We start from the raw sequence: 458,650 nt of genomic DNA on the forward strand, positions 1-458,650 counted from the left end.
CCACTGAGGTACCGGCATTGTTGATGAGAACGTCGATTGCTCCTTCGTTGAGCGCTTCAGCTTTGGCAACGCCAGCCGCGACCTGCTCCTCGTCAGTGACATCGATTTCGATGACCGTGATATCGAGCCCCTCATTGGCTGCGAGGGCTTCCAGTTCGTCCGCTTCAGGGCGAGGGAGATTGCGCATGGTGGCAAAGACCTTTGCGCCTTTGCGCGCATAGTCTTCTGCCATCAGCCGTCCGAAGCCAGTGGACGTGCCTGTGATAAGCACGCTTTTGCCGCTCATATCGATGTCAGCTGTGACAATGTCGGATTGAGCGAAGCTGGCCGTGGCTACAAAGGCTCCTGTGGCGGCAGCTCCGGCGAGCAGGGTACGGCGGTTGATATTGGGCATGGGGTATCCTCTCAAATGGTGACGTGACCCTAGCTACTCTTGGAGCCTTAGGGCAAGGTCGCTCATAAAGCGGGCATCGTTACCTTTGGCGAGCCATTCCGCCTCAGCGCCGATCGCGCCAAGCATCTGGACAAGATCATCCTGCTCCGACTTGGCGAAATTGCCGAGTACATGACTGGTCACGCGATCCTTGTGCCCTGGATGACCTATCCCGAGCCGGACGCGGCGGAAGTCCGCACCGATATGCTGGATCGTCGAGCGGATGCCGTTGTGGCCGGCAGCACCGCCGCCGCGCTTCACTTTGACCTTGAATGGATCAAGGTCGAGCTCGTCATAAAAGACAGTCAGGTCCTGCGGGCCGAGCTTGTAATAGCGCAGCGCTTCGCCAATGGAACGTCCGCTCTCGTTCATGAAGGTCGCGGGTTTTAACAGCAGGATCTTGTCAGATCCGATTGTGCCTTCCTGTATCCAGCCCTGAAACTTCTTTTGGACGGGACCAAACCCGTGCATTTCAGCCAGCACATCGACCGCCATGAAGCCGACATTATGCCGGTGCATCGCGTATTTCGGTCCAGGATTACCAAGGCCAGCCCAGATTTGCATTTGGGTTCCCTAGAGCGACCTTCCACAAAACAAAACACCGGACTTCTCGCGAAGCCCGGTGCCTTGGTGATTTCGTATTGAAGTAGGGGAAAAGAGCTTACTCTTCACCGCCTTCTTCGCCAGCGTCATCGCCCTTCTGAGCGGTTGCTTCAACCTCATCAGCTGCGACTTCTTCGCCTTCTTCCTCTTCACTTTCGCTCTTCTTGAGAGCCGATGGAGCGACGAGCGTTGCGATGGTGTAGTCGCGATCAGTGATCGCGCTTTCGCTACCTTCAGGCAGCTTCACTTCGCTGATGTGGATCGAATCGCCGACTTCCTTGCCGGTAACATCCACTTCGATTTCGCCAGGGATCTTGTCGTTCTCGCAGACCAGCTCAAGCTCGTGGCGGACAACGTTGAGAACGCCGCCCTTCTTAAGGCCCGGCGAATCTTCTTCATTCGCGAATACAACAGGGACAGAGACTTCAATCTTCCCACCCTTGGTCATGCGAAGGAAATCGGCATGCTCAGGTCGGTCCGTGACAGGATGCAGCGCCACATCCTTCGGCAGACAACGGATCGTGTCTTTACCGAGAGTGATCTCAACGATGGAGTTCATGAAGTGGCCGGTCATCAACTGACGGACCAGTTCCTTCGATTCCACGTGTATCATAGTGGGTGCTTCTTTGCCGCCATAGATTACAGCGGGTACTCGGCCTTCGCGACGCAGTGCACGGGAGGCTCCCTTGCCAGCCCGTTCGCGCGCTTCGGCCGGCAATGTCAGAGCGTCGCTCATGTCACAAACCTTTCGAATTGCTTTGATTACAGTTTCGGTCCGCCACGCCTCCAGGGATGACCATGCCGCCGAAGCGCGGTCCCTTAGAGGGGAGAGGGGGGAATGGCAAGCTTTGTCTGAGGCGATGCAAGCGGCGTTATTGGATGCGCTCAACCGTGTAGCCAAGCGCTTCCAGCTGTGCAGGCAAACCCTCGGGCCCGACCAAATGCGCCGCGCCAACCGCCACGAACGGCTTTGGATCACCTTGAAGCAAAGGAACGAGCTGGCGCATCCACTCATCATTGCGGTCTGTTAATATGGCGGCGCGCAGCTCCGGGTCTGTCATAATGCCGGTATTTGTTGCTTCGATAAGAATAGTCTCATCGCCAGCAAGCCAGGCATTGCGCAGCCTTGTCGGATCGTCTGACTGGCTCTCCTCCAACACGCCTGAAAGCAGATCGCGCTGATCTTTCTCAGCTAACTGATCGAATATGCCGAGTTGCACATCCGCGCCTTCAAACTCGCGGATATCGCGGCCTTGGAAATCCTTCAGCAGCGCGCGGTCTACGCCATTTGCAGGATCTCCGGTCGCATTAACTTGCGCGAGCATCAGTGCCGCCGCCCAAGTCTCCACGCTGGCGAAATCGTGCGCCGAATAGCCTGCGCGGTCGATCAGATCGAACAGTAAAGGGCGTTCGCTTTGCTCAACCCTTGTGCCAATGTCTGGTTGATCCGGCGTGCGTGAAAGAGCCATGAAGGTGTCGACCATCGCGCGCTGATTATCGAGACCGGCGATCTCTACGACGAGATAATCTGAATTCTCGATCGTGTCCTGGAGGACATCCGTCCGCCACTCGGTTCCGTCAGGCAGAGCATGGATAGTCCCGAACAGCCATCCCTCGGTCGCGCCATCGGGGGACGTTACTTCGTAAAGTAACGGTGATGGCGCTGAACCTTGGGATGGGCTGTCGGGCGTATCGCTACATGCTGCAACGCAGAGCGCTGCAAAGCCTGTCAGAAGTGTTCGGAGCATTACTGGACGCGGGTTACCGTCATTCCGCGCTGTTCGAGATAGTCCTGGACGCTCTTCTCGCCGGCCAAGTGGCCAGCGCCGACTGCCATAAAGACTGTGCCCGGTGCATCCATGCGGGTTTCGATCCAGTCAGCCCAGTTGCGGTTACGATAATAGAGGAGAGCTTCAGCAAGAGCTTCGTCGTCAAGACTTTCATTCATGATGTCAGCCAAGCCTTCCGCATCGCCTTCGAGCCATTCGGCAACCATTGCATCGAGCATCGGCTTGATTTCATCGACACTTTCGGATGCTTCGATAAGGAATTTGACCTGTGCGTCCTGCGGAAGGCCATCAAACACGCCGAGCTGGAATTCAACGGTTTCCAGCGCGTCCTTGTCGATCTCGCCTGCTTGCTTGATCAGGACCGCTTCAACACCTGCGTCAGGTGAATAGCCTTGCTGCATCAGCGGCACGAGCGACATCATCATGCCTGCATACCACGGCTCGAACTGATCGAATGCAGCAGGCGGCACCTGGATTTTCTGCATGGCTGCTTCGTAGATCTTGACCTGATCTTCGCTCATCAGACTGCGCAAAGTAGTGCCAGCCGGCAGAACCGCTGTGGTTTGCACCAGCTCCACCATTTTAGGGCCAGCCATGGCTTCCATATCGACTTCGGTGACCAGCGTGTCGGATGCGGCCAGCGCCGAGGAAATGTCTTCGTCGAGCCACTCTACGTCCTTGGGCAGCGCGTGCACCGTACCGAACAGATAGATCGTTGTGTCTTCATCAGCGACCGACCATAGCGCCGGGCCAGCTGGCGCTTCTGCTACAGCAGGCGCAGTCGTCGCTGCCGCGTGATCATCTGCGGAAGCGGGAGTAGAAAGGAAGGCGACGCTCAGCGCGAGTGTGCCGGTGAGGGTGCGGAATGTGTTTTTCATAAGAATGTCCTTTGAAGGTGAGGGTTTAACCGAGGATGAAGGATCAGCGCCAGCCCAGTCTGCGGGCGCCGTAAGCTAAGAATGTGAAGCCAATAAGAGCGAGAATGATACCCAGAGCTGTCGGTTCAGGTGTCAGGTCGAGCTCTGCCAGGAGGAACCAGCTGCCATAGACCATTACCGCTCCATAGACACCGATTAGGTGCGACCAGAGATTGTCCATCAGGTCGAGCTCATCAATGCGTTTGAAATAGTCAACGCTGAACCAGATCCAGAGCGCGATTGCGACGACGCCTGCTGAAAGCGGCACCCATAGACCGATTTCGCCATTTTCATAAGTGCCCATCAGGAAGCCGCTGAAAAAACCGGCCAGCATGGCGACAAATATAGCGATGCCAACGTAACGCCAGAAATTGCGACGGCGGTCCTTGAGGCGCTGCTCGCCGGATTGGCTCATGTCATTAGACTGCGTCATCGAAAATCTCCTCGATGGACATGTTGAACAAGCGTGCGATCTTGAAAGCGAGCGGAAGCGAGGGATCGTGCTTCCCGGTTTCTATCGCGTTCACTGCTTGGCGGGACACGTCGAGCCTGCCAGCCAGTTCGGCCTGGCTCCAGTCGCGTTCCGCGCGCAGAACTTTGAGGCGGTTATTCATGGCAATCAGCCGAACACAGCCTGCGCAATTTTCGCGCCGATATTGCCGACCGCATAACCCGCTAGGCCAATCGTCAGCACGGCGAGAAACTGGCTAAGCCTCTCTTTGCGTTTTGGAGTGATTGTCATGCTTGATCTCCGTAAGGTTTGAGTGACTTTATGTAAGGTATGCCTGACTATATGTCGTGATTTGCTGACTATGTCAAGAGAACCTGACTTTTCGTCACAAAAACGTGACATCGTGGACCATGTGCGGATGCAGCATTGACGGGGCAAAGGGCTTACGCCATGGCGCGCGCCATGACCGAAGCGGCCACTACCGATATTCCCGCCCGCAATCCGCAGGCATCTTTCCAGGACATGATCCTGACCCTGCATGATTTCTGGAGCGCGCAGGGCTGTCTGATCCTGCAACCCTACGATATGCGTATGGGGGCAGGGACGTTTCATACAGCGACGACTTTACGCGCACTTGGACCGAACCCGTGGAATGCAGCTTTCGTCCAGCCGTGCCGCCGTCCGACCGATGGCCGCTATGGCGAGAACCCCAACCGCTTGCAGCATTACTATCAGTATCAGGTGATCCTGAAGCCGAGTCCTGCTGACATTCAGGATCTCTATCTGGAGAGCCTGCGCCGGATCGGCATCGACCCTCTCAAGCATGATATCCGCTTTGTCGAAGATGACTGGGAATCGCCAACGCTCGGTGCTTGGGGGCTTGGCTGGGAAGTGTGGTGTGACGGTATGGAAGTCACGCAGTTCACGTACTTCCAGCAGATGGGCGGGTTCGACTGCAAACCGGTCGCAGGCGAGCTGACATACGGGCTCGAGCGCTTGGCAATGTATATCCAGGGCGTAGACAATGTGTACGACCTCGATTTCAATGGCCGTGGCGTTTCGTATGGGGAGGTTTTCCTCGAAAACGAGAAGCAGATGTCGAAGTGGAACTTCGAAGTCGCTGACACCGACGCGTTGTTTGAGCTGTTCAACAAGGCTGAGGCGGAGTGCCAGAACGCCCTCGCTAATGAAGTGCCCATCGCAGCTTACGAGCAAGCCATCGAGGCAAGCCACCTGTTCAACCTGTTGCAGGCGCGCGGCGTTATCAGCGTGCAGGAGCGCGCAAGCTACATGGCGCGGGTTCGCGATCTCGCACGCGGATCATGCGAGAAATATATGGAGGTCAACGGATGGACATGAGTTCGACCAAATCCCTCCTGCGTTCGATCAATTTTCGCAAGATTATGGGCGAAAGCCTGCACCAATCGCTGATCGAGACGGTCGCCAAACGTGACACATGGACGCCGGAGCCGGGCCAAGTGCGCTGGCTGTTTATCGCGACATTCAATAATGGCGGCTCTACGGCACTCGGCGAGCTGCTTGATACGGCAAGCGCTGCCATGCGGCTGGTCGACGATGGAGAAGGCCAGTGGCTTATGCCGCAGCTTCATGCGCCGGGTCGTCGCTGGAACGCAGATGCGGTAGTTGATTACAAACTTGTGCGCGGCATGTGGCTGCGTGAAGTGCGCAAGGTTGGCGGTTTCCCCAAGCTGGTCGTAGAGAAATCTCCCGGCAACATGGTCCGGATGCGCCCGCTTCTTGAGACATTCTCGGATATGCCGTGCACAGTCATCCGCCTTACGCGTGACCCTTATGCCGTTTGTGCGAGCTGGGCAAAGCGATACAGCCTTGAGCATCTGGAAAAGTTCTGGGACGAGGATGTCGCAGGTGTCGAAACCAAGAGCCTCGACCATTACCGCTTGCTGGGCGACATCTATGGCCGCCGCGCCAAACTGTTACTCGGCCTCGAAGATGTGACGCAAATGGCGCTCACTTATGAGGAACTGACGGAAAACCCGCGCGAAGTTCTCGACCGGCTGGCTGAGCTCGAGCCGCTGCTGCACGATGCCGACCGCGAAGCAAAGCTGCGTGTCAAGGATTACGAACCGCGTCCGCTTGAAAACATGAACGCGCGCCAGATTAGCAAGCTTACGCCTGAACAGGTCGCTGCGATCAGCGCCGGACTGGAACCCCATGCGGAGGCTGTTTCCGCGCTTGGATATGACTTTCGCTAATGGCTGATTTCCTTCTTGAACTTCGCTCTGAAGAAATCCCTGCGCGGATGCAGGCGGGCGCTCGCTCTGAGATGGAGAAGCTATTCCGGCGGGAGATGGCTGCCGCGGGCGTTGCGGTGGGCGAGCTGACTATCTGGTCGACGCCGCGCCGGCTTGCATTGATCGCGCGCGATCTTCCACAAGCAACCGAAGCAGTCAGCGAAGAGGCCAAGGGGCCGCCCGTTGGCGCGCCGGATCAGGCGGTCGACGGGTTCTGCCGCAAGAATGGCGTGACGCGCGACGATCTGGAAGTGCGCGACGTCAAGGGGCGCGAGACATACTTCGCGGTCAAGAACGTGCCGGGGCGTGAGACGTCGGACCTGTTGGCAGATGCAATCCCCGCCATCGTGCGCGACTTCAGCTGGCCCAAGTCGATGCGCTGGGGCGAGGCGTCGATCTCGACGGAAAGCCCGCGCTGGGTCCGGCCGCTTTCCGGTATCGTCGCGCTGCTCGATGGCGCGGTGGTCGAATGCGAAGCGGGCGGGGTGAAGGCTGGCCGCGAGACGATGGGGCATAGGTTTCATTCCTCCGGTGCGATCAACATCGATGGCGTGGATGACTACGCGGCAAAGCTGCGCGATGCCCATGTGATTGTCGATCAAGAAGAGCGGCAGAATGCGGTGCGATCAAGCGCGAAGGCTGCGGCGGAAGCAGCGGGTCTGACGCTGGTCGAGGATGAAGGTCTCGTGATCGAGAATGCAGGCCTCACCGAATGGCCGGTGCCGCTGCTCGGCCGGTTTGACGAAAACTATCTCGATGTTCCTCCCGAGGTGATCCAGCTCACCGCGCGGGTAAACCAGAAGTACTTCGTATGCGAGGACATGGACGGGAAGCTCGCGAATGCGTTCGTCTGCACTGCCAATATCGAGGCGGCGGACCCGGCGGTGGTGGTCGATGGCAACCGCAAAGTTCTCGCCGCAAGGCTTTCCGATGCGCGCTTCTTCTGGGAGCTCGATCAGAAGAAGACGCTCGCAGAACATGCCAAGGGTCTGGAGCGGATTACCTTCCATGAAAAGCTCGGCACGGTTGCTGATAAGGTCGAGCGCGTGGCGAAACTGGCACGCTGGCTATGTGAGGAAGGGATCGTCAAGGGCGACGCCGACCTTGCCGAGCAAGCCGCGAAGCTCTGCAAGGCCGATCTCGTCACCGAGATGGTGGGCGAGTTTCCCGAGCTGCAAGGCCTGATGGGCGGATATTACGCCGAAAAGGAAGGGCTGCCGCAAGAAGTCTCCGAAGCGATCCGCGATCACTACAAGCCGGTTGGGCAGGGGGACGAAGTGCCAACCGCTCCGGTAACAGTGGCGGTGTCACTAGCGGATAAGCTGGATACACTTAGCTGCTTCTTTGCGATTGAAGAAAAGCCCACCGGGTCCAAGGACCCGTTCGCACTGCGGCGCGCGGCGTTGGCCGCGCTTGCGTTGCTGGAAGCCAATCAAATCAGGATGCAGATTGGTAGGTCGGTTGACTTCCATCGAAAGCTCGCCGTGGCAATCGCGGAGATTAGGTTAGAGGATGTAGAAGGCCCGCTTTTTCAAATTGGCTCTCATCCTTACAACTCCATTGTCGGCTCCGAGCCCGACAGGCTCGAATTGGCGACCGAGATGGGACTGAAGGTCTTCGACCTCGGGGATCGCGACTTTGTCAAAGTCACCGACCATATTGTGCTTTCGATAAACAACTATGACCTCCTCAACTTCTTCGCAGACCGCCTCAAGGTCCAGCAGCGCGAGGCGGGCGTTCGTCACGATTTGATCGATGCGGTGTTTGCGCTTGGTGGTGAAGACGATCTCGTCAGACTGCTCGCCCGCGTGAAGGCGCTCCAAAGCTTCATCGCAACCGAAAACGGAACCAACCTGCTCGCCGGCTACAAGCGCGCGGCCAACATCCTCAAGAAAGAGGAGTGGGCAGGTCATGGCACTCTGACCGAACTTTCCTACTCTCCCGAACCCGCCGAGAAGGACCTGATCGACGCGCTGCAATCAGCGGAACCCAAAGCCGCCGCAGCCATTGAAGCGGAAGACTTTGAAGCGGCCATGGCAGCCCTTGCAAGCTTGCGCGGACCGATCGACCAGTTTTTCGAGGAAGTGACCGTCAATGACCCGAATGAGGACAAGCGCACAAGCCGGCTCGACCTGCTCGCCGCTTTCCGCAATGCGGTTCATCGCGTGGCGGATTTCAGCCGCATTGAAGGGTGATTTTTCAGTCCGGGACTTTTTAGTCCTAGGACTGTGTAACATGCGTATCCAACATGGCCCAAACAGGGCGGCTCACGGAAGGTTAGAGCATTGAAAACAGTCTATACATTCGGCGGCGCGGCGGACCATTCGGACGAGCGCCAGAAGGACAAGACTGTCACAGGCGGCAAAGGCGCAAACCTTGCTGAAATGGCGAGCATTGGCTTGCCGGTTCCTCCCGGTTTCACCATCACGACTGAAGAGTGCGTAAAGTATCTCAGCGAAGGTGCTGAATTCACGGACGAACTTCGCTCTGCCGTAGCCGAGGCGCTCGCGCATATCGAAGCGACCGTTGGCAAGAAATTCGGCGATGCGTCCGATCCGCTGTTGGTTTCTGTCCGCTCCGGCGCGCGTGTTTCCATGCCCGGCATGATGGATACCGTCCTGAACCTCGGCCTCAATGACAAGACAGTTGTCGGTCTTGCCAGCGCATCGGGCGATGAGCGCTTTGCCTGGGACAGCTATCGCCGCTTCATCCAGATGTATTCGGATGTCGTGCTGGGCTTGGATCACGGGCTGTTCGAGGAAGCGCTTGAAATCGCGAAAGAGGACAAGGGCCTCTACGCTGACACCGAGATGGAAGCGTCTGACTGGCAGGAGCTGGTTGCTGAGTACAAGCGTATTACAGAAGGCGAGCTTGGTCATCCATTCCCGCAGGACGTGACCGAGCAGCTTTGGGGCGCGATCCGTGCGGTGTTTGACAGCTGGAATGCCGACCGCGCGAAGGTCTATCGCCGCTTGAACGACATCCCGGCCGATTGGGGTACGGCGGTCAATGTGCAGGCGATGGTGTTCGGCAACATGGGCGACACCTCGGCCACTGGTGTTGCGTTCACCCGCGACCCTGCGACCGGAGAGCGCGCCTATTACGGCGAGTATCTTATCAATGCGCAGGGCGAGGACGTTGTCGCAGGCATCCGCACGCCGCAGTATTTGACCAAGGCCGCGCGTGAGGCCGCGAACGCAAAGCCGCTTTCCATGGAAGAGGCTATGCCGGAGGCCTATGCCGAGCTTGCCCGCGTGTTCGACCTGCTCGAGAAGCATTACAAGGACATGCAGGATATCGAGTTCACCGTGCAGCAGGGCACGCTGTGGATGCTGCAGACCCGTTCCGGCAAGCGTACAGCCAAGGCGGCGCTCAAGATGGCGGTCGATATGGTCGGCGAAGGCCTGATCGACGAGAAAACCGCGATCCTGCGTGTCGATCCGATGGCGCTGGACCAATTGCTTCACCCGACACTCGATCCAGAGGCAAAGCGCAATGTGCTGACCACCGGCCTGCCGGCGTCACCCGGCGCCGCAAGTGGCAAGATCGTGCTCGATGCGGATACTGCGGAAGTGTATGCTGCACGCGGCGACAAAGTCATCCTGGTTCGCGTCGAGACTTCACCTGAAGACATTCATGGCATGCATGCGGCGCAAGGCATTCTGACCGCGCGTGGCGGCATGACGTCACACGCGGCCGTCGTTGCACGCGGGATGGGTCGGCCCTGTGTATCCGGCGCAAGCGGGGTGTCGATTGACCGTGCGAATAAGACGCTTCGCATTGGCGATGCAGAGCTCAAGGAAGGCGATGTCATAACGCTTGATGGCGCGAATGGTCAGGTGATGTCGGGTGAAGTGCCTACCGTAGAGCCTGAGCTTGCAGGTGACTTCGGCACTTTGATGGAGTGGGCGGACAAGCATCGCCGGATGAAAGTGCGCACTAACGCAGAAACCCCAGACGATTGTCGCCGTGCAAGACAGTTCGGGGCAGAAGGCATCGGCCTTTGCCGTACAGAGCACATGTTCTTCGATGCGCGCCGCATTCGAGCAGTGCGTCAGATGATCCTCGCTGAGAATGAGGGCACCCGGCGCGAAGCTCTTGAACAGTTGCTCCCAGAGCAGCGCGACGACTTTCGCGAGATATTCGAGGTGATGACCGGGCTGCCGTGCACCATCCGCTTGCTCGATCCGCCACTGCATGAATTTCTGCCGCATAATGACGAGGATTTTGCTGATCTTGCCGATGCAACCGGCCTTGGTGTCGATCATTTGAAGCGGCGCGCGGAAGAACTGCATGAGTTCAACCCAATGCTCGGACATCGCGGTTGCCGTTTGGGAATCACCTTTCCGGAAATCTACGAGATGCAGGCGCGAGCGATCTTTGAAGCGGCTTGCGAAGTGACCAAGGCATCGAGCGAAGCGCCGATCCCTGAAGTGATGATCCCGCTGGTGGCGACCAAGCGCGAGCTGGAGCTGCTCAAGGCACTGGTCGATGCTACAGCAAAAGTTGTCTTCGAAGAGCATGGCACAACGATCGAGTATCTCGTCGGGACAATGATCGAACTTCCGCGCGCAGCCCTCATGGCGGGCGAGATCGCGGAAGAAGGCGCGTTCTTCAGCTTCGGGACGAACGATCTCACACAAACCGCGATTGGTGTGTCGCGCGACGATTCTGCCAAATTCCTCGCTCCTTATGTCGAGAAAGGCATTTTCGCGCGCGATCCGTTTGTGAGCCTGGACATTGAAGGCGTAGGCCAGTTGGTCGAGATCGCAGCAGAGCGGGGCAGGGCAACGCGGCCTGACATCAAGCTCGGCATTTGCGGTGAGCATGGCGGCGATCCGGCCTCAATCGCTTTTTGCGAGCAAGTCGGCCTGGATTACGTCAGCGCTTCGCCTTACCGCGTGCCAATCGCACGGCTTGCCGCTGCGCAGGCAGCGCTTGCTGACTGAGTTGACGTGTTAGCGCCAACCGGTGAGCGTGAGTATTTCGAAGGTTTCTGTGACCTTGCCATCCTCTTCGCTGAGGCTCGCAAAGGCGTCCTGAGCGCGCTCGAGGCCCGACTTTCCTACATAGGGTGCGGGAGATAGCAGCACGGATGTCAGCGCTTGCTCTCGCGAATCGCTGACTAAGCGATCGAGGCTGGAAAACCGCACTTGCAGCGTGCGGCTATCGACGACCTGTCGCTTGAACCCCGCACGTTCCAGCAACGCGGTGGCCGCGCGATTATCGACTTGCGGGTGGATACGGGCTGCGGGTCTGTCGCCGTCAGCGGCGAGCATGATCTGGCGTAAAGCAGGGACACTTCCCGCGCCGAGCATCTGGCCGATGAACAAGCCATCTTCGCTCAGTGCGTTGCGTAAGTGGATCAGCGCGCCCGGCAAATCGTTGACGGTCTCAAGCGAGCCACAAGCGAGGATGAGATCAAATTGTGCGGCGCTGATCGGGCTTTCATGGTCGACCAGAGAGTTGAAAGTGACCTCGATCTCGCGTTGGACAAGCTGCTTGGCTACGACAGCACCATTGGGTCCGCAAACCAACGCTCGCGGCGGGGAGAGCTGCATGAAGTCCAGCCTCTCCCCGATTTCATCGGCGAAGTCCTCCGCGAGCCAAGTCGCGGCATCCGGATTGCTCGCCAGTTTCTCCGCGCGCTCAATCGCAAGATCGCGGCGCAGCCTTGAGAATATTGTCGGGACAGATTTTGAGGATTTCAAACTGTTCATCGGCTCAGCCCCCTGCCGTGCTTGTGCCGTGTGCGCAAGAGGTTCAGCGTGGCCGCTGATGGAATGGCGGCATACAATTGCTGAAGGCCTCGCGCCAGTTGTGGACTTGGTCTACCCACCGCGATGCCCTTTATGCGGCGACGCAATCGCGCGACAAAAGGGATTGTGCATGCCCTGCTGGTCAAGCCTCGCTATTCCAGGATCGCCTAAATGCAAGAGGTGTGGACGGCCATTCGGGAGCGAAACGGCGTCGGACGAAACTGTTTGTGCACCGTGCCTTGCGCACCCACCAAGACATGCTGGGATCGCGGCGGGTACACTCTACAATGATGCGTCGCGGCAGCTGGTCCTCGCATTCAAGCATGGTGGGAAGATTGCCTTCGCTCCGATGTTGGCAGGACTGATCGCAACTCATTTGGCGGATGCTGACGAAAGCGACCCGCCTTTATTGGTTCCTGTTCCCTTGCACCGCTGGCGGTTGTGGAAGCGTGGCTACAATCAAGCGGCGCTCCTTGCGCGCGAACTGGCAAAACTTGGCAAAGGCGAGCTGATGCTGGAAGGGCTCGAGCGGCATAGGGTGACGCCGTCGTTAGGCGGATTAGGCCGATCTGCTCGACAGCGTGCGATTGCCGGCTCGATCCGTGTCCCAAAGTCACGGCAGGCGCGGATTAGGGGCAGGGATGTGATCCTCGTCGATGATGTGATGACCAGCGGAGCGACGAGCGAAGTTTGCGTTGGCGCGTTGCTCAAGGCAGGTGCCCGGTCAGTGCAGATTGCTTGCTTTGCCCGGGTGCTGGACGAGGCACTGGATGCCGCCGCTTGATAAAAGACAGAGGATTCATTGACCCAAGAAAGTGAAACGCCCGAGGTCCTAAGACCCCGGGCGCCACGTGACGAAATTAAATGAACCCGCTCTTTCGAGCTATGGACAGCGTCCCCCGATGCTGTCCTGGGTTCTAACCCTCATCATACGTTTCAGGCGCTCCTGCCACCCCCATGGCGGCGCTGCCTGATTACCCCCTGACCCTTGGCGCTCTTTAACGGCACCGTTAGTCTGGTGTTGCGCCCTTGCGGGTGCGAAGCGGAAACTGTCATCTGATATTCATAATCCAAAGCTCGAAAGCATTGCGCGGCAGATTTTGGTGACAGTCTGTGGTTATCGTGCAACAAACCATCGCGTGACTAGGGCATTTGATCGAAGGGCGGATAAGTGTGCGCTGATAGTAAAAAGGTTTCGGCAGCGGAGCGCGAGCAAGGCAGTGCCTTCTTCCCTAAATTCGACTCGGCGGGGCTGCTGACAGCGATTGCATGCGAGGTCGAAACCAATGAGGTTTTGATGGTCGCGTTCATGAATCGCGAGGCGCTCGACAAAACTCGAGAGACGAGTCTCGCACACTTCTGGTCGCGCTCGCGCCAGAGCCTTTGGTGCAAAGGCGAAACCAGCGGCAATCTGCTCGAAGTGAAAGAGATCCTGGTCGACTGCGATCAGGATGCTTTGGTTATGAAAGTACAGCCGCGCGGTCCCGCTTGCCATACTGGGGAGAAGTCCTGTTTCTACCGCAAGCTGGGTTTAGACAATGACGAGGGTGACGTTCTCGTAAAGGCTTGACCTTGACGTAAAGGTAAAGTAGATAGCTGGCCATGGCTACTGCAAATTCCACTGCTGACAAGCACGCAGGTGCGCATCTTGATCGTCCCGATGCGCAAGACCGCGAGACCTATTCCATCTCAGACCTGACCGCAGAATTCGGCTGCACCGCGAGAGCTTTGCGCTTTTACGAAGATGAAGGCTTGATTGCGCCGGCCCGTGTCGGGCTCAGCCGTGTCTATTCCAAGCGCGACAGGGCGAGGCTTGCCTGGATCATGCGCGCGAAGAATGTCGGCTTCAGCCTCAATGAAATCCGCGAGATGATCGATCTTTATGATCTCGGTGATGGCCGGGTCGAGCAGCGCCGCGTCACAATTGAGAAATGCCGCGATCACATTGCCAAGCTGAAAGCTCAGCGCGCTGATATCGATTCTTCAATCAAGGATCTCACAGAGTTTGTGAAAGAGATCGAAAAGCTCGACCTCAGCTGATCTCACTTAACCCGTTCATTCGAAGACCACTCATCAAGGACACGCCAGATGCCCATCTACAACGCACCAACACGTGACACCCGTTTCGTCATCAATGAGATGCTCGATCTTGCCAGCTATGGAAACCTCCCGGGTTTCGAGAGCGCTGATGCTGACATGGTCGAAGCGGTCGTTAACGAAGCAGGCAAGTTCTGTTCCGAGGTACTCGCTCCGCTCAATCAGATTGGCGACCAGCAGGGCTGTACCCGCCATGAAGATGGCAGCGTAACGACCCCTGACGGTTTCAAGGAAGCGTTTGACCAGTATCGCGAAGCGGGCTGGGGCACGATTTCCGCACCTGAGGAGTTCGGTGGACAGGGCCTTCCGCATGTGCTCGGTTTTGTGATCGAGGAATTTGTGGCTGCCTCGAACCAGGCCTTCGGGATGTATCCTGGACTTACGACCGGTGCGATCTCTGCGCTGATCGCCGCTGGCACGGACGAGCAGAAAGAGAAGTATGTCTCGAAGATGGTTTCAGGCGAATGGCTCGGCACCATGAACCTGACCGAGCCGCATTGCGGCACTGATCTCGGCATGATCCGCACGAAAGCGGAGCCTCAGGCCGACGGTTCCTATGCCATCTCCGGTACGAAGATATTCATCTCCGCAGGCGAGCATGACTTGACGGACAACATCATTCACCTGGTGCTGGCCAAGACACCCGGCGCGCCGGACAGCTCGAAAGGCATTTCGCTGTTCGTTGTTCCCAAGGTGCTCGTGAACGACGATGGTTCGCTGGGCGAGCGCAACGCGGTCACTTGCGGTTCGATCGAGCACAAGATGGGCATTCACGGCAATGCGACATGCGTGCTGAACTATGACGGCGCGAAAGGCTGGATGGTCGGCGAAGAAAACAAGGGGCTCGCGGCCATGTTCGTCATGATGAATGCCGCGCGGCTGGGCGTGGGCATGCAAGGGCTCGCGCAGGCAGAGGTGTCCTATCAGAACGCCGTTGCTTATGCGATTGATCGTCGTCAGGGTCGCGCGCTGACCGGACCGACCGAGCCCGAAGCACAGGCCGATCCGATCTTTGTCCACCCGGATGTTCGCCGTATGCTGATGGACGCGAAAGTCTTCACTGAAGGCATGCGCGCACTCTGCCTGTGGGGCGCGCTTCAGGTGGACCTGACGCACAAAGCGCAGACCGAGGAAGAGCGGGTAGAAGCCGATGCTCTGATCGGTCTTCTGACTCCGGTCATCAAGGGCTACGGCACTGACAAGGGCTATGACATTGCGACGAACATGCAGCAGGTTTTCGGCGGCCACGGCTATGTCGAGGAATGGGGCATGAGCCAGTTTGTGCGCGATGCCCGTATCGCTCAGATTTATGAAGGCACGAATGGCGTTCAGGCCATGGACTTGTGCGGACGCAAGCTTGCGAGCAAGGGCGGGGCGGCGATCCAGGCCTACTTCAAGATGGTCGGCGAAGACATCGCCGCCGCCAAGCAGGATGAGAGCCTGAAGGACATCGCAGAGATGCTGGAAAAGGCTCTCGGCCAGCAGCAAGCGGCGACAATGTGGTTCATGAACAATGCGATGCAGAACCCGAACCATCTGGGTGCAGGCGCGCATCATTACATGCATATCATGGGCATCGTGACGCTGGGCTGGATGTGGCTGCGCATGGCGAAGACCGCGAGCGCGGCGCTGGCTGGCTCGCCATCTGATCCGGCGTTCTACGAAGCGAAGCTGACCAGCGCGCGTTACTATGCCGAGCGCTTCCTGCCCGATGCGGGCGCGCTGCGCCGCAAGCTGGAGGCGGGCAGCGAGAACATGATGGCGCTGGGCGAAGAGGCGTTTGCGACGGCTGCTTGACCTAAGAGCACCACGCTACAGATTGCTAAGGGGCGTCCTTTCAAGGGCGCCCTTTTTGCATTGCGCAGCCGCTGTTCATCCAGCGGCATGCAGAGAAGCATTAGTGTCTTCTCTGTGATGGCTTGGAGAATGTCACCTTGAGCGGGCCCGCGAGATTAACGGCAGCAGCATTGGTGGGTCTGGTACTTACCTTGCCTGCCTTCGCATTGAACAGATCTAAGCAAGCAGCCGAACGAACTTTTCCAATCGAGGGCCGCTGCGCGCATGATGTCGAGCGTCTGCTGACCAGCAAAGAGAGGCTCCGAGCCAATGTGATGGGGTTCAACACCGCCTCGCTGATTGACCCCAACGCGAAACAGCATTTGCAAGGTATCGCGCGCTTCGAGGCTGGTGGAAAACAGTTCCTCTTTGTCTCGCAAAGCAGCAAACGCGGCGAGGGCGGCCTGCTCGCGACCGTTGAGATGGGCAGCCGAGGCGAGGGTCGCTGGCGCTCCAACCGACAGTTCTTTATCAATGGCAGGGCTTCGTTCTACACGGCGCCTCACGCAGCTGATCGGGTTGTTGCTGTGAAGCGTGACGAGAGTTTTGCCGACTATTTCCATCCTGGCGGGCTGGCGATCCACCGCAATATCCTCGCGGTGGGAATGGAAGGCGCGCACAATGAAAGTACGCATGCGAGGGGGCGCGTGGACCTTTATCGTATCCAAAGTCCGACTTCGCTGAAGCTGATCAACAGTGTGCCGAATTCGGGGCAGCTTGCAGCAGCAGTCGCATTTACGCGGTTGTCGAGCGGCGCGTATCTCTTCGCAGTCCCTGACAACTCGCCCAAGAATATCCGCTTCTATCGTTCTGTCGGGACGGCTGAATTGGACGAGGAAACGCGGTTTGAGCACGTCGCGGTTTTCAGCGAGGCGGACTTGCGCCCCGGCGACAATAACTACTTCCAAAATGTCGACTTCGTTACTGATTGTGCGTCAGGGCGGCTCTACATGGTGCTCGCGTTTCAGGACCATGACTGGCTGGGGCTGTGGCAAAAGAACCGGATTGCGCGGTATGAAATCCGCGATCCGGATGGTGATTTGAACCTTCGCCATTTGGGGCGGCAAAAGGTCGATTGCAGCCCCCATCTGGCCGGAAAGGTATGCGATTTTGACGCGAGTTTCGGTGCCTATGTGACGTCTGAAGGCAAGCTCATTTACTATGCGTCTGAGCATGCCAACACCGGACCCGGCGGGTCAGTCAGTTTGGCTGAGATTGTGCCTTGAGCGCCTGGTTGACGAGCGAGAGATTCGTACGCGGCGACGCAATATTGTTCTCCAACAAACTTGACATAGTTGACACCTGTCAATCGGGCCAAATTGGCCTCAAGCCCGCAGAAGCCTGCCGTTTTTGGCCTTTCCAACAAAGTTGACACTTTTCCTATTTTTTGAAAACTCGTGTGAGTGTGATGGGCGGGAGCTTGCAGCGCAATTGCGTCCACGCGAGGGGAATCGACAGATTGACGGAGTCGCTTGCGGTGTAGCTTGCGGGGGCGGTGTAGGAAATGTTTGGAGGGTTGAGCCTCTACCCTTTCGTCATGCTGAACTCGTTTCAGCATAACCCCTGCTCGTTGAAACTGTTATCTTGAAACAAATTCAGGATGACGGAGGGGGAGCTGCGGGGTGACGGAAATCGGGGTGGAAAGCGGACAACTCGCCCTATTCAATTATTCGCTTCGGGCGGATGTTCGAGTAGCGCGACTGAGGAAACCAGCTGGCTATTGTGCGCACCAGATAGGCCGAGCCGGTCACCGTGAGATCATCGCTTGATATGGCCTCGCGTACCGCAACATCTCCCATCCACACCTCCGCCAAATTGGGCAGATTGGCATGCAGATATAGATCGACATCCTTACCTGGATCATCTGTACAGAGATCTACGTCTTCTGAAGTAGCTATCAGCCACCATCGGCCATACGTCTTGGTGTCTTTCAGCGTGACGCTGATAACTGTTTCACCATCTGGCAGTTCACCGGTATTTAGTGATCGGTGAAAGTCCCACATGAAGCTGCCTGCGTCCAGGTCCTCGTCCCGAATGCGCCGCCGTGCCCACCGCAAACCCCACTTCGACATCTGGTCTATGAGAGGCGCAAGCTCTCTGCCGCATCGGGTCAGATGATATTCCGTGCCTTGGCCAGTTCCAGCTTTCTTGATGATCAGTCCGTTTGCTTCCATCTGTTTGAGACGGTTGCTCAGCACCGTTGGTGAAATACGCGGAAGCGCGCGCTGAAAATTCTTGTATCGCGTCGCTCCCAGCAGAAACTCACGCATGATTAGCAGAACCCAGCGGTCTCCGATCATATCTGCAGCTTTGATCGCTGGACATAGGCTCCCGGAACTACTCATTGATTTCTCCTGCCATGCGCGCGTCCCGCCGTTAGTTATAACTAAACGTGTCGCAAATTGCATGGCCGAGGTTGGTAACTACGCGATACGTAGTGGTCTCCTACGCTTGCAATAGCGTCTTGCTCTGTTTTGCGGACTATCTGAGGTTGAGCAATTGCGCGATTGTCCTTGTGTCGCCGGAATGATCCGGCCGCATTTAGGAGAATTAGAATGCCAATGGTTACTATCGACGTCATAAAAGACGTATTCACGCCTGCTCAGAAAGCGGAAATGATCGAGAAGGTAACGGAAACGATGGTTGCACTCGAGGGCGAGGCGCTACGACAGGTCACTTGGGTGCGGATCAAGGAATTTGAGCAAGGAGACTGGGGAATCGGTGGACATCTGCTCTTTGCCTCTGACGTGCACGAAATGGCCGCAGGCAATTCGCAGGCAGCGTAGAATGATCTCCGCTTGCCGATAATGGTGGGGGCCTAGCATGATCTGTCTGGCCCCTATCCCTTAAAGGCCCGCAAATGGGTCGATAGCGGAGATTTGCTCGCGACCTAATCCGCCACGCAAACAAAGCTGTCGATCACGCGCTTTGTCCCGGCTTTTTCAAACTCGATCTCGAGCTTGTTGCCTTCCTGATCCATAACCGTGCCATAGCCAAACTTCTCGTGGAACACGCGCGCGCCGATCGCGACATCGCTGCGCGGTTTGGCGGCGAAGCTTGCGGCAGATCGCTTGTTCTCCCGCACCCTTGGCTGCTTGGTTTCATAACCGTTTGTGAGCGCGCGCTGCCATCCGGGGCCGCGTGCGCCCGAGCGTTCCGGCCTTGAGGTAGCGACACGCGCAAACGGGTCTTCGCTCTCTGACCAATTGGCTTGCCACAGCGACTTGCCGCCAGTCATCGTGCTTTCGACCTCGATATGCTCTTCGGGCAGCTCCTCGATAAAGCGCGACGGGATCGAGCTTGTCCATTGGCCATAGATCCGACGGTTCGCCGCATGGAAAATCGTGCACTTCTTCTTCGCCCGCGTGATCGCGACGTAAGCCAGACGTCGCTCCTCTTCCAAGGACGCGAGACCCCCTTCATCGAGCGAGCGCTGCGAAGGAAACACGCCTTCTTCCCATCCGGGCAGGAAGACATTGTCGAACTCCAGCCCCTTGGCCGCATGCATCGTCATGATAGTGACTTTCTCGCCATCATCGCGCGCGTCATTGTCCATCACCAGGCTGACATGTTCGAGGAAGTCGCCGAGCGTCTCATACTCTTCCATCGCGCGGGCGAGCTCGGACAGGTTCTCCGCACGCCCGGCGCTTTCCGCACTGCGGTCGGCGGCGAGCATATCGTTATAGCCTGTCTCATCGAGCACTTGCCGCAGCAAGTCTGCCGGCGTCATTTCCTCGGCCGCCTCGCGCCAGGCGAGGAATTGCCGCATCAGGGAGCCAATCGTATTCGAGGCGCGCGCTGGCAGTTCATCGCTATCCGCCAGATCGAGCGAAGCGGCGGCCAGCGGCATACCTGTACGCCGGGCATGCTGGTGCATCTTTTCCAGCGTTTTCGCGCCAAGCCCGCGCTTGGGCTGGTTATAGATGCGTTCAAACGCCAGATCGTCCTGCGGCTGCGCAATCACCCGCAAGTAGGCGAGGGCATCGCGGATTTCCGCACGCTCGTAGAAACGGAATCCGCCGATAATCCGGTAATTGATGCCTATCTGGATGAAGCGGTCTTCAAATTCGCGGGTCTGATATTGCGCGCGTACGAGGATCGCGACCTGATCGAGGTTTGCGCCTTCATGCTCCAACCGCTCGATGGCTTCGCCTACGCGACGTGCCTCCTCTGGCGCGTCCCACACGCCGGTGACGCGCAACTTGTCGCCTCCATTGACTTCGGTCCACAGGGTTTTCTCATGTCGCTCGGAGTTAGAGCGGATGAGGCCCGAGGCTGCGCCGAGGATATGCGGGGTGGAGCGGTAATTCTGCTCCAGACGCACAACATGCGCGCCGGGAAAATCCTTCTCGAAACGCAATATGTTGGCGACTTCGGCGCCGCGCCAGGAATAGATCGACTGGTCATCATCGCCGACCACGCAGATATTCTTGTGATCCTGCGCAAGCAGCCGCAGCCAGAGATACTGCACTGCGTTGGTGTCCTGATACTCGTCGACGAGGATATACTTAAAGCGCTGCTGGTAATCGCGCAGGATATCCGTGTGCTTGCGGAAGATGTTGAGAACATGCAGCATCAGATCGCCGAAATCGCAGGCGTTCAGCCGCTTCATCCGGTCCTGATACAGCTGATACATCTGTTGCCCGCGGCCATTGGCATAGGCCTCGTTTTCGACCGCGTCCAAGTCACCGGGGTTAAGCCCGCGGTTCTTCCAGCGGTCGATAAGCCCGGCGAGCTGACGCGCAGGCCAGCGCTTCTCGTCCAGATCCTGATCATTGATGAGCTGTTTGAGCAAACGCAGCTGATCATCGGTGTCGATGATCGTGTAATTGCTTTCGAGGCCCACCAGCTCTGCATGACGGCGCAGCATCTTCGCGCAGATGGAATGGAATGTGCCGAGCCACGGCATGCCTTCGACCGCTTGGCCCAGATGCCCTGCAACACGCTCGCGCATCTCCCGCGCGGCCTTGTTGGTGAAGGTGACGCAGAGGATCTGGCTCGGCCAGGCGCGCCGTGTCGCTACCAGATGCGCGAGCCGCGATGTGAGCGCAGCAGTCTTGCCTGTGCCAGCGCCTGCCAGCATCAGCACAGGCCCCTCGGTCGTCAGAACAGCCTCGCGCTGCGGCGGGTTCAACCGCGCGGCATAGGGCGGCACTGGTCCGTCAGGGGCGCGCTGGGCTGAAGTCGCAGGAAGGGAAGGGCTGTCAGTCATGGATTAAGGCGAACAAGTAGAGAACAACGGGGAAAGCCGCAAGCCAGCATGTGCCGTTCCCGGACGAGATGAGGCAAGCGCTTGGGGCGAGTGGCCACTATGTGCGACAAGCGGCGCAGGAGAAAGAGCGATGAAAGCGATTTGCACGCCTATCTTGGTGACGCTGAGCGCGGTGAGCGTGTCGGTGGTGGCGCAGGAAACACCTGTGACCGAAGTAGCGACTCATCCCGAAGCTACTGAAGAAGCGCCCCCGGTTGTCGAAATCATCGAGCGCGACGAAACTGGCAAAGCAACGCGCATTCGTATCGAAAGCCGCGAGTATGCGCTCTGCAGCGACACAGTAATGGATAGCTGCATCAGCCCGCGCGCAGCCGGGTTTGACTGGGGGTCGCAGCCGCTCGATCACTGGCCAGGGCAGACCGCAACAAGCTTGAAGCAAGAGCGTGCGAGCAAGGCTCAGGCTTCCCAAGAGTTGTCGGAAGAGGCGGGCGATGCCGAAGAAGCAGCGCCGCCCCAAGGCCAGTAAGAACGTTTTGCAGCTTGCCTGATTTCGGCCACGCCTGACGCTTGCGCGGGTCGATCCTGCGATCAGCAGAACCGCTGGCTCTTTCCATTTCACATCGGAAATCCCACAAGAGGTCAGCCCGATCTTTCGGGTCGCACGCTCGTCACAGCTTGAAAGTGCAGGGGAAACAAGCCCGGGGGCTTGAACAAAGGAAATACCCCATGCGCAAATCCGATCTGGCCGTGATAGGGATTGGCATCGCAACGGTGGCTGTCGCTTTAGGTGCCGCGGTTCCGGCCGCGGCTTCGAGCCAGTCTGCCGTCGACGAAATGACTGCAGACGCAGCTAGCACAACCATGACGCCTGAACAGCAAGCGCAATACGATGCCTGGCCCCCTGACAGGCAAGCGCTGTTCAACAGTTGGAGCGCAGAAGCGCAGGAGTACTTCTGGTCGCTGAACCCTTCGCGTCAGGACTTTTTCTGGATGCTGAGCGATGAAGATCGCTCGTCTTTGATGGCAATGCAGCCGGACGAGCGTGAAGAGGCCTGGCAACGGGTCGAAGGGCGCGGCGCAGAACCACCTTCAGGTGCTGAACCCTCAGCTGAACCAGAGGGCTGATTCCTCCATCTCAGCTCTCCTCACTCCGGGTCGGACAACATCAATAGATGAAGCATTGCCTTCCCGACCCGGCGCTGGGCGAGGATGTCGAGTCCCTTTATCTCGACATTCTCGCCTGCAGAGGTTTCCAGAGCGATCCAGGTCGCGGGGCCAATCCATCCGAGCCTCAGCATTCTGTCCAGCGCGACTGCGCCGGCCCCTGTGTTGTAAGGCGGATCAAGCAGCAACAGGTCCCAGCTTTCTTTGGCAGGACCAAGGCTCATGACAGAACCAGCTTGGACGGATGACCGCGCGCGGGCATCGAACTGAGCGAGATTGGCCTTGATCGCTTTGACCGCATCGGGCTCTTGCTCGACAAACAGGCAATGCGCCGCACCGCGTGACAGAGCCTCGATCCCGAGCGCGCCCGAGCCAGCAAACAGGTCTGCAACACGCAGCCCGCCAAAATCGCCAAGCCTGCTGTTCAGCATATTGAACAAGGTCTCGCGTGTCCGATCCGCCGTTGGCCGGGTCAGCTCGCCTTTGGGCGCTTTCAGGTTTCGTCCGCGCCATTCACCTGCGATGACTCTCATGATCTGCGGTGTTGCCTGATCTGGCTACGAAATTTGCCGATTTCATGCTTCTTGAGCTCAACGGCTGCCCCGCGCGGCAGATCGCCAAGCTCGAACACGCCGTAGCCGGTGCGAATGAGCCTGCTGACCTTGAGGCCAAGATGCTCCAGCACCCGGCGCACTTCGCGGTTCTTGCCCTCCGTGATCGTGACCTGGATCCACTGATTGCGCCCACCCGCATTCTTTGTGCGTTGCTCCAGGTTTGCGTCGATGGAGCCATAGTGCACGCCGTCGATTGTGATCCCGTCGATCAGACTTTCGAGCTGCTCTTGCGTCACTTCGCCGAAAGTACGCGCGCGATATGTGCGCGGAATGCCGGTTGCCGGAAGCTCCATCTCACGCTTGAATCCGCCGTCATTGGTGAGCAGCAGCAAGCCTTCGGTGTTGAGGTCAAGCCGTCCAATCGGCATCAGTCGCGGCGCGCCTTTAGGCAGAGCATTGCGCAAAGCGGTGTAGATTGTCGGACGACCTTTGGGATCGCGCTCGGCCGTCAGAAGTCCAGTGGGCTTGTGGAACGCGAACAGCCGCGTTGGCTCGGGCGCGGCAACGGGTTTGCCATCGACAGTGACACCGCGCAGCGATGTGAGAAAAGTCGCCGGTGTCTCGACTGGATTGCCGTCAATCGCGATCCGCTTGTCCTCGATCATGCGCTCAATCTCGCGGCGGCTTGCCACGCCTGCACGCGCCAGCAATTTGGCAATGCGGTCGCCTTCCGGACGGTCTTCTGAGCGCTTGCTGGTCATGCGCGCTGCGCTAGGCGTTCAATTGCTTGCGCGCAACGCCTCATGCACGATTGCGCTGAAATGCGAGACACCGCCTTCCAGCGTGCCGAGAGTGACACTCTCGATAGCGCCGGTTGAAAGGCCATTCTGGCCGAGCTCTGCCGCGCGGAAATCTTCGCTCGCGAAGACGCCGCCATCAAGCAGGTTCCAGCTGCGCTCCCAATGATCGCGCGCCTTTTCGGTGGTTGGCTCTTCAGGGATCAGCATGAAGTCCTCAACCAGAGTCACGCCTTCCGATTGCGGCATCAGCACCATGACATTGAAATAATCCGGGCTGGGAATAACAATGGTTGCTGGAAAGAGCTGGTAGGCGAAGGTCACGATCTGCCGCATTTCATGCATATCAGTGAGGTCGACGCCTTCCATTTCCTCAAGTCGCGCGACGGCAGAGCGCATATGCGGCCCGACAGTGTCGCCAGCAGTGATCCCGTCAGTAAAGAACGGCCCGATGGTGTTCGCGTGCAGCCGCGTTACATGGTAGCTTTCCAGAAACGCATCCATGATGAGCTTCCAATTGCCGTTCACGGTGTGAAGCTTGCGGCGATAGAGGAAATTGTCGCCAAGGCCGAACGCGTCGAAATCCTCGCTTACTTTTGCCGCATCGCTAAAATCGGCGTTTTCGTCAGGCGCGAACCAGATCAGGCCGCCAGCTTCCAAACTGGGTAGCTCGATCAGGCCGTAATCGGACTTGTCTAGACCCGGAAAGGTCTCAGGGCGGGGCAGGGCAAGCAGCCGCCCGTCAAGTTTGTAGGTCCACGCGTGATAAGGACAGACGAGGCGCTTTGCGCATTGCACCTCTCCCCCTTCGACCAGACGCGTCCCGCGATGACGGCAGACGTTCAGAAAGACATGTGCTGTGCCTTCTGCGTCGCGTGTAATGAGCAAAGGGCGTCCGGTGGCATCATGCGGAATGGCCATGCCGGGCTCAGGCAAAAGCGCTGAGACACACAGAACTTGAGGAAGCCGGTCGAACAGCGCAGCTTTTTCGCGAGCGAAGTGATCAGGGCAAGTGTAGTCGCTAGCGGGGACAGTTGTGATGGCTTGAGCCCGCTCAGCGCCGCCATTCTTTACTTGCTCTGCCAAAGCCAGCTGACCCGGCGTCGGGCTGCGCCGCTTCTGATCTGTTAGCGCTTCATTCATCGCCAATTCCCAATCCTCTCATCCGCCGTTACTGTGTCAGAAATTTGCGGGATTAGGAAGGACGCTAGGGAATGGACTGGAGCACAGTGATATTGTTCGGGGTCATCGCTGCAATGGTGGGGCTGGCTTATCTTGTCCCGGCCTTTGCTCCCTATCGCCGAAAGATGCCCTTTGTGGCATTCCTGCTGGGCATCTCCTCCGGCTTCCCGCTGACGCTATTGCTTGGGACGATGACATTCTGGTTGTCAAAGGTTGGCATCGACAAGTCGACCATCGGCTTCGCTATTGGTCTCACGACGCCATACACATTGAAATTCCTGTGGGCGCCGCTCGTGGACAAGCTGCGCATTCCAATCCTGTCAGACTTGCTCGGGCAACGCCGCGCGTGGCTGTACCTCGTTCAAGGCTTGCTGGTGCTTGCGCTATGGCAGTTGGGTGCGAGCGCGCCGACCAATGACAATATCGCGCCGTTTGCTGTCTGGGCGATCATTGTCGCGTTCCTGTCTGCGACGCAAGACATTGTGATTGACGCGTACCGGATCGAGATCCTTTCCGATGAAGAGATCGCACACGGCACGGCGATGAACCAGTTCGGCTATCGCACAGGCAATCTTCTGGCTGGCGCGGGCACGATATATCTGGCTTCAACCGAAGGCTTTGGAGCGGGCTGGGCGATGGCCTATGGTCTCACGAGTTTTCTTGTGCTGCCAGCAGCGCTGGGTGCGCTTTGGGCCGGGGCAGGGCGATTCGATCCTTCAACCGCGCGTGCGGCCGGACAAAAATTCAGCAGTTGGTTGAAAGAGACGGTCGTTAACCCGTTCCGCGAGTTTCTTGGCCGCAAGGGTGCGGTCCTGATCTTGCTGTTCGTGCTGATCTACAAGGTCGGTGATGCAATGGGGCAGGGCATGCTCAACCCGATGATTGTCGAGCTTGGCTTCAGCGATACCGAATTCATTACCATCAACAAGTTCGTCGGTTTCGGCGCGTTGATCGTCGGTTCAGCATTGGGCGGACCGTTCATCGCATGGCTCGGCATGGGCCGCGCGCTCATCATTTCCGGTCTCTTGATGATGCTGTCGAACTTTATGTTCGTGCTTCTGGCGATCGTCGGCGATAACAATATCATGCTGGCGCTGGCAGTGGGTACGGAGAACCTCACAAGCGGGATCGGGCTGACGGTCTTTGTCACCTATCTCTCCGGCCTGTCGAACCTTGCCTATACCGCGACACAGTTTGCGCTCTTGTCGAGCTTTGCCGCCGTCGGGAGGACATGGCTTGCGACTCCTTCTGGTTATCTGGCGGAGAACCTCGGCTGGGTCGGCTTTTGGACGTTCACGGTTATCATCGCGATTCCGGGCATGACCTTGCTCTGGATCCTATGGCGCAAGGGCTTCGTGGTTGAAAGCGTGCGTCAGACCAGCAACGAGCCGTTGGAAGAGGCGGGCGAGGCGAAGCCAGCCCCTGGCTAATCAGTCCGGTATCTCGTCATTGAGACGCAGGACTTCGCCTGCAAGGTAGAGCGAGCCTGCAATGAGGATTGGAAAATCGTCGTTCGGAATGTTGAGGAGAGCCTCTTCGACATCCTGGGCGGCGCGAGCCTCGGGGCCAAATGCCTCGACTGGATGACTCTCATGGCCGGGGACCGGGACAATCGTCAGCGTCCGGATGCGGTTGCCAAGCGGGCCGGTGATTGCGGTCGGGTCCTTATTGTCCAGCATACCGAGGATTAGGTGGAGAGGGCCATCAAAGTGCATTGCGATCTGTGCCCCTGCGCTGGGATTATGACCGCCATCGAGGATGACTTGGCGCTCGCCAATCAATTGTCCGGGTGATAGCCGCTGCATGCGTGCTGGCCAGGCTGCATTCGCGGCACCCTCTTTCAACGCTTTCAGCGAAACCTCGATCTTGTCCTGGTGGCGGATCATAGCGGCAGCGAGTGCGCAATTGGCGTATTGATGTTCGCCCAGCAAGGCTGGCGGAGGCAGTAAGATCGCTCCGTTCGCGTCATTATATCCGACACGCCGACCGATAGCTTGGCCGAAGTTCCATAGCCGGCCTTCGTCAATCAATCGCGCGCCTACTTTCTCCGACTGATCAGCAACAGCTTCATGCTGCTCCTCGGGATACCATTGCGTCACCAGCGGCACGCCCTTCTTGGCGATGCCTGCCTTCTCAAACGCAATCCGCGCCATCGGCTCTTTCGGCACGCCGTCTTCGGGTGCGAGAAGAAACCGCTCGTGATCTATCCCCAGCGCCGCGATGCCGCAGGCGGCCAGCACGTCCGGCTCCAGCACATTGGTCGCGTCGAGCCTTCCGCCTAGGCCCACTTCGACCACGCAGGCATCCGCTGGGATGCGCGCGAATTCGACAAAAGCCGCTGCGATGGTGATCTCGAAGAAGCTGCATCCCAGACCCTCGGCAGCGTCGAAGACTTGCTCAAGCAGCTCCGCAAGCCGCGCGTCTTCGATCAACTTGTCAGCGATCCGGAAGCGCTCATTATAGCGCACCAAATGCGGGCTCGTTGTGACGTGGACCTGGTATCCTTCCGCTTCCAGCATTGCGCGCAGGAAAGCACAGGTCGAGCCTTTGCCATTGGTCCCTGCGACATGAAACACAGGCGGCAAGCGTTTGTGAGGATCGCCCAAACGCGAGAGCAGTTCGCGGATCGCATCAAGTCCAAGCGTATCGCGCTGGATGCTCAAACCCGAAAGTCTGTCGAGCTGCGCCTGCACGCGCGGATCGTCAGACCGGCCCATGTCTCTCATGGTTAGTCCGTCCGGCTGGTCTTACGCCGCTTTCGCAGGCGAGAGATAATCGAGCATCGTCGCGATCTGCGCCTTCAGGTCTTTGCGGTGCACCACCATGTCGACCATGCCATGTTTGTGCAGATATTCCGCACGTTGGAAGCCTTCAGGCAGTTTCTCTCGGATCGTGTCCCGGATAACTCGCTGTCCAGCAAAACCGATCAGCGCGTTGGGCTCTGCGATATGGATATCGCCGAGCATCGCATAGCTTGCCGTAACTCCGCCAGTCGTCGGGTCGGACAGCACCACGATGTAAGGCAATCCCGCCTCTTTCAGCCGCCGCGTCATCACAGTCGCCTTGGGCATCTGCATGAGGCTCAAAATGCCTTCCTGCATCCGCGCGCCACCCGCTGCGGTCACCACGATGTAAGCGCATTTGCGGGAAAGCGCGCGCTCTGCGCCCTGACAGAAGGCCGTGCCGACCGCCATGCCCATGCTACCGCCCATAAAGCTGAAATCCTGCACGCCGACGACCGCATCATGCCCGTCGATCGTGCCAGAGCCAACGCTGAAGGCATCGCGGTGCGGGCTCTTGGCGCGCGCGGCTTTCAAGCGGTCAGTGTACTTCTTGGAATCCTTGAACTTCAGCGGGTCTTCCTTGACCTCTGGCTGTTCCAGCAGGTCAAACCCCTCGTCCAGCAGCAGCGCGAGGCGTTGGTCGGCGTTGATCCGCCCATGATGGCCGCAACGCGGGCACACATGCAGGTTTTCCTCATACTCCTGTTCGAACAGCATTTCCTGACAGGACGGGCATTTGACCCAGAGATCCTTCTCGCTGGTGCGCTTGGGCAGCCAGCCGATGGAATTGCGGACGCGGGTGAACCAGTTCATGTGTTTGTCCTTAGCGCGCGGTGCGAACCGCATTTGCAAGAGCCGAAGTCAGCTCCTTTAGCTTGGCGGGAGCCTCTTTGCCAAATTCGCCGACCAATCCGACGAATGCTGAGCCAACAACCACACCGTCTGCGACCTTGGCAATTTCAGCGGCTTGTTCGGGTGTCCTTACACCAAATCCAACCGCTACGGGCAGATCAGTCGATTGCTTGATGCGTGTCACATTGACTTCAATCGAGTCGATAGCGGCCTGCTGCTTGCCGGTGATGCCTGCCACGGAGACATAATAGAGGAAACCTTCCGATCCATCGATCACGGCGGGAAGGCGCGCCGCGTCCGTCGTCGGCGTAGAAAGGCGGATCGGTGCGACGCCTTGAGCGCGCAGGGCAGGGCCAAGTTCCTGATCTTCCTCTGGCGGGATATCGACGCAGATCACGCCATCGACGCCGCATCCCTTGCATTGTTCGGCAAACCATTCCGGTCCGCGCCGGATCATGGGGTTGGCATAGCCCATCAGGACGAGCGGCACGTCAGGGTGCCGCGCGCGGAACTCGTTCGCGATCATCAGGACGTCGCTGGTGGTCGTGCCTTTGCCCAAGCTGCGCAGGTTTGCCGCCTGGATCGCGGGGCCATCGGCCATCGGATCGGTGAAGGGCATGCCTAGCTCGATCACATCCGCGCCGCCTTCGACCAGCGCGTCGAGATTGGCAGCAGTGTCGCCATCGCCTGCGGTGATGAAGCAGACAAGCGCGGGATGGGCTTTCGAAAAGGCTGAGGAGAGGCGGGTCACAAGATTGCCCCCTCACCTTCAGGGGAGGGGGTTGGGGGAGGGGCCTGCCTCAGCTCTCTCACTAAAGCACTCAATCGCTCCAGCACCCCATCCATATTCTCCATCACATCGGCGTTTCGAAATCTGATCACACGGTATCCCTGACTTCCCAGATATTGCGTACGCGACGCGTCGTATTGTTCATGCCCAGCGTGAGTATCACCATCAAGCTCAATCACCAGCTTCGGCTCGTTCGCAGCAAAATCAGCGATAAAATTTCCTATCACTTTTTGACGACGAAACTTGATTCCTTGGAACCTCCCGGCGCGTAGTTTCAACCACATGCGCGATTCGGGCTCAGGCATGGCCTTGCGCATATCTTTGGCGCGCTGCGTGAGGGTGGCGTCGCGCATTACCCCTCTCCCAACCCTCTCCCCTGAAGGTGAGAGGGCTTTTGGGGCTTGCTCAAGGCTGAGGAGAGGCGGCTAGTCAATTGAGCCCCGCAGATCGGAAGCTTGCGCAAAGGATTCATTCAGCTGTTCGATAGTGATAATCCTATCGAATGCCTTCCAGAATGGGTTTGAGTATGCCGAGCGGATCTCGGCTTTCTTTGGAAAACGGCCGTCCGCCATCATTTCTCCAATTTCCCGAGAAAGGCGATTGAATGATTTCTCCCCATTCTCGATTCTATATTCCTCAAGTGCGGCGCCAAGACTTGGGTAAAGCTGGTCTGCCATCTGGTGCCAATAGCACTGCATGAAATCGACAAAAGCTGTGGAATTGCAATTTGCCGCATCTGACGGGTTTTGCCCGCTCACATCTCCACCCCAAGCTTTTCCGCTACAGTGAAGATGTCCTTGTCGCCGCGACCGCACAGATTCATCAGGATGATCTGGTCCTCGCGCATCTGCTTGGCACGGTCGGCAACAGCTGCGATGGCGTGTGACGGTTCAAGCGCAGGGATGATCCCTTCCGTCCGACAAAGCAGCTGGAAACCGTCCAATGCCTCGTCATCGGTCACTGCGGTGTATTCGACCCGTCCGCTCTCTTTTAGCCACGCATGCTCCGGTCCGATGCCGGGATAGTCGAGGCCTGCCGAAATCGAGTGGCCTTCGGTGATCTGGCCGTCCTCGTCCTGCAGCAGATAGGTCTTGTTACCGTGGAGAACACCGGGCGATCCGCCGAGCAGGCTCGCCGCATGTTCATCACCATCCAGGCCATGTCCTGCGGCTTCGACACCGAGCATTTTCACGTCGGGATCATCCAAGAACGGGTGGAACAGCCCCAGCGCGTTTGAGCCGCCGCCAATGCAGGCGACCAGCAGGTCCGGCAGGCGTCCGACGCGTTCCAGCATTTGCTCGCGCGCTTCCTTGCCAATCACGCTCTGGAAGTTGCGCACCATCTCCGGATAGGGATGCGGCCCCGCCGCCGTGCCGATGATGTAGAACGTGTCATGGACATTCGCGACCCAATCCCGCAGTCCTTCATTCATCGCGTCTTTCAGCGTCGCGCCGCCGCTGGTCACGGGGACGACTTCCGCGCCGAGCAACTTCATGCGGAAGACATTGGGCGATTGCCGCTTTACGTCCTCGGCGCCCATGTAAATCACGCAAGGCAGGCCGAACCGCGCGCAGACGGTTGCCGTTGCAACGCCATGCTGGCCCGCGCCGGTCTCCGCAATAATGCGCGTCTTGCCCATGCGGATCGCGAGCAGGATCTGCCCGATGCAATTGTTGATCTTGTGCGCGCCGGTGTGATTGAGCTCGTCGCGCTTGAACCAGACCTGCGCGCCGCCGAGCGCGTCTGTCAGCCGCTCAGCGAAATAGAGCGGGGAAGGGCGCCCGACATAATGCTTCATCAGGTCATCAAACTCGGCCTGGAACGCCGGATCGGCCTGCGCCGCGCGGTACTCCTTCTCCAGATCGAGGATCAGCGGCATCAGAGTTTCGGCGACATAGCGCCCGCCAAACTGGCCGAAATGCCCGCGATCATCGGGCTGGTTGCGGAAGGAGTTGGGTGTTGTCTCGTTCATAACAATCTCACGCTTCGCGGGCCGCCTTACAGAAGGCCGCGATCAAGTCCACATCCTTGATGCCGGGCGCGGTCTCTACACCCGAAGACGTGTCGACTAGAGTGGTTCCCGTCTGGCGGATCGCCTCGGCAACATTTTCCGGCGTCAGACCGCCTGCAAGCCCCCAGGGAAGCGCGCCGTCATAGGCCTCGAGCAATCCCCAATCGAAGCCCAATCCCATGCCGCCCGGAAGCGCGCCTTTGGGTGTTTTGGTGTCAAACAAGAGGAAGTCAGCGACGTCGGCATAGCGCACCGCTTTCGTCACATCTTCAGCCGTTTCGACGCTCAGGACCTTCCAGACAGGCAGGCCAAACTTCGCCTTCACTTCGCGCACGCGATCAGGCGTCTCCTTGCCGTGCAGTTGGAGGATGTCGAGTGCTCCAGCACGGAGGTTTTGTTCAATAAACCCATCTGTAGCATCGACGAAAACGCCAACTTTTGAAATTTCATTTCCTATGTTGGAAACGATCTGAGCCGCTGTACTTACGCTTACAAAACGCGGGGAGGGCGGATAGAAATTCAAGCCAATATGCGTCGCGCCCGCATCAATCGACGCCGCAATCGTCTCAGGCGTTGTAAGCCCGCATATCTTGATCTGATTTGGCATTCGAGCGCTACAGCGTTGCTTCGATTTCGCGCGCAGCCATGACTGGATCCACCGCTTTGCTGATCGGGCGACCGATTACTAGCACGCTGGCTCCATCATCGCGCGCTGCGCGCGGCGTAACCACCCGCTTCTGATCGCCCGTGGCTTTCCCTTCAGGACGAAGGCCCGGAACGACGAAAAATCCGTCTTTCCATTGCTTGTGCACTGCGCCGACTTCGTGGCCTGAACACACAATCCCATCGAGCCCTGCTTCCTGCGCGAGATCGGCCAGGCGCAGGACCTGGTCATTCGCAGAGCCGCTAAGCCCAGTGCGCGCCATATCGCGCTCGTCCAGGCTAGTGAGCATTGTGACTGCGACAACCTTGCAACCGTCAGCAGCCGCGGCCTTCGCATCTTCCATCATGGCGCGCCCGCCGCTTGCATGGATGGTCACAATGGCAGGTTCCAGCACGTGGATCGCCTGCATAGCGCCTGCGACAGTGTTGGGAATGTCATGCAGCTTCAAATCGAGAAAGATTGGCAGCCCGCTCGCATGTGCGATCTCATGGACACCGTGATGGCCATGCGCGCAGAAGAATTCGAGCCCCAGCTTTACTCCGCCAATGTGCCCTTTCAGCTTCTCGACCAGCGCTTTGGCCGGATCAATCTGAGGAACATCAAGCGCAAGATAGATGGGGTTGGTCACGAGGCTCGCTTTATTCGCTGGCTGGTTTCAATGCGTCGGAGGCAGGAGCAGACTGTGCTGCGGGTGAGGCAGGCGCAGCGGGCTTTGGCTCGTGACGGGCCAGCGCTGCATTGCGCGCGGCATTTTCAAGCGAGCTGATCCGGCGGTTAAGCTGCCATTTGACCCCGCGATGGAGCATCCACATCGGGATAAGGCCCAGAAGGAAAGAGACAATCACCAGCACAGGGACTTTGGTTTCCAGCACCAGGCCTTCCCACAAGGTGACTTCGACAGCGTCCCAATTGAATGCGGAAAACAGCATGATTGCTGCCACGATTACAACCCAGATGACTGTGCGAACGATCTGCATTTCAGATCCCCTCTCTTCCTCAACTAATGCCGCGAGACTAGGCGATTTTCCGCCAAAGTCTAGGGAAGCTCTGGGTTAATCGAGCACACGGGCGAAGATCGTTTCGACATGCTTGAAGTGGTATTCAAGGTCGAATTTCTCTTCGAGCTCAGCCTCTGAAAGCGCAGCGGTGACTTCTTCGTCCTGCCTGAGCAGGTCGAGCAGCATCAGCGCGCCATCCGATTCCCATACTTTCATCGCGTTACGCTGGACCAGGCGATACGCATCCTCGCGGCTCACGCCTGCTTGCGTCAGCGCCAGCAGCACGCGCTGTGAGTGGATCAGGCCGCCCATGCGGTCCATATTGGCCTGCATCCGCTCCGGATAAACGAGCAGCTTGTCGACCACGCCGGTCAGCCGCGCGAGCGCGAAGTCCAATGTGATCGTCGCATCTGGGCCAATAAAGCGCTCGACGGAAGAATGGCTGATGTCCCGCTCATGCCACAAAGCGACATTCTCCAGAGCAGGCATCGCGTAGGCGCGGATCATGCGTGCCTGGCCGGTGAGGTTTTCCGTCAGGATCGGATTGCGCTTGTGCGGCATCGCTGACGAGCCCTTTTGGCCCGGAGCGAAATACTCTTCCGCCTCCAGCACTTCGGTGCGCTGCAAATGGCGGATTTCCACCGCAAGCCGCTCGATAGAGCCAGCAATTACGGCGAGCGTCGAGAAATACATCGCGTGGCGGTCACGCGGGATCACCTGCGTAGATACTGGCTCGACTGTCAGACCCATTTGCTCAGCGACATATTCTTCGACGGAAGGGTCGATATTGGCGAATGTGCCGACCGCGCCGGAGATCGCACAGGTCGCGATTTCTGCGCGCGCTGCTTCCAGCCGAGCCTTGCAGCGATCAAACTCGGCATAGGCCTGAACGAGTTTTAATCCGAAGGTCACTGGCTCTGCATGGATGCCGTGGCTGCGGCCAATCGTAGGGGTGAATTTGTGCTCTTCTGCACGGCGTTTGATCGCTGCGAGAAGATCATCGAGGTCAGCGAGCAAAATGTCGGTTGCACGGGCTAATTGAACGGCCAGCGTGGTATCAAGCACGTCAGAGCTGGTCATGCCCTGATGCATGAAGCGAGCCTCGTCGCCGACTTGCTCTGCCACCCAGGTGAGAAATGCGATCACGTCATGCTTGGTGACCGCTTCGATTGCGTCGATGGCGGTAACGTCGATGGTCGGGTTAGTCGCCCACCAATCCCACAGCGCTTTTCCGGCGCTTTCAGGGACCACACCAAGTTCGCCGAGCTTTTGCGTCGCATGGGCTTCGATCTCGAACCAGATGCTGTACTTGGCCTCAGGCTCCCACAAGGCTGTCATTTCAGGGCGGGCATAACGCGGGACCATCGGATTCTCCTGCTCTGGTCGCTGGGCTTGGAATATGGCTGGCGCGGCTAAGGCGGGCGGCAGGGCTTGGCAAGCTCTGTCTTGGGATGGTCCACATGCAAGACTTGCAATTGACTTGGCGCTCATGCTCGTTAGCCCTTGTAACTACAGGACGATTACGAGTTTTCGAGGGGCGTTACCATGAAACTGGCTTTGCGTGCGTTGCTGACGTCGACGGCGGCAGTGTGTCTGACTTCTACAGCATGGGCGGGGGAGGGTCCGCTCTATGCTGACGCGCCTGATTGGGTCGATGAGCCAGTGGTCACTGCTGAAGATGCAGAGAGCACCAATCTTTTCCTTCTCCTCGAACAACAGGCACGTCTGGAAGACGGCCTCGTCTCTGTCTACTCGGACTTCGCTGTCGAACTGACGTCTCCGGAAGCTTTGACGCAGTTCGGTACGCTTAATGCAGCCTGGCAGCCCGACAAAGGCGACTTGATCGTTCACCGGGCCGAGCTGCTTCGCGACGGCGAAACGATTAATCTGCTTGAGAACGAAGAAAAGTTCGACGTATTGCGGCGCGAACGGCAGCTTGAGCGACGCACTCTGGATGGCGTTCTGACTGCCACGATGCCGCTCACTGGCGCTCAGGTCGGCGATGTCTTGCGGCTGAGCTATACGGTCACCAACAGGGACCAGGCGCTTGGCGAAGAAATGCAATGGCAGACCGGTCTGATAGCCGAACCCGTTCCACTGGAGAAAGGATCGATCACAGTCTCTTGGCCGGTCGACGAGCCTATCCAGTATGGCAAGTTTGGCGATTTCGAGATTGGCGATCCGGTAGAGCGCGATGGCTACATGTATTGGCGTGCCGAAGTGCCGATCGCAAAACCGGACGATCGTCCATCGGATGCGCCTGCCCGCTATCGATTGACGCCGCGCATGCTCGTCACTTCGTTCCAGGATTGGCCTGATGTCTCCAGCTCCATGGCGCCGCATTACGACATCACAGATAGCATCGCTGAAGGTGGCGACCTGGCGGCAGAAATTGCGAAGATCGCTGCAACAACCGACGATCCGATGATCCGCATGGCCATGGCGACGGAGCTGGTTCAGGATGAGATCAGCTATCTCCATAACGGCCTTAATGGCGGCAACTACCTTCCTCAGATGCCTGAAGAGACATGGGAGAAGCGGTTTGGCGACTGCAAGGCCAAGTCTGTCCTGCTGCATGCGGTGCTGCAAGAGCTTGGGATAACTTCGGAAGTCGTTCTTGTTGCATCGCAAGGGGGCGACGCCTTGGCAGTCTTGACCCCGCTGCCCGGCAACTTCGATCACATGATCGTTCGGGCAGAAGTCAATGGCGTTTCTTACTGGATCGATGGCACGACCTCCGGAACTCGGCTTGATACGATCGATACTGTGCCGCGTTTTCATTATGCTCTGCCAATCCGTGCGGATGGCTCTGACCTATTGCCAATGGATGTGCGCCCGCAGGCCAATCCTGACCAAACGACATATATCACTATGGACCAACGCGCCGGGCTGTTGCTGCCGGCAATGGTTGATGTGAAGATCGAGTTCCGCGGCTCTACTGGTGCGCAATGGCGCACTGTCGTCGAACAGGAAGGCGAAATTGTTGAGGATGCGATTTCATCGACATTGAGCTCAACATTTGGCTCGACACAGTTCAGGGATGAAGATGTCACCTATGACGAAGAGCGGGGGGTTGCCACGCTCACAGCCAAGGGGTTGATGAGTTCGCCGTGGAGCCGCGAACGACGCATCTATGAATTCTCTGCGCCAGCTGAAGCGGCTCGCACTATCGGCTTCGGAGCAAACCGCGCGAGGGCTGACTGGCGCGACATTCCGTTATCGCTCAACGGGCCGATTTATCATCGCAGCGAGCTTGAATTGCTGCTTCCCGATGAAACGTCTCCTTTCACCATTAAAGGCGACGCTAAACTTGCAGAGACAATCGGCGCGGTGGAGCTGGGGTCAAACGCAGAGCTTTCGGAGGGCCGCTATATCCTGTCGCAAAGCATGCGCACGATCGAACCGGAATTGCCGGCAGACCAATTGCGCGATGCGAAGCGCGGTTTGAACCGGTTTACTCGCGCTTTGCCGACCCTTCGTTCCGGTCAAGATGTGCGCGAATTGTGGGAGTATTCCGAAAAGGATGCAGACCTGATCGCACCGATCCTTGCATTCTACGACGCTGAAGTTGCGGACGCTGAAGAAGATGATGAAATGCCGCTGTTCAATCGGGCGGATTTTCATTCTGATCTCTACAATTTTGAAGCGGCGCTTGCGGATATTGAAGCCGCGATGGAAGTTGAGGCGTCCCGTGAGCTTTATGATTGGCGCAGCTGGCTGAAAGTCCGGCTAGGCGATCTCGAAGGCGCTTTGGAAGACTTCGAGATGATGGAAGAGCTGCAACCTGATGGCAGTACCTACGAAAGCCGGATCGAAGTTCTCGCTTTGCTCGACCGCGCCGATGAAGGGCTCGAACTTGCTGAAGACTATCGCGGACTTGGATCAGACGAGGTCACAGAAGATGTATTGATGGCTATCGCTTTGGGTTGGGCTGGTGACGCCAAAAGTGGCTTGGAGCTGCTAGAAGCGCAGCGGGAAATCCGGCCTGGCGATGGCAATCTGCTGAACAATATTTGTTGGCATGCTGCGACAAATGACATCGTGACAGATGAGCTGCTCGCCACCTGCACGGAAGCAGTCGAGAAGGGTAACTACGCAGCAAATGTTCTCGATAGCCGTGCCTTCGCGCATTACCGCATGGGCAATCTTGAAGCGGCCAAGGCTGATCTCGATTCTGCTCTCTTGCTGAAGCCTGATCTTGCCGGTTCGCGCTTGCTGCGCGGTATTGTGATGCAAGAGCTTGGCGACAAGAAAGAAGGCAAGGATGAGGTGAAACTCGGCTTGAAGAAGAATCCCATGAATGGACCCATCTACAAGGCGTGGGGATTGAAGTTCTGAGCTAGCGCTTCAGATCAATCCCTTCGCGCGTAGGCTAACATGACCTTCACGTCCGACGATCACATGATCGTGGACGGTCACGCCGAGAATCCTTCCAGCTTCTGCGATCCGCTGGGTTATAGCGATGTCTGCCTTGCTAGGTTCCGGACTGCCACTGGGGTGGTTATGGACGAGGATCAGGGCGCTTGCGCCTAGATCCATGGCGCGGCGAATGACCTCACGCGGGTGGATTGCAGCTTCGTCGATCGAACCGTCACCGACATGGTGATCGTCGATCAGGCGGTTTCTTGTGTCGAGATAAAGCACCCGCACGCGCTCTACCGTCAGATGCGCCATATCGATCTGGAGATAGTCCAGCAGCGCTTGCCAGCTGCTTAGAATGGGCTTCTCTGACACTTTGCTTCGCGCCATGCGGCGAGCGGCGACGGCCACGCTTTTCAACGCCGCTGCACTCGTTTCGCCAACGCCTTTGGTTTGCTTCAAAGCAGCAGGGTCAGCGTTCAGGACGGCGGCCAATGATCCGAACCGCGCCAGCAACGCTTTCGCGACAGGTTTGGTGTCACCTTGCCGCATGCCTGCAAAAAGCAAGTATTCGAGGATTTCATAGTCAGCAAGCGCTTCCGCCCCTCCGCCAAGCAATCGCTCACGCAGCCGCGCGCGGTGGCCCAGATGCCCCGGCTTCTCCGGCGATAGCGATGGAATGTCTTCAGCTTGCGGCAATGCGCTCCCCGCCAGTGACTGAGGTCTTGATGGCGCATTGCCTTTCGCGAGGGTTCCGCGCAAGAGTATGAGCCGAATGCCTGAGGGTCAAAGTCCGTTAGAAGCGCCTGCGATGCGCGCCCGCCTGTGGCCTCGCCGCAAGCGCTGGCAATTCGTATTTGGAGTGTGCCTGCTTCTGATCGGATTGGTCGCCTATGCGTGGTTTTCGCGCGAACAGATTGCGCGTGAGATTATCTCTGACGAACTGGACAGGCTGAACATTCCGGCAAGCTATTCGATCAACTCGATTGGCCCGGAAGTTCAAGTCCTGCACAATGTCGTGCTGGGCGATCCGGATCGGCCTGATTTCACTGCTGATGAAGTCCGAGTAAAGCTGGTTTACGGATTAGAAGCGCCCACAATCGGGCAGATTTCACTTCTCAATCCACGCTTGTTTGGCAGCTATCGTAATGGCCAGTTGTCATTTGGATCGCTCGATTCCGCTATATTCGCGCCGAGCGAAGAAGCGCCCGCTCTGCCAGACATGGACATGGATTTGCGTGATGGCAGAGCGCTGATTGAGAGCGATTTTGGCGATTTCGGGATCAAGGCAGAAGGGCAAGGAAATCTTGCGGATGGCTTTGTTGGTGTGCTTGCTGTCAGTGCGCCAGAGCTTGCAAATGAGAGCTGTCGGGCACGCGATTTGAGCGTTTTCGGGCAGGTCAAAACCTCGAGCAGATTACCGAGTTTTAACGGGCCTGTGCGGGTTCGCGGTGTTTCCTGCGCAGACCAAAGCTTGGCTGCGAATGCGCTTGACTGGCAGTTGGAGCTAACTGGAGAATCGGACTTTAGCGGTTTTGATGCCGATGGCGCTTTTGATGCTCAAAGCCTGTCCGGGGCCGGAGTGAATGCGCGATCTGCCAGAGGTGAAACGCGCATCACCTTGAACGGAGAGGGCCTGCGTTCGCGTTTCGATATCACGGCGCAAGATGTCGCTAATGACACTGTCAGAGCAAGCAGCCTCAACTTGGCCGGCGGCATGCGCGCGCAGAGCGATCTCACCTGGATAAACGCTGATGTCGATGCGGAGGCATCGGATGTGCGCCTTGCAGAAACGTCGAGGCAATCACTTGACGAACTGCGATCCAATGCCGCGTTTGCTCCATTTGCGCCTTTGATGGAGCGGTTGAAGCGCGGCTTGGACCGTGCGCAAGCTGGCAACTCACTGCGTGCGACTGTCAATGTTCGCCAGAGCGTCGGAGCTGCATCCTACGTTATCCCGCAAGCATTAATGCAGGACGATGCAGGCGTGACAATCGCCTCGCTTTCGCGGGTCCGACTGCAATACTCCGATGGTGACAGTGTTCCGCGCATTGACGGCAATGCGGTTATATCCGGACGAGACCTCCCCCAGATCACCGCGCGCATGGAGCAATTGGATACGGACGCCTCGGTCATGCGTGTCAGGATGGAGCCCTATGCGGCAGGAGGCGCGAGTCTTTCCTTGCCTGAGCTTGCGGTCTCGCAAGATCAAAGCGGCGCGCTGCGCTTTGCCGGGCGCGCGCTTGCGAGCGGAGCGATGGAAGACGGAGCCACGGTCGACGCGCTTTCGTTGCCGCTTCAGGGGCGTTGGGACCCGCATGCGGGGTTGGCAGCAATTACGCGCTGTGCGTCGGTAATGGCTCGACGCATCTCCTATTCTGGCATCGACCTGTTTCAGCCACGCATGGAATTGTGCCCGAGTGGGCAACGCGCGGCCTTTCGGCTCCGTGACGGCGTGTTTGCTGCCGATCTGAGGGTTAAGCCGATGGATCTTAGCGGCATCTATGACGGCCAGCCGATATCTTTAACTTCGGGCGCGATCGCGTTTTCTAGCACACGCGGCCTTGCGGCTAGCGATGTGTCGCTCGCGCTAGGCAAGGGGGAAGGTGCGTCACGCTTTGCTCTTGCCGAGTTGAATGGTGCTCCCGGTGATGCATGGTCAGGAGAGTTTTCCGATGCAGCCTTCGCGCTGGGCGCGGTTCCGCTCGATATCTCTGACTCGTCGGGTGCATGGCGGTTCGCGGACGGTGAGCTATTCATCAGCGATGGCGCACTCAAAGTGTCCGACCGAGAAGCTGATCCGCGGTTCGAGCCGCTTGTCGCACGCGGAGCTGCCATGTCGTTCGAAGACGGCTTGATTTCAGCGAGTGCAGACTTGCGTGAACCCTTCAGCGATCGCCTGATAACACGAGTTTTGATGCAACATGACTTGGAAAGCGGCTCCGGAAGCGCGGACCTGCTTGTGCGAGACCTGCGCTTCGATGAAGGCTTACAGCCTGCTGCAGGCTCTGACGTATGCTTGAACCGCGCGAGCCTCGCGCCCGATTACCGCCCGAGCGATCCCGGGCTTAGCTGCCTCGCATTGGGCATCATCGCTAACGTTGAAGGCAGCGTCAGCGGGCAAGGGCAGATCAACTGGACACCCGACAGTGTCACCAGCAGCGGCGATTTCACAACTATGGATGCTGATATGGCGGCCGCTTTCGGTCCGCTTAGAGGAGTAAGTGGGACAGTCCGCTTCACTGACCTGCTTGAGCTGACCACCGCACCGAACCAGGTTTTCAATATTGATGCAGTCAATCCAGGAATTGAGGTGTTCGACGGAACGGTCGCGTTCAATCTCAGCGAAGGGCAAGTGCTGGAGATCGAAGGCGGGCGCTGGCCCTTCATGGGCGGGGAGCTTGCCTTGGAGCCTGCCCTGCTCGATTTCCGTGAGCCGATGGACCGCCGCTATGTGCTGCTCATAGACGGGCTCGATGCTGCGCGCTTTATCGAGCAGATGGAGCTTGGCAATATCAGCGCAAGCGGCGTGTTCGATGGTGCAGTCCCGATCGTGTTCGACACTGATGGTAATGGCCGGATCGAGCAAGGGCTGCTGACGTCGCGTCAGCCTGGCGGCAACGTCTCCTACATCGGCGAGCTGACTTATGAGGACTTAGGCGCGATGGCGAACTTCGCATTCCAGTCGCTACGCTCGCTCGACTTCACGCAAATGGAAGTAGAAATGAACGGTCCGCTGACCGGCGAAATCATCACGCGATTGAAATTCGACGGCGTAAGCCAAGGGGAGGGCGCTTCTAACAACCTGATTACGCGGCAGATCGCCAAGCTCCCGATCCAGTTCCGTGTAAATATCCGGGCCGACTTCTACAGCCTACTGACCAATCTGCAATCGATGTATGATCCTGCTTTCGTGCGTGATCCGCGCGAATTGGGGCTGCTGGAAAGCGACGGAACGCGCTTCACTGTGCCGCAACCCCCTGAAATGCCTGCACTTAAACCCGAAGACCCCGAGGAATCTGACAATTCGGATGAACCTGCCATTCAGCCTCAAGAAAGCGAAGCACTGCCATGAAACACTTCAATTTGACCGCACTGCGCTGTGGTGTCACACCCGCCAAGCTGAACGCGAAGGAGGGATCGTGACGGACATGCGCAGCGCCGGTTGGAGGATGGGAGCGGCGAGCTTGCTTGCAGCGGTCCTGAGCGGATGCATCAGTGTTGATGCGCCAGACGGACCGATTGTGATCGAGCTCAATGTGAACATCCGTCAGGAAGTGATTTACCGGCTCGCAGATGACGCGGCGAATACGATTGAAGAAAACGCGGATATTTTTTGAAGCCGATATTTTTTAGAGGAAGTGGCCCATGGCTATCAAGAACATGCAAAAACTGGCGATCAGCGGAGCGCTTGCAGCGCTCGCGCTGACAGGTGTTGCCGGCGTCGCCTACGCGCAGCGTGACCCAGCCTATGAAGCGGCTCGTTCGTCAGGCCAGGTTGGCGAGAAAATGGATGGTTATCTTGGAATCGTCGGCAACGCTTCGCCGGAGCTGCAGCGCCTAGTCGATGACATCAACATTAAGCGCAAGGCAGTCTATTCAGAGCGTGCACGGGAATCGCGCGCGACGCTTGAAGAATATGCTCTGACAGCAGGCTGTCAGGCGATTGCCAGAACGGTTCCGGGGGAGAAATATCAAGCGCCGGACGGCACGTGGCAGACCCGCACCAGCGCGCCGCCATTGCGCGATCCGCGCTGTCCGTAAAGGCACATAGCCGCAACCGCGCCAGCTCGGTTGCGCAAAGCGCAAGACTGCTCTTCGAAAAAACAACCGCTGAGCGGGGACGAAACACCTTCCACCGGTTGACTCGGATATGCCCCCCTTCTAAGGGGTGCGCGCCCTCGGCGGGCACCTCTTGCCCGTGCTGCGCATTCCCTTGATCTAAGGAGGCTGGCATGAACGAAGAGAAGCCCGCTCAGGAACCCATTGGTGAGGATGCGCGGATCGACGCGCTCGAAGAGCGGCTGAAGGCTGCACGCGAGCGGGAAGAACAGCGCAACCGGCCGCAAGTGAAGGGGGTCGATGCGAACTATCGCAGCGGCAACCGGGTGCTAGCGGATTTACTCGGTGGGATCTTTGGCGGCGTCGTGATCGGCATGTCGATAGACTATTTTGCCGGAACATCGCCCTGGGGTCTGTTGGTGATGCTATTCATCGGAATAGTTGTCGCCTTCAGGAACATTATTCGTGCGGCGAACACACGCCCCGACGATCCTAAAAACTAGGATCATAATCGGGGCGCGTTTCACATAAGGCTTAAGGACAAAGCGATCGTGGCAGCCGAAGGCAAAGTCGATCCAATGAAGCAGTTTCTGATTGAGCCTGTGGTAGGCTCTGGTTGGGAAGTTGCCGGATACAACATCGCATTTACGAACTCTGCGATGTGGATGTTGATCACCACTGTCCTGCTGTGGGTGTTCGTAGCCGGCGGCATGAAGCGCCAGCTCGTGCCCGGACGTTGGCAGATGGCTGTCGAAAGCTTCACCGGCTTCATCGACGATATGCTGGAGGCCAATGTCGGCAAGGAAGGGCGCAAATATGTGCCTTACATCTTCAGCCTGTTCATGTTCATCCTCTTCGCCAACCTGCTCGGCCTGCTGCCGATTGGCGTCGTTGGCCTGCACCCGTTCACTTTCACCAGCCACTTCACTGTGACAGGTGTTCTGGCGATCCTGAGCTTCTCGATTGTCCTGATCGTGGGCTTCTGGAAGCACGGGCTGCATTTCTTCAGCCTCTTCGTGCCGCACGGGACGCCAGCACCGATGATTCCAGCCATCGCGCTGATCGAATTCTTCTCATTCATGATCCGCCCTTTCAGCCTCGCACTGCGTTTGTTTGTTGCGATGATGGCGGGCCACGTCCTGCTCAAGGTTCTCGCGAGCTTCGTCATCAACGGCATCAATGCCGGAGCCGGGATCGCTGCACTCGTCAGCGTTCCGAGCTTTATCCTGATGATCGGCATCAGCGCGCTGGAGATCCTGGTCGCGGGCATTCAGGCATATGTTTTTGCACTGCTCACGTCGCTCTACATCAACGACGCTGAGCATCTGCACTAAGAGTTTTTCACCCTTCAATTTACTGACAAAAGTTTTTCCAAAGGAGTTTTCAAAATGGAAGCAGAAGCAGCCAAGCTCGTAGGCGCTGGCCTTGCAGCAATCGGTGCCGGCATGGCCGCCATCGGTGTGGGTAACGTGTTCGGTTCGTTCCTGGAAAGCGCTCTGCGCAACCCGGGCGCAGCAGACGGCCAGCAGGGCCGCCTGTTCATCGGCTTCGCCGCAGCTGAACTTCTCGGCCTGCTGGCATTCGTTGTGGCGATGATCCTGATCTTCGTTGCCTAAGCGATTTTGCGAATATGCGCCGGAGGGCTCGCTCTCCGGTTTGCATATTCGTGCTCTGACGATTTTATAATCGGAACGAAGTCATGCCTCAGATAGCTCAACTTCCTGAATTCTGGTCGAGCCAGGTTTTCTGGACTCTGATCTTTTTCGGCCTCACCTTCTTTGTCATCGGGCGAGGAATGGTGCCGAAAGTGATGGATACGGTTGCCATGCGCGACAAGCAGATCGCTGACGATCTTGCTGCAGCGCAAGCCGCGCGTGATGCGGCAGACGAGCAGGAAGAAGCATGGCGCAAGCGCGAGAATGAAAATCGCGCTCAGGCTCAGGCTGTGATTGCCAAAGCGAAAGCAGACGCAGCGGCCAAGTCTGACAAGAAGATCGCCGCTGCTCAGAAGCGTCTCGACAAGAAGATGGCGGAAGCTGAAGCTGAAATCGCCGCAGCACGTGCCGCAGCGATGACGGAGATTGAAGGCGTGGCAGCCGATGCGACGCAAAGCATCGTCGAAAAGCTAGCAGGTTCGTCCGTTGACGGCGCTGCGGCTCAGGCTGCTGTGAAGGAGGCATTGGCTCATGGCTGATACACTTTTGCTCCTCGCTGCAGCGGGCGAAGCTGCGAGCTATTCTGAACCAACCGCTTTGGGCCTCGCTGCCTATAAGTGGGTTTCCGTTGCGATGCTGGTGCTGTTCGGCATATTCGTGTGGAAGAAGGTTCCGGGTCTCGTCACAGGCGGTCTTGACAAGAAAATCGCTGAAATACGCGACCAGCTCGCAGAAGCGAAGTCGCTGCGTGAAGAAGCGGAAAAGCTCCGCAACGAATATGCAGCCAAGATCGCTAATGCGGAGAAAGACGCAGAGGCAATGGTCGAAGGCGCGCAGCGCGAAGCGGATGCGATCCTTGAAAAAGCCGAGGCAGACAGCAAAGCGATGGTCGCCCGCCGCAAGCGTATGGCAGAAGACAAGATCGCTGCGGCTGAGCGCGAAGCGGTGGAAGACGTACGCGACAGTGCGGTTGCCGCGGCCACTGCGGCGAGCCGTAAGCTCATTGCCGAACGCCACGATGCGAATGCAGACAGCAGGCTGGCCGATGAAGTGATTTCGTCGATCTAACCCTTCGCAAATGGCGAAAGAAACAAGGCGATCCCTCGGGGTCGCCTTTTTCTTTGCGCGATTGCGGATTTCGCTTGGCTTATCGGCTTAACTCTTTATTGCGAACCATTCTCAAATTTGATTGATAGGGATCTCAGTCAGTGAACCGCGCATTTCTTACCAAGCTCCACCTCATCCTTGCCGCTTTCATGTTTCCGGCGGTGCTTATGTTTCTGATCACGGGCGCGCTTTACACTTGGGGTGAAAAGGGTGCCTGGTACGAAGAGACTGCGACAATTGCTTTGGAACAGCCGCTGTCCGAGCAGTCTGAGGGCGCAATCACGAATTTGGCGGTTCAGGAGCTGGCTAGCCGCGAGCTGCCCATGCCGAGCGGCAATCTGAGCGTTACCGAGGGCGAGGGCGCTTCTCTTACCTGGAATGGCGCGCGGGCAGAGATCGAGCTTGCTGCGACGGATAACCCGCTTGTGGCTGAAGCGACAATTCGCGAAGCGAGCTTCCATCGCTGGCTTGTTCAACTCCACAAGGCCAAGGGAAGTGACTACTTCAAGGTCTATGCCACTCTGCTCGCGTCCGTGCTATTCCTGCTGGTCGCCAGCGGCGTCATCATGGGCCTGCAGGTAAAGGCGCTGCGCCGGATTACGATTGCAAGCAGCGTAGTTGGACTGTTCGCGTTTGTCGGTGCGGTTCTGCTCGGCTAAAGTTCGAACACCACTTTTCCGACCAGTTCGCGGGTCGCCATCGCTTCGAATCCCTTGCGCCATTGTGCAAGTGGCAACACGCGGTCGATTGCGGGCTTGATCCTGCCCGCTTCAGCGAGGCGGTTGATCTCTGCCATGATCGCGGCTCCACGTTCCGGGAAACGTCGCGCATATTCGCCAGCCCGAAGGCCAACGACGGAAAAGCCTTTGATGAGCGGGATATTGGTCGCGATGTCTGCAATGCGGCCGCTGGTAAAACCGACGACGCAGAGCTTGCCTGCAAAGCTGACGCAGCGTGTGCATTCGTCAAACACATCGCCGCCGACGGGATCGAAGACGATATCGCAGAGATCGCCTTGCGTGATGTCGGCTACGGCTTCGCGAAAGCGCCCTTCAGAGACAATCACCGCATCTGGCTCGTACAGAGGCGCGATACGCTGCATCTTGGCTGCTATACCTGTCGCAGCGATAACCCTGGCACCCAAAGCCTTGGCAAGATCGACTGCCGCCAGGCCCACACCGCCACTTGCGCCTGTCACCAGCACCCATTGGCCTTCTGTAAGCCCGCAGAGCTCCGCGAGGCCTGTATAGGCTGTCTGGTACGCTGCTCCCATTGCTGCGCCTTCTGCAAAGCTCAGGCCACGGGGTAGGGGGCTTAGACCGCGTTCAGGAATGCTGGCGATTTCCGCAAAGGCACCAGTCTTATCGCCACCAATGACATGATCGCCGGGTTTGAACGCGCTGTCAGGATCGGCTTCCAGCACTTCGCCTGAGAGCTCCAACCCGGCCGTGAAGGGCACATGGGGTTTGAACTGATATTTGCCCTGCGTCATCAGCAGGTCTGGAAAGTTGAGCGACGCTGCTCTTACCTTGACCAGGACTTCGCCCGGTTTGCGTTCAGGCGGCTGCAGGTCATCCAGCTGGACGCCGGACAGGTCGTCTGACAGCGATTGGACCTGAAGTGCTTTCATGAAGGCTTAGAAATTGTCCTTGGCGGCTCTCAGCGCGGCGAAAGTCTCATGTGGCGCATCGCCGCCCCATTTGGCCATCAGCGCCGGATCGTCAGCTCGCAGGAACGGGTTGGTCGCAAGTTCGCGCGCAAGAACGGTCGGAACGGTCGGCTTTCCAGCCGCACGGCGATTGTCGATGTCTTTGGAATAGGTCTGCAACGCTGCGTTGTCCGGATCGGCATGCAGCGCGAACTTCGCATTGGCCTGTGTGTACTCATGCGCGCAATAGAGCGTTGTTTCCGGCGGGAGTGCTTTGATTCGCGAGAGGCTATCCCAGAACTGCTTGGGTTCGCCTTCGAACATGCGGCCACAGCCTAGCGCGAAGACACTATCACCAACGAAAGCGATCCCTGCTTCCGGTAGATAATATGCGATATGGCCGTTGGTGTGACCGGAAACGTCGATTACATCCGCTGTGAATGCGCCGAGGTTGACCGTGTCGCCGTGGCTGACTTCGCGGTCGATCTCTGAGATTTTCTCGACTTCCTTTGGAGCGATGATCTTTGCACCGCTTGCCGCCACGATGTCCTTGTTCCCGCCTGCATGATCTGGATGCCAATGAGTGTTCCAGATCTGCGTTATCGTCCAGCCCTTCTTCTCCGCCTCTGCGAGATAGACCTTTGCGTCGGGCGTGTCGATCGCCGCGGTCTGGCCGCTGTCAGGATCGTGGAGGAGAAATCCGTAATTGTCGGACAGGCACGGGAATTGATGAACTTGGAGCATGGAGTTTGTGTTGCCCTATCGCTTGGGTGCTTGAGGGCTGAATGTAGGACTTGAGAGCCCAATAGGAAAGGCCCAGCGGTCTTTCGACCGCCGGGCCTCCATTTCATTGTCGTCTCAGCATAAGCTGAGATGACCACTATCCTTAGTCTTCCTTGCCCTTCAGAGCTTCGCCAAGAATGTCGCCGAGTGAAGCGCCGCTGTCGGAAGAACCGAATTGTGCCACTGCTTCTTTCTCTTCAGCGATCTGACGTGCCTTGATAGAGAAGTTCGGCTTCTTCGAACGATCGAAACCGGTAACAAGAGCATCGACCTTCTGGCCGGTCTGGAACCGGTCAGGACGCTGCTCGTCACGGTCACGGCCCAAGTCGCTGCGCTTGATGAAGCCGGTCGCGCCATCGTCGCCAACCTGCACTTCCAGGCCGCCATCGCGAACTTCGAGAACAGTGACTGTGACAGTCTGGCCACGACGCAGCGTGCTGGCGTCTGCGCCTTCTGCTGTCGGTGCACCCTTTTCAAGCTGCTTCATGCCGAGGCTGATGCGTTCCTTCTCGACGTCAACGTCGAGAACAACTGCCTTGACCTGCTCGCCCTTGCGGTGGAGCGCCAATGCGTCTTCGCCAGAGATGCCCCATGCGATGTCCGACATGTGAACCATGCCGTCGACGTCGCCATCGAGGCCGATGAACAGACCGAATTCGGTCGCGTTCTTGACTTCGCCTTCGACTTCCGCGCCAACCGGGAATTTCTCTGCGAACTCTTCCCATGGATTGCGCTGAGCCTGCTTGAGGCCGAGCGAAATGCGACGCTTCTCGCTGTCGACTTCCAGAACCATCACGTCGACTTCCTGAGACGTGCTGACGATCTTGCCCGGGTGGACGTTTTTCTTCGTCCAGCTCATTTCCGAAACGTGGACCAAGCCTTCAATGCCTGCTTCCAGTTCAACGAACGCGCCGTACTCAGTGATGTTGGTGACAGTGCCAGAAAGCTTCGCGCCAACCGGATATTTCGCACCAACGCCATCCCATGGATCGCTTTCGAGCTGCTTCATGCCCAAGCTGATGCGCTGCGTTTCTTCGTTGATACGAACGATCTGAACGGTCACGGTCTGACCGATCTCGATCACTTCGCTCGGGTGATTAACGCGCTTGTAGCTCATGTCGGTCACGTGCAGCAGGCCGTCAATGCCGCCGAGGTCAACGAACGCACCGTAATCGGTGATGTTCTTGACGACGCCTTCTGTGACTTGACCTTCAGCAAGATCGTTGATGAGTTCGCTGCGCTGTTCTGCGCGTGTCTCTTCGAGCACTGCGCGGCGCGACACAACGATATTGCCGCGGCGACGGTCCATCTTGAGGATCTGGAACGGCTGCGGCACATCCATCAGCGGTGCAACATCGCGCACCGGGCGAATGTCGACCTGGCTGCCGGGAAGGAAGGCTACTGCGCCGTCGAGGTCGACTGTGAAGCCGCCTTTGACGCGGCCGAAGATGCGGCCTTCAACGCGCTTGCCTTCGCCAAATTCGCTTTCCAGCTTGTCCCATGCAGCTTCGCGGCGCGCACGGTCGCGGCTGAGCATGGCTTCGCCGTCTGCGTTTTCTACGCGGTCAACAAAGACTTCGACTTCACTGCCAACTTCGAGCCCGTGGTCGTCTTCGCCGCGCATGAATTCTTTGAGGTTGACGCGGCCTTCGCTTTTGAGGCCCACGTCGATCACAGCCATGCCGTTTTCGATTGACGTCACAGTGCCTTTTACAACGCGGCCTTCAAAGCCTTCGTCGCCTGCACCGCCAAGTTGTTCGTTAAGGAGCGCTTCGAAATCGTCGCGCGTAGGGTTGGCTGAAGTTGCCATAATAAGGATAAATCCTGTTTCACATTTGCTACCGGCCGCCGGTTGTCCGGGGTCTTAAACCGCCGCCTGGCGCACCATTGCGCTGGCCTTGCGGGCAAGAGGGCCGAGATCTCCGCGAAGCCGAATGCTGCCGCGAAGGTTCCTTTCGTCCAGAAGATGCCAATCATCTCGCAGATTTAAGTGAACGGGCGCGCGCCTAGGCCAACGCGCTCGTAAAAGCAAGCGAATTGCGGGCGAAGGGCCTGGTGAGACGCCACCTTCGTTAGGAATGTTGGATACGCATGTTACACAGTCCTGGAGAAGAAAACTCCAGCCACGGAAATCGGGCGAAATTGTACTGGTTCAAAACTCGCTTTTTGGAAGTCATTTGCGCGACCTAAATCCTGGTGACGCAAGTAGGAAAGCGCGCAATTTCTCCAATTTTACGGTTAATGCGCGGTAACCACTGAACCCTAACCCGTACTGAATCGAGACTATCCCAAGCGGACTGATGATGTTTTCCCGGCGCTCAGTTAGGCCGTGCGCAAGAAATAGAATTACGGAGCATGGAGAACATCATGTCGGCAGCCACTCAGTCTGCAACCACGCAAGGTGACGATCAGGGGATCGAACGTCGCAATCAACGTCGTTATGCGAAGCGCATGCACGCCCACGTACGAGAGCGTGGCCGCAGCGGGCATGTGGTAGAGCTGTTTGACGTGTCAGCCGCTGGTTGCACCATTGATACCAGCGCGATGGCAGGGAATTTTCACGCTCCGGTTTGGCTGCGGGTAGGGGACGTCTCCTCGCTTCAAGCCAAGCTTGTCTGGTCCAATGGCCAACGTGGTGGCCTGAGGTTTGAAACCGAGCTCCACGAAGCTGTGCTGGAGCGTCTCGTGGGCGCGAACGACGACAATATCGTGAATACACAGCCGCCTGCTGAACCCTATATCCCGACGACGCCTGAGCAGACAGAAAGCCGCCGCGATCAGATCAAGAGCGGATATGCAGGGCCTTCCTTGCTCCAACGTAAGAAGCCGATCGGCAAGAAGCCGTTTGAAAGCCTGATTGTCCGCCATGTCGCGCGCAACACTGATCACCGGCATGAGGATCGCTATCCGGCAGAACTCACCAGCGGGCCAAGCCATGTCACTATGAAGGAGTTCTCAGCCAAGCTGCATGACATCTCGCCGAGCGGTCTGGGCCTGTCAGCTGAGACAGAGAAGAATATCGGCGATCCGGTCGAAGTTGTATTCGCCAATTGCGAAGCGATCAATGGCCGCGTGATCTGGCGCCAGGGCAAGCGTTTCGGGGTCGAGCTTGATGAAAACGCGATCAACATCAACGAGGATGATGTTGGCTCGCAAGCCGAGTAGGCGAAGGCTGCTAAGCGCCGAGGCGTTCTGACACAGCTTCAATCGCGGCTTCTATGGCCTGATCGCGATCAAAGGCAGTTGTATCTAACACCAGCGCATCGGACGCCGCGCGCAATGGTGCGTCCTTTCGATTGATATCGCGGGCATCGCGCGCGACGATATCCTTTTCGATCTCGACCAGAGTGATCTCCATCTCGCGGTCTTGCATTTCCATCCAGCGGCGCCTTGCACGCTCTTCGACGCTGGCTGTGATGAACAGCTTCACATCGGCTTCCGGCACGATGACGGTCCCGATATCACGCCCGTCAAGGACTGCGCCGCCATTCTGCTGGGCGAAGCTGCGCTGGCGTTCGTAAAGAGCCTGACGCACGGCCGGATGGACAGAGACCCGGCTCGCCAACCCGCCGATCTCCTCGCTGCGCAGATGCGGATCTTCAAGCAAATCGTCCGCAAAGGAGCATGCGGTCAGCGCATCGTCTGCGTTATCGGGATCACCGCCATTCAATGAAACCTGCTTGCCCACCGCACGGTAGAGCAAGCCCGTGTCGAGATGCGGCAAGCTGAAATGGGCGGCAATCGCTTTTGCAATCGTGCCTTTGCCTGAAGCGGTTGGTCCGTCTACAGCGATGATCATGATGCCTTTCTCCTCGCGCGGATAGCTTTCCACAATCCCCACATCGCGATGGCGGCCCAAAAGGCTTCCAGCACAAGGCTCGGCCAATTGGTGTGAACCAGCAGAGAGATGGTCAGGAGCGCTGCACCTGTCAGATTGGTGCCGTGCAAGATGAAGGGGTTCGGATCATCCTTGGCGGTCAAATACGCATACGCCGCGATGATGCAGGCCATGCCGACAAAGCCGATCAGTGTGTAGACGTCGAATTCGATCATGCGGAAGTATCCGCGAGCAGGCTCATGAAGTTCGGAAAGCTTGTCTGGATGGGCGAGGTGTCATCGATTTCAACGCCGTCTTTCGATGCGAGCCCGGCAATGGCCATGCTCATTGCGATGCGGTGATCAAGATGGGTAGTGACTGGCTTGTCCGATGTGCCGGCAAGCGGTGCGCCGTCTGTGCCCTCAATTACAAGGCCGTCTTCGCGTTCTGTCACGTTCGCGCCTGCGAGAGTGAGGGCGTCTGCCATCGCGGACAAGCGGTCGCTTTCCTTCACGCGCAGTTCTTCCAGACCGCTAGTCGTCGTCGTCCCTTTCGCCAGCGATGCCGCGACAAACAGCACCGGAAACTCGTCGATCATCGCAGGAGCGATCGCCGGATCGACATCAATGCCTTTCAATTGCGAGTGTTTGACGCGCAGATCAGCCACAGGCTCGCCGCCAACTTCGCGCGGGTCCAGGTCCTCGATGTGGCCGCCCATCTGCTGCAGCACTTCAATGAGCCCCGCGCGTGTCGGGTTCAGGCCGACATTTTCAATCACGATATCGCTGCCTTCAGTGATAAGTGCGGCGACAATGAAGAAGGCGGCTGAGGAGGGGTCACCGGGCACCACTGCCTCTTGCGGCTGCAGTTCTGCTTCGCCACGAATACGGATGATCTGGTCTCCGCCAGCTTCCTCAACTTCCAGCTCGGCACCAAAGCCTCGCAGCATCCGCTCGGAATGATCGCGCGTCGGAACCGGTTCGATTACAGTGGTGATGCCCGGCGTGTTGAGCCCCGCAAGTAGCACTGCGCTTTTGACCTGAGCGCTCGCCACGGGAAGGCGGTATTCAATCGGTACAGATGGATGTGCGCCTTGCATCATCAGCGGGAGTGTTCCGCCAGGCGACGCTTCAAAGCTGGCGCCCATTTGGCTAAGCGGCTCGATCACACGGCCCATCGGACGTTTCGAAAGGCTCGCATCTCCGGTGAAAGTCGCAGAGATACCGTGCCCTGCTATTAGCCCCATCAAGAGACGGGTGGACGTGCCGGAATTGCCCATATCGAGCGTATTCTCAGGCTGAAGGAGGCCGCCAACGCCGACACCGTGGATGCGCCATTCCTCGCCATGCTTCTCGATAGTGGCGCCCATGGCCCGCATCGCCGCAGCGGTCGCCATCACATCCTCGCCTTCAAGCAAGCCTGCAACACACGTTTCACCGACAGCCAGCGCGCCAAACATGATCGAGCGGTGGCTGATCGACTTGTCGCCGGGCACACGGATGCGGCCCGTCAGCGGTCCAGAGGGCAGAAAACGATGCGAGGGCAAAGGGCAATCCTTGAGCGTTGGAGCGGATTTAGACGACGCAGGTCTTTGACAGCGCTTGTCCGTTCTGGCAAGGCGCGCCGCACTCGAGTTGGACCTCTTGATTCCGGACACTTTCGGTCCCATCAAACAGAGACAGATTTTCGCTCACTCGTGTCGAGTGAAGCATCGATTTAGGGGTATACCATGGCGAAGCCAGAATGGGGCACAAAGCGTTCTTGCCCCAAATGCGGAGAACGCTTTTACGATCTAGGCAACGATGAGCCTGTGACGTGCATCGAATGCGGAGAAGAATGGCATCCTGAGCCTGTGCTCAAGACCAAACAGCCGATCCCGTTCGAAGAAGACGAGAAGAAGAAGAAAGACGGCGAGGCGGATTCCGATCTTAGCGGTGATGATGATCTCGAAGATCTGGGCGATATCGATGAAGATGACGATTCCCCGGACAATGACGTTGACCTCGGCGGCGACGATGACCTTGGCGTGACTAAGGGCAAAGGCGACGACGACGACGACGACACCTGATTTAATTATTGCCATAGTGGAGCCACGCGTATAATGCGCGGCTCCCGCAGGCTTTCGGGCTTGCAAAATGACTGGCGCGGGGCCTTAGCTCAGCTGGGAGAGCGCAACACTGGCAGTGTTGAGGTCAGCGGTTCGATCCCGCTAGGCTCCACCAGTCACTAAAAAAGTCGGTGTAACAACCGCACGCTGGCCGACGAGTTTTCGTCCGCCGGCGTTTTTCGCGTTTAATCCTGGCTGATTGGCTAGGCGAGGAGTTTGAAGACGATGTTTGACAATCTGTCCGACCGCCTTGGCGGCGTCTTTGATCGCCTTAAGGGGCGGGGCGCCCTCAAAGAGCAAGACGTTCGCGATGCAATGCGCGAAGTCCGCGTTGCTCTGCTCGAAGCCGACGTTGCATTGCCAGTTGCGCGCCGCTTTATCGACGCGGTCACGGAGAAGGCCGTTGGCTCGGAAGTCCTGAAATCGGTCACGCCGGGTCAGCAAGTCGTCAAAATCGTCAATGACGAGCTCATCGAGATGCTTGGCGGTGACGAGACGCCGGAATTGGACTTCGCAGCCAAGCCGCCGGTCGTCATCATGATGGTTGGCCTTCAAGGCTCTGGTAAGACAACTACCACGGCCAAGCTCGGCAAGCTGATCCGCGAAAAGCACGGCAAGAAGGCGCTCATGGCATCGCTGGACGTCAATCGTCCGGCGGCACAGGAACAGCTGCAGGTGCTGGGTGAACAGGTCGATGTGGCTACCCTGCCTATAGTAGCTGGCCAGCAACCGGTCGATATCGCCAAGCGCGCGATGGAAAGCGCGAAGCTGCAGAACTCCGACGTGCTGCTGCTCGACACGGCCGGCCGCTTGCACGTCGATGAAGCGCTGATGGCGGAGATGAAGGCTGTGGCCGGCGTTTCTGCGCCAACTGAAGTGCTGCTTGTCGTCGATAGCCTTACAGGGCAAGATGCGGTGAACGTCGCGCAGAGTTTCTCTGGCGAAGTGCCACTTACCGGCGTGGTTCTCACCCGGATGGATGGCGATGCGCGCGGCGGTGCGGCGCTCTCCATGCGCGCCGTCACCGGCAAGCCGATCAAGTTTGCAGGTACGGGCGAGAAGCTCGACGCAATCGAAGTCTTTGATCCCAAGCGGGTTGCTGGCCGCATCCTCGGCATGGGCGACGTTGTCAGCCTGGTCGAGAAAGCCGCGGCGACGATCAAGGAAGAAGATGCCGAAGCTCTGGCCAAGCGCATGGCGAAGGGTCAATTCGACCTCAACGATTTGCGCATGCAATTGAAGCAAATGCAAAGCATGGGCGGCCTCGGCGCGCTCGCGGGCATGATGCCCGGCATGAAGAAAGCCAAGGCTGCGATGGCGGCGTCAAACATGGACGACAAAGTGCTTGTCCATATGGACGCGATTATCGGCTCCATGACGCCGAAAGAGCGCGCAAACCCTGCGCTGATGAATGCCAAGCGCAAGAAGCGCGTTGCGGCAGGCTCTGGCACTGACGTGCAAAACGTCAACAAGGTGCTGAAAATGCATCAGGAAATGAGCCGCGCGATGAAGCAGATCAAGAAGATGGGCGGCTTGAAAGGCCTCGCATCCTTGTTTGGCGGCGGCGGAATGGGCTCGGCCATGCCGGGCCTTGGGGAGCCAGGCGGCATGCCTGGTCTGGGCGGTCCCAAAGGACCGAGTGTTGATCCCGATACGCTCCCACCCGACCTCAAAGATTTATTGAACAAGAAGTGATTTCAAGAGTTTAGACTGGAAAGGTAATACATCATGGCAGTTGCAATCCGTTTGTCGCGCGGTGGCGCGAAAAAGCGTCCTTACTATCGCATCGTTGTGTCGGATTCGCGCAGCCCGCGCGACGGCAAGTATCTCGAGCAGATCGGTACTTATAACCCGATGCTACCAAAGGATTCGGGCGAGCGCGTAAAGCTTGACGAAGATCGTGCGCGTCACTGGCTCAGCGTTGGCGCGAAGCCTTCTGACCGCGTGCACCGTTTCCTCGACGCAGCGGGTATTCTTGAGCGTGCGCCGCGCAACAACCCGAAGAAGGGTGAGCCGGGCGAAGCCGCCAAGGAACGCGCTGAAGAGAAGGCTGCAAAGGCCGCTGAAGCTGAAGAAGCAGCCAACGCAGCAACTGAAGAAGCACCTGCTGAAGAAGCTGCGACTGAAGAAGCCGCTGCTGAAGAAGCTGCTGCTGAGGAAGCACCCGCAGAGGAAGCTGCAGCCGAAGAAGCAGGCGCTGAAGAGGCTCCGGCTGAAGAGGCTCCTGCTGAGGAAGCACCTGCAGACGATGCAGAAGAGAAGGCTGAGTAAGCCTCTAACATGACGGACACGCCCGTCGCTTCACCTCAGATCGAGCTCGCCGCCGTTACTGGCGCGCATGGGGTGGCGGGCGAGGTCCGTTTAAAGCTGCTGGGTGAGGGCCTTGATGCCCTCAAGGCCCATAAGAGCTTTCATGCCAATGTGCCTGATGGCGAGCTGGTCCTCTCCAAGATCCGCAGCGACAATAAGGGCGGCGCGATCGCCCGCTTCAATGGCGTCAATGGCCGCAATGCGGCTGAAAAGCTGCGCGGCACTGTGCTCAGTGTCGCACGCGAGGCTCTGCCTGCTCTGGACGATGACGAGTATTACCACGCCGACCTTATCGGGCTGACTGTGGTGACAGATAACGGCGAAACCGTTGGGCGCAGTATCGCTGTCCAGAATTTCGGGGCGACCGACATTATCGAGATCGCAAAGTCACCCGTGCCCGAAAAAGGCATGAAGAGTTTCATGGTCCCGATGACAAAAGCAGCCGTGCTCGAATGGGATACGGAAAAGCTTGTGATCGCCGCCGATTTCGTGGACGAGTAGTCATATGATTGCGATCTTTGGACTTCTCGTCATGGCTGCGCTTGTCGCAGTGATTTCCACCGGCACAGCCTATGCGCTCGACAATGTGAAGCGCGACTGGAGCGCTAAGAAACGCGCGGTGGTTTCAGCCATTTGTGGAGGGTTTTTCCCCGCGCTCCTGCCGCTATTTTCCGTCCTGACCACAGACAATTCCGATATTCCCACCGCCATTCCGATCGTTGCAATTGCGGTGATGGCAGTAACCTTTGGCGGTCTTATCGGCTTTCCCTCGGCATTCCTTATTGCGAACAAGCTGGAAAAGAAGCGCGGCGGGCCTCCTGCTGATCCGGATACATTCGGGTGACGTCCCTTAACGTCGCGATCTGTCAGGCGGCGCCCGTGCCGCTGGACTTTGCGGGCGGTATCGCGAAAGCGTCGCGGCTGGCGCGTGAGGCGATTGATGGCGGCGCTCAGCTGGTCGCGTTCGGCGAAACATTCCTCGGCGGTTATCCGCTGTGGCTCGATGAAGCGCCCGGTGCGGCTCTGTGGGATCATCCCGGCACGCGCGCGCTCCATGCGATCATGCTCGATCAGGCGGTGGTGCCAGGTGACGAGCGGCTGTTGCCCTTGCAAGAGCTGTGCGACGAAACAGGCGCTGTGATTTCGATTGGCGCGCACGAGCGGGTGCGCCAGAGCCTCTACAACAACCAATTGCTGTTTCGCCCGGGCGAGGCGCCTCTCGATCACCGCAAGCTCGTGCCAACGCATGGCGAGCGGTTGATCTGGATGCGCGGCGATGGCTCGACGTTAGGCGCGCATCAGGCTGAGTGGGGCAATGTCGGCAATCTAATCTGCTGGGAACACTGGATGCCGCTGGCGCGCGCTGCAATGCACAATCTCGGCGAGAGCGTGCATGTCGCCGCATGGCCGACCGTGCGCGAGCAATATGCGATCGCGAGCCGTCACTATGCGATGGAGGGACGCTGCTTTGTCCTCGCCGCAGGGCTGGTGCAGAAGAAAGACGATTTGTTTGACGGGTTAGAGCGCGTTGGCGGAGATGCGGATGCGCTAGCGCTGTTCAACGCGATTGAAGGCGATGTTCTAAACCGTGGCGGGTCATCCGTCGCGGCACCTGATGCGCGCATAGTTGCACAAGCGGGCGAGGACGAGGAGACTTTGTTCGCGGAACTGGACCTGGACGAGATCGGGCAGGGGCTGGCAAGCCTCGACACAGATGGCCATTATTCCCGACCTGACGTGTTTGAACTGAGCGTTGATACGAAGGCGAAGGTTGGGGTTAGCTGGGATGAGTGACGATTCCCACGTTTCAGAGCCGCCGACAAATGAGTTTGGCTGCTACGATTGTGAAATCATTGCTGGCGAAAGCTACGTGATGGACGACTTTATGGGTCTCATGTCACTGGTCTTTTTGGGTGTTCTCGCAATCATTACCCTATTCTTCTTTCGTGATCGATTTTTGCCAGCCATTCGGCGTCGGCTGGATGCCGAAGACAAGAGCGAATGACTTTCGCCGCCACCATCCTCACGCTTTACCCGGAGATGTTCCCCGGGCCGCTCGGTACCTCGCTTGCTGGCAAGGCGTTGGAGCGCGGGGACTGGTCTTGTGCGACCGTTAACCCGCGCGACTTCGCCACCGACAAGCATCGCTCGGTTGATAATACGCCTGCGGGCGGCGGCGCGGGGATGGTGCTTAAGGCGGATGTTATGGCGGCGGCTTTGGATAGTGTGACGAATAAGCCCTCCCACCTTCAGGGGGGAGGGTTGGGAGGGGGGCAAGCGCCAAGCGACCGTGAGCAAAAACTGCCCCGCCCCCAAACCCCCTCCCCTGAAGGGGTGGGGGCTTCTGTTCCCATCCTTGCCATGACCCCGCGCGGGAAACCCATCACTCAAGAGCGCATCCGTAACATCGCAAATGGCCCCGGTGTGACCATCATTTGCGGCCGGTTCGAGGGCTTTGACGAGCGTCTGTTCGAAGCCCGGCCTGAAATCGAGCAAGTCTCTCTTGCAGACATCGTCCTTTCTGGCGGCGAGACGGCGGCAATTGCCATACTTGACGCTTGCATTCGGCTGCTTCCCGGCGTAATGGGCGCGGCTTCAAGCGGACATGAGGAATCCTTCGAAGACGGATTGCTCGAATATCCGCAATATACCCGACCTCAAACATGGGAAGGGCGCACGATCCCTGAAGTGCTGCGATCGGGGGATCATGCGAAGATTGCCGCTTGGCGCAAAGCCATGTCGGAAGAGATCACTCGGTTACGCAGGCCGGACTTATGGGAACGCTATAGTGGCGATCCGGTCCGTTCTGCCTCTGGCGCGCAGCGAAAGAACAAGGATACGGACCAGTGAACCTGATCCAGCAAATCGAAGCCGAAGAAATCGGCAAGGTTGAAAAAGAGATTCCCGAGTTTCGGGCTGGCGACACTGTGCGCGTCGGCGTGAAGGTTAAGGAAGGCAACCGTGAGCGTGTTCAGAACTTTGAAGGCGTGTGCATCGCCCGTTCGAACCGCGGCATGGGCTCCAACTTCACCGTACGCAAAATGAGCTTTGGCGAAGGCGTGGAGCGTGTGTTCCCGCTCTACTCGCCGATCGTAGACAGCATCACTGTGGTTCGCCGCGGTGTCGTGCGTCGTGCGAAGCTCTACTATCTGCGTGGTCGCACCGGTAAGCGTGCGCGTATCGCGGAACGCCGTGAGAATGCGCCCAAGGCGTAAGTCTCTCAGCATCGAGATAGAGAAGGGCGGTCCATAACGGGCCGCCCTTTTTCGTTGCGAGTCCCATTTTGTGACTAGCCAATCGTGTTTCAGGATTGTCATCTCTGGAACGTGCGCTCCTGTGGTAAGAGCTTCGCTGGGAGGCTTGTGAAGGTCCATGCGCGCTTTATTGATCTGTCTGGCAATGATGCTTGCCGCGGGATGCGCAGAGCAGCCGGACGGTTTCGCGCCGGAACACCAGGACCTCCTCATCGAGTTCCCCACGCTCAATCAGGAAGTCGGCACGAATGCACAAGGCGTCACCGTCTTTCGCCTCTCCGGTACGATCTCGAATATCAGCGAGGGGTCTGCGGATCTGCCGGAATTGCGCGTGGTGGCGCGCGACCGCAAAGATGGTCTGATATTCGCGAAGAACATCGCTTTGGCGAAACCCGCGCTGAAGGCGGGTGAAACGCTTCAGGTCGAGCAAGCGATTGTAGTCCCTGACGACGCGAGAATCTTCGATATCGGCTGGGCGGGCGGAGACGCGTCGAGTTAGGGCGCGCGAGCTATTAAACCGCTGTTCCGACTGTCGCAATCGCAATTCACCTTGTGGGTTTTGCATTCCGCATCGCTTTTCGGCATGGCTTCCTGAAATCAAATTCAGAGAGGTCCACCCTTGCAATGCGCCTATTCCTTGCCGCCGCTGTTTCGCTTGTGTTTGCCGGTTCAGCGATCGCGGAAGACGACACTATGAGCCCGCAATCGGAACTTACTTTCGAGCGCGTTTTTGCCTCGCCTAGCCTGAACGGTTCAAGCCCGCGTGAAGCCAAGCTCTCGCCGGACGGGCGCTATCTCACACTGCTCCGCAACCGCGAGGATGACAGCACGCGCTATGACCTGTGGGGGTTTGATCGCGAGAGCGGCGAGTGGACCATGCTGGTGGACAGCGAGAAACTGGGCACAGGACGCGCGCTGTCGGAAGATGAGTTAATGCAGCGCGAGCGGGCGCGTGTCGGCAATCTCAAAGGCATCATCAGTTACCAATGGGCGAGCAATGGCAAATCGGTACTCGTGCCGCTCGATGGCGATCTGTACCTCGCAGGTCTTGATGGCAGTGTAACGCAGTTGACGGATACCGAGGAAAGCGAACTCAACCCTAAGCTCAGTCCGCGCGGTGGCTATGTCTCTTTCGTCCGCGACCGTCAGCTCTGGGTCGGCAAGGTCGGCGAGAATGCAGCACCGATAACCCCGAAGGAAGGGCCGGATATTCGCTGGGGCGAAGCAGAGTTTGTGGCGCAAGAAGAGATGGCGCGGCTCACCGGCTTCTGGTGGGAGGGCAATGACACACGCATCGCGGTCCAGCGCACCGATGAAGCGCCTGTCGCGGTCGTCAATCGGGCTGCGATTGGTGCAACCGGAACGCAGGTGTTTTCGCAGAAATATCCGTTTGCAGGCAGCGACAATGCGATTGTTGAGCTCTTCATCATGGACCCCGACGGTCAGAACCGCGTGAAGGTCGATCTGGGTGAAGAGACCGATATCTATCTTGCTCGCGTCGATTGGGGACCAGACGACTATCTCTACGTACAGCGCCAAAACCGTGAGCAAACCGTGCTCGACATGCTGCGCGTCGATCCAAACACCGGCGAAAACGAGATCTGGTTCACGGAAGAAGCCGCGCGCGAGGATTTCTGGATTAATCTCGATGACCACTATCGTTTCCTCGATGATGGATCGCTGATCTGGTGGAGCGAGCGGGATGGCTTCGGGCATCTGTATCGTTTTGCTGACGGTGCATGGACGCAGCTCACCAAAGGCGAATGGGTCGTTACGGGGCTTGTCGGCATCGATCAGCAACGCGGGCGGCTCTATTTCGAAGGCAATGCTGACGGCGTACTGGAGCGCCATGTTTATGCGCTTGATCTCGACAAACCTGGTGAATGGACGAGGCTGACGGAAGCCAGCTTCGTCAACTCCGCAAGCATGGACAAGAAGGGTCAGACGCTCTTGGTCAGTCGTTCGGCATCGAACCAACCGCCGCAGACATATCTTGCCGACACTGAGGGGCAGCGAATTGCTTGGGTTGAAGAGAATGCGCTGGATGCAGACCATCCTTACGCGCCGTTCCTTGCAAGCCATGTCACGCCGGAATTCGGCACGGTCGAGGCGGAAGACGGCACGCCGCTCCACTACATGATGCTCAAGCCGGACATGGAACCGGGCAAGAAGTATCCGGTATTCTTCCAGCATTATGGTGGACCGGGACCACAACTGGTTGATAGAGCTTGGGATGGCGCGCTTGCTCAGGCAATCGTCGACAAGGGCTATATCTGGTTCGTGCTCGACAATCGTGGATCGAACAATCGCGGGGTCGATTTCGAGCAGCCAATCTACCGCGCAATGGGTGGAGTCGAAGTGCGCGATCAGGCCAAGGGTACCGAGTTCCTGAAGACGCTCGATTTCGTCCATCCTGACAAGATCGCGATCTATGGCTGGTCCTATGGCGGCTATATGACGCTGAAGCGCTTGCAAGCCGAACCGGGTGTCTACGCCGCGGGTATCTCAGGTGCACCTGTGACCAAATGGGAGCTGTACGACACGCACTATACCGAGCGCTATATGGGCGATCCACGCACGGTGCCTGAAGCCTATACGACCGCTAATGCGATGCAGGATGCCACCAAGATGAGCGATCCGCTGCTGTTGGTCCACGGTATGGCCGACGACAATGTCGTGTTCGAACATTCCTCAGAGCTGATTGCGGCCTTGCAGGAAGGCAATGTGCCGTTCGAGATGATGCTCTATCCCGGCTATACCCACCGCGTTGCCGGCGAGAATATCAGCCCGCATTTGTGGAACACCTATTTCAACTTTCTCGAGCGTCATGGTGTGACGCCGCCGGAATAGAGCCACTCATGGCTTAGAGATATCGAGGGCGGCTCACTCAGATCGAGGAGCCGCCCTTTCTCGTTGCCCAGTGCGTGGTACCGCGCTGCTTGTCTGTTATCCTTACCGCCGCCGGACCCGTTCAGCGACCCTGTATGAATGCGTTAGCCAGGTTTAGCATCCGCATAAGTTTTGCGGTTAGAGCGTTATTTACCATGTTGAAGGGGACGGAGCCCGCGATCAATCAAGCCATTGCAGGACAGCCTGCGCGACTTCATTCGGCGCTTCAACTTGGGGATAGTGCCCGACAGTAGGGAGCAGACTGTGCCGCGCATTGGGCAATACGTCTCGCCACTTTACGTATGCGTGTTCGCCTGACACCGGATCGAGCGCGCCATTGATCAGGCCAATACGTGATTGCGATAAAACGAGGGCATTCTCCCACCGCTCTTTGTGTTGTCGCCGATCCGCGATGTAATGCAGCAGCTTGTGAAAGCGGCGATGGCCATTTTTCACTGTGATGAAATGCCAAAAGGTGTCGAGTTCGGCTTCGCTCGGCTGTCTATCAGGGCCGAACACTTCGGAGAAGCTCTTGCCGAAACCTTTGCGGCTCAACAGCTGGCTAACAACAAAGCCAAGCGGCGATGTACCGAGTTTCTGGATCAGGCGCGCGCGATGCTGGTCAGGAAAAATGCCGCCATTGAGAAAGATCATCTGTTCAAGGCCTTCAGCGCCCGAAGCCTCATTCTGCCTCGCAAGCAATTCCTGCCCAACGGACACGCCATAGTCATGAACCAGGGCGTCCCACTTCTCGATGCCGAGCTCAGCAAGCAAGGCTTCGTGTAGGTCTGCTTGGCGGTGGATCGAATAACCGTCAGTCGGTTTGTCTGACAAACCAAAACCCAGCATGTCGCATGCGATCAACGTGTGCTGCTCGCCTAGAGCCGCCCACACGGCGTTCCAGTCCCATGCGCATGTCGGAAATCCGTGAACCAGCAGCAGGGCCGGGCCAGTACCGCCTGTCCAATATGCGATGCGGTGCCCTTCAAAGTCGAAATAGCTCGCAGCGGCTTCCCAAGCCCGAGGATCGTTGTGCATAGCTTTTCCTCCAAAGAAGTGCTTGCCATTCGCTTCGCTGCAGTGCAGCGCAGCCCGCGCATGAATTGAGCAGACTGGAGTCTATCGAGTGGGTTACCGTGTGGCAGTCGTCGGCGCGACAGGCAATGTCGGCCGCGAAATGATGCAGATATTGGCAGAGCGCGAATTTCCTATCGAGGAAGTCGCCGCTGTTGCTTCGTCACGCTCAACGGGCAGCGAAGTCGAATTCGGCGACACGGGCAAGATGCTCAAATGCAAGAATATCGAGCATTTCGATTGGGCAGGGTGGGATATTGCTCTGTTTGCAGCGGGAAGCGGTCCTGCGAAGGAATACGCGCCTAAGGCGGCAGCAGCGGGCTGCGTCGTAATCGACAATTCCTCGCTTTACCGGATGGAGCCTGATGTGCCGCTGATCGTGCCGGAAGTGAACCCGGATGCGATTGACGAATACAAAAAGCGCAACATCATCGCGAACCCCAATTGCTCGACCGCTCAGCTCGTGGTGGCTTTAAAGCCACTCCACGATGCAGCGACGATCAAGCGCGTGGTCGTCTCGACCTATCAGTCGGTTTCAGGCGCCGGCAAAGCGGGCATGGACGAGCTGTTTGAGCAGAGCCGCAACATCTTTGTCGGTGATCCAGTCGAGCCGGTGAAGTTCACCAAGCAGATCGCTTTCAACGTCATTCCGCATATCGACGTCTTCCTGGATGATGGTTCGACCAAGGAAGAGTGGAAGATGATGGTCGAGACGAAGAAGATCCTCGACCCCAAGATCAAGCTGAACGCAACTTGCGTGCGGGTCCCGGTGTTTGTCGGCCACTCCGAAGCGGTCAATATCGAGTTCGAGAATGAACTTTCAGCGGAACAAGCGCAAGAGATCCTGCGCGAGGCGCCGGGTATAATGCTTGTCGATAAGCGCGAGGATGGCGGCTATGTCACGCCCATCGAAAGTGCAGGCGACGGCGCGACGTATGTCAGCCGCGTGCGCGAAGACCCGACGGTCGAGAACGGCCTTGTGCTGTGGTGTGTCAGCGATAACCTTCGCAAAGGTGCAGCGCTCAATGCGGTGCAGATTGCAGAGCTGCTTGGACGGCGTCACTTGAAGAAGGGGTGACGCGGCACAGTGAATGCGGCACACAGGTCGCATGACACTCAAAGCAGACCTCTTCTTCAGCTTCCGTTCGCCCTATTCCTATCTCGCCATTGGACGTTATCGCGCGATGGCCGAGGAACATGACCTCGATATCAATCTGCGTACGGTTTGGCCCATCGCCATCCGCGATCCTGACATCCTGTTCACGGGCAATCCTGCGGCGCCGCGCTATATCTTCATGGATTCGTTCCGCGTGGCACAGTTTCTCAAAATTCCCTTCCGCTGGCCGAGACCTGATCCGGTCGTTCAGGACCTCACCACGCGCGAAATCGCGAAAGACCAGCCGCTGATCCACCGTGTCTGCCGATTGGGACAAGCCGCATCAAGGCGCGGGAAGGGGCTGACTTTTGCCGATGAAGTTTCTCGCCTGATCTTCTCTGGCGAAGTCGACGGCTGGGATGAAGGCGACCACTTGACCCATGCTGCAGCCCGCGCCGGGCTTGATCTGGCAGAACTGGATGCGGAAGCGATGAGCGATGCGGATGCTCTCGACGCCGAGATCGCTGAGAACCAAGCCGCATTGGAAGCTGCCGGCCATTGGGGCGTGCCAACGCTTGTCTTCGAAGGCGAGCCGTTCTTCGGACAAGACCGCGTTGCAATGGCCAAATGGCGGATGAAACAGAAAGGGCTGGTGACGCGGTGAATGGAGTGACCACGAGCCATTTCGAATCTTTCGACGGTACTCAGCTTGCCATTCATCGCACGGGTGAGGGGCGTCCCGTCATCCTGCTCCATGGGCTGTTTTCCTCTGCTGAGATGAACTGGATCAAATGGGGCCATGCGCAGCGGCTCGCAGATGCTAGGTTCGAAGCGATCATGCTCGATTTTCGCGTGCACGGCCAAAGCGAGGCACCAACCGATCCAATGAGATATCCGCCGGACGTATTGGTGCGCGATGTGGCTGCTTTGGTCGATTATCTCGCGCTTGAAGACTATGATCTGGCAGGCTTCTCGCTTGGGGCGCGGACATCTCTCCACTGTGTTGCCAAAGGAGTGCTCGCGCCTGCGCGATTGGTAATCGCCGGAATGGGACTAGCAGGCGTTTCCGACTGGAACCGCCGTAGCGCCTTCTTCAGGCGCGTCATCGACGAGTTTGACACGATCAAGCCGGGCGATCCGGCCTACTACTCGCGCCAGTTCCTGAAGTCGCAGGGAGTCGATCGCGTGGCTGCGCGATTGCTGCTCGACAGTATGACAGACCTTGATCCTGCGGCTTTGGCGAATGTGACGATGCCCACGCTTGTCGTGTGCGGAGACGAGGACCAGGACAATGGCTCAGCGCGAGAACTTGTCGAGCATCTGCCCAACGCAGTCTATGTCGAAACGCCCGGCGCGCATCTGATCAGTGCAACGAAGCCTGAAATGGGAGAGGCAATCGTGAAATTCTTGAGCCAAGAGGCATGATCAGCAAACGCAGTTTTCTCTATTGGTGGATTGGCGGTCTGATTGCATTTGCTATCACACTCTATCTGCATACGCCCTTGGTCGTGGAGGGTGTGCCGGGTGGTATCCTTGACCATCAGGCTGCACCCGATGCTGCGACTGTAGATGCCATTCAAGGCGCGTGGCGCGAGTATGGTGTTATGGATCAGGCACGCATAGCCATGATCTCCGATCTGATTTTCATCGGGATTTACGGGATCGGCTGTGTCCTTGGCGGACTATACTTTCGCAGGCTTTCCAGCGTATTTGTCCGTGCATTGGGCTGGGTCGCGCTCGCGGGAGGCGTGGCATTCCTCATTACCGATTATGGTGAGACGGTGTCACAGCTCATCCAGCTGACGCAGGGTGCAGGCGATGACACGCTTGCAGGGATTGCCTCAGGGCTACGCCCGATCAAGATCGCGAGCTTCATCGCGGCGTTTGTTGCGATCCTTGCTGGCCTTATTGCCGCTCGCCTTACTCCAAGCATACGCAGCTAAATCCTCCGTTCACACAGAAAAGCCCCCGCCACTCTGCTGAGCGACGGGGGCTTGCTTATCTGCTGCTTCGAGATGGGAGGGAGGGTGAAGCAGCTAAATTGGTTACTCAGCGCTGAAAGGCAGCGATGAGTGGTGGAGGTTGATCACAACGTCACCAGCTTCGTTGCGCATGTAACCGAAGGTGTACTCAACCTTGGTTTCATTGCCGTCTGTGCCGGTGAAGTAGTAGTTGCCCATTGCAAGCGCACTGTCGCCGTCGGTGATCGTGCCTTCGTTTTCCCAACGCACGTTCGTGTATGGTGCGATTGCGAAGCCGCCATCTTCCGTGCCTTCGGTGCCGATGAAGTAGCTCAGAGCTTCTTCGAAGGTGCCACGGAACTGATCTTCAGCAGCCAGCGTCGGCTTGAAGAGAATGTCTGCGCCGTCTTCATAGGCGTAGAATGTGTTGATGTGGTCGGTCGCAGCAGCAGTGACGTCGCCGCCGTCAGTGTGGACCTTACCGATGTTCACAATGCCTTCGCCCCAGCCTTGCTGAGCTGCAGCAACTTCTTCAGCTGTGATCGGATTGCTGGTCGCAGCTTCTTCAGCAGTCGCCGTTGTGTCGCCGCAAGCAGCAAGCGCCAGCGCTGCAACACCGAGCGTAGGGATCATAACCAGTTTCTTCATTTTATACTCCTCCGAGTTCGGCACACAGGCTCGAACCAAGTGAATTTGCCAATCGACTGATGTGAGGAAAGTTAGCGGGGAAATCCGCCGGCCACCCTGTTTTTCAGTCAGTGCGGTCCGACATCACGCGCTTTGCAGCGCGCCAGAGGGGCCCGGTCCCGCGATGTATTAATGTTACATTGGGCAGGTGGTTCCAAGGGCTAAGAAAAAAATCATGACGAATTGAATTCTGGCAACCGGCAGGCGAAAGGCGTATGACTTCGGTTGGTGAAAGAGGCCTGGGACATTTCCCTAGAGAAAGAACTAATTATGAGCGCGACCGCTCGGGGACTTGCTGCGGTAGGCTGGCGCGAACTCGTGCTTCTCCCTGAGCTTTGCGGAACGCGCATTCCTGCGAAGATCGACACGGGTGCTCGCACTTCCAGCCTTCACGCAACGGGGATCGAGCGGTTCGAAAAAGAAGGCAAGCGCTGGGTCCGTTTCCTTCTCGATGTGGGTGAAGGGCGCTCCGAGCCGGTGATTTGCGAAGTTCCGCGCGCGGATCGACGCAAAATTACCAGTTCGAACGGAGAATCTCAGGAGCGGTTGGTCATTAAGACGGCATTGACGATCGGGACACAGAGTTTTCGTGCGGAATTCAGTCTTGCTGATCGATCTGACATGAAATTCCCGATTCTGATCGGCAGGACAGCCTTGCGAAGCCGTTTCCTGGTCGATTCAGGGCGATCCTATCTGCAGTCTGACGCTGAAGAGCGCCGCCGCTTGCTGGGCTAAAGGAACGAGAACGATGAAAATTGCCATGCTTGCGCGTAATCCCAACCTCTATTCACATCAGAGACTCGTCGAAGCAGCTGAAACCCGTGGGCACACGCTCGACATACTCAATACCACACGTTGTAATGTGAATATCGCCAGCCATCGACCCACTGTGAGCTACAACGGCAAGACGCTTGAGAGGTACGACGCCGTGATACCGCGTATCGGTGCTTCCATAACCAATTACGGTCTCGCAGTGCTGCGACAGTTCGAAATGGGCGGCGTGTGGCCTCTCAACGAAAGCGTCGCGATTGGGCGCAGCCGCGACAAACTGAGGAGTATGCAAATCCTGGCGAAATACGGCCTGGGTTTGCCGCTCACCGCTTACACCAATGATCCCAAGCAAGCCGAAGAAATCATCAAGGCTGTCAACGGCCCGCCTGTTGTCATCAAACTGCTTGAGGGCACGCAAGGGATTGGCGTGGTGCTTGCTGAGACCATGTCGAGCGCAAAGTCAGTCATCGAGGCTTTCCGCGGTGCCAATGTGAACATCCTGGTGCAGGAGTTCATCAAGGAGGCAGGCGGGACTGACATCCGTGCGTTGGTGGTTGGCGGCAAGGTTGTGGCGGCTATGAAGCGCACCGGCGCGGCCGATGATTTCCGCTCGAATCTACATCGCGGCGGCAGCGCTGAAGTGGTCAAGATCACGCCCGCGGAACGCTCGACGGCTGTCAGTGCAGCACGCCGCATGGGTCTCAACGTGTGCGGCGTGGACATGTTGCGCAGCAATCACGGTCCGGTAATCATGGAGGTCAACTCCTCGCCTGGTTTAGAAGGCATCGAAAAGGCCACCGGCAAGGATGTCGCGGGTCAGGTAATCGAATTTATCGAGAACAACGCCAAGGCCGGCAAGACGAAGACAAAGGGGAAGGGGTGAACTAATGGAGACGAAAACACACAATCCGACGCCGTGGCTGCAAGGCTTCGGCCTCAACCACGCAGTCGAAGTGACCGGAGCGACCCGGACAGTCTATTTCGCAGGACAGACTGCATCGGACGCTGAAGGACACCCGATGCATCCGGGCGACATTGTGGCGCAGTACAAGCTGGCCTGGCAGAACCTTGTCGATGCGCTCGCTTCAGCGGGGATGACGCCGGAGAATATTGTTCGGCTTAACTTCTACACCACGGATGTTGATGCGTTTATGGCTTCCGCTGAGCAAACCATGCCCGTTCACGGTGAAGCTGGCGCGCAGGTTGCCGCGACATTGCTCGGCGTCCAGCGCCTCTATGACCCGGAAATCATGATAGAAATCGAAGCAATTGCCGTCGCGTGATCGAACTCACCTGAACGGTGGTTCGTTGAATGCGCGTAGCTTGCGTGAATGCAGCCGGTCGCCTTCATCACGCAGGCGATTGCAGGCTTCGAGCCCGATCTGAAGGTGTGCCGCGATCGCTTCTTCGTAGAACTTGTTCGCCTGGCCTGGCAGCTTGATCTCGCCGTGGAGCGGTTTGTCGCTCACACACAGAAGCGTTCCGTATGGCACGCGGAACCGATAGCCCTGCGCGGCGATCGTTGCGCTTTCCATTTCGACAGCGATTGCCCGGCTTTGTGAGAAACGCTTGGCTGAGCTCGAATAGTGCAGCTCCCAATTGCGATCATCAGTAGTCACGACTGTGCCAGTACGCATGCGCTGCTTGATGTTTGCGCCTTGAACCCCGGATACCTGTTCAGCGGCGGCAGCGAGTGCCTGCTGCACTTCTGCAATAGGAGGGATCGGGATTTCTGGCGGCAGCACATTGTCCAAAACGTGATCGTCGCGCAGATAAGCGTGAGCGAGCACGAAATCGCCAATCTTCTGGCTTGAGCGAACGCCGCCACAGTGGCCGATCATCATCCATGCATGTGGGCGCAGAACGGCCAAGTGATCACATATAGTCTTCGCGTTGGACGGACCAACACCAATATTGACCAACGTGATACCTTTCCCGTCTTCGCGGATGAGGTGGTAGGCCGGCATTTGGTGCCTGCGCCATGCCGTATCGTTCAATTGCTCTTGCGCGTTGTCGATACATTCATTGATCTGCAGTCCGCCGGCACCGGTCAAGCCAACATATCCATTGCCGCCCTTGGCGCAGATCTGCTGTGCGCCCCAATTGACGAACTCATCCACATAGCGATGATAGTTCGTGAAAAGGATGAAGTCCTGGAAGTCTTCGACGCGGGTACCGGTGTAATGCGCAAGCCGTGCGAGCGAATAGTCTGTGCGTAAGCCATCGAACAGCGAGAGAGGCATCGCTTGCCCTTCGAGATACTCGATCCCGTCTGCCAGTTCATCGCCGATCAGCGAGAGGTCAGTCGATGGGAAATGCTTTGCAATATCTTGCGGCGCGATGCCGACCATTGCTGCACCGGCTTCGCCATCGAGCACATAGGGGAAGGGGATTTCCTGCCGCGATTTGCTGACTTCCAGCTCCACTTCATATTCATCTTCGATCAGCGCAAGCTGCTCGGTAAGAAAGCGGGCGTAGAGGTCGGGCCGCGTGATAGTTGTGGTAAATGTACCCGGAACCTCCAGCCGGCCAAACGCGCGGCTACGGTCCTTGATATCGCTCTTCCCTGAATAATGCAGCTTCAGTTCGGGATAGGCATAGCTGCCATCCTCACGCTTGCGTTGCGGCGGGACTGTCCCGTCGCGTCCGAATGCGATTACGTCTTCACGCAAAGTGGTGACGGCCTCGTCATAGACCTGCTGCAGTTGTTCAAGAATTTGCGAAATTGGGGTCATATATCATCCCTATTGTTGTTTTACGGTTCGGGGACGAGGCGGTTTAGCACACAGGCTCGTCTTACAAAAAGGGCGCGACCATCACAGCCGCGCCCCTTTTGATTGGTAAAGTGAGAGAAAGCCGATCAGGCTTCGTCTTCCTTTGTTTCTTCAGCAGGCGCTTCTTCAGCTTCAGCTGCAGCTTCGATATTTTCAACCGCTGCGTCTTCGAGCATTTCTGTCGGGATTTCACCCGGCTCAAGACCTGCATTGTCGATACGCGTATCGGCAGCAGCCTGCTCGATTTCTTTCTGCTCTTCTTCGAACAGCTGAGCAAGAACATCGACACCCTGGCTCTGAAGCTCGGCTTCGTCGTCAGAACGAGCCACGTTAGCCTTTACTGTCACATGCACTTCAGGGTGCAGCGCAACGGTTACATCGTGCATACCGATCGTCTTGATCGGAGCGCCCATGATTACCTGCTTCTTGTCGATCTCGTGGCCTTGCTTGGTCAAGCCAGCGACCATGTCGCGGACGTTGACAGAACCGTAGAGCTGGCCAGCGTTCGAAGATGCACGGATCAGAACGACTTCTGCACCGGCAATCTTTTCGCCCTGCTTCTCAGCAACGCCACGCTTTTCAGCGTTTTCTTTTTCAAGACGCTCGCGGTTTGCTTCGAAAACCTTCTTGTTGGCTTCGTTCGCGCGAAGAGCTTTCTTCTGCGGCAACAGGAAGTTGCGCGCATAGCCGTCCTTCACAGTGACAACGTCACCGATAGTGCCGAGCTTTTCGATACGCTCAAGGAGAATGATATCCATCTGTCTTCTCCCCTTACTTCACAATGTACGGCAGCAAGCCGATGTGGCGCGCGCGCTTGATCGCTTTAGCGAGTTCACGCTGCTTCTTCGCGCTTACGGCGGTGATGCGGGACGGAACGATCTTGCCACGCTCGGACATGAAGCCCTGCAGCAGACGAACGTCTTTATAATCGATCTGCGGTGCGTTCTTGCCAGCGAAAGGGCAAGACTTGCGGCGGCGGAAAAAAGGACGTGCCATTAGTCGCGCTCCTCACGGTCAGAGCGACGCTTACGGTCGCGTTCGTTCTTGCGCATCATGACAGACGGACCGTCTTCGTGCTCGTCCACACGGATGGTCATGTAACGAATGACGTCTTCGTTGATGCGGGTCTGACGCTCCAGCTCTTCAACAACCGTGCCAGGGGCATCGATGTTGAGCAGCACGAAATGTGCCTTGCGGTTGCGGTCAATCTTGTAGGCGAGGGATTTAAGGCCCCAGGTCTCAGTCTTAGTGACCTTGCCTTCGTTCTTCTCGACGATTTCGGTCGCCGAAGCCGCCAGCGCGTCCACTTGGGCCTGCGAGAGGTCCTGGCGCGCGAGGAAGATATGCTCGTAGAGAGCCATCTTGCTTCCTTTCACTGTTCATGCCGATCGCTGGCTGATCCGCCCGTATGGCGGGGCCCCTCCGGCTTTCTTCACTCCCCCCTGACAGCGGTTCTGTCGCAAGGGATGCGCGCACATAACGTTTTTGCGCAAGAATGCAAGCGGCAAACGGGCTTGCGAGGTCCCTTAGAGAACGGCATGTGACAGGGCAGGAGTTCCAATCAGGGAAGGGGAGCCATCCGTGCCATCAGGTTTAGTCGCGCTGCTGGATGACGTGTCGATCATCGCCAGAACTGCAGCCGCTTCGATAGATGATATCAGCTTGGCTGCAAGCAAAGCCGGGACCAAAGCGGCGGGTGTGGTGGTCGATGATGCTGCAGTCACTCCCTCATATGTTACCGGCCTTTCGCCTGCCCGAGAGCTTCCGATCATTTGGAAGATCACAAAGGGCAGCCTTAAGAACAAGCTGTTATTCTTGCTACCAGGCGCACTGGCGCTCAGCGTTTTCCTGCCTCAGGCGATTATCTTCCTGCTGATGCTGGGTGGTGCCTTCCTCTGCTATGAAGGCGCGGAAAAAGTGATGGAGAAACTCGGCGGGGCCAAACATGGCAAGACGGTTGAGGATGAAATCGTCGATCCGGCCAAGTTTGAAGAACAGCGCGTTAATGGCGCGATCCGCACTGACTTGATCTTGTCGGCAGAAATCATGGCGATCTCGCTCAATGAAATCGCGACTATCACAGACGTTTTCTGGGTCAGGGCAGCTGCGCTCGCTTTAGTTGGCATTGTCATTACCGTAGTAGTTTACGGCGCGGTCGCTCTGATCGTGAAAATGGATGATGTGGGCTTGAAACTGGTCGAGCGCAAAAGCGGGTTCGGGCTGACTTTCGGGTATTTCCTGCTTCAGTCGATGCCGAGATTGCTCACTATCCTATCCGTGGTCGGGACTGTTGCCATGCTTTGGGTTGGCGGCGGCATCATCGTCCATGGCACGCACGAACTTGGCTTCAACCTGTTCTACGATCTTGCGCACGGCGCCGAGTACGCAATGGCGGGAGTTGCAGGTGCATTGTCAGGCTTGGCTGGTTGGGCTGCCTATGCAGCAGTGTCAGCCATCATCGGGCTCATATTGGGCGTGATTATCGCGCTATTCCTGCACAAGGTACTGAAGTTCGGCCACGCAGAAGCACACTGAGATGGCCGCAAAGCCAATCCTCTACACCTGTGCGCGTTCTCGCGGCCTCCGCGCCACTTGGGCTGCGGAAGAGGCAGGCGTCGATATCGAGCTCGAATTGCTGCCTTTTCCGCCGCGTTACAAAGCACCGGAATATCTCGAGATCAATCCACTTGGCACGGTTCCAATGCTGATTGACGGTGATGCACAGCTGACGGAAAGCTGCGCCATTGCGCATTATCTCGCGAGCAAGGATGGACCATCGGATCTGGTGATTGCGCCGGGCGAGCCTGACTATGCAGCCTATTGCGATTTCACTTACCATGCCGACGCGACTATCACATTCCCGCAGACTGTGTTCATGCGCTTTGCATTGTTCGAGAAGGACAAAGGTCTGGAAGAGGCAGGCCACGCCTATGCCAAGTGGTTTCACAAGCGTTTGGTAAAGCTTGAGCAGCGATTGGAAAGCCGCGAATTTCTTGTCGCTGACCGCTTCACTGTAGCGGACATTTGCTGCGGTTATGCGCTGGTACTCGCCAAGGCTGTGGGACTGGATGAAGGCGTCCCTCCGTCGCTCAAGGATTATCGCAAACGTTTGATCAATCGCGAGGCTTACGAGCGCGCTGTCGCTCGCGAAGAAGCAGCGTTGGCTGAATTAGCGAAAGGCTAGCTCAGCCGGTCAAAAATACTTTTTGCAAATACCGACAGCGTGTCATCGCGCGCGCCCATGATTACAATTCGATCTCCGGGCTGTGCGAGCGCGAGGATGCGCTCGCCGCAGTCGTCCCGCAATGCAAGATGCTCGGCTTTACCGCCAAACTCATTGATCATTGCGATGATGCGCTCTGTTCCTTCGCTGCGATCAACTGTCCCGCCGAAGTAAACCGGGTCGCACATGATTGTGATGTCTTCTGGTCCAAGCTCCTTGACGAAAGTCTCAGCTAATTCGTGCCCCATTTGCCGCAATGGCCCATATCCGTGGGGCTGGAAGAACGCGATTACTCGGCCGGGAGACGCTTTGAGCGTGCGCAAAGTCGCAGCGCATTTCTCCGGATTGTGGCCGAAATCGTCGATAACAGTGATGTCATTCGTCGTTGTGCCGACGACATCGAACCGCCGCCCGAGGCCTGCAAAAGTGCGAAGCGCATAGACCGCGCGGCTTACTTCGATGCCTGCAGCGCTGGCTGCTGCAATGGCAGCGAGCGCGTTGGATAGATTGTGCATGCCCGGCATGGGCAGGATCAGCGGCCAGACCGAGTGATCGCGATTGTCCATTACCGCGGCGCTGATGGAAAGCGGCCCCGCTTCGATGGTGTCCTGCGATACCGCGATGTCAGCGTCTTCGGATTTCGCGCTAAAAGTCACTACCGGATCGCAATCCTCAGCGAGGGCAAGCGCTTCATGATTGTCTGCGTTGACCACGGCGCAGCCTGATACTTTGAGATAGTCACCAAAAAGGACGCGCAGCTCTTCCATGCTCTTATGGTCGAGGCTCACATTAAGGAGTACGCCCACGGTAGGTCGATATAGCGCAATGGAACCGTCGCTTTCATCGACTTCGCTGACAAATAGGTTCGGACTGCCCACTTTCGCGCTGGCGAAAGGATTATCCGGGCTGGTGAAATTCTTCATCACCGCGCCATTCATGATCGTGGGATCATGGTCTTCGTGCTGCAATATCCAGCCGAGCATCCCGGTGACAGTCGACTTGCCGCTCGTGCCAGCCACCGCAAACGAATAGCCGGATGCATTGAACAGCTCGGACAGCAATTCAGCGCGGGTCAGGCGCTCGCATCCAAGCTCTCTCGCCTTGGCGACTTCAGGAACGCTGTCTTCAATTGCAGCGGAAGCAATCAGGACTTGATCGGGTGAGGTTATGCCGCTGCCATCTTGCGGGAAAAGCTCAAAACCATTCTGCTTGAGCCAAGCGAATTTATCCGGCGTGCGTCCCTGGTCATAGCTTCGGTCAGATCCGGCAACTTTATCGCCAAGTCCGTGCAAGATCTGCGCAAGCGGTAGCATTCCGGACCCGCCAATCCCGCAAAAGAAATAGCGCCCCCGCTCGAGCCCGTCTTCTGTTGCGCTGCTTTCTGATCCCTCCGCCATGGTTGCTTCGCTATTGCGTTGTCACGCGAAGCACAAGGTGGCTATTGTGTCTTCCATGACAAGAATTGCCATCTGCGCGCCTGCAACCCGTATTACGCCGGACCATGCACAAGCCATTGAAAAGCTGGTGGCGGAAGAATTTCCGCAGCATAGCGTGAGTGTGCATGAGCAGTGCTTTGCCAGTCATGGGCACTTTGCCGGCACGGATATGGAGCGCCTCGAGGCGCTAATTGAATGTGCGAATGATCCTTCGTTTGACGCTGTCTGGTTTGCAAAAGGCGGCTATGGCTCTGGCCGCATCGCTGAAGCGGCGATTGCCCGTATGAACGACGCCGCCAAGGAGAAGACTTACGTCGGCTTTTCCGACATGGGCTATTTGCTCGCAGGCCTTTATCGCAACGATATCGGACAGGCTGTACATGGCTCAATGCCGGTGAGCGCGCGCAGTGAAACCGGACGCGAAGCGGTCCGGCGAGTGCTACGCTGGTTTTCCGGTGACACGTCGGGCCTGGAGCCAAGCGTAGATGGAAAAACGCCAACCGCAGCTTTCAATCTAATCACTCTGTCCATGCTGAACGGTACGGTTCTGATGCCGGATCTTTCAGGTCATGTTGTGATGGTCGAAGAAGTCAGCGAGCATCTCTATTCAATCGATCGCATGTTTTTCCACATCGTGAATGCGTTGCCTCGATTGGCTGGTCTCAAGTTGGGTGCTGTGACCGGCGTGCCGGAAAATGATCGGGAATTCGGTCAAAACGCCGAAGAAATTGCCGAATTCTGGTGCGCGAGAGCAGGAATCCCTTACCTCGGCCGCGCGCAAATCGGTCACACCGCTGACAACCACATCGTTCCTTTTGGCCTTGCGAGTCCGGCAGCCGCTGAGTAGGCGCCCCTCAAATTCAGGAGAGGTTATCCGATGCGAGCATTCGTTTTCCCAGGACAAGGCAGCCAGAAAGTAGGCATGGGCGCTGAGCTAGCGGAAGCAAGTGTCGCTGCGCGCGAAGTCTTTGAAGAGGTGAACGATGCTCTCTCGCAAGACCTCTTTGCGATAATGCGCGAAGGTCCTGAAGACGAGCTCACCCTGACCGAAAATGCGCAGCCGGCGATCATGGCCAATTCCATTTCTACCTTGCGTGTGCTTGAGAGAGAATTTGGCGTTTCACTTGCAGGTGCGGGTTCATGCGTTGCAGGTCATTCGCTCGGTGAATATTCGGCGATTTGTGCGGCCGGCATGTTCTCGCTCTCGCAAACTGCGCGGCTGCTCAGATTGCGGGGCAAATCTATGCAAGCCGCCGTACCAGTGGGCGAAGGCGCGATGGCGGCGCTCCTAGGAGCAGATGTCGAGAAAGCAGAAGCGCTCGCCGCGGCTTCAGCCCAAGGCGAAGTGTGTGAGGTCGCCAACGACAACGATCCGACACAAGTGGTCATCAGTGGCCACAAAGGCGCGATTGATCGCGCCATCGGTCTTGCCAAAGATCATGGCATCAAGCGCGGGATCCTACTGCCAGTATCCGCACCGTTTCATTGTTCCTTGATGCAGCCCGCAGCAGAGCGGATGGCTGAGGCCTTGGCGAGCGCGGAAGCCGGCGCTCTGACTCTTCCAGTTTTTGCCAATGTAAACGCAGCCAAGGTCAACGATCCAGTTGAAGAAAAGGACTTGCTGGTCGAACAAATCACCGGCCGGGTGCGCTGGCGCGAAAGCGTGCTTGCCATGAGCGCTGATGGCACAGAGCAGTTCGTCGAATTGGGCGGCAAAGTGCTCGGTCCGATGATCGGACGGATAAACAAAGATGTGTCAACTTCCAGCCTTATCACAATGGAAGATATCGAGAATTTTGCGAAGGAGATCAGCTGATGTTTTCACTCGACGGGATGAATGCGCTGGTCACCGGCGCGAGCGGCGGCATCGGTTCAGCCATTTGCCGCGCATTGGCCGGTCAAGGCGCGCGGCTTGCGATTTCCGGCTCGAATGCTGCCAAGCTTCGCGCCTTTCGCGATGAACTCAACGGGGAGTTCAAGCACGATCATGGCGAGCATGTTGAGATCACTTGCAACCTGTCGAACAGCGAGCAGGTCGAAGAGCTAATCCCTGCAACGCTAGATACGCTCGGCGGGATCGATATCCTCATCAACAATGCTGGCATCACGCGTGACAATTTAGCGATGCGTATGAAAGACGAGGAATGGGATGACGTCATCCGCATCAATCTCGAAGCGGCCTTCCGCCTGATGCGCGCGAGTGCTCGCCCGATGATGAAGAACCGCTTTGGCCGGATCATCACTATCACCAGCGTCGTTGGCGCGACCGGCAATCCTGGCCAGATGAACTATGCAGCGGCGAAGGCCGGCCTGGCTGGTATGACGAAGAGCTTCGCGCAGGAAGTCGCGAGCCGCGGGATTACCGCCAACTGCATCGCACCGGGCTTTATTCGCACTGCCATGACCGATCAGTTGCCGGACGCTCAGAAAGATGCGCTCAATGCACGCATTCCGATGGGGCGCATGGGTGAAGGCGAGGATATCGGCGCAGCAACCGCCTTCCTTGCAAGCCGCGAAGCAGGCTACATCACCGGTGAAACGCTCCACATCAACGGAGGCATGGCGATGCTGGGCTAAGCTGAGCCATATTGGGTCAGCAAAAACATCAGTTTTCCCCAAGGAATCGGGTCTGTGGAAGCCCCGAACTTGCCGCTGTTGCCGCGTGCGCTAAGGTCTTTTGGCAAGTTTCCGGCGCGAAAGGGCGATTCCGGCCCCCAGGCGCATACACAAAGGGATTGAGTAGGACCCATGAAGGCCACAATCGAACGCGCTACGCTGCTGCGCTGCCTGTCTCATGTTCAGTCAGTGGTTGAGCGTCGCAACACCATTCCGATCCTGTCCAATGTGCTGATCGAAGCGGCTGATGGCGGTTCGGTCAAAGTCATGGCGACAGACCTGGATTTGCAGGTGGTCGAAACCATGCCGGCGGCGTCGGTCGAGACCCCGGGTGCGATCACTGTTTCCGCACATCTGCTATTCGACATTGCCCGCAAACTGCCAGAGGGCAGCCAAGTCAGCTTGGACGCAGCGGACAACCGGATGGAGATTAAAGCTGGGCGTAGCCGCTTCAAGCTTCCCACACTACCGCGTGATGATTTCCCGGTGATCGTGGAGGGCGATTTGCCCACCAGTTTCGAGCTTCCAGCCAAGACGCTCGCCGAATTGATTGATCGCACGCGTTTCGCGATCTCGACTGAAGAAACACGTTATTACCTCAACGGCATTTTCTTTCATGTCACTGACGATGACACGCCGGTCTTGAAAGCTGCGGCAACTGACGGTCACCGTTTGGCCCGGTTTACCATCGCGCAGCCCGAGGGTGCTGATGGTATGCCGGACGTGATCGTCCCTCGCAAAGCCGTGGGTGAGCTTCGCAAGCTGCTTGAGGAGGCGCTGGACGGCAGTGTGCAGGTCGATCTGTCCGCCAGCAAGATCCGCTTCACGCTGGGCGGCGAAGGCGGCGTTGTGCTCACCAGCAAACTGATTGACGGCACATTCCCGGATTACACGCGGGTCATTCCGACTGGCAATGACAAGCTATTGAAAGTCGATCCGAAGAGCTTCTTCCAAGGCGTTGACCGCGTCGCGACCATCGCGACCGAGAAGACCCGTGCGGTCAAGATGGGACTTGATACGGACAAGGTTACGCTCTCCGTCACATCTCCTGACAATGGGACCGCAGCTGAGGAATTGGCCGCTGATTATGGCTCGGACTCGTTCGAGATTGGCTTCAACGCGAATTATCTCAAGGACATCTTGAGCCAGATCGATAGCGACACAGTTGAGTTGCATCTGGCTGATGCAGGTGCACCAACACTCATCCGTCAGGACGACAAGAGCCCTGCCCTCTACGTCCTGATGCCTATGCGAGTATAATCTGATGAAGAAATACCTGATCCCGGCCGCGATGATGGCAACACTGGCTGTTCCTGGCTTGGCTCAGGTAGAAGCCGACCCGCTTGGCGATGAGCTCGACTGCGCGATCTTTATCGCAATTGCGATGGATAGTGTGGACTCTGAAGCAGACCCTGATGCTGCTGTGGGTCTGGCTGCCGGATTGACGTATTTCATCGGGCGTTATGAAGGACAGGGCGGGTCAAACCTCGAAGAAGATCTTTTTGAAAGGTTTCAAGGCATGACGCTGGAACAATTGTCCGGCCTCGAGACAAAATGCGCGCCGCAGCTTGAAAACATGGGGCAGGGCCTCGAAGCTGCCGGCCGCGCATTTATTGCACTCGGCGACGAAGAAGCAGCCGAAAGCGGCGAGGGTTCGGAAGCTCCCGCCGAGTAGCTGCTGCCGCTTCCAGTTGCATTCGAAGCGAAGACGGCTAGCGTCTGGCTCAGACATTAGGAGCCTGATTGATGACTGCCACTCAAGTACATGTCCGCCGCGATGACTTACATTCTGCTTCTTTGGCAGAAGTTGCGCTTGGCGATCTCGCAGACGGCGCGATCCGGCTCGAGATCGAAAGCTTCTCCGTCACTTCGAACAACATCACTTACGCCGTTGTCGGTGCTCAAGTGGGCTATTGGAATTTCTTCCCGGCGCCTGATGGAATGGGGATCGTTCCCATGTGGGGGCACGCGAAAGTTGTCGAGAGCAACAGCGACGAGTTTTCCGTTGGCGAGCGCATTTACGGCTATCTCCCCATGGCATCGCACCTCGATGTGATACCGGGTAAGGTCTCGCCAAGCGGTTTTGTCGACATGACAGATTATCGCCAGCCGCTTCCACCGATCTACAATCAGTATTCGCGTCTCGCGGCAGATCCGGAGCACGATCCGGCCCGCGAAGGCGAGCGCATGATTTTTGGCCCGCTTTTCAAGACGGGCTTCCTGATCGATTACTTCATGCGGAGCGAGAATTGGTTCGGAGCTCAGAGCGTGGTTCTTACCAGCGCCTCATCAAAAACTGCGATGGGTCTGGCTAGTTGCGCCGAGCAGAATTCGCCAAACATCAAGCGCATCGGTCTGACGTCTTCTGGCAATGCAGATTTCGTCAAGCAAACCGGCATGTATGACGAAGTGCTGAGCTATGATGAAGTAAGTGCTTTGCCGCAGGCGCCAACAGTGACAGTAGACTTTGCAGGCAATGCGTCACTGCTCCAATCGCTGCACGAGCATCTGACAGATAATCTCACATACTCATGCCTTGTCGGCGTTACGCACATCGAAGATCGTGGCGGTGTTGGCCTGCGCGATGAGCGCGGGCTTCCCGGTGCAAAGCCTACGCTCTTCTTCGCGCCCGACCATGCTGTGGCTTTGTTCAAGCAGCATGGGCCTCAAGAGGCGGGTGCGATGATGGCGAAAGCGTGGCACGGCTTCCTTGAGAGTGTAGGAGGCTCAGTTGCAATCGAAACCCGCAACGGACTGGAAGCGGCGCGGCAGACCTATCTTGAAATGGTGGGCGGTAAGGTCGATCCAGCACAAGGGATCGTCATTGAACCATGAAGCTGCGTCCATTGGTTTTTGCAAACAGCATTGGAGCGATGTTTTTGGCGAGCGCCGCTCTCGCTGAGGCAGAACCGTCGGGGCAATGGCAGATCGTACCTGAGACCACGCTCTCTGCTTCTCTCGATTGTTTTGAAGCAATTGGGCAGACTTTGATTTCGGCCCATAGAGGTGGTCCGTCGCCGGGCCTGCCAGAAAACGCAATCGAGACAATGGATGCGGTTCTCACTGCTATCCCCGCGGTCATGGAAGTGGACGTCGCGCGGAGCACAGATGGCGTGCATTATCTCATGCATGACCGTACGCTTGACCGCACGACTACGGGTACTGGCTCTGTAGCGGAAGCTTCATGGGCAGACGTCTCGCAGCTCAATCTCGTAGATGAAGCGGGTTGGGTCACTCCTTATCGTGTCCCGACACTCACCGCTGCACTTGCATGGGCTAAAGGCAAGACAGTTCTTCAGATCGATTTCAAACGCACGGCCAATTTCGAAGAGGTGATTACGGATATCCGCGCAGCCGAGATGGCTCAGAGCGTCATTTTGATCGCCTATACTGCTGAAGCCGCGACCAAACTGCATGCCCTCGCGCCGGAGATGCTGATATCCTTCTCGATCTCCTCACCCGATGATCTCGCGACTATCGAGGCGGCGGGAGTCCCGGACGAGAGTATCGTCGCCTTCACTGGAACGCGCGTTGTCCGGCCTGACCTATATGCCCAGCTTGATGATCGCGATGTCGAAGTAATCTTCGGTACGCTCGGGCGATCGCGCAACTCTCTGGACCACATCTTTGAACGCTTCGGTACGGACAATCGTTATGCAGAACTTGCAGAAGGTGGCGTCGATATCATCGCGACTGACAGGCCGAGAGCTGCTGCCGAAGCATTGCTGGAGGCCGAGCGCTTGCCACAGGCAGGGCAGTGCGGTGTGTCGCGCGCAGAGTGACCCGCGCCATTCCGCTATTTCTCGACTGTCGCGTAGTCGAATAGACCTTGCACTTGCGCGCTATGCCGTTCTGCCATTTTGCCTTGCGTTTCTTCTTCGGTCGGAATGATACACCATCCGCCGCCGCGGCGGAGCACTTCCTCCAGTCCCTCTTTGAGCAGCTCTGGATCAGGTTGCGCGCGCCAATGATCGCCAATCTCGTCCGGCGCTTGGCGAGCTCCACCAAAACGGTCCGGGCGCGACTGTGCTGAATTCCAGATCTGTGTATTGAGGATACCGGGACACAGGATGGTGACGCCGATCCCGTCTTCCGCGAGTTCGGCTGTCAATGCTTCTCCAACGGCTGCGGTCATCTGCTTTGTCGTGGCATAGAGCGTGAAGGGTGCTTGCACCGGAATCACCGAGGCCGAGCTCGCCGTGATGCCGACGTGCCTCGCCCCCCCGACGTCGCGCAATGCAGGAACCCATGCCTGCGCAGTGTTGATCGCACCGAATACATTGACGCCCATCAGCCATTCCAGCGTCGCGGGCTTCGTATTGAGGATAGTGTCCGCTGTGCCGACACCTGCATTGATCCAGAGCAGCGAGGGCTCGACCCCCTGGGCCTGCAGTTTCTCGGCGACATCGAGTGTTTCATCACGGTCGGAGACATCGCAGCCTCTACCGCGTGACTCCGGCCCGCAAAGCTTGGCAGTTTCATTCGCCTCATGCGCGTCAATATCGAGCGCGCAAATCCGCATGCCCTTGGCGGCGAAATACTGCGCCAGAAACCGCCCAATGCCCCGGCCAGCGCCGGTTATAACAGCCCAATCGCCTTGTTGTGGTTCGTAGCCGCTCATTCCGCCGCTTCAGCCAGCTCTGCGCGTTGAGGCCCACGGATCAGACCACCTGGCGTTGCGCCGGTCCATTCGCCGTCGCGGAAAGTGACGTTGCCGTTCTTGATCGTGCAAACATAGCCATCGGCCTTTTGCAGCAGGCGCTTGCCTCCGGCCGGCAGATCAAAGGCCAACCAAGGCTTGCCGAGCTTGATGGCATCCATGTCGATGACATTGATGTCTGCAAGGTAACCAGGCGCAATGATCCCTCGGTCCTCCAAACCATAGAGCTTCGCGGTGTCATGGCATTGACGCTTGATCGCATTTTCAAGCGGGATGCGATCGCCGCGTTTGCGATCGCGCACCCAGTGCTGAAGCATGAAGGTAGGGCTGGCAGCATCGCAGATTGTGCCGCAATGCGCCCCGCCGTCGGACAGGGAATTCACCGTGTCGTCTGAGTTCTGCAGTGGATGCAAGAAGTCCAGATTCTTGTCCGCATAGTTCAAGATCGGGAGATAAATGAAACCGTTCGCATCTTCGCGGCAAAGCATATCATAGGCATACTCCTGCGGATCAACGCCTGCCGCCTGTGCGCGCGCCTGGACGGTCTCTTCCTCGGTAGGCTCATAATCGAAGCCGGGGTCCATCTCGTATTGCATGGCCCAACCCATCGATATCACTGCAACAACGGGCAGAATATCCTGAGGCGCTTCGCTGAAATCGTTCGATTCAGAAAGGAGTTGCGCTTTGAATTCCGGGTCTAGCAATTTGGCTTTCTGCTCAGCCCAAGGCAGTTCTTCAATGGTTTGCCAGCTAGGACGGAACCGGAACGGATGGACTGTGCCTTGCCACGCCATGATGATCCCGTTTCCACGCAGCGCGATCTGAGCGACGATGTTCGCGCCATTATCGTTCTCTGCTCGCATGGTCTCAATCTGCTCGTCAAGCGGCAGCTCTTTGGCGATAGACTGGAGCGCAGCGAACGTCACTGGCACGCCGTTTTCGCGGCTCAATTGCCCCATCCATTCAAATTCGTTCCAGTCACGCTGCAGATCGCTTGCCATTTCGAACACAGCGTGGCCGCCGGCTTGCTTCCCGCGACCAAGCGCGCGGCCGATCTCGAGCAGCTCTTCCTTGGTTGCAGTGGTGCCAGGCACAAGCTCGCCATCTACCGACTTGTGAAGGACAGTGCGCGAGGTCGAGAAGCCAAGCGCGCCTGCGCGGACACCTTCTTCCACGATTTGTCCCATCTTTGCGATGTCGTCCTCGGTGGGAACGGCGCCCGGCTGCTCGCGATCCTCAAGTACGTATGCTCGCACCGCTCCGTGCGGAACATGCGTGCCGATGTCGACCGTGCGCGGCAGCTTTTCGAGCGCATCGAGATATTCCGGGAAGGTTTCCCAGTCCCACGTGATACCTTCAGCAAGAGCCGTACCAGGAATGTCTTCGACACCTTCCATGAGGCTGATGAGCCACTCATGGCGGTCGGGCTTGGCAGGTGCGAAGCCAACGCCGCAATTGCCCATGACAACCGTCGTGACGCCATGCCAGCTGGAAGGCGCCATTTCCTGATCCCAAGTGGCTTGCCCGTCATAATGCGTGTGAATGTCGACGAAGCCTGGCGCGACGATCTTGCCAGTTGCGTCTATCTCTTCGTCAGCATCGCCCGATACAGTGCCGACTTGCGCGATAAGGCCGTCCTTAATGGCCACATCCGCAGTAAAGCGCTTTGCGCCTGTTCCGTCGACGACGGTTCCTCCGCGGATAATCAGATCAAATGCCGCCATTGGTGCCTCTCCAGACTTGCTCCAGGTTTTTCTTTGCAACGGGCTTACCATAAGGGCGAGGGCGGTGCTACATTCTCCGCATGACAATGGCACAAAGCGGGGAAGCGACCTGGACGCCGGATCCGGGCAGCGGAATTATGATCGACTGGGTCGAGGCCAACGGACTGACGTTCGAGGTCGCAAAGGCCGGCTCGCAAGACAGCGATCACTTGGCGATCTGCCTCCATGGCTTTCCAGAGCTTCACTATAGTTGGCGGCATCAGATGCATTTACTTGCGGAGCTCGGCTACAAGGTCTGGGCCCCTAATCTGCGCGGCTATGGTGCAACGTCGCGGCCGGGTGACAAAAAGGCCTATCGCCTCGATAATCTTACTGCAGATGTCGCGGCATTGATCGATGCGAGCGGCGCGAAAGAAGTCACGCTGCTTGCACATGATTGGGGCGCGATAATCGCTTGGCACTTCGCCATCAAGAAAGTGCGTCCGCTGACACGCCTGGTCATCATGAATGTGCCGCATCCGCAGTGCGGCGCAAGAGAACTCAAAACCTGGAAGCAGCTCAAGAAGAGCTGGTACATGTTCTTTTTCCAGATCCCCAAGATACCGGAAATGCGCCTGGGCAAGAATGACGCGGCGATTGTTGGCAGGCTGTTCCGGGAGACATCAGTCAACAAGGATCGGTTTAGCCGGGAAGAGATAGAGCCATACCGCGCAGCGGCGGCGCGTCCCGGCGCAATTACCGCTATGCTCAATTACTATCGCGCTCTTTTCCAGACGCCCGATGGCCGACAGACAGGCGATGGCACAGTCGATGTGCCGACGCTTATCCTCTGGGGCGAGAAAGACATCGCGATCCATATCGACTGTTTGAACGGCACTGATGAATACGTCGCTGACCTGACGGTGAAGCGCTTCCCGAATGCATCGCACTGGGTGCAGCAGGACGTGCCCGATCAAGTCAATGCTGAGCTGAAGGCGTGGCTTCCATCGGCCTAGCGGCTCGCCTTTATCATTGATTCGATATCGACGAATTTCTCGCGCGGTGCACCAGCACGAGCGGCTTCTTCTTCCGCCTCTTCGATTTTCTTCCAGTCGCGGAATGTGACGATATCGAGCTTGCGCTGGTTGGCTAGAGCATCAAATGCTTCGCGTCCGCCTTTGCCCTTGCGTCCAAGGACACCGCCATCAAGGTCTTCTGCGATCTTCTCGACGATATCATAACCGTCCGGCCGGTTTGTGCCGATCGTGCCTGTGGGGCCTCTTCGCGCCCAACCAACGCAGTACATGCCCGGGAGAATGCGCCCACCATCATTGGCAAAGCGTCCCGCGCGTTCATCAAAGGGCACGTCGGGTATTGGAGAAGTGCGGTAGCCGATGCAGGTTATGACCATGCTTGCTGGAACTTCGTAGGTCTCGCCAGTCCCAACGGCGCGGCCGGCCTCGACCTTGGTGCGCTCGACTTTTACGGCTTCGACTTTCTCATCGCCTAGGAAGCGAACGGGGCTCGCGAACATATCGAATTCGATCTCGATGGCTTTCTCGGCATGCATGTCTTCCGGTATGGCTGCAAAACTGCGCAGATGGGTGACGGACTTGCGCAAACCCGGCTCAAGAAGCGCGTCTTCAGCCTCGTCCGGAAAATCATCCTTGTCGACGCGAGGTGAAGCCCTTTCAAGCGCGCCGAGTTCGCCCAATTCCTTGGGCGTCATCATGATTTGATGCGGGCCGCGGCGCCCGAGGATGGTGATTTTTTCGATTTTTGAGCCAAGCAAGCTTTCTAAAGCATGTGCAACGACGTCAGCGCCCTCGAACTCGGTTTCAGTCTTGGACAAAATGCGCGCGACATCCAATGCGACATTGCCCATGCCAATGACTACGACATGTCCTTTGCTGAGATCCGGGTCGAGATCTGCGAATTTCGGATGCCCGTTATACCATCCAACGAACTCTGCGCTTCCAAAGATGTTGTCGAGATCTTCCCCTTCAAGACCGAGTTGCCTGTCATTGGGCGCGCCCGTTGCGAAGATAACCGCATCGTAAAGCTCGCGGAGCTCAGCGACGGTAATGTCCTTGCCAACCGCTACATTGCCTACGAACCGGACATTCTCGTTCAGGGCAGTCTTTTCGTAGCGCCGCGAGACGCCTTTGATGGATTGGTGATCGGGAGCGACACCAAAGCGAATGAGTCCGTATGGAACAGGCAGCAAATCGAAAACATCAACACTTACCTCATCGCCCCACTGCTTTTGCGCGGCTTCCGCCGTGTAATAGCCTGCCGGACCGGAGCCAATGATCGCTATGTGCCGCATGACCTTCGCTCCTATCCTGATCCGCTTGTGGCGTGTCCCTTATGCGGCCTTGCTGTGTTCGGCACCGTCCGGTTCGTCGAGGAAGCGGTGCATAGCTTCAACGCATTCATCACTATGGCTGAGCAGGAACAAGTGTCCTCCACCTCTCAGGACCAGCAATTCGCTATCCGGGATAAGCTTGTCGAGGAACCAGCCATTGGTCAGCGGAACAATGTGATCCTCATCGCCCATCATGATCAGCGTTTTCTTTCGCATGAATGGCAAGGCAGGAGCGCTGGTCCATCCCAGCATCGCCATCAATTGGTAGAAATATCCACGCGGGGAAGGGGGCTTCAACCGATGGATATGCTCCATCTTGTTGAGGCTCTTGCCAAGTGCTCCGCCGTATAGCGTCTGGAAGTGCTCTTCCATGAAAGCAGCATCGATATAGCGTCGCGGATCGGCCATCTTGCTGAGTGAAGCTGGATTGCCCGGCATCATCAGCATCCCTGCCGTAGTTGCGGCTAGGATAAGTCTGCGCGTGCGTCCAGGGTGCTGGATCGCAAAGTGCTGAGCCATGGCGCCACCCCAGCTAACGCCCATCACATCGACCTTGTCGACTCCCAGTTTGTCTAATAATTGCGTAGTCGTCCAAGCCATAGTGACTGTGTTGTAGGGGACGACCGGTTCAGGCGATCCACCGATGCCGGGCATGTCGAACATAATGAAAGCGCGTTCGGGCAGTGCTTCCGCAAGCGGTGCAACAGCCTCGATATTCGCGCCGATCCCGTTAAAGAACAGCAGTGGTAAATGCTCGCTCGGCTCATCTAGTCGCCAAGTTGCGACACGCAAAGTACGCCCGCCGACGGTTTCCATGGTGATGTTAGCATCGGCCATGGCCTCGTCGAGCGCATCATCGAGTCTGTCCGTCAAATTCTGGTTCCTGTCCTGCGACCTCTTTGGGCCATGTCTTGCTGGAGAAGCGACGCTCCGGCTTATCTTTCTTCCACTACGTACAGACCGGGGGCGGGGTCCAGCGGCTTGTGATCGTCATCCCCGACTGAAACAGGTGCTGGTTTCTTGGTGCCGGAACGTTCCTGCATCCATTCCATCCAGAACGGCCACCAGCTCCCTTTGACTTCCTCGGTACCTTGCAGCCAATCATCAGCCGTTTTGGGTAGCTTGCCCTTCTTCTTTTGGACGTAATACTTGGCTTTGGGATTACCCGGAGGATTTAGGATCGCTTGCATGTGGCCAGACTGGCTCAGGACATATGTAATGTCTTTGGATCCGAACAACTGGGTCGAACGATAGGTCGCTTTCCAGGGTGTAATGTGGTCTGTGACGCCGCCCAGGATGAACATGTCCGACTTCACTTTCGAAAGATCGATCTTGTGTTCGGCCATCTCGACTTCGCCCTTCTTGGTAAAGGCGAGCGTTTCGAACAGCGTCAGGAAGTCACCCATCAGACTTGCTGAGAGATTGGTCGCATCAGCATTCCAGAACAGAACGTCAAAGGCTGGCGGATCCATTCCAAGCAGGTAGTTGTTGATGACATAGTTCCAGATCAGGTCATTCGGACGCAACCAGGCAAAGCCGCGCGCTAAGTCATCCGCTTTGATGATTCCGGCTTTCTCTGCGCGTTGGCGAGCGAGGGCCATGCCGTTCTCTGAAACAAGAGACCCAGCTTCCACATCGGTCGGCTTAGGATGCAGAACACAAACCATGAGTGTGAGCGTTCCGAGCAGATCGCTCTTCTGAGCTGCCAGTTTTGATGCGAGGACAGAGGCTGTCTGGCCACCAGAACAGCCAGCAGAGACATTCACCTTGTCGGAGCCGGTTATCTTGGAAACAGCTTCCATCGCCTCTTCGCAGGCCTTGATATAATCACTCATCCCCCAGACGCCTTGTTCCTTTGAAGGATTGCGCCACGAGATGACAAAGGTCTGAATTCCGTTGTCGAGCTGGTATTTCACGACAGACTTATCGGGCGATAAGTCATTGATATACATCTTGTTGATCTGCGGCGGAATCGTCAGTTGCGGGACTTCGTAAACCTCGTCGGTCGTCGGCGCGTAGTGGACGAGCTCGAACATTTCCGTTCGCAGAACGACGGAGCCTTCCGAGGTCGCGATATTCTCGCCCAATTTGAACGGGCGTTTGTCAACCTGACTAACCATCCCCTTATTATTGACGAGATCATTATACGCGTTCTTGAGACCGGCGATCAGCGACAGGCCGCCTGAATTGATGAGCTGCTTTTGCGCTACCGGATTGCCGACGAGCGTATTGGTTGGGGCCAAGCCATCAATGATGATGTTCGAGATGAAATTGGCACGATTGCGCTCCAGCTCGTCCAGTTCCAGCTCTTCGACCCAATTGCGCATACCCTTCTGCACAGCGAGATAATACTGCGCACCTGCGCGGAAGAAGGGATTGTACTGCCACGCCGGATCCATAAAGCGCTTGTCTTTTGGGTCGGGCGCTAGATCGGATTTGCCGGTCATGATCTTCACCATGTCCTCACCCATCGCTTGAGCGTGGCGCATTATACGCGACGGGTCCGATGCTGTTTCTCGCAAAAGCAGTGCAACAGCGCCCACGAAGTCTTCGCGAGCAATGCCGATCAATGGTCCCAGAGCGTTGGTGGATTGAGCGGCTTCGTTTTCCAGTTTGATCTTTTCAGCCATGCTTTCCCCGAGTGGCAGTGAATTCAAATCTCTGTCACCTGAATGGCGCTGAGAACGTTAAATGGCAAGCCAACATTGCCAGTTTGAGCGAGATCTATGAGCCCACTTTTGGCAGCCTGTGGCGGGCCCTTGTCGCTCGTTATGGTTAATTTGAGGCACCGGGAAATTAGCCAATTGGCAAGAACTTATTGTTAAATCCTCAACAGGGTATCGCTTCGTAGAAAAGAACATAAGATCAATGGCAGGACTGCTGGGAAGACTTACAGGCGGGAAAGGTAAAGGCACGGAGAAGTTGGCTCCGCTTTGCCCGATCAAACAGAATGACCTCGCCCGTCGGGTCGAATTGCTTGACAGCTTTGAGCAGGCAGGGCTCGGCTGGTTCTGGGCAACTGACGCATTTGGCCGCCTGATTTACCTATCGAAGAATGCCATTTCGCAGCTTGGCTGGGATGAAGCCGAAATAATCGGCCGCCCGCTGACCGATTTGTTGTTGCCGCCGGAAGATGAAGAAGATTCGCGATCGGAACGACCGCTCAAATTCCTTCTCGGCGCACGAAATTCGATTTCGCAGCTGGACGTGCGCGTCGCCGTAGAGACCACAGAAGTATGGTGGGAAATCGCTGGGAAGCCTCAATTCGACAAGAACGGCGAATTCAACGGCTATCGGGGTAGTGCCAAGGACATCACTGCGACACGAGAAAACCAAAGGAATGCGGAACGCCTCTCACAGTATGACTCCCTAACCGGTCTAGCTAACCGGCATCGCATGGCAAAACGGCTTGGCGCGACGCTTAGCGCTTATCGCAATGCCAAGCGGTCATGTGCCTTGATGATGCTGGACCTCGACAGGTTCAAACAGGTCAACGATACGCTTGGACACCCGGCAGGCGACGAGCTTTTGAAGCAAGTGGCCGCCAGATTGGGGCAGATCATTGGCAAGCGTGGGGAGATCGGTCGACTTGGGGGCGATGAATTCCAGATCATGCTGCCGGACATCGACGACCGCGGCAAACTTGGAGATCTTGCGAACCGTGTCATCCAGATGGTTTCTCAGCCGTATTCGATCAATGGAGCGCGGGCGATCATTGGAACCTCGGTCGGTATCGCTGTTGCGCCTTACGATGGGATCGAGCCAGAGGAGCTCGTCAAAGCGGCTGATCTGGCTTTGTATTCAGCCAAAGGCAGCGGGCGGGGGCAGTTTCGCTTCTATTCAAGCACGCTCAAGGACAGCGCCAAGCATCGGCGCAACATTGAAGAGGATCTGCGCGATGCAATGCATCGCGACGAGCTCTCTATGGCATACCAACCGATTGTTGATGCATCGACGCATAAAGTGGCGTGTTTCGAAGCGCTGATGCGCTGGGAGCATCCAGAGCGAGGGCCGATCTCGCCCACTGAGTTCATCCCGATCGCTGAAGACTGTGGTCTTATCAAGAAGATCGGCACGTGGGCTCTGGAAACGGCCTGCAGCGAGGCCGCCCAATGGCCGATAGAGCTGCGTGTCGCCATCAATGTGTCAGCGGTTCAGTTTGCGAATGATGACTTTCCGCAGACAGTCAAGAACGCGCTCAAGAAGAGTGGCATCAGTCCTTCCCGGGTCGAGCTTGAAATCACGGAAAGCGTGTTCATGGGCGACGATGAGCGAACACAAAGGATGTTCAAGGAACTCAAGAACCTTGGTGTTAGGCTGGCCCTTGACGATTTTGGAACCGGATACAGTTCACTGAGCTATTTGCGCAAAGCGCCATTCGATAAAATCAAGATAGATCAGACATTTGTACGCGGCTCCTGCGAGCCCGATAACAACAATGCCGCTATCATCAGTTCGATAGTGAGCCTTGCTGACGCTCTCGATATGGAGACTGTGGCGGAAGGCGTTGAAACGAAAGACGAACTCGAGCTGGTCAAGAAGCGCAAGGCGACCCACTTGCAAGGTGCAATCTTCTCGTTTGGTGTCCCCCATGATGAAGTGATGGCAAAGCTTGAGAGCGGTGATTTGGTTTACGAGCCACGTGGGCCAGAGCGGTATCGCTCGCAACGACGGACGGAACTACGGCGCATCGGCCTTGTCCATGGCGACTATCGCTACAACGTCGTCCTCAAGAATCTCTCCAAATCAGGCGCTAGGGTTGAGGGGCTGTTGGATGTTCCCTTGGAGACTGAAGTGGTTCTTGATCTGGGTGATGGTCAGCTGGCAGTTGCGACTGTCGTGCGGAGCGAAGGATTTGCACAAGGTCTTCAGTTTGAGACCCCGCTTATCAGCGATGGTTTCGATGGCCTCTGCACGCGCCATCGGGTCTCCCCCTATCAGATAGAAGCAGCAGGTAAGCCACTGAGTGCATTGCCGGAAGACGCCTATTCTGCCTTGGCTGGTCTAGGCACCGCAGCGATTGCACAGCCTCAGTTTCGAGAAGTCGATATTAGCGTAGCCCGCTCCGAAGCCGCGTAGCCACTTCTTCTCTTAACCTGCGCTCAAATTAGCAGAAAAATAACCAACACGCTTTACTCCACATGGTGCAATCCGGATCTGCTTGTAGGCCGGGTAATTCAGGAGTTCAGGTCAGGTGCCGCTAAAGGCTCTACTGTCAGGTTCTTTCGGTTCCGGCGCCCCTGGTGGTCGCCGGGGCGGCTCAGCTTTGTCTGACGACGAAAAGCTGGCGATGCTGGACGAACTCGAGACTTCGGGACTTGGATGGTTCTGGGCTTGCGACAAAGAAGGCAATCTGACCTATCTCAGCCAAGCTATCAGCGACCGCGTAGACCTGCCCCTGGACGAACTCATCGGCGAACCGCTTCCTTCGGTATTCCAGGCACGAGGCGGAAGTGGACGGACGCAATCGCTCGCATTGAAGCTGGGCGCGCGCAAATCGTTCTCAGGTTTTGAGGTTAGCACGCAACGCGGTAACCAGCACGTTGTTATCAGACTGTCAGGTCGACCCTATTTCTCACGAGGCGGTTCATTCATGGGCTTCCGTGGGACTGGCACAGACATCACGGAAGACTTTCACCGTGAGGAAGAAACCCAGCGTCTTGCAAAGTATGACTCGCTTACCGGTCTGTCCAACCGGCATCGAATGGCACAGATCATCGAAGGAACGCTGACAGCTTTCAAAGCTGCAAAACGCAACTGTGCGATCATGATGCTGGACTTGGACCGCTTCAAGCAGGTCAATGATACGCTTGGGCATGCAGCGGGCGACGAGCTTCTGAAGCAGGTTGCAGCCCGGCTGCGCAGTGCAGTTGGCGAAGACTGTGAGATTGGTCGTCTCGGCGGCGATGAATTTCAGGTCATGTTCCAAGATAAGGATGATCGCGGAGATCTGGGCGAGATTGCAGCGCGCATTATCAAGATGCTTTCGCAACCTTACTCGCTCGACGAAGGGCGCTGCGTTATTGGTGCCTCGGTGGGTATCGCAATTGCACCGCATGACGGGGTGACCCGCGAAGAGATTGTCCACTCAGCTGACCTCGCGCTTTATGCAGCGAAGAATGGCGGACGCGGGCAGTATCGCTTCTATTCAGGAGATCTTCAAAACGAAGCCATTTTTCGGCGCCGGCTTGAAGGCAACCTTCACGAAGCGCTGCAGGATGAGCAGCTATTCCTGCGTTATCTTCCGGTGCTCTCAGCCGGTGACCAGCAAGTCACGGGTGTCGAAGCGCTGGTGTGCTGGAACCATCCAGATCGCGGCGAGATCGATGAGGAGGAATTCCAGTCGATCGTTGAAAACTCCAGCATGGTTGTGGATGTCGGCGAATGGGCAATCAAGACCGCTTGCAAACAAGCTGCTCAATGGCCGGATGACTTGCGCATTTGCGTCAATGTACCCGCGCGGCTGTTCAATTCAGACGGTTTTGTAGAGTCGATTTCTGCTGCTATTCAGGACTCCGATATCGAGCCATCGCGGCTGGAGCTTGAAGTCAAGGAAACAGTATTTCTCGCTGAAACGGAAAGCGTCGACAAAACGCTTGCTCAGCTATTCAAGCTTGGCGTGCGCTTGACACTCGACGAGTTTGGAACCGGCTATTCGTCGCTAGGATATTTGCAGCGCGCGCCGTTCAACACGATCAAGATTGGCGAAAACTTCTATCGCGATCATTTTGGCAAGAATAGTCGCGAACTCGCGTTGATAAAAGCCATTGTCGCGCTGTCCAAGGCCCTCGGCATGCGAACGGTTGCAAGCGGTATTGAGAACATGGATGTCTTGTTCGCGCTGCGTGAAAGCGGTGTAGATGGCCTGCAAGGTCTGATCTACACCGATCCGCTCACCGCAGACGACGTAACCAGCGAACTTGCGAACGATGAATGGACAATCGAGCCAAGCAGTTCGCGGACTCAGCGCGCGCGTCGTCGTACTGTCCTTCGCAAGGTCCAAGTTATCCATGACGACCATTCATATGATGTGACATTGCGCAATCTGTCTCGCAGCGGAGCCCTGATCCAAGGGCTTTCCGACGTCCCGGTCGACACGCAGTTCGTCCTCGACCTTGGAGGCGGTCAGCTTGCGGTCACGACGGTGATCCGTTCATCGGGGGATACACAGGGGCTAGAGTTTGAAACGCCATTGATCGACGACGGGGCAGGGGGGCTTTGTACTCGCCACCGTGTCTCGCCTTATGCGCTTGCGTCTGCTGGTGCTCCTCTAGCGGCGCTCTCTCCAGGCAATTACAAGAGCATGGAAGGCGGCATGCTGAGCGAGGGTACAATCCCGCAATTTAGCTATGCCAAGGGGTACACGGGCGATATTGGCTGAGGCTGCAATTGCCTCTGTACACCCAAGCTTTACGTTTGTGGCTGACAGGCAAATCCTGTGCGGCTAATGGAGCGGGAAATGACCGACCTCTCCAAAATCCGTAATTTCTCCATCATCGCGCATATCGATCATGGCAAGTCCACTCTGGCTGACCGGCTGATCCAGTTCACCGGCGGGCTCACCGACCGCGAGATGAGCGAGCAAGTCCTTGATAACATGGACATTGAGCGCGAGCGCGGCATCACCATCAAAGCCCAGACCGTGCGCCTTAACTACACCGCCAAGGATGGCGAGACCTATCAGCTCAACCTGATGGACACGCCCGGCCATGTCGACTTCGCGTACGAAGTCTCCCGCAGCCTCGCCGCATGCGAAGGCGCGCTCCTCGTCGTCGACGCAGCCCAGGGCGTCGAAGCGCAAACGCTTGCCAATGTTTACCAGTCGATCGAGCATGACCACGAAATTGTCCCCGTCATCAACAAGATCGACTTGCCTGCCGCCGAACCTGAAAAGGTCCAGCAGGAAATCGAAGACGTCATCGGCCTCGACGCATCCGAAGCTGTCATGACGTCCGCCAAATCGGGCATCGGCATCGAAGACGTGCTCGAAGCTGTCGTCGCCAAAATCCCGCCCCCCAACGGCGAGCGCGACAAGCCGCTCAAAGCCAGCCTCGTCGATAGCTGGTACGACCCCTATCTCGGCGTCGTCATCCTCGTCCGCGTCATCGAAGGCGTCATCACCAAGGGCCAGAACATCAAGTTCATGCAAGGCGGCACGCAGCACCTGATCGACCGCGTCGGCTGCTTCACGCCCAAGCGCACGGACCTCACAGAACTCGGCCCTGGCGAAATCGGCTTCATCACCGCGCAAATCAAGGAAGTCGAACAGGCCCGCGTGGGTGACACGATCACGACTGTGAAGGGCGGGGCGAGCGAGCCTCTGCCCGGCTATAAGGAAGTCCAGCCCGTGGTGTTCTGCGGCCTGTTCCCGGTCGATGCGGCAGACTTTGAAAAACTGCGCGAGAGCATTGGCAAGCTGCGCCTGAACGATGCCTCCTTCTCTTTCGAAATGGAAAGCTCTGCCGCGCTCGGCTTCGGCTTTCGCGCAGGCTTTCTGGGCCTGCTGCATCTGGAAATCATTCAGGAGCGTCTCTCCAGAGAATACGATCTCGACCTCATCACCACCGCGCCGTCCGTGGTCTACCGCGTGCATCTCGCGCATACCAAGAATGAAGCGGCGTCCGTTGTCGACATTCACAATCCCGCCGACTGGCCTGATGTGAACCGCATCGACATGATTGAAGAGCCGTGGATCAAGGCGACGATCTACACGCCGGACGACTATCTCGGCGCAATCCTCAAACTGTGTCAGGACCGTCGCGGTATCCAGACCAACCTGACCTATGTCGGCGGGCGCGCGCAGGTGACGTATGAGTTGCCCTTGAACGAGGTGGTGTTCGACTTCTACGACCGGCTGAAGTCGATCAGCCGCGGCTATGCCAGCTTCGACTATGAACAGATCGGCCTTCGCGAAGGCGATCTGGTCAAGATGAACATCCTCGTGAACAATGAACCGGTCGATGCGCTGAGCTTGATCGTCCACCGCAGCGTTGCCGAAGAGCGCGGGCGCGGCATGTGCGAGCGATTAAAAGATCTTATCCCGCGCCACCTGTTCAAGATCCCGATTCAGGCCGCGCTGGGCGGCAAGATTATCGCGCGCGAGACGATCGCCGCACTGCGCAAGGATGTGACCGCGAAATGCTATGGCGGCGATATTTCGCGCAAGAAGAAGCTGCTGGACAAGCAGAAAAAGGGCAAGGCGAAGATGCGAGAGTATGGGAATGTGAGCATCCCGCAGGAAGCTTTCATTGCGGCGCTCAGGATGGGGGAGGAGTAGCAGCACGGCTACTACGCACGAACGCATATTGACATTCCGGTATCAATTGATACCTATGGCTCGGGACGGGATGAAGGATCGAGCTATGAGGAAACTCACTTTTGTCTGTAGAAATTCGCAAGCAGATGGCTCGACTTTGCGAGTCGCGCAGAACTCGAGCCGTTGGCTCATTTCCACAATTGCCATCGGACTGGCGACCGCGTTCAGTCCCATTGCATAGCGGAAGTGGTTCGGATTCTCTTGAAGAATATTTCACGGACGAAAGTGCTTGGCGCTTTATTCGCGAGTGCTTGCTCGATGAGAACATTGAAGCCTTCGAGATCGTCCTTGATCAACCCCCTGGCAAGAAGGCCTGGTACATGGTCGTGCCGATATCTGATCAGCATGAAGTATATATAAAGCTTCACATGGGTCAGACCAAAGTGATCGCCCGCAGCTTCCACCTTAGTGAGACGAAGAGGTCCGTTCGTAATGACGGAAAATAATATGCTCAGACATGAAACTTGCGAGCTTTGCGGTGAAGGCGATGCGCGTCTTATCGAGGTGATGTCGGACGTACCAATAGGCTCTGGCGCATCTGCGGAGTTGCTAAGCGTTAGGACGCCAGTTTGGAAGTGCGATACATGTGCCGGGCAATATCTGCATGAAGATGCCGACATGATCCAACATGATGCGGTTTGCGATCATCTAGATAGGCTGCGCCCATCAGCCATTCGCTCGCTTAGACTGCTTTTCGGTATGAACCCTGAGACATTCAGTGCCTACACTGGCATTGGGATTGCATCGATAAAACGCTGGGAAAGTGGCGCGCAGATCCAGACGAAGGCATTCGATAACTTGCTGCGTTTCTACAAAAAAGAGGCAGAAAAAAATACTGTGCATCAGATCGATTATTCGAAACCAAAGTTTCGAACGCATATTCCAGAAGATAGGATCGCAGCTTCTAAATCATTTAAGTTGGCGGCTTAGATGTATACGGTTACGTTTTATTCGTACAAGGGCGGAGTAGGCCGCTCGATGGCCCTGATGAACACTGCTGCTATTCTAGCTGCAGAGGGCAAGCGCGTGCTCGTTGTTGACTTTGATTTGGAGGCGCCAGGTCTAGATACATACGAGCCATTCCGTCAGATGGACACGTCTCGTGGGATAGTTGATTTTGTGTCCGAGTATTTGGATACAAACTCTTCGCCCGATGTGGAGCAATACATCATTGAAGGCAGAATTGATGAAGATCCAATTTGGTTTTTGCCTGCTGGTATCCACACAGATCATTCCTATTCTGAAAACCTCCATTCAATTGATTGGCGGCATCTGTACGAAGAACGGTCTGGCTTTCTTTTAATTGAAGATTTGAAGCAGCAATGGGCGTTGTTTGACGACAAAGGTTTTGACTATGTTTTGGTCGATAGTCGAACTGGCCACACCGACGTGGGTGGTATTTGCACGCGTCAGCTGCCTGATGCGGTAGTGGTGATGTTTGTCCCTACCTATCAGAACATCGATGGATTGGTGCCGATTGTAGAGTCCATCCGCAAAGAGCGGCATCCTGTCCGAAGAAGCGCAGTCGAATTGCATTTTTGTCCGGCAAACGTCCCTGATATCGATGACGAAGAAGGGATTTTGCGAGGATTGCTTTCGTACGCCGAAAAGGAGCTTGGATATGATGAGCCCGCGGCGCTAATCAACCACTACCCTCATCTTGAGATACTTGAGCAAAAAGTATTTTGCAGAAGGCACAGCAAGTCTCGTCTTGGGAAGCAGTATCGAAGGCTAACGAGCGAGGTCAGGGCAGGAAATCTCGATGATCGAGAGGGTGCGTTGTATGCGCTCAGAATGCTCCCTGACCGGTATGAGAAGGCAAGGAGAAGGAACAACTTCGGAGAAGTTGAGAGGCGAATAGACTCGAAAATCTCGCAGATTAGTGAGAACTTCTCTGAGGACGGGGAAATCGCTTTTGGCTTGGCTAAATTAGCTAATCGTATGGTGCGGCGGGAGGACGAAATTACTCATCTTGGCGTGGCTATCGAACAGGGTTATGAGAAGAACCTCGCAACTATCCGAAGAGCCTATGCAGCAACGTCTTTGAATGAAGATGACTTGGCACTTTCGGACGCGCGCAGCCTTATCTCGAGCGCCGAAGCCACTTTGTTCGAAGCTTCACCCGCTCTCGAAATAATTCGAGCGATTACGAGCGACGAAGACTATCTCGCTATCGTGAAAGAGCTGGCAGAGAAGCAAATCACGAATGACCCTGTAGGAGGGCTGCTGCTTCAGCGGCTTATGGTTTCGCGCGCAGGCGCGGAAGACGTGCTAAAGTTGGCTCGGATGCGCAATGATTTAAGTAGGGGCCAAAGGGTTCATACATCGTATGTGCTCGCTTTAATCGCAACTCGGAATTTCGAAGAAGCCCTGAGTGAGATCGGTTCTAAGGACGAGGTTTCGGAGTCGAGTTCGATTGTGAGCGTTTTCAACTATGCGATGGCTGAGTGGGGCCAAAATGGCGAAGTGGACTTGACCCTGATTAATCTCGTCTTGTCGCTTGCGGAAACAGAAGCCTTCGTGGATCCGAACGCTCGCCAATGCTTCGCTTTGTGCCACGGGCTGCTTGGCAATCGTGAACAGGCCTTTGAGGAGTTGCGTCGTGCGAAGAGGGCGTTCCGAACGAAAGCTAGTAGTTTTAGCTGCTGGGTGTATCTGGAGAGAGAGTTGCAGGATTTTTCCGCTGACTTGGATGAAATGAGGTCAGCAATTGCCGGCGAAGGTGTGCTCCATCCTCCATTTTTGACTTGAGATCGCAATTCCAACAAAAAGGGGCCCAAACGAGATTAGTCGTTTGGGCCCCTTTTTCCATGTGTTTGTGAAGAGTTAAGCGTCAATCGACTCGTGGTGAGACATTCAAATCCTCCTTGATTCTCGCTGCATATCGCAGCCAATTATGCAAATTCCTAGTGTAAACTTTCTAACATGCCGTAAAGTTCCAATCTCGTAGCCGCTCACTCCCAACCCTCATCCTTTAGCCGTCTGATCCCGTCCCACGGCTCGGGTGCGGGCGGCTCCTGCAAAATATCCTTCGGATCGGCGTTGCGCGCTTCGCGCGTGGCTTGCGGGCCTTCGCGCAAGAGCATCCGTATATCCTCATCCGCTTGCAGAGCCTCCAGGTCGCGGTTGCGCAGGCGTTCAAACGCCTCCCATGCCGCGCGGGTCTCTTCCGACAAGCGCTCCCACGCGTTCGCGCGGTCGATCTCGACCTGTTTGCGGATCGCGTCGAGCTTGGTATCGATCCTCGCCTGCAGCTGCTTGGGCGAGACGCTGCGCTGCTCCTTCTCCCACTGCCTCCTCCATTTGGCCTTGAGGCGGCGCTTCTCTTGTCTGCCGATGGCGTTGAGGCCCTTGAGGTCTGATTGCCCCCGCGCAAAGCGTTCCGGCGCGCGGTTCCTCAGCATGAACATCAGCAGCCGGTCGTTGAAGCGCTTTCGCGTGCCGATGAGCTTGCCGTAGGAATAGAGCGGCTCGTCCACGCCGTTCAAGGCGCGGTCCATGGCGACGTCCTCGATCCGCTGGACGCCGAGGTCGAGCGCTTTCTGCCATGCGGCGCGGAATGGCCCGGCGCCCGGTTGGCGGCGCAGGTGATAGGCGCCTTCCGCGCTCATATCGACGGCGCGGGCGGCGGCCTTGACGCTTCCGGTGTCAGCGAGCGCTTCGATAAAGGCGCGTTGGCGTGCCGCGGTCCAGCCGTCGTGGCGCGCGCGCTTGCGCGGGACGGGGGTGAAGGCGGGGAGCTCGCCAGCAGGGACGGGCAAGCGGGCGGTGCGGGGGTCGGCCTTGCGGGTCATATTTTCCTTTCCGCACTCGCATCCGCGAGCGCGATATCCTCGCTTTCGGGCAGGCAAGCTGCCCACGCTGCGGACGGGCAGTCGCCCTTGCGGTTGCGGGGCAACCGGGAAGCATGAACCACAAAAGCGCGGGGTAGGAAATCACGCCATCAAGTAGCGAAGCGGTAGGGCGACAAACTAAGCCATCAAGTAGGGGATGACTTGGTCACGGCAGTCAGCGCACGACCGTGCGCCGGGCGGTAGCCCGGAAGCCTAAGTGAGCGGACGCGAACGCCGGCGCTTGAGGCCTAACAATTAAGGTGTCACAGTATTATTAGCGCCCATTTCCGTGCTGACAGTGCTCATGGTGGTGGAAAGCTCGTCGCCGACAGCGCCCAGTGCCACAATTGCGGAAATCGCGATGAGCGCGCAAATGAGGCCGTACTCGATTGCGGTCGCACCGCTCTCGTCGGAGAAGATGCGGGGCTTGCACATGGTGCGCGCTTGCAGGCGTTTGATCAACATAGCTTTGGTCCTCATGATCGCGTGCCGGACTCGTGGGTCCTCTTCGAAAGAGCGTTCAGACTATTCGCGAGAGAGTTAACAGAGCGTTCTCCAAAAGTGGTTTAATTCGAGTTACGCACGACAATCTGCCGCATTTGCGAGGCATGAGGAGCAACTTCACTTGGCGTTCACGCAGGCGGTGGTTATAGGCTGACCCCATGACGACTGAATCCCGCAAATTGGCGCCTCAGGGCGTGTCTCGTATGGTTCTTGGTGCGCTGCTGGCCGGCGCGACAACACTGACCGCTGGCTGTGCCGGCAGGGGCGGCGGCGACGAGGATGTCGCCTACGTCGCGCGCGACGTGGAAACGCTCTACTCAGAAGCGAAATCGCGGCTCGATCGCGGGAATACGCAGCTTGCGGCGGCGCTGTTCGACGAAGTGGAGCGCCAGCACCCTTATTCGCCATGGGCGCGCCGGGCTCAGCTGATGAGTGCGTTCAGCTATTATGTGGCGCAGGATTATAACAAGTCGATCCAGAGCTCGCGGCGTTTCCTGTCGATCCACCCGGGTAACCGCGATGCGCCTTATGCGTACTACCTGATCGCGCTGTCATTTTACGAGCAGATCAGCGATGTGCAGCGCGACCAGAAGATTACCGAGCAAGCGCGCACTGCGCTGACCGAAGTCAACCGCCGCTTCCCGCAAAGCGAATATGCAGCCGATGCGCGGCTGAAGCTTGACCTGGTCAACGATCACCTGGCGGGCAAGGAAATGGAGATCGGCCGCTTTTATGCGCGTTCTGGCCGCTGGCTCGCGGCGCAATTGCGCTTCCAGAATGTGGTGGACGAGTATCAGACGACCAGCCACGCGCCTGAAGCGCTCTATCGCCTGACGGAAAGCAGCCTTGCGCTGGGCGTGCCTCAGGAAGCGGTGAAATATGCCGCAGTTCTCGGCGCGAACTATCCGGGCACAGAGTGGTACGAGAAGGCATTCGAGCTGATCGACGACCACGCGTCGGGCGTTACAGCCATCTGATCCGCCTGAAAGCGCTTTGACCGGTTTCACCCGCGAACCGGGCCACTTTTCCATTCATTCCGAAATGGCGGCTTTTGCCGGACCCTTTTCGCGCTTGCTGCGTTCAATGTGCGCGGGCCGGGCCCCTCTGGCAGGTGTGAAGAGCGAATTCGCTCGGCACCTGTGATGTCGGACCGCATCGGATTGTCGATGCGCATCGGGGCCTACGCCACTCGCGAAAGCCCAACCAGCAACGAGTTTCGCGCATCAACCTTCCGATCGGTAAGAACTACCAGAACCGGCGCGATGTGGAGAAAATTTCCGCATTGTACCGGCTCTGACAAAGGGAAGGTTTTTCCATGGTCAAGGCAATTGCCCCCATGCTGCGCGATTTCATGCAGAAAGAAAGCGCAGGCGGGATAGTCCTCATTTTTGCAGCTCTGGCTGCTCTCGTCGTCGCAAACACACCGCTCAATGCGGCTTACAAAGCGTGGCTCGATATACCGATTGTCGCAGGGTTCGGCGGCTTTGTGATCGACAAGCCTCTGCTGCTGTGGGTCAATGACGGCCTAATGGCGGTGTTCTTCTTCCTCATCGGCCTGGAAGTGAAGCGCGAAGTCATGGAAGGTCAGCTCTCAAGCTGGAACAAGGCTTCGCTGCCGCTAGTCGCAGCGATTGGCGGCATGGCGATCCCGGCGGTCATCTATCTCGCGATCAATGCAGGCACCCCGGAAAACCAGGCGGGCTGGGCGATCCCGGCGGCGACTGACATCGCCTTCGCGCTGGGTATTCTCGCATTGCTGGGACCGCGCGTTCCGGTGGCTCTCAAAGCCTTGCTGCTAGCGATAGCCGTGATCGATGACATTGGCGCGATCACGATCATCGCGCTGTTCTACACCGGAGAGATCAACACCGGATATCTCGCCATGGGCGGCGCCGTATTCGTCGTGATGCTGCTGGTGGGCCGGATGAAGGTCCCCTCGGCCATTCCCTATGTCCTCCTCGCGATCCTGATGTGGGCCTTTGTGCTCAAATCGGGCGTTCACGCGACGCTGGCAGGCGTAGCCGCTGCGCTGACTGTGCCCTTGGTGGCGCATAAGGGTGAGCGCTTGCTGGAGCATATGGAGCACGCGCTTCACCCCTGGGTTGCTTTCCTTGTCATTCCGATTTTCGGTTTCGCCAATGCGGGCGTATATTTGCTCGGATTGAACCCGGCTGACCTGCTGGCACCATTGCCACTGGGCATTGCGCTGGGCCTGCTGATCGGCAAGCAGATCGGCATTTTCGGCTTTGCTTGGCTCGCTGTGAAGAGCGGTATGGCGAGCCTGCCCGATCAAGTGAACTGGCGCCAGATTCACGGGCTTTCGCTGTTTGCCGCGATCGGCTTCACCATGAGCCTGTTTATCGGCAATCTGGCCTTCGCGAGCCCCGAGCAAGTCGATGCTGTAAAACTCGGCGTTCTGTCCGGCTCGACCATCGCAGCAATTGCTGGCTTCTTCCTGCTGAAATCGGCTCTGCCGGATGAGGCCGAGAGCGAAACGCAGGCGGACACCGCAAGCGATGACACGCTAGCAAAGGCCGCTGCATGATGGCCTGACAGGCGTTTATTGCCACATTGAAACGAGAGGGCGCGTTGCCATTGGCGGCGCGCCCTTTTTGCTGGATTGACCCTCGTCGCAGCGTCAGTTTGCGTACGGCGATGGGCTGCGTCAACGCATCTGAGCGTGGTACTCTAAATACCGCCAACGACCCAATAACTGACGCTCAAAGGTTCCCCAGATCGAGAATGCGGTGCGGCCGCAGGTTTTGGCGAAAGCGTTGGTCATGGGTAATGCAAATGATCGCACCATCGTAACTCGAAAGTGCTTCCTCGAGCATTTCGACCGAGGCAATATCAAGGTGATTAGTTGGTTCATCAAGGACAAGTGCATAGGGCGCGGTCTCGCCCGAAAACAGGCATGCGAGTGCTAAGCGTACTTTCTCTCCTCCCGATAAGCTTGCCACGATCCGATCGCCCCAAACAGACCGGAAGCCGAACCGAGCCAATGCAGCATGCAATGCGTTCGGGTCGAGTGCCTCATTGAGCCTTTGCATAGCTTGCAGCGCAGTTTCCTCAGGATGGAGCAATTCGAGATGCTGGTCGAGAAACCCCACCGATGCTTTGTCTATCTCAACGGAGCCAATTGCGGGATTGTCCATCCCGGATAAGAAGCGCGCCAGAGTGCTTTTTCCGCTACCGTTCGGCCCACAAATCAAAATGCGTTCAGGCCCGATAATCGTGAAGTCAAGCGGACCAAAAAGCTGTCGGCCAGCGGCTTTGGCGCAAAGCCCCTTGGCCTTGAGAACCACTCGACTGGCTGACAGATGAGAGAGGGGCAATTCGATGCGGATTGGCGTGACCTTTGCAACATCACTCGCGGCCTTTTCCTGTGCCCGCGCCGCATGCTCTAACCGGTCGCCACCCACTGCACGATTGCGAGCTAATGTCGCCTGCGCGCGTTCTTTTTTTGCATTGATTTCAAGCCGGGAGTGGTCTCGACGCATGGCCGATTGTCTGCCTTGCCGATCACGGCTTTGTTGTTTCTCAACGCTCGCCTGACGGGCCCTTTGTGCGCTCGCCACGTCGGCGCGCGCCTTTTCAAATGCTTGATTGGCGCGCTCGCGCTCAGCCTCCCGAGCTTCTTCGAAAACATCCCATCCACCCGAAACGCAAAAGGTTCCCAGAGGAGACAACTCGATGATGCGATCAACGTTTTCCAATAAGTCGCGATCGTGAGTGGCGACGAACACCGGGCCATCCCAGCTTTCAAGCAGGGAATAGACGAAAGCACGGCCATCCGTGTCGAGATCATTGGTAGGCTCATCCAGCAAGAGAATGTCGGGTTGGCGGATAAGCAGTGCAGCAGTCTTTAGCCGGTTTCGCTCACCCCCACTTAGCTGTTCAACCTTCCGAGTAAGGTCGAGGGCCTCTAGGCCACAAACCGACATCGCTTGATTGAGCTGGCTCGAAACGTTCCAATCGACAGCATCGAAGTCCGCTTCCAGCGGCGATCCACTTTCAAATCGGTTCTGAATCTCCAGTTGCGCTTCAACCCCCAAGGCCTGCGCGACGCTAGTGCCCTCTGGAAAGGGCCTCTGATGCATGAGGGCTGGGATTCCGTCGAGATTGATCGACCCGGACATGGGTGCGATGTCCCCCGCGATAGTTCTCATCAGCGTCGTTTTGCCACAGCCATTGCGGCCGACCAGACCAACTGTCTCGTGCGCGATCGTTGCGGTTATTTCAGGCACCAACACCGACCCATCAGATGCTGCAAGAACGACGCGATCAAGGAGAACATGAGACATATGGAGCCCTTCAATTCGGTCTTGGCAGGATTACGGAAAACATGTCTTGGGCTAGCTAGGGATAGTCACAATTAGACCCAGTAAGAAAATTCCCACCTTCGGGCTCCAGCGACAGTATATTTCAAGCGTAGCGCCGAATGATGGATGTAGAAAATATTTGACATCTGATGGGGTGTCGTTATGTATGTAGAAGATATTTTACATAGGAGCAAATTATGTCATTCCGAGAACGCGCCGCATGGGTGATGGGCTTTACACTTATCCTAACCGGTGGATACTATCTCAAGCTCGTGATTGGTGATGGAGTGTCCCCATCATCTGCGGCCTTTCCGTTTGTCATAGGCGTTACAATCTTGTCGATTGCAGCGCAGGTGGTACTCGCTGCGTTATCACCTCGCGAAGCCTCGAGCCCTGTCGATGAGCGCGAACGGTTGGTGATCCAAAAGGCTGCCAACTTTTCATCCTATGTGTTGGCAACCGGTGTAGTTGTAGCCCTTGGCATTTTTATGGTCTCCGAAGTTGGGATGCAGCTATTTAACCTCGCGCTCATATCGCTCATTCTCGCGAAGATTGCCGAATACGGCGCCCAGATTTTTCTTCTGCGTTCGAGAGTGTGAAACGTGAGCAAAGCTCCTCCAATCACAAACCGCGTTCGTGAGTTGCGCGAAGCCCATGGCCAGATGAGCCAGGCAGCGTTGGGAGAGGCGGTCGGTGTCACGCGGCATACCATCATTGCTATTGAGCAGTCTCGTTACTCGCCTAGCCTCGAAACTAGCTTTCGAATTGCGCGAGTTTTCAATGTAGGTTTGGAAGAAGTCTTTGGTTGGGAAGGTGACTAAGGCCCTGCCACGTCAGTGGGCAAGTTTACCCATTGGTGGCTTCGAGAGCTGGAGAAGCGCGAGCTGAGGTGATAAGTGGTTGGTCATGAAAGTTTCGCCGAAATTGGAAGCACGCTTCAGTAATGTATTTCAGCCAGTCTTCTACTGGGGATTTGGAGCGTTTGAACTCCTTCTAGTTCTGTACACGATGTATTTGGAGCTGGCGACTGGCACTGGACTGTCCCTGGTCTCGACGGTCCTTCCTTTAAGCGTAGCAATCGCCGTTATTTGGGCAGTGCTATCGGTGCTGATCACGCTAGCTGTCTTGCGTTTCAAGAACAGACAGAGATCCCAACTTCCTAGCAGCTCCAGTCTCTTGATTGAGGCCACAAAGCAAATATGGATGCTCGTCCGGCTTGCGCCAAAGATCGGATCGGATCCTCCAGAGCGCTTGCATTCATCGCGTGAGTGCTGAATTGATCCGCTCTTATGCTCCCGCTCATTCCAACGCTTGCAGCTCTCGCCACATTTTTGGCTGTGCTGATGGGCGCATTCCTTATGCTTGTGCCATCGAGAATGCGACTAGCGAACATTGCGCTGGCACTCTTCCTGCTGGCAACCGCTGTCGATATCAGCGGCTGGTTCATGGGTGACTGGTGGGCGGCAAACCCTTCGATAGACCAGTTTCGTGTAGCAATTGCCTTTGCCCAAATGCCGCTGTTCACTGGCTATATCTGGCTTAATTGCTTCCATCGCGAAGCCATCCATCCGCGCGATGCGCTTCACTTCCTGCCGGCTGTAGCGACGTTGGCAGCGGTAGCAGCAGATGTGTCGCTGCCTTACTTGCGCGCCCTTTTTGAGCTTCAATACGCGGCGTATATGGCGCTCGCGATCTATGCGCTTTGGCGCGTTCGAAGCGCAATGACCGAGCATTACACCGGGTCTTCGGCCAATTGGAACTGGCTCGCGGTCATTGTCGCCTGTTCGCTCGTCGCGCACACTCTGTTTGTCGTCAGGACGGTATTTGCTGCTGGCCTACACGCAGAACTCCTTCAGCCCCTTCAGACGACAGCGACTTGCCTAGTGCTTGCCATCACGGTCCTGTTTGCGCTTCAAGCCATGTTGAACCCCGGACTGTTCCGGACGCAGGATCGCTTGCTCGCATCTGTGTCAAATCCTGCCGATAATCACAGCCAAGGGGAGCAGGACCAGCGCTTGTTGGCGTTTATGGAGGAGCACAGGCCATATCTTGATCCTGACTTGTCCTTGGACAGACTCGCGCGTCGCAGCGGCGTCACCGCGAAGGAGATCTCGGTTTTGATCAATCAGCGTCACGGCGTCCATTTCTTCGATTTTATCAATCGCTACCGGATCGAACACGCCAAGCGCTTGCTGGTAGAGACCGACCAGACTGTAACTGAAATTCTCTTCGCATCAGGGTTCAACGCGAAGTCATCGTTCAACAGCGCATTTCGCAAACATGCTAGTACGACACCTTCGATGTTCCGGAAAGAAAACGGTACAAAATAGGTTCGACTTCGCGAAATCGGACGCTTGCCGGCTCAAACTGAGCCAGTTCCTCGCTGGTTAGAACAACCTGCTTAAAGGGAGCGCCCAGTGCCGCGGATTACCTTGATCATTGTGATGCTTTGCGCAGCGATTGTCGCTCTGTCACCTGCGCGCGCTGCAACCCCTGACTGGGCTGCAGTCGATGCCTTGGTTGCACCATATGAGGGTAGTGACAGGCCCGGCATCAGTGTGGCGGTCATGATTGACGGTGAAGTCGTATATGAGCGCTACGCGGGCATGGCTGACCTCTCGCATGAAGTGCCGATCAGCTCTCATACGCGATTCAACATCGCATCGATCACGAAGCAGTTTACCGCATTCGCGATTATGCTGCTGGCGGACGAGGGCAAGCTCGCTCTCGATCAGGATGTGCGTGATTTCATTCCCGAGCTTCACGAACGGGCGACGCCAGTGACGATCCGGCATATGCTCGACCACACAAGCGGCCTGCGCGAGGTCAACAGCTTGCTTTTGCTCACCGGTGCGAACGAAGCAACGCCGGTCACGCAGGCCCGCTCACTCGATTTGATCTTGCGCCAGCGGGGCGAGAATTTTCCTGCAGGGCAGCGCCGTGAATACAGCAACACTGGCTACATTTTGCTCGCTGAGATTGTCGAAAGGGTATCAGGGCAACCTTTTCCGGACTTTATGCAGGAACGGGTGTTCAAACCGCTTGGCATGGATCGCACCTTTGTGAATTCAGATTCTGAACGCATCACGGCTGGCCTTGCCTCCAGTTACCAGCCACGTGGAGACGGGTTTGCCCGGTCCAATCTCCTGAATTCTGATTACGGCGCGTCAGGCATCATCTCCAGCCCGCGCGATATGCTGCTTTGGGCCAACGCCCTGGAAACCGGCATGATCGGAAATGCTGCGGTGCGAAACGCCTTCGACGCGCGCTCCACCTTGGCGGATGGAAGCAATGCAATCGGAGCCAACGGGCAGGAGTATCGCAAGTTTCGCGGGGTCGACACGTGGTCGCACGGCGGGACCAGCGGCGGCTACCGCAGCTTCCTGCTCCGAATTCCTGACGAGAAAATGGCGATTGCTGTCATGGGCAACCGTTCGGACTTCCTGAAAGCTGCGTTTGCATTCGACGTTGCCGGGGCCTTGCTCGCCGACCGTCTTGAGCCGGAGCCCTCGACAGAATTCGCGCCGGAGACGCACGAGGAACTGGATCGCTATGTTGGTGATTACCGCTTGTTTGCAGGCATAGAATTCTCGGTACGTCGCGAGGGCGACAACTTGACTGTCGCGCTGTTCGGCACGGACGGTGGCTTCGTCATGGAGCAAGTCGGTCGAGGCGAATTCATGTTCGATCCCGCGCGCGATCTGCGTTTCGTCTTTCGCGATTTCGAGAATGGACGGGCAAGTCAAATGCGTTGGACAGTCAGCGCAGACGGCTACATCCCTGCGCCTCGCGTGGACATGGTGCCTGTACCTAGCGGCCCGATTGATACCGCTGGAATAGCGGGTGTCTATTACAGTGACACGCTTCAGCATGCGATTGAAATCCAGGTGAAAGAAAACGCATTGTGGGTGCGCACCGGGGACGCTCTGTATGCTCAACTGGACCGCTATCAGCCTGACACATTCCGGCCAATTGGTCAGTCCCCGATACAGCGGCTTGAGTTTACTCGCGCAGATGGTGGAGCCGTCGCGGGTGTCCTCGTCTCGACGTCACTTGCGGACAATATTGAGTATCGAAGAATTAAGTGACCCTCACTTTGCACAGAAAGGGCGCATTGCCATTGGTGACGCGCCCTTTTTGCTGCGCTAAGCGTTTCAGCATTCATGCTGACCCGCCTGTCCATCCGCAATGTCGTGTTGATCGAAGCGCTCGATTTGGATTTCGGGCGCGGGCTGGGTGTGCTTACCGGCGAGACGGGGGCAGGCAAATCGATCCTGCTCGATGCGCTCGGGCTGGTGCTGGGCGACCGCGCGGATTCCGGCCTGGTGCGAGCTGGCGAAGACAAAGCGCAAGTGGCAGCCGCTTTCGAGTTTGCGCCAATGCCTGACGCTGTGGCTGAAGTTCTCGACGATGCAGGAGTGGAAGTCGAACCGGGCGAGCCTTTGATGATCCGCCGTCAGGTGAAGGCCGATGGCGGCTCCAAGGCATGGGTCAATGATCAGCCTGTAGGCGTGGCGCTGCTGCGTGAGCTTGCCGCATCGCTGGTCGAGCTGCACGGCCAGCATGATGATCGCGGGCTAGTGAACCCGCGCGGACACAGGGCTTTGCTGGACCGTTATGCAGGGACGGATCTCGATGGCCTGCGCAGCGCATGGACTGCGTGGCGTGAAGCGGCAGAGCGGCTTGAAAGCGCGCGTGCTGAAGTGGAACAAGCCAAGGCAGATCAGGACCTGTTGCTTGCCCATCTGGCCGAGCTCAACGCGCTTGAGCCGCAGGCGGGTGAGGAAGCGCGGCTAGCGGAAACACGTGCAAGCATGCAGAAGGGCGAGAAGCTATCCGGCGATCTTGAAGAGCTGCGCGTGATCTGGGAAGGGTCGGACTCGCCTTTGGCAGCTTTGCGCGTGGCGGCGCGGCGGCTTGACCGGATTGCGGGCGAACATCCTTTGCTGACAGAGGCCTTGGGCGCGCTCGACCGTGCGCTGGTGGAAACAGGCGAAGCCGAAGACAAGCTGCGCGATGCGGCCGAGGCTCTGGTGCATGATCCGGCGGCTCTGGATGCAGCGGAGACACGGCTGTTTGAACTGCGCGCGCTCGCTCGCAAGCATCGCTGTGAAGTGGATGAATTGCCGGACAAGATGCGCGCGATGCGTTCGCAGCTCGACGCGATTGAAGGCGGCGAAGCGCAATTGGATGCGTTGGAAAGCGCGGCAAAGGCGGCGGAGCAGGCGTATACGGCCAAGGCAGAGAAAGCGCACAAGGCGCGGCTGAAAGCGGCCAAGCAGCTCGACAAGGCGGTGGCGGCTGAACTGGCTCCGCTGAAACTGGATGCGGCGCGGTTCCTGACAGCGGTGGGATCGCTCCCGCAGGAAAAATGGGGGCCTGCTGGAAGCGACAGTGTCGAATTCCTCATCGCCACCAATCCGGGTGCGGATTTTGCTCCGCTCGGCAAGATCGCGTCCGGCGGCGAGCTCTCGCGTTTCATCCTCGCGCTGAAAGTCGCGCTGGCGGAGAAGGGCGGGGCAGCCACAGTGATCTTTGACGAGATCGATCGCGGGGTCGGCGGCGCGGTGGCCTCTGCGATTGGCGACCGTTTGGCAAGGCTCGCAGGTGAAGAGCAATTGCTGGCCGTCACGCACTCGCCGCAAGTCGCCGCGCGCGGCGCGACGCATTACCTGATCGCAAAATCCTCCTCGGGCACGGTGACGAAGACCAGCGTGGCACTGCTCGATGAAGCGGGCCGTCAGGAAGAGATCGCACGGATGCTCTCCGGCGCTGAAGTCACACCCGAGGCCCGCGCGCAAGCGGATCGCCTGTTGGAGGGGGTTTGACCTTGAGCGAAGAGGTGAGAACCGATGAGCCGAACATGGTAGCCTTGCTATCAGTATTGCCGGCCGGACTTTTGGCATTGATCGGATGCCTGGCGTCAGCTTCGGGGCTCATCCTCCAATTGGATCTGTTGTTTCAGAGTTTGAATGCGAACCACGGGCTCGGTGATTTTGATCAGAGAGTACGGAATTACGCAATTGGCAGTAGCATTGTCTTTTCATTGCTGACGTTACTTCGGATGCACAACGTCGTCCTTTCTGTGAAATGGCGGGCATTCCTAGGCGGTAAATGGAAGCGATATCTGGTGAACTCGGTCGCAGGGTTGTCACTCTTCGTAGTTCTGCAGGGCTTACGTTATGCCTTCTAACCTCTCCGAAGCCGAAGCCGCCAATGAGTTGATGCGGCTTGCCAAGGCGATTGCCAAGCATGACCGGCTCTATCACGCTGAAGACGATCCGGAGATCTCCGACCAGGAATATGATGCGCTCGTCCGCCGGAATGCCGAGCTGGAGGCACAATTCCCGCATCTGGTCCGCGAGGATTCTCCGTCGCGCAAAGTCGGGCATCAGATCGCTGCATCGCCGCTGTCCAAAGTGACGCATGAGGTTCGCATGATGAGCCTCGATAACGCGTTTTCGGACGAGGAATTGCTCGAGTTCATCGCGCGGGTGCGGCGTTATCTCAATTTGCCCGAAGACGAGACCATGGCCTTCACAGCCGAGGACAAGATTGACGGTCTGTCCTGCTCGTTGCGCTATGAGCAAGGAAAGCTCGTGCGCGCGGCCACACGCGGAGATGGGCAAGTCGGCGAGGATGTGACGGCCAACGTCGCGCATATTGCGGACATCCCGCAAACGCTCCCCGATGGCGTGCCAGACGTGTTCGAGGTGCGCGGAGAGGTCTATATGTCCCGCGAGGATTTTGCAGCGCTCAATGCAGCGCAGGAGGAAGCGGGCGGCAAGCTGTTCGCGAACCCGCGCAATGCGGCGGCGGGCTCGCTGCGGCAGAAGGATGCGAGTGTTACCGCCAAGCGGCCCTTGCGGTTTTGGGCGCATGGCTTGGGCGCGGCATCCGACATTCCGGCTGAAACGCAAGCGGACATGGTCCGCAAGCTGGAGAGCTGGGGGCTGCCGATCTCGCCGCTATTCGCGCGCTTTGAGAGCGAGCAGGATCTGCTCAAGCATTACGAGACCATTGCGGGCCAGCGGCCTGATCTGCCTTATGAAATCGATGGCGTGGTCTACAAGGTGGACCGGCTCGACTGGCAGCAGCGGCTTGGTTTTGTCGCCAAGGCGCCGCGCTGGGCGATTGCCCGCAAATTCCCGGCCGAGCGGGCGGAAACCACGCTCGAAGCAATCGACATCCAGGTTGGGCGTACCGGCAAGCTTACCCCTGTAGGCAGGCTCGCGCCGGTTCTGGTCGGCGGTGTTACGGTTACCAACGTAACCCTTCATAATCGCGACGAAATTGCGCGACTGGGCGTGCGCCCGGGCGACCGCGTGGTGGTCCAGCGCGCGGGCGACGTTATTCCACAGCTTGTGGATAACCTCACTCGCGAGGAGCCGCGTGATCCCTTTGTGTTCCCTGAATGTTGCCCTGAATGCGATTCCGAGGCGGTTTCAGAGGAAGGCGAGGTTGATGTGCGCTGCACGGGCGGTCTCATCTGTCCGGCTCAACGCACTGAAAGGTTGAAGCATTTTGTCTCTCGCAAAGCGCTGGATATTGACGGGCTGGGCGAGAAAACCATCGATCAGTTCTTCAAACTGGGCTGGCTTGAGTCGCCCGCGGATATCTACCGGTTGAGGGACAAACGCGCGGATATCCTCGCGCTTGAAGGGTGGCAGGACAAGTCTGTGGACAACCTGTTGGCTTCTGTGGAAGCAAAGCGGGAGCCGGACGCGGCTAGATTGCTGTTTGGATTGGGAATTCGCCATGTCGGTGAAGTGACCGCGCGCGATCTTATGAAGAATTTTGCGACGTTGGATGCGCTGCGCCAACAGATCGATCACTACAACACTTGGTATCGTTTGGAAGGAGGCCAGAAGGTCAAACCGCCGGAAGATTTGGAGTCATTCCAAGCCTTCAATTCCATTGATGGCGTGGCTCACACAGTAATTGAATCTCTGCGAGCATTCTTTGACGAGCCGCATAATGTCGCTGTTTGGGAAGACCTGCTGAGCGAAGTCAGTCCTCCACGTTACGAAGTTGAAACGCTCGACAGCCCCGTGGCGGGCAAGACAGTCGTCTTCACAGGCAAGCTGGAAACCATGAGCCGCGATGAAGCCAAGGCTCAGGCAGAACGCTTGGGCGCAAAAGCGGCGGGATCTGTCAGCGCGAAGACGGACTTGCTGGTCGCAGGTCCGGGCGCAGGCTCGAAACTCAAGAAAGCGCAGGAGCTTGGCATTGAAGTGATCGACGAAGCAGGCTGGGCTGAAATCGTGGCGGCGGCAGGGTGAGGCACAAACCATGACCCTCCTCACCGACCTCCGCCCGCAAGCTGCGCGTATCGCAGAGCTTCTCCGCGCGCGGGGCGAAAAGATCGCTGTTGCTGACGGCGCGACAGGCGGCCTTATCGCGGCGAGCTTGCTGACAGTGCCCGGCGCGCTCGATTTCTTTGTCGGCGGCGGAGTGGTCTATTCCTTCAGAGCGCGCGATGTCTTGTTCGACCAGCCACGTGAGGCTTACAAAGGCATGCGCGGTGCGAGCGAGGACTACGCGCTGCTTCAAGCACGCTCGATCCGCGACAACTTCCATGCCCAATGGGGCATTTCGGAAAGCGGCTCGGTCGGCGGATCAACGCATCCGGGCGGCGCGCCTGCGGGGCAAAGCGTTGCGGCCATCGTCGGGCCAGGCGGCTTCGAGCATACGCAGATGACGCAAACCGGCTGCGATGACCGGATCGCCAATATGGAGAGCTTTACGCGCGCTGCCTTAAGGGCACTGGGAGATGCGCTTCAGTCAGCGTCTTGAGGCGGCTCGACCCATTTCATCACGCCGCCTTCCAAAGGCGTCCACCAGCCGGTTTTCACGCCTGCAGCCGCCAGCATGTCGCTCGTCCATTGGTTGCAAGTGCGCCGCGCTGAATAATTGCCTGAAGCATCATAAAACGCGTCATACCAGGAATAGCCGGGATAGGTTTGTCGCTTGTAAGCAGGAAGGACGTAAGGCTCGATTGCGGCGACAAGCTTCTGGTATTCCTCTTTGGTGATGGTGAGCGGACGATGGTTCTCGGAAGGTTGCGGGCGAATGTAATGCGCGATGTGGAGCAGCGGCTCGCCGCCATAGACAGCGCCCACAGCGACCGAAGGCTTCAGATCCGCCCATGTCTCTGTGTTGAGGAAGACTTCCTTCTCGCCCCAGCTGATCGAGACATGGGTGTAAGGCTGCGGGGGCTCTTGCAGATCGCTTGCCGGGAAGTCTGCGCGCCAATCCTTGTGCTCGGTCACAAGCGGCATAACCAGAGCCGTGTGAACGCCATTGGTCTCGACTAGTATTTCCACGCCGTCTTCGGGCTGTTCCCAGTTTGCATTGCGGGGAATGCTTGAGCCAATCCATGCGGTCAGCAGGAACACCAAAATGGCTCCGAGCAGAGCGGCGAGCGGCCATAACACCAGCCGCTTGGCCCAGAGCTTTAGCGACGCTTGCGCAGCCACAGGATTGACCAGGCGCCATTGACGAGCCTTGCAGCCAGACGAAAGCCTTGTTTGCGATAGGCGCGGCGGATGCGCGGCTCTTGCGTTTCCAGCAGCCCTGCGAGCAGCAGATTGCCGCCGGGCGTGACTGCTTTCCCGAAATCAGGCGCAAGCTCGACCAATGGTCCGGCAAGGATGTTGGCGATGAGCAGATCATATGGCCCACGCGCTTTGATTAGAGGGTGATCGGTGCCCGGCGCGATCACCATGGTCACTTCGCCTGCCTTCGCGCCGAGCGGGACCGCATTCATGGCTGCGTTATCAGCGACCACGGTTGCGCAGACCTCGTCAATATCGCTCGCGGTTTGCAAGGCGCTGGGCCATATTTCGCGCGCGGCAAATGCCAGCAGCCCCGTTCCTGTACCAATGTCAGCGATATTGCGCGCGACCACGCCGCTGCGCTTCATCGCATCGAGCATTTCGAGGCATCCCGCAGTGGTCTCATGCTGGCCGGTGCCGAAGGCCTGGCTTGCCGGAATGACGATATCGGTCAGGTCTGCGCGTGCTTCATAATCTGCTGTGCGGACATGGAAGCGGCCTGCAAAAATCGGCTCAACTCCTTGCTGGCTGAGGGTGAGCCAGTCTTCATCGGGGAGTCGCTCGGCTTCGATTGCGGGAGCCTCACCTTCAAACAGCGCAGCGAGAGCGCCTTTTTCAGCGGTGCCGGGTTTGCGTTCCATCCACGCTTCGAGCACCCAATCCTGCGGTTTGTCTTCCGCGATCTCGCGTCCCGACAGGACGATCTCGTCATCCCATGTGCCAAGCTCTTCGGCCATTTCATGCGCCAGCAGCGCGGCCTGCACTTGCCGCTTTGGCGCAAAGGCAAAGAGCTTCCAGCTGGTGGTCACTGGTTCGCGCCAGCCTCGCGTTCCAGGCGCCTCGCAATGTCTTGCCGTTTGCCTTCCGCATATTGCGCGCACGGCGCTTCCATCGTCAGCAATGTCCGCTCCTCCAGATGCCTGAGGAGTCGCGCATGCGAAGGATGCGGCGCGAGGAGGATATCGCAATCAAGCCCGGCAAGCCGATCTAGGCCCGCACGGTACTCGGCGAGATATTCCGGATGATCGGAGAAGCGATAGTCGTCCGCGCTAACCGGGGAGAGGCTGTCGGCATAAACGAAGGTTTTACACACATCGCCTTCACAGCTTGGCCAAGTCCAGCTGGTTGCTCCCGGTGAGTGCCCGGGCGTGTGGATCGGAGTAATGCCGTCATAGCCCTTGAAGCGGAATGTCGTATCTTTGAAAATCAGGACAACAGATTTGACCGGCGTAAAAGCCGGATGGTCTGAGCCGGCTTGCGGATCGTTGGCAGCGGTGACGCCACTCATCAATACTTCGCTTGCGGCTTCAGAGGCCTCGATCGTCGCCCCGGTTGCCTCTTCTATCCGCGCTATGCCGCCTACATGATCGTAATGCTCGTGGCTGATGTAGATGTATGAAATGTCTTTAGGGTCAAATCCCAGCTTGCGAATATTGTCGAGGACCACTTTCGCCCCTTCATCGGTCCCAGAGTCGATTAGAGTGTCATAATATTTGCCCTTGATCAGGATCGAAGCGATTCCGCATGTGCCGACATAGTAGGTATTGCCGTAGACCTTGAAGGGCGGGGCGGGCTTGTCCCAATCGTCCCACGGCTCGCAGGCATCAAGGAAGGCTTGCTGATCGGCGGGAAGGCCAGGCTTGCCGGGCTCGCCATCTTCAGCGGCGACGGCCACGCATCCCGTAAGCATAACAGACGAAGCGGCGACTATGAGTGTCTTAGCGAACATAGCTTGCTCCATTGGCGTCGATGACCGCGCCCGTCATGCTGGCTGGGGCTTCGAGTGCGCAAAACACGATGATCCGCGCGATTTCGTGGGGCTCTGCAACTCGGCCCAAGGGAATGTCGCGCAGCAAATCCTCGCCGCCGCGTGATGCCAGATAGTCTCCTGCCATCGCGGTATCGGTAAAGCCGGGCGTGATCGCGAAGCTCATTATACCTTGCCCGGCATAGGCTCTCGCAATGGTCTTGTGCAAAGCGACCATGCCTCCTTTGGCAGCGGCGTAGTGCCAGTGGTCAGGACTATCCCCGCGATAGGCCGCGCGGCTGGCGACATGGACAATGCGCCCTTCGCGCCCCGTATCGAGCCAGTGCTTCACGGCAAATCGGGTGAGCTGGGCTGCTGCTGTCAGATTGATCCGCAAAGTGTCTTCCCAGCGGTCGATCCAGTCGATGTCAGAGCCATGCAGCGGATTGGCTTCGAACAGTCCCGCATTGTTAATGAGCACATCGATCTGGCCGCCCGATTGCGCGAGAGCCTCTTCCCACAGCATTTGCGGAGAAGCGGGCTGCGTAAAGTCCGCGCCAATCGCGTCCCCACGCCCTGAACTGCTCGCATGGCCGATCACTTTTGCGCCGCGTTCGCTCAATAAATCGCGCGCTGCCGCACCAATCCCGCGGCTTGAACCTGTCAGTAGTATTGCACTCATAAGGCAGTCAGAACAATGCAGGCGCATGAACCGAGATGGTTCGATTGCGGGTTGAATTGCTAGAAACGAGCCGAAGCATGGAGTGGTTCTCCATTCGAGGCGAGTGACGCCGCAATTCGCCCTCAATCGACCACCGGAACGGCTTGGCCGGAATTGCCCATGACTTTGTCGTTCGCTTGGCCAATCGCACCACTATTTCCCTTCGCTCTCTCCGCGTCCTGAACAATTCCGGCCTAAGTCTCGATTATGCGCCGGCGTTGCCCTGACTGCATCACCTATCCGAAACTTTGCAGGTAGAGTCGAGGCATTGCGCGCACTTGCCCGCTTGTTTCACACCACACATTCGGTAAGGGAGTGCGAGCGCCGAGGGAGTGGCGCAAGACATTTCGGGATAGACAATGGGTAACAGACCGCTTTCACCACACTTGCAGATCTGGAAATGGGGCCCGCATATGCTGGTGTCCATCCTGCACCGCGTCACCGGCGACGGCATGGCCTTGGTCGGCCTGTTCGTTCTTGTCTGGTGGCTCGGCGCGATTGCCAGCGGTCCGACTTACTATTCATTCTTTACCGACATCATGACATCGCCGGTCGGCTACATCGTCATGGTCGGCCTGAGCTGGGCTTTCTTCACGCATTTGATGAGCGGACTGCGTCACTTCGTACTCGATATCGGTGCCGGCTACGAGCTGGACACCAATCGAGCGTGGTCGATCGCATCACCGCTTATCGCCATCGCACTGACAGCGGGCTTCTGGGCCCTCATCCTCAACAAATAGGTCGAACAAAATGGGTAACGGAACCTCCATCGGGAAGGTACGCGGACTGGGCTCCGCGCATGAAGGCGCGCATCACTGGCTGGTGCAGCGCTTCACAGCTGTCGGAAACCTCGTGCTGATGCTGTGGCTGGTCACAAGCTTCGTGCTGCTGCCGGACCTCTCTTACGGCACGGTGTCGACCTGGCTTGCCGGGCCAATCCCGTCCGTCGCCATGATTTTGCTGGTCATCAGCGTCTTCTGGCATGCGCGGCTGGGCTTGCAGGTGCTGATCGAGGACTACGTCCACGAAGCGGGCATGAAGTTCGGCCTCATCGCGGCGCTTAATCTTGCGGTTATCGGCGGAGGCGCGTTCGCGATCTTCAGTGTCGCGCGTCTTGCATTGGGAGGAGCGGCATAATGGTCGACACCTCAGCCTATAAGATCATCGACCATACCTACGATGTCGTGGTCGTCGGCGCGGGCGGTTCAGGCCTCCGCGCAACCATGGGGGCTGCTGAAGCGGGCCTGCGCACAGCCAACATTTCCAAGGTTTTCCCGACGCGTTCGCACACAGTTGCAGCGCAAGGCGGCATTGCAGCTTCGCTCGGCAACAACTCGCCCGACCATTGGTCGTGGCACATGTATGACACCGTTAAGGGCGCGGACTGGCTCGGCGACCAGGACGCGATTGAGTACCTTGCTCGCGAAGCTCCGCAAGCCGTTTACGAGCTTGAGCATGCCGGCGTTCCATTCTCCCGCAACGAGGACGGCACGATTTACCAGCGTCCGTTCGGCGGTCACATGCAGAATATGGGCGAAGGCCCTCCGGTGCAGCGCACTTGTGCGGCTGCTGACCGCACCGGTCACGCCATGCTGCACGCGCTCTATCAGCAGAGCCTCAAATACGATGCGGACTTCTTCATTGAGTACTTCGCGCTCGACCTGATTATGAGCGGCGAAGGCGCGGATCGCAAATGCGTCGGCGTGATCGCGATGTGCCTGGATGATGGCACGATCCACCGTTTCCGCGCGCAGTCTGTCGTACTGGCAACCGGCGGCTATGGTCGGTGCTACTTTACCGCAACGTCTGCGCACACCTGCACCGGCGATGGCGGCGGCATGGTGCTGCGCGCCGGTCTGCCCTTGCAAGATATGGAATTCGTTCAGTTCCACCCCACCGGCATTTACGGCGCGGGCGTGCTGATTACCGAAGGCGCGCGCGGCGAGGGCGGATATCTGACCAACAGCGAGGGCGAGCGCTTTATGGAGCGGTATGCTCCGTCAGCGAAAGACTTGGCATCGCGCGACGTTGTCTCGCGCTCCATGGCGCTTGAAATGCGCGAAGGGCGCGGCGTCGGCGAAAATGGTGACCATATCTTCCTGCACCTGGATCATATCGATCCGAAAGTGCTCGCTGAGCGTCTTCCCGGCATTACGGAAAGCGGCAAGATCTTCGCAGGCGTCGATCTGACGCGCGAGCCACTGCCGGTTACGCCGACCGTCCACTACAATATGGGCGGCATCCCCTGTAACTATCACGGGCAAGTGGTGACGCTTGGCCCGGATGGCGATCCCGATCACGTCGTGCCGGGTCTTTACGCAGTTGGTGAAGCAGCCTGTGTGAGCGTCCATGGCGCAAACCGTTTGGGCTCAAACTCGCTGATCGACCTGGTGGTGTTCGGCCGTGCGACAGGCTTGCACTTGAAAGAAAACACCAAGGCGGGCGCAAGCCAGCCTGAATTGGCCGCTGACAGCGCGGAAATGGCGCTGGGCCGTCTCGACCATTTCCGTCATGCTGATGGCGGCTCGCCAACAGCTGTGCTGCGCCGCGATATGCAGCAGACCATGCAAGCGCATGCCGCTGTGTTCCGCGACAGCAAGCTGATGTCGGAAGGCGTTCAGAAGCTGACGGATATCAACAAGCGGATGGAAGACGTGAAGGTCTCCGATCGTTCGCTGATCTGGAACAGCGATCTCATCGAAACGCTGGAGCTCGACAACCTCATGGCTCAGTCGGTCGTCACAATGGCGTCGGCGGAGAACCGCAAGGAAAGCCGCGGCGCGCACGCGCATGAGGACTTCCCTGACCGCAATGATAGCGAGTGGATGAAGCACACCATCGCTTGGTTCGAAGGCTGGGGCGGCAATGGCGGATCGGTGAAGATCGACTACCGTCCGGTGCACGAATACACGCTCACTGACGATGCGGAATACATCAAGCCGAAAGCGCGGGTGTATTGACGCTCCCGATTTATCTTATTGGAGGTTTTCTGCTCGGCTGCTTGATCGGGTACGTGAAGGGCGATGCGGAAAGCGGCTGTGCTATCGCTTGTATTGTACCAGTTACATTCTTTCTCGTAGCTAACGTTGAATTCTCGTTCATCGATCCTGAGAAATTGAATTCAACGGCATCATTGGCGATCCTTTTCTACACAGCCTATGCAGCTGGAACTGGCATCATCGGCTTCTTTCTTGGTCGAGCCATTAGGCGGAAGATCTAGGGCTCATCTAGCTGAACCTCGGCGAAGCAAAAGTCCTCTTTCTAATCCGTTCGTCCTGAGCTTGTCGAAGGACGTGTGTCCGGGTGCCAAAGCCTGCACTTGACCCCTTTCAATCTCACCGCCAACATCCACCCCAATGAAGGGGCTTCGCAATCTTGCAGCAATGGCCGCGTGTGTCAGCGTCACGCTCGCAGCTGCCTCGTCAGCACAAGACGCTTCTGAACCCGTCCAGCCTCCACCACACACGACCAATTGGCCAATCCTTGGCACAGGCAAGACGCAAGGCGAGCGCATGCGGACGCTCTCCATGGGGCCGGAGATGCAGCGCGGTATTTCGCCGACGGAATTGCTGCGCGAACGCCGCTTGCTCGATGAGGCGCTGGAGGATCTCGCGCCGCAACGCCCTGGCACAATTGACGCCTATGTCGTGACTATCGCGCTCGACAGCGATCCGGTGTTTGCTCGTGAGGCGCGCGAAGCGGGTAAGGTATTGAGCCGCCGATACAATGCCGAGGATCGCACCATTGTCCTCGCGGGGCCGGACGGGAAGAACGCAGGGCTTCCCAAGGGCTCGATCCGTACACTGATGGTAACGCTCGCTAGCATTGCCGAGACGATGGATACGGACGAGGACGTGCTCGTGCTCTACACGACCAGCCACGGCATTCCGCAGGGTCTCGCCTACCACTACGGCAATACCGGCTATGGTATCCTGTCCCCGCAAGTGCTGCGCGATGCTCTGCGTGATCTGGGGCTGGAGCGGCGGATCCTGATCCTCAGCGCGTGTTATTCAGGCGTGTTCGTCCCGTTCGTTTCCTCGCCCGACACAGCGGTGCTGACGGCAGCACGTTCCGACCGGACCAGCTTCGGCTGCCGCGCGGAAAATGACTGGACCTTCTTTGGCGACGCGCTGATCAACAATGCACTGCGCAAGCCGCAATCACTTGAGGCCGCGGCAGGCGAAGCGCGCGATGCGATCAGCGGATGGGAGCGTGCCGCGCGAGTCAGGCCTTCGCAGCCGCAGACTGCGATCGGAAGCGGTACGGAGGAATGGCTCATCCCTCTCGAAGCGGGGATACCACGCCGGGCAACGAAACCCGTCGGACGCCCGTCATTCAGCCCCGGGGGTTGATCCTTCTTCAGGGGCAACGCGCCGGGCGGTTTTGATCATAGCAGGCTCCGCCAGCAGCTGTCCTTTCATAAAGCCTTCCCCTTTGTTGGGATCGCGCGGTTTGGCGTGGATCGCGTGAACGACTTCCATGCCGTCAACGACATAGCCGAATACAGCAAAGCCGGGCCTGCGTGCGGGATCGTCTGAACCCGGAACCGCATCAAGACCGCGCTGATCGCGGATCATGATGGAGAAGTCGCCTGTCGCCGTGCCGGGATCGAAGCGCGCCATGGAAAGTGTGCCATTGGTGTGGCTCAATCCGGTCTCGCTGGTCGGCTCATGCGCGACAGGAGGCAGCAGCCGTTTGGGATCATTCTGCGCGCCGCATTGCAGGAAACCGGAGGGCTCTTCACCGCCTTCGACATGCAAAGCGCGATAGCATTTGATGCCGTCAAAGCGGCCTTCGTCTACATAGCGCAGGAAGTTCGCGGCCGTGATCGGCGCGCGCTCAGTTTCAAGCGAAATGGTAATCGTGCCGAGTTCGGTTTCCAGCTCTACAAGCTCGGTCGCATAGACTTTGGGCCCGACGCCCGGCGTTGTCGCTGCACGCGTACTGACTTCAAACTTCATAACCAGCGTGCGCTGATCCTCCGCGCCGCCGCCATTGTCCGATGCGATGTAGAGATAGGTCAAGCCGTTTTCTTCGCGAACGGCCAGCCCTTCGAAATTGCCGACAGTCAGTTCCGGCCCCCATGCGGCGAGGCGCTCGCCATTGCCGCCCGGACCGACTGCGTGGATCGCAACGCCAAAACCTGTTTCCGGCGTTCCGCGCCGCAGAAGGACATAGCACACACCATTGCTCGCGCAGTCAGAGCCGGTTGCGACATATTGCTCGGATTCCAGGCTCTCGCTTGCGTCCAGTTCCGCGAGGACTGGGTGGAGCGCAACATCATGAGGCACGGCAGTTTCGCCCAAATCCGCGTAGCGCCAGATACGCTTATTGCCGTCGAATTGAACCAGCCAGCCGCCATCCTCCGAACGCTCGATAGATGACGCCATGACGTTTTCGTCACCGCGCAGCTTCTTGCCGCGCTCGTCGAGCAAAGGCCCCATTTCGATCTCGACAATGTCAGTAAGCCTGTTCTGGATCGCATCGGGTAGCATCATCAGCCAACGCCCATCGCTCGTCACCGCATAGAGCTGGCCATCCGACCAATCCAAGCCGGAAATCGCGCCGACCTCTTCTTCGCCCGGTTCGATCTCGACGCCGCCGCGATAAATGAGCTCTCCGAGCTCGATGTTATCCGGATCAGCGGAGTCAAAGGCGACCGGGATCGTTTGCGGCAGGAAGGGTTCTTCAGCAGCCGCAGGCCCTGCGGCGAGGCCAATGCCGACGGCAATTGCGCCTGAAAGATAGGTTCTCCATGTCATTCATCCATGGTGAAATGTCGTTTGCAGAGAAGCAAGCGGGATTCGGTGCTGTTCATCCGATAGCAATGTTTACAGCCGTAGTCGCTTTGACTACACCCGTAATCGTCATTGAGATTCCGGCTGTAACAGAACGAGTTCGAGGAGGGACGGATGAGTAATTCAGACAATCCAACGCCTGAACGCATCAGCGAAGCCGAATATGCGGTCATGGAAGTGCTGTGGTCAAAGAACCCTGCTTCCGCATCCGATGTCAGCGATGCTATTGCAGCCAAGCGGGGCTGGAGCCTTGCGACTGTGAAGACGCTGCTGGGCCGACTGGTCCAGAAAGGTGCCATCGCCACGCGTCCGGATGGTCGCCGCTATCTCTACAGCCCTGTGATTGAACGCGCTGACTATGTCGGCGGAGAATCGCGCCGCCTAGTTGATCGGCTGTTTGGTGGAAGCGCTGCCGGATTGTTCGCCCATCTGGCTGAGCAAGAAGCTCTCACAGAAGATGATCTCGCTGAGATTGAAACGCTGTTGAAGGAGCTCAAGCCATGACGGACTGGCTCTACGACACATTGCTCTGGACCGGCGTTCTGATCGGTCTCGTGCTGCTCATCCGGCGCCCCGTGGCGAAGGCTTTCGGGCCGCGCGTCGCTTACGCCTTGTGGTTCATCCCGTTCATTCGGCTGATCCTGCCGCCCATCGTGCTTCCTGCATGGATGGCGCCGGCGCGAGAGGTGGCTCTCGCTCCCGTTGTAGAAGTTGCAGCATCAGCTGATCCGGTCATGCTTGCGCTCGCGGAGCAAGCAGCGAATGCGCCGGTGGCACAACAGACCGCAGCAAGTCCAATGCTTGAGCCAGCAATGCTCACAGCGTTGACGCTCGCCTTGTGGCTCGGCGGGGCCGCTGTGTTCCTGTTCACGCGCTTCAAGGGCTATCGCGACATGCGCGAAGAAATGCTCGAGGATGCAAAAGAGGTCGGCTTAGCGGACAAGGTGCGCTTGATGGAAACACCAGCCGCGACGGCTCCGCTTGCTTTCGGGGTAAAGGACAAAGTGGTTGCCTTGCCGCCCGGCTTCTTGGCCATGCATGACCGCGAGACCCGTGATCTGGCAGTCGCGCACGAGCTTGCGCACCACCGTGGTGGCGATTTGCTGGTGAACATGCTGATGCAGCCCTTGTTCGCGCTGCACTGGTTCAACCCGCTTGGATATTACGGGTGGCAAGCGCTCCGCCGCGATCAGGAATCGGCCTGTGATGCGCGGGTTGTCGAACACTGCCCGGAAGAGAAACGCGCTGATTACGCGCGGGTAATTGCCAGCTTTGCCGCTGGTCCCAATGTCGCGCTCGCAGCGCCTATGGCGTGTCCGGTGCTCGGCGAGAAAAGCATAATTGAACGATTGAGGAGTTTGAAGATGAGCCAACACACGTCACAGCGGCGCAAGACAGGCGCAGTTCTGCTGGCAGGGGCGCTGATTGCGCTGCCGCTTACCGCAACGGTGTCCTACGCTGAGGGGCAGAGTGTTGAAGAGGCGTTTGCTGAAGAAGCTGTGACGCCGCCTGCTCCTCCAGCGTCGCCTGAGGCACCTGGTGCTCCAACTCCTCCCGCTCCGCCGTCCCCACCTGAAGCGCCTGATGTGGAGTTTGAAGTCGAAAGCGGCGACAAAGTCTGGCGCTCCGTTGAAGAGGAAACTCTTGAAGATGGAACAACTGAACGCGTCGAGAAGGTCTATGTCATCAGAAATGGCGAAGTGCTGAGCGATGAGGAGCGTCGCGAGATCGAACTGAAGGTTGAGAGGAAACATGCGGAATCCATGCGAGTTCGCGAGGAAGAGCGTGCGGTTCGCAAGGAAGCGAAAAAGGCCCGCAAGGAAGCGCAGCGCGAAGTGCGTCTTGCGATTGCGGAATCGGTCGATGCGCGCGCGGAAGCGGAAAAAGCCATCAAGGAAGTGAGGCTTGAACTTGAAAGCTCGGAAGGCGGCCGAACGACCGTCGAAATGAAATGCGACGGAGATGAAATCGCTTCGGAAAAGACCCGCGAGGACGGCACACGTGTTGTCATGCTGTGCAAGAGCAAGGTGATGGCTGAAGCGCTGAAAGGGCTTAAGCAGGCTCGCGCTGAAATTGCCAAGAACAGCGAGATGGACGCGGAGACCCGCAGCGAAGTCCTCCGGGCTCTCGACGAGCAAATCAAGAACTGGGACAGCTAAGATACGACATGTCGAAGTGAACCCCCTGATCGCTTCGAAAACCTGTTCCAGCTCAAGCGGCGGAGGTTGATCCAGGACCTCCGCCGCAATTGTTTCAGGGTTCACATTCAATTCAGTTCGTCGCTCACAAACAACGCTTCATCGTAAAAAGATGGAGGTTGAAATGAGCAAGGAACGCTCGCCAGGAATGAAATTGCTGTTTGCCGGACTGGTCGGCGCAGTGCTGATTATCCCGCTGATTATGGTCTATGCGCTGGTCTCTGATCGCCAGCATCAGGCGCGTATTGCTCAGGATTCGATTGCTGCGGGGTGGGCCGGGCCGCAAGTTGTGACAGGCCCTTTGCTTGTCATTCCTTATCGCGATGAAGCGGTGACAACTGAAGTCGTGGACGGCAAATCCGTGACCCGCACTGTCGAAGTTCGCAAGCACCTTTATCTGTCTGCAGAGAGGCAGGACATCGACACCAATCTCGCACCGGACATCAAGAAGCGCGCTATCTATGAAACTGTGATTTACACGGCGGCCGTCTCGGGCAAAGCGCAATATGCCTTGCCTGAAGATATCGAGCGTTTCGGAGTGAAACGTGACCAGCTGATACTCGATGAAGTCGAAGTCCGTTTGGGCGTTTCAGACCCTCGCGGGCTGCAAACGGACTCCACGCTCCGCATTGACGGCGAAGCTTTGGCACTAAAGCCTGGAAAAGGCCAGGCCAGCACCGGCAACTCGGGCGTGCATGCCTATTTCGACTGGTCAGAAGGCGAGCCGATTGACCTCGCCTGGAGCTATAATCTGCGGGGCAGCCGCTCATTTAGCGTTGTGCCAAGCGGCAATGCGACCAATTGGTCCGCCAGTTCCGAATGGCCGCATCCAAGCTTCACCGGCAGTTTCCTACCCGGGGAAGAGGATCGCGAGCTTGGCCCTGATGGCTTCAAGGCGAACTGGTCGATCTCGAATCTGGCTTTGGGCCAGTCGACGCTGTCGCATTCTGATGATGGTCCTCAGGTCTATCCGGGCGGGAATGTCGACCAGTATGCCAGTTGGGCTGCTACCGCTTCGATGGATGGAACGCCGGTCGCAACGATCGGGCTGATTGAGCCGGTTGATCTCTACAGTCAGGTCGATCGTGCAGTGAAATACGGCTTCCTGTTCATCGGCTTCACTTTTCTGGTGTTCCTTATGTTCGACATCGTCGCAGGAGCGCGCGTGGCAACGGCGGAGTATTTGCTGACCGGAGCAGGTCTGGTCTTGTTCTTTGTGCTGCTGCTGGCCTTTGCCGAAGTGATTGGCTTTGCCCTCGCATACATAGTTGCAAGCGCTGCCATTATCGGATTGCTGACAGCTTACAGCGCTGCTGTGTTGGGCAGTTGGACAAGGGCAGGGGTGGTCGGCGCAGTGCTGGTCGGCCTCTACGCACTGTTGTTCGTACTGCTCAATCTCGAAGCGCTCTCGCTCATCATCGGCTCGCTGATGCTGTTCTTTGCGCTGGCTGGCGTAATGTACGCGACCCGCGGCGTGGATTGGTCAGGCGTTGCTTTGAAAAAGACTGGCGAGGAGGGCGAACCGATCATCGCTTGATGTTTATCGCCTCACAAAGAAAAGGCCCGGTTGCTCTGTGCAGCCGGGCTTTTTCATTTGCACCGTCGGGAATTTTGAGCCCGTCCAGGATCTTTATTCTTCAGTGACAGGTTGCAGTTTGACAACATCATCTTCGTCTATCTCGATTGCCATAAAGGCAGGCCGCGAGGGGTAAGGGCACTCTGACGCCTCGCCGAGCCCTTTGAGGTAAGCGCGTCTAGCAAGACCCGCCACAATGGCAGCTTGCAACTCGCGCTTCTCGCCAGCTGCGCCGGTGATTTCGCGCAAAATTCCGCGAAAGGGAATGAAGGATCCCACAACGCGTTTGGCAACTCTGCCTTCGCTGAATGGATCCGTGCCATCGTTGACGATGTCATAGTCAGGCCCCAACACAGCATCGAGATCAGCAATCGCGAGCCGCAAACTCTCGCAATCCTTGCCTGCGGGGCTGGCATAAGGATCGATCGATGCTGCGACGAGAATTTCCGGGATCTCGTCGTCATCCAGGTTGAGATCGTCGATCGGTGTCATGATGACATCTTCAACGTCGGGTTCCTGATTGCGAACCACTTCCTGCTCGTCCTGGGCCTGGGCAACAGCGCTGCAACTGAGCGCGACTGTGCCAACGACCAGAAGTACAAGCTCTTTCGACATAGTTTCCTCAATTCTCGAAATATTGATCACACACCGAGCTGTTGGCAGCATCGAGGCCCAAGCGCAGCGCCTCCATCCGCTGGCGCGAAGTGCCGTGCGTAAAGTTCTCCGGATTGATCCGCTGACCGGCATTGCGCATCAGCGTGTCATCGCCAATCGCGCTTGCTGCGCGCAGGCCTTCCTGCATATCGCCCGGCTCGATCAGATTGCGGTTCTTGCCGGCCCACACACCGGCATAGCAATCTGCCTGCAATTCCATCCGCACTTGCAATTGGTTCGCCTGGCTACGGTTGCGCGCCTGAAGCGAGCGGACCTGAGACGCGAGGCCCGTCAGGTTCTGGATGTGGTGGCCATATTCATGCGCCATCACGTAATAGCGCGCGAAGTCACCACCTGCGCCCATCCGGCGCGCCATCTCGTCATAGAAGCTGGTATCGATATAGATGCCCATATCTGCCGGGCAGTAGAACGGGCCTGCCGCTGACGTCGCGCTGCCGCACCCCTGCGTGGTCACCGCGCCGCTGTATAGCGTGAGGATCGGGTCCTGAAACTGGATGCCAGCGCGCTGAAACTCTGGTCGCCATGTGGTGTTGAGCGAGCTGAGAGCATTGCAGGCTTCGCGGGCATACGGACCGCTTTCACACACCTGCTCTTCCGAGACATTCGCCTGCTGTTGCTGCTGAGGGGCTTGCTGCTGTGCGCCTTCGATCATCCCGATGGTCTGCAAAGGATCGGCGCCAAACACGAAATAGGCTATGGCCGCGATAATGATCGCACCGCAGCCGATCCCGCCGCCTCTGCCTCCGGGCATCCTGCTGCGTCCGCCAGAGCGGACACGGATATTGCTGGTATCGTATTTGCCCAGGCGCATGGGCTTCTCCCCTTTTTCTGCGGCTAATTCTCTCCCGCTCTCTGTTTGGGCTGGACATGCGTAGATGTGCAAGCAAAAGCTGCAGAATTCTTTTTCAGCGCAGGAGTGTGAGATGAGCTTTCACGGCAAGAAAGCATTGGTGACCGGCTCAACTTCCGGAATCGGCTTGGCCATTGCAAAGGCTTTGCATGCCGAAGGCGCTGAAGTCGTGCTCAACGGGTTTGGCGATACAGATGAAATCGCTGCCCTTTGCGAGGAAATGGGCGCAACGCATTCCGGCGCAAACCTGCTTGAAGTCGCTGAAATCGAGCAAATGATGAGTGAAGCTGGCCCGATTGATATCCTCGTCAACAATGCCGGCATGCAGTTCGTAAGCCCGGTCGAGGATTTTCCTGCCGACAAGTGGAATGCGATCATTGGTCTCAATTTGACTGCGACGTTTCACACAACGCGCCTCGCTGTGCCTGCGATGAAAGAGAAGGGCTGGGGGCGGATCATCAACACCGCCAGCGCGCACTCGAAGACAGCTTCGCCATTCAAGAGCGCGTATAATGCCAGCAAGCATGGTGTTGACGGCTTCACCAAGACTATCGCGCTTGAACTGGCGCAGACCGGCGTGACAGCCAATTGTATCAGCCCGGGTTATGTCTGGACGCCGCTGATTGAAGGGCAGATCCCCGACACGATGAAGGCGCGCGGGCTCAGCCGCGATGAAGTCATCAATGATGTGCTGCTAGCAAAACAGCCTACCAAGAAGTTCGTGCAGCCGCATGAGATTGGCGCTCTCGCAGTCTTCCTGTGCCGCGAAGAGGCTAGCAATGTCACCGGCGCGAACTGGAGCATTGACGGAGGCTGGACCGCCGAATGAGGCTTAGCGCCATGCCTTTACGTGCTTCTCTGATCGGGTTGCTGTGTGTCTTTGTCACGGCCTGCGCGACACCATCGGGCGTCAGCAAGAGCGAGTTTGCCGAGATTGAACGCGCGATGGCCGAGCACATCAATGTGCTTGCATCGGATGGATTCGAAGGACGCCGGCCGGGGACTCGCGGAGAGCGCTTGACGCTCGATTATCTGAGAGACGAATTCGAGAAGCGCGGGCTTGTGTCTGGAACGAATGATCCGGCAAATCCGTGGTTTGCGCCGGTCGAGCTTGTTCGCACAAAAGCAGTGGCGAGCCGGGTCGAATTCGTCACGAATGGAGAGCCGGTCGCGCTCGACGCAAGCGAGGCTTTCGCAACTACAAACCTAAGGCGCAGCCTGCTTGAATATGCGCCGCTATTGTTCGCAGGTGCATCCCTTTCAGAGCGTCCCGAGGACGAGCTTGTGGGGCAGGTCGTGGTGCTGACCAGCTCTCCAATGCGATCCGCCGGCTATTCTAAGGCAGCTTTCGACGCTGGTGCTGCGGCGGTCCTGCAGGTCGTCGAAAACGAAGAGGTGATCGAACGCTTCAGGAGATTTCTAGGGACAGAACGCTTTCGTCTCGAAAGCGAGACGCGGGATGAATTGACTGCCTATGTTACGCGCGATGCCTTGACCAAGATCATAGGTGAAGAGCAATTTGCAGCGCTTGAACAAGCTGCCAGCGATCCGGAGTTTGCTGGACAGCTCTTGCCCATAACCGCACGGATCGAAGCCTCGCGACAATCGCCGAGCATCGTTTCGCATAATTTTATCGGGAAGATCCAAGGCACCAAGCCTGAAGCTGGAGCTCTCATTCTCATGGGGCACTGGGACCACTTCGGGCAATGCGGAGACGAAGCAGACCCTGACCGCATCTGCAATGGAGCAATTGATAACGCTTCGGGCCTTGCCGTCATGATCGAGCTAAGCGCTCGCTTGCAAGCCCGCGGACCGCATGATCGCGATATCTATTTCCTTGGGACCACAGCAGAAGAGTGGGGCTTGCTTGGTGCCAAGGCGTTCATTGCGAGACCTCCATTGCCGTTGGATGAGGTTGTAGGCATATTCAATTTCGACACTATAGCGATTGCCGGGAGGGGTAGTCCGGTGGTTTTCCTTGGCGAGGGTTACACAGCTCTCGATCCTTTTGTGCTGAAAGCCATTGATCGGGCTGGCCGTGATTTGGGACCAAGAGAGCTTGCCGAGCAATTTGTGCGCAGACAGGATGGCTGGGCATTCCTGGAGGCCGGTATCCCGTCTATCATGCTAACCGGGGCTTTGGGCGCGCCTGAAATGCAAGCCTATTTCCAGTCTCGCTATCACAACGCGCAAGACAATCCCGGCGAACTGGTATTGAGCGGAGCGGTTGAAGACATGTTGCTCCACGAAGATCTCGTGGTGGAGCTTGCGGATGCAGAGCGTTATCCAGCGGGCGGGGAATAGTTTCTCGCTACCCCCTAGCACCTGTCACATAGTGTCGTTACATGGGCCGCCACAAATCTCCGCGCCCACCGTTTAGCGAGTCGGCGCTTCAGACACGGAAAGTGGCATTTATGGATATCCCTCTCGGCCTGACATTCGACGACGTTCTCTTGCGTCCGGCCGAAAGCGACGTGCTGCCCAGCATGGCCAACACTGCAACGCAGCTCACCCGCGATATTGCGCTCAACATTCCTGTGTTGTCTGCTGCGATGGACACCGTGACAGAGGCGGACATGGCCATCGTCATGGCGCAGCTTGGCGGAATCGGCGTATTGCACCGTAATCTTGAGGTCGAAGAACAGGCTGCTGCTGTTCGCGCGGTCAAACGCTTTGAAAGCGGCATGGTCGTGAACCCGATTACAATTGAGCCCGGCGCGACCCTCGGCGAAGCGCAAGCGATCATGACGCAAAACCGCATTAGCGGCATTCCTGTGACTGACGGCGGCAAGCTGGTCGGCATTCTCACGAACCGTGATGTGCGGTTCGCTGAGAACCCTGAGCAGCCTGTGCGCGAGCTGATGACGACGGACAACCTCGCGACTGTTCCATTGGGAACGGGTCAGGAAGAGGCTCGCCGTCTGTTACACCAACGGCGGATCGAGAAGCTGCTGGTGGTCGATGACAATCAGCATTGCGTCGGCCTCATCACCGTCAAAGACATCGAGAAAGCCGTCACTTATCCGGATGCAACCAAGGACAGCGCAGGCCGCTTGCGCGTCGCTGCCGCGACTACGGTCGGTGATAAAGGCTTTGCGCGCACTGAAGCGCTGATCGATGCGGAATGCGATGTCGTGATTATCGACACCGCTCACGGCCACAATAAGGACGTGGCGCGCTCGGTAGAGCGCGTGAAGAAGCTGTCCAATGCGGTGCAGGTCGTTGCGGGCAATGTAGCCACAGCAGAAGCGACGCGTGCGCTGATTGATGCAGGGGCGGACGCGATCAAAGTCGGCATCGGGCCGGGTTCGATCTGTACAACGCGGGTTGTCGCAGGGGTAGGCGTGCCTCAGCTCACAGCAATCATGGAAAGCGCTGAAGAAGCGGCAAAGTCTGGCGTGCCTGTGATCGGCGATGGCGGACTTCGTACCAGCGGCGATGCGGCCAAAGCGCTTGCAGCCGGGGCTTCGTCAGTCATGATCGGCTCCATGCTGGCGGGCACGGCAGAAAGCCCGGGCGAGACATTCCTGTATCAAGGACGCAGCTACAAGGCCTATCGCGGCATGGGCAGCGTTGGCGCCATGGCACGCGGCAGTGCGGACCGCTATTTCCAGCAGGACGTCTCCGCAATGAAGCTCGTTCCGGAAGGGATTGAAGGCCAGGTGCCGTTCAAAGGCCCAGCGGCCGATGTCGTTCACCAGCTGGTCGGCGGGATCAAGGCAGCCATGGGCTATACCGGCTCTGCTACGATCAAGGATTTGCGCGAGCGTGCTCAGTTCGTTCGGATCACCAATGCGGGTCTTTCGGAAAGCCACGTGCATGACGTTGCGATCACGCGCGAAGCGCCGAATTATCCGACGCGGTAAACGGTCATGATCGAAGTCTATGTCCCTTTTCTGCTCGTGATGATGAGCTGGAATGCTGATGATCCGGAGGCCAGCATGCGCATTCAGACGCGCGTACTGATCGATCAGGCTACCTGCGAGGCACGCGGTGCGGAGACAGCCGCTCTGGTTGAAGCAGACCGTTCGGAGCGGATGGAACGCTTCACCGATGCGCGCGACATGATCGCGAAAGAGCGGTTTGTGTGGCGCTGCGTCGAAGCGCCTAAGCATATCGAGAAAGTAGCTGGCGGGTCGTGACGCCTGCCGCGCGAGTTCAGGCTGCAATCGAAATTCTCGATGAGGTTATTTCTGGTGCTGTAGCTGGAGGAGCGCCAGCGGACCGGATTGTCTCTGCCTATTTCAAGACCCGTCGCTATGCCGGCTCCAAGGATCGCCGCGCAGTGCGCGAGCTGGTCTATTCCGCGATCCGGGTTTGCGGTGAGGTTCCTAAAACGGGGCGAGCTGCCATGATGCGCCTGGTTGAAGAAGACGCTTCGCTCAGCGTGCTGTTCGATGGTTCAACGCATGGCCCAGCGGTAATTGAAGCTGATGAGAGGCCGGCAAGGGCAGGGGTCGCTCCCGATTGGCTCATCGCCCGCCTCCAGTCCTCGGGACTTGATGATGCCGAGATGGCAGCGCTGATGGACCGCGCACCGCTCGATATCAGGTTGAACGCAAAGCATGCGCAGCGACACACGTTTGAATTCCCGGTCGAAGTCGAATGGCTAACTTTACCGAATGCGCGACGCCTGCCGTCTGGCACGCCTGTCGAGCAATGGGATGCGTATAAAGATGGTCTGATCGAAGTTCAGGACCTTGGCAGTCAGCTTATCTCGCTGATTTCGGGGGCTTATGCGACATTCCTGACCATTGATCTGTGCGCGGGGGCAGGAGGCAAGACGCTTGCCATGGCATGTGAGCGAACGCATTCGGGCCGGATTGTTGCATCGGACACCGACCGCAGGCGGCTTTCGCGCTTGATGCCACGCGCGAAGCGAGCGGGGGTTGCAGACTCAGTTGAAACTCGCTTGCTAGACCCCGGAAAAGAGCTTGAAGCGCTCTCAGACCTAAAGGGACAAGCGGACTTTGTGCTGGTCGATGCGCCATGTTCCGGCACAGGGACCTGGCGCCGCAAGCCCGAAGCCAAGTGGCGCCTGACGCCGGATCGGCTCGACAGGTTTGCGAAGACACAAGATTACCTGCTTGATTTAGCAGCCGAGTTGACCCGGCCAAACGGTGTTATCGGGTTTGTCACGTGCTCTTTGCTCGACGAGGAAGGAAAGGATCGTGTGGAAGCATTCCTCAAGCGCCATCCCGAGTGGAAAGCAGAACCTTATCTCCAATTTCCCATTGGACGCCAACACGGCCAAGGACTGCGACTCACCCCGTATCATGACGGAACGGACGGCTTTTTTGTCGCCATGCTGGGTTCATCATGATAGCCCTATCCATTATGCCTGACCCGCAGAAGCCCGAGCGGTCATGACTGACCGATCCGCTCTCATGGAGAAAATTATGCGTTTTGCGCCCGCTGCTGTTGCTCTGTCTCTGGTTCTTGCTGTTTCAGCGAGTGTGACGAGTGCGGATGACAGGCAAGCGGCTCCACGGGCAGCCACGCTGATTGCGCAAGGCGATGCGGCATTGAAGGCAGGCGATGCTCAAGCCGCGATTGATGCGTTTGAAGCGGCTCTCGCGGTTGATCCCGGACATACACCCATTTTCCTGAAGCTTGCCGAAGCGGCACGGCTCGATGGCCTGCAAGGCAAGGCGATCCGCTATTACCGCGAGGCGTTGGATCGTGATCCTGACAATTTTGCAGCGATTTCAGGCGAAGGCCTTGCTCTTGTTGAAAAAGGTGCATTGGAAAAGGCCAAGCGCAACCTCACAAGACTTGAAAGCCTGTGCGGTGCGTCGTGCCCGGAAACGCGCGATCTGAAGCTCAGCATCGCGACAGGCACGCAAACGCAGTTCGCGGCAGAAACCTCTGCAGCGGAAAGCACGCCTGCATCGAATTGATCGGCCAAAGCTGATCGACTAGAAGCGCGGGATGATCACGCTTCACCATCTCGAATATTCGCAAAGCTTCCGCATCCTCTGGCTGCTGGAAGAGCTCGGCGCGGAATATGAGCTCAAGCTCTATGATCGCGATCCTGAAAGCAATCTCGCGCCTGCCGAATACAAGGCGATTTCGCCGCTTGGTACGGCGCCTGTCATCACTGACGGCGAACTTGCGCTCGCAGAGAGCAATGCGATCATGGATTACATCATGGATCGCCATCCCAATCCTGACGTAAACCCGCCTGCGGGCAGCGCGCATCGTGCGCGGCACCTGTTCTGGTTCCACGCCTCGCAAGGCTCGCTGATGTCGCTCGGCATGATCGAGATGATTTTTCGCGTGCTGGAAGATCGGACGCCATGGCCGATCAACAAGCTGCTAGGCGCGGTTTTCGGCAAAGCGCGAGAAGGTTTTACGAAGCCGCGCAAGGAGCGGCTGCTGAAGCTGATCGAGCAGGACCTGGGCACAGCGCCGTGGTTCGGCGGCGATCATGTCACTACGGCGGACATCACAATGAGCTATCCTATGGAGTCCTTGCGCGATCGCGGCGAGCTGAACGCGACCGACACGCCCAATGCGATGGCATGGTTTGAGCGCGTTGAAGCGCTGCCATCCTATCAGAAGGCGCGTGAAATCGACGACCGGCCGAGCGTCGCTTTCAAAATCTGAACCTGATCAGAGGTGTTCGCGGAATTCCTTGAGCACAGCGGCGTAAACGTGGCGTTTGAAGGGCACGATCAGCGAAGGCAGGTCTTCAGGCTCGGCCCATTGCCATGCGGCAAATTCAGGCGGATCGTGCGCTTCGATATTCACGTCTTCATCGCGGCCCGTAAAGCGGCCAAGGAACCAGAACTGCTCCTGTCCGCGGTAGCGACCGCCCCATAGCTTGCCCATGAGCTCGTCCGGCAAATCATAGCGAACGGGCTCGCGCATGCGCGTTATGACGCTCACATAGGAAGCGGTGATCCCTGTTTCCTCGTGAAGCTCGCGTAAGGCGGCTTGCTGATGATCTTCGCCCGGATCAATCCCGCCTTGCGGCATCTGCCACGCGCCATTGTCTTTGGAATCGATGCGTTGACCGACGAACACGCGGCGCTCGCTATTCACCAGCATGAACCCTGCACAAGGGCGGTATGCGGTCGGGAGATCGCTCACGCAGCGTTCTCCAGCATGTATTTCATCGCCGCCACCATGCGCTCCAGATCGGCTTGCGCGCCTGCAATCGCACCGCGCAGGTTTGTGAAGCTGTGCGTCACGCCTTCCATTTCCAGATGCACGTGATCGATCCCCGCAGCAGAAAGCGCCGCGCCGTAATCGCGTCCGGAATCGCGGATCGGATCAAGACTAGCAGTGACCAGAACTGTCGGAGGAGTGCCTGCGATATCTCCCAGCATCGGCATCGCGCGCGGGTCGTTGCGGTCGGGACTGTATGACGCGTCGAAGAACTCGACCGCTGCCTTGGTCAGGATGAAGCCTTCTGCGAATTCTTCCAAGCTGCCGGAACCGAAACTGTCGGCTGCGAGCGGGAAAATCGGGACCTGCAGCACGACCGGAACATCGGCTGTGTCCTTCGCGATCTGCTGGCTCACAACGATGCTCGCATTGCCGCCTGCGCTATCGCCGATGGGAATGAGGCCTGTCACTTTACGGTCCAAATCCTGCGGAGAGCCCGCGATCCAGCGCGTTGCCGCTTCGCAATCTTCAATCGCCGCGGGGAAGGGCGCTTCAGGGGCGCGGCGATAATCGACGGCGACCAGCGGCATGTCCATAAGCGCGCAAAGCTCTGTGCAAAGCGCGTGATGCGTGTCCAGATCGCCGATCACGAACCCGCCACCATGGTAGAACACCATGATAGGACCAAGCTCACGGTTTTCCTGCGTGTCATAGAGCCGCAGAGGGATATCGCCTGCAGGACCGGGACAGGTCAGGTCGCGAATAACGGCCAGCTCGCGGGCAGGGCGATCCGCCATTCCGTGCAGCGCCATATATCCAGCTCGCGCTTCCTCAAGGCTCATTTCCGCCAGACCCGGTTGCGGCCCCATTGCTGCCAAACCATCGAGAAATGCTTTTACATCGGGGCGGACATAGGGCGTTTGATCTGTCATGAAATGGGTCTTGCCTCTCATTTTGATTGCACTCGTAGTCAGCCTTGTGGAGCTTTTCCACTCGACATTTGTGCCGCTAGGAGAAAAACTTCATTGCGGGAGCGGGAACGGAGCCATAATTGCGCGTTCCAGATACTCAGGCATTCAATGACGAATGCCGCAGGAAGGAATAGTAATGGCGACGAAAGTTGCAGACACAGGTGACAGCGCAGCGCCGCGCAAACAGCCCGATGCGGTCGTAGTCCGCTTTGCAGGCGATAGTGGTGACGGGATGCAGCTGACCGGAGGACAGTTTACGCTGTCGACCGCGCTCGCAGGCAATGACCTGGCGACATTTCCTGATTTTCCCGCAGAGATTCGTGCGCCGCAAGGCACGCTGTTCGGCGTTTCTGCCTTCCAGATCAATTTCGGCAGCCGAGAAATCGATACAGCGGGTGACGCGCCTGACGTGCTCGTCGCGATGAACCCGGCGGCGCTCAAGACAAACTTGCCGGCGCTGACGCCAGGCGGCCTTGTGATCGTCGATACAGGCGAATTCACCAAGCGCAACCTAGACAAAGCGAAATACGATGTCAGCCCGCTGGAAGACGATACTCTGGCCAAGTACGACGTGTTAAAGCTCGATATTAGCGCGATGACGATTGAAGCGGTCAAGGATTTCGGCCTTGGCAACAAAGACGCTTTGCGCTGCAAGAATATGTGGACGCTGGGTCTGGCCTTGTGGATGTTCGACCGTCCGCGCAAGCCTTTGCATGACTGGCTCAGCCAGAAATTCGCGAAGAAGCCGGAGATTGCGAAAGCGAATATCGCCGCGCTCGATGCAGGACATGCTTATGGCGAGACGGCAGAGCTTGCAGGGCCGCTGCGGCAAGTGCATCTCGACCCGACACCGACCGAACCGGGCACATATCGCACCGTTACCGGCGCTGAGTCGGTATCGCTCGGGCTTATTGCAGGCGCGCGGTTGCTGCGCTTGCCGATGTTCTTTGGCGGCTATCCGATCACGCCAGCCTCTGCGATCCTGCACCACCTTGCCAACATGAAAGAGTTCGGCGTCACGACATTCCAGGCGGAAGACGAAATCGCGGCGATCTGTGCGGCGATTGGCGCGTCCTATGCCGGAAGCCTTGGCGTTACGTCCTCTTCTGGTCCCGGTATTGCGCTCAAGACCGAAGCGATGGGCCTCGCGATCATGACCGAGCTGCCGCTTGTCATCGTCAATTCGCAGCGCGGCGGGCCATCGACCGGCCTCCCGACCAAGACCGAGCAGAGCGATCTCTACCAAGCGGTCTATGGCCGCAATGGCGATGCACCGCTGCCGGTGATTGCGGCGCGCAGTCCGGCCGATGCGTTTGAATGCGCGATCGAGGCTTGCCGAATCGCGGTCCAGTACATGACCCCGACCATGCTCTTGACCGATGGCTACATCGCCAACGCGTCCGAGCCGTGGAAGATACCCGATCCTGACGTGTTCGAGCGCTTCCCGGCTGAATTTCTTGAGGAAATGAACGGTACGGATGCAGACGGCAATCCGATGCTCCTCCCCTACAAGCGCGACGAGAAGGGCGCTCGTCCATGGATCAAGCCGGGGACGAAGGGCCTGATGCACCGGATCGGCGGGATCGAGAAAGCGGTCGATACCGGCCACATCGATTATTCGCCGGAAAACCACTCCGCGATGACGAAAGCGCGCAAGGACAAGATTGGCAATATTCGCGTGAGCGATCAGCAGGTCGCGCTGGGTGAAAAGGGTGGCAAGCTGGCTATCGTGGGTTGGGGCAGCACTTACGGCCCGATCCATCAGGCGGTGCGCCGCGCGCGTGCTGAAGGGCTCGATGTGAGCCACATTCATGTGCGCCATATCTGGCCGATGCCTGCGAACCTTGGCGAGCTCTTGAAGAGCTATGACCAAGTGATCGTGCCGGAGATGAACACCGGCCAATTCAAGACTGTGCTGCGCGATCAATTCCTGATCGATGCGCAGCCTTTGAACAAGACCAGCGGCCAGCCATTCACTATCGATGAGATCACAAGCGCGATCAAAGGAGCGTTGGGGTGATGGGAGGACCGGCTCAGCCTACACGGACTTTCTCGATTAGAGCGGCAATGGTCTCGTTCCTGCTGGCTGCTGCAGCAGGTATCACTCTTGCTTTGTTTTTGGTGATGGAAACTTATCGGGTGCTCTGGGTCTGGCAGGCAGCCGAGCTACTGTCTGTGCTCATGAGCTTCGGGCTGTGCAGTTTCATTATCGAAAAATTTTGGTCGGAATTCGTCAACGAATTAGAATCTCACCTGCGAGATGGCGACGAGCTCAAGGGCTATGTATGGGCGCGTTGGCTGCCATTTACTGCATACTGCGTGCTTTTTTCAGGGTTGCTAGGCTTTGCGAACGTACTGCTTTCGGATTCGCGCCTCATGACGCTCTTGGGGCCGATTTTAGGTGTGCATCTTGCCACGGCAGTTGCGCTTTTATCGCTTACGAGAGAACCTTTCGTGAAGGAGTTGCGCAAATGAACGCACCAGCAAACATCACTCCGTTCATCCCGAGCTTGTCGAAGGATGTGTTGTGCGAAATGCCCGTGCTTCGACAGGCCCAGCACGAACGGTTTATGGGGATTACGTCATGAATGAGATGACCAAAATCGAAACCACACTGAAGGATTGGGTCACGGACCAGGAGGTCCGCTGGTGTCCGGGTTGCGGGGACTATGCGATCCTGAAAGCTGTGCAACGCACGCTGCCAGAGCTGGGCGCAGATCCGTCCAATACCTGCTTCATTAGCGGGATCGGCTGTTCAAGCCGCTTCCCCTATTACATCGAAAGCTATGGCTTCCACACGATCCACGGCCGCGCGCCGGCGGTTGCGACTGGTGTGAAGCTTGCGAACCCCGATTTGGACGTGTGGCTCGTGACGGGCGATGGCGACGGCCTTTCCATCGGTGGCAATCACATGATGCATGTGCTGCGTCGCAACGTGAACATGCAGATCATGCTGTTCAACAACGAGATTTATGGTCTCACTAAAGGCCAGTACTCGCCCACCAGTCGCGAAGGAACGCGCAGCCCGTCAACACCGGGCGGCTCAGTCGATCGACCTGCGCAGGCTTGCGCATTTGCGCTGGGCGCAGGTGCGCGTTTTGTGGCTCGCGGGTTTGATGTCTCGAAGAAGCTTCCCGAAGTCCTGAAAGCGGCCCATGCGCATGAAGGCGCTGCATTCATCGAGATCTTCCAGAACTGCATCGTCTACAACAAGGATGTGTTCAACGATTTCGCCGCGCCCAAGGGTGCTGAGGAGAACCAACTCTGGCTCGAAAATGGCGAGCCAATGCTGTTCGCAGGCGGAACCAAGGGTATCACGCTCAACCACGAAACCTTGCGGCTAGAGGTCGTCGATGTCGCAGATGGAGACTGGAAAGCCGCTGGCGTCCTTGTCCACGATGTGACCAACCGCGCGGTCGCGCATATGCTGGTCGAATTGCCCTTTGGACCATTCCCGATGGCGCTTGGCGTGCTCTATGATGATCCACGCCCATCATTCGAGAAAGTGGTTCAGGAAGAGCGCAACCGAGCGACCGAAGGCAAGGAGCCGAACCTTGCGCGTTTGCTGGCCAGCGGACAGACCTGGACAGTCGAAGAATAGCTCCGCATCGGATTTTTCAACTGTACCTGCGTAAGACAAAGGGCGGTAGTTTTAGCTATCGCCCTTTTCATTTCTGCGCCGAAGTCTATGAGTCTCAGACATAATCAGGGCCGCTTAGGTTAAAACTGACGCTTTTGCAGTGAACGCGCTAGAGTGTTTACCGGGCGTGAAACGCATTTCTAACGACGGGGCGGCAACAGGGATCGATGGACAATCTTACCCATAGCCTGTTTGGCGCATTAATGGGCCAGATGGGCCTCAAGAAGAAGACCGGCCTTGCCATGCCCGCGTTGATTATCGGCGCAAACCTGCCCGATGTTGATGCGACCTGCTTCTTCTGGCTCGATGGTGTGGAGCATCTCGGGTTTCGGCGCGGTATTACGCATGGCCCCATCGCTATGGTCGTGCTTCCCGCGATCCTTGCGTGGATATTGCTCACCTTTGACCGATGGCAGATACGCCGCGGGACGCGGCCGAAGAAGCGCCTGCCGGTTACCTTCAAATGGCTCTATCTGCTCAGCCTGATTGGTTGCCTTTCGCATCCTGCGCTTGACTGGCTCAATGTATACGGTGTCCGGCTGCTTGAGCCATTTTCGAGCCAGTGGTTCTATGGCGACACGCTGTTCATCATCGATGTGTGGCTGTGGATGCTGCTGGGCTTTGGCGTTTGGCATTCGCTCAATCATGAGAAAGAGAAGCTCGCCTGGGAGCGGACAGGCCGCATCTGGATGTATCTCAGCCTGATCTATATCGGCTTTAACGGCGTGATCAGCACCAGCACCGCTTATGGCGGCTCAGCCGATCGCAAGCCTGACGAAGTGATTTCGAGCCCCGTTGTCTTCCGGTTCTGGGAACGCGAAGTCATGTGGCGCGAAGGCCGCGTCTGGTGGTTTGCCCAGCACGATTTCTTCAACAACACGCGCGAGAGCAAGTTTGCTGTCCGCAGTCTGTGCTCGCGCTCGGCAATCGACCGTGCTGCTCAAGCGACCAGTGAAGGGCGAGCCTACATGTTCTGGTCGCGCGCGCCGGTCGCTGAACGGTCAGCCGACGGAACCATCGTTGTACGCGATGCGCGTTTCTATGACCCACGGGCGAGGGGGAACTTCGAAGTCTCGATCCCCGAATTGCAATGTGTGGACCTGGGTGAGGAACCGCGAGGGCAGTAGCCTCGTTCACTCCCTCACAAAGGGAGCATAATGTCCAAACCACAAATAGTCTGGCTTCGCCGCGATCTCCGCATTGCTGACAACCCTGCGCTGTATCATGCAGCGAAGGAGGGCCCGGTGGTCGCGATCTATGTGCTCGATGACGAAGCGGCAGGGCATCACGCCTATGGCGGCGCATCAAGAGTGTGGCTCCATTACGCGCTCGAGGACCTGCAAACGAGCTTCGGCAAACACAATGCGAAGATTGTCCTGCGGCGCGGCGATGCTGTCGAAGAACTGGCCGCGATTGCGAACGACATGGGCGCGGACACAGTTCACGCGAACCGGCACTACGAACCTTGGTGGAGGAAGGCTCAAGGCGCGCTGGTGGAAAAGCTCGATCTGAAGCTTTACGATGGCAACTATTTGCTACCGCCGGGCTCGGTCACAACAGGGTCGGGCGATCCCTATAAGATTTACACGCCGTTCTCGAAAGCGACGCTGGAGAAGCTTCCGCCGCGCGATGTTTTGCCCGAACCGGAGACGCTATCCTCGCCGGATAACTGGCCGCAAGGCGATACGCTGGAAGACTGGCAGCTGCTGCCAACCGATCCCGATTGGGCGAAAGGTATCGAGGATCATTGGGAATTCACTCAAGAGTCCGCGCATGACCGGCTCGAGTGGTGGGAAGGGCATATTGCGGAGTATGATGACGCGCGCAATCTGCCGTCGGTCGACAAGGTGTCGCAGCTCTCGCCTTATCTCCATTTCGGTCAGATTAGTCCGGTACAGATATGGCACGAGCTTAAGGACAAGCGCAGTCAGGGCTGGACGACATTCGAGAAAGAGCTGATCTGGCGCGATTATGCGCAGAACGTGATCTGCCAGTTTCCGTCCTACGCCAGCGAGAGCTATCGCGAAGGGTGGGATGATGAGATGGACTGGCGCGACCCTCATAAGGATGACGAAGCCGCGCGCGATCTCGAGGCTTGGCAACAAGGACGCACGGGATATCCCATCGTCGATGCCGGGATGCGCCAGCTCTGGCAAACAGGCTGGATGCACAACCGCGTTCGCATGATCACAGCGAGCTTCCTCATCAAGCACCTGCTGATCCACTGGCGGCACGGCGAGCAATGGTTCTGGGACACGCTTGTCGATGCTGACCTCGCGAGCAATGCGACAAATTGGCAATGGGTCGCGGGGACAGGCGTTGATTCCAACATGTTTAGCCGGATCATGGCGCCGCTCAGCCAGAGCGAGAAATTCGATGCGGCGGAATACATTCGAACTTACGTGCCTGAACTGGCCGGGTTGGATGAGCCCTACATCCATGATCCTGAAGAGCATGGCTGCTTGCCGGAAGATTATCCGGCCAAGATCATCGGCCACCGTGAAGCACGCGAACGTGCTCTGTCGGTTTACCAGGATTTCAAGAACTAGAACCGCGCATTGCACCAGTACTGGCGCTTGCAGATTGGACTTCGCACGCTCTAAGGGACGCTTGAATGCGCCAAATGCTGGCAAAGGGAGAGATCGCATGCGGGGTATCGTTTTTGCAGGAGTGGCGGCGCTGGCGCTCACCGGCTGCACATTTGGCGCAGCTGATGGCGCCATTGACACAGCGCCTGTTCTAGAGGCTCCGCAACTTGTTATACCTCCGCAGCGTGATCCGTCAGAGCTGCAAGTCTTGTTCTGGGATAGCCCGACCCGCGAGGCGCGCTTCCGCGCAATGGAAAGCTGGTTTGCAGGCCATGAAGTGCCTGCCGCTCTATCGCCGCGCGCTTTGCCGACCGGAGAGCCGCTGAGCGCTGACATCACCGCAAAGATCCAGACCTACATGGCCGAAACCAATGCCGCAGGCGTGATGGTCCTGCAGAATGGGCAGGTTCGCTTCGAGCAATATGCGCTAGGTTTTGACAAGGAGCAGCGCTGGACGAGTTTCTCCGTCGCAAAAAGTTTCACTTCGACATTGCTGGGCGCAGCGATCCATGACGGTTTTATCGGCAGCCTGGAAGACCCGGTAACTGCTTACATTCCCGAGCTTGCCGGATCGGCCTATGACGGCGTGACTGTGGAACAGCTTGCGACCATGACCAGCGGTGTTGCTTGGAACGAGAGCTACACCGATCCGAACAGTGACGTCGCGCAGATGAACCGCTTTGTTCTGGAATATGGCCCTGATGCGATTGTCGAGCAGATGAAGCGCTTGGAGCGTGAAGCGCCGGCCGGCGAGAAGTTCGTTTACAAAACGGGCGAGACCAATCTCATCGGGGTGCTGGTCGAAAACGCCGTCGGACTGCCGCTGGCTGTCTATGCGCAGACAAAAATTGTTGAGCCAGCAGGCTTTGAAGGCGGCCTTTTCTGGATGGTCGATCCGCGCGGTGGAAGCATCGGCGGGTGCTGTCTCTCGATCCGCTTGTCGGACTATGCGCGCTTCGGGCAATTCGCGCTCGAAGGTGGAGGGGATGTTGTCCCTGAAGGCTGGTTTGCAGAAGCAGGCGATTCAAAGGTCGATTTTGGCGACACCAGCTTCGGCTATGGCTACCAATGGTGGACATACCCCAAGGGTCACTACGGCGCCCAAGGCATCTTCGGGCAAGCGATCACCATCGTGCCGGAGAAGAACCTCGTCGTTGCAGTGGTCAGCAATTGGCCCGTCGCCAGCAGCAATGACTTGCGCCGGCCATGGATCGTTCTGGTGGATGAGATAGCAACAGCGAACTGAGCGCTGCTGAAGCTCGCTTTAGATCGCTGCGCGGCGCACGCCTGTGTTCGAGTAACGCTGCAGAATGTTGTCATGCACGATCGGGCTCAGGAGCTCGGTGAACGCACAGCCAACGATGCAGTTGTCCCACCACACGACCTGAGCTTGCAGGGACTCAAGTCCCGGAAGTGTCAGCCAGCACACCTGACCCTCATGCATGCGGTTGATCGACGCCGCTGAGAAGCCGGAGATCGACAGATCATGCACCACGCTCTGGAAAGCGCGGCCGCCAGACGCACGAAGCGTTGCCGGAATGGTGAGTTTGGTCCGCGGCGCGCAGCGGTCTTCCTGCGCGGCGATGTGATAGCGATCCTGAGTGCTATTCATGACAAAACCTCTTCGAGCTTTGAAAGCTTTACCAGATGCGGGACTTTTCCCGATCTTGGCGCTTTCATGCGCGCGAGAAGGTTACTGGCGCACTCCCAAAGAGAGTTAATTCAGCCTTTACGACGATTTTTCGCCGCTATTTCTGGACACGTTCGCGGTGCTGATTGGGGAAGTCCTCACTCAGCAGGGCGACGATACGGTCTGCAACCGCTTCTGGCGGTTTGACTGTCTCAGGGTCTTCGCCCGGATAGGCTCTGGCGCGCATGTCCGTGCGAGTGGCGCCAGGGTCGAGGATCGCAACCTTGATATCGCCAAGCTTTTCCGTCTCTTGCGCATAAGAGCTCAAAAGATTGTCGAAGGCCGCTTTAGTCGAGCCATAGGCGGACCAGAAGGCGCGCGGATCAGCCCCAACACTGCTTGTCAGGCCTATAATGCGCGCGGATTCTGCCCGCTTGAGCATCGGATCCAGACTTGCGAGGAGCGCCTGTGTCGCGACGACATTCGTCATCAGCGCCTTGGTGTACTGCTTGCCGTCAATCTGCGTCACTGGCGACAGATGGGGCAGATAGGCCGCGTTGAGGATCAGATAATCGAGCGTATCCCAACGTCCGGCGATGGCGGCTGACAAGCGGCCGATGCTTTCGCCTTCAGATAAATCCAGCGGTGCGATAGTCGCACTGCCGCCCGCATCGTGGATTTCGTCCTCAACCGCTTCCAGCGCTTTGACGTCACGCGCGACCAGGATCACTTGCGCGCCTTCAGCTGCAAGCGCCCTTGCCGTCGCTGCGCCAATGCCTTTGCTGGCGCCTGTGACAAGCGCGAGCTTGCCGTCAAATTTGCCTTCATTTGCCATGGTTATGCTGGCTCGTGTTCGTGAAATGAGAGTTGCGCTGCGTCTTGCTCGGCATTGTTCAAATCGGTGAGCGGTGTGGGGTATTCGCCCGTGAAACACGCATCACAGAATTGCGGGCAACCTTTCGAGCGGCTGTCAGCGCCCACCGCACGATAAAGCCCGTCGATCGACACAAATGCCAAGCTGTCTGCACGGATGAAGTCACGCATCGGTTCAACATCCATGCGCGCTGCAAGTAGCTTGCTACGCTCAGGCGTATCAACACCGTAGAAGCAGCTATGCGCGGTAGGCGGGCTTGCGACACGGAAGTGAACTTCTTTCGCGCCTGCTTCACGCATCATCTCGACGATCTTCATGGACGTCGTCCCGCGCACGATGGAGTCGTCGATGAGGACGATCCGCTTGCCTTCGACCAGCCCGCGATTGGCATTGTGCTTGCGCTTTACGCCTGAATGGCGCGCGCCGTCCGATGGCTGAATGAAAGTCCGCCCCACATAGTGCGAGCGGATAATGCCAAGCTCGAACGGGAGGCCTGAACGCGCGGCAAAGCCGATTGCTGCGGGAACACCGCTATCGGGGACAGGCACGACCAGGTCTGCGTCCGCTGGCGCTTCTTCAGCAAGCTGCTCGCCAATGGCCTTGCGCGCTTCATAGACCGAGCGGCCCGCGAAGAAGGAATCGGGACGGCTGAAATAGACATGCTCAAAGATGCAAGGGCGCGGATTTGCTGTTCCGAAGGGATGCAGCGATTCAATCTGGCCATCGTGTGACACGCGGACAAGCTCGCCCGGTTCGACTTCACGTATGAATTCAGCGCCAACCACATCGAACGCCACTGTCTCACTGGCAAACACGACTGCATCACCCATTCTGCCCATCACGAGCGGACGAATGCCAAGCGCATCGCGGCAAGCGATCATACCTTCCGGTGTCATCACGATGAGAGCGAATGCACCTTCCACCAGACGCAAGGCATCGACCAGACGGTCGACGAGTGTCGGATAACGGCTTGTCGCGACCAAGTGGATGATGACTTCCGTGTCCGACGTCGACTGGAAGATCGCGCCACGCTTGACCAGGTCTTTCTTCAGCGCGTGCGCGTTCGAGATATTGCCGTTATGCGCAATGGCAAAACCGCCGCTTGCCAAATCAGCGTAAAGCGGCTGCACATTGCGAAGGCCTGCGCCGCCCGTTGTCGAATAGCGGACATGGCCCGCAGCCATGGAGCCGGGCAGCTCGTCTATGGCTTCCTTGCTGGAAAAATTCTCAGCCACATGGCCAAGCCCGCGGCGCGACACGAAATGCTTGCCATCAAAGCTGGTGATGCCGGCTGCTTCCTGGCCGCGATGCTGCAACGCATGCAGACCCAAGGCGGTCGCAGCAGCCGCGTCCGACGCGTTGATCGCGCCAAACACGCCGCACTCTTCGCGCAGCTTGTCGCCGTGCTCATCATAAAACGGATGCATCACATTCATGGCCGAGCCTGCCCGCTGCTCTGAAGACCAAATCTGGCCGGTTGCCGTGGTGCGCTCCCAATGGCGGTGTTACGGTCCAATTACAAGGGTCGAGGCTGTGCAATGCCAACCTTTTCGCATTGCCGCAGCGGATCGCGGCCCCTACATGCTGTGTTCAGGACCAACAGCCAAAAGACATCCTTATTTTGATCCTCTCACCTTTCGAATGGATGATTGCAAAGCGCTACCTCTTGCCGGGCAAGGGGGAGGCATTCATCGCGCTTGTCGCCGGGATCAGTGTGGGCGTTGTCATGTTGAGTGTCGCGATGCTGGTTGTCGTAATGAGCGTCATGAACGGCTTTCGCGCAGAGCTGCTCGACAAGATCGTTGGCTTGAATGGTCATGCGATTGTTCAAGGCTATGGCGATCGCTTGCCGAACTGGGAAGAAATCCTCGAAGACATCGAAGCCACACCGCGCGTGGTTGAAGCGAACCCGCTGATCGAAAAGCCGCTGCTGGTGAGCTTTAATGGGCGTGTGCAGAATATCGTTGTGCGCGGGAACACCGCGGAAGACATTGAGGCGCTTGAGGACAAAGTCCTCCTCGGCAGCATGGAAACGCTTCAGCCGGACAACAACACCGTGGCGATTGGTTCGCGGCTTGCTCAGAATATTGGCGCGCGTGTCGGTGACACGATCACTATCCTCAATCCGCAAGGGCGCACGACGCCGTTCGGGACAATGCCGCGACAGATCGGCTACACCATCGGAGCGATCTTCGAAGTCGGCATCTACGATTACGACCAGACCTTCGTCGTCATGCCGATCCCCGATGCGCAGACATTGCTTCTGCTCGGCGATTCCGTGCCCATGATCGAAGTGAAGGTCGATGATCCTGACGAAGTGCGCGAGATCATGGCGCCGATCGAAGAGAAGCTCGCTGGGCGCGCGGTGGTCAACGATTGGCAGACCATCAACGCGACTTTGTTCGAAGCGCTTCAGGTCGAGCGCGTGGCGATGTTCTTTGCGCTCAGCATCATGGTGCTGGTGGCCGCGTTCAACATCCTGTCGAGCCTGGTCATGCTTGTCCGTGCCAAGACTCGCGACATTGCGATCATGCGGACCATGGGCGCGACACGGAAGAGCTTGCTCAAGATATTTGTGACAACAGGCTTTACTGTTGGCGCGATCGGGACAGTTGCCGGCCTTATTCTCGGCTTCATCATCCTCACTTTCCGCCAGCAGATCGTGAAAGCGATGGAGTTCCTGTTCGGCGTGGAGCTGTGGGACCCGACGATCCGCTTTCTCAACACACTGCCGTCGCGCACGGACCCGGTTGAAGTGGCCGGGATCGTAGCGCTTGCGCTTGTGCTGAGCTTCCTTGCAACGCTCTATCCTGCGCTCAAGGCGTCCAGCACAGATCCGGTGCAGGTGCTGCGCTATGAATGACGTTAATGCGACACCGGTCGCTGCGCTGACTGACCTCAAACGCAGCTTCACCCAAGGCGAGACGACCATCCACGTCCTGCGCGGCGTGAACCTGCTGATCATGCCGGGCGAGATTGTTGCGCTGTTGGGACCATCGGGTTCAGGAAAATCTACGCTGCTCCAAGCGGTCGGCCTACTTGAAGGCGGCTTTTCCGGCCAGATCGCAATTGGCGGCGTAGAAGCAAGCGCGCTCGCATCCGCTGAACGTACTACATTACGGCGCGAGAATCTCGGCTTTGTCTACCAGTTCCACCATCTGCTGCCGGACTTCAATGCGCGCGAGAATGTGGTCATGCCTCAAATGATCGCTGGAACCCGCCGCGCCGAGGCGGAAGAACGTGCCGAGGAATTACTCAGCTCGCTCGGTCTTGCACAAAGGCTTGAGCACCGGCCGAGCCAGCTTTCCGGAGGCGAACAGCAGCGTGTTGCCGTTGCCCGCGCACTTGCGAACCGTCCGCGCCTTGTCCTTGCCGACGAGCCAACCGGCAATCTCGATGAGGCCACGTCGGAACGCGTGCTCGAACAGTTCCTCGAGCTCGTCCGGGGCGAGGGCAGTGCCGCTTTGATCGCGACCCATAACGAGCGCTTGGCCGCCAAGATGGACCGAGTGGTTCGCTTGCATGATGGTGTGCTGGAATAGCCTTGCGGCGATCCCTACATCAGGCAGGAAAGGAATTTCCATGACCACCATTGCCGATTTCACAGTCACCACCAATCGCGGTGAGGAACTCGACCTTGCAACCAAGAAAGGCAAAGTCCTGCTCGCTGTGAACACTGCGAGCAAATGCGGCTTCACGCCGCAATATGACGGCTTGGAAGAGCTCTACCAGAAGTACAAGGACAAGGATTTCGAAGTCCTCGGCTTCCCTTGCAACCAGTTTGGTGCGCAGGAACCGGGCAGTGCCGATGAAATCGCCGAGTTCTGCAAGATCAATTTCGGTGTGACCTTCCCGCTGATGGAGAAGGTAGACGTCAACGGGCCGGATGCGTCGCCTCTGTTCGACTGGATGAAGCGCGAGGCCAAAGGGATCATGGGCACGACCGCGATCAAATGGAATTTCACGAAATTCCTGATCGACCGTGAAGGCAATGTCGTGAAGCGCTATGGTTCAGGCGACAAGCCCTCGATGATCGCGAAGGATATCGAAAAGCTGCTGTAACTTTTACCAGGGATCGCGCGAACCCGTCCATGAAGGAGATGGTTCGTGCTGCTGCAATCGATCAATGCCTGCTTGCTGATGATTGGCGCTGAATTTGGCGTCAATCCTTACATCTTCGCAGCGATCTATGTTGGCTCGACCCCTGTTTTTCTGGGCGCACTTGCATGGCTGATCAGCAGCGCCAAAGCGGGGCGCTCGATCGCGACGCCTGCAGTCGTTTCTGCTGCGAGCTTCATGGCATCCTATGTGTATTTGGCCATTGCCGGAGAGGGCTTGCCTCTATGGGTTTGGCTGGTAGCCGGCATTGTGGTGAGCTTTGGTGGTTACTCAACCTTCAGGAGCGCCAGGCGTCAGATCGCTTATGCCTAGTGAAATAGCTGTTTCGCTTACTTCCAATGCCACCGAAGAGGTTTGGTAGCCTCGCGAACCAATTTGCCTTTGGCTTCCAGATCGAGCTGAACGGTCTTTGCCCACCATCCGGCTGTTTCACCGCTCGGGAAAAGTCCATCGCTCAGATGAAGTTTCACGGCATCGCGCGTTTCCGCCTGAGTGAGGCCGGGGCAAGCCTTGGGAAGAGCTTTCTCGAAGGCTTGCAGCATGTCGGCATATTTCGCCGCATTGACCCGGCTTTTGCGGCCCGGCGTATTCACGTTCTCTACTTCGACCATGTCGCTCATGGGCTTCTCCCATCTCTCAGCATTTGGTTCTTCTACGGATCCACCGCCTTTTCCCCAATCCTGCTGTTGCAGAACTTGAACCTTCGTAGAGGTAGCCTAACGTAAATTTATGCGATTTGCGCCCTTCGTACCTCTACGCGTGCTTTCTTCCTATTCGATGCTCGAAGGAGCGATCGATCCCAAGGGCATTGCCAAGCTTGCTAAGGAACGCGGCTTTCCAGCGATAGCGATTTGCGACCGCAATGGCCTCTATGGCGCGGTGATGTTCGCCAAAGCGTGCAAGGACGAGGGCGTACAGCCGATCATCGGAACGTTCCTTGGCGTCGCTCGGGAAGCGCGTGAAGGCTCTGACCAGGTCCAGATCGATTATCTGCCGCTGCTGGCGCAGGACGAAGCGGGCTATGACAATCTGTGCCATCTCGTCAGCAAGGCGCATCTGGAGCGTCCGCTAGAGCTCGAGCCCCATGTCCTGCTGAGCGATCTTGAAGGGCACACTGATGGCTTGATCGCGCTGTCAGGCGCGGGCGAGGGGGCTTTGACTCGCTTGCTTGCAGAAGGGCAAACAAGCCACGCAGAGCCGCTGTGTGATGAGCTTCTGCGCCTCTTCCCGAACCGCTTCTATATCGAGCTTGCGCGCAATGGCGATCCGGTTTGCGAGCGCGCTGAAGAGGCTCTTATTGACCTTGCCTATGCGCGTGATTTGCCCTTGGTCGCGACCAATCCGGCCAATTTCGGCGAGCCGCATATGCACAAAGCGCATGACGCTATGCTGTGCATTGCCGACTCCACGCATGTCGAGGCGGAAGACCGCAAGCATTCAAACAAGCAGGCCTTTGTCAAATCTGCGCCAATGATGCAGGAGATTTTCGCGGACCTGCCAGAGGCGACCGCGAACACACTGGTCGTCGCGCAGCGCTGTGCCTATGCACCGCCTTATCGCGATCCGATCCTGCCCAGCCTAGCAGGCGATCTGGAAGGCGAAGCAAAGATGCTCGCGGAAGACGCGCGCAAGGGGCTGGAAGAGCGGCTCGCACCCTATGGCGAGTTGCCCGAGGAAGAGCGCAAAACCTATTTCGACAGGCTCGACTACGAAGTCGACATCATCGTCAAGATGGGTTTCCCGGGCTACTTCCTGATCGTTGCTGACTTCATTCAATGGGCGAAGGAACAGGGCATACCCGTGGGACCGGGCCGTGGTTCAGGGGCGGGCTCGATCGTCGCTTGGGCGCTCACCATAACCGATCTTGATCCGATCCGACTGGGCTTGCTGTTCGAGCGCTTCCTCAACCCCGAACGCGTCTCCATGCCGGACTTCGATATCGACTTCTGCGAAACGCGTCGCGGCGAAGTGATCCGCTACGTGCAGCAGAAATACGGCCACGATCACGTCGCGCAGATCATCACTTTCGGTAAGCTGAAAGCGCGCGCAGTGCTGCGCGATTGCGGACGTATTCTGCAAATGAGCTACGGCCATGTTGATCGGCTGTGCAAGATGGTGCCCAACCATCCAACCGATCCGTGGACTTTGCCTCGCGCTTTGAACGGAGCCGCCGATTTCAAGCGCGAATATGACAATGACAACGAGGTCAAGCGGCTCGTCGATCTGGCGCTTCAACTAGAGGGGATGCCGCGCAACTCCTCCACCCACGCGGCAGGTGTTGTGATTGGCGACAGGCCGCTTGCCAAGCTCGTCCCGCTTTATCGCGATCCGCGCTCTGACATGCCGGTCACGCAGTTCGACATGAAGCATGTCGAAAGTTCAGGGTTGGTGAAGTTCGACTTCCTAGGTTTGAAGACGCTGTCGGTGCTGCGCAAGGCTGTAGACCTGCTGGAGCTGCGCGGTATCACAATCGATCTCGGCGCGCTCGAATGGGATGATCCGGGGGTCTATGATCTGCTCAAATCCGGTAACACCGTCGGCGTCTTCCAGCTGGAATCGGAAGGAATGCGCCGCACGCTGACAGCGGTGAAGCCGACGAAATTCGAGGACATCATCGCGCTCGTTTCGCTCTATCGTCCGGGGCCGATGGAGAACATTCCGCTGTTCGGCCAGCGCAAGGCGGGCGAAGTCCCGATCGAGTACCCACATAAGAAGCTCGAAGGCATCCTCGAAGAGACATACGGCATCTTCGTCTATCAGGAGCAGGTCATGCAGGCCGCGCAGATCCTGGCGGGCTATTCGCTTGGTGACGCGGACTTGCTGCGCCGCGCGATGGGCAAGAAGGTCCAGGCGGAAATGGACGCGCAGCGCCAGCGTTTTGTCGATGGCTGCGGCGAGGTCTCCGGAATCGATCCCAAGAAAGCAAACGAGCTGTTCGACTTGATCGACAAGTTTGCTGGTTACGGCTTCAACAAGTCGCACGCTGCCGCTTACGCTCTGCTTGCGTATCAGACTGCATGGCTAAAAGCGCATTATCCGGAAGAGTTTTACGCCGCGTCGATGTGCTTCGACATGCATCAGTCAGAAAAGCTTGCGATCTTCGTAGATGACGCGCGGCGCTATCCCAATGGCGAAGGCGGGGTGACAATCCTGCCGCCCTGCATCAACCATTCGGAAGCGAAATTCACCGTCGAGATGACCGACGACGGTCCGGCAGTGCGCTATGCACTCGCAGGCATCCGCAATGTTGGCGACAAGGCCATGGACGCGATTGTAGCAGAGCGCGAAGGCAGCGGTCAGTTTACAGACCTTAAGGACCTGTTCGAACGCATGCCCAAGGGCGCGATGAATTCGCGCCAGCTTGAAGGCCTTGCAGCCGCCGGTGCGCTCGATTGCCTTGAGCCAGACCGCGCGAAAGTCTTCGGCAATACCGATATCCTGCTGGCCGTGGCCGATGCGGCTGAACGCGAACGCTCCAGCGGGCAGGGCGGGCTATTCGGCGGCGAGGATGCGCAAGTCGATACACTGCGCCTGGCTGAGGTTGAGCCATGGTCGCGGCCGGAAATGATGGCAAAGGAGCGCGAGAACTTCGGGTTCTATTTCTCCGCTCACCCGGTTCAGCAGCATTGGCAAGTCGCTAGCGCGAACGGCGCAAGGACCTATCAAAGCCTGATGGAAGGCGGCGCACCGACCGGTGGGCGCTCAACCGCCGTCATGGCAGCCATGGTCGAAGGCATGAGCAAAGGCCGGACCAAGCGCGGCGCGGAATTCGCTCGCGTCGATTTTTCTGACCACACCGGACAGTTCCGTTCAGCCTGTTTTGAAGAGACGCTCGTCCCACAATTCGAGAAATGGGCGGCGGATGCAACCAGCCTTTTGCTGCAAGTTGAACTCGACAGCCCAAGCCCGGACGAACCACCGCGGATCACTGTGCGCGGGGCGAGGCCATTGGAAGAAGTGCAGGGTTCGACCACAATGCGCCTGACGCTCGAAGTGCACACGATGGAAGCGATGACCGATCTTGGGCTGGAATTGAACGCCGCGCTGGTCGGCGATGCGCAGGGCGAAGACGAAGTCATTGCGCGGCTGATTCTTGACGATGAAGAAAGCGTGCTTGTTCGTCTTGGCAGCATGTTCCGGCTTGATGGCGACCTGGCGGAGCGCCTTGCCGGGGTTGAGGGCCTTGCCAAGGTTGAGCTCACGTCCAAGCAATCCTCTTCAAAGCTTAAACTCGTGGCCTGACTTAGCTGCTCTCCATCATTGCCAATCGCGTTCAGTCTCGGCATGAAACGCAAAAGCGAATTTGAGGAGAGAATTGCCGATGCTGGGAGCCATGCAGAACTGGACCATGCGGGTAACGCATGTGATCGACCACGCCGCGCGCGAAGCGGGTGAGCGGGAGATTGTCACACGCTGGGCCGATGGCAGCGAGAGCCGCACGAACTGGGCGGGCATCCGCGCCGACGCGCTGAAAATGGCGCAAGCTCTGCAAGCAATGGGGATCAAGAAGGGCGATCGCGTCGCAAGCCTTGCGATGAACCATTCGCGGCATCTGGTCAGCTGGTACGGCGTGGCGGGCATGGGCGGCGTGCTCCACACAGTGAACCCGCGCCTGTTCGACGATCAGCTCGAATATATCGTCAACCACGCGGAAGATCGCGTGATGCTCTATGATGCGGCCTTCCAGCCTATCGTCGACCGGATGAAAGACCGCTGGACCACAGTCGAGCATTACATTTGCTACGACAGCGGCGAGCATGCGCCAGCGTTCGAGGACTGGATCGGCGCGCAGGATGGCGATTTCGAGTGGGTCACCGGCTCGGAAACCGACCCCTGCATGATCTGCTACACTTCCGGCACCACCGGCAATCCCAAAGGCGTGCAGTACGAGCACCGCTCGACCATGATGCATGCGATGGCCGGATTGCAGCCCGCGGCATTCAATTTCTCGAGCGCGTCTGTCATGCTGCCCGTTGTGCCGATGTTCCACGCCGCGAGCTGGGGCTTGCCCTATGCAGGCGCGATGGCAGGCATCAAATTCGTGTTCAGCGCGGTCAATGATCCCGCAGTGCTGCACGAGCTGATGATCCGTGAGAAAGTGACGGAAAGCGCAGGCGTTCCAACCGTCTGGCTCGCGCATTTCCAGTATTGCGACAAGGAAGGCATCGATTTGCCGCCATTGAAAGCCGCAACAATTGGTGGCTCGGCCTGTCCGCGCTTCATGATCGAGCGGCTGATGAAGAACGGTACGCGCGTCCAGCATGCGTGGGGCATGACGGAAACTTCGCCTATCGGCACGGTTGGCGGGCCGACCTGGGATTGGGACGATCTGAGCTTTGAGGAAAAGGTCGAGAAGACCATGAAGCAAGGCCGCCCGATCTTCGGGGTGGAGCTGCGGATTGTCGATCTGGATGACATGATAACGGAGCTGCCGCGCGACGGGAAAACGTCAGGCGCACTCCAAATTCGCGGGCCTTGGATCATCAAGCGCTACTTCAAAGCGGATCAGGACGCGGCGAACAATGAAGGCTGGTTCGACACCGGAGACGTCGGCATCATCCATCCGGACGGCACGCTCCAACTCACTGACCGCACGAAGGACGTAATCAAGTCCGGTGGCGAGTGGATCAGTTCGGTTGAGTTGGAGAACGCAGCTGTGGGCCATCCGGCGGTCGCCGAGGCCGCAGCGGTGGGCATGCCGCACCCCAAATGGGACGAGCGCCCCGTGCTGTTCGTGGTCAAGAACGAAGGCTCGGAAATCACTGGCGGCGAAGTCATCGACTTCCTGAAAGACAAGGTTGCCAAATGGTGGTTGCCCGATGCGGTCGAGTTCATCGACGAGATTCCGCACACCGCGACCGGCAAGATCAGCAAGAAGGACCTGCGCGATCAGTTCTCCGACTACAAGCTGGAGTCTTGAGGCATGGCGAAATCCTATATCGATCCGTCGCCCGCCAATTTTGAGGCATTCAAGAACCTTCCGCGCGACGAGCCGATCCATATGCTCAACCTGCTGCGCTATCGCGATCTGGCGGAATATCCGGAAGACCACGAGCATCATGGCAATGGCTGGTCCGGGCGGCGTGCCTATCAGGAATACGGCAAGACTTCGGGGCCAATCTTCGCAGGTGTAGGCGGCACAATTGTCTGGCGCGGCGCGTTCCAGACGATGGTCACCGGACCAGAGCCGGACGAGAAGGTGTGGCACGATGGCTTTGTCGCGCAATATCCCAACTCAGGCGCATTCTTCGAAATGATCAAGAACCCGGATTATCAGCTTGCCGTGGTGAACCGCACCGCCGCGCTGGCCGATAGCCGCCTGATGCGCTTCAAGCCGGGCGAGGTTAGCGGGGGCTTTGGGTGAGGGACGGCAGTTGCGAGAAAACCGGAAAGTAGGTGCGCCTCCCTGGTTAAGCGGATGCTTGATTGCATGCTTAGTGTTGGCAGTATTTGCATTTCTTTTTGTTGGACTCGGTTTCGGTCTGCTGATGGAGAGTTCAACATTCGATCCAGCATCCAATGAACTAATTGGCCCTGCTGTCGGAATTCCGATCATCGTTCTGGCGGCATTGATTTGGTGGATATTCAGCGAAAAGCCTGTCTGGCGCTGGGTGGCCATCTATGTAGGGATGGTTGGAATGCTTTTCACGATGCTTTTCTTTGGGATTTTGCTCTCCAATTAGTTCGAGCCATTCGGCAATTTGGCAGTCGCTTAGCCTACACGTCGTCCCGGCCTTGAGCCGGGACAAGGCTTGTTTCTGTAGCACTCGATATAAGCCTGACCCCGGATCAAGTCCGGGGTGACGAAGAGGTTACAACAAGCGCAATTGCCCACCCACCTCGGGCCGCCTGAACTGCGTGCAGTCGAGCGCGAAGGCGTCGCCGATTTCGGACGCGGAGGTGTTGCCACTGATCCCGGCTTTCTTGCACGCCACGGCAAAACGCGAGCGGAACAGGTCCGCCCAAACGCCGCTCGGTTTCATGCGCGAAAAGAAATTCGGATCGTTATCACGTCCTTGGCGGATCGAGCGCACAATGCTCATGACTTTGCCCGCGCGGTCGGGATAGTGAACCTCCAGCCACTCGCGGAATAAAGGCGCGACTTCATGCGGCAGGCGCAGCGGTATCCATCCGGCTGACCCGACGCCGAGAGCCGCCGCGCGTTGGACAATCTCTTCCATGAACTCGTCTGTGATCGCAGGGATAACCGGCGAGATCGAGCAATGGGTCGGCACGCCAGCCTCCGCCAGTTTTCGCAATGCTGCGAGTCGCTTGAGCGGCGAAGCTGCGCGCGGTTCGAGCTTGCCGGAAAGTTTCGGATCAAGGCTCGTCACCGAAATCGCCACGGCCACCAGTCGCCGCCGCGCCATTTCCTCCAGAATGTCGAGATCGGCCAGGATGCGGTCAGATTTGGTCGTGATGGAAACCGGATGGCGCGCATCCAGACACACCCCCAGTACTTGCCGGGTGATCCGGTAGCGTTTCTCGATCGGCTGATAGGGATCGGTGTTCGTTCCCATGGCGATAAAACGCGGACGATATTTGGGCTTTGCAAAAGTTTCGCGCAGCAATTCGGCCGCATTGGGCTTTGCGAACAGCTGCGTTTCAAAATCCAGTCCGGGCGAGAGGTCGTGATAGGCGTGGGTAGGCCGCGCAAAGCAGTAGATGCAGCCATGTTCGCACCCACGATAGGCGTTGATCGAGCGGTCGAAAGGAATGTCGGGCGACTTGTTGAAGCTGAGGATCGTCTTGGGATGTTCCTCAGTCACTTTCGTGCGGAGCTTTACAGGGGGACCGTCGAGAACCTCCATGTAATCGCGCCAGTCTTCGTCCAGTTCTCTCTCGGCGAGGCCGAAGCGGGTCGACACATGTGCTGAGGGTGCACCCCTTCCGCGGATTGCTGAATCGAACATTCCGGCTCTTTATCATGCTGAGAACAAATAAGGAACATAGGAAGTTTGTCATCAAATCGGCTAATCTGGAGATATGTCGATTCGCTCAGTTACCTTTCGCACGGAACCAGACCAGGCTGTCGCTGCCACCCGTTTGATCATGCGGCGCAAGACCAGGTTTCCGATCTGGCCTGTTGTGCTGGTGGGAATTCCCGTTGCCCTGACAGGAATAATTATTGGCGGTGACGGGATGTTTGGCATCGCGCTCCCGCTAATGTCATGGCTGGTGCTGATCCTATGCATCATCGTTGCGTTCATCCATTACTGGATGCTTCCCCGCCAAGCGCGGCGGAGCTTTCAGCAGACCAAGCTCATGCAGCAGGAATCCAGACTTACCTGGGATGATGATGGGTTCTCGCTTGAGGGTGAGAATGCGAGGTCAAGCCTAAGATGGAGCGATCTTTACGCTTGGGGCGAGCAGGACGATCTGATCGTCCTTTTGCAGAGCGAGTTGCTTTACAACCTTGTACCGCTTGTGGCCTTGCAACAAGAGCAATCGAATGATCTGCGCAGCTGTCTTGAGCGATCTGGCCTCAAACGTATTTGAAGCTTGGTTGAGCCTATCACACCAAACTAGCGCTCTCTCAGTCGCGGCATCAGATCCACAAAATTGCAGGGGCGATTGCGGCTGTCCAATTGCTCGGCAAGAATGCCATCCCAACCATCCTTCACCGCGCCGTTCGAGCCCGGAAGCGCAAACACATAAGTGCCCCGCGCGACCACCGCCATCGCGCGCGACTGAACGGTGCTTGTACCAATGCTCTTGAGGCTCAAATAGCGGAACAGCTCCCCAAAACCGGGAATGTCCTTGTCCTTGATACGGTTCAGCGCTTCGGGGGTCACATCGCGGCCGGTGAGGCCCGTACCGCCGGTAGTAACGACTGCGTCGATCTCGGTGTCATCAATCCAGCGATGCAGATGCGCCGCGATCACTTCCGCGTTGTCCTTGCTGATCTCGCGATCTGCCAGCTTGTGCCCGGCGCTATCAATACGTTCGGCGAGGATGTCGCCCGAGGTATCATTCTCGAAGGTTCGCGTGTCTGAAACCGTCAGCAGAGCGATATTAATGGGCTTGAAGGTCAGGCTTTCATCAATCGCCATTCGTTGCGCTCCTTAACGGGCATTTCGGGGCGCAGCCGGGAATTCCGGCCACTCATTACGCGATAGGCTCGCGCGACTTGGCGAGTTTTTCACGCCTGCCTGCAGCTCATACATCCAGTAATTGCGCATGACGATAGCGACATAGCTGCGCGTTTCCCAATAGGGGATCGATTCCATGTAGAGCAGCGGATCGCCCTGATCGTTAACTTCCTCGTTCCACCGCGTGATGGGCGAAAGGCCCGCATTATACGCCGCCATGATCTTGGGAAGGTTGTTCCGCGTTGCGGGCGTATCGCGCAGCATCTCAAGATTGCGCTGGCCAAAGGAGAGATTGACCGAGGGGTCGTTCAAATTGACGTAGCGCGCATTCATCTCAAGCCGGGGCGCATGCTGACGCACAGTGATCGGCGTGATCTGCATCAGGCCGCGCGCATTTGCGGGGCTGACGGCGCTGGTTCGGAAGTTCGATTCCTGCAGCGCATGGGCAAAGGCCAGCGCGGGATCGACTTTCCAGCCATCAGACGGTGCCCAACGCGCCACCGGATATTGCAGCATGCCATCCGCGCGCGCGCCGTATGGCGCACTGCGGGCAAGCCAAAGCTGCGTTTGCGGCAAGCCCAAGCGCCGCGCAAGCCGGGTTAGCGCGCCAAAGTCCTCCGGATCGCCGATCCGGGCCTGATGACGAATGACTTCGCCTGCGAGGTCTTCAGCGCCGATTTCGACGAGTGCGGTTGCAATGCGGGCATTCTCGATGCGCTCCAGGCGGCGCCAGTCATCGCGCGTCAGATCGCTGACTTCGCTTGCAGCAGGCTGTTCCTGACCAAGCTGTTCCAGCGCAAGCATGCCGTAAAGTGTCTTTGGACTGCTGGCTGCTGCACGCAATTGCTGTTCTGCTTCTCCGGGTTGTCGGCACCGGATGAGCGCGCGGTGCGCCCAGTAATGTGCAGCGGCGGTCAGCTCGATATTCTGAGCCGCTTGCGCCGCTCGGCTGAAGCCTGCTGCTGCATTGGCGCAGTCGCCCAGACGCCAGCTTGATAACCCAGCGGTCCAATATCCTTCCGCAACCCATGGACCCGAGCCTTCCGCAACGGTCTGCGCCATGGAGAAGGCGGCATAGTCCTGATTTTCGATATAGTAGCTCCACGCAACGCGCTGCCGCCATTCTGCGCGGGCCTCGGAGCTCAGCGAAAGATCGATCTCTGCCAGCAGCTCCCGGGCACCATCGGGATCATCGTCACGGATGCGCGCGAGAATGTCACGCGAGACGCTCTCTGGCATCGTGCCATCATTTGTCGGGCGAGGCAGCACACGCTTCGACTGCCATGGCTGGCGCTGTATCCTGCGCGTGCTGGGCAGGCTTGGTGTATCGAAAAGTCCGCGGCGCTCACCGAGCCGGGCCAATTGCTCGGCTTGCGGCAGCGAGACGCCCATCTCGAACCACTCCGTGATTTGCTGCGCGCTGGTCTCGGGGCTGTTCGCATGCGTGTAGTACTCAGCGAGCGCAACCTGATGGAGCAGACCGGGATCGCGATCATTGAGCAGATCGTCCACCCGCTCCCAGTTCTCCGCCTGGATCGCATTGAAGACCGAGCGATAGTATTCGCGTGTCTCCTGATCGAGCACATCAGGCAAAGCGTTCTGTGCTTTACTTGAATGAAAGTAATTCGCGCTGTCAGCGATTGCGGGGGTAACGGGAAGGGCGAATGCAGCAAGCCCGGTCAGGGCATAAGCAAAACGGGCGCTAATTGTCACAAGCAGACCTTTATCCTCACCTGTTATCTCACTTGGCGCTCTAACGGGCGAGGTTAGCGAGCCACCTGCGCCAGAAACGAGCCTTCAACCGCGGCATGTTGGCGAGAGCATCAAGCCCTTCTGTCACAAGCAGCGGAACAGACGAGCCGTTTGCCGTATATTCATGAACAGATTCTGGCTGTTGCGCCGCATCGTGCTGAAGCAGCGGCAAAACGTTTGTGCCGAACACCAGCAGCTTTTCCGGCGCGGCAAGAGAGATGTGATGAGCGAGCACTTTGCCAAAGCCTGCGCTCAGCAATTCCTGCCCGTCGGCAAGCGGCAAAGCCTGCGGGACGCATGATGCCAAATAGACCTCGTCTTCCGCAAAACCCAACGCCGCGATAATCTTTGCGAGCAAACGCCCTTGTGCGCCTGAAAGAAGGCTCTGGCTGTCACCTGTCTCAGGCGTTGCGACAAGCACCATGAGTTTCGCTCCGACCACTCCGCGCGGCGCAATCCGTGGCGCGTTACCAGCAGGCGTGAGCTTCGGTTCTTGCAGCCAGAACTCATGGAAGGCGGCGAGATCGGCAGGAGGCGTTTCACCCAACAGGTCAGGAATTTCCTGTGGCGTGGGCTTGGGCGGTTCTGCGGCCAGTGACGGCTTGTTTGCAGGAGTAGTCGCTTCTGGCTTTGCCACAGGCTCCGGCTCGGCCAGCCAATCCGTAGCGTTATCGCTGAAATCAGCATCGACACCGGCAAGCTGCCACCACTCCAAAGCGGCGGATATCTCGTCTTGCAAGGATGGCTGATGTGCGGACATGTCGTAACGGCAGGTCTTGACCTTCCAAGGCTCAGCAATCAAGGCTTTGCATGAATTTTGGACACGGTTTTGATTGAGGACAAATAATCGATGAGCGCTGACGCCATTGCCCAAACGATTGAACGCGAATCCATGCCCTGCGACGTCTTGATCGTAGGGGGCGGGCCGGCTGGTCTTTCCGCTGCAATCCGCTTGAAGCAGATCAATGAAGAGCTTGAAGTCGTCGTCCTGGAAAAGGGCTCTGAAATCGGCGCGCATATTCTCTCGGGCGCGGTTGTCGATCCCAAGGCGCTGGACGAGCTTTTCCCTGAGTGGCGTGACATGGATTGCCCGATGGCGGAAACGCCGGTGACGGATAACTGGCACTGGGCGCTTTCAAAGATCGGCAAGACCTCGATCCCGCACCTCATCATGCCGCCTCTGATGAGCAATCATGGCTGCTACACCGGTTCGCTCGGCAATATGTGCCGTTGGCTGGGCGAGCAGGCTGAAGCGCTTGGCGTGATGGTCTTTCCGGGTTTCCCTGCCTCAGAGGTCATGTTCAACGAGGCTGGCGCTGTCACCGGCGTGATTACGCAGGACATGGGCATTGCCGAGGACGGCAGCCATAAGCCTGACTTCCAGCCTGGCATGGAGATCGAAGCGAAATACACGCTGTTTGCAGAAGGCGTTCGCGGGCATCTTACTAAGACGCTCAAGGCGAAGTACGACCTCGAAGCGAATTGTGAACCGCAGGTCTATGGCCTTGGCATCAAGGAATTGTGGGACATCGATCCCGACAAGCACGAGCCGGGCCGCGTCATCCACACGCAAGGCTGGCCGCTGAGCGAGAGCGACAGCTGGGGCGGGGGCTTCCTCTACCATCAGGCGAACGGTCAGGTCGCCTTGGGCTTCGTCACCGCGCTCGATTACAAGAATCCTTATGTCTCGCCTTATCAGGAATTCCAGCGCTGGAAGCAGCATCCTGCGATCCGCGAGTATCTGGAAGGCGGCAAGCGTGTGGCTTATGGTGCGCGCGCGATCAATGAAGGCGGCTGGCAGAGTGTGCCGAAGCTCGCTTTTCCGGGCGGCGCTCTGATCGGGTGTTCGGCTGGCTTCGTCAATGTGCCGCGCATCAAGGGCAGCCACACCGCGATGAAAAGCGGCATGCTGGCAGCGGAAAGCCTGGCCGCAGCGATTGCCGAGGGCAAGGAACATGACGAGCGGATGGATTACGATGCCGCCGTGCGTTCCAGCTGGATCGCGGATGAGTTGAAGCTGGTCCAGAATGCTGAGCCAGCGGTTGCCAAATTCGGCGGCGATCTGGGCACGGTTATCGCTGGAGCAGACATGTGGATGCGCACGCTCAAGATCGGTCTGCCGATCACGATGAAGCACCACCGCGATTACGAGCAAACGCAGCGCGCGGACCTCTACAAGCCGATCGACTATCCCAAGCCCGATGGCGAAATCAGCTTCGATCGGCTCACCAATGTCGCGTTCAGCTACACCAACCATGCCGAGGATCAGCCGGTCCACCTGCAGGTCAAGGACTGGGATTTGCAAAGGGCAAGCGAGCTGGCGATCTTTGCAGGGCCATCGACCCGTTATTGCCCGGCAGGGGTCTATGAGTGGCTCGAAGACGAGGACTCAGGCGAGATGAAATTCCAGATCAACTCGCAAAACTGCGTCCACTGCAAGACCTGCGATATCAAGGACCCGAACCAGAACATCAACTGGGTGACGCCGGAAGGCGGTGGCGGCCCGAACTATCCGAATATGTAGGGGCGAGTACGACCGAAAGTTTGGCGATGCCGTTGGGCCGATGTGGAAATTCCAGCCTGCGTCTACAGCAGATGGTCATTTCAATTGGCGATGAATTTACGCTTTCTTTGAAAGTGGATTGGCTTGCTGCTCAGCTCGAAAAATATCGTGATTTGAGTGGTTTTCACCGACACTCCGAAACAAAGAGCTAGACACGAGTTCATAAGTTTCGGAATGGTTTTATGCGACGTTTGAAAAGCTAAAGCCTGGTCATGGCAAAGGAAAAAGCAGTGCCGGTTTCTCGCGATGAAGTGGTAAATGCATATCGTTTTATTCTCGGCCGAGAGCCCGAGAGTGAAGAAGTGGTTTCAAAAGGAATGGCCCACTCAGAATTTGCCAGCTTGCGAGATGCTTTTTTGGACAGTTCCGAATTTAGGGGTAGCCTCGCAACACGGGGTACGCCTCCTCCTATCGGTCGCTTTTTCGATGCTCAGTCACATGGGACCGATATAGCTTGCACTGAAGCTCAAATGTCACAAATGCTCGCTCGCATTTCGAGTGCGTGGCAAGAGTTTGGACGGACTGAGCCGCATTGGTCAGTGCTCACCTCGGAAAAGTTTAAGAAAGATAACATCCAAGATAACATTGATGATTTCTATGCCAGTGGTGTGAAGTCCGTTGACAGAGACTTCAATTTCTTGAGGCGATCAAACCGTCCACTTTCTTTTAGAAAAGGGCTCGATTTTGGGTGCGGTGTCGGCCGGCTCACTTTAGCGCTTTCGCCATATTGCGAGAGCGTTGTGGGCATCGATATTTCGCCGCCGCACATTAAGCTTGCGAACGAACAGGCCGAGTTGCGTTCTGTAGCGAATGTTGAATTTCGAGTATTGGAACAGCTGGATGAACTTTCTCGCCTCGAACCATTCGATCTGATCCTTAGCAAGATAGTGCTGCAACATAATCCTCCTCCGATAATGGCTGCAATTCTCAGACACCTTTTGACTGCCCTCGCAGAAGGGGGATCTGCTATCATTCAAATGCCTAGCTACAAGGCCACGCAGGAATTCACGGTTGATGAATATCTGAGGAGTGAACCGCCAAAAATGGAAATGAACGCTCTTCCTCAGCAATTTATCTTTGAAATAATTGATCAGGCAGGCTGTCGTTGCCTTGAAATTCGCGAGGATAATGAAACGGGGGCTTTGCGGGGAGTGAGCCAGACATTTGCGATAACCAAGAAGTAACAGCGACATTCTGTGGCTCGTCGAAGGGAAAGGTTTCAGGCGAGATGAAGTTCCAGATCAACTCGCAAAATTGCGTCCATTGCAAGACCTGCGACATCAAGGACCCGAACCAGAACATCAACTGGGTGACGCCGGAAGGCGGCGGCGGCCCGAACTATCCGAATATGTGACGGGTTAAGGTGCGCGCTCGTTTGAAAGCAGTTTTACGCGGGTTTTCCGGACTAATTGCCACGCTTATGGCCGCTTTTGCCGGGTCAGCTTCGATTGTGATGCGGCCCGTTGATCGGACGCCGGAAGAGGTCGCTCAGTACATTCGTGACGCCCTTAATGGGAATAGCGGTCAGTATGATTGGCATGATTTTCTCGTAATCCCAATCATTGATCAGAATCTAGATAGCATCCGGTTGAGGGCCAAAGCAGTGCAGGTGCCATTTGACGATGGTGGTCGCAAAGAACTCGAGCGCCTACTCGCGGAAGTTGGACTCTCGAAAAACGGATAGGCAGACATTCCGCTGCCGAATGCTCTAGCTAAGAGCCACAAGAGGCTGGACCCCGGATCAAGTCCGGGGTGACCGAGTATAGAGCTGACATCTAGAATGGTCGTCATTCCCGCGAAGGCGGGAATCCAGAGCCACAGAAAACCGCGCTTGCGGCCTGAGATCCCAGCTTTTGCCGGGATGACGGAGTGCCGAGTGACTGGTCGAACCACATTTCCTACATTCGCCTCGTGAGCTAAGCCCGCAATCCTATCTGAAACGCTCAAATCCCCTCATGGAGTTTTGAAAAAATAGGAAAAGTGTCAACTTTGTTGGAAAGGCCTAAAACACGGAATTATAACGCGAACATGCCGTTTTCCATCCAACAGCAGGTGTCAATTATGTCAACTTTGTTGGAAACGGTTGCAGGCACGTGAGAACTAAAGACAAAACGCGTGTTCGGGGCTAAGGATCGCTGGTGACCATCACCGAAACCGCTTACGCCAAGATCAACCTCGCGCTGCATGTTCGCAGAAAGCGCGAGGATGGCTATCACGAGCTCGAAACGCTGTTTGCTTTCGTCAACAATGGTGACAGGCTGGTGGCGAAACCTTCCGATGCTGACAGATTCGAGGTTGTCGGCGAGTTTGCCGCAACGCTGGACAATCCATTCGGTAATCTCGTCAACCGCGCGATGGCAGCTTTGCCACGTAGCCAGGGCCTGCATGTCACGCTGGAAAAGAACCTGCCGGTTGCGGCAGGGCTTGGTGGCGGATCGGCGGACGCGGGCGCTGTGTTCAGGATCATCGAACAGGTCGCGGGCCTGCCGGACAATTGGGAGGATTTGGCCGCTCGTCTCGGCGCTGATGTACCGGCTTGCGTGCGAAGCGAAATGGCCATCGGAACCGGAACGGGGACAGACCTCGCGCCGGTTGAGAACGATATGGCGGGCATGGCGCTGCTGCTCGTCAATCCGCGTATTCCTCTGCCGACAGGGCCGGTTTTCAAGGCATGGGCCAAGGATGGCAAAGGTGAAGACCTCGGCGCGCTACCCAAAGGCACCGCCCGCGAAATCGCGCGCAATGGCCGCAATGATCTGCGCGCTCCAGCGGTCGAGCTTTGCCCCGCGATTGCGGATGTGCTCGGCAGTTTGAACCAGACTGATCCTTGGATGTGCGAGATGTCTGGCTCCGGCGCGACCTGTTTCGCGCTCTATGAAAGCGCAGAGCATCGCGATCGGGCATCGCGGGTTCTCGCCGAATTGGAACCACAATGGTGGCAAATGGTAGGTTCTCTGAAGTGAGAACACATCCATGATTACAGACGGTCTTCCATACCGGCAGCTTGGCGACCTGCGGCGCGGTGGAATCGTGTGCGTGGCGGACCATGCGTCGAATGTGGTGCCGGAGGGTATTGAGCTGGGTATCCCGGCAGAACTGCTGGGCGAACATATTGCGGTCGATATCGGGGTAGAAGGCATCGCAGGCCGGCTCGCGCGCAGGCACAACATTCCGGGGCATCTCGCCTGTGTCAGTCGGCTCGTCTGCGATATTCACCGTGAAGAAGATCACAAGAATGTCGTGCCGATGGAGAGCGATGGGCATCTGATCCCGGGCAATATCGGCGCGGATGTAGAGGCTCGGCTCAAGCTATACTATCGGCCTTATCACGATGCGCTTGCGAAGTGGCTCGACGAGCAGAAGCCGCAGCTCATCATCTCGCTTCATTCCTTTACGCCCAAGCTTTCGACCTCGGACGAGGAACGTCCGTGGGAATGTGCGCTGCTCTATAACGAGGACGATCGCGCGGCGCGCCACGCTATCCGCCTTTTCAGCGAACTTGGCCTCACCGTTGGCGATAATGAGCCTTATTCAGGCAAAGAGCTTAATGCGACAATGAACCGCCATGCCGAAGCGCATGGGCGACCCTACATTGCGCTCGAAGTTCGGCAGGACCTGATTTCAACCCGCGCAGAGCAATCGCGCTGGGCGGCAATGATTGCCGATGTTGCAGGAAGGGTTGCGCTCGCGCTTGAGTAGAGGCAGGGGCTGTTTCACGTAAAGCCGTATACGAGAAACAATATGTCCCGCTTCGATAAATCGAAACTGCCGTCCCGCCACGTTTCTGTCGGGCCTGAGAAGGCACCGCACCGCTCTTACTACTACGCGATGGGCATGACCGAGGAAGAGATTGCGCGGCCATTTGTCGCGGTGGCCTCTGCAGGGAATGACAGCGCGCCGTGCAACACTGCGCTCGATGCGCAAGCGAATATCTGCCGCGAGGGCGTAATCGAAGGCGGCGGAACGCCTCGCCGGTTCAACACGATAACTGTCACAGACGGGATCGCGATGGGCCATCAGGGCATGAAAAGCTCGCTTGTCAGCCGCGAGGTGATCGCGGATTCGGTCGAGCTGTCCGTGCGCGGGCACTGCTACGATGCGCTGGTCGGCTTTGCCGGGTGCGACAAGAGCTTGCCGGGCATGATGATGGCGATGCTGAGGCTGAATGTGCCGTCGATCTTTGTCTATGGTGGCTCAATCCTGCCGGGCACGTTCCACGACAAGGACGTAACGGTAAAAGACGTCTTCGAAGCGGTTGGCCAGTATGGCGCGGGCAATTGTCCGCTGCAGGAGCTTATCGCGCTGGAAAAGGTCGCTTGTCCGGGTCACGGCGCTTGCGGCGGTCAGTTCACCGCGAATACCATGGCCTGCGTCGGCGAAGCTATCGGATTGAGCCTGCCGAACAGCAACATGGCGCCTGCTCCTTACAAATCGCGTGAGGAAGTGGCAGTCGGTGCGGGTAAGCAAATCATGGAGCTGCTGGAGCGCAATCTGCGCCCGCGCGATATTTGCACGAGGGCTGCATTCGAGAACGCCGCGAGGGTTGTCGCGGCAACCGGTGGCTCGACCAATGCAGCGCTGCATCTGCCAGCCATGGCTAGCGAGTGCGGGATTGAGTTCGACTTGTTCGACGTTGTGGAGGTATTCAAATCAACGCCTTACATCGCGGACTTGCAGCCGGGCGGGAAATACGTTGCCAAGGACATGCACGATGCGGGCGGCGTCTACATGGTGATGAAGACGCTGATGGATGGCGGTTTCCTGGACCCGGAGCCGATGACAGTGTCCGGCAAGACCATTGGCGAAAACTTGGAAGAGATCACGTGGAATCCGGACCAGAAGGTCATTTACGAAGTCTCGAACCCGATCACACAGACCGGCGGTGTTGTCGGCCTCAAAGGCTCGCTTGCTCCCGATGGAGCCATTGTAAAGGTTGCGGGCATGAGCAAGCTGCAATTCTCAGGTCCAGCGCAGTGCTTTGATTGCGAAGAAGATGCGTTCAAGGCGGTCGAGCAGCGTGACATCCGCGAAGGCAGTGTCATCGTGATCCGCTATGAAGGCCCCAAAGGCGGTCCCGGTATGCGTGAGATGCTCGCCACCACAGCGGCGCTTTACGGGCAAGGCATGGGCGAGAGCGTTGCGCTGATCACCGATGGACGGTTTTCAGGTGCGACGCGCGGCTTCTGCATCGGACATGTCGGTCCTGAAGCGGCGGAATGCGGACCCATCGCCCTGGTAGAGGATGGCGACATCATCACGATCGATGCAGAGGCTGGCACAATGGACCTCGAAGTCGATGAAGCCACCCTCGAACACCGTCGCGAGGCGTGGCAACCGCGCACCAACGACTATCAGTCGGGCGCGCTTTATCGCTACTCGCAGAATGTGGGGCCGGCAGTGAAAGGCGCGTTGACGCATCCCGGCGCAAAGGCTGAACGTCACGTTTTTGCTGATATCTGATAGAGTGCTGACATGACGTCAGCTCAGATCCTTACTGTCGCGCAGATGCAGGCGGCGGAGCAATCGCTGATCGATGCGGGTACATCGGTTGAAACGCTGATGCAGGTTGCAGGGAACGGCGCTGCTGAATGGGTTTGGCGGATCGCCGCTGGACGTTCGGTTGTTATCCTATGCGGTCCGGGCAACAATGGCGGCGATGGTTATGTGATCGCTGAATGTTTGAGGGCGAGGGGGCTAGCCGTCCAAGTCGTGGCACCTCTTGGTCCCAAGACTGAAGCTGCCAAAGCGGCGCGGCTTGCTTACAAGGGCGAGACGCTGACTTCAGGCAAAGGCGCCAAAGGCGACGTTTTGGTCGATTGCCTGTTCGGTTCGGGCCTCGCTAGGGCCTTGGAAGCGGAACATGCGCTTGTGCTGCGCGATCTCGCATCGCGCGCGCAGTCACTCATCGCAGTGGATCTGCCGTCAGGTGTGGAGAGCGATAGCGGCGCGCTGCTCAATGAAGGCTTGCCGGACTATGACTGCACGCTGGCGCTTGGCGCATGGAAATACGCGCATTGGCGTTTGCCATCCCGGAGCAAAATGGGCGCGTTGAAGCTCGTCGAGATTGGCGTTGAAGAGGTGGAGGGTGCAGCACAATTGCTCGCCAAACCCAAGCTTTCAGCGCCAGCCTTGGATGCGCACAAATATTCGCGCGGTCTATGCGCCGTGGTTGGCGGAGCGATGCCCGGGGCGTCTCTTCTCTCAGCGAAAGCCGCCATGCTGGGCGGCGCGGGCTATGTGAAGCTGCTCGTAGACCATGCGCCAGCAAGCGCTCCTGCGGCATTGGTTGTCGATACCGATCCACTGGAAGGCGCGCTAAGCGATAAACGCATATCGTCAGTCCTTGTTGGACCGGGGCTGGGACGGGATAGCGATGCCCAGAATAGGCTGCGGGCGGTGCTTGCAGGCCCGCGACCGACTGTGCTTGATGCCGATGCGTTAATGCTGCTCCGGCCTGAGATGCTGGAAAAAGGCGCGCAAGTCCTCGCGACCCCGCATGATGGTGAGCTGGAACAACTAAGCCGCACATTCTCGGTCATCGCAGAAGAAAGGCAGGCCCGCGCGCATACGCTGGCCAAGGTGAGCGGCATGGTTATCTGCGCCAAGGGGCCGGACACCATTCTGGCTGCACCCGACGGGCGGATTTTCATAGCACCTCCTGCGTCGCCATGGCTCTCAACGGCCGGTACAGGCGACGTCCTAGCCGGCATCGCTGCAAGCCGCATGGCCACTGGGAAAGATGCATTTACAGCGGCCTGCGAAGCGGTCTGGCTCCATGGCGAGGTTGCAAGGTTGGCAAGCCCAAACTTTACCGCCGACGATCTGGCAATCCGCGTGCGAGAGGCCTACGCCGCAGCGCTATGAGCTATCCCAAAGAGATCGTGCGCATCGCAGCGCGGGGCGATGGCGTGACCGCAGACGCCGAGCACGTTTCAGGCGCTGTTACAGGTGATCTGCTCCGCGAGGATGGCTCGATTGAGCACGGACCGCATCACCAGTCTCCGCCGTGTCCGCATTTCGTGCCATGTGGTGCATGCCAGTTGCAGCACGCTGACGAAGCCGCGCTAGAGCAATTCGTCCGCGAGCGGGTCGCGTTTGCTGCTGAAAGCCAGAGTCTTGCAGCCGGAGAGCTTCTGCCAACGCATCTTTCACCGCCTCGAAGCCGTCGGCGAGCGACCCTGCATGGGCTGCGCACGGCCAAAGGCGCAGTGCTGGGTTTTCGCGAAGCAAGCAGCAATAGAGTGGTCGATCTTCGCGAATGTCACGTGCTGCAACCGCAACTGATTGAGTTGGTGGCCCCTTTGCGCAAGCTGGTCGCTGAGCATGGAAGCCGCGGCTCTGTCGACATCGGTCTCGCTTCAGTTGACCAAGGCGTCGATTGTTCAATTCGCAATTTCGCGATGGAGGGCTTGGAAGCGACTGAAGCGGTACTCGATTTCGCGCGCGATCATGGGCTGGCTCGCGTCGCGGTGGATATGGGCTTCGGAGCGGAAGCGGTGTGGGAGCCTGAGCCGGTTACGGTGACCTTGTCAGGCGTTCCCGTGAGCTACCCAGCTGGCGCATTTCTGCAGGCCACACCTGATGCTGAGGCGTTGATGGCGGCGGACGCGGCAGCATGGCTAGATGGAACCGCGAGCGTGGCTGATTTGTTCGCAGGGCTTGGCACATTCGCCTTAGCTTTAAGCGAAGCACGCGAGGTTATCGCTTTCGAAGCAGCCCGAGACGCGCATCTGGCGTGTCTCTCAGCTGCACGCCGGACTGGCCGCAAACTCGATGCTAAGCATCGCGATCTGTTCCGCAATCCGCTGCAGCCGGACGAATTGTCGCAGTTCGATGCTGTGGTTCTCGATCCGCCACGAGCTGGCGCGAAAGAGCAGGTTGCTGCCATCGCTCAGAGCAAACTCGAACGTGTTGTTTACGTTAGTTGCAATCCATCAAGTTGGGCGCGCGATGCCGCACAGCTTGCTGCAGCCGGATTCAAGCTCGAAAAGCTAAGGCCTGTGGGGCAGTTTCGCTGGTCAACGCATGTGGAGCTGACGAGCCTGTTTGTTCGCTAAGTTGCTAGCTGTTTAGTCAAGCAGGGTCTTGGTCTCGATAAAGTCCATCAAGCCGCCGAATGTCTCCAGCATTTCACCGTCAACCTCGTCATCTTCGATTACGATCTCGAGCCGGTCTTCGATTTCCGTCAGAAGACCTGCAACTGCCATGGAATCGAGCTCGGGTAATTCGCCAAACAGGCCGGTGTCGCGGTCGAATGTTTCGACGTCGTCAGCATCCAGCCCCAGCACGTCCACCAGGATCGAGCGCAGCGTCTCGTCGATAACGGCGCGGCTCGGCAGCGGCTTTGCAGCGGCTTTGGCTCCTTCTGCGACTGGCTCTTGCGATGTTTCGCTATCCGCCGACATACTGGTGTCTTCCCCTTTTTGAAAACGGGCCGCGTGTAGCCTTGCAGAACATATTGCGCAAGGCGGGCTGACACAGCGGAAAAGCGCGGCTAATCCTGCTCAAATGCCCGGCCTGCTCGACCCGACCCCGTATCCGCTTGATCACCTGACAGAGCGCGGTCCGCGTGACGCTCCCGCACTGGTGATGAAGCGCGAGACGCTTACACATGAAGAGCTTGCAGGCCGGGTCGGCAAACTCGCCGCCTGGCTCAAGGAGCAAGTGCCAGAGAAAGGCGCGCGGGTTGCCAGTTGGGATGCGAAAGGGGAGCTTACCTGCCTGCTTCCGCTTGCGGCTCCTCGGGCAGGGCTCGTGCATGTGCCAATCAATCCGCTGCTGAAACGCGCGCAAGCTGCGCATATCCTGTCGGACAGCGGTGCGAACATGCTCATTGCCAATAAGGGACGATTGAACAGCCTTGATGTCGAGGATATTCCATCGGGTTGTGAGACTTGGCTTGAGGCCGAGGCACTCGAGGCTGCCTATGCCCAAGCGGAGGCTTTGCCAGCAAGCGATGCCGATCCAGATGACATCGCTGCGATCCTTTACACCAGCGGGTCGACCGGCAGGCCCAAAGGTGTTGTCCTCAGCCATGCCAATCTGTGGCTCGGCGCTGTCAGTGTCGCGCACTACCTCAAGCTTGCTGAGGATGATGTGACGCTTGGGGTTTTGCCGCTCTCTTTCGATTATGGCCAGAACCAGCTGCTTTCGACCTGGTATGCAGGCGGCAGCGTTGCGCCGCTCAATTATCTGCTCGCACATGACGTCATGAAGGCATGCGCAAAGCATTCGATTACCACACTGGCCGCGGTCCCGCCTTTATGGGTTCAACTCACCGAGCTCGATTGGACGGAAGATGCGGTTGCTGGCATGCGCCGTATGACCAATTCAGGTGGCGTTTTGACCCGCGATCTTGTGCGCGACCTGCGCCGCATCTTTCCGCAAGCGGACCTCTACCCGATGTATGGCCTGACGGAGGCGTTTCGGTCTACCTATCTCGATCCATCGCTCGTCGATGAGCATCCCACGTCTATAGGCCGCGCCATCCCATTCGCCGAGATCATGGTCATCGATGAGAATGGAGCGGTCGCACAGGCCGGCGAAGAAGGCGAGCTCGTCCATTGCGGGCCACTGGTGGCGCAAGGCTATTGGCAGGATCCCGAGCGGACAGCGCGCCGGTTCAAGCCTGCGCCAGTGGCAAGCGAATATGGCGGAATGGCGGTATGGTCGGGCGACAGCGTCAAGCGGGAAGCGAATGGCTTACTCTATTTCGTCGCGCGGCGCGATGCGATGATTAAAAGTGCTGGCAACCGCATTAGCCCGCAAGAGGTGGAAGAGGGCGCACTTGCAAGCGGCTTGGTGGCTGAGGCGGTCGCTCTGGGCTTGCCGGACGAACGCTTGGGGCATGCCGTCCATCTTGTCGTGCGCGCCGAGCCCGATGCAGTGGATTTTGAGATAGGCCTGCCTAAGTTTCTCGCCAAGGAGCTGCCCAATTTCATGCAACCGGCTGAGATTCATTGGAAAGAGAAAATGCCGCTTAATCCCAATGGCAAGATTGACCGCACGGCATTGCTGCGGGAGCTTTCAGCATGAAACCCAAGGCGCTAGGGCCCGTTCCTGAAGGTTTTGCCGCCATCGATGGCGAGCTGGCGGTTGCAGGACGCAAGGTTAGCGAGTTGGTTAACGAAGCAGGCCGAACACCGCTTTTTGTGTACTCGCGCGAACGCTTGAATGCACGTGTCGCCGCGTTGCGCGACGCTTTGCCTGAGCGGATTGGGCTGAATTATGCAGTGAAGGCCAACCCGTTTGCTCCGGTTGTCCAGCACATGGAGCCGCTTGTGGACGGGTTTGATATCGCCTCCTCTGGCGAGCTTGCCTTGCTGGAGGAACTTGGGATCGATATGGCGCGAGTGAGCTTCGCGGGTCCCGGCAAACGCGATGACGAGCTGGAAGCGGCAGTGCGCGCTGGCGTCACTCTCAATTGCGAAAGCGAAGGCGAAGCGGAGCGAACGCTATCGATTGGTGAGCGTCTCGGCATCACGCCGCGTATGGCGATCCGGGTTAATCCGGATTTCGAGCTCAAGGGCTCAGGCATGAAAATGGGGGGAGGGGCTAAACCCTTCGGTATCGATGCGGACCGTGTGCCAGCGCTCGCAAAGCGCCTGATAGAAGCCGGTGTTCAGTGGCGCGGGCTTCACATCTTTACGGGCAGTCAGGCCCTCGGTGCTGAGGCTGTTATCGAAGCGCAGGCCAATGTGCTGGAACTCGCCGCAAGACTCAGCGAAGCTATCGGCGCACCTCTGCCCAAGCTCAACATGGGTGGCGGCTTTGGCATTCCGTATTTCCCCGGCGACGAGCCGCTTGACCTGGGCGCTGTCGCGTCAGCGCTTGCAGAGCGGATGGCGAAGCTACCTTCGATCCTCGCGGAAACCGAGCTTTGTCTAGAACTTGGGCGCTATCTGGTGGGTGAAGCGGGTGTCTATTTGACCCGTATTGTCGATCGCAAGGAAAGCCACGGCGTCACATATTTCGTGACCGATGGTGGGCTGCATCACCAGCTCGCGGCCTCAGGCAATTTCGGCACAGTGGTTCGCCGCAATTATCCGCTCGCGATTGCCACTCGGTTTGGTGCTGAACCGGAAGAGATTGCGAACGTCGTTGGCTGCCTTTGCACTCCGCTGGACAGGCTGGCTGACAAGGCTGAGCTACCACGCGCGGAAGTTGGCGATATCGTCGCGGTGTTCTGTGCAGGCGCCTATGGAGCGACGGCGTCGCCTGCAAATTTCCTTGGGCATGGGCCTGCGGAAGAAATGCTAGTCTGATGCGGCCGTTTCCGCGACACCATGGCCCAGCGCCATATATTCCGCGCTCTGCATTTCCTTCAACCGACTGACGGTGCGGGCAAACTCGAAGCTGCCATCGCCAGCAGTGTAGAGCTCTTCCGGCTCAGCCTGAGCGGTCACAAACAGCTTGACCCGCATTTCATAGAGCGCATCGATCAGCTTGGTAAAGCGGATCGCTTCGTTGCGGTTTTCCGGCCCCATCAGAGGGATGCCGACAAGGATGACAGTGTGATAACTGCGCGCAATCGCCAGATAGTCTGACGCGCCACGGTTCTCCTGGCACAGCTTCTTGAAACTGAAGACTGCAACGCCTTTGAGGCTCTTCGGGACATGCAGCGTTCGCCCGCCGCCCAGATCAAGCTCTGCGCTCGGTACATTGGCAGCATCCTGTGGATCATAGTCGGTCAGACGGAAGAAGGCCTCGCGCGCCCTTGCAGTTGCTTCATCGCCGAAAGGCGCGTTCCAGTTGCCGATCCCGCCGAGCCGCTCAAGCCGATAATCGACCGGGCCATCGAGCGGAACGATATCGAGCTGTTCCTCGACCAGCGTAATGAAGGGTAGGAAGAGCGATCGGTTAAGCCCGTCCTTGTAAAGATCCTGCGGCGGCCGGTTGCTGGTTGTGACGACAGTGACGCCTTGTTCAAGGATGAGCGCCGTGAACAGCCGCGCCATGATCGCCGCATCAGCCGTGTTCGTGACCACCATTTCGTCGAAGGCAAGGCACCGCACATCTGCCGCGATCCTTGCAGCGACTTTCGCCACCGGATCACCCGGATCACTCTGGCGCGCCTCGCGCAGCATCTGATCCACTTCCAGCATAAACGCATGGAAGTGCACGCGGCGCTTTTCAGGAATACCAAGCGTTTCGACAAACAGGTCCATCAGCATGGACTTGCCGCGCCCGACGCCGCCCCACATGTAAATGCCGCGCGGGCTCTTGGCTTTGCGACCGAAGAATTGGCCCATCAGTCCGCCGGGTTTCCCGCGCTCCAGCTCGCGCTGTAGATGCGTGAGCCGAACCGCTGCCCGCCTCTGGTCGGCATCCTCACGCAGCTCGCCCGCCGCGATCAGCCTTTCATAGCGTGCGAGCATGGCGCCCGATCACCCTTGTTCGCGCGGAACGAACTTGCGGATGATGCCGCTGTAAGCAGCAACACGGTCATCATCCTGCACCACTTCGCCGCGCACGAATACGAGTTTGCCTGTTTCGCGCATGATCTCCGTCACCGCATCGAGCGGACGCTTGGGATCACCGCCGCCAATGAACTGCGTCGAAAGCTCGAGCGTGACAGACGGCCCCGCATTGCCCGTGCCCACCACATGCATCGTCGTGAACATGGAGATGTCGATCAGGCCAAGCGTCACAGCGCCATGGATGATGCCTTGCAAATTCTCATGCTTGCGCTCTGGAAACATGCGCAAACGGCACTTTTCACCTTCACGCCGCGTGATGAGTTTTCCCATCACAGCACCGTTGAACAGCGTCTCGTCCTTCAGATTCCAGTGATGCCAGCCCGGGTTGTCCGGGTCCGGCTTGTGGTCGAACACATCGTCGCTAAGCACCGGGCCAAGCTCAGATCTGGCGTTCAGCCATCATCTTCTTGGTTTCTGCGATCGCTTTGGCGGGGCTGAGGCCCTTGGGACACACATTCGCGCAGTTCATGATTGTGTGGCAGCGATACAGGCGGAATGGGTCTTCCAGTTGATCGAGGCGCTCACCGGTCATTTCATCGCGACTATCCGCAAGCCAGCGATAGGCCTGAAGCAAGATTGCCGGGCCCAGGAACTTGTCGGAATTCCACCAGTAAGACGGGCAGCTTGTCGAGCAGCACGCGCACAGAATGCACTCGTAAAGCCCATCCAGCTTCTCGCGCTGCTCAGGCGTCTGCAAACGCTCCTTGCCGCTCGGCGTCGGACTGACGGTTTGCAGCCAAGGGCGGATTGAGGCGTATTGCGCATAGAAGTGCGTGAAGTCCGGCACGAGGTCCTTGATTACGTCCATGTGCGGCAGCGGCGTGATACGAATTTCGCCGCCAAGGTCTTCAATCGCTGTGGTGCAAGCAAGACCGTTTTTGCCGTTCATGTTCATCGAGCACGAACCGCAAATGCCTTCACGGCAGGAACGACGGAAAGTCAGCGTCGGATCAATCTCGTTCTTGATCTTGAACAGCGCGTCGAGAACCATCGGACCGCAATTATCGAGATCAATCTCGAACTTGTCGTAGCGGGGATTCTTGCCGCTATCGGGATCGAAGCGGTAAATCTTGAACGTCTTGGTACGTTTCGCACCCTCAGCTTTGTACGTCTTGCCGTCCTTACGGATCTTGGAATTAGCAGGAAGCGTAAAAGTAGCCATGGCAGTTGTGAATCCCGTTTTGGTTTGTGAACCTATCTAACGTGTCCGACACATGAGGCAAGGCGGGTTTGTTGAGAGCTTTGCCCGCTGTGTTGCTCGGGTCGCAAGTGCCTTCGCCCTTGAGCGAAATCGAATTCCAACAAAGTTGACAAAGTTGACACCTGTCAAATTGGCCGAATCGGCCTCAAACCCGCAGAGTTCTGCTGTTCTTGGTCCTTCCAACAAAGTTGACACATTTCCTATTTTTTCAAAACTCCATGGAACCTTGCGACTGTCCCATGGCTTTAGTCCGGCATGGACAATGTAGGAAACTGGCCACAGATTTGTGCTGTCTTCGGCGCCAGCGGCGGGATCGGTGCTGCTCTTTGCGAAGCGCTGGTAGAGCGCGGCGCAAAGCGGGTCTATGCCGGGTCGCGATCGGGCTGCGCTCCGCCTCATATGGCCATCACGCCATTCGCGTTTGATCTGACCGACGAAGCAAGCATTCAGTCTGCAGCCGATATGATGAAATCCGAGCCACCTCAGCTTGTTATCGTTGCAACAGGTGTGTTGACTTTGCCTGACGGAACCGGACCGGAGCGCAGCTTTAAGCGGCTTGATCCCGCCGCAATGGAACAAGTTCTGCGGCTCAACACGATTGGCCCAGCGCTGATTGCCAAACACTTGCTGCCGCTGTTTCCGCGCGAGGGAAGAGCGGTCTTTGCAGCGTTGTCCGCTCGGGTTGGTTCCATTAGCGATAACCGGATTGGCGGATGGCACAGCTACCGCGCGAGTAAGGCGGCGCTCAACATGCTGGTGCGCAATTGGTCGATTGAACTTGGGAGGACGCACAAGCAAGCGGTCGTCGTCTCGCTTCACCCGGGAACTGTCGACACCAGCTTGAGCGAGCCGTTTCAGTCCAATCTACCTGACGGCCAGCTGACGCCGCCTAATGAGGCTGCTGCGAACTTGCTCTCTGTGATTGCTGGCCTCGGTCCTCAAGACACAGGCTTCCAGTTCGACTGGAAAGGCGAACGGGTTCCCGACTAGTTCGCGGCGACGGCAAGAGGATCGCGCCCTGCGCGGCGCTCTGCCAGATGCCAGGCAATCAATTCACCATAGCGCGTCTCGCCGAGACCTTTGCCGTTCGCACGCTGCGCGACGATCATGCAGGGTTTTCCATTGCCTTCAACGATCATGGGGCCCTTCGTGGTTGGCGCGATATCCCATCCGACCAGCGCATATTGCCGGAAGTGTTTGTCATGAGCGCTCAAGACGAGCTCGCGCGTCATATCCCAGCTCTCGAGGCTGCGCCCGGTAATCTGCGCATCTGTGACAGGGTGCTTGTCAAATTCACCGACTCCGCGACCGCGGCATCCTCTGCCCAAAACGCCCGTTTGCGGGTCAATCGGCGCCATCAGCCCGCCCGACTTGATGTTGTCGACACGCGTGTCTGGATCAGACGGAAAGCGCAGGACAGAAGTCACAATCTCAGGCTTGCCATGCTCGTTGAGCATCGTTGTTACCCTCATCGTCGGCAAGGCTGAAAGCGCAAGGCCATCGAGCTCTGGCGACGCGATCAGCCGTTCCTGAACGATCCACTCGCCTTTGCGGCCTTCGCAATGCTGTTCGATCCAACGCGCAAAGACTTCTAGGTCGCCACGCGCCTCCTGGGGAACTTCGGCCAACTCCACTCCGTCGCCGCCTTCACCGTCGTTCGGTTTTACGATCACGCCATCCGCATCGGGCAGCGAAACGGGAGTTGCGCGGCCATCGCTGAAATAGCCATGCAGCATAGGCGTCGAGAGACCCCGATCGAGGCAGAACAGGTAGAAATCGATCTTGTTGGCGAGCAGACAGTCACGGGTCCAATTTGCCGGATTGAAGCGCCGGTTGAGGTCGCTGTGTTCGAACCGTCGCAAGAACAGGTCCATCTCTTCGGGCTTCTCGATCCGGAAAAGGGCAAGATCGTTGGGGTCGACGAACCGCTTGCGAGCGATGGCTTTTGCTTGCGTCGCCCAACCATCGGGCATCTTGTAACGCTTCGCCACTTGCTTTGTACGTAAGCCAAGCCAGGCATGGAAGCCGCTGAACGTCAGGATATTTACTAGCTTTCTCAGCGGGCCCTGTGACTCTTCGATATGCCGGTAGTGTTCATTGAGAAAGGCGGAACCGGTCGCACGCGTTAAACCTGGAAAGAGCGGAAATTTCTTCTTCGCATGATACCACCAGCCCAATGGAATATCGCGTTCTTCCGCCCCGATAGCGCGGCGTTCTGCGAGTAATTGGGAGATTTCTTCGCGTACGGTCTCGTCCTGCCGCTCCGCAAGCGCCTCAGACATTGATAGCGGCTCCGCCTGTTTCCTTGGGATCCGTGTTGAGCGCCATCATCGTGCGGTCCGCTTTGATCACGCCCTGACGATCCATGCTTGATGCTACAATGTGCTCGATCAATTGATGGTGCGAAAGGCCAGCGATCTGCGCCGCGCCAGACACCGTTTTTTTCGACCATAGATTGCAGGAAACGTTCACTTCCATGAACAAAACTTCACCGGTTTCCGGCGTGTAGCGGAACTCGAACCGGCCATAATCAAACGGCCATAGTTCCGGCAGCATGGCGCGGACTTGCTCGCGGATCTTGCGGGTCATGGTTGGCTTGCTCATTGCGACGAGCCGTTCTTTGGGACCATCGGTCAGCCCGCGTTTCTCTTCGTAAGAGCGGAAATTTCCTTCATCACCCGGCATTTCAAAGCGCATGGTGGAAAGCAGGATTGGTTCATCCCCGCCCAGCACAGGAACCACGACGTCATATGCGCCTTCATAGCGTTCGATGATCACATCGTGGCCTTCTTCATGAAGCGCCTTGATGTCTTTCTTGGCCTGCGACCAGGTGGCAGGCATAGTGATGCCCCAGCTCGCCGAGGAAGCGTTTGGCTTTACGACAAGGCGCTCATAGGCCCAGTCAGGCTCGTGCGGGAAGGGTGCACCGATACGCGCGATCATCCATGGAGCCACAGGAACACCACGAGCAGCGGCGGCGGTTTTCATCAGATGCTTGTCGTCTGCGAGACCGCGAACGATGGGTGAAGCCCCCAAAAACGGCAGGCCAATGCGTTTTGCCATTAACGGGCCCAGCATCTCGCTCATCGGGTAACCTGCTCTGTTCAAGAGAGTGAACAGGAAGTCGTGGCCCTGATGCTCGACCAGAGCGGGAAAGTCATTGGCGGGCGTAACATTCAGCCCGATATCCTGCAAAACCGTCAGGATTTCATGGTGATAGACCGCATGGTTGCCATCTTCTGCATGCGCTTTTCCGCCAGAAAGCGCGTGCTTGGCTAGAAACAGCACCTTCAAGTCCTGCTTCTTCGACTCAGGAATGGAGAAGATTGCGTGCTCGATCATGCCGAGGCTCATTGGGCCTAATTTGGCTAACTCGCAAGTCGGCGCTTTACCGCGACTGCGGAAACGTCTTAGACTACACGTGTGGACAGTCGGTTCGGATGGGAGGGGCCGATGGGATTGCAAAGCTGGTATGATGCGCATGTGATGCCGCGCATGGTGACTTTCGCCTGTGGTCAGGGTCAGGTCATGAAGCGGCGATCGTTTGTTGTGCCTTTGGCTCAAGGCAAGGTGCTGGAGCTTGGCTGCGGAGGCGGTCTCAATCAGCAATTCTATGATACCGATGCTGTAGCTGCATTCAGCGGCATAGATCCGCATGACGGCTTACTCGACGCAGCGCGCGCTGCGAGCGAGGCGAGGGGCTGGCACACTGACATCAAGCAAGGTGTCGGCGAAGAAATCCCTTTTCCTTCCAGCACTTTCGATACGGTTGTTTGCACCTATACGCTTTGCAGCGTGTCGGATCCGGCGAAGGTCCTGGCCGAAGTCCGCCGTGTTCTGAAACCCGGTGGACAGATGCTCTTCCTTGAACATGGCCGCGCGCCCGATGCCTCGGTTGCGAAGTGGCAAATGCGGGTTGAACCTGTCTGGAAGCGGCTCGCTGGCGGGTGCCATTTGACGCGTCCTGTGGGCGCTACACTGCGGGGTGCAGGCTTTGAGGTCGAGCCTATGGGCCAGGGCTATATGCCCAAAACACCGCGTATTGCCGGTTGGATGGAATGGGGCATTGCTCGCAAGGCCGGTGTGTAAAAAAGGCGCGATAAAGCTTTGACATATATAAGAAAGGGCTCAAATGCGATCTGCACCTGAGCCCTGTTCTTGATCTGATTGGCTGTTGAGCGAGTTACTTTTCCTCGCCGAACGTACGTTGCCACCAGCCACGACGAGGTTTGCCGTCATCGGCAGGTGCCTCTTCGGTATCTGAGGCGTCAGCATCCTTGGCGGCTGTTTCCTCAGCCGGCTCGTCTGCCTTTTTCTTGGCACGCGAAGTGCGCTTTGCCGCAGGCTTCTTGGCCGGCGCTTTCTTTGCAGGCTTCTTTTTGGGCGCTTCCTCTTCAGCAGAGTCCGCAGCTGCTTCTTCTGACGCTGCTTCTTCCGCTTCGGGCTTTTTCTTCGCCCGTGAAGCCCGCTTGCGTTTGGGCTTCTCTTCAGCCTTTTCTTCTGTTTCAGCCTCTGCGGCCATCGCTTCAGCTGTTTCCTGCGCATCATCAGGACCGGCAACGACCGGCATGTCTTCCTTGACCTGCTCAGCTACCTCATCGAGCTTCTCGGCATCTTCAGCCGTTACGCTCTCATCAGCCTTCTTGCGCCGCCCGCGACCGCCACGACTGCGACGCTTGCGCTTGGGCTTCTCGTCGCTTTCGTCTTCGTCGAATGAGGTTTCGTCCGATTTGTCTTCGTCCGAAGCCTCTTCATCGCCGTCTTCCGAACCTTCTTCGCGGCGCTTCTTGTTGCGACCGCGACCACCACGGCGGCGGCGGCGACGCTTTTTCTTCGGTGCGTCTTCGTCTTCGTCGCTGTCCTCTTCAGGAATGTCGTCATCATCTTCGTCGTCATCGACGATAGGTTCGAACTTAGGCGCTTCTGCTGGGCGAGGTCCGGCGCTCGACACGCTCATCTTCGCGCCTTCGTCTTCTCCCTCCGGAACGATCTCGACGGTCACGCCATAACGCTGCTCGATCTCGACGAGGTCAGCACGCTTTTCGTTGAGCATGTAGATCGCGGCCTCGGTACTTGCGGCGAGCTTGATCAGCGTACCTTTGCCCTTGGCTGCTTCATCTTCGATCAGGCGCAGAGCAGAAAGACCCGCAGAGGATGCGGTACGAACAAGGCCCGTGCCATCGCAATGCGGGCACTCGCGCGTGGTCGCTTCTAGCACACCGGTGCGCAGACGCTGACGGCTCATTTCCATCAGACCGAAGCCGGAAATGCGGCCGACCTGGATGCGCGCACGATCGTTCTTGAGCGCTTCTTTCATCGCCTTTTCGACTTTGCGGACATTGGAATTGTATTCCATGTCGATGAAGTCGATCACGACAAGACCGGCCATATCGCGCAGACGCAGCTGGCGAGCGATTTCGCGCGCTGCCTCAAGGTTCGTGTGAAGCGCGGTTTGCTCGATCCCGTGCTCTTTGGTTGAACGGCCCGAGTTGATGTCGATCGAAACCAGCGCTTCGGTCGGATTGATAATCAGATAGCCGCCCGACTTGAGCTGCACCATCGGGTCATACATCGCTCTCAGCTGGTCCTCTGCGCCATACCGCTGGAACAACGGGACTGGGTCAGAATAAGCTTTCACGCGTCGCGCATGGCTCGGCATGAGCATCTTCATGAAGGATTTGGCTGACTTATAGCCTTCCTCACCTTCAACCACGACTTCCTCAATCTCGCGATTATAAATGTCGCGGATTGCGCGTTTGATCAGATCGCTGTCCGAATGGATCAGTGACGGCGCAGTCGAGCCCAGCGTTGTTTGCCTTATGTCATCCCACAGCCGCGCAAGATAATCGAAGTCGCGTTTGATCTCCGTCTTGGTCCGGCTGAGGCCAGCAGTGCGGACAATCAAGCCCATGCTTTTTGGTAGCTTCAGGTCTGAGACGACCTGCTTCAAGCGCTTGCGGTCGCTGGAAGAGTTGATCTTCCGGCTGATGCCTCCGCCATGGCTGCTGTTCGGCATAAGCACGGTGTAGCGGCCGGCAAGGCTGAGATATGTCGTGAGCGCTGCGCCTTTATTGCCGCGCTCTTCCTTTACGACCTGCACGAGCAGCACCTGACGGCGCTGAATGACGTCCTGGATCTTGTAACGGCGACGCAGCGCCTGACGGCGTGCGCGAACTTCATCGACTTCCTTGGCGCGAGATTTGCCGCCGCCCTGGCGACGTCCGCGACCGCGACGACCGCGTCCACGACGCGCACCCTTCTTGGGCTTGTATTCGCTTTCGTCGCTGTCGTCATCAGAGGACTCTTCCTCAGACTCATCGCCCTCGGAGTCGTCCTCGTCTTCATCGTCTTCATCGCTATCGCCATCGACATGGCCTTCTTCGATAGTGGCGACTTTGTCTTTTTCAGACGTGTCGATCTCTTCCAGACCGTCTTCTGCAAGGTCTTCAGCAAGAGCTTCAGAGCTTTCATCTTCAGCGTCATATTCGTCGCCGGGTAGCTCGCCGCGCTCTTCTTCTTCAGCGCGAAGACGTGCTTCTTCTTCCGCCGCTTCTGCTTCCTCAGCGAGAAGCGCTTCGCGGTCTTCCTTCGGGATCTGATAATAATCAGGATGGATTTCGCCAAAGGCGAGAAAGCCATGCCGGTTGCCGCCGAAATCGACGAAAGCTGCTTGGAGGGAAGGTTCTACTCGCGTGACTTTCGCGAGGTAGATATTGCCTTTTATCTGTTTGTGTTCGGCCGACTCGAAATCAAATTCTTCGATCCGGTTGCCTTTGAGCACCGCCACCCGGGTCTCTTCCGAGTGGCGCGCATCGATTAGCATGCGCGTTGCCATGTATAATTCTCCAGGCGCTGGAGCAGCGCGGCAAAACCGCCTGTCGCGAGCGCACTAATATGGGAAACACCGGGGGCCGCAATTGGCGCCCGGCAAAAGTTGCAAAGCCCGCAGCGCCGGTGCGCTCGGGAAATTCATACGTGTCTGCATGCGAAAGAGGACCGTCTTGTACGGCGATCCGGCCCGATGCCGCACCATCGCGCCAGAAGCGCGGTTCGTGCTGGATCGGGGAGGAAACTCTTGTCACTGCATCAACCTGTTGTGAGGTTCGCTCTTAAAGGTGCAAACCGATCGAGTAGTACCGCCAGATCCGTTAAAAAACAGCATTCTGACCGATTACTCGGTGATAGCTTGCTAGCACCGTGGGTTTCATGCCGCAACCATATTGCGTTTCTCATGCGCAACAATCTAACCCGGTATCACGATGTCCTTGCGCACATTCCTAGCTGTTGTGATCTTGCTGCCGATCGTTCTGATTGGCGGATTGATGGCTTTGAACATCAAAGTTCCGGTGCCAGAGCTGGGACGCGATTATGTTGTGCGCGTTGCCTTGGGCGAGACCACTGAGATTGGCCTTCCTGATATTGCTGGGCCGAACGATCCAGATGCGCCGCTCGTGGTGATAGATGCCGGTCACGGTGGGCGCGATCCCGGAGCAGTGGGCGGTTCAACCAGCGCGCCCATCCGCGAGAAGGATGTTGTGCTTGGTATCGCTCTCAAACTGCGCGAGGAGCTGCTCGATCTGGGCGGCATCCGCGTGGCCCTCACAAGAGATGACGACAGTTTTCTCACTTTGAGCGAGCGGCCCAATCTGGCGCGCCGGATGAATGCCGATGTGTTCGTCTCCATCCATGCAGATAGCGCTGGCGAGGGGGCGGAAGCGGCAGGAGCCAGCATTTACACGCTTTCCCAGCGCGCCACCTCTGCAGCTGCCGCTCGGTTCGCCCGGCGGGAGAACGATGCGGACAGGCTCAACGGCTTGGAGCTTGAAGGTGAAGATGCAGATGTCAATGCGATCCTCGTCGAATTGTCTCAACGGCGCGCGAAAGAAGAGGCGCTTGAGCTGGCAAGTCTCATCCGGCGCGAAGGGCGAGGGCGCTTGGACTTTCATCCGCAAACCTTGCGAGGGGCCGATCTGGTCGTGTTGCGCACGCCAGACATGCCTTCCATCCTGTTTGAAGCGGGGTTTCTGACCAATCCGAATGAAGCGGAACGGTTGTCTTCAGAGGAAGGGCAAGAGGCAGCTGCGGAGAGCCTGGCGCGGGCCATTCAGGTCTATTTTGTCCGCCAAGGCCTCAACTGAACGTCGGTAAAGTGTCAGCGATGCGCGATGAAATAGACAAAAGCCTCTGGCGGCGTGGCGAGCGCCGGTGCTAAAGGCTCAGATCTAAGATGGAACAGCAGACGAATCTAGAATACGCGCGTTACCGGTTCATCCGCGATTTCAGCGCGGTGAAGACCTGGTTTGTGGAGAGCTGGCGGGAGCGCTTGCTCTTCCGCATCTTTGCCGGATTGTTCGTTTTCGGCATCGTTGTCTTGGTCGGCATCTGGGCGTTCTTGGCGCGCGACTTGCCTGATGCGGAGACTCTGCTCGAATATGAGACGCCTCTGCCCACCATGGTGCGAGGAATCGACGGAGAAATCGTCCATTCCTACGCTCGCGAGCGGCGCGTTCAGTTGCAATATGCTGACTTCCCCGAGCAATTGATTGAGGCGTATCTCTCAGCTGAAGACAAAACCTTTTTCAGCCATGGTGGCGTTGATTTCACCGGCACTGCCAATGCTGTGATCGACTACGTGACGAAGTACGGTTCGGGTGAGCGCGCGGTCGGTGGCTCCACCATCACACAGCAGGTGGCGAAAAATCTACTGCTGGGTGATGAGTATTCGGTCACGCGCAAGCTCAAGGAAATGATCGTCGCAAGCCGCATCGAAGACGTGCTGACGAAGCAAGAGATCCTCGAGCTTTACTTGAATGAAATACCCTTGGGACGCCGCAGCTTTGGCGTTCAAGCAGCGTCGCGTGCGTATTTTGACAAGGATGTCGGCGAGCTTGAACTTCACGAAGCGGCTTTCCTCGCGATCCTGCCAAAAGCACCGGAACGCTATGGCCGCGAACGTTTCCGCGATCTTGCCATTGAACGGCGGAATTTCGTCCTCGGCCAAATGGTCGAGAATGACTTTATCACGCAGGCAGAGGCCGATGCAGCCAAGGCAAAGCCGCTTGGGCTTGTTGCGCAGCGATCGTCCGAGCCAAGAGCCGACGCTGGATACTTCCTTGAGGAAGTGCGACGCCAGTTGATGGATCGCTTTGGCGAGACCGCTGAAGAAGGGCCGAACAGCGTCTATGCAGGCGGCCTATGGGTTCGCACATCGCTCGATACCGAGATGCAAGCGGCAGCGCGCGATGCCTTGCGTGCAGGCCTGTTCCGATATCACGGCAATCGCGGTTGGACGGGACCTATTGCGACACTTGATGTGAACGGCGATGATTGGGGCAGTCAGCTCGCAAGCTCCTTCATCAGCGTGAATTACGAGAATTGGCGGATCGGCGTGGTGACCGCGCGCAATGGCGATAGCGCCACGATCGGTTTCAGCGATGGCAGCGAAGCACCACTTTCCGGCATACCGAGCGGCCTCAGAGCCGGTCATGTGATTGCGGTGCAACCAAGTGGCAACGGCTTCCGCGTGCGCACTATCCCCGAGGTTTCGGGCGGGTTCCTCGCTCAATCGGTGCAGACAGGCCGTATCCTTGCGATGCAAGGCGGGTTCGATTTCCGGCTGTCCGACTTCAATCGCGCAACGCAGGCCGACCGCCAGCCGGGTTCGACTATCAAGCCTTTCGTCTATGCGACGGGCCTCGATAATGGCATGACCCCGGCGAGCGAGGTGCCTGACGAAACCTTCTGCTATTATCAGGGCTCCAATCTCGGCGAGAAATGCTTCCGCAATTTCAGCGGCCAGTCTGGCGGCGTACACACCATGCGCTGGGGACTTGAGCAGAGCCGCAATTTGATGACGGTGCACATCGCTATGGAATCAGGCATGCCGCAAGTCATCGACACTTTCGATCGACTAGGCATCGGACGCTATCAGCCATTCCCTGCTTTCGCTTTAGGCGCTGGCGACACAACGGTCGAAAAGATGGTCAACGCTTATGCTGCGCTCGCCAATCACGGGCGGCTGCACCGTTCCAGTGTCATCGATTACGTTCAGGACCGTCGTGGCAAAGTGATCTTCCGTGCAGATCGCCGGAAATGCGAGAGCTGCAATATGGCCGAATGGGACGGAGAACCGATGCCTCGCCTCGGGCCAATGGGTGAGCAAGTGATGGACCCGCGCACCGCGTTCCAGACCGTCCATATGCTCGAGGGTGTGGTGACGCGCGGCACAGCGACGCGCTTGCGTGATCTTGATCTTCCATTGTTCGGCAAGACCGGGACCACTTCAGGCCCGACCAATGCCTGGTTTGTCGGCGGCTCGCCGGAAGTCGTCGCAGGTGTTTATGTCGGCCATGACCAGCCCCGTGATCTCGGCAATTGGGTTCAGGGCGGGAACACCGCCGCACCGATCTTCAAGGAATTCGTCCAGAAAACGAAATCGCGCTGGAGCACGGACCCGGCGGTAGCGCCCAACGGCGTGCGCATGGTCCGCGTTGACCGTCGCAGCGGCAAACGCGTGTTCGATGCTTGGCCCACCGATGATCCCAAAGCGGATGTCATCTGGGAGGCATTCAAGCCGGATACAGAGCCTCCGCGGGCTACCCGGCAAGACGAGATTGCCGCTCGCCGAGAAGAGATCATCGCTTTGCTCCGCCGAGGCAGGCTGGAAAGCGGGCTTTCGCAAGGCCGTTTTGGTCGCGAGGAGCAGTTCGTCGAAGAGCAGGGCGGTATCTATTAGCGAAGGCCAGAACCGCTCAGCTGTCTTGCACAGCGCTTTACAACTGAGCCAGCCCCGCTAATCGAACACCAAGACAGTTTAAGAGAGATTATCCTATGCGTGCCGAAGGGCAGGCCTTTATCGACCGTATCGAAGCTGCACTCGCCTTGGTGCGCGAATCTCTGGATTGGGAGCGCGCTTTGCGCCGTCTGGACGAGCTCAATGCGCGCGTGCAGGATCCCAATTTGTGGAACGATCCGAAGGAAGCGCAGGCCGTCAGCCGCGAGCAGAAACAGCTCGAAAGTGCGGTCAATACAGTGAACGAAATCTCGTCCGAAATGTCAGACGCTGTCGAGTTCATCGAAATGGGCGAAGCCGAGGGGGAAGAGGACATCATCAAGGATGGCCTCAAAAGCCTTGAGCGGCTTGCGAACCGCGCTGACGCTGACAAGGTTCAGGCGCTTTTGTCCGGCGAAGCGGACAGCAACGACACCTATCTGGAAATCCACGCAGGGGCTGGTGGTACGGAAAGCCAGGATTGGGCGGAAATGCTCTTCCGCATGTATTCGCGCTGGGCCGAGCGTCGCGGTTTCAAGGTCGAGACCGTAGAATATCAGGCAGGCGATCAGGCGGGTATCAAGTCAGCCACGCTGTTGCTTAAAGGCGAGAACGCTTACGGATATGCAAAGACGGAGAGCGGGGTTCACCGGCTTGTCCGCATCAGTCCGTATGACAGTTCCGCGCGGCGCCATACATCATTCAGCTCTGTTTGGGTCTATCCGGTGATTGACGATGATATCGACATCGAGATCGATCCGTCGGATCTGAAAATCGATACCTATCGCGCGTCCGGTGCAGGCGGGCAGCACGTCAACACGACCGACTCTGCCGTTCGCATTACGCACCAGCCAACCGGCATTGTCGTTGCAAGCCAGAACGATCGCAGTCAGCACAAGAACCGAGCGACCGCGATGAGCATGCTGAAAGCGCGATTGTTCGAGCGTGAAATGGCGGAGCGCGAAGCGGCAGCCAGCGGGGAGTATCAGGAAAAGAGCGAGATTGGCTGGGGTCACCAGATCCGCTCCTACGTCTTACAGCCGTATCAGATGGTCAAGGATCTCCGCACTGGCGTTACATCCAGCTCTCCTGATGATGTGCTTGATGGCGCACTCGATCCTTATATTTCAGCAGCGCTTGCGCAACGCGTCACCGGCGAAAAGATCGAGGTGGAGGACGTCGAGTGATGAGAATTGCTCGGCTTACCATTCCTGCGGCAATCGCGGCAACGCTCACCGCTTGTACGCCCAGCGCGGAAGACAGCTCGCGGCCAGAATCATCGATTGGTTTCCCGCAGCCTGACAGGCCCGTTTCCGGTCTTGGTGCGACTGAGTTCTCCAATGAAGATGCGCGCGACAGTCGCGGTGAAGCACAAAAGGTTATGGACCTGGCGAGTATTTCGCCGGGTATGACAGTTGCCGATATCGGTGCAGGCGAGGGCTACTACACTGTGCGCTTGGCTGATCGCGTAGGTGAGGGTGGACGTGTCCTGGCTCAGGATATTGATCGCGATGCGCTAGAGCGGCTCGGTGAGCGTGTCGAGCGTGAGCGGCTTGCTAATGTGTCAATCAAGCTCGGCCAGCCTGATGATCCGCAGCTCCCGGTTGATAGCTTCGACCGCATCTTCCTCGTCCATATGTATCACGAAGTGAGTGAGCCTTACGCGTTTCTCTGGCGGCTATGGCCTGCGCTCGCAGAGGGAGGACAAGTGATTGTCGTCGATTCCGACCGGCCGACTGACCAGCATGGAATCCCGCCTGTGCTGCTTTCCTGTGAGTTTGAAGCCGTGGGATATGAGTTGATCGAGTTTCTCGAGAAGCCTGACATTCGGGGCTACTTTGCTCGGTTCCAGCGGGCTGAGACCCGTCCGCCGCAGAGCGAGATTACCGGCTGTGCGCTCAAGTAATCGGGGCCAATCACCCGACATGGGCTAACCCAGCCTTTTCCTCGTGAAATCGCAGTGCTAGGCGCATGCGCACATAACCCAACAACAGGTGAGGAGTTGCGCCGGGGATGAGTGATTTTCCAACGAGTTTTGATCGTGACGATTTGTTGAAATGCGCACGCGGCGAGTTGTTCGGGCCCGGCAATGCGCAATTGCCAGAACCTCCCATGCTGATGATGGATCGGATCACGGAAATCTCTGGCGATGGCGGCGAGCATGGCAAAGGCCATGTGGTCGCAGAGTTCGATATCAATCCTGACCTTTGGTTTTTTGAATGCCATTTCCCGGGCAATCCGATTATGCCAGGTTGCCTTGGCCTTGACGGCCTCTGGCAACTTACCGGTTTCAACCTGGGTTGGCGTGGCTGGCAGGGGCGCGGCTATGCGCTCGGTGTGGGTGAAGTAAAGCTCACCGGTATGGTGCGGCCTGATCGCAAGATGCTGAAATACTTTGTCGATTTCACTAAGGCTGTGCAGACTCGCCGCTTGACCATGGGGGTTGCCGATGGCCGCGTCGAGGCCGATGGCGAAGTCATCTATCAGGTCAAAGACATGAAGGTCGCCCTCTCCGAGGCGTGATATAAGAAAAGACGAAAGAGGGCAGAATGCGTCGCGTCGTTGTAACAGGGCTGGGGATCGTCTCCTCAATTGGGAATAACGCTCAGGAAGTACTGGCATCGCTGAAAGCGGGCAAATCGGGCATCACCTTTAATGAGGATATGGCCGAGCATGGCTTCCGCTCGCAGATCGCAGGCGCAGTCGACCTCGACATCAAGGAACATGTCGACAAGCGCACCTTGCGCTTCATGGGGCCGGGGGCGGCCTATGCTTACATCGCGATGGAGCAAGCGATTGCCGATGCAGGGCTCAAAGAGAAAGACGTCATTAACCCGATGACCGGCGTGATTGCAGGATCAGGCGGGCCGTCAACCTCTGCCATGCTGACAGCGCATCAAACGGTGCTGAAGACCGGCGCGACAAAGCGCATCGGGCCGCTCGCTGTGCCGAAATGTATGTCCTCAACGGTCAGCGCGAACCTTGCGACAGCCTATCAGATCAAAGGTATGAATTTCTCGATCACATCGGCTTGTTCCACCTCGCTGCATTGCATCGGTATGGCCGCACAGCAGATCGCACTGGGCCATCAGGACGTTATGTTTGGAGGTGGCGGTGAAGAGCTCGACTGGACACTGTCGTGCTTGTTCGATGCGATGGGCGCGATGTCTAGCAAGTATAATGACACGCCGGAGCGCGCTTCACGGGCATTCGACGCCGATCGAGACGGTTTTGTCATCGGCGGAGGAGGCGCGATGCTTGTGCTGGAGAGGCTTGAGCATGCGCAGGCACGCGGTGCGAAGATCTATGCCGAAGTCACTGGCTTTGGCGCAACGTCAGACGGTGTCGACATGGTCGCGCCATCGGGCGAGGGCGGTGAGCGGGCCATGCGCGGCGCGCTGCGTACGATCCCAGACGGCCGCAAAGTTAGTTACATAAACGCGCACGGTACTTCGACGCCGGTGGGTGATGTAGGTGAAATCGAAGCGGTTCGACGCGTCTTTGGCGACGGGTCAACGCCGCCAGTGAGCTCGACCAAGTCCATGACCGGACACAGCCAGGGCGCGACCGGCGCTCAGGAAGCGATTTACTGCCTGCTCGCGTTGGAGCATGACTTCATCATTCCATCAATCAATGTCGAAACTCTCGATCCAGAGCTGAAGCCGCAAGAAATCGCAACCGAGCTGGTCGAGAATGCCGGTCTGGACACGGTAATGACCAACTCATTCGGATTTGGCGGCACGAACGGTTCCATGCTGCTCTCGAAGTTTCATGCGTGAGGCGCGTAGCTTAAAAAACCTGCTGATGTGACTGGGCAATCCTTCTCAATCCGGGCAACCGACTTCACTGAGGCAGAGGTCGAGCAGCTGGTGCTGTTCCATTTGAAGAAGATGTACGAGACATCACCGGCGGACGGAGTATTTGCCTTTGGACTGGAGGCACTGCGCGAGCCGGATATCTCAGGCTTTGCCGCTTGGCGCGGGGATGAGCTGCTCGGTATCGGCGCTTTTAAGAGCTTTGACACTTACGGCGAAGTCAAATCGATGCGCACTGCTCCAGAGGCTGCTGGTCTAGGGGTTGGAACCGCTATCCTCGCTGAAATCGAGCGAAACGCGCACGAGCGAGGACTGTCAGCGCTTAAGCTGGAAACCGGGCCTCCACCGCATTTTCTCGCTGCCAATCGCTTCTATGAGAAACACGGGTTCACAGTTTGTGGCCCGTTTGGATCCTATGCGGAAAACGCACACAGCGTTTTCTATGAGAAAGCGTTGTAAGGTCATTTCCAGAGCTGCAGTGAAGTGACTTCTGCGCCCAGTTGAACGTCGCTTTCTGCCCGGGTCACAATCCGCTCGGTTAGTTTCCATTTCCGCCGGATGCGCCCGCGCTTCCAAAGGTCGGTGAGCCAAAGCTCGCCTTTCCATTCGCTTCGGCCAATCCGGCCTTCGAAAGACATGCGCGCGGCAAAGATCGCGCAACGCTTGTGCTGGCGCACATAGATATCGTGAAACTGGTAGTGCTCGCAGCGCAGCCGGGACGTGGCTGCATCCAGCCAGCTGGGCCGATCCAGAACCGCTGACTCCTTGCCGCCCAGCAGGAACACAAACTCGCTCGACGCAATGGCTTTCATCGCGGCGCGATCGCGTGTCATCCACGCCCGTGCGAACAGGTGCTCGAGGCTTTCAATATCGGCAGCAAACGCGTCCATGTGTGTTTATCTCAATGCGGTGAGAACTTGATCGGGCGGACGGTGTCCGTCTGCCCACATGCGAATATTCGCGATGACCTTGTGACCGGAATCTTCCCGCCCTTCGCGGGTCGCGCTACCAATATGCGGCAGCGTCATGACATTCGGAATTTTGAGCAGACGCGGATCGACATTCGGCTCGTCAGGGTAAACGTCGAGGCCTGCGCCCGCGAGCCTTCCGCATTCCAGCGCATCGATCATTGCTTCCTGATCCACCAGATCGCCGCGCGCGGTGTTGATGAGGCATGCGCCGTCTTTGAACAGCTCGATCCTGCGCGCATCGATCAGGTGCTGCGTGTCTTTGCTCGCCGGGCAATGCAGGGTGACAATATCAGCTTCAGCCAGCAGCGTATCGAGGTCAGCGACATAACGCGCACCAAAGATACGTTCGACTGCTTCGGGCAAGCGCTTGCGATTGTGGTATGCGATCTCCAGACCGAATGCTCTGGCACGGTGCGCGACAGCCTGACCGATGCGGCCCATGCCGACGATGCCCAGAACCTTGCCGCCCAGCTTTCGGCCCAAAAGTGCTGATGGCGCCCAACCGCTCCATTCACCCCGGCGGATCAGTGACACCCCTTCGCGCACACGGCGAGGGATGCCGATGATCATTTCCATGGCGATATCAGCGGTGTCGTCAGTGAAAACCCCGGGCGTATTGGTGACAAGGATCTTGCGCTTGGCTGCGGCTTCCAAAGCGATGTGATCAGTACCGGCGCCAAAGCTTGAGATAAGTTTCAGTTGCTCGCCGGCTTGCTCAATAAGCTCGGCGTCCAGACGATCTGTGACGGTGGGCACCAAAACATCACAACGCTGCATGGCATCGGCCAGTTGCCCGCGTGAATAAGGTGCGTCTTCGGTGTTGAGCGTCGCCTCAAACAGCTCGCTCATGCGGGTCTCGACTGAGGGCATGAGATGCCGGGTGACGATTACGCGCGGTGTGTGCTCGATGGGTTTAACAGGGGTTGCTGCGTCGCTGGCCATGAGATTGCGCTAGGACGCGGCATAGGGTGCGGTCAAGATGCTTCATCGGCTTGGGTCAACGCTTGATGGAATGGCGGCAAAGGCTGTATGGCTATGGCTATGAATCGCTTCATCGTTTCGCTGCTGACCGCAGTGCTTGCATCCGCTGTGATAATCCAGCCCGCGCACCTTGCTGCGCAAACGCAAGAGACCCCTTATTGGGCCTCTTTGCGAGTGAGCGAAGTGAATATGCGGGTAGGGCCAAGCATGGATTATCGCATCGACTGGGTTTACAAACGGCAGGGTCTGCCGGTGCGTGTTCTTCGGGTCATGGAAGGCTGGCGATTGGTGCAAGATCCAGATGGCACTCAAGGCTGGGTGTCGCAGCGCATGCTAACCAGGTCGCGCGGCGCTCTTGTGATCGGTGAAGGCGTCGCAGCCTTGCGTGAGCGGCCAGACGAGGATTCGACTGTTCGCTGGAACCTTGAGCCGGGTGTCGTCGGCAAACTGGGCGATTGCCAGCAGGACTGGTGCGAGCTGAATGTCGATGGCCGCACGGGCTTTATTAAGGTGTCACGGCTTTTTGGGGCCGGCGAGCCTTAACCCGCGGACATCTGGACGAAAAAAAGGCGACCCCGCGAAGGGCCGCCTTTCCCATGCGATGATGTCAGTCGATTACTCTGCAGCAGCAGGCGTTACCTTCACGACCGTTCCATCGTCCGAAGTAGACGTGAATGAACCGTCCTCGGCAGTCTCGCCCTGAGTCCAGCACTGTTGCGGGGCGTCGCCTTCCGGATCGAAGCATGCCTTGCCGTCGACATCTGCGACGACACCACTGCTGGTCTGGTCGCCCGTCGTGCTCACATAGCTGCCATCATCCGACACTGTCACAGTTCCGCTCGTACCGTCTGCATAGGCCACGTCGAAAGTGCCGTACATGACAGCGCCGTCACCTGCAGGTGCTGCAGCTTCTTCCATCGCAGCGCTATCTTCCATTGCTTCAGGCTCAGCTTCGCCGCCGCCACAGGCCGCCAAAGCGAACACGCTCGCGCAAACAATCAGTTTTTTCATTGCAACTTCCCTCTCTCAATCAGTCATATTGACTGTAACCCAAAACGGGCGACCCTCGCCAAAGCCTGCTTATTGCTGCGGGCTAAGGTTGCGAGGGCATCATGAGCTTGAGAAGCAATCCGATCAAGGGTGTAATTGCTCACACCCCGGCTCTCAGACAGTGCTGGTCAGGCGAGTTCGACTGCGATTGCCGTGCCTTCGCCGCCGCCAATGCACAGGCTCGCAACACCCTTGGTCTTGCCTTGGGTTTTTAGCGCATTGATCAGCGTGACGAGGATACGCGTGCCTGAAGCACCGATCGGGTGGCCCAGCGCGGTTGCGCCGCCATTCACGTTGATCTTTTCGTGCGGGATGCCGATGTCGCGCATGGCGAACATGGCAACACACGCGAAAGCTTCGTTGACCTCCCACAGATCGACATCGTCTGTGGTCCAGCCCGCTTTCTCCAGAACCTTGTTGATCGCGCCGACCGGAGCTGTGGTGAAGTCTTTCGGTTCTTGAGCGTGGGCTGCCATTGCGACCACCTTGGCGACAGGCGTGAGGCCCTTTTCCTTGGCAATGCTTTCGCGGGTGAGAACAACAGCTGCTGCGCCGTCCGAGATCGAGCTTGAGGTCGCGGCGGTGATGGTACCGTCCTTGGCGAAGGCTGCACGCAGTTGGGGGATCTTGTCCGGGCGACCTTTTCCGGGCTGCTCGTCGGCTTCCACGACTGTCTCGCCGCGGCGGGTCTTGACGGTCACAGCGACAACTTCATCACCGAATGCGCCGCTTTCGATTGCAGCATTGGCGCGGCGCAGGGATTCGATGGAATATTCGTCCATATCTTCGCGTTTGAGCTGGTACTCGTTTGCAGTATCCTGCGCGAAAGTGCCCATCGCGCGGCCTTCCTCATATGCATCTTCCAGCCCGTCGAGGAACATGTGGTCATAGGCTGTGTCATGGCCGATGCGCGCGCCAGAGCGGTGCTTCTTCAGCAAATACGGCGCATTCGTCATGCTCTCCATCCCGCCGGCGATCACCATGTCGACTGTGCCACTTGCAAGCGCTTCTGCGCCCATGATGACTGTCTGCATGCCGCTGCCGCAAACCTTGTTGACAGTGGTCGCTTGAACCGACTTCGGCAAGCCAGCCTTCAATGCAGCCTGACGGGCAGGGGCCTGGCCCAGACCAGCTGGCAACACGCAGCCCATATAGATGCGATCATAGTCTTCGCCCGCCACTCCAGCGCGTTCCGTTGCCGCTTTGACTGCGGTCGCGCCGAGTTCGGTTGCAGAAACATCGGCCAAGGCGCCTTGCATGCCGCCCATGGGTGTCCGCGCATAGGAAAGGATGACGATCGGGTCGTTGGCGGAGAAAGAGGACATATTCGCTTCCTTGATTGGCGAGTCTGAGAGGTTCGTGGGGCGGTCTAATGCTGCATTGCGGCAAACGCAATTGGAATGCGTATGCGCCATTGGTCGTAGCCTAAGCTTGCATTGCACTTGTATTGCACCGGGCTTTGCGCGACATAAGTCTCAAACGACAACGGATTGCGGAGAGAACAATGGCCAACGATCGCAAACATGATATGGAGCAGGCACTGAAGCGCCAGCGCGAGGCTTTCACCGCGTCCCGGCCAGAGCCGATGTCCATGCGCAAAGATCGTATTAAGCGCGCCATCGCTTTGCTGAAAGATCATGGCGAAGACTTTGCGAAGACCATGGCGGCAGACTTCGGCAACCGCTCTATCCAACAATCTATGCTGACCGATATCGCTTCGAGCGTAGGCGCAGGCAAAGACGCATTGAAGAACATGGATGCCTGGGCGAAGACCGATAGGCGCAAGGTCCAGTTTCCACTGGGGTTGCTCGGTGCGAAAGCAGAAGTGCGTTACGAACCGAAGGGTGTCATCGGCATTCTCAGCCCGTGGAATTTCCCGGTCAACCTCGCCTTCTCACCACTTATGCAAGTGCTCGCTGCAGGCAATCGCGCGATGATCAAGCCCAGCGAGTTTACCGAGCGCACCAGTCTTTTGATGTCGCAATTGGTAGAGAAGTACTTCACCCCAGATGAAGTGACCGTCTTCACTGGCGGGCCTGATGTCGCCGCCGCATTCTCTTCCCTGCCGTTCGATCATCTGGTTTTCACCGGCTCCACACCCACCGGAAGGCGTGTCATGGAAGCGGCCTCTGCCAATCTGGTGCCGGTAACGCTCGAGCTGGGCGGAAAATCGCCTGTCTTCATGGGGCGAAGCGCTGACTTCGCAAAAGCGGGCGAACGCATCGCCTTGGGCAAAATGATGAATGCCGGCCAGATCTGCTTGTCGCCGGACTATATGTATGTGCCAGAAGACAAGGAAGGCGAAGCGATCGAAGGCGTGAGCCAAGGCGTCAAGAACATGTACCCGACGTTGCTGGATAATGATGACTATGCTTCCATCGTTTCTGACCGCCATTTTGAGCGGCTCAACGGCCTGGTCGAAGATGCGCGCGAAAAGGGCGCAGAGGTCATTGAAGTCAATCCGGGCGATGAAGACTTCTCCAACGCCAACCAGCGCAAGATGCCGCTCAACATCATCCGCAACGTCAATGACGACATGAAAGTGATGCAGGAGGAAATCTTCGGACCCGTTTTGCCTGTCATGACCTATAAGAACATTGATCAAGCAATCGACTATGTGAACGACCATGACCGTCCGCTCGGCCTCTATTACTTCGGGCAAGACAAGAGCGAGCAGGAACAGGTCCTCAGTCGGACGATTTCTGGCGGCGTGACGACAAATGACGTGATCTTCCACGTCTCAATGGAGGACTTGCCGTTTGGCGGCGTCGGCCCGTCAGGCATGGGCAGTTATCACGCGATTGAGGGCTTCCGCGAGTTCAGTCATGCACGGGCCGTCTACCACCAACCGAAGATCGACATTGCCAAGCTCGGCGGGTTCAAACCGCCTTATGGCAAAGCGGTCGAGAAGGCGATCGCGACGATGATGAAGTGACTGTGCGAACCGGGCGAATTTCGCTTCGGCTCTGGAGTCTTCCCCACAATGCAATGGAAAGCGCACAATTTGCGCGATTCCCTCCCTTGCGCCATACAGATCATCCGCCTAGAGCGACGCGGGATTTAGCAAAGCTACTTGGACTAGAGTTGTGGTCGACCTCAGCCAGTATCTACCGATACTGATATTCATCTTTATAGCCGTCGGGCTGTCATGTCTTTTCGTGTTTCTGCCCATGGGCGTCTCGCGCCTGACGGGCACGCATAATCCGGATGCGGAAAAGCTAAGCGAGTATGAGTGCGGTTTCCCTGCATTTGAGGATGCGCGCAGCCAGTTCGACGTTCGCTTCTACCTCGTCGCGATCAGCTTCATCATCTTCGATCTCGAGGCGGCATTTCTGTTTCCCTGGGCGGTGAGCCTTGATGAAACACAGTGGCTGGGTTGGGGCGCGATGATGGTGTTCCTCACGATCCTCGCGATCGGTCTTGCTTATGAGTGGAAGAAGGGAGCTCTGGACTGGGAATGAGTAACTCTTCTAACAACACGACGATCATTCCGCCCACTGCGCCGATCAGCGCGGCTGAGGCGGCTGCGACCATGCCGACAGCGAAGGGCGGCGAAATCCGCACGCCTGATGCAGACTATTTCAACGCGCTGCAAACCGAAGTGAATGACAAGGGCTTCCTCGTCACTTCGACCGAAGACGTGTTTCAATGGGCGCGCACAGGTTCGCTGTGGTGGATGACCTTTGGTCTCGCATGCTGCGCGGTGGAAATGATCCACGCGAACATGCCACGTTATGACATGGAGCGGTTTGGCGCTGCGCCTCGGGCTTCCCCGCGCCAGTCGGACTTGATGATTGTCGCAGGTACGCTGTGTAACAAGATGGCGCCTGCTCTGCGCAAGGTTTACGACCAGATGTCTGATCCCAAATATGTGATCAGCATGGGCAGCTGCGCCAATGGCGGCGGCTATTACCACTATTCCTACAGCGTCGTGCGTGGCTGTGACCGGATCGTTCCGGTCGACATCTATGTACCGGGCTGCCCGCCGACCGCAGAAGCGCTGCTTTACGGCGTGATGCAATTGCAGCGCAAAATTCGCCGCGCCGGGACGATTGAGCGATGAGCGTGGTGCATTCCGCTCCGAAGATTGCGTCCAATGACGGCGTGCGTGAGGCACTTGTATTTGCGCTTGGCGATCACGTTCTGGATTCGACGGAAGAACACGGCGAGATCGTTCTCACGGTAAAGCGCGAGAGCATCGAAACGGTCCTCAAGTCGTTGCGTGACGATCACAAGTACCAGCAGTTGATGGAAATCGCTGGCGTGGATTATCCGTCCCGAGCTGAGCGGTTCGAATGCGTCTACATGCTGCTTTCGCTTACCAAGAACCACCGGATCATGGTGAAGTGCAGCACGGACGAGAATACGCCTGTTCCGACGGCAACCACGCTTTGGCCAAACGCGGGGTGGCTCGAGCGCGAAGTCTTCGACCTCTATGGTGTGAAGTTCTCCGGCAATCCGGACTTGCGCCGTATTCTGACCGACTATGGCTTTGAAGGGCATCCTTTCCGCAAGGACTTCCCGATGACCGGCTATACAGAGCTGCGTTATTCCGAAGACGAAAAGCGCGTTGTCTATGAGCCCGTCGAGCTTGCACAGGACATGCGTACATTTGATTTCCTCTCTCCGTGGGAGGGCACTGATTACGTGCTTCCCGGTGACGAAAAGGCCGATGGTCCACCACAGGTCGACAAGCCGAAAGTGACGGAGAAACCTGCGGATACCGGCGCTGGCAAGAAAGCTGAGGAAAAGGCAGCGAAAGACACGCCTTCTGACCCACCGGCCATGGAAGAACCTGATGACAAGGAGGACGGCAAATGAGCAAAATGCAGCTTGAAGAGTCGCCCACCACTGACGGCGACGTCATCCAGAACTACACCATCAACTTCGGTCCTCAGCACCCTGCAGCGCACGGCGTGCTTCGCATGGTGATGGAGCTGGACGGCGAGATGATCGAGCGGATCGATCCCCATGTCGGCTTGCTCCACCGCGGTACGGAGAAGCTGATCGAGCAGAAGACCTATTTGCAGGCGCTGCCTTACTTCGATCGCTTGGACTATTGTTCGCCGCTTTGCATGGAGCATTCCTACGTGCTCGCCATCGAGAAGCTCATCAATCTCGAAGTGCCGGAGCGCGCGCAATACCTCCGCGTGCTCTTCGCTGAGCTCACCCGCATCTGCAATCACATGCTCAACATGGGCGCACATGTGCTCGATGTTGGCGCGTTTACGCCGAACCTGTGGATCATGGATCTGCGCGAAGACTGCATGAACTTCTTCGAGCGGGCTTCAGGCGCGCGCATGCACTCGGCCTGGTTCCGCCCAGGCGGTGTGCATCAGGATGTGCCAGAAAAGCTGCTGGTCGATATTGGCGAATGGCTCGACAACCGGTTCTTCCAGCTCTTCGACGATGCAATGAGCCTGGTGCTCGACAACCGCATCTTCAAGCAGCGCAATGTCGATATCGCTGTGGTGAGCCAGGACGACGCGATCGCTTGGGGCTTTAGCGGCCCGATGATCCGCGCTGCCGGCCTGCCGTGGGATTTGCGCAAGTCGCAGCCGTATGACGTGTATGACCGTATGGAATTTGACATTCCGGTGGGCACGAACTCGGATTGCTATGACCGCTTCATGGTCCGCGTCAAGGAAGTTCGCGAGAGTGCGAAGATCATCAAGCAATGTCTGCGCGACATGCCCGATGGTCCGGTTTCCAGCACCGATGGCAAGGTCTCACCGCCCAAGCGCGGCGAAATGAAGCAGTCGATGGAAGCACTGATCCACCACTTCAAGCTCTACACCGAGGGCTTCCATGTTCCGGAAGGCGAAGTCTACGTCGCAACGGAAAGCCCCAAGGGCGAGTTTGGTGTCTATCTCGTGAGCGATGGGACGAACAAGCCGTATCGCTGCAAGATCCGCCCGACGGCATTCTCTCACCTGCAAGCGATGGACTTCATGAGCAAGGGCCACATGCTGCCAGACGCGACTGCCATTCTCGGCGCGATCGACGTGGTATTCGGGGAGTGTGACAGGTGAGCCAACCTTTTAGCCCTTGGGATTTTCTCATCGGAGTTGGATATGGCGTGGGCCCAACTCTGATGCTTCTACGGATTTCGGAGATGCTTCCGGCTGTTTATGGATATGCTGGAGTAGCGGTCTTCATTCTTACCCTTTCCATTCAAACCTTCCGTCTCCGGCAGCAGGAGAAAGCTGCTAAGGTCGCTGAACAGAGCTCGTCCAATGGCTGACCGTACTCCCGCACCCGATACGCCTGAACTGCGTGCGCGCTGGGGTTCGTTCGAATGGACGGACGCAAACCGTGCGAAGGCCGATTATCACATCGCCAAATACCCGGACGGCCGCCAGAAATCAGCGGTAATGCCGCTGCTTGATCTTGCTCAACGTCAGGTAGGCCAAGAGACCGACACGCAAGGCTGGCTGCCGCTACCGGTGATCGAGTATATCGCGAACTATCTCGACATGTCGGTAATCCGCGTGCTCGAAGTCGCGACCTTCTATTTCATGTACAACATGAAGCCGGTCGGGAAGTATCATGTGCAGGTCTGCGGCACCACGCCGTGCATGCTTCGCGGCTCGGACGACATCATCTCCGCTTGCAAAGCGCGCGGCATGAAGAAGGGCGAAGTCTCTGAGGACGGCCTTTGGACCCTCACCGAAGTCGAATGCATGGGTAATTGCGCGACCGCGCCGATGGTCCAGATCAATGATGACAATTACGAAGACCTGACCGTTGAGCGGCTTGATGCCGTTCTGGACGCGTTGGCAGCAGGCGAAACGCCCAAGGCGGGCACACAGGAGCCCGGCCGTCATACATCAGAGCCAAAAGACGGACCGACGACACTCAAGGAAATGGTTAACGCCAATCACGATTACCGGGGGGAATGGTAATGTCTCTCCAGGATAAGGATCGCATCTTCACTAACCTTTACGGCTTTCAGGACTGGGGACTGAAGGGTGCGCAGGCGCGCGGCGACTGGGACAACACCAAGGCGCTGATCGAACGCGGGCAGGACGCGATCATTGAAGAAATCAAGGATTCCGGCCTTCGCGGGCGGGGCGGGGCAGGCTTCCCCACCGGCCTTAAATGGTCGTTCATGCCGAAAGAGAGCAAGGACGGTCGACCAAGCTTCCTCGTTATCAATGCTGACGAATCCGAGCCCGGTTCATGCAAGGATCGCGAGATCATCCGGCACGATACGCACAAACTGATCGAAGGTGCGCTGGTGGCTGGTTTCGCCATGCGTGCGAGGGCTGCCTATATCTACATTCGCGGCGAGTATATCCGCGAGGCCGAAACGCTGCAAAAGGCCATCGACGAAGCCTATGACGCAGGCCTGATTGGCAAGAATGCGTCCGGCTCAGGCTACGACTTCGACGTGTTCATGCATCGCGGTGCAGGCGCGTATATTTGCGGCGAAGAAACCGCGATGATCGAAAGCCTTGAGGGCAAGAAGGGCCAGCCAAGGCTCAAGCCGCCATTCCCGGCAGGCGCAGGCCTTTATGGTTGCCCGACCACGGTCAACAATGTCGAAAGCATCGCGGTCGTCCCGACGATCCTGCGACGCGGCGCGAGCTGGTTCAACAGCTTTGGCCGCGAAGGCAATCACGGCACGAAGCTGTTCCAGATTTCGGGTCATGTCGAACAACCATGCGTCGTCGAGGAAGCTATGAGCATCCCCTTCCGCGAGTTGATCGAGAAGCATTGTGGCGGAATTACAGGAGGTTGGGAGAACCTCTTGGCAGTCATTCCGGGCGGTTCATCAGTGCCATTGGTACCCGCTGAGCAGATCATGGACGCACCGATGGACTTTGACGGGCTGAAGGATCTCGGCTCCGGCCTTGGCACAGCCGCCGTCATCGTGATGGACAAGTCCACCGACATCGTCCGCGCGATTTCGCGCCTTTCCTATTTCTACAAGCATGAAAGCTGCGGCCAGTGCACGCCTTGCCGCGAAGGCACGGGCTGGATGTGGCGCATGATGGAACGCCTGCGCACCGGCGATGCGGCGATTGAAGAAATCGATATGCTGCAGGAAGTGACCAAGCAGGTAGAAGGCCACACAATCTGCGCATTGGGTGATGCGGCGGCTTGGCCGATTCAGGGACTGATCCGCCATTTCCGCCCCGAGCTGGAGCGCCGCATTCACGAGCACAACGCTAAGTTTGCGGAGGCTGCGGAATGACCAACTCCCGTTTTCTCACAATAATATCTGTATTAATGATCTTGGTCGGGATCATCGCACTGTTTGACAGATACGCAGATTATTCGAGCGGTGAAGAGAGCATCTTCGGATGGTTAAACTTGCCCATCGCTTTGTTCTTGATCGGCGGCTCATCTCTGTATCGAGCTATCTCAGCAAACCGCAGCAGCGAGACTGATGATGCCTAAAGTCACCGTAGACGGACAGGAGCTCGAGGTTCCAGACGGCGCAACCGTCCTTCAGGCAGCAGAGCTTGCGGGCAAGGAAATCCCGCGCTTCTGCTACCACGAACGCTTAAGTATCGCCGGTAACTGCCGGATGTGCCTGGTGGAAGTGAAGCCGGGACCGCCCAAGCCTCAGGCGTCATGCGCGCTTCCCGCCACCGAAGGTCAGGAAATCCGCACCGACACACCGATGGTCAAGAAAGCGCGTGAAGGGGTGATGGAGTTCCTCCTCATCAACCACCCGCTCGATTGCCCGATTTGCGACCAGGGCGGCGAATGCGATTTGCAAGATCAGGCGGTGGCCTATGGCCGTGGCGGATCGCGCTATGAAGAGAACAAGCGCGCGGTCACCGAAAAGTATATGGGGCCGCTGATCAAGACGATCATGACCCGCTGCATTCACTGCACGCGCTGTGTGCGCTTCTCTGAAGAGATCGCTGGCGTGGACGAGATTGGCGCGCTTTATCGCGGCGAAGACATGCAGATCACCACCTATCTCGAGCAGGCGGCTGCCCACGAGATGAGTGCGAATGTGATCGATCTGTGTCCGGTCGGGGCACTTACTTCTCGCCCTTACGCGTTCGAGGCCCGTCCGTGGGAGCTGAAGAAGACCAATAGCATCGATGTGTCTGACGCTGTCGGCGCGAATATCCGTCTGGATAGCCGGGGCCGCGAAGTCATGCGCGCACTCCCTCGCATCAATGATGATGTGAATGAGGAATGGATTTCCGACAAGGCACGCTATCAGGTCGATGGCCTCGGCAAGCGCCGCTTGGACAAGGTCTTTATCCGCAAGAAAGGCGGGATGAAGGTCGGCAGCTGGGACGAAGCATTCAAGGCTGTCGCGAAGCAACTCAAGGACGCGAAATCATCCATCGCAGCAGTCGCAGGCGACATGGTCGATTGCGAAACGATGTTTGCGGCCAAGGCGCTGCTCAAGGCGTGCGGATCGAACCTGCTTGAAGGTCGCCAGACTGGCATGGATTATGACGTGTCGAGCCTGGCGGCGGTGAATTTCAACTCGACGCTTGCCGGGATCGAGACCGCAGATGCTATTCTGATCGTCGGCAGCAATGTACGCTGGGAAGCGCCGAGCGTGAACGTCCGACTGCGCAAGGCGGTGAAGCGCGGCGCGAAGGTCTATGTGATCGGTCCTGAGTGGGAAACGACGTTCCCTGCGACATTCCTTGGCGGTGACCTTGCTGTCCTCAATGACTTGCCGGGCGATCTGGTTGACCATTTCCGTGAGGCAGAGCGTCCCGCGATCATCATGGGCGGTGCGGCTCTTGCCAAGGGTGCGCTTCACGCGGGTCTCGCGGCTGCGGATACGCTTGGAGTGGTGAAACAGGGCTGGAATGGCTTCAACGTGCTGCACTTCTCTGCCGCACGCATGGGCGGGCTGATGCTCGGCTTTGCACAACAGGGCGGAATGGCGGACATCGCAGCTGCCAAGCCGAAGGTGGTCCTCTCGCTTGGCGCGGATGAGATGGATTTCGAGCCCTATGCTGACGCTTTGAAGGTTTATATCGGTCACCACGGCGACAAAGGCGCGCATGCGGCGGATATCGTACTTCCCGCAGCTTCCTACGCGGAAAAGGACGGAACCTACGTCAACACGGAAGGCCGCGTGCAATATGCGGAAAAAGCCGTGTTTGCTCCGGGTGATGCACGCGAAGACTGGACGATCCTACGTGCGCTCGCCGACGCGATTGGCGTAAACGTCGGATTTGACAGCTTTGGTGAACTGCAGGCCGCGATGATCGCCGAAGTGCCTGCTCTGGGCGAAGAGGGTCTTGCGGATTACGGCGCATTGCCGGCTGCTCCCGCGGGGGCGAAGGCGGAAGGCGTGATCGAAGGTTACCCTATCAAGGACTTCTACCTCACCAATCCGATCGCTCGCGCGAGCGAAGTAATGCAGCGCTGCTCAGCAGAACTACTCCATGGCGATGAGTTGAAGGAGGCGGCAGAGTGAAGCAGATTCCTCAGTTCGTAAGGCGACTGCCGTACGTTTTTTATGCGTTAGCAATTGTCGTCGGCCTTTGGCGCTATTGGAACGACTGGACTGTTGCGGAAGCTTCCATGCAATTTGCGACAGGCGGGAGCGAATTTGACCAAATGCGCTTCATGTCGCGCTCGACTGCACTCTATTGGGGCGTGGTCGAGGCCGCATATTTGGTCGCCAATGGTGGAGTGATCCACGTCCTTGTCGCGATCTACGACAAAGTGTCAGGAGCGGCAGAGTGACCTTCTTCGCAGTTCTAATTGGCGCTGGCATATTTCTGCTGGTCCTGTTGGGTGTCGCATCCTTTGCGCCGAGGTTCATGAAGAATGACAAGGCGTCCGCGCCTGATCCAGGTGCTGGCTCTGCAGGTGGCGGCACCTACGGGTCAAAGGGATTTGATGAATATTTGGACTTCGACGCAGGCTGCGGAGGAGACGGAGACTAATGACCGAATTCTTCCAATCCTTCGGCATGTCGTATGAGTTCGCGTGGTTTGTCGCGACGATCAGCGGCATTCTGCTGATCGCTCTCCCGGTAATGCTCGCGGTTGCGATGATCATCTATGTCGACCGCAAGGTGCTCGGTGCGATTATGTTGCGGCGCGGACCCAATGTGGTTGGCCCGTTCGGCCTGCTTCAGAGTTTCGCGGATGGCCTCAAGGTCTTCCTGCAGGAAACCATTATCCCGAGCGCGGCAAACAAGGGCATCTTTCTGCTCGCGCCGATCATCACATTCACCGTCGCCCTTGCCGCATGGGCGGTGATGCCGTTCGATGCAAAAATGGTGCTGGCGGATATCAATGTCGGCCTGCTCTACATCCTCGCGATCAGCTCGCTCGGCGTTTACGGCGTAGTGATGAGCGGATGGGCGAGTAACTCGAAATATCCGTTCTTCTCCGCCATGCGCGCGGCGGCACAGATGATCTCTTACGAGGTCTCGATCGGTTTCATCCTCGTCTGTGTGGTGCTGTTCGCCGGTACGTTCAACTTGAATGGCATCATCACCGCGCAAGAAGGCTTCGGCCTCGGCGTGATCAACGCCTATGCAGTGCATCCGCTGCTGTTCCCGATGTGGGTGGTGTTCTTCATCAGCTGCCTGGCAGAGACCGCGCGCGCACCGTTCGACTTGACCGAGGCCGAATCCGAGCTCGTCGCAGGCTTCCAGACCGAATATTCCTCCATGAGCTTCGCGCTGTTCTGGCTCGGCGAATATGCCAACATCCTTCTGATGTGCATGCTCAACGCGGTATTGTTCTGGGGTGGTTGGTTGCCGCCGATTGATTGGGAGCCGCTTTATGCCGTGCCCGGCATCGTCTGGCTGCTGCTCAAGACCTTCGTCTTCTTCTTCATGTTCAGCTGGATCTGGGGAACCGTGCCGCGTTACCGCTATGACCAGTTGATGCGGCTCGGGTGGAAGGTTTTCCTGCCGATGAGCCTGATCTTTGTCGCCGTAATCTCGGGCTATCTGATGGCCACAGGGCACTACTCATGAGCACCGTCACCCATCTCATCAAATCGTTCACGCTTTGGGAAATTCTCAAGGCGCATGCCTTGACGCTGAAGTATTTCTTCAAGCCAAAGCTGACGATTAACTATCCGTTCGAGAAGAATGCGCTCTCGCCCCGTTTTCGCGGGGAGCATGCGCTGCGTCGCTATCCCAATGGAGAAGAGCGCTGCATCGCCTGCAAGCTGTGCGAAGCTGTGTGTCCGGCGCAAGCGATCACCATTGAAAGCGAACCGCGCGAAGACGGCAGTCGCCGCACCACGCGCTATGACATCGACATGACCAAATGCATCTATTGCGGCTTCTGCCAGGAAGCTTGTCCGGTGGATGCAATCGTCGAAGGGCCGAACTTCGAATACGCGACTGAAACGCGCGAAGAGCTGCTCTACGACAAGGCGAAACTCTTGGCCAACGGGGACAAGTGGGAGCGGGCGATTGCCGCAAACCTTGAAGCCGATGCGCCCTATCGTTAACGGGCGCGACGGACGGAACAGGGGTCTATGATTCAAGCAATTGCCTTTTACCTTTTTGCAGGCCTGATGCTTGCAAGCGCGGTCATGGTGATCAGCGCGCGCAATCCGGTGCATTCCGTGCTGTGGCTGATCCTTGCATTCTTTAACGGCGCGGGACTGATGGTACTGATCGGCGCTGAATTCATCGCGATGCTGCTGGTCATCGTCTATGTGGGCGCGGTCGCGGTGTTGTTCCTGTTCGTCGTGATGATGCTCAACATCGACTTTGCAGAGATGCGCGCGGGCTTCATCAAGAACGCGCCGCTTGGCTTGCTGGTTGCGTTCATCTTGTTTCTTGAGCTGTTCGTCGGCCTGGTTGCGACCGGGCAGGGCGGTGTAACACTTGGTACGGCGGATGGCCTGTCACAGCAGGCTTCTGACACTCCGAATATCGATGCGATCGGCGCGTTGCTTTACACGCGCTACGTCTTCCTGTTCGAGGTCGCCGGCATCATCCTGCTAGTCGCGATGATCGGTGCAATTGTACTGACGCACCGGACGAAGCCAGGCGGCTCTCCGGGCCGTCAGGATATCGGCAAGCAGGTTCGCCGCCGTCCAGAAGATGCAACCGTTATGAAGCAGCCGGAAGTCGGCAAGGGGCTCGAGCTATGATTGGCGTCGAACACTATATCACTGTGTCCGCCGTGCTGTTCGTACTCGGCGTGCTGGGGATTTTCCTCAACCGCAAGAATGTGATTACGATCCTTATGTCGGTCGAGCTGATCCTGCTCGCTGTGAATATCAATCTGGTCGCCTTCAGCGTGTTCCTGAATGATCTCGTGGGACAGGTCTTCGCGATGTTCGTGCTGACAGTGGCTGCGGCAGAGGCAGCCATCGGGCTAGCCATCCTTGTCATTTACTACCGCAAGCGCGGCACGATTGCGGTCGAAGACGCCGCGCAGATGAGAGGGTAGAGTCCAGTGCAGACGTCCATCCTTCTTATCGTCTTTCTACCCCTGCTTGCGGCTATTGTTGCTGGGCTAGGCAATCGCGCGCTTGGCAATACCATCGCCAAGTCAATCACCACCGGCGCGCTGTTCATCAGCTGCGGTCTGAGCTGGCCAATCTTTATCGGATTCCTCACCGGAAGCGCTGAAGCGACCGTTGTGCCAGTGCTTACCTGGGTCCAATCGGGCACGCTGAGCTTTGACTGGGCGCTGCGCGTCGATGCTCTGACCGCGGTTATGCTCGTGGTGATCAACACGGTGTCCGCGCTCGTCCACCTCTATAGCTGGGGCTATATGGAGGAAGACCCGGATCAGCCGCGCTTCTTCGCCTATCTCTCGCTGTTCACCTTCGCCATGCTGATGCTGGTGACGGCTGACAATCTAGTCCAGATGTTCTTTGGCTGGGAAGGCGTCGGCCTTGCGAGTTATCTGCTGATCGGCTTCTGGTTTAAGAAGCCATCTGCCAACGCCGCTGCGATCAAGGCTTTTGTGGTCAACCGCGTCGGCGATCTGGGCTTCATGCTCGGCATCTTCGGCACCTATCTGGTCTTTCAGACCACCTCGATCCCGGAAATCCTTGAGGCCGCACCCGGCATGACCGGGGCGACCATCGGCTTCCTCGGCTACCGCATGCACACGATGGATATACTGTGCATCCTGTTGTTCATTGGCGCGATGGGCAAGTCCGCACAGCTGGGTCTCCACACTTGGCTGCCTGATGCGATGGAAGGCCCGACGCCTGTATCCGCGCTGATCCATGCCGCGACCATGGTGACTGCAGGCGTGTTTATGGTTTGCCGCTTGTCACCCATGTTCGAAGCGGCGCCTGTCGCGCTCACCATCGTGATCTTTGTTGGTGCAGCGACATGTTTCTTTGCAGCGACCATCGGAACCACGCAGTGGGACATCAAGCGGGTGATCGCCTATTCGACCTGCTCTCAGCTCGGCTACATGTTCTTTGCCGCAGGTGTCGGAGCCTATGGCGCGGCGATGTTCCACCTGTTCACGCACGCCTTCTTCAAGGCGCTGCTGTTCCTTGGCGCGGGCTCAGTGATCCATGCGATGCATCACGAGCAGGACATGCGCTATTACGGCGCGCTTCGTAAGCACATCCCGCTAACCTTCTACGCCATGATGGCCGGTACGTTGGCCATTACCGGCGTTGGTATTCTCGGGTTCTTCGGCTTTGCTGGCTTCTATTCGAAGGATGCAATCCTCGAGGCGGCCTTCGCACGCGGCACGGATATGTCCTACTTCGCATTCTGGATGGGCGCGATCGCGGCTCTGCTGACGAGCTTCTACAGCTGGCGCTTGGTGTTCCTGACCTTCTACGGAAAGCCGCGCTGGATCGAGAGTGAGCACATCCAGCACAGCGTTCACAAGACACCGGAAGAGGCAGGCGAAGACACAACCGGCGGCTATCACCCGCACGAGAGCCCGATGTCGATGCTGATCCCGCTCGGCGTGTTGACGGTTGGAGCGGTGCTCGCAGGCTTTGTGTTCAAGTATCCGTTTATCGATGGATCCAGTGAGGCTGTGAATGGCGCGTTCTGGGGCGGCTCAATCTACTTCAATGAAGGGCTTATCCATGCGCTCCACGCTGTGCCGCTATGGGTGAAGCTGACCGCGACCTTTGTCATGATCGTAGGTTTTGTCACTGCATGGTGGGCCTACATCAAGAACCCGTCGATCCCGGCGAAGTTCGTGGAGCAGTTCCGCTATGTGCACCAGTTCGTGTTCAACAAGTGGTATTTCGACGAGCTCTACAATCTCATTTTCGTCAAGCCGAGTTTCTGGCTCGGACGCATGTTCTGGAAGCGGGGTGATGAGAAAACCATCGACCGTTTCGGTCCGGATGGCGCAGCTTGGGTGGTCCAGCGCGGCGCTGTGCTCGCGAAGAAAGTGCAGTCCGGATATCTCTATAGCTATGCGTTGATCATGCTTGTGGGCGTGGTCGCCGCGATAACGTGGGTCCTCTTCTGATGGACGGTTTTCCGATCCTTTCCGTGATGCTGTTGGTCCCGCTGATCGCGGGCATTGCGTGCTTCTTCCTCGATGCGCCGGCCGCGCGTATGACGGCGCTGGTTGCGACGCTGATAGACTTGGCGCTCGGCATAGTGCTGTGGCTCAATTACGACATTGGCGGTGCGCAGTGGCAATTCGTCGAGAAAGCACCGCTCTTTGCGGGCTTTAGCTGGGCGCTTGGTATCGACGGCATCGCGCTGATGCTCATCATGCTGAGTGTCTTTCTCATGCCGATTTGCATTCTGGCAGGCTGGGATTCCATCAAGACCCGCGTCGGAGAGTACATGGCAGCTTTCCTGTTCATGGAAGTGCTGATGATCGGCGTGTTTGCCGCGCAGGATATCTTCCTGTTCTACATCTTCTTTGAAGCTGGCCTGATCCCGATGTATCTCATCATCGGTGTATGGGGCGGGGCGAACCGCATTTACGCGAGCTACAAGTTCTTCCTCTACACGCTGCTTGGCTCGGTGCTGATGCTGATTGCGATGTTCTGGATGGTGAACGAAGCGGGCACGTCGGACATCCCGACGCTGATGCAGTACGACTTCGCACCGGAAGCCCAGACGTGGCTTTGGCTCGCATTCTTCGCGAGTTTTGCGGTGAAGATGCCAATGTGGCCGGTGCACACTTGGCTGCCTGACGCGCACGTGCAGGCGCCGACGGCAGGTTCAGTGATTCTCGCAGGCGTTTTGCTCAAGATGGGTGGTTACGGCTTCATCCGCTTCAGCTTGCCGATGTTCCCTGAAGCGAGCGCACAGTTTGCTTGGCTGGTCTTCATCCTTTCCATGATCGCAGTCGTATACACTTCGCTCGTCGCACTGGTTCAGAACGACATGAAGAAGCTGATTGCCTATTCCTCGGTTGCGCACATGGCGATTGTGACAGTGGGTCTGTTTGCATTCAATGTGCAAGGCCTTGAAGGCGCGATGATCGTCATGCTGTCGCACGGGCTTGTGTCGGGAGCGCTCTTCCTGTGCGTCGGCGTGATCTACGACCGGCTCCATACGCGTGAGATCGACCGCTACGGCGGGCTCTCGATCAACATGCCGAAATACGCGGTTTTCTTCCTGCTGTTCACCATGGCGAGCATCGGCCTGCCGGGGACAAGCGGCTTCGTGGGCGAGTTCCTGTCGCTCGCCGGGATCTATCAGGTCTCCACACTTGTGACACTCGTCTGCACCACAGGCATCATTCTAGGTGCGGGCTACATGCTCTATCTCTACCGCCGTGTGGCATTCGGCGATCAGGTCAATGAGGACGCAGCGAGCATGAAGGACTTGAACGCGCGCGAATGGGCCATGCTTGCGCCCATTGCTGCTGCAGTTCTCTGGATGGGTGTTTACCCTGAAAGCTTCCTTGCTCCGATGCGGGCGGACATTGCGGCGCTGGACGCGCGGATTGCTCGCGCAACGCCGGAAAATGATAGCCAACTCAATGTCGGCACGCCGACAGGCGTGATCGCCAATGCTGTCGAGCACTCAGAAGGAGGAGAGCACTGATGGACCTCTCCACTTCGTTGCAGCTCATTATTCCTGAGCTGATCCTGACAGCCACCGGTCTTGTGCTGTTGCTTGCAGCCGCATGGGGCGGCGACAAGCCTGCGCGCTTGTTCACAGGCATTGCGATAGCGGCGCTGTTCGCTTCAGGCATTGCGCTGGTACCGACATTGCATGACGGCCTGATGGGTGTCGAAACCAACGCGTTCGGCACGCTGTTTAAAGCCGATTCCTATGCCGCTTTTGCCAAGGCCCTGATTTACCTCGCTGCCATCGGCGCACTTGTTGTAGCGCCGGCCTGGTTCGACAAGCGCGGGGCAATGCGCAGCGAGTACCCTGTACTCATCGTCTTTGCGACGCTCGGCATGAGCATCATGGTCTCTGCCGGGGACTTTATCACGCTGTATCTCGGGTTGGAGCTCAACTCGCTAGCTGCTTACGTGCTCGCGGCATTCCTGCGCGATGACCGCCGTTCCGCTGAAGCGGGTCTCAAATACTTCGTCCTTGGCGCGCTCGCATCGGGCATCCTGCTTTACGGCATGAGCTTGCTTTATGGCTTTACCGGTTCAACCGATTTCGCTGGTGTACGGGAAGCTTTGAACGGCGAGCTTTCGACCGGCGCGCTATTCGGCCTCGTGTTCGTTCTTGCAGGCCTTGCGTTCAAGATTGCGGCCGCACCGTTCCACATGTGGACCCCTGACGTCTACGAAGGCGCTCCAACGCCCGTCACGACCTTCTTCGCTACGGCGCCAAAGGTTGCTGCGGTGGCCCTGCTGGGACGAGTGGCGTTCGACGTCTTCGGCGGTCAGGTCGATGCGTGGCGTCAGATCGTGATCTTCATCGCACTGCTTTCAATTGTCATCGGTGCATTGGGCGCGATTGGGCAGGAAAACATCAAGCGTCTGCTAGCCTACAGCTCGATCAACAATGTCGGCTTCATCCTGATCGGCGTTGCAGCAGCAACCGCTGCCGGCGCGAGCGCGATGCTGGTTTACCTGTTCATCTATGTCGCCATGTCGCTCGGCAGTTTTGTCGCAGTTCTGATGCTCAAGGATAGCGTCGGAAACGACGTCGAGAACATTTCCAGTATGGCAGGCATGGTCAAAGAGCAACCCTTGCTGAGCTGGTGCCTATTCTTCCTGATGCTCAGCCTTGCGGGTATTCCTCCGCTGTTCGGCTTCTGGGGCAAGTTTGTTGTGTTCCAGGCGGCCGTCGAAGCGGATCTCGTTATACTGGCAGCGCTTGGGATTGCCGCGAGCGTTATCGGCGCGTTCTACTATCTAAAGGTCTGCAAGATCATCATGTTTGATGACTCAGCTGGCGTCGTAACGGGCAAGAGCGCCACAAGCCATTGGGTTCTGCTGCTGATCACAAGTGCGATCATTTCGCCGCTCGGCTATCTGTTGACTCCATCCTTGGGCGATCTTTCTGACAAGGCCGCAGAAGCGCTGTTTCTGACGCTTTGATTCAAGTCGTAGCTGAAACCGGCTCAACCAATGCCGATCTCATCGCGCGCCTCAATGAAGGCGAGCGTGTCGCAGAGGGTCATTGGTTGATCGCGGATCGGCAGACTTCCGGGCGGGGCCGGCAAGGGCGCGACTGGTTTGATGGCTCTGGCAATTTCATGGGGTCGACTGTCATCCACCTAACGCCTCAGGATCCCGCGCCACATACATTGTCTCTGGCAGTCGGATTGGCGGTTTATGAAGCTGTGAGACCCTTCGGCCCAGCGGCAGCGTCCCTGATGCTGAAATGGCCCAATGACCTTCTACTCAATGGTGGCAAGCTGTGCGGGATATTGCTTGAGCGCGTGAATGACACAATTGTTGCTGGTGTGGGCGTAAACTTGAACAGCGCACCTGAACTCCCCAATCGCGAGACAATTGCGCTAAGCAAATTCGGGCCTGCTCCTGATCGTGATATTTTTGCAAGCTCGTTAGCCAAAGCACTGGATACAGAATTGGAGCGTTGGCGAACCTACGGACTTCCGGCCTTAATCAGGCGGTGGGAAGCTGTTGGCACACCGCGTGGAACACTCCTCAGTGTTCACGAGCCCGACGGTAGCCTGATAGAAGGTCAATTTGCAGGACTCGATGTCGAAGGAACACTGCAACTGCGCTTGGAAGATGGCTCAACCCGTGCCATTCACGCTGGCGATGTATTTCTCGTCTGAAGGACAAATAGATGCTGCTTGCCGCTGATGTCGGAAACACAAATGTGGTCTTTGCGCTGTTTGATGGCCGCAAGATCAAAGCGCGCTGGCGCATCGCAACCGATCCGCGTCGTACCGGGGACGAGTATGCCGTCTGGCTGCTTCAGCTTCTTCAGATCGAAGGGGTTGCGCGCGAGGATATCAAGCAGATCATCTTCGCTTCGGTCGTTCCCCGCGCGAACCATAACCTCACTGTCTTGTCAGAGAAGTACTTCGGCATCACCCCGATCATCGCAGGCCAAGGCAAAGCTGCATGGCCGTTTGAAATCGATGTCGATCAACCGAGCTCTCTTGGAGCAGACCGGGCCCTCAACATCCTCGCTGCACATGAAAAATACGGTGGCGACCTGATCGTGGTCGATTTCGGCACTGCGACCAAGTTCGAAGCGATTGACTTCAACGGAGCCTATAAGGGCGGGATCATTGCGCCGGGAATCAATCTTTCTCTCGATGCTTTGGTGGGCAAGACAGCGAAGCTCCCGCGTATAGCTATCAAAGCGCCAGAGAATACCAGCGTGATTGGCCGCAATACCGAGGACCAGATGCTTATCGGGATATTTTGGGCGCATGTCGCGATGATGGAAGGTCTGATCGCACGGATGCGCGCGGAAATCGGTCGTCCAGCGAAGATCGTTGCGACCGGAGGATTGGCGATCCTGTTCGATCAGAAGACCGAGATTTTCGACCATGTCGATGCTGATCTGACCATACAGGGCCTCGCAATTCTGGCGGAGCATGCCTCCAAGTGAAAAAAGACTTCACGCCTGAAAAAGAACTGCTGTTTCTAGCGCTCGGCGGTTCCGGCGAGATTGGCATGAACGTCAATCTTTACGGTGCTGACGGCAAATGGCTGATGGTCGACTTGGGAATGACGTTTTCCGGCGATCAGTATCCCGGCGTCGACCTTGTTTTCGCCGACCTCGATTTCATCGAAGAACGCACGAAAGACCTGCTCGGTATAGTCCTTACGCATGCGCATGAGGACCATATTGGCGCGGTTCCCTATTTTGCTGAGGAATTGGGAGTACCGCTCTATGCGACGCCGTTCACAGCGGATCTGGTGGCGCGCAAGTTGGAAGAGGCAGGGCTGCTCGACACTGTTGAGCTGAATGTGATCGAAGAAGATCATGGCAGCTTCGATATCGGCCCCTTCAACATCACTTACATTCCGCTCGCGCATTCGATCGCTGAAGGAAACGCGCTGCTGATCGACACGCCCTATGGGCGGGTGTTCCACACAGGCGACTGGAAGCTGGACGAAGAGCCGATCATCGGCGAGCCGACCACAGAGGAAGAACTTCGCGCTATCGGTGAAGAGGGCGTCTTGGCTCTGGTTTGCGACAGCACCAATGTCTTCAATCCCAACCCAAGTGGCTCTGAAGGGGCGGTGCACCGCGCTCTGATGGCAGAGGTCGCAAAGCACACAGGACGCCGCGTACTTGTGACCACTTTTGCGTCAAACGTCGCGCGGCTGCAGACGCTTGGTGAAGTCGCGCGCGAGACAGGACGGCAGCTTTGCGTTGCGGGACGTTCGCTCGATCGCATCATCGAAGTCGCGCAGGACAATGGCTATCTGCAGGATTTTCCCGACACTGTTGATTTTGACACAGCGATGGGGCTGCCGCGCGGCGAGGTGCTGATCATTGCTACAGGCGGGCAGGGTGAACCTCGTGCAGCACTCGCTCGCATCGCTGATGAAAACCATCCGCTTGAGCTTGTACGCGGTGATGTTGTGCTGTTCTCGAGCAGGCAAATACCTGGCAACGAGCTTTCGATCGGTCGGGTTATGAACCAGCTGGCCGATCGCGGGATCGTGATGGTGACTGATCGGCAGAGTGCGATCCATGTCTCTGGCCATCCCGGACGCCCAGAATTGGAAGCGCTCTATGAATGGTTGAATCCTGAAGTGCTCATCCCGGTGCATGGCGAAATCCGGCACATGAACGAGCAGGCGAGGCTTGGGCGATTATGCGGCATCCCGTCGCAAGTCGTGCAGAAGAACGGCGATCTGGTGCGGCTCGCGCCAGGGAAGCCGGGTAAAGTCACAGAAGTCAGGGCAGGGCGTTTGGTGCTCGATGGCGATCTTATCACTCCTGCTGATGGTGAAGGCGTCACTATGCGCCGCCGCATTGCATATGAAGGCGTTGTTATGACCGTCATCGATGCGGGAGGCGTGGTCGCGGTCGAAGCGATGGGGCTTCCGCTCGATGAGGATCTCGAAGGGTTCTACGCTGAAGCAGTCGAGGACTCGCTTAAGGCGCTGCAAAAGCTGCGAGGATATGATGCGAAGGATCAAGCTGCGCGGTCAGAAGCGGTGCGCATTGCAACCAGACGGGCTGCACAGCGTTGGTCAGGCAAACGCCCGCAAGTGCGGGTGATCAACTTGGCGAGCTCTGACTGATGGAATGGACTTCGATTGCAGCGATTTACCTGCTGGTGTGGGTTATGACAGCGTTTGTCTCATTGCCATTCGGGGTGAAGACAGCGGACGAAGCTGGCGTCGCCAAGGTAGCGGGGCAGGCTGATAGTGCGCCAGTTAACTTCCAGCCAGGAAAACTGGTCTTGCGCGCAACGATAATCGCCGCGGTTCTTACCGCGCTCTATGTCGCAAACTTCGAATATGGCTGGATCACTGTTGACGATATCAACTTCTGGCCTGAACCGCCTCAATAGGCACCGGCCAGGATGTTGAGGGAGATCTAGCTGCGCAGTCGTTCGATTGCCTGCGCCAGTGCTACGTACAATTTGCCGATGTCTGATCCCAGCATAGTGACGCTAAGCGCGTTACCTTCTGACGTCGCGAGCATAGTAGCCAACATGCTCTCGAAGTCATGGATGTAGCGATTGACGTGCGCGCGGAAGTCGTCATCTTTCTGGTATAGTGCAGCGATTTCCCGTGCTTCGCCGCTGTCCAGCAATTTGACGGCACGGCGAGTGAAGATACCGCGGTCACCCTTCATGTAAGACGCCCAGGCTGTGTCGCTGACATCGCTGGAGAGCGCGCCGGTGATATCGATCGCATGCGAGTTCAGGCTCTCCATCACAAGCGCCATGCGTCTCATAAAATCAGGACCTGTTTGCTCGTTGGCCTGCTGGCGCGCATTCGCGACCCGAACTTCAAGATTGCCGGCAAGAGTGTTCACTTCTTCAAGCTGGGACTTGAGCTGTTCCGCTGCTTGCTTGCTCGCGCCAGTAGCCGTTTGAGCGCGCGCTTCGATGCGGGCTAACACTTCATAAAGCCGTTCGCTCAGCGCGGTTTCGATAGCTTGTGCCGCTTCCTGGCTCAGGCCTTGCGCGACTGCGCCAAGCTTGGTGTTGGTTCCTGCTTCCATCGTGGAGAAAGCAGCCTGAATGGACGTTTCCAACCCTGCCATTGCTCCACTTAATTCTCGGGTGGTTTTGGATGTGAGCTTTTCTCCATCTGCGTCAAGCATGCGCAGCGTGTCGCGGAGCTGATTGACATGGCCGAGCATGGCTTCTGATTGTTCCGTGAGCGAGTGCTGCAAACCATCAAGTGCTTCGCTGGTTGTCGCAATGCTGTCATTTGTCGTCTGGATGTACTGCGATACGCGTTCGGCGCGCCTGGCCGCTTCATCCATAGTAGTCGACAGCATGACTGCCCGGTCTTCGACCGGTTGCATTGCGGAAGCGGCAAGCGACGCGGCCTTAGGAAACTCGTCCCTAGCGTGTTGTGCTGAGGAATCGATCAATTCCATCAAGCGCATGCTTGCATCTGTCAGATCGTTGACCGCTTTTCCGGTTCGATTGAGGTGTTCCTCACCGTCAAGCACTTTGCCTCTAAAGCTCTCCAGCGATCCGGCGAGATTGCTCTCTGCTGCGGTCGCGCTTTCCGCGACAGTTGCGAACAGGCCCTTGAGCTCGTTGACCTGGCCGGAAATAATCTCGCTCTGCTCCGCGAGCCGCCGTGTGCGTGCTTCTTGTGCTTCGCTACGCTCACTTAAGGAAGAGTCGAGTTCAGCCAAACGCGTGGCGAGGCTTTCGATCAGTTCCGCCTCGCGCGCGGTCAACGCATCTTGGCGTTTTGTGATCTCGTCCGAGATCTGAGCATCGCGCAGACGCAAACGCTCGTCGAATTCACTCGCTTCAGCGTGAAGTGCTTTTACTCGCTCGCGTGCTGATCCAACTGCTTGTTGGTCGAGCACGTTGATGCGTTCGACGACATCTTTCATGCCGGCAAAAAAGCGTTCCTTGGCTTGATCGAGCCCCGCAAGCGTCGCGGTTTCCTGTTCGCGCAGTGCGCTGGACATCGCTTCGGCATCTTTCCGCAGAGTTTCGATATTTCCGCGCATTGCTGCAATGGATTTGCTTTCTTCGACAGCGAGAGTTCCGCGCATGGCGCTGACGTCCTGGCGAAGCTTCTCCGTCCGATTGCGCATGGCTTCGATCGCTTCTGTCTCGCCGCTGGTCAATTCCTTGCGAAATGACATGCTGCGTTCTGTAAGCGCTGCAAAGCGCTCGTCTGCCGCATCATTCAGACGCGAAAGCTGCGCTTCAAATGTGTCGAGGGTAGAGCTGACTTTTTCGTCGAAGCTCGAAACCTGCCGTTCGCTGGCGCTACCGAATTCGTTCAGGCGCTCAAAACCCGAAACAAGCTTCCCAAGCTGTTCTTGTGCGGTCCGCCCAGCATTACCCACCTGGTTTGAAACATCCTTGGCCGAATTGGAGATAACCGGCAGATCAGCGCGCAATTTCTCCATATTCGCGAGAGCTGTGTTGCTCACTGTCGCAATGGAATCGATCTTGTCGCTGTTCTTCGAGATCAGACCCTCAAGCGCCCCGGCATGCGTGGTAAGCCGGTCCGCAGCAATGCGCCCGAGCGAATCAAGTTCACGTGACTGCGTACCAAGGAATTCGCGCGCGAGGCTCAGCTCGCGGTTCACAACCGTCAGGCGATCTTCCAGCTCGCGGGCTTCGCGCGACAGCATGGCGGCCGTATCACCGAACCGACGGGCTTCCGCATGGCTATTTCTAAGCGCGAGCAAGCACGCAACGCCGACTAGCAGTACCGGGACTGCCCATTCGCTGGTCCACGCAGTCCATTGCGACAGAGCAGCGCCGCTGATCATCTGCTGCCAGTACGTGTAACCGAAAAAGCCCGTCCATGCGACGATAGCAAGTCCGGCAAAAGACGGAATCAACCAACCCAGGATGGATGATTTAACGACCGGTTCTGCGACTTCTTCCAGCATGGATTGCGCATTCGCAATGCTCGCCTCGGCTTCTTCCATCAAATAATCAGGGCCAAGCTCCAGAACGCCCAGCGGGTCAGGCTGGACCCACTCAGACTGCAGAATGAGCGCATCTTCCGCGCTTTCTCCGGCTTTTGAAGGGTTTGTACTGTCCATATCGGCCTGAATTCCAGCGCCGACGGCATTGATAATGCGAGATCCCTGGGTCATTCGGTTAAACTACCGGAAAACAGAGATCATTAAACCCTGTTTTAACCACAAGCCCGTTATGAAACGTTTCATGGCATTCGAACGTGGAGCATTAGACGCAACCTTGGCTGCAGCTGCAGGAGAAGATCCTGCGCTGATGGCAGAGTTGCGCTCGGTATTTGCAGAGAGCGCCCGTCGGCAAGTGGACCTGCTGCGGCGGGCACGCTGCGATGGTAACTGGCGTGTTGCAGCCCAACGCTTACTGGGCCTTGCGGCAAGTTTTCATGCAGGCGAGCTAGAAGAGCTTGCAGAAGAGGCTCTCGCTGCTGTGCCCGGCGAACCGGGTGTGTTGCGCCGCATCGACGCTTTGCTCGACGATTTTGTGCCGCAATCAGCCTAACCAATAGATCAAAACCGATGCTCGAGCGCGCTCATTCGTGGGTAAGCGCCAATTCAGCTGTGTGCAGCACTTGGCCTGCCCGTGGCAAGCATCTATTCTCCGCGCGTATCTGCGGGGAAACCAGCCTCAATGCGCATCGCATTACTTTCAGCATTGGAGAATGTAGCTGATGGTCGGCCACGTGCTCTCGTGCCGCTCGGGGGCAGGCCGATCATCGCCTGGCAGATTGACCTCGCCAAGACCTTGGGCTGCGAGAAAGTCCTCTGCCTGGTTGAAGGAGGCGGCGAAACCAGCGAAGAAATCGAGCGCCATGCGCGAACTGCGCGCATAGGGATCGACTTTATAGGCGGGCCGCGCCATCTTCTCGGCAAGATCACCGCAGATCAGGATTTGCTCGTTATGGCAGATGGGCTTCTGTTCGATCCGGAGATCGCTCGCGAGCATTTCGCAGAGCGTCGCGGGGTAGCGTCCATCTCTGACTATCCGGGCGTTGAGAAGGGGTTTGAGCGCATCGATCCCGAGCACGCATGGGCAGGGCTTTTGGTCGCTCGAGGCAGCATAGGCGAACAATTGTCGGACATGCCTGCAGACGGCGACACCGTATCCCTGCTCTTGCGCATGGCTCTGCAGTCAGGAACGCGCCTTGTTCCCGTGGATGAGCTCCATTTGAACACCGGAGAAGTGCTGCTCGTCCGGTCGCCCAATGATTTGGTGGAGCGCGAGAAAGCACTGCTGGACAACAGCGCTGCTAAAGCGAGCTGGGCGGGGCTGGGTGAGAAGCTAGGCAGTTTGCTTGCGCGCAGTTTGGCGCCTGATCATCTTGGGAATGGTCCCAGTGTTGCTTTGGGCATCGGTGGCGTGTCGCTAATCGGTGGCCTTATCTTGTCATGGTATGGCTTACTTGCAGCCAGTCTCGCGGTTATTGGCCTCGGATGCCTCGCGATTTCTTTGTCTCAGGCGCTTCGCCATTTGAGATCGCGGCTTTCCGGATCTTCCTTCAGCCGCCGTTTTGCCATGGCGATCAATGCGATGGTTGATCTTGTGATCGTAGCGGCCTTGGCTCTACCGCGGCTCCCCAAGCCCATCCTTGATGCTGCTTTCGAGCCCGTTCTGCTCGTCGGACTATGGCGGCTCGCAGCCCGCTTGGGCCCCAAGCCCATGCGACCATTCTGGCGGGATCGGATGGGCTTGGCCCTCATTCTGCTGGGTTTTGCGTCAGTCGGCGTCCTTTCAACGGCTTTGCCGGTAGTGATCCTTATCCTCCTCCTCTTCGTATTGATTTCGGAAGGATATGCGCGGCTAACACAGGTTTAACCATAGCGCGCTATGGCACATGTGATGAGTTATGATGCCACACCTTCAGCCTCCTTGGGCCAGCTAGAGGCGATCTTGCGTCAGGAATTGGCGCAAGGGGATGTGGCTTTGGCCGGTGTCGCGCCGGTACTCACTCATTTGCTCGCCGGAACCGGACAATCGCTGGTCAGCGATGCCATCGTAGCGAAGATTCGCGGTATGCTGAGCGATGTGGCCGAGCAGGTCCTGCGCGCGCAGCAATCGGTATTAGACGGCGAAATTGCGCTCGATCCTGAGCTGGTCGATGGATTGAGTCAGCGATTTGTTTCTTCGACCGTTATCCTGAGCCATGTCTACGCGCTCGCCGTCGAGGCGCATTTTGCAAACGGATTGGAAGAAAACGCAGGCATTGATCCTGTACTTTCCCCGCTCCTGCAGGAGCTCATCGCATCCGATCAAGATGAGACCGCCGAGCTTGCGATGGCAACGATGGCCTCACAAGCGCGCTTCATGCAGTTTCAGCGGCGGATGAACCTGCCCCTGGCAGAGCTGCCCAGCGAGCTTTTTCATCAGGTACTCTCCATTTGGCGGCGCTTCAGCCGCGAGATCCCGCCTGAGGTCCTCAGTGAAGCAGAACGAGCCTTGCGTGATGCTCATGACGAGGCCGCGGGCCGCCTGGGACTGCTCAATCGCCTCGTCATCGCGATGAAAGGGGGAGTGCATGCGGCGCTCTCTCTGGATCATGCCGGTGTTTCCCTGTTTGCAAGCTCCATTGCCAGCGTCACACGCCAGCCAAGAGAACTTGCGGTCCTCGCTTGCCATGATGGCCAAGTGGCGAGACTGGCTCTGACACTGCGCGGCGCGGGGGTTAAGCCCGCAGAGGTTGCTCGCCAGATTGCTCTCATACACCCTGAAATGGCATTGCCCGCCGGATTCGACGCGATTGGCGCGCGTCAGGCGCTCAGCATGCTGAGTGGTGCGCGCGGAACACCACAAGCAGCACGGAAGGCCTGATGGCGACCAATGATGCCTTGCTTGCCGCCCGCGGGCTAACGGATGCTGAAGGGCTTCTTCTTTCCGCCGAAGGACCGCTGGCTGACCTCCAGAGGCGTTGCGGCGGACACATACCCGGCCTGATCGCCATTCCGGAACTGCTCGACCTTGTGAAACAGGCGGGCACGATGGGCTTGAGCATCGCGCGTGAATTCACAGCATTCGATGGTGATGAGCGTGTGTCCGGCTTCATTCGGATTAGACCGCAAACTGACGGTGCGGACACGTCCGACAGCTATGAAGTGTTGATTGAGAACTGGAAGCGAGAATCCTTCGAGATTGAAGATGCCGAACAGGCGGAATTGGGCGACGCGGTCGATCGTGCTGCTGCCGAATTTCTCGCCAGGCTCGACGCACAGCAATGCATTCGCGCATTCTCCTCCACGGGAGAGGATTTAGTCGGATTGGATGCCGCAATCCGCGCACAGCCGGGCCAGAATTGGACAGACTACATCGAACTGCAAGGTGTCGCTCACCGGCAGCCTCTCCATTGGCGTTTGCTCGATGGCGTTGAATGTGTCGTGCCCGGCTCGGAGCGCAAATGGAAGGTGCGCCTGTTGCCCATCGGCTCGGCAAATCTGAACCCGACGGGCTTTGAGCTGCTGCTGGTAGCCGAGCAACCGCGCGAACCGGCAAAAACTCCCGGATCGTCCGATGAACGGTCACAACCCAGTATCATTGGCAGCGCTCTCACACCAGCTTTGCGCGAACCGATCACGCGGATCATTGGCAATGCCGAGACAATCCGCGGCAAGCTCGCGGGGCCTGTGCGCGAGGAATACAGCGAGTACGCTGGCGATATTGCCGCAGCCGGCCAGCACTTGATGAGCTTGCTCGATGATCTGGCAGATATGGAGGCCGTTGAAGCTGACGACTTCGCGGTTGATCTGCAGAAAGTCGATCTTACCGAGGTCGCAAAGCGGGCGGTTGCGATGCTGAGCCAACGGGCTCAAGAGAAGAATATCGCGATCGCTGGCCCTCCAGAAACAGCCGAAAAGCACGCTTTGGCCGATCTGCGTCGGGTCCTTCAAATCGTGATAAATCTGGTCGGCAACGCGATTGCCTATTCGCCAGAAGGCAGTTCGATCACCCTTGAGATTGCACGAGACAAGCAAGCGCGCGTTTGCATAAGTGTTGCAGATCAAGGACCGGGTTTGGACGCAGACAAGCAGGACCGCATCTTCAACAAATTTGAACGGCTAGGTCGTGATGATGAAAGCGGCTCTGGCTTAGGCCTCTACATCTCGCGCAAACTCGCGCACGCGATGGAAGGCGAGCTGATGGTGGAAAGCGCAGAAGGCGAGGGCGCCAAGTTCACGCTGGCGCTGCAACCAGCGGGACAACCAAGCTAAGACTTGCGAAAACCGAGCCATATCAGAATGCCGCCGATCGCAAAGGCGATCATCCCGCGAAGGGCCCATTGGGTCTCGCCCAGCATAAAGCTGTTGGCTGGCCATTGGACGATCCCGAAACCCTGCAGGGTCCAAAGCCCTCCCGACAAGCACAGCGCGAGGCCAAGCGCTTGCAGCAGCAAACGCATGGCTCGCCAGAACATTGCTTAGCGCTCGCTGACCGGAACGTAGTCGCGCGCAGTCGGGCCTGTGTAAAGCTGGCGCGGACGACCGATAACCTGACCTGGATCAGAGATCATCTCGTTCCATTGCGCGACCCATCCCACAGTCCGAGCCAAGGCGAATAATGCTGTAAACATGGTTGTCGGGAAGCCAACCGAGCTCAGAATGATGCCGGAATAGAAGTCCACATTAGGGAAGAGCTTCTTCTCTTTGAAGTAGTCGTCGTTCAGCGCGATTTCTTCGAGTTTTAGCGCGACTTCGAAGACCGGATCTGTCGTTTCAAGCGCTTCGAACACTTCGCGCAAAGTCTTTTGCATCACAGTCGCGCGCGGGTCATAATTCTTGTAAACCCGGTGACCGAAGCCCATCAGGCGGAACGGATCGTTCTTGTCCTTCGCACGCTCGATATAGTGCGGAATACGGTCAGGCGTGCCGATCTCCTGCAGCATGTTGAGCGCTGCTTCGTTGGCTCCGCCGTGTGCAGGACCCCACAGGCAGGCAATGCCAGCAGCGATGCAGGCAAACGGGTTCGCGCCGGAAGAACCTGCCAAGCGGACGGTCGATGTCGACGCGTTCTGCTCATGGTCAGCGTGCAGAATGAAAATGCGATCCATCGCTTTTTCGATCGCCGGATGGATCTCGTACTCTTCAGCTGGAACGCCAAAGGTCATCCGCAGGAAATTGCCGGTGTAGCTGAGATCGTTCTTCGGCTGCATGAAAGGCTGGCCGACAGCATATTTGTAAGCCATCGCAGCAATCGTTGGCATCTTCGCGATAAGACGATGCGAGCTGATCTTGCGGTGCTCGGGATCAGAAATGTCGGTGCTGTCGTGGTAGAACGCAGACAGTGCGCCAACCACACCACACATGATTGCCATCGGGTGCGCATCGCGGCGGAAGCCCTGATAGAACTGGCGAAGCTGATCGTGCAGCATAGTGTGCCGCGTAATCGTGTAAGTGAAGTCGTCCAGCTCAGCCTGATTCGGCAGCTCGCCATTGAGGAGCAGGTACGACACTTCCATGAATGAGGAATGCTCAGCAAGCTGGCCAATTGGATAGCCACGGTGAAGCAAGATGCCTTCATTGCCGTCGATATAAGTCAGCGCGCTCTCACAGCTCGCGGTTGACTTATATCCCGGATCGAATGTGAAGGCTCCGGTTTGACCGTAGAGCTTGCGAATGTCGACTACATCGGGACCGGTGCTGCCTTCCAGCACAGGAAATTCGTAGCTTTGACCCCCGAGTTCAAGCTTGGCATGCTTGTCCGACAACTTCATTCTCCTCTTCTGCGTCTCGCGTTGGTTTAACTCGCCGCGCCCGTCTGCGCGTCGATCCGTGCGAGCGACTCATCCCGTCCCAAAAGGACCAGAACATCGAAAATACCGGGCGAAGTGGTCGTCCCGGTAAGAGCTGCACGCAATGGCTGCGCGAGCTTGCCGAGGCCCAGATCCAGTTCCTCGGCGAGTGCTTTGGTAGTGGCTTCGAGTGACTCGATTGTCCAGTGATTTTCTTGCTTAAGACGTTGCGCCAAAGTGCTTAAACGAATCCGAGCCTCATCATCGAGCAATTTTGCCGCTTTTTCAGTCATCTCAAGCGGTCTCTTCGCAAATAGGAAGGCACTGCCTTCAGCCAGTTCATCAAGGTTCTTCGCGCGTGTCTTTAGGACCGGCATCGCCTGCGCGAGCAAATCCGTATCGATGTCTCCTGACATGCGCGCTGCAACCAGTCCTGCCAGTGCGGCATCGTCCGCTTCGCGAATGTAGTGCCCGTTCAGGTTTTCCAGCTTCTTTATGTCAAAGCGTGATGGTGACTTGCCAACACCACTTAAGTCGAACAGCTCTATCGCTTCCTCGCAGGTGATCTCCTCGCGATCGCCATGACCCCAACCAAGGCGAAGTAAGTAATTGAACAGAGCTTCTGAAAGGATGCCGAACTCATCACGATATGCTTCTACACCCAACGCGCCGTGGCGCTTGGAGAGTTTGGCTCCATCCGCTCCGTGGATGAGCGGGATATGCGCGTAAACAGGCTCGGCCCAATCGCCTTCGATCTGCTGCATCGCGTGGTAGATCGGAAGCTGGCGAAACGCGTTATTCAAGTGATCATCGCCGCGGATCACATGCGTCACGCCCATATCATGGTCATCGACTACGACAGCCAACATGTAGGTCGGCGTGCCGTCAGCACGAAGAATGATGTAATCATCGATCTCTGCATTGGCGACGCGGACCTCGCCCTGGACCGCGTCAGTGATCCGGGTCTCACCCGATTGCGGAGTTTTAATCCGGACCGTGAAAGTTACTCCTTCAGGCGCGTCAGAAGGGTCGCGATCACGCCACCGCCCATCATAACGCATAGGCAATTTGTTGGCGCGTTGCTCAGCCCGCATCGCTTCAAGTTCTTCAGGCGTCGCAAAGCACTTATAGGCATGCCCAGCCTCAAGCAGCTTGTGAGCGACTTCGGCATGTCTATCGGCACGTTCTGATTGAAAAACAGGATCTTCGTCGTAGTCCAAGCCAAGCCAGGACAGTCCGTCTAGAATTGCATCAATGGCGTCCTGGGTTGAGCGCTTGCGATCTGTGTCTTCGATCCTGAGCAGGGCCTTGCCGCCGTGGTGGCGCGCAAAAAGCCAGTTGAAAAGCGCAGTTCGCGCGCCGCCAATGTGCAGGTAACCTGTCGGTGAAGGAGCAAAGCGGGTCACCACACCCGTGTCAGCAGCACCGCCTTGGCTTGCCATAATGAAGTCTTTCCTATCCAAGGCGCTCATATGGAAAGCCCATCGGCGCCAGTCATTTTGCCTGCGAACGAAACCGCTGCCTCTTCGGGTCATGTTGCGGTGCAGCGCAAATGGCGCAAGGCGGCTCAATTGTCCAGCATTGCTGACAGTCTAGAGACATTCCTGAGTTCGTCGGGGTTTGACCGCGCACCATGGCTGGTTGTTGCCTTTGGTTGTGGGATCGTCGCCTGGTTCGTGTTTGGGATGCCTTGGCAATGGCTGGCAACGATCGGGTTCGGGTTCCTGACTGCGATTGCAGGGTTCGCTTCACTCAGCGCGAAAGGCAGATGGAGTAATGTCGCAAGGGCGTTGATCGGTCTGGGGGTCGCCTTTGCACTTGGCACATGCGTCATCTGGCTACGCTCTGAAACGGTTGGCGCAGAACCCATCGAGCGCCCGGTCGTGGAGCGGATCGAAGGCTATGTCCTCGTTAGAGAAGACCAGCCTGCGCGCGATCGCGTTCGGTTGACATTGGCCATTCGCGATGCGGAGCGCGGGGAGGCCCGCAAGGTCCGCGTTAACGTGCCGATCGATCGCATCGGCGCGGAGATGGCAGAAGGATCCGTCTTACGAATGCGAGTGCGCCTAATGCCGCCTGCATCGCCGATGCTGCCCGGTTCGTACGATTTTGCTCGCGCTGCTTGGTTCAAGGGGCTTGCGGCCACGGGCAGTCTGATCGGCGAGGTCGCAGTAGTTGAGAGCTCGGCTCGGTCAACTGGCCTAGCCGAAGTACAGCGCTCCCTTTCCGGTCATGTGCGCGGTGAGCTTGACGGGTCTGCGGGGGCAATTGCGGCGGCTTTTGCCAGCGGCGATCGGGGCGGGATAAGCGAAGCGGACGACGATGCGATGCGCGATGCTGGCCTCACGCACTTGCTGTCCATCAGTGGTCTACATGTGAGCGCGGTCATTGCAGCGGGATATCTTCTCGCATTGAAGTTGCTGGCATTTTGGCCGGCTCTGGCATTGCGAGTGCGTCTGCCGGTGTTGGCTGCGGGGGTGGGGGCGCTGGCTGGTATCGGCTACACTCTGCTCACAGGGTCCGAAGTGCCGACGGTGCGGAGCTGCATCGCGGCGCTGTTGGTACTGGGCGCGCTCGCCATGGGGCGGGAAGCATTATCGCTGCGAATGGTTGCGGTGGCTGCTTTCGCCGTCCTGCTTATGTGGCCTGAAGCCATTGTGGGTCCGAGCTTTCAGATGAGCTTTGCCGCAGTGATTGCCATCGTGGCGCTACACAACACGGAGATCGTGAAACGCTTTCTGGCGCCGCGCGAAGAGAGTTGGCTGGCCCGCAATAGCCGCAGAACCGTGATGCTCCTTGTGACTGGATTTGTGATTGAGCTCGCTTTGATGCCCATCGTTCTGTTTCACTTCCATCGTGCCGGAGTCTACGGCGCCCTGGCCAATGTGATCGCGATACCGCTAGTGACCTTTGTGTCAATGCCATTGATCGCGATTGCACTGGTGCTCGATCTGGCTGGCCTAGGCGCTGCTGCATGGTGGCTTGTGGGCGGATCGCTAGACCTGCTGATCTGGATCGCGCATTTCACCGCCGAGCAACCCGGCGCGGTGAAGCTGATGCCGCAGATGAGCGCTTTGAACTACGCTCTGTTCCTTGCAGGAAGTTTCTGGCTGGCGTTCTGGCAAGGACGACGACGGCTTGCTGGTTTTATACCAATCGGAGTTGGCACCATTATGTTGCTCGCCACTCCGGTCCCGGACGTTCTCATTTCCAATGATGGCCGTCATGTCGGGATTAAAGCGCAGGATGGGCAATTGCTGAGTTTAAGAGATAGCCGCTCCGATTATGCAAAGGACAATCTGCTCGAACTCGCCAGTGTGACCGCTGAACCAACCCCGCTTGCCGAGTGGCCTGAGGCCCAATGCAGCCGCGACTTCTGCGCGTTGCAATTGGAGCGGGGAGGGCGCGAGTGGAACCTGCTTATGGCGCGAAGCCGCGAACGAATCGAAGAACGGGCGCTTGCCGCTGCCTGTGCCGAAGCGGATATCGTTGTCGCTGACCGCTTTCTTCCACGAAGTTGCAAGCCGCGCTGGCTAAAGGCGGATGGTCGGACTCTGCGAGAAACAGGAGGGCTTGCCATTGTGCTCGAGGACGAGAGCGTAGATACGGTCGCATCACGCCAGGGGGAGCATGGTTGGTGGAAGCGCGACCGCTAAGCGTTCATGCCTTGGCAGACGAATTTTTGTTCTTACCCTTATCCTTTTTGTCCTTCTTGTCCTTCTTCCCGCTCTCTTCGCCTGAGGGTGCTGTATTTGTGTTCGAGCCTAGATTCAGCCCAAGTCCTAAATTCATCTAGTTTATTCCTTGTTTGAAATCAGTGATAACGCCGCAGAAGCCCTGCGAGTTTGCCTTGCACTTCGACTTCGTGCTCGTCGTAGACCTGTGGATCATAGGCGCCATTGGCCGGGTCAAGCCGCACACGGCCATTCTCGCGGCGCAGATATTTGAGCGTGGCTTCTTCATTGCGCACAAGAGCAACCACAATATCCCCATCGCGTGCAGTGTTGGCGCGGCGCACCAAAGCGAAGTCACCGTCAAAGATACCGGCTTCGATCATGGAATCGCCCGAGACCTCCAGCGCGTAATGTTCGCCTGAGCCGAGCAAGGCCGCAGGAACCGGAAGCGAGCTCTGGCCTTCCAGCGCTTCGATCGGCGCACCTGCAGCTATCCGGCCATGGAGCGGGATCTCGATGACATCGTTCGCTGGAGATGGAGCGGCCGCAGCAGGCGGGCTCGTGACCTTGCTTACAACATCGTTGGCCGGAGCCACACGGCCAGCTGGCGTGGAATCGGTAGGCTGCTTGATCACTTCCAATGCGCGGGCCCGATTGGGCAAACGCCGAATGAAGCCGCGCTCTTCGAGAGCGGAAATCAACCGGTGAACGCCGGATTTGCTCTTCAAATCGAGCGCTTCCTTCATTTCCTCAAAACTCGGCGAAATTCCTGTCTCTTCCAGGCGCTGCTGGATAAACTGTATCAACTCGTGCTGCTTTGCCGTCAGCATGGCGAAAATCTCCCTTGTCGCCTCAGTCGAAAGCCAAGCCTGATGACCTAGCCAACCGCGCACCGATAAGGTGAACGAATGTGGAACAAGTAGGAAACGAAAATGGTTAAGTCAAGCGATAGCGCCATTTTCGAGGGGATAGACCGGAACGAGCGTTCCAACTTTCACCGCTTCTGCACGGGCAGGCCGATCAATCAGGCATTGTGCCTTGGCCAGATTCGCAAGCGCTGACGAGTCTTGTAGGCGCAGCGGCGTAACGCCGGTCTCGTCCCACATGGCGCGGAGGAACTCGCGCCTGCCGCCACCCGCTTCGATATCCTGCGCTGCGGGCAGGAGCAGTCGGCGGGGCAGGGGGTGTGCCGCTCCCATGGCTTTACGCACCAACGGCAACAGGAATAGAAATGCGGTGACGAAGCTCGATACCGGATTGCCCGGCAGGCCGAGGATGACCTGCTTGCCGCGCGTCGCCAAGATCAGCGGTTTTCCCGGCTTGATCGCGACTTTCCAGAAGCCGAGTATCGCGCCCCACTCTTCAAGCGCGGGCTTGATCAAATCATGATCGCCGACGGATGCTCCACCGGAGGTGACGAGGATATCTGAGCTCTCCGCTTCTGCGAGCGCATTTGTGAGGGGCACGCGTTCGTCGGGCACAGGTCCTATGCGCATCACTTCGCACCCCAATGTCAGAAGCATGGCTTCCAGCAACCGACCATTACTGGCCGGGATCTGGTCAGGTCCACAGTCCGAGGGATCAGCCGCAAGCTCATCTCCGTTGTCCATGACAGCAATCCGAGGCGCTTTGCGAACCTCGAGCGTGCCATGCCCGGCACTGCTCGCAAGCGCGATCTGAGCAGGACCAATCCGTGTGCCCGAAGGCAGGACAACTGAGCCTTCGCCAAAGTCCATCCCGCGCCTGCGTACATGCTGCCCTTCACGCGGCGCATCCGAGGTGAGTTTGACCGCTTCTCCAACGAGCTCTGCATTCTCCTGAATTAGGATACGGTCAGAACCTTCGGGGAGCGCGGCGCCTGTCGAAATGCGCACTGCCTGCCCATCGGCGATAGAACCGGAATACGGCGTACCAGCACGACTTTCGCCCACCATCGTCCATGGCCCTTCGCCTGGCCCAATTGCATAGCCATCCATTGCAGAGAGATCGCGAGCAGGCTGCGTCCGCCTCGCCTGAAGATCGCTTGCCAAATAGCGGCCTTGGGCAGCGTCCAGCGAGACCGTCTCAATAGGCATCAATTGAGCAAGCCCAAGCAGGCGCTGCTGTGCTTCCTCAAGTTCGAGCATCGGGCCCATTAGACGCTATCCGCCTTCCAATGCCCGGATTTGCCTCCTTGCTTCTCAAGCAAACGCACGTCGCTTATTACCATGCCCTTATCGAGCGCCTTGGCCATGTCGTAGACGGTAAGCAGCGCTGTGCTCGCTGCAACCAACGCCTCCATCTCCACACCGGTTTTGCCAGTGAGTGAAGCGGTTGCATTGACCCGTACGCCGCTCTCTTCAAACGCGAGATCGACATTTACCGCATCGAGGCCAAGCGGATGGCAAAGCGGGATCAGCTCATGCGTGCGCTTGGCTGCCATGATCCCTGCAATGCGCGCCGTACCAAGGACATCGCCTTTGGGCGTGTCGCCTGCCTTGATCGCTTCAAGCGCTTCCGCGCTCATGGTGATAAGTCCGCCTGCAACCGCCTTGCGCGGCGTTTCCGCTTTGGCGCCAACATCGACCATGCGCGCGTCGCCTTCAGCATCAATATGTGTGAGATTCTTGCTCATAGATGCTCTCCGACACGGCCATGTTGGATACACATGTTACACAGTCCTAGGGGTAATAAAACGCCCTGAATTCTGCGGGTTTTGGTGGTTTGTTGGGAAAGGCGTGTAGGATTGCTCATGCGGGTCCTGATGCCAGAACTTCTCCGCGTAGGATAGCTCCGGTTTCGCCGGTCAGCCTTGCAATAAGGCGCGCGTAGCAGCGGCAACGTCGTCCTGCCGCATCAGGCTTTCGCCGACGAGGAAAGTTGTTACGCCGCTCTTCGCTAATCGAGCACAGTCTGCGTGGGTCGAAATTCCGCTTTCGCCGACCAGAAGTGTCCCTTCCGGGGCAAGCGGCGCGAGCCGTTCCGTCACGGCAAGGTCCGTCACAAATCGCTTCAAATCGCGATTATTCACGCCAATCAGACGTGATTTCAGCGCATGAGCGCGTGCCATCTCATCTTCGTCATGAACTTCGACAAGAACATCCATATTGTGTTCAATTGCGGCGGCTTCAATCTCAGCCATCTGCGGATCCGAAAGCGCAGCCACAATGATCAGGATCGCGTCTGCACCGATGCTGCGGGCCTCCGCAACTTGCCAGGGATCGACCATGAAGTCTTTGCGCAGGGCAGGAAGGTCGCACGCCGCGCGAGCCTCGATTAGATAATCTTCATGGCCTTGGAAATAAGGCGCATCGGTTAGGACAGACAAGCAGGCAGCGCCGCCTTGGTGATAGGCGCGCGCATGTTCTGCGGGCCGAAAATCGCTACGGATCAGACCCTTGGAAGGCGAAGCTTTCTTGATCTCTGCAATAAGTGCAAAGCCAGCTTGCGCTTTCCGCCGAAGTGCGGCCTCAAATCCGCGAGGAGCGGTCTGTTCGCTTGCACGCGCGGCTAGATCGTCAAGGCTGGATTGCGCCTTGCGAGCAGCGACTTCTTTGCGCTTGTTCGCGCAGATTTCTTCAAGCTTGTTCATCGGATCGGCCTATTGAGCAAGCTCAATCCATTTGCCAAGCAATTCGCGCGCGGCTCCGGAATCGATCGCTTCTGCAGCGATAGCAGCGCGTTCCGGCCAGCTTGAGCCTTTGCCAGCGACTTTGAGTGCGGCAGCCGCATTGAGAAGTACGGCATCACGGTAAGCGGATTTGTCACCATCCAGCAGCTTCTTCAAAGCCTCAGCGTTATACGTTGCATCATCGCCGCGAATGGCTTCGATCGGGGCGCTTTCAAGTTCAGCATCGCGCGCACGGATCCGGTAGCTGTTCACTTCGCTACCACGGACTTCTGCGACATCATTGCCGCCCGCTAGGCTCAATTCGTCCAGCCCTTCATCGCCTGACACGATCATGGCATGTTCGGTGTCGAGCTGGGCCATTGCGCCAGCGTAAATCGGCACGAATTGCGGACTGGCGATCCCCACAAGCTGGCTCTTGACGCCAGCAGGATTGCACAGGGGACCCATGAGATTGAAGATGGTGCGCCGCCCGATCTTGCGACGGATCGGCATGATCGGGCCGAGGGCTGGGTGATGCTTCTGCGCAAACAGGAAGCCGATGCCGATCTCAGCTATAGTCTTCTCAGCTGTCGCGGCGGCCGCGTCCATATCAAGACCCAGCGCTTCCAGCGTATCAGCCGCGCCTGCCTTGGAGCTTGCCGCGCGATTACCGTGCTTTGCAACGGGGACACCGCAAGCCGCGATGACTAGGCTTACAGCGGTCGAGACATTCAGCGTATGTTGTCCGTCTCCGCCTGTACCGCAAACATCAATCGCGCCATCGGGAGCTTGAACGGAGACGACCCGCGCGCGCATCGCTTTGGCAGCACCAGCAATCTCGCCCGCTGTTTCACCGCGGTCAGCCAGCGCGACAAGGAAGCCTTCGATGTCCTCTTGGCTCGGCTCGCCATCGAGAATCATTCCAAAGGCACGCTCGGCCTGTTCGACGTTCAAGCGGTGCGAATGGGGATCGGGTAATATGCTCATGCTCGCCTCTCGGGCTTTAATTCGCATATTGCCATGAAATTGGCGAGCAGATCATGACCATGCTCGGTCGCAATGCTCTCGGGATGGAATTGCACGCCATGGATCGGAAGCTCCGCATGCCGCACACCCATGACGAATCCATCGTTCGAATGGGCATTGGCGATGAGTACTTCAGGCAGGTTCTCGACGATGAGACTGTGATATCGGGTCGCTGTGAAGGGCGAGGGGAGCCCTGCAAATACGCCGGTGCTGTCATGCGTCACAGGCGAAGTCTTGCCATGCATCAGGCCGCCTTGTGCGACAGTTCCGCCAAAATGCTGACCGATCGACTGATGGCCCAAGCAAACACCAAGCAAGGGGTGCTTCGCTTCAGCACACGCTGCAACGACCTCAAGGCTGATGCCCGCTTCATTGGGCGTGCACGGGCCAGGCGAGATCAGGATACCCGCCGCACCTGTCGCGAGCGCTTCTTGCGCGCTCAGCGCGTCATTGCGAACGGTTTCCACATTCGCGCCCAGCTCCATCAGGTAATGGACAAGATTGAACGTAAAGCTGTCATAATTGTCGATGACGAGGATATCAGGAGCGCTCATTCGCCGGCCTCCTCAGCCTGTTCGACGTCGTCATTTAGCACAACAATCAACGGTCCAAGCGCTGCCTCTGCATCGAGCCGCGCAGTTGCCGGGTTCCACAAGGAAGACACATTGCTGTCGAGATAAAGCGCGTTGGGCGTCTTGAGTTCATCCCGGAAGAAGCGTGCTAACTGTCCGAAGCTGAGAGCGGCCTCGCTCATCACGAAATGCGCGCGGCCTCCGGCATCGATACCAACACCATTACGGACGGCTCTCGATGGTCCGTTGTCCTGTATCTCTGGGTGGAGTTCACCGTCGATCACCAGCATCGGGCCGGATTGCGTTCCAAACTGCGGCCTCGCTCCGACAGTGCTGTAGAACCGATCGGCACTCTTGATCTCCCATGCGCCTCCCGTTCCATAGAACACGCCGTTGGGTTTCAAATAGAAATTGCCGGAGCCGTCTTGGCGATCGAGTTCCACCAGCCGTTCACCGCCTTCGACATAGTAGCCGATTGGACGACCACCGCGTTCAAACTCCCCGCCATTGACCGCGAATGCGATTGTCGCCTGGTCGACGGTTTGTGAGAAGCTGTCGAGCGAGCCGAACACTTCGCCCTCATTGTCCGCAAGTGCTGTGCGGATCCGGTGCCGCGCCGGGTCTGCAATGCAATGCGTGAGCGGCACGCTCTCAAACTCAACCGAAGAGCATACAGAAGTTTGCGCTAGCGCCGCTTGATCACGGCGCTCCTCTTCAGCGCGCATTGCAGCCTCTTCTTCTGCGCCTTTGCCGATTTCCGTGCGCGTGACAGGCTCACCTTCAGGGGCTGGCTCACACGCGGAAAGAGCGAAAGGCAGCGCGAGGCAAAGAGTAATTCCAACAGACCTCATTGACCAAACCCCGGTTCTTCAGCAATGCGCGCCGCTTCTCTAGCGGCAGCGATTAACGCGCCTGCCTTGGCCTTGCATTCCGCCAATTCGTAGTCCGGGTCGCTGTCCGCGACGATCCCTGCGCCTGCTTGAACATGCATGACGCCATCTTTGACGACGGCTGTTCTCAAGACAATGCAGCTGTCGACCGAGCCATCCGGAGCGAAATAACCAACACCGCCGGCATAGGCTCCGCGCGCTTCAGGCTCCAGCTCTGCGATAATCTCGCATGCGCGGATTTTTGGCGCGCCGGACACTGTCCCAGCCGGAAAGCCTGCAAACAGCGCATCGAGCGCGTCCTTGGACGCATCAAGATCGCCCACCACATTGCTGACGATATGCATCACATGGCTGTAGCGTTCGATTGTGAAGCTGTCCGTCACAGTGACACTGTCCCGCGCAGCGACGCGCCCTACATCATTGCGGCCTAAATCGAGCAGCATCAGATGCTCAGCACGCTCTTTCGGGTCTGCAAGCAAGCTTTTCTCGTTCTCTCGATCTTCAGCGCCTGTGGCGCCGCGAGGCCTTGTTCCCGCGATTGGGCGGATTGTGACTTCGCCATCGCGCACGCGCACGAGTATCTCTGGACTCGAACCGACGACGGCAAAGCCGGGCAGGTCGAGAAAGTATAGGAACGGCGAAGGGTTCACACGGCGCAATGCACGGTACAATGCCAGCGGCGGCAGCGGAAACGGACACGTGAAACGCTGCGCCAGCACAACCTGAAAGATATCGCCAGCTGTGATGTAATCCTTCGCCCGTGCGACCAGGGCTTTGTATTCATCGCCAGCCATGACCGGCTCAAGCGCCATATCAGGTAGCGGCTCTGCAGCCATGGGCGCTTCGCGGGTTTTGCCTAACGAGCGCAAAGCCTCGTCAATCCGGTCGCCTGCATGATCAATGGCCGACGCAGGATCATCCGCCTGCCAAATTGGCGCAACGCAAAAGAGCTCATCCGTCAGCCGGTCGAACACAAATATGAGTGTTGGCCGCACAAACAGCATGTCCGGAAGATCAAGCGGGCTATCCGGCGCGCGCGGTAGGTCTTCGACCAACCCAACCGTCTCGTAGCCGAAATAGCCAACCAGGCAGGCTAGAGCTGGGGGAAGCTCTTCTGGAACGTCGATCTTGCAACTGCTCGCAAGCGCGCGAAGTTCGAACAGGCTGTCATTCTCGCATGCCTCGAATGCCGCGCGATCATGCCGCCAGATGCGGTTTATGCTCGCCGACGTGCTGGAGGCTTTGAACACGAGATCCGGATCGAGCCCCAGCAGACTGTGCCGACCGCGCGTTTCCCCGCCTTCGACAGACTCAAGCAAAAAGTCGCCTCGTTCTGGCTCCATCAGTTTCGTCGCCACACTGATGGGCGTTTCCGTGTCCGCAATGATCTTGCGCCACACAAGCGCAGGCTCGCCGCGCGACAACAGGTCGGCAGCATTGCCTGCGTTATGCGGCGAATGTGCTGTAGCGGACGCCTCCAGCTGCTCTACTCCGTCAGCTTTCGCCGGTGAGCTGCTTGCGCACGGCTTCAATCGCGGTGTCGTTCTGCTCGACACCCAGCTCGTTGCGCATTGCGCGCACCAACTGCTGGCTTTGCTCGTCGCTCAGTGCGTTCTGCAATTGCATGCGTGTTGCCGCAAGGATCGGATCATCGTCAGCGATCGGATCGGTGGAGATGTCATCGAGATCAACGATAAACCAACCCAGATCATTGCCAGCCTCAAGTTTTTTGCTCGTGCCTTCGGCCATGGAGAACAGCAGAGCTAGGGCAGGGGGCACGCGCCCTTGCTGAGCCGTAATCTCTTCACGGCCGAGATTGACTTGCTCGGCTCCGGGCAGGCGCTTTTCTTCCGCTTGAACTGCGGCTTGCAGGGATCCTGCTTCGCCTGAGCGCAAACGCTCCAGTATGCGGTCGGAGGCTGCTCGTGCCTGATCCATTCCTTCCGAAAGACGCCAGGTGATCGTCACTTGCTCCTTGATTTCAACAAGCGGTGCGGCGGCAGATGGTGTGATGTCGGTCACTTCGAAAATCAGATAGGCCTGACCAACAACAACTTCAGCAAGCTGCGGCTCTTCTTCATCCATCTGGAATGCGGTGTCGATTGCAGGCCGCAGGATCGGAGGCAGAGGCTGCGGGCGTTCCGCACCATAAACCTGACCGTCAGCTGTAAGCGGAGGCGAGCTGCGCAGTTCCAAGCCAAGCCCTTCTGCCACTTGCGAAAGCGCTTCGCCGTCATCCAGACGTTGCTCGATCTCGGCAGAAAGGTCAGCAATGGCAGCAGCGCGCTTCTCCGTACGCAACTGTTCGCGGATTTCCGGTGTCGCCTGCGCGAGGTTCCTGGCCGGGATGGTCTGCACAGCCGTCACGCGCGTGACGTACCAACCCAAAGCCGCACGGGCTGGCGCAGCAACCTGACCACGTGGTGCGGTGAAAGCTGCTTCTGCCACAGCTGCATTGGTCGATGCAGCTAGGTCTGCACGACTGACGGCATCAACGCGGGAGATGGAGAACCCTGCCTCGCGCGCTGCCGCTTCAAAAGAAGTGCCGGAATTGACGCGCTGGCGAATGGCATTCGCGGCCTGTTCTGTTGGAACAATAAACTGAGCCAAGCTGCGCGTTTCCTGTGCAGCATACTGCGCTGCGTCGCGTTCATAACGAGCTGCTACCTCCTCCGCGGAAGGCTCGATCCGCTGATCTACGCTGTCCGCACCGAATGTGGCATAGCGCAAAACGCGGCGCTCCGGCCGGATATAGCGGTCACGGTTCTCCTGGTAGAATTCTTCCAGCTGCGCGTCTGTCGGGTCTTCAGTTGGCGCAAACACCGCGCTTGGCACAAGCACGAGCGAGCCCGTGCGACGCTCGCGTAAGAGCGACGCATATCGGTGCGCCAATTTGTCAGGCATCACCGCGCCGCTATCAATCGGTGTCAGGATTTGCTGAGCCAACAGGCTGGTGACGAGATCCTCGCGCACTTCGGCATCAGTCAAGCGTTGGCCGGCGAGGACATTGTTATACGCTTCCTGGCTGAAATTGCCGTCCGCACCGCGGAATGCTGGAATGCTCATAATCTCGCTATTCACGAGATTGTCGCCTGCGCGAATGCCCATCAGCTTTGCATATTCGCTGATAGCTGCACGATCGATCAGCTGTGTAACGACTTCATCGAGACCGCCTTGTGCGATGAAGGCAGGCATGGTGATTGTTGGATCTTGCTGCCTAATTTGATCAACAGCGCGTCCGGCCGCCGAGGATAGATCAGCTGTGCCAATGCGCTCTTCGCCGACAACTGCGACACGGTCTCCGCCCGCAACGCCGCCAAAGGTCGCTGTGCCGGCAACGTCGCTGCTTGCAAAAGCAAACCCGATCAGCACGAGAAACGCGAGCGTCAGCCCAAGGCCGATCTTCGTTTTGAAGAAATTGCGGAAAAATGTGAGCATGTCTGGCGGTTGTCCGAGTTTTAATGGGTCAGCAGAAAGACGAATGTATTGCTTTGTCGTTTGAGGCTTTCGCGAGGCTTAAGCGCCGCTCTACCCCCGAGCGATTTGGGCTTTATCCACCCTGAGACCTAGCTGCAACAGCCTGCCGGTGATTTTGTGCGAGGAACTCTTTTGACTGGACTGGCAAACCCGTCTAGCGGACCTGTCCCTAGCCGCTATGTCGGCTCAACAAGATCCCCGGTCCTGCTGAACAGGATCGTTGAAATGCAGGATATTTCTCTATGGCCGAACGGCCCTATATCGTTGGTAACTGGAAGATGCACGGGACGCGCGCGATGCTTTCGGAAGCGCGCGCAATCGACCGTGCTGCGCAGCGGCATATGAAGGTTGAGGTTGCAGTTGCACCTCCTTTCACGCTGATCCACGCGGTACATCGCGAGGTGGAACAGATCGCTGTGGGTGCACAGGACTGTCACAAAGCGGACGCCGGCGCCCATACAGGTGATGTGTCTGCCAGCATGGTTGCGGATGCGGGCGCGAAGTTCGTTATCCTCGGGCATAGCGAGCGGCGGGAGAACCACGCAGAGCAAGATGCTGATGTCCGGGCGAAAGCCGAAGCGGCTTTGGAAGCGGGCCTCAATCTCATCATCTGTTGCGGCGAATCGGCTGAAACGCGGGACAAAGGCAAGGCAGAGGCTTTTGTAATGAAGCAGCTCCGCGCGTCATTGCCTGAGCTTGAGAATGCAGCAGAGCAATTGACTGTCGCATACGAACCGATCTGGGCGATTGGCACTGGCAACACAGCCTCACCGGACGATGTCCTCGCAATGCACGCAACAATCCGTAGCATGCTGTGCGAGATCTACGGAGAGGAAGCAGGCCCGGCGATCCGCATTCTCTATGGTGGTTCGGTGAAACCGGAGAATGCCCGCGAACTGATGGCGCTTGAGAATGTCGATGGCGCACTGGTCGGCGGGGCGAGCCTTTCAGCAGACAGCTTTATGGGCATCGCTTTGGCGGCGGCTGAAACCTCGGACTGAGCTTCACGCTCGACCGCTTTACCCTTGTGATGGGCGCGTGGGGCGCTTACATCGCTCCCCGATCCCATAACCAAGCTATTACAGGCCAGTTTCCATGTCGCTTTTTCTCTTTTTGACAGTTGTTCAGGCGGTTGTAGCCGCCGCACTTGTCGGCGTTATCCTGATGCAGCGCTCTGAAGGTGGCGGCCTTGGCATTGGCGGCAGCCCGGGCGGCGTTATGGGTGCGCGCGGTGCAGCTGACTTTTTGACCCGCTCAACAAAGTGGCTTGCGATTGTATTTGTCGCCTTGTCGATTGCGCTGGCTGCTGTTGCTGTTGATTCGACTGGCACGGACGAGATCACTTCAACACTGGACCGCAATGTCACTCCGGCAGCACCTGCTGATCCCCTGGCGAGCCCGGGCGCCGATCCGCTCGCAGCACCCGCTCAGCCAGCGCAACCTGACGAAGATCCGCTCGCCGGCGCAACAGAATAAGTCGCAATTCACAGTTTTCCTTGTGGATGGCTGCGCAATCGCGGCGCAATTCGCTTGCCACGAATCCAATTAAGCGCTTAAGGCCCGACTCCCATGGCGCGGTACATTTTTATCACCGGCGGCGTGGTCTCCTCGCTCGGAAAAGGTCTCATGGCAGCAAGCCTAGGTGCTTTGCTGCAAGCGCGCGGCTATAAGGTCCGCATTCGAAAATTCGATCCCTATTTGAACGTCGATCCGGGCACGATGAGCCCGTATCAGCATGGCGAAGTCTATGTGACGGACGATGGAGCAGAGACGGATCTTGATCTCGGCCATTATGAGCGATTTACAGGCGTCTCAGCGCGTCAGAGCGACAATATTACTTCGGGCCGCGTCTACCGCGACATCATCGCGAAAGAGCGCCGAGGGGACTATCTGGGCGCGACAGTGCAGGTCATTCCGCATGTGACAGACGCGATCAAGGAATTCGCGCTTGCAGATCAAGGCGACCACGATTTCATCCTGTGCGAGATTGGCGGAACCGTCGGCGACATTGAAAGCCTTCCTTTTATGGAGGCCATTCGCCAGCTTCGTAACGAGCTTGAACCAAACCAGACGCTGAGCGTGCACGTGACGCTTGTACCGTATATCGCGGCGGCGGGTGAGCTGAAGACAAAGCCGACACAGCACTCGGTGCGCGAGCTGGCTTCGCTCGGGATCAAGCCTGATGTGCTGCTGTGTCGTGCCGAGCATCCATTGCCGGACGGAGAGCGTCAAAAGATCGCGAACTTCTGCAATGTGCGCAAGCAAGCCGTAATCCCGGCGCTTGATGCCTCGTCGATCTACGCCGTACCGGTCCAGTATCATAAGGAAGGGCTCGATACTGAAGTCCTGCGCGGATTTGGCATCACCGATGCGCCGGAGCCGGACTTGGCGCGCTGGAACGACGTGCTTGATCGCTATGAGAACCCTGAAGGCGAAGTCACAATCGGTGTTGTCGGTAAATATGTCGGCCTGCAGGATGCCTATAAGTCATTGAATGAAGCGCTCGTCCATGGTGGGATGGCCAACCGAGTCAAGGTCAACATCCGCTGGATTGACGCGGAGATATTCGAGCAGGATGAAGGTGATATCGCGAGCGCGCTAGAGCCCCTTCATGGCATTCTCGTGCCCGGCGGTTTTGGCGAGCGAGGCAGCGAAGGCAAGATCGCCAGCGTCCGCTTCGCGCGCGAGAGAAAGGTGCCATTCTTCGGCATCTGCCTTGGCATGCAGATGGCATGTATTGAAGGCGCACGTACCGCGGGCTTTGACGCAGCTTCCTCCACCGAATTCGGCGAAACGAGCGAACCGGTTGTCGGCATCATCGAAGAGTGGATGACAGCTGAAGGTTTGGAAACCCGTGAAGCGGGTGGGGATTTGGGCGGAACCATGCGGCTTGGCGCATATGATGCGAAGCTAGCAGGCAATAGCCATGTCTCGCAGATCTATGATGGTGCTTCGATGATTTCAGAGCGACATCGCCACCGCTACGAGGTCAACAGCGCCTATATCGAGCCGCTGGAGAAGCAGGGTCTCGTGTTTTCCGGCATGTCTCCTGATGGCCTGTTGCCGGAAATCGTTGAGCGGCCCGATCACCCATGGTTCGTCGGCGTACAGTTCCACCCGGAGCTGAAGTCCAAGCCGTTTGATCCTCATCCATTGTTTGCTGGCTTCATTGAAGCGGCGCTGGAGCAGTCACGCTTGGTTTAAAGCTGCCTGAGTAACAATGGTTTCCCTGGGTGCCTGATTTGTGCGCAGTCCTATATTGTTTTGTCAGTGTTCGCGAAGCTTATGACGCGAATCTACAATTCACTCGGAAATAACTTGCATAGGTTGCAATTCGCGCACTAACCGCATGGCAGCGCTCTTCTTTCGTGACGGTGCGCAGCTCAGGGTCGTCTTTGTGCTTGAGCAAACTAACAAGATTCTGCTGGGGGGTATGCCAGCAACAGAGCTTGGCTCGGGATTGTCCGTCTTCTGCGACCCGGACGGTCATTTCTGACCAAGGCGGCATAAGTCGCGGGGGCGGCCCTGTAACGACCGCCCCCACTTTACTTCAACAATTTGGTGGTGCGTCAGGCGGCGTCTGCTTCGCCGTCCTTGCCGTCCTCGTCAGACGAAGTTGGGACCGCTTTCAGCGTGGTTCCGCCATTTACAGCAATCTTCTTTGGCTTCATCGCTTCCGGGACTTCACGAACCAGATCGATCGTCAGAAGACCGTCTGCCAAGTCAGCGTTCTCAACACGAACATAGTCAGCTAGCTCGAACCGGCGTTCAAAACCGCGATTGGCGATCCCGACATGCAGCATGTCGCCGACGACGCCGTCTTCATCGCGCTTCTTACCTTGAACTGTCAGCAGGTTCTGTTGAGCAGTAATATCGAGGTCTGCGGGACGGAAGCCTGCAACCGCCAAAGTGATGCGGTAATCGTCTTCGCCGCGACGCTCGATGTTGAAGGGTGGGTAATTGTCACCGTTATTATTGCGCACCTGACGTTCGAGAATGTCGAACAGGTGGTCAAAGCCGACGGTATTGCGGCGGTAGGGTGTAAAATCGAAACGTGACATATCTAACAAATCCTCTTGTTTGAGCAATTTGACATGTGATGCGCCTGACCATTCAGCGTCGCATCGTCAGCGCCTTAGCTCCCGGATTTGGCGAACCTTGGCGTGTGATTGAAGTGGGTAGGGGGCAGCCCCTTTTCAAGGGCCTCTTGCATGCTACATAGAATGCGAAATCTCGAGGAATTTATGGCTCAACCCAAGATCGACATTTACACCAAGTTCGGATGCCCGTTCTGCGTGCGAGCAAAGCACTTGCTTGACCAGAAAGGCGCAGAGTACGAAGAATTTGACATCACTATTGGTGGACCCAAAAAGGCCGAGATGCTGGAGCGCGCACCGCAAGCTCGCACAGTGCCGCAGATTTTCATTGGCGAAACGCATGTTGGCGGCTCGGATGACCTGGCGGCGCTGGAACGCGAAGGCAAGCTCGACACACTGTTAGCGGGCTGAATGACGCGCATAGCTGTCTTGCAGATGACTTCGGGTGTTGATCCTGAAGCAAACTTCGAGACGATTTTTCGCGCGGTTTGTGATGCGCGAGCGGGCGGGGCGGAAATGCTCTTCACGCCAGAGATGAGCCTGCTGCTGGATCGCGACCGCAAGCGGGCGGCGCCTCACATAGTGCCGCAGTCCGTTACTCCTTTCCCAGACAGGCTGCGAAAAGCTGCGAAGTCTAAAGCAATGTGGATGACCGCCGGAATTCCTGTGGCGCTGGAGAGCGGGCGCTATGCCAATCGCCAGTGGTTGTTCTCACCTTCCGGCGAACTTACTTCGCACTACGACAAGATCCACATGTTTGATGTGGAGCTTTCTACCGGCGAAAGCTGGCGCGAGAGCAGCGCTTACGAGCCGGGTACCGAGGTCGTGACAATCGATGAAACACCAGTCGGACGGCTCGGCCTCACGACCTGCTACGACATGCGGTTCCCGGCCCTCTTCGAGGCGCTAGGCCGCAGGAAGTGCAATGCGATATCCATTCCGGCCGCATTCACCGTCCCGACCGGTAAAGCGCATTGGCATGTCATGCTGCGCGCACGGGCGATAGAGGCAAGCGCCTTCGTCATCGCCGCTGCGCAAGTGGGCAAACACGAGGATGGTCGCGAAACTTACGGCCATTCGCTTGTGGTGGACCCCTGGGGTGAAGTGCTGCTTGATATGGGCGGCGAGGAACCCGGTCTGGCCTTCGTGGATTTGGATATGGCGCGGATTGAAGAGGTTCGCTCGCAATTGCCCAGCCTTGCGAATAAGCGCGACATCCCTAGTTAAGGCCTCTCTGGTAACGACTTCCTCAGATGATTGTTTTTGATCTCTCTTGTGCCGCGGGGCATCGCTTTGAAGGCTGGTTTGGCTCGTCCTCTGACTATGAGGATCAGCGAGCGCGTGGCTTGGTGGCTTGCCCGCATTGCGGCACGGCGGATGTGAACAAAGCACCAATGGCACCGGCTGTTCCGGCAAAAGGCAATCAGGATCGCGCACCTGCTCCGATTGAGGTTGATAGCGAAACGAGCGCCCCGTCATCTGCTTCTGCAGCCAACCCTATGACCGGCGGTGAAATTCCACCCGCTGTCCAGAAAGCGATGCAAGCGCTCGCGGACGCGCAGGCAAAGGCATTGAAGGAAAGCCGCTATGTTGGTGACAGTCTCGCTGATGAAGCGCGCGCGATGCATTATGGCGAGAAGGATCTGGAAGCGATCCATGGCAAGGCTACGCTCAAGGAAGCGAAGGAATTGTTGGAAGAAGGCGTGCCGGTCGCACCGCTACTCGCGCCCTATACGCCGCCTGATGAATTGAATTGAGTTGTAAGCGGGTAAGGGCAGCTCTATCAGCGCGGACGGGGCCCCGTAGCTCAGCCGGATAGAGCACCAGATTCCTAATCTGGGGGCCGCGTGTTCGAATCACGCCGGGGTCACCACTTTTTTACGCTATTGAGATGCACGCGGCTGCGAGACGCTTCGTGCGATAACGCACAACACGATGACCGCCGCCATCATCGCCCCCAGCAGCATGCATGTTCCTTGCCACCCTGCTGCATCATAAACAGCAGTGCCAAGGAAGCTCCCGATGCCACCACCGATAAACATGATGACGACATAGGCTGCGGTCAGGCGCGTACGGATTTCCGGGCTAAGCGCCAGAAAGGTCATGCGTCCGGTCACATCAATGCTTGGGCCGACTGCAGCAACCAATGTCAGCGGAACGAGTAACAGCCATGCGCTGCCCGATAGCGGGTAGAAGAGCGCAACGCCCACTGCCTGGATCAAGGCAAACATGAGCCTTGCGCGCTTTGGTCCTACCTTGTCTGCCCATCGCCCAAGCCTGGGCGTAGTCAGCACGCTGATGGCTGAAACGCCAGCGAGATAGCCAACGGTGTCGACGCCGTATCCCATTTCAGGGCTTGTCAGGTACAGCGCCAAGGCTAGCCACGTCGCAATAAACGCGCCGAAGTTGAGCGCTTGAATCATCGCAGAGAGCAGTACATCGCGATGCTGTTTTGCGATCGAAAACACTGAGAGAACCAGTGCGGGATAACTCCCGGTGGCCTGTTTCTCGACTGTGCCTTCGCTCCGCATAATGCGGGGCAACATTAACGCCATGATCGCCATCGCACTGGTCGCAATCCAGTAGACTGCATGCCAACCGAAATATTCCGCCACCACTCCCGCGCCCACTCGCGCCACAAGAATGCCGAACACGGTCCCTGCAGTAAGCAAAGCCGTCACTTCGCCTAGCCGCTCAGGCGCCACCCGCTTCGAGGCAAAGGCAGGCAGGATGTAGGGCGTGATCGTGAAGAAGCCGAGCAGTGTTGACGCGATGGTGAACGGCCAAAAACTGTAGGACAGCGTCATGGCCAGCATGGCTAGTGTCTGCAGTGTTACAAAGACTATGCTGAGACTGCGATTGGAATAGCGATCGCCGAGCGGCAATAGCAGCAAGATACCTAATGCCAGGCCGATCTGGTTGAGCGCTGGGACTATGCCGATGCTTGCCTGACTGACCCCAAAATCGCGCGCGACTTCTCCGATAATCGGGTGAAGGTAATAGGCATTCGCGATCACAACCGCGGTGGTGATCGCAAGCGCATATTCCTGCGCGCGGGTCAGGTGTTTCAGGTCAGACAAATGACTGTGTTGCTTAGGTCAGAAAACCCGCTCTTTTCGCTGTATCGATAACCGCTTGAGCGAGTTCTTGCGGCCGGTCTTCCTGACAGAAGTGGCCGCATACAGACAGCATACCATGAGGCTGGTCGTTAGCGCCTGCAATTCGGTCAATCAGCGGCTGTGCGAGCCCGCCCGTCACAGGGTCATCTTCGCCGAATAGCGTAAGGAAAGGCTTCGAAAACGCCGCAAGGCCTTCCCAGGCGGCCTTGTTCTCCTCGATGCCGGCCATGCCGTCTTCAACCGGTACAAGCTGCGGGAAAGCCCGTGCGCCAGCCTTGCTCGGTTCGTCCGGGAACGGCGCATCATAGGCCGCGACTTCCGCGTCGCTGCGCTCTGTTGCTGTCGCGCGCTGAAGCAGTTCACCGATCTGAAATTCTGGCGAGCTCTTCGCAAACTCGCGCCAGGCAAGGAAAGCCGGGGAGGGCGTGCCGCCTGTTGGCAGGAAGGTATTGCTCGCCACAACGCAAGCGAACCTGTCCGGCTCCAGACCGACCATGCGTAGCCCGAGCAAGCCGCCCCAGTCCTGACAGAACAGCGCGGCATCCTGCGGACAAACGGCGTTGCGCCATTGCTGCAACCAATCGACATGGCGCGCATATGTGTAGAAGCTCTGATCGCTTGGCTTGTCGCTTTTGCCGAAACCGATGAGGTCTGGTGCGAGGCAGCGGAAACCTGCATCCACCAGCACCGGGATCATCTTGCGGTAAAGGAAGCTCCAGCTTGGCTCTCCGTGAAAGAGTAGAACGACCGGCGCGTCTTTCGCCCCTTCATCGACATAGTGCATGCGTCCCTTGCGCCCATCACCAAGCTCAATCTCGAGCCAGCTCTCCTCGAAGGGGTAGTCGGGAATGTCTGCAAAACGTGCGGGATCGTAGCTCAGGATTTCCATGAAACCTCTCCTTTGACGGAGATAGGTATCATGGAAAAACTGAATTGCCACCCGTGCGTTTTACCACGGGTCTATTTGTCGAGCGGCACAGGCTCCTTGAAGGTGTGCGTGATGTAAGGGAACGGTATCTCGATACCTGCATCATCAAGGCCGCGCTTGATTGCGCGCATGATCTGGTCTTTCGATGTGGCCGCTGCGCCTGCGCTAGAGCCGGCCCACCACCGCACGAGGAAGTCGACCGAACTGGAATTGAATTCGGTCGCGAAGACATCGATATCCTCGTCCTTGTTTACAGCTTCAATGCTCTCGACGGCCTTGAAGATTACGTCGGCTGCTTTCTCTAGGTCGGTATCGTAAGACACGCCGATCACAAGCTGGTGACGACGCTGTTTCGCATCGGTGATGATCTCAACCGGATTCTTGAACAGAAATGCGTTGGGCACGACCGTGAGCTCGCCTGAAGCGCGGCGAAGATGCGTCTCCCGTAGAGTTATGTGTTCAACCGCGCCATCAATCCCTTCGCATTCGATTACGTCGCCGATCCGCATTTTCTCGCGCAGCATGATAAGTACGCCAGCGAGGAAATTCTCGAAGATGTCTTGAAACGCGAAGCCAATGGCAAGCGCGCCGACACCGAGGCCTGCGAGCAAGCTGCCCGGTGTGAGGTCAGGAAATACGACAATGGCCGCGATGAACAATCCCAGCAGCCATATGCCAAGTTTAACCAGAGTCTCAAGTAGATTGCGCAGGGAAGGGCGGAGTTCTGTCTTGCCGCTCATCCGGTCAACGATCTTGACGGCTAATCCGGCAACAATCCCGGTGATCAATATGATCAGAAACGCGATCATCATGCTGGGTATGCTTTCGGCAAAGCCGTACCACATCTGGCTGAGCTGGCTGTCGATGGTTTCCATCATGATTGAATGTCCCTCCTGATTGGTCTCTCAGCAGCTCAACGATAGGCATTACTGCGTGTTCCGAGCAACCGTTCATCGCAATTCGAGCAAGTTCTCGCGGCTTCTATGACAATTCGCTTGAATCTCAGCGTTAACTATGATTCTGTGGGGAAATTGACGCTTGGGGGAATGATGCGCAAACCGCCGAAAGAGCAGGTAAGGCAAGGACTGGCTTTGGCTGGCTTGCTGCTGCTTACGGGATTTGCAATTGCTGGACCAACCGGCTTGCTCGCGTGGAGCGAGAACGCATCGAAGCTTGATCAGCACCAAGCCCATATCGCGCATCTTCAAGAAAAGCGTGACGAGCTTAAGAACCGTGTCGATCTGCTAGACCCCAATGCGGCAGACCCTGATTTGGTGGGCGAGCTATTGCGGCGCGACATGAATATGGTTCACCCTGACGAAGTGGTAATCACGCTCGATCAGGACTGATCTTTCCGCACTGCGGCTGCTTCAAAACTCAATGCAAGATTTCGTATGCAAGGCGCTCGCTTTACGTTGCGTCTCGTGCGGCCTTGCGCCTATAGGCTAACCATCCCCAGGGGCAGAAAATAACGAGGACAGAAGCTTGGCCAAACAAGCAAAAACCCGCAAATCCGCAGAGCCAAAGGCGAAAGCAGACAACACGGATTTCGTGCTGCGTTCGCTGCAGGAAGCGCATGAGAAGAACAAGCGCTATGATGCGAGCGACGACGAGATGCTGCACTTCTATGAGCAAATGCTGCTCATCCGGCGCTTCGAAGAGAAAGCGGGTCAGCTATACGGCCTGGGCCTGATCGGCGGCTTCTGCCACTTGTATATCGGTCAAGAAGCGGTTGCGATCGGCCTACAGAGTGCGCTCGACAATGATAAAGACAGCGTGATCACCGGTTATCGCGACCACGGGCACATGCTTGCTTACGGGATCGATCCCAATGTCATCATGGCCGAGCTGACCGGGCGTCAAGCCGGTATTTCCGAGGGGAAGGGCGGCTCGATGCACATGTTCAGCACCGAGCATAAGTTTTATGGCGGCCACGGCATTGTTGGCGCGCAGGTTGCTTTGGGCGGCGGTTTGGCGCTCGCTCACAAATACAACGAGGATGGTGGGCTGTGCCTAGCGTATTTCGGTGATGGCGCGGCGAACCAGGGACAGGTCTATGAGACATTCAACATGGCAGCCTTGTGGAACCTGCCAATCGTGTTTGTTGTAGAGAACAACCAATATGCGATGGGTACGGCCGTCAGCCGGTCGTCGGCCGAAACCGAATTCTACCGCCGCGGCACCGCGTTCCGCATTCCCGGCATGGATGTGAACGGCATGGACGTACTGGAAGTGCGCGGCGCGGCTGAAATTGCATTCGAGCATGTGCGCGCAGGTCGCGGACCCGTGCTGATGGAATGCAATACCTACCGCTATCGCGGACACTCTATGTCCGACCCTGCCAAGTATCGTTCGCGCGATGAAGTGCAGGGCATGCGCGATACGCGCGATCCGATTGAAGGCTTGAAGAAGGTTCTGCTTGAGAAAGGCAAGACTGAAGAAGAGCTGAAAGCCATTGATAAGGCCATCCGCAAGACCGTTGCCGAGGCGGCTGACTTTGCTGAAACATCGCCTGAGCCGGATCCAGCTGAACTCTACACCGATGTTCTGGTGGAGGAGTATTGAGCGATGGCTATTGAACTCAAGATGCCCGCGCTGTCTCCAACCATGGAAGAGGGCACTCTCGCCAAATGGCTTAAGTCCGAAGGTGATGAAATCACTGCAGGTGACATCATTGCAGAGATCGAGACCGATAAAGCGACGATGGAATTTGAAGCGGTCGATGAAGGTACGCTCGCGAAGATCATGGTGGCTGAAGGCACAGAGAATGTGGCTGTCGGGACTGTGATCGCAATGCTCGCTGAAGAAGGGGAGGATGCAGGAGATGTGTCTGCGCCCAGCAGCGAAAGCGCGACACCAGCACCAGTTGAAGCTTCGCCCTCTCCAGAACCTTCGCCTGAGCCAGCGATTGCGCCTCCGAAGGGGCCTGCAGAGCGTCCATCCGATCCGTCGGTCCCCGAGGGCACCAGCTTCACCAGTGTCTCAGTCCGCGAAGCCTTGCGTGATGGCATGGCCGAGGAAATGCGCCGCGATGAGCGCGTCTTCGTCATGGGCGAGGAAGTTGCAGAGTATCAAGGGGCTTACAAAGTCACTCAGGGCCTGCTCGACGAATTTGGTCCCAAGCGTGTGATTGATACTCCAATTACCGAGTACGGTTTCGCGGGTATTGGCACGGGCGCTGCGATGGGCGGCCTTCGTCCGATCGTCGAATTCATGACGTTCAACTTCGCGATGCAGGCGATTGACCACATCATCAACTCGGCAGCAAAGACGAACTATATGTCCGGCGGGCAGATGCGCTGCCCAGTCGTGTTCCGCGGGCCCAATGGCGCCGCAAGCCGCGTAGGCGCGCAGCACAGCCAGAACTATGGGCCGTGGTATGCCTCGGTTCCTGGCCTGATTGTCATCGCACCCTATGACAGCGCGGACGCAAAAGGCCTCATGAAAGCGGCCATTCGCACAGAAGACCCTGTTGTCTTCCTCGAGAATGAGCTGGTCTATGGTCGCAGTTTCGATGTTCCGGACATGGATGACTATGTCCTGCCGATCGGCAAGGCGCGGATCATGCGCGAAGGCTCGGACGTTACCATCGTGAGTTATTCCATCGGGGTAGGGTTCGCGCTGGAGGCTGCTGAACAGCTCGCAAGCGAAGGCATCGATGCTGAAGTCATCGACCTGCGCACGCTGCGTCCGCTCGACAAGCAGGCGATCCTCGACAGTCTTGCAAAGACCAATCGTCTGGTGATCGCTGAAGAGGGTTGGCCGACGTGTTCGATTGCGTCAGAAGTGATTTCAATCTGCATGGAAGAGGGTTTTGACCACTTGGATGCGCCGGTTCTTCGTGTTTGCAATGAAGACGTGCCGCTACCCTATGCAGCAAATCTCGAGAAGCTCGCGCTGATCGACACACCGCGGATTGTCTCTGCGGTCAAGAAAGTTTGCTACGCGGACTGATGTGACTCAGAAACGAAGAGGGCCGCTGCGGATCACCCGGAGCGGCCCTTCGTGTATATGGTTCCCAACCAGTCCTATTCGTCGATCAGGAAAATCGGGCGCTGGAAGTTCAAGCGCTGCGAAGTCCAATCGAAGAACGGGAGAACCGCTGGCGGCGTATAGCGGATAGTCAGCGTTTTCTCGAAAGCACCATCCACTCGCTGAGTGAAAGGTTCACTTACAGAGGCTGAGAAGTTGCGATCAAGGGCATAGGGCAGGCTCTCACCAATGCGTTCCGCCTCAGTGCGGATATCGTCATTGGTAATCTCGTTCTTCTTTTGATACTCAACGACTGCATAGCGCGCCGTCTCCGAGGCAACGCTACGCATGGCATTCATCGCCTGCATGTTGATTGCAATCTGAAATACGCCGAGCAGTAAGGCCAGAAAGGCCGGTGCCAAAATCGCAAATTCGATGATGGTTGCAGCTTCTTCGTTGCGCTCAAGGCGTTTGAAAAATGGCATCTTCATGAGATTTGTACCCTGCGGCGAATGTCATAATTGATCGGCGATCCGAACCCGAAGTCAGTCCATACAGGGGTGTAGGTGTCGGTCATACGGATCTCGATATATTCCGAGATTACCGCCGTTCCTGAACAAGCCGTATCTACGGTTTGCATAGTCGTGTCTGTGTCACAGCGATAAAGCTGGCTAAGCGAGACATTCGCATCGCCGAGCCCGGTTGATGCTTCAATCACATCCTCAAGCGTCGCACGCTCTGTTGCATCGTCCGGTGCCCGGGCGAGGGTGATTGCGGCCGCTTCCGCAGCCGCAGTCTGCAACTCAGCGTTACGAGCAATGATCATCGAAGCTTCAAAGCCGCCCAAGGCCAGAACTGCCAGGATGGGGACGATGAATGCGGTTTCGATGACGGCTGTGCCGCTCTCGTCACGAAGTGACGCACGAAGGTGTGACAGACGTTGCATCATCCGACCAACCTCACACGCGTACCGCCGTTAACCGAGTAAACCGGATTGGGCGTTGACGGATCACAGAAGGTGGTCAGATCGGCCGTGCCGCCAATCTGGATTTCGTTCGCCGCGATCATAAGGCAGCGACCAGTGCCGCTCGTACCAGCCATCGTTCCCAAGAGGTCAACGGGGCTGTTGGGCGTGTAAATTACACCATCAAGACGCGTCGAAGCGTTACCATTGATCAGATTGCGGTTATTCGATTGAGAATCGCGATGTTCAAACACCAGCATGTTCTCAAGCTCGGCCGCATCCGCTGCCGATACGCCAGCAGCAATGAGTTCGAGCGCGGTCATCGCGGAAAGATCGATTGAGGCACCACCATTGATCTGGATGTCCGCGCCATTCTTCAGCACGAACATCACACCGTTGCCGGTCAGAGAATATGACGCATTGACTTGCAATCGGCCGCCATCAATTACGTAGATACCGCCAGCGAGAGTGGTGTCGCAGCTCAGTTGGAAGTCTGAGTACGTGCCAGGCAGTTGTGTGCCTCCAGGCGCGCTGAAAGAAATGTCAGAATAGGTGAAAGTCGTAGTCGTAACCGGCTGTTCCCAGATCGTGTCAGGGCCGCGACCCTCAATTGCGACAAGCGATCCAGTGACAACCTGCGAGCGAGTTGTGGGTGAAGTCGAGAAGGTCTGGTCGTCGAACGTCAAGGGCGCAGAAGTTGTCGGCAAGGAGCCATTTGTTCCCGTGTACGTGATCGTTCCGCCGTTCTCGGCCTGTCGAGCGTTTCGGCCCTGGTAGTAGTTGTAGGTAACTGCTTCGACCTGTGTTTCATCAGCCGTCCAGGGGTCTGAGCTTGCGCCACAGCTTAGCGTGCGCGGCGCAGGATTGTCAGGCGGAGTAAGTTCTTCGAAGGGATCGAATACCCCTTCAGAGTTTTCTACAACTGTCGCATTTGCGAAGCCGTCATGCGTATCTGTGACGGACCCAGCTGTGATGACGAAGCCAACATCATAGGTTCCGGAGTTACCGCTAATCGCTACGGCTCCGTTACCATCAGAAACCGCACCGATGCCGCATGGAGCATTGACGTTTGGACCACCGTTGAACCAAACGCCGCGGCTGCCACTTGGCTTAACAGCCAGGATGCAGGGGTTGTATGCCGCTTCGCTCTCCCAGATCGCCTGAGAGCGCACGCTAACTGTAGCAGCACGACCCATCACAAAGTTCGAGAATGGCAGGTTGCCCGTTACGCTCGCAGTGACAACCACGCTGTTCTGAGTTCCGGAAAGATAGTCTGCCAATGACGCCGTGTGCGTAGGCGTGTTGCCCTCTGTTACTTGCAGGTTGACCGCAAATTCCTGTCCAGCACGCGTCTGGTAGACTGTGCCGGTGTCTCCATTCCCGCGCGCCCAAGCACCGGCCATTGCCGCCTGGTCAGCGGCATATTGAAGTTCGCGCTGCCACAGATACCACTGTGCTGTGTCGACAGCGAAGCCAGCGCCGCCGATTAAGGCTGGCATGCCCAAACCCACGATCAAAGCTGTGTTTCCGCTTGTATTTCGACGAAGTCGACGTGCGAATTTTTTCAGTGCGCTCATCCGTGACGGTCCTGCAAATAGAATTGGTCCAATGATGCGCATTAGCCCAAGCAAGGTAGCCGGTCCGTTGAACGGTATGGTTAACAAGAAGTTCGCCTTGTTTTCCCGCGAGATGGCCAATACGGGCGCAAAACGCCTATTTCCTTGACAATCATGCGGAGGCACCGGTTTACGCCTCGCTAATGATCACAGCTTTTTCTGAAATGCTCTCGGACGAGCAAGGCTTGGCAATAGCGTACACGCCTACGGAATTGCGACCACAGATTGAAGCGTACTTTGCTCTCGACAAAAGGCTTTCTCAGATCGTCGCAAAAACCACTGAGCCTATGCTCGGACAGATGCGATTGGCGTGGTGGCGCGATGTCTTGAACCAACCAGTTGGTGCTCGTCCATCAGGGGATGAGGTGCTGGATGCAATTGGCATGCACTGGGCGGGTAATGAGACCGCGCTCGTTGCGCTAGTAGACGCATGGGAGATTCTCATCGTCGAAGAAAAACTCGGCGAGAAACCCATCCTGGCATTCGCGAGAGGACGTGCTGCGCCTTTTTCGGTTCTCGACATCTCGGCGGATGAGAATTCGAGGGAAGACATCGCTGACGCTGGCACCCTGTGGGCACTCATCGATGCTGCATCGCAAATCACTGATGCAAACGAGCGATCTGACTTCCTGGATGTAGCCAAAAAGCTCTCTTCAAAACCCAGTCGCCTGCCACGATCTATGCGAGGTCTGGCCGTGCTGCGTGCGCTTGCCATAAGAGCACTTGAGACTGGTTCGTTTCCCATGATGGATGGCCGCGGAGCTGCTTTGACTGCGCTGAGGGTCGGCCTTCTCGGACGCTAGCCTGCTGCAAGACTTGTCGCTATCGTGTCCGTAACAGGGGGGTTTGCGATGGGTCGGATGGTATTGGGCGTTTTTCTGGGACTTCTCATGGCCGGGGTTGGCCTTTCCTGGTGGCAGACGCGCGCTCAAGTCGAAGAGAACGCGCCGCCGCCACCTGACCCGATTGAGACGCCTGATCCCGAAGATCTGCCCATTACTGATCCGGCAGACATGACCGGACCTACGCCGCCTGAAGCAAGCGAGTTGACGAGAGAGCAGCGCCGCTTTTTCCGGTACGACCGCAATCGTGATTTGAAGATCACTCGCAATGAGATGCTCTCCACGCGCTCCGACGCATTCCGCAAGCTCGACAAGGACGGCAACAACCTTCTCACTTTCGAAGAGTGGGCGGTCACGACTGTCGAGCGCTTTGAAGGCGCTGATGCCAATGGCAATGGCGAGCTCACGCAGAGCGAATTTGCCACGACTGCTCGTCCTTCAACGCCCACACGGCGTCCGCGCTGCAACTGCTGAACGATTACGCAGGCACAGGCTCTCCCGCCGCGATCCATTCTGCCATGTCGGCCTTGGCGCGATTTGTGTAAGCTTCTTTTCGCTGCTTCTTGTGCACTTCGTGCAGAGGAGGGAAGAGGCCGAAGTTCACATTCATCGGCTGAAAGCTGTCGGCCTGCGCATCGCCGGTAATGTGTGCGAGCAGAGCGCCCATCGCCGTCGTACGCGGAATATCCCGCCATTCCCGGCCTGCGAGCTCACTCGCTGCCATAATACCCGCCATTAGGCCTACCGCTGCGCTTTCAACATAACCCTCGCAGCCCGTCACTTGTCCAGCAAAGCGGATATACGGCGCATTGTTCAGCCGCAATTGCCGGTCAAGCACGAGCGGTGAATTTAGGAATGTATTGCGATGGAGGCCGCCAAGACGCGCAAACTCCGCATTCTCCAGCCCCGGGATCGTGCGGAATAGCTCTATCTGAGCGCCGTATTTGAGCTTGGTCTGGAACCCGACCATGTTCCACAGCGTGCCAAGCTTGTTGTCCTGCCGAAGCTGTACGACCGCATAGGGCCAGCGTCCCTGCGGATGTTCTTCAGTAGTGTCGTAGGGGTTATCGAGACCAACGCCCTTCATCGGACCATAACGCAGCGTTTCAACGCCGCGCTCTGCCATCACCTCAATAGGCATGCAGCCGTCGAAATAAGGCGTGTCCTTTTCCCACTCCTTGAACTCGCCTTTCTCGCCTTCCATCAAGCCTTTATGGAACGCGAGGTACTGCTCCTTCGTCATCGGACAGTTGATGTAATCGCCATCTTCGTTCGACGCTTCTGTTCGTTTATTCCAGCGGCTCTGGATCCAGCACTTCGACATGTCGATGCTATCGCGATGGACGATAGGCGCGATCGCATCGAAGAACGCTAAGCGCTCTTCGCCCGTGGCTTGAACAATGCTTTGAGCGAGCGATTGGGCGGTAAGCGGACCTGTCGCTACAATCGTCATCCCGGAGGTGGGCAGGGCGTCCACGCGCTCGCGAACGATCGTAACGTTAGGATGCTCTTCTAGTGCTTTCTGCACTTCAGCCGAGAAAACATCGCGGTCGACGGCCATGGCGCTGCCCGCAGGCACTTGTGCCACGCCTCCAGCACGCATGATAAGACTATCGAGCATACGCATTTCATGGTGGAGCAATCCCACCGCGTTTTTCGTGTCGTCATCTGAACGGAAGGAATTCGAGCATACGAGCTCAGCCAGACCGTCAGTTTGGTGCGCGGGAGTCATCTCTCCGCTTCCGCGCATTTCGGAGAGGCGAACCTTGAAACCGCGTTGAGCCAGCTGCCAGGCTGCTTCTGAACCGGCGAGGCCGCCGCCGATAATGTGGATATCCTGTGCCATTGCTCGCGCAGTTAGGCTTGCGCTTGCCTCCCATCAAGCCCTAGCGGTGAAGAGAGGGAGCAATTCATGCCAAAACGCGCATTGATCGAACACCGTCCGTGGCTGCTGGTCAGCATTATTGCATCGGTCGCGTACTATTTGTTGGACCAGACCGACAGCCCGCTGGGCGAAATCTGGATCATGCTTGTGAAAGGGGCGGGCGTAGCTGCGCTGGCGATCTACGCGCTTGCGCGGGGGCCGGGCTCGTCGGCAAAGCATATCGCACTGGTTCTTGCACTTTGCGCCATCGCAGACATGGTTTTGGAGCTCTATTTTCAGTTCGGAGCCGGCATCTTCGCACTCGCGCATCTCGTTGCAATTGCGCTCTACATCAGGTTCCCGCGGCACCATTCCACCGGCAGCCAGAAAGCGCTTGCCGGTGCTTTGGCGATTGGCACGCCTTTTATCGCATGGCTGCTAACGAATGATATCTTTGCTGCCGCTTACGGACTAACGTTAGGTGCCATGGCTGCGGCCGCATGGATGAGCCGCTTTCCCCGCTACAGGGTTGGTATTGGGGCAGTGCTATTCGTCATCTCGGACATTTTGATCTTCGCACGAATGGGTATCGAGCCACCGCCTGCGCTCGCAAACCTGCTGATCTGGCCGCTCTATTATGTCGGCCAATTCATGATCGCGACCGGCGTCGTGCAGACGCTCCGTCACGAACTTTCGGAAGAAGATTAGAGAGCTGACCCCGACGGTCAGCTTTCTGCGGGCTCGGCTTTATCCCGCCGGATTCTTGAATCAAGTAGGTCCAGCGCTCGCTCACGCATCGTATCTGTCCGATCAAGCATATCTTTGAGCGAATAGGTAACGGTAATATCGGGTCGAACTTCTTCATCGATACTCAGCTGAGGCGCTTCTACCTCAAACACCATGCGTGAAATTCGATACTCGACCCCTTCATTCGATGAAGTGAAGGTTTCTTTCCCATCGTTCGTCGATTTGCCACCGCCAGAAGGTTCACCTACAATAGTGGCGATGTCATTGCTCTGCGCAACCGCGTAGAAATGTGAGACAGCAGACATTGTCCTTCCATCCGACATGATGAAGACTGTTCCTTTGAACTCTTCTCCAATGGGCTGCTGCTCGAGAAAAAGAGAATCAGGGCCTCGTGGATCGGAAGCTTCGGAAAAATAGGTGAATGGTTGGTCGGCCAAGTGCCGCAATATATAGCTGCCAGCTGCCCCTGATCCGCCACCTACACCACGCATATCAATCAAAAGGCCATCACGGTCGTTACTTTGCAAGTCCTCCATGACGCTCGCCCACCACTCAACAAACTGGGTCGCGCGATCGCCGCCGTAGTAATCAAGCCTATTGAGCGTTGCGATCCCCAGGTTACGTTGTTCATCCATTTCATAGCACAGCTCATCCTGGCATGGATCTAAAGGGCTGATGATGGGTTCAAAACTGAATTCGTCGAGTGGCGTTAGATCGATTGGTTCTGATTGTCCTCTTAGCGTCACGGCGTAAGCGGCCGGGAAACCAAGCGCGTAGGTAAGATAGGAGCTGGCCCAGTTATTCAGCTCTGGCTCCTTTAGGTTGGGCAGGTGGGCATCACTTCCCATTCGCGAAAAGATTGTGGCCTGGATTTCTGGCACCGGCAGGCCGTTGATACTGACGATCTCTTGGCCTTTCGCAACGCGATCGGCGTTCGTCATAGGGTCGAAAACGTATAGTCTACCGCGATAAAATCGTGTTTTTAGCGGGAACCGCTCGGACAACTCTATCTCGGCATCTTGTTGGTTGAAATACGGAAGGCCAGAGTGACCGCAACCGATGGATGCAATGACATGGCTCATGGCCCACAGAAAATCCGCACGTGTCGAAGCCGAGTTAAGCTTAGCAACTTCCCGCTCAACCAGGTCGTCAAAATCGGCCTCAGTCAACGTGCGAAAAGGTCGTGGATGCTCGGCTTTGATACGCGTGCCAAGCTCTCTTAAATCCGCATGATAGCCTGCGATCCGATTGCTCGCTTCGGCTTCTCCATTCTCAGGAATTGTTTGGGCGAATGCCGTCACTGGCATATTTATCACTGCTATTGTGAGCAGGCTCGCCCCAATCCCATTCTTAATGAAAGTCATTTGTCCCTCCGGCACCTTGCGATTACATCTGTAAATATAAAAGGACGGCCGCAAGGCATTCAGCCTTCTACCAACTACAAACATAGTCCGTCGAACAGCAGAGACTCGTTAGCGAAGGGAAACCAATAACTTAACTTCCAAATCCACCTGTCTCAGCAAGGACAAGAATTCTATTCCGGTGATGCTTCGCCAATGTCACCGTCTGATTGCGGTGTTGTATGCGGCGTCGTGACGTCATCGCCGCCGCGCTTATCGACCATTTCTTCAACCACGGCTTCTTCTGCTGCATCTTCGGGCGCTTCAGTCTCGTCAATGCGTACTGCGCTTACGATCGTTTCGCCCTTGGCGACATCGAACAACCGCACGCCGGCAGAGCCGCGTCCGATGACCCGCAAGCTATCCAGTCCAATGCGAATGAGCTTCGCCTGATCGGTGACTAGCATCAGCTGATCGGCCTTGTTCGCGGTAAAGCTCGCGACGACTTCACCATTGCGCTTGATATTGTCGATATTGGTGATGCCCATGCCTCCCCGACCAGCGCGGCGATACTCATAGGCTGAGGACAGCTTGCCATAGCCGTTCGCACAAACGGTGAGGATGAATTGCTCCTCATCCGCCATCTGCTGATGTTCATCAGAGAGGGTAGGGGCCTCATCCTCGGACTTCCACGGCGCAACCTTCAGATAGGCGTCGCGCTCATCTGGAGTTGCCGTCCCACCATGCAGGATGGACAGCGAAACAACCTCGTCGCCTTTTTCCTTGAACTTCATGCCGCGCACGCCGGTTGAAGTGCGCGAAGTAAACTCACGAACATCCTCTGCCGCAAAACGGATCGCCTTACCCATTTTCGTTGCTAACAGGACATCGTCGCCGGTTTCGAGCAAAGCCACACCGATAAGCTTATCTTCGCTCGCATCGTCGAACTTCATCGCAAACTTGCCGTTCGAGGGAATGTTAGTGAACGCGTCCATGCTGTTTCGTCGTACGCTTCCTTGCGCAGTCGCAAAGACCACACTGAGCGCCCCCCAGCTTTCTTCATCCTCGGGCAAAGGAAGAACGGTGCGGATCGCCTCGCCATCATCGAGCGAAGGCAGCATGTTGACAATTGGCCGCCCGCGTGTGGTTGGCCCGCCTTCAGGTAGCTTCCAGACCTTCAGACGGTACACCTTGCCGTGGGTGGAAAAGAACAGCACCGGATTGTGCGTCGAAGTGACGAACATCTCGCGCACGGCGTCTTCGTCTTTGGTGGCCATGCCAGCACGGCCTTTGCCCCCGCGGTTCTGGGCGCGGAATGTCGAGAGCGGTGTCCGCTTGATGTAACCGTCATGCGTGACCGTCACGACCATTTCGTCACGCTCGATCAGGTCTTCGTCGTCCAACCCGTCCCAGGCCGGCGCAATTTCCGAGACGCGCGGCGTCGCATAGGTTTCTCGGATTTCTTCGAGCTCTTCGCGCATGACACCATAGAGCTTCACGCGGTCGGCGAGGATCGAAAGGTATTCCGCAATCGCTTCGGCAAGTTCCTTAAGCTCGTCACCGATTTCATCGCGGCCGAGAGCCGTCAGGCGGTGCAGGCGCAGGTCAAGAATTGCTTTCACTTGACGTTCGGAAAGACGGTATGTCCCGCCAGTTTCATCAGCGTTTGGCTCGATTGCTTCGACCAGTGCGATATACTGCGCGATGTCGCCGATCGGCCATTCTTTCGCAAGCAGGCGTTCGCGAGCTGTGGCGGGGTTGGGCGCACCGCGAATGATCGCGACAACTTCGTCGAGGTTTGAAACTGCAACAACGAGACCAAGCAAGATATGCGCGCGGTCGCGGACCTTGTTAAGCTCGTATTTCGTCCGGCGCGTGATGACTTCTTCGCGGAAGGCAATGAAACTCTGGACTATGTCGCGCAGGGTGAGGACTTCTGGTCGACCACCACGGATCGCCAGCATATTGGCAGGAAAGCTCGATTGGGCCGGAGTGTAGCGCCAGATCTGGTTGAGGACGACTTCAGCAGATGCGTCGCGCTTGAGATCGACAACGACCCGAACGCCTTCGCGGCTGGACTCATCGCGAATGTCCGAAATCCCTTCAATCCGCTTGTCCTTGGCGGCTTCAGCGATTTTCTCAACCAATCCGGCCTTGCCAACTTGGAACGGGATTGAAGTGAGGATGATGCTCTCACGGTCGCCCCGTTTCGTCTCAATCTCGTGACGGCAACGTTGAAGGATGGAACCCCGCCCAGTTGTGTAGGCGGCCTTTGCACCGCTTGTGCCTAGGATAAGCGGAGCAGTCGGGAAATCAGGTCCAGGAATGTATTCGATCAGCTCTTCCGAAGTGATCTCCGGCTTGTCCATATACGCAAAGCAGCCATCAATCACCTCGCCTAGATTGTGTGGCGGGATATTGGTCGCCATCCCAACCGCGATCCCGCCCGCGCCATTGACGAGCAGATTGGGGAAGCGGGCAGGGAGTACCGATGGCTCCTGAATGCGGCCATCATAATTGTCGACGAAATCAACCGTGTCCTTGTCGAGATCATCGAGCAGCGTGTTGGATACGCGCGCAAGGCGGGCCTCTGTATAACGCATGCTGGCCGGGGGATCGGGGTCCATAGATCCAAAATTGCCCTGACCGTCGATCAGCGGAACACGCAAAGACCAATCCTGCGTCATACGGGCGAGGGCATCGTAAATCGCCGAGTCCCCATGAGGGTGGTAATCGCCCATCACGTCACCAACGATCTTGGCGCTTTTCACGTAAGGGCGCCCGGCGACAAAATTGCCTTGCTTACTTGCGAAAAGAATACGGCGGTGGACCGGTTTCAAGCCATCTCGCACGTCGGGCAGAGCACGGGCCACGATGACGCTCATCGCGTAATCGAGGTAGCTCGTCTTCATCTCATCGACGATGTCCACACGCTCGAATTCTTCAAGCGGTGCGGCGGGTGGCAATGTGTCGGTTTCGTCGCTCAAAATATGCCCAATTCTAGTTTGGTTCTTTGAGGCTTCAGAATAGGGCCTTTAGGTGCTGTCCGCCACTTGCGAATGGCTTAAGTGAGCCATTTTGGAGGCGTTATCCACACTCTCGCACCAGGCTGGATTTGAGCCGACAGATTGTGGCCAAATTGCGCTTTGCTGTGTGCGATATTCAATGACTGTTCAGACAGTTTTCTGTAGGATCAATTGCAAATGGCGGAGAGCCGGGCCAAAGCGCCTGCGCGCTCCTATTTCAAGCGCTTTAAGACTGCGCTTTGTATCAGTTCTGTCCAGGAGAGACTAAACATGCGTTCTAACGTACTTTCTAAGCGCAAGCCGGGTTCGGCCATGGCTTTGGCTATCGCTCTGGCATGCGGCACCGCTGTGGCTGCTGTTGGCCTTGCCGAGCCAGCATTCGCTCAGAAGAAGAAAAAGAAGAAAGGCGATGACGCCGAGTATTCCAAAGAATTCATCGCGGCATACAATCCATTGAACACCGCAATGAACGAGGGCGGCGCGGATATCGCTTCACTGCGCCCTCAGATTGATGCGCTCCTTGCCATGGCGAATTCTCCAGACGAGAGGCTCGCGACCGGAAATCTTGCCTACAACGCAGGCGCGCAGAGCAATGACCGCGGGCTACAGCTTGCAGGCATGGAAATGATGCTGTCGAGCAACAAGCTGACTATCGAGAATCAGCCGCAGTACAACTTTGTTGCTTATCAGCTTTCGAACGCGCTGGGTGATCAGGCCAAAGCGCGCACCTACCTCCAGAAGGCGATTGATCTCAATTTCAGCAATGAGCAGATCTCGCCGGATGAACTGCGCGCACAGATGGCTGAAAGCTATTTCCGTGAGGAGCGTCTGGTGGAAGGCTTGGCCTATCTCAAGGACGCCATCGAAGCGCGTGAAGCCACAGGCAGCGCGGCACCAGAAACCTGGTATCGTCGCGGCATGGTGACCGCCTACAACAATGAAATTCAGCCACAGGTTTATGACTTCACGGTCGGCTGGGTGAAGAATTATCCAAGTGACACCAACTGGCGCGACGCTGTGAATATTACGCGGAATCTAAACACCTTTGAGGCCGCTGAAATCCTCGATCTCATGCGTCTTGCTTTCAAGCTCGACACCATGAACAACAAACAGGATTACATTGAATATGTCGAGGCAGCGGATGCCCGTCGCCTGCCCAAGGAAGTGGCTGATGTGATTGAACACGGCTATTCAACTGGCCGCGCGAGCCGGGATGACATCTATCTTGCGGACTCGCTCTCTACCGCGAAGAACCGCATTGCCGCTGACCGGTCAGAACTGCCGTCACTGGAACGTGATGCGCGCGCAGCAAGCGCTGGCTTGCGGACGGTGGTCGCGGCGGGCGATGCTTTCCTGAACTACTCTGAATATGCAAAAGCGGAAGAGTTTTATGCGAAGGCACTGACAATGCCGGGTGTTGAAACCGCAGAGGTCGCAACACGTCTTGGCATTGCTCAGGCCAAGCAGGGCAAGAATGCTGATGCCGCTTCCACGTTCGCTCTTGTTGAAGGCAAGCGTAAGCCGATCGCTATGCTGTGGTCAGCTCATGTGTCTCAGCAGGCAACTCCTGCTGTCGCGGCACCCGCTCCGGCAGAGCCTGAAGCTGAACCGGCTACTGGAGGCTGAAGACACTAATCCAAGTCGTAAGAATGGCGCGGGACCTAACGGTTTCGCGCCATTTTTGTTTGGGCCGACGAGGCCTTCTCAGCGCAATCGCTTGACTAGGACCTGACCATCGCTGCGGCGCTCGACCGCGAAATTCGGAATGGTCTCCATCATGTCGATGAGCCTGCTGAACCCGTAATTCCGGGTATCGAAACTAGAGCGGTTGCCCGCTCGCTGACCCACTTCTGACAGCTTTGCGAAGCCGCTCTCATCGCGTCGGCTCGCATTATAGGCGTCAATCAGAAGATTGAGCAGTTCGTCATCCAGAACGCTCTCATTCTTGCTGTTCTGCTGATCCTCTTTTTCGGCCTTTATCAGGGCGTTCACATCAATGAAGCGGGTGCAAGCCTGCCGGAACGCTTCGGGTGTTTTCTGGCCGCCAAAGCCGTAAACCGGTACGCCATCCTGACGTATGCGCATTGCGAGCGGCATGAAATCACTGTCGGAACTCATGATGCCAAAGCCGTGGACGCGGCCGGAATAAAGCAGATCGATGGCATCGATCGTCATCTTCATGTCCGTCGCATTTTTGCCCTTGGTCAGATCAAACTGCTGCTGTGGTTCGATGCCATAGCGATGCATCAGTTCGATCCAGCCTTTGAGACTGGTCTTGCGCCAATTGCCATAGGCCCTGCGGATATTGACCTGTCCAAGTTCGGCCAGGACCGTCAGGACGGGGTCGAGGCCTGCTGGGCTTGCATTGTCTGAATCTATCAGGAGGGCGATATTGCGCGCGTCAAATTCACTCATGCGCATCTTGTGGCGGGGTAGGGAGGCGCTCGCAAGCGCTTAATTCCCCGATATCAATCTTCCGGCAGGAACTCGCCGGTGTCCTCATCAAGCGAGTAAAGGACACCTTCGGTGATGGAGAAGTGCGCGCCGCGAAGCTTCAGAGCGTCGGCGGCTTCTTTCTCAGCCACCCATGGGAAAGTTCGCAAATTGGCGAGGCTTTGCCGGATCGCAGCAAACTCCATGGCAAGCTCAGCTTTACGACCTTCAGTCCCATGTTTTCGAGCAACTGGTTCGCGCGCTTCGTTCAATAGTTCGATCCAATTGGCAATGAATGCGCCTTCACCATGTGGCTTGGCTTCAAAGCTCTGAGTGAGCGCGGCTTTGCAGCCACCACAGCGACCGTGACCCATGACTACGATTTGGCGCACTTCGAGCATTTGTACTGCAAATTCGACCGCTGCAGAAACGCCATGATAGCCCGGTGAAGTCTCAAATGGGGGAACAAGCGCAGCAACGTTGCGAACTACAAAAATGTCGCCTGGATCAACATCGAATATCTGCGCTGGATCCACCCGACTATCAGAGCAACCGATAATCATCAGCTTGGGATGCTGCCCCTCGCTAACGGTTTGCTCAAAACGGGCTTTCTGGCGCGGATAGGTTTCCTCGCGAAAGCGCTGATAACCTTTAAGAAGCTCTGCAAATTCAGGCATACTCGGCTCCCCTCAAAGCCAAATCGACGATCAGAAGCGCTCTCCGCGAATGACCTGGATGTCCCACATTGTCAGCAACAAGCCATGCGAACCAAGGATCGGGGCGAGATCTTCCGCCAAAGCCATCGCCTTGTCTTCCGGCGCGATGGTTAGCACGAAGGCCTTGTCCGTCCCCATGACACGTTCTTCACGCCACACGCCGTCGCGACCTTTGCCGGAGGTGACCGGGGTTACGGTCCAGCCTGTAATGCCCGCTTTGTCGATTGCCTGCGTAACGCGTTTCACTTGCGCTGTGTCAGCAAGAATTTCGATGCGCTTGCGCGTAACCGTCTCAATCATGGTCCAACCCCTCCCGATCCGGTTACAGCGCTTGCGAGCACGCTAATCAAGCCGATATTGATGAGGATGTTGAACGGGAACGTGATCGACAGCGACATGGTGAGGTAAATACCGGGGTCCGCCTCAGGTAGTGCGAGCCGCATGGCCGCCGGCACAGCGATGTAACTCGCGCTTGCGCACAGCACGCCGAGCGCTGCAACTGATCCCACGTCAAGCCCGATTGCCGCACCAAGCAATGTACCGGCCGCTCCGTTTGCCAAGGGGAGGGCGATCGCGATTGTCGCCAACCGCCAAGTGACGGCGCGCGCATCCATAATCCTGCGCGCTGCAATCAGACCCATATCCAGCAAGAAGAGACATAGGACGCCCTTGAACCCGGCTTCGAAGAATGGAGTGACTTCAGCAAAACCATCTTCACCAGCAATCATTCCGATCGCGAAAGCTCCGAGCAGCAGAACGACTGAGGCATTGAAAAACACCTCGTGCAGCATCTCGCCCGTGTTCTGCCCGCCTTTGTCTTTGTTCGCGCCGAGCCCGCGCGCGAGCAGAAGACCGGACAAGATCGCGGGCGTCTCCATCGCAGCCATCACAGCGACCATGTAACCGCCAGGAGGCTTGTTCTGCGCTTCCAGGATCTCCACGGCTGTAACAAACGTAACGACGCTGACTGAGCCATAGTGCGCGGCAACGGCGCCCGCATTGATCCTGTCGAGCTTCCCGAAGCTTTTCAGGACCAAATACGCGATGAATGGGATCAGGAAGCTCGCTGCAATGCCTGCCGCCAATGCAGAAAGTACATACGTGTCGATCCCCGATTTCGAAACGGCAACGCCGCCTTTAAGGCCTATCGCTGCCATCAGGTAAAGCGACATGCCTTTCGCAATCGCTTCCGGGATCGCCAGGTCGGATTTTGCAAAAGCTGCAAGCAGGCCAAGCACAAAGAACAACACCACCGGCGAAGTGAATGTTTGTAGGGTCGCTGCATCCATGGACTTGCGGTTAGCTATGCATACCAATGTCGGCAAGTGGAACCATTGCGCCGTGCACAGGCATTGCCTAAATGGGCTGTCATGAACGACCTCTCCTCAAGCCCGAAGAGCGACAGCCCGCGCCAGCCACGTCAGCGCAAGCCTGACTGGATTCGCGTCAAAGCGCCTGTGAGCCAAGGCTATAATGAAACGCGCAAACTTATGCGCGAGCTCAATCTCAACACGGTTTGCGAGGAAGCTGCGTGTCCCAATATTGGTGAATGCTGGACTAAGAAGCATGCGACGGTGATGATCCTTGGGGATGTCTGCACGCGAGCCTGTGCGTTCTGCAACGTCAAGACAGGCATGCCGCGCAAGGTGGATCCTCTTGAGCCGGAGCACACAGCCATTGCTGCGGCCAAGATGGGTCTAGAGCATATCGTCATCACCAGCGTTGATCGCGATGATTTGCCTGATGGCGGGGCGGGGCAGTTTGTCAAAGTGATAGAAGCGCTGCGCCGCACTACGCCCAACACGACCATTGAAATCCTCACTCCCGACTTCCGCGGTAAAATGCGTCCCGCGGTCGAGGCGATTTGTGAAGCAGGGCCAGATGTTTACAACCATAACCTCGAAACAGTGCCGCGTCTCTATCCGACGATCCGGCCGGGCGCGCGTTATTACGCGTCACTGCGTCTGTTGGAAGAAGTCAAAAATCACGATCCCATGATCTTCACCAAGTCCGGCATTATGTTGGGGTTGGGTGAGCAGCGTCTCGAAGTGCACCAGGTGATGGACGATATGCGCAGCGCGGAAGTCGATTTCATCACCATGGGTCAGTATCTCCAGCCAACGCCGAAGCATGCGACGGTTGAAGAGTTTGTCACACCGCAAGCGTTCAACGCTTATGGATCGATTGCGCGGGCCAAGGGTTTCCTACAAGTCGCCTCAAGTCCGCTAACGCGTTCAAGCTATCACGCAGGCGATGACTTTGCGGAGATGAAGGCCGCTCGAGCCGAGAAACTCGCCAAACAAAAGGCAAAACAGAGCCAGTAATGCCAGGTATTCGTGAGACCCGGAAACTCCCTTACAGCGCTGAACAGATGTTCGATCTCGTCGCTGACGTAGGGCGGTATGCGGAGTTTCTGCCTTGGGTTGTGGCGACCCGTGTGCGATCAGATACCGAGACTGAAATGGTCGCGGATATGGTTGTCGGCTTCAAAAGCTTGCGAGAGAAATTCACGAGCCGCGTCACCAAGGATCGTGCCCGCGAGATTGACGTACACTATGTAGACGGGCCGCTTCGGGACCTCGACAATACCTGGATATTTCGTCCGACAGACGATGGTGGATGCGAGATCGACTTCACGGTCGATTTCACATTCAAAAACAAGATGTTCGAAGCGCTTGCTGGACAATATTTTGACCGTGCGTTCCGCAAAATGGTTGCCGCTTTTGAAGCGCGCGCAGCCGAGCTCTACGGCAGCAATAGTTCGAGCGCGCAAATCGTCGCCTGAGAACGGATTTCAGCACGGTTCTTGCCGTCGAAATGCTTGAGTTCGCCTTCGGGCTCACCTTCGCTATCACGGGTTACACGCGCAAAAACCACAGTGCCCACCGGCTTCAGGTCGGTGCCGCCTCCTGGCCCTGCGACACCGCTGATCGCTACAGCGACGTCAGCATTGCTGCGGTCGAGCGCGCCTTTGGCCATCGCCCAAACGCAAGCGATGGAAACCGCGCCGAATGTCTCGATGATGTCCTGAGCGACACCTAGAGACTCCATCTTGGCTTCGTTGGAATAGGTCACAAAGCCGCGGTCCAGAACGGCTGAAGAGCCGGCTACCTCCGTTAACGCTGCCGCCACAAGACCGCCGGTGCAGCTTTCTGCCAAAGCGACTTTGCGACCTGCCGCCACGTTTGCCACGATCACCCGCTTGGCCAGTGTGCTGAGATCGTCGGGAAGGATTGTGCCTGTTTCCATAAATCCAGTGCCTCAATGCGCCTGAAGGCCAACCATGGCCTGCGCTGCGATACCTTCTCCGCGCCCGGTAAAGCCAAGCCGCTCGGTCGTCGTTGCCTTGATACTGACCTGCGATAACTCAACGCCCACAAGTTCCGCCAGTTTCACGCGCATGGCGTCCCGATGCGGGCCGATCTTGGGCGCTTCGCAGATAATGGTGAGATCGATATTGCTAATTGCGTAGCCAGCTTCGCCAACCAGTTTGGCCGCATGTTGAAGGAAAAGCGGGGAGGGCGCGCCTTTCCATTGCGGATCGCTGGGCGGAAAATGGGTACCAATATCACCATCGCCAATCGCGCCGAGCAGCGCGTCCACCACTGCATGGAGCGCCACATCCGCGTCCGAGTGCCCGGAGAGCCCTTTGTCATGCGGAATATGAACGCCGCAAAGCCAGAGTTCCTCGCCTTGGGCCAACCGGTGCACATCAAAGCCTTGTCCGACGCGAAATGCTGCGGGTGTTGATCCCATAAAGTCCTCTGCGAATGTGATCTTCTTAAGCCGCTCGTCCCCAGCCACAAGCGCTATAGAGCCGCCATGCGCTGCAAGCACCTGAGCATCATCTCCGGCGTTCGGCTCGCCTCCCCACGCGCGATGCGCCGCAAGAATGTCAGGAAAGCGGAAGGCTTGCGGTGTCTGTACCCGCTTGAGCGTGTCACGATCGGCACTGCCAGCCATCACGCCGTTTTTCGACACCGCCAGACTGTCGACGACGGGTAGGACAGGAATAGCCCCAGAATTCTGTTCAATCCCGCCGAGTAAACGCTCGACGACTTCACGGGGCAGATCAGGCCGCGCCGCATCGTGAATGAGAACATGCTTTGGATTAGTCTGAGCCAAAGCATCCAAAGCATTGCGTACAGATTGCTGCCGCGTTTCGCCGCCGGTAACGAGAGTGAAATCAGAAAGACCCTCAAGCGCTTCCCGAGCAAGCTGGTCCGCACTTTCAGCGATTGCGACGCATATCTCCCTGGCGCCATGATCAAGCAGCGCTTCGACTGAATGCTTGAGCAAGGGCTTGCCACGCCAATTCCGGAATTGCTTAGGCGTTTCCCCTCCGGCTCGAAGGCCTTTACCAGCGGCAACGATAATCGCTGCGAAAGGGGGCAGGGGAGCGTTCTGAGCCATAGCGCGCTCGCGCTTAGGGGCTGGACGCGTAGCATGCAATCCACTATGCGCCTGCCCAAATTTTAGGCAATGCTTTGAGAATGACCAAACTTCCCGCTCCTCCGGTTTTGAAACCGATCGATATCGGCCCTGTCCGAATTGATGATCCTGTGCTGCTTGCGCCGATGACTGGCGTAACGGACATGCCGTTTCGCACGCTTGTGCGGCGCTATGGCTCAGGCCTCAACGTCACGGAGATGATCGCAAGCGAAGCCGCGATCCGCGAGACGCGCCAGTCCATCCAGAAAGCAGCCTGGGACAAGACGGAAGAGCCTGTGTCCATGCAGCTGGTCGGGTGTGATCCTGATTCCATGTCGGAAGCGGCGAAGCTTCAGGAAGGCAATGGCGCAGCAATCATCGACATCAATTTTGGCTGCCCGGTCCGTAAGGTCGTTGGCCAGTATGCTGGGTCAGCTCTGATGCGCGAAGTACCGCTCGCGACCAAGCTAATGGAAGCGACCGTCAAAGCCGTCGATGTGCCCGTCACAGTGAAGATGCGGATGGGTTGGGACCATCAAAGCCTCAACGCTCCTGAAATGGCGCGCATCGCAGAGGATCTCGGCGTCAAGATGATCACAGTTCACGGACGGACCCGCAACCAGATGTATAAAGGAAGCGCTGACTGGTCCTTTATCCGCAAGGTCAAGGAAGCTGTCTCCATCCCGGTGATCGTGAACGGTGACATTTGCACGATCGAAGATGCGGCGACCGCGCTTGAGCAATCGGGTGCTGATGGCCTGATGATTGGCCGTGGTGCATACGGGAAACCATGGCTGCTGGGCCAAGTGATGCATTGGTGGCGCACCGGCGAACTCCGCGAGACTCCCAGTTTCGACGAACAATATGAAACGCTTGTCGAGCACTATAACGGCATGCTTGAGCATTACGGTCGCAATGTCGGCACGAAGATCGCTCGCAAGCACTTGGGCTGGTATACCAAGGGCATGCATGGCTCCGCGGAGTTTCGTCACAAAGCCAATTTCATCGATGATCCGGATGAAGTGCTTGGCGAAGTTGAACGTTTTTACGAGCCTTTCCTGCATCGCAGGGCTGCATGACATCTGTTGACACCAAACCCAGCTATGCAGCGCAAATCGAAGGGCTCATTTTTGCTCTGCTGCTGATTGATGAGAGAGGCTGTGTGGTGGAGATGAACCACGCCGCTGAGAACTTACTTAGTCGCAGTGCGAAGCGCTCAACAGGTAAGCCCTTTCAGGACGTGGTCGATGTGGCAGATGCGCGCGTAATTGAACATCTAGAAAAGCCCGATGCCGCTCTGGTTGCGCGCAATATTGGTTTGCTTGTCGATGGTCAGGAGAAGCGCGTCAATGTAACCTTCTCTCCGATGGCGGGTGACGAAGGCTGGCGTGTCGTGACGCTGTCAGAGGCCGGACGCGACACAGAAAACTCAGGGGACATGGCTGCGGGAGAGATGATCGGTGCTCCCGCTATTCTCGCGCATGAAATCAAGAACCCGCTGGCTGCAATCCGCGCCGGCGCTCAGCTCGCCAGTCGCCGTCTACCTGACGAAGACCAGAAGCTTGCGCGAATGATCACTGCGGAAGTTGACCGCATTGCAAGCCTGATCGACCGCATGCAAGCCTTGGGCAAAACCACGCCGGTCGAAGTTGCTCCATGCAATCCGCACGAAGCAATTCGCGCAGCGGTGGGCACGGTGCGCACAGGCAATACTGGCGGGGTGGAGATTCGCGAGGAATTCGATCCGTCCTTGCCCCCGGTTCTCGCAAGCCAGGACTCGCTCGAACAAGTACTGATCAACCTGATTTCCAACGCCTGCGATGCCGCTTCGGATGTCGAAAGCCCGCTTGTGACTGTGCGCACACGCTTTGTAAGCGGGCTGGTGTTTAGCGCGGTACGGCTTGGGCGACGCGTAAAGCTGCCAATCGAAATAACCATCACTGACAACGGGCAGGGAATCCCGGCGAGCTTGCGCGATCATGTGTTCGAACCTTTCGTGACTTCGAAGAAATCGGGCCAGGGTTTGGGATTAGCGCTTGTGCGAAAACTCGTTCGGGACATGGATGGGCGGATTGGGTACAACCGCGACGAACGCAGCGGCAAGACCCATTTCCGCATTCATCTTCCGATGGCGACGACGCAAAAAGTGGAAGGAGTTAACGCGTGAACGGGCGGGTGCTCCTTGTCGAAGATGACACTGCCATCGCAACAGTGATTACGGCGGCGTTGGAGGATGAAGGCGTTGCGGTCTCGCATTGTGAGAGCATTTCCGGGCGCAATCGTTTGCTGGAAGCCGAACAATTCGATGCGTTGCTGACAGACGTCATCCTCGAAGATGGCGACGGGATTGCGACCCTCGGAGCGGTCCGCGAACGCGCACCGGACATGCCAGTCATCATCCTGTCGGCCCAGAACACCTTGGATACGGCAGTCCGCGCGAGCGAGAACCTCGCGTTTGAATACTTCCCGAAGCCGTTTGACCTGGATGAGCTCGTGCGAGCTGTGCGCCAGGCAGTCGGACAAAGATCCGGCTCGGTTTCCGATTCCGCGCTCGACAATGACGGCATGCCGCTGGTGGGACGAAGCCCGGCCATGCAAGGCGTCTACCGGATGATCACGCGCGTTTTGCGCAATGATCTTACGGTTCTGGTCACAGGTGAATCGGGTACAGGCAAGGAACTGGTCGCCGAAGCGATACATCAGCTTGGTGCGCGCAAGTCGGGGCCGCTGGTTGCGGTCAATACTGCAGCGATCCCCCACGACCTCATTGAAAGCGAGCTTTTCGGCCATGAGAAAGGCGCTTTCACCGGCGCTATCACTCAATCGATCGGCAAGTTTGAACAAGCCAATGGTGGAACGCTCTTCTTGGACGAGATCGGCGATATGCCTGCAGAGGCCCAGACGCGTTTGCTGCGGGCCCTGCAGTCCGGTCGCATTCGTCGGGTAGGGGGCAGGCAAGAGATTGCAGTTGACGTCCGCATCATCGCCGCAACTAATCGCAATCTAGGGCCAATGATCGCGGCAGGGACATTCCGAGAGGACCTCTATTACCGTTTGAATGTTGTTCCCATTGCGCTTCCCCCGCTCCGTGAAAGGCGAGAAGATGTAGAAGTCCTTTCGCGTCACTTCCTGCAAGCTGCAGTGGAGGAAGGCTTGCCGCGAAGGCAACTTTCGGCGGATGCGATCAAGGCTCTTGAAGCAAGGTCATGGCGCGGCAATGTGCGCGAATTGCGCAACGTCATCTATCGACTGGCACTCATGGCGCGTGAAGATGTTGTGGATGCGCAATCGATCAACGAAATCATCGGGAATGAGCAGGATGCTGCTCCCGATGTAACGCCTGCCGGTTTCGAAGCGGCAGTGCTGGACTGGCTTGCGATTAACAATCCACCCGCTGGTGAGCTCTATCACGAGGCTCTTGCTGCATTCGAGAAGCCTCTCATCCAGCATGCTTTGTCTCAAACAGCCGGCAATCAGCTGCGTGCAGCAAGGCTTCTCGGCATCAACCGTAACACACTCCGCAAGCGGATTAGTGATCTGAGCATTCGGCCAGAGGAATTCAGTCCGCGCGATTAAATAGCGGCGTTTTGGTTCGACGCAGGGTCATCTGAGCAATGCTTGCGGTGAACCGAGCCAATGTGTTGGAAATGTCACAGAAAGCGCTTGCATCTGTGCAACACATGCGTGGTATTATGGCCACGATGGAAGCGCAGAGCATTCTTGATCCAACACGCGAAAGGGGGACTCGGCGTGCTCCGCGTCTTTGGCGTCAATTTGTCGTAGCTTCTCAGCGCGCCAATATCTTTCGCTGGATCGAGATATTCTGCGTCGTCGGAGTTTTGGCGGGAATAATCGGAACATGGTGGCTTTTCACAAGCGCGCCGCCTGATGGACAACTGCTACCCACGTCTCAGGTTGCCAGTTTGTTGGTGGCGACGCTTATTCCAGCAATGCTTATGCTGGTTCTCATTGGCCGCAGGATTGCCTTGAAGCGAGCGGCCGGCAGCACAGCACGCCTGCACGTGCGTCTGGTGTTTCTCTTTTCCCTTATCGCTGCTGTGCCGACTTTGCTCGTATCAGGTTTTGCTGCTGTTCTGTTCCAGTCAGGGGTAGATTTCTGGTTCTCTGACAACTCCCGCGGTTTGATGGAAAACGCAAGGCAACTTGCAGACAGTTACTACGAGCAAAACCAACTCGAGGTAGGGCAGGAGACTGTCACGATGGCCGGAGATGTTCGGTTTTATCTCCAACGCGGTTCGCTCAGTGATGACAATTTCGCTGATTTTTATGCTTTCCAGGCGCAAGCGCGCGAGATTTCCGAAAGTGCAATTCTCCAGCGCATGGAGGACGGCTCACTCAGAACAGCTGCGATCCTTAATCTGCTGGAAGACGCTCAGCCACAGGCCTTTCTGGATCAAGCGCTCGTCCAACTTGATCAGGGCGAGTTTGTTGCAGTTGAGGGAACGCCGGAGAGGATTGCTGCGCTTGCGCCGATTGATCTTAGTAGCGGTATTTACCTCTATAATGCACGCAATCCTGAAGCTTCCTCGTTCAACTCATGGCAGCAGGCCCAGTCGATTACTTCAGCCTATGACAGCCTGACGCAGCGCGCCCGCGCATGGCAGTTCAGATTCAATTTGGCCTTGTTTGTCGTGAGTCTCGCGCTCGTTGGTATCGCTGTGTGGTTTGCGCTGCGCTTTGCCGACCGGCAAGTCGAGCCTTTGACCGATCTGGTGGCAGCGGCACGCAAGGTGGGTGCGGGCAATTTCTCATTGCGCGTAGAGGGGCGGACCGGCGGGGACGAAATTGGGCTCCTGAACCGTGCCTTTAACCGGATGACGTCACAACTGGAAAAGCAGACCGATGATCTGGTCCAGGCGAACCATCAGATCGATGATCGCAGGGCCTTCATGGAAGCTGTGCTGGAATCAGTGACAGCAGGCGTCATCTCAGTCGATGAAACCGGCCATGTTCAACTTATGAACTCGTCCGCCCAAAACCTTCTTTTTGAAGAGATCCCGGAAGATCCGTCAGGAGCAATGTTGCCTGAACTCTCCCCTCAAGTTGCGGCATTGGTAGAGAGCGGCGTCTCCAGCGGCATTGTAACGCACACTAAAGGCGAAGAGCTTCTTACGCTCGCGGTCAAAATTGCACCTGAGAAAGGCGGACATGTCATCACCTTTGAAGACATTACCCGCCAATTGCTTGACCAACGTCAGGCTGCGTGGAGCGATGTTGCGAGGCGCATTGCACACGAGATCAAGAACCCGCTCACGCCGATCCAGCTCGCAACCGAGCGCTTGAAACGGCGCTATCGCCGCCAGATTGAGAGCGATGGTGAGTTGTTCGACGAGCTCACGAGCACGATCGTACGGCAGGTGAGCGGCCTTAGGCAAATGGTCGATGAGTTCTCGAGCTTTGCGAGGCTGCCAAAGCCGAATTTTCGCAAAGAAGACGCTCTGGATTTGGTTCGCCAAGCGCTCTTTTTGCAGGAAGTCGCCCATCCGCAAATCGACTTTGCCTTAAATGTGGACGAACTTGAAAGCGGCATTATCAGCGCTGACCGGCATCAGCTTGGCCAAGCGATGACGAACATCCTAAAGAACGCCGTCGAGGCAGTGGAGGCCCGCGCGGCCAATGCTGAACCCGATTATCGAGGACGCATCGGTGTTGAAATGGCCTCTAACAAGACAATGCTGAGAGTCTGCGTAAGCGACAATGGCATTGGCCTGCCGAACGAGCGCGAGCGGATCACTGAGCCTTATATGACCACTCGCGAGCGAGGTACCGGTCTTGGCCTAGCGATTGTTCACAAGATTGTAGACGAACATGGCGGAGACCTCAGTTTCTCAGCTGTCGAAGGCGGAGGAACACGTGTCACGCTGCGCGTTGCGCGTGACCCCCTCGCCAAGGAAGAACCAGGCAAAACAGGGTCGTCGGGGATGTGATGACAATGAATTTCGTAAAGGAACAGGCCTGATATGGCACTCGATATTCTGATCGTTGATGATGAACGCGACATCCGCGAGCTTGTCTCCGGCGTGTTGAGCGATGAAGGTTATGATTGCCGAACCGCCGCAGACAGCACCAGCGCATTGAAAGCCATTGATGAGCGCCGACCCAGCCTCGTGCTGCTCGACGTTTGGCTGCACGGAAGCGAGATGGACGGCCTGGAAGTGCTTGACGCAATCAAGGCCCGTGAGCCCGAGCTGCCAGTGATCATTTTCTCGGGCCACGGAAACATCGATACTGCTGTCTCCGCGGTCAGCCGGGGTGCAATGGACTTTATTGAAAAGCCATTCGAGGCGGAGCGACTCCTGTTGTTAGTTGAGCGTGCTACAGAAACAGAGCGCTTGCGGCGCGAGAATTCGCGACTGCGTGAAGGCTTCGCGCGCGGCGAGGAATTCACTGGTAACTCAAGTGTCATCAACGCCGTTCGAGCGACTCTTAAGCGTGTTGCCAACACCGGAAGCCGCGTTCTCATCACTGGCCCCGCAGGCGCGGGCAAGGAAGTTGCCGCGCGATTGCTGCACAGTTGGAGCACACGGCCCGATGGCACGTTTGTCATTGTCAATTCGGCCCGCATTACGCCTGAACGGTTCGAGCAGGAGCTCTTCGGCGAAGAGTCCGATGGAAAACTGGTTCGCGCAGGCCTGCTTGAACTCGCTGATGGTGGGACGCTTTACTTGGATGAAGTGGCGGATATGCCGCTTTCAACGCAAGCGCGGATCTTGCGTGTGCTGACCGACCAAAGTTTTGTGAGGGTAGGGGGCTCGCGGCAAATCGGAGTTGACGTGAGAGTGGTGTCTTCAACGACACGTGATCTTGCAAAGGAAATGGAGGAGAAACGCTTTCGCGAGGACCTCTTCTACCGGCTCAATGTCGTACCTGTGACCGTTCCATCGCTTGCCGAGCGTAGGGACGACATTCCCGCATTGGTCGAACATTTTTTCACGCGTTACTCGGCCGAGCAAGGCATCACGGCCCCCGCAATCAGCGAAGAGGCCATGGCGGCGTTGCAAGCCTATGACTGGCCTGGCAATGTCCGGCAACTGCGGAACGTCGTCGAACGGACTATCATCATGAGCCCTCGCGATGATTTGCAAACAATCGAAGCGGACATGCTCCCGGTTGAAGTCACCGGAAGCGAACCTGACTCGTCCGAGACAGGGATGACCAACATGATGGGGGTGCCGCTGAGAGAGGCACGCGAGAGCTTTGAACGGGAATATCTCACGATCCAGATCCGTCGCTTCTCTGGTAACATCTCCAAAACTGCGAACTTTATCGGAATGGAGCGCTCGGCGCTTCATCGGAAGTTGAAGTTGCTCGGCATGTCGGAGCGCAAAACAACCGATAAGAAGGACTAAGAAAACTTCAGCGATTGCAGAAAAAGCAATAAGTGCTTTCGTATTCACTTGAACATTTGCGTCACACTCGCGTAACAATACTCATCTTTGTTGGCCCTCAGGGTCGGCCAACGCCGCCACGTGGACCGTAACAAGCGGCCGCCAATAAAGAACTCGGAGACTGACCATGTCTAATGGGCGAACCCTCTCAGCACGCCCAGCTGACGCTGAAACAAAGGGTGGCGACAGCCGCCCGGCAAACCTGCAAGATGCGTTTCTCAACCTGCTGCGCAAGAACCGCACACCGGTGACCATGTTCCTTGTGAAAGGCGTTAAGCTTCAAGGCATCGTCACTTGGTTTGACAACTTCTCGATCCTGTTGCGGCGAGACGGGCAGTCACAGCTGGTCTACAAACACGCCATCTCGACGATCATGCCGGGGCAGCCAATTGATGCAGCCCAGTTCGAAAGCCAGCAAGGAAACCGCAAGCAGCGCTTGTTGCAAGATGTGTTCCTCTCCCGCGTAAGCGAGGCCGGCGTCGAGGTCACGATGTTCCTCGTGAACGGGGTGATGCTTCAAGGGCGCATCGCAGCGTATGACCTCTTCTGCACAATGCTTGAACGCGACGGCTTCGTTCAGCTCGCTTACAAACATGCTGTATCGACGATCCAACCCGCCTCTCCGGTCGATCTGACGGACGGCGACGAAAGCGACAGCGACTGAGTTTCGACGACGATCTGCTCGGTGAAGTAACGCGCGGCGCGAGAGCGCTCGTGCTGTGTCCGGATGTCCGCGGCCAATCCTACGAATTCGATGCCGAGGAGCGTTTGGCTGAAGCATGCGGCTTAGCTGAAGCGATCGGCGTTGTCCTTGGCGAAGCGCGCATCGTAACCATTCGTTCGATCCGTCCGGCGACGTTGTTTGGGGCCGGGCAGGTCCAAGACCTCAAGTCAGCCTGTGAGCAGTTTGAATGCGATCTTGTGATCGTTGACGGCCCCCTGAGCCCTATCCAGCAACGTAACCTTGAAACCGAACTTAAGCGTAAAGTGATCGATCGCACCGGTCTTATCCTTGAGATCTTTGGGGAGCGCGCAGCGACCGCCGAAGGCCGTCTGCAGGTTGAACTTGCGCATCTCGACTATCAGCAAAGCCGTCTGGTCCGCAGCTGGACCCACCTTGAACGACAGCGCGGCGGCTTCGGCTTTCTAGGTGGCCCGGGTGAAACGCAGATCGAAGCCGACCGCCGGATGATCCGCCAGCGCATGGGACGTCTGCGCAAAGAGCTGGAGCAGGTGCGCAAGACGCGTTCTCTCCACCGTGCACGGCGGGGAAGGGCGCCTTGGCCTGTGATCGCTCTGGTCGGCTACACCAATGCGGGCAAGTCGACACTTTTCAATCGTCTGTCGGGCGCTGAAGTTATGGCGGAAGACCTATTGTTCGCCACACTCGACCCCACTATGCGCGCGATTGCCTTGCCTGGTGTCGAGAAAGCCATTCTGTCCGACACGGTAGGCTTTATCTCTGACTTGCCAACGCAACTGGTCGCTGCATTCCGTGCCACGCTTGAGGAAGTCACCGCAGCCGATGTGATTGTGCATGTGCGTGATATATCCAATCCGTCAAACAGCGCGCAAGACAAGCAGGTTAGGGCGGTCCTGGCCGATCTCGGCGTAATTGACGGCGAAGATGGCGAGAGCCTTATCCCGATCGTCGAATGCTGGAACAAAAGCGACCTTTTGGACCAGGCGACTTCTGAAGAACTGGCGGCCTCAGCTCAAGCGCGTGACGATGTGGTCTTGCTCTCAGCGATATCAGGCGAAGGCGTTGAGGACCTTGCTGAGCAGTTAAGCGCAATGCTCACAGCAGGCGCGCAGGTTTATGAGCTTTCGCTCCCGCTAAGCGACGGAAAACGCATTGCATGGCTGCATGCGCATGGCGAAGTCTTGTCAGAATCTGAAAGCGAAGATGAGGGGAAGGGGCCTTCGCGAAAAATGGCTGTTCGTTTGAACCCGAAGGAATGGGGGCAGTATCAGCGGCTTTAGACCTGCGGATTATGCGCTTTTCTCCTCTGATTTTACGCGAACCCACAATTCTTCCTGTTCCTCTAGCGAAAGCGATGCGAACTTGCCATTTGCAATCTTCTCCATTGCTTTGAAACGTCTTTCGAATTTCAAGTTAGCAGAGCGCAGCGCTTCTTCCGCGTCCACGCCGTATGCACGAACCAAGTTTACTGCTGCGAATAGGAAGTCTCCGGCTTCCTCGGACATTTCCGCTTGTGAGGTTGCCGCCTCAAGTTCTTCAAGTTCTTCCAGTATCTTCGATTTGGGGCCGTCGGTGTCCGGCCAATCAAACCCAACGCGTGCTGCACGCTTCTGGAGCTTTTGAGCGCGCATTGCCGCCGGCAATGCCAATGCTACACCATCAAGCGCGCTCTCTGCACCTTTAGCGCTGCGTTCTCCTTCTTTAAGCGCCTCCCAGCGTCTTTCCGTCATTTCTCCTGACTGGTCACCGAAGATGTGCGGATGTCGCGCTTCCATCTTATCTGAAATGCTCTGCGCGACATCGTGAAACGAGAACTCGCCCGCTTCTTCTGCCATTCGCGCATGGAAAACGACCTGAAAGAGCAGATCACCGAGCTCGTCCTTCAGTTCGTGCAAGTCCTCCCGCTCGATCGCTTCAAAGACTTCATAGGCTTCTTCGATTGTGTACGGCGCGATTGTCTTGAATGATTGCGCCAGGTCCCACTGGCAACCAGTCTCTGGATCGCGCAGCTTGGCCATAATCCCAAGCAGCCGGTCGATTTGCTCATTATTCTCGCTGCTTCTTCCGAGAGAGGGGGCATCCTCCCCAAGAGATAAGACGTCATCTGATGGCATGATAATTTATATTATGTTAAATCCGATATGATAACTGAATACGGTCACCAGCCACCTATCAGGCTGAAAAGAACGAACACGCCGAGGAAAATTGCAAGCCACGTCAGACTCATTTGAACGATCTTACTCCAACTTAATCTATACGAAGCCAATGCGCTCCCGGCCAAAATCAGCCAAGCGAGTAATGACACAATCCCGATCAAAGCGCCGTCATTCATGCATCCAACTCCATGCCATCATATCCTACAAGCACGTGATCAGGTGTCTCAGCGGACAATGTTGCATAATCCATCGACTTGTCGAGATGGCTGAGCACAAGTTTTCCCGCACCCGTTCGCTCGGCTAATTCCAACGCCAATGCCAGATTGGAATGCGTCGGATGCGGATCACGCCGCAAACAATCGCTCACCAGTATATCAACGTCTTGGAAACAAGACACCATATCCTCGGTTATCGCACTATAATCAGTAGCATACACGATAGACTTACCGTCCGCTTCAAAGCGGAAACCCGTTGTCTCTCCTGGTCCATGCGGCATCTGGACCCAATCAACGGCAAACCCCGCAAACATTCGGAGTCGATCCAATGTATCGAGGTGGACAATAGTCGGATAACCGTGTTGTCCCGCAAAGACATATCCAAACCGCTGACGGAGGCGATACGCGGTATCCTTGCCAGCAAAACCCGAAATGGGTCCGCCTCGGCCGTATCTTAGCACGCGAAGATCGTCGATTCCGTGGCAATGATCCGCATGATCATGCGTCCAGAATACTCCGTCCAGATGATCGATTTCATTGGCAAGCAGTTGAGCTCTCAAGTCCGTAGAGGTGTCGATAAGGAGCCGTTTGCCTTCATTGCTTTCGACGACGATGGAGACGCGAGTGCGCCGGTTCCTGGGCTCATCAGGGTCACAATCACCCCAGTCATTTCCGACCCGCGGGACGCCGGTCGATGTGCCGGAGCCCAGAACTATGAGCTTCAAGCTGCAACCTTACTGAAAAGATTGTGAAAATTGGCAGTAGTCTGCTTGGCGAGCTCTTCTTCTTGTACTCCGCGAAGTTCCGCAAGAAAACGTGCAGTATCAGCGACAAATGCAGGTTCGCATGGTTTTCCGCGATGCGGCACAGGCGCAAGAAAGGGACTATCCGTTTCCACCAACAATCGATCTGCAGGTACGTCTTTCGCAGCTTCCTGCAAATCTTTTGCGTTCTTGAACGTGACGATGCCTGAAATCGAAATGGATAGCCCCAATTCGACTACCCTCGCCCCGAATTCAGCCGATGCAGTGAAACAATGGATAAGGGCGGGGAAGTCCCCCTTCCCCTTCTCGTCCTCAATAATCTCGAGCGTATCTGCCTCAGCATCACGGGTGTGAATGATGAGAGGCAAGCCGGTCTCACGCGCAACGTCGATATGCATTCGGAAGAGATCGCGCTGGACCGCGCGGTCGGACTTGTCGTAATAATAGTCTAGGCCCGTTTCGCCGATCCCTATCACTCGCAGATGTTCCGCACGTTTGAGCAATTCCTCACGGCCCAAATCTGCATGCTGATCCGCCTCATGTGGGTGAATGCCCACGCTGGCCCAGACATCACTTTCGCGCTCAGCGGTGCCGATTACCTGATCCCATTCGCTGCGGCGGGTCGAGATGTTGAGGAACTTGGCAACGCCAGCTTTGCGCGCGCGCGACAGCACACCCTGCTGGTCTTCGACCAGCCCTTTGTATTCAAGGTGGCAATGGCTATCGACGAGCATCAGGCAGCCTCTTCCTCGGGCAACTCGAGGCGCGGGAAAATAGGCACTGGCTTGCCAACTGTGAACCCGCTCTCAACCAGACGCTGATACCACTGCTCGTCATCCAAGGCCGCATATGTGCGCTCGCCTTCCGGGATGCCGAGTTGATCGAGCAAGGACGCCGCCTTCTCGGGAACGACGGGTTGGATCGCAATCGCGAGATCGCGCAGAGCCATGAAAAGCGTTTGCAGTACCACTTTCATCCGCTCGAAATCGGTCTTGCGAAGCGTCCACGGCGCTTGTTCGTCAACATATTGGTTGCAGGCATAGACCGCACGGATCCAGTCCTCGATCCCGCGTGAGAACGACAGTTGTTCAAATTCTCGCGGAAGCTGGGTCCGGCAAGCCGTAGCCACCTGGCCAAGTAAATCGGCATCAGCCTGTTCGGGATCGAACAGCTCTAGGTTGCCATCCATATTCTTCGCGATCATCGAAAGCGTGCGCTGCGCGAGATTGCCAAAGCTGTTTGCAAGCTCTGCATTAGCCCGCGTCACAATCGCTTCCGGTGAGTAGCTGCCGTCCTGACCAAAGGCGACTTCGCGCATCAGGAAGTACCGCAAGGCATCAACGCCGAACTTGTCGGCCAATTCGAGCGGATCGGTGACATTGCCCAGCGACTTGGACTCTTTCTGACCGCGATTGAGCAGGAAGCCATGTCCGAAGACTTGCTTGGGCAGAGGCAAGTCTGCGCTCATCAGGAATGCCGGCCAATAAATCGTGTGAAACCGCACAATGTCCTTGCCGATCAGATGCAGATTGGCAGGCCAGTACTTCTGCATGTTTTCGGTCTCATCAGGATAGCCGAGTCCCGTGAGATAGTTAGTCAAAGCATCGACCCAGACATACATCACATGGTTCTCGCTGCCTGGGACCCTCACGCCCCAGTCGAAGCTGGTCCGGCTAACCGATAGGTCCTTGAGACCGCCCTCCACAAACGCGATCATTTCATTGCGACGGCTCCCAGGCTCCAAGAAGCCAGGCGTCTTGAGCAACTCCAGCAAGCGATCCTGATACGCCGAAAGACGGAAAAACCAGCTTTCCTCAACGGTCCATTCCACCGGAGTACCCTGAGGCGAGAGCTTTTCCTGCCCCTCCCCTACGACAAGCTCGCTCTCATCGTAATAGGCTTCGTCGCGAACCGAATACCAACCTTCATAACGGTCGAGATAGAGATCGCCCTTGGCTTCCATCGCTTGCCAGATTGCCTGGCTGGCTCGGTGATGCTCCGGCTCGACAGTTCGAATAAAGCGATCATGCGAGACATTGAGCGCTCCGCACATCTCCTGGAAATAGCCGGACATTTCATCCGCCAAATCACGTGCGGTGCGACCTTGCTCTTCCGCCTTGCGCGCCATCTTAAGGCCGTGTTCGTCGGTGCCCGTCTGGAAGCGCACATCGCGCCCCTGCAAGCGCTGAAAGCGAGCAATCACATCGGCCGCAATCGCTTCATAGGCGTGCCCAATATGCGGCTTCCCATTGGGATAGCTGATCGCGGTTGTGATGTAATACGGTTCACCCATGGGCGCGCTCGCTAGCCGCCCCGGCGTTTGCAAGCAAGGTCCCGATTTCCATCGCCAGCAAACCGGGGTCGAAATTGAAAGTCGGGGCCTGCCGTGTAAGCGCGACCAATTCGCTATGCGCATCAATGAGCGCTACGCGTCGCGCGGCTTCGGTCTCACCCGCTGCATCTGCCGTCAATGTCCGCGCAAGCGTGAGTACCGCTTGAATGCGTACACGGTCCGGACGTGCGCCAATTCGAGCCGCCAGCTCCCCTCGCCCTTGCAGACTTCGGTCTCCTTGCTCGATCATGGAACGCATAATCTTGGCGACTGGGGCGAGGTCTTGCTCAATGAAGAGCTTGGCGCTCCCGATAGATCCGCCAGCAAAGTGCACAGCGTCGGCGAGCGCCGCTCCATCGGTCTCTGGAACTGTGGCTCTTAGTTCCTGTACCAACTCATCCTGAGCGAGCGGATTGAAGCGCAATACACGGCAACGCGACCTGATAGTCGGCAGAAGTTGAGCCGGTCGATGGGTTACCAAAAGGAAGAATGTGCCCTCCGGTGGCTCCTCAAGGCTTTTGAGAAGCGCGTTGGACGCATTGCGCTCCATATCGTCAGCGGGATCGATAATGACCACACGCTTGTCGCCCAGTGTGGGGCGCGTCGTCAGCCGCTGCTGCATTTCCCGAATTTGCGCGATGCGGATGCTGCGTGCGCGCTCATACTCCTTGCCGTCGGCCCGCTTCTTGTCCTCTTTGTCGTCCTTTGGACCGTAAGTGAGGACGAGAATATCAGGATGATGCTCTTGCGCTGGATCAGCGCCAAGCAACTCGCGTGCAGCAGCGTCTGCAAATGCTCGCTTACCAAGACCTTGCTTGCCGGCAAGAATCCATCCGTGATGCATCCGAGTGCCTGAAGAGGCATCTCTCCATGCGTGCCACGCCTCCTTGTGATGCACGCTCATTCTGAGCTCGTCCTAAGCAAGGGTTCGATGGCCTGGATGATCCGACTGTGCACCTCTTCTGCTGCTCTTGAACCATCGATCACAACAAAACCATCCGCGTTGCTTTGAGCGAACTGGCGAAATCCTTGCGCGACCGCTCGGTGATAGGCAGCATCTCGCCCGCCGATCGCATCGCTTTCGTCGCCGTCTCGCTGAGCAAGCCTCGCCGCGACATCTTCTTCAGGAGCTTCGATCAAGATGGTCAAATGTGGACGAAAACCGCCACTCCCAATCTCGTGTAGCGCCAGGACTGCGTCATCGCCCAGTTCACCGGCAACGCCCTGATATGCGCGACTGGAGTCGAGGAACCGGTCGCTGATGACCCACTCGCCACGAGCAAGCGCAGGCTTGATACGCTTCTCAACATGATCCGAACGCGCTGCAGCAAAAAGCATTGCCTCCGCGCGAGCGCCCCACCCTTCACCCGGCGGGTCGAGTAGCAACTCGCGTATGGCTTCAGCGCCGGGAGTTCCACCTGGCTCACGAGTCACATCGACAGACAAACCTCGCTTGCGCAAGGCGTCAGCGAGCAGATGAGCCTGAGTGGACTTGCCAGCCCCCTCGCCGCCTTCAAGCGCGATGAAAACGCCCGGCTTTGCCTCGCTCTTGCTCATACGAAGAAGCTCAAGACGGCATTGAGCACGCGGTCAAGCGGTCCGGCAGTTGAAACGGGCTTTGCAGCGTAAAGAGGGATACGTGCTTCAGGCACGCGCTCGCCGGAGATGATCAGAGTCGCGACCCTTTCTTCAGTGCGGATCGGCGCGCGCAATGGGCCTTCATACTCAATGTGCATATCGAGGTTTCCGTCATAAGCCTTCGGCACAGAAACGCGGACTGGCCCCGCGGCAACCAAGTCGACGTGAAAAGCATCGCCATTCTGCACACGTGCAGTCCCGACGCTGTCACCCGCATTGAACAGATATCGGTTGTCGAAAGCGCTAAAGCCCCATTCCATGAAGTCCCTCGAGGCATCGCGCCTGATGCGCTGGCTGTTAGCTCCGCCCACAACCATCACCAGACGTCTGCCCTGCCGTCTGGCAGTACCCAGAAAGCCAAATCCGGCTTCGTAAGTGAAGCCTGTCTTGATGCCGTCAGCGCCCTGGACAGTACCGGACAAAGGATCATGGTTGCTCTGCGTAATCCCGTTGAAACTGTACTCACGCTTCCCGAAATACGTGCTGTAGAGTTCAGGGTGGCGGCCAATCATTGCTTGAGCCAAGCGGCCCAGATCGCGTGCAGTCACGAAGGTTTTGCCGTCGTCCATCCAGCCATTGGGATTGGCAAAATGGCTGTTGCGCATTCCGATCTCCTGCGCGCTCGCATTCATGAGATCAGTCCATGCTTCAACTGAACCGGCGGCCCCTTCAGCGAGAACCACCGAACCATCATTCGCCGACACCGTGGTTATCCCATGGAGCAGTTGATTGACCGTCGGCTTTGAATCCAGGCCCAAGAACATGGTCGATCCGCGACGCCGCCACTTGCTGAAAGTATCAGGCCGCACTGTGTAAACGGCATTAGTGTTAAGCTCGCCTGCCTTGATGAGCTCGAACGCAGTGTAAGCGGTCATGACTTTCGTGATCGAAGCCGGGACGAAACGGCGATCCACTTGGCGCTCGTAAAGGACTTGACTGCTAGTCATGTCGATCATCAGTGCGATCGGCACTTGCGTTGCATCAGGTATCCGCGCTTCGCCTGCCGCGGCTTGTGCGACACTTGCGGAGAACGCTAAAACGGCCGCAAAGATGATTGATTGGAGGCGAACTTCAGGCAACGCTTTAGTGCTTTCAGAATTGACGGTAGACCTTACCAATCTCGCAAGATCCATGCGAGCTTAGTTGGCTGCTATCCACCGCTAGGTTCAGCGCGCAATCTCGTCCGCAAGCAGTCCGACGCTCATACCATAATAGTTTGAGCAATTGTATTCGAGGATCGCGCGATAGTTGCTTGTGAGTAGCCAAGCGCGCGTACCCGGGCCATCAGGCTGGAACAGGCTCGTCATGACAGTATCGCCCAGCGGCACTTGAGGTTGCACTCCAAGTTCTCGCCACTCACGCACAGTCTTCCATTGGCTATGGCGCTCGTGGACGCGAGGGCAGACCTGCGCGACCAGTTCACCTTTGTAAGCATCGACATTGAACCCCGGCGGTACACTCGCCTTCACACCCCAAGGTTGACCGGGACGCCATCCCGCTGCACGGAAGTAGTTCGCAATGGATGCGAAAGTGTCCGCACGATTGTTAAAAATGTCTGCGCGGCCATCTCCGTCACCATCGACCGCGAGCCGTAAGTACACGCTAGGCAGGAATTGCGGATTGCCGAATGCGCCAGCCCAGCTGCCAACGAGTGTTGAACGCGAGTAGCCCTTGTCAGCTACCTTCATCAACGCAATCCATTCACTTGCAAACAGGTCACGACGGCGGCCTTCCCATGCTAATGTCGAGAGCGAGCGCGACATGTCGAACCCGCCTTTGATCGTGCCGTAGCTCGTTTCATGCCCGAAGATCGCCACGATGATCTCGCCGGGAACCCCGTACTCCCGCTCGATCTGAGACAGCAGAGTGGGATAAGCTCGGTAGATTTCGCGACCTCGATTGATGCGCACACTGTTTACATGCGTTCGCAGATACGGAGCGAGCTCAGGGTATCCACGACGGGTCGGCGTGCCGGGCTGCCCTCTGTCTAGTCGGATAACGCGATCATTGGGGGTCAGCCCCTCAGTCATGCGCCTGAGCGTGCTTTCGCTGACCCCTTCCGCACGGGCCTGTGCGATCAAAGTCTGCATATATGCCTCGTAACTGAGATCGGCATCCTGAGCAGACGCAGGCGCAGCCGTGACGCCAATCGAGACAGCCAGAAACGAAGCAAAGTGTCGAAGAATCTTCATAAATCGCCTTGTGCCACACAAAACATGAACCACAAGATGCCAAAGCGGGGTGACAAGCACGAAATACCTCGCTAGCTGCACGCTTCGAGCGGACAGGTGGCAGAGCGGTTGAATGCACCGGTCTTGAAAACCGGCAAGGGTGCAAGCCCTTCGTGGGTTCGAATCCCACCCTGTCCGCCACTTTTCCCGGTCATCAATCAGCGCCCACGCCTCAAGATTTCTTCCATCTGCTCTTGCAGCACTGGGTCCCATTCCGCGCGCAGTGTCTTGACCTTGTCCATCAACGGTTCGTTCTCATGGTATGGAATGGACATGTCGTAGAAATCAGCGACTTCGCGCAGTGATCGGCGATCCATCTCCTCCCAAGCATCAGCCATAGCCTGCGCATTCTGGCGATCGATCCCGAGCGCTTGATAAGCGGAACGCCCCATCCGGACTGAACTGTCATATGTTTCGCGGACAATGTCGCGGCAACCATAGGACCACAGCTCAAACACATGATTGCGATCAATCGCCCGCGCGATCACATGCAAGTTCGGGTGATTGGCAACAGCATATTTCACAAGCTTGTCGATGCTCTCCCGCTCATCGAGCGCGACCACCAAAAGTTTTGCTTTTGCAATCCCTGCCGCCTCGAGAAGATCAGGACGCGTTGCATCACCGAAATAAGTCCGGAAGCCAAACTTGCGCACGATATCCAGATGTTTCGAATCATAGTCGATGACCGTGGTGCTGAACTTTGCAGACTGCAGCATCCGGTCAACAATGCCTCCGATCCGCCCGCGCCCGGCGATAATCACATCGCCTTGTTCTTCGATATCGTCCGCAGCACGCTCGTCAGCGACAGAGTATCGCGGAGCAATAAGCTTATCGTAAATGATGAACAGCAGCGGCGTGACCAACATGGAGAAGGCCACCACAAGCAAGAGTAGGCTTGCAAGCCCTTGTGAAAGCACCGCATTGCTCAGCGCGAACGCGATCAGGACAAAGCCGAACTCACCTGCTTGTGCGAGGCCCAGAGTGAACAACCAGCGATCCTGCTTCGCCAGCTTGAAGGCCTTGGCGATCACAAACAGTACAGCCATTTTCGCGATCAGCAGAACGGCAGTCCAGAACAGGACGGTCCCGAATTGTTCAGTCGCCAGCGCGAAATCGATCCCTGCACCGACGGTGATGAAAAACAAGCCAAGCAGGAGGCTCTTGAACGGATTGATGTCCGCTTCGAGTTGATGCTTGTATTCGCTGTTGGCAAGCACAACGCCTGCGATGAACGCTCCCAGTGCTGGCGACAGGCCGACCAGCAACATGAGCAAAGCGATGCCGATTACGAACACCAGCGCAGCCGCTGTGAAGAGCTCACGCAAGCCTGATGACGCGATGAAGCGGAAGATCGGCCGACTCAGATAGGTGCCGACCAGGACCACAAGCCCCACCGATCCAAGCGTGACCAAACCACCTGCCCATGCCGGTAGATGAGCCACAAGGCTAAGCCCGCCATGTCCATCCTCGCCACTGGCCGCGGTCGAAGCCAGCTCAGGCAACGCCAGCAATGGCAACAGCGCGAGAATGAGGATCACTGCAACATCCTGCACCAGCAACACAGAGAAACTTGCTTCGCCGCCAGGCCTGCTTAGCCATCCTTTCTCTTCAAGAGTCTGCAAAACAATCGCAGTGGAGGACAGCGCGAGGATCATCCCGATCGCCAGCGCGGTGCGCCAGTCATCGCCGTTAATGAGGCCAATTCCTGCGATCAGCAGCGTTGTCAGCACGACCTGTCCACCACCAAAGCCAATCAGGCGTTTGCGCATTGCCCAGAGCCGCTTGGGTTCGAGCTCAAGCCCGATGATGAACAGCATCATTACAACGCCAAACTCGGCAAAGTGCTGAAGCGCAATGACGTCAACGCCCAGGAAGCCGAGCAACGGGCTGAGCGCCATTCCGGCCAGCAGATAGCCCAGCACAGATCCCAGCCCGAGCCTTGCAGCGATAGGGACTGCGATGACCCCCGCGACAAGCAGGATGAAGGCGAGGAGGAGGAATTCAGTCATTGGCTGCCTTTCCCCTCCCCTGCCTCAAAGGTCAAATGTGGAGCGCTTTCCCGAAAGCGCCGAGCACGCTTTCATGCATGCTTTCCGAAATCGTCGGATGCGGGAATACTGTCTGCATCAGCTCTGCTTCCGTCGTCTCCAGCGTCTTGCCGATGGTGTAGCCCTGGATCATCTCCGTGACTTCAGCACCGACCATATGCGCGCCGAGCAGCTCTCCGGTTTTCGCGTCGAACACTGTCTTGGTGAAGCCTTCCGCTTCACCCAGCGCAATCGCCTTGCCGTTGCCGATGAAAGGGAAGTTGCCAACTTTGACGGTGTAGCCTGCCTCTTTCGCGGCGTTCTCGGTCATGCCGACACTTGCAATCTGCGGATGGCAATAGGTGCAACCCGGAATAGCCTCGCGATTGAGCGGGTGCGGATGTACGTCCTTATTGCCGAGCTCTTGCGCAATGGCTTCAGCAGCCGTCACGCCCTCGTGTGACGCCTTGTGTGCGAGCCAGGGACCCGGTGTGCAGTCGCCAATCGCCCACAGGCCTTTGCTCTTGGTCCGGCCATAGGGATCGATCTGAATGAAGCCGCGATCCATCTCCGCAAGCTTCTCAAGCCCGATATTCTCTGTGTTAGGCTGGATGCCGATGGCAGTGATGCAATGCGTGAAGTCGTGGGTCGCGACCTTGCCGTCCTTGCCCTTGATCTTGGCTTTCACGCCCTTCGCGTCCGCCTTGATGTCTTCAACGCCCGCGCCGGTCATGATCGTCATGCCTTGCTTGGTGAGCGACTTTTCAAGGAACGCGCTGACTTCATGATCTTCAACCGGCACAATCCGGTCGAGCATTTCAACGACTGTGACTTCGCAGCCCATGTCGTTGTAGAAGCTTGCGAACTCGATCCCGATGGCCCCGGAGCCTATCACCAGCAACTTATTCGGCATTTCAGGCGGAACCATTGCATGACGATAGGTCCAGATGCGCTTGCCGTCCGCAGGCGCAAACGGCAGATCGCGAGCGCGCGCGCCGGTAGCGACAATCACATGCTTGGCAGAGAGCTTTTCCTCGCCCTTGTCGCCTTTGACGGTGAGCGAAGTCGGGCCGGTCAGCACGCCCTCGCCCATATGCACGGTGATCTTGTTCTTCTTCATCAGGTGAGTGACGCCCTGATTGAGCTGCTTGGCAACGCCGCGGCTACGCTTCACCACCGCTTCCAAATCCGCTTCAATCGTGCCGGCAATTTTGAGGCCGTAATCCTTCGCATGCTGCGCATAGTGCAGGATCTCAGCCGAGCGCAGCAGCGCCTTTGTCGGGATACAGCCCCAGTTGAGGCAGATGCCGCCCAGGAACTCACGCTCTACGATAGTGGTCTTCAGCCCCAGCTGCGCGCAGCGGATCGCCGCGACATAGCCGCCCGGCCCTGAACCCAGCACGATCACATCATAGGAATTGTCAGCCATTACACTTCCTCAAGTCATTCATTTTCGCGTATCCGTGGCTGAACAGAGGGCCATGTTGGATACGCATGTTACACAGTCCTGAAGAAGAAAACCTGGCAGACGCAGATCGCCACCTTCTCCAGCATAATCAGTTAGATGGACGAGGTTCTTGAGCATTACCGCAGCCTGACACAACATTTGGGGTGTAGGATAGAGACCAAAGTAGTTTCACCCATCCAAACCGCCCTCGGGATAGGTATGAAAGTATCCAAACGCTACTTCGCTACCATCTTCGAACTGCTGACGAACCAAATCACTCTCTTCGTATGAAAGGCTGGACCCGGCTTCGTTTAACTGCGTTACCTCACTTACCTCTAGAATCTCATAATGATTTCGCATGAGGACTTCTGCCGCCAATTCGCGAAAACGGGCTTCACTCTGACAGTTGGCAAAAATGTTCACCACCGCCCCGTATAGTCCTGGCTCATAGTTCGGACATTGGGGCGACAGTTTAACTTCATAGAGCCCAGTCCAAGGCATTTTATCAAACCACCAGCCCCATCGGGTTTTCGCAGAGCTGTTGGAACGCCTGCATCAACTGCGCGCCGTCAGCGCCGTCAATCGCGCGGTGATCGAAGCTGCCCGTTGCGCTCATCACCGTTGCGACTTGAAGCGCACCGTCGACGATATGCGGTCGCTGCTCGCCTGCGCCAACCGCAAGGATCATCGCCTGCGGCGGGTTGATCACCGCATCGAACTGCTTGGTCCCGAACATTCCGAGGTTGGAAAGCGAAGCGGTGCCGCCCTGGAATTCATGCGGCTGCAGCTTGCCATCGCGCGCCTTGCCCGCAAGATCTTTCATCTCAGTCGAGATCTGTGCGAGGCCCTTGCGGCCTGCATCGCGAATGATCGGCGTGATTAGGCCCGAAGGCGCAGCAACCGCGACGGAGATATCCTCGCGGGAATATTGGAACAGCTCGTCGCCCTGGAAGCTGACATTGCACGCCGGAACGCGCTGGAGCGCGCGCGCAAGGGCCTTGATGAGCAGATCATTGACCGACAGCTTCACGCCGTCGGGCTCCAACGAAGCGTTGAGCTGACTACGCAGCTTCAGCAGGGCGTCCAAACGTACATCCACCGTCAGGTAGATATGCGGGATCGTCTGCTTCGCTTCGGTCAGGCGGCGCGCGATAACCTTGCGGACATTATTGAGCTTTTGCGCTTCGTATGGTGCATCGAGTTCACCGTCGAGTTGTGCAACAGGCTGTGGTGCAGCACTCGGAGCGGCGGACGCTTGCGCAGGCGTAGCGCCCGGCTGCGCATTCTCAACATCTGCCTTGACGATCCGGCCATTCGGGCCGCTTCCTTGTACGCCCGCAAGATCGATGCCTTTCTGCTCGGCAATCCGTTTCGCCAGCGGAGAAGCGATAATGCGGTCGCCCGCGGTTGCAGTGGGGGTGGGTGCCGTTTTCGCCGCGGGGGCCGGCGTTTGTGCTGCTTTGTCTTCTGCCTTCGCTTCTTCCTTGGCGGGCGCAGGTTCAGGAGCTTTTGCACTGCCTCCACCCGAAGCCGCCGCTTCCTTCACGTCCTCGCCTTCTTCCGCCAGGATCGCGATGACGGTTCCTACAGCGACGTTCTCCGTGCCTTCGTCGACTTCAATCTTCGCGATCACCCCTTCGTCGACTGCTTCAAATTCCATCGTCGCTTTGTCGGTTTCGATTTCCGCCATGATGTCGCCGGCAGAAACAGTGTCGCCCACTCCCACAAGCCATTTGGCGAGGGTGCCTTCTTCCATGGTCGGTGAAAGCGCGGGCATTTTGATTGCGATAGGCATGGTAACTCGAAAATTCCCCTTGATGACGCCCCAGTGACGCGACGTCATTCCTTGGCAAACACCTCTGACGAATTCGCAGCGTATGGGCAAGGTCCTTGCGAAGAATACGATTTCAGCCAATACCGGTCTCCACAAGAACAGGAGCGGGTTGAATGCGGGTTTTCCTGGTGGTGATGGACGAAACGAAAGAGGCGCGGTCTTCGCTGCGCTATGCGTCTCGCCGCGCAGCAGCGGTGGATGGCGCTGTGCATATCCTGGCGCTGGTGCCGCAACAGAATGTCAGCGCGTTTGGCGCTGTGCAAGCAACCATAGAGCAGGAAGCACGTGATCGGGCCGAGGTGCTCGCCCACGGCGCGGCAGGGAATTTGCTCGCGGAAAGCGGGATTATGCCCGCGATTTCCGTACGCGTTGGCAATGCGCAGGCGATGGTGAAGGAATTTCTGGCAGATCACGAGGAAGTCGCGGCGCTGGTGCTGGGCGCGGCCTCAGGGAGCAATCCCGGACCGCTGGTGACGCACTTTTCTGCGCAGGCGGGAACTCTGCCCTGCCCGCTCTACATCGTGCCGGAAGGTTATGACGAAATGGCGGAGAAGCGAGGGGACTGACGGGTGTTAGCGCCGCCGTCCCTGGTGGCGGATATTTGACGGCCGACCCCGTTTACCGGCCTTGTACTTCCCTTTGCCGCCTTTTCGCTCGCCATAACGAGGTGCCGGACGTGCGCCGCGGGGTTCGATCGCGTTGCCATCGCTGTCGACAGGCACGAATTTCATCGCACCGGTGAGCGGGTTCGCCTCTGCCAGTTGAAGTGTGAGCCGATCGCCAGCGGTGTAGCTTGTGCCGCTGCTTTCACCGACGAGCGATTGCGCAGCCTCGTCATAGCGGAAATGCTCTGCGCCAAGCGTGGATACAGGCACGAGCCCATCTCCGCCCAGCCCAAGGATAGTCGCGAAGAAACCGAAGCTTTGCACGCCTGTAATGCGAGTCTCGAAGTTCTCGCCGATCCGATGCGAAAGCCATGCTGCGACATAGCGGTCGATGGTGTCGCGTTCTGCCTCCATTGCGCGCCGTTCGGTCTGGCTGATCGCATCTGTGATCTGCTGAAGCGATTGGCGATCGCGGTCCGAAAGCCCCGAAGCCTCAGGCAAATCCACCTTCGGCCTAGGTTGCTCGAGCTTGTACGCATCGACCAGCGCGCGGTGCACCAGCAGGTCTGAATAGCGGCGGATCGGCGATGTGAAATGCGCGTAGGAACCAAGCGCCAAGCCAAAATGCCCCGCATTGGCAGGGCCGTAATAGGCCTGCGTTTGCGTCCGCAACACGGCCTCCATCACGAGCGCCTTCTCCGTCTCGTCTGTCACATCTTTAAGCATGCGATTGAAAAGACCCGGTGTGACGACTTGCCCGAGCGCGAGCTTCTTGCCTGAGGTTGCGAGGAAGTCTCGCAAGGCGATCAGCTTCTCGCGGCTCGGCGGCTCATGCACACGATAAACAACCGGCGAGTTTTTGGACTCCAGCGCTTTCGCCGCCGCGACATTGGCGGCGATCATGAAGTCTTCAACCACGCGGTGCGCATCCAGACGCTCGCGCACTGCGATTTCTTCAATCTGGCCTTGCTCGTTTAGGACAACGCGACGCTCGGGCAGTTCCAGCTCGAGCGGATCACGCGCATGCCGCGCCTTTGCGAGCAGCTTCCACGCGCCCCACAGATGCGTGAGATATTCAGGCGTATTATCGCCATCCACCGCCGCCTGCGCGTCCTCGTAAGCGATGTTGTGCGCAATCCGGACAATGGCACGGCTGAAACGCCACTTCCGGATCATCCCTTCAGCATCGATCTGCATATGGCAGACCATCGCTGCACGGTCCTGATCCTGTTTCAGGGAGCAGACATCCGCGGACAGCACTTCAGGGAGCATCGGCACGACACGGTCAGGGAAATAAACCGAATTGCCGCGCTTGCGCGCCTCGCGATCAAGATCGCTTCCGGGCCGCACATAATAGGACACGTCAGCAATCGCGATGACCGCGTCATAGCCGCCATCTTCACGCGGACTGGCCCAGATCGCATCATCATGATCGCGCGCATCGGCAGGATCAATCGCGACAATGGGAAGACCCCGCAGATCCTCGCGCTTCTCTTCGCTGAGCGCTAATCCCGTCGCGATTTCCGCCTCTTCCAGCACCTCGTTCGGGAAGACATGCGGGATGCCGTGTTTCGCAATTGCGATCAGGCTGAAGCTCTTGGGGGCGAGCGGATCGCCAACGACTTCAACCACTTTCACGCCAGCGCGCGGCGAGCGTCCTACTCGTTCAGCAATGACGAGTTGGCCTTCCTCAGCCTGACCCAAATCCGAGATAGGAGTTGAATTGCGAATGCGTTTGTCGACCGGCGCAAGCCAAGGTTTGCCTGTCCCATCGAGTTCAACCACGCCCATCAGACCTTCGGTTCGCGCGGGCAGCTTCTTCATCGGATGCGCAATCCATCCGCTTTTCGTCTCTTCCGTGCGCGACAGCACCCGGTCCCCGCGCTTCAGGGCAGGCATCCGCTTCCCGCCCCGCCCCTTCAGCTCGCGCATGGTGATCCGCGGAGGCTTATCCGGAGCATCGGGGGACCAATTGTCCGGCTCTGCAATCGCTTCGCCATCTTCAATGTCAACGACGCGCAGCACTGTAACTTTCGGGACGCCGCCCATGCGGTGATAGGCAGTCTTCTTACCGTCGATCAGACCTTCCTCGGCCATGTCCTTAAGCAAGCGTTTTAGCGCGATCTTTTCCTGGCCCTTGAGACCAAAGGCCTTGGCAATCTCGCGTTTGCCCGCAGGAGTGTCCGAGCTTTGAAGAAACTCGAGAACCTGTTCGCGTGAAGGTAGTCCAGCAGGTCGACGTGGGGGTCGCTTGGCCAACGGCTAGTAAGCCTTCGCGATGAGAATGCGCTCGAGCGCTGGCTCGCCGGTGAAGATGCAAGCCCCGTCGGCCGGCGCTGCGTCGCGTGGCACGTTGCGAATGGTGAGCTTGTGCGCTTTCAAAGTCTCGACGACCTTTTCCAGCGCGTCTCCTGTAGGCTTGGCCCATTGCACTTCGACCCAGCCCGGAAATTGCTCGCCGGAGGAATAGAACGCCGCGACTTCATCCATGCTGGTGACCCCGCGCGTGATATTGGCATCACGGCGCTCGCGTGCTTCGTTGAAGAGGCCCGCTTGAATTTCTTCAAGGATCGCTGAAGCGCGTGAGATAAAGCCCTCGCGCTCAGCAAAGTCGAAATTCGGTTTGCCATTCTCGGGATTCCAAAGGTCATCGCGGCGGAGTACGGCTACCTTACCGCCTTCCATGTCGCGACTACCGACTTCGATCACAATCGGCGCGCCCTTGCGCACCCAGTCCCACCGCTTGGCGGCAGCCTTGCCAGCCCGCTTGTCGAGCAGCACGCGGATCGGCTCACCCAAGGCCGATTGCGAGGCCAAGGCAGCGCGCACTTCCTCGCAATAGGCGAGCAGGGCTTCGTCCTCGGGCTTGTCGCGCAGCATGGGCAGGATCACGATCTGATGCGGAGCAATACGAGGCGGGACGCGCAGGCCGTCATCATCGCCATGCGTCATGATGACACCGCCAATCATCCGCGTCGACACGCCCCAGCTGGTCGTGTGCGCGAATTGCTCGCTGCCTTCACGGTCCTGATATTTGATCCCAGCAGCCTTAGCGAAATTGGTCCCGAGATAATGCGAAGTGCCCGCCTGGAGCGCTTTACCATCCTGCATCATCGCTTCGATTGACCAGGTCTCGTCTGCACCAGGAAAGCGCTCATTCTCCGGCTTCTCCCCAGCAACAACTGGAAGCGCCAAGTCTTCCTCAGCACAAGCGCGATACATTTCCAGCGCACGATGCGTTTCTTCCAAAGCATCCTCACGCGTTTCGTGCGCGGTATGACCTTCCTGCCAAAGGAATTCGCTGGTCCGCAGGAACATCCGCGTACGCATTTCCCAGCGCACAACATTACCCCACTGGTTGGTCAGCAGTGGCAGATCGCGCCAGCTCTGGATCCAGCGCGCCATGGCATCGCCAATGATTGTTTCCGAAGTTGGACGAACCACCAACGGCTCCTCCAGCTTGGCTTCTGGATCAGGGATCAAGCCACCATTGCCATCGCCAATCAGACGGTGATGCGTGACAACCGCCATCTCCTTCGCAAAGCCTTCGACATGGCTTGCCTCACGCTCGAAATTCTTCAGCGGAATGAAGATCGGGAAATAGACATTGTCGACGCCCGCCGCCTTAATGCGTTCATCCATCAAACGCTGGATCCGCTCCCAGATGCCATAGCCCCATGGCTTAATGACCATGCATCCGCGCACGCCGGATTCTTCCGCCATTTCAGCAGCTGAAATGACTTCCTGATACCATTTGGCAAAGTCGTCAGTGCGCTTGACTGACAGGGCGTGACGGATGTTGGACACAGGGAGAGTTCTCGTTCTTGGATTTTTGCTGATGATATGAGCGCGGCCTCTAGAGCCAAGCCGGCTTACTTGCCAAGCTCATCCAGCTTTTTCTGCATTTGCGCCATCTGCTCACGAAGGGCAGCGAGTTCTTCCTTGTCGGACGATGCCTCTTGCGATGCCGAGCTCTTGCCGCTTGCTCCCGGAATCAATGCGTCCGCTGCCGCGCGCATCATGGCCATGTTGGTTTCGTGGATCTTCGCAATCGGAGAATTGCTGATCCCCTTTTCGAAAGCTTCGCGAATTTTCGCCTGGTTCTGGCGAAAGTTCTGCATGCTCGCTTCAAGATAGGACGGCATGAGCGACTGCATCGAATTGCCATACATGCCGATTAACTGGCGAAGGAAATTGACCGGCAGCATTTGCCCGCCGCCGCTTGCCTCTTCTTCCATGATGATCTGCGTGAGGATCGAATGGGTAATATCATCGCTGGTCTTGGCATCGAGCACTACAAAATCGACGTCATCGCGCACCATCTTCGCGAGGTCTTCCAGCGTGATGTAGCTGGAGCTGTCGGTATTGTAGAGCCGCCGATTGGCGTATTTCTTGATGATGATGGCATCGCCATCATTTCGCTTCGCTCGTCCCATGAATTCTCTTTCGTTTTTGTGCGACTTTGCTGCGTTAGCACCTGCACAATGTGCAGTGCAACATCAGGCGTTACCAGAGCGCAAGCGGGTCCCCAGAACCGTCAGCAATTCGTATTGCGACAGCCCGCTTTGCTGCGCCGCGTTTTGCAGGTTGTATGGCAGCGTTACCCAGTTGCCCTCGCGCACTTCGGGCGCCTCGGTCAAGTCGGCTACGATCATATCCATTGACACGGTGCCGAGCATGGGCAGGTGCTTGTCGCCAAAGGTAAACGCACCCTGCCCTCGCCAGCTGCGAAGGATCCCGTCCGCATAGCCAAGCGAGACGACCCCAATGCGCATGTCACGGTCGGCAGTGAAGCGAGCATTGTAGCCCACTGTCTCACCTGCGCAGATTGTTCGCGTTTGAAGGATAGCGGCTTCGACGCCAGCAACCGGTGTGATTGCGCCGGAGAGTTCCGTGCGAGGCACTCCGCCATAAAGAGCCAGGCCCGGACGTGTGAGATTGAAATGATAGTCGCTGCCAAGCGCTATGCCAGCCGAATTCGCAAGGCTGGCTGAGCGGTGCGCAACTTGCTGCCTCGTTTGCTTGAAGACTTCAAGCTGGCGCGCGTTCATCGGGCTGTCTTCATCCGCGCAAGCCAGATGGCTCATCAGCACATCGACCTCGAGCGCTTGCACATTCGCGTCGCCAAGCTCGCTGGGCGAAAGCCCTAGACGGTTGATCCCGCTATCCACCATCAGGTGGCATCGCCCGCCTCCGCTCGCTTGCCAGCGCTCTGCTTGTTCGACGGAATTGATGACGGGGACTGCGCCTATCTGCTGAGCGTAATCCGCATCCTCTGACGTCAAAACGCCATGAAGGACCGCGATCTGGCTTGCGGGAATGTGGTGCGCGACCGCTTCAACCTCGCTCCAATGCGCGACAAAGAAGTGTTGGCAGCCAGCATCGCGCAATACAGGCACACAAGTGTCAACGCCAAGGCCGTAGCAGTCCGCTTTGACCGCAGCGCCAGCCTTTGCAGCGCCTGACATCGCATCGAGCGCACGCCAGTTTGCTGCCAGCGCGTCTGTATCGACAGTAAGCCTTAGCGTTGAAGATGGCTTATCCGGCATCTTCGCCGAAGTCGCGCGGCGGGCCTGAAGGCAAGCCCCACAAAGCGATCACGATGCCGAAAGCAACGACGACCCATGTGTACCAAAGCCCGGCATAGATATCGCCGCTGCGCGCTACGATGATCCCTGCAATCAGAGGCAGGAAACCGCCAAGATAGCCGGCACCGATGTGATAGGGGATCGACATCGAGGAATAGCGGATTTCAGGCGGGAACATTTCGGACAAGAGCGCTGCCACTGAACCATAAGTCAGCGCGGAGAGCCATGCCATCCAGAGCAGGATCGCAACGATCCCGATCCACGCGCCTGCGCTCAGTTCGGGCTGTGAGAAGTCGAAGCCCTGCTCTGTCAGAGCAGCCTGAACGCCAGCCTTGCGAGCAACACTGTCAGTAAACCAGGCCTCGTCGATGGCTACAGCTTGCCCGGCGACGGACAACCCGACCTCGCTTGCGGGCTCAACCGTGTATGGAACACCTGATGCAGTCAGCGTCTCAAGCACAGAACCGCAGTTGGTCTGACTCCGGTCAAACAGCTCTGCAAAAGGATCAGTTGTGCATTCCGGGCCGCTTACGACCACGGGCGCACGCTTAGCTGCCTCTGCAAGACCCGGATTGGCGAGCGAGCCCATCAACCAGAACGCTGGGAACAGGGTGATCAGGGTCAGTACCGCACCAATCAGGATGGGCTTGCGGCGCCCTACTCTGTCCGACCACTTGCCAACGATCAGATAGAAACCCATGGCGAGGGTGCCTGCGAAAAACAGGATCAGCTCGACCGTCAGCGCGTCCAGGTTCATCGGCCCGCGCAGGAACGACATGCCGCTAAAGAATGCGGTGTACCAGATCGTCGTCAGGATGCCTGTGACACCGAACAGGGCGACAAAGATGCGCTTCTTGTTCCCGGGATACGTAAAGCTTTCGACGAACGGATTGCCTGCGATTTTGCCCTCTTCCTTCATCGCTTTGAACACAGGGCTTTCCGACAGCATCAGTCGCATCCACAGCGAGATGCCGAGCAGCACGATGGACAGCAGAAATGGTACGCGCCAGCCCCAAGCGAGGAAGTCATCCTCAGGGATCAGGAAACGGCAGGACAAGACAACGGCGATCGACAGTACAAAACCGCCCGCAACACTCGCCTGGATAAAGCTCGTATAATATCCGCGCTTCTCCGGCGGTGAGTGCTCTGCGACATAGATTGCCGCGCCGCCATATTCACCGCCTAGCGCGAGGCCCTGCAAGACCCTCAATATGATGACGATAATGGGCGCAGCGATGCCAATCGTATCGACCGTGGGGATCATGCCGACCCCGGCTGTCGCGATACCCATCAACGTAACTGTCACAAGGAATGTGTATTTCCGCCCGAGTTTGTCGCCAAGAAAGCCGAACAGTATCGCGCCAATGGGACGGAAAGCAAAGCCAACCGCGAAGGTCGACCACACAAGCAGCAATGCCAGCGTTTCGTTCTCGACGTCGTAAAACGCATCTTTGAGAATGTAGGCGAGTGTGCCGTAGATGAAGAAATCGTACCACTCGAACACGGTCCCGGCGCTGCTGGCGCCAATAACGAGCCGGATTTCCTTCTGGCTGGGTTCTTTTGCGGCGTGGTCTGCAGTCGTAGCCATGGCTTCCCTTACGTCTCCCCTGAGTAAGCGAATGGTTCCTCTAGCGGCTGTCTTGTGCCTTGGAAAGCGCCTCTATTGCTGCGCTCCACGGAAGCAGGATTGCACCATGGCGGCTTGAATACGAACGCGCTTCCTCGAGTGTTGATATTCCGCTCCAGGCAGGCATCTCTTCGGCCCCATGAAGCCAACCTTCCAGACTGGCTTTCGCGCGCTCGATATCGGCGAGCGTGCGGCCCTTTGCATCCGCAGCAAATATAGCGGCGGCGGCTTGTCCGATCGCGCAGGCGCTCACTTGCATACCGATCTGCGTGATTTCACCATCATCGCCTTGCGACAGACCCATGGTAAGCGAGCTGCCACATGTTCGTGACCTTGCTTCACCCCTCGAGGCAAAGTCATCGCTCAAAGGATATCGCGCCAATTGCACCGCAAGCCCCAGCACTTCGCTGGTGTAGAGCTTTGCAACACTCCCGATAGTCATTCCGCGTCGTCGCCTGTCCCTGAGACTTGCGCACGGCGCTCAGCGATTATTTCAACCAGATCGCGAGAAGCTGCATCAACAACCGGATAGGTCCGCGCCGTCGACATCCAAGCAGGCCGTCCCTCGTAACCCCAGACCGTGTCGAACCCGAGCACCAGGACAGAAAACGCAAAGACGATGATGATAGCGCCTTTGAGCGCTCCAAACCCGAAACCAAGCACACGATCAATCGGACCAAGGATCGAGCCGCGCGCTGCTTGGCCAGCATTGCTCGCAATCACTTTCATTGCGGCATAAGGGATTAGCAGCAGCAGAGCGAATGCGAGGATCGATGTCGTCGTCGGCTCTTCGAGATAGATGACGAGCTGCTCCGTGAGCGGCGTGTGCAAATATCGGATCGCAAATGCCGCCAAGACCCACGCCGCGAGCGAAAGCACTTCCTGCACAAGGCCGCGCATGAAGCCCCCGATCGCAGCCACACCCACGATAATCAGAACAATAATATCGAAACCCGTCATAGGCGCGATGGATTATGCATTCCCCATCACATGGTCAACGAGCTTTGCGAGCTGTCCCAACTGATGATATTTCAACGAAGACGAACCGGTTTTTGCGTCCGACGGGCCGAACGCCTTACTGAATCCCAGCTTTGCCGCCTCTTTTGCGCGGATATTCGCATGAGCAACCGGGCGGACTTCACCCGCCAGTGACACTTCTCCGAACCAGACGCTTTGCTTAGGCATCGGCTTGTCTGCGAGCGCTGAAACCAATGCCGCAGCGACCGCCAAATCCGCCGCAGGATCTGCCAAGCGATACCCGCCCGCGATGTTGAGATAGACCTCAGCCGAACTGAAATTGAGCCCGCAACGCGATTCCAGTACCGCCAGCAGCATCGCCAAGCGGCTGTTGTCCCATCCCACCACGCTACGCCTCGGTGTTGCGCCCGATTGCAGCCGCACAATAAGTGCTTGTATTTCGACCAGCACCGGCCGCGTTCCTTCTAGCGCAGGAAATACCGCGCTTCCTGCCAAAGGCTCATCGCGTCCCGACAGGAACAGCATTGACGGGTTTGGTACTTCGGCCAGACCTTCGCTTTCCATCGCGAAGACACCGATCTCGTCGACTGCACCGAAACGGTTCTTGAGAGCGCGCAAAATGCGGAACTGGTGGCTTCGTTCGCCTTCAAAGCTCATCACCACATCGACCATGTGTTCAAGCACGCGCGGGCCAGCGATATTACCGTCCTTTGTAACGTGGCCAACGAGCACCAGAGCGACATCGTTCTGCTTGGCATAACGGATCAGCTCGAGCGCGCAGCCACGGACCTGGCTCACTGTACCCGGAGCGCCTTCGATGGTGTCCGAATGCATCGTCTGGATCGAATCGATCACGAGCAAGGCAGGCGATTCCATCGAAGTCAGTGTAGTGAGGATATCGCGAACAGAAGCCTCACTCGCTAGCTGAATCGGGGCGTCAGCAAGTCCTAGCCGGGCAGCGCGCATCCTCACCTGTCCTGTTGCCTCTTCCCCGCTGACATAGATCGCGGTTCCGCCGCCTTTCGCAACCGTCGCTGCAGTTTGGAGTAAGAGCGTTGACTTGCCGATGCCCGGATCGCCGCCCATCAAAACCGCTGAACCGGGCACGAGCCCTCCCCCAAGCGCGCGGTCAAACTCGGCTAGCCCGGTTGGCCTGCGTTTCGGCAATTCCGCCGGGCCATCGAGTGGCACAAACTGCAGCGCACGCCCGCCGCTCGACAGATCGTGTTTTTGCGAGAACACCGTGGCCGGTGCATCCTCCACCATTGTGTTCCATTCCGCACAGTCGGGGCATTGCCCCTGCCAGCGGTGCGTCACACTGCCACAGGCCTGACAGACATATCGTTTTTTCGGCTTTGCCATCCCCAAGGAATACGCAGAACAGAATAAGAACGCAATTGCCTTTCGTGCTTATCCCCTGCATCACGCTCATGTGCGTCAGAAAGAACTCCGCATTGCCCTCGTTTGCTATGGTGGCGTCAGCCTTGCAGTCTACATGCACGGCGTCACGAAGGAGATATGGCAGCTGGCGCGCGCCAGTCGCGGCTTCCATTGCGGTGGGCCTGATTGTGGCGGCGTTGAGACTGTCTACCGTCGTTTATTCCACCACATTGAAAGCCGTGCTGGGCTTAAACTGCGAGTCCTGCCTGACATCCTGACAGGCGCGAGCGCAGGCGGCATCAATGCGGTCTTCCTCGCTGAAGCGATCCATTCCGGTCACTCGCTGGAGCCGCTCACCGATTTGTGGCTGACCAATGCTGATGTCGACAAACTGCTCGACCCCGATGCGCGCCCCATGTGGAAATTCGCAAAGTTTTGGGCTCAGCCGATTGCTTGGTGGCTATTCTCGCGTCCTGGTAACGTTGTATCTGAAAGCGTTGCTCCAGAAACGCGCCAAGAAGTCCGCACCAAGGTGAGTCGCTTTGTAAGAGGTCGTTGGTTTCAGCCGCCATTCTCTGGCGACGGTTTTTCCACTCTGCTGTTTGATGCGCTTGCGGCGATGCGGGCAGGCCAGGTCGAGGACCCGCTCCTGCCCCCAGGACACCCTGTAGATCTGTTCGTCACCGCGACAGATTTTCGCGGGCACCGCGAGATGCTGCGTTTGAATTCGCCTCCGGTCGTCGAAGAGGCCGAGCATCGCTTGCCGATTGAGATCAAGTCGAGGACGCCGTCGCAAGGCGGACTTTCGCTTTCCAATCCGCTGGAGCTAACGCTGGCTGCACGCGCGACCGCAAGCTTTCCAGGTGCTTTCCCCGCGCTCGAGCTTGCCGAGATAGATCGCTTAGCTGAGCGCCGCGAGCATGGCTGGCCGGGACGCGACGCTTTTTTGCGAGCAATTATGCCGGTTCAACATCGTGCGGGGATTACTGACAGTGTCGCCCTGATCGATGGCTCGGTTCTTGTGAACGCGCCTTTCAGAGGCGCGATTGAAGCGCTTGATCGCAGACCTTCGCAACGCGAAGTCGACCGCCGTTTCGTCTATATCGACCCGCGCCCGGACCGATTTGGTGATGAGTATGTCAAAGCGAAAGAGCCTGTCGGGTTCTTCGGCGCGATCTTCGGCTCGCTTTCGACAATCCCGCGCGAGCAGCCCATAAGAGACAATCTTGAAGTGCTAGAAGAGCAATCGCGCGATGCTGAACGCCTCCGCCGGATGGTTCAAGGCATGCGTCCTGAAATCGACCGAGCGGTCGAGAAACTGTTCGGCCGCACCTTCTTTCTCGATAGTCCAACGCCGAAACGTCTGAAAGCGTGGCGCTCCAAAGCTCAACAAGCTGCTGCTGAGAATGCTGGTTATGCATTCCAATCCTATGCGCAGACCAAATTCACAGGGATCGTCGAGCAACTTGCCAAGCACACATTCGATGCGGCACCTGAACTGCCGTTGCCGGATGCAGGACCGGTCGAAGAGGTGTTGCGGACAGAACTCGCAGCGCGCGGCCTTACCTCGCTGAGCGATCCCAAAGGCGGTGCGAACAATGCGGCGATTGCGTTCTTCCGCGCGCATGATCTGGGTTTTCGCATTCGCCGCTTGCGACTGTTAGCGCGAAGGCTTGCCCGCGACTGGGAAGTTGATCCGGACATTCCCGATGACGCGCTCGATGTGGCGCGCGAAGCGATATACCAGATACTCGAGCTCTATCTCATGCGTGACGGTCTCGCACCGCTAGGAAAGGACTTTCCCGCTCTGGCAAGTGAAGTGCTGACAGAGCCTGGTGCGGTGCTCGACCATCTGGCAAAATTGCGTCTGCTACCAACAGTCGACGAGAAAGCAGAAGAGCTGCTCACAAATGCGCTTGAACAGATGCCCAAGGGCCTGCGTCGGCGCATGTTGCTGACTTATCTGGGCTTCCCGTTCTATGATGTTGCGACCCTGCCGCTGGTGCGTAATGAAGGCCTGACTGAGTATGACCCTGTAAAGGTCGACCGGATCTCGCCCGATGACGCTTTGAGCATTCGCGAAGGCGGGACTTCAGCCACTTTGCGCGGCACAGAGTTCTTCAATTTCGGCGCATTCTTCAGTCGTGCCTATCGCGAGAACGATTATCTGTGGGGTCGTCTTCACGGCGCTGAGCGGATGATCGACCTGGTGTGCTCGACATTGGAAGCCCCGTTGCCGGATAATCAATGCATGGCGTTCAAGCGCGATGCGTTTCTCGCCATTCTGGCAGAGGAAGAGGCTGCAGGCCGATGCAGGTCCGGCCTGCTCAATACTCTGAGGGCGGAAGTCGAAGAACGCTTGGGCGGCCTTTGACCCCCTAGTCGAGACTGTCCCACACAGTTTCGATGAAGCGATCAGCAGAAATGAAACCTTCGCCGCGTTCGAAACTGTCGAGTGGCTTCATTGCCTTCGCCTCTTCAATGGTGCTTCCGGACGATTTCAGCGCACGCAGCCGAGTCACCGCCTCACCGATGATATTGCGATAGGCCATCAGCTCGGCTTTATTCGACATCGGCCCGTGACCGGGAATGACCTTGGTTTCGTCATCCATCATCGTCAGCGCGGTATCGAGCGAGAACAGCAGCTGCTGGACATCTCCGCCGGACATGTTGTCGACGAAGGGCCAGCCTGAAATCTTGAAATAGAGATCACCCATATGGACGATGTTTTTCTCACGCCAGATCACGATGCTGTCGCCATCCGTGTGACCGCCACCGATGAACATAACATCGATTGTATCGCCGTTCATGTGAAGCGTGACGCCGCGATCATAAGTCACCACAGGCAAAGCTGCACCGGGTGAGGCAGGCGTGACGCGTTCGCCGCGTTGCTGGTCCGTGCTCATACGGACGCGGACATTCTCATGCGCGAAGATATGCGCGCCCTTCTCGCCGAAATGCTCGTTGCCGCCGGTATGATCGCCATGCCAATGCGTGCTCACGACATAGTGAACGGGATTTGCACCCAGCTCTCCAACGGCTGCTTCGATCTTTTCAGAAAGCGGCGCAAACTGGTCATCGATCAGGACGGTGTAGTCTTCACCGTGGCTGACACCGATATTGCCGCCCGCGCCATAAAGGACCGCTACGCCCGGCGCGATCTCCTCAGTGGTGATCTCGACTTCGCTCAAATCCTGTTGTGCCGCGATTGGCGAGGCAAGAATTGTTGCTGCTGCCAGTGTTGCAAAGACGCGCGTCTTCATCAGCATATCTCCCAGTCCCTTGGGAGTTGCCTAGGCTTTCAATTTGATACTGTCGAGTGGGAGCGCCGAAGTGACTTGTGCGATCAACCGCCGAACGCGTTCTTCAGTGATTCGAAGAAACCACGACTTTCCGGGCATTCGTCACCCGTCTCCGTCTCGCGGAATTCCTTGAGCAGCTCCTTCTGCTTCTTGGAGAGCTTGGTCGGTGTTTCCACCGCCACTTCGACGACGAGATCGCCTCGCCCTCGCCCTTGTAGAACCGGCATACCCGCACCGCGCACGCGCAACTGCTTGCCGGACTGGATACCTGCGGGAATATCGACGGTGTTGGTCGAGCCGTCCAGATCAGGAATATCGATCGATCCGCCCAGAGCCGCTGTCGTAAAGCTCAGTGGCACACGGGTCGCAAGCGTCGTGCCTTGACGCTCAAACACATTATGCGGCCGGACTTGAACGAAAATGTAGAGGTCGCCGGGTGGTGAACCATGCGGCCCCGCTTCTCCGCGCCCGGCAAGGCGAATGCGGGTACCGGTATCAACACCCGGCGGAATGGTGACTTCCAGCGCTTGCACCTTGTCTACGCGCCCTTCCCCGCGGCACTCGCCGCAAGGCGTTTCGATGACTACGCCGCGCCCATGGCAAGTCGGGCATGGCCGCTCGACGACGAAGAAGCCCTGCTTGGCGCGCACTGCGCCTTGACCGTTACAAAGATTGCAGCGTCGTTCGCTGGTACCCGGCTCGGCGCCGGAGCCATCGCAAGTGTCGCATTCAGCCGAGACTTCGATTTCGATCTGCGTCTCTTTGCCGTGGAAGGCCTCGTCCAGAGTGACATCGAGATTGTAGCGCAAGTCCGCACCGCGCCGCGCCTGCTGACGTCCGGCACCGCCACCAAAAGCGCTCCCGAAAATCGTTTCGAAGATGTCGCCAATATCACCGAAGTCTGCGCCGGGATGTCCGCCCCTGCCGCCGCCGCCAGCCATGCCTTCGGTAAAGGCCTGATGCCCAAAGCGATCATAGGCCGCGCGCTTTTGCGGATCCTTCAAACAGTCATAAGCTGCATTGATCGCTTTGAACTGCGCTTCTGCTTCTGCATCGCCAGGATTGCGATCAGGGTGATACTTCATCGCCATCTTGCGATAGGCACTTTTGATGGTGCCCCCGTCAGCATCGCGGGAGACTTCCAAAAGCTGGTAAAAGTCGATCTCAGTTGCAGACATTGTGACCCCGTACCCTGCCCGTAAACTCTAACCGCCACCCGTACGAACTGCACGAGTGGCGGCTGGAGTTATCATCAGGACATCAGTCCTTCTTGTCTTCGTCGACTTCAGAGAATTCCGCGTCGACAACGTCTTCGTCGGCCTCTGCTGCATCGGAAGCATCTGCAGCATCACCTTCAGGAGCCGCATTTGCCTGCTCCTTCTCGTAGATTTGTTGCCCCATCTTCATGGCAGCTTCCGTCAAGGCCTGTGCCTTCGCATTGATCGCGTCGACATCATCGCCTTCAAGCGCTTCCTTGGTCTCACCAAGGGCTGCCTCAACCGCAGACTTGGTGTCCGCATCGATCTTGTCGCCGTGCTCTTCGAGCTGCTTTTCTGTCGCGTGGACAAGACTGTCAGCCTGGTTGCGGGCTTCCGCACCTTCGCGGCGCTTCTTGTCCTCTTCAGCAAACTTCTCGGCATCCTGCACCATCTGGTCGATGTCAGCATCGCTGAGACCACCAGAAGCCTGGATCTTGATCGTCTGCTCTTTGCCAGTGCCCTTGTCCTTGGCAGAGACGTTCACAATGCCGTTCGCATCGATGTCAAAGGTGACTTCGATCTGCGGGACACCGCGCGGCGCAGGCGGAATGCCGACCAGGTCAAACTGGCCAAGCAGCTTGTTGTCGGCTGCCATTTCACGCTCACCCTGGAAAACCCGGATCGTCACCGCGTTCTGGTTGTCTTCTGCCGTCGAGTAAGTCTGCGTCTTCTTCGTCGGGATCGTCGTATTGCGATCGATCATGCGAGTGAAGACACCGCCCAGCGTTTCGATACCGAGCGACAGCGGCGTCACGTCCAGCAGGAGCACGTCCTTGACGTCGCCCTGCAGCACGCCTGCCTGAATGGCAGCACCCATAGCGACCACTTCATCCGGGTTCACACCAGTGTGCGGCTTCGCTTCGAAAAACTTCTCGACCACTTCGCGAACCTTCGGCATGCGGGTCATACCGCCAACCAGGATCACTTCGTCGATATCATCCTTGGAGATGCCTGCGTCGGCCAGAGCCTTTTTGCATGGCTCAAGTGTACGCTGGATCAGGTCGCCAACGAGCTTTTCGAGATCAGAACGGCTCAGCGTTTCCACCAAGTGCAATGGCGTGGATGAACCACCTTCCATGCGCGCAGTGATAAACGGCAGATTGATTTCCGTCGTGGCAGAGCTTGAAAGCTCGATCTTCGCTTTCTCAGCGGCTTCCTTCAGACGTTGCAGCGCAAGCTTGTCCGTCTTCAGGTCCATGTTCTCTTTTTTCTGGAACTGGTCTGCAAGCCATTCGACAATCGCGCTGTCGAAATCTTCACCACCAAGGAACGTATCGCCATTGGTTGACTTCACTTCAAACACGCCATCGCCGATCTCAAGGATTGAGACGTCGAACGTACCGCCACCAAGGTCATAGACAGCGATGGTCTTGCCGTCTTCCTTGTCGAGGCCGTAGGCGAGCGCAGCAGCTGTCGGCTCGTTAATGATACGCAGGACTTCAAGACCAGCGATCTGGCCTGCATCCTTCGTTGCCTGACGCTGAGCATCGTTGAAGTATGCAGGAACAGTGATGACCGCCTGCTTCACATCTTCGCCAAGGTAGCCCTCAGCGGTCTCTTTCATCTTCTGCAGGATGAAAGCAGAAACCTGGCTAGGCGAATATTCTTCGCCGCCTGCTTCGACCCATGCATCGCCATTCTTGCCTTTGACGATGTCGTACGGGACGAGCTCTGAATCTTTCTTTGTCAGCGGATCATCGAACCGGCGACCGATCAGGCGCTTGATTGCGAACAGAGTATTGTCCGGGTTCGTGACTGCCTGACGCTTGGCCGGCTGACCGATCAAACGCTCGCCATCCTTCGTAAAGGCGACGATTGAAGGCGTCGTGCGTGCGCCTTCTGAATTCTCAATAACTTTGGGCTTGCCCCCATCCATCACAGCAACACAGGAGTTTGTGGTGCCGAGGTCGATACCGATTACTTTGGCCATGGTTTCCCCATTCCGTCTACATGTTGGACGCCGCGCGCTTGGCTTCCCGTTACTGGCGAAACCCCTCGGCGGCTCGATTGTGAAGCGGATATAGGTGCGGTTTTGCTTGGCACAAGGGCGTGAGCGCTCTAGTTTTCAACGCTGTTCCATTGGGGGAGTAAATACGTGAAGATCGCTCATAATTTCCGGTCGCTGTTCATCGCACCTGCTAGCGCTGCTGCGCTGGCTCTTTCGCTTGCTGCTTGCGGAGGCGCAGAGGCTCCGGTTGAGGAAGTCACCGAGGTCGAAGGCGTACCGGGTATGACAATTGAAAACGCAAGGTTGGTCCTGCCACCCGTCGCGGGCAATCCGGCGGCAGTTTACTTCGATCTGTCTTACGAGGGCGATCGTGCGCTGACGATCCGAAAAGCTGAAGTTGCCGGCGCAGAAAGCGCGATGCTCCACGAATATGCGGAGTTCGAAGGCAAGATGCAGATGATGGAAGCGCTGCCCATCGGCATTACGAAAGGCGACAAGCTCGAATTCAAGCCGGGCGAAAAGCACGTGATGGCTTTCGGTCTTGCTGAAGGCATCGAAGCTGGCGGGAGTGTCGATGTAACGCTGACAGTTGCTGGTGGCGCAACACAGACCTTCGCAGCAGAAGTGCGAGCCGCCGGGGAAGAACGCTGACGCAGGCGCCAGATAACGCACAATTTGATACGGTCGCTTCCTTTTGCCCTGCCGGCGGGGAGCGGCCACTTACTTCTGGCGAGATCGAACTTGCCCGCAGTATCTTTGGCAATGCGATCGACTATTCCAGAGTCACGATCCGTCGCCGCAAATGGTTTCCTTTCCAGCCCCGCCACGTCACCATGGCACCCCGAGGGCACATCCATTTTCATCCGCTTGGCCGCAATTACTGTGAGGACTTCAGCAAGGCTAGCCTAAGTCTCCAAGCACACTTCATTCATGAGATGGTGCATGTCTGGCAGACGCAGACCCGTGGGTCGTGGTATCTGGTGACACACCGCATGCCGTGGGCGCGATACGACTACAGCCTGAAACCGGGCTGGAAGCTAGAGCAATACGGGATTGAGCAGCAAGCTCGCATAGTCGAACATGCATTCCTATTGCGCAAAGGCGCGAAACTTCCCGGAGTTGCTGACAAGGCGGCTTTTGAGCTACTTGTCGACTTCGGGGAGAGGGAATGACTGGGCAGCTTGATTATATTGTACGACCGTTTGAGCCGCGGGACGCAGCCGCTTTTGCCGGGCTGAACCGCCAGTGGATCGATGCGCTATTCGAGATCGAAGAAAAGGATCGTTTCCAGCTTGAGCATCCACAAACCGCGATCCTAGGCAAAGGCGGCTATATAGCCATCGCAGAAGCCAACGGCTGGGTCGTAGGGACGGGTGCCGTCATGCCCGCCGCGCTGGCGCCCAAGGATGGCAAGTCATGGTTCGAGATCGTCAAAATGTCGACGGACATTTCAGCCCAGCACATGGGCATTGGAAGCCGCATTCTCGATCAGCTCATCGACTATGCGAAGGATCACATGGCCGACGCCTTGTGGCTCGAAACCAATGACCGGTTGGAAGCTGCGACGCATCTGTATCGCAAGAAGGGCTTTCAGGACCTTGTCGGCGATGCGGTTTGGGAGACACCCTATGAGCGCTGCAACATGCAAATGGTGATGGAGCTCTAGCGCTCTGATACGCAAACGGGGCGCCCCTTCAAGAGAGACGCCCCGCCAAAAACTGCAATCTTACTGGCTCAGAAGCGAAAGTAAGCGCCTGCGCTGATCACCCATGGGTCAAGCTTGTGCTCGGTGCGGATGATCTCCGTGTCGCCAACGAAGAAGCGCGCATCGGTGTCGATGAAATAACGCTTCGCATCGATGGAGAGGCCAAAACCTTCATTGAGTTCAATGTCAGCACCCGCCTGCAGCGCAATGCCGAACTCATTGGTGAGATCAACGTCCGTGACGCCCAGTGCCGCCACGTCAGCACCCGCGTCATCGTTGAAGATGATAAAGTAAGCTGGCCCCGCTCCTACATAAGGCTTGAAACCTTCGCCGAGATCAAAGTGATACTTGGCTGTGATTGTGCCTGGAATGATGCGCAGGTCAGAAACCAGCTCTGCCCCGTCGAGACCGCCAAGGCCGTCAACATCGTGCTGTGTCACGCCAGCAATCGTCTCCAGCGAGAAGTTGTTGCTGACGAAGTATTCGATCGCGATGGTCGGCGTGACATTGTCATTCGCTGCACTCTGCGTGCCTTCCGGCAGACCAAAGTCGTCCAGCTCAACATCAGTAATCTCAGCATCGGCAAACACTGCCGTTGCAAATACCTTGGCCTGGATCGAACCAGTGCGATCTTCCTGCGCAAGAGCAGGTGCGGATACGCTTGCGGCCAAAGCTGCGACTGCCGACAAACAAACCTTTTTCATTAAACTACTCCATTGATGAGAGAGCGCTCCCGTGAATCGCTTCTCAAATCCCCGTCCGACCCTGAGAACGTGATATGATATATCTTGTTCCCGAAAACCGGACTAAAGCGGTCCAATTCACATAAATAAAGGAATATCAGCAGTTTCTAATCAATACGCTGCATGTGCGTGATGATCCCAGTCGCACCGGACTCATCCCAAAGATGCTGAACCCTGGCGCGATCTTCATCGCTGCGGAAGCGCTCCATAGCGTCCATATCGGGCACATCAAGGACATGCACTTCGCAAGAGCCGTCCTCGGCGCGCAACCGCTCAGCCATTATGATGCCATACCGATCAAGCAACGGGATCACCGCAGCTTCATAGGCGTCGAACTTCTCCAGATCGACGCCTGCCAGATCAATGCGAGCATGGATGATCATGCTGACCGGTTCACTCTGGAGCTTTCGCCACACCCACCATTGCAGGACGCAGCAAACGATCCTTGATCATCCACCCACTCTGCATTTCCTGAACCACAGTACCGGGTTCAGCGTCGGCAGAAGGAACTTCAATCATGGCCTGATGCTGGTTGGGATCAAGCGGCATACCCTTGGCAGCAATGCGCGTAATGCCATGCTGCTGGAAGACTTTCTCCAGCTCACGCTGAGTGGCTTCGATGCCGACGACCAGACCTTTCATCTTGTCATCTTCGCGCAAGCTATCCGGAATGGCTTCGACCGCGCGTGAGAGATTGTCCCACACACTCAGCACGTCACGCGCAAAGCCGGTTGAAGCATATGCACGCGCGTCCTGAATGTCCTTTTCCATACGGCGGCGGACATTTTGCGTCTCAGCCTGCGCGTAAAGCACTTCCTGTTTCGCCGCGTCGAGATCAGCCTTCAGCGAAGCAAGCGCTTCATTCTCGCCCTCACCTTCGCTTTCCTCCGCCGTGCCATCATCGAGGAATTCCTCCGGCACACCCTTCAGCTCGTCTGCGACCGCTTCATCCTGCGGTTTTTCATTCTCGTTCATTGAAGTCTATTCCGTCCATCTATCCGATGAGCTTGCCCAACGATCGGGCTGTCAAATCCACCATGGGGACGACCCGCGCGTAATTCAACCGCGTGGGACCAATTACGCCCAGCACACCGACCACTCTTCCCTCGCGGTCTCGATAGGGCGACGCGATAACCGAGGAGCCTGACAAAGCGAACAAGCGGTTCTCACTACCGATGAAGATACGGGTCGCCTCAGCGTCGCGTGCGCTATCGAGAATCTCTGCAACTGACTGCTTGTTTTCCAGATCATCGATCAGCGATCGGACCCGCTCGATATCAGTCATGGCTTCGTCATCAAGCAGATTGGCCTGGCCGCGCACGATCAATACCGGCCGCTTGGCGGCATCCTCCGACCACACGGCTAGTCCGCGTTCAACCAGATCGCTGCTTGCGCTGTCCAACTGCGACTGGCCGGCCTTGATCTCCTTCGCGATGAGACCGGACGCTTCGGCGAGCGTTCTTCCAGCAAGTCGAGAGGTAACGTAGTTGGAAGCCTGCTCAAGTGTCGAAGGCACAGCTGCGCTTCCAATCTCGACCACACGGTTCTCAACCGAGCCATCCTCGCTCACGAGGACCGCCAGCGCCCTGCCCTGCCCCAACGGGACCATTGAAAACTGCGCAAGCCGCTCTTCGCGTGTCGGCACCATCACCATACCCGCTGCGCCGGTCAAATCAGACAGCATAGAGCTTGTCTTCTCCAGCGCTTGCTCAATCGGTCCGCTTTCCGACAGGCTCTTCTCGATCTGCGCGCGTTCCTGTGCGTTGGGCTCGGCAACCCGCATCATTCCATCCACGAACAACCGCAATCCCGTTTCAGTTGGCAACCGCCCTGCACTTGTATGCGGCGCTGCAAGCAAGCCACCCTGCTCCAACTCCGCCAAAACCGACCGGATCGAAGCAGACGAAAGGTTCAGAGCGCCATCACTCGCAAGCGTCTTGGAGCCGACGGGCTGGCCGGTCTCGATATAGCACTCCACCACAAGGCGGAAGATTTCGCGCGCGCGGTCAGTCAATACAGAGATCGGCGGTGATGACATGGCCCCTATCTAGCGTGTCCTCTTGCAGCCTCAAGCTTCATGCGCCTAACGCAAGGCATATCGAGTCGGACACTAAGGATAATTCATGCGACCTTCCGGACGCGCGCCTGACGAAATGCGCGCCATCACTATCGAAACGAGCTTCACCAAACACGCCGAAGGCTCTTGCCTCATAAGCTTCGGCGACACGCGAGTGCTGTGCACGGCGAGCGTCGAAGAACGCATCCCCCCATGGCTGCGCGGCAAGGGCGAAGGCTGGGTAACCGGCGAATATTCCATGCTTCCGCGTTCGACGCACACGCGTTCCTCTCGTGAAGCCGCGCGCGGTAAGCAGTCGGGTCGCACACAAGAAATTCAGCGCTTGATCGGACGATCCCTGCGCGCCGTGGTCGACCTGCAGAAGCTCGGAGAGCGGCAGATCACGCTCGATTGCGACGTCATTCAGGCCGATGGCGGTACGCGCACTGCTTCCATTTCGGGCGCTTGGATCGCACTGCGGATTGCTGTCAACAAGCTCATGGAAGCAGGCGAAATCACCGAAGACCCTATCACAGGTCAAGTTGCGGCGATCAGCTGCGGTATTTTCGAAGGCACACCCGTGCTGGACCTCGATTACCCCGAGGACTCTAACGCGGAAGCCGATGCCAACTTTGTCCTGATCGAAGGAGGCCAGATCGCGGAAGTGCAGGCAACAGCTGAAGGTGCAACCTATGACGAGGAAGGTCTGCTTCGTTTGCTTCGCCTGGGTAAGATTGGCTGCGACCAGATTTTCGCAGCACAGCGGGATGCGGTGAAGTGACAAGACGGCTTGGCAGCGGCTCTCTGGTGATTGCCACGCATAATGCGGGCAAATTGAAAGAGATCGCTGCCTTGCTTGAGCCGCATGGCATGAAGTGCCTGTCAGCTGGTTCGCTTGGCCTGCCCGAACCACCTGAAACTGGCACAACTTTTGTTGAGAATGCGCTGATCAAGGCGCGCGCTGCAGCAGAAGCATCGGGCATTGTTGCGCTAGCCGATGACAGCGGGCTGTCCGCTGATGCGCTCAATGGACGTCCCGGCGTCTATACCGCAGACTGGGCAGAGCGGCAGTGGTTCGAAGGCGATCCCGGTCGCGACTGGTATATGGCGATGGGTAAAGTCGAGGGGATGCTGCAAGAGCTCGGCCCTGACGTTGATCGCTCAGCCGCCTTCCATTGCGTGCTCGCGATAGCATGGCCCGATGGCGAATATGCGGTGTACGAAGGCAAGTGCGCAGGCTCCTTGAGCTGGCCGCCGCGCGGAACTATGGGCTTTGGCTATGATCCCGTATTCGTGCCTACAGGTTCTGACTTAACCTTTGCGGAAATAGAACCCGAAGCGAAGCACGCGATCAGCCACCGGGCGGACGCGTTTGCCAAGCTCGTCGCTGAACAATTCGGCGGTTAGCGGACCTCGCGGCCGTAAATATTGCCCGCGGGCCAATAGCGGCAAACGAGGAAATCATCGCGGCTGTTGCGAGCCACCGCGCACCCGACTTCCTGCGTTTCGCGCCATACGACCTGGGTGTAGTGGCCGACATCGCGCCAATTGCCTGTGCGTGAGACATTGGGGAATTCACCCGGTCGGAAATATCGCTTCTCGTCGGCAAACGCGCGGATCATGAACGTCGCGGAATAGGCTCCAGCGCTGCCCATCCAGAGATTTTCGCCGGCACCACCGCGCTCGTCATTGCTCGCATGGCGCATCCGGCCTTCGCGCGCGAGTCTCTCAGCCCAACTTTGCGCATCGCGGGCAAGCTTCTGACTCCATTTGAGTTTTGGCGCACCAAACTCCGCGCGCTCCTGATTATGAGCATCAAGCAACTCAGCGGCAAAGCGGTTTTGTGGACGCTCGGCATGCAAGCCCGCAGTGGCGGCAAGCGACAATCCGGCAAAGGCAGCCAAGGCTGCGAGAATTCGACCCTTTTTCATGCGCGCAAGACTGGACTTGAAGCGCTTAACAAAGGCTGAAATACACTACGGCGTGGCACGCGCTCTCTACATTCACTGGCCCTTCTGCGCGAAGAAATGCCCTTATTGCGACTTCAACAGTCATGTTCGCGATACGGTGGACTTCGATCGCTGGAAGCAAGCGCTGATATCCGACATGCGGCACGAAGCGGAGCTTGCGGGTGGTGAAGCGCTGACGTCGGTGTTCTTTGGCGGAGGCACGCCGTCGCTCATGCCGCCGTCGCTTGTCGCGGCTCTCCTCGAAGAAGCTGAACGTTTATGGGGGTTTAGCCAAGGTATTGAAATCACGCTGGAGGCGAATCCGTCTTCGGTAGAAGCGTCAAATTTTGCCGGGTTGGCGAGCGCAGGAGTGAACCGGGTGTCGCTCGGGGTACAGTCTCTCAGAAGCGACGCGCTGCGGTTTCTGGGGCGTTTGCACGATGTGAACGAAGCGCTCCAAGCGCTTGAAACAGCACAGCAAATCTTCGATCGGGTGAGCTTTGACCTGATCTACGCAAGGCCCGGACAAACCGAAGAGCAATGGCGCGCTGAACTTACTCAAGCGCTTTCCTACGGCACATCGCATTTGTCGCTCTATCAGCTTACCATCGAGCCCGGCACGCGCTTCCAGACCGAAGTAAGGCTTGGAAACATAACGCCTTTGGACGATGATCCGGCAGCTGAGCTGTTCGCGGTAACGCAAGAGCTGACGGAAAATGCCGGCCTACCAGCCTATGAAACCTCCAACCACGCGCGTCCCGGCGAGGAAAGCCGCCACAACCTAACCTATTGGCGCTACGAGGATTATTGCGGGATCGGCCCTGGCGCACATGGTCGCCGCAGGGCTCAAGCCACCGAACGCCACAAACGTCCCGAGGCCTATTTGCAGGCGGTCGAGACACATGGAGATGGCACCAAGATACATCGAGATCTCCCGGAGATGGAGCAAGCTTCTGAAGCGATCCTTATGGGATTGCGGCTAGTTGAAGGGATGCAACTGCAACGCCTCGAAAAGCGCTTCTCCATCCCGCGCAATCAGCTCCTCGATCTCACCAAGGTCGAACTCCACCAAAGCCTCGGCCTGATCTGGCAGGATAGCGGCAGGCTTGGCGTGACTCCGGCAGGCAGACCGTTGCTTGATGGCTTGCTCGCCGAGCTTGTCAGCGATGATCTGGTGTCCGCATGAGTGCTGCAACGACCAAAGCCGATCTGCTCGAAGCCTGGGGCCAGCATCTCAGCCAATCGCGCAGGCGAAGCCCGCATACGGTGCGCGCCTATGTCGCGACCGCCAACCGCTTGCTGCAGGCGCGCGGCGTGGAAAACTGGCACAGCATTGCGAAGCTCGACGCGCGGGACTTGCGCGCCCAGCTTGCGAAACGCCGCGCGGAAGGCATCGGCAATGCCAGCGCCACGCGCGAGCTGTCCGCATTGAAGGCTTTCATCGCATTCGCGCGCGAGCAGTCGGGCGAGATCGATCCGGCTGCGCCGCGCGTGCGCGGACCGCGCCTTAAAAAGGGTCTCCCCCGCCCTCTCACACCCGATGAAGCAAGCAATGTCGCACAGCTTGTCAAAGGATCCGCTTCCGAGGACTGGATCGGCGCAAGAGACCGCGCAGTTCTGCTGCTGCTCTATGGCTCGGGGCTGCGGATTGCCGAGGCGCTGTCGTTGAAAGGCCGCGATGCGCCGCTGGGCGAGGTCCTGCAAGTGACCGGCAAGGGAAACAAGCAGCGGCTCGTTCCGATCCTGCCGATCTGCGCGGAGGCGGTCGCACGCTACACCGTCAAATGCCCATGGCCCCTGCCTGCTGACGAAGCGCTGTTCCGCGGAGCCAGAGGCGGTCCGCTCAGCCAGAACATGGTCCAGAAATCCATGGCGAAAGCGCGCAAAGCGCTGGGGTTACCTGACACCGCGACACCGCATGCTTTACGGCATAGCTTCGCGACGCACTTGCTCGGCGCGGGCGTGGATTTGCGGAGCCTGCAAGAGCTGCTCGGCCATGCCTCGCTGGGTTCAACGCAGATTTACACGCAGGTTGATGCGGCTACGATGCTCGAAAACTACCGCGACGCGCATCCAAGAGCGAAGAAAGGTTAGCGGCAGAAAACCAGGCGAAGATCGTAAACTGCCGACTGCCAGTTGCGCAATCGACTTTATGACCACTCACCGTGACAGGCCAGTCACGAAGATCGCAACTATTGCCAGCGGAATGACATATCGGATCAAGCCTCGCCAAAGGGCAAACAACCAATCGCTCGTTTGCGCCAGTTCCTCTCGCATCAACGATCGTGGCGCGACCCATCCTGCGAGCAGTGCAGCGGTCAGAGCGCCTATCGGCAATACCACGCTCCCGACTATCCAATCGAGCCAGCTGCCAAGCTCATCGATCAAAATAAGCCCGAAGCCTCCGCCCCATGCGAGCAGCCCGAACAGCAGCGTGGCGTTACGCTCACTCAGACCAAACTGTTCGACACCGACAGTCCGTGAGACCATGAGGATGGCAATCGACGAAGTCAGCGCTGCTATGAAGGCAAGAAAAAAGAATGCCCCGCCGATCAAATTGCCAAACGGCATGCCGGCGAAGAATTGCGGCAGGGTCTCGAAGATGAGCCCCATTCCAGCTGCCGGGTTCATCCCGAAAGCGAACACAATGGGAAAAATCATCAACCCCGCGACAAGCGCAACAAGTGTGTCTGCTCCAGCGATGACAGTAGCGTTCGAAGTGATGTTTTCATCATTGGGAAGAAACAATCCGAACGTAATCATGAGGGCAGCACCCAAGCCGAGCGAGAAGAGCGCCTGACCGAGGGCGGCCAGCACGACGTCCGGGGTAATTTCATCGAAGCGCGGCGTGAACAGATATGTCAGCGCTTCACTCGCCGCGCCACTGAACAATGCGAACGCGGCGAGGCTCACCAGCAGAAGGAAGAACATCGGCATCAAGAACACCGATGCGGCTTCAATGCCTTTGTTCAAGCCGCGCAGCACAATTGCCGTAGTTATCGCTACGAAGACAGTGAACCACAGCATTGGCGCGAGCGTACCGTCATAGAGCGAGGACGTACCCTTACCGCCCAGGTCGCCGATGAAGCTCATCGCAGAATACGCCATGATCTGGCCAGAGATCATCGAGTAGCTGGGCAGTATCATCACTGCCGCCACAAGCCCGAACCAGCCTGTAATTTGCCAATTGGGCGCTCGACCTTTGTCGACTGGCAGGTCCGGCGCAGTTCCGTTCGCTGAACGCCCCTTATGTCGGCCAATCGCCAATTCCGCGACCAGCACGGGATAACCAATCAGGAACACGCAAAGGATGTAGATCAGCACAAATGCGCCGCCACCATTCTCGCCAGCCTGAAAAGGAAATCTCCACAGGTTCCCAAGCCCGACGGCAGAACCAATTGCGGCCATTAAAAAGCCAAGTCGCGAGCCCCATTGCGGCCCGCGCGCGCCTCCGATCATACCCTGCTAGCCCCCACCTGCTTGTCAAAGAGCAGACAGACAGGCCTGCCTTCAGATTGTCAATCGATTAAGACAGCACCCGTCCCTCAATCGCGTCCCAGATCATTCCAGCGACATCTGAATCATCGAAGTTCGAGATCGCCACGATCCCAGTCGGCGAGGTCACATTGATCTCGGTCAGGTATTTCCCGCCGATCACGTCGATACCCACGAAAGTCAGGCCGAGCCGTTTCAGCTCCGGTCCCATCGCGGCGCAGATTTCCTGTTCGCGCGCCGTCAGCTCAGTCTTTTCAGCGCTGCCGCCCATAGCGAGGTTTGAGCGGAACTCGCCCTCGCCCGGCTTGCGGTTGATCGCGCCAGCGACTTCACCATCGACCAGCACGATCCGTTTGTCTCCTTCCGCCACTTCGGGAAGGAAAGGCTGAACCATATGCGGCTCGGGCCAGGTCTGGTTGAACACTTCGAACAGCGCGGACAGATTGTCGCCATCGGCAGGCACACGGAAGATAGCCTTTCCGCCATTGCCGTGGATTGGCTTGACAACAACCGCGCCGTGCTCCGACATAAAACGGCGCACTTCATCGACTGAGCGTGTCACAAGCGTCGGTGGCATGAACTCACGATAGTTCAATACCATCACCTTTTCCGGCGAATTGCGGACGCTGACGGGATCGTTCACCACCAGCGTCTCATCCGCGATCCGCTCCAGCATATGTGTCGCGGTGATATAGCCCATGTGGAATGGCGGGTCCTGCCGCATGAGGATGACGTCGATGTCTTTACCAAGGTCGAGCCTTTGCGCCTCGCCCTTGGTGAAGTGATCGCCTTCGACGCGCTGCACCGTCACCGGATAGCATTCCGCGTAAAGCCGGTCATCCGCGTCGAGCGTCAGGCTTTCCACGTGATATTCGAAGATCTGATGCCCGCGCGCTTGAGCTGCTTCCATCAAGGCGAACGAGCTGTCGCCTTTGATATTGACGCTTTCAATCGGGTCCATCTGGACGGCTACGCGAAGGCTCATGCGGGTTCTCTTATGGTTGCCAGGCGTTGACGATGTGGCGTGGCAAGCTCGCCGGTGCAAGCAGGATCACGTCGATTCTTATATCTTCGCCTGGCCCCGCATATTCGTGCGCGACGCATTCGACGGCGGCTGCGACGCGTGACAGGCGATATTCGTCAATGGCGGTATCAAGGTCCGCTTTCTTCGCGCGCCATTTGACTTCGATGAAGGCGATGACGCCGGCACGCTTGGCGATGAGATCGATCTCACCGAGGGGTGTTTTGACCCGCCGAGCCAATACGCGCCAGCCTTTAAGCGTGAGCCATGCAGCGGCGCGATCCTCGCCTTGCCGCCCTCGCCGCTCTGCACGTTTGCGGGTGACAGGCGCGCGCTTCATTCTGCTTTGAGTTCCATTGCGCGAGCATAGAGCGCTTTGCGATCGAGCCCCGTTGTTTTCGCGACTTGAGCCGCGGCTTGCGAGGTTTTCATCGACGCAAGAGCTTCGCGCAGCATCTTATCCGCGTCTTCTGCGCTCGCTTGCGAAGCAGGGGGCAGCCCCGCTAGAAGCACGATCTCACCCTTGGGTGGATGCGCCTCGTAATGCGCCGCGAGTTCATCCGCGCTGCCCGTCCGACATTCCTCGTGCAGCTTGGTTATCTCGCGCGCGACGGAAACTTCGCGGCCCGGCAGGACGTCTGCAATGGCATTGAGCGATTTCACGAGACGCGGGCCACTTTCATAGAAGACCAGCGTGGCTTGAGTGTCAGCAAGCTCACCAAGCGCCTCTGCCCTCGCCTTTTCCTTCACCGGCAAAAAACCTGCAAACAGGAAGCGATCATTGGGCAAGCCGGACAGTGTCAGCCCGGCGATAGCCGCGCATGCGCCGGGAATAGTCGTCACCACCGCTCCGGCTTCGCGCGCCTTTCGCACCAGATCATATCCGGGATCGGACACAAGCGGCGTTCCAGCATCGCTAACGAGCGCAATCGCTTCGCTTTGCATTTGCTCGATCAACCTGTCGCGCGTTCCATCACTCGCATGATCGTCGTAACGCATAAGCGGCTTTGAAATGCCTAAATGCTTTAAAAGCTTGCCGGTTACGCGCGTATCTTCACACGCAATCCGGTCGCACCAGCTCAGCACGTCTATCGCACGGAGCGTTATATCGCTGAGATTGCCAATAGGCGTGGCGACTATATACAGGCCTGAAGGAAGAGACTCGTTAGTCGCGGGTTCGGGAGAGGTGCTGCTCACACGTGGCACTATTGGTCGAGTGAGGGTTAGTCGGCAAGTATGAAGCATTTTCTTTTCAAGAGCCGCACTTGGGTTGCGGCAGGTCTGGCGGTTGTGCTGGCTGGCTGTCAGGTTGTTCCAAAGACCGGACCAGACACAACCGGCCCTGTTGATGAGCCTACTCCGGAGCCGACTGCAGACGCTCTGCCGACAGATGAAACACGTCACCGTATTGCGCTGCTCGTGCCGCTTGCGGGCAACAATGGTGATGTGGGTCAGTCCATTGCCAATGCGACGACAATGGCTCTGCTCGACACCAGCGCGGACAATCTGCGCATCACGACGTACGACACCTCGCGCGGCCCGCGCGATGCAGCGCGCAAAGCGATTGCGGACGGCAACAAGCTGATCCTTGGCCCGCTCATGTCCGACAATGTCGGAGCAGTTCTGGCAGAAGCTCGTCCTGCGGACGTGCCGCTCATTTCATTCTCGAATGATACAGGCGCAGCCGCGGTCAACGCGTTCGTTATGGGGCACATTCCAGAGCAATCGGTCGCGCGATCTATAGCCTATGCGCGCAGGCAAGGAGCGACACAATTCGCGGCGCTCCTGCCGACGGGGAATTATGGCGACAGGGCGTTCAGCGCGTTGAAGAATTCTCTGCGTAATTATGGCGGCTCGCTGGTCGCGACCCAGCGTTATGATCGCGGCAATGCCAATATTAGCGCTGCCGCCAGAAGGCTCTCAAGCGAAGGTGGTTTTGATACTGTGTTGGTAGCAGACGGCGCGCGGCTTTCCGTCCAGGCTGCACTGGCTTTGCGAAATGACGAGACACGCGATCTTCGTTTGATCGGCACAGAACTGTGGAGCGGCGTTGATGCGCTCAACCTTTCCAGTTCGATGAACGGCGCGCTGTTCTCGGCTGTTTCCGATGCTCGCTATCAGCGCTTTGCTGACAGCTATAAGAGCCGCTTTGGCGACAACCCTTACCGGATCAGCACGCTCGGTTACGACGCAGTGCTGCTGATGTTGAGAGTCGCGCGCGATTGGCGCGTTGGACGGGATTTCCCAGTCTCGCAGCTGCGTGATTCGGGCGGGTTCCTCGGCCTTGACGGTCCCTTCCGTTTCCGCCGCAATGGCGTGGTGGAGCGCTCAATGGAAGTCCGCCAGATCCAGGCCAATGGTGTCGCGGTGGTTGATGCTGCTCCATCGCGCTTTGACGACTGAAACCTTCGCCCACTGCCGAGCGATGCAAACGCAGATGGGGATAGCGTAATCCCTATCTTGTAAGCGTTCGGCTTACGGCGATATTGGACACATATGTCTGACGATCTGTTTGCTGGAACGCCTGCCTCGAGCGGCGACTATGATGCTTCCTCGATTGAAGTCTTGGAGGGCCTTGAGCCTGTCCGCCGCCGACCCGGCATGTATATCGGCGGTACGGACGACCGCGCGTTGCATCATCTTGCGGCCGAAGTTCTCGACAACGCGATGGACGAAGCCGTCGCGGGCCATGCGAGCCGGATTGAAGTGCGTTTGGAGGAAGGCAATCGCCTTTCAATCAGTGACAATGGACGCGGCATTCCCGTCGACGAGCATCCCAAGTTCCCCGGCAAATCCACGCTGGAAGTGATCCTTTCGACGCTTCACTCGGGCGGAAAGTTCTCTGGGAAAGCCTATGCGACATCTGGCGGTCTGCACGGGGTTGGTGTCTCGGTCGTCAACGCGCTGTCGAGCCACACTCGCGTTGAAGTCGCTCGCGACCGTCAGCTTTACGCGCAGGAATTTGCGAAGGGTCAGACCCTCGGCAAGATCGAAGAGCTCGGGCCAACGCCTAACCGGCGCGGTACTACGGTTACGTTTACGCCAGACGAGGAAATCTTCGGCGACCGCCAGTTCAAGCCGCATCGTCTGTTCAAACTGGCGCGCTCCAAGTCATACCTCTTCGCAGGGGTTGAGATCCGCTGGAAATGCGCGGACAGCCTGGCAAGCGAAGACGTGCCTGCGGAAGCCGTTTTCAAGTTTCCGGGAGGCCTTGCAGACCATCTGGCTGAACAAATCGGCGCACGCGAATGCGTCACCGCGCAGCCGTTTACTGGCAACGCGGAATTTCCGGAAGAAAAAGGCCGCGTCGAATGGGCGGTTGCGTGGCCGCTATATTCCGACGGCTCGACCAGCTGGTATTGCAACACGGTCCCAACACCCGATGGCGGAACGCATGAGCAAGGTCTGCGCGCGGCGCTCACCAAGGGTCTGCGCGCATTTGGCGAGCTGACACAAACCAAGAAGGCCAAGGATATTACAGCCGATGATGTCATGACCGGCGGCGAAGTGATGCTTTCGGTCTTCATCCGCGATCCGCAGTTCCAGTCGCAGACCAAGGACCGTCTGACTTCTCCAGAAGCCACGCGTCTGGTTGAGAACGCCGTGCGCGACAGCTTCGATCTGTTCCTCACTGACAATATGGAGCGCGGCAAGGCGCTGCTCGGTCAAGTCATGGAGCGCATGGAAGAGCGTCTGAAGCGCAAGCAGGAACGCGAGATCAAGCGCAAGAGCGCGACCAATGCCAAGAAGCTGCGTCTACCCGGCAAACTCACCGATTGCTCTGGCGAAGGCGATGGCGAGACGGAACTGTTTATCGTCGAAGGCGATTCAGCAGGCGGTAGCGCCAAGCAAGCGCGTAACCGCAAGACGCAGGCCATCCTTCCGATCCGCGGGAAGATCCTTAACGTTGCGTCCGCGACGGCTGACAAGATACGTGCAAACTCCGAAATCGCTGATCTGACGCTCGCCATGGGTTGCGGGACGCGCAAAGACTGCGATCCAAGCAATCTGCGCTATGACCGCATCATCATCATGACCGATGCTGACGTCGATGGCGCGCATATCGCGACGCTACTGATGACATTCTTCTTCCAGGAGATGCCGGAGCTTGTCCGTCAGGGTCATCTCTATCTGGCGCAGCCGCCGCTCTACAAACTCACGGCTGGCAAAGAGAGCCGCTATGCCCGCGATGATGCGCACCGCGCGGAGCTTGAAGAGAGCGTGTTCAAAGGCAAGAAGGTTGAAGTAGCCCGCTTTAAGGGCCTCGGCGAAATGAACCCGCAGCAATTGCGCGAAACGACGATGAACCCGGACACGCGCAGCCTTATTCGCATCACTCTGCCGCAAGAGTTTGAGGACCGTGCTGCAGTGAAAAGGCTGGTGGACGAGCTGATGGGCCGCAATCCCGAACACCGCTTCAATTTCATCCAGAACCATGCAAGCGATATCGACCGCGATCTGATTGATGCATAGCGCATGAAAAGACTAGCCGCGCTCCTTTGCGTCTCGGCGCTTCTCGGAACTGCTACCAGTGCTAGCGCTGAAGCGGAGAGACACGACTTTCCATTCGAGCGGTTCCTCGGTCATTGGGCCTTGAAAGACGATCGCTTCCAGCAGGTCTGGGATGGCAAGACCGTTGAAACCCTCTCGATCCCTGGTCACCGCACCCACTGCAAGAAAGTGAACACGCGGCATTCCGTGCTTTGCGAAGTCGATGCGGTCGACTTCCAAGGACATATACTCTGGGCGATTGATGCCGAGGGTAGCGAAGTGCATCACTTATCGCACTTCGGAACGGCACGGCTGGGCCACGGTTTCGGTGAGCTCAGTCCGCAAGGCGATATGCGGCTACGCATCCGGTTCTCAGACGAACCCGATGGAACCTATCGCGTCTATGACTACCGCTGGTTGTCAGAAACCGAATATGAGATGATCTCGAGACAATATGATTGCCAGGGTCAGCCGACCGGCAATTGGTACGGCGGCACCTTCATACGTATCGAGAGCGAGGGATAAGTGTTTCCCGACAAACAAGAAGACGAAGACGGCGATGTAATGGCGGGCGATCGCCGGATTGCGCGGCCCGACACAGCGCTGCCTGACTGGCACAATCCAGACACCAGCTATCGGCCAATCCCCATCGTATGGTTCACTGCGGCTTTCTTGGTTCAGAGTGTAGTCTTATTGGCAATCTCCGTGGTTTTCTCCCATGCGAATGGGATTCTTCCTATCGCCTTTGGCATTAGTGCGACCTGGGTCATTGGGAGGAAAACCTGGGACAGAGGCATGAAAAATGCGAGCGAACGCTGGAAGGCCGCCACAATATGGGTGCTGCTCATCCAACTGGCGTTCATCGTGCTTGGGGCAAGCGACAGGCTGTAATGCCGCGCAAAGCTCTCCTCTCAGCCCTGCCTTTTGTGCTGCTTGCTGGCTGTGCTTTGCAGCCACCCGATCCTGCTCCACTGGTCGAAGGCTGCGCCAATGTGCCTGTCAGTGCCGCAGTTGATGATGAAAGCCAGCAATTCTTCTTCCTCTCGACCGCTATCCCTGACTGCCGCGATGGCGGCTTCAGGCTCGCGCCCTATCGCCATCCGGATCAGACCTACGGCTCAGGCATGTATGAGCTGATTGAAGGCGAAGCGCAGCCGCCGACCCTCGCCAAGCATGACCGCGATGACTGGTTCATGGCGCTTGAAAGCGCAATCAATACCCATCCCCAGCGCCGGGTGATCGTCTTCATTCATGGCTATGCGACGAGCTTTGAAGAAGCGCATAAGGATGCAGCGGAAGTTCGCGCACTGGGCGCGAGCAACATTCCCTTGGTCGTTCTGCATTGGCCTTCACGCAACAATGCGCAAGACTATCTGCTTGATCGGGCTAGCATCGGCTGGGCGCAGGACAGCATTATCGAGACGCTGGGCACGCTGACCATCCTTGCTGACGACATCACGCTGGTGACGCATTCCATGGGCGCGCAGGCCGGCACATCGGCTGTTCTCGCTCTGGATGAACTTTCTGCAGCGAATTCGGCTGTGATCAAGCGCATCGTGCTGGCATCGCCTGACTTTGACCGCGACAGAGCGTTGCGGATCGGCGGCACCGTGGATCAGCTTCTGGGCCGCGATCGCAAGCTGCTTGTTTACGCATCTGAGAAAGACAAGGCCTTGCGCGCCTCACGCACGGTAAACGGCTACGCGCGCTTAGGCACGACCAGTTGTGAGTTTGATCTGGTGTACGAGCGCCGTGCGCTCGGTAAAGAAGGGAACTGCCATCTGACCGCCCCGAGACAAGGCTTCGCCATCGTCGATACCGGCCCGTCCATGCCCGGCGGCTATCTACGGCATAATGACTTTCTCGATAGTTGCCATGTGCGCGCTGATATAGCGGCTTTCCTGCGCGATGAGCCACCGCCTGCTTATCGTGTCCAGATCGGCGACGAGGAAAACGAAGGCTATGTAATCGACCCTTCCATCACTTTCGATGGAGCACCGTGCGAACCCATTAGCGACGACTAGAACCCCTCAGTCCGCGCTCTCCGTGTGGATATGCAGGTGACCTTCGAGAGTACGGTGTACCGGGCATTTGTCTGCGATTTCGATGATCTTCGCGCGCTGTTCATCTGTCAGCGCATCGCCATGGATCGTAATCCGCCGGTTTAGCGCCTGTACCTGAGCGCCCTCGCCTTCTTCCTCGCAATGGTCGCAATCCTCGTGGTGGTTGCGTTCATGCGTGACTTCCACCGTGGTGCCTTCAAATGGCCAGCCTTTGCGGTCAGCGTACATTTTCATGGTCATGGCAGTGCATGTGCCAAGCGCGGCGTTGAGCAGATCATACGGCGTAGGCCCCGTATCATCGCCGCCATAGCTCAGCGGCTCATCCGCTACAAATCGGTGCGTTGCGGTATGCACTTCCGTTCCAAACTTGCCATTCCCGGTGCGCACCACAACACCGCCCTTCGGCAGGTCAACAGGCGCTGAATTTGGCAGGTATCGCTGCGCCCACTGTGCGATAACACCCGCAGCGAACATCGCGTCGTCCGCATTGGTCAGCAAATGATCGGCCTCCGCAAGACTGATGAAGCTCTTGGGATGCTTCGCCGCGCCAAACAGGTTTCCGGCGTGCTCAATGCCAACGATGGCATCTGTTGGCGCATGAGCGACCATGATCGGCACCCTCAGCTTTGCAACCTGATCCAGCAGGTCTGTACCGTGCGTATTGTCGAGGAAATCCTTGCTCAGTCGGAAAGCGCGTCCGCCAATCGTGACATCGCCCTCGCCTTCGCGCTCGATCGCTGTGAGGTCGCCTTTGATGTTGTGAAGGACATGCGGGACATCGCTGGGCGCGCCAATCGTAGCGATCGCAGCGACCTTGTCCTTGCCGAGCCTGTGTCCGGCAGCGAGGACCGCAGCCCCACCAAGGCTATGGCCCACCAACAAGATCTTGCCGGAGAAGCGATCGCATAGCGCTTCTGACGCAGCGACAAGATCATCCACATCGCTTGCAAAGCCTGCACGGCCAAACTCACCTTCGCTCGCACCAAGGCCGGTAAAGTCGAAGCGCAGCGTCGCAATCCCTTCGCGCGCCAATGCCCGAGTTACCGCGACAGCCGCTTTCGATTGCATGGTGCAGGTGAAGCAATGCGCAAACAAGGCCGCACCGCGCACAAGACCTGTAGGAAGCTCCAGAGTGCCAGAAAGCTGGTGGCCCGCCGCTGTTGTAATGGATATCTTTTCCGCTGGCATTCCCGTCTCCATAATCCGCTGTTGTACGACCGGGTTCGTTCCGATCAGCCTATCGTTACATGCGATAGCGGCTGAAGCGGGTTTACGCCACGGCACCCTTGCCTCTTTGCGCACTGCCCCCTAACGCTTACGTCAAGTTGCAAGACACCACTTAAAGGAATGGCATGACCGATACTACGCGCTTTGAAGGCACGAGTTCTTATATCGCAACCGACGATCTCAAGGTCGCGGTGAACGCAGCTGTGACTTTGCGCCGCCCTCTGCTGGTCAAAGGTGAGCCTGGCACCGGTAAGACCGTCCTCGCGCATGAAATCGCGCAGGCCATTGATGCGCCACTGATCGAGTGGAACATCAAGTCCACCACCAAAGCTCAGCAGGGTCTCTACGAATATGATGCCGTCGCGCGTCTCCGCGATGGCCAGCTCGGTGATGAGCGCGTTCACGACATTTCGAATTACATCAAGAAGGGCAAGCTCTGGGAAGCTTTCACTTCCGAGCAGCTGCCTGTCCTTCTGATCGACGAGATCGACAAAGCCGACATCGAGTTTCCGAACGATCTTTTGCAGGAACTCGACCGGATGAGCTTCGATGTTTACGAAACGCATGAGCGGATCGAAGCAAAAGAGCGCCCGATCGTTGTGATCACATCAAACAATGAGAAGGAATTGCCTGACGCGTTCCTGCGCCGCTGTTTCTTCCACTACATCAAGTTTCCCGATCGCGACACAATGCGCGAGATCATCGACGTGCATTATCCCGGCATCCAGAAGAACCTCGTCACCAAGGCGATGGATATCTTCTACGAGCTGCGCGAAGTTCCGGGCCTCAAGAAGAAGCCGTCAACGAGCGAATTGCTCGATTGGCTGAAACTGCTCTTGAACGAAGACATGCCGGTCGAAGTGCTGCAAGACGCCAATCCGAACAGCGCCATCCCGCCGCTTCATGGCGCGCTGCTCAAGAACGAGCAGGATGTGATGATGTTCGAACGGCTGGCCTTTATGGCGCGCCGCAATCCGACCTGAACAAGATCAGTCGAAGGCGTAAGCCAGCTCGAAATCGCCCCAGCGTCTGCCGTTGATAATCAGCGGTACATACACATTGCGCACGACTTGATAGTCCTCTTCGCCCGCTTCCGAGCGGTAAACAGCCATCATGTAATCAGCCGAGCTCTGCTTGGCTTTGATATCCACTCCGCCAAGATACTTGATGCCGTTGCGGCAGTGCGAAGTATCAAGCTCGACATTGCCCGTTGGAAACCGAGAAAAAGTCGTTGAGTGGGTGGGAAGGAATCCCTGCATGTCGGTGCAAACCCCACCGATAATCTCGTTCGAAAGGGTTTCCATGCGATCGAGCTCAGGACGGATATTTGCATCTGCCCAATCGGAGAACCGTGTCCGATAAAGCTGTGGGTTGGTGCCTTCTACGGGCACATAGTGGTCGTCGAACAGAGCGTCTTTGCTTAGGGCACCACTCTCAATCGCCGCTTCGATCTTTGCTTGGAGACGATCTGTTTCTTCCTTCGCGAGGGCAACCATCGCTTCATCACGCGGCGAAAGGCCTGCATGGACAAGCCGATCGAACATATCGCTCGCGGTGAGTTCAAGCTCTTCCATGCGCTGGTGCGCGGCCTCAAGCTTGCTCTCATTGTCTTTCGCGGCTGTATCAAAACTGCGCATGACGTCCTGAACCTCGACCACATGCGCGCTGATTGTCGCAGTGGAATGCGCGATCTGTTCGTTCTGCTTGTCGACCTCTTCGACCAGCTCGCCAACTTCGCTTATCGTGCGCTCGATCTGGCTGGCAGAGTTCTTTGCAGCGTCACTAGCCAATGCGCCTGCTTCGATCTGCCCAATGACCTGCGATGCTTCTTCGCCGAGTGCTTCGACTGTGGCAGAGATTTCCTCGGTTGCTTTGCGCGTATCGTTGGCGAGGCTCTTCACCTCGTTTGCAACGACAGCAAACGTGCGTCCGGCCTCGCCCGCCCGCATGGCTTCGATTGTCGCGTTAAGCGCAAGGATATTGGTTGTTTCAGCGATCTGATCGATGTCCTGCGCGCTGCGGCGAACCTGATCCATCGCGCTGGCAAAGCCTGTCACATGCTGCGCCATCGCGTCAACAAGCTCCAGCAAGGAATTGATTTCAGACAGAGATGACTGAATGAGCGTAGTGCCCTGCCCGAGGCGTTCCATCGCCTTTTCCGACAAGAGCCGCGCTTCATCGCTGGCATCTGCAACCTTGGCCTGGTCAGCTTCCAAAGCGCTGACTGTGCCTGACAATGCATCGTGCTCTGCCCGGAGCCGTTCGGACGAAGCGATGACCGCTTCGACGATGCCGGCCACATCGGTGCAGCCAACGGTTACTTCACCGCATTTTTCCGGAATCATATCGAGCGCGGCCACGCTCTGATTTTCGATTTCCACCGGCTTCATACCGAATGCGCCCCTCTTTAAGCTCTTGCGGGACCGCTAAGCTGGGATGGTTAGAAAACCATTAAGCAAAAGCGCATGTGGCGGCGCGCAATGGGTTGGCAAGATCGCCTCCGCGAAGCTATGAGATCCGGTATGTTCTTCAATTTTGTAGATGAGCTCCGCGAAGCCGGCATTGGTGCTTCGTTCAAAGAACACCTGACGCTGCTTGAAGCGCTCGACAAGGATGTCATCGAGCAAACGCCTGAGGCGTTCTATTATCTGAGCCGCGCGACGTTCGTGAAAGACGAAGGCATGCTCGACCGGTTCGACCAGGTATTCCAGAAAGTCTTCAAAGGAATTCTGACGGATTACGGCCAGAACCCAGTGGAGATCCCGGAAGACTGGCTCAAAGCTGTCGCGGAGAAGTTCCTGACGCCTGAAGAGATGGAAGCGATCAAGTCCCTCGGCGATTGGGACGAGATCATGGACACATTGAAGAAGCGCCTTGAGGAGCAGGAAAAGCGGCACGAAGGCGGAAGCAAGTGGATCGGCACAGGCGGCACCTCGCCCTTCGGTCATTCAGGCTACAACCCTGAAGGCGTACGCATCGGCGGTGAAAGCAAGCACAAGCGCGCGATCAAGGTCTGGGAAAAGCGCGAGTTCAAGAACCTCGATAACACCAAGGAACTGGGCACGCGCAACATCAAGATGGCGCTACGTCGTCTTCGCCGGTTCGCGCGTGAAGGCAATCCCGATCAACTCGATCTGGACGCGACGATTGACGGCACAGCCAAGCAAGGCTGGCTCGACATTCACATGCGGCCAGAGCGCCGCAACGCGGTGAAGTTGCTGCTGTTCCTCGATGTGGGCGGCTCGATGGATCCCTTCATCAAGCTCGTTGAAGAGCTGTTCAGTGCAGCCACAGCCGAATTCAAGAACCTTGAGTTCTTCTACTTCCATAACTGCCTCTATGAGGGCGTGTGGAAGGACAACAAGCGCCGCTGGCAAGAGCGTACCAAGACTTGGGACGTGCTCCACAAATATGGACATGACTACAAAGTGGTTTTCGTCGGTGATGCTGCGATGAGTCCCTATGAAATCACACATCCCGGTGGCAGCGTGGAGCATATGAACGAGGAAGCGGGCGGTGTCTGGATGCAGCGTGTAACAAACACGTACCCTGCAACGATATGGCTCAATCCAGTGCCGGAGAAGCAGTGGAGCTATTCGCAGTCGACCAAGATCATGAAGGAACTGGTGAACGACCGCATGTTCCCACTGACCCTTGATGGCTTGGACGATGCCATGCGCGAACTCAGCCGCAAGCAGGGACATTAACGATCAGCGAGCTACCTCCCGGCATTACACTCGACGATCCGCGCCCCATCGCTGCGGAAGCGCCATACACGTTCGAGATGCCGCATGAATTGGAGCTTGCCGCGCTCAAACCCGGCGACGGGGTGAAAGCAATCTTCCGTCAGACAGAGGGCGAGACCAAATACGGCGCAGAGCGCATGTGGGTTCTGATCGAGCGGATCGAGAATGATCTAATCTACGGCACGCTGGACAACGATCCTTTGGATATGCCGCTGATCGAAGCAGGCATGCCGGTCGCTATCCCGCTGAGCCATGTCATCTCGACCGCCTTTTCGAAAGACAACCCTCGCCCGCAAACTCCTGAGCGCCGCGAATACTGGGATCGCTGCATGGTTGACCTTTGCGTTTCCGAAGGCAGAAGCCATGTCGATTATCTCTATCGCGAGAATCCTGACATGACCAAGGAAGGAGACAAGTTCCCCGATAGCGGCTGGCGGCTACGCGGCCTTCCAGAGATAACTGACGCTGAAGCAGAGCTGGAAAACGCGATCCAGTACATTGCCTTAGGGGCCGTTCTTAACAAAGATGATCGCTGGATCCACCTGATTGACGAAGCGCCGGGGGTCGCCTTTCAATGGGATCCCGAGGCTCAAGACTATATCCGTTTCGACCGTCCCGATTTGCTTGAAGCCAACGATGATTGAGCGGTTGCCTTACCAAGGCACTTCATCGCCCTGAAGCTCGTAGAACTTGCCATTATCGGCAAAGCTCAGGCCCGCAATCACGTGGCGTTGATGCGTCACGCTATCCTCAACTGTCCAGTGCGCAGCTTCGCCGCCCATATCAGTCTTTGTCCAGCCGGGTGACAGTGCAACTGTCGTTATGCCGCGATCAGCCAGATCATTCGCAACTCCTTTGGCGAGCATGTTCAGCGCTGCCTTGCTTGTACGATACAAATGCGATCCACCCATCGTGTTGTGAGCGATTGATGCAAGGCCCGAGCTGATCATGATGATCTGCTTCTTGTCGCTGGCTGCGACATTCTCGGCCAAAGCCTCGGTCACACGCATCGCGCCGAGAAGATTGACGTCCAGGATCCAGCGCCATTGCCCATAATCGATGCTGCCTAGCGATTGCTTGTCAGCATCCGGGTCCCAACTCTTGTCGCCCGCTGTGCCTGCATTGTTGATGAGCACATCAATCGCAGCGCCATCCAGCCGGCCAACAAGCGCACAAACAGACTCGCAGCACGTCACATCCAGTTCTTCGATCTTGAGGTTCGAGGCATGTTTTTCAGCCAAGGAAGCGAGCTCTGTGGCTTCTTCAGGCTTTCGACATGTCGCAATAACTGTCTCGCCAGCGTCGAGCGCTTGCTTCGTATGCTCCAGACCGATCCCGCGATTGGCGCCTGTAATGAGAATTGTAGACATCGATCCCGCTCCAAGCGTCAATAAAGCAAATGCTCGCGCACGGTCGCGACCCAGCTTGCCTCATCCGCGCTGGCAAGAGCATCCAGATCGCCTGGAGCAGCCGCCGGGTCATCGACCCATTTGCGCAATGATGGCCCGCCATTGATCACATCGATCGCCAACACATCATTGGTATATTCATATTTGAAATCCGTACCGCGCCACAGCTCGTAGTCTGGATAGAGCGTGCGGATCGCTTTGAATGCTAGCGCCTGCAAACGCCAAGGGCGGAACAGGTCATGAGTGTAGTGTGGCCCCTCCGCATGGATCATCAGCGCATTGCAGAGCGTGCCAACATGCTTGTGGAAGGTCGGCTCGAACCAGCAATCGCGGATCGCGCAGCCGGTCATCCATTCCGGCTCCAGCTTGTGCATCGCGGCAAGCACCGCCTTTGCATCGACATCGGGAGCGGCGAACAGCACTTCCAATGGCCGGGTTGTCCCCCTTCCCTCGCTCAGTGTCGCGCCTTCGATCATCACTGTGCCAGCATAGGCGCGCGCCATATTGAGGCTCGCGGCATTGGGCGAAGGATTGATCCAGATCCGGTCCGTCGGCCAGCCATATCCGGGACCTGCTTCAGGCAGCCAATGATGCATATCAATGACGCGATATTCCACATCGAGGCCGAAATGCTCAATGAACCAGTGGCCCATTTCGCCAAGTGTCAGTCCATGTCGCATCGGCATAGGCGCCGCACCGACAAAGCTTTCGTGTCCCGGGACAAGCAACGTTCCTTCGACGGGGCGGCCCGCCGGATTAGGACGATCCAATACCCAGACTTCTTTCCCCGCCTTGGCCGCCTCTTCCAGCAGGTAAAGAAGGGTCGTCACGAAAGTGTAGATGCGGCAGCCCAGGTCTTGCAAGTCGAAGAGAAACACATCCGCCGTCGACATCATCTGACCCGTCGGCCGCCTCACCTCGCCATAGAGACTGAAGACAGGGATGCCGTATTGCGGATCAGTTTCATCCGCAGTCTCGACCATATTGTCTTGCTTGTCGCCCTTTAGACCATGCTGAGGTCCGAAGGCCGCGGTCACATTCACTCCCGCAGCAATCAGAGCATCAAGCGAATGCGTAAGGTCAGCGGTCATACTAGCGGGATGCGCCACCAGAGCCACCCGCTTGCCTTCGAGCGGTTTGCACAGTTCCGGCTCACTCAACACCCTATCTATGCCAAACTTCATTGCCATTATCGCTTCTCCACCCGGAACTGGCGGCAGACTGCGCTATGAAACTCAGCCTTCCCCTCCTGAAAAGCCATCGCCCAGAACTGGATGTTGCCTTCTTTGTCTTCGACAATTGCATTGAGAGCGACGTTAGCAGGCACTGGCAATGCGGACACGATCTCTGCTTCCAGCACCAATTGCCCAGCATCGCGCGTACAGGAAATCTCAACATTGTCTCCCGGTGCATCCCGCGCATTCTCGCGGAAATCATCAAAGTCATACGCGGCCCAACGGGTCGACGGCGAGAGGTTGAACTCACGGTAACAGCTGCCGCCATCCGGCTGCCAGAAAATCTCAAAGCAAGTCGTTTCCCATAGATAATCGGTCCGCTCCGGCTCTTCGCGCTTCGGTACTTTGATCGAGGATATGTCGCCTTCGAGCTTGAATGCAGTGGTGCAGCCGCTCGATGTTGGCTGAAGCGTGGCTTTGACTTTCGCAATCGGCCCAGCCGAGCAGTCGGGATGCAGAACTAGCGATCTCATAGCCACACTGACTAGGTTTGTGTGCACCCCCAAGCAAGAGGCTTACACACAGCTTCAAGCGCTGCTAGAGGCTCCAGCCGAAATGAGCACTTACAAATCCGATCTCCTGCGCGTTCTCGACGGGCGCGGCTACATCCACCAGACCACCGATGCCGAAGGTCTTGATGCGCTTGCGTCCAAACAGATCGTACCCGGTTATATCGGCTTTGATGCGACCGCGCCTTCGCTCCACGTAGGGAGCCTGGTGCAGATCATGATGCTGCGCCGTTTACAGCAGGCAGGGCACAAGCCAATTGTCGTCATGGGCGGCGGTACGACCAAGATCGGTGACCCTAGCGGCAAGGATGAAAGCCGCCAGTTGCTCACGCCGGAACGCATCGGCGAGAACATCGCCGGTATTCGCAAGGTGTTTGAACGCCTTCTGACCTTTGGCGATGGCCCCACCGATGCCATCATTGTCAATAATGATGAGTGGCTGTCCGAGCTCGGTTATATTGAACTGCTGCGCGACGTGGGTCCGCACTTCACGATCAACCGCATGCTGACTTTCGATTCCGTGAAGCTGCGGCTTGACCGCGAGCAGCCGCTGACTTTCCTCGAATTCAATTACATGATCCTGCAAGCCTACGACTTTCTCGAACTTGCTCGTCGGCACGAATGCCGTCTTCAAATGGGCGGCAGCGATCAATGGGGTAATATCGTCAACGGTATGGAGCTTTCCCGACGTAAGGAAGGCCACGAATTGTTCGGGCTGACCACACCCCTTCTCACTACCGCCGACGGGGCGAAGATGGGCAAGACGGCCGCTGGCGCTGTATGGCTGAATGAAGAGCAGCTGTCCGGATATGATTTCTGGCAATATTGGCGCAACACGGATGACCGAGACGTCGGCCGCTTCTTGCGCCTGTTTACCGACTTGCCGCTGGACGAGATCGCGAAGCTGGAGGCGCTCAAAGGCGCTGAGATCAACGATGCCAAGGTGGTGCTCGCGAACGCCGTCACGGCACTTGTGCGCGGGGAAGAAGCTGCCAAGGCTGCTGAAGCAACCGCAAAAGAGACATTTGCTGGCAGCGGTGCAGGTGAGGACCTCCCTACCTTGAGTGTCGGCGCGGAAGGCATGCGCGTAGGCGCAGCGCTGACCGCAATTGGCTTCACCACTTCGAATGGCGAAGCCAAGCGAAAGATCGCCGAAGGTGCAGTGAAGCTCGAGGATGCGGCAATCACCGATCCGGGCTTTCTGATCCTGCCCGATGAAGGTGCTCAACTCCGCCTCAGCTTGGGCAAGAAAAAGCACGGGCTCATCACTCGCTGAAGCCAATCGGCGCAAAACCCTAACTGACTGACGCAAAGCACTGCGCAGCAATTCTTCTCTGCGCTTTACCAATTGTCAGCCTTTCTGATGCATTAGGCATTCAACGAAAGGAAAATTGGAGGTCGTTGTCAGTGTCAGCCGGAGCAAACCTTAGCGTAACGGATCTGCGTCGCGCCGCGCGTCATCCCGTCGATTTTCCGGCGATTGTCGAGCATTTTCGCCACGGTGACATGAACCTTCACATCGCGAACATTTCCGCGCATGGGTTCATGGTAGATGATGCTGAACAGCTTAACCGCGGAGACCGGGTCATCATTCGCCTTCCTATTGTTGGTCGCATTGAGGCCTATGTTATTTGGGCGCACGACAACCGTGCAGGTTTCCAGTTTGAGCGCATCATTCGTCTGGATGATTTCATGACGATTATTGATACGCTCCAGCCTAATCCTCGGCTGCGTCGTCCGCGCTAACAGGGTCTGACAAAGAGACGAAAATTCAGGGCGCTTTCGAGCGCCCTTATTCTTACCCAACACATTCTTGCTTGGCACGTCGCAGCCGCGCTGCCATGGCGCACTCGTGGACACCCAAGAGACCTTCGCGGCTGATCAGCCCTCGCATCCCTTCAAGGTCGCTAATTTCCGGTACTACTGGCTAGCCCGCCTGACAATGACGCTCGCTCAGTATTCGATGATGCTGATCATCGGATGGCAAGCCTATAATATCGCGCGCGATGGCGGTTTGAGCGTCGCAGAAGCATCCGGCCAGTTGGCAGTCATAGGATTGCTTCAGTTCGCTCCGCTTTTTTTACTGACGCCATTCTCTGGCCTTGCAGCTGACCGCTTTGACCGCCGCACACTTGGGCGCCTCACAATTCTGCTGCAACTGGTATGCGCTGGCATCCTCGCGTGGTTCACCTGGAATGGCGCGATGGCTCTTCCTGTGTTGTTCAGCATCGCGATCCTATTGGGCGTGGCGAGAGCATTTACCGGTCCTGCCATGTCTGCGCTTGCGGCAAACCTCATCCCCAAGGCGATCTTGCCAAATGCCATCGCATTGTCGTCTATCTCTTGGCAGGTCGGTATGATCGCGGGGCCAGCGCTGGGCGGTTACCTCTACGCGATAGAGCCTGCCCTGCCCTACACCGTCGCGACCGGTCTGTTCGCTCTCGCGTTCGTTGCGATGAGCCTGATCGGCAAGGTTCCGCAGCCTCCGCTTAAGAAAGACGTCCGTCCCATAGGCCAAATCGTTGACGGCATGCGCTATGTCGGGCGCAACAAGATGGTGCTGGGTTCCATCACGCTAGACCTGTTCGCGGTCTTCCTCGCCGGAGCAACGGCACTGTTTCCCGTCTATGCACGCGACATCCTGCAGGTCGGCGAGCAAGGCCTTGCACAATTGGCGATGGCGCCAGCGGTGGGCGCAGCAATAACTGCGGCTTGGTTCTCTTTCAGACCGCTTCGCAACAATGTGGGGCCGAAAATGCTGTGGTCAGTGTTTGTGTTCGGCATCGCGACGATTGTCTTTGGCCTTTCGACCAATATGGCACTCAGCCTCGCCATGCTGTTTATTGTCGGCGCGGCAGACATGTTCAGCGTCTACATCAGAGGCTCTCTGATCCAGCTGCATACACCGGATGAGAAGCGCGGCCGGGTTTCTGCCGTCAGCCAATTGACGATCAGCGCTTCGAATGAAGGCGGTGATTTCTTCTCGGGCAGCCTTGCTTACGTCATCGGTCCAGTCGGCGCAGTCGTTGCAGGCGGAGTTGGCGCAATCGTAACCGTGGCCCTGTGGGCGCGAATATTCCCTGTGCTCAGAACAACGAAAACCTTCGATCCGCCTGATGATTTAGAGTGAGAACCTGCTAGAAGCCTTCTTGCAACAAATTTCCTCCAAAGGAGCACCCCATGAAAGCCGCAAACATTCTCGAGACGATTGGCAACACACCGCACATCCGTTTGTCGCGGATGTTTCCGGATCATGAGGTCTGGATCAAGAGCGAGCGGGCCAATCCGGGCGGCTCGATCAAGGATCGTATCGGACTTGCGATGATCGAAGATGCGGAGAAATCCGGTGCTTTGAAGCCCGGCGGGACCATTATCGAGCCCACTTCCGGCAATACCGGCATCGGACTCGCGATGGTGGCAGCTGTAAAGGGCTACAAACTCGTGCTCGTCATGCCCGAAAGCATGTCGCTTGAACGCCGCCGCTTAATGCTGGCCTATGGTGCGAGCTTCGATCTGACGCCTAAGGAGAAGGGCATGAAAGGCGCGATCGAGCGGGCGACCGAGCTGGTCGAAAGCACTGAAGGCGCTTGGATGCCAAGCCAGTTCGATAATGAAGCGAACTACAAGGTGCACATCGCGACGACTTCGAAAGAGATCCTTGCGGACTTCGCAGATGCTCCCATCGACGTGATGATCACTGGCGTTGGCACGGGCGGTCACCTCACTGGCTGTGCAGAAGCTCTTAAAGCGGAATGGCCCGGCATGAAGGCCTATGCGGTCGAGCCCACGCTTTCGCCCGTCATCAGCGGAGGTCAGCCCGGCCCTCACCCCATCCAGGGCATCGGCGCGGGTTTCATTCCGGGCAACCTGCACACTCAGTCGATTGACGGAGCCATCCAGGTCGATCCGGAAGCCGCCAAGGAAATGGCCAAGCGCGCCGCTCGCGAAGAAGGAATGCTCGTCGGTATATCTTCAGGCGCGACGCTTGCTGCAATCGCACAGAAACTGCCTGAACTCGATGCCGGAACGCGCGTGCTTGGTTTCAACTATGATACGGGCGAGCGATACCTCTCCGTTCCGGATTTCCTGCCTGCGGAATAGCACTGAGCGGAGCAAAAACAGCGAAGTCCTTCACAGCTCGCTAACCATTTTCATCTATCCGATCCTCAGGTTTGAAGAGCCGGCATCCGCGCCGGGTTAACCGGGGGATCACACGCCGCATGTTGGACTTGCAACATGTCTATGCCGTTGTTCTGACAGCGCTCATTTTCGTGCCGCTGGAATGGCTGCTGCCTGCGCGCAAGGCCCCCAAGCCAGAGCGTCAGCGCTATCTCACCGACATTCTGCACGTGGTGATCGGCGGGTTGCTGATCCGTGTCGGCACCGTTCTCGTACTGCTCGGGCTAATTTTCTACGGCCCGGTGAGCGATGCCTATGGCATTCCCATGTGGCTGCAGATCCCGATCCTGATCGCGATGCGCGACTTCGGATTTTACTGGGTTCACCGCCTCTATCATTCAGTGCCGTTCCTGTGGCGCTTCCACCGCATTCATCATTCCAGCGAGCATCTCGACTGGCTTGCCTCATACCGCCTGCACCCACTTGACCAGAGTGTGCACTCAGCAATTGTGTTGGCGCCGACTGTGCTGCTGGACTTCTCGCCCATGGCTGTGCTGGTCGTGACAGCAATCTATCGCTGGCACACGATCTTGCTTCACTCCAATGTCCGCATTTCATTTGGCCCGCTGGAGAAAGTCATCTCCGCGCCGAGCTTCCATCACTGGCATCACGCCAATGAAGAACAGGCGCATGATCGCAATTTTGGCGGTCAGCTGACCATTTGGGACCGCATGTTTGGCACGTTCTACAACGCGTCCTCACCTCGCCCGTCGCGCTACGGCGTCGACAATCCACCGCGCGAGAACTTCATCACACATACAATCGAACCATTTCTGCCGGGGAAAAACAATGGCTGAACTGATCCGCTGGGCTGAGCGCCTATTCCTGATTCCGTTGAGCTGCCTGGTGATTTACCGGGTGTGGCCGCATATTGCAGACCATCCGCATATGGTGCTGTTCCTCGCATCCGAGGTGGTTGGCGTGGTCCTGTTGCTGACGCAGCGCCGCGGCACGTGGTCGGTGGATATCTATCCGTTGATCGTGGCTTTGCTTGGTACAGGCGTTGGTCTGCTGGTCGTCCCGGCAGGCGCGCAATTGGTGGCAGAGCCGATCTCAGTCATGCTTGTGATGACCGGCGCGGGTATTTCATTCCTTGCGAAGATTTTCCTTGGCCGCAGCTTTGGCGTTGTTCCGGCCAATCGCGGCGTCAAAGTCGTCGGCGTTTACCGCTTTGTGCGCCATCCGATGTATCTGGGCTACATGATCAACCAGCTTGGTTTTCTGCTACTGTTCTTCTCGCTTCACAATGTCGTGATCTACGCGATCGCCTGGTATGCCTTCTGGCTACGCGCTCGCGAAGAAGAGAAGTTTCTGGAGAAAGACGAAGCCTACCGCGCCTATCAGGACAAGGTACGCTATCGTTTGATCCCGGGTGTAGCCTGATCGCTAGTAAGGCCTAGCTCGCGCCAATATCAAGGAAGCCGGGCTTCGGCCCGTTCCATTCGCCTGCCGCAACTGGCTCGTCGTCCTGATCCTCGCGGCGCGAACGTGACTTACGCACGGGTTTTTCCGCGCCTGCGTCTTCATCCTTCCGGCTCTTGCGCTTGGGCTTTCCAGGCTTGGCTTCCTGCCTGTCATCGTCATCGCGCTCGCGGGAACGAGAACGCTTTGGATTCTCTTCCTGCGCATCGTCGTCTGACTTCGGCCGCTTGGGTTTGTCGACCAATTCGACACGCACGTCGTCCTTGCCGAAGACTTTAACTTCACTGCCCGTGAGCTTCTCGACATTGGCGATAGCTTCGGCATCTTCTTTCGATACGAAAGTGAAGGCACGGCCCTTTGCCCCTGCCCTGCCCGTACGGCCAATCCGGTGAACGTAATCGTCGGGATGCCACGGCGTGTCGAAGTTAAATACGTGAGATACGCCTTTGATATCGAGCCCGCGGGCGGCAACATCAGAAGCCACGAGAATATTGATTTCACCTGACTTAAAGCGATCAAGTTCCTTGATCCGGGTCGCCTGATCTATGTCACCATGGATTTCACCACTGGAAAAACCATGCCGCTGCAAGCTCTTGTTGAGCTCACGGACAGTGGTCTTGCGGTTCGCAAAGACGATCGCCGTTTCAACTTGGTCGTGCTGTAGCAACCACCGCAGCGTCTCGCGCTTCTTGCGGTTCTCCACCGGGATCTTGAACGCGGTGATATCCTTGTTCGTCGATGCCGCACGGCTCACTTCAATCCGCTTGGGATTGCTCAGGAATTTCTTTGCAAGCTTCTCGATCGGCGGCGGCATTGTGGCGGAAAACAGCATGGTCTGCCGTGTTTCCGGAAGCTTGTCACAGATGAATTCGATATCGGGAATGAAGCCCATATCGAGCATGCGGTCCGCTTCATCGATCACGAGAAGTTCGCAGCCGTTAAGAAGGATCTTGCCACGCTCAAACAGGTCCATCAACCGGCCCGGCGTTGCGATCAAAACGTCGACGCCTTCATCCAGCGCTTTCAACTGGTCTCCCATCTGCACACCGCCAATAAGCAGCGCCATGGTGAGGTCGTGATTCTTGCCGTATTTCTCGAAGTTCTCCGCCACTTGAGCGGCAAGCTCGCGCGTGGGCTCAAGAATAAGCGAACGCGGCATCAAAGCGCGCCTGCGGCCCGCTGCCATGACGTCAATCATTGGGAGCACGAAACTGGCGGTCTTGCCTGTGCCTGTTTGCGCAATACCGATCAGATCGCGCATCATCAGAACAGCTGGAATGGCTTGGGCTTGAATGTCAGTCGGCTGTGTGTAGCCCGCGGCTTCCACCGCTTGCAGCAATTTGTCAGAGAGGCCGAGATCGGCAAAAGTCATAGGCTAATCAAATTTTCCGGATGTAAATTGCCTCGACAAAGCTCGGCAATGCGCCGGATTGCCCCCGGCAAGCTGTGCGAGCCATTCGCTGAATAGTCGAAAAAAGTCAAGTTTGTGCAGCGCAGCGAAGGCGCGGATCACCGCAGTCAGATCTGGACCGGGACCAGCTCGCGCATTCGGGTGAGTTCACAACTCGCACCAGAGCGCGACTGAAGCATATCGCGCGCGACGCACAACATCCCGTCTTCGTTACGCTCGATATAAAAGCCTGAATAGAAGTCGCGCGCGCGGCAGGACTTGTCCAAATGCGCGCTGATCATGCGCTGGTCTTCCAGATAGAGCACTAGCCGGTTGCCGCTTCCCGGACGCACACCAGCGATGCCTTCCACTTCAACGCAATCGTCCATCTTGCGCTCTTCGTAGCGCTGCCTTTGTACCGGCTGGGATTGCTCCGCCATAAGATTACTGCGCGGTGCGCGGGCCGCCGGCGAGATGCGGATCACCACCCGCCGTTCAATCCGAACCTGTCGATGGACAGGCGCCGAATATAGCGCTTCGAGCCGTTCGCTTTCATCGCTCAGCGCATCTGACTGCGCCAGCGGCCTGTAATTGGGGTCAAGGTGTGCTGGCGCATCGAGCGCGTCTTGCGATGCCATCGTGGTAGGCACAGGCGCATTCGCTGCAACCACTGGCAGAGCGAGCGCAACCAGACCTGACAAGACAAAGCGCGTTTTCATCCAACCCCTCATTGGCAGGTGCCTTCATGCACTCGTTGCCAAGTTATGCAGCTCTCTTAGCGCGCTGAATTGAATGATGGCTTAATCAAACTGCGGAAAATCGCCTTTCAGGGCGTATTCAAATCACCACCCATCTCATAACTCTCCGTTTTCAACCAGGATATGGAACCAAAGCCGTGCTGATGGCATAGAGCTAAGCCATGACAACAATTCCTCAATTTGTAAGCCAGGCGCGTGAGATCCTGGGCGAACGCGGTTTCATTAGCGATCCGGATTTGCTGGAGCCTTGGCTGACCGATTGGCGCGGCAGGTTTACGGGCAAGGCTCTGGGGCTGGCCTCCCCTGTTCACACCCAAGAGGTCGCTGCGTTTGTAAAGCTGTGCGGTGAACATGGCGTTCCCATAGTTCCACAAGGCGGGAATAGCGGCATGGTTGGCGGTGCTACTCCAGATGAAGGCGGCACATCGGTCTTGCTGTCTCTCAGGCGTATGAACACGGTGCGCGACTTTAACGTGGAAGCGAAGCAGATTGTCGTCGACGCCGGGCTTGTTCTTCAAACCTTGCACGAAATCGTCGAGGAGAAAGGATTGCGTTTTCCCCTGACTCTGGGCGGGAAAGGCTCAGCGACAATAGGCGGCCTCATCGCGACGAATGCCGGCGGCACGCAAGTGCTGCGCCATGGGACAATGCGCGCGCAAGTGCTCGGGATCGAAGCAGTTCTGGCCGACGGGCAGGTTTTCGATGCGCTTACCACGCTCAAAAAAGACAATCGCGGCTTTGACTTGAAACAGCTCTTGATCGGCTCCGAAGGGACATTAGGCGTTGTGACAGGAGCAACCTTGCAGCTCTTGCCTGCGATCGATCAAAGAGTGGTGGCCTGGGTCGGCGTTCCTTCTATTCATGCCGCAAGGGCTTTGCTCGTAAGACTTGAGAACAAGTTCGCAGAAGAGCTCGAGGGCTTTGAAGTCATGCCTACACATTGCCTCGCAAGCGTTTTGCATCACTTGCCGGATGCTCGCAGTCCGCTGGAAGGTGAACACGCCTGGCATGCGCTTATCGAGCTCGTAGTGTCCAATGACGCGGCACAATCCACTCGTGAGCGATTGGAGACGCTACTAGCGGATGAACTCGAGGCCGAGTCCATTGAAGACGCAGTTCTGGCGACCAATGAACGTCAGGCAGAGGACTTCTGGTTGCTGCGCGATTCCGTCGCGCCAGCAGAGAAAGAGATTGCGCCCGCCGTGCAGCACGACATCTCTGTGCCGGTGGCGAAAATGCCGGACTTCATTGAAGCGGCAGGTCCGCAAGTGGAGGACCGCTTCCCGGGAACACGGGCGGTCTCATTCGGCCACCTTGGGGACGGAAACATCCACTTTCATGTCCTCGCTCCTTCAGATGCGGTACGCGGTGAATGGGAGCGCAATGAGGGCAAGATCATCAGCTCGTTCGTCTACGATCTGACAACCCAATGGGGCGGCTCAATCAGCGCAGAGCATGGGATTGGGCAAATGAAAATCGACGAACTGTCGCGCTTGAATGATCCGGTTGCGCTGCATCTCATGCGGAGTGTGAAGAAAGCGCTCGACCCACGAGGGCTACTCAACCCAGGAAAGCTAGTCGCTGTAGACAGCGATGGCTTGCCTAGCGCAGCATGAACGCTTAAAGCGCCTGCGACTTTTGGTCGGGAGGCAGCGCACAAACGCGGCCGCTCACATTTTCAGCCACTCAGGCTCACCTAAATCGGAGAGAATTCATGGCCAGCGCGCCGCAGATGAACTTGCCACTTTTCTACAAAGACTTGCTTCCGCTTAACAGCCGCGACCACAAATCGTGGAAGTGCAAGACCTTTGATAGCGCCGCCTTTATTGCGGAAACCCACGCAGTACCCGTCACGATCGACGAATTCGTCGATGCTCAGCGTAGTTATCCGATCGTCTTCACTGCGGGCGAAAACCCGCTGCCGATCGCGATGATGGGCATGAACGAAGGCGTGAATGTCTTCATTGATGACGAAGGGAAATTCATCGAGCAGGTCTACATTCCTGCCTATGCTCGCCGTTATCCGTTTATCCTCGCTCGCCTGCGCCAAGACAGCGAAGACATGTCACTTTGCTTTGATCCGGCTTCGGAAGTCGTTGGCGATTTCAAAGACGGTCAGGAATTGTTTGATAGCGAAGGCCAACCAAGCGAATACACCAAGGGCGTGCTCGATTTCTGCGAGAAGTTCGAGCAAGCCGGTCAGCGCACCAAGGCTTTCATGGAAGAGCTTGAGAAGCGCGAACTGCTGATGGACGGTGAGATCGCCATTACGCAAAATGATGATAAGGATAAGCCTTTCATTTATCGCGGCTTCCGAATGGTTGACGAGAAGAAGCTCGCGGCACTGCCCGACGACCAGATCCTCGAGCTGCACAAAAATGGCATGCTGGTACTTATCCATGCACACCTCTTCTCGCTCAATCTGATGCGTTCCGTGTTCGGTCGCCAGGTCCAGCAAGGCAAGATGCCGAAGCCGGATGCAGCCACACAAAACGCAAACGCGTCGGCGAACTGAGCTCTTTAAAAGATATTGAGGCTGGCGAAGGGGCTTGAATGCCCCTCGCTGGCTGATTATCTTACAAGTATTCGGGCGCGACTTCCCTCATAGTCTGCCCGGATTATGCGCTCTTTGAGCGCATATCCTCCCTGAACCTTGGCCACCTCGTGCATATTGCACGGGGTGGTTTTTTATGAGTTTCAAAGGCTTAAGGACTAAATCTCAGACTATTCCGCAGCTTGAGCGAAAAATCCGCTACTCCCGAGCTGTGCGACCTCTCGGCCTAGAAGCCGAGCAAACTCAGAAACAAGATGCGCGACGCCTTTTACGCGATCAGTCGGCAAATTGAGGTCCCAATCCAGATAAATCGAACGACACACTTCCAGCTGCAATGCGTGGATCGCCTGCCTCGGCATACCATGTGCATTGAGGACATATCCGCCGGAATAGGGTCTGTTATGCGTAACAACACGGCCCCGCCCTTCGAGGAAGTTCTGTCCTGCGGCCACCAATGCCGAATCGCAAGATGCCCCGAAACGGTCGCCGATAACGAATTCTGCACCCCGCTCAGTGCCCGAATTGGATCGCAACGGAGGCATTGAATGCAAGTCAATCAGCAGTGCTGCGCCCCAACGATCACGAATTCGGGCGAGCTCTTTGCCAAGTGCCTGGTGATACGGGCGATGTATCGCATCAATCCGATGCTCAAGCTCGTCATTTGACAAGGGTGTACGCCAGATTTCCCCGTGGCCAGGCAGTCGGCGCGGAATAAGCCCCAAACCGCTACGCGCTCTACGATTGGCTAGCGAATGGCGCGCAGGACGCTGTCTCGCACCCTTCACCATCGACCAATCGACATCATCGCGAGAGCGATTCAAATCAAGCATAGCGCGCGGCGCATTGGCAACCAGCAGGCTCGCACCGAGATCATGAACAGCTTCGTATGCGATTTCATCCACATAGCGGTCTTCCAAGCGGTTCATCACCAGCTCTGGCGCTCGCATCTGTGCTAACAACTCAGCCGAATACGCTCTTCCGGCGTGCGGCACGGCGATAAGGACAGGGATTTCCTCACCTGTCGGGGGAAACAGGGTAAACGGATCGCTGCACTCAGCCGCGGGCCAACCCCTTGCAGCCTGAAGCTTATCGCTCGAATCGCCTCCAGAATTGTCCTGATTAGCCATGGTCCAGTGCTGCCGCGACTTGTCCTCTGTGTCAAAGTAGGTCGCATTGATATCCGAGGAGGATTTCTTAATCCATTAACGGTATCGAGCCGGACATGGCAGAGAATCAAACGCCCCGGATCCTTCTTGCAGAGGATGAAGAAGCAATGCGCACCTATTTGGAGCGCGCATTGGTTAATGCCGGCTATGAAGTCGTCGCTGTCGACCGAGGCACCGCCGCAGCTCCATTGCTGGAAGCAGAGCACTTCGACTTGCTGCTCTCCGATATTGTCATGCCGGAAATGGACGGGATTGAACTGGCACAGAAATGCGCTGAAGTCAGCCCGCAAACCAAAGTGATGTTTATCACAGGTTTTGCAGCGGTTTCGCTGCGCGCAAGCCGTGAGCAACCGCACGCAAAGGTCTTGTCAAAGCCCTTCCATCTGCGCGATCTCGTATTAGAGGTGGAGCGTGTTTTTGCTGACCAGCACGGTGTTTCGACCGTCGGCTAACGCGCGTTTCAGCTCAACAAAGCCGAATAACCCGCGAATCGCTTGCACCTCACCGATTGCTTGGCTAAAGGCCGCGTCCGCTGTCTGAAACATGGCAGCCAGTTCGATGGATTGGGCGTATAGCTCAGTGGTAGAGCACTGTGTTGACATCGCAGGGGTCGGGAGTTCAACTCTCTCTACGCCCACCATCGAAACTCAACGGAAAGCCCGCCAGACCCGGCGGGTTTTTTCGTTTTTGGCCATGATGGACTGCCTACCACCATACGGTCGCTTGCGCCTGCGCGCACCTCTGCTAAAGCCGCGCCAAGAGTTTACTCATACGGTCGAAAACAGCACAGATTTATAGGGCAGACATGCAAAAAATTCAGGTGAAGAACCCCGTCGTCGAACTCGATGGCGACGAGATGACAAAGATCATTTGGCAGTGGATCCGTGAGCGTTTGATCCTGCCCTATCTCGATATCGATCTGAAGTATTACGACCTGTCGATCGAGAAGCGCGACGAGACCGACGACCAGATCACCATTGATGCAGCCAACGCGATCAAGGAATTTGGTGTTGGCGTAAAGTGCGCGACGATCACGCCTGATGAAGCCCGCGTAGAAGAATTTGGTCTGAAGAAGATGTGGCGCTCGCCAAACGGCACGATCCGCAACATCCTTGGCGGTGTGGTTTTCCGTGAGCCAATCGTCATCGACAATGTCCCTCGCCTGGTCCCAGGCTGGACCGATCCGATCGTTGTTGGCCGTCACGCATTCGGCGACCAGTACCGCGCGACCGACACTCTGATCCCCGGTGCCGGTAAGCTCCGCTTGGTTTTCGAAGGGGCTGATGGCCAGAATATCGACCTGGATGTGTTTGAGTTCCAGAGCTCTGGCGTTGCGATGGCGATGTACAATCTGGACGACTCTATCCGCGATTTCGCACGTGCATCGATGAACTATGGTCTCGACCGCAAATGGCCAGTCTATCTCTCCACCAAAAACACCATCTTGAAAGCCTATGACGGGCGCTTCAAGGACCTGTTCGAAGAGGTGTTCGAAAACGAGTTCAAGGAAAAGTTCGAAGAAGCTGGCATCCACTACGAGCACCGTCTGATCGACGACATGGTCGCAGCGGCCATGAAGTGGAACGGTAAGTTTGTCTGGGCTTGTAAGAACTACGACGGCGACGTTCAGTCGGACACCGTTGCACAGGGCTTCGGCTCGCTAGGTCTTATGACTTCGGTTCTTATGACCCCATCGGGCGACTGTGTCGAAGCAGAGGCCGCTCACGGGACTGTCACTCGTCACTATCGCCAGCACCAGCAAGGCAAGGCAACCTCGACCAACCCGATCGCATCAATCTTCGCTTGGACGCGCGGCCTGATGTATCGCGGTAAATTCGACGATACGCCTGAAGTGGTGCGTTTTGCAGAAACGCTCGAGCGGGTTTGCATCGAGACCGTTGAGAAAGGCCAGATGACGAAGGATTTGGCGTTGCTGATCGGACCTAACCAGAACTGGCTAACGACCGAGCAGTTTTTCGAGGCAATCGTGAATAACCTCGAAACGGAAATGCAGAGCTGGTCCTAACACCAGTGGCAAAACGACCATCCGCGCGAAAGTCTGGCGAGAAGCTTGGCAAGGCGCGGCTGGTTGTCCGTCAAGCGCAAATCAAAGACGTACGCGGCATCGCTGCGCTTGTTGAACGCGCTTATGACGACCTGCCAGCTTACAAGCAAAGCGAAATTCGGGGGCAGATCAACAACTTCCCGCAAGGTTGCTTTGTTGCGCTGCTTGACGAGAAAATCGTGGGCTACTGCGCCTCGATGCAGTTGCCGGAGCCCGTTGTGTTTGCAGAGCATGACTGGGACGAGATTTCCGGCAATGGATACGGTAGCCGCCACGATCCCACGGGCGACTGGCTCTACGGCTATGAGATGTGCGTCGATCCCAAGGTGCGCGGCGTTAGAATCGGGCGCAGACTTTACGAAGAACGGCGCGCGCTAGCTGAAGAGCGCGACCTGACAGGGATTGTTTTCGGTGGCCGGATGCCAGGCTTCACGCGCGCCAAGCGTCGAAAGACCAATCGTGCGGAGACGCCTCAAGAATATCTCGACCTTGTACTGGCGGGCAAAATCCATGACCCGGTCCTGCGTTTCCAGCTTGCAAACGGGTTCGAGCCTGAACGGATATTGGTCAACTACCTGCCCGAGGACAAACGCTCCGGCGGGCATGCTGTCATGATGGTGTGGCGCAACCCTTACGTGGATCGCGATCAGCCGGTGAAAAAACGTCTGCCTCGCGGCGTTGAGTCCGTCCGCGTTGCGACCTGCCAGCTGCAGGCGCGCGCTGTAAAGGACTATGACGAATTCCTCGGCGCAATCGAATATTTCGTCGATGTTGCAAGCGATTATGAAGCGGACTTCATAGTCTTTCCCGAGCTTTTCACGCTCATGCTGCTGAGCTTTGAAGAGAAGGAGCTCTCGCCGCTCGAAGCCATCGAACGCCTCAGCGAATACACACCACGCATCCGCGCCGATATTTCCGAATTCGCGCTGCGCTACAACATCAACGTCATCGCCGGCTCACACCCGACGCGGATGGATGACGGGGACATTCACAACATCGCTTATGTCTGCCTGCGTGACGGTTCTGTGCACGAACAAGAGAAGATCCACCCTACCCCGAACGAACGCTATTGGTGGAACATTAAAGGCGGCGATGCGATCGACGTAATTCAGACAGATTGCGGACCGATCGGCGTGCAGATTTGCTATGATAGCGAGTTTCCCGAATTGAGCCGCAAGCTGGCGGACGAAGGGGCTAGGATCATCTTTGTGCCCTTCTGTACCGATAGCCGACAGGGATATCTGCGCGTCCGCTATTGCGCTCAGGCGCGCGCGATCGAAAACCAGTGCTTCATGGTGCTTTCAGGCAATGTCGGAAACCTTCCGAATGTTGCCAATATGGACATCCAATACGCGCAGAGCTGCATTTTGACGCCGTGCGACTTTCCGTTTGCGCGTGACGGTGTGGCTGCTGAAGCGAGCGAGAATGTCGAAACGCTCACGATTAGCGACATCAATCTGGCTGACTTGAGCTGGGCCCGGGCGGAAGGCACTGTTCGTAACTTGGCCGATCGGCGCTTTGACCTTTACCGAATTGAGTGGGATGATGCGGCAAGCCATACCGGCAAAACCAAGCCTCGCGCAGAGCCACTGGGACGCTCGACTGTCGGAGGCGGGTAGAACCCTCTCACTCAGCCAGACATTATGACTGACACAGCGTGCTGCGCACGCTAGGCACTGTTTGTGGCCGGTGAACTCACTCTTTCTCCCATGATGTCGGACGCGCTGGTGATACTCGGCGCGGCGGGCATCGTTATTCCAGTCTTTACGCGTTTCCGGATCACTCCGATAATCGGTTTCATTCTGATTGGCATCGCTGTTGGCCCATATGGTCTGGGTACGCTGGTCTACGAAGTGCCGTGGCTGGAACACGTCACAATATCGGATCCCGAAGGGCTTGGGCCCTTTGCCGAGTTTGGGATCATATTGCTGTTGTTTGCCATAGGATTGGAGTTGTCTTTCAATCGGTTATGGCAGTTACGCCGCCTGGTCTTCGGTCTTGGCGCGATGGAATTGCTCATCATTGGCTCCTCGCTCGCGATTGTCCTGTCGATGATGGGACAATACTGGACAGGCGCACTGGCCTTGGGGTTTGCGCTCGCCTTCTCTTCAACAGCCATCGTCTTGCCGATTTCAGGGACGTCCACACCTGTGGGTCGGGCGGCGCTTTCCATGCTGCTGTTCGAGGACATCATGATTGTGCCGATCGTTTTCATCCTCGGCGCGATGGGTCCTGCCGCAGCAAGCGAAGGCTGGGAGGGCATGTTCGAGATATTGTGGCAAGGCGGGCTGGTTGTCGCCGCTTTGCTCATCATCGGGCGTTTCGCGCTACCGCGCTTGTTCGCTCAGGCCGCACGCACGAAAAGTCCTGAGCTGTTCTTGTCAGCCTCCCTGCTCGTGGTGATCGGAGCAAGTCTCGCAACCGCTGCGACCGGACTCTCGCCGATTGTTGGCGCTCTGATCGCGGGCTTGCTCATCGCGGAAACCGAGTACCACAGCGAAGTCGAAAGCATCATGGAGCCTTTCAAAGGCCTCGCTCTCGGCATCTTCCTGATTACCGTCGGGATGAGCATTGATCTCACAACGATTTGGCGCAATCTCGGAACTATCTTGTTCGCTGTTGTCGGCGTCTTGGTTTTTAAGGCGCTTGTAACAGGCGTGCTTTTGCGGCTGATGGGAGCCCGTCGCAGCACTGCTGCTGAGACCGGCGTCCTTATGGCGAGCCCTAGCGAGACCACGTTGATAGTTCTGGCTGCGGCAAGTTCAGCCATGCTGATCCAACCCGGCACCGCACAATTCTGGCAGATCGTGACCGCCATCGGCCTAACCATTACCCCGCTTTTGGCGAAGCTTGGTCAGGTGGTCGCGCGCCGCATTGAACCCGTCGCTGAGCTGCCTGAAGAAGATCACAACCAGCCTCGCACTATCATTATCGGTATCGGGCGCGTCGGCAGGCTTATCGGTGACATGATGGAAGCTCACGGCCAACCCTATGTCGCGATCGATTCGGACCCGGACTTGATCGCGTCCGCCAAGCGGGATGGCTATCGGGCGGTCTTTGGTGACGCGGCGAGAGGAGACGCTTTATCACGGCTCAGCATTGAGACAGCGCCAGCCATCGTGCTGACCATGGACGAACCGGTGTTGGCGCAGCGCCTCGTTGCAAAACTTCGCAAGGAGCATCCAGACCTGCTGATCGTGGCACGTGCGCGCGACACAGAGCACGCGGCCTTGCTTTATCGATCAGGTGCGAGCCACGCAGTACCGGAAACTCTGGAAAGCTCACTCCAACTTTCCGAAGCAGTTTTGGTCGATATCGGCGTTGCGATGGGACCTGTCATCGCATCGATCCATGAGAAGCGTGACGAGTTTCGTGTCCAGCTTGAACGCGAGGGCAAGCTTAGTCACCGACCAAAACTGCGCACCAGCACCAGCGAAGCGTAAGGACGCAGTCAAACTTCGTTTGCTAGGCTGAAACTGCTTCCAAAGCCTCTCTGACGGCAGCAATTGCCGCTTCAGCGTCATTGCCATTGGGCCCGCCACCTTGCGCCATGTCCGGCCGACCGCCTCCGCCCTTCCCCCCGAGAGCTTCAACGCCTGCGCGAACCAGCGAAACCGCGTCGAAACGGTCAGTCAAATCGTCTGTGACTGCTACCGCAAAGGCCGCTTTGCCATCATTGACCGCAACCGCGGCCGCAATACCTGAGCCAAGACGCTTTTTGGCATCATCGAGCAGCGGACGGAGGTCTTTCGGGCTGAGGCCATCGAGAACCTGTCCGCTGAATTTCACTCCAGCAATTTCTTCGTCAGCAGTCGCTTCACTGCTTCCACCGCCGCCCATGGCAAGGGCTTTCTTAGCCTCTGCCAGTTCTTTCTCAAGACGCTTACGCTCTGCCATCAGCGCTTCGATCCGCTCCGGCACTTCTTCCGGAGCGGCACGAATAACGCTCGCGGCCGATTTGAGCGCATCTTCACGCTCAACGAGCCATTGTCGTGCCGCTTCGCCCGTCAGAGCCTCAATCCGACGAACGCCAGAACTGACAGCCCCTTCCGAAACAATGCGGAATACGCCGATATCGCCGGTCGCTTTCACATGCGTGCCGCCGCACAGCTCGACGGAGTAGTTTCGTCCTTCCGAACCCTTGCGGCCCATGGAAAGCACGCGAACCTCATCGCCATACTTCTCGCCGAAAAGTGCAAGCGCTCCGGCCTCGACAGCATCGTCAGGGCTCATCAGGCTTGTCCCAACGGGATCATTCGCACGGATTTCGGCATTCACTTCCGCTTCAATCGCGGCGATGTCTTCTGGCTCAAGCGGTTTGGGGTGCGAGAAGTCAAACCGCAGACGGTCATCTGCAACCAGCGAGCCCTTCTGGGTCACATGCTCACCCAAGCGGTTACGTAATGCCGCATGCACAAGATGCGTGGCAGAGTGGTTGGCACGAATGCGATCGCGCCGATCCGCATCGACTTCGAGATGAACAACGTCGCCAGTCGAAAGAGACCCTTCAAGGATTTTTGCCGAGTGAACGTGCAAGCGTCCGAGCGGTTTGCTGGTATCGCTAATTTCTGCGCGCAGACCGCCAGGGGTGCTCAAATAACCGCGATCCCCTGTCTGCCCGCCGCTTTCACCGTAAAACGGTGTCTGGTTCGTGAGGACTAGCACCTCGTCGCCTTCGCTTGCCGATGCGACTTCAGCGCCATCGCGCACTAATGCAACAACCCGGCCTTCGCCGGACGTAGACGTGTAGCCGGTGAACTCGGTCGAGCCATCGCGTTCCGCAATATCGAACCAGACTCCGCTTGATGCCGATTCGCCAGAGCCTTTCCACGCGGCTCTTGCAGCCTCTTTCTGGCGCTCCATTGCAGCGTCAAAGCCGTCCTTATCGACGCCCATCCCGCGGGCGCGGAGAGCGTCTTCCGTGAGATCGTATGGAAAGCCATAGGTGTCATAGAGCTTGAACGCCGTTTCACCGTCGAGCTCGCCCCCTTCCGACATTTCGCCGGTAGCCTCATCGAGCAACCGCAAACCTTTGGACAGCGTCCGGCGGAACTGTGTTTCTTCGCGTTCCAGAACGTCCTCGATCAATGCCTGAGCGCGAGTAAGTTCCGGATAGGCTTGGCCCATCTCAGCGACCAGCGCTGGAACCAGACGGTGCATTAGCGGCTCGCGCGCGCCAAGAAGATGCGCATGCCGCATGGCCCGCCGCATGATGCGGCGCAGAACATAGCCGCGGCCTTCGTTAGAAGGCAGCACGCCGTCGGCAAGCAGGAAACTAGTCGAACGCAAGTGATCCGCGATGACACGATGGCTTGCGGTCTGTTCGCCTTCAGCCTTAGTCGAAGTGAGGCCCTCGGACGCTGCAGTCAGCGCTTTGAATGTGTCTGTGTCGTAATTGTCATGTACGCCCTGCATGACAGCAGCGATGCGCTCCAACCCCATGCCCGTATCGATCGAAGGAGATGGCAAGGCCGTCCGCTGGCCATCCGCATCCTGATCGAATTGCATGAAGACAAGATTCCAGATTTCGACAAAGCGGTCACCGTCTTCATCGGGACTTCCCGGAGGGCCGCCGAATATATGATCGCCATGATCAAAAAAAATTTCAGAACACGGACCGCATGGACCGGTGTCGCCCATGGACCAAAAATTGTCATTGGTCGCGATCCGGATGATGCGCTCTTCAGGCAGTCCGGAAATCTTGCGCCACAAGTCAAATGCCTCGTCATCAGTGTGATAGACGGTTGCAGTAAGCTTATCGGCAGCGATGCCCCATTCCTTTGTCAGGAGAGTCCAAGCATGCTGGATCGCCTGTTCCTTGAAATAATCGCCGAACGAAAAATTGCCGAGCATCTCGAAGAAAGTGTGATGGCGCGCTGTGTAGCCAACATTGTCCAAGTCGTTATGCTTGCCCCCTGCCCGAACGCATTTCTGCGAAGAACTGGCACGCGGCGCTGGCGGTGCTTCGAGCCCGGTAAAGCTGTTCTTGAAGGGAACCATGCCCGCATTGACGAACATCAAGGTCGGATCGTTATACGGCACAAGCGGCGCGCTAGGCACGACCGCATGATCCGTGCTTGCGAAATAGTCCAGGAATGACCGACGAATGTCATTGGTTGAAATCATGCAGCGCAGTTAAGCAATCCGGTCTCATGCGACAAGTCACAGATGTCCAATCTCGCTACTTTGAACCTGCTCTGACGGTGTTTTCTTTGGATCAGTGCAATCGAACCACGCTTTTCCATGAGGTCCAGCCTGAAGCGACGCTCTTTGAGCCATTGCGCGGCCGAACCGTATCGACAGCGCAATCATTCATTATCCCCCACATACGGAAAAGCCGGCGCGGCACCTGGAGGGAGCGCTACGCCGGCTATCCATCAATCCGAAGCTGCTATTTCACGATCCCGCTTGGATCTGCAGCTTCGCTTGAGAAGTGAGATCAGTCCTCCGCGTCAGGGCCTGTCATCATCTCCTCGGCAACCTCGTCGGTGCGGCCGCGAATAGCAGCTTCCAACTTGGCGCAAACTTCCGGGTTTTCCTTCATGTAGGTCTTGGCATTCTCGCGGCCCTGTCCGATCCGGATCGAGTCGTAGGAGAACCAGCTGCCTGACTTCTCGACCAGGCCTGCCTTCACGCCCAGATCGAGGATCTCACCAATTTTGGAGATGCCTTCACCATACATGATGTCGAATTCGACTTGCTTGAAAGGCGGTGCAACCTTGTTCTTCACCACCTTCACACGGGTTGAGTTACCGATAACTTCATCGCGATCTTTGATCTGACCCGTGCGGCGGATGTCCAAGCGAACAGAAGCGTAGAACTTGAGCGCGTTACCGCCCGTTGTCGTCTCGGGATTGCCGTACATCACACCGATCTTCATGCGCAGCTGGTTGATAAAGATCACCATGCACTTTGAGCGGTTGATCGAACCGGTAAGCTTGCGCAGCGACTGCGACATCAAGCGCGCCTGCAGACCGACATGCGCATCACCCATTTCACCCTCAATTTCAGCGCGCGGCACCAAGGCTGCCACTGAGTCGACGACCAGCACATCGATGGCGTTCGAACGAACCAGAGTGTCGGTGATCTCGAGCGCCTGCTCGCCTGTGTCAGGCTGTGAGACGATCAGCTCGTCAATGTCTACGCCGAGCTTCTTTGCATAGACCGGATCAAGCGCATGCTCGGCATCAACGAAAGCAGCCGTGCCGCCTGCCTTCTGCGCCTCTGCGATAACGTGCAAAGCGAGCGTTGTTTTGCCTGAGCTTTCCGGCCCGTAAACTTCGATAACGCGGCCTTTGGGCAGGCCACCAATGCCCAATGCAATGTCGAGGCCGAGCGATCCGGTCGAGATCGCTTCAACATTCATTGCTTCTTTCGAGCCCAGCTTCATTGCCGAGCCTTTGCCAAATGCTCTGTCGATCTGAGCGAGCGCAGCGTCGAGCGCCTTCTGACGGTCCACGGAACCTTCCTTTTCTACCAGCTTGAGACTCGTCGACATCGCATGACCTCCTTCTCTTGCCTAGTGCTGCCGAAGACTTATCGACCGCCCCTTCCAGGCATTGTGTTGGAGATTATGTATCTGATTTGTTCTCAAAGAACAAGAGTAGAACGAAAATTTCCGAGGTTCCATTCAAAGCATTGAATATACTACGTTTTTCTTCTCTCTAGCCTTCAGCAAGGCGCATTTGGAACGAAATTTCGCGCGTTCCATTGCGGGGAATGCTAACTTCGACCACTCGGTTGCCGTCTTTTAACCGTGCTTTGCGCAAGCCCTTTACTTCCCAATCAGCAAAAACGCCCAGATCAAGTCGCACAGAAACCTTGTGAGGATTGGCATTGGAGAGGTTTGCCTTCACGGTGACCCATGGCCGCTCGCCATCTTGCGATGGACTAAACTCGCTCATGCGTCCGCACTGTCCCTGCACCTGCGCGCTCGGCCCGATTTCGATCTCTATATCTTGCCCAACAGCATAATCGCGCAAACGTTCTTCACCGACCAGCAGTTCACCAGATGCGCTCGGCTCAAAGACCGTGATACCGCCCATCGGCATTGCAATACCAAGACCATGCTTCTCGTCGTTCTTCGTTTTCAGAACGATCCCAGCTTCCGCAAAGTCGCCTTCAATGCGCCGCCCCCAAGGGTCGCAGAAAAACTGATAGAGTATCTCGCCTTTCACATCCTGCTTGTTGAGGAATGCGACCTGTTTCAAGCCTTGCGCATTCACACTCACAGGCTCTGGCACACGATAGAGCTTCAGATCGCCAAGCGCTTCCTCACTTGCAACCATCGCCACGTCCGCCATAGATTCCATCGCATTCGACTTTCTACGCGAAGCTGTCACCATGATGCGTTGCTCCCCCAAGGCTGCCATTGGTGCTGGAGCAACGCCATCATACTCATCATAGCGCCCTGGAAGCGGCGAGCCCGCTGCCGTGCTTCCAATCGGATAACATGTCAGGCGCAAAGGCTCCGCACGCGGAGGTTCAGCCAGACCTTGAAAATCGCTTTCCACATTGAGCGTGCCTGCGACCGCCATCAGCTCAGCATCGGCGAAGGTCTGCCCGTTGTCATTGAGCAAAGTGAGCCAAGACAGGAGATTGAAACGCAAATTATCGCTCGTTCCACCTTCAATCAGTGTCGCAACATAATGTGCCTGCCAGTCGAAGCCCCAAGCGAGATAGCTGAGTGTGATGTCGTAAGTCCCGCCATTCTGATCGCGTGTATCGATTGTGAAGACAGGCTGAGCCGAAAGCCCGTCCGGAACAGCAGGAAAAGTCAGCCGCTCAGGCAACCCTGCGCAGCGCACCGCCTCGTAACCTTGAGAGGTCTGAAGCACGAGCCCACCATCTGCGCGCGTGCGCACAATGCCGTTCTCGCTCACTTCTTCGCCCGTACCGGGCGTCGTTCGAGTGACAGTAATCCTGTTACCCAGCATACCGTTCACCAGCGCTGCAGGAGACAACAACTCGGCATTGCGGTTCTTTTCGATCGTACCGCCTGGCAGCCCCGTCACGATGGCAGAGACTGCTACCATACCCTCTGCAACGCCCGTAAAGCGGATCGTAGAGACACCGGCGGGTAGCGTTACCCGGCGCGTTTCGCTGATCATCGCGAAGCCTTGCGGCAAATCGAGGTTCATGGACTGATATTGGTCGCGCGAAGGATCACGATAGACCGTGACGGCTGTGTTGATCGGCGGAGAGGCGTCCACAACTTCGCGCGCATGAACGGTTGCCGTTGCATTCAACAAAGCGGCGGCAAGCATATCGAACAATAAGAGAAAGCGGGTCATCGCCCTTCCCCGCCTTTAATAACGTGTGGCGTATGTTACACGGACAATCCGCTCACCATTGGCGGGCACACTAACTGTATGGCGCCTCGTGTTGGCGTTTACCTGCACGCCTTCCACGTCCTCGCTTGTTACGCGGAAGTCGCGGGTCCACCAGCCACGGTCCAAACCATTTTGCGACAGCACCACTTCAACCGCAGAGCTCTTCGCATTGGTGAAAGTGTAGCGCATTGTAGTGCGGTAATAGGTCGGCCTCTCTTCGCGAGTGTATGTCCGAGTGCGCCCGTCATCCTCGACTACACGGAAGCGAGAAGTAGCTTCCCATTCTCCTTCGCTCATCCGATCGCGTCGTTCGACCTCTGCCTGCACAAGCACATCGAAAGCTTCGCCCGTTGTCAGCGAAAGCGTGCTCCCCATCGGCGTGTGGCCGATCCGGTTTTCGCCGATAAACTGCGGACTGCCGCGCTGGTCGCGTTGATAGAACCTGACTGTGCCGGCAGGCAGAGCATCACCAAGCCCGCCATCACTTGAACTCGTGAATGAAATGTCGCTTGAGACATTCACTGGCGCACCGTCGCTCGTGAGCCAGCCCACATTGCGACTATAGACCTTGCGCGCTGGCACGCCTTGGACATCAAGAAAACTGACCTGCTTAGTCTGAGCGTTGGCAATGGTTGTTCGCTCAGAGATCGGATAGAGATAGTAATCGCCCAAACGCTCACGATCAGCGCTCTGTGTTCCAGGTCGAACCATATTGCGGTTGTTGTTGCGGCGACCTTGCCCGGGATTTCCTGCGACCAATAGGGTATCGGCTCTATGGAAAGTCGTGCCGGTGTTATTGGTCAGCGTCACCCATCCTTGCATGTCGATCGTGTTCGTTGCTTCATCAAAAAGCGCGACATAGTCTGCATTCCAGCGCAGGCCAGTGGTCAGATACCGGATGGAAGCAGGACGAACTCCGCCACGGGTCGCGTCGACATTCACAGACAAAGTCGGCCTAGCGCGCAAGTTCGGTGGCACGCGGTCGAATACGACACGCACAGGCAAGCCATCGTCGCGCAGCACTTCAATCCGGTTGCCGATCTGTACAACAACGCCGCCCGCTGTGGAGAGAACCTTGGCACGCTCGGTCGTCTCGCGGCCTGTCGCGGGATTAGTCCGCACCAGAGTGACGGTCTGGCCGATAGCCTTTTCCATCATCTTGGCAGGAGTGAGCAGGTCGAAATCGAAGTTCTGTTCAATGATTCCGGCCCCGGCAGCGTTGAAGCTGAGCGTTTCTGGACGAATACGGGCGGAGACATCGGGAAATTCGATCTTGCTGCGACCGCGCGGGATGTTGAGCTGCCGCACATCTTGAACAAGAGCCTGATCATTATTGTAGATCGTAACTGCAAGATCGCCTTGAGCGGTCTCTTCGCTCGACGATTGCGCCAGAGCGGGCAATGCCGCCGCTACCAATGCAAAAACTGCAGTATTTCGTGCAAAGCGACGCGTGCGTTGAGCCATGTCCAAACCCCTCCTTCAAATCCCAATCGCGATCATAATGCGACGGAATACCGTGTATCAAGGATGAATGGGATGGGGTTGAAACCTCAGTTCCGAAGTTGATCCCCAGCTGCGGATGTCACTCCAAGGCGGCAGATTCGCGCATGACTTCAGCGACTTTGTCGCCGATTTGCTGGACACTGAAGGGCTTCGGCATGAAGTGCATGTTGGGGATGTCGATGTCTTTGCGCAGCTGTTCTTCGGCATAGCCTGACATGAACAATACCGGGATATCTGGCTGAATCTCACGGATTGCCCGGGCCATGGCAGGTCCGTCCATCCCCGGCATCACGACATCGCTGACAATCAGATCAAACGCGCCACCCTTCTGGATTTCAGCAAGGCCAAGCTCCCCATCAGCGCAAGCGGTTACAGTATAGCCAGAGCGTGCGAGCGCGCGTTCTGCGACTGCGCGGACCATATCCTCATCTTCAACCAACAGTATTTTGCCGCCACCCGACCATTCGCGGGTCTTCTCTTTGCGAACCGGCTCCTTGGCGGCGGGTCGCTCTCCCTTGTTCACCGGGAAATAAAGCGTGAAGCGCGCACCCTTCACTCGGCCTGCATCATCTTCGGTATTTGTCACAAAGATAAAGCCGCCGGACTGCTTGACGATGCCGTAGACAGTCGAAAGGCCGAGCCCCGTGCCCTTGCCTTGCTCTTTGGTGGTAAAGAATGGCTCAAAAAGTTTCGACAGTGCCTGAGGCGGTATGCCTCCGCCATCATCCTCGACGACAAGCATGGTGTAATCGGCAGTCGGCAGGATTTCCGAGCCCATTTGTTCGACTTCACCGGCGCGGACACGATGTGTTGAAAGTGCGATCCGCCCTTCCCCGTTTCCGCGCGACTGAATGGCATCGCGAGCATTGACCGCCAGGTTCATGATGACCTGCTCCAGCTGCTGAGGGTCAGCCCGAACCGCACCAAGGTCGCGGTCATGCTTTACATCGTAAGCGATCTTCTCGCCGATGAGACGCTTGATGAGCGGGCCAACTTCGCTGACCACATCCGGCAATTGGATAATCTCTGGCCGCAAAGTCTGCTGGCGCGAGAACGCGAGCAATTGCCGTGTGAGGGCGGCAGCGCGGTTGGAGTTATTCTTGACCTGCTGAATATCATCATAGTCACTATCGCCCGGCGTATGGCGAAGCAGCATCAAGTCGCACGTTCCGATTATGGCCGTCAGCACATTATTGAAATCGTGCGCAACACCGCCGGCAAGTTGTCCCACCGCTTGCATTTTGGTTGCTTGAGCGACCTGCCGCTTGAGCTGCGTCTCCTCGCTTGAATCAGCAAGAATGAGCAGCACCGCGGCTTCACCCAAGCCGCGTACACCCGCGAGACCCAAGGAAACCGGCTCGTCCGGACGGCTGGCGAGACGCACTGCCATATTCCCGCTTGTCGCCGGGCCGCGTCCGTGCCTGCGCACAGCATCTGACAAAGCGGCCTTATCTTCGCGTACCACAATATCTGTCGGGAATGGCGGCATGCCGCGATTCTCGCGATCGATCGACCGCAGGAATGCCGTGTTGCCAAACAGAAAGCGACCATCACGGTCCGTCATTGCGAGGCCAAGCGGCAATTGACTAAGCAATGCTTCGAGCTGAGCAACACCTGCCTGCGACCCTCCGTCCCAGCTGCCGCCAATTCCAACCCCGGTATCGACCAGAAGCATCAGCGATTGCCCCTGATCAGGGCTCGTTGAGTTTTCGCCGGCGGGTGTTTCCAGCGGCACATGGATCAATGTTTGCGGTGTGCCTGACTGACCTTCACGAGCAAAGAATATGCGATCCCGGTCATCTGAGCGAAGGAAAGACACAAAGTCCTGGCCTGCAAGCGTCGCATTCGCGTCTCCAGCTGCGCGCTCAGCAAATCCGGCACTGACATTACGCACCAGGCCATCAGGAGACGTCACAGCAGCCTCGATACCAGCGCGAGACAACATCGCACCAAATGGCCCTGCAACATCATACTGGATCAACTCAGCTGCCAGCGCCGTCACTACAGGCTTGAGCCTCCACAGCAGATATTCTTCTGCTTGCCCCACGCGCTCGGACACCACATTCCAGACTTGCTCACCTGATGATTGCGCGGTTCCAGAATCAAGCTGAAGTTGGTCTGCTTCAGCCTTGCCGTCACGCCGCGCTTCCCGGGCTAGCCGCATGAGTGCTTCGCTTGCCTCTCGGCCTTGCGACAATCCCGTAGGCGCAAGTGCTGCGCCGAACGCTTCGACATAGGCGGTATTGGCGCAAACCAGGCGGTTGGCTCTGTCTGTAATCGCAATAGCAATGCCAGGCAGTTCCATCGCAGCAAGGGTAACAGACCAGTCAGCGCTTGCTTCAACATCTAGTGCCGGGATGTTCCGCATCCGCTCCAGCGCAAATGCAACAAGGCTCAGAATGACGAGGCCCGCTCCGAATGACAGGAGGAGAACGATGTTCTCGCTCACTGTCCAAAGAGCGCCAAGACTGAGAATGAAAGCAAGGCCCAAGCCTGCAATCATCAACCGTGATCCAGTATCGCTATCGCTGTAAGCGATGCTCACGAGTTGCTTGCCCCCATTTGCTCATCGAGCCTCTCATCGAGCCGCGCTTCCATTTTGCGCAGCTCGCTAGCTCTCTTGCGAGCGACCATTACCCGCCATACCGCGCTTGAAATCACATAACCGCATGCAGCGGAAACGACAGCTAGCACGACGAAGCCGAATGCTGTCACACCGGCAAGCTCGAAGAATGTGGCAAGCCAACCGCTATCCTCAGCCAATTGACCGGCCGCGCCCGCGCCCATCGTCTCGTCGATGTTGAGCGTAAGCTCACCCACGTTCTTCGCAACAACCACCCAGCCAGGCAAAGTGAACGGATTAGTAACAAACGTCACAAGCGCTGCGAGCGGCATATTGGCGCGCGCAGGAAGGGCAAGAAAGGCAGCGAGGAAAATCTGCCCGATCGGGACGATGAAAGCTGCGAAAAGCCCAAGGGCAACCCCGCGCGGTACAGAGCGACGCGTGAAGCGCCATAACTCAGGCGACAAAAAACGATGCGCGATCGGCGCGAGATACTTGTTTCGCGCCATCTCTTCGCGCGAGGGCATATATTTGCGGATTGTGTCCGCTGCCCATGTCTTTGATCGCTTCTTTGTCATTACACTTAAGTCGTTACGCGGCTCAGGCCTTGCTCTCCCGCCATCGTTTTCGCAAGGGCCGAGATGAGTTGAATGGATCGATTTTCGGTGAAATGACCACCGTCTTCGTCAGACCTAACACATGGGCATGACCGAGCGGTGAATCAAACTGAGGAATTCGAACAAAATCGCGCTCAGTCGAAGACGCTTGTGCTTCAACCCTTCTCGCGCATGAGCCGCGCCTTATCGCGCTTCCAGTCGCGCTCTTTGATCGACTGACGTTTGTCGTGAGCTTGCTTGCCCTTTGCCAGCGCTAGCTCCACCTTCGCTCTTCCCGTCTTGTTGAAATAAATCGACATAGGAATAAGCGTCATGCCCTTACGCTCAACAGCACCGAGAAGGCGATTGATCTCGCGGGTATGAAGCAACAATTTTCGTGGACGCCTCGGCTCGTGATTCTGACGGTTCCCGTGGCTGTATTCAGGAATGTTGGCGTTGATCAGCCAGACCTCGCCGTCCTTCACTTCGGCATAGCTTTCAGCAATCGTGGCTTCACCCGCTCTCAGGGCTTTCACTTCGGTGCCTTGCAAAGCGAGCCCCGCTTCAAACTTGTCTTCGATGGCATAGTCGAACCGCGCGCGGCGATTTTCCGCAACGGTTTTAGTCTTATCAAAGGTCGAAGGTTTGGGGCGTGCCATGATGCGGTTGCATCTAGGCACTGCGCTCACGAATTGAAAGTATGAAGACTTGGTCAGATCAAGCCGGCATGCTCCAGCGCTTCATCCACTTGACGGCGTGCTTCCTCGCTTGCGCTGACCAGCGGCAAGCGCACTTCAGGTCCGATATAATCACACACTCTGCTCAGAGCGTATTTGACGGGCGCGGGACTAGCATCGGAGAACATGGCGTAGTGCAAGGGAAACAGTCGGTCGTTGAGTTCACGCGCTTTCTTCAAATCATTCGCTGCGATTGCCGCATGAAACTCTGCGCACAAAGCCGGAGCCACATTGGCTGTTACGGAGATCGCTCCCTTCCCGCCTGCTGCGGAGTGCGGAAGCCATAGCTCGTCATTCCCGGAAAGCTGACAGAAATCCCGGCCGATACCCATCCGGTGATCAGCAACACGCGACAGGTCTCCGCTTGCGTCCTTGATCGCGATGATCCGGTCCGGATGCTTCTTGACGAGCGCAACGACTGTATCATCTTCGATATCGGTCACGGTCCGGCTCGGCACGTTGTAGAGGACTATCGGCAAGTCCGAATGCTCAGCCAGATAGCTGAAATGCGCCATCAAGCCTGCCTGGCTCGGGCGGTTGTAATAAGGCGCAACACACAGCCCTGCAGCTGCTCCAGCTTTCTTTGAGAAATTCATATGCAGCAAGGCGTTCTGCGTATCGTTTGAGCCGCATCCGGCGATTACCGGGACCCTGCCTGCGGCTTGTTCGATACACACTTCGATGACGCGATGATGCTCGGCATTGGAAAGCGTTGAAGCTTCCCCAGTTGTGCCGCATGGGACCAATGCAGCACTGCCTTGCTCGATCTGCCAGTCCACCAATTTGCGGAAAGCCGCTTCGTCGAACTTGCCGGCGCTGAATGGAGTGACCAAAGCAGGGATCGAACCGCTAAACATCGCGAGTTTCCTTAGTTTTGCCCGAAATTGAGCGTAATTGTGGAACAGTTGAGCGCACCGTTCACTTTATTCACGCGCTGATAAGGAGAATCTGACTAATATGTCCAGCATGGACAGCATCTTCCGTTCGCTAGGCGATCCGAAAAATTCAAAGCTGCGCAACGCAGCATCACTCCTCATTATCGGAGCATGCGGCGCCAGTTTGCTTGCGTTTACCCTGCCTGCAACTGCGCATTCGCCGTCATTGTCCGAGCAGGCTCGCGGCAGCCTCGTAGCGAAACAGCCGAGCGGAATTACGCAAGCGATCGCGCGCTGGGAATTCCTGACCGAGCCGCGTAACACGGAAATGGGTTTTGATGCCTATGCTGGATTTGCACTCAAATATCCGGAGTTCCCGCGCTCGAATATTATCCGTCTGCGTGCGGAAAATGCACTCGACAATGATAGTCCGTCTTCGGAAGAGCTGGTCGGTTACTTTGACCGCCATCCTCCGCTTACCAATCCTGCCAAAGCTCGATATGCCCTCGCCCTAGCAGCGCTCCAGCGATCCGAAGCGGTAGACGTAGCGCGCGACGCCTGGCGTGGCGGCGAGATGAGCGGTCCATCAGAAGCCTATCTTTTTGGATCTTATGGAAGCCAACTCTCTAGCGCTGACCATGACGCCCGGATGGACGCGTTGCTGTGGCAAGGCCAACAGGAAGCGGCAAACCGCCAAATCGCCTATGTGTCTCCTGAGAAGCGCAACATGTTTATGGCGCGTCTCGCTCTTATCGAAGGAAAAACGCCTTCATCTGCGGGACTGACCGTACCTGAAGGCGCTTGGGCCGATCCTGGCTATGTCTACAATTTGTCGCGCTATTACCGCACATCCGGCCAAGTGCCTGCAGCGGTGAACCTGCTTGCCAACCGCTCTCCTTTTAATGAGCCAGTGCTCGATCCGGAAGACATGGTCGGCGAGATGCTGCGCGTGGCAAAGGCTGCAAGCGCAAGCTCTGCAGTTCGGATCGCGAGCAACGTCGATGATCTGTTCGCACCCGGCTTCGATGTTTCGAGCGGGTCATTTACACTCCGCGATCGTTACACCGATCTGATGTGGCTTGGCGGGACCAAGGCCCTCTGGGAGATGAAAGATGGCGCGAAAGCTTCGCCGCTCTTCTACCGATATGGACTAGGCGCCAAGACTCCGCTGACCCGGTCCAAAGGCTTCTTCTGGGCAGGACGGGCAGCACGTCAGGCTGGCTTCGAAGCCAAGGCGATAGAGTATTTCGAGCAAGCTGCCGACTTCCCGCAATACTATTATGGCCAACTCGCTCTGTTCGAGATGGGCAAGCCGATGCCTGCTTTTGCAGACTTGCCGCAAGTGACTGTGTCGCCGGAAATGCGCGCCGAGTTCAACGCGCGCTCCGATGTCAAAGCCCTGCGCGCCATGGCGAAAGATCGCCGTGCTTGGCAGACCGAGCGGCGCTTTTTTGAAGCCATCGCTGATACAGCTGACACACCGGAAGAGATGACACTCGTGGCGCAGCTCGCAGCTGAAACTGGCCTCAAGGAATTCGAAGTTGTCGCTGGCATGGTCTCAGGCGAGCATCAGCTGGAGAGTTTTGAGCGGCTCGGCTTTCCCACGGTCGATACTCCGCCCGGGACCGACTGGACGATGGTCCACGCCATCGCGCGGCAGGAAAGCGAATTCGATCGCAATCGCCGTAGCCACGCCAATGCGATCGGGATGATGCAGCTCCTTCGCAGCACAGCTCGCGAGGAGGCCGGCATTCTCGGCATTCAGTATATGAGCGCGAGCCTGACGGAAGATCCGCAGTACAATATCCGGCTCGGTGACGCGCATTTCGCCCGCCGGATGGACCTTTATGGCGGCGCATATCCGCTCGCGATTGCATCTTACAATGCAGGCCCGGGGCGTGTGCGGCAGTGGATCCGCCTGAATGGTGATCCACGCAGGGATGACATCGATTGGGTCGAGTGGATCGAGAAAATCCCGGCAAATTTCGAGACGCGATATTACGTTATGCGCGTGCTCGGAAACGCTGTGACCTACAGTCACATGTATCCCGAGAAAGCGGGCACGCCTCGCACCATCGATACCTTTCTGCGCAGGTAATTCGCTGATAGGATTGCGCTATAATGGCGAACTTGGATGGTCCTCCGATCACGGCCGAAGGCATGGCCGCGCTGAAGGCGCGCTATGACCATTTGTTCGGCAAAGAGCGTCCGGAGATTGTCGAAATCGTCAGCTGGGCTGCGGGCAACGGGGACCGTAGCGAGAATGGCGACTATCTCTATGGCCGCAAGCGCATGCGCGGAATTGACCGCGAACTGGCCCATCTTTCCAAGCGGATGAAGAAGCTTCGCGTCGTCAATCCCGCTGAGCAGCCTGATAAATCGCGCATATTCTTTGGCGCAACAGTGACGCTGGCCGACGAAGACGATAATGAGCGCACTGTGGTCCTCGTCGGTGATGATGAGCAGGATGCGGGCAAAGGCCTGATCGGGTGGAGCTCTCCGATGGCACGGGCGCTGCGCGGAGCGGAAGTCGGTGATGTGCGAACAGTGAGATTGCCAAGCGGCGAAAAGGAATGGGAAGTGGTTGCGATCAGCTATGCGTAAATCTGCGATAGCCTTGGCCCTTGTGACCGCTGCGACGGCCCTGCCCCTCGCCGCCAAGCAAGACCTCGGCGTGTTTGGGAATTGGGCCGCGTTCCGCGATCCTGAAACACCGCGATGCTACGCGATTGCGAAAGCCAACGCGCCGGTGCTCGAGAGCGAGAAATATCGCGATTATGAGCCCTATGCGAGCGTCGGGACCTGGCCAGCTGAAGGCGTGCGCAACCAGCTGCATTTTCGGTTGTCCCGCCAGATAAGGCAGAACTCGCGCGTTACGCTCATCATCGGCAGGAAATCCTGGGCGCTACGCGGTGGCGGCGGCGATGCCTGGACGCGCGATCAGTCGCAGGACGCTGCGGTATTAGCTGCAATGCGTTCTGCTACCCGCATGACCGTACGCGGGACTGACGCTCGAGGCAGGCTCTTCACAAACCGCTATAGCCTGCAAGGTGCAGCAACCGCGATAGACGCCGCGCAATTGGGCTGCGCATCGCGCTAGCCAAACCGCGCTTCGGGCACTATATGCCCCGTCGATCATGGCAGATACGTCCCTCATGTCGATCCCCGGTCCGGTGGATCCCGTCCCCGTCGCGCGTGATATCACGCCGCGCGCGGATGGTCGCGTCGACTTGATGGGCCTACCCAAAGCACGAATTCGCGAGCTGTTTGCAGACGCTGGCCTCGATCCTAAACAAGCCAAGCTCCGCTCAAAACAGGTTTACCACTGGATCTACCATCGCGGTGCATCTGAGTTCAGCGCGATGACCGATATCTCCAAAACGATGCGACCTTGGCTTGAAGAGCGTTTTGTCATTGCTCGGCCTGAAGTCGTCGAAGCCCAGCACTCGACTGACGGCACACGTAAATGGTTGCTTCGCACGGCAGATGGCCATGATTTCGAGATGGTCTTCATTCCCGATGCCGATCGCGGGACCTTGTGCGTCTCTAGCCAAGTCGGTTGCACGCTCAATTGCCGCTTCTGTCACACAGGCACGATGCGGCTCGTGCGTAATCTCACGCCCGGCGAGATCGTCGGTCAGGTCATGCTGGCGCGCGATGCCTTGGGCGAGTGGCCGAAGGGCAAGATGGACTTCAGCGATGATGCCGATGAGAGCGAATACCGCGCTGACGGCCGTCTGCTCACCAACATCGTGATGATGGGCATGGGCGAGCCGCTCTACAATTTCGACAATGTGCGCGATGCATTGAACCTCGTGATGGACGGCGAAGGTCTCGCTTTGTCGAAGCGTCGTATTACGCTTTCGACGAGCGGTGTCGTGCCGATGATGGAGCGCTGCGGCGAGGAGATCGGCGTCAATCTCGCTGTATCCCTGCATGCTGTGACCAAAGACATTCGCGACGAGATCGTCCCACTCAACAAGAAGTACGGCATTGAGGAACTGCTTGAAGCTTGTGCTGCTTATCCCGGCGCCAGCAATGCGCGCAGGATTACGTTCGAATATGTGATGCTCAAGGACAAGAATGACAGCGACGAGCATGCGCATGAACTTGTCCGCCTGATCCGCGAGCACAAGCTGCCTGCGAAGGTCAATCTTATCCCCTTCAACCCCTGGCCCGGATCAGCTTATGAGTGCTCCACGCCAGAGCGTATCCGCAGCTTCTCGAACATCGTATTCGAAGGCGGGATCAGCGCGCCAGTACGCACGCCGCGCGGTCGCGATATTGACGCAGCTTGCGGGCAATTGAAGACAGCTGCGGAAAAGAAAAGCCGCGCTCAATTGGACCGTGAAGCGGCAGAAGCCGCCGGATGAACTGGACTATCGAAGCGATCTGCACCGGAAAGGCTGTTCCCTTTAACGGCGCTGAGAAGAGCGCATTCGCAAAACAACCGCAGCCCGGCCCGCTAAAGATCAATGCCGAAGGTTTCGAGATTGACGAGCAAGCCGATCGCAAGGTGCATGGCGGGCCTGAAATGGCAGTACATCTCTACCCGCTTGACCACCACGAGTTCTGGCTCGGCGCACTCATGGGACATGAATTGCTGGATGAGCCGGGCGCATTTGGCAGCAACCTTGTAGTACGAGGCATCGATGAAACCCAAGTGCATATTGGCGACCGGTTTCGTCTCGGCAGAGCGCTCTTGGAGATCAGCCAGGCACGCCAGCCATGCTGGAAGATCGAGCACCGTTTCCAGCGCAAGGGCATGGTCGCCATGATCATCGATACTGCAAAGTCCGGTTGGTATTTCAGAGTAGTGGAAAAGGGCATTGCCGAAGCTGGCGATGCGCTCGAACTGGTTGAGATCGGCCATGAAGGATGGACCGTAGAGCGCGCGTTCAAGACTCTCTTCTCACCTAGCTCGTCCAAAGAAGAGCTCGCGGAGCTATCGCAGCTAGAGCGCCTGAGCCCAGGCCACAAAGCGCGCGCCGCCAAGCGCGCAGGCCTCTGAATTCAACACTACAGCGCAAAATTGAAGCGTTTGATCCTTAATGGGTCGGAAACCGAGGCTGTTCAGCTTCGATTGCCAGCTATCCATGCAATAACGCAATCGACATATCACCGAGGGAGGAACCTCCGATGAAAAAGATTGCTCTTGCTATCGCTGCTGCGACGCTCACCATCCCTGCTGCACCGGCTCTGGCTGACCCGCCAGCACACGCCCCTGCGCACGGCAAGCGCGCAAAGGACCGTGCTGCGATCTATGGCGCGGATGGGTACTATCTGGAGCCGCGCAAGATCACGCGCGCGAGCTATATGTGGCGCGGCAAAGACGGAAAGCTCTATTGCAAACGCGATAACGGCACGACCGGCCTGGTCATCGGAGCGGGTGTTGGCATACTCGTCGGCATTGAGCTGGCTGGCCGAGGCGACAAGACATTGGGCGCGATCCTTGGCGGAGCTGCCGGTGCAATCATCGGCCGCGAGATTGATCGCGGCAGTCTGAAGTGCCGCTAGTTCAGTAAGTACAGGCGTAGAGGCATAGGCCGTGAATCTTGTAGGATTCGCGGCCTTTTCATTCCTACACGCTTTTCTTTCAGGCATTTATATGATTGGGTAAGTTAATGAGCTTGCCTGCTGTCCTGATTACCGGAGGCGCCGTCCGTATCGGCGCTGCAATGGCGCGGCGTTTTGCAGAGGCAGGCTGGCACGTCGTCATTCACTATCGCAGTTCAAGCGAAGAAGCAGACGCACTTGCCACCGCCCTTCCCTCCGCTGAAACCATCGGATGCGATCTCAATGATGGCGACGCTGCCGTCGCGATGGTTGAAACGCTCGCGACAAAGCTTCCCAATTGGGCCGCGCTGATCAACTCAGCATCGGTCTTCAACTATGACGGTGTAACCGAGCTCGATCCCGCCACGAACCGGGAAGCGATGCAAGTCAACGCCGTCACCCCTGCGCGCATGGCGCAAGCTTATCTTGCGAAGGCCTCAGCAGAGAAAGGGCGCCGGGTCATTCACATCACCGATCAGAAGCTGGAAAATTCCAATCCGGACTTCTTCAGCTACACGATGAGCAAACATGCGCTCGATGCCACAATCGCGATGCTGGCTTTTGGGCACAGTGACAGCAGCGACCGCATTTATGGACTTGCGCCGGGCGCCATTCTCGCAAGTCACGATCAGACCGAAGACGAGATTGAACTCTCGCACAAGCTAAACCCGCTGAAACGCAAAACGGGCGCGGATGAGATTGCGGAGGCCGCATTATTCCTCGCGACGGGCAATCTGCGCAGCGGCGAGACGCTCTACATCGACAGTGGGCAGCATCTGCTCAATCAGAAACGAGATGTCATCTATCTGGCAAGGGAGATGGCAGGACAGACTTAGTTGAACCACTTGGACGGGAGGGTTCATGAAGAAGCACGCACTATCAACCAGACTTTGGCACTGGATCAATTTTATCAGCCTTGTGATATTGTTCATGAGCGGGCTGAACATCTCCAACGGGCATAGACGCCTTTATTGGGGTGATTACGGCTTCGCGGCAGCGGACGCATGGCTCACCGTGCCTCGCTTCCCCGGATGGATGACGATCCCTGATTATTACAGCCTTGCGCAGGCGCGCGATTGGCACATCCTAGCTGCTTGGCCATTTGCCTTAGCGCTGCTCTTCATGTGGATCGCAATGCTTGTGAACCGCCACTTCTGGCGAGACCTGCGGACGACGCGCCGCGAATGGAGTGCTTCGGCGATTTGGGAGGACATCGTTCAGCACGTCAAACTCAATTTCGAGCATGACGGTGAATCCAAGTTCAACTTTCTGCAGAAGCTGTCTTACGGCGTTGTACTCGGCATCTTCTTGCCGATGATGGTGTTTACCGGCCTTGCGATCAGCCCCGGTTTTGAGCCGGCTGCTCCATGGCTCGTTGATATTCTCGGCGGGAGGCAAAGCGCGCGGTCGCTTCACTTCATCTTCGCATTCGCGACATTCGCATTCTTCGTTGTGCACATCGCGCTGGTGCTGCTCAATAAACCCGTACGCCACGTGTGGGACATGATTTCAGGAGGCAAGGCATGAAGCGTAGAGCTGCCCTGGCGGGGATCGCCGCCCTTTTCACCGGAGCTTGCTCCAAAATTGCAGACAGCAAGACCGGTTCCGCGCTGATGGATGCGGCTGAGAACTGGCACATGAAAGCGCATCGCGCGCTTGCAAACAGGCAAGCGCTCGCCCGCGAGTATGCACCGGAAGATCGTTCACCCACTTTCCGCGCAAACGGGTCGCGCACCGTCGATACTGACTATTATCGCGAGCAGCTGACCAATCGGTTTGCTGACTGGACGCTGGAGGTTCGCGGACTGGTTCGCACGCCATTGTCACTGTCGATGGAGGAACTGCGCGCCCTTCCCCAACGCACTCAGATCACGCGGCATGATTGTGTGGAAGGTTGGAGCGCGATTGGCGAATGGACCGGGCCACAACTCTCCCTGCTGCTTGACCAAGCGGGATTGATGGAGGAAGCCAATTTCATAGTCTTCCGCTGCGCAGATAATCTCAACGGTGATGACTATTACGAGAGCGTCGATATGGTCGATGCCTATCACCCGCAGACCATCGTCGCGCACAAACTCAATGGCGAGGACATTCCCGAAGGCAATGGCGCGCCGCTGCGCATGCGGATCGAACGACAGCTAGGGTACAAGCATCCCAAATATCTGACTGCGATCGAAGCGGTCGCAAGCCTGGATGATATCGGCGCGGGCAAAGGCGGCTATTGGGAAGACCGCGCGGATTACCAATGGTATGCGGGGATATAAGGATCAGTCTTCCGGATAGATCCGGTTCATCGCTTCCCAGTCTGCGGCGATCAACTGTTCCAGCACGCCCATCTCCACATCAGCGAGCTTGTTGATGTAAAGGCAACTTTTGCCGGTCTTGTACTTGCCTAGCTTTGCGAGCAGCTCATCGCGCCGCTTGGCTGCGATATCATCGCAATAGCCTCCCATAAGGTAAAGCGAGTGCTTTGCTTTGCGAGGACTGAAACCAGCGCGCATCCAATGCACATCGCGCCCGCTCGCATAAGTTGTGCGGTATTGACCGTATCCGATGATGGTCGGTCCCCACATTTGCGGCTTCGCACCAGTGACCTTCCGAAACAAAGCGTCGATTTGCTTTGCTTCTTCGCGTTTTGCTTCCGGTTCTACTCCCGCGATGAAATCAGCCGGATCGACGTCAGTAATCTGTGTCTTTGCCTCTGCCATTCGTCACCTCCCTCACTCACGCATTGACAGGCTAGCGCCATCAACGCAGTCTGTCATCTGGAGCTGTTGGAGGGATAAGCAAAGCTATGTGGTTGCTTGACAAGTTTCTGAAAAAAGTCATTCGCGACGGCCAACTGGTGGTCACCGATCACGACGGCAAGCGATACGAATACGGGACGCCTTCCGCAGACCAGGATCAGCCGCTTCATATAAAGCTTACAAATCCCAAGGCAGCAAACCATATTGCGCGATATCCGCAATTGGGTGCTGGCGAAGCGTTCATGTGGCAATGGCTGGTTATCGAAGAGCCGCACGATATCCGCGACATGATCCTGTTTGTGACCATGAACACGAAACGGATTGGCGACAGCGCGATCCAGTCGCAAGGCACTTTCAGCAAATTCGCTCAGAAGACCATCGCCAAGCTCGACGGGATCAATCTGCGATCAAGCGCGCGCAAGAACGCCGAATTCACTTACAACCTCACGCGTGAGCTCTACGAACGGTTCCTCGATGAAGATCGCCAATACACCATGGCTTATTACCGCGAGGATCCGGAGAACACCTCGCTCGAACAAGCGCAGATGGACAAGAAGGCGCACATCGCCGCGAAGCTCTACATGCAGCCCGGCCAGACGGAAGGCATGCGTGTGCTAGACATTGGCTGCGGATGGGGCGGCTTCGCGATGTATCTGCACGAGATGTACGGGGTCGAAGTGCTTGGCGTCGCGCTTGCACCCGACCAGATCAAGTTCTGTCAGGAGCGCGCGGAAGCCGCTGGCGTTGCTGACAAGGTCAAGTTCGAGCTGATGGACTATCGCGATGTTCAAGGAACGTTCGACCGCATCGCTTCCGTCGGCGTGCTCGAACATGTCGGCACAGTCCACTACCCGCAATTTTACGAGCACACGAACCGGCTTCTGACCGATCAGGGCGTAATGGTGAGCCATTGCTGCGGGCGTACCGGTCCTCCGGGCTTTACCGATGCATGGACGCGCAAATACATCTTCCCGGGCGGCTACATCCCGGCGCTTTCCGAACTCGTGACCGAAAGCGAGAAAAATGGCTGGCAAGTGATGGACGTGGAAGCCATGCGCTTCCATTATTCGCACACGCTTGAGGAGTGGTACAACCGAACAGTCATGCACCGCGACGAGATCACGGAAATGTATGACGACACATTCTACCGGATGTGGCTATTCTACCTCGCGGGCGCTGAGCAAAGCTTCCGCCACGGGACCATGGTCAACTGGCAAGTCCAATATGTGAAGGATCGTGCCGCCATTCCCATGACGCGTGAGTACATGGAAATCGAAGAGGCGCGGCTTCGCTCTGTAGGCAAAATTCCAAGCTGGCGGTTTGATCCGGCGCTTAAGGAAGCGGCGGAGTAACTATCCACCCACTTACACGAATAGGGCACGAGAGACCCCCAAAGGTGCCGTTTTGAGTAATGCGCTAATCGATCGGTTTTTGAGTTCAGTGGTCAAGCATGGCCGCTTGACCATAGCCATGCCATCTGGCGCGACGCACCAGCTTGGCGCGCCGACCGAAGGCTATCCCGAAGTCGCCATTCGCCTCACCGACAACAAGGTCGCGCGCGATATCCTGCTCGACCCGCGTCTGGGCGCAGGCGAGGCGTACATGGATGGTCGCATCGTCATCGAGCAAGGCGATGTGATGAGCCTCGTCCAGCTTGTGCGGATGAACAAGCCGTATGAGCGTGGAGGAGAATTGAGAAGCCCCTCCCCTTGGCGCAGGTTTCGTGACCGTGCAAAGTTCCTTGCAGGTCAGGTTAACGAAGCTCGCTCGTCCAAGCGAAATGTCGCGCATCACTATGACATCGGCAACGAGCTCTACAAGCTCATGCTCGATCCCGAGCACATGCAATATAGCTGCGCCTATTGGCCCCGCGATGAGATGACACTAGCCGAAGCGCAAGAAGCCAAGCTTGCGCATATCGCGGCCAAGCTTGCTCTGTCGGACGGACAGCGGGTGCTCGATATCGGCTGCGGATGGGGCGGCATGGCGATCTACCTCGCCAAGCATTTCGACGTGAGTGTGACCGGCATCACGCTATCGGAGGAGCAGCTCGCCCTCGCAAGAGAGCGCGCTGACGAAGCGGGCGTATCGGACCGCGTTTCATTTCAGTTGGTCGACTATCGCGATCTGGCCAAACATGGAGAGCAGTTCGACCGGATCGTCTCGGTTGGCATGTTCGAGCATGTCGGGAGACCGCAATTCGAGGAGTTTTTCCGCTCCTGCTACAACCTGCTGGCCGATGACGGAGTCATGCTGCTCCACACGATCGGGCGCTTTGGCGGGCCGGGCAAGACCGATGCCTTCACGAGCAAGTACATCTTTCCCGGCGGCTATATCCCTGCTCTGTCAGAGACGCTTGCGGCTAGCGAGAAGTACCGCTTGATCCACACCGATATTGAAACGCTTCGGCTCCACTACGCCAAGACTCTGCGCAAATGGTACAAGCTTTGCGAAGCCAACAAGGACGCGATCATCGAAATGATGGACGAACGCTTTTATCGCATGTGGACGTTCTATCTCGCCGGTGCGACTGCCGCGTTTGAAAGCGGCGGCATGGGCAATTACCAGATCCAGTTCGCAAAGAACCGCCACGCTTTGCCAATCACGCGCGATTATATAGGCGAGGTCGAGAATAAGCTGCTGGCTTAGGCAGCCTCGACCGGCGTTCGTTTGAACCAACCGTAGACTGGTCCAAATCCCATCAAGGCCGCGCCAACAAATGGCAAAGCAACAACCCAGAGCCTGACGCCCGTAAGGCCTTCGGGGCTTGCGATACTGATAGCTGCCGTCATCGCTAGGCCAATGCAGATCGCCAGCACACCGAAAACCACGCGCAGCTTGGGCACGGTGCGCCCTCCCCTGATTGGACCAAACACGCGCTCGGCCCGCGCAAAGATGGCAATCATCGGCAACAGCGCGAGCATATAGACCGCGATCCACACAGGCCGCGTCCACCACCATTCGGCTGTGCCGGGATACATCTCCAATCCAATCCCGCCAGCAAGCCAAGCCAGCACCATGACGAGCACAAATGCTGTCAGGTGCCAGAGATAGACCGTCATGATCATCCCGTTCATCAGCACAGTCGCAGTCCAGAGCGTGAGATTGTCGAGCAGCTTGCGTCCCCAAGGCTCCAGCGCGAGCACAAGCCCGGTCTGCGTCACACCGAGCGCCAACAAGGCGATCGTCGGAGGCATGGAGTTCGTGATCTGCGCGCCCGGCACGCCGATCATCGCAATGGGATAAGGGCCGTAGACCGTCAGCCCGACAAGCGCCGCCAATCCCAGTATAAACAGGCCGAGCGCTTTACCCTGCTCAAGCCTGCCATCCTGCCAAGCATAGCCAAGCTGATGAATAGCGACCCAGACAAACAGGAAGTTGATGAAATTGATGTAAGGCAAGCCTTGCGCAAGCGTTAGCCAGTCAACAGCCGTCGCTAAAAGAACCAGTGCCAAGAAGCTGCCCCAGCCAAACCGTTTCCATGCTTTCAGACTGAGCGGCGTGATCGCTGTGACCAGCAGATAGACCGCCAAAAACCATACGGGCACCAACGCCAACTGCGTCGCCATCTTCACATTGTCGCGGTCCATCCCCGCCATGGTCATTGCAAAGGCGAAACCCGCCCACAGCAAGAGAACCGGAAAAACGGGTGTAATGAGCCGCTGAACGCGATTCGCAAACCAGTCGCGGTAGAGGCCCTTCCGGCCCGGCTCTGCCTTGCGCAATTGCGCGCTCCAACTGACGCCATTGGAATAGCCGCCGACCAGGAAGAAGATCGGCATCACTTGAAAGCCCCAGGTCAGCCACTGCGACCATGGCAATATGCCGAGCAAGTGTCCGCCCTGCACCGCGCCTGCTTCGTTAATATAAGGCGCAGCGACAAGCCAATGGCCGAAGACAACTGCAAGGATCGACAAGGCTCGCAGGAAATCAACCCAGCGATTGCGCTCAGGCGGCGCCATTTGCGCCATCTCCTGCGCTTGGCCCCAAAGCCCGCGCTTGCGGACGCTCTGCTCACTAATCGTCGTTCTCCCTCCGACAGCTTCGCCAGAATATTGGAAGCCTGTGTCCGTTCTGCAAGCAATTCCGCGCTCTTGCCCCTTCCCCATTGCCCGTTCCCCTTGGTGCTGTTAGCGGGTGCAACAATTCTTTCAGGAACCGTTTCATGTCTCAAATCAAACGCGTCGTTCTCGCCTATTCGGGCGGCCTTGATACCTCGGTCATCGCCAAATGGCTCGAAGTGGAGCGAGGCCTTGAAGTGGTCACCTTCACCGCTGACTTGGGCCAAGGTGAAGAGATCGAACCGGCTCGCGAGAAAGCTCGCGCCATGGGCATTCCTGACAAACACATCTTCATCGAAGACCTGCGAGAGGAATTTGTGCGCGACTTCGTATTCCCGATGTTCCGCGCAAATGCCCGCTATGAGGGCGACTACCTGCTCGGCACATCAATCGCACGTCCGCTTATCTCCAAGCGTCTGGTCGAGATCGCGCATGAAACCGGCGCAGACGCCATTGCTCACGGCGCAACGGGCAAAGGCAACGATCAGGTCCGCTTCGAGCTTTCCGCATACGCTCTCGATCCAGACATCCAGGTCATCGCTCCATGGCGCGAGTGGGATTTGAACAGCCGCACGGCGCTTATCGAATGGGCCGAGGCGCATCAGATCATGGTGCCAAAGGACAAGCGCGGCGACAGCCCGTTCTCGACCGATGCGAATCTCCTGCACACCTCCTCTGAAGGCAAGGTGCTGGAAGATCCGTGGGAAGAGACGCCGGACTATGTCTATTCGCGCACAGTCAATCCCGAGGATGCGCCCAACGAGCCTGAATACATCACCATCGATTTCGAACGCGGCGATGGTGTTGCGCTTAACGGCGAAGCGATGAGCCCAGCGACCTTGCTCACGGCGCTAAATGATCTCGGCAATAAGCACGGCATTGGTCGGCTTGATCTGGTCGAGAACCGCTTCGTCGGCATGAAGTCGCGCGGCATGTATGAAACACCGGGCGGTACGATCTACGCTGTCGCCCATCGCGGGATTGAGCAGATCACGCTCGATCGCGGCGCGGCCCATCTGAAAGACGAGCTGATGCCGAAATATGCAGAGCTCATTTACAATGGCTTCTGGTTCGCGCCTGAACGCGAGATGCTCCAAGCAGCGATCGATCACAGCCGGGATAAAGTCACCGGCACGGTCCGGCTGAAGCTCTACAAAGGCAATACAATCCTGGTTGGACGCAAGAGCCCCAACTCCCTCTATTCCGAAGCGCATGTGACGTTCGAGGATGATGCAGGCGCGTATGACCAGCATGATGCGGAAGGGTTCATCAAGCTTAATGCACTGCGCCTCAAGCTTCTCGGGAAACGCGATCGGTCAAACTGAGCGAGTCGCTCGAGTCGGAATTGAGGCCTTTGGCGAGCGATTCCAGGCCACGTGCAGCGCCTGCCCCACAAAAGTTCCCGGTTCCAGAGTGCTTTTGCGCCGAGTGGTTGAGTTATCCACTCGCGTCCACAAGCGATCTTGCCAAAAGTGGAAAAGTAACGAGCTAACGACTTGCGCAAAATGCGATTCGGGCGCAGTCTCTAAACATCGAAAGGGAGCAAACCTCCAACGAAATCTGGCTCTAACGAGTTGAATTTCAGGAGAATTTTTCAAACTTTCGATACAGTGGTGACTGTCCACGCGCTGTTCGAGAACTCTCATGAGTAAGGCTCACGCCAGACGCAAGAGAGATCGTTTGAGAAGAGAGCGAGCTGATCTACTGTTAAGATCGGAAACCCGGTCAGCAATCGATGGAAGGATCAGGGGCTTCAGCCGCAGGTTCAGCCGCTTGAGAATGCAGACCAATATGGGGGAACGGTCTCGGTACCGCCGGAAAGCGGGTGCGGCAGGAAAGGACTTCGGTCTGGAACGGCAAGCACCGTGGGAAGACGGAACCGGATGCCGGTGCGAGCGCCGGTGAAAAACCCGCCGACTTGTCGGAGGGAAAGACATCGGGCGCCAAGCGCTTCAGGAAAGAAAGCATCTTCGGATGTGGACGGACAGGAAGACCACGCGCTGGTGAGAGTGGGGTCGGTAGCAATACCGGCCCCATTTGCTTTTGTGCTTTGGCTCGCGATGACCTTTACGTGCTCACAAGACATCATGCACCCGCCCTAGCCCCTTTGCAGCCCAGTAGGAAACTGCAGCTGATCGCAACCGCTCGTCAGCTTTGCGCCATGTTGCCCGCTACATCCGGCAATCCGAGCCGCAAGTTTGCACCCGTTAATCCAGCTCGGCTATGAGACGCCCGATGGAGAGGGGTCTTCACACAAGCACACGCCGATGGCTCGGAGCTGGTCTTGCTGCGCTTTGCCTCGCCGGCACCGCGCTCGCCCAGGACGCAAGCGAAGACCGCGAGTTTGATACCGCCACTGTGGACGACATCGCAGAGGCGGCAGACTTTGCCGAAGCCTTCGAAGCGTTTGCCGAAGACCCTCCGCTTTATCAGCCCGGCGATGCCGACCACGCGGTAGACCTTACGCAAATCGAGCCTGAGCGCGGCCCTCGAATAGTCAGGGATCTCGGCACAGGCACAGCGAGCTTCTACGGTAAGCGCTTCCATGGCCGCACTACGGCCAATGGCGAGCGCTTCGACATGCACGCCATGACCGCCGCACACCGCACTCTGCCCTTTGGCAGCAAGGTCCGCGTCACCAACCCCCGCAATGGCAAGCAAGTGATCGTGCGCATCAACGATCGCGGTCCATTCGCCAAAGGCCGCGCGATTGACTTGAGCCGCGCCGCTGCCGAGGAGATCGGGATGATCCGCCGCGGGCATGCAAGGGTCGAGATGGAGCTCGTCGAGTAAGGATGCCGCGCTGCTGCGACTGTCCCTAAACAGGCCGCTGAATAACCTCGTAAGTGATCGTCACCGTCTCGCTCGCGCATTGCGAGACTTGCACATCGCCGAGCCTTACTTCCTCGCCGCCATCTTCGCCGATCAGCACATGGGAGAAGCGCTGCCCGACGCGGCAGCCTGGCAGGCTCGCAGCGATCTGGACTGTGCCCGGCCCACTGCGATCCTTCGGAGGCGTGTAGCTGACGGTATCGACATATTTGACCATTACCAGGTCGCCGACCTTGGCCTTCCCTCCGCCGCTTCCCCCGGCGCTGGTTGTCGCCGTGCTCGCCCGCATCCGCTGTGAGCTCGCCTTCTCATCATCCTTCGCCAAAGTGACCGCCTTGTGCTGGCGTTTTCCCGTGGCGCGGCCCGTTGCCGCATCGCGCGTGCCTTCGCGGATGCTTTCCGGAGCCATCCAGCGCACGGGCGCGACTGTCTTGCTGCCCTTCGCGTCTGAGACCGTCGCGTCTTCGAGCCGTATCGTGTAGTAATGCTGCTCTGTGCCGGACGCAGCTTCGCCCTTCGCTGTGAAGCCGATGTCCTCGGTCTCAACCCCGTCTCCGGCCGGCTTGCTCTCCCCGTCGATATCGGGGATTTTGAGATAGCCTGCCGCGCTCGCCGGAACCGCCAACGCCATCGCGGCAGCACTCGCTGCCCATATCTTCACCCACGCCATGTCCGTTCTCCCAAATTCGTCTTGCAAGGAGGATCCTCGCACGCGACCCGGACCATTTTGTGGCGAGCACTCTATTCAGAAAACCTCAACCCAAGCCGAATGGAGTGTTGTTTCGGTCCCTGGGTACGGCAGTCAGCGCACGACCGTGCCTTCTCCGACTGGCCAAGCCACCCGCTCCCTCCACCCTTCCACCCGGATAGTGTCCCGGTAGGCTCCGGGTGGAAGGGTGGAGGGAGCGGGTGGCAACGGTCCTCAATCCTGCACATGTTGGATACGCATGTTACACAGTCCTAGGGACAAAACGCGCATCCGGTGCTGAGCATACCTTTTCACCACGCCTCATAGTCCCAATCCGCCGGAGGGCCGATCAGCCACCACTCATCCTCGCCCGCTTCAAACGCGAGCAATTGGTCAGAGCGCAAATCATCGACGCCGTAATCCTCCACCGCAAGCTCCTCGAGCGTCGGAGAGTCCGCAGGCCGCGCCCGCTCCATCCGCGCACACCGCTCTTCGCAAGAGAGGTTCTCCACGTCCTCCTGTGGCGGAGCATCCCCGCCCTCACCCGCATCAATCTCGCCCGCAATGTCCTCGTCCGAAGACCCCGCGCGCGCTTCACCAAGCTCCGGCGGCAAAGTCCCGTGCGCTTCGAAATGCGCGAGCACGCTGTCAAAGTCCGCCGCGGCCTCTGCCAGATTGCGATCCTCGGCCTTGGCATCGAGCCGCGCCAGATGCGCGAGCAGCAGCCGGGCATCGTAGCGGGTGCGGGTCGCAACCTCCTCGCCGTGGTAAAAGACAGTCTCCTCCACCCCGTTGAGGGCCCGGTCCGCCAGCACTTCTTCGGCATGCGCGCGCGCGACGACAAGCGCCGCTTCCCACCCGGAGGCAAAGTGCGGGCACTGCCGCCGCCAGCGGTATGCGGTCATGGGGGTGATAGCGATCGCGCGGCACGCCGAGCGGACATTGCCGGTGAGCGAAAGCCGCTCGAGGAAGCGTGCTTTCTTCTGGGAATTGTCTCGGGTCTGGTCGAGAGGGACTGGGACGAGGTGTGTCATGCTGCACCTCCGTTGCTGGCTGGAGATGCAACGGCGAGCGACCAGCGAGCCGCAAGGGCGAGCGACCAGCGAGCCGCAAGGGCGACTGCCCGCCCGAGCTTTTGCGAGGAAGCCAAGCGGCGCGGATGCGCCGCGCCCGGCGCTTGAGGGTCAAAACAAATAGATTGGGTCATGTTCGGCTCCGGTCAAAAAGGAGCCAAGCCATCTATACCTGTTGGGGAGTGTAGGACAGCAGGCAAGCTAGCCAGATATTTATTCCCAAACAGATACAGGGACTCAATATCTAACGATCCGAACGATTAACATCATTTAAGGGCTGGACTCACAAACGAAAGTACCGCCAAAAACAAGCTACGTTTGAGAAAGTCTATTGGGGGAAATAATGCCAGCAGGTGAAGCCGCTGCAACCGCTGTCGCAAAAGAGCTAATTGAAGCGACCGGTTCCAAAATTCTCGATCCCATAAGTAAAAAAGTCTCACGAGAAATAGCGAAGCTACGTGTGCACTATACCGACACTTTCCAAGAGCATCTCGCAAGCAGCTTGTTTCGCGCTACATATGTAAAAACCGTAGTTTCAAAAGATCGGGCAGTTAGGCTCCGCGATATTTATGTTACGCTATTCCTAAGCCAAGAGGACAACGGCCAATTCTCAGACGATCAGCTTGATCCAACACTAAATGTCGGGTGTCGCTACATCATTTCCGGTACAGGCGGCGCGGGCAAAACGATCCTCATGAAACACTTGCTTCTACGTTGCAGTGAGAAGGCTGACGGAAAGATCCCGCTTTTTATTGAGCTTCGAAATCTTGAGTTCGCGAAGAAGCGAAAGTTCCCAGAGATCATCCTGGCTGGAATCTGCGAGGATTGCGACGAAGAATCAATCGAACTGTTCCTTGCAGGGCTCGAGGAAGGCTTGTTCACACTTTTCTTTGACGGCTTTGACGAAATCAATCCAGAATTCACTGACCAAGCGACCAAAATGATCGCAGCGTTCTCTCGAAAGTACAAGAAGTGCTCAGTTGTGATGTCTACTCGACCGGGTACAGGCATTCACTCGTTGGTGAATTTTGACGTCTTTCACGTTTTACCACTTAGCAAGGACCAAGCTATTGAACTTATCGACAAGACAAAGTTCGATGAAGTTTCAAAAGCAAAATTTCGGACAGCATTGCAACAAGACTTGTATGACAAACATCAGACAATGATGTCCATCCCGATCTTGATCGTCATGATGTTACTGACTTTCCGCAGCTATGGCGAAATACCTGATCGCATGACAGTCTTCTACAGTCAGGCCTTTGACACTCTCTACTCAATCCACGATGCGGAAGGCAAAGAATCCTATAAAAGGGTCCACGATTCTGGTTTACCTCCTGATCTTTTCCGACGTGTATTGAACGCATTCTGTTATAGTTCGCTTTGTAAGTACGAGATCGAATTCGATCGAGACTCGCTGAATTTTTATGTCGAAAAAGGCATCAAGATTGCTCAGGCTCCCTGCAAGACTGCAGATTATATCTCCGACCTAATCAAAAACGTTTGCATCCTGCAACCGGATGGGACTTCGTACATTTTTGTACATCGCTCTTTTCAGGAATTCTTTGCGGCTTCGTTTTTGTCACGGTATTCTGGCAAGCAACTGTTTAAGGCATACGATCAACTAATCTCGGTTTGCGGACCAGACATCATCCGAATGTTGGCTGAGATCGACCGCGCAAAGTTCGAACGGCAGTGGGTCTTGCCGAAACTCGAAAAGTTTGCGGAAGACCTATTAAGGTTTAAAGATAAAGGTGCAGTTGAGCAGGCTTCTGCTCTCGCCAAAAGGTTGATTGTCCGCGGAGAAAGCCCTCATCTGATGCCAGGCCTGAGCCGTTCATCTTTGAGCAGCGATGGGATGATGTTGGCATACGCCACGACAGACGAGATTCATCCTACGAAAGTGATACGTCAGATTGAGTTTGGGAAAACTGCAACTCAAAGAATCGAAGCGATGAGACCACGTTCCGCTCAATCAGCAGCCGGCCGTGCGCTTCAAGAGCGAAGAGGCAGGACAATTGCCCAGCTTACCATGACCGAAGAGAATAAGTTGATCATGGAGGATTCGAATTTTTCAGAGCTCTTCGCACGTTACATTGATTATGTTGAATCTGTGCGAACGGAGGTCAGACAAAGAGTTGAAAACGATGTGGTTATTGAGGACATTATTTTCGAGTAGCGCGCAAGCTCCCTCACCCCCTCACCGATAGACCATCACGCAGGCTTGCGTGATCTCCTGCATTTCCTCGCGTTTTGAGCCGAACGCATCGCCGAGCGATATGCCGCGCTCGTCAAATTCGTATTTCATGCAGCCGCAGATTTCCTCTGCGCGGTGAGCCACTTCCTCCGGGAACTGCGCGCGGGCCGAGCATTGCGCGACAAAGTCCTCCGCCATGCGCGTCGCGGCCTCGGCCATGATTTCATCCTTATTGACCCACGAAAACGCGATCACGAAGGCAATGATGCCGGTCACGACAAGGACGATGGCTTTGAGCATGGTATTCTCCTTTCCCCCTACCGCTACGCTGCTTGAGGGGGTTCTCCTTTGTCGCAGGGGTAGCACAGGGCGGTTAAGGAGTTTTTTTGTTTTTGCCTCAAGCGCCGAGTTGTTTGTTTCATGCACCCACATCCGTGGGTGCGATTTCCTCGCTTCCGGGCAGGCAAGCTGCCCTCGCTGCGGACGGGCAGTCGCCCTTGCGGCTCGCTAGTCGCTCGCCGTGCTCCGCCACCAAGCCAGTGGTTTAGCGCCAAGACGCTTGGCTCATCGTCGCTGGCTTGGTCACGGCAGTCAGCGCAATTTTTGCTTAGCTTCAAGCGCCAGCGCTCACATCCGTTCGCTCGGCTTCCGGCCTATGGGTTCTTCCAATCAAACAACCGCATTTGCTGTGCGGCAAAGCTGAACAGCGCGGTGCCAGTCATCAGGAAAGCAAGAATCACCGCCGTCACAGCATTGCCAGCCGGAGCATAACCCAGCGCGCCAGCGAGGAAGAAACCCCCAGCGCCCCATCCCGTGATGCCGGAGACGACATTGTGGACCATGCCCACTTCCTTGATCTCCGCCCATGTCATGCGGAGGAAAAACCAATAGATTACAATTCCTATCGCAACGGTGGCGATCACACCGCTGAGGTGGAAGGCGAACAGTGCCGTTTCCTCGCTGGCGCCATAAGCGATGGCCGCTATCGGAATGAAGGGCATCACCATCAACGGGAACGCGGTGATGAGCAAGGCGCGGCTGTGCATGCGGTCTGCCTTGCTGGTTTCCTTTCCGCTCATCACGAAGGTTAGGAAGATCGTGACGAAACCGATCAGAACGACGGAGATCTCCGCCGTGGTACGGAAAAACGCTTCGAGTGCCATGTGGTGCCCCTTCCCCAAGGGCGTTCTTATTCCGCAGGCTCGTACGCCTTGTCCAGCATCGATTGCAAATACTGTCCGGTGAAGCTGCGTGGCTCGCTCGCCATCCCCGCTTTCGCGGGGACAGGCTTCGGTCGCCTATTCAGCTGCTTCTCTGGTCGCACGGTCCAACATGGGCTTGAGGTACGCACCAGTGAATGAGCGAGGCTCTCCCGCAACCTCCTCCGGCGTACCCGCTGCAACAACCTCACCTCCGCGAACGCCGCCTTCCGGACCCAGGTCTAGGATCCAGTCCGCGGTCTTGATCACATCAAGATTGTGCTCGATCACCACCACCGAGTTGCCCTGTTCGACGAGCCTGTGCAGCACTTCGAGGAGCTTGCGAACATCCTCGAAATGGAGCCCCGTGGTCGGCTCATCAAGGATGTAGAGCGTCTGCCCGGTGCTGCGTTTCGACAGCTCCTTCGCGAGCTTCACCCGCTGCGCCTCGCCCCCTGACAGCGTCGTCGCCTGCTGGCCGACCTTGACATAGCCCAGCCCAACCTCGTTCAGCATATGCATCTTGTCACGAATGGGGGGCACGGCCTTGAAGAATTCCTCCGCATCCTCGATCGTCATGTCGAGCACGTCAGCGATGGAGTGGCCCTTGAACTTCACTTCCAGCGTTTCGCGGTTGTAGCGTTTGCCGCCGCATTCCTCGCAGGTGACGTAGACGTCGGGCAGGAAGTGCATTTCGATCTTGATGAGGCCGTCGCCGGTGCACGCCTCGCAGCGCCCGCCCTTGACGTTGAAGCTGAAGCGGCCCGGCTTGTAGCCGCGCGCTTGCGCTTCAGGCAGGCCGGCAAACCAGTCACGGATATTGGTGAAGGCGCCGGTATAGGTCGCGGGGTTGGAGCGCGGCGTGCGGCCAATGGGCGACTGGTCGATCTCGATCACCTTGTCGCAGAACTCCAGTCCTTCAACCTTGTCATGCGCGCCTGCGATGACGCGCGCGCCATTGAGGGACCGGGCGGCGGCGGCGTAGAGCGTGTCGATGGTGAAGGAGGACTTGCCCGAGCCGCTCACACCGGTGATGCAAGTAAATGTGCCAAGCGGGATGCTCGCGGTCACGTCCTTGAGGTTGTTCGCCTTCGCGCCGTGTACGGTCAGGTCATGCCCGTTGCCCTTGCGGCGGGTTTGCGGAACCGCGATTTCCTTGCGGCCTGTGAGGTAGTCAGCGGTGAGCGACTTGCGCGATTTCATGATCTGCTTGAGCGTACCCTGCGCGACGACTTCACCGCCGCGCACGCCCGCGCCCGGGCCAAGGTCCACGATATGGTCCGCCTGCCGGATCGCATCCTCGTCATGCTCGACCACGATCACGGTGTTGCCGAGATCGCGCAGGCGCTTCAATGTCTCAAGCAGCCGGTCATTGTCGCGCTGGTGCAGGCCAATGCTGGGCTCGTCGAGCACGTAAAGCACGCCGCTAAGGCCCGATCCGATCTGACTGGCGAGCCGGATGCGCTGGCTCTCCCCGCCCGACAGCGTGCCGGACGTGCGATCCAGGTTCAGGTAATCCAGCCCGACATTGTCGAGGAAGCCCAGCCGCTCGTTGATCTCCTTGAGGATGGCGCGCGCGATCTGCGACTGCTGCTCTGTAAGCTTGTCATCAAGCGCCAGAAACCAGTCCTTTGCATCCGACACGCTCATCTTGACCGGCTCTGCGATGTCCGTGCTGGCAACCTTCACTGCAAGCGCTTTCTCGTTCAAGCGCTTGCCACCGCAAGTCTCGCAAGGCTGCGCGGTCTGGAACTTGGAGAGCTCCTCCTGCATCCAGCTGCTTTCGGTTTGCAGCATGCGGCGGTTCAAGTTCCCGATCACGCCTTCAAACGGCTTGCGCACGGTGTATTCCTTGCGCCCATCCTTGAAGGTCAGCTCGACCGGCATGCCGCCCGTGCCGTGGAGGATAATCATCCGCTGGTCAGGCTCAAGTTCGTTCCACGGCGTGGTAATGTCAAAGTCATACGCCTTCGCAAGGCTGGTCAGCACTTGCATGTAATAGGGCGAAGGCGGGTTCGATTTGGCCCACGGAGCGATGGCGCCTTGCTTCAAAGTCAAAGCTTCGTTGGGAACGACAAGCTGCTCGTCGAACAGCTGCTTCTCGCCAATACCGTCGCATGTCGGGCAAGCCCCTTGCGGCGCGTTGAAGGAGAACAGGCGCGGTTCGATCTCTTCGATGGTGAAGCCGGACACAGGGCAAGCGAATTTCTCGCTGAATACAATGCGATTTGCGGGTAATCCCGCGCCTTTCATCGCGCCGCCCCTGGAATTGGCGCTGTCCGCCTCGTCCTCGCGGCCCGGTACAACGCCGTCCGCAAGGTCCACATAAGCAAGCCCTTCGGCAAGCTTCAAGGCGGTCTCAAACGAGTCCGCCAGCCGCGTCTCCAGCCCTTCCTTTACGGCAAGCCGGTCCACCACAACTTCAATGTCATGCTTGAACTTCTTGTCGAGCGCAGGCGCTTCTTCAATCGGGTAGAGCTCGCCATCAATCCGCACACGCGTGAAGCCTGCCTTCTGCCATTCGGCGAGCTCCTTGCGGTATTCGCCCTTGCGGCCGCGCACGACCGGCGCGAGCAAATAAAGCCGCGTTCCTTCCGGCAGAGCCATCACCCGGTCGACCATCTGGCTAACGGTCTGCGCGCTGATCGGCTCACCGGTGGCGGGGGAATACGGCACCCCCACCCTCGCCCATAACAGCCGCATATAATCGTAGATTTCAGTGACTGTGGCGACCGTCGAGCGCGGATTGCGCGAAGTCGTCTTCTGCTCGATCGAGATCGCAGGCGAGAGCCCGTCAATATGCTCGACATCGGGTTTCTGCATCATTTCGAGGAACTGGCGCGCATAGGCGCTCAGGCTCTCGACATAGCGCCGCTGGCCCTCGGCATAGATCGTATCGAAAGCGAGCGAGCTTTTGCCCGAACCCGAAAGACCGGTAACAACGATCAGTGCATCGCGCGGCAGGTCTATATCGACCCCTTTGAGGTTATGCTCGCGCGCACCGCGTACGCTTATTTTTGTCAGCATACGGCAGGCCTATGCTTTAGAATTTTGGTCAAAGACATGGGTCGGCGGTGTTCCGGTAATGTTCTGGTTTGTCAAGAGATGCAAGGCGCCGCTCCCACAGCAATGCGCATAATCCCTGAAACCCGATGTGGTCCCTCACCTACCAATTGCAAATGGAGAGAGTGGTTCCATGGTTTTTCGCAATGCGCCCTTGGGCAGCCCTACAGAAAATCTGAAGTCCCGAATTAGAGGAAAACCCGTATGATTTGAGGCCTCTTCGTTCGCATCTTCCCACCAGGTCCTTCGGGTCGCACCATGGAACTGGAATGAGTTGCTGATAAGAGCAGTGGGCGCCGCACGCTGCGCTCTAGCCAAGCGGACCGACGCTTTGGTTGTTGAAAGCGTTGTCCACCGGAATCCGGTTGCAATTGCAATCAATCTCCTGTTCAACTCGTCTGCGATAACACGGCGTCAACCCGCTCGCCTGCGTGGCGGCGCACTCACATGACTAACGGAGAGACTATGAAGGCCCAGATTCTGGCCACGACCGCAATTGCAGCCCTTTTGGCCGGCTGCGCAACCACCACCGGAGAGACCATGGACACTGTCGCGGAAGCGGAAACCGAAGCGCCTGCCATGCCTGAAGCAACAGGCTATTTCGCGCAGATGAGCGACCTGCCCTTCCATGCGCCGGACTTCACTAAGATCAGCGAAGACGATTACATCCCGGCATTCGAGCAGGGCATGGCGATCCAGCAGGCAGAAGTCGCGGCGATCACCTCCAACCCCGAAGCGCCGACTTTCGACAACACGATCCTCGCGCTGGAAAAATCTGGCCGCATGCTAAGCCGTGTTGCTCTGGTATTCTACCAACTCACTGGCACACACACCAATGACAATCTCGATGCGATCAATGCTGAAATCAGCCCCAAGCTCACGGCGCATTCCGACAGCATCAATCTAGACCCGGCATTGTTCGCGCGCGTCAAGGCGATCTATGACAATCGTGCAGCGATGACGATGCTGCCGGAAGACGCCATCCTCTTGGAGAACACCTATAAGGACATGGTTCATGCTGGCGCATTGCTTACAGCGGACCAGCGCGAGCAGGTCAAAGCGATCAATGCTGAGCTTTCCACGCTGACAACCGATTTTGGCAAGGCTGTGCGCGAAGCAACCAACGAACAGCCTCTGGTAGTCGACGCTGCAGAGGAACTGGCTGGCCTGTCAGACAGCGAAATCGCTGCCGCCGCCAAACTGGCCGCTGATAAAGGCTATCCTGGCAAGTTCGCGATTGCGATGCAGAACACTACGCAGCAGCCGCTGCTGCCGAACCTCGAGAATCGCGAGACCCGCGAGAAGATGTTCAAACTGAGCCTAAACCGTTCAGACGGCACCAATCCCGAGCATGACACACGTGTCCTGCTTGCGAAGATTGCAGCTCTGCGCGCGCAGAAAGCGGAACTGTTCGGCGAACCAGACTGGGCGAGCTACACCATGTACGACCGCATGGCGAAAGAGCCTAAAACTGCTCTCGACTTTATGGAGCAAATGGTCCCTGCCCTCGCCGCAACCCAGCGCCGCGAAGCCGAAGTCCTGAATGCGCGCATCGCGGAAGATGGCAAGAACTTCTCGGTTCAGCCATGGGATTGGTATCGCTACGCCAACAAGGTCAAGGCAGAGCAATACGCTTTCGATGAAGACGAAGCCGCGCAATACTTCCAGCTCGACAAAGTGCTGGAAGACGGCGTCTTCTATATGGCCGAGAAGCTGTATGGTCTGAAGTTTGAGAAGCGCGACGACATCCCGGTCTATCACCCTGATGTGACTGTCTACACGGTCTTCGAGGAAGACGGGTCGGAACTTGGCCTGTTCTACTTCGATCCTTTCCAGCGTCCGTCAAAGCGCGGCGGTGCGTGGATGGGTAACTTTGTAGAGCAAAGCCATCTGTGGGGCACGAAGCCTGTCGTCTATAACGTGCTCAACATTCCGAAGGCCGCTGAAGGCGAAGTCCAGCTGGTCAGTTTCGACAATGTCGAGACGATCTTCCATGAGTTTGGCCACGCAGCGCACGGCCTGTTCGCCAACCAGAAATATGAGAGCCTTTCGGGCACAAATGTCGCGCGCGACTTCGTTGAATATCCGAGCCAGGTCTTCGAGATGTGGGCGGTCTATCCCGAAGTGCTGCAAAACTACGCCAAGCACTACGAGACAGGCGAAACCATCCCGGCCGATCTGGTCGAGAAGATGGAAGCGGCTGGCAAGTGGAACGAGGGCTATGACTTTGGTGAAGTGGTCGAAGCTGCTTTGCTCGACATGAAGTGGCACTCGCTCTCGGCTGCTGAAGCCGCGGCGATCGATACGCCGGAAGAAGTGGACGCGTTTGAAGAGAAAGCGCTGAAAGAGCTCGGCCTTGAGATCGAACTCGTGCCGCCGCGCTATCGCAGCACTTACTTCAACCACATCTTCTCGTCACCTGCAGGCTATTCGGCTGGCTATTACAGCTATCTGTGGACGCAAATGCTCGACCATGACAGCCGCCAGTGGTTCCTGGACAATGGCGGTCTGACCCGCGAGAATGGCGAGCACTATCGCAAGACCGTGCTGAGCGTTGGCGGGACGAAGGAATACTTCCAGATGTACCGCGATTTCGCAGGCCGTGAGCCGACGATTGAACCGCTGCTTGAAGCGCGCGGCCTGATTGCGTCAAGCGATGGGTCGGCTGACGGCACGTCAGATGGGCGCTTGCCGCCTCAATCGACCGGCGAATAAGAACTTTCCCTTGGACGGGAATTCAAGGATGGGCGGCCTCTTTGCAGGGGTCGCCTTTTCTTTTGCGGTGCTGGCTAAACAGAGAGTTTAAGCTGCGCGCCGAGCGACCTGTGCACCGCAATTGGAACCATTTTCGCCGCAAGCGAGAAGCTCAACGAACTTCTCCGCATTGATGGCCACATCGTCCGGGCCAATCTGATCGAACGGATCTTCCAGATGGCTCTGGATATTGTCGAGACCGGTCAGGATCACTGCGAACAGCACCGGCATCACATAAGTCAGCACGCTCGCTTCATATTCGATCGCGAGATGCGCGAAATACGGACCATAGATGAGCGGCAAAACAATGATGAAGAAGTCGCTGAAGGCGCGAAGCGTGCGCGGCGTGCGATACTGGTAGATGTGCTTCACGCTTTCAAACGCAACGATCATCTTGGAAATATACTGATTGCAGCGCGAGCATTCGCCCGAAGCGAGCCCCTCTTCACGCATTCGTTTCACGAACTCGGAAAGCTCGGAGAAGCTTGCATAGACCTCGCGTTCGTGGATGGAAATGTCTTCGCGTTCTGCCTTGAACAGATCGCGACAGCTCTTGAGCAAATGCACCAGCACCGTTTCCACATGGCGCAAGCGATCTTCGCTTTGATCCGGGATCCAGTCGCGTGCTGCAAAATAGATCGCGCGGCCATGCGCTTTGATGACACCGTAATCGTCAAGCGCACTCTCGCGGCGCTTGTAGGCATGGCCTATAGAGAACACGATGGGAAAGATGACCGCAGTTGAGATGATCGTGAGCGGATAGTCGGCCACCAGATTAAGCTTGAGCGACACCCATGTCGCGAGGATCGCCAGAATGGCGATACTCAGTGTTTTCCCATTAACAATCAGACCAATACGCGAAATGCGATCGAACAGCATACTATCCCTTCCCGGTTGAAAGCGCATACTTAAGCCGGAAGGTTTGAAACTGCGTTAACCAGATGATTTACCCGGACTTACGTAGAGATGAGCGCTCTTGCGCCTTGCTCTCCGATCCACCGGGTCGAGACACCCCAGGTCTTCGCAATGACGTCTGCCGCAAGGGCGGTTTGCGGCTCGGCGGCTGCCTCCAGCTTTCCCTTCTCGAGCACAATGACCCGATCGGCATGGTTCATGGCGGTTGCGAGGTCGTGCAGAACGATGACGACTCCAACCCCTTGCGATGCGGCTTCACGAAAGTGCGTGAGCAGCGTCTGTTGATGCGCGAGGTCCAGCGCTGCGAGCGGCTCGTCGGCCAGAATCCAGTCGGGTTCGCCTGCCAGCACCCGGGCGAGCAGCGCACGAGCCTTCTCGCCTCCGGACAGTTGCGATGCAGGACGATTGCGTAAGGCTCCCAGATCGAGCGCGGAAATGGCTGCTTCGACTGCTTCTTCGCCTCGATCGCGATGCGGCAAGCGCCCAAGCCGCACAAGATTAGCGACAGAAACATCCCACGCAATTTCAGCATCCTGCGGCAGATAGCCGATACGCTTTGCACGCTCTCGCGGATGGAACTCAGCGAGAGATTTGTCGCCGAGCGCGATGCCGCCGCTGGTCGGCGTCAGCAAGCTCGCAAGCGCCATCAGCAGGCTGGATTTACCTGCACCATTCGGGCCGCAAATGGCTGTAATCTGTCTCGGCTCAAGCGTCGCAGAGATATCTTGCAGCACATTTGCATCGCCTCGTGTCACGCCGAGATTGCCTATGATGATGCTCATACGCGCGCCCTCCGCATTTTGAGCAGAAGCCACAAGAAGAACGGCGCACCGATCAGGCTCAGTGCGATCCCGAGCCGCAGCTCGGTCACCAGCGGCAGGATGCGGACCACGCTGTCCGCTATCAGCACAAGCAAGCCGCCTGCAAGCGCGCTCGGCAAAAGTAGGCTCGAAGGCAAGCGGTCGGTTAGCGGGCGAACCAGATGCGGCACAATGAGGCCTACAAAGCCGATGATCCCCGCCACTGCGACGCCTGCGCCAACCGTAAGGCCCACGCCTGCGACAAGAAGCCACAGCAAGCGTGTCGTGTGCACACCCATACTGCGCGCTGCGCCTTCACCCAGTGTCAGCGCGTCCAAACTCTTCGCAGCAAATGCGAGCACAACGAGCCCCGCAAGGACCAGTGGTGCTGCAATTTGCACATCGCTCCAGCTGCGGTCCGTCAGCGCACCATTAAGCCACATCACGATCTCGCTCATAGCAAAAGCGGACGATGCGAGCGTAATCGCAAGCGCCGTGAGCGCTCCCGCAAGGCTTGCGATCATTAAACCCGCCAGCGTGAACAGCGCAATTCCGCCGCTCCGTCCTGCAATCAGCGCCAGCAATGCCATCCCCAGCCCCGCGCCAGCCAGCGCGAATGCTGGTAGCAACCACCCGCTCGCAAAACCGAAAGTGAAGCTCGCCACCGCCCCCAGCGCGGCCATTGGCGCAATCCCGAACAGCCCAGGGTCGGCCAGCGGGTTTCGCAAATATCCTTGCATGGCCGCACCCGCTCCGCCCAGCCCTGCACCGACGATCATCGCAAGAAGCCCGCGCGGTAAACGCAGCTCCATCAGGATCAGTGTCGCGTTGGGCCCGGAGCCGGCAATGTTCGCCGGATCGATCCAGACCCGCCCCGCCAGCAGCGAAAGCGGAAACGCGATCAGCAACAGCACGCCGAAGACAAGGCTCGCGCGGTTCATGAGGCATCTCCGCGGCGCATCTCCTCGCGGATTTCCGCGAGCCGCTCCATCGCTTTAATGATCGTCGGTCCACCACAATAAAGCAGAGCAGGATCAAGCGTTTCCACCCGGGTATTTTCAAGGCTTTCGAGCGCTGGATGTGCCTGCCCGCGCGCTTCGCCCGCAATCAACAAGAGTTCAGGCGGATTGGCGAGCAGGAACTCGAGCGGCAGATAATCCGCCTGCCCCATGCCAAGTGCTTCGCTGTGGCTCGAAAAGCCCGCTTTGCGCATCAATTGGCTGATCAAGGCCTGCTCGCCTGGCACGATCTCGCCCGGCTGCCACAGGACTGTGGAGATCGCGCGATGATCAGCGGGTGGCGAATTGCGCGCGATCGCGCGGTCTATATCTAGAATGAGCTCAGCCGCCTCTTCAGACCGATACACCAGCTCGCCGAGATAGCGGATCTGCTCCTGGCTTTCGCCGACGCTCGTCGGGCTGGAGAATGTGCGGAACATCAGCCCCAATTCCTGCATTGCTTGACGCGTCGCAGGCGAGAGGAATGTACTGGCCAGCACAACATCGGGATCGCGCACGAGCAGCTCTTCAACGCTCCCGCCTGTTGAAGCAAACTGGCTCGCAACGTCTGGCTCAAGCGAGCTCGACGCGGGATCATGGCTGTAATGCGAGATCGCCAGCACCTGGTGTGGTGCCGCGACATTGACCAGCATGGCATCAACGCAAGGGTTGAGGCTGATATAGCGCGGACCCTCCAGCTCTGTCGTATCTCGCGCGTTTTCAGGTGCGGGGGCACAAGACAACGTGAGCGCGGTCGCAGCCGCGAGCGCCAGCATCGTAAAACCAGTGCGGATGGAAAAGCGTTCAGTAATCATCAAATCCCGTTCGATGCGGCGATAAAAGCGCTTGAGCGTTCCAGCAAGCCTCAACCTTGCGAGAGGTGAATTGTGATTAACGCGCTCGAAACCGTGTTTTCTGGCCAATGCATTAGGTGATTGAGCGTATGAGAGCGTTCAGAACAGAACACTCCAAGGGTCGCACATCCATGGCTAACACCCCCAATTACGCCTTTGCACTCACTCAGCGCGCGCTTGCTCCGCTGCGGGGACCTGCAAAACTGCCGAAACCTGCCAATATGAACGGCGCTCCAGTGGTCAGCGACGAAGTGCTGGTCGACACTCTGCGTCACTTCGGCGAGCATGGCCTTGGGGCAGCCGCCGAAGCCATCTACAAAGCCAAGGATGCACACGCATCCGGAGATCAAGCCGAGGCGCGGCGCTGGCTGGAAATCTGTCGCGCGCTGGATCGCCGGATGGCCTCGCGATTTGAAGACGACCTGACCTGCGCTTAATCCGGCTGCTTGTCGCGAGGTTACGAGTGGCTGACGGCGCAGAACAGTAATTCTACGCAGACACAATTGCTATTGCGAACTACTTGCAAAGATAGTTGCCGAATGCGACCTTTTGCTGGTTGCAATCGCTTCTGCGCGCGCTAAACCGCGAGCTGTACACGGGTGCAGGTAGCCTCGCGAGATCGGCTTTGCATGCGTTTGGTTGAGTTCCTCGGTCTCGCGCGAACTGCAAAGGACGGTTTTACCCAAATGGCACGCAAGAAAATCGCGCTTATCGGCGCCGGCATGATCGGCGGAACGCTCGCTCACCTGGCAGCGAAGAAAGAAATGGGCGACATCGTCCTGTTCGGCATTGCTGAAGGTATGCCGCAGGGCAAGGCACTCGACCTCAGCCAGTGCGGCCCGATTGAAGGCTTCGACGCCAATATCAAGGGTTCGAACGATTATGCCGATATTGCCGGCGCGGATGTCGTGATCGTCACCGCAGGCGTGCCGCGCAAGCCCGGCATGAGCCGTGATGACCTCCTCGGTATCAACCTCAAGGTCATGAAAGCGGTCGGCGAAGGCATCAAGAACAACTGTCCTGACGCTTTCGTGATCTGCATCACCAACCCGCTCGACGCAATGGTCTGGGCGCTGCGCGAATTCTCCGGCCTGCCGCACAACAAGGTGGTCGGCATGGCAGGCGTGCTCGATAGCGCGCGCTTCGCAACCTTCCTCGCATGGGAATTCGGCTGCTCGGTCAAGGACGTCAACGCCTTCGTCCTCGGCGGCCACGGCGACACCATGGTGCCGGTCACCAGCTACACCACGATCAACGGCATTCCGGTCAACGACTATGCCAAGATCAAGGGCGTCAGCGAAGATCGCATCGACGAGATCGTCAAGCGCACGCGCGGCGGCGGCGGCGAGATCGTCGGCCTGCTCGGCAACGGCTCGGCCTATTATGCGCCTGCAACCAGCGCGATCAGCATGGCCGAAGCCTATCTCGGCGACCAGAAGCGCATCTTGCCATGTGCGTCTTATGTCGAAGGCAAGTACGGCTTGGACGGGCTCTATGTCGGCGTCCCGACAGTGATCGGCGCGGGCGGCACCGAGGAAGTGATCGAGATCGAACTCTCCGACGAAGAAAAGGCCAACCTCAAGGTCAGCACCGACGCGGTCGAGGAACTGCTCGAAGCGTGCAAGGGGCTGGATAGCTCGCTGGGCTGAGCGCCCTGCCCAACCAAAAAATATTAGGAGAGCGGATCATGTCCATCCTCGTAAACAAAGACACCAAGGTCATCACGCAAGGGATGACCGGCAACACCGGTACATTCCACACCCAGCAGGCGCTCGATTACGGGACCCAGATGGTTGCAGGTGTCACGCCGGGTAAAGGCGGAACCGAGCATATCGGCCTGCCGCAATTTGACACTGTGCGCGAAGCCAAAGCCGCGACCGGCGCGACCGCCAGCTGCATCTACGTACCCCCGCCCTTCGCAGCCGACGCAATCTGCGAAGCGATCGATGCAGAGATGGAACTCATCATCTGCATCACTGAAGGCATTCCTGTGCTGGATATGGTGCGCGCGAAAGCGGCGCTCGCCGGCTCCAAGTCCCGCCTGATCGGTCCGAACTGCCCCGGTGTTTTGACCCCGGAAGAATGCAAGATCGGCATCATGCCCGGCTCCATCTTTAAGAAGGGCTCAGTCGGCGTCGTCTCGCGCTCCGGAACGCTCACCTATGAAGCGGTGCATCAGACCACCATGGTTGGCCTAGGCCAGACCACGGCTGTCGGCATCGGTGGTGACCCGGTCAACGGCACCAACTTCATCGACGTGCTCGACCTGTTCCTTGACGATCCGGAAACCAAGTCGATTATCATGATCGGCGAAATCGGCGGCAGCGCAGAAGAAGAAGCCGCTGCGTTCTTGAAGGCGGAAGCTGCCAAGGGCCGCAAGAAGCCAACCGTTGGCTTTATCGCGGGCCGTACAGCGCCTCCGGGTCGCCGCATGGGCCATGCGGGAGCAATCGTTTCGGGCGGTCAAGGCGGCGCGGACGACAAGATCGCAGCGATGGAAGATGCGGGCATTCGCGTATCGCCCTCGCCATCAGAGCTTGGCACAACGCTCGACGCGATGCTCAAAGAAATGGCGTAATTGTCGAGAGTCCTCCCTCCCCGGAGAAAACCCATGGGTAACGAACAGCAGAACTTCATCCCTGAACTCAGCGATCAGGAAGGCCCGCAGCCGGGCCCGTCCTGGGCGCGGCCGAACTGGCTGAAGGAAGTTTCTGACAGCGGTGCGGACCTGACGCAAGCGCTGGACCCGACTGCGATGAAGATGGCGGTCGAGAAAGCCGCGAAGCAAGCTGGCAAACCGTCTGATCCCAAAGCCATCGAGGAGGCTGCGGCCAATTCGATCAAGGCCATGATGCTGGTGCGGCTCTACCGTGTGCGCGGTCACATGGCGGCCAACCTCGATCCTTTGGGGCTGCATGATCGCGGGACGCCTGAAGATCTGACGCTCGAATTCCATGGCTTTAAAGGTCACGAAGACACCGAAGTGTTCGTTGGCGGCGTGCTGGGTCTTGAGTGGACCACGGTGCGTGAGCTTTATAACACTCTGCGCGCCACCTATTGCGGTGCGGTCGGCTTGGAATACATGCACATCGCGGACACTAAAGAGCGCCGCTTCCTGCAGGACAAGTTCGAAAGTCCGGGTGAAACGATCCAGTTTACCGAAGAAGGCAAGAAAGCGATCCTTGCCGCGGTCATTCGCGGCGAAGGCTATGAAGCGTTTCTCGGCAAGAAATATGTCGGCACCAAGCGCTTTGGCCTGGATGGCGGCGAATCCATGATCCCGGCGCTGGAAGCAGTGATCAAATATGGCGGCTCCACTGGCGTTCGCGAGATCATTTACGGCATGGCGCACCGCGGCCGCTTGAACGTCCTCGCGAATGTGATGGCAAAGCCTTACAAGGTCATCTTCCATGAGTTCTCCGGCGGCACAGCCAACCCGGAAGATGTCGGCGGGTCTGGCGATGTGAAGTATCACCTCGGCACCAGCACAGACCGCGCTTTCGACGATATCGAAGTGCATATGAGCCTTGTGCCGAACCCTTCACATCTGGAGGCGGTGAACCCGGTTGTGCTTGGCAAGGCGCGCGCTCAGCAAGCTATCCGTGACGATCTCAAACAGCACGAGCAGGTCCTGCCTGTGCTGATCCACGGCGATGCGGCCTTCGCTGGCCAGGGCGTCGTATGGGAAAGCCTCTCGCTTTCTGGCGTGCCCGGCTATGACACAGGCGGCTGCATCCACTTCATTATCAATAACCAGATCGGCTTCACGACCAGCCCGAAGTTCGCACGCAGCTCGCCATACCCCAGCGATGTTGCGAAAGGCGTCATGGCGCCGATCCTGCATGTTAACGGCGATGACCCGGAAGCGGTGACTTTCGCTTGCAAGCTCGCGGTTGAATACCGCCAGACCTTCGGGCGCGACATTGTGATCGACATGTGGTGCTATCGTCGCTTTGGCCACAACGAAGGCGACGAGCCGAAATTCACACAGCCGATCATGTATGATGCGATCCGCAAGCATCCCAAAGTCAGCGTCATCTATGCCGACCGACTGATTGATGAAGGCGTGATCGAAAAGGGCTACGCTCCGCAATTGCGTGAGGAATTCGAAGCTCAGCTCGAAGAAGAGTTCGAAGCGGCCAAGAGCTACAAGCCCAACGAAGCTGACTGGTTTGGCGGGCGTTGGGCCGGTCTCAACAAACCTGCGGACCCGGAAACAGCGCGGCGCAATGTGCATACAGCCATCGAGCGCAAACTGTTCGACAGCCTCGGACGCACGCTGACGACTGTTCCTGACGATGTGACGATCCACAAGACGCTCGGCCGCGTGCTCAAGGCCAAGTCGGAAATGTTTGAAAGCGGCGAAGGCTTTGACTGGGCAACCGCCGAGGCACTCGCTTTCGGCAGCTTGGTGACAGAAGGATTTGGCGTGCGCCTATCGGGGCAAGATAGCGGTCGCGGCACCTTCTCCCAGCGCCACGCCGTTTGGGTCGATCAGAACACTGAGAAGAAATACATTCCTCTGACCACGCTGCCGCATGGCAAGTTCGAGGTCTATGACAGCACACTGTCTGAATACGGTGTACTCGGCTTTGAATACGGCTTTGCCATGGCCGATCCGAAAAGCCTGGTCATGTGGGAAGCGCAGTTCGGCGATTTCGCGAACGGTGCTCAGATCATGATCGACCAATTCATCGCGTCAGGCGAAGCCAAGTGGCTGCGCGCCAATGGCTTGGTCCTGCTGCTGCCGCATGGCTATGAGGGCCAGGGTCCTGAGCACAGCTCAGCCCGGCTCGAGCGCTTCCTGCAACTGTGCGCGAATGACAATATCCAGGTCTGCAATATCACGACGCCAGCCAACTATTTCCATGTGCTGCGCCGTCAGATGCTGCGTCCTTTCCGCAAACCGCTAGTGATCATGACGCCGAAGTCGCTGCTGCGGCATCCTCTTGCAAAGAGTCCGGCCGACGAATTCCTTGGCGAGCATCACTTCATGCGGATCAAGTCGGACACGACGGAAATCGCAGACGAGAAGGTTAAGCGCCTGGTCCTGTGTTCGGGCAAGGTCGCTTATGACCTGATCCAGAAGCGTGACGAAGAAGGTCTGAAGGACGTCTCAATCGTCCGGATCGAGCAGCTCTACCCATTCCCTGGTGAGGCCCTCGCCATTCGCCTGAAACGGATGAAGAACCTTAAAGAGGTCATCTGGTGTCAGGAAGAGCCGCGCAACAATGGCTCATGGTTCTTTGTCGAAGAGCATATTGAAGCCGCGCTTTCCGAAGCTGGTCACGACGGTATGCGTCCGCTTTATGCAGGTCGCATGGCATCGGCGTCGCCGGCAACCGGCCTCGCCAAGCGCCACCAAGAACAGCAAGAGCAGCTGGTCGCAGCGGCTCTGGGTCTCAATTCAGGCAAGTAACTCCGCACTTCAAGCCGTAAAAAGACATAGGAAACAGTCAGATGGCTACAGAAATTAAAGTCCCAACTCTGGGCGAATCGGTAACCGAGGCAACCGTCGGTGAATGGCTGAAGCAGCCGGGCGATGCTGTTGCGGTCGACGAGCCGATTGCGAGCCTCGAGACTGACAAGGTCGCCGTGGACGTTCCCTCTCCTGTCGCTGGCGTATTGCAATCACATGCGGTCGAAGTCGGCGACACTGTAGAAGTTGGTGCACTCATTGCAACGGTCGAAGAAGGCGCGACGGGCGCTGCGACCAAAGGCGAAGAGCCCGCTCGCAGTCAGGAAGCCCGTGAGGAAGGCAAGGAAGAACGCAGCGAAAACGACTCCGGTGATGCCTCATCCGTAACAATGTCGCCTGCTGTGCGTCGCGCAGTGCTTGAACACGGTGTTGATCCAACCACCATCAAAGGAACTGGCAAGGATGGCCGTCTGACTAAGGAAGATGTGCTCGCTGCTGCAAAAGCGAAGAGCGACCCTGCTCCTACCCAATCTGCAGCCGCCACAGCTCCTGCTGCCGCGCCGTCTGGCTCGCGCAACACGGAACGCGTGAAGATGACGCGGATGCGTCAAACAATCGCGAAACGTCTGAAAGGCGCGCAGGAAAATGCAGCGCTGCTTACGACATTCAACGATGTCGATATGTCCGCGGTCATGGAAGCGCGCGCGAAGTACAAGGATCTGTTCGCCAAGAAGCACGATATCCGCTTGGGCTTCATGGGCTTCTTTGCGAAAGCGGCGTGCCTTGCCTTGAAAGACGTGCCTTCAGTCAACGCCTATATCGAAGGCGATGAGATCGTCTATCACGACTATGTCGACATCTCCGTCGCGGTCAGCGCGCCCAACGGCCTCGTGGTCCCCGTAATCCGCGATGCGCAGGCCAAGGGCTTCGCGCAGATCGAGAAGGACATTGCTGACTTTGGCGCGCGCGCCAAGGAAGGCACACTTACGATGGAAGACATGTCCGGCGGCACGTTCACCATCTCCAATGGCGGCGTCTTTGGAAGCCTAATGTCGACGCCGATCATCAACCCGCCGCAATCTGCTGTGCTGGGCCTTCACCGGATCGAAGAGCGTCCTGTCGCGGTCAATGGCGAAGTCGTCATCAAGCCGATGATGTATATCGCGCTTAGCTATGACCACCGGCTGATTGACGGACGTGAGGCTGTCACGGCACTCAAGATTATCAAGGAAGCGATCGAAGATCCGACACGGATGCTGATCGACCTTTAAGGACATCAAAATGGCTGATCATTCTTACGATTACGACGTTCTTATTATCGGCGCTGGCCCCGGCGGTTATGTCGCAGCGATCCGCGCGGCTCAGCTCGGCTTGAAGGTGGCCTGCGCTGAAGGCCGTGAGACGCTCGGCGGAACCTGCCTCAATGTGGGCTGTATCCCGTCAAAGGCATTGCTTCACGCGTCTGAATATTTCGACGCGGCTGCAAGTAACAAAATGGCGGACATGGGCATCGAAGTGAAGCCTAAGCTCAACCTTGAGAAGATGCATGGCCAGCGGCTCGATGCGGTGGATGGCCTCACAAAAGGCATCGAATTTCTCTTCAAGAAGAACAAGGTCGACTGGAAGAAAGGCTACGCCACGTTCCAGGATGCGCACACCGTCAAAGTCGGTGACGAGACTGTGACGGCGAAGGACATTGTCATCGCGACAGGCTCTTCGGTCACGCCTCTGCCGGGTGTCGAAGTCGATAATGCCAAAGGCGTAGTCGTGGACTCCACCGGCGCGCTGGAGCTTCCCAAAGTGCCCAAAAAGATGGTCGTAATCGGCGGCGGTGTGATCGGGCTGGAACTTGGCAGCGTGTGGCGCCGCTTGGGCGCAGAAGTGATCTGTGTCGAATTCCTTGACCAGATCCTGCCCGGCATGGACGGCGATGTGCGCAAGGAAGCGAACAAGATCTTCAAGAAGCAGGGCATCACTTTCAAGCTCTCGACCAAGGTCACAGGCGTATCCGTCAAAGGCAAGAAAGCGACGCTTACGCTTGAGCCCGCAGCGGGTGGTGACACAGAAACCATGGAAGCCGATTGCGTGCTCGTTTCCATCGGCCGCAAGCCCAACACTGACGGGTTAGGCCTCGAAAATATCGGCCTCGAAACGAACCAACGCGGCCAGATCGAAACAGGTCATGACTTCCGCACCAAGGTCGACGGCGTGTGGGCTATCGGCGACGTCATTCCCGGCCCGATGCTCGCGCATAAGGCAGAGGATGAAGGCATTGCGGTGGCTGAGAACGTCGCTGGCGAAACCGGCATTGTGAACCACGATGTCATCCCGTCGGTCGTCTACACCTGGCCTGAAATCGCAGGTGTGGGCCTCACCACAGAGGAAGCCATCGAGAAAGCGGGTGGCGACAAGTCCAAGGTCAATGTCGGGAAATTCCCGATGATGGCAAACAGCCGCGCTAAGACCAATCACGAGCCGGACGGCTTTGTGAAAGTCATTTCGGATGCAGAAACCGACCGCGTGCTCGGCGTATGGGCGATTGCGAGTGTTGCTGGGACGATGATAGCGGAAGCAGGGATCGCGATGGAGTTCGGTGCGACGTCGGAAGACATCGCTTACACCTGCCACGCGCACCCGACCCATGCCGAGGCGATGAAAGAGGCCGCGATGGCAGTACGCGGAAAGCCGATCCACATTTGATCGCCCGCTCTTCTGAGTGCTTTCCTGAGATTGCTCCCTTTGCCGCGCCGCATTAAGGCGAATGGCAAGGGGAGATTCTTTTGGCCTATCCAAGACTGACGAAAGAGCCGGGTGCGCTGAGAACGGCAGCAGCCATTAAAGCGGGCACGCTGTCGCCGCTCGAAGCCGTCGATGCGGCGATTGCACGGATCGAACAGCTCAACGCGCCATTGAACGCTGTTGTTGTCCAAGACTTTGATCGTGCCCGCGAAACCGCCAAAGCGCTTGAGCATCAAGGCCCGGACGACAACTCACCGCTGTTTGGCGTGCCGATGACAGTCAAGGAAAGCTATGACGTCGCGGGCCTCCCGACGACCTTCGGGATTGAACGGTACAAGGACACCATCGCCACGCGCGACTCCCGCGTGGTCGAAAAGCTGAAAGCTGCCGGCGCAATCATCATCGGCAAGACCAATGTCCCGGCCGAGCTTACGGATTGGCAATCGAACAATCCAGTCTATGGCCGGACCAACAATCCGCACGATCATGGCCGGTCTCCCGGAGGATCATCGGGTGGCTCAGCTGCCGCGGTTGCAAGCGGCATGGTCGCGTGTGAGTTTGGCAGCGACATTGGCGGATCTATCCGCGTGCCTGCGCATTTCTGCGGTGTCTGGGGACACAAGCCGAGCTGGGGTCTCATCAGCAAACGCGGGCATAGCCATCCCGCTTTTGCGGGCAAACCCACCCATGACGGCGCGCTTTCCGTATGCGGCCCGCTTGCCCGCTCCGGTGAAGACATTGCCGCGCTGATGCAGGTCACAGCCGAACATGTCATGCCGAGCAATGCGAAGCCGCTCTCCGAATGCAGACTTTTGCTCGTGACCCACATTGAAGGCTCTCCAGTCGACTATAGCGTGGGCACGCCTCTAGAGGACGCAATGGCTAAGCTCGAGCCTGTCGTTGTACGTGTTGATAGAGAGAGCGCTTTGCTACCTGACCTCGCCAAGCATCACCGCAACTATATGCGGATGATGAACACCGCTATGGCGCGCGGTGCTCCTGATCCAAAGGGCAATCGCGCCACGGCGACCGACTGGTTCAATCTGCTCGACGCACAAGCCGAATGCGAAGCGGAGTGGCAAAAGCTGCTCGAGGAATATGACTTCGTGCTGGCGCCCCCTGCCCCGGTCCTCGCCACCGAGCATGTCGAAGGTTCGCTGTTCAAGACGGACGTCAGCATCAATACAAAGATGGTTTCCTCTGCCTCCGGCCTTGCATGGGCGGGCGTTGCGACGTTACCGAACCTGCCTTCGACCGTTTTGCCGATCGGAACCTTCGATAACTTGCCTTGCGGAATGCAAGTGATCGGGCCGCGCTGGCGTGATCTCGATTGCATCCATGCTGCCATCGCAATCGATGAAATCGTAAACGGCTAAGTCATGAACGCAGAAGTCTTAACACCACTTCTTGACGCGCTCGACATTCTGGGTGTCGCAGTCTTTGCGCTGTCCGGCGCGTTGCTCGCCGCGAAAGAGCGCCAGACATTCGTCACTATGGCGTTCTTCGCGCTGGTCACAGGTGTTGGGGGAGGCACCGTCCGCGACCTTTTGATCGGCGCGCCGGTCTTCTGGATCAGCGACCCGTGGATATCGCTCGCCTGCATGGTCGTTGCACTGCTTGTGTGGTTCACGCCGACGCGCTGGTGGGATGGCAAGCTGCTCGACTATGCCGACGGCATAGGCCTTACAGCCTATGCGGTTTTGGGAAGCGCCAAAGCGCTGTCTTACGGCCTGCCGCCTGTGCCAGCGATGATGATGGGCGTTGTCACAGGAACGGTCGGCGGCGTGATCCGAGATGTGATCGCAGGAAAGCCCTCAATCGTCATGCGGCCTGAGCTCTACGTCACCGCAGCTGCGCTATCAGCAAGCCTGTGCGTCGCTGGAACCTGGCTGGATTTACCGCGCGAACCGGTGTGGATCATCGCAACGCTGGCAGGTCTTATCCTGCGCAGCGCCGCCATCAAATGGAGCCTTGCGCTGCCTTACTACAAAGAGAAAAACCACGTTCAAGCTCCATCAGAGGATCCTGAAATCAGCCCGTAAAATCAGGCGCTTCTGCGGTACGATAGCGATCATCTTCACGGCTTGTGCGTTCGTCAGTCGCGGCGACTTCTTCGCCCAGCAACGGACCGCCAGGATAAGCTGGCAAACGCTCGGCATCGACTTCGAGTGCAGGGGCGTTCTCTGTGTCTGTGTTGCGGCGCGCTTCAGCATAACGGTCCGCACTCCATTGGCGATCATCGGTACGTTGCTCGCGCGAGGAGCCTTCTGCAAAAGCGTCCGAAAAGTCAGCGTTTGACGCGCGGCTGCCATAGTCGATGTCCGAGATCTGGCCATTGGGGCCGATGCGGCATGTGAAACCCTCACCATTGTAGAGAGAACCGGACACGCGCCAGCCTTCGCCAGTGCGATCTACGCCGTCCACGCTATCAACGCGAACATCACGTTCGATCTCGCGCACACACATGCTGACCGCATTGTCGATGCCGCGCCCGCCATTGTAACGGGAGTCCCCGCGACGGTCGCGATTGTCATAGTCGCGATCCCGGTAATCACGATCCCTGTAACGATAGTCGCGTTCGCGGCGATCACGGTCGCGCTTGTTGTTGTTCGCAGCGCTGGCAATCGCAGCAATTCCGCCGAGGATTAGGACGCCCGCGACAACATCGCCTGCATCAATCCCGCGGCGATGATGGCGATGACCACGATATCCGCGCCATCCGCGATAGCCGCGCCAGCCACGGTGGTGCTCAGCCTTCTGCGCTTCCGGATCAAATGTGCCCGGCAAGGCGAAAGGAGCCGATTGAGCGCTCTGCATTGGCGCGGATGGCAGCTCAGCTGCGCTTGCAGCGATCGGAGATACAGTCATTGCGAGCGCTGCGGTCATTCCGGCAAAGGCGCTCTTGCGAGTGATGCGGGCCATTCTTCGGTCCCTCCTGTTTGTTCAGCCGCGCGCTTGGCTAGCCCCTATGCGCGAACCTTCAAGAATCGGAGGACGTCCACCACGCGTCCAGAATGCCAATATAGTTAGGCGGCTCAGGCTGACTAGTGCCTGAACCGCCCATGGTGGCCCTAAATGTAGGGGTTAGTTGGAAATGTGGTGCTTACCGCAGTCCGCGAATGCCGCGATAGTCGACATCGGTCACACGCCCCCGCTCGATGTAGCAAGTGAACTTGCCGGCATCCCGGTCATAGCCCCGATCATAGCGACCATGACGGTCGTAGCGATCATAGCGGTTGTAGCGCGTGTTATAGCGGCCCCAACCACGATTGCCGTCGACAACCAGGCGGCCTTTGACGCGCCAGCCATAGGACCTGCGATCAACATCGCGGATCTCCGTCACATCTGCGAAGCGGTAGCCAGACCGGCGCGCGTCACGCTCTGCAGCCCGGATACATTTTTCGACTGCACGACGCGGATTGCCGCGACGATAATTGTGTCCGCGGTAATAGCCCCGGTCGCGATAATCACGATCACGATCACGATAGCGATAGTCGTCATAACGAAAGCGATCGCGCTTGTTCTTGCTCGCAGCGCTTGCAATGGCTGCGATGCCGCCGATGATCACAGCGCCTGCAATGATGTCACCTGCATCGATCTTGTCGCGGTCGCCGTGACGTGCTTGTGCGGGCGTCGCGCCAGCAAGGGCCATTGCGCCCACTGCGGCTGTTGCGATCCCACCTTTCGCAAAGAGTTTGCCTGTCATGCTCATAGAGGGTCTCCTCAATTGAGCCGTGGCGGGAGTGCCTCGGCTTCGAGAATGCTTCTATGAGAGACGGACTGAGGCGTGACTGAACTTGCCTTACAGCCGATGTTCATAAAACTATCGCTTTTTATGAATATTCCCAGAATCTATCGATAAACCAGTATGATAGGCGAGGAAAGAAAGGACATCTGCGCTCTCCTCAACCCGCATTTCTGTGGGTTTACCGCGTCCATGCCCCGCCCCATTTTCTACGCGAATCAGCTTGGGATTAACACCGGTGGAGTCATTTTGAAGGCGGGCGGCATATTTGAAACTGTGCGCCGGAACGACACGGTCATCGGTGTCAGCGGTCGTGATCAGGACGGCAGGATAGTCCGTTTGCTGCGCGACGTTGTGATAGGGCGAGTAGCTGCGAAGGAGCCGGAAATCGGCTTCCTTGGATGGCGAACCATAATCGTCGACCCAGAACCGCCCGGCGGTCCAGCGATCGAACCGCAGCATATCCATGACGCCAACCGCTGCATGCGCCGCGTCAAATAGGTCAGGCCGCTGATTGACCACTGCTGCCACCATCAACCCGCCATTGGAGCGCCCTTCAATCGCAAGGCCGTCAGCGGTGGTGTACCCTTCTGCCTTCAGGAATTCGCCAGCAGCAATGAAGTCATCAAAGCTGTTCTGCTTGTTCGGCCCCCGGCCCGCTTCATGCCAGGCTTTGCCGAGCTCGCCGCCTCCGCGCACATTGGCGAGCGCAAACACGCCGCCCGCTTCCAGCCACGCCATGCGCTTGGACGAGAAGCCAGGTGTCAGAGACACGTCAAACCCGCCATATCCATAAAGCAGTGTCGGGGCCGGCTTGCCGCTCTCTGCAAGCTCGCGCGAGCGCACGATGAAAATCGGAACACGCGTTCCATCCTTCGACGTGAAGAAGCGCTGTTCGACCAAGTAATCATCAGGCACAAAAGTCAGGTCAGGCTCTGCGAAGGGTTCGGTCTCGCCTGTTGCCAGATCAAGGCGGTACACGGTGTCAGGCCGGTTAAAGCTCGCAAAAGAGTAAAACGTTTCCGGATCGCCCGGCTTACCGCCAAAACCGCTCGCCGTACCGTGCTGGGCGAGTGCAAACCCGGTTAGCGGACGCCCAGCAAGATCGTAGAGCTCTGCTTTAGTCGCTGCCTCCACGATCGTCTCTACAAGTAGGTGATTGCCGACAATGGATGCGCCGGAAATTGTTTGCTCTCCCTCGCCCAAAACTTGCCGCCATTTGGAGCGGCGTCGCGACGGATCGAAAGCAAGGATCTGTCCGCGTGTCGCATTGTAATCGGTCAGGAAATAGAGCCAGCCATTGACGGAGGCTAGGAATTCCCACTCGTGCTCCTGCGATGTGATCATCGGCCTAGACTGCCACTGCCGAAATCCGCTTCGCTTCGCGTTTCGAAGTTTGATGAGCCGCACCGAATGACGGGCATCTGTCCCTGTCTGGCTGGTTATGATTGCCCAACGCCCATCGCTTGTCACTCTAGCTTCGTGCCTGCGTTCAGGCACCTTGGGGCTGGCGAACACCAGACTGTCCCGGCTTTGACTTGTGCCTACGCGATGGAAGTACACCGCATGGTCGAAATTGGGCGCGAGATAGCCAGCATCCTCGTCTGGTTCAGGAAAGCGCGAGTAGAAGAAACCGTGATTGCCGACCCATGCAATCCGTGAAAACTTGACCCAGCGCACAGCGCTGTCGAGCAACATCCCGCTCGCTACATCGATCACACGGATCGTGCGCCAGTCACTCCCCGCAACCTGCTGAGAGAAAGCGAGAAGCGATCCATCTGGCGAGGGTTCCCATGTGCTAAGTGCGATTGTGCCGTCTTCGCTCCACTGATTGGGATCAAGCAACAGGCGCGACGGTCGCGACAGGCCATCGCGCACAAACAGTTGGGGCTGGTTTTGCAAGCCCACATTGCGCGTGTAGAAATAGCGCTCACCCGCGCGCCTCGGGATACCGAAGCGTTCATAATCCATCAGACCGCCAAGTCGCTCTCGAAACCATGCACGCTGCGGGATCTGCTCGAGATAGCTTCGCGTGACAGCGTTTTGCGCTTCGACCCACTCAGCGACATCCTCCGATTGCCGAATGTCCGCTTCTAGCCAGCGATAAGGATCGCTTATTGCTTCGCCGAATATAGTCTCTGAAACTGGCTCAGCACGCGATTCTGGATATTCAGGCGGGGCAATCCGCTCGGCGACAGCAGGGACTGCGCTGAGAGCAGAGAGAGCGGCTGCAAGGGCAATCACGAGCCTCATAGCAACCAATGTGGGACTATTCCTCTAGCGCTGCAAGCACGTCACGAGTGAAAGCAGCGATGTCAAAGCGCGTGCCAACCTTGTTCTCGCCGCGCCTTACGATCACAACCTCGCGGCTAGGCACCACGACGATATACTGCCCGCGATTGCCGAATGCAGCAATGGTGTCAGGCGGCACCCCATCACTCTTGTTCATCAGCCACCAGCCAGCGCCATAGCCGAACGGACTATCCGGTTGCGGACCCGAGGGTGTTGAGACATATTCGAGCCAGCCTTCCGGCAAGACACGCTCGCCGCTCGGGAGCACGCCATCATCGAGCATTAGCTGGCCAAGCCGCGCAAGGTCGCGCGACGTTGACCAAACCTGTGACGAAAGGATGTAGTCGCCTTGCCAATCGGTCTCGGCCACAGTGTTGTGCATGCCGACCTTTGCGAAAAACTCCGCCGGTGGATGCTCGGCAAAGGTGTGCTTGATGGCCTGCGTTGCTGCCAGCGTATCATAATTGGCATAGCGGTAAACCGTCCCGGGCGTTTGAATGAGCGGCCAATGCGTCATGCTCTCCGCCACTGTTGCGCCGCCAAAGTAAAGCGCGTCGGTACGATTGCCACGAGTGGCAGAATAGCGCCCGGAAGCCATCCGCAAGGCTTGGTCTATCGTGATCGCGCGGCGCGGATCGCTTTCATCTGCACCCAGCCCCGCAGACGCGTTGACATCCGCCTCACCGCGATAGACCGCCGCGCCCACCAGCACTGCTGCAATGCTCTTCGCCACTGACCAGGTTCGTTGCGGTGTCTTTGCAAAGAATCCGTCGCCGAACTGCTCGCCAGCATGCTTCCCCTTGTAAAGAACGGTCACGACCGTGGTGCGCCCCTCGCCATATTTGCCCGTGAACGCAGCCCCCACATCGACACGCTTATCCGCCAGATTGAGCATCATAGGATCGACTTCGCGGCTAAACGTGATGTCGACTGGGGGCGTCGGTGCTTCTCGCTTTTCAGGAAGACTGAAGCCGATGGGCTGGATTGCGCAGCCGCGTTCTGGTGTATGAAGCGCAATCCGGGCTGCCGATTCCCCGTAGACCACTGACACCGATTCTACCGCACCCGAAGTCGCAGATCGCTCGATCGAATAGGGCAGTTCCGAGACAATCTCATCGAGCGGTGCCTGAATACCGCTTAGTTCCCATTGAAGCACGCTCTCTGGCGTTCGTATTGTGCCGTTGCGTTCCGCATTGGCAATCGCGCTGCACAAGAACAATGCTTTGTACCCGGCGGCGAGCGCCCGATCGTATTGCGCTTGAAGTTGCTCCTGCTCGGTTGGAGGAGATACCGACGGCGTAGGGGTTTGGGCAGCGAGTAATGTGGCTAAGCTGAGCGTGGCAATGTTCATCAGCGCACTCTGCCATCACCTGCACAAAAGAAAAGGGCTGGAAGGTTTCCCTCCCAACCCCTTCAAATTCAGTTTCGAAAAGCCTTTACGCTTCTTCGTCCGCATACTCGTCAGCCATCACTGGGCCAGAGTCCTGTCCCTTGGCGTCGGTGTCGCGATCAACGAATTCGATGATGGCGAGCTGTGCGCTGTCGCTTTCGCGGTAGCCAGCCTTGATGATGCGGGTGTAGCCGCCTTCACGATCCGAATAGCGCTCTGCAAGAACGTCAAACAGCTTCTTCAGCTGTGTTTCGTCTTCGAGACGAGCCATCGCCAGACGACGGTTCGATAGGCCGCCACGCTTTGCAAGCGTGACCAGCTTTTCAACGTAAGGACGCAGTTCTTTCGCCTTCGGCAAAGTCGTGCTGATCTGCTCGTGCTTGATCAGCGCGGCTGCCATGTTGCGGAAGAGAGCCTTGCGGTGGCCCGATTTGCGCGAAAGCTTACGCTGTGAAATTCCGTGACGCATTGTATTTTCCTTCGTTTGTAAGGGGCCCGTATCAGGTAGCCCGGTACTGGCGGCGCTTGAGGTGCGCCGCCGGAACCTGTTTTAACCCAGCAGCTCTTGTTCGAGCTTCTTGGCCATCTCCTCGATATTCTCAGGCGGCCAGCCCGGGATGTCCATGCCGAGGCGCAGACCCATGCTGGAGAGAACTTCCTTGATCTCGTTGAGCGACTTGCGACCGAAATTCGGCGTACGCAGCATCTCGGCTTCGGTCTTCTGAACCAGATCGCCAATGTAGATGATGTTGTCGTTCTTCAAGCAGTTTGCCGAACGCACCGACAGTTCCAGCTCGTCGACCTTCTTAAGAAGATAACGGTTCAATTGGTTCGCATCGTCTTCTTGCGGTGTAGCGGCCTGGCCGATCATTGCCGACTGTGGCTGCGGAATACCGTCTTCGAAGTGTACGAATAGCGTTAGCTGGTCCTGCAGAATGCGAGCAGCATAAGCCACAGCATCTTCAGGAGTGACTGTGCCGTCGGTTTCAACCGTTAGGCTGAGCTTGTCGAAGTCGAGCTCCTGACCAACGCGGGCCTTCTCTACCTTGTAGCTCACCTGACGAACAGGCGAATACAGGCTGTCGACCGGGATCAGGCCAATCGGCGCATCAGCCGGACGGTTCTGGACAGCAGGCGCATAGCCGCTACCCGTGTCAGCGGTCAGCTCCATGTTGAGCGTCGCGTCTTCGTCCAGGTGACAGATCACCAGATCCTTGTTCATCACTTCGATATCGCCGGAAACAGCGATGTCGCCAGCCTTGACTTCACCAGGGCCGGTTGCGGAAAGCTGCAAGCGCTTAGGGCCTTCGCCTTCCATCTTCAGCGCGATTTGCTTCACGTTGAGGACGATATCAGTGACATCCTCGCGCATGCCTGCGAGCGAGGAGAATTCATGCAGTACGTTCTCGATCTTGATCGAGGTAATGGCAGCGCCCTGCAGCGAGCTCAGCAATACGCGGCGCAGCGCATTACCCAGCGTGAGACCGAAGCCACGCTCAAGCGGTTCAGCTACGAAAGTCGCTTTACGCGTCTTGTCGCCGCTTTCCTTGATTTCGAGCGTGTTGGGTTTCTTCAGTTCCTGCCAGTTCTTGTTGTTGACGGACATCGATATCCCCTAGGGCTTAAAAAACGGACGGGACCGGCGGCGCTTGATGGCGCATCCGGTCCGAGAAAATTGCAGTGACTGACTTGTCAGCCACCAGGCAGGTTCGGATCAGACGCGGCGACGCTTGGACGGCCGAACCCCGTTGTGCGGGATCGGTGTCACGTCGCGGATCGAAGTGATCGTAAAGCCGACGGCCTGCAAGGCGCGCAATGCGCTCTCACGGCCTGAGCCTGGACCCTTGACTTCAACTTCCAGCGTGCGCACGCCGTGTTCAGCGGCTTTCTTACCCGCATCGTCAGCTGCGACCTGAGCGGCATAAGGGGTCGACTTGCGGCTACCCTTAAAGCCCATCATGCCTGCGCTCGACCAGCTGATCGCATTGCCTTGCGCATCAGTGATCGTGATCATTGTGTTGTTAAAACTGGCGTTCACGTGTGCAACACCACTGGTGATGTTCTTTTTATCACGCCGCCTTACTTTGGCCGGTTCGCGTGCCATGGTTCGTATTCCTCTTCGTCTCTATTCAAGAAGGCAAAAGCTGGATCCGGGGAAACCCGGAAAGCGGCTTACTTCTTCTTGCCGGCGATCGGCTTAGCCTTACCCTTACGGGTGCGAGCATTGGTGTGCGTGCGCTGACCGCGCACCGGAAGCTGGTTACGATGACGCAGGCCGCGATAGGAACGAAGGTCCATCAGGCGCTTGATGTTCATCGCGGTATTCCGGCGAAGGTCACCTTCAACCGTGTAGTCAGCGTCAATCGTTTCACGAATACGCAGGACTTCCTCATCGGTGAGGTCCTGCACGCGTGCAGTGTGATCAATGCCCAGCTTGTCAGCAATTTGCACGGCGGTCGTGCGACCAATTCCGTGAATATAGGTAAGCGCGATAATAACACGCTTGTTTGTGGGGATGTTTACCCCGGCAATACGAGCCACTTACTTCTCCATGCTCCACAGGGGACTTATGCCTTTGGTCCGAATGACCAGGGGCTGCACCCTATCTCAACGCTACAATTCTCGAACGATCTCAGGGATTGCGCGAAAAAGGAGAATATCCTTGAACGGCAAAAAAGCCCGGATGGTGCACATCATTGGCTGGCACCTGCCGGACTCACTTGAAACCTGTCGAATAGTGGGCGCGTTAGGGCGATTCGCGAGGCACGTCAACCTCCGATACACGATACAGCAACCACGCCAGCCCATATGGGCAGCGCGTGTTGGAATTCAAGCATCCTACACGGCTCAAAACCGTTGTCAAAATGCCGGTTATCCGGCTTGTGAAAAACAATGGCTAAAGCTCCGTTACAGACGCTCAGACCACCCCGAAGGCCAGCATTGCATCTGCCACTTTCTTGAAACCGCCAACATTTGCGCCTTTGACATAGTCAACCTTGCAGTCCCCGTCCTCGCACGCAGGGCCAGATCCTTCACCATGCTCCGCGCAGGTTTCGTGGATACCTTTCATAATATCGCATAGCTCTTCCTGCAGCCGGTCTTCCGACCAAGTCCGGCGCCCCGCATTCTGGCTCATTTCGAGGCCCGACACTGCAACACCGCCGGCATTGGCCGCCTTGCCAGGACCAAACAGCACGCCATTGCTTCGTAGCGCGTGCGAGGCGTCAGCAGTACTTGGCATGTTCGCGCCTTCGCACACGGCGATGACATCGTTGTCGATGAGGCTCTTTGCGGCGTCTTCATCGAGCTCGTTCTGAGTAGCGCACGGTAGAGCTATGTCGCAATCTACGCTCCAGGGCTTGTCGCCCTCATGCCACTCGCTACCGCTGAACTCGTCGGCATAATCGGCAAGCGAACCGCCTGACGACTTCTGCTCTCGCACCCATGCCACTTTCTCTGTATCAATCCCGTCGGGGTCGTGAATGAAGCCCTTGGAGTCAGACAGCGTAAGGACCTTGCCACCGAGTTCCGCGAATTTCTCGGCAGCATGTGTAGCAACATTACCCGCACCAGAGATCACAGCAGTCATGCCTTCTATGTCCTGATCGCTTTCGCGCAGCATTTCGCGCAAGAAATAGACCACACCATAACCTGTGCTTTCTGTGCGCACCGGCGAGCCACCATATTCCAGACCCTTGCCAGTCAGCACTCCATGCCACTCATTGCGGATACGCTTGTACTGGCCAAACAGAAATCCGATTTCGCGCGGACCCACGCCAATATCGCCAGCTGGCACATCCACATCTGGCCCAATATGGCGATAGAGTTCCGTCATGAAGCTTTGGCAAAAGCGCATGATCTCGCGGTCGGACTTACCCTTAGGGTTGAAGTTAGAGCCGCCCTTCCCCCCGCCGAGTGGTAGTCCAGTGAGCGCATTCTTGAATGTCTGCTCGAAGGCTAAGAATTTCAGGACGCTTTCATTGACGCTCTCATGGAAGCGGAGCCCGCCTTTGTAAGGGCCAATTGCGTTGTTGTTCTGCACCCGCCACCCGCGTTCGACGCGAACATTGCCATCGTCATCCTGCCAGCAGACGCGAAAAGATACGATCCGGTCAGGCTCGGCGATCCGGCGCAAGATTTCTGCTTCCTGATATTCTGGCTTGTCTGCGACAAAGTCGAAGACGTTCTCTGCGACTTCCTCAACAGCTTGGACAAATTCGTCCTGATGCGGATTGCGCTTACGCACGCCTTCCATGAAGGTTTTCAGATCGGATTGATTGGCGTCGGTCACGTTTTTGAGGCTCCTGTAGAGCGCGTATTGATCCCCGCCAGCAATGTTTGGGGGCGCGCGCAATAACTGTGCCCATGGCAACGCATGGGAGCCTCGTTTTGTGCCGAATCTCTAGCGAGTTAGAGCCTGAACGACGGCTCAGCCATCGGACATGTCTTCGAAAGCGTCTGCGACGCTAGTCGCCGAGCCTTCATCGAGCGCATCTTGAGGCGCACCTTCAACAGCTGGTGGATCCAGCGGATCTGTAGCGGGTTCGGCCTCTTTGTCTTCAGGCTGAGGCGTAGGCTCCACGGGACCAAGCAACGCCGCAAGGCCCGCCAATTGCTGGCTCATCACCCCATCTACGGCTTTGGCAATTACCGGCATTTCATACCGCATGCGGCCTGCGACCGCATATTCCCACACGATGCGTGTCCCGCCCGTCTCGGTCTCCGACAACGCGACGGTCAGCACGCCTTGAGCAGGCTCGCTCTGCAATGGACCCAGACCTCCGCTCATCCGCAGCGCTTTTTCAGGAAACGCATGGATTACCCGCATATGCTCGACGCTTCCTTCGAGCGTGATCTTGGTCGGATCGGGATCTTCGGGGATTTTCTCACAGAAACAGCCGCCCGCTTGCGGGGTCAGCCGCATGTTCGCTGCATCACCAGACCATGTGTGGCCGGAGTTCCAGTATTTCGCAGGACTAATGAGCGCGAGCCACGTCGCCTTGGTATCAGCCGACACTTCGGCGACGTCGCGGGTGATGAAGCCGTCTTCATCCTGCTCAATGACTTCAGCTGAAAGCGGCGCAGCATTCAAAGCCAGCGCTGAACCGGCCAATGCAAAAACTGGATACTTCATGGGTCTTCACCCTCCCCTTTACAGGGGCGACCCTATGCAATGCCTGTTGAAACGCAAGCCTTAGGCAAGCAGCGCGTCGATGGATGCCGTCACTTCGTCAATCGAAGCCATCCCATCGACCCGGTGAACGATCCCGCGTGTTTCGTAACCGGGCAGGATAGGCGCAGTTTTAGCGCGATATTCCTGCATGCGGGTGCGCACAGTCTCTTCATTGTCATCAGGGCGGCGCTTGAACTCGGTCGAGCCGCACGCATCGCACACGCCCTCTTCAGAAGTCGGGTTGGCCGTGTCGTGATAGAGAGCGCCGCAATTCGCGCAGGAGAACCGTCCGGTTATCCGTTTTACCAGAGCATCTTCATCGACGCCCAGCTCGATCACATAGTCGAGACTGCGCCCGTGCTTTGCGAGGAGCTCATCGAGGATATCGGCCTGAACAGCCGTACGAGGGTAGCCATCAAAGATGGCGCCTGTCTCAGCGCCGAGTGCTGCAAGTTCAGCATCAATCAACTCAGAGACGATCTCGTCCGAAACAAGCTCGCCTGCATCCATCACAGCCTTTGCCTTAAGGCCGACCGGGGTGCCAGCCTTGACTGCAGCGCGCAGCATGTCGCCGGTCGAGAGCTGCGTCATGCGGTGGTTTTCCACCAGCCTTGCACTTTGTGTTCCCTTGCCCGCACCCGGAGGGCCAAGAAGAATGATGTTCATTACTCGATCGTCCCCCGAACGGCTTGCAATGCTTAGCGCTTGCGACCTTTGAGCTTTGCTTTCTTGATCAGGTCACCATATTGGTGCGCCAGCAAGTGTGACTGAATCTGGCTGATCGTATCAACAGTAACGTTGACCACAATCAACAGACTCGTACCGCCCAGGAAGAGCGGAATGCCTGTTTGCGCGATCATGTATTCCGGCACAACACAGACAAAAGTCAGATAGAGCGCGCCGACCACAGTGATGCGCGTTAGAACGTAATCGAGATACTCCTGCGTCCGCTTGCCTGGACGGATGCCCGGAATGAACCCCCCACCCTTTTTGAGCTCTTCCGCTTTCTCTTCCGGATTGAAGACAACCGCGGTGTAGAAGAAAGTGAAGAAGATAATGCCAAGGCCATAAAGCGCCATGTAAAGCGGCTGACCATGCTGCAGATACTGGTTCAGCACCTGCACGATTGAGCCAGACGTGCTGGTCGTATCGATGGAGTCGCCCGCGAACTGACTGATAGTTAGCGGCATCAGCAGCAGCGAGCTTGCGAAGATCGGCGGAATCACACCCGCTGTGTTCAGCTTTAGCGGCAAGTGGCTGCGATCAGCCTGCATCATCCCGCGCTGCGTTGCGCGTTTGGGATATTGCACCAGCAAACGGCGCTGCGCGCGCTCGAAGAACGAAATGAGGAAGACGAGGAAGATCACCATCACGACAAAGCCGATGATGATGCCCGGCGCGATCGAACCTGTGCGTCCACCTTCAAACAGGTTGGATACAAAGGTCGGGAACTGCGCTACGATGCCCGCCATAATGATGAGCGACACGCCATTACCGATACCGCGCGATGTGATCTGCTCGCCCAACCACAGCAGGAACATTGTCCCGCCTACGAGGCTGATGACCGCGCCAACGCGGAACATATAGCCCGGGTCAACCACGGCCTGAATGCCCGTCGAGCTTGCAAAGCTCTCAAGCCCTGCAGCGAGGAACCAGCCCTGAATCGTGCACAGGAATACAGTCCCGTAACGCGTGTACTGGTTCAGCTTCTGACGACCGCTAGCGCCCTCTTTCTTGAGTGCAGAAAGCGTCGGATGCAGCGCTGCTGCCATCTGAACGACGATCGATGCAGTAATGTACGGCATAACGCCGAGCGCAATCAGGCTCATCCGTTCCAGCGAACCGCCGGTGAACATGTTGAACATGTCAATCACGCCTCCCGAGGTCCGCTCAGCAAGCTCTTGCAGCGCCAGGGGGTTGATCCCGGGCAGCGGGACAAAGCTCAGGAAACGGAAAACGATCAGCGCACCGATCGTGAACCAGATACGCTGGCGAAGCTCAGTCGCTTTCGAAAAATTTGCGAAGTTGAGATTGCTCGCAATGCTGTCGGCGCGTGATGCCATGACGTCTTATCGATCCTGTTTTCGCCTCCCGGTCCAGCTACATTCAGCCTGAAATCGGGAGCGATACTCTAACCTGTTTGATCCCATTGTCAGACGGGAAACGCGCCCCGTCTTCAATCCAAGACCAGTAGATAGGGAGCAGGAAGCTCTTTGTCGAACCCCTGCCCCCTACAAATTCAGATTAGTCGGCCTTTTCAGCAGCTTTTTCGGCCTTTGCAGGCGCGGTTACTTCCACGCTGCCACCGGCTTTCTCAACCGCTTCGATAGCGCCCTTGGACGCGCCAGCTACGACGAACTTGACCTTGGCTTTGATCTCGCCCTTGCCGAGCAGACGAACGCCGTCCTTGCCGCCGCGAACGAGGCCCGCTGCGCGCAAGGCGTCTTCCGTCACGTCTTTCTTGCCGTCGAGCTTCTTCGCATCAATGAACTTCTGGACCATGCCGATGTTCACTTCTGCAAAATCCTTGCCGAACGGGTTGTTGAAGCCGCGCTTCGGCAGGCGCATGTGAAGCGGCATCTGACCGCCTTCAAAGCCCTTGATCGCTACACCGGAACGGCTCTTCTGACCTTTTTGGCCGCGGCCGCCGGTCTTGCCCTTCCCTGAGCCAATACCGCGTCCGACGCGGATTCGGCCCTTACGGGCGCCTGGGTTATCGCGGATGTCGTTCAGTTTCATAATCTTGCACTCGCTTTCGCTTTTATTCGCACTCGTAATCAAAGAGGCTGATAGAGCCTCAGAACTCGTAATAGCCCCACAAACCGCAAACGCCATAAAACGCGAGCGATACGCACAGCAGATACATCAATAATGTCGAGGAAAGGCGTTTGAGAGCACTCGCTTTCGCTTTTCGTCGCGCTGATGTGAGCGGCCCACTAGCCGACAGACAAGCCTCTGTCGACCCCCTACTTGCCTTCTTGGCGCGCAATCCGACCCGCTAATTATACTTCACGGTAAATTTACCACGCTCCCCTAAGGAAATCCCGGGTTCTGGCGTGTCTCCGGCGCGCCTTTTCGGAGGCACTATCGAGCGTAATGGCAAGTCACGCCAAAGCAATTGCAGCGCAGCGCGCCTGGCAGCCTGAAGTTGCGGGCTGGAGCGCATCACTGGAGCGGCCATTGACGCAGGCGCTGATCCTGCTTCTCGCGGCATGGTTGCTTCGCGCAGCAACCTTCGGGCACCCCAATTTCTTTCTCGACGAAGCCTTCTATTTCGCAGCGGGAATCGAGATGAGTCAGGGCGCAATTCCGTTCGTCGATATCTGGGATCGCAAGCCCTGGGGCCATTTCGCACTGTTTGCAGGGCTAGCCGCCATCTCGCATGATCCGATTGTCTATCAGATCGCGGCGACAGCCTTTGCCGCAGCTACCGCGTTCTTCATCGCCCGTCTTGCCGCACCAATCGCAGGTGGATGGGCGGCAATGGCAAGCGGTCTCGCCTACCTCTTCTACCTCCCGATATTCAGCGGTGCAGGCGGCCAGAGCCCCGTCTTCTACAACGCATTCATTGCCGCGAGCGCGTTGCTCGTCTGGAAAGGCCGCGAAGGCGGCGGTTGGCAGACACCCTTCGCGATGCTGTTTGCCGGTATTGCAATCACGATCAAGACCAGCGCTGTCTTTGACGGGATCGCCTTGGGTCTCGTCGCTCTCTGGTTTTGCTGGCAGCGCCATAGCTCCAAAACCCGGGTTCTAGAGCGCGCCATATTCTGGGCGATTATCGGTGCGGCGCCATCACTCATCATCGCCTCAGGCTATTGGATGAGCGGACACTGGACGGAGTTCTGGCAAGCCATGGCGCTTTCCAATCTCGACAAGAGCTATGGCATGGCTTCGTCCTGGGAGCGTGCGCTGACCATGGCGACACGGATCGCTCCATTGGCGCTTCTCGCGGTGGCAAGCTGGCAAGTCTGGCGCGAGCGGCAGGAGACCGCGCTGCTTCTGGCATGGGTCGCTGCGGCGATTGTCGGTCTTATCGCCATTCCCAACTTCTACGCGCATTACGCTCTGCCGCTGCTGATGCCGCTCTGCGTGCTTGCCGCGCCGTTCTTTGCGCGCCTGCCTGTTGGACCAGTCGCAATCGGAACGCTTGGAGTGATGTCGCTGTGGATGGCACCAGCAAACAGCTTCGAGCAAGCAAGAGCGGCCAAGAGCGCTTTGAGTGAGCTGGCCTATGCCGTTGATACGCATGGCGGTGAACATGGCGTTCTCAATTACGACGGCCCGATGATGCTACATGCAGCGACTGGCACGCGCCCGCTGACACCGCTGATGTTTGGGCCACATTTGAGCCATGAGCCCGAAGCCAATGTCAGCCATCTCGATACAAGTGCTGAAGTTGCGCGAGTTCTTGCCCTCAAGCCAGGTATTGTTGTGATGGCGCCGGAAGAGCGGCATTTGCCGTCGAACAAGGAAACCCGTTCCATGGTGCTCGACTATATCGCCGCAAACTGCCGTGAAGTCGCCCGCGTCAGCATGCCAATGCGTTATCGCGCCGACGACATTGCAGTCTATGGCGACTGCGCTAGACCATAAAAAAAGCCCCGGCGTTTCCACCGGGGCTCTCAGCTTCCAGCAAGCCGTCGCTCGCAGAAATTTGTATGTGTCGAACTTAGTCGACGACCGTCACGAGATGCGGGATCTTTGCGATCGCGCCGCGAACTTCAGGAGTGTCCTGACGCTCGACAACCTTGTGCATCTTGTTGAGACCCAGACCGATAAGGATCTTGCGCTGGCTCTCAGGACGGCGGATCGGCGAACCGATCTGCTTGATCTTGATGGTGTTTGCTTTCGCCATCTAACTTACTCCACCACAGCTGCAGCGTCGGCTTCCGCCTCGACTGCGCTTGCGCCGCCGCGACCCAGAAGGTCAGCGATCTTCTTGCCGCGACGCTGAGCAACTGACTTCGGCGAAGTCTGGTTAGCGAGCGCGTCAAAAGTAGCGCGGATCATGTTGTACGGGTTGGACGTGCCGACCGATTTGGTCACAACGTCTGCAACGCCGAGGCTTTCGAAGACAGCACGCATCGGACCACCAGCAATAATACCAGTACCCGGAGGCGCTGTACGGACAGTCACCTTGCCTGCACCGAAACGGCCTTTGCCGTCATGGTGAAGCGTGCGGCCTTCCTTCAAAGGCACACGGATCATCTTTTTGCGAGCAGCAGCTGTTGCCTTGGAAATCGCTTCAGGCACTTCGCGTGCCTTGCCGTGACCAAAGCCAACGCGGCCCGAGCCGTCACCGACCACAACCAGAGCTGCAAAACCGAAGCGCTTACCGCCCTTCACTGTCTTGCTGACGCGGTTGATGTGGACGAGCTTCTCAATGATGCCGTCATCTTCTTCTTCGCGGCGGTTGTCACGGCCACGACCGCGACCACGACCACGGCCACCGTCACGGTTGCCACCACGACCACGTCCACGACCCTTCTGCTCTTCAGCAGCAGGCGCTTCTGTTGTCGGAGTTTCAGTCGGCTGAGCGGTAGGTTCTGCCGAAGAGTTCTGGTTGTCGGCAGCTTCCGAAGGCGTTTCTGCAACTGCTGGCGTTTCCGCTTCAGCAGCAGCTTCTTTCGCTTCGGGCGTTTCCGTTACTTCCGGAGTTGCGGCTTCAGTTTCCGCTGCGTTTTCCGCTTCTGGGGTTTTCTTGTCGTCAGCCATCATCAGAACTCCAGCCCGCCTTCGCGAGCGGCATCGGCCAGCGCCTTGACGCGGCCATGGAACAGGAACCCGCCGCGATCGAACACGACAGTGGTTACGCCAGCCTTCTTGGCAGCAGCAGCGATGTCCTTGCCAACCTTGGCAGCGGCATCAACGTTTGCGCCGGAAGCCTTCGCGCCTAATGTCGATGCAGCGGCAACAGTCTTGCCTTGCACATCGTCAATGATCTGCGCGTAGATGTGACGGCCTGTGCGGTGCACAGACAAACGCGGTTTGTCACCAGCACGGCTGCGTAGCGCAGTGCGCACGCGGCGGCGGCGGCGTTCGAAGAGGGAAAGTTTCGCCATCTTACTTCTTCTTCCCTTCCTTGCGGAAGACATATTCGCCCTGATACTTGATGCCCTTGCCCTTATACGGCTCAGGCTTGCGCCAGCGGCGGATCTCAGCAGCGAGCTGGCCAACGGCCTGCTTGTCGATACCGGAAACAACCACAGTCGTCGCATCAGGAGTCGCAACGTCGATGCCTTCAGGCACAGCGATGTTCACATCGTGGCTGAAGCCGAGCTGCAGGTTCAATGTACGGCCCTGAGCTTTCGCACGATAACCAACGCCAGAGATTTCCAGCGTCTTGGAAAAGCCTTCGGTTACGCCTTCAACCAAGTTTGAAACGAGCGTGCGCTGCATGCCCCAGTAAGAGCGCGCCTGCTTCGTGTCGTTAGCCGGGTTGACCTGGATCTCTTCACCTTCGACCTTGTAGTCGATAAGGTCGCTGAGACCCATGGAGAGCGTGCCTTTCGGGCCCTTCACGGTCAGCGTGCCATTGTCGATCGTCGCGGTAACACCGCTCGGGATCGCAACAGCCTTCTTACCAATACGGCTCATCAGAACACCTCCGCCAGCACTTCGCCGCCGACGTTTTCTGTGCGTGCCTCATTGTCTGAAAGCACACCCTTCGGCGTCGAGACGATGGTGATGCCAAGACCATTGCGCACAGTCGGCAGTTCCTTCGAACCCGAATAGACGCGGCGGCCAGGCTTGGAGACGCGAGCGACATATTTGATCGCTGGTTCGCCTTCGAAATACTTCAGTTCAATCCGCAGCTGCGGGTGCTTGCCTGAAGCGTCGTCAGAATAGCCACGGATGTAGCCTTCACGCTGAAGCACTTCGAGTACGTTCGCACGCAGCTTGGAAGCTGGCGAAAGAACAGAGTCCTTCTTCGCCTGCTGGCCGTTGCGGATGCGGGTGAGCATATCACCCAATGGATCGGTCATAGCCATAATTCAGATCCTCACCAGCTCGACTTCGTCAGACCAGGGATCATCCCCCGGTTGCCGAGTTGACGCAGTTCGATACGGTTGATGCCGAACTTGCGGTAGTAGCCGCGTGGGCGGCCGGTGGTGGCGCAACGGTTGCGGACCCGGGTCGGGTTCGCATTGCGCGGGAGTTCAGCCATCTTGAGGCGAGCCATAAGGCGCTCGGTCTCGTCGAGTGACTTGTCATTCGCGATCGCCTTCAGCTTCTCGTACTTAGCAGCGTACTGCTTTACGAGCTTCTTGCGACGCTCATTCTTATTGATGGAACTCAGTTTCGCCATGGACTTAAGCTCTCTTCCTTACCTGTTCATTCCGAAACGGCTTACGCCGCTTCCTTTTCTTCAGCTGATGCTTCAGCCGGGAACGGGAAGCCGAACAGCTTGAGCAGTTCGCGCGCTTCCTCGTCGGTTTTCGCAGTGGTGGTCACGATGATGTCCATCCCGCGCACCTTCTCGATCTTGTCGTAGCTGATCTCCGGGAACACGATCTGTTCCTTGAGACCCATCGCGTAGTTGCCACGGCCGTCGAATGACTTCGGGTTCAGACCACGGAAGTCACGAATGCGAGGCATAGCGATAGTCACCAGACGATCCATGAATTCGAACATGCGATCACGGCGCAGGGTTACCTTGCAACCGATTGGCATGCCTTCGCGCAGCTTGAACTGTGCGATCGACTTCTTCGCCTTAGTGATGACAGGCTTCTGACCAGCGATCAGTGCCATTTCTTCAGCAGCGGTCGTGACCTTCTTCTTGTCCTGGCTCGCTTCGCCCACGCCCATGTTGAGCGTGATCTTTTCAAGCTTAGGCACTTCAAGACGGTTCTTGTAACCGAACTTCTCGGTCATCGCCTTGACGATCTGGTCTTCGTAGCGCTGCTTCAAACGAGGAGTGTAATCAGCCATCGATGGTCTCCCCACTCTTTACGGCAACACGAACCTTCTTGCCGTCACGCTCTTCAAAGCGGACGCGGGTCGGCTTGCCATCTTTAGGATCAGCAACGGCAACCTTGGAGATGTTCATCGGCGCCTCGATGCGGTCGATGCCACCTTGCGGGTTCTGCTGGCTCGGCTTGCGGTGACGAACAGAGACGTTCACGCCTTCGACAATGATCTTGCCTTCTTTAGGCAGGACCTGACGGACAGTGCCGGTCTGGCCCTTGTCCTTGCCGGACAGCACGACGACGCTGTCACCTTTCTTGATCTTAGCAGATGCCATCTTAGAGCACCTCCGGAGCGAGCGAGATGATCTTCATAAAGCCGCGGCCGCGCAGTTCGCGCACAACCGGGCCAAAGATACGAGTGCCGATCGGCTCTTCGCTCTTATTCACGAGGACCGCTGCGTTGCTGTCAAAACGGATTACGCTGCCATCAGGACGACGAACGTCCTTCTTGGTGCGCACGATCACCGCACGGTGAACGTCACCCTTCTTCACTTTTGCACGCGGTTGGGCTTCCTTAACGGAAACCACGATCACGTCCCCGACACTCGCGAAACGACGCTTGGAGCCACCCAGTACCTTAATGCACTGGACGCGCTTAGCGCCGCTATTGTCCGCGACGTCGAGATTGGATTGCATCTGGATCATTGATCCGGTTCCTTCTCTTGGCTTGCTGGGACACCCGATACCAACCGGGGCTCAGCAGTTCCTTCGTCTAAATCAGTTGCCTGCGGCTTCGACGTCCAGGTCAGCTTCCACTGCCTGTGTGCCGCCCGCAACGACCCGGTCTTTCACAGCCCAGGTCTTGGTCTTCGAAATCGGCTTTGTTTCCTCGATGCGGACAACATCGCCAATTGTGTATTCATTCGCTTCATCGTGAGCGTGATACTTCTTCGAACGACGGATGATCTTCCCGTAGAGCGGGTGCTTCACCTTGCGTTCGACCAGCACAGTCACGGTCTTGTCGGTCTTGTCGGAGGTGACAGTTCCGGTCAGGATACGTTTCGGCATTGTCTAGCTCCTCAAGCTTTCGCGGCGCTTGCAGCGCGCTCGGTCTGAAGCGTCTTGATCTTAGCGATCGTGCGACGCACTTCCTTGACGCGCGCAGGTGCTTCCAACTGGTTGGTTGCAGCCTGGAAACGCAGGTTGAACGCTTCACGCTTCAGTTCAACGAGCTCAGCAGCAAGCTGATCGTCAGACTTGGCGCGCAGGTCTTCGATGACAGATTTGCCAGCCATTACTTGCCTCCCAAGTGCGAGGTGTCACCCAGACGGGCAACAACCTTGGTTTTGATCGGCAGCTTCATCGCAGCACGCTCAAACGCAGATGCAGCGAGCGGGCCCGGTACACCGTCGAGTTCGAACAGTATGCGGCCTGGCTTCACACGAGCAGCCCAGTACTCGACAGAACCCTTGCCTTTACCCTGACGGACTTCAGCAGGCTTCTTCGATACCGGAACATCGGGGAATACGCGGATCCACAAACGTCCCTGACGCTTGATGTGACGCGTAATCGCACGACGAGCCGCTTCGATCTGACGCGCAGTGATACGCTCAGGCTCAAGCGCCTTCAGACCATAAGAGCCGAAGTTCAATGACGTGCCGCCCTTGGCGTCGCCTTTGATCTTGCCCTTGAAGGCCTTGCGGAATTTGGTTTTCTTCGGTTGCAGCATTTTCTCTTACCTATCCTGCAATCAACGCGCCGGACGCACGCCGGAAGTCTGAGCTTCCATCATGAGACGGTCTTGCGCAGTCGGGTCGTGGGCCAGGATTTCACCTTTGAAGATCCAGCACTTGATGCCGATGATGCCATATGCGGTCAGCGCTTCAGCTTCGGCATAGTCCACGTTCGCACGCAGCGTGTGCAGCGGGACGCGGCCTTCACGGTACCACTCAACACGCGCGATTTCAGCGCCGCCGAGACGGCCGCCGCACGTGATCTTGATGCCCTCTGCGCCAAGACGCAGAGCCGACTGAACAGCACGCTTCATAGCGCGGCGGAATGCAACACGGCGGATCAGCTGGTCAGCAATGCCCTGAGCGACAAGCTTCGCGTCGATTTCCGGCTTGCGGATCTCAACGATGTTCAGCTTCACTTCGCTGTCGGTCATGCTGGCAAGCTTAGCGCGCAGCTTTTCAATGTCTGCGCCCTTCTTGCCGATGATGACGCCTGGACGCGCAGCATAGATCGATACGCGGCAAAGCTTTGCCGGACGCTCGATCACAACCTTCGAAATCGCTGCCTGCGGCACCGTTTCGAGGATGTACTTACGCATCTCGATGTCTTCCTTGAGCAGACGCGCATAGTCACGCCCTTCAGCGTACCAGCGGCTGTCCCAAGTGCGGTTGATCTGCAGGCGCAGACCGATCGGATTGCTCTTCTGACCCATCTTACGCCTCTTCCATTTCGCGCACGACGATCCGCAGCCGGCTAAACGGCTTGAGGATCCGGGTGGACTTGCCACGACCGCGCGTGTGGAAACGCTTCATCGTGATCGACTTGCCAACCGATGCTTCCGCAACGACCAGACTGTCGACATCCAGATTGTGATTGTTTTCCGCGTTAGCGATTGCCGACGCGAGAACCTTGGTAGCGTCCTTAGCCATCGCCTTCTTGGAGAAGGAGAGGATGTTCAACGCTTCTTCAGCTTTCTTGCCGCGGATCAGCTCAGCAACGAGGTTCAGCTTCTGCGCCGAGCCACGGATCGTGGTACCGACAGCCAGTGCCTCGTTATCGCCTACGCGACGGGGTGCTTTTGCCTTGCCCATTAGCGCTTACCCTTCTTGTCGGCAGCGTGACCCGGGAAATTGCGCGTCGGAGCGAACTCACCAAGTTTGTGACCGACCATCTCTTCCGAAACGGAGACGGGAATGAATTTCTGGCCATTGTAGACGTTGAACGTCAGGCCGACGAATTGCGGAAGGATTGTGGAACGGCGCGACCAAGTCTTGATCGGCTTGTTGCCACCCGATTCCTGCGCGTCCTCCGCCTTCTTGAGAAGGCTGAGTTCGACAAACGGACCTTTCCAAACGGAACGTGCCATGTCGGATTACCTCTTCTTCTTGGCGTGGCGCGAACGGATGATCATCTTATCCGTCTGCTTGTTCTTACGAGTGCGAGCACCCTTGGTCGGCTTACCCCATGGCGTCACTGGGTGACGACCACCGGAGGTACGGCCTTCACCACCACCGTGTGGGTGATCGACCGGGTTCTTTGCCACACCGCGAGTGAGGGGCTTGCGGCCCTTCCAGCGTGTGCGACCAGCCTTCGCAAAGTTCTGGTTCTGGTTGTCTGGGTTTGAAACCGCGCCAACCGTACCCATGCAATCTGCACGCAGGTAACGCTGCTCACCGCTGTTCAAGCGAACGATGACCATGCCACGGTCACGACCGACGATCTGGACATATGCACCAGCAGAGCGAGCGATCTGACCGCCCTTGCCTGGCTTCATCTCCACATTGTGGCAGATGGTGCCAACCGGCATCTGGCCGAGCAGCATGGCATTGCCAGGCTTCGTGTCGACCTTTTCGCCTGCAACAACAGTGTCGCCGACTGCCAAACGCTGCGGGCAAATGATGTATGCAAGCTCGCCATCTTCGTACTTCAGCAGCGCGATAAAAGCGGTACGGTTCGGGTCATATTCGATCCGCTCGACGGTTGCAGGAACATCCCACTTCCGGCGCTTGAAATCGATGTAGCGGTACTTTTGCTTGTGTCCGCCGCCAATGCCACGCGATGTGACATGACCCTTGTTGTTACGTCCGCCCGTCTTGCGCTTGCCTTCCGTGAGCGACTTGACCGGCTTGCCCTTCCAGAGGCCGGTCTTGTCGACGAGGATGAGGCCGCGGCGTGCGGGGCTCGTCGGGTTATAGTTCTTGAGTGCCATGATCCGCCTCAGATACCGCTAGTGACATCGATCGAGTCACCTTCTGCAAGGGTAACGATCGCTTTTTTCATGTCGTTGCGCTTGTAAGGCTTGCCCTTCCAGCGCTTGGTCTTGCCCTTGGTCACGATGGTGTTCACACCAGCAACCTTCACATCGAACAAAGCCTCGACTGCTTCTTTGATCTGCGGCTTGGTCGCATCATTGGCCACTTTGAAGACAACCGCGTTGTTCTCAGACAACAAGGTCGACTTCTCAGTGATGTGCGGCGCAAGCACAACGTCGTAGTGACGCGCGTCGATTTCTTTCGCTTTAGCCATTGAAGCGCGCCTCCAGCTTAGCGACAGCGTCCTTTGTAAGGACCAGCGTGTCGTGGTTGAGAATGTCGTAGACGTTCGCGCCGGCAGCCGGGAGGACGTTGACACCCTTGAGGTTGCCAGCGGCCTTCTTGAAACCGTCATTCACGGCCTCACCGTCAATCACCAGAACCTTGCCGGCAAAGCCAGCTTTGTCGAAGTGACCTTTGAGCGCTTTCGTCTTGGCGTCTTTGAGCTCGAGGCTATCGACAACAACGAGGCCGTCTTTCGCCTTGCTCGACAGAGCCATCTTCAAACCCAGTGCGCGAACTTTCTTGTTCAGCGACTGGTTGAAGTCACGCTTGCGAGCACCGTGAGCCTTACCGCCGCCGATAAAGATAGGCGCACCGCGATCGCCGTGACGAGCGCCGCCTGAACCCTTTTGACGACCGAACTTCTTGCCGGTGCGAGCTACGTCAGAACGCTCACGCGTTGGACGAGCTGTGGCACGACGGTTCTCAAGCTGCCAGGTAACAACACGGTGCAGAATGTCTGCCCGTGGCTCAACGCCGAACACGTCCTTGTTGAGCTCAATGTCGCCGGACGCCTTGCCGTCGATTTTCTGGACCTTCACCTTCATCGGATCAGCCCTCCTTGTTTTCTTCGCTTGCAGGCGCATCACCCTCAGGTGCGGCAACTTCTGCAGGCGTTTCAGCGGGTACTTCTGCCGGAGCAGCTTCAACAGCCGCTTCTTCTACAGGAGCATCTGCTGCTGCGGTTTCTTCAGCTGCCGGAGCCTCGTCAGCTTCCGGCTTCGGAGCATTGAGGTCGAGTACGGCTGCGGGAAACGGGAGTTCTTCGGCAGCAGCAAGCTTCACAGCGTCGCGGACGAGGAGCCAGCCATTCTTCGAACCAGGGACAGAACCCTTGATGAAGAGCAAGCCGCGATCCGCGTCCGTGCGAACCACTTCGAGGTTCTGCTGCGTACGCTGACGGTCACCCATGTGACCGGCCATCTTCTTGCCCTTGAAAACGCGGCCCGGATCCTGACGGTTACCCGTCGAACCGTGCGAACGGTGGCTGATGGAAACACCGTGCGTTGCACGAAGACCACCGAAGCCCCAACGCTTCATAGCACCAGCAAAACCCTTACCCTGGGTGTGACCGGTAATGTCGACCTTCTGACCTGCCAGGAAGTGGTCTGCGCTGATGGTCGAGCCGACAGGGACAAGACCCTCTTCGCTCTCGACGCGGAATTCCGCGACCTTCTTCTTGAGACCAACATTGGCCTTCGCGAAGGCTTCGCGCTGCGGCTTGTTGACATTCTTTTGCTTGGCCTCGCCCGCACCGAGCTGAACAGCATAGTAGCCATCCCGGTCGCCTGTGCGGTGCGATACGACCTGGCACCCGTCCAGCGAAAGCACGGTCACGGGAACGTGCCGTCCATCCTCCTGAAACAGGCGGGTCATCCCGACTTTTCTAGCGATAACGCCTGTGCGCATCGTCTGAACTCCTAAACAGAGGCACACGAGGCCCATCCCCGCGTGCTTGCCAGCCCAATTTTTATGAGTCGCCCCGTCCGGGCTGAATGTCCGCACAGCCACATGGCTGATTGAACGAGACGGGGGACTCAGCCCGAGCATGCTCGGCGGTATCCCAATGTCTTGCCGATCCTGCTGGACCAGCGGGGCCGTTGGAGCCCCGTATGTCTCAAGACATTTTAGGTCCGCTTGAAGGACCGAGCTCAATCCAGCTTAAGCCAGTTTGATCTCAACGTTCACGCCAGCAGCCAAGTCGAGCTTCATGAGCGCGTCAACGGTCTGAGCGTTGGGCTGCACAATGTCGAGCAACCGTTTGTAGGTGCGCACCTCGAACTGCTCGCGCGACTTTTTGTCGATGTGCGGGCCGCGGTTCACGGTGAACTTCTCGATACGCGTCGGCATGGGAATGGGGCCGCGAATAAGCGCGCCAGTACGGCGAGCTGTTTCTGCGATTTCGCCAGTTGCCTGGTCGAGAACGCGGTGGTCAAACGCCTTAAGGCGAATACGAATATTCTGAGCTTCCATTACCTACACCGATGCGAAAGAGCCAAAGAGCTGTTTCCAACTCTCAAAAACAAAAGGCCTGCCCCGCTTCGGTATCCCTTCCGCGGGCGGCCCCATCAAATTTCGTTACAGTTGAGACGAATCCCCACTGAAGTTGGCGCGCATATATCTAGAGTGTTGGAGTCTGACAACCCCAAAACCCGAGGAAATTTGCGCCAATTGCGTGAAGCACCATCTGCTCACAAAGCAGGAATGTTCCTCACATAAACTGGGGGCCGGCACTCATTAAGAACCGGCCCCCGAATTTGTCGCGCTCCTTAGCGGAGCAACAGTTTACTTGGTGATCTTGGCAACAACGCCTGAACCAACCGTACGACCACCTTCGCGGATAGCGAAACGCAGACCTTCGTCCATAGCGATCGGCGCGATCAGCTTGACGTTGATGGTCACGTTGTCGCCCGGCATAACCATTTCCGTGCCCTCTGGGAGGATCACTTCACCGGTTACGTCAGTCGTACGGAAGTAGAACTGCGGACGGTAGTTCGCGAAGAACGGCGTGTGACGGCCACCTTCATCCTTCGACAGAACGTAAACTTCTGCAGAGAACTCGGTGTGCGGAGTAACAGAACCCGGCTTTGCGAGAACCTGACCACGCTCAACTTCTTCACGGCCAACACCGCGGATCAGCGCACCGATGTTGTCGCCAGCTTCACCGCGGTCGAGCAGCTTACGGAACATTTCAACGCCGGTAACAGTCGTCTTCGTGGTGTCCTTGATACCAACGATCTCAACTTCGTCGCCGACGTTCACGACGCCGGTTTCAACACGGCCGGTAACAACCGTACCACGACCAGAGATCGAGAACACGTCTTCGATCGGCATCAGGAATGCCTGATCGACCGGACGCTCTGGCTGCGGGATGTGCTCGTCAACAGCAGCCATCAGTTCCTTGATCGAGTTTTCGCCGATTTCGGGATCGCGGCCTTCCAGTGCAGCAAGAGCAGAACCCTTGACGATTGGAATGTTGTCGCCATCGAAGTCGTAGCTTGAAAGCAGTTCACGAACTTCCAGTTCAACGAGCTCGAGGATTTCCTCGTCGTCAACCTGGTCGACCTTGTTCATGTAAACAACCAGAGCCGGAACACCGACCTGACGCGCGAGCAGGATGTGCTCGCGTGTTTGTGGCATTGGGCCGTCAGCTGCGTTCACAACCAGGATAGCGCCGTCCATCTGCGCAGCACCGGTGATCATGTTCTTAACATAGTCAGCGTGACCTGGGCAGTCGACGTGCGCGTAGTGGCGTGCGTCTGTTTCATACTCAACGTGAGCGGTCGAGATAGTGATACCACGCTCGCGCTCTTCAGGAGCTTTGTCGATGTCAGCGAAGTCAACGCCTGCACCCATCACTTTGGTGATAGCTGCTGTCAGCGTCGTCTTACCGTGGTCAACGTGACCGATGGTGCCGATGTTACAGTGCGGCTTGTTCCGCTCAAATTTTTCCTTAGCCATTTCTCAAATAACCTCTGAGTTGAAATTAAATCCCTGCGGGAGAGGACGGCACCCGCTGAATCAGGCGCCGCCCCTAAACGGTGTCGCTTGCTTAAGCAAGCTTCTCCTTGACTTCCTGTGCAACACTTGCCGGAACTTCGTCATAGTGGCTGAACTGCATCGTGTATTGCGCACGACCTTGCGTGAAGGAACGCAGTTCATTGACGTAGCCGAACATGTTGGCAAGCGGGACGAATGCTTCGACCGCCTGCGCGTTGCCGCGACTGTCAGTGCCTTGGATTTGACCACGGCGGCTGTTCAAGTCACCGATCACGTCGCCGAGATAATCCTCCGGAGTGACCACTTCAACCTTCATGACCGGCTCAAGTAGCTTGATGCCAGACTTTTCAGCCACTTCGCGCATTGCGCCGCGACCGGTGATTTCGAAGGCCACAGTGCTGGAGTCAACATCGTGGTACTTACCGTCGATCAGGCGGATGGTGAAGTCGATGATCGGGAAGCCGACCAAGTGACCGCTTTCAGCCTGCTCGCGCATGCCCTTCTCAACAGACGGGATGTATTCGCGCGGAATGTTGCCGCCCTTGATCTCGTCTTCGAAGATAATGCCCTGGCCGCGTTCACCCGGAGTGACAACAACCTTGGCTTCACCGAACTGACCCGAACCACCAGATTGCTTCTTGTGGGTGTAAGTCACTTCGACTTCACGGCCAAGCGATTCACGGTAAGCCACCTGCGGCGCACCGACATTCGCTTCCACCTTGAATTCGCGCTTCATACGATCAACGAGAATGTCCAAGTGAAGCTCGCCCATGCCCTTGATGATCGTCTGACCGCTTTCGTGGTCAGTCGATACGCGGAAGGACGGATCTTCAGCAGCCAGACGGTTGAGCGCAACGCCCATCTTTTCCTGGTCGGCCTTGGTTTTCGGCTCAACTGAGAGTTCGATAACCGGATCCGGGAATTCCATCCGCTCAAGGATGATCGGCTTCGACGCATCGCAAAGCGTGTCACCAGTCGTCGTTTCCTTCAGACCTGCGATCGCGACGATATCGCCTGCGAATGCTTCTTCGATGTCCTCACGGTTGTTGGAATGCATCAAGAGCATACGGCCGATCTTTTCCTTCTTGTCCTTCACAGAGTTCAGAACCGAACCCTTGGAAAGCTTGCCGGAGTAGATACGAGTAAAGGTAAGCGAACCGACAAACGGGTCGTTCATGATCTTGAACGCGAGCGCAGCGAAAGGCGCATCGTCCGATGAAGGACGGCTGTCTTCTTCTTCGCTGTCAGGCAGAACACCCTTAATAGCCGGAACGTCGAGCGGTGATGGCATGTAGTCAATCACAGCATCGAGCAAAGGCTGTACACCCTTGTTCTTAAACGCAGAACCGCACAGGACCGGCACGAAGCTTTGGTTCAGCGTACCCTTGCGGATGAGCGCCTTGAGCGTCTTCGCATCAGGCTCTTCACCTTCAAGGTAAGCTTCCATCGCATCGTCGTCTTGCTCAACAGCAAGCTCGATCAGCTTCTCACGATAGTCAGCTGCTTCAGCAGCCATATCATCAGGGATCGGACCGAATGCATACTCAGCGCCCAGGTCTTCGTTTTTCCAGGTGATCGCGCGCTGGTTCACGAGGTCAACGAGACCAACGAGATCCGCTTCGATACCGATCGGAAGATAAAGGACAGCAGGTGTCGCACCGAGACGATCGATGATCGACTGAACGCAATATTTAAAGTCCGCACCGGTGCGATCCAACTTATTAATGAAGCACATTCTCGGCACTTTGTACTTGTCGGCCTGGCGCCAGACAGTCTCAGACTGCGGCTCAACGCCAGCAACCCCGTCGAAGCATGCAACCGCGCCGTCGAGGACACGCAGCGAACGTTCAACTTCAATGGTGAAGTCAACGTGGCCGGGCGTGTCGATGATGTTGATGCGGTGCTTCGGCGTGTTTTCACGCAAAGCTTTCGGATCCGACATCGGATCCATGTCCGCATCTTCCGGATTCCAGAAGCAAGTCGTTGCAGCAGACGTGATCGTGATCCCGCGCTCCTGCTCCTGCTCCATCCAGTCCATCGTCGCCGCGCCATCATGCACTTCGCCGATCTTGTAGGACTTGCCGGTGTAGTAAAGGATACGCTCGGTGGTCGTGGTCTTGCCGGCATCGATGTGAGCCATGATGCCGATGTTACGATACCGCTCTAGCGGATATTCGCGTGCCATGATAATTCTCCGTAAGGGCCATAAGCCCTTGTTTTAATTGCGTTAAAAGCCCAGCGCCTTACCAGCGATAGTGCGAGAAGGCGCGGTTGGCGTCAGCCATGCGGTGCGTGTCTTCGCGCTTCTTGACAGCATTGCCGCGATTGTTCGCAGCATCCATCAGCTCGCCCGACAAACGCGCCGACATGGTTGTTTCCGGACGGCCGCGCGCAGCTGAAATCATCCAGCGGATCGCCAGTGCCTGAGCACGCTCGGGACGAACCTCGACCGGCACCTGGTACGTCGCACCACCCACACGGCGGCTGCGCACTTCGACCTGCGGCTTCACATTGTTCAGCGCTTCGTGGAACAGCTGCACCGGATCGGTCTTCGCCTTGGCTTCAACCGTATCGAGCGCAGAGTACACGATACCTTCTGCAACCGACTTCTTCCCGTCGAGCATGAGGTTGTTCATGAACTTCGACAGCACCTGATCACCAAACTTGGGATCGGGCAGGATAACCCGCTTTTCGGGTCTACGACGACGTGACATAATTCTTAACTCCTTTGGAGTGGCCGCTCACATCCGTGAGCGTCCCAGCGGCGCCGGCCCTCTCCCCCGCCCTTCCACCCGGAAATTATCCCTATGGGTAGAAGGACGGGGGAGAAGGCCGCACCGCGCCTCACTTACTTCGGCCGCTTGGCCCCGTACTTCGAACGCGACTGCTTGCGGTCCTTGACCCCTTGCGTGTCGAGCACGCCGCGCAGCACGTGGTAACGCACGCCGGGAAGGTCGCGCACACGCCCGCCGCGGATCAGCACAACAGAGTGCTCCTGCAAATTGTGGCCTTCGCCCGGGATGTAGGAGATCACTTCGCGCTGGTTGGTCAGGCGGACCTTGGCCACTTTACGCAGAGCAGAGTTCGGCTTCTTCGGCGTCGTCGTATAGACACGCGTGCAGACACCGCGCTTCTGCGGGTTCTGCTCCATCGCAGGGACCTTTGACTTGGCCTTCTGCGGAACGCGGCCCTTGCGGACCAGCTGGTTGATCGTTGGCATTAGATACCCTTTAGTTTTTATGCTCACCTCATCCGGGCGGGCGTTTTCTTCTGTCACCTCATCCGGGCGTAAAAGTGGAAGCCACTTTTACATGATGAGGTTCTAGCGGTTCCCACTTCCCCATGATGAGGTTCGGCCCGTTCCACGACGCTTCACGCCAAGGAGCGAGCCTGTTTGACGATCTTGGTTTGGAATGAAGGGAAGCAGTTCGTGCCTTGGTTCGTCATTCCCGCGAAAGCGGGAACCCAGCCCAAGAAAGACACGAGACCGAAACGCTCCACCCTTTGGCCAAAGCCGCCGGATTACTTTGCCGGTTGTCCCTGCCCTTCCCCGTCATCCTGAACTTGTTTCAGGACAACACTTGGAGAAGTAGCACTGACAAAACCGCCAATGTTCAGCTCAAATATGTGTGCCGACGAGTTTCCCCGCCGAGAGACCGCGCGCCTTTAGCGGGGGCGAGAGGCGGGGTCAAGGGGTGGTGATAAGACTGCCTTCGCAATTGGCTAGACGCAAAACCAAATCTCAGCGAAAAGATGACTTTGATCGGTACAGCAAGAAAAAAGTATCAATGGCAATAGACAAACCAAAGCTGAATATTAAGGCACGATATCTTGGTCCGATTATGGAACTCAATGGCGAGCTAACTAGTCATCGTCAGAATCTTGTGTTTGCAAGAAACGGTGCAGGAAAGTCGTTTCTCACTCGGGCAATTCGCTGCTTAGACAGACACGGTCAGGGGCACGATTTAAAGTCCTACCCCTCGCTCATTGTTTCGGAAGAGAGCACCGATGGTCGGGGTTCAATGAGTATAACACAGGGAGACGATTTCGCAGCCTCTCTCAAATTGGACACGACAAAATCGGTTGCTGCTGCAGAAACTGGCGGTCAGATTTTTCACGTTTTCTCAGAAGATTTTGTCAGTGAGGAGTTACGCGAGAAAAGGTTTAATCCCGATGGCGACATTCAAACCGAAATTGCGGTCGATAGCGAAAACATTGAGATAACCGAGGCCGAGAAAGCACTGGCTGACTCACTAGACGAAAAAGGCAAACTCCAAAACGAACTTGAGAGATCATTAACGCGATCCAAGCAGCAAAAACTCATTGAGAAAGGTAGGGTAAGCAAGAATCTAAGAGAGTATCAGGATCTCAGTTTCTCGAAGCTCAATCTCAAATCTAAACCCGATCCACCAAAGCAGTCTTACAGTGAAATACTTTCTGATTTAGATGCGTTGCGAGGAATTCCAGCTGAACCGGCTTACCCTGATGAGCTAAGCTGGGACGGTCACGCTAAGCTTGATATCGAGAAGATAAAAGAACTGCTCGCTGAAGTGACCAGCCCTTCACGCATTGCTGATGAAGTTAAGAAAAGAATAGATAGCGAACCGGAATTCTTTCGGAAGGGTGTGTCGATCCTAAATGATAGTGACGAGAAAGAGACTTGCCCATTCTGTGAACAGGAATTTCGGTCCGAAGATACCAAAAGGATAATCGATGGTTTCGTCTCCTATTTTGCTGACAGAGAGGAACGTCACAAGCAGACATTAAGGGCTGCTAAATCAGAAATCGAGCGAACCGAGCAATCGCTTGGGCGTCTGCTGACCTCAGCCGAGACTCAGATAGCAAGATTTGACACGCTAAAGTCTCAGCTTCCATCGAAGAAATCAGAAGAGCTCTTGCAGGTTGCCGCCTTGATCCAAACGTCGCGTGCAAGCTTACAGTCTATCGCGGATACGCTAGCGGCGAAAATTTCGGATGTGAGTAAAGCGATCAAAATCGATTTATCCGGCATGGAACAGAGCCTCTCGAATTTGAGCGGCACTCTCAGCCAGAACAATACGAAGGTTCGGTTGCTGAACTCCGCAATACGCAGCTCTGACACAGAAAGGCGGGAATTGCACCGTAAGCTGTGCCGGTCATTCAGAACCGAATTTTTAGTAGATTCTTGGATTCAGATTGAGGCTTTGCGGCAAGCGGACAATGCCATCAAAGCGAATGTGGTGAGACTCGAAGCGCTTCAAAGAAATGCGCCTTCTACCAACGCTCGTACAAGGGTTGCTGAGACGTTTGAAATGCTACTCCGGTTCTTCTTCGCAGGAAAGTATGCGTTTGATCGCGAGAAGTTCGTGATCACAATGGGTGACAAGAGGATGACTAGGGGAGCCGACAGAACACTGAGTGACGGGGAAAAAACTGCAATCGCTTTTTGCTATTTCATAGCATCGATCCACAAAAAGGTAGCTTCAAACGCCGACTATGCAAAGATCTTCGTAGTTTTTGACGATCCCGTCACCTCGATGTCTTACGATTACATCTTTTCCATCGTTCAATCGCTGAAGAACTTGAACATATCTGATGCAGGCGCAATTTCGATCAATCCGTCTACGATAGATGGAAGCAAAAGTCCTCGACCACGCATCTTGATCTTCACCCACAGCAGTTACTTTTTCAATGTGGCTTACACGAACCGTGCCGTAAAACCCGACGGAGCGTTCAGCCTTTCTTCTGGTGGCGAAATGCACACACTCGCTAGGCTGGATCGATACGTTGCACCTTTTGAAGAACAATTGAGACACGTCAAAAATGTAGCTGAGGGTGCGCCTCCAGACCATTCAACCGCGAACTGTGTTCGAAGCGTTTTAGAAGCTATTGGACGGTTCTGTCGGCCTGACAAGGCGGCATCATTGACCGATTTTGTGAAGCATCTTGCTGGTGAAGATAGCATCGAGATTCGCAGCGTTTTGGTCAATTCTTTGTCACACGGTTCCTATGCGGAAGAGGTTGTTTCTCCTGACGATTTGAAAGCAGCGTGTGAAGAAGCTTTGTCAGTCGTTAGGTTGTATGCTGTAGGACAGCTTGAGGCACTTGATCGATGACCTTTGCCTAAACCGCGTCGTAATCGAGTTTCATTTTCCTACTCGGGATTAATTTGTTTTAGTCCCTCAGACGCCGGAGTCATTTGTTTGGCTTCAAGCGCCAGCGCTCACGTCCGTTCGCTCGGCTTTCGGGCTACCGCCCGGCGGACGGTCGTCCGCTGGCTCGCCTTCGGCTCGCGACCATTCCAAGCCATCGGCCTCGTGCTGTGACGCTTGGCACTCACTCACTGGCTTGGTCGCGGAGCACGGCGAACGACCAGTGAGCCACAAGGGCGACCGCCCGCCCGCAGCGAGGGCAGCTTGCCTGCCCGGAAGCGAGGAAATCGCACCCACGGATGTGGGTGCATGAAACAAAAACTCTCCCCTCCCCCAGGAGCAAACCTCAATGACCAATCCCCCCATCAACAAACGCGCTACGCCTCGCCAGGCCACCTCCGCCGTGGCCTATGAACACGAGCCCCCTGCCCCAAACGATCCGCTGCTCGCTTTCCCGCCCTACATCCACAAGCAGCCACGGCGTAACTCCATCACGCCTGACTTGCAGCGCGAGTTCATTGCCCATCTCGCCGCGACCGGCATCGTCAACTCTGCCGCGCGCCACATCGGCCGCTCTATGGAGGCGCTGTACAAGCTGCGTCAGCGGCCCGGTGCAGAGGGCTTTGCCCATGCGTGGGACAAAGCGGTCGACTATGGCATTACACGGCTGGAGGACTCCGCGCTCGCCCGTGCGATCCAGGGCGAGGAGCGTGCGATTGTCTCGGCCGGCAAGATCATCGGGTACGAGCGGCGCCATAATGAGGGGCTGGTGATGTTCTTTCTCAAGACCCGCATGGCGGAACGCTATGGCCCTGAGCGGGAGAAGCCGACGGACAAGATCTATGCCGAGCTGGAGGAGCAGGCGATGGAGGTGGCGCACGCCTATATCAGCGAGCGGACGCGGCATAATTTAAAGAGCCTTACCGCGGTGCTCGACCATATGGTGGCAAACAAGCTGGCCGGGCGCGCTCCTGCCGAGGGGATGGATCCGCACCGGACGCTGATCGAGAATGCGGAAATGCTGGCGGGGAGAGAGGGTGATTAGTTTTTGATTAGCCTCAAGCGCCGGCGTTCGCATCCGCTCACTTAGGCTTCCGCCCTACCGGGCGGCGCGCGGTCGTGCGCTGACTGCCGTGACCAGGAACCAAACGGCGAACGACGAGTGAGCCGCAAGCCCGACTGGGCGTCCGCAGGTGCCCCGCAGCGCAGCGGAGGGAATAGCACCGAGGATGAGAGCGCGGATGCGCTCTCGAAAAACATACGTGAGAATACCTAACTTAACCGCAATGTTTCGCTCACACCTTGCGGGCATTAACCATTGCGAGCTGCCTCCAAGCTCGCTGTCCCCTATCCGGCAAGGCGGTGCCGCTAACCGGCATTACCTTGCCGGTAACCTTATGTGCGAACCGCGTGGTGACAGGTTCTCCTCCAAATCGGAGCGATGTTCAAAGCGCGCTCCCTTCTGGCAACAGCTGCCGCCGGTCTCAGCCTTGCGGCTGCGCCTGCTGCTGCCGCTGCGCCTGCGCTGAACCTGTCCGGCCCTATCGCCATGCCGCTGGTGGCAGCGGGCATGTCGGGCCTCGACTGCGGTGCGCCGCAAGCCGCGCCGGTTTCAAAGGCGAGCGCGATCCTCGGCGTAGAGATGAGCGCGCTTGAACGCATGCGTTTGCAGCAGGAAGGCGCCTCGGCCGCGCCTGAGCCTGCGCTTGCTCCGACGGCTGCGTGTGCTGCAGAAAGCTTTGCGATAGCCAAGCCAGCCGGACAATTTCTCGGCACAGAGCGTGTTGCTATCGGCAAAACCCGCTTCGACCGCGACTGGAACCGCGCGCTGCGCAAGACTGTGTCGGAGCGTGATGCCGTAAAAGCGCTGGGCTCGCTGCCCACTGATCGGCGCGCATTGCTTTCGCGCGTCAATGGCTGGGTGAATGACAACATCGCCTATCGCAGCGATGGCCGCCGCGACAAATGGGCGGATGCCCGCACCACTTTGCGCAAAGGCTATGGTGACTGCGAGGACTATGCGATCCTCAAGATGCAGCTGCTCGCCGCTTCTGGCGTGCGCAAACAAGACATGATGTTGACCCTGGCACGCGACACAATGCGCCAGGTTGACCATGCGGTGCTGCTGGTGCGCGTTGATGGTGCATACGGCCAGGACGAATGGGTGATGCTCGATATGCAGAGCGACCGGGTGGAAAGCGCAAGCTACGATTATGGCTACCGCGCGATCATGAGCTTTGCCGCCGATCAGAGCTATCTGCACGGCAAGGCGTACGCGCCTCGGCCCAATCTCGCGTTGAGGTAATTACCTCTCCGTCATCGCTTCATTGAGCGCGCGGGTTACAGGCTTCAACAAGTAGCTCAACACTGTCTTCGAGCCGGTGATGATCTCCACATCGCAAATCATACCCGGCACGATCGGCAAGTCCTGCCCTCCCCGTGTGAGGAACGCGCGGTCAGTTTCGATCAGGACGGTATAGTACGTCTCGCGCTCGGCCTCGTCATAGATGCTGTCCGCACTGACATTCTGCACCCGGCCGGACAGCCCGCCATAGGTCGCAAAATCGTATGCGGTGACTTTGACATTGGCCTCATCGCCGACTTTGATGAAAGCGATGTCTTTCGGCGCCACGCGCGCTTCGACGAGCAATTTGTCGCCGACGGGCACAACCGCCATGATTTGCTCGCCCGCATTGACAAAGCCGCCCACGGTGGTGACCTGGATATTGTTGACGATGCCGTCAGCAGGCGCGCGCAATTCGTTACGGTTCCGTCGAGCCTCTGCCCCGCGAATGGTCTCTTCATTCACAGCGATCTGCTGATTGATTTCAGAGCGTTCGTTGAGCGCTTGCTGCTGGAATTCGCTGCGAGCTGCATTCAAATCCGCTTGCGCCTGACGCACAGCGGCTTGCGAGCGCCCGACACTTTGCCGAGCGGCAGATAGGCGGCCTTGCGTATCCACCAGATCGCGCTGCGCCGTCAGCAATTCCGTGCGCGGAACGATGCCCTGACGCGCCAGCGGTTCAAGCATATTGACTTGATCCTGCGCCAAGCGAACGCTGTTCTGTAGCGTGCTCACAGTGGACTGCGCTTCCGCCAGATCGCGGCGGCGCTGCTCGACAGCCGATGCGAGCGAGGCCTGCTGACTGCGCGCCGTTGCCAAGCGCACTTCCTGCAAGCGACGTTCATCGGCACACAAAGTACCCTCTACGCATCCAAGCTCGCTGCCCGATGCTTCGCCTTCCAAACGGTTGGCGCGCGCGGAAAGGCGCTCATTTTCTGTCTGCAATCTGGCGAGTTCAGAATCGGCAATCTCGTCATCCAGCCGGACAAGCAATTGTCCCTGCTTCACGCTCTGCCCTGCCCGCACGAGGATTTCCTCGATCACCGCAGGCTCAGCCGATTGCACCAGCTGTTCCTTGGACGACGGGATAACCTTGCCTATCCCGCGCGTGACTTCTTCCGTTTGGGCAACACTCGCCCATGCGATCAGCACGAACAACGTCGCACCGCAGATCGCGATCAGTTTCCGGTTTGCATCCCAGTCCGAGAATGTCTCAAACCACTGACGGATACGGCTCATCGAGCGGCCTCCTCAGCAGCCACATTGCTCTGCACGGCAAGCGATGCCTGATAGGTGCCACCGGCATTCACAGGGTCGGGAATGGAAGGCCGCCACTGCTTGGTTGTGTCGATCCGCCCGCCCACATCGCTTGGTGCGTGACGATCCTTCACATCAGGAGCAACCGTAAGACCTGGTGTGTACTCCGGCTCGACTTCAACCGACGCATTGAGCCAGCGCGCGCGGTCAATCGTCGGGATCGCCTCGCGCCCTGCCCAGTGCCGCGTGAAGGCGCGCGGCTGCCCCGCAGAGCCCGGGAAGCGGTAGAAAATATGGACGCCGACCTTCTCAATCTTGTCCAGCGTAAATGCCCAGCGCGGCAGGACATAATCCGCGTGATAGTGCGTGGCCGACCCTACCGAAGGCTCGACAAAGCCTGCCAATGCCGCTTCCGCAACCTTTCGGGATTCACCCCATTGATTAACCAAAGGGGTACGCGCGAGCGAGCCGTCACAGGTAAAGCTGAATTGGCAAACAGGCTTATTGACCCCTTCATAGACGACGCCGCACACCGAGCCCGGATAGGCGGGATGGCGCAACCGGTTCAGCACAACTTGTGCAACCGCGCGCTTGCCTTGAAGTGGTTCGTTCGCCGCTTCGTAGTAGATCGCCTGCGTCAGACATTTGAGCGCGGTGTCATGCGCGCCGGTTCCCTTACCAATCACGCTGAACGCACCCATTTGCTGAAGTGGCGTGCCGGATACCGGAATCAGCGCATTGCGTTCCTGCGCGCTCTCACCTTCGACGATGTTTTCTGCCTGCGTACCGCTATCAAGCGATTTGAGCTTCGCGACTTCGCGGGCCTGCGTGGAAATACCGGTCTCTGCGCGTGTCGGATCGGGCTTGCCGATCACGAATGCGAGACCGATCAGAACCGCTGCGCCGGCTGCGCTGCCCGCGACATAGCGCCAGGCACCTGAGGCTTGCCCGGGCGCCTCCGTGCGTTCTTCGCGAACATGGTCCTTGATCACGGTGCCGCTCATGAGGTCATGCCTCCTGCGCCGCCGGCACGAGAGAGGATCTCGGCCTTGCTGCCGTCTGCAACGACTTTGCCTTTGTCGAGTACAACGATGCGGTCGACGAGGTCGAACAGCGCGGGACGATGCGTGGACACCAGCAGCGTCTGCCCAGGCTCCAGCGATTCCTTCACCCGTGCAACGAACTGCTTCTCTGTCTGCGCATCCATGGCGCCGGTTGGTTCATCGAGGAACAGCAGCTCGCTTGGGCTGACGAAAGCACGCGCCAATGCTAGGAAGCTGCGCTGACCGCCGGAAAGACGGCGGCCCGCTTCACCCACTGCACGGTCGAAACCGCTATCATCGCGTGCGAGGAATTCATCCGCACCGCTCATACGCAGCGCCGCGAACAAGCGCTCGTCTGAAACGCCGGGCTCACCCAGCGCCAGATTGTCTTTGATCGATCCTGTAAACAAGGTCGCGTCCTGCCCTACAAAACGGAATGCTCGACGCAAATCCTGTGGGCGGAACTGGCGAGAGTCGATGCCATTAACCAGAAAAGCGCCGTCTGTGGGCTGATAAAGTCCGCAAATTAACCTTCCGAGCGTCGACTTTCCCGATGCGACACGCCCGATGAGCGCAACCTTTTCGCCGGGAGCTATTGAAAGGTTGATCCGATCTAATGCAGCGGTCGGAGCTTCAGGGTAGGAAAAGCTCAGATCTTCCAGTTTGAGCGATGCGTTGCGCACGGTTGCTGGGAGTGAAGAAGCGCCCTGACGGCGCTCGTCCGGCACGTCGAACAGGGTCTCGATGGATTCCAGCGTCTCTTTCGCCTGCCGGCCACGGGTCAGCAGGAATGCGATTTGTCCTGCCGGGGCGAGCGAACGCGATGCGAGCATCACAATCGCGATGATTGCGCCCATAGTGATGACGCCTGCATCAAACAGGTAATAGCCGCCGATAATCAGCGCGATGGTGCAGAATTGCTGGAAGCTCTGCGCGAGGCCCACTGCGACTGACTGGATGTTCTTCAAGCGGATCTGGGAGTGGCTGCCGATCTCGGCAAGATTGTACCAGCGGCCCATCATCGCACGCTCGCCGGTCATGGACTTAAGTGTCTCCATGCCCGCAACCGATTCCACCAGCAGGGTTTGCTGCAAGCCATGGTCAGCCTGCGCATCGCGTGCGGCGTCCGTGACCTTTTGCTGCAGCCGCCATCCGGCGAAGGCCATCAGGCAGATGGCAACGATCGGAACCAGCGCGAGCCAGCCTGCGATGTAAGCGATCACAGCGACGAACAGAACGAGGAATGCCAAATCCACCATCAGCACGATGGTGGTCGAGGCGAAGAAATCTCTGACAACCTGATATTCAGAGACGCGCGCGGCGAGCCCGCCTGTACTGCCTTGCTTAGCAGAAAGCGGGATGCCCATGACCCGGCCAAAGATCTTCTGGCTCAATTTGATATCGAGCCGCTTGCCGATCTGGTCGATCACATTGGTGCGCGCGGTCCTGAGCGCAAATTCCATTGCGAATGCGAGCAGCACGCCAATGCCAAGCACCCACAAGGTCGAGACAGCGCGGTTGGGGATCACGCGGTCATAGACGTTCATGGAGAAGAGCGGCAGCGACAATGCCAGCACATTGATGATCAGCGAGGCGACAAGCACAGGGCGGAACGCCTTGCGCTCTTTCCTTAACTCGCCCCAGAACCAGTGATGGCGGCCTTTTGTATGCCATGGCGATTCCTGCTCACGCAGAGCGTCGGGATCACCGAAGACTGTGTAGAACGTGCCGGCATAGTCGGCTTGCACAGCGTCCCGGTCGAGCCATTTGGCGCCGGAGCCGTCCGCTTCGCCCTCTTCAGAGGTCCAGACCAGCAATTGCTCGTCCTTGACCTCGTGGATGACAGCAACGCTGCCGCCTTCGCGGGTTATCAGTGCGGGATAGTCCGCATCGGACAGCGGGAGCTTCTTGCGGGTCAGTTCTTCGAAATCGAGGCCGGTCAGTTCGATCGCTGCGCCCGCCTGGTGGAACGGCAAACGCCCCTCGACATCGCGGGCCAGCGAATCAAACAGCGTCGGGGAAAACGCGAAGCCATAACGGCGCGCCAGCTCCCCGATCCCCAGTATCAGCGGATCATTGTCGTGCAGCGCCTGTGCATCCCGTCTCTGCAGCACGATAATCCCTCACCTTCTTAGCCCCGCAAATACAAGGCCTTACCTATCGTAGCGACGATAGTCGGTCTCCGCCTCTTTCGGCGGGCCGTAATCGAAGCGGTCACGTTCGTTCATTCCTGCGCCCGTGCCCGGAGCCACATTGAGCGAGCTCAGGAACGTATTGGTCGCAGCCAGGATCTGGTATTGCGCAAAAAGTTGAGAAAAACGTGAAGTTTCAAGCCGGACCTGCGTGTTGAAGCGCGTGTTCTGCGCATCCAGCACATCGAGCAGCGAACGCCGTCCGACATTGAACTGCGCGCGGTAGCTCAGCAGCAAGTCATCGCTGACCTGTGACTGACGCGCGAGCGCATCGCCAACGCGGCGCTGGGTCTGCAGAGCAGTCCAGGCATTGGCCGCATCTTCTTCAGCCTGGCGCACCATCTCATGCAGACGGTAGCGAGCCTGCGAAGCGCGGTGCACCATCTCCTGATACTTGCCGCGTGTCTGGCCGCCATTGAAGACATTCCAGCGCAGATAGACCCGCGCCTGAACATCGTTGGTAGAGCCATTGAAGCCGTCAATGTCCTCGCCGATCCGGCCGCGAACATCAGCACCGATAGTCGGATAATAGTCGCCCTTGGCTGACATCACGAGGCCGTGTGCTGCATCAACATCAGCCTGTGCTTCACGAACCAGCGGGTTCTGCGTGCGCGCCATGCCGATGGCTGCGCCTTCAGTCGCCGGCAGCGAGGTTGCAAGATCAGGTGGTAGCGTCGGTGCAGTGATGGTGAGGCCAGTCAAACGACGCAATGCGTTGTTCGCGACTTCCATCGCTTCCTTTGATTCTTCAGCGCGAACGATCGCTGACTGCAGGCGCTCTTCAGCCTGCTGCAGGTCCGCAACCGAAATCGATTCCTGACGCACGCCTTCAGCCAGATCATTCACGAGAGCCTGGTGGAATGCCTGGTTGTCCGCAGCCGCAGCAGAAATCCGCTGCTGAAGCAGCACGTCGAGATATTGACGCGCAACTTGCAGAGCGACGAATTCCGAACGCTCGACCACGCGAAGCGATGCACCGTCGACGCGCGCTGCCTGACGCAGTAGCTCGCCACGGCGACGACCGAAGTCAAAGATCGTCCAATCAATCGTACCCTGCGCTTCGAGCGGATAAAGCTCGTCGTTTGAGATACCGAGATTGCGGCGCGTGCGGTTTTCCAAGCGTCGGATACCGGCAGACGCCTCGACATCGACCCGCGGCAAATACAGCGATTGCGCTTGCTCACGCTCGAATTGGATTGCCTCAGTATTGAACTGAGCTTGCAGGATCTCCGGGTTGGACATCATCGCGATTTCAATCGCTTCCTGCATCGAGACAGAACCGTCAGCGGTTTGTGCCATCGCGGCGGGCGAAGCAGCAGCCATCAGAGCCACTGCGGTAAGGCCAATAAGTGTGTTCTTCATCATCCTGCCCTCTCTCAGCGCACTGAAATCTCAACACGGCGGTTCTGCGGCTCGCGCACACCGTCGTCGGTTGCAACGCGTGGGCTGCTCTCGCCTTCCGCGCTGCTGGTAATCAGACCGGCATCAATGCCTGCACTGCTCATTGCGTTCGCGACAGCTGCAGCACGCTCTTCCGACAATCCGATATTGTAAGCGTCTGAACCTGACCGGTCAGCATGACCCGTCACCCTGAAACCGCTCCAACCGCACACGGCGAGGTTGTCTCGCGCAAAAGCGATTGTCTGATCCGCCTCAGCCGGAACTTCACTGGAGTCGAATTCGAAGAAGACGAGACCAACAACGTCATTCTGACATTGTGACGGCACCTCTTCGCGCGCAGGAGGCGTTTGCACCACCACTGGTGGCGGAGGCAGCATCTGCATTAGCTCATGGGCACGCGCACATTTGCCAATCGAAACAGGATCTTTCGTCGAGGACTTGAGATAGCCCAAAGCGATGCCACACTGGGTCTTGGTCTCAAGCGCCCAAAGATAACGTGGATCATCGCCGCCGATCAGTTCCGGGTTGTTCGACGCAGCAAGGCCATCATTATGGCGCGAGCCAATCTCGCCTTCCAGGCTGTCCTCGCTCATCCCCATCAGCTGATCGAAATCAGCCGCTTTGGTCTGAGCAAATGCCACTTGGTGACCACCCATGGCCAGAGCCAGCGACCCGAAGGCCACTCCCACTTTCATCCACCGCATATTCAATCCCCTGGTCATAGTCATATTAGCCTACCGAAGCGGCTACGGCCGCTGCCTCTGCGGACAAGTCAGCCAGTTGCGTTGCATCGAACGCAAATGCACTGCCGTCAACAGTTTGTGTGAGTGAAGCCTCACCAAGAATGGACGAAGCGACATCAATCGGCGAGCCGTAGTCGCCATTGTCTGCCAGCGTATCGAGCAAAGCATCGACCGCGCTTTCCGCCATAATGTCGTCGAGAATTGCGACAACATCGACAGTCTCGCCCGTTGCAAGGCCGGTCGCATCCGCAAGATCCGGCGTCGCTTCCGAACCTTCCGAGAGATCGAGCAGGGCTTCCATCAGCCCTGCGCTGCCGTCTACCGCCAAGGCATCTCCAATCGGAGACACAGTGGTCGCGATTGCCGGAGCATTCAGATCCAGGCCGAGCTCGAAGCTTGAGGTATTGCCAAGCTCAGCCGCGAAATCTGCAAAGCTGGTTGCTGGTGCTTCGATAGCTTCGGCCAGGCTGTCGGAGCCGAGCTCAACCGATCCGAAGCCGCTTTCAGCGCCGAGAACGTCTGCGTTCAGTTCCACAATGGAGCCAAGTGGAGGCTCTGCGAGTGGAGTAGCAACGTCGCCAGTGGAATTGGAGGCCAATCCGTCCGCAAGTGTGAACGAAGTGTTGCCAAACTCAGAGCCCATTTCAGCGAAATTAACCATAGCAAAGCCAAGACCAGCAGCAGCGATCTGACCAGACGCAATACCGCGTTGATCGGACGCCTGATTGTCATTGGCAAGGCCTGCGCCAGTGCCGAATTGGGCTGCACCCTCGTCACCTGCGAGTTCCCCATCGACCAACTTCAAGAAGGCCTGAACCGGCTCTTGAACGTCAGCCTTTGGAACCCCCGCATTGTCTTCAACTGAAGTCAGGTCGATACGCAAAATGGCCGTGTCGGTGTCTCCATCGGCGTCTGCGACCGTATACTGGAAGTTCTCCATACCGGTCGGTGACGTCTGTGACGGGACATAACTCCAGTCACCGGTTGCGAAGTTGAAGGTAAACTCGCCGCCCATGGCTGTTGTGACCGTGAACGTGTCACCAGCGATCGTTCCACCGCCCGGGGCAGTGATATCGGTCCCGTCAAAGCTGTAAATGCCGCCATCAACGCTGATCGAGACGATCTCGATACCGTTGGATGACGGTGTATCATTGTCCAGGACATTGCCGGAAACCGGCTGGATGACCACTGTGACAAGACTGTCGAGAAGATCGTCAAAATCCTCGATAAGGATCGGGTCGCCTTCCCCGTCAATATCGACCGCACGCAAACCGCTTTCGCGAATGCCGTCACCGATGCCGATAGCCGTGATCTCAAAGTCGTTATCCGCAACGAACTGCGTCCACAACGCTTCAGCATCATCATTCAGCGCTTCACCATTGGGTCCGCGGCCGCGCGATGGACGACCGTCACTGATGAAGAACATCTGATTCACATCGCCAGCGGTCGGATCCCAACTTTCTGTCAACTCGGTCAGGGCTGCGGAATAGTTGGTGCCGCGCGTCAGTGGACGCGTGCCGCCAGCTTCCGGATTGATGGAGTCGAGCAATGCAACAACGTCTGCCAGACTGTCGAAAGTGCCGAAAGTCAGCGCGTTCGCGTCGAACCCAACCAGTGTGATCGTGACCGCACCGTTGGTGCTGTCGAACAGCTCGGCAGCCGCCGCTTCTACAGCTGTCAGCTGGGTGTTGAGTTCGGTGTTGTCGATGCTGGACGAGAAGTCGAGCACGAAAGCAACATTCAGATCGAGTGCTACGTTTTGCGCATCAAACAGGTCGTCCTGAGCAATCGGAGCATCATCGCCAATATTGATGACGAATGTATCGCTGACCGGATCGCCATCGCCGTCGGTAAGCTCGATCGTGACCGGAATGTCGATATCGACATTGGTGTCCGTCACGCCCAGATCACTGAGGTTCAGCTTAACCGAGCCGTCTTCCTGATAGGCGTCGACCCAAGCAATGCTGAGACCCGGAGGCGCAATGATGTTGACTGTGGCAGAGCCATTGCCGCCACCTGAACCCGTCAGCGTGAATTCCTGCGTCGAGCCATCCGAGAAGTGCGCGACGAAGTGCGTTACATCGCCATTGCCAAAATTGCTGACCGAGAAGCTCGCAGAAGTAGCATTTAGCAGGTTGGTACCGCCCGGAGGTGTGTAGCCCCCTGCCCCGTCATAATCATCGAGGCTGCCAAAATCGAAGCGCAGGAATTCGCCTGTGTCGAAGTTGTTGTTGTTGACGCCAAAACCTGCGGTCGAACCATTGACGCCAGGGACCTGAGTGAGATCAGGATTGCCGCCATTCAGCCAGTCCGTAAGCTCCGTTCCAGTGAATTCACCGCCATTGCCATTCGGCTCCCAGCCGGTCACGAACACCAGCTCGTCACCTGTCGTGTCCTGCGAAACGAGGACTGACTGGCTGGGGCCAACGCCAAATGCACCGTCGGACAGCAAGTCGATCAGTGTCGTATCACCATCGAGCGGCGTGATGAGGTCGAACTCATACTCGCCTGAAGTACCAGCGGTTGGATCAACCGTGACTGTGAAGGCAGCCGTATCGCCGGTATCGAACTCGCCATTGCCGTTTGCGTCGACGAATGCCGTCAGGACATTGCCATCCTGCACTGTGGTCAGCGCTTCGCCGCCTACTGTGAGGCCGGTCGTGTCGACAGTGATGGTCACATCAGCAGACGGTCCGTCTGCGCCTGCTTCAAAGTTCAAGTCGCCGACAACAATCGGAGCGTCGGGATCATTGCTCGTCCCTGCATCTGCGATTGGCGCGGTGAGGATAGGGCTGTCATCTTCCAGCGACACAGTGATAGTGGTCGGCGTTGATGCCGTGCCATCGCTCACAGTGACCGGCACGACAAAGCTCTCGACATCTTCGACGCCGGTTTCATCGTGGAAAATCGGATCAAGAAGCTCGACCGTATACGTGCCGTCGTCAGATGCTGCGACGATCACAGACGGATCATTCACATCGCTGACATAGCCGACCAGCGTGTTGCCGCCGTCGATCACGGCCCATGTGAGAGCAACGGCCGTGCTGCCATCAACAATGCTGATCGTCTCTGTCGGGATGCCGAGTGTCACGTCGAGCGTGTCATTCGTGTCCGCATCAGCAATCTGGAGATCACCTGTCAGGAACGTCGCGGAGTTGGTGGTATCGGTCGGTGTGCCCGCATTGTCCGGGTTGCTGTCTGCAAGACCTTCGTCAGACACAGCCGCAACGCCTGCAACGGCCGTCGGAGCGTCATTCGCGCCGTTGATCGTGATTGTCAGCGTGACTGTGCTGGTGTCGCCGTCACCATCTTCGATCGTGTAGATGAAGGTGTCGGTTTCGCTCTCGCCATTTCCGAGGCCCTGCACTGCAGCGCTGTTGACCACATAAGTGTAGCTACCGTCCGCTGCGAGCGTCAGAGTGCCCCATGCGCCTGCAATCGGCGTGCCAGGCGCGCCTGTAGCGGGAGCAGACGTGTCATCGCCCAATTCAACGCCAACGACGCCACCAGCTGGAGTGGTCGTCGCAGGACCATCGGCGCCGAAATCATCAGCTGTGCCGTCGGTCAGGACATTGCCGCTTACCGAAGCATCATCTTCGCCAACCGAATTGACGTCAGCAACCGCGACCGGGCCATCGTCGGCAAAGCCAACCAGACCGCCAAGGTCGAGCGCTTCGCTATCGCTAACCACGTCGCCATCACTATCGGTGATCGTCGCAGTCGCCACGAGCTCTACCAGCCCACTTCCCAGCAGCACAGCGTCACCGTCAAACGGAGCGCCATCATCGCTCACGCTGTGGTCGACTTCAGCATTCTGCGTAAGCGTGATTGTGCCGTTCGCATCCACAGTCAGCGTGAAGATCACGCTTGCATCGTCCGCCGCCGGCTCAGTCGCCGAGGTCGAACCGACGATCGTGCCATCATCGCTCACATAGAGGAAGATATCCGCGCCATTGCTGTTGAGACCGCTATCGGTTCCTTCAGCAACAGTCAGGCCCAGAGCGTAAGTCGTCTCAAGCGTGCCAGCGCCATCTGCGCCGAACAGCGAGTCCACAACTGCGAAGGCTCCTGAGAAGTCCGCGCTGTCCGTATCGCTCGCAGCGCCAATCGTGTCGGCGTCCTGCGTCTCAAGCGCCATCGGCGCGCCTTGCGTAAGGCCAAGATCGACCTGCGGGATGTCGTCGATCACGCTGACGACAATCTCGCCGCTGCCGATGATGTTGCCATTGGTGTCTTCAACACGGTAGCTGAAGCTTTCAACGCCATTGGCGGTGTTGGTGTCTGCGCCGGGCGCATCCGGATCGTGATCGAATGGAGTGTCGAGGACATAGGTGTAGCTGCCGTCCGGATTGAGCGTCAGCGTACCGAACGCACCGTCAGCTGGATCTTCCAGAATGTAGACCAACGGTCCAGTTGCGCCGGTGACGGTGATCTGTCCCGAGCCGCTTTCGCTGGTGTCGCTGTCATTACCGGCATCGCCATCAGCCAGTTCGCCAGTGCCATCCATCAGGCCTGCTTCATTAACAGTAACGTCATTGTCGCTGACTTCGCCAGCCACGTTCGCAACGTTGATTACCAGTTCAGCGGTTGCTTCATCGCCGTCTCCGTCACGGATTGTGTAGGTGAAGGTGTCCGTTTCATCTGTATTAACCACATTCGGGTTTGCGACATAGGTGTAAGAGCCGTCGGCATTAAGCGTCAGCGTGCCGTACTGGCCTTCGATGACGAAGTTGCCGTCGCCATCCGCTTCACCGTCGCTAATGCCTTCATTGACGCTTGTAATGCCGACAACCGCGCCGCCAGCGGCATAGCCGTCAGCACCCGGGTTATCGACGCCATTCCCGTCATCATCGGTCAATACGTTACCGCTGGTTTCACCACCTTCGGTTACCGTATTCGTGTTGTCGGTCGCTTCCGGAACGTCATCGATGACGTCCACATCTAGCGACGCTGTGCTGGTCGAACCGTCGGTGTCCGTCGCTACAACTTCAAAGCTGTCGGTCAGCGGATCTTCGCCGGTCGTTGGCGAGTGATCCAGAGTGTTCTCGTCAAGGACATATTCGTACGCCACTTCGACCGAAGTGACATCGCCATTGTCGTCAACCGTTGGCGTGACACCGGTGATGCGGATCGTGCCGTATTCACCTTCGATCTCGACTGGATAGGTGACGCCGTCCCCAAAGACTTCGACACCGCCAACAGTCAGCGTGTCGAGGCCTTCAGGACTGTCGACAGAGAAGGTGCCATCCGGCGTAAGCGCGGGCTCGTTTGGAGACGAGCCTTCGGGCAGATCGTCTTCGTCGACGGTTTCTTCCGAACCCTGACCGTCAAGGCCATTGATGACCACCGGATCGTCAACGCCATTGATTGTGATCGTCACAGTCGTGGTCGCCGGGTCTCCGTCACCGTCAGTGATGGTGTAAGTGAAGACTTCGCTCAGCGTCTCAGTGCCGTCGAGGCCCTGGACCAACGGATTGACATTATCGAGTGTATAGACATAGTCGCCATTGGCAAGGATCGTGATCGAGCCATATGCGCCGGTGACCGCGCTTCCGACATTGCCGTTTACGTCCGCGCCAACATCGCCGGCAGCGACACCCGTTACGCTCGCGCCGTCCGCCCCGGTTACGTCGGCAACACCGTCGGTGGTATTCGTATCAAAGATGCCAATGTCGATGCCGGTAACGACGTTACCAGTCGCAGTCAGCGGGCCATCTTCCGTAACGGAGTCTTCGTCTGCATTGGCTGTCGGTGCATCGTCGACAATTGCGATCTCGAGAGTGCTTTCTGCGAAATCGTCGTCATTGTCTTCGACGCGAATTACGAAATCATCCGACGTGTTGTCACCACTCGTCGGGCTGGTCAGCTCGTACGTGTAAGTGATCGAACCGTCTGCGATTGCATCGATGGTCAGCGTGCCATGCGCGCCTGTGAAAGTCTGGCCAACCGCGGTTACTTCTACGCCGTCGATCAGGACGCGCGCAACGCCGTCGCCAGCCGCAAAGGTGAATGTGCCGGTGGTGAATTCGCTGTCTGTGTCAGCAGCTGAACCGGCAGGCGGACCAGCAAGACCGTCTTCGTCAACAACCGTGCCGCCTGCGCCTTCTGCCGGAAGGTCAAGCGTGACCGGAGCATCGGCAATGTCGATGACCAGCTCAGCGGTAGACGTGTCGCCGTCGCCATCGGTGATGGTGTACGTGAACACGTCTTCGACGCCGCCTGGCGTACCCGGATCGCGGGTGTAGCTGTACGTGCCGTCGGCATTGATCGTGAGAGTACCGTAAGTGCCCTGCACTGTCTCACCGGCATCGCCTGAGCCAGCCGAACCAACATAGCTCGTGACAACCGCATCATCAGCGCCAACAGTATCGTTGGTCAGGACACTGCCTTCAACCGGACCGAATTCGCCAGCTTCAATGCTGTTGCTGTCATCGAATGCTTCAGGTGTGTCGTCGACGATCGAAATAGTCAGCGTCGTGCTGTCCGTGCTGCCGTCGCTATCGACGACTTCCAGTGTGAATTCGTCGGTGGTATCGTCGCCGGAAGTGTTGTCGGTCAGCTCGTAGCTGTAGCTGTATTCGCCATTATCGAGCGTAATGGTCAAAACGCCGCGGTCCGTCGTGACCGTGCCGCCATTGGTGACATCAACACCGTTGATCACCAAAGATGCGAGCGTGTCATTGCCTGTTTCGATAGCGATAACGCCGGTTGCGATTTCGCTGTCGCTTGGTTCATCCGAACCGGCCGGTTCGTCACCGCGTGCTGGCAGGCCAGCTTCGTCAACGTCATTGTCGCCTTCGACTTCGATGCTGATCGGAGAATCCGGCTGGATTGTCAGCGTGACAGTTGCGGTAGAAGTATCGCCATCGCCATCAGTGATCTGATAATCGAAGGTGACTTCTGCAGGATCGCCTGCAGCAGGCGTGTAAGTGAACGTCCCGTCGCCATTGTTGACGAGGGTGCCGCTGCCGGTGAGCGTGCCTTCAACAAGCTCGACCGTTGATGGCTCAACGCCGTCCGCGCCTTCGATGTCGTTCTCAAGAACGTTGACAGTGACAGGATCGTTTTCTTCGACCTGACCCGCCGCGTCATCGAGCGCTTCAGGCGCATCGTCGATGATAGTGATTGTCAACGTGTCGGTTGCTTCGTCGCCGTCGAGGTCCGTGACAACCAGCTCGAAATCAACCGAAGTGTCATCGCCATCGGTGTTGTCCGTCAGCGTGTACTCGTAAGTCAGCGTGCCTTCGCCCGCCACAGGATCAAAGGTGAAACCGGTAACGATCAGCGTGCCTGTGTCATCGGAGATGATTGTCTGAGGCAGACTGCCTTCTTCTACAACGACACCGCCAATTGAAACACTGCCGAGGCCATCGGGCGATTCAAAAGTAATCGTGCCGACTGTGGTTTCGCTGTCGCTTGGCTCGTCCGTGCCTTCAGGCTCGTCACCGCGCGCAGGCAGGCCTTCTTCGCTGACTTCAGCGCCGGCGCCAGTGCTCGGTACGAATGTGATAGTGGTCGGCGCATCGCCGATGTCGATGGTCAGCGCAGCGGTCGCCGTGCTGCCGTCTGTATCGACGATGTCGTAAGTGAAGACGTCCTGCACACCGCCGGGCGTGCCGGGATCGCGCACATAAGTGTAGCTGCCGTCTGGGTTTAGCGTGAGAACGCCATACTCGCCCTGGAGGCTTTCTCCGGGAGCAGCGGTGCCGCCGTCATTGGAGAAGCCGGTAACTGCGCCATCTTCGGGAAAATCGTCAGCGCCCGGAACGTCATTGTCGACAACATTGCCGTCGATCGGGCCGAATTCGCCCGCAGGTACTGTACCTGTGTCGTCGGTCGCGATTGGCGCATCATCGAGGATCGCCACCGTCAGAGTTGCAGTCGCGGTATCGCCATCGAGGTCTTCAACAGTGACTTCAAAGACATCCGTCGTATCGTCACCCGTCGTGTTATCGGTCAGGCGATATTCGTAGGTGACTTCGCCTGTCTCGAGATCAATGCCGGTAACCGTGAGAACGCCAAGATCTGTAACGATTTCTTGGCCCGGACCTGTAATCTCGACGCCATTTATCGAAATCGAGCCGATTCCGTCAGGCGACGTGATGACAATCGTGCCGGTCGTTGCTTCGCTGTCGCTTGGCTCGTCCGTACCTTCCGGCTCGCCTTCGCGCTCTGGCAGTCCGGCTTCGTTGACGCTCGCCTGAGCATTCACAACGCCGATCGGATTGTCCGGCGTTTCAATGACAATCTCCGGCTCGAAATCTTCGAACGGGATCGTCTCTTCTTCTTCTTCCTGAGCGGCAGGCAGTTCAGTGTAAGGGAGCAAATCACCCAGATCGAACGGATCCTGGATCGCGCCTTCATCACCGGCAAAGTTACCGCCAGAGCTCGGTGTCTGATCTTCAGGACCAGCTTCAGGGTTCAATTCGGCATCGTTGAGAAGCGCAGCAAGCGTAAGAGGCGGTACGGCAACGCCTTCAACTACGAGTTGCGGAACGATGATTGCACCGTCAGGAATGACCAGCTGGGTGCCATCAGCAAGGTTAATGACCAAATCGCGGCCGTTAACGGTAATATCGTTGAGAGAAACGCCTTCAGGCAAGACAACAATTCCGTCCGCATCAGGCATCAGGACTTGCCTTGCAGAAGAGGGGCTTGCTTCGCTCTCTTGATACAGACCTGAAGTTTCAACCCCTCCAGCATGCGCCATCTCGCCACGATCGAAATCGCCGTTTTTGCTGCCGTTGAAATCCGTCATATTGCCGTTCCTTTATTCAGCCCGCCACGGGCTGCTCAACCTTCGCTCGGATGACGCCGCAAGTGCTGTTTCGTATGTCGCTGAAGCTCAGCAAACTGCGGTCGAGACGGATACGTCTTCCCCACTTTCCCAACAGTCTTGCGGCCCGTCCTTAATGTTTCCGGTTACGAAACGACTCGAGTCGCTCGCCTGGAAATCTGTCTGATCGAAACAAACAGTGATTATGTATCCTTGCAAGCTTGGTAACCATATATTCGTCTCGTTTCGTCGAACTTTCTCCGAAAATGAGAGGTTTAGCGGGCCCCGAATTCGACATCGTGCCGAAATGGGACGCATGTTGCTGCAATTCTGCATCGGTTCTCTGCTGGCTAAATTCAGCTAACTTTTGAGCGATGTTGCGCTGGCGAAGCCTTACAGATTTGCGGCCGGTCGCGGTCGAAACGGTTCTGGGTCACGCCGTTTCGATGGGGACGCTAGCGAGGCTGTTTAGTGCCACTCTCTCTCAGGGTCACTGGAACCGGATCTTCGCATTCTAGAAGCGAGATAATCGCATCAGTCTGCGCCGCAGATCGGTCAAGTAGTCGCACGCAAAACGCCATCTGGAAACCCTCCTCAGTCCGCAATAAGCATAGGTCTCCGCCAAACCGATGGAATACGGACAAGCACGGATATCGCGGCTTGCGGCTACCGAGTTGCATGCTAGGTTGAGGGACTAATGCGGGCCTAGCTTCATCCCAGCTATGCAGCCACGACTCGGAACCAGCGCAATGTGAGCGTTAACCATGGACTTACACCACTTCGCTGCCCAAAAACCTTCTACGTTAATCATTTCCGTTACGACAATTAGGCCTTAAACTACTGTTTTTAAGGGAAACTACCTGAATTCGTAAATTGAATTGACCCTCAGAGGCTAATTGTAGAGCATTATTGGCAGTTCCGAGGGGAACCTGCGTGATGAACCGGTGCGATGGCCCGGTCTCAATAAGACAATAAGGGTCGCGCCGGTTCCGCATACAGTATCCCCTCTCGGGGCCAGCAAATCCGGAAATAGATGCCGGCACGCTGACGAACTTGGACTGCACGGGGGAATGGACTTCAAAAAATCCGTGCGTTTTGAAATGGGGTAAAACCAAATGACTTTTGTAAAATCTTTCCTTCGTGACGATTCTGGCGCTTCTGCTGCTGAATACGCTCTGATCCTCGCTCTGGTTGGTGCTGGCATCGCTGTTGCATCGATCGCACTGGGCACCGCGATCTCTGACACGATGGACGAAGCTGCTGACTGCATCGACGGCACAACTGCTGCTGCGAGCTGCATGCCAGCTGGCTAATCGATAGCCGAAAACAAAAGATGGCCGGGTTCCCAAATCGGGACCCGGCCATTTTTGCCCAATTCATACAATTCCGTTCCGCTCGAAGAGTGTTAACGTCTGTTTACCGATTCGGATGAATGACATCTGGATCCTTGGGGAACAGTAAGGGGGGTAATTATGAGGGGACGTAACCTCCTCATCATCGGATTGGCTGTCTTTGTCGGCTTAATCGCGGTGTATTTGGCTAACTCGTATTTCTCAGCGGCACAGGACCGCCAGAATCGCGAGGCAGAAGCCAACAGGATGGCGCAGATCGTTGTTGCAACGCAGGACTTCGAGTTCGGCACGCAACTGGCAGGCACTAACCTCGCCTTACGCAACTGGCCGGCAAGCTCCGTTCCGCAAGGGGCGTTCGTATCGATCGAGGAGGCGACACGTGGTGGACGCGTGGCCCTGCGTCCGATCACAGTCGGTGAACCTATTCTTGCAAGCAAAGTCAGCGGTGAAGGTGGCCGCGCGACACTTGCTTCCATTCTTCCTGAAGAACTCCGCGCCGTGGCGATACCTGTCAATCAGGTGTCTGGCGTCGGCGGATTTGTGCGTGCGGGCGATGTCGTAGATGTCTTGCTGACCCGCCAGATCCCGGGTGATGGCGCTTCTGCTGCGGATCAAATGACCAATGTGGTTCTCGAGAACGTTCTTGTTCTTGCCGTTGACCAGGTTGCCGATGAAAATCAGACAGACCCATCGGTTGGCACGACAGCAACACTACAGACCGATATTATGGGCGCACAGAAGTTGGTGCTTGCGGGGCAAGTCGGCTCGCTGAGCCTGGTGCTGCGTAATGTAGAAAACCAGCTTGTCGGCGCGACTGATGTCGTCACGCCAAGCGATCTGGGCGGCGCAGGCTATTACATTCCAGCACGCGACGTCGGCGGATCGGCAGCAGCGCCTACTACCGCAGAAAGCTCGAGCGCCGTGGTTACGCTACCACGGCGTCCGCGCGGCCCGACAATGTCGATCATTCGCGGCACAGAGCCGACCACTTATGAAGTTAAGCGCAAGCGGGGGAATTAAGGCCATGCGCAGTAACATGAAGCTAGTCGCAAAGGCGCTGACGCTGGGCTCTGCCCTTGCTTTGGCCCCTGCCCTTGCTACCCCTGTAATGGCGCAGGATAGCGAAACCTCGATCCATGCTGGATCGGTTGAAGTGCCTGTCAACAAGAGCCAGGTAATCACGGCTGATCGCGCAATCTCTCGCGCAATGATCGGCAATGATGAGATTGCTGACATCTTTCCGATTTCAGACCGTTCGGTCTATGTGCTGGGAAAGAAACTCGGTACGACCAGCCTGACACTCTATGACAGCCGCAACAATGTGATGGCTGTGATGGACGTCGCGGTTGGACCGGACGTGATCTCGCTGCGTGAGCAGGTCAATGCGCTCATGCCGGATGAGCAGATCGATGCGCGCATTTCGAATGAGTCGATTGTGCTGTCTGGTACGGTCAGCAGCGCTGGTGCAGCCGACAAGGCGGTTCAACTGGCGCGGGCATATGCTGGCGATAATGTCGTCAATCTCATGAGCATGGGCGGCAGCCAGCAAGTCATGTTGGAAGTTCGCTTTGCTGAAGTCAGCCGCAGCGTTGGCAAAGAGCTTGGCGTCCGCAGCTTTATGCGCTCCAATGGCGGCCGCTTCTCCGGCGTAACAGGTACAGGCGCGAGCCTCACCCCCGGTGAAGTGCCCACGGGCACATTCGGCAATGGCGTCCTCGAAGTGGATTCGGTGACCGGAGCATTCGGGATTATAACTCGAAGCTTCGGCGACGTGCTCGGCCTTAATGTAGATGTCGCGCTCGATGCACTTGAAGAAAAAGGCATGTCGAAAACACTGGCAGAGCCGACCCTGGTCGCGCTTTCAGGTGAACGCGCAGCGTTTCTTGCCGGTGGTGAGTTCCCAATCCCTGTTGCGCAAGCGATTGGCGGTCAAGGCGGCGGTGCTGGCGGCGGCGGAAGCGCTGCTATCACTGTCGAGTTCAAGCCTTTTGGTGTGAGCCTCGGGTTCACGCCTACAGTGCTCAGCGATGACACGATTAATCTCCTGGTGGAACCGGAAGTCAGCTCAATTGACCCGAGCGCGTCCATTTCCGTTGGCGGCTTGACGATCCCTGGCCTTCAGGTTCGTCGCGCCAGCACCATGCTGGAACTGCGTGACGGCGAGAGCTTCGCGATCGCTGGCCTGATCCAGCAGGATTTCGAGACAACGGTGGAACAGGTTCCGCTGCTCGGATCGCTGCCGATTATCGGCTCGCTGTTCCGCTCTTCAGGTTTCCGCAAAGGCGAAACAGAGCTTCTGATCGTGGTTACGCCGCGACTGGTTCAGCCAATCCGGCCTGATCAAGTACGTCTGCCAACCGATCGCGTTGCTGATCCGGTTCAAGCGGATGTCTTGCTCAACGGTACGATGTATCGCCCGCAACCTGTCGCACCGAATGGATCGGTTCCGACATCGAGCGATGCGTCCGCAAATGCAGCAGAGGAAGATGGATATGATTATTGATCGTCGGATAATTGCCGGACTGCTCGCTGCAACAGCGCTGACTGGATGTGCGAGCGTAGCGGACAAAGAGTTCGTAGGCTATCAGGACCCGGGCTTTGGCGAAGCGAACCGTGCCACATATGCGGCAATGGTCGTTAACCCTGATCCCAAATACGATAAGCCGATTCCGGCAAGCAGTGCGGAGCATGCTGCCCAGGCCATCGAACGCTATCGGACTGACGCTGTTAAGCGGCCCGAGCGTGTAGAAACGACTGACATTGGCGGCGGCGGCTGAATTTGAAACAAATGGTGCAAGGCAATGACACAACACAAGGTGAAGCCGTTTAAGGCTAAACGTTTCTGGCAGGATCAGAATGGCGCGGTTGCAGCGACCTACGCCCTTGCGTTGATACCCATCATTGCTCTTGCCGGTCTGGCGTTTGACTATACGCGCCTGGCGGGAATGGACACCGAGCTGCAAAACGCTGCCGATCAGGCGGCGCTAGCAGGCGCAACGCAGCTCGACCGGCGGGCGGGCGCAATCAATCGCGCGACCGCGGCGATCCAAGGCGGCCTCGTCGCAAACGAGACATTTTTCGCGAACGATTCTGCCGACCAGACCGTCGATGTCACAGACGTAACGCAAATCGTGTTTTACCCGAGCCGTGCTGATGCGGAAGCCGGTACCAATCCGGTCGACAAGAATGCGACAGATGCAGACTCGATCGCTCGTTTTGTCGAAGTGACGGTCGATACACGCGCAGCGAACTATGCGCTGACGCCGATCGTCGGTGCGGTCAGCGGTAGCATCAACGCACAAGCAGTGGCCGGGCTCGGCTCAGCCATTTGCCGCATTCCGCCGCTAATGGTCTGCAATCCGGATGAGCCGGAGACAGGTACAGTCACGACGGAGACACCGTTTGATATCGCGTCGCGTATTGGAGATGGCTTGCTGACCAAGCCCGGCGGCGGTTCGGGAGGCTGGGGTCCAGGCGTGTATGGCTATCTCAGCGTTGGCGGTGACGGCGCAAACGAAGTGCGACGAGCGCTTGGTTGGAATACCCCAACGGGCAACTGCATCTCGCAGGACGGGGTCGATGAAGAACTGCTGGTAGACAACCAGCCCGGCAACATCGCCAGTGGTCCGGCTGCTATCAACACTCGCTTTGATATTTACGAGGCCAATGGCTGTGTGGATGGGAATGGCAATTGCTCACCCGCCTTCAACGTGCGCAAGGACCTTGTGCGACCGGCCAATGCCGCCAATGATACCAACTCCTGCAAAATTCAGGGCGGCGAATGGACCGAGCCTGCAAACCCCTATCGCCCAACCGATCTGAGCGGTGTTCCTGCAACGACCACGATCGACTCCATGGGACACCCGCGGGATATCTGTCACGCACTGGAAGATAGCAATCCCCTCAATTGCAAAGATGACTTCTTCGGCAATGGAGTGTGGGATCGCGCCGCCTATTTCCGCACGCATTACGGAGCCGCGTTCAACTGGCAGGGCAACGGCATGCTCGGACCTAATGTAACGCGCTACGAAACATATCTTTATGAAATCAACAATCACGGTACTGCGCTCGCCGATACGCCTGCGGGCGCAGCCGGAAACCAACTGACAACGCGCAACAAAGCGGTTTGTGGTCCAGCGTTAGGAGCGCCCGCTTCAACGTCGACTGACCGCCGAGTGATGTCTGTCGCTGTCATCAATTGTCGGTTGCACAACGTCAACGGACGTGAGCGCAACCTGCCGGTTCTCACATGGATGGACGTGTTCCTCGTCCAGCCGTCCTTGAATCGTGCGAGCAGCGGCAAATGGACCGGCAAGGATGACATCTATGTCGAGATCATCCGCGAAGTGGACATTAGCAATTCCGGCACATCGGGCGGACCGTTGATCCGGCGTGATCAGCCGTATCTGGTGCGCTGATGCGGAAAGCTTCACTTCTCTTATGCCAGAAAGGCGCAGCGGCAGCTGAAATGGCGCTGATCCTGCCGTTAGCTGTGCTGATCCTTTTCACCACGCTAGAAGGCGCGCACTATTTTTACGCGCAGCATCAGGTTGTCAAAGGTGTGCGCGACGGTGCCCGCTGGGGCGCGAGGCAGGACTTTGCGAGCATTAATTGTCAGAACGGTACCGCAAGTTCAGTGCCGACCGCCATCAGAGACAGCATCCGCAACCTCACGCGAACGGGTCAACTGACTGGCGGCGAGCCACGCGTACTCGGCTGGGAAGCCGGTGATATCACCGTATCAATCACGTGCCCGACCGACGCCACATCGCAGACCGGAATTTACGATTCCACAGATCGCGCCCCGCAGATCAATGTCGCTGCCACAGTGGACTATGTGTCGCTTTTTGGCGGTGTCGGCGTGATCAATGATACGGCCAATCTGCGGGCAAGCCAGCAAGCCACAGTAGTGGGGATTTGATCATGCATCGTTTTGTGCTCTCATTCCTTCGTGATGAACGCGCTATCGCGGCTGAGTTCGCACTGGTCCTACCCGTATTGCTCATTTTCGTGATCGGCGCGATCGACGTCGGCTATTACGCCTGGAACCTCAATCAGGCGGAGAAGGCCACGCAAGTCGGCGCACGCTATGCTGCAGTTACCAACCCACTCGCACAGGAAATTGCGACGACAAGCTACGTCAATACCAATGTCGGTGGCACAGCAATCGGTCAGGGCGACCGCATCCCTGCAGGAGCCCTAGGGACGATCACTTGCGTAAGCACTGGCTGCACCTGCACGACAGGCCCCTGCCCTGGCACGACGTTGGATACGACAGCATTCGGATTGCTCGCCGATCGTATGCAGAACGTATGGCCACGCATCGCCGATGACGACATCGAAGTAACCTATTCCGGCTCTGGTCTGGGCTACGCAGGCAACCCTAATGGCGCAGACATATCTCCGATCATTACTGTCCGACTTCTGGACATGGAATACACGCCCCTCACCTTCACCCCTTTTGATGGCAATGTGGGCTTACCAGACTTTTCATATTCGCTGACTGCTGAAGATATTTCAGGGACGGCGTCCAATTGAGGCAAAAGATGGGACGGATCGAAGACATTACACAAGGTTCGATAGGCCGCGCGAGCGAATTGCCTGACGGCGTTTTCGTTGTCGCCGACGCTCGCCATCTGTCCGATCTTGGCCAGATCAGTGCCCGATTGATCACGTGCGAATGCGCGATCGACGAAGCACTTCCCAAGCCTGAACTTATGGGCGCAAAGATAATTGTCATCGAAGTCGATCCTGCGTCGCACAATTCTCTCCAACGTGTGGACCAATTGCGCAGCGATTGGCCCAATGTTCCAGTCATCGCGGGCCTGGCCGATGTTGACATAGCCACAACCCGGCAATTGCTACGCCGGGGTGTCGCTGACATCGTGTCCTTGCCCTTCACCATTGACGAGCTGGTCACAGCAATTGTCGATGCCGCTGAGCAAATTGAGCCAGACGCTGATGAGGATGCGCCCCTCGCACCGTTTGTGGCGGTCTTGAAGAGTATCGGCGGATCGGGCGCCACCACGATTGCCACCCATCTCGCATCGGACCTCGCTGAAGCCTATGGCGAAGACAAGCGTGCCTGCATCATTGATCTGGATCTGCAATCTGGCGACGCATCGTCATTCATTGGCGCAAATCCTCGCTTGACGCTTGCTGACCTGATGGAAGCGGATGGCCGCCTGGATGGTGAATTGCTCCGCTCAGTTACAAGCAGCTCGCAAGCACCCAATGTGGACGTGATAGCCGCGCCGCATGACATCATGCCAATCGAAGCGCTGGAGTTTGACACTCTGATGCATGTCGTAAAGATTGCGAGGCGTCAGTACGATCTGGTTGTTGTCGATCTTCCCGCATCCTTTACCAACTGGTCGCTTTCAACCGTGTTTGCAGCGGATCAAACGCTGCTTATCGGCAATCTCACTATTCCAAGCCTGCGCCATGCGAAGCGGCAGCTCGATTTCCTTGTTTCCATGGGTCTCTCCCGCGAAGCAATTCAGGTCGTCCTGAACCGCG

Annotated in this window: 430 protein-coding genes, 4 tRNA genes and 2 pseudogenes (2 of these 436 cut by a window edge); 232 read left to right on the top strand and 204 right to left on the bottom strand. The window is 57.5% G+C overall.

Annotation, left to right across the window (positions count from 1 at the left end; all coding sequences use genetic code 11):
* The 8 genes from HUO12_RS02470 to HUO12_RS14585 form a co-directional block, all read right to left on the bottom strand.
* Positions 1-394 carry the 5' portion of an SDR family oxidoreductase gene (locus HUO12_RS02470; protein ID WP_176272103.1) on the bottom strand. Its footprint begins 599 nt before the window's first position, so 394 of the gene's 993 nt are visible here — the first part of the coding sequence; its start codon is at positions 392-394; its stop codon lies beyond the left edge, outside the window.
* 33 nt (positions 395-427) lie between these two features.
* A complete protein-coding gene (gene pth / locus HUO12_RS02475) occupies positions 428-997 on the bottom strand; it encodes an aminoacyl-tRNA hydrolase (protein ID WP_176272104.1) in 570 nt (189 codons plus the stop codon).
* A 97-nt stretch (positions 998-1,094) separates the two neighbouring features.
* Complete coding sequence (locus tag HUO12_RS02480; RefSeq protein WP_176272105.1) at positions 1,095-1,772, bottom strand: 50S ribosomal protein L25/general stress protein Ctc; 678 nt, start codon at positions 1,770-1,772, stop codon at positions 1,095-1,097.
* A gap of 136 nt (positions 1,773-1,908) precedes the next feature.
* Positions 1,909-2,784 carry a TraB/GumN family protein gene (locus tag HUO12_RS02485; RefSeq protein WP_176272106.1) on the bottom strand — a complete coding sequence of 292 codons (876 nt, stop codon included), beginning with the start codon at positions 2,782-2,784 and terminating at the stop codon, positions 1,909-1,911.
* Positions 2,784-3,704 carry a TraB/GumN family protein gene (locus tag HUO12_RS02490; RefSeq protein WP_176272107.1) on the bottom strand — a complete coding sequence of 307 codons (921 nt, stop codon included), beginning with the start codon at positions 3,702-3,704 and terminating at the stop codon, positions 2,784-2,786. The genes HUO12_RS02485 and HUO12_RS02490 overlap by 1 nt, the downstream gene beginning before the upstream one ends.
* Positions 3,705-3,747: 43 nt before the next feature.
* Entirely contained in the window at positions 3,748-4,176 is a 429-nt protein-coding gene (locus HUO12_RS02495; protein ID WP_176272108.1) for a hypothetical protein, read from the bottom strand.
* Positions 4,163-4,357, bottom strand: coding sequence for a helix-turn-helix transcriptional regulator (locus HUO12_RS02500; RefSeq protein WP_176272109.1), 195 nt, complete (start codon positions 4,355-4,357; stop codon positions 4,163-4,165). Before HUO12_RS02500 ends, HUO12_RS02495 begins: the two co-directional genes overlap by 14 nt.
* A gap of 5 nt (positions 4,358-4,362) precedes the next feature.
* Positions 4,363-4,485, bottom strand: a complete 123-nt coding sequence (locus HUO12_RS14585) for a hypothetical protein (RefSeq protein WP_269748031.1) — start codon at positions 4,483-4,485, stop codon at positions 4,363-4,365.
* Between the two features lie 159 nt (positions 4,486-4,644).
* Here HUO12_RS14585 and HUO12_RS02505 point away from each other — a divergent pair, with 159 nt between their 5' ends.
* The 4 genes from HUO12_RS02505 to ppdK all read left to right on the top strand — a co-directional run bounded on the left by HUO12_RS02505 (position 4,645) and on the right by ppdK (position 11,416).
* Positions 4,645-5,553 (top strand): glycine--tRNA ligase subunit alpha, encoded by a 909-nt coding sequence (locus HUO12_RS02505; RefSeq protein ID WP_232367284.1) that lies wholly within the window; start codon positions 4,645-4,647, stop codon positions 5,551-5,553.
* Positions 5,550-6,428: a sulfotransferase gene (locus tag HUO12_RS02510; RefSeq protein ID WP_176272110.1), complete on the top strand. Its 879-nt coding sequence runs from the start codon at positions 5,550-5,552 to the stop codon at positions 6,426-6,428. The genes HUO12_RS02505 and HUO12_RS02510 overlap by 4 nt, the downstream gene beginning before the upstream one ends.
* Positions 6,428-8,662, top strand: coding sequence for a glycine--tRNA ligase subunit beta (glyS, locus tag HUO12_RS02515; protein ID WP_176272111.1), 2,235 nt, complete (start codon positions 6,428-6,430; stop codon positions 8,660-8,662). Before HUO12_RS02510 ends, glyS begins: the two co-directional genes overlap by 1 nt.
* Positions 8,663-8,752: 90 nt before the next feature.
* Positions 8,753-11,416 (top strand): pyruvate, phosphate dikinase, encoded by a 2,664-nt coding sequence (gene ppdK, locus HUO12_RS02520; RefSeq protein ID WP_176272112.1) that lies wholly within the window; start codon positions 8,753-8,755, stop codon positions 11,414-11,416.
* 9 nt (positions 11,417-11,425) lie between these two features.
* Here the strand turns inward: ppdK and HUO12_RS02525 are convergent, their stop codons facing one another.
* Positions 11,426-12,187: a methyltransferase domain-containing protein gene (locus tag HUO12_RS02525; protein WP_176272113.1), complete on the bottom strand. Its 762-nt coding sequence runs from the start codon at positions 12,185-12,187 to the stop codon at positions 11,426-11,428.
* A 58-nt stretch (positions 12,188-12,245) separates the two neighbouring features.
* Here HUO12_RS02525 and HUO12_RS14650 point away from each other — a divergent pair.
* From HUO12_RS14650 to HUO12_RS02550, 6 genes and pseudogenes are all read left to right on the top strand, one after another.
* Positions 12,246-12,407, top strand: a pseudogene (locus HUO12_RS14650) (double zinc ribbon domain-containing protein); the annotation flags it as partial.
* A 168-nt stretch (positions 12,408-12,575) separates the two neighbouring features.
* Positions 12,576-13,010, top strand: coding sequence for a ComF family protein (locus HUO12_RS14655; protein ID WP_332310424.1), 435 nt, complete (start codon positions 12,576-12,578; stop codon positions 13,008-13,010).
* Positions 13,011-13,397: 387 nt separating this feature from the next.
* Complete coding sequence (hisI, locus tag HUO12_RS02535) at positions 13,398-13,796, top strand: phosphoribosyl-AMP cyclohydrolase (RefSeq protein WP_176272115.1); 399 nt, start codon at positions 13,398-13,400, stop codon at positions 13,794-13,796.
* Between the two features lie 32 nt (positions 13,797-13,828).
* Positions 13,829-14,266, top strand: coding sequence for a MerR family transcriptional regulator (locus tag HUO12_RS02540; protein ID WP_176272116.1), 438 nt, complete (start codon positions 13,829-13,831; stop codon positions 14,264-14,266).
* 48 nt (positions 14,267-14,314) lie between these two features.
* A complete protein-coding gene (locus HUO12_RS02545; RefSeq protein WP_176272117.1) occupies positions 14,315-16,120 on the top strand; it encodes an acyl-CoA dehydrogenase C-terminal domain-containing protein in 1,806 nt (601 codons plus the stop codon).
* A gap of 173 nt (positions 16,121-16,293) precedes the next feature.
* On the top strand, positions 16,294-17,385 hold the full coding sequence (locus HUO12_RS02550; protein WP_176272118.1) for a hypothetical protein: 1,092 nt from the start codon (positions 16,294-16,296) through the stop codon (positions 17,383-17,385).
* A gap of 432 nt (positions 17,386-17,817) precedes the next feature.
* On the opposite strand, the gene HUO12_RS02555 is transcribed toward HUO12_RS02550, so the two are convergent.
* Positions 17,818-18,504, bottom strand: coding sequence for a winged helix-turn-helix transcriptional regulator (locus HUO12_RS02555; RefSeq protein ID WP_176272119.1), 687 nt, complete (start codon positions 18,502-18,504; stop codon positions 17,818-17,820).
* A gap of 210 nt (positions 18,505-18,714) precedes the next feature.
* Between HUO12_RS02555 and HUO12_RS02560 the strand changes: the two genes are divergently transcribed.
* Entirely contained in the window at positions 18,715-18,945 is a 231-nt protein-coding gene (locus HUO12_RS02560) for a tautomerase family protein (protein ID WP_176272120.1), read from the top strand.
* Between the two features lie 104 nt (positions 18,946-19,049).
* On the opposite strand, the gene HUO12_RS02565 is transcribed toward HUO12_RS02560, so the two are convergent.
* Positions 19,050-21,371, bottom strand: a complete 2,322-nt coding sequence (locus HUO12_RS02565) for an ATP-dependent helicase (protein WP_176272121.1) — start codon at positions 21,369-21,371, stop codon at positions 19,050-19,052.
* A gap of 130 nt (positions 21,372-21,501) precedes the next feature.
* Here HUO12_RS02565 and HUO12_RS02570 point away from each other — a divergent pair, with 130 nt between their 5' ends.
* Both HUO12_RS02570 and HUO12_RS02575 read left to right on the top strand, forming a co-directional pair.
* Positions 21,502-21,897 (top strand): hypothetical protein, encoded by a 396-nt coding sequence (locus tag HUO12_RS02570; RefSeq protein WP_176272122.1) that lies wholly within the window; start codon positions 21,502-21,504, stop codon positions 21,895-21,897.
* Between the two features lie 200 nt (positions 21,898-22,097).
* The gene (locus HUO12_RS02575; protein ID WP_176272123.1) at positions 22,098-22,496 is read left to right on the top strand and encodes a hypothetical protein; all 399 of its coding nucleotides are present in this window, start codon (positions 22,098-22,100) and stop codon (positions 22,494-22,496) included.
* A 20-nt stretch (positions 22,497-22,516) separates the two neighbouring features.
* Here the strand turns inward: HUO12_RS02575 and rsmD are convergent, their stop codons facing one another.
* The 3 genes from rsmD to HUO12_RS02590 are packed head-to-tail and all read right to left on the bottom strand — an operon-like array spanning position 22,517 to position 25,029.
* On the bottom strand, positions 22,517-23,068 hold the full coding sequence (rsmD, locus tag HUO12_RS02580) for a 16S rRNA (guanine(966)-N(2))-methyltransferase RsmD (protein ID WP_176272124.1): 552 nt from the start codon (positions 23,066-23,068) through the stop codon (positions 22,517-22,519).
* Positions 23,065-23,850 (bottom strand): pseudouridine synthase, encoded by a 786-nt coding sequence (locus tag HUO12_RS02585; protein WP_176272125.1) that lies wholly within the window; start codon positions 23,848-23,850, stop codon positions 23,065-23,067. The genes rsmD and HUO12_RS02585 overlap by 4 nt, the downstream gene beginning before the upstream one ends.
* A gap of 18 nt (positions 23,851-23,868) precedes the next feature.
* Positions 23,869-25,029: an aromatic ring-hydroxylating oxygenase subunit alpha gene (locus tag HUO12_RS02590; protein ID WP_176272126.1), complete on the bottom strand. Its 1,161-nt coding sequence runs from the start codon at positions 25,027-25,029 to the stop codon at positions 23,869-23,871.
* A 71-nt stretch (positions 25,030-25,100) separates the two neighbouring features.
* On the opposite strand from HUO12_RS02590, the gene HUO12_RS02595 reads away from it, so the two are divergent.
* A complete protein-coding gene (locus HUO12_RS02595; protein WP_176272127.1) occupies positions 25,101-26,498 on the top strand; it encodes an AmpG family muropeptide MFS transporter in 1,398 nt (465 codons plus the stop codon).
* Here the strand turns inward: HUO12_RS02595 and HUO12_RS02600 are convergent, their stop codons facing one another.
* The 10 genes from HUO12_RS02600 to purB form a co-directional block, all read right to left on the bottom strand.
* Positions 26,499-27,794 carry a bifunctional folylpolyglutamate synthase/dihydrofolate synthase gene (locus HUO12_RS02600; protein WP_176272128.1) on the bottom strand — a complete coding sequence of 432 codons (1,296 nt, stop codon included), beginning with the start codon at positions 27,792-27,794 and terminating at the stop codon, positions 26,499-26,501.
* Between the two features lie 21 nt (positions 27,795-27,815).
* Complete coding sequence (accD, locus tag HUO12_RS02605) at positions 27,816-28,664, bottom strand: acetyl-CoA carboxylase, carboxyltransferase subunit beta (protein WP_176272129.1); 849 nt, start codon at positions 28,662-28,664, stop codon at positions 27,816-27,818.
* A gap of 10 nt (positions 28,665-28,674) precedes the next feature.
* On the bottom strand, positions 28,675-29,454 hold the full coding sequence (gene trpA / locus HUO12_RS02610; protein WP_176272130.1) for a tryptophan synthase subunit alpha: 780 nt from the start codon (positions 29,452-29,454) through the stop codon (positions 28,675-28,677).
* Positions 29,451-29,846, bottom strand: a complete 396-nt coding sequence (locus HUO12_RS02615; protein ID WP_176272131.1) for an endonuclease domain-containing protein — start codon at positions 29,844-29,846, stop codon at positions 29,451-29,453. Before HUO12_RS02615 ends, trpA begins: the two co-directional genes overlap by 4 nt.
* Positions 29,847-29,918: 72 nt before the next feature.
* On the bottom strand, positions 29,919-30,251 hold the full coding sequence (locus tag HUO12_RS02620; protein WP_176272132.1) for a hypothetical protein: 333 nt from the start codon (positions 30,249-30,251) through the stop codon (positions 29,919-29,921).
* Positions 30,248-31,465, bottom strand: a complete 1,218-nt coding sequence (trpB, locus tag HUO12_RS02625; RefSeq protein WP_176272133.1) for a tryptophan synthase subunit beta — start codon at positions 31,463-31,465, stop codon at positions 30,248-30,250. Before trpB ends, HUO12_RS02620 begins: the two co-directional genes overlap by 4 nt.
* 7 nt (positions 31,466-31,472) lie before the next feature.
* Positions 31,473-32,111, bottom strand: coding sequence for a phosphoribosylanthranilate isomerase (locus tag HUO12_RS02630; RefSeq protein WP_176272134.1), 639 nt, complete (start codon positions 32,109-32,111; stop codon positions 31,473-31,475).
* A 7-nt stretch (positions 32,112-32,118) separates the two neighbouring features.
* Positions 32,119-32,796 carry an orotidine-5'-phosphate decarboxylase gene (pyrF, locus tag HUO12_RS02635; protein WP_176272135.1) on the bottom strand — a complete coding sequence of 226 codons (678 nt, stop codon included), beginning with the start codon at positions 32,794-32,796 and terminating at the stop codon, positions 32,119-32,121.
* A gap of 10 nt (positions 32,797-32,806) precedes the next feature.
* Positions 32,807-33,145 carry a DUF1049 domain-containing protein gene (locus HUO12_RS02640; protein WP_176272136.1) on the bottom strand — a complete coding sequence of 113 codons (339 nt, stop codon included), beginning with the start codon at positions 33,143-33,145 and terminating at the stop codon, positions 32,807-32,809.
* Between the two features lie 75 nt (positions 33,146-33,220).
* Positions 33,221-34,531: an adenylosuccinate lyase gene (gene purB / locus HUO12_RS02645; RefSeq protein WP_176272137.1), complete on the bottom strand. Its 1,311-nt coding sequence runs from the start codon at positions 34,529-34,531 to the stop codon at positions 33,221-33,223.
* Positions 34,532-34,711: 180 nt separating this feature from the next.
* Here purB and HUO12_RS02650 point away from each other — a divergent pair, with 180 nt between their 5' ends.
* Complete coding sequence (locus HUO12_RS02650; protein ID WP_176272138.1) at positions 34,712-37,504, top strand: DUF3857 domain-containing protein; 2,793 nt, start codon at positions 34,712-34,714, stop codon at positions 37,502-37,504.
* A 9-nt stretch (positions 37,505-37,513) separates the two neighbouring features.
* Here HUO12_RS02650 and radC read toward each other — a convergent pair whose 3' ends face one another.
* The gene (gene radC, locus HUO12_RS02655) at positions 37,514-38,224 is read right to left on the bottom strand and encodes a RadC family protein (protein ID WP_176274249.1); all 711 of its coding nucleotides are present in this window, start codon (positions 38,222-38,224) and stop codon (positions 37,514-37,516) included.
* A gap of 76 nt (positions 38,225-38,300) precedes the next feature.
* Here radC and HUO12_RS02660 point away from each other — a divergent pair, with 76 nt between their 5' ends.
* The 9 genes from HUO12_RS02660 to HUO12_RS02700 all read left to right on the top strand — a co-directional run bounded on the left by HUO12_RS02660 (position 38,301) and on the right by HUO12_RS02700 (position 45,728).
* Positions 38,301-41,600: an intermembrane phospholipid transport protein YdbH family protein gene (locus tag HUO12_RS02660; protein WP_176272139.1), complete on the top strand. Its 3,300-nt coding sequence runs from the start codon at positions 38,301-38,303 to the stop codon at positions 41,598-41,600.
* A complete protein-coding gene (locus HUO12_RS14470; protein ID WP_232367285.1) occupies positions 41,557-41,865 on the top strand; it encodes a YnbE family lipoprotein in 309 nt (102 codons plus the stop codon). Before HUO12_RS02660 ends, HUO12_RS14470 begins: the two co-directional genes overlap by 44 nt.
* A gap of 28 nt (positions 41,866-41,893) precedes the next feature.
* Complete coding sequence (locus tag HUO12_RS02670; RefSeq protein ID WP_232367286.1) at positions 41,894-42,289, top strand: YdbL family protein; 396 nt, start codon at positions 41,894-41,896, stop codon at positions 42,287-42,289.
* A gap of 191 nt (positions 42,290-42,480) precedes the next feature.
* Positions 42,481-42,810: an AtpZ/AtpI family protein gene (locus HUO12_RS02675; protein ID WP_176272140.1), complete on the top strand. Its 330-nt coding sequence runs from the start codon at positions 42,481-42,483 to the stop codon at positions 42,808-42,810.
* Positions 42,811-42,855: 45 nt separating this feature from the next.
* The gene (locus HUO12_RS02680; RefSeq protein ID WP_176274252.1) at positions 42,856-43,641 is read left to right on the top strand and encodes a F0F1 ATP synthase subunit A; all 786 of its coding nucleotides are present in this window, start codon (positions 42,856-42,858) and stop codon (positions 43,639-43,641) included.
* A gap of 54 nt (positions 43,642-43,695) precedes the next feature.
* Entirely contained in the window at positions 43,696-43,923 is a 228-nt protein-coding gene (locus HUO12_RS02685; RefSeq protein ID WP_027442220.1) for a F0F1 ATP synthase subunit C, read from the top strand.
* A gap of 83 nt (positions 43,924-44,006) precedes the next feature.
* Positions 44,007-44,501, top strand: coding sequence for a F0F1 ATP synthase subunit B family protein (locus tag HUO12_RS02690; protein WP_176272141.1), 495 nt, complete (start codon positions 44,007-44,009; stop codon positions 44,499-44,501).
* Positions 44,494-45,030 (top strand): F0F1 ATP synthase subunit B family protein, encoded by a 537-nt coding sequence (locus HUO12_RS02695; RefSeq protein WP_176272142.1) that lies wholly within the window; start codon positions 44,494-44,496, stop codon positions 45,028-45,030. Before HUO12_RS02690 ends, HUO12_RS02695 begins: the two co-directional genes overlap by 8 nt.
* Before the next feature lie 140 nt (positions 45,031-45,170).
* Positions 45,171-45,728, top strand: coding sequence for a PepSY domain-containing protein (locus HUO12_RS02700; RefSeq protein ID WP_176272143.1), 558 nt, complete (start codon positions 45,171-45,173; stop codon positions 45,726-45,728).
* Here the strand turns inward: HUO12_RS02700 and HUO12_RS02705 are convergent.
* From HUO12_RS02705 to rpsA, 3 genes are all read right to left on the bottom strand, one after another.
* The gene (locus tag HUO12_RS02705) at positions 45,725-46,699 is read right to left on the bottom strand and encodes an NADPH:quinone oxidoreductase family protein (RefSeq protein WP_176272144.1); all 975 of its coding nucleotides are present in this window, start codon (positions 46,697-46,699) and stop codon (positions 45,725-45,727) included. The genes HUO12_RS02700 and HUO12_RS02705 overlap by 4 nt on opposite strands.
* Before the next feature lie 6 nt (positions 46,700-46,705).
* Positions 46,706-47,461, bottom strand: coding sequence for a hydroxyacylglutathione hydrolase (gene gloB, locus HUO12_RS02710; RefSeq protein WP_176272145.1), 756 nt, complete (start codon positions 47,459-47,461; stop codon positions 46,706-46,708).
* Between the two features lie 142 nt (positions 47,462-47,603).
* Positions 47,604-49,310, bottom strand: a complete 1,707-nt coding sequence (gene rpsA, locus HUO12_RS02715) for a 30S ribosomal protein S1 (RefSeq protein ID WP_176272146.1) — start codon at positions 49,308-49,310, stop codon at positions 47,604-47,606.
* A 557-nt stretch (positions 49,311-49,867) separates the two neighbouring features.
* On the opposite strand from rpsA, the gene HUO12_RS02720 reads away from it, so the two are divergent.
* On the top strand, positions 49,868-50,665 hold the full coding sequence (locus HUO12_RS02720) for a PilZ domain-containing protein (protein ID WP_176272147.1): 798 nt from the start codon (positions 49,868-49,870) through the stop codon (positions 50,663-50,665).
* A 10-nt stretch (positions 50,666-50,675) separates the two neighbouring features.
* Here the strand turns inward: HUO12_RS02720 and cmk are convergent, their stop codons facing one another.
* Genes cmk through aroA form a run of 3 tightly spaced genes read right to left on the bottom strand, consistent with a single transcriptional unit; the run spans position 50,676 to position 52,863 of the window.
* Positions 50,676-51,299 carry a (d)CMP kinase gene (gene cmk, locus HUO12_RS02725; protein ID WP_176272148.1) on the bottom strand — a complete coding sequence of 208 codons (624 nt, stop codon included), beginning with the start codon at positions 51,297-51,299 and terminating at the stop codon, positions 50,676-50,678.
* Complete coding sequence (locus HUO12_RS02730; protein ID WP_176272149.1) at positions 51,296-51,553, bottom strand: CBU_0592 family membrane protein; 258 nt, start codon at positions 51,551-51,553, stop codon at positions 51,296-51,298. Before HUO12_RS02730 ends, cmk begins: the two co-directional genes overlap by 4 nt.
* On the bottom strand, positions 51,550-52,863 hold the full coding sequence (aroA, locus tag HUO12_RS02735; protein ID WP_232367287.1) for a 3-phosphoshikimate 1-carboxyvinyltransferase: 1,314 nt from the start codon (positions 52,861-52,863) through the stop codon (positions 51,550-51,552). Before aroA ends, HUO12_RS02730 begins: the two co-directional genes overlap by 4 nt.
* 183 nt (positions 52,864-53,046) lie before the next feature.
* Between aroA and HUO12_RS02740 the strand changes: the two genes are divergently transcribed.
* The 12 genes from HUO12_RS02740 to HUO12_RS02795 all read left to right on the top strand — a co-directional run bounded on the left by HUO12_RS02740 (position 53,047) and on the right by HUO12_RS02795 (position 61,838).
* Positions 53,047-53,385: a TIGR02300 family protein gene (locus HUO12_RS02740; RefSeq protein ID WP_176272151.1), complete on the top strand. Its 339-nt coding sequence runs from the start codon at positions 53,047-53,049 to the stop codon at positions 53,383-53,385.
* Positions 53,386-53,463: 78 nt separating this feature from the next.
* A tRNA-Ala gene (locus tag HUO12_RS02745) sits at positions 53,464-53,539 on the top strand.
* Positions 53,540-53,649: 110 nt separating this feature from the next.
* Positions 53,650-55,119, top strand: a complete 1,470-nt coding sequence (gene ffh, locus HUO12_RS02750; RefSeq protein WP_176272152.1) for a signal recognition particle protein — start codon at positions 53,650-53,652, stop codon at positions 55,117-55,119.
* Between the two features lie 33 nt (positions 55,120-55,152).
* Positions 55,153-55,695 (top strand): 30S ribosomal protein S16, encoded by a 543-nt coding sequence (rpsP, locus tag HUO12_RS02755; RefSeq protein ID WP_176272153.1) that lies wholly within the window; start codon positions 55,153-55,155, stop codon positions 55,693-55,695.
* A gap of 9 nt (positions 55,696-55,704) precedes the next feature.
* On the top strand, positions 55,705-56,235 hold the full coding sequence (rimM, locus tag HUO12_RS02760) for a ribosome maturation factor RimM (RefSeq protein WP_176272154.1): 531 nt from the start codon (positions 55,705-55,707) through the stop codon (positions 56,233-56,235).
* A gap of 4 nt (positions 56,236-56,239) precedes the next feature.
* Positions 56,240-56,578: a hypothetical protein gene (locus HUO12_RS02765; RefSeq protein ID WP_176272155.1), complete on the top strand. Its 339-nt coding sequence runs from the start codon at positions 56,240-56,242 to the stop codon at positions 56,576-56,578.
* Positions 56,575-57,528 carry a carbon-nitrogen hydrolase family protein gene (locus tag HUO12_RS02770; RefSeq protein WP_176272156.1) on the top strand — a complete coding sequence of 318 codons (954 nt, stop codon included), beginning with the start codon at positions 56,575-56,577 and terminating at the stop codon, positions 57,526-57,528. The genes HUO12_RS02765 and HUO12_RS02770 overlap by 4 nt, the downstream gene beginning before the upstream one ends.
* On the top strand, positions 57,521-57,739 hold the full coding sequence (locus HUO12_RS02775) for a hypothetical protein (RefSeq protein WP_176272157.1): 219 nt from the start codon (positions 57,521-57,523) through the stop codon (positions 57,737-57,739). Before HUO12_RS02770 ends, HUO12_RS02775 begins: the two co-directional genes overlap by 8 nt.
* The gene (trmD, locus tag HUO12_RS02780; RefSeq protein ID WP_176272158.1) at positions 57,736-58,584 is read left to right on the top strand and encodes a tRNA (guanosine(37)-N1)-methyltransferase TrmD; all 849 of its coding nucleotides are present in this window, start codon (positions 57,736-57,738) and stop codon (positions 58,582-58,584) included. Before HUO12_RS02775 ends, trmD begins: the two co-directional genes overlap by 4 nt.
* The gene (gene rplS / locus HUO12_RS02785) at positions 58,581-58,949 is read left to right on the top strand and encodes a 50S ribosomal protein L19 (RefSeq protein ID WP_332310360.1); all 369 of its coding nucleotides are present in this window, start codon (positions 58,581-58,583) and stop codon (positions 58,947-58,949) included. Before trmD ends, rplS begins: the two co-directional genes overlap by 4 nt.
* Before the next feature lie 184 nt (positions 58,950-59,133).
* Positions 59,134-59,487: a hypothetical protein gene (locus HUO12_RS02790; protein WP_176272159.1), complete on the top strand. Its 354-nt coding sequence runs from the start codon at positions 59,134-59,136 to the stop codon at positions 59,485-59,487.
* A gap of 125 nt (positions 59,488-59,612) precedes the next feature.
* Entirely contained in the window at positions 59,613-61,838 is a 2,226-nt protein-coding gene (locus HUO12_RS02795) for a S9 family peptidase (protein WP_176272160.1), read from the top strand.
* Between the two features lie 219 nt (positions 61,839-62,057).
* Here the strand turns inward: HUO12_RS02795 and HUO12_RS02800 are convergent, their stop codons facing one another.
* Positions 62,058-62,915, bottom strand: a complete 858-nt coding sequence (locus HUO12_RS02800; RefSeq protein WP_176272161.1) for an alpha/beta fold hydrolase — start codon at positions 62,913-62,915, stop codon at positions 62,058-62,060.
* Between the two features lie 88 nt (positions 62,916-63,003).
* Between HUO12_RS02800 and HUO12_RS02805 the strand changes: the two genes are divergently transcribed.
* The 4 genes from HUO12_RS02805 to HUO12_RS02820 are packed head-to-tail and all read left to right on the top strand — an operon-like array spanning position 63,004 to position 65,990.
* Positions 63,004-64,029, top strand: a complete 1,026-nt coding sequence (locus HUO12_RS02805; protein WP_176272162.1) for an aspartate-semialdehyde dehydrogenase — start codon at positions 63,004-63,006, stop codon at positions 64,027-64,029.
* Between the two features lie 31 nt (positions 64,030-64,060).
* The gene (locus HUO12_RS02810; RefSeq protein ID WP_176272163.1) at positions 64,061-64,711 is read left to right on the top strand and encodes a 2-hydroxychromene-2-carboxylate isomerase; all 651 of its coding nucleotides are present in this window, start codon (positions 64,061-64,063) and stop codon (positions 64,709-64,711) included.
* Complete coding sequence (locus HUO12_RS02815) at positions 64,675-65,472, top strand: alpha/beta fold hydrolase (RefSeq protein WP_176272164.1); 798 nt, start codon at positions 64,675-64,677, stop codon at positions 65,470-65,472. Before HUO12_RS02810 ends, HUO12_RS02815 begins: the two co-directional genes overlap by 37 nt.
* Positions 65,469-65,990 (top strand): hypothetical protein, encoded by a 522-nt coding sequence (locus HUO12_RS02820; protein ID WP_176272165.1) that lies wholly within the window; start codon positions 65,469-65,471, stop codon positions 65,988-65,990. The genes HUO12_RS02815 and HUO12_RS02820 overlap by 4 nt, the downstream gene beginning before the upstream one ends.
* A gap of 102 nt (positions 65,991-66,092) precedes the next feature.
* Here the strand turns inward: HUO12_RS02820 and HUO12_RS02825 are convergent, their stop codons facing one another.
* Positions 66,093-66,656, bottom strand: a complete 564-nt coding sequence (locus HUO12_RS02825) for a phosphoribosyl-AMP cyclohydrolase (protein ID WP_176272166.1) — start codon at positions 66,654-66,656, stop codon at positions 66,093-66,095.
* Positions 66,657-66,965: 309 nt separating this feature from the next.
* Here HUO12_RS02825 and HUO12_RS02830 point away from each other — a divergent pair, with 309 nt between their 5' ends.
* Genes HUO12_RS02830 through HUO12_RS02840 form a run of 3 tightly spaced genes read left to right on the top strand, consistent with a single transcriptional unit; the run spans position 66,966 to position 68,749 of the window.
* The gene (locus HUO12_RS02830) at positions 66,966-67,430 is read left to right on the top strand and encodes an ATP-dependent zinc protease family protein (RefSeq protein WP_176272167.1); all 465 of its coding nucleotides are present in this window, start codon (positions 66,966-66,968) and stop codon (positions 67,428-67,430) included.
* A gap of 13 nt (positions 67,431-67,443) precedes the next feature.
* Positions 67,444-68,349 carry a 30S ribosomal protein S6--L-glutamate ligase gene (gene rimK / locus HUO12_RS02835; protein ID WP_176272168.1) on the top strand — a complete coding sequence of 302 codons (906 nt, stop codon included), beginning with the start codon at positions 67,444-67,446 and terminating at the stop codon, positions 68,347-68,349.
* A 4-nt stretch (positions 68,350-68,353) separates the two neighbouring features.
* Positions 68,354-68,749 carry a Rid family hydrolase gene (locus HUO12_RS02840; protein WP_176272169.1) on the top strand — a complete coding sequence of 132 codons (396 nt, stop codon included), beginning with the start codon at positions 68,354-68,356 and terminating at the stop codon, positions 68,747-68,749.
* Between the two features lie 6 nt (positions 68,750-68,755).
* Here the strand turns inward: HUO12_RS02840 and HUO12_RS02845 are convergent, their stop codons facing one another.
* The 4 genes from HUO12_RS02845 to rpsF all read right to left on the bottom strand — a co-directional run bounded on the left by HUO12_RS02845 (position 68,756) and on the right by rpsF (position 71,601).
* Complete coding sequence (locus HUO12_RS02845) at positions 68,756-70,201, bottom strand: AMP nucleosidase (RefSeq protein WP_176272170.1); 1,446 nt, start codon at positions 70,199-70,201, stop codon at positions 68,756-68,758.
* 125 nt (positions 70,202-70,326) lie between these two features.
* Complete coding sequence (rplI, locus tag HUO12_RS02850; RefSeq protein ID WP_176272171.1) at positions 70,327-70,998, bottom strand: 50S ribosomal protein L9; 672 nt, start codon at positions 70,996-70,998, stop codon at positions 70,327-70,329.
* 13 nt (positions 70,999-71,011) lie between these two features.
* Positions 71,012-71,236, bottom strand: coding sequence for a 30S ribosomal protein S18 (gene rpsR / locus HUO12_RS02855; RefSeq protein ID WP_176272172.1), 225 nt, complete (start codon positions 71,234-71,236; stop codon positions 71,012-71,014).
* On the bottom strand, positions 71,236-71,601 hold the full coding sequence (gene rpsF / locus HUO12_RS02860) for a 30S ribosomal protein S6 (RefSeq protein WP_176272173.1): 366 nt from the start codon (positions 71,599-71,601) through the stop codon (positions 71,236-71,238). The genes rpsR and rpsF overlap by 1 nt, the downstream gene beginning before the upstream one ends.
* 220 nt (positions 71,602-71,821) lie before the next feature.
* On the opposite strand from rpsF, the gene HUO12_RS02865 reads away from it, so the two are divergent.
* Positions 71,822-72,775, top strand: coding sequence for a DUF808 domain-containing protein (locus tag HUO12_RS02865; RefSeq protein ID WP_176272174.1), 954 nt, complete (start codon positions 71,822-71,824; stop codon positions 72,773-72,775).
* 1 nt (position 72,776) lies between these two features.
* Positions 72,777-73,424, top strand: coding sequence for a glutathione S-transferase family protein (locus HUO12_RS02870; RefSeq protein ID WP_176272175.1), 648 nt, complete (start codon positions 72,777-72,779; stop codon positions 73,422-73,424).
* On the opposite strand, the gene HUO12_RS02875 is transcribed toward HUO12_RS02870, so the two are convergent.
* Positions 73,421-74,860 (bottom strand): glutamate ligase domain-containing protein, encoded by a 1,440-nt coding sequence (locus HUO12_RS02875; RefSeq protein WP_176272176.1) that lies wholly within the window; start codon positions 74,858-74,860, stop codon positions 73,421-73,423. The two genes, HUO12_RS02870 and HUO12_RS02875, sit on opposite strands and share 4 nt — an antisense overlap.
* Before the next feature lie 55 nt (positions 74,861-74,915).
* Between HUO12_RS02875 and HUO12_RS02880 the strand changes: the two genes are divergently transcribed.
* From HUO12_RS02880 to HUO12_RS02910, 7 genes are all read left to right on the top strand, one after another.
* On the top strand, positions 74,916-75,746 hold the full coding sequence (locus HUO12_RS02880; RefSeq protein WP_176272177.1) for an LD-carboxypeptidase: 831 nt from the start codon (positions 74,916-74,918) through the stop codon (positions 75,744-75,746).
* 30 nt (positions 75,747-75,776) lie between these two features.
* Positions 75,777-76,715, top strand: a complete 939-nt coding sequence (fabD, locus tag HUO12_RS02885; protein ID WP_176272178.1) for an ACP S-malonyltransferase — start codon at positions 75,777-75,779, stop codon at positions 76,713-76,715.
* Positions 76,715-77,476 (top strand): 3-oxoacyl-[acyl-carrier-protein] reductase, encoded by a 762-nt coding sequence (fabG, locus tag HUO12_RS02890; RefSeq protein WP_176272179.1) that lies wholly within the window; start codon positions 76,715-76,717, stop codon positions 77,474-77,476. The genes fabD and fabG overlap by 1 nt, the downstream gene beginning before the upstream one ends.
* 171 nt (positions 77,477-77,647) lie before the next feature.
* On the top strand, positions 77,648-78,775 hold the full coding sequence (gene dnaN / locus HUO12_RS02895) for a DNA polymerase III subunit beta (protein ID WP_176272180.1): 1,128 nt from the start codon (positions 77,648-77,650) through the stop codon (positions 78,773-78,775).
* 4 nt (positions 78,776-78,779) lie between these two features.
* Positions 78,780-79,190, top strand: a complete 411-nt coding sequence (locus HUO12_RS02900) for a hypothetical protein (RefSeq protein ID WP_176272181.1) — start codon at positions 78,780-78,782, stop codon at positions 79,188-79,190.
* A gap of 71 nt (positions 79,191-79,261) precedes the next feature.
* Positions 79,262-80,350: a DUF2855 family protein gene (locus HUO12_RS02905; protein ID WP_176272182.1), complete on the top strand. Its 1,089-nt coding sequence runs from the start codon at positions 79,262-79,264 to the stop codon at positions 80,348-80,350.
* A complete protein-coding gene (locus HUO12_RS02910) occupies positions 80,347-81,297 on the top strand; it encodes a glycerophosphodiester phosphodiesterase family protein (protein ID WP_176272183.1) in 951 nt (316 codons plus the stop codon). The genes HUO12_RS02905 and HUO12_RS02910 overlap by 4 nt, the downstream gene beginning before the upstream one ends.
* Before the next feature lie 14 nt (positions 81,298-81,311).
* Here the strand turns inward: HUO12_RS02910 and HUO12_RS02915 are convergent, their stop codons facing one another.
* Entirely contained in the window at positions 81,312-82,136 is an 825-nt protein-coding gene (locus HUO12_RS02915; protein ID WP_176272184.1) for an SDR family NAD(P)-dependent oxidoreductase, read from the bottom strand.
* Positions 82,133-83,899 (bottom strand): N-acyl-D-amino-acid deacylase family protein, encoded by a 1,767-nt coding sequence (locus tag HUO12_RS02920; protein WP_176272185.1) that lies wholly within the window; start codon positions 83,897-83,899, stop codon positions 82,133-82,135. The genes HUO12_RS02915 and HUO12_RS02920 overlap by 4 nt, the downstream gene beginning before the upstream one ends.
* Before the next feature lie 80 nt (positions 83,900-83,979).
* Here HUO12_RS02920 and HUO12_RS02925 point away from each other — a divergent pair, with 80 nt between their 5' ends.
* Positions 83,980-84,894 (top strand): alpha/beta fold hydrolase, encoded by a 915-nt coding sequence (locus HUO12_RS02925; protein WP_232367288.1) that lies wholly within the window; start codon positions 83,980-83,982, stop codon positions 84,892-84,894.
* On the opposite strand, the gene HUO12_RS02930 is transcribed toward HUO12_RS02925, so the two are convergent.
* From HUO12_RS02930 to HUO12_RS02940, 3 genes are all read right to left on the bottom strand, one after another.
* Positions 84,891-86,207, bottom strand: a complete 1,317-nt coding sequence (locus HUO12_RS02930; RefSeq protein ID WP_176272186.1) for an FAD-dependent oxidoreductase — start codon at positions 86,205-86,207, stop codon at positions 84,891-84,893. The genes HUO12_RS02925 and HUO12_RS02930 overlap by 4 nt on opposite strands.
* Positions 86,208-86,246: 39 nt before the next feature.
* Positions 86,247-87,119: an alpha/beta fold hydrolase gene (locus tag HUO12_RS02935; protein WP_232367289.1), complete on the bottom strand. Its 873-nt coding sequence runs from the start codon at positions 87,117-87,119 to the stop codon at positions 86,247-86,249.
* A 62-nt stretch (positions 87,120-87,181) separates the two neighbouring features.
* Positions 87,182-88,876 carry a PHA/PHB synthase family protein gene (locus HUO12_RS02940; protein WP_176272187.1) on the bottom strand — a complete coding sequence of 565 codons (1,695 nt, stop codon included), beginning with the start codon at positions 88,874-88,876 and terminating at the stop codon, positions 87,182-87,184.
* A 238-nt stretch (positions 88,877-89,114) separates the two neighbouring features.
* Here HUO12_RS02940 and HUO12_RS02945 point away from each other — a divergent pair, with 238 nt between their 5' ends.
* The 5 genes from HUO12_RS02945 to HUO12_RS02965 all read left to right on the top strand — a co-directional run bounded on the left by HUO12_RS02945 (position 89,115) and on the right by HUO12_RS02965 (position 98,313).
* Positions 89,115-91,325 (top strand): EAL domain-containing protein, encoded by a 2,211-nt coding sequence (locus HUO12_RS02945; protein WP_176272188.1) that lies wholly within the window; start codon positions 89,115-89,117, stop codon positions 91,323-91,325.
* 187 nt (positions 91,326-91,512) lie between these two features.
* Positions 91,513-93,627 carry a sensor domain-containing protein gene (locus tag HUO12_RS02950; RefSeq protein ID WP_232367290.1) on the top strand — a complete coding sequence of 705 codons (2,115 nt, stop codon included), beginning with the start codon at positions 91,513-91,515 and terminating at the stop codon, positions 93,625-93,627.
* A gap of 78 nt (positions 93,628-93,705) precedes the next feature.
* Positions 93,706-95,523 carry a translation elongation factor 4 gene (lepA, locus tag HUO12_RS02955; RefSeq protein ID WP_176272189.1) on the top strand — a complete coding sequence of 606 codons (1,818 nt, stop codon included), beginning with the start codon at positions 93,706-93,708 and terminating at the stop codon, positions 95,521-95,523.
* Between the two features lie 471 nt (positions 95,524-95,994).
* Positions 95,995-96,492, top strand: coding sequence for a hypothetical protein (locus HUO12_RS02960; RefSeq protein ID WP_176272190.1), 498 nt, complete (start codon positions 95,995-95,997; stop codon positions 96,490-96,492).
* Positions 96,493-98,313, top strand: a complete 1,821-nt coding sequence (locus tag HUO12_RS02965; RefSeq protein ID WP_269748032.1) for a tyrosine-protein kinase family protein — start codon at positions 96,493-96,495, stop codon at positions 98,311-98,313.
* Between the two features lie 203 nt (positions 98,314-98,516).
* Here HUO12_RS02965 and HUO12_RS02970 read toward each other — a convergent pair whose 3' ends face one another.
* Both HUO12_RS02970 and HUO12_RS02975 read right to left on the bottom strand, forming a co-directional pair.
* Positions 98,517-99,356 carry a hypothetical protein gene (locus HUO12_RS02970; protein WP_176272192.1) on the bottom strand — a complete coding sequence of 280 codons (840 nt, stop codon included), beginning with the start codon at positions 99,354-99,356 and terminating at the stop codon, positions 98,517-98,519.
* Between the two features lie 294 nt (positions 99,357-99,650).
* Positions 99,651-99,860, bottom strand: coding sequence for a Flp family type IVb pilin (locus HUO12_RS02975; RefSeq protein ID WP_232367291.1), 210 nt, complete (start codon positions 99,858-99,860; stop codon positions 99,651-99,653).
* A 242-nt stretch (positions 99,861-100,102) separates the two neighbouring features.
* Between HUO12_RS02975 and HUO12_RS02980 the strand changes: the two genes are divergently transcribed.
* Both HUO12_RS02980 and nhaA read left to right on the top strand, forming a co-directional pair.
* A complete protein-coding gene (locus HUO12_RS02980) occupies positions 100,103-100,876 on the top strand; it encodes an outer membrane protein assembly factor BamD (protein ID WP_176274258.1) in 774 nt (257 codons plus the stop codon).
* Positions 100,877-101,214: 338 nt separating this feature from the next.
* Positions 101,215-102,444, top strand: coding sequence for a Na+/H+ antiporter NhaA (gene nhaA, locus HUO12_RS02985; protein ID WP_176272193.1), 1,230 nt, complete (start codon positions 101,215-101,217; stop codon positions 102,442-102,444).
* A 175-nt stretch (positions 102,445-102,619) separates the two neighbouring features.
* Here nhaA and HUO12_RS02990 read toward each other — a convergent pair whose 3' ends face one another.
* Positions 102,620-104,203 carry an ABC-F family ATP-binding cassette domain-containing protein gene (locus HUO12_RS02990; RefSeq protein ID WP_176272194.1) on the bottom strand — a complete coding sequence of 528 codons (1,584 nt, stop codon included), beginning with the start codon at positions 104,201-104,203 and terminating at the stop codon, positions 102,620-102,622.
* Positions 104,204-104,418: 215 nt separating this feature from the next.
* On the opposite strand from HUO12_RS02990, the gene HUO12_RS02995 reads away from it, so the two are divergent.
* The 7 genes from HUO12_RS02995 to HUO12_RS03025 all read left to right on the top strand — a co-directional run bounded on the left by HUO12_RS02995 (position 104,419) and on the right by HUO12_RS03025 (position 113,017).
* Entirely contained in the window at positions 104,419-104,820 is a 402-nt protein-coding gene (locus HUO12_RS02995; protein WP_176272195.1) for a hypothetical protein, read from the top strand.
* A gap of 3 nt (positions 104,821-104,823) precedes the next feature.
* Positions 104,824-105,042, top strand: a complete 219-nt coding sequence (locus HUO12_RS03000; protein WP_176272196.1) for a helix-turn-helix transcriptional regulator — start codon at positions 104,824-104,826, stop codon at positions 105,040-105,042.
* Between the two features lie 468 nt (positions 105,043-105,510).
* Positions 105,511-106,551 (top strand): helix-turn-helix domain-containing protein, encoded by a 1,041-nt coding sequence (locus HUO12_RS03005; RefSeq protein WP_176272197.1) that lies wholly within the window; start codon positions 105,511-105,513, stop codon positions 106,549-106,551.
* A gap of 87 nt (positions 106,552-106,638) precedes the next feature.
* Positions 106,639-108,309 carry a serine hydrolase domain-containing protein gene (locus HUO12_RS03010; protein ID WP_176272198.1) on the top strand — a complete coding sequence of 557 codons (1,671 nt, stop codon included), beginning with the start codon at positions 106,639-106,641 and terminating at the stop codon, positions 108,307-108,309.
* 75 nt (positions 108,310-108,384) lie between these two features.
* Positions 108,385-110,049: a DNA repair protein RecN gene (gene recN, locus HUO12_RS03015; protein ID WP_176272199.1), complete on the top strand. Its 1,665-nt coding sequence runs from the start codon at positions 108,385-108,387 to the stop codon at positions 110,047-110,049.
* 354 nt (positions 110,050-110,403) lie between these two features.
* Positions 110,404-112,503: an NAD-dependent DNA ligase LigA gene (ligA, locus tag HUO12_RS03020; RefSeq protein WP_176272200.1), complete on the top strand. Its 2,100-nt coding sequence runs from the start codon at positions 110,404-110,406 to the stop codon at positions 112,501-112,503.
* A 10-nt stretch (positions 112,504-112,513) separates the two neighbouring features.
* The gene (locus tag HUO12_RS03025; RefSeq protein ID WP_176272201.1) at positions 112,514-113,017 is read left to right on the top strand and encodes a CinA family protein; all 504 of its coding nucleotides are present in this window, start codon (positions 112,514-112,516) and stop codon (positions 113,015-113,017) included.
* Here the strand turns inward: HUO12_RS03025 and HUO12_RS03030 are convergent.
* The 4 genes from HUO12_RS03030 to HUO12_RS03045 are packed head-to-tail and all read right to left on the bottom strand — an operon-like array spanning position 113,002 to position 116,207.
* The gene (locus tag HUO12_RS03030) at positions 113,002-113,700 is read right to left on the bottom strand and encodes a DUF2459 domain-containing protein (RefSeq protein WP_176272202.1); all 699 of its coding nucleotides are present in this window, start codon (positions 113,698-113,700) and stop codon (positions 113,002-113,004) included. The two genes, HUO12_RS03025 and HUO12_RS03030, sit on opposite strands and share 16 nt — an antisense overlap.
* Complete coding sequence (locus HUO12_RS03035) at positions 113,679-114,587, bottom strand: 50S ribosomal protein L11 methyltransferase (RefSeq protein WP_332310361.1); 909 nt, start codon at positions 114,585-114,587, stop codon at positions 113,679-113,681. The genes HUO12_RS03030 and HUO12_RS03035 overlap by 22 nt, the downstream gene beginning before the upstream one ends.
* Positions 114,584-115,507 (bottom strand): MBL fold metallo-hydrolase, encoded by a 924-nt coding sequence (locus HUO12_RS03040; protein ID WP_176272203.1) that lies wholly within the window; start codon positions 115,505-115,507, stop codon positions 114,584-114,586. Before HUO12_RS03040 ends, HUO12_RS03035 begins: the two co-directional genes overlap by 4 nt.
* Complete coding sequence (locus tag HUO12_RS03045) at positions 115,497-116,207, bottom strand: SDR family NAD(P)-dependent oxidoreductase (RefSeq protein ID WP_176272204.1); 711 nt, start codon at positions 116,205-116,207, stop codon at positions 115,497-115,499. The genes HUO12_RS03040 and HUO12_RS03045 overlap by 11 nt, the downstream gene beginning before the upstream one ends.
* A gap of 398 nt (positions 116,208-116,605) precedes the next feature.
* On the opposite strand from HUO12_RS03045, the gene sdhC reads away from it, so the two are divergent.
* The 4 genes from sdhC (at position 116,606) to HUO12_RS03065 (ending at position 120,598) form a co-directional block, all read left to right on the top strand.
* Entirely contained in the window at positions 116,606-116,986 is a 381-nt protein-coding gene (sdhC, locus tag HUO12_RS03050) for a succinate dehydrogenase, cytochrome b556 subunit (protein ID WP_176272205.1), read from the top strand.
* A gap of 10 nt (positions 116,987-116,996) precedes the next feature.
* Positions 116,997-117,383: a succinate dehydrogenase, hydrophobic membrane anchor protein gene (gene sdhD / locus HUO12_RS03055; protein WP_176272206.1), complete on the top strand. Its 387-nt coding sequence runs from the start codon at positions 116,997-116,999 to the stop codon at positions 117,381-117,383.
* Complete coding sequence (gene sdhA, locus HUO12_RS03060) at positions 117,383-119,206, top strand: succinate dehydrogenase flavoprotein subunit (protein ID WP_176272207.1); 1,824 nt, start codon at positions 117,383-117,385, stop codon at positions 119,204-119,206. Before sdhD ends, sdhA begins: the two co-directional genes overlap by 1 nt.
* A gap of 396 nt (positions 119,207-119,602) precedes the next feature.
* Positions 119,603-120,598 carry a C13 family peptidase gene (locus HUO12_RS03065; protein ID WP_232367292.1) on the top strand — a complete coding sequence of 332 codons (996 nt, stop codon included), beginning with the start codon at positions 119,603-119,605 and terminating at the stop codon, positions 120,596-120,598.
* Here HUO12_RS03065 and HUO12_RS14475 read toward each other — a convergent pair.
* Positions 120,578-122,008 (bottom strand): peptidylprolyl isomerase, encoded by a 1,431-nt coding sequence (locus HUO12_RS14475; protein ID WP_232367293.1) that lies wholly within the window; start codon positions 122,006-122,008, stop codon positions 120,578-120,580. The genes HUO12_RS03065 and HUO12_RS14475 overlap by 21 nt on opposite strands.
* Before the next feature lie 150 nt (positions 122,009-122,158).
* On the opposite strand from HUO12_RS14475, the gene HUO12_RS03075 reads away from it, so the two are divergent.
* The 3 genes from HUO12_RS03075 to creD all read left to right on the top strand — a co-directional run bounded on the left by HUO12_RS03075 (position 122,159) and on the right by creD (position 125,779).
* Positions 122,159-122,548, top strand: coding sequence for a BlaI/MecI/CopY family transcriptional regulator (locus HUO12_RS03075; protein WP_176272208.1), 390 nt, complete (start codon positions 122,159-122,161; stop codon positions 122,546-122,548).
* Positions 122,545-124,203, top strand: a complete 1,659-nt coding sequence (locus HUO12_RS03080; RefSeq protein WP_176272209.1) for a M56 family metallopeptidase — start codon at positions 122,545-122,547, stop codon at positions 124,201-124,203. The genes HUO12_RS03075 and HUO12_RS03080 overlap by 4 nt, the downstream gene beginning before the upstream one ends.
* Positions 124,204-124,366: 163 nt before the next feature.
* Positions 124,367-125,779, top strand: coding sequence for a cell envelope integrity protein CreD (gene creD, locus HUO12_RS03085; protein WP_176272210.1), 1,413 nt, complete (start codon positions 124,367-124,369; stop codon positions 125,777-125,779).
* Between the two features lie 93 nt (positions 125,780-125,872).
* Here creD and HUO12_RS03090 read toward each other — a convergent pair whose 3' ends face one another.
* Entirely contained in the window at positions 125,873-126,433 is a 561-nt protein-coding gene (locus HUO12_RS03090; protein WP_176272211.1) for a hypothetical protein, read from the bottom strand.
* Positions 126,434-126,440: 7 nt separating this feature from the next.
* Positions 126,441-127,304, bottom strand: a complete 864-nt coding sequence (gene ypfJ / locus HUO12_RS03095) for a KPN_02809 family neutral zinc metallopeptidase (RefSeq protein ID WP_176272212.1) — start codon at positions 127,302-127,304, stop codon at positions 126,441-126,443.
* Between the two features lie 112 nt (positions 127,305-127,416).
* On the opposite strand from ypfJ, the gene HUO12_RS03100 reads away from it, so the two are divergent.
* The 7 genes from HUO12_RS03100 to HUO12_RS03130 all read left to right on the top strand — a co-directional run bounded on the left by HUO12_RS03100 (position 127,417) and on the right by HUO12_RS03130 (position 133,952).
* On the top strand, positions 127,417-128,172 hold the full coding sequence (locus HUO12_RS03100) for a 3-hydroxybutyrate dehydrogenase (RefSeq protein ID WP_176272213.1): 756 nt from the start codon (positions 127,417-127,419) through the stop codon (positions 128,170-128,172).
* Between the two features lie 11 nt (positions 128,173-128,183).
* Entirely contained in the window at positions 128,184-129,647 is a 1,464-nt protein-coding gene (locus tag HUO12_RS03105; protein ID WP_176272214.1) for a M20/M25/M40 family metallo-hydrolase, read from the top strand.
* Positions 129,648-129,757: 110 nt separating this feature from the next.
* On the top strand, positions 129,758-131,209 hold the full coding sequence (guaB, locus tag HUO12_RS03110) for an IMP dehydrogenase (RefSeq protein ID WP_176272215.1): 1,452 nt from the start codon (positions 129,758-129,760) through the stop codon (positions 131,207-131,209).
* A gap of 6 nt (positions 131,210-131,215) precedes the next feature.
* Complete coding sequence (locus HUO12_RS03115; protein WP_176272216.1) at positions 131,216-131,485, top strand: hypothetical protein; 270 nt, start codon at positions 131,216-131,218, stop codon at positions 131,483-131,485.
* Positions 131,482-132,666, top strand: a complete 1,185-nt coding sequence (locus HUO12_RS03120; RefSeq protein WP_176272217.1) for an RsmB/NOP family class I SAM-dependent RNA methyltransferase — start codon at positions 131,482-131,484, stop codon at positions 132,664-132,666. The genes HUO12_RS03115 and HUO12_RS03120 overlap by 4 nt, the downstream gene beginning before the upstream one ends.
* Positions 132,667-132,742: 76 nt before the next feature.
* Positions 132,743-133,243 (top strand): tetratricopeptide repeat protein, encoded by a 501-nt coding sequence (locus HUO12_RS03125; RefSeq protein ID WP_176272218.1) that lies wholly within the window; start codon positions 132,743-132,745, stop codon positions 133,241-133,243.
* 31 nt (positions 133,244-133,274) lie between these two features.
* Positions 133,275-133,952 (top strand): glutathione S-transferase family protein, encoded by a 678-nt coding sequence (locus HUO12_RS03130; protein WP_176272219.1) that lies wholly within the window; start codon positions 133,275-133,277, stop codon positions 133,950-133,952.
* 6 nt (positions 133,953-133,958) lie between these two features.
* On the opposite strand, the gene HUO12_RS03135 is transcribed toward HUO12_RS03130, so the two are convergent.
* Together HUO12_RS03135 and HUO12_RS03140 are read right to left on the bottom strand one after the other, a co-directional pair.
* Positions 133,959-134,438 (bottom strand): RNA pyrophosphohydrolase, encoded by a 480-nt coding sequence (locus tag HUO12_RS03135; protein ID WP_176272220.1) that lies wholly within the window; start codon positions 134,436-134,438, stop codon positions 133,959-133,961.
* Complete coding sequence (locus tag HUO12_RS03140) at positions 134,435-135,388, bottom strand: alpha/beta hydrolase (protein ID WP_176272221.1); 954 nt, start codon at positions 135,386-135,388, stop codon at positions 134,435-134,437. Before HUO12_RS03140 ends, HUO12_RS03135 begins: the two co-directional genes overlap by 4 nt.
* A gap of 175 nt (positions 135,389-135,563) precedes the next feature.
* Here HUO12_RS03140 and HUO12_RS03145 point away from each other — a divergent pair, with 175 nt between their 5' ends.
* The 6 genes from HUO12_RS03145 to HUO12_RS03170 all read left to right on the top strand — a co-directional run bounded on the left by HUO12_RS03145 (position 135,564) and on the right by HUO12_RS03170 (position 142,901).
* A complete protein-coding gene (locus tag HUO12_RS03145; protein WP_176272222.1) occupies positions 135,564-137,447 on the top strand; it encodes a 2-oxoacid:acceptor oxidoreductase subunit alpha in 1,884 nt (627 codons plus the stop codon).
* Entirely contained in the window at positions 137,447-137,902 is a 456-nt protein-coding gene (locus tag HUO12_RS03150) for a hypothetical protein (protein WP_176272223.1), read from the top strand. Before HUO12_RS03145 ends, HUO12_RS03150 begins: the two co-directional genes overlap by 1 nt.
* Positions 137,903-138,011: 109 nt before the next feature.
* On the top strand, positions 138,012-139,028 hold the full coding sequence (locus HUO12_RS03155) for a 2-oxoacid:ferredoxin oxidoreductase subunit beta (RefSeq protein ID WP_176272224.1): 1,017 nt from the start codon (positions 138,012-138,014) through the stop codon (positions 139,026-139,028).
* A gap of 206 nt (positions 139,029-139,234) precedes the next feature.
* Complete coding sequence (locus HUO12_RS03160; protein WP_176272225.1) at positions 139,235-140,194, top strand: metal-dependent hydrolase; 960 nt, start codon at positions 139,235-139,237, stop codon at positions 140,192-140,194.
* Between the two features lie 30 nt (positions 140,195-140,224).
* Positions 140,225-141,616: a cryptochrome/photolyase family protein gene (locus HUO12_RS03165; protein ID WP_176272226.1), complete on the top strand. Its 1,392-nt coding sequence runs from the start codon at positions 140,225-140,227 to the stop codon at positions 141,614-141,616.
* A 97-nt stretch (positions 141,617-141,713) separates the two neighbouring features.
* Positions 141,714-142,901 carry a serine hydrolase domain-containing protein gene (locus HUO12_RS03170; RefSeq protein ID WP_176272227.1) on the top strand — a complete coding sequence of 396 codons (1,188 nt, stop codon included), beginning with the start codon at positions 141,714-141,716 and terminating at the stop codon, positions 142,899-142,901.
* 18 nt (positions 142,902-142,919) lie between these two features.
* Here HUO12_RS03170 and HUO12_RS03175 read toward each other — a convergent pair whose 3' ends face one another.
* From HUO12_RS03175 to purF, 3 genes are all read right to left on the bottom strand, one after another.
* On the bottom strand, positions 142,920-143,267 hold the full coding sequence (locus HUO12_RS03175) for a PilZ domain-containing protein (protein WP_176272228.1): 348 nt from the start codon (positions 143,265-143,267) through the stop codon (positions 142,920-142,922).
* 136 nt (positions 143,268-143,403) lie between these two features.
* Entirely contained in the window at positions 143,404-144,120 is a 717-nt protein-coding gene (locus HUO12_RS03180; protein WP_176272229.1) for an SDR family NAD(P)-dependent oxidoreductase, read from the bottom strand.
* A 2-nt stretch (positions 144,121-144,122) separates the two neighbouring features.
* A complete protein-coding gene (gene purF, locus HUO12_RS03185) occupies positions 144,123-145,595 on the bottom strand; it encodes an amidophosphoribosyltransferase (RefSeq protein WP_176272230.1) in 1,473 nt (490 codons plus the stop codon).
* A 185-nt stretch (positions 145,596-145,780) separates the two neighbouring features.
* On the opposite strand from purF, the gene HUO12_RS03190 reads away from it, so the two are divergent.
* The 4 genes from HUO12_RS03190 to HUO12_RS03205 are packed head-to-tail and all read left to right on the top strand — an operon-like array spanning position 145,781 to position 148,590.
* On the top strand, positions 145,781-147,022 hold the full coding sequence (locus HUO12_RS03190) for a lipoprotein-releasing ABC transporter permease subunit (RefSeq protein ID WP_232367294.1): 1,242 nt from the start codon (positions 145,781-145,783) through the stop codon (positions 147,020-147,022).
* Positions 147,015-147,701: an ABC transporter ATP-binding protein gene (locus HUO12_RS03195; RefSeq protein WP_176272231.1), complete on the top strand. Its 687-nt coding sequence runs from the start codon at positions 147,015-147,017 to the stop codon at positions 147,699-147,701. Before HUO12_RS03190 ends, HUO12_RS03195 begins: the two co-directional genes overlap by 8 nt.
* 40 nt (positions 147,702-147,741) lie before the next feature.
* Complete coding sequence (locus tag HUO12_RS03200; protein WP_176272232.1) at positions 147,742-148,221, top strand: glutathione peroxidase; 480 nt, start codon at positions 147,742-147,744, stop codon at positions 148,219-148,221.
* Positions 148,222-148,266: 45 nt separating this feature from the next.
* The gene (locus tag HUO12_RS03205; RefSeq protein ID WP_332310362.1) at positions 148,267-148,590 is read left to right on the top strand and encodes a hypothetical protein; all 324 of its coding nucleotides are present in this window, start codon (positions 148,267-148,269) and stop codon (positions 148,588-148,590) included.
* 17 nt (positions 148,591-148,607) lie between these two features.
* Here HUO12_RS03205 and HUO12_RS03210 read toward each other — a convergent pair whose 3' ends face one another.
* Entirely contained in the window at positions 148,608-148,898 is a 291-nt protein-coding gene (locus HUO12_RS03210) for a DUF6958 family protein (protein ID WP_176272233.1), read from the bottom strand.
* Between the two features lie 109 nt (positions 148,899-149,007).
* On the opposite strand from HUO12_RS03210, the gene dnaE reads away from it, so the two are divergent.
* From dnaE to HUO12_RS03230, 4 genes are all read left to right on the top strand, one after another.
* The gene (gene dnaE, locus HUO12_RS03215; RefSeq protein ID WP_176272234.1) at positions 149,008-152,520 is read left to right on the top strand and encodes a DNA polymerase III subunit alpha; all 3,513 of its coding nucleotides are present in this window, start codon (positions 149,008-149,010) and stop codon (positions 152,518-152,520) included.
* A gap of 79 nt (positions 152,521-152,599) precedes the next feature.
* Positions 152,600-154,198, top strand: coding sequence for a long-chain fatty acid--CoA ligase (locus HUO12_RS03220; protein WP_176272235.1), 1,599 nt, complete (start codon positions 152,600-152,602; stop codon positions 154,196-154,198).
* Between the two features lie 3 nt (positions 154,199-154,201).
* Entirely contained in the window at positions 154,202-154,642 is a 441-nt protein-coding gene (locus HUO12_RS03225; protein WP_176272236.1) for a DUF1330 domain-containing protein, read from the top strand.
* 76 nt (positions 154,643-154,718) lie between these two features.
* A complete protein-coding gene (locus HUO12_RS03230; RefSeq protein WP_176272237.1) occupies positions 154,719-154,961 on the top strand; it encodes a hypothetical protein in 243 nt (80 codons plus the stop codon).
* Between the two features lie 129 nt (positions 154,962-155,090).
* Here HUO12_RS03230 and HUO12_RS03235 read toward each other — a convergent pair whose 3' ends face one another.
* Positions 155,091-156,191: a PA0069 family radical SAM protein gene (locus tag HUO12_RS03235; RefSeq protein ID WP_176272238.1), complete on the bottom strand. Its 1,101-nt coding sequence runs from the start codon at positions 156,189-156,191 to the stop codon at positions 155,091-155,093.
* A 73-nt stretch (positions 156,192-156,264) separates the two neighbouring features.
* Here HUO12_RS03235 and HUO12_RS03240 point away from each other — a divergent pair, with 73 nt between their 5' ends.
* Positions 156,265-156,777, top strand: coding sequence for a YcxB family protein (locus tag HUO12_RS03240; RefSeq protein WP_176272239.1), 513 nt, complete (start codon positions 156,265-156,267; stop codon positions 156,775-156,777).
* Between the two features lie 26 nt (positions 156,778-156,803).
* Here HUO12_RS03240 and moaB read toward each other — a convergent pair whose 3' ends face one another.
* Genes moaB through HUO12_RS03255 form a run of 3 tightly spaced genes read right to left on the bottom strand, consistent with a single transcriptional unit; the run spans position 156,804 to position 159,882 of the window.
* Positions 156,804-157,331, bottom strand: a complete 528-nt coding sequence (moaB, locus tag HUO12_RS03245; RefSeq protein WP_176272240.1) for a molybdenum cofactor biosynthesis protein B — start codon at positions 157,329-157,331, stop codon at positions 156,804-156,806.
* Between the two features lie 12 nt (positions 157,332-157,343).
* A complete protein-coding gene (locus HUO12_RS03250) occupies positions 157,344-159,083 on the bottom strand; it encodes a lytic transglycosylase domain-containing protein (RefSeq protein ID WP_332310363.1) in 1,740 nt (579 codons plus the stop codon).
* A 40-nt stretch (positions 159,084-159,123) separates the two neighbouring features.
* Complete coding sequence (locus tag HUO12_RS03255; RefSeq protein WP_176272241.1) at positions 159,124-159,882, bottom strand: uracil-DNA glycosylase family protein; 759 nt, start codon at positions 159,880-159,882, stop codon at positions 159,124-159,126.
* Positions 159,883-159,972: 90 nt separating this feature from the next.
* Between HUO12_RS03255 and HUO12_RS03260 the strand changes: the two genes are divergently transcribed.
* The 8 genes and pseudogenes from HUO12_RS03260 to HUO12_RS03295 all read left to right on the top strand — a co-directional run bounded on the left by HUO12_RS03260 (position 159,973) and on the right by HUO12_RS03295 (position 169,742).
* Positions 159,973-161,646, top strand: a complete 1,674-nt coding sequence (locus tag HUO12_RS03260) for an electron transfer flavoprotein-ubiquinone oxidoreductase (protein ID WP_232367295.1) — start codon at positions 159,973-159,975, stop codon at positions 161,644-161,646.
* A 251-nt stretch (positions 161,647-161,897) separates the two neighbouring features.
* On the top strand, positions 161,898-162,869 hold the full coding sequence (locus HUO12_RS03265; RefSeq protein WP_217905164.1) for a class I SAM-dependent methyltransferase: 972 nt from the start codon (positions 161,898-161,900) through the stop codon (positions 162,867-162,869).
* A gap of 44 nt (positions 162,870-162,913) precedes the next feature.
* Positions 162,914-163,039: pseudogene (locus HUO12_RS03270) on the top strand (4Fe-4S dicluster domain-containing protein); the annotation flags it as partial.
* Positions 163,040-163,823: 784 nt separating this feature from the next.
* Positions 163,824-164,648 (top strand): 4-(cytidine 5'-diphospho)-2-C-methyl-D-erythritol kinase, encoded by an 825-nt coding sequence (locus tag HUO12_RS03275; RefSeq protein WP_176272242.1) that lies wholly within the window; start codon positions 163,824-163,826, stop codon positions 164,646-164,648.
* 10 nt (positions 164,649-164,658) lie between these two features.
* Positions 164,659-165,384, top strand: coding sequence for an N-formylglutamate amidohydrolase (locus tag HUO12_RS03280; RefSeq protein WP_176272243.1), 726 nt, complete (start codon positions 164,659-164,661; stop codon positions 165,382-165,384).
* A 42-nt stretch (positions 165,385-165,426) separates the two neighbouring features.
* Positions 165,427-167,145 (top strand): dihydroxy-acid dehydratase, encoded by a 1,719-nt coding sequence (gene ilvD / locus HUO12_RS03285; protein ID WP_176272244.1) that lies wholly within the window; start codon positions 165,427-165,429, stop codon positions 167,143-167,145.
* Between the two features lie 12 nt (positions 167,146-167,157).
* Positions 167,158-168,549 carry an NAD(P)H-hydrate dehydratase gene (locus tag HUO12_RS03290; RefSeq protein WP_176272245.1) on the top strand — a complete coding sequence of 464 codons (1,392 nt, stop codon included), beginning with the start codon at positions 167,158-167,160 and terminating at the stop codon, positions 168,547-168,549.
* Entirely contained in the window at positions 168,546-169,742 is a 1,197-nt protein-coding gene (locus tag HUO12_RS03295) for a class I SAM-dependent RNA methyltransferase (protein ID WP_176272246.1), read from the top strand. The genes HUO12_RS03290 and HUO12_RS03295 overlap by 4 nt, the downstream gene beginning before the upstream one ends.
* 12 nt (positions 169,743-169,754) lie before the next feature.
* Here HUO12_RS03295 and HUO12_RS03300 read toward each other — a convergent pair whose 3' ends face one another.
* The gene (locus HUO12_RS03300; RefSeq protein ID WP_176272247.1) at positions 169,755-170,090 is read right to left on the bottom strand and encodes an acyl carrier protein; all 336 of its coding nucleotides are present in this window, start codon (positions 170,088-170,090) and stop codon (positions 169,755-169,757) included.
* 103 nt (positions 170,091-170,193) lie between these two features.
* Here HUO12_RS03300 and HUO12_RS03305 point away from each other — a divergent pair, with 103 nt between their 5' ends.
* Complete coding sequence (locus HUO12_RS03305; protein WP_176272248.1) at positions 170,194-171,720, top strand: acyl-CoA ligase (AMP-forming), exosortase A system-associated; 1,527 nt, start codon at positions 170,194-170,196, stop codon at positions 171,718-171,720.
* Positions 171,717-172,949 (top strand): pyridoxal-dependent decarboxylase, exosortase A system-associated, encoded by a 1,233-nt coding sequence (locus HUO12_RS03310; RefSeq protein WP_176272249.1) that lies wholly within the window; start codon positions 171,717-171,719, stop codon positions 172,947-172,949. The genes HUO12_RS03305 and HUO12_RS03310 overlap by 4 nt, the downstream gene beginning before the upstream one ends.
* Here the strand turns inward: HUO12_RS03310 and zapE are convergent.
* The 3 genes from zapE to HUO12_RS03325 are packed head-to-tail and all read right to left on the bottom strand — an operon-like array spanning position 172,941 to position 175,326.
* The gene (gene zapE / locus HUO12_RS03315; RefSeq protein WP_176272250.1) at positions 172,941-174,062 is read right to left on the bottom strand and encodes a cell division protein ZapE; all 1,122 of its coding nucleotides are present in this window, start codon (positions 174,060-174,062) and stop codon (positions 172,941-172,943) included. The two genes, HUO12_RS03310 and zapE, sit on opposite strands and share 9 nt — an antisense overlap.
* Positions 174,063-174,071: 9 nt before the next feature.
* Positions 174,072-174,533, bottom strand: coding sequence for a PaaI family thioesterase (locus tag HUO12_RS03320; protein ID WP_176272251.1), 462 nt, complete (start codon positions 174,531-174,533; stop codon positions 174,072-174,074).
* A gap of 10 nt (positions 174,534-174,543) precedes the next feature.
* Positions 174,544-175,326: a succinate dehydrogenase iron-sulfur subunit gene (locus HUO12_RS03325; protein WP_176272252.1), complete on the bottom strand. Its 783-nt coding sequence runs from the start codon at positions 175,324-175,326 to the stop codon at positions 174,544-174,546.
* Between the two features lie 294 nt (positions 175,327-175,620).
* On the opposite strand from HUO12_RS03325, the gene HUO12_RS03330 reads away from it, so the two are divergent.
* Positions 175,621-176,355, top strand: a complete 735-nt coding sequence (locus HUO12_RS03330; RefSeq protein ID WP_176272253.1) for an SDR family NAD(P)-dependent oxidoreductase — start codon at positions 175,621-175,623, stop codon at positions 176,353-176,355.
* Here HUO12_RS03330 and HUO12_RS03335 read toward each other — a convergent pair.
* Entirely contained in the window at positions 176,352-177,647 is a 1,296-nt protein-coding gene (locus HUO12_RS03335) for a sugar-transfer associated ATP-grasp domain-containing protein (RefSeq protein ID WP_176272254.1), read from the bottom strand. The two genes, HUO12_RS03330 and HUO12_RS03335, sit on opposite strands and share 4 nt — an antisense overlap.
* Positions 177,640-178,707 carry a D-alanine--D-alanine ligase family protein gene (locus HUO12_RS03340; RefSeq protein WP_176272255.1) on the bottom strand — a complete coding sequence of 356 codons (1,068 nt, stop codon included), beginning with the start codon at positions 178,705-178,707 and terminating at the stop codon, positions 177,640-177,642. The genes HUO12_RS03335 and HUO12_RS03340 overlap by 8 nt, the downstream gene beginning before the upstream one ends.
* A 111-nt stretch (positions 178,708-178,818) precedes the next feature.
* Here HUO12_RS03340 and HUO12_RS03345 point away from each other — a divergent pair, with 111 nt between their 5' ends.
* Positions 178,819-179,454 (top strand): class I SAM-dependent methyltransferase, encoded by a 636-nt coding sequence (locus HUO12_RS03345; protein ID WP_176272256.1) that lies wholly within the window; start codon positions 178,819-178,821, stop codon positions 179,452-179,454.
* A gap of 94 nt (positions 179,455-179,548) precedes the next feature.
* On the opposite strand, the gene HUO12_RS03350 is transcribed toward HUO12_RS03345, so the two are convergent.
* Positions 179,549-182,200, bottom strand: coding sequence for an Rne/Rng family ribonuclease (locus HUO12_RS03350; RefSeq protein WP_176272257.1), 2,652 nt, complete (start codon positions 182,198-182,200; stop codon positions 179,549-179,551).
* A gap of 424 nt (positions 182,201-182,624) precedes the next feature.
* On the opposite strand from HUO12_RS03350, the gene HUO12_RS03355 reads away from it, so the two are divergent.
* The 7 genes from HUO12_RS03355 to HUO12_RS03385 all read left to right on the top strand — a co-directional run bounded on the left by HUO12_RS03355 (position 182,625) and on the right by HUO12_RS03385 (position 190,410).
* Positions 182,625-183,503, top strand: coding sequence for an N-acetylmuramoyl-L-alanine amidase family protein (locus HUO12_RS03355; protein ID WP_176272258.1), 879 nt, complete (start codon positions 182,625-182,627; stop codon positions 183,501-183,503).
* Between the two features lie 89 nt (positions 183,504-183,592).
* Positions 183,593-186,100, top strand: a complete 2,508-nt coding sequence (locus HUO12_RS03360; protein WP_176272259.1) for a penicillin-binding protein 1A — start codon at positions 183,593-183,595, stop codon at positions 186,098-186,100.
* 95 nt (positions 186,101-186,195) lie between these two features.
* Positions 186,196-187,323: a peptide chain release factor 2 gene (gene prfB / locus HUO12_RS03365; RefSeq protein ID WP_176272260.1), complete on the top strand. Its 1,128-nt coding sequence runs from the start codon at positions 186,196-186,198 to the stop codon at positions 187,321-187,323.
* Positions 187,323-188,042 carry a class I SAM-dependent methyltransferase gene (locus tag HUO12_RS03370; protein WP_176272261.1) on the top strand — a complete coding sequence of 240 codons (720 nt, stop codon included), beginning with the start codon at positions 187,323-187,325 and terminating at the stop codon, positions 188,040-188,042. Before prfB ends, HUO12_RS03370 begins: the two co-directional genes overlap by 1 nt.
* Before the next feature lie 107 nt (positions 188,043-188,149).
* Complete coding sequence (gene fabA / locus HUO12_RS03375) at positions 188,150-188,659, top strand: bifunctional 3-hydroxydecanoyl-ACP dehydratase/trans-2-decenoyl-ACP isomerase (RefSeq protein ID WP_176272262.1); 510 nt, start codon at positions 188,150-188,152, stop codon at positions 188,657-188,659.
* A gap of 26 nt (positions 188,660-188,685) precedes the next feature.
* Positions 188,686-189,915, top strand: coding sequence for a beta-ketoacyl-ACP synthase I (fabB, locus tag HUO12_RS03380; RefSeq protein ID WP_176272263.1), 1,230 nt, complete (start codon positions 188,686-188,688; stop codon positions 189,913-189,915).
* Between the two features lie 27 nt (positions 189,916-189,942).
* Positions 189,943-190,410, top strand: coding sequence for a GNAT family N-acetyltransferase (locus HUO12_RS03385; RefSeq protein WP_176272264.1), 468 nt, complete (start codon positions 189,943-189,945; stop codon positions 190,408-190,410).
* 2 nt (positions 190,411-190,412) lie between these two features.
* Here HUO12_RS03385 and HUO12_RS03390 read toward each other — a convergent pair whose 3' ends face one another.
* Together HUO12_RS03390 and HUO12_RS03395 are read right to left on the bottom strand one after the other, a co-directional pair.
* Positions 190,413-190,841, bottom strand: coding sequence for a nuclear transport factor 2 family protein (locus HUO12_RS03390; RefSeq protein ID WP_176272265.1), 429 nt, complete (start codon positions 190,839-190,841; stop codon positions 190,413-190,415).
* Positions 190,842-190,847: 6 nt separating this feature from the next.
* Entirely contained in the window at positions 190,848-191,864 is a 1,017-nt protein-coding gene (locus HUO12_RS03395; protein ID WP_176272266.1) for a 2-hydroxyacid dehydrogenase, read from the bottom strand.
* 93 nt (positions 191,865-191,957) lie between these two features.
* On the opposite strand from HUO12_RS03395, the gene HUO12_RS03400 reads away from it, so the two are divergent.
* Complete coding sequence (locus HUO12_RS03400) at positions 191,958-192,446, top strand: SH3 domain-containing protein (RefSeq protein WP_232367296.1); 489 nt, start codon at positions 191,958-191,960, stop codon at positions 192,444-192,446.
* A 72-nt stretch (positions 192,447-192,518) separates the two neighbouring features.
* On the opposite strand, the gene HUO12_RS03405 is transcribed toward HUO12_RS03400, so the two are convergent.
* The gene (locus HUO12_RS03405) at positions 192,519-192,914 is read right to left on the bottom strand and encodes a hypothetical protein (protein WP_176272267.1); all 396 of its coding nucleotides are present in this window, start codon (positions 192,912-192,914) and stop codon (positions 192,519-192,521) included.
* A 167-nt stretch (positions 192,915-193,081) separates the two neighbouring features.
* Entirely contained in the window at positions 193,082-194,278 is a 1,197-nt protein-coding gene (locus tag HUO12_RS03410) for a thiolase family protein (protein WP_176272268.1), read from the bottom strand.
* Between the two features lie 179 nt (positions 194,279-194,457).
* Here HUO12_RS03410 and HUO12_RS03415 point away from each other — a divergent pair, with 179 nt between their 5' ends.
* From HUO12_RS03415 to HUO12_RS03515, 21 genes are all read left to right on the top strand, one after another.
* On the top strand, positions 194,458-195,888 hold the full coding sequence (locus HUO12_RS03415; RefSeq protein WP_176272269.1) for a coniferyl aldehyde dehydrogenase: 1,431 nt from the start codon (positions 194,458-194,460) through the stop codon (positions 195,886-195,888).
* 151 nt (positions 195,889-196,039) lie between these two features.
* On the top strand, positions 196,040-196,414 hold the full coding sequence (locus tag HUO12_RS03420; protein WP_176272270.1) for an NADH-quinone oxidoreductase subunit A: 375 nt from the start codon (positions 196,040-196,042) through the stop codon (positions 196,412-196,414).
* 71 nt (positions 196,415-196,485) lie between these two features.
* Entirely contained in the window at positions 196,486-197,016 is a 531-nt protein-coding gene (locus HUO12_RS03425) for a NuoB/complex I 20 kDa subunit family protein (RefSeq protein WP_217905231.1), read from the top strand.
* Positions 197,013-197,774, top strand: coding sequence for an NADH-quinone oxidoreductase subunit C (locus tag HUO12_RS03430; protein WP_176272272.1), 762 nt, complete (start codon positions 197,013-197,015; stop codon positions 197,772-197,774). The genes HUO12_RS03425 and HUO12_RS03430 overlap by 4 nt, the downstream gene beginning before the upstream one ends.
* 5 nt (positions 197,775-197,779) lie before the next feature.
* Positions 197,780-198,985, top strand: a complete 1,206-nt coding sequence (locus HUO12_RS03435) for an NADH-quinone oxidoreductase subunit D (protein ID WP_176274268.1) — start codon at positions 197,780-197,782, stop codon at positions 198,983-198,985.
* 204 nt (positions 198,986-199,189) lie between these two features.
* Positions 199,190-199,858 carry an NADH-quinone oxidoreductase subunit NuoE gene (nuoE, locus tag HUO12_RS03440; protein ID WP_176272273.1) on the top strand — a complete coding sequence of 223 codons (669 nt, stop codon included), beginning with the start codon at positions 199,190-199,192 and terminating at the stop codon, positions 199,856-199,858.
* Positions 199,858-201,153: an NADH-quinone oxidoreductase subunit NuoF gene (nuoF, locus tag HUO12_RS03445; protein WP_176272274.1), complete on the top strand. Its 1,296-nt coding sequence runs from the start codon at positions 199,858-199,860 to the stop codon at positions 201,151-201,153. The genes nuoE and nuoF overlap by 1 nt, the downstream gene beginning before the upstream one ends.
* Before the next feature lie 198 nt (positions 201,154-201,351).
* Entirely contained in the window at positions 201,352-203,367 is a 2,016-nt protein-coding gene (nuoG, locus tag HUO12_RS03450) for an NADH-quinone oxidoreductase subunit NuoG (protein WP_176274269.1), read from the top strand.
* Complete coding sequence (locus HUO12_RS03455; RefSeq protein ID WP_176272275.1) at positions 203,364-203,639, top strand: hypothetical protein; 276 nt, start codon at positions 203,364-203,366, stop codon at positions 203,637-203,639. The genes nuoG and HUO12_RS03455 overlap by 4 nt, the downstream gene beginning before the upstream one ends.
* A complete protein-coding gene (locus HUO12_RS03460; protein ID WP_176272276.1) occupies positions 203,636-203,842 on the top strand; it encodes a hypothetical protein in 207 nt (68 codons plus the stop codon). The genes HUO12_RS03455 and HUO12_RS03460 overlap by 4 nt, the downstream gene beginning before the upstream one ends.
* Positions 203,842-204,888, top strand: a complete 1,047-nt coding sequence (gene nuoH / locus HUO12_RS03465) for an NADH-quinone oxidoreductase subunit NuoH (protein WP_176272277.1) — start codon at positions 203,842-203,844, stop codon at positions 204,886-204,888. The genes HUO12_RS03460 and nuoH overlap by 1 nt, the downstream gene beginning before the upstream one ends.
* On the top strand, positions 204,885-205,373 hold the full coding sequence (nuoI, locus tag HUO12_RS03470) for an NADH-quinone oxidoreductase subunit NuoI (RefSeq protein ID WP_176272278.1): 489 nt from the start codon (positions 204,885-204,887) through the stop codon (positions 205,371-205,373). The genes nuoH and nuoI overlap by 4 nt, the downstream gene beginning before the upstream one ends.
* Before the next feature lie 27 nt (positions 205,374-205,400).
* Complete coding sequence (locus tag HUO12_RS03475; protein ID WP_176272279.1) at positions 205,401-206,024, top strand: NADH-quinone oxidoreductase subunit J; 624 nt, start codon at positions 205,401-205,403, stop codon at positions 206,022-206,024.
* Positions 206,021-206,326, top strand: a complete 306-nt coding sequence (gene nuoK, locus HUO12_RS03480; protein ID WP_176272280.1) for an NADH-quinone oxidoreductase subunit NuoK — start codon at positions 206,021-206,023, stop codon at positions 206,324-206,326. Before HUO12_RS03475 ends, nuoK begins: the two co-directional genes overlap by 4 nt.
* Positions 206,327-206,332: 6 nt before the next feature.
* Entirely contained in the window at positions 206,333-208,342 is a 2,010-nt protein-coding gene (gene nuoL, locus HUO12_RS03485; RefSeq protein ID WP_176272281.1) for an NADH-quinone oxidoreductase subunit L, read from the top strand.
* Positions 208,342-209,883, top strand: a complete 1,542-nt coding sequence (locus tag HUO12_RS03490; RefSeq protein WP_176272282.1) for an NADH-quinone oxidoreductase subunit M — start codon at positions 208,342-208,344, stop codon at positions 209,881-209,883. The genes nuoL and HUO12_RS03490 overlap by 1 nt, the downstream gene beginning before the upstream one ends.
* Positions 209,883-211,346, top strand: a complete 1,464-nt coding sequence (gene nuoN, locus HUO12_RS03495) for an NADH-quinone oxidoreductase subunit NuoN (protein ID WP_176272283.1) — start codon at positions 209,883-209,885, stop codon at positions 211,344-211,346. Before HUO12_RS03490 ends, nuoN begins: the two co-directional genes overlap by 1 nt.
* Complete coding sequence (locus HUO12_RS03500; RefSeq protein ID WP_176272284.1) at positions 211,343-212,053, top strand: biotin--[acetyl-CoA-carboxylase] ligase; 711 nt, start codon at positions 211,343-211,345, stop codon at positions 212,051-212,053. The genes nuoN and HUO12_RS03500 overlap by 4 nt, the downstream gene beginning before the upstream one ends.
* 11 nt (positions 212,054-212,064) lie before the next feature.
* The gene (locus HUO12_RS03505; protein ID WP_176272285.1) at positions 212,065-212,841 is read left to right on the top strand and encodes a type III pantothenate kinase; all 777 of its coding nucleotides are present in this window, start codon (positions 212,065-212,067) and stop codon (positions 212,839-212,841) included.
* A complete protein-coding gene (locus HUO12_RS03510) occupies positions 212,838-214,493 on the top strand; it encodes a ribonuclease J (protein WP_176272286.1) in 1,656 nt (551 codons plus the stop codon). Before HUO12_RS03505 ends, HUO12_RS03510 begins: the two co-directional genes overlap by 4 nt.
* Entirely contained in the window at positions 214,493-214,765 is a 273-nt protein-coding gene (locus HUO12_RS03515; protein WP_176272287.1) for a DUF1467 family protein, read from the top strand. The genes HUO12_RS03510 and HUO12_RS03515 overlap by 1 nt, the downstream gene beginning before the upstream one ends.
* Positions 214,766-214,791: 26 nt before the next feature.
* Here the strand turns inward: HUO12_RS03515 and HUO12_RS03520 are convergent, their stop codons facing one another.
* The gene (locus HUO12_RS03520) at positions 214,792-217,512 is read right to left on the bottom strand and encodes an ATPase (RefSeq protein WP_176272288.1); all 2,721 of its coding nucleotides are present in this window, start codon (positions 217,510-217,512) and stop codon (positions 214,792-214,794) included.
* A 70-nt stretch (positions 217,513-217,582) separates the two neighbouring features.
* On the opposite strand from HUO12_RS03520, the gene HUO12_RS03525 reads away from it, so the two are divergent.
* From HUO12_RS03525 to HUO12_RS03540, 4 genes are all read left to right on the top strand, one after another.
* On the top strand, positions 217,583-217,891 hold the full coding sequence (locus HUO12_RS03525) for an Hpt domain-containing protein (protein ID WP_176272289.1): 309 nt from the start codon (positions 217,583-217,585) through the stop codon (positions 217,889-217,891).
* Positions 217,892-218,020: 129 nt separating this feature from the next.
* A complete protein-coding gene (locus tag HUO12_RS03530) occupies positions 218,021-219,205 on the top strand; it encodes a glycosyltransferase family protein (protein WP_176272290.1) in 1,185 nt (394 codons plus the stop codon).
* Between the two features lie 24 nt (positions 219,206-219,229).
* A complete protein-coding gene (locus HUO12_RS03535; RefSeq protein ID WP_176272291.1) occupies positions 219,230-220,198 on the top strand; it encodes a hypothetical protein in 969 nt (322 codons plus the stop codon).
* Positions 220,198-221,589 carry a sensor histidine kinase gene (locus HUO12_RS03540; RefSeq protein ID WP_176272292.1) on the top strand — a complete coding sequence of 464 codons (1,392 nt, stop codon included), beginning with the start codon at positions 220,198-220,200 and terminating at the stop codon, positions 221,587-221,589. The genes HUO12_RS03535 and HUO12_RS03540 overlap by 1 nt, the downstream gene beginning before the upstream one ends.
* Here HUO12_RS03540 and HUO12_RS03545 read toward each other — a convergent pair.
* Genes HUO12_RS03545 through gltX form a run of 3 tightly spaced genes read right to left on the bottom strand, consistent with a single transcriptional unit; the run spans position 221,586 to position 224,578 of the window.
* Positions 221,586-221,792, bottom strand: coding sequence for a hypothetical protein (locus HUO12_RS03545; RefSeq protein WP_232367297.1), 207 nt, complete (start codon positions 221,790-221,792; stop codon positions 221,586-221,588). The two genes, HUO12_RS03540 and HUO12_RS03545, sit on opposite strands and share 4 nt — an antisense overlap.
* A 3-nt stretch (positions 221,793-221,795) precedes the next feature.
* Entirely contained in the window at positions 221,796-223,082 is a 1,287-nt protein-coding gene (locus tag HUO12_RS03550; RefSeq protein WP_176272293.1) for a citrate synthase, read from the bottom strand.
* Between the two features lie 32 nt (positions 223,083-223,114).
* Complete coding sequence (gltX, locus tag HUO12_RS03555; protein ID WP_408609439.1) at positions 223,115-224,578, bottom strand: glutamate--tRNA ligase; 1,464 nt, start codon at positions 224,576-224,578, stop codon at positions 223,115-223,117.
* Between gltX and HUO12_RS03560 the strand changes: the two genes are divergently transcribed.
* Positions 224,579-226,762, top strand: a complete 2,184-nt coding sequence (locus tag HUO12_RS03560) for a ComEC/Rec2 family competence protein (RefSeq protein WP_176272294.1) — start codon at positions 224,579-224,581, stop codon at positions 226,760-226,762.
* A gap of 158 nt (positions 226,763-226,920) precedes the next feature.
* Here the strand turns inward: HUO12_RS03560 and lexA are convergent, their stop codons facing one another.
* The 9 genes from lexA to HUO12_RS03605 form a co-directional block, all read right to left on the bottom strand.
* Positions 226,921-227,610, bottom strand: a complete 690-nt coding sequence (gene lexA, locus HUO12_RS03565) for a transcriptional repressor LexA (protein ID WP_176272295.1) — start codon at positions 227,608-227,610, stop codon at positions 226,921-226,923.
* A gap of 111 nt (positions 227,611-227,721) precedes the next feature.
* On the bottom strand, positions 227,722-228,915 hold the full coding sequence (locus HUO12_RS03570; RefSeq protein WP_176272296.1) for a molybdopterin molybdotransferase MoeA: 1,194 nt from the start codon (positions 228,913-228,915) through the stop codon (positions 227,722-227,724).
* Positions 228,915-229,394 (bottom strand): cyclic pyranopterin monophosphate synthase MoaC, encoded by a 480-nt coding sequence (moaC, locus tag HUO12_RS03575; RefSeq protein ID WP_176272297.1) that lies wholly within the window; start codon positions 229,392-229,394, stop codon positions 228,915-228,917. The genes HUO12_RS03570 and moaC overlap by 1 nt, the downstream gene beginning before the upstream one ends.
* Positions 229,395-229,565: 171 nt before the next feature.
* A complete protein-coding gene (gene trpC / locus HUO12_RS03580) occupies positions 229,566-230,351 on the bottom strand; it encodes an indole-3-glycerol phosphate synthase TrpC (RefSeq protein WP_176272298.1) in 786 nt (261 codons plus the stop codon).
* Between the two features lie 9 nt (positions 230,352-230,360).
* Complete coding sequence (gene trpD / locus HUO12_RS03585; RefSeq protein ID WP_176272299.1) at positions 230,361-231,356, bottom strand: anthranilate phosphoribosyltransferase; 996 nt, start codon at positions 231,354-231,356, stop codon at positions 230,361-230,363.
* Positions 231,353-231,949, bottom strand: a complete 597-nt coding sequence (locus HUO12_RS03590) for an anthranilate synthase component II (RefSeq protein WP_176272300.1) — start codon at positions 231,947-231,949, stop codon at positions 231,353-231,355. Before HUO12_RS03590 ends, trpD begins: the two co-directional genes overlap by 4 nt.
* A complete protein-coding gene (locus HUO12_RS03595; RefSeq protein WP_176272301.1) occupies positions 231,946-232,818 on the bottom strand; it encodes a phosphodiester glycosidase family protein in 873 nt (290 codons plus the stop codon). Before HUO12_RS03595 ends, HUO12_RS03590 begins: the two co-directional genes overlap by 4 nt.
* Positions 232,815-234,281, bottom strand: coding sequence for an anthranilate synthase component I (gene trpE, locus HUO12_RS03600; protein WP_269748055.1), 1,467 nt, complete (start codon positions 234,279-234,281; stop codon positions 232,815-232,817). The genes HUO12_RS03595 and trpE overlap by 4 nt, the downstream gene beginning before the upstream one ends.
* A gap of 70 nt (positions 234,282-234,351) precedes the next feature.
* Positions 234,352-236,295 (bottom strand): peptidylprolyl isomerase, encoded by a 1,944-nt coding sequence (locus tag HUO12_RS03605; RefSeq protein WP_176272302.1) that lies wholly within the window; start codon positions 236,293-236,295, stop codon positions 234,352-234,354.
* A 281-nt stretch (positions 236,296-236,576) separates the two neighbouring features.
* Here HUO12_RS03605 and tpiA point away from each other — a divergent pair, with 281 nt between their 5' ends.
* The 3 genes from tpiA (at position 236,577) to HUO12_RS03620 (ending at position 239,538) form a co-directional block, all read left to right on the top strand.
* Positions 236,577-237,335 carry a triose-phosphate isomerase gene (gene tpiA, locus HUO12_RS03610; RefSeq protein ID WP_176272303.1) on the top strand — a complete coding sequence of 253 codons (759 nt, stop codon included), beginning with the start codon at positions 236,577-236,579 and terminating at the stop codon, positions 237,333-237,335.
* A 94-nt stretch (positions 237,336-237,429) separates the two neighbouring features.
* Positions 237,430-237,810, top strand: a complete 381-nt coding sequence (gene secG, locus HUO12_RS03615) for a preprotein translocase subunit SecG (RefSeq protein WP_176272304.1) — start codon at positions 237,430-237,432, stop codon at positions 237,808-237,810.
* A 93-nt stretch (positions 237,811-237,903) separates the two neighbouring features.
* The gene (locus HUO12_RS03620; protein WP_176272305.1) at positions 237,904-239,538 is read left to right on the top strand and encodes a CTP synthase; all 1,635 of its coding nucleotides are present in this window, start codon (positions 237,904-237,906) and stop codon (positions 239,536-239,538) included.
* Between the two features lie 365 nt (positions 239,539-239,903).
* Here the strand turns inward: HUO12_RS03620 and HUO12_RS03625 are convergent, their stop codons facing one another.
* Positions 239,904-240,395, bottom strand: a complete 492-nt coding sequence (locus HUO12_RS03625; protein WP_176272306.1) for an Hsp20 family protein — start codon at positions 240,393-240,395, stop codon at positions 239,904-239,906.
* 183 nt (positions 240,396-240,578) lie between these two features.
* Between HUO12_RS03625 and grxC the strand changes: the two genes are divergently transcribed.
* The 4 genes from grxC (at position 240,579) to HUO12_RS03645 (ending at position 242,304) form a co-directional block, all read left to right on the top strand.
* Positions 240,579-240,842 carry a glutaredoxin 3 gene (gene grxC / locus HUO12_RS03630; RefSeq protein ID WP_176272307.1) on the top strand — a complete coding sequence of 88 codons (264 nt, stop codon included), beginning with the start codon at positions 240,579-240,581 and terminating at the stop codon, positions 240,840-240,842.
* On the top strand, positions 240,843-241,658 hold the full coding sequence (locus HUO12_RS03635) for a carbon-nitrogen hydrolase family protein (protein ID WP_176272308.1): 816 nt from the start codon (positions 240,843-240,845) through the stop codon (positions 241,656-241,658).
* Positions 241,659-241,684: 26 nt separating this feature from the next.
* The gene (locus HUO12_RS03640) at positions 241,685-242,188 is read left to right on the top strand and encodes a DUF1178 family protein (protein ID WP_176272309.1); all 504 of its coding nucleotides are present in this window, start codon (positions 241,685-241,687) and stop codon (positions 242,186-242,188) included.
* A gap of 39 nt (positions 242,189-242,227) precedes the next feature.
* Positions 242,228-242,304 (top strand) — tRNA-Arg (locus HUO12_RS03645).
* A 10-nt stretch (positions 242,305-242,314) separates the two neighbouring features.
* Here HUO12_RS03645 and HUO12_RS03650 read toward each other — a convergent pair.
* The 3 genes from HUO12_RS03650 to HUO12_RS03660 form a co-directional block, all read right to left on the bottom strand.
* Positions 242,315-243,511 (bottom strand): MFS transporter, encoded by a 1,197-nt coding sequence (locus HUO12_RS03650; RefSeq protein ID WP_176272310.1) that lies wholly within the window; start codon positions 243,509-243,511, stop codon positions 242,315-242,317.
* 13 nt (positions 243,512-243,524) lie between these two features.
* The gene (locus tag HUO12_RS03655; protein WP_176272311.1) at positions 243,525-244,439 is read right to left on the bottom strand and encodes a haloalkane dehalogenase; all 915 of its coding nucleotides are present in this window, start codon (positions 244,437-244,439) and stop codon (positions 243,525-243,527) included.
* Between the two features lie 71 nt (positions 244,440-244,510).
* A complete protein-coding gene (locus tag HUO12_RS03660) occupies positions 244,511-245,356 on the bottom strand; it encodes a mechanosensitive ion channel family protein (protein WP_176272312.1) in 846 nt (281 codons plus the stop codon).
* A 168-nt stretch (positions 245,357-245,524) separates the two neighbouring features.
* Here HUO12_RS03660 and HUO12_RS03665 point away from each other — a divergent pair, with 168 nt between their 5' ends.
* From HUO12_RS03665 to HUO12_RS03675, 3 genes are all read left to right on the top strand, one after another.
* A complete protein-coding gene (locus HUO12_RS03665; protein ID WP_332310364.1) occupies positions 245,525-245,827 on the top strand; it encodes an FtsB family cell division protein in 303 nt (100 codons plus the stop codon).
* A gap of 136 nt (positions 245,828-245,963) precedes the next feature.
* Positions 245,964-247,043, top strand: coding sequence for a pyruvate dehydrogenase (acetyl-transferring) E1 component subunit alpha (gene pdhA / locus HUO12_RS03670; RefSeq protein ID WP_176272313.1), 1,080 nt, complete (start codon positions 245,964-245,966; stop codon positions 247,041-247,043).
* 3 nt (positions 247,044-247,046) lie between these two features.
* Positions 247,047-248,432 (top strand): pyruvate dehydrogenase complex E1 component subunit beta, encoded by a 1,386-nt coding sequence (locus HUO12_RS03675; RefSeq protein ID WP_176272314.1) that lies wholly within the window; start codon positions 247,047-247,049, stop codon positions 248,430-248,432.
* A gap of 74 nt (positions 248,433-248,506) precedes the next feature.
* Here HUO12_RS03675 and HUO12_RS03680 read toward each other — a convergent pair whose 3' ends face one another.
* From HUO12_RS03680 to HUO12_RS03690, 3 genes are read right to left on the bottom strand one after another with little or no spacing between them, the layout of a single operon-like run.
* Positions 248,507-248,941 carry a TadE/TadG family type IV pilus assembly protein gene (locus HUO12_RS03680; protein ID WP_176272315.1) on the bottom strand — a complete coding sequence of 145 codons (435 nt, stop codon included), beginning with the start codon at positions 248,939-248,941 and terminating at the stop codon, positions 248,507-248,509.
* On the bottom strand, positions 248,938-249,399 hold the full coding sequence (locus HUO12_RS03685) for a TadE/TadG family type IV pilus assembly protein (RefSeq protein WP_176272316.1): 462 nt from the start codon (positions 249,397-249,399) through the stop codon (positions 248,938-248,940). Before HUO12_RS03685 ends, HUO12_RS03680 begins: the two co-directional genes overlap by 4 nt.
* Positions 249,396-251,033, bottom strand: coding sequence for a TadE/TadG family type IV pilus assembly protein (locus tag HUO12_RS03690; RefSeq protein WP_332310425.1), 1,638 nt, complete (start codon positions 251,031-251,033; stop codon positions 249,396-249,398). The genes HUO12_RS03685 and HUO12_RS03690 overlap by 4 nt, the downstream gene beginning before the upstream one ends.
* A 140-nt stretch (positions 251,034-251,173) precedes the next feature.
* On the opposite strand from HUO12_RS03690, the gene HUO12_RS03695 reads away from it, so the two are divergent.
* Together HUO12_RS03695 and HUO12_RS03700 are read left to right on the top strand one after the other, a co-directional pair.
* Positions 251,174-251,833, top strand: coding sequence for a hypothetical protein (locus HUO12_RS03695; RefSeq protein WP_176272318.1), 660 nt, complete (start codon positions 251,174-251,176; stop codon positions 251,831-251,833).
* Between the two features lie 48 nt (positions 251,834-251,881).
* A complete protein-coding gene (locus HUO12_RS03700) occupies positions 251,882-252,346 on the top strand; it encodes an EF-hand domain-containing protein (RefSeq protein WP_176272319.1) in 465 nt (154 codons plus the stop codon).
* 4 nt (positions 252,347-252,350) lie between these two features.
* Here HUO12_RS03700 and trmFO read toward each other — a convergent pair whose 3' ends face one another.
* Positions 252,351-253,718 carry a methylenetetrahydrofolate--tRNA-(uracil(54)-C(5))-methyltransferase (FADH(2)-oxidizing) TrmFO gene (trmFO, locus tag HUO12_RS03705; protein ID WP_176272320.1) on the bottom strand — a complete coding sequence of 456 codons (1,368 nt, stop codon included), beginning with the start codon at positions 253,716-253,718 and terminating at the stop codon, positions 252,351-252,353.
* A gap of 66 nt (positions 253,719-253,784) precedes the next feature.
* Here trmFO and HUO12_RS03710 point away from each other — a divergent pair, with 66 nt between their 5' ends.
* On the top strand, positions 253,785-254,444 hold the full coding sequence (locus HUO12_RS03710) for a lysoplasmalogenase (protein WP_176272321.1): 660 nt from the start codon (positions 253,785-253,787) through the stop codon (positions 254,442-254,444).
* A gap of 17 nt (positions 254,445-254,461) precedes the next feature.
* On the opposite strand, the gene HUO12_RS03715 is transcribed toward HUO12_RS03710, so the two are convergent.
* A complete protein-coding gene (locus HUO12_RS03715) occupies positions 254,462-255,847 on the bottom strand; it encodes a S41 family peptidase (protein ID WP_176272322.1) in 1,386 nt (461 codons plus the stop codon).
* A 170-nt stretch (positions 255,848-256,017) separates the two neighbouring features.
* A complete protein-coding gene (gene gyrA, locus HUO12_RS03720; RefSeq protein ID WP_176272323.1) occupies positions 256,018-258,810 on the bottom strand; it encodes a DNA gyrase subunit A in 2,793 nt (930 codons plus the stop codon).
* A 309-nt stretch (positions 258,811-259,119) separates the two neighbouring features.
* Between gyrA and HUO12_RS03725 the strand changes: the two genes are divergently transcribed.
* The gene (locus tag HUO12_RS03725; protein WP_176272324.1) at positions 259,120-260,475 is read left to right on the top strand and encodes a hypothetical protein; all 1,356 of its coding nucleotides are present in this window, start codon (positions 259,120-259,122) and stop codon (positions 260,473-260,475) included.
* A gap of 78 nt (positions 260,476-260,553) precedes the next feature.
* Here the strand turns inward: HUO12_RS03725 and HUO12_RS03730 are convergent, their stop codons facing one another.
* The 4 genes from HUO12_RS03730 to HUO12_RS03745 are packed head-to-tail and all read right to left on the bottom strand — an operon-like array spanning position 260,554 to position 263,287.
* Complete coding sequence (locus tag HUO12_RS03730; protein ID WP_176272325.1) at positions 260,554-261,264, bottom strand: NYN domain-containing protein; 711 nt, start codon at positions 261,262-261,264, stop codon at positions 260,554-260,556.
* A gap of 53 nt (positions 261,265-261,317) precedes the next feature.
* Positions 261,318-261,959: a carbonic anhydrase gene (locus tag HUO12_RS03735; protein ID WP_176272326.1), complete on the bottom strand. Its 642-nt coding sequence runs from the start codon at positions 261,957-261,959 to the stop codon at positions 261,318-261,320.
* Between the two features lie 30 nt (positions 261,960-261,989).
* Positions 261,990-262,298: a P-II family nitrogen regulator gene (locus HUO12_RS03740; RefSeq protein WP_176272327.1), complete on the bottom strand. Its 309-nt coding sequence runs from the start codon at positions 262,296-262,298 to the stop codon at positions 261,990-261,992.
* On the bottom strand, positions 262,295-263,287 hold the full coding sequence (locus HUO12_RS03745) for a sodium-dependent bicarbonate transport family permease (protein WP_176272328.1): 993 nt from the start codon (positions 263,285-263,287) through the stop codon (positions 262,295-262,297). The genes HUO12_RS03740 and HUO12_RS03745 overlap by 4 nt, the downstream gene beginning before the upstream one ends.
* An 81-nt stretch (positions 263,288-263,368) precedes the next feature.
* On the opposite strand from HUO12_RS03745, the gene lipA reads away from it, so the two are divergent.
* Entirely contained in the window at positions 263,369-264,322 is a 954-nt protein-coding gene (gene lipA / locus HUO12_RS03750; RefSeq protein WP_176272329.1) for a lipoyl synthase, read from the top strand.
* On the top strand, positions 264,322-264,783 hold the full coding sequence (locus HUO12_RS03755; protein WP_176272330.1) for a type II toxin-antitoxin system RatA family toxin: 462 nt from the start codon (positions 264,322-264,324) through the stop codon (positions 264,781-264,783). Before lipA ends, HUO12_RS03755 begins: the two co-directional genes overlap by 1 nt.
* Here HUO12_RS03755 and HUO12_RS03760 read toward each other — a convergent pair.
* Together HUO12_RS03760 and HUO12_RS03765 are read right to left on the bottom strand one after the other, a co-directional pair.
* Entirely contained in the window at positions 264,744-265,247 is a 504-nt protein-coding gene (locus HUO12_RS03760; RefSeq protein ID WP_176272331.1) for a CinA family protein, read from the bottom strand. The genes HUO12_RS03755 and HUO12_RS03760 overlap by 40 nt on opposite strands.
* A gap of 12 nt (positions 265,248-265,259) precedes the next feature.
* On the bottom strand, positions 265,260-266,411 hold the full coding sequence (locus HUO12_RS03765) for a bifunctional 2-C-methyl-D-erythritol 4-phosphate cytidylyltransferase/2-C-methyl-D-erythritol 2,4-cyclodiphosphate synthase (protein ID WP_176272332.1): 1,152 nt from the start codon (positions 266,409-266,411) through the stop codon (positions 265,260-265,262).
* An 80-nt stretch (positions 266,412-266,491) separates the two neighbouring features.
* Here HUO12_RS03765 and dusB point away from each other — a divergent pair, with 80 nt between their 5' ends.
* The 7 genes from dusB (at position 266,492) to hflX (ending at position 275,821) form a co-directional block, all read left to right on the top strand.
* Positions 266,492-267,508 carry a tRNA dihydrouridine synthase DusB gene (gene dusB / locus HUO12_RS03770; protein WP_176272333.1) on the top strand — a complete coding sequence of 339 codons (1,017 nt, stop codon included), beginning with the start codon at positions 266,492-266,494 and terminating at the stop codon, positions 267,506-267,508.
* Positions 267,505-268,596 carry a two-component system sensor histidine kinase NtrB gene (locus HUO12_RS03775; RefSeq protein WP_176272334.1) on the top strand — a complete coding sequence of 364 codons (1,092 nt, stop codon included), beginning with the start codon at positions 267,505-267,507 and terminating at the stop codon, positions 268,594-268,596. Before dusB ends, HUO12_RS03775 begins: the two co-directional genes overlap by 4 nt.
* The gene (locus tag HUO12_RS03780; RefSeq protein WP_176272335.1) at positions 268,593-270,005 is read left to right on the top strand and encodes a sigma-54-dependent transcriptional regulator; all 1,413 of its coding nucleotides are present in this window, start codon (positions 268,593-268,595) and stop codon (positions 270,003-270,005) included. Before HUO12_RS03775 ends, HUO12_RS03780 begins: the two co-directional genes overlap by 4 nt.
* Before the next feature lie 125 nt (positions 270,006-270,130).
* Positions 270,131-272,377, top strand: coding sequence for a sensor histidine kinase (locus HUO12_RS03785; protein WP_176274274.1), 2,247 nt, complete (start codon positions 270,131-270,133; stop codon positions 272,375-272,377).
* Positions 272,378-272,410: 33 nt separating this feature from the next.
* Positions 272,411-273,799, top strand: coding sequence for a nitrogen assimilation response regulator NtrX (ntrX, locus tag HUO12_RS03790; protein ID WP_176272336.1), 1,389 nt, complete (start codon positions 272,411-272,413; stop codon positions 273,797-273,799).
* Positions 273,800-273,965: 166 nt separating this feature from the next.
* A complete protein-coding gene (gene hfq, locus HUO12_RS03795; protein WP_176272337.1) occupies positions 273,966-274,502 on the top strand; it encodes an RNA chaperone Hfq in 537 nt (178 codons plus the stop codon).
* Between the two features lie 50 nt (positions 274,503-274,552).
* Positions 274,553-275,821, top strand: coding sequence for a GTPase HflX (hflX, locus tag HUO12_RS03800; RefSeq protein ID WP_332310365.1), 1,269 nt, complete (start codon positions 274,553-274,555; stop codon positions 275,819-275,821).
* Positions 275,822-275,830: 9 nt separating this feature from the next.
* Here the strand turns inward: hflX and mazG are convergent, their stop codons facing one another.
* From mazG to HUO12_RS03840, 8 genes are all read right to left on the bottom strand, one after another.
* Positions 275,831-276,655 carry a nucleoside triphosphate pyrophosphohydrolase gene (gene mazG, locus HUO12_RS03805; RefSeq protein WP_176272338.1) on the bottom strand — a complete coding sequence of 275 codons (825 nt, stop codon included), beginning with the start codon at positions 276,653-276,655 and terminating at the stop codon, positions 275,831-275,833.
* A gap of 214 nt (positions 276,656-276,869) precedes the next feature.
* Entirely contained in the window at positions 276,870-277,637 is a 768-nt protein-coding gene (locus HUO12_RS03810) for an MBL fold metallo-hydrolase (RefSeq protein ID WP_176272339.1), read from the bottom strand.
* A complete protein-coding gene (locus tag HUO12_RS03815; protein ID WP_176272340.1) occupies positions 277,634-278,410 on the bottom strand; it encodes a TatD family hydrolase in 777 nt (258 codons plus the stop codon). The genes HUO12_RS03810 and HUO12_RS03815 overlap by 4 nt, the downstream gene beginning before the upstream one ends.
* Positions 278,410-279,969 carry a methionine--tRNA ligase gene (metG, locus tag HUO12_RS03820; RefSeq protein WP_176272341.1) on the bottom strand — a complete coding sequence of 520 codons (1,560 nt, stop codon included), beginning with the start codon at positions 279,967-279,969 and terminating at the stop codon, positions 278,410-278,412. Before metG ends, HUO12_RS03815 begins: the two co-directional genes overlap by 1 nt.
* A complete protein-coding gene (locus tag HUO12_RS03825; RefSeq protein WP_176272342.1) occupies positions 279,962-280,912 on the bottom strand; it encodes a DNA polymerase III subunit delta' in 951 nt (316 codons plus the stop codon). Before HUO12_RS03825 ends, metG begins: the two co-directional genes overlap by 8 nt.
* Positions 280,909-281,565, bottom strand: coding sequence for a dTMP kinase (tmk, locus tag HUO12_RS03830; RefSeq protein ID WP_176272343.1), 657 nt, complete (start codon positions 281,563-281,565; stop codon positions 280,909-280,911). The genes HUO12_RS03825 and tmk overlap by 4 nt, the downstream gene beginning before the upstream one ends.
* The gene (locus HUO12_RS03835; RefSeq protein ID WP_232367300.1) at positions 281,562-282,725 is read right to left on the bottom strand and encodes a D-alanyl-D-alanine carboxypeptidase family protein; all 1,164 of its coding nucleotides are present in this window, start codon (positions 282,723-282,725) and stop codon (positions 281,562-281,564) included. Before HUO12_RS03835 ends, tmk begins: the two co-directional genes overlap by 4 nt.
* A gap of 87 nt (positions 282,726-282,812) precedes the next feature.
* The gene (locus tag HUO12_RS03840) at positions 282,813-283,838 is read right to left on the bottom strand and encodes a lytic murein transglycosylase (RefSeq protein WP_176272344.1); all 1,026 of its coding nucleotides are present in this window, start codon (positions 283,836-283,838) and stop codon (positions 282,813-282,815) included.
* 90 nt (positions 283,839-283,928) lie between these two features.
* Between HUO12_RS03840 and HUO12_RS03845 the strand changes: the two genes are divergently transcribed.
* Positions 283,929-284,018 (top strand) — tRNA-Ser (locus HUO12_RS03845).
* Positions 284,019-284,035: 17 nt separating this feature from the next.
* Here HUO12_RS03845 and HUO12_RS03850 read toward each other — a convergent pair.
* From HUO12_RS03850 to HUO12_RS03860, 3 genes are all read right to left on the bottom strand, one after another.
* A complete protein-coding gene (locus tag HUO12_RS03850; protein ID WP_176272345.1) occupies positions 284,036-285,886 on the bottom strand; it encodes a cation:proton antiporter domain-containing protein in 1,851 nt (616 codons plus the stop codon).
* Positions 285,887-285,917: 31 nt separating this feature from the next.
* Positions 285,918-287,333 carry a dihydrolipoyl dehydrogenase gene (gene lpdA / locus HUO12_RS03855; RefSeq protein ID WP_176272346.1) on the bottom strand — a complete coding sequence of 472 codons (1,416 nt, stop codon included), beginning with the start codon at positions 287,331-287,333 and terminating at the stop codon, positions 285,918-285,920.
* Between the two features lie 523 nt (positions 287,334-287,856).
* Positions 287,857-289,146: a pyruvate dehydrogenase complex dihydrolipoamide acetyltransferase gene (locus HUO12_RS03860; RefSeq protein ID WP_176272347.1), complete on the bottom strand. Its 1,290-nt coding sequence runs from the start codon at positions 289,144-289,146 to the stop codon at positions 287,857-287,859.
* Positions 289,147-289,298: 152 nt separating this feature from the next.
* Between HUO12_RS03860 and HUO12_RS03865 the strand changes: the two genes are divergently transcribed.
* Positions 289,299-289,751 (top strand): universal stress protein, encoded by a 453-nt coding sequence (locus HUO12_RS03865; protein WP_176272348.1) that lies wholly within the window; start codon positions 289,299-289,301, stop codon positions 289,749-289,751.
* A gap of 6 nt (positions 289,752-289,757) precedes the next feature.
* Here the strand turns inward: HUO12_RS03865 and rnr are convergent, their stop codons facing one another.
* From rnr to radA, 8 genes are all read right to left on the bottom strand, one after another.
* Entirely contained in the window at positions 289,758-292,049 is a 2,292-nt protein-coding gene (gene rnr / locus HUO12_RS03870; protein WP_176272349.1) for a ribonuclease R, read from the bottom strand.
* 3 nt (positions 292,050-292,052) lie between these two features.
* Positions 292,053-293,597, bottom strand: coding sequence for a proline--tRNA ligase (gene proS, locus HUO12_RS03875; RefSeq protein WP_176272350.1), 1,545 nt, complete (start codon positions 293,595-293,597; stop codon positions 292,053-292,055).
* A gap of 65 nt (positions 293,598-293,662) precedes the next feature.
* Positions 293,663-294,226: a polyhydroxyalkanoate synthesis repressor PhaR gene (gene phaR, locus HUO12_RS03880; RefSeq protein WP_176272351.1), complete on the bottom strand. Its 564-nt coding sequence runs from the start codon at positions 294,224-294,226 to the stop codon at positions 293,663-293,665.
* 63 nt (positions 294,227-294,289) lie between these two features.
* Positions 294,290-295,339: an alanine racemase gene (gene alr / locus HUO12_RS03885; RefSeq protein WP_176272352.1), complete on the bottom strand. Its 1,050-nt coding sequence runs from the start codon at positions 295,337-295,339 to the stop codon at positions 294,290-294,292.
* On the bottom strand, positions 295,329-296,966 hold the full coding sequence (locus HUO12_RS03890) for an MFS transporter (RefSeq protein WP_176272353.1): 1,638 nt from the start codon (positions 296,964-296,966) through the stop codon (positions 295,329-295,331). Before HUO12_RS03890 ends, alr begins: the two co-directional genes overlap by 11 nt.
* A 40-nt stretch (positions 296,967-297,006) precedes the next feature.
* Positions 297,007-297,447, bottom strand: a complete 441-nt coding sequence (locus HUO12_RS03895) for an iron-sulfur cluster assembly scaffold protein (RefSeq protein WP_176272354.1) — start codon at positions 297,445-297,447, stop codon at positions 297,007-297,009.
* Complete coding sequence (locus tag HUO12_RS03900; RefSeq protein WP_176272355.1) at positions 297,444-297,965, bottom strand: CvpA family protein; 522 nt, start codon at positions 297,963-297,965, stop codon at positions 297,444-297,446. Before HUO12_RS03900 ends, HUO12_RS03895 begins: the two co-directional genes overlap by 4 nt.
* Positions 297,966-297,977: 12 nt before the next feature.
* Positions 297,978-299,345: a DNA repair protein RadA gene (radA, locus tag HUO12_RS03905; RefSeq protein ID WP_176272356.1), complete on the bottom strand. Its 1,368-nt coding sequence runs from the start codon at positions 299,343-299,345 to the stop codon at positions 297,978-297,980.
* Positions 299,346-299,415: 70 nt separating this feature from the next.
* Between radA and HUO12_RS03910 the strand changes: the two genes are divergently transcribed.
* Positions 299,416-301,737 carry a patatin-like protein gene (locus HUO12_RS03910; RefSeq protein WP_176272357.1) on the top strand — a complete coding sequence of 774 codons (2,322 nt, stop codon included), beginning with the start codon at positions 299,416-299,418 and terminating at the stop codon, positions 301,735-301,737.
* A 4-nt stretch (positions 301,738-301,741) separates the two neighbouring features.
* On the opposite strand, the gene HUO12_RS03915 is transcribed toward HUO12_RS03910, so the two are convergent.
* From HUO12_RS03915 to dnaK, 3 genes are all read right to left on the bottom strand, one after another.
* Positions 301,742-302,626, bottom strand: a complete 885-nt coding sequence (locus tag HUO12_RS03915) for an MBL fold metallo-hydrolase (RefSeq protein WP_232367301.1) — start codon at positions 302,624-302,626, stop codon at positions 301,742-301,744.
* A gap of 83 nt (positions 302,627-302,709) precedes the next feature.
* Positions 302,710-303,843 (bottom strand): molecular chaperone DnaJ, encoded by a 1,134-nt coding sequence (dnaJ, locus tag HUO12_RS03920; RefSeq protein WP_176272359.1) that lies wholly within the window; start codon positions 303,841-303,843, stop codon positions 302,710-302,712.
* Between the two features lie 82 nt (positions 303,844-303,925).
* Entirely contained in the window at positions 303,926-305,854 is a 1,929-nt protein-coding gene (dnaK, locus tag HUO12_RS03925) for a molecular chaperone DnaK (protein WP_176272360.1), read from the bottom strand.
* Between the two features lie 165 nt (positions 305,855-306,019).
* On the opposite strand from dnaK, the gene HUO12_RS03930 reads away from it, so the two are divergent.
* The 3 genes from HUO12_RS03930 (at position 306,020) to HUO12_RS03940 (ending at position 307,538) form a co-directional block, all read left to right on the top strand.
* Entirely contained in the window at positions 306,020-306,523 is a 504-nt protein-coding gene (locus HUO12_RS03930) for a copper chaperone PCu(A)C (protein ID WP_332310366.1), read from the top strand.
* Between the two features lie 182 nt (positions 306,524-306,705).
* The gene (locus HUO12_RS03935) at positions 306,706-307,044 is read left to right on the top strand and encodes a hypothetical protein (RefSeq protein ID WP_408609443.1); all 339 of its coding nucleotides are present in this window, start codon (positions 306,706-306,708) and stop codon (positions 307,042-307,044) included.
* Entirely contained in the window at positions 307,041-307,538 is a 498-nt protein-coding gene (locus HUO12_RS03940) for a GNAT family N-acetyltransferase (protein ID WP_176272361.1), read from the top strand. Before HUO12_RS03935 ends, HUO12_RS03940 begins: the two co-directional genes overlap by 4 nt.
* A gap of 68 nt (positions 307,539-307,606) precedes the next feature.
* On the opposite strand, the gene HUO12_RS03945 is transcribed toward HUO12_RS03940, so the two are convergent.
* From HUO12_RS03945 to hrcA, 4 genes are all read right to left on the bottom strand, one after another.
* Entirely contained in the window at positions 307,607-308,281 is a 675-nt protein-coding gene (locus tag HUO12_RS03945) for an OmpW/AlkL family protein (protein WP_176272362.1), read from the bottom strand.
* A 146-nt stretch (positions 308,282-308,427) separates the two neighbouring features.
* On the bottom strand, positions 308,428-308,703 hold the full coding sequence (locus HUO12_RS03950) for a hypothetical protein (RefSeq protein WP_176272363.1): 276 nt from the start codon (positions 308,701-308,703) through the stop codon (positions 308,428-308,430).
* A 10-nt stretch (positions 308,704-308,713) separates the two neighbouring features.
* Positions 308,714-309,295, bottom strand: a complete 582-nt coding sequence (gene grpE / locus HUO12_RS03955; RefSeq protein ID WP_176272364.1) for a nucleotide exchange factor GrpE — start codon at positions 309,293-309,295, stop codon at positions 308,714-308,716.
* 19 nt (positions 309,296-309,314) lie between these two features.
* Positions 309,315-310,358 (bottom strand): heat-inducible transcriptional repressor HrcA, encoded by a 1,044-nt coding sequence (gene hrcA / locus HUO12_RS03960; protein ID WP_176272365.1) that lies wholly within the window; start codon positions 310,356-310,358, stop codon positions 309,315-309,317.
* A gap of 85 nt (positions 310,359-310,443) precedes the next feature.
* Between hrcA and rph the strand changes: the two genes are divergently transcribed.
* Positions 310,444-311,157, top strand: coding sequence for a ribonuclease PH (gene rph / locus HUO12_RS03965; protein WP_176272366.1), 714 nt, complete (start codon positions 310,444-310,446; stop codon positions 311,155-311,157).
* Positions 311,154-311,783, top strand: coding sequence for an RdgB/HAM1 family non-canonical purine NTP pyrophosphatase (gene rdgB, locus HUO12_RS03970; protein ID WP_176272367.1), 630 nt, complete (start codon positions 311,154-311,156; stop codon positions 311,781-311,783). Before rph ends, rdgB begins: the two co-directional genes overlap by 4 nt.
* Here rdgB and HUO12_RS03975 read toward each other — a convergent pair.
* Positions 311,780-312,307: a CAP family protein gene (locus HUO12_RS03975; RefSeq protein ID WP_176272368.1), complete on the bottom strand. Its 528-nt coding sequence runs from the start codon at positions 312,305-312,307 to the stop codon at positions 311,780-311,782. The genes rdgB and HUO12_RS03975 overlap by 4 nt on opposite strands.
* Positions 312,308-312,359: 52 nt before the next feature.
* On the opposite strand from HUO12_RS03975, the gene hemW reads away from it, so the two are divergent.
* Together hemW and HUO12_RS03985 are read left to right on the top strand one after the other, a co-directional pair.
* Positions 312,360-313,511: a radical SAM family heme chaperone HemW gene (hemW, locus tag HUO12_RS03980; RefSeq protein WP_176272369.1), complete on the top strand. Its 1,152-nt coding sequence runs from the start codon at positions 312,360-312,362 to the stop codon at positions 313,509-313,511.
* Positions 313,508-314,419, top strand: coding sequence for a tyrosine recombinase XerC (locus tag HUO12_RS03985; RefSeq protein ID WP_176272370.1), 912 nt, complete (start codon positions 313,508-313,510; stop codon positions 314,417-314,419). The genes hemW and HUO12_RS03985 overlap by 4 nt, the downstream gene beginning before the upstream one ends.
* Before the next feature lie 66 nt (positions 314,420-314,485).
* On the opposite strand, the gene HUO12_RS03990 is transcribed toward HUO12_RS03985, so the two are convergent.
* The 4 genes from HUO12_RS03990 to rsmI form a co-directional block, all read right to left on the bottom strand.
* A complete protein-coding gene (locus tag HUO12_RS03990; protein WP_217905166.1) occupies positions 314,486-315,733 on the bottom strand; it encodes a sodium-dependent transporter in 1,248 nt (415 codons plus the stop codon).
* A 118-nt stretch (positions 315,734-315,851) separates the two neighbouring features.
* Positions 315,852-316,805, bottom strand: coding sequence for a glutathione synthase (gene gshB / locus HUO12_RS03995; protein ID WP_176272372.1), 954 nt, complete (start codon positions 316,803-316,805; stop codon positions 315,852-315,854).
* Positions 316,806-316,815: 10 nt separating this feature from the next.
* On the bottom strand, positions 316,816-317,181 hold the full coding sequence (locus tag HUO12_RS04000; RefSeq protein ID WP_176272373.1) for a YraN family protein: 366 nt from the start codon (positions 317,179-317,181) through the stop codon (positions 316,816-316,818).
* Positions 317,178-318,086 carry a 16S rRNA (cytidine(1402)-2'-O)-methyltransferase gene (gene rsmI / locus HUO12_RS04005; RefSeq protein WP_176272374.1) on the bottom strand — a complete coding sequence of 303 codons (909 nt, stop codon included), beginning with the start codon at positions 318,084-318,086 and terminating at the stop codon, positions 317,178-317,180. Before rsmI ends, HUO12_RS04000 begins: the two co-directional genes overlap by 4 nt.
* Between rsmI and HUO12_RS04010 the strand changes: the two genes are divergently transcribed.
* The 5 genes from HUO12_RS04010 (at position 318,078) to HUO12_RS04030 (ending at position 323,356) form a co-directional block, all read left to right on the top strand.
* Positions 318,078-319,244 (top strand): penicillin-binding protein activator, encoded by a 1,167-nt coding sequence (locus tag HUO12_RS04010; protein ID WP_176272375.1) that lies wholly within the window; start codon positions 318,078-318,080, stop codon positions 319,242-319,244. The genes rsmI and HUO12_RS04010 overlap by 9 nt on opposite strands.
* 93 nt (positions 319,245-319,337) lie before the next feature.
* Positions 319,338-321,314, top strand: a complete 1,977-nt coding sequence (parE, locus tag HUO12_RS04015) for a DNA topoisomerase IV subunit B (RefSeq protein WP_176272376.1) — start codon at positions 319,338-319,340, stop codon at positions 321,312-321,314.
* A gap of 3 nt (positions 321,315-321,317) precedes the next feature.
* Positions 321,318-321,857 (top strand): hypothetical protein, encoded by a 540-nt coding sequence (locus tag HUO12_RS04020; RefSeq protein WP_176272377.1) that lies wholly within the window; start codon positions 321,318-321,320, stop codon positions 321,855-321,857.
* A complete protein-coding gene (locus HUO12_RS04025; RefSeq protein ID WP_176272378.1) occupies positions 321,858-322,223 on the top strand; it encodes a hypothetical protein in 366 nt (121 codons plus the stop codon).
* Positions 322,223-323,356 (top strand): alpha/beta fold hydrolase, encoded by a 1,134-nt coding sequence (locus HUO12_RS04030; protein ID WP_176272379.1) that lies wholly within the window; start codon positions 322,223-322,225, stop codon positions 323,354-323,356. Before HUO12_RS04025 ends, HUO12_RS04030 begins: the two co-directional genes overlap by 1 nt.
* Positions 323,357-323,362: 6 nt before the next feature.
* Here the strand turns inward: HUO12_RS04030 and HUO12_RS04035 are convergent, their stop codons facing one another.
* A complete protein-coding gene (locus tag HUO12_RS04035; protein WP_176272380.1) occupies positions 323,363-324,583 on the bottom strand; it encodes a bifunctional alpha/beta hydrolase/OsmC family protein in 1,221 nt (406 codons plus the stop codon).
* A gap of 164 nt (positions 324,584-324,747) precedes the next feature.
* Between HUO12_RS04035 and HUO12_RS04040 the strand changes: the two genes are divergently transcribed.
* Positions 324,748-325,605, top strand: coding sequence for an AAA family ATPase (locus HUO12_RS04040; protein WP_176272381.1), 858 nt, complete (start codon positions 324,748-324,750; stop codon positions 325,603-325,605).
* Between the two features lie 6 nt (positions 325,606-325,611).
* Here the strand turns inward: HUO12_RS04040 and HUO12_RS04045 are convergent, their stop codons facing one another.
* The gene (locus tag HUO12_RS04045) at positions 325,612-327,012 is read right to left on the bottom strand and encodes a methyl-accepting chemotaxis protein (protein WP_176272382.1); all 1,401 of its coding nucleotides are present in this window, start codon (positions 327,010-327,012) and stop codon (positions 325,612-325,614) included.
* Between the two features lie 132 nt (positions 327,013-327,144).
* On the opposite strand from HUO12_RS04045, the gene HUO12_RS04050 reads away from it, so the two are divergent.
* Both HUO12_RS04050 and HUO12_RS04055 read left to right on the top strand, forming a co-directional pair.
* A complete protein-coding gene (locus HUO12_RS04050) occupies positions 327,145-328,329 on the top strand; it encodes a vWA domain-containing protein (RefSeq protein ID WP_176272383.1) in 1,185 nt (394 codons plus the stop codon).
* A 77-nt stretch (positions 328,330-328,406) separates the two neighbouring features.
* The gene (locus tag HUO12_RS04055) at positions 328,407-329,012 is read left to right on the top strand and encodes an immunity protein Imm33 domain-containing protein (protein ID WP_176272384.1); all 606 of its coding nucleotides are present in this window, start codon (positions 328,407-328,409) and stop codon (positions 329,010-329,012) included.
* Positions 329,013-329,021: 9 nt separating this feature from the next.
* On the opposite strand, the gene HUO12_RS04060 is transcribed toward HUO12_RS04055, so the two are convergent.
* The 3 genes from HUO12_RS04060 to HUO12_RS04070 are packed head-to-tail and all read right to left on the bottom strand — an operon-like array spanning position 329,022 to position 331,485.
* On the bottom strand, positions 329,022-329,738 hold the full coding sequence (locus tag HUO12_RS04060; protein ID WP_176272385.1) for an SDR family oxidoreductase: 717 nt from the start codon (positions 329,736-329,738) through the stop codon (positions 329,022-329,024).
* Between the two features lie 17 nt (positions 329,739-329,755).
* Entirely contained in the window at positions 329,756-330,961 is a 1,206-nt protein-coding gene (locus tag HUO12_RS04065; RefSeq protein WP_176274279.1) for an exo-beta-N-acetylmuramidase NamZ family protein, read from the bottom strand.
* Positions 330,962-330,966: 5 nt separating this feature from the next.
* Positions 330,967-331,485, bottom strand: a complete 519-nt coding sequence (locus tag HUO12_RS04070) for a DOMON domain-containing protein (protein ID WP_176272386.1) — start codon at positions 331,483-331,485, stop codon at positions 330,967-330,969.
* Between the two features lie 82 nt (positions 331,486-331,567).
* Between HUO12_RS04070 and tyrS the strand changes: the two genes are divergently transcribed.
* The 6 genes from tyrS to HUO12_RS04100 all read left to right on the top strand — a co-directional run bounded on the left by tyrS (position 331,568) and on the right by HUO12_RS04100 (position 337,083).
* Positions 331,568-332,797 carry a tyrosine--tRNA ligase gene (tyrS, locus tag HUO12_RS04075; protein WP_176272387.1) on the top strand — a complete coding sequence of 410 codons (1,230 nt, stop codon included), beginning with the start codon at positions 331,568-331,570 and terminating at the stop codon, positions 332,795-332,797.
* 131 nt (positions 332,798-332,928) lie between these two features.
* Positions 332,929-333,267, top strand: coding sequence for a PilZ domain-containing protein (locus tag HUO12_RS04080; RefSeq protein ID WP_176272388.1), 339 nt, complete (start codon positions 332,929-332,931; stop codon positions 333,265-333,267).
* 106 nt (positions 333,268-333,373) lie between these two features.
* Positions 333,374-334,651, top strand: a complete 1,278-nt coding sequence (locus tag HUO12_RS04085) for an MFS transporter (protein WP_176272389.1) — start codon at positions 333,374-333,376, stop codon at positions 334,649-334,651.
* A 50-nt stretch (positions 334,652-334,701) separates the two neighbouring features.
* Positions 334,702-335,622, top strand: coding sequence for a cysteine synthase A (gene cysK, locus HUO12_RS04090; protein WP_176272390.1), 921 nt, complete (start codon positions 334,702-334,704; stop codon positions 335,620-335,622).
* Between the two features lie 119 nt (positions 335,623-335,741).
* The gene (locus tag HUO12_RS04095; protein WP_176272391.1) at positions 335,742-336,497 is read left to right on the top strand and encodes a sterol desaturase family protein; all 756 of its coding nucleotides are present in this window, start codon (positions 335,742-335,744) and stop codon (positions 336,495-336,497) included.
* Complete coding sequence (locus HUO12_RS04100; RefSeq protein WP_176272392.1) at positions 336,490-337,083, top strand: methyltransferase family protein; 594 nt, start codon at positions 336,490-336,492, stop codon at positions 337,081-337,083. The genes HUO12_RS04095 and HUO12_RS04100 overlap by 8 nt, the downstream gene beginning before the upstream one ends.
* A 13-nt stretch (positions 337,084-337,096) precedes the next feature.
* Here HUO12_RS04100 and HUO12_RS04105 read toward each other — a convergent pair whose 3' ends face one another.
* Both HUO12_RS04105 and HUO12_RS04110 read right to left on the bottom strand, forming a co-directional pair.
* Positions 337,097-338,494, bottom strand: coding sequence for a DEAD/DEAH box helicase (locus tag HUO12_RS04105; protein WP_176272393.1), 1,398 nt, complete (start codon positions 338,492-338,494; stop codon positions 337,097-337,099).
* A 146-nt stretch (positions 338,495-338,640) separates the two neighbouring features.
* Complete coding sequence (locus HUO12_RS04110) at positions 338,641-339,231, bottom strand: hypothetical protein (RefSeq protein WP_176272394.1); 591 nt, start codon at positions 339,229-339,231, stop codon at positions 338,641-338,643.
* Between the two features lie 200 nt (positions 339,232-339,431).
* Here HUO12_RS04110 and HUO12_RS04115 point away from each other — a divergent pair, with 200 nt between their 5' ends.
* Positions 339,432-340,886: an FAD-binding oxidoreductase gene (locus HUO12_RS04115; protein ID WP_176272395.1), complete on the top strand. Its 1,455-nt coding sequence runs from the start codon at positions 339,432-339,434 to the stop codon at positions 340,884-340,886.
* Positions 340,887-340,984: 98 nt separating this feature from the next.
* Entirely contained in the window at positions 340,985-341,785 is an 801-nt protein-coding gene (locus tag HUO12_RS04120) for a SapC family protein (RefSeq protein ID WP_176272396.1), read from the top strand.
* A 209-nt stretch (positions 341,786-341,994) separates the two neighbouring features.
* On the opposite strand, the gene HUO12_RS04125 is transcribed toward HUO12_RS04120, so the two are convergent.
* On the bottom strand, positions 341,995-342,951 hold the full coding sequence (locus HUO12_RS04125; protein ID WP_176272397.1) for an N-formylglutamate amidohydrolase: 957 nt from the start codon (positions 342,949-342,951) through the stop codon (positions 341,995-341,997).
* Between the two features lie 95 nt (positions 342,952-343,046).
* On the opposite strand from HUO12_RS04125, the gene cpdR reads away from it, so the two are divergent.
* From cpdR to HUO12_RS04150, 5 genes are all read left to right on the top strand, one after another.
* Positions 343,047-343,442, top strand: coding sequence for a cell cycle two-component system response regulator CpdR (cpdR, locus tag HUO12_RS04130; RefSeq protein WP_176272398.1), 396 nt, complete (start codon positions 343,047-343,049; stop codon positions 343,440-343,442).
* Positions 343,443-343,555: 113 nt separating this feature from the next.
* Positions 343,556-343,630: transfer RNA gene (locus HUO12_RS04135), tRNA-Val, on the top strand.
* A 165-nt stretch (positions 343,631-343,795) separates the two neighbouring features.
* On the top strand, positions 343,796-345,016 hold the full coding sequence (locus HUO12_RS04140; protein WP_176272399.1) for an NADP-dependent isocitrate dehydrogenase: 1,221 nt from the start codon (positions 343,796-343,798) through the stop codon (positions 345,014-345,016).
* A gap of 5 nt (positions 345,017-345,021) precedes the next feature.
* Complete coding sequence (locus HUO12_RS04145) at positions 345,022-346,674, top strand: GNAT family N-acetyltransferase (protein WP_176272400.1); 1,653 nt, start codon at positions 345,022-345,024, stop codon at positions 346,672-346,674.
* A 63-nt stretch (positions 346,675-346,737) separates the two neighbouring features.
* Complete coding sequence (locus HUO12_RS04150) at positions 346,738-348,498, top strand: cation:proton antiporter domain-containing protein (RefSeq protein ID WP_176272401.1); 1,761 nt, start codon at positions 346,738-346,740, stop codon at positions 348,496-348,498.
* Positions 348,499-348,520: 22 nt separating this feature from the next.
* Here HUO12_RS04150 and alaS read toward each other — a convergent pair whose 3' ends face one another.
* The 8 genes from alaS to dapA all read right to left on the bottom strand — a co-directional run bounded on the left by alaS (position 348,521) and on the right by dapA (position 360,643).
* The gene (alaS, locus tag HUO12_RS04155; RefSeq protein ID WP_176272402.1) at positions 348,521-351,181 is read right to left on the bottom strand and encodes an alanine--tRNA ligase; all 2,661 of its coding nucleotides are present in this window, start codon (positions 351,179-351,181) and stop codon (positions 348,521-348,523) included.
* A 313-nt stretch (positions 351,182-351,494) separates the two neighbouring features.
* Positions 351,495-352,553 (bottom strand): recombinase RecA, encoded by a 1,059-nt coding sequence (recA, locus tag HUO12_RS04160; RefSeq protein WP_176272403.1) that lies wholly within the window; start codon positions 352,551-352,553, stop codon positions 351,495-351,497.
* Between the two features lie 166 nt (positions 352,554-352,719).
* Entirely contained in the window at positions 352,720-354,348 is a 1,629-nt protein-coding gene (locus HUO12_RS04165; protein ID WP_176272404.1) for a DUF4139 domain-containing protein, read from the bottom strand.
* A 15-nt stretch (positions 354,349-354,363) separates the two neighbouring features.
* Positions 354,364-355,851, bottom strand: coding sequence for a DUF4139 domain-containing protein (locus HUO12_RS04170; protein WP_176272405.1), 1,488 nt, complete (start codon positions 355,849-355,851; stop codon positions 354,364-354,366).
* Between the two features lie 118 nt (positions 355,852-355,969).
* Positions 355,970-358,393: a hybrid sensor histidine kinase/response regulator gene (locus tag HUO12_RS04175; RefSeq protein ID WP_176274280.1), complete on the bottom strand. Its 2,424-nt coding sequence runs from the start codon at positions 358,391-358,393 to the stop codon at positions 355,970-355,972.
* A 38-nt stretch (positions 358,394-358,431) separates the two neighbouring features.
* Positions 358,432-359,031 (bottom strand): DUF2062 domain-containing protein, encoded by a 600-nt coding sequence (locus tag HUO12_RS04180; RefSeq protein ID WP_232367303.1) that lies wholly within the window; start codon positions 359,029-359,031, stop codon positions 358,432-358,434.
* 194 nt (positions 359,032-359,225) lie between these two features.
* Positions 359,226-359,708 (bottom strand): SsrA-binding protein SmpB, encoded by a 483-nt coding sequence (gene smpB, locus HUO12_RS04185; RefSeq protein WP_176272406.1) that lies wholly within the window; start codon positions 359,706-359,708, stop codon positions 359,226-359,228.
* 53 nt (positions 359,709-359,761) lie between these two features.
* Entirely contained in the window at positions 359,762-360,643 is an 882-nt protein-coding gene (gene dapA / locus HUO12_RS04190) for a 4-hydroxy-tetrahydrodipicolinate synthase (RefSeq protein WP_176272407.1), read from the bottom strand.
* A gap of 100 nt (positions 360,644-360,743) precedes the next feature.
* Between dapA and HUO12_RS04195 the strand changes: the two genes are divergently transcribed.
* From HUO12_RS04195 to HUO12_RS04235, 9 genes are all read left to right on the top strand, one after another.
* Complete coding sequence (locus HUO12_RS04195) at positions 360,744-362,759, top strand: lytic transglycosylase domain-containing protein (RefSeq protein WP_232367304.1); 2,016 nt, start codon at positions 360,744-360,746, stop codon at positions 362,757-362,759.
* Between the two features lie 23 nt (positions 362,760-362,782).
* Positions 362,783-363,265 (top strand): transcription elongation factor GreB, encoded by a 483-nt coding sequence (gene greB / locus HUO12_RS04200; protein ID WP_176272408.1) that lies wholly within the window; start codon positions 362,783-362,785, stop codon positions 363,263-363,265.
* Entirely contained in the window at positions 363,258-363,761 is a 504-nt protein-coding gene (locus HUO12_RS04205) for a hypothetical protein (RefSeq protein ID WP_176272409.1), read from the top strand. The genes greB and HUO12_RS04205 overlap by 8 nt, the downstream gene beginning before the upstream one ends.
* Before the next feature lie 37 nt (positions 363,762-363,798).
* Positions 363,799-365,034 (top strand): 23S rRNA (adenine(2503)-C(2))-methyltransferase RlmN, encoded by a 1,236-nt coding sequence (gene rlmN / locus HUO12_RS04210; protein WP_176272410.1) that lies wholly within the window; start codon positions 363,799-363,801, stop codon positions 365,032-365,034.
* On the top strand, positions 365,031-365,672 hold the full coding sequence (locus tag HUO12_RS04215; RefSeq protein ID WP_176272411.1) for an MOSC domain-containing protein: 642 nt from the start codon (positions 365,031-365,033) through the stop codon (positions 365,670-365,672). The genes rlmN and HUO12_RS04215 overlap by 4 nt, the downstream gene beginning before the upstream one ends.
* Before the next feature lie 128 nt (positions 365,673-365,800).
* Positions 365,801-366,178, top strand: coding sequence for a glycine zipper 2TM domain-containing protein (locus tag HUO12_RS04220; protein WP_176272412.1), 378 nt, complete (start codon positions 365,801-365,803; stop codon positions 366,176-366,178).
* Positions 366,179-366,285: 107 nt separating this feature from the next.
* Positions 366,286-367,053 (top strand): SDR family oxidoreductase, encoded by a 768-nt coding sequence (locus HUO12_RS04225; RefSeq protein WP_176272413.1) that lies wholly within the window; start codon positions 366,286-366,288, stop codon positions 367,051-367,053.
* A 25-nt stretch (positions 367,054-367,078) separates the two neighbouring features.
* Positions 367,079-367,744 (top strand): cytochrome b/b6 domain-containing protein, encoded by a 666-nt coding sequence (locus tag HUO12_RS04230; RefSeq protein ID WP_176272414.1) that lies wholly within the window; start codon positions 367,079-367,081, stop codon positions 367,742-367,744.
* A complete protein-coding gene (locus HUO12_RS04235) occupies positions 367,741-368,481 on the top strand; it encodes a molybdopterin-dependent oxidoreductase (RefSeq protein WP_176272415.1) in 741 nt (246 codons plus the stop codon). Before HUO12_RS04230 ends, HUO12_RS04235 begins: the two co-directional genes overlap by 4 nt.
* Positions 368,482-368,484: 3 nt before the next feature.
* Here the strand turns inward: HUO12_RS04235 and HUO12_RS04240 are convergent, their stop codons facing one another.
* Positions 368,485-368,925 (bottom strand): DUF1801 domain-containing protein, encoded by a 441-nt coding sequence (locus HUO12_RS04240; RefSeq protein ID WP_176272416.1) that lies wholly within the window; start codon positions 368,923-368,925, stop codon positions 368,485-368,487.
* An 86-nt stretch (positions 368,926-369,011) separates the two neighbouring features.
* Between HUO12_RS04240 and HUO12_RS04245 the strand changes: the two genes are divergently transcribed.
* Positions 369,012-370,316, top strand: coding sequence for an SAM-dependent methyltransferase (locus tag HUO12_RS04245; RefSeq protein WP_176272417.1), 1,305 nt, complete (start codon positions 369,012-369,014; stop codon positions 370,314-370,316).
* Between the two features lie 52 nt (positions 370,317-370,368).
* A complete protein-coding gene (locus HUO12_RS04250; RefSeq protein WP_408609444.1) occupies positions 370,369-371,613 on the top strand; it encodes a class I SAM-dependent methyltransferase in 1,245 nt (414 codons plus the stop codon).
* Here the strand turns inward: HUO12_RS04250 and HUO12_RS04255 are convergent.
* Positions 371,610-373,073, bottom strand: coding sequence for an acyltransferase family protein (locus tag HUO12_RS04255; protein ID WP_176272419.1), 1,464 nt, complete (start codon positions 373,071-373,073; stop codon positions 371,610-371,612). The genes HUO12_RS04250 and HUO12_RS04255 overlap by 4 nt on opposite strands.
* Before the next feature lie 56 nt (positions 373,074-373,129).
* On the opposite strand from HUO12_RS04255, the gene HUO12_RS04260 reads away from it, so the two are divergent.
* Both HUO12_RS04260 and HUO12_RS04265 read left to right on the top strand, forming a co-directional pair.
* Positions 373,130-374,350, top strand: a complete 1,221-nt coding sequence (locus HUO12_RS04260) for an argininosuccinate synthase (RefSeq protein WP_176272420.1) — start codon at positions 373,130-373,132, stop codon at positions 374,348-374,350.
* Between the two features lie 910 nt (positions 374,351-375,260).
* Positions 375,261-375,818, top strand: a complete 558-nt coding sequence (locus HUO12_RS04265) for a septal ring lytic transglycosylase RlpA family protein (protein WP_176272421.1) — start codon at positions 375,261-375,263, stop codon at positions 375,816-375,818.
* 25 nt (positions 375,819-375,843) lie between these two features.
* On the opposite strand, the gene HUO12_RS04270 is transcribed toward HUO12_RS04265, so the two are convergent.
* A complete protein-coding gene (locus HUO12_RS04270) occupies positions 375,844-376,527 on the bottom strand; it encodes a hypothetical protein (RefSeq protein WP_176272422.1) in 684 nt (227 codons plus the stop codon).
* A gap of 329 nt (positions 376,528-376,856) precedes the next feature.
* Positions 376,857-377,579: a hypothetical protein gene (locus HUO12_RS04275; protein ID WP_176272423.1), complete on the bottom strand. Its 723-nt coding sequence runs from the start codon at positions 377,577-377,579 to the stop codon at positions 376,857-376,859.
* 382 nt (positions 377,580-377,961) lie between these two features.
* Between HUO12_RS04275 and HUO12_RS04280 the strand changes: the two genes are divergently transcribed.
* Positions 377,962-379,794, top strand: coding sequence for an NACHT domain-containing protein (locus HUO12_RS04280; protein ID WP_176272424.1), 1,833 nt, complete (start codon positions 377,962-377,964; stop codon positions 379,792-379,794).
* 21 nt (positions 379,795-379,815) lie between these two features.
* Here HUO12_RS04280 and HUO12_RS04285 read toward each other — a convergent pair whose 3' ends face one another.
* The 3 genes from HUO12_RS04285 to uvrA all read right to left on the bottom strand — a co-directional run bounded on the left by HUO12_RS04285 (position 379,816) and on the right by uvrA (position 384,038).
* Positions 379,816-380,112, bottom strand: a complete 297-nt coding sequence (locus HUO12_RS04285; RefSeq protein ID WP_176272425.1) for a hypothetical protein — start codon at positions 380,110-380,112, stop codon at positions 379,816-379,818.
* Positions 380,113-380,465: 353 nt separating this feature from the next.
* Entirely contained in the window at positions 380,466-380,975 is a 510-nt protein-coding gene (locus HUO12_RS04290) for a hypothetical protein (RefSeq protein ID WP_176272426.1), read from the bottom strand.
* A gap of 135 nt (positions 380,976-381,110) precedes the next feature.
* On the bottom strand, positions 381,111-384,038 hold the full coding sequence (gene uvrA, locus HUO12_RS04295) for an excinuclease ABC subunit UvrA (RefSeq protein ID WP_176272427.1): 2,928 nt from the start codon (positions 384,036-384,038) through the stop codon (positions 381,111-381,113).
* Between the two features lie 501 nt (positions 384,039-384,539).
* Between uvrA and HUO12_RS04300 the strand changes: the two genes are divergently transcribed.
* Complete coding sequence (locus tag HUO12_RS04300) at positions 384,540-386,789, top strand: M3 family metallopeptidase (RefSeq protein ID WP_176272428.1); 2,250 nt, start codon at positions 384,540-384,542, stop codon at positions 386,787-386,789.
* A gap of 87 nt (positions 386,790-386,876) precedes the next feature.
* Here the strand turns inward: HUO12_RS04300 and HUO12_RS04305 are convergent, their stop codons facing one another.
* The 4 genes from HUO12_RS04305 to HUO12_RS04320 form a co-directional block, all read right to left on the bottom strand.
* A complete protein-coding gene (locus tag HUO12_RS04305) occupies positions 386,877-387,707 on the bottom strand; it encodes a hypothetical protein (RefSeq protein WP_176272429.1) in 831 nt (276 codons plus the stop codon).
* A gap of 77 nt (positions 387,708-387,784) precedes the next feature.
* The gene (locus HUO12_RS04310) at positions 387,785-388,525 is read right to left on the bottom strand and encodes an ABC transporter ATP-binding protein (protein WP_176272430.1); all 741 of its coding nucleotides are present in this window, start codon (positions 388,523-388,525) and stop codon (positions 387,785-387,787) included.
* Positions 388,522-389,484 carry a FecCD family ABC transporter permease gene (locus HUO12_RS04315; protein ID WP_176272431.1) on the bottom strand — a complete coding sequence of 321 codons (963 nt, stop codon included), beginning with the start codon at positions 389,482-389,484 and terminating at the stop codon, positions 388,522-388,524. Before HUO12_RS04315 ends, HUO12_RS04310 begins: the two co-directional genes overlap by 4 nt.
* Positions 389,481-390,410: an ABC transporter substrate-binding protein gene (locus HUO12_RS04320; RefSeq protein ID WP_232367305.1), complete on the bottom strand. Its 930-nt coding sequence runs from the start codon at positions 390,408-390,410 to the stop codon at positions 389,481-389,483. The genes HUO12_RS04315 and HUO12_RS04320 overlap by 4 nt, the downstream gene beginning before the upstream one ends.
* A 116-nt stretch (positions 390,411-390,526) precedes the next feature.
* Here HUO12_RS04320 and HUO12_RS04325 point away from each other — a divergent pair, with 116 nt between their 5' ends.
* The 8 genes from HUO12_RS04325 (at position 390,527) to HUO12_RS04360 (ending at position 400,595) form a co-directional block, all read left to right on the top strand.
* Positions 390,527-390,832 carry a hypothetical protein gene (locus tag HUO12_RS04325; RefSeq protein WP_176272432.1) on the top strand — a complete coding sequence of 102 codons (306 nt, stop codon included), beginning with the start codon at positions 390,527-390,529 and terminating at the stop codon, positions 390,830-390,832.
* A 249-nt stretch (positions 390,833-391,081) separates the two neighbouring features.
* On the top strand, positions 391,082-392,044 hold the full coding sequence (gene mdh, locus HUO12_RS04330; RefSeq protein ID WP_176272433.1) for a malate dehydrogenase: 963 nt from the start codon (positions 391,082-391,084) through the stop codon (positions 392,042-392,044).
* Positions 392,045-392,082: 38 nt separating this feature from the next.
* Positions 392,083-392,973 carry a succinate--CoA ligase subunit alpha gene (gene sucD, locus HUO12_RS04335; protein ID WP_176272434.1) on the top strand — a complete coding sequence of 297 codons (891 nt, stop codon included), beginning with the start codon at positions 392,083-392,085 and terminating at the stop codon, positions 392,971-392,973.
* Positions 392,974-393,006: 33 nt separating this feature from the next.
* Positions 393,007-395,814: a 2-oxoglutarate dehydrogenase E1 component gene (locus HUO12_RS04340; protein WP_176272435.1), complete on the top strand. Its 2,808-nt coding sequence runs from the start codon at positions 393,007-393,009 to the stop codon at positions 395,812-395,814.
* A gap of 41 nt (positions 395,815-395,855) precedes the next feature.
* A complete protein-coding gene (gene odhB, locus HUO12_RS04345; protein ID WP_176272436.1) occupies positions 395,856-397,085 on the top strand; it encodes a 2-oxoglutarate dehydrogenase complex dihydrolipoyllysine-residue succinyltransferase in 1,230 nt (409 codons plus the stop codon).
* Between the two features lie 10 nt (positions 397,086-397,095).
* The gene (gene lpdA / locus HUO12_RS04350; protein ID WP_176272437.1) at positions 397,096-398,514 is read left to right on the top strand and encodes a dihydrolipoyl dehydrogenase; all 1,419 of its coding nucleotides are present in this window, start codon (positions 397,096-397,098) and stop codon (positions 398,512-398,514) included.
* A gap of 80 nt (positions 398,515-398,594) precedes the next feature.
* Positions 398,595-399,929 (top strand): amidase family protein, encoded by a 1,335-nt coding sequence (locus HUO12_RS04355; protein WP_176272438.1) that lies wholly within the window; start codon positions 398,595-398,597, stop codon positions 399,927-399,929.
* A 3-nt stretch (positions 399,930-399,932) separates the two neighbouring features.
* Positions 399,933-400,595, top strand: coding sequence for a trimeric intracellular cation channel family protein (locus HUO12_RS04360; protein ID WP_176272439.1), 663 nt, complete (start codon positions 399,933-399,935; stop codon positions 400,593-400,595).
* Here the strand turns inward: HUO12_RS04360 and HUO12_RS04365 are convergent.
* The 13 genes from HUO12_RS04365 to rplO form a co-directional block, all read right to left on the bottom strand.
* Positions 400,585-401,475, bottom strand: coding sequence for a hypothetical protein (locus tag HUO12_RS04365; RefSeq protein WP_176272440.1), 891 nt, complete (start codon positions 401,473-401,475; stop codon positions 400,585-400,587). The genes HUO12_RS04360 and HUO12_RS04365 overlap by 11 nt on opposite strands.
* Before the next feature lie 181 nt (positions 401,476-401,656).
* Positions 401,657-402,265, bottom strand: a complete 609-nt coding sequence (locus HUO12_RS04370) for a hypothetical protein (RefSeq protein ID WP_176272441.1) — start codon at positions 402,263-402,265, stop codon at positions 401,657-401,659.
* 111 nt (positions 402,266-402,376) lie between these two features.
* Positions 402,377-404,551, bottom strand: coding sequence for a prolyl oligopeptidase family serine peptidase (locus HUO12_RS04375; protein ID WP_176272442.1), 2,175 nt, complete (start codon positions 404,549-404,551; stop codon positions 402,377-402,379).
* Between the two features lie 16 nt (positions 404,552-404,567).
* Positions 404,568-405,941: a serine hydrolase domain-containing protein gene (locus HUO12_RS04380; RefSeq protein WP_176272443.1), complete on the bottom strand. Its 1,374-nt coding sequence runs from the start codon at positions 405,939-405,941 to the stop codon at positions 404,568-404,570.
* Positions 405,942-406,026: 85 nt separating this feature from the next.
* Positions 406,027-406,449, bottom strand: coding sequence for a 50S ribosomal protein L17 (gene rplQ / locus HUO12_RS04385; RefSeq protein WP_176272444.1), 423 nt, complete (start codon positions 406,447-406,449; stop codon positions 406,027-406,029).
* Positions 406,450-406,530: 81 nt separating this feature from the next.
* A complete protein-coding gene (locus tag HUO12_RS04390; RefSeq protein ID WP_176272445.1) occupies positions 406,531-407,586 on the bottom strand; it encodes a DNA-directed RNA polymerase subunit alpha in 1,056 nt (351 codons plus the stop codon).
* A gap of 108 nt (positions 407,587-407,694) precedes the next feature.
* Positions 407,695-408,084 carry a 30S ribosomal protein S11 gene (gene rpsK / locus HUO12_RS04395; RefSeq protein ID WP_176272446.1) on the bottom strand — a complete coding sequence of 130 codons (390 nt, stop codon included), beginning with the start codon at positions 408,082-408,084 and terminating at the stop codon, positions 407,695-407,697.
* Positions 408,085-408,152: 68 nt separating this feature from the next.
* On the bottom strand, positions 408,153-408,521 hold the full coding sequence (gene rpsM, locus HUO12_RS04400; RefSeq protein ID WP_176272447.1) for a 30S ribosomal protein S13: 369 nt from the start codon (positions 408,519-408,521) through the stop codon (positions 408,153-408,155).
* 376 nt (positions 408,522-408,897) lie between these two features.
* Positions 408,898-410,271: an NADP-specific glutamate dehydrogenase gene (gdhA, locus tag HUO12_RS04405; RefSeq protein WP_176272448.1), complete on the bottom strand. Its 1,374-nt coding sequence runs from the start codon at positions 410,269-410,271 to the stop codon at positions 408,898-408,900.
* Positions 410,272-410,409: 138 nt separating this feature from the next.
* Positions 410,410-411,114 (bottom strand): SRPBCC family protein, encoded by a 705-nt coding sequence (locus tag HUO12_RS04410; RefSeq protein ID WP_176272449.1) that lies wholly within the window; start codon positions 411,112-411,114, stop codon positions 410,410-410,412.
* A 60-nt stretch (positions 411,115-411,174) separates the two neighbouring features.
* Entirely contained in the window at positions 411,175-411,819 is a 645-nt protein-coding gene (locus HUO12_RS04415) for an adenylate kinase (protein ID WP_176272450.1), read from the bottom strand.
* Positions 411,820-411,851: 32 nt separating this feature from the next.
* Entirely contained in the window at positions 411,852-413,216 is a 1,365-nt protein-coding gene (secY, locus tag HUO12_RS04420; protein ID WP_176272451.1) for a preprotein translocase subunit SecY, read from the bottom strand.
* A 181-nt stretch (positions 413,217-413,397) separates the two neighbouring features.
* On the bottom strand, positions 413,398-413,892 hold the full coding sequence (rplO, locus tag HUO12_RS04425) for a 50S ribosomal protein L15 (protein ID WP_176272452.1): 495 nt from the start codon (positions 413,890-413,892) through the stop codon (positions 413,398-413,400).
* Between the two features lie 357 nt (positions 413,893-414,249).
* Here rplO and HUO12_RS04430 point away from each other — a divergent pair, with 357 nt between their 5' ends.
* The gene (locus HUO12_RS04430) at positions 414,250-415,746 is read left to right on the top strand and encodes a hypothetical protein (protein WP_176272453.1); all 1,497 of its coding nucleotides are present in this window, start codon (positions 414,250-414,252) and stop codon (positions 415,744-415,746) included.
* A 76-nt stretch (positions 415,747-415,822) separates the two neighbouring features.
* Here the strand turns inward: HUO12_RS04430 and rpmD are convergent, their stop codons facing one another.
* The 24 genes from rpmD to rpsL all read right to left on the bottom strand — a co-directional run bounded on the left by rpmD (position 415,823) and on the right by rpsL (position 430,112).
* Positions 415,823-416,008, bottom strand: a complete 186-nt coding sequence (gene rpmD, locus HUO12_RS04435) for a 50S ribosomal protein L30 (protein ID WP_176272454.1) — start codon at positions 416,006-416,008, stop codon at positions 415,823-415,825.
* A 5-nt stretch (positions 416,009-416,013) separates the two neighbouring features.
* Positions 416,014-416,871 (bottom strand): 30S ribosomal protein S5, encoded by an 858-nt coding sequence (rpsE, locus tag HUO12_RS14425; RefSeq protein WP_217905169.1) that lies wholly within the window; start codon positions 416,869-416,871, stop codon positions 416,014-416,016.
* The gene (rplR, locus tag HUO12_RS04445) at positions 416,871-417,215 is read right to left on the bottom strand and encodes a 50S ribosomal protein L18 (protein ID WP_176272455.1); all 345 of its coding nucleotides are present in this window, start codon (positions 417,213-417,215) and stop codon (positions 416,871-416,873) included. The genes rpsE and rplR overlap by 1 nt, the downstream gene beginning before the upstream one ends.
* 1 nt (position 417,216) lies before the next feature.
* Entirely contained in the window at positions 417,217-417,750 is a 534-nt protein-coding gene (rplF, locus tag HUO12_RS04450; RefSeq protein ID WP_176272456.1) for a 50S ribosomal protein L6, read from the bottom strand.
* Positions 417,750-418,145 carry a 30S ribosomal protein S8 gene (gene rpsH, locus HUO12_RS04455; protein WP_176272457.1) on the bottom strand — a complete coding sequence of 132 codons (396 nt, stop codon included), beginning with the start codon at positions 418,143-418,145 and terminating at the stop codon, positions 417,750-417,752. Before rpsH ends, rplF begins: the two co-directional genes overlap by 1 nt.
* Before the next feature lie 11 nt (positions 418,146-418,156).
* Positions 418,157-418,462: a 30S ribosomal protein S14 gene (gene rpsN, locus HUO12_RS04460; RefSeq protein ID WP_176272458.1), complete on the bottom strand. Its 306-nt coding sequence runs from the start codon at positions 418,460-418,462 to the stop codon at positions 418,157-418,159.
* Positions 418,463-418,503: 41 nt separating this feature from the next.
* Positions 418,504-419,085 (bottom strand): 50S ribosomal protein L5, encoded by a 582-nt coding sequence (gene rplE, locus HUO12_RS04465; protein ID WP_176272459.1) that lies wholly within the window; start codon positions 419,083-419,085, stop codon positions 418,504-418,506.
* Positions 419,078-419,398, bottom strand: coding sequence for a 50S ribosomal protein L24 (gene rplX / locus HUO12_RS04470; RefSeq protein ID WP_176272460.1), 321 nt, complete (start codon positions 419,396-419,398; stop codon positions 419,078-419,080). The genes rplE and rplX overlap by 8 nt, the downstream gene beginning before the upstream one ends.
* A 1-nt stretch (position 419,399) precedes the next feature.
* The gene (gene rplN, locus HUO12_RS04475; RefSeq protein ID WP_010411138.1) at positions 419,400-419,768 is read right to left on the bottom strand and encodes a 50S ribosomal protein L14; all 369 of its coding nucleotides are present in this window, start codon (positions 419,766-419,768) and stop codon (positions 419,400-419,402) included.
* Positions 419,769-419,840: 72 nt separating this feature from the next.
* Entirely contained in the window at positions 419,841-420,131 is a 291-nt protein-coding gene (rpsQ, locus tag HUO12_RS04480; RefSeq protein ID WP_176272461.1) for a 30S ribosomal protein S17, read from the bottom strand.
* 11 nt (positions 420,132-420,142) lie between these two features.
* A complete protein-coding gene (rpmC, locus tag HUO12_RS04485; protein WP_176272462.1) occupies positions 420,143-420,358 on the bottom strand; it encodes a 50S ribosomal protein L29 in 216 nt (71 codons plus the stop codon).
* Positions 420,358-420,792: a 50S ribosomal protein L16 gene (rplP, locus tag HUO12_RS04490; RefSeq protein WP_176272463.1), complete on the bottom strand. Its 435-nt coding sequence runs from the start codon at positions 420,790-420,792 to the stop codon at positions 420,358-420,360. Before rplP ends, rpmC begins: the two co-directional genes overlap by 1 nt.
* Before the next feature lie 21 nt (positions 420,793-420,813).
* Positions 420,814-421,509, bottom strand: a complete 696-nt coding sequence (gene rpsC, locus HUO12_RS04495; RefSeq protein ID WP_176272464.1) for a 30S ribosomal protein S3 — start codon at positions 421,507-421,509, stop codon at positions 420,814-420,816.
* A gap of 1 nt (position 421,510) precedes the next feature.
* On the bottom strand, positions 421,511-421,888 hold the full coding sequence (rplV, locus tag HUO12_RS04500; RefSeq protein WP_176272465.1) for a 50S ribosomal protein L22: 378 nt from the start codon (positions 421,886-421,888) through the stop codon (positions 421,511-421,513).
* On the bottom strand, positions 421,888-422,163 hold the full coding sequence (rpsS, locus tag HUO12_RS04505; protein ID WP_086436154.1) for a 30S ribosomal protein S19: 276 nt from the start codon (positions 422,161-422,163) through the stop codon (positions 421,888-421,890). Before rpsS ends, rplV begins: the two co-directional genes overlap by 1 nt.
* Before the next feature lie 6 nt (positions 422,164-422,169).
* Positions 422,170-423,006: a 50S ribosomal protein L2 gene (gene rplB / locus HUO12_RS04510; protein ID WP_176272466.1), complete on the bottom strand. Its 837-nt coding sequence runs from the start codon at positions 423,004-423,006 to the stop codon at positions 422,170-422,172.
* Positions 423,007-423,014: 8 nt separating this feature from the next.
* Positions 423,015-423,323 carry a 50S ribosomal protein L23 gene (locus HUO12_RS04515; RefSeq protein WP_176272467.1) on the bottom strand — a complete coding sequence of 103 codons (309 nt, stop codon included), beginning with the start codon at positions 423,321-423,323 and terminating at the stop codon, positions 423,015-423,017.
* Entirely contained in the window at positions 423,316-423,939 is a 624-nt protein-coding gene (gene rplD / locus HUO12_RS04520; RefSeq protein ID WP_176272468.1) for a 50S ribosomal protein L4, read from the bottom strand. The genes HUO12_RS04515 and rplD overlap by 8 nt, the downstream gene beginning before the upstream one ends.
* A 4-nt stretch (positions 423,940-423,943) precedes the next feature.
* Positions 423,944-424,801 carry a 50S ribosomal protein L3 gene (gene rplC / locus HUO12_RS04525; protein ID WP_176272469.1) on the bottom strand — a complete coding sequence of 286 codons (858 nt, stop codon included), beginning with the start codon at positions 424,799-424,801 and terminating at the stop codon, positions 423,944-423,946.
* Between the two features lie 252 nt (positions 424,802-425,053).
* Complete coding sequence (rpsJ, locus tag HUO12_RS04530; RefSeq protein ID WP_061924928.1) at positions 425,054-425,365, bottom strand: 30S ribosomal protein S10; 312 nt, start codon at positions 425,363-425,365, stop codon at positions 425,054-425,056.
* Between the two features lie 312 nt (positions 425,366-425,677).
* On the bottom strand, positions 425,678-426,853 hold the full coding sequence (gene tuf, locus HUO12_RS04535) for an elongation factor Tu (RefSeq protein WP_176272470.1): 1,176 nt from the start codon (positions 426,851-426,853) through the stop codon (positions 425,678-425,680).
* Positions 426,854-426,944: 91 nt separating this feature from the next.
* The gene (gene fusA / locus HUO12_RS04540) at positions 426,945-429,077 is read right to left on the bottom strand and encodes an elongation factor G (RefSeq protein WP_176272471.1); all 2,133 of its coding nucleotides are present in this window, start codon (positions 429,075-429,077) and stop codon (positions 426,945-426,947) included.
* A 58-nt stretch (positions 429,078-429,135) separates the two neighbouring features.
* Positions 429,136-429,606, bottom strand: a complete 471-nt coding sequence (gene rpsG / locus HUO12_RS04545; RefSeq protein WP_176272472.1) for a 30S ribosomal protein S7 — start codon at positions 429,604-429,606, stop codon at positions 429,136-429,138.
* Between the two features lie 134 nt (positions 429,607-429,740).
* Positions 429,741-430,112: a 30S ribosomal protein S12 gene (rpsL, locus tag HUO12_RS04550; protein ID WP_006831873.1), complete on the bottom strand. Its 372-nt coding sequence runs from the start codon at positions 430,110-430,112 to the stop codon at positions 429,741-429,743.
* Between the two features lie 568 nt (positions 430,113-430,680).
* On the opposite strand from rpsL, the gene HUO12_RS04555 reads away from it, so the two are divergent.
* From HUO12_RS04555 to HUO12_RS04565, 3 genes are all read left to right on the top strand, one after another.
* On the top strand, positions 430,681-432,987 hold the full coding sequence (locus HUO12_RS04555) for an AAA family ATPase (RefSeq protein ID WP_176272473.1): 2,307 nt from the start codon (positions 430,681-430,683) through the stop codon (positions 432,985-432,987).
* Between the two features lie 385 nt (positions 432,988-433,372).
* Entirely contained in the window at positions 433,373-434,068 is a 696-nt protein-coding gene (locus HUO12_RS04560; protein WP_176272474.1) for a hypothetical protein, read from the top strand.
* Between the two features lie 396 nt (positions 434,069-434,464).
* Positions 434,465-435,328, top strand: a complete 864-nt coding sequence (locus HUO12_RS04565; RefSeq protein ID WP_176272475.1) for a transglutaminase-like cysteine peptidase — start codon at positions 434,465-434,467, stop codon at positions 435,326-435,328.
* On the opposite strand, the gene HUO12_RS04570 is transcribed toward HUO12_RS04565, so the two are convergent.
* The 6 genes from HUO12_RS04570 to HUO12_RS04595 are packed head-to-tail and all read right to left on the bottom strand — an operon-like array spanning position 435,329 to position 450,761.
* A complete protein-coding gene (locus tag HUO12_RS04570) occupies positions 435,329-436,606 on the bottom strand; it encodes an HlyD family type I secretion periplasmic adaptor subunit (protein WP_176272476.1) in 1,278 nt (425 codons plus the stop codon).
* Positions 436,603-437,628, bottom strand: a complete 1,026-nt coding sequence (locus HUO12_RS04575) for a cell wall hydrolase (protein ID WP_217905170.1) — start codon at positions 437,626-437,628, stop codon at positions 436,603-436,605. Before HUO12_RS04575 ends, HUO12_RS04570 begins: the two co-directional genes overlap by 4 nt.
* A complete protein-coding gene (locus tag HUO12_RS04580; protein ID WP_332310368.1) occupies positions 437,625-439,781 on the bottom strand; it encodes a type I secretion system permease/ATPase in 2,157 nt (718 codons plus the stop codon). Before HUO12_RS04580 ends, HUO12_RS04575 begins: the two co-directional genes overlap by 4 nt.
* Before the next feature lie 39 nt (positions 439,782-439,820).
* The gene (locus tag HUO12_RS04585) at positions 439,821-441,224 is read right to left on the bottom strand and encodes a TolC family protein (protein WP_176272477.1); all 1,404 of its coding nucleotides are present in this window, start codon (positions 441,222-441,224) and stop codon (positions 439,821-439,823) included.
* A gap of 11 nt (positions 441,225-441,235) precedes the next feature.
* Complete coding sequence (locus HUO12_RS04590) at positions 441,236-441,964, bottom strand: OmpA family protein (RefSeq protein WP_217905171.1); 729 nt, start codon at positions 441,962-441,964, stop codon at positions 441,236-441,238.
* Between the two features lie 25 nt (positions 441,965-441,989).
* Positions 441,990-450,761: an Ig-like domain-containing protein gene (locus HUO12_RS04595; protein ID WP_176272479.1), complete on the bottom strand. Its 8,772-nt coding sequence runs from the start codon at positions 450,759-450,761 to the stop codon at positions 441,990-441,992.
* Between the two features lie 1,133 nt (positions 450,762-451,894).
* Here HUO12_RS04595 and HUO12_RS04600 point away from each other — a divergent pair.
* The 8 genes from HUO12_RS04600 to HUO12_RS04635 form a co-directional block, all read left to right on the top strand.
* Entirely contained in the window at positions 451,895-452,092 is a 198-nt protein-coding gene (locus HUO12_RS04600) for a Flp family type IVb pilin (protein WP_176272480.1), read from the top strand.
* Positions 452,093-452,251: 159 nt separating this feature from the next.
* Positions 452,252-453,151: a Flp pilus assembly protein CpaB gene (cpaB, locus tag HUO12_RS04605; protein WP_176272481.1), complete on the top strand. Its 900-nt coding sequence runs from the start codon at positions 452,252-452,254 to the stop codon at positions 453,149-453,151.
* A 4-nt stretch (positions 453,152-453,155) separates the two neighbouring features.
* Positions 453,156-454,634: a type II and III secretion system protein family protein gene (locus HUO12_RS04610; RefSeq protein ID WP_176272482.1), complete on the top strand. Its 1,479-nt coding sequence runs from the start codon at positions 453,156-453,158 to the stop codon at positions 454,632-454,634.
* On the top strand, positions 454,624-454,908 hold the full coding sequence (locus tag HUO12_RS04615; RefSeq protein ID WP_176272483.1) for a hypothetical protein: 285 nt from the start codon (positions 454,624-454,626) through the stop codon (positions 454,906-454,908). The genes HUO12_RS04610 and HUO12_RS04615 overlap by 11 nt, the downstream gene beginning before the upstream one ends.
* Before the next feature lie 24 nt (positions 454,909-454,932).
* Positions 454,933-456,549 carry a TadE/TadG family type IV pilus assembly protein gene (locus HUO12_RS04620; protein WP_176272484.1) on the top strand — a complete coding sequence of 539 codons (1,617 nt, stop codon included), beginning with the start codon at positions 454,933-454,935 and terminating at the stop codon, positions 456,547-456,549.
* On the top strand, positions 456,549-457,052 hold the full coding sequence (locus HUO12_RS04625) for a TadE/TadG family type IV pilus assembly protein (protein WP_176272485.1): 504 nt from the start codon (positions 456,549-456,551) through the stop codon (positions 457,050-457,052). The genes HUO12_RS04620 and HUO12_RS04625 overlap by 1 nt, the downstream gene beginning before the upstream one ends.
* 2 nt (positions 457,053-457,054) lie before the next feature.
* Positions 457,055-457,669, top strand: a complete 615-nt coding sequence (locus tag HUO12_RS04630) for a TadE/TadG family type IV pilus assembly protein (RefSeq protein ID WP_176272486.1) — start codon at positions 457,055-457,057, stop codon at positions 457,667-457,669.
* An 8-nt stretch (positions 457,670-457,677) separates the two neighbouring features.
* Positions 457,678-458,650: the 5' portion of an AAA family ATPase gene (locus HUO12_RS04635; RefSeq protein WP_176272487.1), read on the top strand. Its footprint extends 212 nt past the window's final position; the window shows 973 of its 1,185 coding nt (coding positions 1-973); it begins with the start codon at positions 457,678-457,680; its stop codon lies off the right edge, out of view.

Origin of the sequence: Altererythrobacter lutimaris (genome assembly GCF_013371495.1) — a bacterium.
GTDB lineage: Bacteria > Pseudomonadota > Alphaproteobacteria > Sphingomonadales > Sphingomonadaceae > Erythrobacter > Erythrobacter lutimaris_A.

Bases quoted from the DNA above. Each gene is read 5' to 3' on its own strand.
- alr (WP_176272352.1), bottom strand. From the start codon at position 295,339: ATGCCGGATAAGCCATCTTCAACGCTAAGGCTTACTGTCGATACAGAC.
- HUO12_RS03220 (WP_176272235.1), top strand. From the start codon at position 152,600: ATGCTGGGAGCCATGCAGAACTGGACCATGCGGGTAACGCATGTGATC.
- HUO12_RS02570 (WP_176272122.1), top strand. From the start codon at position 21,502: ATGAAAGCGATTTGCACGCCTATCTTGGTGACGCTGAGCGCGGTGAGC.
- HUO12_RS02740 (WP_176272151.1), top strand. From the start codon at position 53,047: ATGGCGAAGCCAGAATGGGGCACAAAGCGTTCTTGCCCCAAATGCGGA.
- gltX (WP_408609439.1), bottom strand. From the start codon at position 224,578: ATGAGCGCCTTGGATAGGAAAGACTTCATTATGGCAAGCCAAGGCGGT.
- HUO12_RS03360 (WP_176272259.1), top strand. From the start codon at position 183,593: ATGGAACAGCAGACGAATCTAGAATACGCGCGTTACCGGTTCATCCGC.
- dusB (WP_176272333.1), top strand. From the start codon at position 266,492: ATGACCAAACTTCCCGCTCCTCCGGTTTTGAAACCGATCGATATCGGC.
- lpdA (WP_176272437.1), top strand. From the start codon at position 397,096: ATGGCTGATCATTCTTACGATTACGACGTTCTTATTATCGGCGCTGGC.
- HUO12_RS04035 (WP_176272380.1), bottom strand. From the start codon at position 324,583: ATGCCAGCGGAAAAGATATCCATTACAACAGCGGCGGGCCACCAGCTT.
- rplR (WP_176272455.1), bottom strand. From the start codon at position 417,215: ATGGCGAAACTTTCCCTCTTCGAACGCCGCCGCCGCCGCGTGCGCACT.
- HUO12_RS02970 (WP_176272192.1), bottom strand. From the start codon at position 99,356: ATGACCCGCAAGGCCGACCCCCGCACCGCCCGCTTGCCCGTCCCTGCT.
- HUO12_RS03635 (WP_176272308.1), top strand. From the start codon at position 240,843: ATGACGCGCATAGCTGTCTTGCAGATGACTTCGGGTGTTGATCCTGAA.
- HUO12_RS02540 (WP_176272116.1), top strand. From the start codon at position 13,829: ATGGCTACTGCAAATTCCACTGCTGACAAGCACGCAGGTGCGCATCTT.
- HUO12_RS04575 (WP_217905170.1), bottom strand. From the start codon at position 437,628: ATGAGCGGCACCGTGATCAAGGACCATGTTCGCGAAGAACGCACGGAG.
- rpsS (WP_086436154.1), bottom strand. From the start codon at position 422,163: ATGGCACGTTCCGTTTGGAAAGGTCCGTTTGTCGAACTCAGCCTTCTC.
- tyrS (WP_176272387.1), top strand. From the start codon at position 331,568: ATGAGCACTTACAAATCCGATCTCCTGCGCGTTCTCGACGGGCGCGGC.
- HUO12_RS03065 (WP_232367292.1), top strand. From the start codon at position 119,603: ATGAAGGGGCTTCGCAATCTTGCAGCAATGGCCGCGTGTGTCAGCGTC.
- HUO12_RS02615 (WP_176272131.1), bottom strand. From the start codon at position 29,846: ATGCGCGACGCCACCCTCACGCAGCGCGCCAAAGATATGCGCAAGGCC.
- HUO12_RS03040 (WP_176272203.1), bottom strand. From the start codon at position 115,507: ATGTTCGCTAAGACACTCATAGTCGCCGCTTCGTCTGTTATGCTTACG.
- HUO12_RS03710 (WP_176272321.1), top strand. From the start codon at position 253,785: ATGCCAAAACGCGCATTGATCGAACACCGTCCGTGGCTGCTGGTCAGC.
- HUO12_RS03950 (WP_176272363.1), bottom strand. From the start codon at position 308,703: ATGATCATCCATGCTCGCATTGATCTGGCAGGCGTCGATCTGGAGAAG.
- HUO12_RS04050 (WP_176272383.1), top strand. From the start codon at position 327,145: ATGTTCTTCAATTTTGTAGATGAGCTCCGCGAAGCCGGCATTGGTGCT.
- HUO12_RS04620 (WP_176272484.1), top strand. From the start codon at position 454,933: ATGACACAACACAAGGTGAAGCCGTTTAAGGCTAAACGTTTCTGGCAG.
- HUO12_RS04180 (WP_232367303.1), bottom strand. From the start codon at position 359,031: ATGACAAAGAAGCGATCAAAGACATGGGCAGCGGACACAATCCGCAAA.
- trmD (WP_176272158.1), top strand. From the start codon at position 57,736: ATGACTTTCGCCGCCACCATCCTCACGCTTTACCCGGAGATGTTCCCC.
- HUO12_RS04165 (WP_176272404.1), bottom strand. From the start codon at position 354,348: ATGACCCGCTTTCTCTTATTGTTCGATATGCTTGCCGCCGCTTTGTTG.
- tuf (WP_176272470.1), bottom strand. From the start codon at position 426,853: ATGGCTAAGGAAAAATTTGAGCGGAACAAGCCGCACTGTAACATCGGC.
- HUO12_RS02640 (WP_176272136.1), bottom strand. From the start codon at position 33,145: ATGCAGATCGTTCGCACAGTCATCTGGGTTGTAATCGTGGCAGCAATC.
- HUO12_RS02910 (WP_176272183.1), top strand. From the start codon at position 80,347: ATGAAGCTGCGTCCATTGGTTTTTGCAAACAGCATTGGAGCGATGTTT.
- guaB (WP_176272215.1), top strand. From the start codon at position 129,758: ATGGATATCCCTCTCGGCCTGACATTCGACGACGTTCTCTTGCGTCCG.
- HUO12_RS04120 (WP_176272396.1), top strand. From the start codon at position 340,985: ATGGCCAGCGCGCCGCAGATGAACTTGCCACTTTTCTACAAAGACTTG.
- recN (WP_176272199.1), top strand. From the start codon at position 108,385: ATGCTGACCCGCCTGTCCATCCGCAATGTCGTGTTGATCGAAGCGCTC.
- sucD (WP_176272434.1), top strand. From the start codon at position 392,083: ATGTCCATCCTCGTAAACAAAGACACCAAGGTCATCACGCAAGGGATG.
- HUO12_RS04235 (WP_176272415.1), top strand. From the start codon at position 367,741: ATGAAGCGTAGAGCTGCCCTGGCGGGGATCGCCGCCCTTTTCACCGGA.
- HUO12_RS02845 (WP_176272170.1), bottom strand. From the start codon at position 70,201: ATGACCCCAATTTCGCAAATTCTTGAACAACTGCAGCAGGTCTATGAC.
- hfq (WP_176272337.1), top strand. From the start codon at position 273,966: ATGTCTAATGGGCGAACCCTCTCAGCACGCCCAGCTGACGCTGAAACA.
- HUO12_RS03620 (WP_176272305.1), top strand. From the start codon at position 237,904: ATGGCGCGGTACATTTTTATCACCGGCGGCGTGGTCTCCTCGCTCGGA.
- tpiA (WP_176272303.1), top strand. From the start codon at position 236,577: ATGGCCGAACGGCCCTATATCGTTGGTAACTGGAAGATGCACGGGACG.
- trpB (WP_176272133.1), bottom strand. From the start codon at position 31,465: ATGAACGAGACAACACCCAACTCCTTCCGCAACCAGCCCGATGATCGC.
- HUO12_RS02500 (WP_176272109.1), bottom strand. From the start codon at position 4,357: ATGAATAACCGCCTCAAAGTTCTGCGCGCGGAACGCGACTGGAGCCAG.
- HUO12_RS04290 (WP_176272426.1), bottom strand. From the start codon at position 380,975: ATGGCACTCGAAGCGTTTTTCCGTACCACGGCGGAGATCTCCGTCGTT.
- HUO12_RS02670 (WP_232367286.1), top strand. From the start codon at position 41,894: ATGGCTATCAAGAACATGCAAAAACTGGCGATCAGCGGAGCGCTTGCA.
- HUO12_RS03660 (WP_176272312.1), bottom strand. From the start codon at position 245,356: ATGATGGAAACCATCGACAGCCAGCTCAGCCAGATGTGGTACGGCTTT.
- HUO12_RS03865 (WP_176272348.1), top strand. From the start codon at position 289,299: ATGCGGGTTTTCCTGGTGGTGATGGACGAAACGAAAGAGGCGCGGTCT.
- fusA (WP_176272471.1), bottom strand. From the start codon at position 429,077: ATGGCACGCGAATATCCGCTAGAGCGGTATCGTAACATCGGCATCATG.
- dnaE (WP_176272234.1), top strand. From the start codon at position 149,008: ATGCGATTTGCGCCCTTCGTACCTCTACGCGTGCTTTCTTCCTATTCG.
- HUO12_RS02995 (WP_176272195.1), top strand. From the start codon at position 104,419: ATGTCATTCCGAGAACGCGCCGCATGGGTGATGGGCTTTACACTTATC.
- rpsN (WP_176272458.1), bottom strand. From the start codon at position 418,462: ATGGCGAAACTGAGTTCCATCAATAAGAATGAGCGTCGCAAGAAGCTC.
- HUO12_RS04270 (WP_176272422.1), bottom strand. From the start codon at position 376,527: ATGGCGTGGGTGAAGATATGGGCAGCGAGTGCTGCCGCGATGGCGTTG.
- HUO12_RS03410 (WP_176272268.1), bottom strand. From the start codon at position 194,278: ATGTCCTCTTTCTCCGCCAACGACCCGATCGTCATCCTTTCCTATGCG.
- HUO12_RS04275 (WP_176272423.1), bottom strand. From the start codon at position 377,579: ATGACACACCTCGTCCCAGTCCCTCTCGACCAGACCCGAGACAATTCC.
- rplD (WP_176272468.1), bottom strand. From the start codon at position 423,939: ATGAAGGTGAAGGTCCAGAAAATCGACGGCAAGGCGTCCGGCGACATT.
- HUO12_RS02495 (WP_176272108.1), bottom strand. From the start codon at position 4,176: ATGACGCAGTCTAATGACATGAGCCAATCCGGCGAGCAGCGCCTCAAG.
- HUO12_RS04030 (WP_176272379.1), top strand. From the start codon at position 322,223: ATGCCGCGCAAAGCTCTCCTCTCAGCCCTGCCTTTTGTGCTGCTTGCT.
- tmk (WP_176272343.1), bottom strand. From the start codon at position 281,565: ATGAGCAAGAGCGAGGCAAAGCCGGGCGTTTTCATCGCGCTTGAAGGC.
- HUO12_RS03340 (WP_176272255.1), bottom strand. From the start codon at position 178,707: ATGATCGAGCACGCAATCTTCTCCATTCCTGAGTCGAAGAAGCAGGAC.
- rplQ (WP_176272444.1), bottom strand. From the start codon at position 406,449: ATGCGTCACGGAATTTCACAGCGTAAGCTTTCGCGCAAATCGGGCCAC.
- zapE (WP_176272250.1), bottom strand. From the start codon at position 174,062: ATGCTCGCACGCTATGAAAGGCTGATCGCGGCGGGCGAGCTGCGTGAG.
- radA (WP_176272356.1), bottom strand. From the start codon at position 299,345: ATGGCAAAGCCGAAAAAACGATATGTCTGTCAGGCCTGTGGCAGTGTG.
- HUO12_RS03840 (WP_176272344.1), bottom strand. From the start codon at position 283,838: ATGAAGATTCTTCGACACTTTGCTTCGTTTCTGGCTGTCTCGATTGGC.
- ilvD (WP_176272244.1), top strand. From the start codon at position 165,427: ATGTCCCGCTTCGATAAATCGAAACTGCCGTCCCGCCACGTTTCTGTC.
- rpsE (WP_217905169.1), bottom strand. From the start codon at position 416,871: ATGATGGCTGACGACAAGAAAACCCCAGAAGCGGAAAACGCAGCGGAA.
- HUO12_RS03155 (WP_176272224.1), top strand. From the start codon at position 138,012: ATGAATGAGATGACCAAAATCGAAACCACACTGAAGGATTGGGTCACG.
- HUO12_RS02480 (WP_176272105.1), bottom strand. From the start codon at position 1,772: ATGAGCGACGCTCTGACATTGCCGGCCGAAGCGCGCGAACGGGCTGGC.
- HUO12_RS03570 (WP_176272296.1), bottom strand. From the start codon at position 228,915: ATGGGCCCGATGCTCGAACTTGAGGAAGCACAGCAGCGCCTGCTTGGG.
- HUO12_RS04370 (WP_176272441.1), bottom strand. From the start codon at position 402,265: ATGAGCATGACAGGCAAACTCTTTGCGAAAGGTGGGATCGCAACAGCC.
- cpdR (WP_176272398.1), top strand. From the start codon at position 343,047: ATGGCAGAGAATCAAACGCCCCGGATCCTTCTTGCAGAGGATGAAGAA.
- HUO12_RS14585 (WP_269748031.1), bottom strand. From the start codon at position 4,485: ATGACAATCACTCCAAAACGCAAAGAGAGGCTTAGCCAGTTTCTCGCC.
- HUO12_RS03945 (WP_176272362.1), bottom strand. From the start codon at position 308,281: ATGAAAAAGGTTTGTTTGTCGGCAGTCGCAGCTTTGGCCGCAAGCGTA.
- HUO12_RS02965 (WP_269748032.1), top strand. From the start codon at position 96,493: ATGTATACGGTTACGTTTTATTCGTACAAGGGCGGAGTAGGCCGCTCG.
- HUO12_RS04280 (WP_176272424.1), top strand. From the start codon at position 377,962: ATGCCAGCAGGTGAAGCCGCTGCAACCGCTGTCGCAAAAGAGCTAATT.
- HUO12_RS14655 (WP_332310424.1), top strand. From the start codon at position 12,576: ATGTTGGCAGGACTGATCGCAACTCATTTGGCGGATGCTGACGAAAGC.
- HUO12_RS03045 (WP_176272204.1), bottom strand. From the start codon at position 116,207: ATGAGTGCAATACTACTGACAGGTTCAAGCCGCGGGATTGGTGCGGCA.
- rplE (WP_176272459.1), bottom strand. From the start codon at position 419,085: ATGGCTGATTACACTCCTCGTTTGAAGCAGCGCTACGAAGACCAGATC.
- HUO12_RS04215 (WP_176272411.1), top strand. From the start codon at position 365,031: ATGAACTGGACTATCGAAGCGATCTGCACCGGAAAGGCTGTTCCCTTT.
- rpsF (WP_176272173.1), bottom strand. From the start codon at position 71,601: ATGGCTCTCTACGAGCATATCTTCCTCGCGCGCCAGGACCTCTCGCAG.
- HUO12_RS02485 (WP_176272106.1), bottom strand. From the start codon at position 2,784: ATGCTCCGAACACTTCTGACAGGCTTTGCAGCGCTCTGCGTTGCAGCA.
- HUO12_RS02815 (WP_176272164.1), top strand. From the start codon at position 64,675: ATGGCGGATGAAACAGAAAGGGCTGGTGACGCGGTGAATGGAGTGACC.
- nuoH (WP_176272277.1), top strand. From the start codon at position 203,842: ATGACCGAATTCTTCCAATCCTTCGGCATGTCGTATGAGTTCGCGTGG.
- HUO12_RS04020 (WP_176272377.1), top strand. From the start codon at position 321,318: ATGAAAAGACTAGCCGCGCTCCTTTGCGTCTCGGCGCTTCTCGGAACT.
- HUO12_RS02945 (WP_176272188.1), top strand. From the start codon at position 89,115: ATGGCAGGACTGCTGGGAAGACTTACAGGCGGGAAAGGTAAAGGCACG.
- HUO12_RS02905 (WP_176272182.1), top strand. From the start codon at position 79,262: ATGACTGCCACTCAAGTACATGTCCGCCGCGATGACTTACATTCTGCT.
- HUO12_RS03760 (WP_176272331.1), bottom strand. From the start codon at position 265,247: ATGGAAACAGGCACAATCCTTCCCGACGATCTCAGCACACTGGCCAAG.
- HUO12_RS03195 (WP_176272231.1), top strand. From the start codon at position 147,015: ATGAATGACGTTAATGCGACACCGGTCGCTGCGCTGACTGACCTCAAA.
- HUO12_RS03425 (WP_217905231.1), top strand. From the start codon at position 196,486: ATGCCGACAGCGAAGGGCGGCGAAATCCGCACGCCTGATGCAGACTAT.
- HUO12_RS04095 (WP_176272391.1), top strand. From the start codon at position 335,742: ATGTTGGACTTGCAACATGTCTATGCCGTTGTTCTGACAGCGCTCATT.
- nuoN (WP_176272283.1), top strand. From the start codon at position 209,883: ATGGACCTCTCCACTTCGTTGCAGCTCATTATTCCTGAGCTGATCCTG.
- HUO12_RS02940 (WP_176272187.1), bottom strand. From the start codon at position 88,876: ATGGCTGAAAAGATCAAACTGGAAAACGAAGCCGCTCAATCCACCAAC.
- HUO12_RS03990 (WP_217905166.1), bottom strand. From the start codon at position 315,733: ATGGCCGCAATTGGTTCTGCCGTCGGGCTTGGGAACCTGTGGAGATTT.
- HUO12_RS03680 (WP_176272315.1), bottom strand. From the start codon at position 248,941: ATGAAGATGCCATTTTTCAAACGCCTTGAGCGCAACGAAGAAGCTGCA.
- HUO12_RS04625 (WP_176272485.1), top strand. From the start codon at position 456,549: ATGCGGAAAGCTTCACTTCTCTTATGCCAGAAAGGCGCAGCGGCAGCT.
- dapA (WP_176272407.1), bottom strand. From the start codon at position 360,643: ATGTTTAGCGGTTCGATCCCTGCTTTGGTCACTCCATTCAGCGCCGGC.
- HUO12_RS03725 (WP_176272324.1), top strand. From the start codon at position 259,120: ATGCGTTCTAACGTACTTTCTAAGCGCAAGCCGGGTTCGGCCATGGCT.
- dnaJ (WP_176272359.1), bottom strand. From the start codon at position 303,843: ATGTCTGCAACTGAGATCGACTTTTACCAGCTTTTGGAAGTCTCCCGC.
- hrcA (WP_176272365.1), bottom strand. From the start codon at position 310,358: ATGTCATCACCGCCGATCTCTGTATTGACTGACCGCGCGCGCGAAATC.
- HUO12_RS03775 (WP_176272334.1), top strand. From the start codon at position 267,505: ATGACATCTGTTGACACCAAACCCAGCTATGCAGCGCAAATCGAAGGG.
- HUO12_RS03335 (WP_176272254.1), bottom strand. From the start codon at position 177,647: ATGTCTGAGGCGCTTGCGGAGCGGCAGGACGAGACCGTACGCGAAGAA.
- HUO12_RS04595 (WP_176272479.1), bottom strand. From the start codon at position 450,761: ATGACGGATTTCAACGGCAGCAAAAACGGCGATTTCGATCGTGGCGAG.
- HUO12_RS03235 (WP_176272238.1), bottom strand. From the start codon at position 156,191: ATGTTCGATTCAGCAATCCGCGGAAGGGGTGCACCCTCAGCACATGTG.
- lexA (WP_176272295.1), bottom strand. From the start codon at position 227,610: ATGCTGACGGCAAAGCAGCACGAGTTGATACAGTTTATCCAGCAGCGC.
- HUO12_RS02595 (WP_176272127.1), top strand. From the start codon at position 25,101: ATGGACTGGAGCACAGTGATATTGTTCGGGGTCATCGCTGCAATGGTG.
- HUO12_RS02925 (WP_232367288.1), top strand. From the start codon at position 83,980: ATGACAATGGCACAAAGCGGGGAAGCGACCTGGACGCCGGATCCGGGC.
- HUO12_RS03080 (WP_176272209.1), top strand. From the start codon at position 122,545: ATGACGGACTGGCTCTACGACACATTGCTCTGGACCGGCGTTCTGATC.
- HUO12_RS04110 (WP_176272394.1), bottom strand. From the start codon at position 339,231: ATGAAAACGCGCTTTGTCTTGTCAGGTCTGGTTGCGCTCGCTCTGCCA.
- HUO12_RS03940 (WP_176272361.1), top strand. From the start codon at position 307,041: ATGACTGGGCAGCTTGATTATATTGTACGACCGTTTGAGCCGCGGGAC.
- HUO12_RS04390 (WP_176272445.1), bottom strand. From the start codon at position 407,586: ATGTCCGTCAACAACAAGAACTGGCAGGAACTGAAGAAACCCAACACG.
- mazG (WP_176272338.1), bottom strand. From the start codon at position 276,655: ATGCCATCAGATGACGTCTTATCTCTTGGGGAGGATGCCCCCTCTCTC.
- HUO12_RS03415 (WP_176272269.1), top strand. From the start codon at position 194,458: ATGGCCAACGATCGCAAACATGATATGGAGCAGGCACTGAAGCGCCAG.
- rsmI (WP_176272374.1), bottom strand. From the start codon at position 318,086: ATGCTTCATACTTGCCGACTAACCCTCACTCGACCAATAGTGCCACGT.
- HUO12_RS03715 (WP_176272322.1), bottom strand. From the start codon at position 255,847: ATGACTTTCATTAAGAATGGGATTGGGGCGAGCCTGCTCACAATAGCA.
- HUO12_RS04195 (WP_232367304.1), top strand. From the start codon at position 360,744: ATGTCCAGCATGGACAGCATCTTCCGTTCGCTAGGCGATCCGAAAAAT.
- uvrA (WP_176272427.1), bottom strand. From the start codon at position 384,038: ATGCTGACAAAAATAAGCGTACGCGGTGCGCGCGAGCATAACCTCAAA.
- HUO12_RS02675 (WP_176272140.1), top strand. From the start codon at position 42,481: ATGAACGAAGAGAAGCCCGCTCAGGAACCCATTGGTGAGGATGCGCGG.
- rpsK (WP_176272446.1), bottom strand. From the start codon at position 408,084: ATGGCACGCGAACCGGCCAAAGTAAGGCGGCGTGATAAAAAGAACATC.
- HUO12_RS03435 (WP_176274268.1), top strand. From the start codon at position 197,780: ATGCAGCTTGAAGAGTCGCCCACCACTGACGGCGACGTCATCCAGAAC.
- metG (WP_176272341.1), bottom strand. From the start codon at position 279,969: ATGGGTGAACCGTATTACATCACAACCGCGATCAGCTATCCCAATGGG.
- fabG (WP_176272179.1), top strand. From the start codon at position 76,715: ATGTTTTCACTCGACGGGATGAATGCGCTGGTCACCGGCGCGAGCGGC.
- HUO12_RS03695 (WP_176272318.1), top strand. From the start codon at position 251,174: ATGATCACAGCTTTTTCTGAAATGCTCTCGGACGAGCAAGGCTTGGCA.
- HUO12_RS02575 (WP_176272123.1), top strand. From the start codon at position 22,098: ATGCGCAAATCCGATCTGGCCGTGATAGGGATTGGCATCGCAACGGTG.
- purB (WP_176272137.1), bottom strand. From the start codon at position 34,531: ATGGTCCCGCGTTATGCCCGCCCTGAAATGACAGCCTTGTGGGAGCCT.
- HUO12_RS02685 (WP_027442220.1), top strand. From the start codon at position 43,696: ATGGAAGCAGAAGCAGCCAAGCTCGTAGGCGCTGGCCTTGCAGCAATC.
- HUO12_RS04140 (WP_176272399.1), top strand. From the start codon at position 343,796: ATGCAAAAAATTCAGGTGAAGAACCCCGTCGTCGAACTCGATGGCGAC.
- ypfJ (WP_176272212.1), bottom strand. From the start codon at position 127,304: ATGCGCCTGGGCAAATACGATACCAGCAATATCCGTGTCCGCTCTGGC.
- HUO12_RS03825 (WP_176272342.1), bottom strand. From the start codon at position 280,912: ATGAGCGTGCATCACAAGGAGGCGTGGCACGCATGGAGAGATGCCTCT.
- cmk (WP_176272148.1), bottom strand. From the start codon at position 51,299: ATGATCATCGCTGTAGACGGACCAACCGCTTCAGGCAAAGGCACGATT.
- HUO12_RS04590 (WP_217905171.1), bottom strand. From the start codon at position 441,964: ATGCGGTGGATGAAAGTGGGAGTGGCCTTCGGGTCGCTGGCTCTGGCC.
- HUO12_RS02840 (WP_176272169.1), top strand. From the start codon at position 68,354: ATGGAGACGAAAACACACAATCCGACGCCGTGGCTGCAAGGCTTCGGC.
- HUO12_RS03145 (WP_176272222.1), top strand. From the start codon at position 135,564: ATGGCGACGAAAGTTGCAGACACAGGTGACAGCGCAGCGCCGCGCAAA.
- HUO12_RS03785 (WP_176274274.1), top strand. From the start codon at position 270,131: ATGGAAGCGCAGAGCATTCTTGATCCAACACGCGAAAGGGGGACTCGG.
- HUO12_RS02765 (WP_176272155.1), top strand. From the start codon at position 56,240: ATGATTGCGATCTTTGGACTTCTCGTCATGGCTGCGCTTGTCGCAGTG.
- HUO12_RS02810 (WP_176272163.1), top strand. From the start codon at position 64,061: ATGACACTCAAAGCAGACCTCTTCTTCAGCTTCCGTTCGCCCTATTCC.
- HUO12_RS03330 (WP_176272253.1), top strand. From the start codon at position 175,621: ATGGACAATGTAGGAAACTGGCCACAGATTTGTGCTGTCTTCGGCGCC.
- HUO12_RS03690 (WP_332310425.1), bottom strand. From the start codon at position 251,033: ATGCGCATCATTGGACCAATTCTATTTGCAGGACCGTCACGGATGAGC.
- HUO12_RS04565 (WP_176272475.1), top strand. From the start codon at position 434,465: ATGTTCAAAGCGCGCTCCCTTCTGGCAACAGCTGCCGCCGGTCTCAGC.
- accD (WP_176272129.1), bottom strand. From the start codon at position 28,664: ATGAACTGGTTCACCCGCGTCCGCAATTCCATCGGCTGGCTGCCCAAG.
- HUO12_RS02525 (WP_176272113.1), bottom strand. From the start codon at position 12,187: ATGAACAGTTTGAAATCCTCAAAATCTGTCCCGACAATATTCTCAAGG.
- HUO12_RS04115 (WP_176272395.1), top strand. From the start codon at position 339,432: ATGACAACAATTCCTCAATTTGTAAGCCAGGCGCGTGAGATCCTGGGC.
- HUO12_RS03305 (WP_176272248.1), top strand. From the start codon at position 170,194: ATGCCCGGCCTGCTCGACCCGACCCCGTATCCGCTTGATCACCTGACA.
- nuoG (WP_176274269.1), top strand. From the start codon at position 201,352: ATGCCTAAAGTCACCGTAGACGGACAGGAGCTCGAGGTTCCAGACGGC.
- pth (WP_176272104.1), bottom strand. From the start codon at position 997: ATGCAAATCTGGGCTGGCCTTGGTAATCCTGGACCGAAATACGCGATG.
- HUO12_RS03475 (WP_176272279.1), top strand. From the start codon at position 205,401: ATGATTCAAGCAATTGCCTTTTACCTTTTTGCAGGCCTGATGCTTGCA.
- odhB (WP_176272436.1), top strand. From the start codon at position 395,856: ATGGCTACAGAAATTAAAGTCCCAACTCTGGGCGAATCGGTAACCGAG.
- HUO12_RS04430 (WP_176272453.1), top strand. From the start codon at position 414,250: ATGGCAAGTCACGCCAAAGCAATTGCAGCGCAGCGCGCCTGGCAGCCT.
- purF (WP_176272230.1), bottom strand. From the start codon at position 145,595: ATGAATGTGATGCATCCGTTTTATGATGAGCACGGCGACAAGCTGCGC.
- HUO12_RS04610 (WP_176272482.1), top strand. From the start codon at position 453,156: ATGCGCAGTAACATGAAGCTAGTCGCAAAGGCGCTGACGCTGGGCTCT.
- HUO12_RS02800 (WP_176272161.1), bottom strand. From the start codon at position 62,915: ATGCACAACGATCCTCGGGCTTGGGAAGCCGCTGCGAGCTATTTCGAC.
- nuoF (WP_176272274.1), top strand. From the start codon at position 199,858: ATGTCTCTCCAGGATAAGGATCGCATCTTCACTAACCTTTACGGCTTT.
- HUO12_RS04245 (WP_176272417.1), top strand. From the start codon at position 369,012: ATGTGGTTGCTTGACAAGTTTCTGAAAAAAGTCATTCGCGACGGCCAA.
- HUO12_RS03345 (WP_176272256.1), top strand. From the start codon at position 178,819: ATGGGATTGCAAAGCTGGTATGATGCGCATGTGATGCCGCGCATGGTG.
- HUO12_RS02660 (WP_176272139.1), top strand. From the start codon at position 38,301: ATGCCTGAGGGTCAAAGTCCGTTAGAAGCGCCTGCGATGCGCGCCCGC.
- HUO12_RS03895 (WP_176272354.1), bottom strand. From the start codon at position 297,447: ATGACTATCGGGAGTGTTGCAAAGCTCTACACCAGCGAAGTGCTGGGG.
- HUO12_RS04265 (WP_176272421.1), top strand. From the start codon at position 375,261: ATGGAGAGGGGTCTTCACACAAGCACACGCCGATGGCTCGGAGCTGGT.
- HUO12_RS04630 (WP_176272486.1), top strand. From the start codon at position 457,055: ATGCATCGTTTTGTGCTCTCATTCCTTCGTGATGAACGCGCTATCGCG.
- HUO12_RS03745 (WP_176272328.1), bottom strand. From the start codon at position 263,287: ATGGATGCAGCGACCCTACAAACATTCACTTCGCCGGTGGTGTTGTTC.
- rpsA (WP_176272146.1), bottom strand. From the start codon at position 49,310: ATGGCAACTTCAGCCAACCCTACGCGCGACGATTTCGAAGCGCTCCTT.
- HUO12_RS03355 (WP_176272258.1), top strand. From the start codon at position 182,625: ATGTCCTTGCGCACATTCCTAGCTGTTGTGATCTTGCTGCCGATCGTT.
- HUO12_RS03740 (WP_176272327.1), bottom strand. From the start codon at position 262,298: ATGATTGAGACGGTTACGCGCAAGCGCATCGAAATTCTTGCTGACACA.
- HUO12_RS02820 (WP_176272165.1), top strand. From the start codon at position 65,469: ATGATCAGCAAACGCAGTTTTCTCTATTGGTGGATTGGCGGTCTGATT.
- grxC (WP_176272307.1), top strand. From the start codon at position 240,579: ATGGCTCAACCCAAGATCGACATTTACACCAAGTTCGGATGCCCGTTC.
- rpsG (WP_176272472.1), bottom strand. From the start codon at position 429,606: ATGTCACGTCGTCGTAGACCCGAAAAGCGGGTTATCCTGCCCGATCCC.
- HUO12_RS02900 (WP_176272181.1), top strand. From the start codon at position 78,780: ATGAAGAAATACCTGATCCCGGCCGCGATGATGGCAACACTGGCTGTT.
- HUO12_RS04240 (WP_176272416.1), bottom strand. From the start codon at position 368,925: ATGGCAGAGGCAAAGACACAGATTACTGACGTCGATCCGGCTGATTTC.
- HUO12_RS03505 (WP_176272285.1), top strand. From the start codon at position 212,065: ATGCTGCTTGCCGCTGATGTCGGAAACACAAATGTGGTCTTTGCGCTG.
- HUO12_RS03640 (WP_176272309.1), top strand. From the start codon at position 241,685: ATGATTGTTTTTGATCTCTCTTGTGCCGCGGGGCATCGCTTTGAAGGC.
- HUO12_RS04300 (WP_176272428.1), top strand. From the start codon at position 384,540: ATGAAGGCCCAGATTCTGGCCACGACCGCAATTGCAGCCCTTTTGGCC.
- HUO12_RS04310 (WP_176272430.1), bottom strand. From the start codon at position 388,525: ATGAGCATCATCATAGGCAATCTCGGCGTGACACGAGGCGATGCAAAT.
- HUO12_RS03350 (WP_176272257.1), bottom strand. From the start codon at position 182,200: ATGGCAACGCGCATGCTAATCGATGCGCGCCACTCGGAAGAGACCCGG.
- rplI (WP_176272171.1), bottom strand. From the start codon at position 70,998: ATGGATATCATTCTCCTTGAGCGTATCGAAAAGCTCGGCACTATCGGT.
- secY (WP_176272451.1), bottom strand. From the start codon at position 413,216: ATGGCATCACGCGCCGACAGCATTGCGAGCAATCTCAACTTCGCAAAT.
- HUO12_RS04205 (WP_176272409.1), top strand. From the start codon at position 363,258: ATGCGTAAATCTGCGATAGCCTTGGCCCTTGTGACCGCTGCGACGGCC.
- HUO12_RS02875 (WP_176272176.1), bottom strand. From the start codon at position 74,860: ATGGCGGAGGGATCAGAAAGCAGCGCAACAGAAGACGGGCTCGAGCGG.
- fabB (WP_176272263.1), top strand. From the start codon at position 188,686: ATGCGTCGCGTCGTTGTAACAGGGCTGGGGATCGTCTCCTCAATTGGG.
- HUO12_RS02960 (WP_176272190.1), top strand. From the start codon at position 95,995: ATGACGGAAAATAATATGCTCAGACATGAAACTTGCGAGCTTTGCGGT.
- HUO12_RS04060 (WP_176272385.1), bottom strand. From the start codon at position 329,738: ATGTCTACAATTCTCATTACAGGCGCCAATCGCGGGATCGGTCTGGAG.
- HUO12_RS03850 (WP_176272345.1), bottom strand. From the start codon at position 285,886: ATGACTGAATTCCTCCTCCTCGCCTTCATCCTGCTTGTCGCGGGGGTC.
- nuoE (WP_176272273.1), top strand. From the start codon at position 199,190: ATGGCTGACCGTACTCCCGCACCCGATACGCCTGAACTGCGTGCGCGC.
- HUO12_RS03765 (WP_176272332.1), bottom strand. From the start codon at position 266,411: ATGGCTCAGAACGCTCCCCTGCCCCCTTTCGCAGCGATTATCGTTGCC.
- HUO12_RS04515 (WP_176272467.1), bottom strand. From the start codon at position 423,323: ATGGCTAAAGCGAAAGAAATCGACGCGCGTCACTACGACGTTGTGCTT.
- dnaN (WP_176272180.1), top strand. From the start codon at position 77,648: ATGAAGGCCACAATCGAACGCGCTACGCTGCTGCGCTGCCTGTCTCAT.
- HUO12_RS02730 (WP_176272149.1), bottom strand. From the start codon at position 51,553: ATGATCGAATTCGACGTCTACACACTGATCGGCTTTGTCGGCATGGCC.
- rpsC (WP_176272464.1), bottom strand. From the start codon at position 421,509: ATGGGTCAGAAGAGCAATCCGATCGGTCTGCGCCTGCAGATCAACCGC.
- HUO12_RS04285 (WP_176272425.1), bottom strand. From the start codon at position 380,112: ATGCTCAAAGCCATCGTCCTTGTCGTGACCGGCATCATTGCCTTCGTG.
- rpmC (WP_176272462.1), bottom strand. From the start codon at position 420,358: ATGGCTGGCAAATCTGTCATCGAAGACCTGCGCGCCAAGTCTGACGAT.
- HUO12_RS03595 (WP_176272301.1), bottom strand. From the start codon at position 232,818: ATGAGGTCTGTTGGAATTACTCTTTGCCTCGCGCTGCCTTTCGCTCTT.
- HUO12_RS03405 (WP_176272267.1), bottom strand. From the start codon at position 192,914: ATGAAAAAACTGATTGTTTGCGCGAGCGTGTTCGCTTTGGCGGCCTGT.
- rpmD (WP_176272454.1), bottom strand. From the start codon at position 416,008: ATGGCGAAAGCAAACACCATCAAGATCAAGCAGATCGGTTCGCCGATC.
- HUO12_RS04380 (WP_176272443.1), bottom strand. From the start codon at position 405,941: ATGAACATTGCCACGCTCAGCTTAGCCACATTACTCGCTGCCCAAACC.
- HUO12_RS03515 (WP_176272287.1), top strand. From the start codon at position 214,493: ATGGAATGGACTTCGATTGCAGCGATTTACCTGCTGGTGTGGGTTATG.
- smpB (WP_176272406.1), bottom strand. From the start codon at position 359,708: ATGGCACGCCCCAAACCTTCGACCTTTGATAAGACTAAAACCGTTGCG.
- HUO12_RS04010 (WP_176272375.1), top strand. From the start codon at position 318,078: ATGAAGCATTTTCTTTTCAAGAGCCGCACTTGGGTTGCGGCAGGTCTG.
- dnaK (WP_176272360.1), bottom strand. From the start codon at position 305,854: ATGGCCAAAGTAATCGGTATCGACCTCGGCACCACAAACTCCTGTGTT.
- moaB (WP_176272240.1), bottom strand. From the start codon at position 157,331: ATGGCGATTGATGAAAGCCTGACCTTCAAGCCCATTAATATCGCTCTG.
- HUO12_RS03210 (WP_176272233.1), bottom strand. From the start codon at position 148,898: ATGAGCGACATGGTCGAAGTAGAGAACGTGAATACGCCGGGCCGCAAA.
- HUO12_RS04305 (WP_176272429.1), bottom strand. From the start codon at position 387,707: ATGCTGTTCGATCGCATTTCGCGTATTGGTCTGATTGTTAATGGGAAA.
- HUO12_RS03730 (WP_176272325.1), bottom strand. From the start codon at position 261,264: ATGAGTGAATTTGACGCGCGCAATATCGCCCTCCTGATAGATTCAGAC.
- trpC (WP_176272298.1), bottom strand. From the start codon at position 230,351: ATGAACAAGCTTGAAGAAATCTGCGCGAACAAGCGCAAAGAAGTCGCT.
- alaS (WP_176272402.1), bottom strand. From the start codon at position 351,181: ATGATTTCAACCAATGACATTCGTCGGTCATTCCTGGACTATTTCGCA.
- HUO12_RS04070 (WP_176272386.1), bottom strand. From the start codon at position 331,485: ATGAGATCGCTAGTTCTGCATCCCGACTGCTCGGCTGGGCCGATTGCG.
- rplP (WP_176272463.1), bottom strand. From the start codon at position 420,792: ATGCTGCAACCGAAGAAAACCAAATTCCGCAAGGCCTTCAAGGGCAAG.
- rplX (WP_176272460.1), bottom strand. From the start codon at position 419,398: ATGGCATCTGCTAAGATCAAGAAAGGTGACAGCGTCGTCGTGCTGTCC.
- HUO12_RS02795 (WP_176272160.1), top strand. From the start codon at position 59,613: ATGCGCCTATTCCTTGCCGCCGCTGTTTCGCTTGTGTTTGCCGGTTCA.
- HUO12_RS02505 (WP_232367284.1), top strand. From the start codon at position 4,645: ATGGCGCGCGCCATGACCGAAGCGGCCACTACCGATATTCCCGCCCGC.
- HUO12_RS03560 (WP_176272294.1), top strand. From the start codon at position 224,579: ATGGAAAGCCCATCGGCGCCAGTCATTTTGCCTGCGAACGAAACCGCT.
- HUO12_RS03590 (WP_176272300.1), bottom strand. From the start codon at position 231,949: ATGAGCGCTCCTGATATCCTCGTCATCGACAATTATGACAGCTTTACG.
- HUO12_RS04570 (WP_176272476.1), bottom strand. From the start codon at position 436,606: ATGAGCCGTATCCGTCAGTGGTTTGAGACATTCTCGGACTGGGATGCA.
- HUO12_RS04055 (WP_176272384.1), top strand. From the start codon at position 328,407: ATGCCGCATGAATTGGAGCTTGCCGCGCTCAAACCCGGCGACGGGGTG.
- HUO12_RS02565 (WP_176272121.1), bottom strand. From the start codon at position 21,371: ATGACTGACAGCCCTTCCCTTCCTGCGACTTCAGCCCAGCGCGCCCCT.
- HUO12_RS02915 (WP_176272184.1), bottom strand. From the start codon at position 82,136: ATGAGCGGCTACGAACCACAACAAGGCGATTGGGCTGTTATAACCGGC.
- HUO12_RS03105 (WP_176272214.1), top strand. From the start codon at position 128,184: ATGCCTTTACGTGCTTCTCTGATCGGGTTGCTGTGTGTCTTTGTCACG.
- lpdA (WP_176272346.1), bottom strand. From the start codon at position 287,333: ATGGCTGACAATTCCTATGATGTGATCGTGCTGGGTTCAGGGCCGGGC.
- HUO12_RS02560 (WP_176272120.1), top strand. From the start codon at position 18,715: ATGCCAATGGTTACTATCGACGTCATAAAAGACGTATTCACGCCTGCT.
- HUO12_RS03090 (WP_176272211.1), bottom strand. From the start codon at position 126,433: ATGTCGAAAGAGCTTGTACTTCTGGTCGTTGGCACAGTCGCGCTCAGT.
- sdhC (WP_176272205.1), top strand. From the start codon at position 116,606: ATGGGTAACAGACCGCTTTCACCACACTTGCAGATCTGGAAATGGGGC.
- rpsJ (WP_061924928.1), bottom strand. From the start codon at position 425,365: ATGGAAGCTCAGAATATTCGTATTCGCCTTAAGGCGTTTGACCACCGC.
- glyS (WP_176272111.1), top strand. From the start codon at position 6,428: ATGGCTGATTTCCTTCTTGAACTTCGCTCTGAAGAAATCCCTGCGCGG.
- HUO12_RS02870 (WP_176272175.1), top strand. From the start codon at position 72,777: ATGGCCGCAAAGCCAATCCTCTACACCTGTGCGCGTTCTCGCGGCCTC.
- rpsQ (WP_176272461.1), bottom strand. From the start codon at position 420,131: ATGCCGAAACGTATCCTGACCGGAACTGTCACCTCCGACAAGACCGAC.
- HUO12_RS03370 (WP_176272261.1), top strand. From the start codon at position 187,323: ATGAGAATTGCTCGGCTTACCATTCCTGCGGCAATCGCGGCAACGCTC.
- HUO12_RS02990 (WP_176272194.1), bottom strand. From the start codon at position 104,203: ATGTCTCATGTTCTCCTTGATCGCGTCGTTCTTGCAGCATCTGATGGG.
- HUO12_RS03525 (WP_176272289.1), top strand. From the start codon at position 217,583: ATGGCATTCGAACGTGGAGCATTAGACGCAACCTTGGCTGCAGCTGCA.
- gshB (WP_176272372.1), bottom strand. From the start codon at position 316,805: ATGAGCCTTCGCGTAGCCGTCCAGATGGACCCGATTGAAAGCGTCAAT.
- HUO12_RS02880 (WP_176272177.1), top strand. From the start codon at position 74,916: ATGACAAGAATTGCCATCTGCGCGCCTGCAACCCGTATTACGCCGGAC.
- phaR (WP_176272351.1), bottom strand. From the start codon at position 294,226: ATGGGACGAGCGAAGCGAAATGATGGCGATGCCATCATCATCAAGAAA.
- rplO (WP_176272452.1), bottom strand. From the start codon at position 413,892: ATGAAACTGAACGACATCCGCGATAACCCAGGCGCCCGTAAGGGCCGA.
- HUO12_RS03665 (WP_332310364.1), top strand. From the start codon at position 245,525: ATGATGCGCAAACCGCCGAAAGAGCAGGTAAGGCAAGGACTGGCTTTG.
- HUO12_RS03985 (WP_176272370.1), top strand. From the start codon at position 313,508: ATGAGTGCTGCAACGACCAAAGCCGATCTGCTCGAAGCCTGGGGCCAG.
- HUO12_RS03175 (WP_176272228.1), bottom strand. From the start codon at position 143,267: ATGAATAGCACTCAGGATCGCTATCACATCGCCGCGCAGGAAGACCGC.
- rpsR (WP_176272172.1), bottom strand. From the start codon at position 71,236: ATGGCACGTCCTTTTTTCCGCCGCCGCAAGTCTTGCCCTTTCGCTGGC.
- HUO12_RS03735 (WP_176272326.1), bottom strand. From the start codon at position 261,959: ATGCCTGAATTTGCAGAGCTTCTTAAAGGTTATCAGCGCTTTCGCGAG.
- HUO12_RS03290 (WP_176272245.1), top strand. From the start codon at position 167,158: ATGACGTCAGCTCAGATCCTTACTGTCGCGCAGATGCAGGCGGCGGAG.
- HUO12_RS03815 (WP_176272340.1), bottom strand. From the start codon at position 278,410: ATGCTCGTCGATAGCCATTGCCACCTTGAATACAAAGGGCTGGTCGAA.
- HUO12_RS04040 (WP_176272381.1), top strand. From the start codon at position 324,748: ATGACCGATACTACGCGCTTTGAAGGCACGAGTTCTTATATCGCAACC.
- HUO12_RS03700 (WP_176272319.1), top strand. From the start codon at position 251,882: ATGGGTCGGATGGTATTGGGCGTTTTTCTGGGACTTCTCATGGCCGGG.
- HUO12_RS03125 (WP_176272218.1), top strand. From the start codon at position 132,743: ATGCGTTTTGCGCCCGCTGCTGTTGCTCTGTCTCTGGTTCTTGCTGTT.
- HUO12_RS14470 (WP_232367285.1), top strand. From the start codon at position 41,557: ATGAACCTGCCATTCAGCCTCAAGAAAGCGAAGCACTGCCATGAAACA.
- grpE (WP_176272364.1), bottom strand. From the start codon at position 309,295: ATGAACGAGAATGAAAAACCGCAGGATGAAGCGGTCGCAGACGAGCTG.
- HUO12_RS02510 (WP_176272110.1), top strand. From the start codon at position 5,550: ATGAGTTCGACCAAATCCCTCCTGCGTTCGATCAATTTTCGCAAGATT.
- HUO12_RS02720 (WP_176272147.1), top strand. From the start codon at position 49,868: ATGTCGGCAGCCACTCAGTCTGCAACCACGCAAGGTGACGATCAGGGG.
- rpsH (WP_176272457.1), bottom strand. From the start codon at position 418,145: ATGGCTATGACCGATCCATTGGGTGATATGCTCACCCGCATCCGCAAC.
- rlmN (WP_176272410.1), top strand. From the start codon at position 363,799: ATGGCAGATACGTCCCTCATGTCGATCCCCGGTCCGGTGGATCCCGTC.
- HUO12_RS04255 (WP_176272419.1), bottom strand. From the start codon at position 373,073: ATGGGGAAGGGGCAAGAGCGCGGAATTGCTTGCAGAACGGACACAGGC.
- HUO12_RS02930 (WP_176272186.1), bottom strand. From the start codon at position 86,207: ATGCGGCACATAGCGATCATTGGCTCCGGTCCGGCAGGCTATTACACG.
- HUO12_RS03325 (WP_176272252.1), bottom strand. From the start codon at position 175,326: ATGGCTACTTTTACGCTTCCTGCTAATTCCAAGATCCGTAAGGACGGC.
- ffh (WP_176272152.1), top strand. From the start codon at position 53,650: ATGTTTGACAATCTGTCCGACCGCCTTGGCGGCGTCTTTGATCGCCTT.
- HUO12_RS04125 (WP_176272397.1), bottom strand. From the start codon at position 342,951: ATGGCTAATCAGGACAATTCTGGAGGCGATTCGAGCGATAAGCTTCAG.
- lepA (WP_176272189.1), top strand. From the start codon at position 93,706: ATGACCGACCTCTCCAAAATCCGTAATTTCTCCATCATCGCGCATATC.
- HUO12_RS03655 (WP_176272311.1), bottom strand. From the start codon at position 244,439: ATGGAAATCCTGAGCTACGATCCCGCACGTTTTGCAGACATTCCCGAC.
- HUO12_RS03170 (WP_176272227.1), top strand. From the start codon at position 141,714: ATGCGGGGTATCGTTTTTGCAGGAGTGGCGGCGCTGGCGCTCACCGGC.
- HUO12_RS03900 (WP_176272355.1), bottom strand. From the start codon at position 297,965: ATGACGGGTTTCGATATTATTGTTCTGATTATCGTGGGTGTGGCTGCG.
- HUO12_RS03430 (WP_176272272.1), top strand. From the start codon at position 197,013: ATGAGCGTGGTGCATTCCGCTCCGAAGATTGCGTCCAATGACGGCGTG.
- recA (WP_176272403.1), bottom strand. From the start codon at position 352,553: ATGTCGACGAGTCTCAAGCTGGTAGAAAAGGAAGGTTCCGTGGACCGT.
- fabD (WP_176272178.1), top strand. From the start codon at position 75,777: ATGCGAGCATTCGTTTTCCCAGGACAAGGCAGCCAGAAAGTAGGCATG.
- cysK (WP_176272390.1), top strand. From the start codon at position 334,702: ATGAAAGCCGCAAACATTCTCGAGACGATTGGCAACACACCGCACATC.
- HUO12_RS03295 (WP_176272246.1), top strand. From the start codon at position 168,546: ATGAGCTATCCCAAAGAGATCGTGCGCATCGCAGCGCGGGGCGATGGC.
- HUO12_RS03005 (WP_176272197.1), top strand. From the start codon at position 105,511: ATGCTCCCGCTCATTCCAACGCTTGCAGCTCTCGCCACATTTTTGGCT.
- trpD (WP_176272299.1), bottom strand. From the start codon at position 231,356: ATGAGCATATTACCCGATCCCCATTCGCACCGCTTGAACGTCGAACAG.
- HUO12_RS03165 (WP_176272226.1), top strand. From the start codon at position 140,225: ATGTCCAAACCACAAATAGTCTGGCTTCGCCGCGATCTCCGCATTGCT.
- HUO12_RS04365 (WP_176272440.1), bottom strand. From the start codon at position 401,475: ATGGCCCGCATCACTCGCAAGAGCGCCTTTGCCGGAATGACCGCAGCG.
- HUO12_RS02775 (WP_176272157.1), top strand. From the start codon at position 57,521: ATGAGTGACGATTCCCACGTTTCAGAGCCGCCGACAAATGAGTTTGGC.
- HUO12_RS04225 (WP_176272413.1), top strand. From the start codon at position 366,286: ATGAGCTTGCCTGCTGTCCTGATTACCGGAGGCGCCGTCCGTATCGGC.
- HUO12_RS03160 (WP_176272225.1), top strand. From the start codon at position 139,235: ATGGACAATCTTACCCATAGCCTGTTTGGCGCATTAATGGGCCAGATG.
- HUO12_RS03260 (WP_232367295.1), top strand. From the start codon at position 159,973: ATGAGCGCTGACGCCATTGCCCAAACGATTGAACGCGAATCCATGCCC.
- HUO12_RS14475 (WP_232367293.1), bottom strand. From the start codon at position 122,008: ATGACATGGAGAACCTATCTTTCAGGCGCAATTGCCGTCGGCATTGGC.
- HUO12_RS04600 (WP_176272480.1), top strand. From the start codon at position 451,895: ATGACTTTTGTAAAATCTTTCCTTCGTGACGATTCTGGCGCTTCTGCT.
- HUO12_RS02555 (WP_176272119.1), bottom strand. From the start codon at position 18,504: ATGAGTAGTTCCGGGAGCCTATGTCCAGCGATCAAAGCTGCAGATATG.
- HUO12_RS04615 (WP_176272483.1), top strand. From the start codon at position 454,624: ATGATTATTGATCGTCGGATAATTGCCGGACTGCTCGCTGCAACAGCG.
- HUO12_RS03545 (WP_232367297.1), bottom strand. From the start codon at position 221,792: ATGTTCTGGCGAGCCATGCGTTTGCTGCTGCAAGCGCTTGGCCTCGCG.
- HUO12_RS04415 (WP_176272450.1), bottom strand. From the start codon at position 411,819: ATGAACATCATTCTTCTTGGCCCTCCGGGTGCGGGCAAGGGAACACAA.
- HUO12_RS03685 (WP_176272316.1), bottom strand. From the start codon at position 249,399: ATGATGCAACGTCTGTCACACCTTCGTGCGTCACTTCGTGACGAGAGC.
- trmFO (WP_176272320.1), bottom strand. From the start codon at position 253,718: ATGGCACAGGATATCCACATTATCGGCGGCGGCCTCGCCGGTTCAGAA.
- sdhD (WP_176272206.1), top strand. From the start codon at position 116,997: ATGGGTAACGGAACCTCCATCGGGAAGGTACGCGGACTGGGCTCCGCG.
- HUO12_RS03755 (WP_176272330.1), top strand. From the start codon at position 264,322: ATGCCAGGTATTCGTGAGACCCGGAAACTCCCTTACAGCGCTGAACAG.
- HUO12_RS02490 (WP_176272107.1), bottom strand. From the start codon at position 3,704: ATGAAAAACACATTCCGCACCCTCACCGGCACACTCGCGCTGAGCGTC.
- fabA (WP_176272262.1), top strand. From the start codon at position 188,150: ATGAGTGATTTTCCAACGAGTTTTGATCGTGACGATTTGTTGAAATGC.
- HUO12_RS04360 (WP_176272439.1), top strand. From the start codon at position 399,933: ATGAACGCAGAAGTCTTAACACCACTTCTTGACGCGCTCGACATTCTG.
- HUO12_RS03535 (WP_176272291.1), top strand. From the start codon at position 219,230: ATGAGTTATGATGCCACACCTTCAGCCTCCTTGGGCCAGCTAGAGGCG.
- HUO12_RS02790 (WP_176272159.1), top strand. From the start codon at position 59,134: ATGATGCTTGCCGCGGGATGCGCAGAGCAGCCGGACGGTTTCGCGCCG.
- HUO12_RS03540 (WP_176272292.1), top strand. From the start codon at position 220,198: ATGGCGACCAATGATGCCTTGCTTGCCGCCCGCGGGCTAACGGATGCT.
- HUO12_RS02980 (WP_176274258.1), top strand. From the start codon at position 100,103: ATGGTTCTTGGTGCGCTGCTGGCCGGCGCGACAACACTGACCGCTGGC.
- HUO12_RS03180 (WP_176272229.1), bottom strand. From the start codon at position 144,120: ATGGCAAATGAAGGCAAATTTGACGGCAAGCTCGCGCTTGTCACAGGC.
- HUO12_RS04410 (WP_176272449.1), bottom strand. From the start codon at position 411,114: ATGAAGTATCCAGTTTTTGCATTGGCCGGTTCAGCGCTGGCTTTGAAT.
- HUO12_RS02920 (WP_176272185.1), bottom strand. From the start codon at position 83,899: ATGGCGGCATTTGATCTGATTATCCGCGGAGGAACCGTCGTCGACGGA.
- HUO12_RS03200 (WP_176272232.1), top strand. From the start codon at position 147,742: ATGACCACCATTGCCGATTTCACAGTCACCACCAATCGCGGTGAGGAA.
- ligA (WP_176272200.1), top strand. From the start codon at position 110,404: ATGCCTTCTAACCTCTCCGAAGCCGAAGCCGCCAATGAGTTGATGCGG.
- HUO12_RS03675 (WP_176272314.1), top strand. From the start codon at position 247,047: ATGGCTATTGAACTCAAGATGCCCGCGCTGTCTCCAACCATGGAAGAG.
- HUO12_RS03395 (WP_176272266.1), bottom strand. From the start codon at position 191,864: ATGGCCAGCGACGCAGCAACCCCTGTTAAACCCATCGAGCACACACCG.
- HUO12_RS03935 (WP_408609443.1), top strand. From the start codon at position 306,706: ATGGCACCCCGAGGGCACATCCATTTTCATCCGCTTGGCCGCAATTAC.
- HUO12_RS03265 (WP_217905164.1), top strand. From the start codon at position 161,898: ATGGCAAAGGAAAAAGCAGTGCCGGTTTCTCGCGATGAAGTGGTAAAT.
- HUO12_RS04045 (WP_176272382.1), bottom strand. From the start codon at position 327,012: ATGAAGCCGGTGGAAATCGAAAATCAGAGCGTGGCCGCGCTCGATATG.
- HUO12_RS03915 (WP_232367301.1), bottom strand. From the start codon at position 302,626: ATGAAGACGCGCGTCTTTGCAACACTGGCAGCAGCAACAATTCTTGCC.
- rplN (WP_010411138.1), bottom strand. From the start codon at position 419,768: ATGATCCAGATGCAATCCAATCTCGACGTCGCGGACAATAGCGGCGCT.
- nuoI (WP_176272278.1), top strand. From the start codon at position 204,885: ATGAGCACCGTCACCCATCTCATCAAATCGTTCACGCTTTGGGAAATT.
- ntrX (WP_176272336.1), top strand. From the start codon at position 272,411: ATGGCACTCGATATTCTGATCGTTGATGATGAACGCGACATCCGCGAG.
- HUO12_RS03255 (WP_176272241.1), bottom strand. From the start codon at position 159,882: ATGTCCGCACATCAGCCATCCTTGCAAGACGAGATATCCGCCGCTTTG.
- HUO12_RS04260 (WP_176272420.1), top strand. From the start codon at position 373,130: ATGTCTCAAATCAAACGCGTCGTTCTCGCCTATTCGGGCGGCCTTGAT.
- HUO12_RS03520 (WP_176272288.1), bottom strand. From the start codon at position 217,512: ATGACCCAGGGATCTCGCATTATCAATGCCGTCGGCGCTGGAATTCAG.
- moaC (WP_176272297.1), bottom strand. From the start codon at position 229,394: ATGAGCAAGAATCTCACACATATTGATGCTGAAGGCGACGCGCGCATG.
- HUO12_RS03025 (WP_176272201.1), top strand. From the start codon at position 112,514: ATGACCCTCCTCACCGACCTCCGCCCGCAAGCTGCGCGTATCGCAGAG.
- HUO12_RS02545 (WP_176272117.1), top strand. From the start codon at position 14,315: ATGCCCATCTACAACGCACCAACACGTGACACCCGTTTCGTCATCAAT.
- HUO12_RS02830 (WP_176272167.1), top strand. From the start codon at position 66,966: ATGAGCGCGACCGCTCGGGGACTTGCTGCGGTAGGCTGGCGCGAACTC.
- HUO12_RS03530 (WP_176272290.1), top strand. From the start codon at position 218,021: ATGCGCATCGCATTACTTTCAGCATTGGAGAATGTAGCTGATGGTCGG.
- prfB (WP_176272260.1), top strand. From the start codon at position 186,196: ATGCGTGCCGAAGGGCAGGCCTTTATCGACCGTATCGAAGCTGCACTC.
- HUO12_RS04230 (WP_176272414.1), top strand. From the start codon at position 367,079: ATGAAGAAGCACGCACTATCAACCAGACTTTGGCACTGGATCAATTTT.
- HUO12_RS02825 (WP_176272166.1), bottom strand. From the start codon at position 66,656: ATGAAGAAACTGGTTATGATCCCTACGCTCGGTGTTGCAGCGCTGGCG.
- HUO12_RS03300 (WP_176272247.1), bottom strand. From the start codon at position 170,090: ATGTCGGCGGATAGCGAAACATCGCAAGAGCCAGTCGCAGAAGGAGCC.
- sdhA (WP_176272207.1), top strand. From the start codon at position 117,383: ATGGTCGACACCTCAGCCTATAAGATCATCGACCATACCTACGATGTC.
- HUO12_RS03240 (WP_176272239.1), top strand. From the start codon at position 156,265: ATGTCGATTCGCTCAGTTACCTTTCGCACGGAACCAGACCAGGCTGTC.
- HUO12_RS04315 (WP_176272431.1), bottom strand. From the start codon at position 389,484: ATGAACCGCGCGAGCCTTGTCTTCGGCGTGCTGTTGCTGATCGCGTTT.
- HUO12_RS02650 (WP_176272138.1), top strand. From the start codon at position 34,712: ATGAAACTGGCTTTGCGTGCGTTGCTGACGTCGACGGCGGCAGTGTGT.
- HUO12_RS04175 (WP_176274280.1), bottom strand. From the start codon at position 358,393: ATGATTGCAGGCTTGGGCCTTGCTTTCATTCTCAGTCTTGGCGCTCTT.
- HUO12_RS03130 (WP_176272219.1), top strand. From the start codon at position 133,275: ATGATCACGCTTCACCATCTCGAATATTCGCAAAGCTTCCGCATCCTC.
- HUO12_RS03150 (WP_176272223.1), top strand. From the start codon at position 137,447: ATGGGAGGACCGGCTCAGCCTACACGGACTTTCTCGATTAGAGCGGCA.
- HUO12_RS03075 (WP_176272208.1), top strand. From the start codon at position 122,159: ATGAGTAATTCAGACAATCCAACGCCTGAACGCATCAGCGAAGCCGAA.
- HUO12_RS04340 (WP_176272435.1), top strand. From the start codon at position 393,007: ATGGGTAACGAACAGCAGAACTTCATCCCTGAACTCAGCGATCAGGAA.
- greB (WP_176272408.1), top strand. From the start codon at position 362,783: ATGGCGAACTTGGATGGTCCTCCGATCACGGCCGAAGGCATGGCCGCG.
- HUO12_RS04220 (WP_176272412.1), top strand. From the start codon at position 365,801: ATGAAAAAGATTGCTCTTGCTATCGCTGCTGCGACGCTCACCATCCCT.
- cpaB (WP_176272481.1), top strand. From the start codon at position 452,252: ATGAGGGGACGTAACCTCCTCATCATCGGATTGGCTGTCTTTGTCGGC.
- HUO12_RS04375 (WP_176272442.1), bottom strand. From the start codon at position 404,551: ATGAGGCTCGTGATTGCCCTTGCAGCCGCTCTCTCTGCTCTCAGCGCA.
- nhaA (WP_176272193.1), top strand. From the start codon at position 101,215: ATGGTCAAGGCAATTGCCCCCATGCTGCGCGATTTCATGCAGAAAGAA.
- secG (WP_176272304.1), top strand. From the start codon at position 237,430: ATGTCGCTTTTTCTCTTTTTGACAGTTGTTCAGGCGGTTGTAGCCGCC.
- creD (WP_176272210.1), top strand. From the start codon at position 124,367: ATGAGCAAGGAACGCTCGCCAGGAATGAAATTGCTGTTTGCCGGACTG.
- lipA (WP_176272329.1), top strand. From the start codon at position 263,369: ATGAACGACCTCTCCTCAAGCCCGAAGAGCGACAGCCCGCGCCAGCCA.
- rsmD (WP_176272124.1), bottom strand. From the start codon at position 23,068: ATGAGAGTCATCGCAGGTGAATGGCGCGGACGAAACCTGAAAGCGCCC.
- HUO12_RS03975 (WP_176272368.1), bottom strand. From the start codon at position 312,307: ATGAAAAAGGGTCGAATTCTCGCAGCCTTGGCTGCCTTTGCCGGATTG.
- HUO12_RS03140 (WP_176272221.1), bottom strand. From the start codon at position 135,388: ATGACAGATCAAACGCCCTATGTCCGCCCCGATGTAAAAGCATTTCTC.
- HUO12_RS03605 (WP_176272302.1), bottom strand. From the start codon at position 236,295: ATGCTCACATTTTTCCGCAATTTCTTCAAAACGAAGATCGGCCTTGGG.
- HUO12_RS02585 (WP_176272125.1), bottom strand. From the start codon at position 23,850: ATGACCAGCAAGCGCTCAGAAGACCGTCCGGAAGGCGACCGCATTGCC.
- rplC (WP_176272469.1), bottom strand. From the start codon at position 424,801: ATGCGCACAGGCGTTATCGCTAGAAAAGTCGGGATGACCCGCCTGTTT.
- rplV (WP_176272465.1), bottom strand. From the start codon at position 421,888: ATGGGCAAGGCAAAAGCACCCCGTCGCGTAGGCGATAACGAGGCACTG.
- HUO12_RS04100 (WP_176272392.1), top strand. From the start codon at position 336,490: ATGGCTGAACTGATCCGCTGGGCTGAGCGCCTATTCCTGATTCCGTTG.
- HUO12_RS03100 (WP_176272213.1), top strand. From the start codon at position 127,417: ATGAGCTTTCACGGCAAGAAAGCATTGGTGACCGGCTCAACTTCCGGA.
- HUO12_RS02630 (WP_176272134.1), bottom strand. From the start codon at position 32,111: ATGCCAAATCAGATCAAGATATGCGGGCTTACAACGCCTGAGACGATT.
- gloB (WP_176272145.1), bottom strand. From the start codon at position 47,461: ATGCTCCAAGTTCATCAATTCCCGTGCCTGTCCGACAATTACGGATTT.
- HUO12_RS04555 (WP_176272473.1), top strand. From the start codon at position 430,681: ATGGCAATAGACAAACCAAAGCTGAATATTAAGGCACGATATCTTGGT.
- HUO12_RS02975 (WP_232367291.1), bottom strand. From the start codon at position 99,860: ATGTTGATCAAACGCCTGCAAGCGCGCACCATGTGCAAGCCCCGCATC.
- rplB (WP_176272466.1), bottom strand. From the start codon at position 423,006: ATGGCACTCAAGAACTATAACCCGACGAGCCCCGCACGCCGCGGCCTC.
- HUO12_RS04170 (WP_176272405.1), bottom strand. From the start codon at position 355,851: ATGGCTCAACGCACGCGTCGCTTTGCACGAAATACTGCAGTTTTTGCA.
- rimK (WP_176272168.1), top strand. From the start codon at position 67,444: ATGAAAATTGCCATGCTTGCGCGTAATCCCAACCTCTATTCACATCAG.
- HUO12_RS02695 (WP_176272142.1), top strand. From the start codon at position 44,494: ATGGCTGATACACTTTTGCTCCTCGCTGCAGCGGGCGAAGCTGCGAGC.
- HUO12_RS03280 (WP_176272243.1), top strand. From the start codon at position 164,659: ATGATTACAGACGGTCTTCCATACCGGCAGCTTGGCGACCTGCGGCGC.
- HUO12_RS02600 (WP_176272128.1), bottom strand. From the start codon at position 27,794: ATGAGAGACATGGGCCGGTCTGACGATCCGCGCGTGCAGGCGCAGCTC.
- HUO12_RS04000 (WP_176272373.1), bottom strand. From the start codon at position 317,181: ATGAAGCGCGCGCCTGTCACCCGCAAACGTGCAGAGCGGCGAGGGCGG.
- parE (WP_176272376.1), top strand. From the start codon at position 319,338: ATGTCTGACGATCTGTTTGCTGGAACGCCTGCCTCGAGCGGCGACTAT.
- HUO12_RS02690 (WP_176272141.1), top strand. From the start codon at position 44,007: ATGCCTCAGATAGCTCAACTTCCTGAATTCTGGTCGAGCCAGGTTTTC.
- HUO12_RS03490 (WP_176272282.1), top strand. From the start codon at position 208,342: ATGGACGGTTTTCCGATCCTTTCCGTGATGCTGTTGGTCCCGCTGATC.
- HUO12_RS03625 (WP_176272306.1), bottom strand. From the start codon at position 240,395: ATGTCACGTTTCGATTTTACACCCTACCGCCGCAATACCGTCGGCTTT.
- HUO12_RS02590 (WP_176272126.1), bottom strand. From the start codon at position 25,029: ATGAATGAAGCGCTAACAGATCAGAAGCGGCGCAGCCCGACGCCGGGT.
- HUO12_RS03310 (WP_176272249.1), top strand. From the start codon at position 171,717: ATGAAACCCAAGGCGCTAGGGCCCGTTCCTGAAGGTTTTGCCGCCATC.
- HUO12_RS03400 (WP_232367296.1), top strand. From the start codon at position 191,958: ATGGCTATGAATCGCTTCATCGTTTCGCTGCTGACCGCAGTGCTTGCA.
- HUO12_RS03890 (WP_176272353.1), bottom strand. From the start codon at position 296,966: ATGGCTACGACTGCAGACCACGCCGCAAAAGAACCCAGCCAGAAGGAA.
- HUO12_RS04105 (WP_176272393.1), bottom strand. From the start codon at position 338,494: ATGACTTTTGCCGATCTCGGCCTCTCTGACAAATTGCTGCAAGCGGTG.
- rpsP (WP_176272153.1), top strand. From the start codon at position 55,153: ATGGCAGTTGCAATCCGTTTGTCGCGCGGTGGCGCGAAAAAGCGTCCT.
- mdh (WP_176272433.1), top strand. From the start codon at position 391,082: ATGGCACGCAAGAAAATCGCGCTTATCGGCGCCGGCATGATCGGCGGA.
- HUO12_RS03860 (WP_176272347.1), bottom strand. From the start codon at position 289,146: ATGCCTATCGCAATCAAAATGCCCGCGCTTTCACCGACCATGGAAGAA.
- rplF (WP_176272456.1), bottom strand. From the start codon at position 417,750: ATGAGCCGTATTGGTAAGAAGGCTGTTGCGATCCCGAGCGGTGTTACC.
- HUO12_RS04560 (WP_176272474.1), top strand. From the start codon at position 433,373: ATGACCAATCCCCCCATCAACAAACGCGCTACGCCTCGCCAGGCCACC.
- HUO12_RS04065 (WP_176274279.1), bottom strand. From the start codon at position 330,961: ATGAAGTTTGGCATAGATAGGGTGTTGAGTGAGCCGGAACTGTGCAAA.
- HUO12_RS04325 (WP_176272432.1), top strand. From the start codon at position 390,527: ATGGCTAACACCCCCAATTACGCCTTTGCACTCACTCAGCGCGCGCTT.
- HUO12_RS03115 (WP_176272216.1), top strand. From the start codon at position 131,216: ATGATCGAAGTCTATGTCCCTTTTCTGCTCGTGATGATGAGCTGGAAT.
- rimM (WP_176272154.1), top strand. From the start codon at position 55,705: ATGACGGACACGCCCGTCGCTTCACCTCAGATCGAGCTCGCCGCCGTT.
- rph (WP_176272366.1), top strand. From the start codon at position 310,444: ATGCGACCTTCCGGACGCGCGCCTGACGAAATGCGCGCCATCACTATC.
- HUO12_RS03390 (WP_176272265.1), bottom strand. From the start codon at position 190,841: ATGGACGCGTTTGCTGCCGATATTGAAAGCCTCGAGCACCTGTTCGCA.
- HUO12_RS02705 (WP_176272144.1), bottom strand. From the start codon at position 46,699: ATGAAAGCACTTCAGGTCCAATCGCTGTCAGACGACCTGTCCGGCGTC.
- HUO12_RS03225 (WP_176272236.1), top strand. From the start codon at position 154,202: ATGGCGAAATCCTATATCGATCCGTCGCCCGCCAATTTTGAGGCATTC.
- HUO12_RS04585 (WP_176272477.1), bottom strand. From the start codon at position 441,224: ATGATGAAGAACACACTTATTGGCCTTACCGCAGTGGCTCTGATGGCT.
- nuoK (WP_176272280.1), top strand. From the start codon at position 206,021: ATGATTGGCGTCGAACACTATATCACTGTGTCCGCCGTGCTGTTCGTA.
- rpsL (WP_006831873.1), bottom strand. From the start codon at position 430,112: ATGCCAACGATCAACCAGCTGGTCCGCAAGGGCCGCGTTCCGCAGAAG.